Origin of the sequence: Planktothrix tepida PCC 9214 (assembly GCF_900009145.1) — a bacterium.
Lineage (GTDB): Bacteria > Cyanobacteriota > Cyanobacteriia > Cyanobacteriales > Microcoleaceae > Planktothrix > Planktothrix tepida.
This window is the reverse complement of record NZ_LN889813.1, coordinates 173,015-634,387: the sequence shown is the minus strand read 5'-3', so window position 1 is coordinate 634,387 and position 461,373 is coordinate 173,015. Positions and strand designations below refer to the sequence as shown.

Sequence of the window (461,373 nt, the reverse complement as noted above, 5' to 3'; positions counted from 1 at the left end):
CATAGATTGATTGACCTTGAATCGCTAATGCTAACTCAGCTAGTTGATTGGCGTGTGCCCACTTGGATTCATGCAAAGCAGCTTCGGCTAAAAAGCCATAATCTTGTGCTAATTGGGCTTCTGAACCATAAGATATATGTAAATTAATCGCTTTTTGGGCAACTTGTTGTAACGTTTCCCAGTCTTCTAAGTATCGTAAAACTTCACCTAATTCTCCAATGAATTTAGAGACTAAATCAGGGCGATTAGCTTTTTCAAAAACGGTTATACTTTGCTCAAAATAAATTTTTGCTTCTTGCCAATTTATATTTTTTTCTGCTCTATCATTAGACTGAGCTAAAGAGATAAAACATAACCCGACATGAAATAAAACTCCACCCATTTGTTCAAGAAATTGATTGGGAAGAATCGTGTCAAGGTCAGGACGAGATAGCATTTCTAAATCGCCTTGAGCTAAAGCCAATGGCCAATATTCTAAACTACGACGATAATGATAAAGAGTGGATTCTAAATCTTTATTCTCATAAGCTTCTCGGCCTAAAATAAATTGTAATCCAGCGATTAAGGTGGGTAATATTTGCTGATAGTTATTTTGTCGGGCTTCTTGAAGAATTGCTTTGAATTCAGGATAAGATTCTCCCAAAATCACAACATTGGGTTTAAACAGGGGTGTATTCGGATCTAAAATGTCCGTAAAGATCTGCTCAACACAGCGATTGAGAAATAAAATAGATGAAGAGGATGTATGACTGGGAACTGGTTTGGGGCCGTTGATATCGCTCATACTATTGCCTCAAATCGGGCGCGATCACTTAAAGTATTAATAGTGTGACATTTTTTAGAGGAAAAAACAACTGTTTTGACCAGAATCAGGGTATCCCTACTGATACTAAAGGATACCCCTTTAAACCTTAGACCTTTAGGTTATCTCTAGCTGCAATTTTACTCAACTATAATAGGCATTTATTATGAGCCGCTTCTAAAGTTTTCACATACTCAGAATTCTTGCCATACAGTCCTGTTAAGATATTAACGGTTTCTTTGATTAATATCAAAGAATTGACTGTATTGATCCAAGATATATCTCCTTCAGGAAGAATCATGCCATAAAATTCACAAGTCAGAGGTTCCTGGGGAACTAAAGCATAATCTTGAGTGGAAATGGCTGGATTTCTTAATACTTCCCCAATTAATAATAATCCATCACTAGCAAAGGCATTCAGACGACCTTGAACCACATCTTCCACAGCATTTTTTCGACCGTCAACCCCTGGATATTCTACAACTTTTGCCAAAGAATAACGACTGCTAATAAACTGTTGGGTTAAGGAACCTGGTAAAACTCCAATTGAAATATTTTCTAAAGCTCCTGATGGTTGAATATAAGCTTGGTTATCCGGTCGAACTAATAAATGAACTCCCGTTGCTAAAAAGCGATCAGAATAGACAATTCCAGGAGGAAGATTTCGCATAATTGTATTAGGGCCACATTCTAAATGCACTTTTCCCTCTTTTACCAATTGTTCTCGATTTTCCAAGTTTGAGGGGATGAATTGTACCTCAATTGGTTGATTGAGTTGTAACTGATCTTGTAATCGTTTCCCTAATAATTCCATTAATTCAATACAATATCCTTCCCATTTTCCATCCGCAGAAACAAATCCTAATGGGGGTGCATCTTGCCGAATTCCTGCTTTTAAAACTCCTGTCCTTTTAATATCTTCTAAAACCGTTCCAGCTAAACTCGGTAACGGTAAAATTACCGATAAAATTAAACTCAATGCCATCGTGGCTAGTTTGGTTTTCATGTTATGATAGATCCCTACAAACACAGTAATCGAATCTAGCTTACCGCAAAAATGATCAGTCAGCCGGAACAGATCTAGCCGTTGTAAACGGGATTCAGTTGGCAAGGGACAAGGAAAACGGTAATATTTTTTAATCCCAACAGAGTAGTAACAGAATATGGATTACGATTTAGTGATTATTGGTGCCGGAGTTGGTGGACATGGGGCTGCTATCCATGCCGTCGGTTGTGGCTTAAAAACCGCGATTGTTGAAGTAGCTGAAATGGGAGGAACCTGTGTAAACCGGGGCTGTATTCCCTCCAAAGCGTTATTAGCCGCATCAGGACGAGTTAGAGAATTACACGACACCCATCACTTAAAAAACTTAGGGATTCAGTTAGGACAAGTCAGTTTTGATCGTCAACAAATTGCCAGCCATGCTAACAATATTGTCACTAAAATTCGCGGTGACATGACCAATAGTTTAAAACGCTTAGGCATTGATGTCATTCAAGGTTGGGGAAAAGTTGCAGGGCCGAATAAAGTTACCGTTGAAACGGCTAATGGCGAAAAAACAATTACGGCTAAAGATATTATTTTAGCACCAGGTTCTGTGCCCTTTGTTCCCCCTGGAATTACGATTGATCACAAAACGGTTTTTACCAGTGATGAAGCCATTAAATTAGAATCCCTCCCTCAATGGATTGCTATTATTGGAAGCGGTTATATTGGATTAGAATTTTCCGATGTTTATACCGCTTTAGGTTGTGAAGTTACCATGATTGAAGCGTTGGATCAATTAATGCCAACCTTTGATCCAGATATTGCTAAATTAGCCCAACGAGTTTTAATTACGCCTCGTGATATTGAAACCAAAGTCGGGAAATTAGCCTTAAAAGTTACCCCCGGTTCTCCGGTTATTATTGAGTTAGCAGATACCAAAACCAAAGAGGTTGAAGAAGTCTTAGAAGTGGATGCTTGTTTAGTTGCAACTGGACGCATTCCTGTTAGTAAAAACTTAGGGTTAGAATCGGTTAATGTCGAACCCATTCGAGGCGGTTTTATTCCGACCAATGATCACTTAGAAGTGTTATCCGGTGGCGAACCTGTTCCCCATTTATGGGCAATTGGAGATGCTACGGGTAAAATGATGTTAGCCCATGCCGCATCCGCCCAAGGAATTGCTGTTGTAGAAACGATTTGTGGGCGCTCTCGTCAAGTGGATTATCGCAGTATTCCCGCCGCAGCGTTTACCCATCCAGAAATTAGTTATGTCGGTTTAACCGAACCCGCCGCCAAAGAATTGGGAGAAAAAGAAGGGTTTGAAATTGCTACGGTCAGAACCTATTTTAAGGGGAATTCTAAAGCCATTGCGGAAGGAGAAACCGAAGGAATAGCTAAAGTGATTTACCGTAAAGATACGGGTGAATTGTTAGGGGTTCATATCTTTGGTCTTCATGCTTCTGATTTAATTCAAGAAGCCGCAAATGCCATGTATCAACGTCAATCTGTTCACGATTTAGTCTTTTCTGTTCATACCCATCCAACGCTTTCAGAAGTGTTAGATGAAGCGTATAAACGGGCTGTTGTTGGGGTTGGCGGTCATTAATTAATTGATCTGATTAAACCCCGTTTCTCGGCCCAATAAACCCCGTAAGGGCAGGGTTTTCCTGCCCAAATTTAAACCTCCTAGGTGTCCCCCCTTGTCTTCTTGTCCCCTCGTCTTCCCATCAAAGTTAAGAAACATCAAGAAATATTAACGGGAATCGTTAGAATTGATATAGCGACAGAATCCTGTCCGAGACTTAACGGCTGATTCTGTTGCGAATCAACTCGCACCCGCATCTGTCATGTTAACTGGCCCAAAAGAGGAAACTGCACAACGTAATGGTGAGGTTAAACATCCCGTTCAGTTTTCGGAAGTTCCCCAACGGCGATGGAAACCCTGGATGATTGCAGTGCTGGCGACTGGACTGTTGAGCATTCCAGCCTTGTTGCATTTGGTAAAGAGTCGTACCCAAGTGAATCCAGATATTATCACAGCCCTTACGGTTCCTGTGGAAGCGAAGGATTTAACCGTTAAAATCACTGCTAGTGGTGTAGTCCAACCTGTCCGCCGAGTCAACCTCAGCCCCAAAACCCAAGGGCGGTTAGCACAATTATATGTCGAACAAGGCGATCGCGTCCAAGCCGGAGAAGTGGTCGCTCGGATGGAAAGTGGCGAAATTGAAGCCCAACTCCAGCAAGCTGAAGCCCGTTTAGACCGCGCTCAAGCTAATTTAGACAAACTGCAAACGGGAAGCCGACCGGAAGAAATAGACCAAGCCCAGGCTCGCTTAAATCAAGTGAAAGCCAATTTAGCTCAACTACGAGCCGGAAGTCGTCCCGAAGAAATTGCTCAAGGTCAAGCTCGTTTAAGGGAAGCTCAAGCTCGATTAAAAGACGCTCAATCTGGCAGTTTAAATGATGAAATTGCACAAGCAAAAGCCCGAATTGATGCTAACCAAGCTGAATTAAAATTAGCATCAGAACGGGTACGACGCTATCAAGATTTAAAAGGAGAAGGGGCAATTTCTCAGGATCAATTAGATGAATATTTGCGGGATGAACGACGGTTACAAGCCGGACAAAATGAAGCCGAAAAACGCTTAGAACAATTACAAGAAAGTCAGCGATCGCAAATTCAACAACGACAAGCGAATGTTGAACAAGAACGTCAAGCCTTAAATCAATTAGAAAAGGGGGCTCGTTCTGAAGAAATTGAGCGCTCGGAAGCTGAAGTGGCGGAAGCTGAAAGTAAATTAAACGAGTTATTAAATGGGACTCGTTCTGAAGAAATTGCCACTGCAAAGGCTGAAGTGGATGAAGCCAAAGGTCAAGTTAAATTTTATCAAGTTCAACTAGAAGATACCAAAGTTCGCGCTCCCTTTGCCGGAATTATTACCCAACGTTATGCCGTTGAAGGGGCATTTGTGACTCCGGCGACTTCAGCTTCTGATGCCAGTTCGGCTACCTCTACTTCAATTGTCGCCTTAGCGAAAGATTTAGAAGTGTTAGCAAAAATTCCAGAGGCAGATATTGCTCAAATTAAACCGAATCAACCCGTTGAAATTATTGCCGATTCTTATCCCGATCAAGTGTTTAAAGGTCGAGTTAATATTATTGCACCCGAAGCCGTCAAAGAACGGGATGTTACCTTATTTCAAGCTCGAATTCTGATCGAAACCGGAAAAGATCAACTTCAGTCGGGAATGAATGTGGATTTACGGTTTATTGGGGAGAAACTCAAACAAGCCTTAGTCGTTCCCACCGTTGCCATTGTCACCAATAAAGGTCAGTCGGGGGTATTACTTCCTGATGAAAATAATAAACCAGAATTTCACCCCGTTACCATTGGTTCTCAAATGGGGAATCAAATTCAAGTGTTAAAAGGGTTACAACCGGGAGAACGAGTGTTTATCGAGTTACCCAAGGGACAAAAATTAGAGGATATTTTTAAAGGAAAAATTGATAAACCGTAGAGGCAGATTGAGAAAGTTTTCCGAGCGGAATTTTCGATGGATAGGAACTTGTAACTCAAAATAAATTGAGAGCGTTTTTATCCTTAATCATCGGGATTCTTCTTCGGAACTTTCGGAAATTTCAGGATTATCAAGATCGGGAGATTCTTCAACTTCTGGGAAACTCATCGTTTCTGGTATTGTATCCAAAGTTTCAGGTTCGAGAATCCGAATTTCGATTTGATCTAAACGAGGGCCATCAGTTGAAAGAACGGTAAATTCTAAATCATGATAACGGAATGTTTCACCGACGGTGGGAATTTTTTGGAGTTGATAAATTAAAAATCCTCCTAAAGTTTGATATTCTTCTGTTAAGGGTAAGTTTAAATCTAAACGTTCATTCAGTTCTTCTAAGTCTAATTGAGCTTGAACTAAAAAGGTTTGTTCATCAACAAATTGAACGCTAATATCTTCTGCTTCTGTGGGGTCAGAGCGATCGCCAATAATTTCAGCAATTAAATCTTGAATCGTGACTAATCCTGCCGTCCCGCCAAATTCATCTACCACAATTACTAATTGTAATTGCGATCGCTGCATTAAAGATAATAACTCATTTAACGGTATTTGTTCAGAAATAAATCGCGCTGGGCGTACCCAAGGCGTAATTAAACTATTTTGAGATAACACCCCATCCGCTAAGGGTTTAGCTAAATCTCGAAAATCAATGGTTCCCAAAATATCATCTAAAGATTCCCCCATAATCGGATAACGGGAATGATTAGAAATCGTCATTTCATTTAACAAGAGTTGAAATGTGGCATGACTGGGAATAGCAACAATACTGGTACGAGGAACCATAATTTCTTCTGCGACCACATCCCCAAACTCAAAGACATTATTTAATAATTGTCGCTCTTCTGCTTCTAACCCAATGGATTCACTGGATGTGGTAATAATTAATTGCAATTCTTCCGGCGTAACTCGTGTATAGGGTTGTCCGCTAAACTGAATTCCACAGAGTTGTAATAACCACCGAGTAGATTGATTTAAGCTCCAAACAAAGGGTTTAAAAAAACGAGCGATCGCTAAACTTGGAGGAGCTAAAAACCGAGATAACTGTTCAGGATAAACTAATGCTAAAGACTTGGGATATAATTCTCCTAAAACAATTTGTAAATAAGCAATTAAGAAAAAGGCAAAAATCGGCAACACTAAAGAATGAGCGATCGCATCGTGAAAAGCAGCAGGTAGAGGTAAAGGCGTGAGGATATCCTTTAACGTCATTGCGACTGTTGCTTCTCCTATCCACCCTAAAGCCAAACTCGAAAGAGTAATTCCTAACTGAGTCGTCGAAAGAAATAAATCGATTCGGCGTTGCAATTGTTGAACTGTTTTTGCTGGAGCATCTCCTTCATCTACCAGTTGATTAATTCGCGATCGCCTTACCGAAACCATCGAGAATTCGGCGGTTACAAAAAAGGCATTAATTGTAATTAAAAATAGCACTGAGAACAATCGCCCCAGTACATCTTGAGTTGTCAGAGTCATGAATCACCTTTTCAGAAAATCCAGAAGTCTATTGAGCCACTGGAATTCCTGACATTTGTAACTGCATTTTTTGGTCGGGATAATCGGTTAAACTCATGGTCAATTCTTTAGAATTTTCGACTAATGCTGTCGGAATTGTAACGGTTCCTGAATAGACTTTGCTATTGGGAGGTAATTGACCCGGTAATTCTTCAACACTCGCACTCAAAGCCCGACCTTTATCATCGGTAACATTTAAAAAACTATAGAGAAAGCGCACCGACTGTTGACTTTCATTTTTTAAATTAACACTTAAAACTAAAGAATTGCCCTGACGAGCCGCCTCCATCACTTCTAAACTAACCCCTCCATCACGGCTAACAATGGGAAACACCGATTTATTATTAGCTGATGCTGAGGAGGCGTTTTCAGTTTTCGGCTTCTGGGCTTGAGCAGAAGTTGGCTTCTTGGCATTTTTGCCAGAGGCACTCGCTACTTCTGTATCTTTCCCTTCCATGCGTTTCTTGACCGTTGCCAAGATATCCTTTTCTTGCAGTAAGATCACGCCGTCGTGGCGGGTGCCATTTTTATTTTTGGCTAAGTTGTTGGGGCGTACATCCGGTTGTGTAATTTCTTTTAACGCAGAACGACCCAAACCATAACCCCAAACCGCACTGGTGAAGCCAGCCCCAAACATCATGGTCAGTAAAACGACAGTCAGAACAACAGTTGAATTTAGTCCCATCTCAAGATTTTAGATATGATTTAACTCGCTATTTTAACGGCTAATGCCTTGAGGATATGCTATCACCTACACAGCCGACTCAAAATTTAAGCCGGATTAACAATCTTACCTGTGGGTATGGTATTCTATATATTGGAAGCGCCCTTGGCCGATTGGGGAGGCAGCGAACTCATAATTCGCCTTCAGACTGGTTCGATTCCAGTAGGGCGCACTTAAGTTATATCCTGAAATCTCTCACAGTGAACGCAAATTATGAGTTCGCTATGCTTCTTTGATTTTTGATGATACCGTATTGGACAGTGGGTTCAAATTCCATCCCATCCCTCACTCCCCCTACTCCGCCTACTCTTAATTATTTAACGCGGGTAGCTCGGTTAGCGGTATTGCGTTCAACTTCTCTGGCAGATTTGCCACGCCAAATTAATCGAATGGGTGTGCCTTTAAAGCCTAATTGTTTGCGGAATTGGCTGTCAATATAACGACGGTAATTGTCATTAAATCGTTTAGGATCATTGACAAATAAAACCAAAGTTGGGGGTTTACTACTCACTTGGGTTCCATAATAGATTTTCCCTTGTTTCCCTTGACGAGTAACGGGGGGAGAATGCCAACTTACCGCTTCTTCAAGGACTTCATTAATAACCGCCGTTGAGACTCGTCGTTCATGACCTTCAGCAGCCGTATCGACTAAATTGAGAATTTTTTCAACCCGTTGACCGGTTTTGGCACTAATAAAAATTAATTCGGCCCAATCCATAAAATACAGTTTAGCCCGTACCTCTTTTTCATAGTCTAAAATGGTATAGGTATCCTTCTCAACCGCATCCCATTTATTAACAACAATGACACAAGAACGACCTTCTTCTATAATCCGATCTGCTAATTTTTGATCTTGATCTGTAACTTGATCAATGGCATCAATCACTAATAACACCACATCGGCGCGATTAATCGCTTTAAAGGCTCGATTAATTCCAAAAAATTCTGCTCCATATTCGACATTTTTCTTACGCCGAATTCCGGCGGTATCAATTAATCGATAGGTTTTATCATTGCGTTGAATAACGGTATCAATTGCATCTCGTGTTGTACCCGAAATCGGGCTAACAATGGCGCGATTTTCCCCTAAAAACGCATTTAATAAGCTCGATTTTCCCACATTAGGACGACCAATAATGGCGACTTTGATTTCTTTTTCTTCTTCAATTTCATCAATAGCAGGTAAATATTGAATTAACTCATCCAATAATTCTCCGGTTCCTGATCCATGAATCCCTGAAATTGGATAAGGTTCTCCTAATCCTAATTCCCAAAATTGTGCAGCTTGAATAACTCCAGTTGTAGGAGATTCACATTTATTTACGGCTAATAAAGTGGGTACAGATTGTTCGCGCAACCAAGTTGCGATCGCTTCATCGCCTCCCGTTACCCCCATCTGACCATCAACGACAAAAATCGCGGCGCTGGCTTCAGTTAAAGCCGTCAGAGCTTGTTCTCGAATCAGGGGCAAAAATTCCGTATCATCATCAAAGACTAATCCCCCTGTATCGACCACTATAAATTCTCGATCTTGCCAAAAAGCACGTCGATAGGTGCGATCGCGGGTAATTCCGGGTTCATCATGGACAATCGCATCGGGACTTCCTGCTAAACGGTTGACTAGGGTAGATTTCCCGACATTAGGACGACCAATAATAGCAACAATAGGTAAAGACATAAACAGTTACAGTAGTCGTAATTAGGAGTAAGAGTTCAGTTGCTGTTCCCTTACGGGTGCTTCAGTTCACAGTAATTTACAAAGGGTTAATTTTGGATTCTGACTGAAAAATGCACAATACTCTGATTGTACATTAAAAATCTACAAAAATGAGCGAATTATGGAACGTGGGATTTCACTTTTAGGATTATTTGTTTTTATCGGAATTTCCTACCTCTTCTCTGTCAATCGAAAAGCCATTCGCTGGCGTCCGGTATTCTGGGGAATTGCTTTACAGTTAATTTTTGCCGTTCTCATCCTCAAAACCACCCCTGGTTTTGTCGTGTTTGAATTTTTGGGTAATTGTGTAACTCAATTTCTTAATTTTTCTGATCAAGGAGCTAAATTTGTGTTTGGGGAAACCTTTCAAGATCATTTTATTGCTTTCAAAGTTTTGCCAACAATTATTTTCTTTTCGTCTTTTATTTCAATTCTCTATCACTATGGAATTTTACAAAAAGTTGTAGAAACTGTTGCTGGGGTGATGATGGGAACTTTGAAAACATCAGGGTCAGAAACTTTATCTTGTTCAGCTAATATTTTCATCGGACAAACGGAGGCTCCGTTATTAATTAAACCCTATATTTTGACCTTGACAAACTCTGAACTTCATGCGGTAATGACGGGGGGATTTGCCACGATTGCAGGGGGAGTTATGGCGGCGTATATTTCCTTTGGAATTCCCGCCCAACATATTTTAGCGGCATCTGTAATGTCGGCTCCCGCAGCTTTAGCAATTTCTAAACTATTTTATCCTGAAACAGAAACTTCTCTGACCAAAGGAACCGTTAAAATTGAGGTTAAACCTACCTCTGCTAATGGAATTGATGCGGCAGCAACGGGAGCCAGCGATGGTATGAGGTTAGCCTTAAATGTGGCAGCGATGTTAATTGCATTTCTAGGATTATTAGCATTAATTAATGGGATTTTACAAGGGTTTGGAAGTTTTTTCGGTTTACCTAATTTATCCTTAGAAGGGATATTGTCTTATTTATTTGCTCCTGTTGCATGGTTAATGGGAGTTCCTTTGTCAGATTGTTTGCAAGTTGGAATTTTATTAGGAAAAAAGACAATTTTAAATGAGTTTATTGCTTATTTAGATTTAAAAGTTTTGATTGAAAATGGAGTAAAAGTTGCTCAAGGAAAAATTTCTGCTAATGCCGTTCCCACGATTTCTGAACGAGCAATTATTATCTCAACCTATGCCTTATGTGGGTTTTCTAATATTGGTTCTATTGCGATACAAATTGGAGGAATTTCTGCGATCGCTCCTGAACGACAAGCGGATGTTGCTCGATTAGGATTGAGAGCCATGATAGCAGGTTCCATTGCCTGTTTTATGACCGCTTGTATTGCGGGATTACTCGTGTAATAGGCAATAGTAACTAGGCAGTTATTAATGAGTCCTGTCAATCGTGAATCGATCTGATTAACAAGCATCAATCTCAGCCATAAAAAGGCACAATTTCTCTATTAAAAAAAAATCAAAAACTCGCAATACTATTTTACATTTACTGAGTCTATTCAGGACTACAATATAAATAAATAGTAAAGAATGCTTCAATCTGACTAAACTCATGAGTTATTTATCGAGTTTTATATCTTTTTACAAAATAATGGTTTGGGCGGGTTTATTATTCTTGCCTTCCCTCGGTATTTTAGGATTATCAGTGATTGCTAACCCGACTGTCAAATATATTTTATTTCCTTTTCATGAAGTTGCAATTACGATTGCTTGTTTAATATCAACTTTAGTTGGAATTGTGGCTTATCGGTGCTATCAAAAACAAGGAGTAGCCACCCTGAAATATTGGTCATTTGCATTTTTAGGATTTGCAATAATTTATTTGTGGCATGGTATGCTCACCCGAACTTCTACCGTCAACCCGATTATATTTCTGATTTTTGGCCCGACATCTCGAATTATTTTAGCGGGTTATTTACTCTGGGGAATGACTCAAATTCATGCTCCTCCTGACCCGGTAGCACTTCGTTTTAAAGCGTCCCAATGGCAACCTCATCTCATGGTGATCGTTGCTCTCAATATTATTTTATTAAGTATCGTTTTTTCTCCTCTGTCTATTCCGGTTATTTATATTAAACTTTTAGAACGAATTTCTTTAGCAATACTTCTGTTTGTTTTCATCCGAATGTTGCCTTTAATTCCCATTCGTTCCCCCTTACTCTTATCCCACTTTTTTGCCCTCAGTTTCTTTATTCAAGCATCTTTAGCTTTTCTCTTCAGTTTACCTTGGAATGCGATGTGGTGGTATGCTCATCTGTGTTCGGGTGTAGGGTTTTTAATTTTAGGTTATGGCATTGTTCGTGCTTATGAAACTACAGAAACCTTTGCTAACATTTATGACTTAAAAGAATTACAGGATAAATTAATTAAAAGTGAAGCAGAAAAAACAGAATTATCCCTAATTATTGAAGAAAAAGAAAAAGCAGAGCAAGGATTAAAAAATGCCTTAGAAGATTTACAAAAAACACAAATTCAACTGGTACAAAGTGAAAAAATGTCTGCTTTAGGAGCTTTAGTGGCAGGGGTTGCCCATGAGATTAATAATCCGGTCAGTTTTATTAGTAGTAATCTTGTTCATTGTGAAATGTATATTAATGATTTAATGACTCATCTTAAAATTTATGAACACTATGATTTTTCCTCCTATTCTGAAATAGAACAGCATAAAGAAGATATTGAATTAAACTATCTGATTGAAGATTGTCCCCGATTAATTGCTTCAATGAAAGAAGGAACAAATCGCCTAATTGAAATTAGTAAAAGCTTGAGAACATTTTCTCGTTCAGATCACCAATGTAAAGTTGCTTTTGATATTCATGATGGTATTGATAGCACACTTATGATTCTGCGGCATCGTTTGAAAACTAATGAAAATCATCAAGAAATTAAAGTCATTAAAGAATATGGAAATTTGCCTCAAATTCTTTGTTATCCTGGACAATTGAATCAAGTGTTTATGAATTTAATTTCTAATGCCATTGATGTATTAAATGAACTGAGTTCGGAACAGCAATCTCCCATTTCTCTTCAAAAATACCCAGAAATTTTAATCAAAACTGAAGCCAGACCCCAACAACAAAAAGTCATGATTATGGTTGAAGATAATGGCAATGGTATGAGTCCTGATGTAATGCACCAAATTTTTGATCATTTATTTACGACAAAACCCGTCGGTCAAGGAACAGGTTTAGGGTTATCGATTTCTCGTCAAATTATTGAAGAAAAACATCAAGGTAAAATTTATTGTTCGTCGGTGGTAGGGGAAGGGACTTGTTTTACCGTTGAACTTCCCATTACCAGTTCTTTAAAGGTTTAATTTTTTGGAGGATATTGAGATGCTTTTTTGTAGCCAATCACTCGATAAATATCCACCATTTCTTGTTTTCCTTTAAGGGGCATTAGCCCCCAGGATTCCACTTCAAAACTCTCGTCAATATATTGTAAGGTTTGGGACGCAATTAAAATCCGACAAAGACTGGATTGTCGATCTTTTTGGCAACTTTCTAAACGAGAAGCAATATTAACACTATCTCCTAATAAACCATATTCTAAGCGTTCTTTTCCTCCCAAACTTCCAGCCACAATCGGGCCTGTAAAAATCCCAATCCGCATGGCAATTTCCGGGAAATTTCGGCTTTTCCAATCTTGATTTAACTCTTTTAAACGGTCTTCAATTTCTAATGCACAGGCGACTGCTTCATAAGCATCCTGAGCAATCGCAGCTTCGCTTCTCCGAGCTACGGGAACCCCAAAGGCTGCCATAATTCCATCCCCAGTAAACTTATTAATAATCCCATGATGTGCTTGTACACATTGGGTTAAAACCGATAAATATTCGTTTAACCATTCCATTAAGGTTTCGGGGGGCATTTGTTCAGAAACCGTACTAAAATTTTTAATATCACTAAACAGAATAGTCGCAATTAATTTTTCACCAGGTAACTTGCCATCGGCTAATAAACGATCCCGACTATTCCATAACGCATTAGCCACTTCCGGCGAGGTATTTTGTCCTAATAATCTCATCACAATTTGTTGTTGACGTTGGGCTTGAAAGGCTCGATAACCGATAACGGTTGCACTGGTAAAAAGAAACGCTAAAGCGGGAGTGGTAGTTGGAACCCAACGCTGATGAAGGAACAAGAAAAAACTTAACCCACATAAAACAGTGATTAAACCGGGATTTCCTAATGTAATAATCCAGGCATTACGACTTGACCAAGATAAAGTTGCCCCAATTAATCCCCAACTACAAATCCACAACAATTCCCCCCAAGATGACCAAAAAATAAATAAGGGTCGCTCCCCTAAAACCGCATCTAAAATTTGGCTGACCATTTGAGCATGGACGAGAACTCCCGGCATTTTGAGGGCTTTTTCTTCCGCCGGACTAAAGGGGGTAACAAATAAATCTTTACCACTGGGAGCCACTGTCCCAATTAACACAATTTTATCTTTAATCGCATTTTTGGGCAGTGTTCCGTATAAAAATTTAGTGAGACTAATTAGTTTTGCGCCATCATTGGCAGAACGATAATTTAAGAGAATTTGATATCCTTGATCATCAATGGTTTGATAGCCACCGGAATCATGAGATAAAGGAAAAAATTCCGCTTTTCCCCATTGAATGACATTCGGATTCTGGGGGTTGTTAGCGGGTGTAATGTTTTGAGCTAATAAATAGTGCAGAGCTAATCTTAAGGAAAAAGAATAAAGCGTTGTATCGGAGGTATTGGCAAACATTAAATTCCGACGAATTACATTATCGGGATCAAGTAATAAATCATTAAAACCAACTTGTTCAGGAGGAATATTTGGGGGTGCAGGGGTTCCCTTTGCTTCACTATAACCTAAACTATTAATGGCTATAATATTATCAGAGGTTTTAAATTGTTGGCGAAGTTGCTCATGTCCGGGTTCATAGCGAATATCACGATACAAATCTAAACCAATAACTTTCGGTTGATATTGTAATAATTTTTCTAATAATCGAGCAATGACTTCATCGGAAAGGGGCCAACGGTTAAAGGCTTGAATATCTTCTTCAGTAATGCCAATGACCACTAATCGGGGGTCAGCCATTAAAGTCGGGCGTAATCGTACCATTTGGTCATAGGCAACTAATTCTAACGGTTGTAGCCAACCTAAATAATAAATTCCTAAAACTAAAGACAACGCAAGAATTGTGGCTACGACGACAGCAAAGATCGCCGATAGATCAAGCCACTTATTGTTAAATTTATTAATCCCTAGAATACTCACAGTGGCTCTCGATTATTCGCCTAATTTTAACTAGAATAACATAAAAAATTAGATTCCGAAATAGTAGAAAAGGCAAAACAAGAGAGTTCAAGAATTAGCGAACGAACCGCATTGCTCAGGGTTCGATAGTCTTATGACCTGATCACTAATGTGATCAGAACCGTTATATTGTTCGGTTTCTAATCCTGTACTGTGCCAATATTAACCTAATTCAATCATTTTAGACGTTTTTCTGTGTGGATATTAAAAACCCCCTGGTGGAATCCAGAGGGTGTTGGTTTATTATTGATTATTTAACAATCTCTTTAAGGAGGGCATCGAATAGCATTTCAGCTACTTTGGATATTAAAGAAGCCCTAGCCTTGCTCCGGTGTTTGCCCTTTGAGATTTTTAGTTCCAGGTATCCCCGCAGCTTTTGACCGAGTTCAGTTCCAAGGAACGGTGAGCGGTTTCGTTCAATGACTCGCAGTGACCATAGGAATAGTTGCTCCCGACAAAGTGCTGAACCTGCCCGCCGGAATTTTTTCTGGTCGCCGGAATCCTCTTCCTTGAAAACTTTACGGTAGCTGTCGAATTCCGGTTGCAGCAGGATGCTTTCTAATTCAATCTCAAGTTTCTTGGCAGCATCCATATAATGACAAAAATGATTTGGAAGTCTTGCTCAACCTCCCGAATATTACGGTGTTCAGTTGCCAAGAAAAAGAAGGTTTTGTTATTCTTAAGTTAGAACTATTAAAGGAATTACACCATTCGTTATGAAGAATAAAGTGAGAGGAAAAACCGAGGAAAATTAATAGCAGATGCAACTTGCAGAATCGTCAGTTTAAGCCAACCCCATATTCGTCCAATTGTCCGAGGAAAAGCCGGAACGTCAGTAGAATTTAGAGCCAAATTGTCGGCGAGTTGTCTGGATGAATATGTATTTCTTGACCGGATTAGTTGGGATAATTTTAACGAATCCTGTGATTTAAAAACACAAATAGAGAATCGGATTATGAATAAACTAGCTCATACTTCCGAAACGGCAATTGCTATTACTTTTTTAGTTATGAATCTCTCTGTGATTCTTAGACGGATTTTTAGGCCAATTTTTTTGTTCAATTACTTTTTTCGAGTTATTGATTACCAGAATTTATCTGTTAACTCCTGATCTCAAAAAAAACTTATTTACCCTTCTGACTCCATTTGCTAGTTAATCATTCTTTTGCTTTTCTGTTACTTTTTCAGCAAGCCCTACTTATCACCCTAAGTATAGGAGAGCCATAATAAACCTAATAGAGGGTCAAAATATCAAAAAAGTATCAAGCGTTACATTTTTGTTGAATTGATAAGTTTGTTTATGCTGTACTACATTACTGGTGGCAATCGCTCTCCTGGTAAAGCTGTACTCTTGAGTGCTGATAAGTATCTAAACCCTATTCATCTGCGTTTTACTGTTTGTTAAAAACATAATACAAATGTAATCTTTGTTAGGATGATCGCTGTTTTGTTATAACCACGAATCTCTTTCAGGGATTTAAACTTGTCTGGGGAATCGTAACTGATATTTTATGTGTTATACTACCTAATCATGTCTTGTTAAGACACCGGGATGTAGCGCAGCTTGGTAGCGCACCTCGTTCGGGACGAGGGGGTCGCAGGTTCAAATCCTGTCATCCCGATTTGACGACAAACCTATAAACCCTTCAGTGTAAAGCAATTGCGCTACCACTGTATTAATAGCCCTTGCTTGTATCCAGTTAGTTACTCTTCAAGGATACAAGATAGATACAAGTTTGACAGTAACCCTTCACATCACCTTTACCCTTACTGGGGCTATCAACTTTCAGATTTACTTCCCTGAGTATGTACAATAATCTGTTTCCTTGTGGGTTACTTTCTCAATACAGTTATTGAGGTAAGGATGACCCCTGTAACAACCGTTGAACGATTAAGTTAACTCGCTAAGATTAAGTTATTATTTATCATTGTAACACTCATTCATTAAGGGTTTAAACAAATACTAGGATTCTTTAAAGGTGATGATTTTAACGGGGGTAATATCGCACCCGTAGACGGTAAGCACTCAAATTTAGATGCTAACTCTGTTCACTCAAAATCTGCTCAAAACGCTATTACTCCAGATAAGCTATAACCCTTATTCAGCAAGCTTTTTAGCTCCCTTGTCGCCCCCTGAAGATTCTACCACTGTAGATCCCATATTGTCTTTAAAATCGTTCTCCCATTAACCGTTGTCGCATTCCTTCGGCGATTTTTTGGCCAAGATATTCAGGAATTAGACTTTCATTCGGCCCTAAGAGATATAAAATTAATCGGGTTCGTCCCCGCCAAACTAATAAATTTGCATTCACAACTAATAAATCTTCTTGCCAAATGGCATACATGACTTTATAAAAGAGTCCAGGTTGGTTGTCGGCTTCAATCAATAACGCTGGGAGGTGAAACACGGGGTCAACATAAAACTCCGTTGCGACATCTTCTAAACCTGCATCCAGGTTAAATTCTACCGCTAACATTTCTTCCACCTCGAAATGTCCAGCCAAAGCTTCTCGAACAGCCCGACAAACGTTTTCTGAGGTTTTATCGCTGAGAGCTTTACCCCCACGAGATAGCACCAATTTAATAAATACCAACATGGGTGGGTAAATTTGGCCATATAAACTTAGACTGTGAATCGTTAGGCCATAAGCAGCCAAGACCCCGAAAATATCACTCAGTAAAAACGACTGATTCCGATAGGCAAAATGCAGGGCACTTTTATTGCCATCGGGCTGAATTTCAATTACCGCTTGTTTCGTTTTATAAACTTGATAAGCGAGTTTCAAGTTTTGCAGTTGAATTTCACTACTGACAAATTGCTCATAAAACTGTGGAAACGCCCTGTTGAAGCGTTTTAGGAGTTCCAAAGTTGAAGGTTTTAAGCCAGGAGCCATAATTGAGGTGAAGGTACGGGAGATATACTATCTAGTACAGTCATTCATCATCTATTACCATAACCACGCCTGCATGGGTTTTTGGAAAAATTTGTTTAGCAGTTCGGATTCCTCTTCCTCATTCTCCCAGATAGCGGAGTATGAGGCATACGAGGTTGGAGGCGAGGAGTCAGTATTTCTCAACTCTCGCCCATCATCGAGTAATAATGGTCGCATTTTTTTTAGCACCGATCGGGACATTGATTTATATGAATTGGAAGAACTTTGCAGTGCAGTCGGTTGGTCTCGGCGGCCCCTGCGTAAAGTAAAAAAAGCCATTCAGTATAGTTTCCTTGTCGTTTCCATGTGGCAAATTCGGGGCAACCAGCGACGGCTGATTGGTTTTGCTAGAGCTACATCCGATCATGCGTTTAATGCAACTCTCTGGGATGTGGTCGTTCACCCAGATTTCCAAAGTAAAGGTCTGGGTAAAGCCTTGATGAAATTTATCATCAAAAAACTCCGTAGCGATGATATCAGCAACATTACTCTATTTGCTGACCCTCATGTTGTGGATTTTTACCGAAATTTGGGTTTTATATCCGATCCAGAGGGGATTAAAGGAATGTTCTGGTATCCAGATTAGGCTGAGGGTTCTAGGTGCGAGGTGTTGGCTATTGACTGTTGAGTGTTGACTGTTAATGGACAACCGATAACCGACAACGGACAACAAATATCCAACACCTCACTTCTTCTAATCAATTTTGCAATTTTTAATCCCATTCGTGCAAATTTAGGTTATACTAGGAAAAGATTTAACGGGATGTAGCGCAGCTTGGTAGCGCGCCTGCTTTGGGAGCAGGATGCCGCAGGTTCAAATCCTGTCATCCCGATTCGACCACGACACCTTTAATCAAAGCAGTTACACCACCAAGCTGCGCTACATCCCCTTGCTTGTATCTAGTGTTTCTACCTTAAGGATACAAGATAGAAACAAGATAGGCAATGTTTAGGTTTCTCTGGGGTAGAGTCTCAAGATCGGGTTTGATTTCCTATATTATTATAGGAAATTATATAAAAATTTTATTACTTTAATTTTTTTTATAATTTTAAATCCCTAAAATCTTTATCACATCAATTCACAATTGTCAAATCCCATCAATCTTATTCTGGGGTACAATCCCTTTAGACTCCCTAGATTTGAGTCCTGTCTGTTTTAATAATTTGGCGATCGCTTCAACCAATTTATCCGGTTCAACGGGTTTAGATAAGTGCATTTGAAATCCAGCCGTCAAAGCTTTTTTCTGATTGGTTTCTCCCGCATAAGCGGTTAAGGCGATCGCGGGAATTTTCCCCCCTTTTTCTAAAGGTTTGCTTCTAATTTCACTCATCAACATATAGCCATTCACGTCTGGCATTCCAATATCACAAATCATCATATCAGGTAAGGATTCATTTAATAACAATAAAGCCTCTTGAGCCGAAGTCGCTAACTGCACAGAAGCCCCCGCTTCTTCCAAGAAAAATGCGACTAATTCTCGCATATCTGCTTCATCATCAATAGCCAGAATTTTAATCCCGGTTAAATCAATAACATCTAAGATTAATTCCCCATCAAAATCCGTCTCCTCCTCATCCATCATTAAGGGAAATCTCACCGTAAACGTAGCCCCCTGTCCGTCCCCTGGACTTTCAGCCCAAACCATTCCCCCATGTAATTCTGTTAAATACCGAACAATCGCTAACCCCAATCCCAAACCCCCAAATTGCCGAGTGGTAGTGCTATCTGCTTGCCGAAAATACTCAAAAACGTGGGGTAGAAAATCCGGTGTAATTCCTTGACCCGTATCCTGAACTCTGACTTGACCCTGGTTATTCACCGTTTCTAAATAGATATCAACCCGACCCCCCGGATCAGTGAATTTAACCGCATTAGAAACCAGATTCCAAATAATTTGTTGTAAACGACCTAAATCCCCTAAAACTGGGCGTACATTCGGTTCTAGGTGTGTATAAAGCCCAATTTCCTTCGCATCGGCGGCTAATTGTACCGTCTCTAATGCCGCATGAATCGCATTGTCCAAATGTACCGGAAATGTACTTAACGCTAACTTTCCCCGTAAAATCCGAGACACATCTAACAAATCCTCAATCAGTTGCGCCTGTAACTTAGCATTGCGTTCAATAATTTCTAAAGCACGATGGGTTGTTTCCTCATTAATCTTACCCGTCCGCAATAAACTCGCCCATCCTAAAATGGGATTCAACGGCGATCGCAACTCATGGGACAAAACCGCCAAAAACTCATCCTTAATCCGATTTGCGGCCTCTGCTTCTTCCCGCACTGTCCGTTCTCGCTTCAGAAGTTCTTCCCGTTCAATTTCAGTTTGTTTGAGTTCGCTCAAATCCAAGACAAAACAAAGCCAAGTCAGGGGATTTTCTTCTAATAAAGTTGCCCCGATTAAAATGGGAACCCGACTTCCCGACGAGTGAATATATTCCTTTTCAAAGGGAGGACATTTTCCGGTATTGCGAAGTTCTTCTAACCCTTGTTCATCCACATCAAGATATTCAGGTGGTGTTAAATTGAGCCAACTAATTTCACCCGCTATTAATTGTTCACGGGTATAACCCACCATCTGTAAAAATACATCATTGGCTTCCACAATCTTATCTAAATTGCAAACAATCACCCCAATAATATTGGCATCAACTAAACGCTTAAACTTAGCTTCACTGACTCGCAAAGCATCTTCCAGGCGTTTGCGTTCGGTAATATCAAAGGACATTCCCCCCAGCAAACGACGACCCGCAGCATCGGTGATGGGAAATTTAAACGACATCCCATAGAACTCAACCCCATTACGGGTGATACATTCCAAGAATTCCGCCGCTTGAGCGGAACTCAGAACGGCTTGATCATGTTGTTGAAACTGGGATGCTATTTCTGGGAATAACTCAAAATCCGTCTTACCAATAATATTCTCTAGGGAACTATCGACTAATTGGGTCGCCACCCAATTCGCATAAATATAACGACCTTGTTCATCCTTGATATAAGCGATGGCTGGAATATGTCGCATGAACCCTTCAAACAAAATTTGGCTTTCTTTTAAGGCTTGTTCAACCCGTTTCCCTTGGGTAATATTCTGAAAAATAGCAACGGCGGCGACAATATCTCCTTGTTGATCTCGAATGGGAGCAGAATTTACGGAAATAAAGACTTGATTTCCATCAGTCCGTTCTAAGCAAATTTCCTCGGCGGTGACAATTTCTCCCGTTGAAAGCGATCGCATTAAGGGCCATTCATCCGGTGCGTACCGCTGACCATTCGCCCGAAAACCCTCGAAATCTACAATTTGATCATATTCTTCAAGTTTGGATTCTGTCTCGTAGGAATAGCCAATAATTTGACTCACCTGTTTATTCGCTAAAATCAGTTGACCGGATTTTCCATCGGCTAGTAATACCCCCGCAGGCATTTGTTGTAATACGGCTTCGAGTCGGGCACGTTCGGTTTCTAATTGTTGTAAAAGGTCTTTTCGTTGTGTATCTTCCTGAGAAGGGGTATTAACAAGTTCTAAAGTCGTTTCTGTTACTGTTGTAAAAATACCACCAATACTTCCCGTTTCCGTCCAAATTGGACTAGAATTGAAGGAGAAATAACAGGTTTTAACATTCCCATCTCGTTCAATTTGTAGCGGTTGGTTGAGGATTTTGGCAGTTTCTCCGGTTGTGAATACGGTCTGAAGACAGGGGTAAATATAGTTCCACAATTCCCCCTCAACTTCAGAAGCTGGTTGTCCTAAACTTAGTTTCGGATCGAGAATTTTCCATAATAAACAATAGGCATCGTTATACAGTTGAATAAAGTTTTCACCCCAAAACACAATCATGGGTAAAGGAGATGTCAAACTAATATTCAGGGCTGTGCGTAAACTCTGTGGCCAAGTCGAGATACTGCCCAGAGAGGTTACATTCCAATCAATAGCAGATAAGAGCTTACCGATTTCACCACCTTTGGCCAAGATATCTTCAAATTGAGATATCTTTCCCCCTTGATTCACGATTGTTACTCCTGTAGTTTTGGGTTTCCGATGTTAGGTGTTAGGTTTGGCGCTTTGATTCGGGTTGCAGTGGTAGGGGCGCGTTGATTAAGGTGTCGTTGGTTCAGCAGGGACTCATAGAACTTGCCTGTATCAGTTAAAAGTTAAATAATTAATATATCACAATTTGTCTATTATATTATTAACTTTTTTTGTAGTGCGGTTTACAATCAAACCGTAATTAAGCTTAAAACATTGCTGTTTATTTTTGTTTTCTGAGATCGATATACCGGGGATAAATCGGGTCTTGAAAATAAACATTATCCCCATCAATTATGATATAGCAATCCTATTTGATTTGTATCCAAAATTTCTGCTCAAAAGGGAACAGCTTAACTGGGAACAGCTTAACTGGGATAATACTTCTGACTGCTTCATATCAGTTGTAAATTATCACAACCTATTTGGGATTTCTATTCGGAAAATAAGATGGAAATTGATTATGGTTGTGCGTATCGGGCTAAATACTTAAGAATTTGTAACTCTACATCCATTGGTAGATGACACCGAAAGAATAATCAAGCATCTAGTCATGCTACCCCATGATCTACCCCAAAATTTTTCGCTCTCCATTTGGCCTTAATTTTTGTTTAAGTCTCATTAGTCGAGTAAATCTGGTTCTTGTCGCACAATCATGTCATACAGCGGCTGAAAGTTGAACCAACCCTCATAATGCGTACCAATCTGACTATAAGTCAGACTCGCAATATCTTTGTCAATAAATGTAGCTTTCCCCGCCGCCTCAGCCATCAGTTGCACTTGACAGCAGCGATCCATGATGATAAACCACCATGCAGCTTCATCAATGGAGTGACCAACTGTGACTAAGCCATGATTACGCAAGATTACAGCCTTTCTATCTCCAAGGACAGTGCTAATTCGTTTACCCTCCTGCATATCTGCGATTACGCCAGTATAGTCGTCGAATAGGGCATGATCTTCATAAAAAATACAAGCCTCTTGGGTGATGGGGTCAAGAAGACGCCCAAGAACTGACCAAGCTTTACCATATGTTGAATGGGCATGAACAGCAGCTTCTACATCAGGTCGGGTAAGGTGTATTTGAGAGTGGATGGCGAAAGCGGAGACATTTACCGGCTGATTACCCTGGACAATCTCACCTTTGTGGTTAGCCAAAACCAGGTCAGAAACTCGCATATGACCAAAGTAAATCCCGAAGGGATTTACCCAGAAACAGTCAGGAAATTCCGGATCGCGAACGGTGATATGACCAGAAGCACCTTCTTCAAATCCATAGCGAGCAAATAAACGAAACACAGCAGCTAAACGCTGTTTGCGATGAAGCCGCTCATCTTCTATGCGCTCAAATTTAGAGGGTTGGGGAAGGTCGAGTATAGACATAGATATAAATATAGATAGATAAATATTTTAGGCTAAATCTAGCATTTTATAGCCCTCTACCCTTGTTCATAAATCTGCTGCTATTAACTTTCACTTGCTTGTATTAGAAAGTCAGGTTGTGAGATGTTTCTATCGCTGGAATGGAAACCCCACCCTCCTCAATATCACTCACAAATGTCTGAGGCAACTTTACCCCAAGCATTACTATTCTAATCACAAGGAAAATACATGAAGCCAACCACAAGATCTGGTTACTTTCAAACTTAATAGCGACAAAAGCCAGAGGTAAAAACCCCATAATAGCAGCCAAGCTAACGTTACGGAGGGTACGCCCTTCTGCTAAACCCAAGAAGTACGCATCTAGCATAAAATTGATTGAATCACATAACAGTAACCCTAGCAACCACGGAATATAAATATTAATATTTTCAATCAGTTCCCTGTGGTTGGTCAACAACCCAAAAACAGTATCAGGGTATAGCCAACACACTCCGCCCAAAGAGAGTGCCACCAGCAAAGCACTGCTCAAAGAAACAGAGACAAGAGGTAATAACTGTTGTGAAGCTCCTTTTCCTTTAAAATTTCCGACGAGAGTTTCCGTGCCGAATCCCAGTCCTGAAACTAAATAGACGTTCAAATTTATTATCTGTAAGAGTAAAGTATTTTCAGCATAGATCATTGTCCCCATCTGTGCCCCTTCATAGTTAAATACTAAGGCAGAAAAGATAAAAAAGAAATTGCTGATCAGGATATTTCCATTGAGAGTCAAGGTAGATTTTATAGCTGAGATATTCCAAATTTTTCCGGTAATGGCTTGTACTTCTTGCCACTGGATGTCTTTGCAGACAAAAATCAATCCCACTAGCAGAGATAGGTATTGACTGGTCGCCGAGGATATTCCGGCTCCCATACTTTCCCAGCCCCAATGGACAATTAACAAATAGTCGAATGCGACTTTGGCTATATTGCCCACTACTGACAACAAGATAACTAAGCCGTTTTTTTCCTGTCCCAGAAACCAACCCATGAGGACAAAATTGAGCAAATTAGCAGGTGCTGCCCAAATATTAGCGTTGAAATAAGCTAGGGCTGACGCTTTGATTTCTGGTGTAACATTTAGTAGGGCAAACGCCAGTTGTCCCAAAGGATACTGCAAGAGTAGGAGTGTGATGCCGAGTGCTAGAGCAATCAAACCATTACGGAGTCCCACCAGCAACACAGCCTCTCTCTCATCTCGTCCTACGGCTTGGGCTGTTACCCCAGTAGTACCCATGCGTAAAAAGAGTAAGATAAAATAAATAAAACTAAACAGATTTCCAGCCAGGGCAACTCCAGCTAAATGGTCAATTTCTTCAAGATGACCTAAAAAGATAGTGCTAATTAAATTGGCTAGTGGCATCATGATACAAGATAAGACATTGGCGATCGCTAGCCGGAAAAAGCGAGAAACAAAGTCATACTCAATTGGGAGCTTTAAATTCATACTCCAGTCTATCTTTAAATGTCATTTGTAAAGTATAATTTAAACCTCATCAATTTGCCAATTGATCTTCAGGTTGAGCCAGAAATTCCAAAAGGTAACACAGGTAATCGCCACTAATTTAGCGATGTACTCATTCACCCCAAATCTATAAAACAGAAAATTTACAATTAAACTATTGAAAATTAAGCCGAAAAAACAAATTAGGTTAAACTTGAAAAAACGTTGGAAACGTTGACTAATTAATTTTTGCTGTGAAGATAGATCACCAAACGTCCAGATATCATTCCAGAGGAAATTATTAATAATCGCTACCTCGGTCGAAAGCATTGCACTAGCAGTTAATGCCAAACTCAATGATTCGTGCAAGAGATAGAATACTCCCAAATCTGCAACTACCCCACTTAAACCCACCACACTAAAGCGAATTAACCTACCCCAAGGTAACAATAAAGAACCCAACTTCTGTCGGATTATCAGATAACCAGTATAAAGAGAGCAATTCATATCGATCAATCAATATTATCAGGCTTACAAACAATTATTGCTAATTATAAACAATTATTGCTAATTATAAACAATTATTTCAATTAGGAAATATTTCTGAATTAGATCTTGACAAAGAACTTAGTGATGCTATAGCTTAAGACAGAAATTTTATGTTGGTAATCTAACCAGGTTTACATGGGGCTAATTAAGAAAGTTGAATATATTCAACTGGAAAAGTTCAAAGATGAAGGTCTCTATCGTTATAGTCCACTATCGAGTAATGAGACAGTATTATATGAGCTTCCTGGACATAGTATAGATGATGGCTTATTTTGCCATCGTTTCCAGACAGATCAATTATTAGCCTTACGGGGAAGCATGGTTTTGGTATTCATACAAAATCGGCATAATCATTATGTTTTGCTGACTGAAAATGTACCATTATTAGTGACAATTCCTCCTGGAATTCCTCATGCAGTCATGAATCCGATTTCTCAACCTTGCTTGTATCTAAATGCCATCATTCGTCATAGCACCCCTCATGTGAAAGATTACCAACCCATTCAAAAACTTTTTCCTTTTGATATGGCTCAAGTCGAACAACTATTGAATGAATTTCACTATAATAAACTTCAAAAAATTGAAGCTTAGTGAGACGGCTGATTGCGGGAATAATATTTACCAGCGAAGTCAAGTTTTTTTACAGACTAAGAGGAGAATAAATTTCATGAAGTTGGAAGATTTAACACAACACGAAGTTCAAGCACTTAAGTATAGATACAATTTTGCTGATGCTCATACTCATCAATCCCAATCAGCTTCTCAATTAGATATTGTAAAAAGATTGCCGGAATTATGGCTAGAATCCGAACAAATAAAACAAGAAGTTCTCAATAACAAATTTATCGAAAGCTTTTATAAAGTGAGAGGGATTGAAACAGCATTAATACCGAATAATGTCATGCTGCACTATGCTGCCTCAATTGTGACGATTCATATAGCAAACTTTCTTTTGAAGAAGCGATTAACTGTTAGTTTGATTGAACCTTGTTTTGATAATCTGTATGAGATATTAATGCACATGGAAATACCTCTTTCCCCTTTACCAGAGGAATTACTATATGAAGAAGATAAAATTTATGAAAATCTTAAAAATAATGTAAAAACTGATGCAATATTTATCGTAGATCCCAATAATCCTACAGGATTCACGCTGTTGGGCAAAAAAAATCAAAAAGCTTTTGAAAATGTGGTGAAGTTTTGTAAAGATTATGACAAGATCCTGATTATAGATCATTGCTTTGCCAATTTTTTAATGAACGATGAGGAAATTGAACTCTATGATACCTATAAGGTATTAAAAGAATCAGGCATTAAATATATGGCTATTGAAGATACGGGTAAAACCTGGCCCATTCAGGATGCGAAAATAGCCATGCTGAAAGTAAGCGATGATCTCTATGAAGAAATGTATAGTATCTATACCGCTTATATCCTGAATGTATCGCCTTTTGTGCTGAATTTCCTCATAGAATATCTCCAAGATTCTCAAAGGTGTCAATTTGCTTCCACGAGAAAACTTTTAAATACAAATAGAAAGATTTTAGAAGAAATATTCCGAGATAGCATTTTAAAAGTGCAAAACCCAAAAGGCAAAGTTAGTGTAGCTTGGTGTGAAATTATGAACCCCAATCTCACAGCTACGGAACTCCAAAAAATCCTCTACGAAGGAGGCGTTTATGTTTTACCAGGCACTTACTTCTTCTGGTGTAATCCCGAACAAGGAGAAAGATATATCAGAATAGCTCTAGCCAGAGATACGGATAATTTTGTTGAGGGAATGTCACTAATCCGGCAGATCCTTAGCCAGCTAGATACAACCTTATCTCCACCACCATTAGCAATCGAACCAGAGTTTTCATTAAGTAAAAGTTAAATATCAGGAAAGTGGCGAAATTCTCAGAATTAGCAAATCCATGATTTGAAATGAAATAGCAGGTAAAGCGATGCAATGGAAGGGCGTAATGCCAGCAATCACAACTGGCTTTAAACAAGACTTAACTCTGGATACAGAACAGATAACCAACCATGTAAATTGGCTAGTTGATAATAGTTGTGCAGGTATTGTTGCTAATGGGACTCTGGGAGAAGCAACCTCGTTAAGCTTTGATGAAAAAATTCAGGTGCTGCAAACCTGTATATCTGCAATTGGCGATCGCGTACCTGTTATTTCCGGTATTGGTGCAATGACAACGAAGCAAGCAGTCGCTTTGGCAGAAAAAGCAGCATCAATAGGTTGTAGTGGCTTAATGGTGTTACCGCCCTATCAATACAGCACAGACTGGTATGAGATGAAAGCCCATGTTGCTACTGTGATTGCCACAACAGAACTTCCTTGTATGTTATACAATGACCCCTCCGCCTACGGGACTGATTTTTTACCAGAGCAAATTGCCGAACTGGCAGAGGAACATTGTAATCTTTGTGTTGTGAAAGAAGCCACCACCGATGTGCGTCGCATCACAGCGATTCGTGCCTTACTGGGAGATCGGCTGTCTATCGCAGTGGGGATGGATGATGTTTTAGTCGAAGGTGTAGCAGCAGGAGCAACCTCTTGGGTGGCAGGAACCGCCAATGCTTTACCAAGAGAAAGTGTGCTTCTGTTTAATTATGCCATCCAAGGAAATAACGACAAAGCGTTTAAGCTTTACAAATGGATGATGCCCTTAATGCGACTCAACGCCGTACCTAAATTTGTGCAGATGACAAAGCTAATGCAGGAAACTGTTGGCAGGGGAAATACCGTTGTACGTCCACCACGCTTAGAACTTGAAGGAACGGAACTTCAGACAGCCCTTGACATTATTAAAACAGCTTTGTCACAGCGTCCAGAAATTTTAAAAACAGAGCAATAACCTAGCCGATTAATGATTGTATTGAGGATAATTATGGTTAATCAAATTAATAGTCACGAAACTAACCGAGAAAACCGTAATAGAGAGGAAATAAGTACAACCCATCCCCTGTCTCCAGAACAAATTGCGGAATATCACGCCGAAGGATTTGTCATCGTTCGGGGTTTTTTTGACCCAGAAGAACTTGAACCCTTACAGTTAGCTTGTGAAGAAGATCCTGAAATCAAAGGGACACAAACATCTGTCACCGACCACTTGGGCAGGACTTTTAAAGTAGCGACCTGGACTGATTTAGGCAATGCCATGTTGGGAGTTATTCCCAGAATTGCCCGAATTGTCGATGCAGCAGAGGCCCTATTGGGTATGGAATGCTACCATTGGCATTCTAAACTGCTTAGAAAGCAACCACACACGGACAGCGTAGTTAATTTTCACCAAGATTATTGGTTTTGGTACTACGATGGCTGTCTGTTTCCACAGTTGCTAACCTGTACAATTGCCATTGACAAAAATACCAAGGAAAATGGCTGTCTCCAGATCGTCAAGAAATCCCACTTACTGGGTCGTCTCGACCAAGTAAGTCTTGGTAATGATTATGGTACTGAGCCAGAGCGACTCGAAAAGATATTAGAAAGACTCGAAATTGTCCATTGTGAACTCGAACCTGGAGATGCTTTGTTTTTTCACGCCAACACGCTACACGGTTCAGGTTCAAACTATTCCGATCTACCTCGCACCCTGATTCATTGTACCTATAACGCAGTGTCAAACTCACCGTTTTTGACAGAGGGTCAGGAACACCATCGCTACCGTCCATTGCACAAGTTGCCTGACTCCATACTCACCGATGGTGGTTACGACTCAATATTTACTAAACACGAGTTTCACGCAGTGGAAACAGAAAATGGTGTTGGTGCTGGTATATTCAGACGCTACCCTACTGAAAAGAAACTTGTGTAAGTCTTGCTTATAGTTGACGAGTCAGTATTAATCAAACAAAAGTTTCAAACAGTGGAAACAGAATATGGATTCAACTAAAAAAGCATATTTTCCTTTATCTTTTGAACAAGAGCGGATGTGGGTTCTAGATCAACTAAAACCTGGTAATCCAGCCTATAACATCCGGGGAGCGATTCAAATTACAGGTTTGATTAATGCAGACATACTAAAGCAAAGTCTCAATGAAATTATTAGGCGGCATGAAATTTTACGCACTACCTTTGATGTCATTGATCAACAACCCAGACAGATAATTAATTCGCCATTTAACGTAGAGTTACGCCCAGTAGACTTACAAAAACTAGGTGCTCCTGAACAAAACCAAGAAGCTCAACGACTAGCTACCCAATTTGTACAGCAACCCTTCAACCTCAATCAGGCGCCACCCTGGCGAGTTCTGTGGTTGCGGATGGAAGCAACCAGACACCTAATGGTGTTGAGTATGCACAACATCATCTGTGATGGTGATGGGTCTATGGGTATATTTTTCCGAGAGATGGCGACGCTGTATGAAGCGTTTGCTACAGGTGAACAGTCCCCACTTTCAGAACTACCCATTCAGTATAAAGAATTTGCTCTTGGGCAGCAGCAACAACGACAAGGGGAGATTCTCGAAACTCAACTCAGCTATTGGAAGCAGCAACTTGGGAATAACTTACCCGTATTACAACTACCCATCGATCACTCAAGGTCATCTATTCAAACTTATGCAGCAGCTTGTTGTGAACTAAAGTTGAACATACAACTCAGTCAGCAACTTAAGCTTCTGAGTCAGCAGCAAGATGTTACCCTATTTACGCTCCTACTATCGGTCTTCAAAATATTACTCTACCGTTACACTAACCAGGAGGATATCATAGTCGGTTTCTCCGTAAAAAATTGTAATTTGAATGATACAAGCCGCATAATAGGTTACTTTGGAAACCCAGTGGTGCTACGGACTGATATGGCGGGTAATCCCACCTTTCTCCACCTATTGTCTCGCGTCTCTAGCGTTGTCGGCGATGCCCACAAGCACCAGGATTATCCTTTCCAAAAATTAGTGGAGGAGCTAAAACCAGAGCGAGATCTGAGTTTCTCTCCCTTATTCCAGGTGTTATTTAGTTTGCGGGATGACCTCATGCCAACCCTGGAATTTCCGTCTCTCACCCTCACGCCTGTGGATGTGGAATCAACAACAGTACCCTATGATTGGTTTGTTTCTGTTAAAGATACAGACCAAGGATTAGTGTGGAGGTGGGAATATAATAGTGATTTATTTGAATCAGCTACAATAAATCGTATAATTAAACATTTTCATAATTTACTAGAAAATATTGTTGTTAATCCCCAACAACCTATTGGCGAACTATCAGTTTTAACTGAAGTAGAACGCAATCAATTGCTGGTAGATTATAACAATACAAAAATAGAATATCCGCAAGTTTGCCTCCATCATTTAGTTGAACTTCAAGTTCAAAAAACTCCTGAATCTGTTGCGGTCGTTTACGAAAACCAGCAGTTAACTTATCAGGAACTCAATCAACGGGCTAATCAATTAGCGCATTACCTCCAGAAGTTGGGAGTACAAACAGAAAGCTTAGTTGGTATTTGTATAGAGCGTTCACTCTTGATGGTAATAGCCATCTTAGCGGTGCTAAAGTCTGGCGGTGCTTATGTGCCATTAGATCCAGCCTATCCCAAAGAACGTTTGGAATACATGGCGTCAGATGCTAATGTACAACTGCTACTGACTAGCGAAACATTATTAAGTGCATCATCAGCCATCGCAGAGTTAGCGACAAACCACCACCTAGTTTGTCTGGATCAAGATTGGCAGATCATTTCTCACCAACCTCAAGAAAATTTAGATAGCTCGGTTAGTCCCCATCATTTAGCCTACGTCATTTACACCTCCGGTTCCACAGGTAAAGCTAAAGGTGTGATGATGGAACACAAGGCGCTGGTTAATATGATTAGCTGGCATCTCCAAAATCGAACAGTGGGAGTTAAGACCCTACAATTTGCTTCCATCAGCTTTGATCTCTCCTGCCATGAAATCTTTTCCACTTGGTGTTCGGGTGGAACATTGGTGTTAATTTCTGAGGAAGTCCGCCATAGTCCTGTAGACTTGTTAAGGACAATTAATCAAACCGGAATCGAAAAACTGTATCTTCCCTTTGTTGCTCTACAGCAGTTGATAGAAGTGATTGATGAGCAGACTATTCCTATTACTATACGCGAGATAATCACTGCTGGTGAACAGTTGCAAATCACACCGAAAATTAGCAAATTTTTCCAGCAAACGGGTTGCACTCTGCACAATCATTATGGTGCAACCGAGGTTCCAGAAATTGCAACTTTCACCTTGACAGGAAATGCAGTAAGTTGGGTCACACTTCCTCCCATCGGTCGTCCAATTAATAATATTCAGATTTATATTCTCGATGAATTTTATCAACCTGTGCCTCTAGGAGTTCCAGGCTCACTATATGTAGGCGGTGAAGGAATTGCCAGAGGGTATTTCAACAAACCAGAATTAACTCAAGAAAGATTTATTCCTAACCCTTTTGGTGCTGGTATTTTATACAAAACCGGGGATTTAGCTCGTTACTTAAGTGATGGGAATATCGAACATCTTGGCCGTGCAGATCGGCAAGTAAAAATTCGGGGTTTCCGCATTGAGTTGGGCGAAATTGAGGGATTATTAGCAAAACATCCAGATGTTCGAGAAAACGCAGTTATCGCCCGGGAAGATAGTCCCGGCGACAAAAGATTAATTGCTTATGTTGTACACAAGGACGGGGTAAACATTCCTCTGGAGTTAACCTTACGCCATTATCTCAAAGAACACTTACCCGATTACATGATGCCAGCCGCAATAGTGGTGCTGGAAAAAATGCCTCTGACACCCAGTGGTAAAGTAGACCGCCGTGTCCTTCCTAAACCTAATCAATCTCGGCCAGAGGTACAGGAAACGTTAGTCATCCCCCAATCTGAAACCGAGAAACTCATTGCTCAGGTTTGGCAAGAAGTATTGCAATTAGAGGAGATGGGAATTCATGATAACTTCTTCGACTTGGGTGGTAATTCCTTACTTTTAATTCAAGTCCATAAAAAATTAATTGACAGCTTTGGTGCAGGGTTATCAACTATCACCTTGTTTCAATATCCCACTATATATACTTTAGCCCAATACTTAAGTCAAACTCCAGCAGAACAATCAACTATAAACAGCAAAAAGCCAGCCAAAAAACCTGCTGACCAACACACAGATATTGCGATTATTGGGATGTCTGGTCGGTTTCCGGGAGCCGAGAATATTGAAGCATTCTGGCAAAATTTGCGCGATGGAATAGAATCAATTGATTTCTTTTCGGATGAAGAAATTGAACTAGAAGATTCTAGCTTGCTTCAACAACCGAATTACATTAAAGCAAATTCTATTTTGCCCAATATTGATTTGTTTGATGCCGAATTTTTCAACTATTCTCCTAAAGAAGCCGAAATCACAGACCCGCAACAAAGGATTTTCTTAGAATGCGCTTGGAATGCTTTTGAAAATGCGGGTTACAACCCTAAAACTTATCAAGGAGCAGTAGGGGTTTATGGGGGTGCGAGTATCAGCACTTATTTGATTAACAATATTTGTCCCCACCTTGGGTTCTCTCCCCATCGCCCCTTCCTCAGCCATCGCTTGTTTAGAGGAGCAAATGAATTTCAAGTGGAACAGGGTAATGGGGGCGATCATTTACCCATGCGCGTCTCCTACAAATTCAACTTGACTGGGCCGAGTGTTAATGTTCAAACCACCTGTTCTACTTCATTAGTTGCCGTTCATTTGGCTTGTGAAAGTTTGCAGCGTGGAGAATGCGACATGGCTCTAGCCGGAGGGATTTCGATTAGCGTTCCTCAAAAGGTAGGCTACCTTTACCACAATGGCATGATTTTGTCCCCTGACGGGCATTGTCGAGCGTTTGATGCCCAAGCTCAAGGAACGGTGTTTGGTAATGGTTGTGGAATTGTGATTTTGAAGCGGTTAGATGATGCGATCGCCGATGGCGACAACATCTATGCGGTGATTAAAGGTTCAGCTATTAATAACGATGGTGCGTTGAAAGTCGGTTATACCGCTCCTAGTGTAGAAGGACAAGCAAGGGTTATTGCTGAAGCATTGGCTGTGGCTGAAGTTGACTCTAGCACGGTGAGTTATGTGGAAACCCACGGAACTGCAACGCCTTTGGGAGACCCAATTGAAGTTGCAGCCCTGACTCAAGCTTTCCGAGAAAATACAAAGATGAGAAAAAACGGCTTTTGTGCAATTGGCTCTGTTAAAACTAATGTTGGACATTTAGATGAGGCGGCGGGAATCACAGGTCTGATTAAAACCGTTCTGGCCCTTCAACATCAATCCATCCCCCCCAGCCTTCACTTTACAAAGCCGAATCCCAATATTGATTTTGCCAATAGTCCCTTCTACGTTAATACGACACTCTCAGACTGGCAAGCCAAGGATACGCCTCGCCGTGCTGGTGTTAGTTCTTTTGGTATAGGTGGTACCAATTGTCATGTAGTGCTAGAAGAAGCACCCGACAACACAGCCAACACAATCAAAACTGACAGGACGCTGCATCTTTTAACGTTGTCGGCAAAAACAGATCAGGCACTTGCCGATTTAGTGCGGCGTTATCTGACTTATCTGGAGTCCGAACCGAATGCAGACCTAACAGATATTTGTTTCACAGCCAATACAGGACGAGAACACTTTAATCATCGCACTTGCCTGGTTGCTGGTTCCAAACAGCAGCTTACCGAACAATTACTTCGTTGGGTAAATAGCCCGGAAAAACCGGACATACCCGTTCCCAAAGCCGATTCTAAGAAACGAATTGCCTTTCTATTCACAGGACAAGGTTCCCAGTATGTAGGGATGGGGCGTCAACTGTACGAAACCCAACCCACCTTCCGAAAAATCCTAGATCAGTGTGACGAGATTCTCCGTCCTGATCTGAAAGTCCCCTTGCAGTCGATTTTATATCCCGATAGCGAGTCTACTTATTCTCAGTTAAACGAGACAATCTACACTCAACCCGCCCTATTCGCACTAGAGTATGCCTTAGCTCAGTTGTGGAAATCCTGGGGAATTGAACCTGATGTTGTCATGGGCCACAGTGTCGGCGAATATGTGGCAGCCGCTGTGGCTGGGGTATTCAGCTTAGAAGACGGGCTAAAACTGATTGCCGCGAGGGGACGCCTGATGCAAGCCTTACCCCAAGACGGTGAGATGGTAGCACTTTTGGCCAGTGAACAACAAGCATTAGCTGCGATCGCACCTTATAAGGCAGAAGTCTCCATTGCGGCTATTAATGCTCCTTCTAGCGTCGTCATTTCTGGAAAGCGAGAAGCCATTAGAGCCATTGTCAACAACCTAGAAGCATCTGGAATCAAAACCCAGAAATTAAATGTCTCCCATGCCTTCCACTCGCCCTTGATGCAGCCGATGTTGGCAGAATTTGAGCAAGTGGCACGACAAGTCAAATTTTCTGCACCGCAGATCAAACTGAATAGTAATGTTACCGGGACACTTTTGAGTTCTGAAATAGCCACTCCTGAATATTGGTGTCGTCATATCCTCATGCCCGTTAAATTTGCGGCGAGTATGGAAAACCTTGCACAGCAAGACATAGAGGTGTTCATCGAAATCGGGTCGAAGCCGATATTATTAGGAATGGGTCGTCAGTGTCTAAGTACAGACGCGCCATGGCGCGTCTCTACAGGGTTATGGCTACCCAGTTTACGTCCTGATCAAGAAGATTGGCACTCACTTTTAACCAGCTTAGGGCAACTCTATAGGTCGGGATTGCCGATCGATTGGGTCGGTTTTGACCGAGATTATCAGCGCCGTCGCCAAGCTTTACCGACTTATCCTTTCCAGCGACAGCGCTATTGGGTAGAAAGCCAACCCAAGGACAATACTCAAGGGCAGGTTCTTTTTGCCCCAAACCCGACCGTTCATCCCCTGCTCGGGCAACAAATCTCTTTACCGGGAACGCAGCAAATTCGCTTCCAAGTTCAAATCAGCAAAAACTCCCCATCATGGCTGCAAGATCATCGGGTATTTGAGACGACAATTGTGCCGGGAACCGCCTATATCGAGATGGCTTTAGCCGCTGGGGTAGCAGTTGCCAAAACCCTCGACCTCACCGTAGAAAATGTTTTAATTCGCAAGGCACTAACTTTACCCGAAGACGGCTCTTACAAGCTTGTCCAGTTGGTGTTAACGCCTGTAGAAAATTTGAGACATACATTTGAGATTTTTAGTCTGGAAACGGTAACAGAAGGAGATCAACAGCAGTCTTCGTGGATACTCCATACATCGGGTACGCTGCTTGTTCAAGCCAATCAATTGCTTGATGAAACCCCAGATCAAACCATAGATTTGGCAACATTAAAACATCAATGCCAGCAAGAGATTTCCCCGGAACTGTTATACCAGCGCCACCGCGAGCAAAACATTGACTACGGACTCAGCTTCCGGGCGATGGCGCAAGTATGGCGAAATGAAACAGCAGCGCTAGGGAAGATCTGCTTACCAGAACAAGTCAGAACACAGAAGAGTGAATACCACATACACCCAATCTTGTTAGATACTTGTTTACAAATTTTAGATGCCACATTAATAGAAGATAACCATCAGAATACCTATGTGCCAGTCGGTGTAGAACGGTTGCGAGTTTATGCTCGTCCTGGTGATGAATTATGGTGTTATGCTCAGTTAAACGAGCAAGAAGATAAACAACTAGCGATTAGTGGAAATTTCTACCTATTTAACCTCAGTGGGCAGATAATTGCCACCGTAGCAGGAGTCCGACTCAAACGCACGATCAGTGAAGCAATGATTGGTGCTGCGGACAAGTCTTGGCAAGATTGGCTGTATGAGGTTAACTGGCAAGCTCAAGGGCGTTTTGGTCTTTTACCCAATTATCTACCAACGACCGCCGCCGTGAGTTCGCGACTTCAGTTCCAACTTGCTCAGTTGTTAGATACAACAAGCTTGAAAATTTATGGGCAAGCTTTTACTCACATCGAAGCCCTCAGTGTGACATATATCAGGGCAGCTTTACAGGAAATGGGGTGGGAGTTCCAATTGGGAGCTTCTTTCTCCACCGAGCAATTAGCAGAACACTTGCAAGTCATCCCTGAGCATCGAAGACTACTAAATCGGTTACTGGAAATTTTGGCAGAAGTTGGAATAATTCAATGTGTTGGCCAGCAATGGGAAGTCGTCTGCTTCGGTGAAATTCCAGACCCACAGCAACAGAGGAGTGCCTTATCCTGTTCAGAAGCGGAAGCGGAAATTACTCTGCTCGATCGCTGTGGTTCCAATCTAGCCCAAGTGCTACAAGGAAAGTGCGATCCATTACAGCTACTATTTCCTAATGGTGACACGACCGCTTTAACTCAACTGTACCAGTATTCTCCAATTATGCAGGTGACGAATACACTGGTGCAACAAGCGGTGTTAGCAGTGAGAGAGTGTTTGCCAAAAGGGCGAGGGTGTCGAATTCTCGAAATTGGGGCAGGTACTGGCAGTACAACGTCATACCTTTTACCGCATCTTGATCCCCACCACACAGAATACGTCTTTACTGACATTGGTGCCTTTTTCGTCACTAAAGCCCAGGAAAGGTTTAAGGATTACCCATTTGTTGGTTATCAAGTTTTGGATATTGAACAAGATCCACGCCAACAAGGATTTGAACCATCACAGTTTGATGTGATTGTGGCAGTGAACGTCTTACACGCGACAACCGATCTTCGGCAAACCCTGAAAAATACACGGCAGTTGTTAGCTCCGGGAGGAATGCTGATCCTGATGGAAGATACGGCCCCCCAGCGCTGGATGGATCTGACATTTGGGTTAACAGAGGGATGGTGGAAGTTTAGTGATGTCGATTTGCGACCCTCCTATCTATTGCTCAACCCTGCACAGTGGCAAGAATTGTTACTAGAAACTGGATTTGAACAAGTCCAAACGATTTCGACCACTTGGCCGACAAACGCTCAAGAAATCTCACTACCCCAGGAAACAGTAATTCTCGCAAAAGCTACAGGCAACACCTTCGTGCCGCAGCCTCGAAACTGGCTAATTCTAGCTGATAATCAAGGAACGGGTCAGCAGTTAAGTGAATTGTGCTGCCACCAAGGAGAGGTTTGTACTTTAGTCTTCTGTAGCCAAGAATATCAGCAAATAAACTCCAGGGAATTTAGTATAGATCCAGGCAATCCTAGCCATTTTCAGCAACTATTGCAGGCTATTTCCCCTGTCGCGATCGTTGTCAATTTATGGAGTTTAGATACACCGAAAAACCTCAGTGAAATCTCCTTAGAGAAAACCTACCTCAAAAACTGTGGTAGTACCTTGTACTTAATCCAAGCCCTGCTGAATCACTATAGGGAGACTCCCCGTTTATGGTTGGTGACGCAAGGCGCACAAGCCGTCAACGCATCTGTTACACAAGTCGCTCAGTCTACGTTGTGGGGCATGGGGAAAGTGATCGCCCTAGAGTACCCCGAACTTAACTGTGTACGGGTGGATTTAGATCCGCAGGCAACAAGGGAGTGGGGACAAACTTTATATGATGAAATTCTGTCTTCCCTGCTGGCAAAGGACACAGAAGACCAAGTTGCTTTTCGCGATCGCCTTCGTTATGTGCCTAGATTGGTGCGTTTCCCAGAGATGAAACCCCAAAAGCCTCTGAATTTGCCTCCAGATAGTACCTACCTCATCACTGGCGGTTTGGGAGGGCTGGGGTTACTGGTCGCCCAGTTTCTGGTAGAACGGGGAGCAAAACACTTAGTATTGCTAGGACGCAGTGAAGTTAAGCCAGATATCACTCATCAGTTACTGGAGATTGAGAAAGCGGGTGCTAATGTGATAGTATTTAAAACAGATGTATCTGATACACAACAAGTGATGCAGATGTTGGCTGAGGTTGAACAATCCTTGCCACCGTTGCGCGGAATTATCCATGCTGCGGGTGTTCTGGACGATGGTGTCCTCCTACAACAGAATTGGCAGCGCTTTAATCGGGTGTTAGCACCCAAAGTGCAAGGAGCCTGGAATCTACATCACTTAACCCAGAATCAACCTTTAGACTTCTTTGTGCTGTTCTCCTCCGCGACCTCGGTGCTGGGTAATACAGGACAAGCCAATCACGCAGCCGCAAATGCTTTTCTCGATGCTCTGGCATCTTATCGTCGAATGCAGGGACTACCGGGTTTAAGTATCAATTGGGGGGTTTGGGCTGAAGTCGGTGCAGTTGCTCGACTGGGGCTAGTTGAGCAGTTAAGCCGCCAAGGAGAGGAAAGCATTGATCCAAAACAGGGATTACAAATATTAGAGCAGTTGTTGCTAGATCCACCTGTCCAAGTGGGAGTTATGCCGATTAACTGGGCGAAATTCTGGCAACAGCAAAGAGCGTCGCAGCCTTTCTTCGCCAAGATGGTGCAAGAAAATCAGGATTTAGGTTCAAAGGAAAGGACACAGACACCACAAAGCAATGTAGATTCGTTGAACAGTGCCCTGTTGTCTGGGACACCAGCCGAGCGAGCTATGTTGTTAGAGTCTCGGATTACAGAACAAGTAGCCAGCGTATTAGGGGTTGACCGCACCAGGTTGGATAGGCAAAAGTCCCTGACTCATTTCGGGCTTGACTCTTTAATGGCGATTGATTTGCGAAATCGGCTGAACAACGCCACGGGGTTGAACTTGCCTTTAATAAAAATTATGCAAGGTTTGAGTATTTCCTCCCTAGTAGAACTCATACTTGAGCAACTCACATTGGCCGATGTTATCCTATCAGCCCCCCCTGCTACTGAACTCAGTGACGATATGGAGGAAATCACCCTATGAATCTTAATCATTTTCTCGCTGAACTTGCTGAACAAAATGTCAAGTTGTGGGTTGAGGCAGACCAATTACGCATTCGTGCCCCCAAAGGGGTACTGACACCTCAGTTGCGTGACTTATTAACAGTACATAAGGCAGAACTTATTTTGTTGTTGTCTCAAAGCGACATCAGAGCTAATAATACTGAAATCCCCCTAGTCAACGTTTCCCGCGAACAGAACTTGCCCGTCTCCTTTGCCCAGGAGCGATTGTGGTTTTTGAGCCAGTTAGAGCCGAATAACCCCTCCTACAACGAGCCCGTAGCTCTGCGGCTTATAGGTTTCCTTAACATCGTCGCCCTAGAGCAAAGCCTAAATCAAATCATCCAACGTCACGAAGTCTTACGGACTAATTTTGTCACGGTTGACGGTCAGCCAGTCCAGGTCATGAATAACAGCCGAACCGTTAAAGTACCGATAGTAGATATCACTACTCGACCTGAAAGTGAAAAAGCAATATCTTGCCAGCAACTCATAACGTCAGTGGTTCAGCAACCCTTTGACCTGGCAAACGACCCTTTAATCCAAGTCACCTTGGTTAAGCTAACAGATACAGAACATATCTTGCTACTCAACATCCACCATATTATCTGGGATGCTCAGTCAGCAGATGTATTAGTCGGCGAGTTAGCGACTTGCTACACAGCCTTGTGCAATCATTTATCATTACAACTACCCGAACTCCCGATTCAGTACGCAGACTTTGCTGTTTGGCAGCGCCAGTGGTGTTCAGGTAAAGTGCTTTCCTCCCAATTAGATTATTGGAAGCAACAATTACAGGGAGCACCCGCATTATTAGAACTACCAACCGACAGGCCACGAGGCGTCAGTCAAACCTTCCAGGGAGCCCATCAAAAATTTACACTTTCAAAGCAGTTAACAGAGGCGCTAATCAGTTTTAGTCAACGGCAAGGAGTCACCCTGTTTATGACGCTGTTAGCAGCGTTTCAAACCTTGCTTTACCGTTATACAGGGCAAACCGATATCTGCATAGGCACGCCGATTACTAACCGCAATCGCCCAGAAATTGAGAAGTTGATTGGATTTTTCATTAATATGCTGGTGCTACGCACTGAATTGTCAGGGGACTTGAGTTTTGCGGATTTGCTGTATCGAGTCCGAGATGTCGCTTTAGGAGCTTATGCTCATCAAGATTTACCCTTTGAGAAGTTAGTGGAGGAGTTGCAGCCAGCCCGTAACCTCAGCTATACACCCCTATTCCAAGTCGGGTTTGTGCTTTATGCACCCATGCCACAAATCCAGATGGCAGGCTTAACGGTCAGTTCATTAGCCATAGAAACCGCGACCGCCAAATTTGATTTAAGTTTAACTTTAGAAAATACCGATGCTGGACTAATTGGGCAATGGGAATACAAAACCGATCTATTTGATGCCACTACTATTACTCGGATGGTAGGGCATTTTCAAACTCTATTAACAGCAATTGTTACCAATCCTGAGCAAAAACTATCTTCTTTACCCCTGTTGACCACCGCCGAACGGCAGCAATTGCTAGTTGAATGGAATTCTACCCAAACAGAGTATCCCCGCCAAACGTTTATCCATCAGTTGTTTGAGGAGCAGGTAGAACGGACACCCAATGCGGTAGCGGTAGTGTGTCAAGACACCCAATTAACCTACCAGGAGTTGAACACTAAAGCCAATCAGTTAGCACACTACCTGCAAAAACTGGGCGTTCAACCAGAGGTATGTACAGGGATTTGTGTAGAGCGTTCACTAGGTATGGTGATCGGATTGCTGGCGATACTTAAAGCCGGTGGAGCTTATGTGCCACTCGATCCCAATTATCCCTCAGATCGTTTAGCCTATATGTTAAGTGATTCTCAGATATCTGTGCTGCTCACCCAAAACAACTTAGTAGACTCGTTGCCTGAGAATAAAGCAAAAATCGTTTGTTTAGATAGTGACAGTGAGATTTTTAACACTTACCCTCACGAAATTCCAGTTACTCGGTTAAAACCAAACAACTTGGCTTATGTTATTTATACTTCGGGGTCTACTGGCAAGCCTAAAGGTGTGATGATTGAACATCAGTCTTTAGTCAATTTTACCCAGGCGGCAATTTGTGAACATGAAATTAGTAAATCCGATACAATCTTGCAGTTCGCCTCTATCAATTTTGATGCTGCAAATGAAGAAATTTTTTCCGGTTTAACTACGGGTGCAACTTTGGTTTTACGCACTGAAGAGATGTTAAATTCTGTCTCTACGTTTGTGCAGAAGTGCCGGGAGTACAAACTGACTGTTTTATTTTTACCAACAGCATACTGGCAGCAGTTAATTTCTGAATTAGTCAGAACAAATCAAAGCCTTCCTGAAACAATACGGGTCATCAATATCGGGGGAGAACGACTTTTGCCACAAAAATTCAAACTATGGCAAAAGTATGTAGCTAATACATTACACCCTCCCGTATTAATTCATGGCTACGGCCCTACAGAAGCGACTGTCGTAGCCACATTTTGCAACTTGTCCCAGTTAGAACCAAACAATTGGCAACGAGAAGTACCAATTGGGCGACCCATTGCTAACGTCCAAGTATACATTCTAGATCGAATTCTCCAACCCGTCCCCATCGGGGTTCCGGGCGAATTGTACATTGGCGGAGAAGGTGTAGCGAGAGGATATCTGAACAACCCAACACTCACAGCCGAGAAATTTATTCACAACCCGTTTAAGGAAGAACATCAAGCATCGGAACGCCTATACAAAACTGGCGACTTAGCCCGTTATTTGCCGAATGGCAATATTGAGTTTCTCGGTAGAATAGATTATCAGGTAAAGATTCGCGGTTTTCGGATTGAACTTGGGGAAATTGAAGCGGTACTCACTACACACCCGGAAGTCAAAGAAGCAGTCGTTATCGTTCGAGAAGATCAGCCAAGTTATAAGCACTTAATCGCCTACATAGTTGCCCACGAACAATCAAAAATTCAAAATCAATTACGCAGCTTTCTCAAACAAAAACTACCCGATTACATGATCCCAGCAACCTTTGTTATGCTGGATGAATTGCCCCTGACTCCTAATGGGAAGGTAAACCGTCACGTCCTTCCTAAACCCAACTGGGAAGAAATTAATTCTATCGGCAATTTTGTTCCCCCACGAACAGAAACTGAACAGGTATTAGCTAATATTTGGAGTGATGTCTTAAGGCGAAAGCAAGTTGGGATTTACGATAATTTCTTTGAACTGGGTGGGGATTCAATCATCAGTATTCAAATTATCGCCGCTGCCAACCAAGCTGGTTTGCAGTTAACTCCAAAACAACTTTTTCAGCATCAAACTATTGCTGAGTTAGCGATAGTAGCCAATACAACAACTTCTATCTCTGCCGAACAGGGTTTAGTGACTGGAGAAGTGCCACTAACACCAATTCAGCACTGGTTTTTTGAACAGAATTGGCTCGAACCCCATCACTTTAACCAATCCATGTTGTTCCTCGTTCCTGCCAACCTGAACCCAGATTTATTAAAGCAGGCAATTGAGAAATTATTATTACATCATGATGCTCTGCGGATGCGCTTTGTACACAGTGAATTGGGATGGCAGCAAATTAATGGGGACTCTTACAAAAGCATCCCTTTTGAGATAGTTGATTTGTCAAAAGTTCCGATAGCCAAGCAACAAGAAGCTATAGAGACAAGGGCAGCTAAACTACAGACGAGCCTTGATTTGTCGGTCGGACAAGTGATCAGTCTGGTTCTGTTTAAGTTAGGTGGCACTTCATGCGATCGCTTGTTTATCATAATCCATCATTTAGTCGTGGATGGCGTTTCATGGCGCATTTTGTTATCAGATTTATCGACAGCATATCAACAATTGGTAAACAATCAAAACGTACAATTGCCTCCCAAAACCACCTCATTTAAAGAGTGGGCGATTCGCCAAGAAAACTATGGACGTTCCCCAGCCTTAACCCCTGAATTGCACTACTGGTTAGCTCCGTACCCTGCTGATCTTGCTTCACTGCCCTTAGACATTCCAGGAAGAGAAGCTAACACTGAAGGCAGCATTGATCAGGTTATAACTTATTTGAGCAAAGAAGAGACACGCACGCTATTAGAAACCATCCCAGTGGTCTACAATACGATGATTAACGACGTATTGCTGACCGCATTAACGCAGACCTTGACTCAGTGGACAGATTCTCGTTTTCTGTTAATTAGTTTAGAGGGTCATGGAAGAGAGGAACTGTTTGAGGGTGTGGATTTATCACGCACTGTTGGCTGGTTTACTAGCGTATTTCCTGTGTTGCTGGAACTTAAAAATACTAATAACCTACAAGCAACCCTCCAGTCCATCAAGGAGCAACTCCGACTGATTCCAAATCGGGGTATTGGTTATGGAATTCTTCGATATTTTAGCCAAGCTGATATCAGCAAACAACTGCAAAACCTCCCCGTCCCTGAAGTATCCTTCAACTACCTGGGACAATTTGAGCAACTGTTTTCCGAGTCAATCATTTTGGGGTTTGCTCCTGAAAATATGGGAGCCAATTTTAGTTCCTTAGCAAATCGCACCTATCTCTTAGATATCGTCGGATTAGTTGCTGACGGTCAGTTGCAAATGACTTGGATTTATAGCCAAAATTGCCATCGACGGGACACTATCGAATATCTTGCCAATCAGTACACAGAATCGCTAAAAATGCTGATTGGACACTGCCAGTCACAGGAGATAGAAAAATATTCGTCCTTAGATGTTTCTAGGACGACTGTTAGTCAAATCCCTCTACATTTATTAAAACTTCCAGAGGATATCTCTGAGTTACTCCCTAATAATACTGAAGAGGCCTATCCTCTTGCTAAGATGCAGGAGTTTATTTTGCATCATTATTCAAATGATTTGCAAAAAATGGGAGTTTACCATTGCCAGCAGTCATTCGACATCTATGATGACAATCTGGACGTAGAAGCTTTGAAGAAATCACTAGAAATTCTAGTGCAAAAACATCCGGCTTTCCGAACAGTATTTATCCTAAAAAACGGCTCACCTGCATTTCAGGTGGTCAAGAAAAATGTGAATTTTTCCATCGTTGAGGAAGACCTTAGCAACATCAAGTCAAATGAGCAAGAAAATTATATTGATGTTGTTTTGCAGCAAGATAGATACAATTTATTTAAGGTGGAAAATCCAAACGAACCCCTTTTTAGATTTTGGATTTTTAGAAAAGCGAAGCATAAAATTGAGTTTCTCATGTCATTCCATCATGCAATTATAGATGGCTGGAGTAGTATCGAATTTCGCAACGAATTGTCCGAACTATATTCTCAAATCAAAAAAGGTAAAGAAATACAGGTGTCAGCTTCTGCAAATGTCTACAAGGAGTTTGTCGCTTTAGAACAAGAAATTATTGCCTCAAAAGACGCATCAGATTTCTGGAAGTTTTACTTGAGAAATTATACTTATCAACCATTGCAGCCCTGTACAGCTTATGTTCATACAGTAGACGTTGTTGCTGAAGAGTGCACATTAAATTCAGAAATTATTCTAGGCGTAAAAAAATTATGTCGAGAATTAAAAGTTTCACAAAAAGCAATTTTCCTGAGTGCTTACCTTGACCTAATTGTTGCTGAAAACAAAGAAAATACGGTCTCTGTAGGTATTGTCACCAATGGTAGAACAGAAAGATTATCTGACCCGTTTAAAGCTGTAGGTTTGTTTTGGAATATGGTTCCGTTTTGTCAATCAACTATAGACAATAAATACTTACAAATTCAAAATGTCCAAAACGGCTTAATTGATATTGAACCTTATGTTAACTATCCCCTTCAACAAATTTTACTGGAGCAACAAAAGACAGAGTTATTTTTTGCTACTTTTAATTTCTTGCATTTTCATAATGCTAAAATTAGTGGGGATTCTTCTAGCTGGAAAATAACAGAAAGAAGGTATCATGACAAATTCCATTTTCCATTAAATTATGTTGTGTCAATAGACCCATTGGAAGAAACCTTAACTGTCCGTTTGGAATCTGATCAAATGTATTTTACTCCCGATCAAAATCGCTTGTTGATCAAGAAATACATTAATATATTAAAGGAGGTAATTGATCCAGAATAGCCCCAAAATAAAATCGTTAACAAAAAGTATTTTATTGTAAAATAAAAGTTCCATCAAAAAATATGAACATGACGGAGAAACAAACAAAGTTTAGTAGGAGTTCAAGCAATGCTCAAATTTTCTATTGAGTTTACCTATCCTATTCCTATTTCAAATACTTTAACTATCGGTACGCTAGGGCCGAGTGGAACAAGTAGCGAAAATGCTTTGAATTATCTGATCAACCAATTGCAAGCACAGGCAATCAATCTATCCAGTCAGTTATTTGATAACTTTATTCTTGTTAAGGAAGCTTTGCTGCAAGAACAGGTGGATTTAGCTCTGGTTCCTCATGCTTACGATAAAGTCAACGAATTTTACATGGAGCCAAATTTTAACCTGGGTTTCATATTCATTTATCCCACACCTATTTATGGATTAGCTAAGAAAAAAAACACAGAGTTGGATTTAAAAAATTGTAGTATCGTCACCCATCCTGCTCCTATACCGTTACTCCCAAAGCTCTTGCCAGATACCAATATAAAAGACATCCAAATGACTCTGGCAAGTTCCACGAGTGCCGCTGCTATGCAAGTCAATCAAGGTTTAGCTGATTTAGCTATCACGAATGAAAATGCGGTTAAAGAATATGATTTAGAATTCATTTCTACTTTTGGAGAAATTCCCATGAGTTGGTCTATTTTTTACAAAAAACAAAGAGGACAATATGTCTAAATTTTTTCCGGTTTGTGAAAACATAAAAATCAATTCAAAAGTAGAATTATTGGCATTTAAGTGTGGAGATATAATCCTTCAATTAGCATCTCTTGATCCTGGATCTACTTTTGAACTCCATCATCATCCAGAAAGCCAAATGGGCATGGTAATCGCTGGGCGTTTAGAAATGAATATTAACGGTACCAAAGAAATTCTCGAACCACTCCAGCACGTCTATGCTGCTGATTCCCATATTCCTCATGGTTCTGTTAATCTTTTTGCAGAAACAGCACTAGCTTTTGATGTGAAACGAATCACAAATTCTTTACCCTCATTAACGGCTAACAAAGCTTTCTTTAAAGTAACCCCTACAAAAGATGAAGCTACAAATTTTCCTTGCAAATCTGCCCTTGCTTCTTGGTTTGAAATTATCATCAGCCAAATTCCCCCACAAGGAAAAATACCAACCCAGCAATCCACCTGCGAGCAAATGGGAATAATTTACAATGGTCATCTAATGATGAGCGTGGAAAAAGAACAACGGCAGTTAAAATATGGGGAAATTTACTATGCTCCTCCTAACGTTGTTTATGAAGGGTATAATCCCTCAAACGAAGAAGTAACTTTAATCAAAATTTTAATGCCACCAGTTTCTGAATCGGCTTTATAAAGGAGGTTTTTTCATGGATTTAGGCTTAAAAGGAAAGATTGCTTTAATAACAGGAGCCAGTGCGGGGATTGGTTTTGCCATCGCCCAAGGACTAGCAGCAGAAGGTTGTAAATTAATTATTTGTGGTCGAAATATAGATAGACTGGAGCAAGCGAAAAAAAACCTGCTTGCAGAATTTCCTGATGTAGAGTTAATGAGTTTTTGCGCTGATGTACATAATGCTGCTGATTCAGAAGAATTAGTCAATGAATCTCTTAACAAGTTTGGAAATATCAATATTTTAATTAATAATTCAGAAGGGGCAACATTTTCTGGTGAAGCAGTAGAAAACTTATCAGATGCAGATTGGAAAATGGTTTTTGAAGGCAAGTTAATGGGCTATATTCGCATGACTAATCTAGTTCTACCTGGGATGAAAAAACACAGATGGGGCCGGATTATCAACATTGTTGGGACATCTGGAAAAGAACCTTCCAGTCGTTTAGTGAAATCAGGGGTAGCTAATGCAGCGTTAATGAATTTTACAAAAGCTGTGGCTACACAAACTGCTAAGTATAATGTCTTAATTACTTCTGTAAACCCAGGAATTATTGATACACCAAGGCATCAACAATATTTGGAAATTGCTGCTCAAGAACAAAATAAAACAATTGATTCCGTCAAAGAATCCATTGTCAATTCTATTCCAATAGGTCGCCTGGGTTTCTCTAGTGAATTAGCCAATTTGGTAATTTTTCTGGTTTCAGACTGTGCCAGTTATATTACAGGGGTAACTATTCCTGTAGATGGCGGATTGTCTTCTAGCGCTTTTTAATATAAATGCTGTTTATTGGCTGACCAATTCATGTAGTTTGGAGAAATCACAGTGGAAGATCATCTTTTTGACTTAACCCATAAAGTTGCTATTGTCACAGGAGGAGCACAAGGAATCGGCAAAACAATTGCACAGGGATTAGCACAGTCAGGTTCCAAAATAGTTATTGGTGATATTAAATTATCTGAAGCAGAAAAAACCGCGCAAATCATTCAAGATAGAGGAGGTCAGGCGATCGCAATTCAAACAGATGTTACCAATCGTCAGGATTGCGCTAACTTAATTAACCAAACCGTAGCTCACTACAACCAACTTGACATTATGGTTTGTAATGCCGGGATAAATATTGTTAAACCTGCCCTATCCCTGTTAGAAGCGGAGTGGGATGCAATTATTGATGTGGATTTGAAGGGTTATTTTAACTGCGCTCAGTTAGCCGCCCAACAAATGATTCAACAAGGTACAGGCGGTTCAATTATTATGAACTCTTCTATTGCTAGTGTCGTAGGTTTTCCCTATGCGGTGGCTTACAGTGCGGCAAAAGGAGGTGTCAATCAACTGGTGCGAACCTTAGCGATCGAGTGGGCGACTCATGGTATTCGAGTGAATGCGATCGCTCCTGGCTACATTGACAATACTATAGAAGGTTTGGAGAATCCAACACCACTAGAGGAAATTAAAACATTCGTTCCCATGAACCGTAAAGGCAAACTAGAGGAGTTAATCGGGCCTGTTGTGTTTCTCGCTTCTGAAGCAGCCTCCTATGTAACCGGGGCAATTTTAATGGTGGATGGTGGTTACAGTGCCATGTAGTTATACAGTGCTACCCAAAGCGGGAACAGGGAACAGGGAACAGGGAACAGTAATCAATGAAAGGGTTTCAGGATTTAGGCATATCCTAACTTTAATGCCTAGCGCTATAAAACTTGATTTGACTGATAAAAAATTTGATTTTTGGAGATCATGAGTAAATATCCAAATCTATTTAAACCTATAAAGATCGGCTCGTTAGAGTTACCTAATCGGATTGTGATGGCACCATTAACTCGGATGCGAGCAGGTAAGGGTAATGTTCCGACTCAGATGAATGCTACTTATTACGCTCAACGGGCTTCTGCGGGATTGATCATTAGTGAAGCGACCCAAGTTTCTCCGCAAGGGGTGGGACTTCCTAATACTCCGGGAATTCACTCTCCAGAACAAGTGGAAGGGTGGCAGTTAGTCACGGAAGCAGTACACAATTGTGGGGGACGAATTTTTTTACAATTATGGCACGTTGGACGGTGTTCTTATCCTTCTTTGCAACCGAATGGACAATTGCCCGTTGCTCCTAGCGCGATCGCATCTCAAGAAGATAATACCGGAGAAGAACCTTATGTTGTGCCGCGAGCACTAGAAACTGTAGAAATTCCTCAAATTATAGAACAATATCGGCAAGGCGCTAAAAATGCAATGTTAGCAGGTTTTGATGGAGTTGAAATTCACAGTGCTAACGGTTACTTACTCGATCAATTTCTCCAAGATAATTCCAATAAACGGACTGATCAGTATGGCGGATCAATTGAAAATCGCGCCCGTTTATTAATGGAAGTTACCGAAGCCGTCACTCAGGTTTGGGGTAACGAACGAGTTGGGGTACGCTTGTCCCCCAGCAGCACTTATAAAGATATGCACGACTCCAATCCTGAAGCATTATTTAACTATGTTGTCACCCAACTCAATCATTTTAATTTAGCCTATCTTCACATCGTAGGGCCTAGAGTCAAAGGCAGCCAGGATGACTTCACTGAAAAAAAGGTGCAGCTAGGAGTTCGCCATTTTCGGCCTTTGTATGCAGGGAATTTGATCACTGCTGGTGGTTATAATGGCGTAACTGGAGAAGCTGTAGTGGCAGATGGAGATGCTGATTTAGTTGCCTATGGCCGGTGGTTTATTGCTAATCCTGATTTACCAAAACGTTTTTTTCTCGATGCGCCGCTTAATCAATACCATCGCCCAACTTTCTTTGATGGAGATGAGCAGGGCTACACGGATTATCCATTCTTAGAACAGTCTCAACAAATACTATAATAGAGCGACTTTTTTATATGAAGACAACACTAGCACACAAGATTTTTGACTTAACAGGTAAAGTTGCTATTGTAACAGGCTCAACACGAGGAATTGGCAAAGTAATTGCAGAGGGATTAGCACATAGAGGAGTCAAGCTAACTATCTGTGGTACTCAATTACCTGAAGCAGAAAAAACCGCGAAAATCATTCAAGATGCAGGGGGTGAGGCGATCGCAATTCAGGCAGATGTCACCAAGCGTCAGGATTGCGCTAACTTAATTAACCAAACCGTAGCTTACTACAACCAACTTGACATTATGGTTTGTAATGCAGGTATTAACACGATTAAACCTGCCCTATCCCTGTTAGAAGCGGAGTGGGATGCCATTATTGATGTTGATTTGAAGGGTTATTTTAACTGCGCTCAGTTAGCCGCCCAACACATGATTCAACAAGGTACAGGCGGTTCAATTATTATGAACTCTTCGATTGCTAGTGTTGTGGGTATACCCGGTGTGGCGGCTTACACTGCGGCCAAAGGAGGTGTCAATCAACTGGTGCGAACCTTAGCCATAGAGTGGGCGGCGCATGGTATTCGAGTCAATGCGATCGCTCCCGGTTATATGGAAAATATTATGGAAGGTTCAAAAGCGAATTACCCAGACCTAGCGACCCAGGAACAACTAATTAAAACATTTATACCCATGAATCGTAGAGGTAAACTAGAGGAGTTAGTCGGGCCTGTGGTGTTTCTCGCTTCTGAAGCCGCATCCTATGTAACTGGGTCAATTTTGATGGTGGACGGCGCTTGCAGTGCGATGTAGCTTGTGGAGAATATTTTTCATGATTATTAAAACTGTTATGAAAATATTGACAGGGTTTAGCATCTTCTGGCGTCGTTGGTTAGCAATTTTGCTGTTTTTTATAACAGTGATTATACTCAATAGCTGCAACCCAGTTCATCTCAAAACCAAAGATTCTCAGTTAGTTGTTAGTTATTTAACCGATCCCAAAACCTTTAATCCGGCTCTAGTAGTAGAGTTAACCCATATTTTGCCTTACACTTATGAAGGTTTAGTTAAAGAAAATGACCAGGGTAAACTTGAACCTTGCATTGCAGAATCTTGGAAATTTTCTAAAGATTATAAAAAAATTGTTTTTTTGATTAGAAAAGGGCTAAAGTGGTCAGATGGAGTTCCATTGACCGCAGATGATGTGGTTTTTACTTATAACGAAATTTACAAGAATCCAGCCATTCCTAGCTATGCTAAAGACTTCTTGAAAATGGGTAAAAATCGCGCTTTTCCTACGGTGCGAAAACTCGATGACTTCCGAGTCGAATTTACCTTACCTGAACCCTGGTTTCCATTTCTTCGCATTACAAAAATGGAAATTTTACCCGCCCATGCTTTGCGGGAAGCAGTTAATACAAAAAACGAAGAAGGACAGCCTAAATTTTTATCAACTTGGGGAACGGATACTGCACCGGAAAAGATTATTGTCAACGGCCCTTATAAAATAGAAACTTATCAACCCGGAGAACGCATCATTTTCCGCAAGAATCCTTATTACTGGCGAAAAGATCTTCAAGGAAATCGGCAACCTTATATTGATCGTGTGATTTGGAATACCGTTAAGAATACTGATACAGCTTTACTCCAATTTCGTTCGGGTGGCTTGGATTTTATCGATGTTCATCCTGATTATTTTTCCTTATTAAAACAGGAAGAAAAAAGAGGTAAATTCACCATCTACAATAATGGCCCGTCTTTAGGATCTACGGTTATTGCTTTTAATCTCAATAAAGGAAGTAGGAATGGTAAACCCCTGATCGATCCGATCAAGTCTCGCTGGTTCAATACACTGGAATTTAGACAAGCCGTTGCTTATGGAATTGATCGCCAACAAATACTTAACAATGTTTATAGAGGATTGGGCGAACTGCAAAATTCACCGCTTTCTGTCAATAGTCCTTATTATCTCTCGGAGAAAGCCGGTTTAAAGGTTTATGAATACAATCCTCAAAAAGCGAAAGAATTATTGCTAAAAGCAGGTTTTCAATACACCAAGGTCGGTCAATTATTAGATGAGCAGGGAAATCCGGTGCGCTTTACTCTGATTACCGATGCTAGTAACAAAGTATTACAAGCAATGGCAGTGCAGGTCAAACAAGACCTGGCTCGAATTGGCATATCTGTTGATTTTAATCCCGTAAGTCTTAGTCTTTTCCTAGAAAAAATAAATTTTGCTTTCGATTGGGAATGTACTGTATTGACAACAATTGTTGGCATAGAACCGAATGAATGGGCTAATATTTGGTTACCCTCTGGTCGCTGGCACTTTTTTAATCAGCAATCACCATCAGCAGAAAGGTCAATCATGGGCCGAGAGGTGGCAAAATGGGAGCAGAAAATTGGTGACTTGTACATTCAAGCAGCAGGAGAATTTGATGAAGAAAAGCGCAAAGCTCTCTATGGAGAAACTCAAAGAATTAGTCAGAATTATCTACCCTTTATCTATTTAGTCAATCCTTTATCAATGTTAGCTGTGCGAAATCGTATCCAAGGGGTTAAACCTTCCCCTTATGTAGGAACTTACTGGAATATTTATGAAATGAAACTGAAAGAGTAATAAAATTTTAAAAATTGTCAAATTGCTGAATTAGGCTGCTATAATCAACCCGTATTTATCAGGGATTAAAGGATTGTTTTAATGATGACTAAACCACCCAATTTTTCAATACTAGGAATTTCAGCTTACTATCATGATAGTGCCGCCGCATTAGTTGTCAATGGCGACATTGTTGCCGCAGCACAACAGGAACGTTTTTCCCGAAAAAAGCACGATGCCAGTTTTCCTGGACAAGCAATCGCTTACTGTTTAAAAGAAGCAAGCATTAGTTTACAAGATATCGATCAAATTGTTTTTTACGACAAGCCATTAATCAAATTTGAACGGCTGTTAGAAACCTATTTAACCTATGCACCAAGGGGATTAAACTCGTTTATCACCGCCATGCCTGTCTGGCTAAAAGAAAAGCTTTACCTTAAGGCAATTCTCAAAAAAGAATTAGCCACACTCGCGGGATGCAAAACTTCTCAATTACCCCCGTTACTGTTTACCAAACATCACCAAGCCCATGCGGCTTCTGCTTTTTTTCCCAGCCCTTTCGAGCGTGCTGCTGTTTTATGCTTAGATGGTGTAGGAGAGTGGGCAACGACTTCGATCTGGTTAGGAGAAGGACATCAACTCATCCCGCAATGGGAAATTGATTTTCCCCATTCTCTGGGTTTACTTTACTCGGCTTTTACTTACTATACTGGGTTCAAAGTTAACTCCGGTGAGTACAAACTCATGGGTTTAGCTCCTTACGGTGAACCTAAATATGTAGACCAAATCCTCAACCATTTATTGGATCTTAAAGAAGATGGAACCTTTCGGTTGAACATGGACTACTTTAACTACACCGTTGGGTTAACCATGACCAATCATAAGTTTCATACTCTGTTTGGAGGACAACCCCGCAAAGCCGAAGCAGAAATCACTCAAAGAGAAATGGATCTGGCCAGTTCCATTCAGAAAGTGACTGAAGAAGTGGTACTGCGTCTAGCCAGAACAGTCAAAAAAGAATTGGGGGTAGATTATCTCTGTTTAGCGGGTGGTGTAGCCCTCAATTGTGTAGCCAACGGACGAATTTTGCGAGAAACTGAGTTCAAAGATATTTGGATTCAACCGGCCGCCGGGGACGCTGGAGGTGCCGTTGGAGCAGCCTTAGCAATTTGGCATCAGTACCATGAAAAACCCCGTACTCCTAAAGTTAGCGATCTGATGAAAGGTTCTTATCTAGGGCCTAGCTTTAGCGAAGCAGAGATTCTCCAGTTTCTCAATGCTATGAATAGCTTTTACCAGCAGCTTGATGATCGCGAATTGATGCCTCAGTTAGCAGAAATTTTAGCACAGGGAAATGTTGTTGGTTGGTTCTCTGGCAGGATGGAGTTTGGGCCCCGTGCTTTGGGGAGTCGTTCAATTATTGGCGACCCACGCAATCCCAAAATGCAATCGGTGATGAATCTGAAAATTAAATATCGTGAGTCCTTCCGTCCGTTTGCTCCGTCAGTTTTAGCGGAGCGAGTTTCGGATTATTTTGCTCTTGACCGTTCTAGTCCCTATATGCTACTGGTAGCACCAATTAAAGAGAACCTACACATTCCGATGACACAAGAGCAACAGCAGATGTTTGGGATTGACAAGCTCAATGTTCCTCGTTCCCAAATTCCTGCGGTTACTCATGTTGATTACTCGGCTCGGATACAAACCGTTCACCCGGAAACGAATCCTCGTTACTACGAATTAATTCGTCATTTTGAGGCAAAAACTGGCTGTGCCGTCTTGGTGAATACTTCGTTTAATGTGCGTGGCGAACCGATTGTTTGTACTCCCGAAGATGCCTATCGATGTTTTATGAGGACTGAGATGGACTATTTGGTGATTGAAAATTTCTTATTAGCCAAATCAGAACAACCCGAAAGAAATGATAATGAGTCTTGGCAAAAAGAATTTCAATTAGATTAACTTTTTCAGCATTCACAAAAAAGTATTCAACAACTATTCAACTATGCACGAAATAAAGGAACTTGATCAAAAAGGTTTGCGGGAATTTGGACTGATAGGCGGTTCGATAGTCGCAATTGTGTTTGGTTGTGTATTGCCAATACTACGCCATCATTCTCTGTCAGTTTGGCCTTGGACTATCGCCATCATTTTGTGGATTTGGGCAATCGTTGCACCCGCAACTTTAAATCTTGTTTACCAAATTTGGATGAGAATTGGACTTGTCCTGGGCTGGATACAAACACGAATTATTTTAGGTCTTTTGTTTTATATAATGATTACACCAATGGGTCTGATGAAGCGGTTGTTGGATGGAAATTCCACAACGCAATGCTTCGAGCCAGACTTGCACACTTATCGTCAAATCAGTAAGCAAGAAACTAGAGAAAGTATGGAGAGGCCATTCTAATGCTAAAAGACACTGTGGATTTTCTCAAAGACCTTGGGGGATTTCTGAAAGCGCAAAAAAATTATTGGTTGATTCCCCTGATTGTTACCCTGGTTTTCATGGGGGCTTTAATCGTATTCGCTCAATCTTCTGCGATCGCGCCGTTTATTTATACCCTTTTTTAAAAGACATGACTGAATTGAAAACGAAATTAAAGTCTTGGACAGAAAAGCTCTTGCTGATGATGGTTGGAGTGATTGCTGGACTGCTAATTATAGAAACCTTCGCTATTTCTACGGGGTTTGCTATTCCTCCTATGGAAAGTTGGCATAGACTTTTTTCTGAAGTTTATCAGGGTGATGCTCGGTTAGGCTTTAAACCCAAACCCAATCTAAAAAATTTTGAATTCGTTTGGCAGAATGCTGGAGTATCAGAAGTAATCAATACAGATAGTTATGGGTTTCGTAATCTCGGAAGAGATTACACAACCTCTAATTTATATTTTGTTGGGGATTCTTTTACATGGGGACAATGGGTAAATAGAGACAAAACTTTTTATGGACTTATAGAATCAGAACTTCAACAACCTGTAATTAGTCTGGGAGTACCTGTTTACGGATTTGAACAATATGAAGCTCTATTTCGGGATTGGATAGTTAAATATAAACCCAAGAATACCGTTTTATGTATATTTGCTAATGATTTACATAAAACATCTTTGATGAAAGATTTCTTGGCTAGAACTACCCAGCCTATCAGTTGGTATGAAAAAACATTTTTATATCAATTGATTTATAACAATTACTACTCAGTGAATGTGATAAAGACAGCCGGAAACGGTATCAGACTAGCAAGTATTCGTAGTTTTGATAGAAAGCCATTTAACCAAACGGGTGGAATTGGCCCAGATATAGATTATCTAACATCTAATACTCATTTAGAGGTAGAAGCAGCACTCTCGCGAATTATTGATCTAACCCAAGAACATCAGATCAAGTTGTTGGTATTTTTAATTCCCTCGAAAGAATCAACTTATATTCAGGAATATACTAAGCTTTTTCCGAATAAAATCAAATATATTGAAACTGAAGAAATCGGTTATCAAAGATTATGTAACTTGGCGAAGACGAAGGATGTTACTTGCCTCGATTTGACTGAGGCATTTCGACAAAATAGCGAAGGCGAAAAGCTTTATTTTGATTTAGATAATCATTGGAATGTTGCTGGACATCAATTAGCTTCTCGATTAATTTTAGATATCTTGCAGCCGGAGAAAGATGTAGATTCAAAAACCAATGTAGAAGCGATAAGTGTGAACCAGTTTCCTTCTCTAGCCACCCATGAGGTATTGTAAATGAACCAGTGGCCAGCACTAGAAAAGCAACATCCCCCAACTTGGTTAAAAAGCATCGTCATTTGCCTATTAGCGCTAGGCATTTTCTTTCGCTTTGCTCATCTGGGACATAAAGTGTATTGGCACGATGAATCTTTTACCTCCCTAGCAATTTCTGGTCACACTCTAGCTGAGATCAAACAGGAAATCTTTAATCATCAGGGCATTATTCCTATTACAACTTTAGACAAATTTCAGCAGATTAACCCAGAGCGCGGGATAGGGGATACAGTGCGCTACTTAATCACCTCAGATCCCCAGCATCCCCCTTTGTATTATGTGATGGCGAGATTGTGGGCGCAACTATTTGGGGATTCTCCCGCACAAGTCAGGAGTTTATCGGCAGTCATTAGTTTGTTAATATTCCCCTGTGTGTATTGGCTATGTTTAGAGTTGTTTGACGCACCCTCTGTGGGATGGGTAGCATTGGGTTTGATAGCCGTTTCTCCCTTAGAGATTTTTTTTGCTCAAGAAGCACGCCAATATGGTTTGTGGATGGTAACAATTCTACTCTCTTCTGCTGCCTTATTACGCGCTATCCGACGAGAGAGTTTATGGAGTTGGGGGCTTTATGCCCTCACCTTAGCTTTGGGATTATACACCCATTTATTCACTATTTTGGTAGCCATTGCTCAGGGTATTTATGTAGTGATCTCTCAACAGTTTCGCTGGCACAAAACGTTACGCAATTATTTGATAGCCACCGCAATGGGGTTGTTGATGTTTCTCCCTTGGCTGATTGTTTTCATTACCCATCTTCATACTGCTCTACAGCTAACTTCGTGGTCATCATTCAAAATAATCAATAATCCCTTGACTTTAATTGCGATTTGGTTGACGAGGACTACGCGCATCTTTTTTGATATAAATTTAGCTTCAGATGCCGCTTGGGTTTACAGTTTAGCTTCCGAGAGTCCTTTAATCTATAGTATCTCTACGATAGTAGGCTATTTGCTGTTAATTACATATCTCATCTATTTCTTTATCAATCACAAATATTCGTTCAAGATGAATTTATTTGTGTTTTTATTAGGGGGAATTTCAGGTTTATCATTACTTTTAGTTGACATAATTTTTGGCGGAATTCGCTCAATTCATTTTCGGTATCAATTGCCTTTATATTTAAGCCTGCAAATTGTTATTACCTATGTCTTAACTTTTCATATTTTATCTGATAAAATGTGGCAACAAAAAGTTTGGAATTTTATCCTGTTTGGATTAATCATATCTGGATTAGTTTCTGATTTCAATATGTTTAAGGCAAACACTTGGTGGACACAAATAAATGGCGACTCAACTATAAAAATATCGCAAATGCTTAATCAATCTGAGAGTCCTTTACTGCTAATTAATGACGATATTTCTAATTTGGGAGCAGTCCTAACTCTTAGTAGTCGTTTACAGCCAAAAGTCAACCTACTCCCAGTCCGCGATGACCCTATACCAGAGTTTCCTCATGAATACAAAAATATTTTCTTTTTTGATTTCAATAATAATTTGCTACCTGTAATTCAGCAGAATAAAACCTATCTTATCAACTTAATTGACCCCATTGTAGAATTTTGGCATATCGAAAAAATTCAGAAATAGTAAATATTAATGAGGTATCGTAAATGAACCAGTGGCCAGCACTAGAAAAGCAACATCCCCCAACTTGGTTAAAAAGCATCGTCATTTGCCTATTAGCGCTAGGCATTTTCTTTCGCTTTGCTCATCTGGGACATAAAGTGTATTGGCACGATGAATCTTTTACCTCCCTAGCAATTTCTGGTCACACTCTAGCTGAGATCAAACAGGAAATCTTTAATCATCAGGGCATTATTCCTATTACAACTTTAGACAAATTTCAGCAGATTAACCCAGACCGAGGGATAGGGGATACAGTGCGCTACTTGATCACCTCAGATCCANATATTGACGGTGATCTTGGATAAAATAGGCGAATAATTCAGGAATTTGTTGATGTTTGCCTAACTGTTCTAATTGTATCGCTTCGTGTTTAAAAAGTTCCTCGGCTTTTTGTTGATTATTCGTGCCTTGGGCTTGGGGTAAAAATTGTTTAATCACACAATAAGGTTGAGAAGGTTTATGCTCATCAACCGCTAGAAAGGTTCGACCAAATCCTCCTTGTCCTAATATTTTTAAAGCCCGATATCGATCTGTTAATAGCAATTTAGATCCACACTTTTGACAAAAAGTTGTGATTTTAGAGTTAAGTTGGATGCAATCAGGATTAAGGCATTGACTCATGGTTAAGCCCTAGGAATATATAACTTAATTCTTATTTTATCAGATATTATTTATAACCCTTCCCTCGTTCCAATGCTCTGCATTGGAATGGGAATCATGAGGCTCTGCCTCAAATCATAACAGGAGGCAGAGCCTCCGTTAATATCATTTCTAGGTAGAACCTAGAAACGAGGGGAAAATATAATTTTATCGGAAACTACAACCCTAAATATACGGTTAGCCACAATACCAAAAGCGATCGCAATTCCTACAGTAGGAGATGTGAACAACAAAGGCTAACCGTCCAAACCAGAAGTCCAACCGACCTAAAAAGGTTCGGTAAACACACCTTCAAGGAATGGACAAACCGCCCCCAGTATAGAGATAAGCAATCGTATCTTAAAAACTGTATTGAAATTGGACTCGCCCCCTGATGCAGTTGGGTTGAGGAGTAGTCCAGAAGTCGTATCAAGACGGCTGATCTCAAACAGAACCTAACTTTTTTGTCGTAAACGGAGAACTATAAACCTTATGGGAAAAGTAGTCGGAATTGACTTAGGAACCACTAACTCTTGCGTCGCCGTGATGGAAGGGGGCAAACCCACTGTTATCGCTAATGCTGAAGGTTTACGCACCACACCTTCCGTTGTTGCTTTTGCCAAAAACGGCGACCAACTGGTGGGTCAAATTGCCAAACGTCAGTCCGTTATGAACCCCGAAAACACGTTTTATTCTGTGAAACGGTTCATCGGACGTAAATCAGAAGAAGTCAACAACGAATCTAAAGAAGTTTCTTATAAAGTGCTGCGTGATAGCAGTGGTAATGTTAAATTAGATTGCCCTGCTCGTAGCAAACAGTTTGCGCCGGAAGAAATTTCCGCCCAAGTGCTGAGAAAACTGATTGATGATGCCAGTAAATATTTAGGCGAACCTGTTAAAGAAGCTGTTATTACCGTTCCCGCCTATTTTAACGACTCCCAACGTCAAGCCACTAAAGACGCGGGTAAAATTGCCGGAATTGAAGTTAAACGGATTATTAACGAACCGACGGCGGCTTCTTTAGCGTATGGTTTAGAACAAAAAAGTAACGAAACCATTCTGGTTTTTGACTTAGGAGGCGGTACTTTTGACGTCTCAATTTTAGAAGTCGGCGATGGCGTTTTTGAAGTATTAGCCACTTCTGGAGATACTCACCTGGGAGGAGATGACTTCGATAAAAAAATCGTTGACTATCTCGCCGAAGAATTCCAGAAAAGTGAAGGCGTTGACCTCCGCAAAGATAAACAAGCATTGCAACGGTTAACGGAAGCGTCTGAGAAAGCTAAACAAGAACTTTCCAGCGTTACCCAAACGGAAATTAACCTACCGTTTATTACCGCCACCCAAGATGGGCCTAAACATCTGGATATGACCCTAACGCGGGCAAAATTTGAACAATTATGTTCTGATTTAATTGACCGTTGTTTGACTCCCGTTGAGAAAGCCATCAGTGATTCTAAACTCAAGAAGTCGGATATTGATGAAGTGGTGTTAGTGGGAGGGTCTACCCGCATCCCGGCCATTCAAAAGTTAGTTCGCGATGCTCTGGGTAAAGAACCTAACCAAACCGTTAACCCGGATGAAGTTGTGGCGTTAGGCGCTGCTATTCAAGCGGGGGTTTTAGCGGGTGAAGTTAAAGATATCCTGCTGTTAGACGTTACGCCTCTGTCCCTGGGTGTGGAAACCCTCGGTGGGGTGATGACTAAAATTATTCCTCGCAACACCACCATTCCCACCAAAAAATCTGAGGTGTTCTCCACTGCGGTTGATGGTCAAACCAACGTTGAAATCCATGTTCTCCAAGGAGAACGGGAAATGTCCAACGATAACAAGAGTTTGGGAACCTTCCGCCTCGATGGAATTCCTCCCGCGCCGCGGGGTGTTCCTCAAATTGAAGTCACCTTTGATATCGATGCGAACGGGATTTTGAACGTCACGGCTAAAGACCGAGGAACGGGTAAAGAACAGTCTATCAGTATTACTGGCGCCTCTACCCTCCCCGATGATGAAGTGCAACGGATGGTGCGGGAAGCCGAACAAAATGCTGCGACTGACAAAGAACGTCGGGAACGTATTGAACGCAAAAACCAAGCCGATACCCTCTCTTATCAAGCGGAAAAACAACTCAACGAACTGGGTGATAAAGTTCCCGAAGCAGATAAGACCAAGATTGAAGGTATGGTGAAGGAACTGCGGGAAGCCATTGCTCAGGATAATGATGACAAGATCAAAACCCTAACCACAGATTTACAACAAGCGTTATTTGCGGTGGGTTCTAATATCTATCAACAAGCAGGTGGTGGAGCACCGGAAGACGGTGGCTCTAGTGGCGGCGGTTCTACCCCTCCCAGTGGTGGCGATGACGTGATTGATGCGGATTTCACTGAATCTAAATAACCTGATTATGGTGTTTTAGCACTTTAATACTCCTCTAGTCAAATAGGGGGGTATTTTTATATAGAAAACAGGGAACAGGGAACAGAAAGAAAAATACAGACACAAGCTGAGGTTTCGGGATCAATTTATTCCTTAGAATTCATCTTTTCCTTTTCTTCTGTTTGTTCAATAATTGGGGTTCCTGGTTCAATGGGGGTATCAGGAGGCGGAATTACAACTGTATCACCCACTTTTAAACCGGATTTAATTTCTACTTGAGTTAACCCTTTTAATCCCAAGGTAACGGGTTGTTTTTGAGCGTGATTATTCGCGTCTAATTTCCAAACAAAGGGGGAATCGTCTAGGGATTGAATCAGTTCTGTATTCAGAACAATCACGTTTTTTCGTTCCTCTAAAATAATTTCTACACTCACAGGACTTCCCGGTATTAAAACTCCGGTGGGTTGATCTAATTGTACGGTTGCAGGAACCGTTGCTTGACCCGATGAACTGCTAGATTGATTATTACTATTCTCTGGGGCTGTAGCTTGTAAATTCACCTGTTTAACTCGTCCTTGAAAGGGTTTAGAATTAGGGCCAATAATCGTAATTCGTGCCATTTGATTGGGTTTAACTTGGCTGGCGTTCAAAGTTGATAACTGAAGCTGAACCAGTTCTTGACGGGGATCTCCCAAGGTAATTAAATCATCTCTAAGGTTGACACCATCTCCTGGTTTCACCTGAATATTTAGCACCATTCCATCCAGGGGAGACGTGACAATATTGTTCTGTAATTTTAACGCTTGTTCTTGATATTCAACTTTTAAAAGATTCAGTTGGCTCAAACTTTGTTGTAAGTCGGATTGAGATTGTTGGAGTTCAATTTTAGCATCTAATATCCTATTGTTAATAGTATTTTGAATAGGAATAAATTCCGTTTGCTCAGTATTTAATTTGGAAATAGAATTTTTTAAGTTTAATTCAGCATCCCTTAAAGCAGCTTGTTTAGCACGAATATCCGCTTTTTGAGCATCGACCTCTTTTTCAGCAATAAATCCCCGTTCTAACAGAATATTTGATTTATTTAAGTCCGCCTCAGCAGCAGCCAAATCTTCCTGGGCTTCAGTTACTTTTTGTTTTTGACGAGCTACCTCAGCTTGAGATTGTTGAATTTTAATTTTTTGAGTGATTTCTTTAGATTGAATTTCCTGTTGCTGTTGTTCTACATCATTTTTGTAATCCAGTTGAGCAATTTTTAATTTAGTTTTTGCTTCTTCTACTTTTTGGCGATCGCGCTCAATTAGGAGTTCGTGCTTTTGAATCTCTAACTGTTTTTTTGCTAATGCAGTTTCTCCTTCTATAAATCTTAAACGGATTAAAGGTTGACCAGAAACAATGCGATCGCCCACCTTCACAAATACCTGATCAACGGCACTTTCCTGGGGGGATTTAATCGTGCGTTGTCCCCCTAATTCAACCGTTCCTCCTTCATTGATTTTATTATCAACGGTTCCTAATTCTACTTTCTGTAATCCTGCGGTTATGGGTTCTTCAGAACGGTTTTGTAGTTTATAATACAAACTAGCGGCTCCGAAACTGGCTCCTGTAAACAGGGTCGCAACAATGAGCCATTTAATTCCCCGTTGATAGGCTGCTTTTGCTTGATAATCTAGGCTTGACACAAGTTTTCAACATCCTCCTGGAACTTAAAATCATAGGGGTTAGCTCTCAAGTTTAGGGTTCTGGCTCGATCTTCCTCCATTATGAATCCCAGATTAATTTATTTTTTGTATTATGAAGTTTTATATTCTTTAACAAATTGATTATAACACAGTAGAGAGCGCGTTTTCAGTAAGCTAAAATTAAAATATGGGGATCATCAAATCTCACCAGAAATATCTATTTTGTAAACTTTCTCGTGCTAACGATTAGAGAATCTAAGGGAGCAATCAAAATGTACACACCTACAAAACCTAAAAGTACAATTCTCGCTGTTGATGATAGTATTCCTATGCAAAAATTGATTAAACAAATTTTGGAAAATCACTATCATCTGATTCTGGCTAACAATACCATAGAAGCTCTAACTGTACTTCACCAAGAATCCATTGATTTAATGCTTTTAGATATTTCCATGCCCGGCATTGATGGTTTAGAACTCTGTCGCATTTTACGAGGATTACCCAATTTTAATCACTTACCTATCATCATGTTAACAGCGCGTGATGAGATTCAAGATCAAGTTAAGGGAAAATTATCGGGAGCGACGGAATATTTAACCAAGCCCTTCTGTAAAAACAAACTCATCGATACAATTGACCAGCTTTTGAATAGCAGGCTCAGTTTACAATCTACCGTGTAATCGGTTTAAAAAAGTCCGATTAATAAACATAACATTGAAGAGTCAGATCACCTTCAGAAACGATATAATTTCTTTAGGTTTTCAGACACACCTTAACAATGACAAGCATAATTCGGCAGGGCGAAAAGAAACGAGCTAATCTGCAACAGATCGCCAGTCATTTACCAGGAGTCATTTATCAGTTGTTACTACGCCCTGATGGTTCTCATGAGTATTTATACATTAGTTCGAGTTGCCAACAAATTTATGAGCGAAAACCCGATGAAATTCAGCGCAATTCTACTTTAATGTGGGGATGGATTGATGATCGCGAACAACAAGATTGTATTCAATCTCTTTTGGCTTCCGCCCAGAATTTAACGCCTTGGCAACGACAATGGCAATATCAAACGCCATCCGGGAAAACCAAATATTTATCGGCAATTGCCCACCCTCGCCCTCAACCCAATGGCGATATCATTTGGGATGGATTAATTTTAGAAAATATACCGCCCCCACCCCATCAAGAGTGTTGCCATTCTCTTCCTAAAACCCAGGATCTTGAACCACTTCAATTATCCACAACTGGGCAATTTTTAAACGAGCCTGAACCGATAAATCAGAAAATAGAATATCACAAAGCTGAAACAGTTTTAGAAGAAACAGAAGAATTTTTATGGAATATTTATAATGGCGTAGAACAAGTTATTTTTGTTGTAGCTGTCATTAATGAAGCCGAATTTAGGTGTTTAGGTTGGAATCCTAAAACGGAAAAAATCACCGGGATAAAATCTGCTGAGGTTTACGGAAAAAGTTTTGGTGAAATTTTAGGTTTACTGGAAGGAGAGAAAGTCTTAAACCATTATCAAGATTGTGTTCAAGCTAAAGCTTCAATTCAATATGAGGAAGAAATATATTTTCAGGGCAGGCAAACCTTTTCTTTAACCACCCTTAATCCGATTTTAGATTCTCAAGGAAAAGTCTATCGAATTATTGGCACGTCCGTTGATATTACCCCCCGCAAAAAAGCAGAACTAGCATTACAAGAGTCACAAATTCGGTTTAAACGATTAGCCGAAAATGTACCCGGTGTTACCTATCAATATCATCAATATAATCATCAAGGACAAGGCCATTTTACCTATTTAAGCCCTAAATGTTTAGAGTTAACTGAAATTCAGCCAGAAGTCATTATAAAAAATGCTGATTTTCTCTGGAAATTAATTCACCCTGATGATGTTAATAGCTTTGTGGATTCCATGGCTGAAGCCGTAGATACAGGAAAACCTTGGCAACATCAATACCGTTTAATTACTCCTTCGGGTAAACTCAAATGGATTCAAGCCGGAGGAAGTTTAGGGAAGCAAGCCGATGGCTCAATTGTTTGGGATGGTTTACTATTAGATATTAGCGATCGCAAACAAGCGGAAGAAGCATGGCAAAATTCCGAAAAGCAACTGCGAGAATTAGCCGAACGCGAAAAAATTCAAAACTGTATTGCCAATTTAATTCGTAATTCCCTAGATTGGAATAAAATTTTAGAGACAACAGTACAAGAAATTCGGCAACTTTTAAAAATTGATCGCTGTTATTTTGTCGGATATCGTGCTGAATTAAATCCTCCCGAATGGGAAATTCTAAAAGAATCCAAAGCTGACAATTTAGCTAGTATTTCCGAACTCTATCCAGGGAATGCTTTACACCCGATTAGTGATATTGTATTACAAGGAAATATCATCCAAATCGATCAAGTTATTAGCTATCATATTCCCGCAATTCGCAATTTTTTAATGGTTTTAGAATTAGAATCCGTTTTGATTTTCCCTCTTAAAATTCAATCCGGTGATATGGGAGCATTAGTCTTAGCCCATTGTCAAGAACCCCGCCCCTGGAAACCTCAAGAAGTGGAGCTTTTGCAGTCTGTAATTAATCAGTTAGAGATTGCGATTAATCAAGCAAAACTCTATACAGAATCCCAACAATCTGCCAAAATTGCTACTGCCAAAACCCAAGAATTAGAACAAACCCTTTCCCAACTCCAACAAGCTCAAATTCAATTAGTTCAATCCGAAAAAATGTCTAGCTTAGGGCAAATGGTAGGGGGAATTGCCCACGAAATTAATAACCCAGTTAGCTTTATTTTTGGAAATCTGACTTATGCTCAAGAATATCTGGATGATTTATTTTCTGTGATTGAACTCTATCAAAACTATTATCCCCATCCTCCCTCGGAAATCCAAGAAAAATTAGAGGACGTTGAACTGGATTTTATTGCTGAAGATCTCCCTCGGTTATTGAATTCCATGAAAACGGGTGCAGAACGGATTCGAGATATTGTTAAATCCTTGAGAATTTTTTCGCGTTTAGATGAAGCCGAATTAAAAGATATTGATTTACATGAAACCTTAGATAGTACCTTAATGTTATTAGAAAGTCGTTTAAAAGAACAACCCCATCGTCCCGCCATTCAAGTGATTAAACAATATGGGATTTTACCTCGGATTGAATGTTATGCAGGAGAACTCAATCAAGTCTTGATGAATTTATTAACGAATGCCATTGATGCGATTGAACAACGCAATAAAAAACATTCATTTGAAGATATTATAGCTGATCCCGGCATCATTTGGATCACAACGTTATTAACCGATTCCCATCAAGTCCAAATTCGGATTGCAGATAACGGAATTGGGATGACAACCGATATTTTAGCTAAAATTTTTGATCCGTTTTTTACGACTAAAGATGTCGGGTTAGGAACAGGTTTAGGGCTATCTACCAGTTATAAAATTATTGTTGAAAAACATGGAGGTCACTTATCTTGTATTTCAGAAGTTGGGCTAGGGACAGAAATTATTATAGAGATTCCGAAACAACAACCTATCGGTCACTAATAGGTCACAAGTAGAGACGCGCCATGGCGCGTCTCTACAGGATGCGGATGCGTAGCAAACATTAAAGGATGAAATATTATTTTTTAACAAATTGCCAACACCCTTAACTTTTTTCAACCGTTAACTCTATCAAGCGGAACATCCCTCTGGAGTATAAAGTTTTAAATATTTCCCCGAAATCCAACCATAGGCTTTTTTCTCATCATTGAGTGGTTTCGCTAACCACCATAATTCTTGATTGTAGGTACATTCAATTAATTCGACATCAACATGATTAGCAATTTGATAAATAACATTATTAGAATCAACAGAAGGCGAGGAACGAACATTCAATTTACTATCCGTTGATAGATTAACCGTTGCAAATTCTCTATCCGAGAAAACTACAGCAGCATGGGGTTTATACACATACCAAACCATACTTTTATCTTTTCCATTCCCTAAAGAAGCAGCTAATGTAATCTTGTAATGATCTGAATTATAATCTTCATAGTTTTGGATGATTAAGCGACTTCCCAAAGGGAAATTAATTTTTTGGGATTCTGTTAAGGTAGAAGAATCCACAGGACGTAATTTTAATAAAGTGGTATGGGTAATAATTAATCGCATTTTGGTTTCCGGTGTAATATAATCGTGACTTCACCAACAATATCAGGAATTCAGGAGAATTTTAACATTCCAGAGGGAACAGGAATGGAACTATGATTTTCCAGTTCCCCATAGCCTAGAGATATAAACTTAACTTAGGGGTTTCCAGGTTCCATGAAATCCATTGGGAACAATACTGGGTAATCCTAACCGACATAAGGGTTCAGCATCTAAATGTTCTGCATCAAAAACCCAAACTTCACTAGAATTTTGATCACCATCATAAACAACCGTTAACACCCATCCTTGTTGGGGATTATCCCTATCCTGAACAAAAAGAGGTTCCATCGGATAACAATTTTTACCTAAATTAGCTTCTTGTAAGGTTTGGGTTTGATGATTAAATCGTCCAATCGAATTAAAGATTTCAACTGCACGATTTACCCCCGGTTTGTGAATTGATAAATAGGTATAATGCGCTTTTTTGCCAACCTCTTGCGGGGAAACGGTAGGAAATTCACAATGGCGGTCTAAGATCTCTTCTAAGTGCAGAAGTTTACCCGTTTGGGGTTGCAAGACCATCCGCCATAAAGTTGATGTCGATAGGGTGTGCGTATTTCCGGTAGCGACTTCTTTTAAATATTGATTGGTTTGGAAATCTTGATAACGAACAAAATCAACAATAATGTTCCCATCAGCTTCAACATAACCATTGCTAAAATGCCACTGAAACCAAGGTTCTGTTTCAATACGATTCACTAATTTTAGGGTATGACGATCAATGATTAAAATTTGGGTAGGGGTTTTTTGAGGTTGCCAGATGAACGCTTCACTAAAAGGTTTAATTTGAAGTAAAACAGGTAAGAACTGTAACCGCAACGGCGGAATCACAAAAATTAAATATTCACCCGCCAGGACAAAATCATGAATCAGACAAATCCCATCTAAAGGAATTTTATTGTGTTGTCTAATTTTTCCTGTGCGATCGCTTCGATATAACATTAACTGAGGGGTTCCCGCCAAAACTTGCCCAAAATTAAAAATATCTCCCGTTTTAGGATCAATTTTAGGATGGGCAGAATAGGGCATATTATCGGTTAACTCGCTGAGGTTATCGAGTCCCCACGTTTCTAAAGTTTGTAAATCTAACCCATGGGGTTGCCCTCCTTCCCACAAGGCTAATAATTTATCGGGTAAGGCTAAAACCGAAGTATTTGCCGCATTTTTTAAAGGTTTGGTGAAGCGTTCCCAAAGGTTCCCACAAGGGGTCATTCCATAGCCCCCATACATTAAACGATTTGCTTGTTCTTCTTCTTGATAGCCTGCGGTTTTGACATAACGATAAACTCCCGTTGCACCTTCGTCGGTGAAATGAACCGCTAAAATAGCCCCATCTCCATCAAACCAATGTCCCACTTGCCGTCCGCCCCGTTCCAACCGTCCAGGGCCATTGCGATAGAGAGATCCCCTTAAACCAGAGGGGAGTTTTCCCCACAAAACGGGTAAGGGTGTGGGGGGAAATTCAGCCGCAGGGGTGGCAAACTGTTGTCCCCAGGTAGGTTGAGGAGTTGTTTGTATCATCATAATCACACCGGACAGAATCCGGTTAAAACTTTAGTTACACTCCGAATAATTGTCGCTGAATTTGCTAAAATCTACAGGATTGTCCTGATTATGTTTTGTAATTATCCTTGAACCAAGCTATCAATCTGCCGAAAGTAGATGACTTTTTAGAAGAATTGGCAGCCATTCAACAAACTGGCTCCAAGCGCATTGCTTTGTTGGGTTCCCGTCATATTCCCCTAACCCATCAGAACCTAATCGAGATGATGAGTTATGCCTTAGTTTTAGAAGGCAATCATTTGATTACATCCGGTTCAACGGGGACGAACTCGGCAGCCATAAAAGGAGCAATGCGGGCTGACCCCAATTTGTTAACGGTGATTTTGCCGCAAAGCATGAAACGTCAGCCGAGAGAATCTCGAAAACAGCTAGAACAGGTCATCCATGTTGTGGAAAATCCCAAGGGGGATGATTTATCCTTAGCTGAAGCTAGTGCACTGTGTAACCAAGAAATTATTTCGCGGTGTCAACAGTTAATTTGCTTTGCCTATCATGAAAGTGTTACCCTCCTGAACACCTGTGAAGAAGCTGAGAATCAGCGCAAAATTGTGACGCTGTTCTATTTGGATTAAAAAGGGGAACCATTAATGATGCTCAATGGGAAACTTGGGCGCATCAAAATGCCTTTGAAACCGATAGGGCGATCGTTGTTAAACTGGGGTAAAATGCTGATTTTTCAGGGCCTATAATCTTTGAAATTGATTAAATTTTACCCAAAAAACGGCGATCGCGATATCTATACAGGAATTTTATCGATTGTGAGTTGACTGAGTGTTAATCCGGTTTTCCTGGGATAAAATAACTCAAGTTTTGTTGTTAATCCTTGAATTGATTATGGCTTCTACTTATTCATTTGATGTTGTGAGTGATTTTGATCGTCAGGAATTAGTCAATGCGGTTGATCAAACAGAACGGGAAATTAAAAGCCGTTATGATTTGAAAGATACAAAAACCACTATAGAATTAGGGGAAACTGCTATTGTTATTAATACTGATAGTGAGTTTACCCTGGATGCTATTCATACGATTTTACAAACAAAATCTGCCAAACGGAATCTATCTTTAAAAATTTTTGATTTTGGCAAAGTAGAATCCGCTAGTGGGAATCGGGTGAGACAGGAAATTAAACTTAGGAAAGGGTTAACTTCAGAGGTCGCGAAACAAATTACGAAGTTAATTAAAGATGAGTTTAAGAAAATTCAAGCTTCGATTCAAGGGGATTCTGTTCGAGTAACGGCTAAATCTAAAGATGATTTACAATTGGTGATTCAACGCCTCAAACAAGAAGATTATCCGGCTGCTTTACAGTTTACTAACTATCGATAAAGTACCCAAACTTCTCTTTGATTGATACTCCACTGCCTCAAGGAATTAGTGATTGATGTTGTTCAAACCTAAAAGTTCTAGGGTGTTCTATCGCAGCGCACGCACCAAAAGTAAATCTCTTTAACGTTTACTATGACTTGAAGATTGGGTTTTTACATATTCTTTAATCGCAGGTTCAAGACTCCAATAAGATTCTTTATTATTCCTGACTTGTTGAATTAAACCCCGTTTTTTCAAAGATTGTATCGCTCTTAAAAAATCGGTATCCGATGAAAATTCTGTGGGTTGACTCAAAATATTAACTGTTTTATCTTGGTTTGCTAACCACAACATCAGAAGTTGTTCAGATTCGGATAACCGTTGATAATGTTGTTTTATTAAAGGTTCTATATCTCCTAAAAATAGAGTTTTATAGGATAAAAATTGCTCAACACGGTCATTAAATAAATCTTTGATCGTAGAAGCAATAATATTTAACCAGAAGGGGTTGCCGCTATAACGTTGAATCAGTTCTGGCCATTTCTGCTGATCTGTGAGTTTTCTATCCGCTAGAAGTTGTGTTGCGGCTTGACCTAAACCTTGGAGTTGTAGGGTTTTACAATAGCGGTTTTCGGTTTCTAGGTTAGCGATTTCAATGGGTTGTTCCCAACTGAGGAGCAGGAGACAACTATTATGGGGAGATCTGCCAATTTCCGTTAACAGTTTACCATAGTCTTGATATTCTGGGAGATAATTTCCCACGAATTCACGGGGAGTTAAGGTGTCTTGAAAGTCGTCGAGAATGATTAAGCAACGGTGCGATCGCAAATCGTCTAGGATGGAATAGCAAGAATCTAAATCGTTGAGAATGGATGGATTTTCGCTCTTGTGAGTTGAGGAGAAAAACTCGATGAGGTTGGTTTTGAGGGCGTTGAGAGTCGGAAATTTGCGATGAGTTCGCCACAGGATGCAATCAAAGTTATCTCTGATTTGTTCTACCAGTTGTCTCGCTAGGGTTGTTTTACCGATACCCGATAATCCGGTAATAGTAACGATACGGCTATTTTCTGTGAGTATCCATTGTTTGAGGGTAGTGAGTTCGTCGGTGCGATTATAGAGGCGATTATCGTATTCTGGGGCTTCGCTGAGGTCGTGGCGGGGTTGAGATTCTTTGTTAAAGGAGTGTGATCGTTCTTTTGTGGTTTTGGGATTATTATATAAATCGCTACAGACATTTATGTTACTACCAATTTGCACCCCATTATTAAAATAAGAAAATACTCTATTTTCCACAAGAGCTCGAACATTCTTTTTTTTTACATCTTCTCCAAACAGATCAGAGAGAAGTTCCCATAATTCTGATGCCATTTTCCTAACATGATCAGGACTACAGTGATAGTTATCAGCGATATCCTTGTATCCTCGAAATTCCCATGTACCCTCCAAAATAGCCCGTTGCAGTGAGTCCAGATGCTTTCCTGTCTTGGCAAAAATCAGATCATCCGTCCACTTCAAGGCTTCTTGAATCTCCATAGCTGTTAAATTGGGTTGTAATTCTGGCTAATCTTAGCTCACATTATCCCACATTTTCCCCTTTTTAAACACAAAATCTCACACTTTCCCATTTTTTTACTTTTAATCCATTGATAAATCCCCCCTAAATCCCACTTTTATGGGGTTGATGTAAAAAATAAAAAAAGCGATACTAAGAAAGTTGTAGCGCACAAATCTGTATGGTTAACAGAAACACAAGAGGAAGAAAACTCGACGAATTTGCTTTTTTTACTGACTCATCGTTTAAGCAGAAGCTATCGATTTTAGCTGAAAAAGCAGAACCAGAAGATTGGGATTATCAATATAGTGATACTGGTTATGGTGACATAGAAACTTTACCCTCAGACAACCAAGACAAACAAGACAAAGAATTCCCCATATTAAAGAATTACTTGCAATATACATTTCAACGACTTGATGAGGAAAATAAAGTAGTTTACGATACACGGGATGAAAATAAAGCCGAGTATGCTTGCTTTAACACAGGTTTAATTTCACGAACATCTGCACAGCCTTTAATTGGATTATTTCACGTCAATGAAAACTATGATAGAAATCCTCAGTCATTTAAAAAATGGCACTTATCTGGTTTTTTTGAGCGAACACATATAAGCTTTACTAAAATCTTTAGAGAAGTTCCTAAAGTAGCAAGATATGTTAACTTTGAAGATGTGAATGATTTTGCCAATTATGTTTATAATCCAGATTTTGAAATTGAAATGCCAGGAGACGAATACTATGAAAAGCATATTTTAGCAGAGAACCTAAGTAGATTTCCTAAAGACTTTCAAAACATAGGAGAAAGGTATATGATTGCCGTATTTAGAGATGCTATTAAAGAGTTAAGAGAATTGGCCGGAAAAAGTAATAGAATAGCATTACCTCAATGGCGGCCTAAACAAAGACAACTACAGATTCTTTTACCACTTAATCTTGAATCTTCTCAGGAACTCAGTAAAGCTAGTGTCGCTATTCCCATTCAAACTCAAGGAAACTTATATGTAGTAAAAACTGTTTTACCAATACACAAGGCTTACAGTAATGCAAGACTCCTATCAAAATTCACAAATAATTGGTTACAACCTACCATTTTCGACAATACGAATTATGGGGACGATTATGATGAATAGAGTTAAAAAAATAAATAATTGCAAATATTGGTAAAGTTTGGGTTGAAATTACTTACCCTGATGCTCAAATCTGGATTGTGCGAATTCCTCGTTCCCAGGATAGCACTATATATTAGGTTGGGTTGAGGCAACAAAACCCAACCTCCAGAAAGATTTGCCAATCCAAAAACTCAACGATTCCCTCCGAGATGGGAAAGCGATCGCACTTTTTAATTGAGCAACCCAGTTGATCGCAAAACCTAATAATCAATCTCGCAATAAAGCAATAAAACCGACCTGCTCAAAATGCTTATCATAAGCCAGAGCTTCTGTAATGCCATATTCTTCCATTATTTTAAAAGAAACGCAATCAGTTATACTCCATTCTTTATCTAGCCTTTTTTTGTACAACAATAACCCCTCCTGAAACTGACTACTACTTTGCTGAATTACTGTCACATTAGGATGGTTATAGAGACTTTCAATTAACTCAATCGCAGCCTGACGAAAAAACGCGCCCCTTTTAGAAAAATCATTCAAAACTTCTGCTAAAACCATTTCACTGGTCAAAATATAAAGCAAATCCATTTGCTTAGATAGATCTCGCGCTTTCTGATGTAATTCGTCTTTAGGGTTTAGCAAAGCTACCCAATAACCCGTATCTGCAAAAACTCGTCTCATTCTTCCTAATTTTGATAAAGATCAAAGTTTTTTGACAAATCACTCGGCACTTTTTCCCATTCAGATTCAGGAATATTGGCTCCGATTTCAACAGCAATTTCCCAGATGGGTTTAGCAGTGGCATCATACTGAATATCTGCTGCTTTGTCTCTACCATTAATGGTTTCAGCACCTTGTCGGAGTTGTACCATAATTTGTCCTAATAACCATAGCTTATCTTCTACAGGTAATTGATGGATAAAGTTTTCGAGTTCTAGTAATTGATTGGAAACCATGTTAACTGTTAACCCATTAAATATCTAGTATAATAACCTAATAAAATCTAAACTATAATGAGAATCTAGTGGCCCTGAAATGCTATGACCCTAGATTCAGTTTAGTTTGATTATGCCTAAAGCCTTGAAAGCAATTTATCAGAATGGCACATTTATTCTGAAAAACCCCTGTAACTTGCCTGAAGGGGTTGAAGTTGAGCTTTTTGTGCAGTCACCCCAAGTCATTTCACCCCAGATCACTGACATTGACGCTAGACAGCATTTTCTAAAGCAACTTGTAGAGAGAATGCAATAAAACCCTATTCCTTCTAATTCCCCTCAGTTTACACGGGATATTTTGCATGAACGCTGTTGACACAAATATTTTAATTTATGTCAATGATCCCCGCGATCCTGATAAACAGGCAATTGCGGTTTCTTGTATGAATTTAGAGCTAGAATGGGAGTTTGCGGAAATCTGGGTTGATCCTTGGCTTTCTCCCCCTTATATTTTAATGTTAATTAAAGAACAAGCGAGTTACAGGTCGCTTTTGTCAACCCGAATCATAGAAAAAGCGATCGCACTTTTTAATCCTTCAGGCTTTAATTATCGAAATAACCCAATCAAACGTTTTTAGAACTTCTTGTAATACCGATTGATCTTGGAGGCTAGATAACTGTAGGGTTGGTTCTCGATATTCTGTAGGTTCTAGGGGAAGAGATAAACCAATAGCACTCAATTTATTTCTGAGTTCCAACCATTTTTCCTGTTGATCAAAAGGAGGTTGAGAACCGTATTTATTAGACGAAATTTCCAAACGTCCTGAAATATCAACGGTAAATAATTTTAAAGGTTTTCGACCTTTAGATTGTAATAAAGCGGTAAACCCTCCATAGAGATCTCCTGTTCCCCACTGAATGATAACTTCAGGTTCTTGACGTTTGGCCCAGTTGTGAATTTCTTCAGCCATTTCTGCTTCATCGCCACCCCGACGTACTTGGAATTCTTCAAAAAAGGAAACTTCATCCCAACGACGGCGTTCTCCCATCGCACTCAATTTTTTTTGTTGAGCTTCTGCTGTTTGACCAATTAACCGAGGAACTAAGGTTTTTAAGCCCTCTTGACTGACATATTGTTTGATTTCTAACGCTAAAACTTCCACTAAATCTGTTTGTTTATTCAGAAATTCTACAACCCGTCTTAAGGGATTAGCAATATCATCCGCTACAAACACTAAACGCAGTTTTCCAGCTTGCAAATTCGTTCTGACTTTTTGCCAAAATCCATCTTCATTGAGATCAGAACCGAGAAATTCTTCAAAAACTTGTTCGGGATCTCGACCTTGTTCTCGACAGTTGGCTTCAAATTGAGCAATAATAGATTCTATCGGCCAATATAAAGCTAAATTCGCCGCATAATCTAACATTTGACCGATCATTTTTTGTCGCCCTTCCGCATTGCGACTGCGTTTAACGACAACAATGGTAGGGATAGAATCTTGATCCAAAAATAAGTGATCAACTGACCAGCGACTGCCATCATCTTCCTCAGCAGGAATGGTAATATCTCGTGCAATTAATAACCAGCGTCGAGACGTTACCCGATCAACTTCATCCCCAGCTAAAAGATTAGGATAGGTTTCTAATAATTCTTGTATTTGATCTTCAGAATCATAAGGCTGTTCCATCAGTTCCACCAGCCGATCATCATCCTGAATGAGATAAATCCCTCCACCCATATTATTTACCTTTTTAATTTCTAGGTTCGGTTATTTCTAAGGCTTAATATTCCCCGCTAAACACCCGTTGTGCTGGCCCTGTCATGTACAAATGTTGATCGTGATTTGACCATTCAATGTCAAGACAACCTCCGGGTAACTCCACTGTAACAACAAAATCGCAATTTCCGGTTAAAACTCCAGCCACCACAGATGCACAAGCTCCAGTTCCACAGGCTAGAGTTGCACCCGCGCCGCGTTCCCAGACTCGCATTTTAATATAATTTCGGTTCACGACTTGAATAAATTCAGTATTTGTCCGTTCAGGAAAAACAGAATGATGTTCAAATAAAGGGCCGATTTCCCCAAGTTTAATCGCCGAAACATCCTCGACAAAGGTAATACAGTGGGGATTTCCCATACTGACACAGGTAACATTCCAAGACTGTCCCGCCACTTCTAAGGAAATATTAATGACTTTTTCATCAGCAGTGGCTAAGGTGGTGGGAATTTCTTGAGCCAAGAGTCGGGGTAGCCCCATATCCACTTTAACTTGACCATCAAGTTGTAACTGAGGGGTAATCACACCCGCTAAGGTATCGATTTTGTAACTCACGGGGTCGGTGATCTGCTGGCGGTTTTCTAATTCAGCAATAAATTTGGCCAAACAGCGAATCCCATTGCCACACATCTGAGGTTCTGAGCCATCAGAGTTAAAAATTCGCATGGTATAGTCAGTGGTGGAGGTTCTGGGTAGGGCAAAGATAACTCCATCGGCCCCAATGCCAAAATTGCGATCGCACAGTTCTACGGCTTGTTCTGGGGTGATCAGGGGTTCTGATTGATGACGATTATCAATCAAGATAAAATCATTACCTAAACCGTGATATTTCGTAAATTGAATCGTCATTGATGCCTCCACTGCTATCCTTAACATTATCCGTTTTAACCTTGGAAGTCGGGTGAGCAACAGATTGGAAATCTGGGATGGCTCACTCTTTCCTATTATGATTTGTAACGCTGACTTTTAAACAACTCCTTATGTCTGAATTCAATACTGATTTACCCAGCATTCGCAAAGTTCAAAGCTATACGAAGGATAAAAACGCCGTCGCAATCAAACTCCTCACCAATGATATTCTCGAAGGAACCATTCTTTGGCAAGNTAACTGATAACTGATAACTCCCTGATAATGTCAAAATGGGGAGTGTAGCCTTGCGTTAGGGACAATTTGGAATCGTGGTTTTTAAAATTGGTTTATTAGGACTGGGAACCGTTGGGACGGGAACCGTTGAAATTTTGTTGAACCCAGAAGGTCGTCATCCGTTGTTATCGGAGTTAAGTTTGCATCGGGTGGGCGTGCGATCGCTGTCTAAACCCCGCAGTGTGAATATACCCGAATATTTATTAACAACGGATTTAGAAGAAATTGTCATTGATCCGGCGGTTGATATTATTGTGGAATTAATTGGCGGTTTGGAACCCGCGCGATCGCTAATTTTACAAGCGATTGAAAACGGCAAACACGTTGTTACTGCTAATAAAGCCGTGATTTCCCGCTATGGTAGTGAAATTTTTGATGCGGCGAATCAAAAAGGCGTTTATGTTCTTTTAGAAGCCGCTGTTGGGGGGGGAATTCCGGTGATTCAACCTTTAAAACAGTCGTTAGGCGCAAATCGAATTCATAAAGTCACGGGAATTATTAATGGGACGACTAACTATATTTTGACCCGGATGAAAAATGAAGGGGCAGATTTTGCTGATGTTTTAGCGGATGCTCAACGCTTAGGCTATGCAGAAGCTGATCCCACCGCCGATATTGATGGGTTGGATGCTGGGGATAAAATTGCAATTCTGGCTTCTTTAGCTTTTGGAGGCAGAATTAAATTAGAACAAGTGTACTGTGAAGGCATTAGAAAAGTTACGGCGACGGATATTACCTATGCGGAAAAATTGGGATTTGTGATTAAGTTACTCGCGATCGCCGCGCGAGATCCCCACGCCACTCCTGAACAGGATTTATTATCTGTTCGAGTTCATCCCACGTTAGTTCCTAAAGTTCATCCGTTAGCGAGTATTAATGATGTTTACAACGCGATTTTAGTCGAAGGTGAACCCATTGGACAGGTGATGTTTTTTGGACGAGGTGCTGGTTCTGGGCCAACGGCCAGTGCTGTCGTTTCCGATTTGTTAAATATTGTCGCTGTTCTGCAAATGCAAGAAGCAGAAATCGTGAGTCCTGTTGTTACCCATGAACTGATGAGTTGTACCCATCAACATTATTGTAAAATTGCACCGATGGAGGATTTAATTACCCGGTTTTATGTTCGTTTTCTCACGAAAGATTCTCCGGGGGTGATTGGAAACATCGGAACCTGTTTCGGCCAGCATAATGTTAGTTTAGAGTCGATTGTTCAAACGGGATTTCAGGAAAACTTAGCGGAAATAGTAGTCGTGACTCATGATGTTCTGGAGGGGAATTTCCATCAAGCATTAAATGAAATTAAAAGCCTAGATTCAATTGATAGTATTCCGAGTATTTTACGGGTGCTATAGCAGTTTTATTGCTCATTTCCAGAAATCGGGTTTCTGAAATAAAAACCTTGATATCAGCCTTTACAAAAGCTGAGAAACCCGGTTTTTGGATTAAATAGGGCTTGCTGAAAAAGTAACAGAAAAAGAAAAGAATGATTCACTAGCTGAGGAATTTAATTATTATCGGTATAATTATTATCACTATTTTTATCTGTCTGACAATCAGGTATCGAGAGTTCAGCGATTTCTGATGTGGGGATGGTTAGATGAAACTGAAAAACGATTTGATCTTGTTCAATATTAAAATTAGTAATATTAACAATGCTTTGTTTAGGTAATAAATTTTTAACAGGAACTTTCTCTAACTTTGATTTATAACCGGATTCATCAAGCCATTCATAAATCTTGCGCCAGTTTTCTACTTTTTCAGTTTTATCTAACAAATATTTCACATATTTATAAACCGTTGCACATAAATCTGATTCTACACCTCTGGGAATTTTATCTAATTTTTGAGCGATTTCCGAGGGACTACAGCCAGACAATAACCCCCTTAAGTGAGCTTTTTCAATGGGAGTGAGATGCTTTCCTTTCGCAGAAGCCAAGTCAGCATAAAGACTTTCTAAATCCCACTCCTGGGCCGCTTGGCTAAATATTTTGTCCACTTGAGCCATATTTGGGGTATAAAAAACAGCTAACACAATTCTAACATAAATTCTAACGTTAGTCAGTAGACAATCAGAAATTAGTTAATTTATTATCAGTCATAGAAGAGTTTGACAGACCTAAGAATTCTAAACATAGTATCAATCTATTGGTTTAGGCTCTTGTCCCAATACTCACAACCTATACTTTGATGGATCAGGGGGAGTTTTTTATGCTAAATAATTGTTTTGAGGGCCAGCAAAGCCTCTTTGGATTAGGCTCATTTCTGCCACCTCCTCACAATAATCAGCTTTTCAGCAATCCTGTACCTCAATGGGACATTATTAGCACCTCCACAGATCCTAATCTAATTCCGTTGGTACAAGAAGCAGGTAATTTAGTGAGGGAACAATTAATGGATTTTGCCATAAGTCCTGACTATGATCAAATTACAGGTTTAGCGTTTGGGGAAAATTATGACCCACAAAAAGCCAATTCTCTCAAACAAGATTTAGCCCAAGGAAATTTAAGTCTATTACCTGAAGTTCAAGTTATCTCCTCAAATATTTTAGGTAATGCTAATGGTGCTTATGCTTCGGAAATTGATACTATTTTCTTATCGGATGAATTTATTCGTTATCACAATACCCAAGAAGTAGCAGGGGTTTTATTAGAAGAAATTGGTCATTTTATTGATAATAAGATTAATAGTATAGACCCTGAGGGTGATGAAGGGGATATTTTCTCAAGATTGGTACAATATCATGGTTTAGATAGTGCTGATTTTGCCTTGTTAAGTCAAGAAGATGATACAGCAACAATTGTAATTGATGGACAGACAATTTTTGTTGAAAAAAATGATACTTTGGCAACTGCTACAAATTTGGGAACACTTGGCAATGCCAGTTCTTCTCAAACTGGTTGGGTAGGGGGTAGTGTACCCAATGATTATTATCGCTTTCAGATTAATCGTCTTACTAAGATGAACCTAGATTTAGTCAATCTACAATCTGATGTAGATTTAAAACTGTTAGATTATAATGGAAATACAATTTATTCTTCCAATAAGGCTGGTACTTCTAATGAAAATATTGCGACTCAGATAGCATCTGGCACTTACTATATTCATGTTAAGGCTTACAGTGGGAGTAGTAACTATAAGTTAACTATTACTTCTGTTCCTGTGAATCCTAATACTGACGTGACAGGTGATGGCAAAGCCGATGCTATTGGCTCTAACGATAATGGAGTGTATATCAGACGTTCCGATAGTACAAAATTTTTACCTAATGAAAAATGGACTGAAATAGGTTATATAGGTCAAAATGGCACTTGGTTTGCTGATGTAACAGGTGATGGCAAAGCCGATGCTATTGGCTCTAATAATGATGGAGTATATATTAGACGTTCCGATGGTACAAAATTTTTACCTAATGAAAAATGGACTGAAATAGGTTATCGAGGTACTTACGGTACATTTTTTGCTGATGTAACAGGTGATGGCAAAGCCGATGCTATTGGCTCTAATAACGATGGAGTATATATCAGACGTTCCAATGGTACAAAATTTTTACCTAATGAAAAATGGACTGAAATAGGTTATATAGGTACTCAAGGAACATTTATTGGTGATATTCGCTCCGATTCTAAACCTTTAAAAAGAGAAGAATATTTGACCCGTTTATATCTTAATTCATCCAGTGGTTTTGGTGGAGCAAGTGCATCCAGATTCTATGAGGATGATTTATCTCATGGAGCAATTGATTCTACAGATGGACAAGGAGATTTAAAAGTTTATTCTTTAGTGGGTGGTCAAATAAAAATTATTGGTAAAGATCAGTATGGTGGTAACTATATGGATGTTTGGAATCCTATTCTACAAAGAACATTCCGCTACATTCATTTTGATTCATTTAATCCCAATTTAAAAGTAAATTCTTATATTGCCCAAGGTGATTGGCTAGGAATTGAAGGAAATACTGGTAAGTCATATGGTCGTCATACTCATGTAGAATCCAGACTAACTAATGGGACAAAAGAAAATCCTTTAATTACTCTTGGAATTGCAAGGTCTAAAAGTTTACTTGTTTAATTTATTAGTCGTTGAAAATCTTTGAGGGGTATTCAATATCTGGGTGAGTCCATCTGTACATTTGGGGAATTTAATCATAAGGTAAAGCATGAGTGCTGTTAGAAACCGGGTTTCTGAACAAATCTTGATAGGATAGAACTAATCTGAATTAGAAACCCGGTTTCTTGACTTGATTGCGATCGCTGGTGCTAATCTTCTTGCTCATCATCCAATAAAATATATTCATCCTCAAAAACCTCTGACCAAGACAATGAGGTTAATCGACATTTTTTTCCCATTTCATCCTCAGCATCCTTCACCGCGTTCTCAAAACATTTTTCCCAGATAGACTCAAAAAAATTACGATTTAAACTCGGCATTTCCTCTTGACTTTCTTGAATTTCTCGACGGGCTGAACGAATACTAATCGTCCAAATAGCACTCCGTTTTTCCGGTTGACATTTCCACTTAATAACATGAAGCATTAAACGAATTAACTGACTTTTTACGGCTCTTTTTTCAGTTCTTCCCATTGCTTCAATTAGAGATTCTAAACCTTCCGTTGCTTCCATAGATTTTCCTTCTTTGAGAAGTTTATGGACGTTGACAGCCGTTTGATAATGAGAACACACTGCTAACCAGTCCCAATCTTGTTTAGTCAGCATGACTATTTCCTTGATATTACTAATATTGATCAATTTATCATATCTAAGCTGACAGGTGATAGCTGTGGGAGAGCAATTTCTGTTATATTTGAAGTGTATAAGTTTCCAATCCATTAAAAATGAACGTAACAGATTTGTTTCCCGCCTTGCGAAACTTACCCCGTATCGACAAATTAAAAGTTATGCAGTTTCTAGTTTTAGAATTAGCAAAAGAAGAGAACCTATCGTTAGAACAGGGTGCAACTTATGAGATTTGGTCACCCCTGAATTCTCATGAAGCTGCCCATCAACTCGCTCAACTTTTAGAAGAAGACAAATGAACAAAAAATGCGTAATGCTCAAAGGTTTCCTTTTGTAGAAGAATCTGATATTTTTGGTATCCCCGATTTTCTCCCTAAATTACCAATAACATTAAGCTATCATAATTCATCAGTAACAGTTTCGGGTTTATTAGATACAGGTGCAAGTGTCAATGTTCTTCCGTACAATATTGGCATTCAGCTTGGTGGAATTTGGGAGAAACAAACAACGTCTGTGATGCTGGGGGGTAATTTAGCGCCTGTTGAAGCCAGAGGTTTAATATTATCGGCGGAAATTGGATCATTTCCATCTGTTCGTTTAGTCTTTGCGTGGTGCTTATCAGATGATGTGCCTTTGTTGCTAGGACGTATGAACTTCTTTTTAGAATTTGATGTGTGTTTTTATCGTTCTCAATTAGTCTTTGATGTCTGTCCCAAGTCTGAAAAGAGTGGTTAAGTTGTAAGCAATCAAAATAACAAATATAATGCTATATATTACAGATAATCTCAATTAGAAATCCAGTTTATTGATTGTTTGCGATCGCAGTCCAGAAACCGGGTTTCTTAACAAATCTTGATAAGATACAATTAAATTTAATTAGAAACCCGGTTTCTTGAGATTACTAATCTTCTTGCTCATCATCCGATAAAATATATTCATCTTCAAACACTTCTGACCAAGTAAGGGAAGTGAAATGACATTTAACTTTCCTCATTTCAAGTTCTGCTTCTTTCACAGCAGCTTGAAAACATTTATCCCAAATTGATTCAATAAAATCTCGATTTAAGCTGGGTACTTCCTCTTGAATATCTTCGATTTCTCGACGTGACGAAAGAATACTAATTGCCCAACTAGAACTGCGTTTTTGAGGTTGACATTTCCATTTTATCACATGAACCATTAACCGAATTAACTGACTTTTTAAGGCGCGTCTGTCATTTCTTCCCATTGCTTCAATTAAAGATTCTAAGCCTTCTTTTGCTTCCATTACTTGATTCTCCTGTAAGAGTTGCTGGATCATGACAGCCATTTGATATTCAGATCCAGTTGCTAACCAGTCCCATTCTTGTTTAGTCAGCATGGTTATTTCCTTAATATTACTACTATTCAGAAATTGATGAATCTAATAAAAAACAGGATTTATAGCTATTATCTAGGAAATAAAACTATCCTATTTTTACTACAAAACCCTGTTTCTATATAACTCTAGTTTGACTGAGGCTAAATTCTATTAAGCAACAGGCGCACGTTCAGGTACAATAAAGGTTTTATCACCGGATAATTCAAAAATTTCATGAACGGCTTTTAACGCTTCTACGCCTTGGTCTTCATCCACTAAACAACTAATTTTAATTTCAGAAGTTGCAATCATTAAAATATTAATATTGCGGTTTGCTAAGGCTTCAAACATTTTAGCAGCAACCCCTGGATGATGAATCATTCCTGAACCCACTACACTGACTTTAGCAATAGATTTATTCACAATAATTTCACTATAACCCAATTCAGATGAGGCTTGTGTTAAAATCTTTTCAGCTTCATCAGCATCCCCTTGGGCGACCGTAAAAGCAATATCCCGTGCTAAAATTCCGTTGATTTGATGACAGCGTTGGGATTGAATAATCATATCCACACTAATATTATGATCCGCTAAAATAGAGAATATTTTGGCTGCCATCCCTGGACGATCTGGAATATGGCGAATGGCTAAACGAGCTTGTTTAATATCTAATGCTACACCTCGGACAGGAGGTAAACTGGGATCAACAGGCGGTTTTTCTAGCTCAAAATTGCTAGTAATTTTACAATCAGAACTAATTTCAAAAGATTGACATAAGGCAGTAACCGCTTGTTGACAATCTTCGGCTGCAATGACACAACTCACTTTAACTTCTGAAGTCGAAATCATCTGAATATTAATACCCGCTTCTGCTAAAGTATTAAACATTTGAGAGGCAACTTTTGGCCGTCCAATCATTCCCGCCCCGACAATACTGACTTTAGCAATAGGGGTGTCATCTCCGGTTACTTCAGCATTACCCAGATCAGAATGATTCGGTTTTCCTAAAGCGGGTAATAAAGCATCAGCAACGGCGATCGCTTTAGTAAAATAATCTCGTTCTACAGTAAAGGTAATATCATTACTATTCCCTTCATGAATAGATTGAATAATTAAATCCACATCTAAATTTTGTACCGCAATTCCTCCAAATAATTTTGCTGCAATTCCAGGACGATCGGGTATTCTTAATAAGGAAACTGCGGCTTGATTCGTATCAAATTCAACACCATCTACCGGACGGGCTAATTCTAATCCTTCTAAGGGTCGGGGTTGAGGTTTGGGGGCGATGACTTTCGTTCCTGGATCATCTGTCCAACTAGAACGCACGACTAAAGAAACCCCATAATTACGGGCAATTTCTACTGCACGAGGATGTAAAACTTTCGCCCCTAAACTGGCGAGTTCTAACATCTCATCACAGGTAATTTCTGCCATTAATTGAGCATTGGGAACTAAGCGAGGATCGGTGGTTAAAATCCCTGGAACGTCGGTATAAATTTCACATACATCTGCTTTTAAAGCGGCTGCTAACGCCACCGCAGAGGTATCAGACCCCCCTCGTCCTAATGTTGTAATTTCTAAATCATCTTGACTACTTACCCCTTGAAATCCGGCGACCACCACCACTTGTCCTTGATTTAAGTGGCGTTCCATGCGTTGAGTTTCAATACTTAAAATTCGGGCGCGAGTGTGTTCAGCTTCGGTAACAATTCCAACTTGAGCACCAGTTAAAGAAATCGCAGGTTGTCCTAATTCCTGCAATGCCATACTTAATAAAGCAATACTGACTTGTTCTCCCGTAGAGAGTAACATATCCATTTCTCGACGGTTAGGAGTCGCAGAAATTTGTTGAGCTAAACTTACTAATTGATCAGTGGTTTTTCCCATTGCAGAAACAACGACAACCACTTGATGATCTTGGGCTGTTTTTAATACCCGTTGAGCAACGGATTGAATGCGTTCAACGGAACCGACAGAACTACCACCGTATTTTTGAACAATCAGCATATTAACTTCAGAGTTAGCAATGGGAAAGGTCGAATTAAACTGAAAAATCAGAAGTTTTAGCCTGTGAAATTGAAGCGAATTCGCTTAATTGAACAGCAGGATAAATCAGCCTTTTGTATTTTACAGGATAAGACGAGAAAATTATCCTTAAGTTTCAAGAAAATTGTTTAAGGAATTTGGGACTGATGGAATAAAAGTTAAGGTTCCCGGTTGTGATAGCCTAGCAGAGAGAGAAGGAACCTGAAGGACTTGATCAGCTAGATTGTTAAATGTTAAATTTTTTACAGAATCTCGCTACTGTCGCCCGCGTTCTTTCTGAAATCTACGCCGATTTGGGATTTTAAGATGAATGACGCAGGTTCACTTACCCAGTTACCAGAGGGAAAATATGATCAAAATTAATGACCCGATGTTTCAGAAACTTCCTCTTCGCGTTATTCTAATTGTTCCCTTTGTTTTACAAATTTTTATAGCGGTTGGTTTGACGGGATATTTATCTTTAAGAAATGGTCAAAAAGCAGTCAATAATTTAGCCCTTCAGTTACAACATGAAGTCGGAAGTCGGATTGAACAACATTTAAACAGTTATCTTTCGATTGCACCGCAACTGAATCAACTGAATGCTCATGCGATTGAAATGGGAACGATTAGCCCGAATAATCTAGTGCAAATGGGGCAGTTTTTTTGGCAACAGCGTGTTACCTTTAATATTGGTTATGTATTATTTGGTACGCCAACGGGAAAGTTTTCCAGTGTCGGCAATTATTTTGGAGATCAAAGAATTACCTTTGATACGGTAGATTCTCAAGCTTACGGAAGTTCTTTGATGCACACTTACGAAATGAATAGTAAGGGAGAACCCACACAACTTGTATTAAAAAGTGATCAAGACTATTTATTTCAAAAAGAAGGATGGTATATTACAGCAAATTCCTTGAGAAAACCAACCTGGAGTAAAGTTTATAATTGGGAAGTTACACCCTATACCCTTTGTATTGCAGCCAGTTATCCTTTATTCAATCAAAATCAACAATTAACGGGGGTATTAGGGGTAGAAATGCGATTATCGCAAGTGAATGATTTTTTGCAAAAACTGAAAATTAGCCCTTCCGGTAAGACTTTTATTATAGAACGGAATGGATTGTTAATTGCAAGTTCGAGTTCTGAAGAACCCTTTCGCATCAAACCCGGACAAAAACCGCAACGATTAAAAGCTTCAGATAGTCAAGAACCGTTAATTAAGGCAACTGCAAACTATTTAGAATCTAAGCTTAAAGATTTTAAAACCATCCAAACGATTCAACAACTCCAATTTTCTTTACAAGGGGATAAACAGTTTGTTCAAATTGCACCTTGGCGAGATCAATTAGGATTAGATTGGCTAGTCGTTATTGTTGTCCCAGAGTCCGATTTTATGGGAGAAATTGATGCGAATACTCGAACTACAATTTTACTTTGTTTTGGGGCATTAATTTTAGCAATTATATCAGGAATTTATACCACCCATTACATTACCCAACCAATTTTACGCTTAAGTTCTGCATCTAAAATGATTGCAACATCGGCTCAACAGGGGTTTAGCGGTGAGTTAGTTAAAACCAGAGTCGAAGAACCCAAAATCAAAGAATTAGGGGTTTTAGCTCGCTCCTTTAATCAAATGAGCCAAGAATTACAGGATTCTTTTGGTGCTTTAGAACAGACCAATAAAGTATTAGAAAAACGGGTGGAAGAACGAACAGCCCAACTCACAATAGCAAAGGAAAAAGCGGATGCTGCTAACCAAGCTAAAAGTGAATTTCTAGCCAATATGAGCCATGAGTTACGCACCCCATTAAACGGAATTTTGGGCTATGCTCAAATTTTAGGACAATTGGAACCTCTGACGGAAAAAGGACGCAAAGGAGTAGATATTATTCAGCAATGTGGTTATCACCTTTTAACCCTGATTAATGATGTTTTAGATTTATCCAAAATTGAAGCTCGAAAACTAGAACTCTACCCAACTGATTTCCATTTTCCTGCTTTTTTAGAAGGGGTTGTTGAAATTTGTAATATTAAAGCTCAACAAAAAGGAATTCAATTTAATTATCGACCCCAAGAAAATCTTCCCATTGGGATTTGCGCTGATGAGAAACGTCTGAGACAAGTGTTAATTAATTTATTAGGAAATGCGATTAAATTTACGGACAAAGGAAGCGTAACCTTTTCAATTCAAGCCACACCTATTCCCACAAATTCAAGGTATCGCCTACATTTTCAAATTAAAGATACCGGAGTGGGGATGACATCAGAACAATTAGAGCGAATTTTTCTTCCCTTTGAACAAGTGGGAGAAACCAAAAAGAATACAGAAGGCACAGGTTTGGGATTAGCAATTAGCCAAAAAATTGTTGCCTTAATGGGAAGTCAGCTTCAGGTACAAAGTCAATTAGAAACAGGCAGTATTTTCTGGTTTGATGTGGAAATATCCGAAGCCAAAGAATGGGCAAATACCTCTCGTAATATTCGCAAAGGAATCGTTACTGGATATCAAGGAGAACCCAAAAAGATTTTAATTGTTGATGATAATTGGGCAAATCGTTCGGTAATTGTAAACTTATTAGAGCCGATTGGGTTTGAAGTCATAGAAGCGAATAATGGTCAAGAAGGATTGGAAAAAGCAATAGTTATTTCCCCCGATTTTATTATTACTGATCTGATCATGCCTGTTCTGGATGGGTTTGCGTTTATTGATCAGTTACGTCAATTGCCTAAACTCAAAGATATTGTAATTATTGCTTCCTCAGCTAGTGTATTTGATAGTGATCAACACCGCAGTTTAGATGCGGGAGCTAATGCGTTTTTACCCAAGCCTGTTTCTGCCGATCTATTACTCGAATTATTACAAGTTCACCTGAAGTTAGAATGGATTTATCTTTCCTCTGAATCTCCAATTTTGGATCAGAATCTACCTTCCCATTCTCAGCCAGAAACTCAAAAAATCCCATCTGAAATCTTATCAAATTTGTACGAATTAGCTCAAGAAGGAGACGTAGATGGTATACTAGAAGAAGCCCATTTGATCCAAACTCATGATCCGATTTATTTCGCTTTCACTCAACAAGTGATCCAGCTTGCGGAAAATTTTCAACTCAAAAAGCTGCGAGAGTTGTTGAGTCAAACCCTTAGCCAATCTTAAATTCTTTATTCTCGGATTAATCTCAATATTTATCCCCTACCTTCATTCATGCAAGACATTGGTTTTATCCTGATTGTTGATGACAATCCTACTAATTTATCGGTTTTATCTCAAACCTTAAAGGGTGAAGGATTTTCAGTACGAGTCGCAGAAGATGGAGAAAGTGCGTTGCAATTAGTGGAGCGCAAACAACCAGCTTTAATTTTATTAGATGTGCAAATGCCCGGTATTGATGGGTTTGAAACGTGTAAAAAATTAAAATCTGAACCTAAAAATCAAGGAATTCCGATTATTTTTTTAACCGCTTTAACGGATGTTGAAAATAAAGTCAAAGGACTTTCTCTAGGAGCAGTTGATTATATTTCTAAACCTTTTGAAAAAGAAGAGGTATTAGCCAGAGTTCGAGTGCATTTACAACTGAAACAACTTACAGAAACCCTAGAACAACAAGTTGCGGAACGCACTGCTACTTTAGAAAAAACCCAAATTCAATTAGTACAACAAGAAAAACTTTCGAGTTTGGGGCAATTAGTAACGGGAATTGCCCATGAGATTAATAATCCGATTAGTTGTATTATCAATAATCTTCCGTTAGCTCAAGACTACGTTCAGGATCTAGCTCATATTTTAACTTTATGTCAAACTTATTATGAGCAACTGCCAATCCCCCTACAAGAGGAAATCTTTCAAGCAGATTTAGATTTTATTTTAAAGGATTTACCTCAATTACTAAATTCCATAAAAATTAGTGCTGATCGAATTAAAGATATTTCAATTTCCTTAAGAAATTTTGCCCGTTCTGATTCCTCAACTCAAGTTTTATTTAATATTCATGAAGGTCTTGATAGCACTTTATTGATTTTGAGTCATCGCCTCAAACCCGTAGGGAAACAAGCCGCTATTCAATTAGTTAAAGAATATGGGAATTTACCCCAGGTTGAATGTTATCCCAGCCAACTCAATCAAGTGTTTATGAATCTTTTAGCCAATGCCATTGATGCCATTGAAGAAGCGGGACAACAGGGAGAGATGGAAAACCGAATTCCCACCCTGAAAATTTGTACAACCCAACCCGATCCCCAATCAATTTTAATTGAAATTTCTGATAATGGAATGGGCATACCAGAAGAGATTCTTCCGCGAGTTTTTGAGCCCTTATTTACCACAAAGCCTATGGGTCATGGAACTGGATTGGGATTAGTGATTGCCCACCAAATTATTGAAAAACATCAGGGTAAACTCAATCTTGATTCAACCCCAGGACAAGGAACAAATGTCAAAATCTGGCTTCCGGCTACTTCTTAAAATCAATAATTTCAGGTGCAGTTGATAAAGTTTCTGCGACGACTTTCATCCCATCTAATTCTGCCGAATTCCAAACATGAGGATGTTGACAATGATGAGCAATTAATAAACCCCAAAGTTCGTTAGAAACAATAACAGGAACGACTAAATTGGCACGAATAGAAAGACTGCGTAAAAAATTTTGATGACAAGGATGAATTGCTTCGGTTTCAATATCCGTGATCGCCGTAATTCTTCCCTTTTGATAATCCTGAGCATATTGATGATTAAAACACTCATCTGCACCTGTAGAACCATAGATTGATAAGGTGGCATTGCTCAACGATTCAAAGGTGACTTGCCCTTTCCATTGAGAATAAAAATAATATAAAACAACCCGATCACATTTCAGTTGAGTTCTCAGTTTATCCAGTTCTTTTTGGATTAAAGTATCTCGTCCCATGCTTGTTTTCAACCGCAGTGCAAATCGTTGTAAACCCGGATCGGCTGAATCAGGTTTATGTTCAAAGTCTTCGATGTTGTTGAATTCGTTTGGAGTAGAAGAAAAATTCATTTGGGGCTAATAAAATCATATTTCAGTTGATTATTCTATCATAAACTTATAATATTAAGCCGATGACTGAGCGATTTTTAATTTAATTTAAACTTTTCTTGAGATTGACAGCTTATGCTTACAAAGGAACAGCAACAGGAATTATTAACCCTATTGATCTCATTAATGAGCGAGTTTGGAACTCGAATTTTGATATCAATCCTGATTTTATTATTGGGTTTGTGGTTGGCAAAATTTATACAACGTTTGAGTCAACGTTTAATGATTCGGGCACAATTGGAGCCAACGCTGATTCGATTTCTAGTCAACTTAATTTATATTGCGGCGGTTACTTTTGTCGTGTTGGCAACTCTGGGAAAACTCGGAATTCAAACCACATCTTTTATTGCCGTTTTAGGGGCTGCCGGGTTAGCAATTGGTTTGGCATTACAAGGGTCTTTATCCAATTTTGCGTCTGGTGTGTTTATGATTATTTTCCGACCCTTTAAAGTTCACGATTATATTGAAGGAGGCGGAGTCGAAGGAACCGTTGAGGAAATTTCGATTTTTACAACTCTTTTAACCACACCCGACAACAAAATTATTATTATTCCCAATAGTAAACTTTACGGCGATAAAATTGTTAATCACTCTATTCAACCGATGCGCCGCGTAGATTTAAAGTTGAATTTCAGTTATAATACTAATCTGGAGCAACTTCGAGAATTATTTCTGACTCTCGTTCAAGCTGATCAACGAATTCTCTCAGAACCTACACCTGGTCTGGAGGTTCAGGAAATTGCGGGGAGTGGGATTAAGATTTTATTAACAGTTTGGGTGGCGACTCCTGACTACTCTCTGGTACGTTCCGATCTCAATGAACGTCTGAAACAAAGCTTAGATGCTCAGGGGATTCTATTAGTTTAATCCGTTGATTTTTACGGTCTATCGTCACAGAATAAGTTATCAATGCTAAAATCTCTCCTAGAGTTAGGCAAACTAAATCATGACATCCGACTTAGATCGTGGCATTATGAAATTTAAAGGGGCAGACAGCCCCACTGCAATTATTGTTTCTTCTGTGCTGGTTTTGGGAGGAATTGGCTTGCTGGTTTGGTGGGCTTTACAAACCGCCTATTCCCTATCCTAAAGGTAGAAATAGGAACAAAATCCGTTACTGATCTTGAGGATGCGGGCCAGCATCCTTTTTTTGTATTATACTTGTAACTTATGTGTTTTATATTGTAGTGTTTCACGACTCAAGATTATGGCGACCTTTCGGGATCTCGGTCAATCTTACCGAAAATATTTATCTCTATCTATCCTAAGCATTAGTGCATCTAGTACCTTTGAACTGATTGATTTAATGGTTCCTTATGCTATAGGACAAACGCTCAACGTTCTCTCAAATCAACCTGTTGATCAATTAACCCAATATTTCATTCAAGGAATCTCTAATTTAACGGGAATAGCCCAAACCCCTCAGCTTTCTTTAGGAGTTTTATTAAGTTTAATATTCTGTGTTACTGTTGTTAAAGCTCCCATACAGCCTTGGTTAGGGGTTTGGTATCATTGGTTAATTTCATTAAAAACTCGTCGAGATCAATATCAGAATTCTTTGCAAAAAATTCTTACCCTTCCCCTAGAATTTTATGATGAAAATAACCCTGGACGAATTGCTAGTCGAGTTGCAAAAGGGATTTCTAACCAAACTTGGACATATCCTGAAATTGCGGGTCAACTGATTCCTAAACTCATACGAGTCTTAGGAATTCTTGTAATTATTTCGTGGATTGCATGGCCGATTGCTATCTTCTTTTTATTGTCTTTTATGCTAATTTTGGCTTTTAGCTTAAAAACATTGAAACGGCTAATCGACTTAGAAGAAATTCTAGCGCAGTATGAAGAAAATACTGAAAGTCGCAATTCTGAGATTATTACAAACATCAAAACGGTTAAAGCATTTGCAACGGAATCTCAGGAGTTAAAACGGCAAACTACTCGTTTAAATCGAGAGTTTAAAATGGTGGTGGGTCGGATTCACAGAGGCTATGTTCATTTAATTACTCGTCAAGCAACCTGTGTACAATTTAGTCTATTTATAGTCTTAGGATTTACCTTAGTTGCCACGATTTCTGGTTATATTTCTCTAGGGTATTTTGTCACTATCTATACTCTAGCGAGTATGGCTTATTCTGAAATAACACCGATTAGTAATATTGCGGAAGTTTTTGCTCGTCGCTATGCGTCGATGATTCGTTTACACGAATTTATACAGTTACCAAAGGGACAAGATGCTGATGATTTAACCCCAAATCAAACCGACAGTCTGGCGGAAACTTCCTATCAATTTAACGGAAAAATAGAATTTTGTCAGGTGAGTTTTGGCTATAATCCGAATAGTTTGGTTTTACAGAATATCAATTTATTGATTGAACCTTATCAAACTGTAGCCTTAGTAGGACGTTCGGGTTCAGGAAAATCAACATTAGTTAAACTGCTGTTTCGTTATTTTGAACCTGATCAGGGTCAGATTTTAATCGATGGAATTGATATTCGCAATTTGAATGTTAGGGGTTATCGTAAACGGTTAGCCATTGTGCATCAAGAGGTGGATATTTTTAATGGAACTTTGTTAGAAAATCTGATCTATGGCAATCCTCACGCAACCTTTGCAGAAGTCAAAGAAGCTTGTAAAATTGCTAAAGCCGATGAGTTTATTCAAAAGCTTGCGAAGGGCTATTCTACCCCTGTAGGAGAACGAGGCGTGCGGTTATCAGGAGGACAAAAACAACGGCTGGGAATTGCACGGGCGTTATTAGTAAATCCTGATATTTTAATTTTTGATGAAGCCACATCCAGTTTAGATTATGAATCAGAACGGGCGATCCAATTAGCCATGCAAAATATATTAGGAACACGCACAACCATTATTATTGCCCATCGCTTGAGTACCATTCGAGAAGCCGATCAAATTGTAGTGTTAGATCAAGGTCAAATTGTAGAAGTGGGAACCCATGAAGCCCTGCTTCAACACCAGGGAATTTACCAACGCTTGCATACTTTACAAGAAACAGGAGAATTATTGGTTTAATTAACAAATCGCAATTATAGAGTTCAGAAACTGGGTTATTGCAGAAATCCAGTTTTTTTGACTTCTGACAGTTGAAGACGGGCTATATTAAGATTAAAGGGGTGTGATTCATTCAATTACAAGTTTAGGTAAGGAAGGCAGAAGAGTATGTTTGAAATTAAACAAGGGTTATTTCAGTTTGAGTTTACAGATAATCATGCGATTTTAGGGGTTTCCCTAGAAGCAGACTTTGAGGACATTCGCAAACGCTATATGCGGATCGCCCGTCGTTTGCATCCTGATACTTGTCCCTTTGACAACCCCCAGGATCACGAGTTAGCCAAGCAATTATTAGCGAAGTTAGTCAGTCCCGCCTATAATCAGTTTTCAAAAGAAGGTGAACGGAAAGAATATATTCTGCTGTTAAAAACCATGGGCGATCGCACGGTCAAAGAACAGCATAACCTAAAATTACAAACGGAAGCAGCCCAAAAACTGATACAAGCTTCTGACTATCAAACCGCTTATGAAACTGCTATTCAAGAGTTAGCTAAAAATCAATATGAATCTCCTCAAAAAGTCTTAGAAATTATTGGTAAAATTAGTGAGTTAAACTTAATTTATCTCCTCCGTAAACATCAAAAAGGGGGGAGTTCTCCGGCTCCATCTCCCAAAGTGATCGATCAAACTCCACCGCCACCTTCTGTAATGCCGAAGAAAGATTCTTTTGTTGAACAAGCTTGCCGTCGTGCAGAACAATTAATGGCGAGTCAAAACTATGCCCAGGCAATTTTAGAGTTAAAAGATGCGATTAAACGAGAACCCGATAATAGTCATTGTCATGGTTTATTGGGGTTAGTTTATTTAAAACAAAATCAACCGAAACTCGCTACACCCCATATTAATCGAGCCTTACAATTAAACCCAAAACAACCTCAAGCCTTAGAAGCTAAAAAACAACTGGAAAAAGCCACACCCCAAGCTGGAGCAAAATCCAAAACAGCCCAACCAGCATCTAAAAAATCAGAAGGCGGTTTATTTGGGGGGTTGTTTGGAGGTAAGAAGAAGTAGAGAATTGACGGTTGACGGTTGGCGATTGACGGTTAACCGACAACGGACAACCCACGCCCAGAATGCTGTATTGTAGGAAAAGTTACAAATTGCCGTTTGTATAGCAGTTGCCAAGGCAGTTAGGACATAGACTGAGGCTAAAACCGTGCACAGAGAACTCTTTTCCTGCCTGTTCCCAGTTAAGCTGTTCCCTGTTCCCCGTTCCCTGCTATAACTGGATTCTTAATGATTAATTGTTAATTTTTACGCTCAGTATGGTTTATCAACCCCCGTCGGGTGCGCGAGATTTACTTCCCCTCGATGTTACCCAAAAAGTTTGGATTGAACGGCGCTTACAACAGGTGTTTCACCGTTGGGGCTATCATCAAATTATTACCTCAACCTTGGAACGGTTGGACACGCTGATGGCTGGGGGTGCGGTACAACCCTCAACGGTGATTCAACTCCAAGATTCTGAAAATCAGGGGTTAGGACTGCGCCCTGAATTAACGGCGTCCATTGCTAGGGCGGCAGTGACTCGCATGGGGAATCTACAATCTTGGCCCCAACGTTTGTATTACAACGCCAATGTTTTCCGCAAACAAAAGACAATTGATCAGGGACAACAGTTAGAATTTTATCAAGCAGGTGTGGAACTGTTGGGTGCTGGTGGATTACGCGCTGATTCAGAAATTTTGCTGTTATTGCGAGACTGTTTGCAAACTTTGGGGTTAAATAATGCGGATTTAATTCTGGGAGAAGCGGGTTTAACTCAATCGTTATTATCGCCTTTTCCACCTAAAGAACGGGAAAAAGTAAGAACGGCGATCGCTAATTTAGATCGAATTGGTTTAGAATCGTTATCACTTGCTTCAGAACTGCGAGAACGAGCCTTATTTTTATTTGATTTACGAGGTCGTCCAGAAACCGTATTATCCCAAGTTTCTCAACTGGATTTAGATTCATCTCAACGACAAGCGGTAAATAACCTCAAATCCTTAATAGAATTACTGCAAAAATGTTGGGAAAATTCGGAAATTCAACCTGCAATAACCTTAGATTTAAGTTTAGTTCAAACCTTTGATTATTATACGGGAATTGTATTTATTGCCGTCAGTGATACCGCATCCGGGGCAAGGGTATTAGGGCAGGGAGGACGTTATGACCAACTTCTCGGTCTGTATCATCCCCAAGGCAAAACAGAACCGGGAATTGGCTTCTCATTGAATCTTGAAGACTTGCATCAAGTGTTATTGGGACGGGGTGAATTACCGCATCAAACCCCGGCTAGTGATTGGTTAGTGGTAGCCCAAACCCCAGAAGCAGATGCAGCGACTTTTGCCTATGCCAGTCAGTTAAGGCAGTTCAGTGAGTTAGTCCGGGTAGAAGTGGAGTTAGAACACCGGGAAACTGCTGAAGAGATTCGGGACTATGCTCGTCGTCGAGGCATTGATCAAATTGCTTGGGTTGATGTTAACGGCGACCCCAAAATTGAAAAAATTGTTTAAGGGTAAAGGGGGTGAATTGTTAAACAGTTCTAATCAATTTTAGGAGAACAGTTTCACCCCCTCTATAATTTTTATCCCTTGCCAATTCGTTGATTTATCGTTAAAAATTAAAAAGAATTAACTGCCCTATTTTTTAGCAGGAGAATACTAATCATGCCCCATAGCATTGTCACGGAGGTTTGTGAAGGTGTTAGCGATTGTGTTACGGCTTGTCCCGTTGCTTGTATTCATGAAGGCCCTGGAAAAAATACAAAAGGAACAGATTGGTATTGGATTGATTTTTCCACCTGTATTGACTGCGGAATTTGTCTGCAAGTTTGTCCTGTTGAAGGGGCAATTGTAGCAGAAGAACGCCCCGAATTACAGAAAACGCCTCATTAAAAAGGGAATAGGGAATGAGCATTCTTGCAATAGGAATTTTACCTTTGCTTATTCCTTATTCATTGCTAAAACTTGATTTATTGAAAAGATAATCTGAAGGAATTTTATGATGTTAACCCAAACCAACTTAAAACAACAATTAATGACTAAAATTGAAACTGTTCAATCTCAACTTGGAAGAATAGACGGATCTCCCGCCACAAACCTTAAAATTAAACCTGATCTCGCAGAAGAAATTGAGACGATGGTAGTTCAACTAGAAGCTAAAAATCCTAATTATCGACCCTTACTATATAATCCTTTATTATTAAATGGATCTTGGTTACTGCTCTATTCTACAGCCAGGGAAATTCGCAGTTTAGCTTCATTACCTTTAGGGTTAAAAGTGGGAAAAATCTATCAAATGATTGATGTCGAGTCTCGACAATTTTTTAATCAAGCGTTTGTTAGACATCCATTAGGATTAATTTCCGGTTATGTTAAAGTAACGGCTACCTTTGAACCCGTTATTGATGATAATAAGTTACCCAATAATCGCCTGAATGTTTTCTTTCAACAACGCTATATTGCTATTTCTAATATTATAGGGGTTAAGACTCCTCAACTAGAACCCGCCCGTGTTGTTCCCGCCCGAAATCCCGTAGGTCGTATTCCTAGTTTAGAAATTACTTACCTTGATGAAACCTTTCGTATTGGTCGAGGAGGAGATGGGAGTTTATTTGTTTTGAGGAAAAGTGAATTAGAGTAAGTTTTAATTGGTGCGTGCGATATCGTTATCGTTTTGATCATCAAGGAATTAATAAAATGGAGAGAGAGGAATTAAGAAAGATGATAAAATCTTGGTTAAATCGTTATCAAAAAAAGGAATAAGCTGCTACACAATACCAGGACATAGCAGCTTAAATGATTTTACTTCAGCACATAATAAGCTAATACACTTTGAACTTCATAGATATTTAACCTGCGGTTAAACTCTCGTTCAATGGGTGTAGAACTACCGGATATCCAGATTTTCAACTCTGCATCTAGGTCAAAGTGTCCCGATGTTTCAATGCTAAAATGAATAATACTGCGATAGGGGATGGAATGATATTCAATTTTTTTCCCCGTAATGCCTTGTTTATCAATAAAGATCAATCGTTTATTGGTAAATACAATTAAATCCCGAACTAACTGATAAGCCTTCTCGACAGACTCACCCTCTGCTAAAAGTTTCGTAAGTCCCTCTTGTAGCTTTTCTGAATTAATTTCAGAGGCATTACCTAATAAGCCATCGATTAATCCCATCACTGACCTCCAAACGGAAATTGATGCCTTTGGATTTTAAAGGTTATATTGATAATATCGCACTACACATTAAAGTTAGAACAGTTCTATCTCATTAGCTCAAAAATGATTTAACGCATTGCTAAAACAGAGAAATTAATTGATAAAGATTTTACATTTTCATCAATTAAAGTGGGATAACTTTCTTTGATTTTTTCAAAACTAATCATTTTTTGCAGGAAATCGCTATTGGCTATTGAAAAATCATGATCAAATTCAATCACAGGAGGATCAGAAACAACGGTTAATTCTCCCCATTCACCTATTAAATGATAGGCTTCGTTTTCCATAAAAAATTCATCAATATTACCATAATCCCAAGTTCCATCAGGATCAACAATTGGGAGCATTTTATTTAAAGTTAGATTATAGGTTTGGGGATGGGAAAATTTTAAAGTTATTCTTCGATAACAATACTGTTCTCCAGGCAAAGGAGAAGTGTAAAGGGGATGATTTTCTGTCAAAATAGCTTCTAACAAGAATTCTATAGAGGTATCAGTTTTAATGCCCAATACATAACTATCTTCAAGATAGATATTTTCTAAACCTGTCAACTGCCAATAATTAAGTCTATCCATAATTTATGATGTTGAACTGAAATGGTTGAACTGTTTTTTGTTAGGTCAGAAAAGAGTTGACTTAGCTTGTTAAACTCAAGTCAACTCTTTTTATGAGGTTATCCTAAACCAGCATCACTCAGCCCATCCTATATGTCCCATTGGATTCGTGTATGATTCCCTGGACTTTTGCGAGTAACGTGATTTCCCCAGATATCTATCCTTTGGGTATCAGGATTTCTGAGTTCAACATGAGGATAATCACTTCCAGGTGTCCTGGAACTGCCTTGCTTTAAGGTTAGCCGAACTACGCCATTTTCATCGACGTATTTTAACGGGCCTTCAGCAGTTTGAGTGGGTTGGTAGCCTTTTAACTCTGCCCACAACTTAAAATCACTGGCTTTTGGAATTTCACCTCTTTCGACAATCTGGATGATTGTTTCCAAGGTGGAGTCTGAATTTATCATTTAACATAATAAGGTAATTAGATATCAATATAGTTTTTTAACAATATCGTCAACTTTCAATTTTGTCAACCTAACTAACGGAACTACCCCTCAACCATCAACAGCTAACCGTTCAACCATCAACCCTTGCGCCAGATTGTCCACTTAACGCTATAATCTCTTGATTATTTCTTTATGATCACAGACAGGCCCGACTGCGCCTAGTGAGGAGATGTTCATGAACATACTTGGAATTTCAGCTTATTACCATGACAGCGCTGCGGCGCTCGTCTGTGATGGTAAAATCGTGGCAGCAGCCCAGGAAGAACGGTTTACACGCAAAAAACACGACCCTAGATTTCCAGCCAATGCCATTCGCTATTGTCTTCAGGAAGCGAACATCACCTTTTTTGAAATTGATCAAGTCGTTTTTTACGATAAACCCCTGGTAAAATTTGAGCGACTCCTCGAAACCTACCTCAGCTACTCACCTCGCGGGTTTCGTTCTTTTATTAAAGCCATGCCCGTTTGGTTAAAAGAAAAACTTTACCTAAAATCTGTATTAAAAAAAGAATTATGTGCGATCGCAGGCGCTAAAAAAGCCAAACTTCCCCCATTATTATTTACAGAACATCATCAATCTCATGCGGCTTCTGCCTTCTTTCCCAGTCCCTTCCAAAAAGCGGCGGTGATGTGTTTAGATGGCGTAGGAGAATGGGCGACAACTTCCGTTTGGTTAGGGGATGGTAATAGTTTAACGCCCGTTTGGGAAATTGATTTTCCCCATTCTTTAGGCTTACTTTATTCTGCCTTTACCTATTATACAGGGTTTAAAGTTAACTCTGGAGAATATAAATTAATGGGATTAGCACCCTATGGTGAACCCATTTATGTTGATAAAATCCTCACCCATTTAATTGATTTAAAAGACGATGGCACATTCCGATTAAATTTGGAATATTTCAATTATGCCGTCGGTCTAACCATGACCAATACCAAGTTTGATCAACTGTTTGGTGGCCCGCCTCGTAAACCCGAAACCCCCATTAGTCAACGGGAAATGGACATTGCGGCTTCCATTCAAGTCGTCACCGAAGAAGTGGTGTTGCGCCTGACCCGCAGTGTTCAGAAAGAATTAAATGTTGATTACCTGTGTTTAGCTGGGGGTGTGGCCCTCAACTGCGTGGCTAATGGCCGAATTCTGCGCGAAGGCCCCTTTAAAGATATTTGGATTCAACCGGCTGCTGGAGATGCGGGAGGGGCGTTAGGGGCTGCCTTAGCAATTTGGTATCAATATCATCAACAACCTCGTAATGTGGAAACGGATCTCGCCCTTGATATTTCGGCTGAAAAACTATTAGAAACCAGTGCGGGTTTAAAATCGGCTGTTGTTGCCCTAAAAACCACCCAAAAACGCTTAGATTATATGGAAGGTTCCTATCTGGGGCCGAAATTTAGCGAGGTGGAAATTCAGGAATATTTAGATAACGTCGGAGCGAAATATTTACGATTAGATGATGTGGAATTAATGCCCCGTTTAGCGGAAATTTTAGCCGATGGAAACGTGGTCGGATGGTTCCAAGGACGAATGGAATTTGGGCCGAGGGCGTTAGGGGGACGTTCAATTATTGGTGATCCGCGCAATCAAAAAATGCAGTCGGTGATGAACTTAAAAATTAAATATCGGGAATCTTTTCGACCCTTTGCCCCATCGGTGAGGGCGGAACAAGTTTCTGATTATTTTGAATTAGATCGCCCCAGTCCCTATATGTTAATTGTGGCTCCGGTTCAAGAGGATTTAAGAATTCCTATGTCCCCGGAACAGGAACAATTATTTGGGATTGAAAAACTCAATGTTCCTCGTTCAGAAATTCCAGCAATTACCCACGTTGATTATTCCGCACGGGTACAAACCATTCACAAAGAAACCAATCCTCGCTATTACGATTTAATCCATCATTTTGAAAAACGCACGGGCTGTGCTGTGATTGTTAATACCTCTTTTAACGTGCGAGGAGAACCCATTGTGGGCAGTCCAGAAGATGCCTATCGTTGCTTTATGCGAACCGAAATGGATTATCTAGTTTTAGAGAATTTCCTGTTAGCCAAAACCGAACAAACGGCTTGGGAAAAAGATGATTCTTGGCAAAAAGAATTTGAATTAGATTAATCAGTTATCAGTTATCAGTTATCAGTTATCAGTTATCAGTTCTTTTAGTCAACTTTAAATCAACATTATGACGGATCACGACGATATTCCTCAACTTGACTCGAAAGGATTACGCGAATTTGGATTAACAACCGGAGCCATTATTATTGGCTTATTTGGTGTTGTTTTGCCTTTATTACTCGGACATTGGCCGCCGCGAACTTGGCCTTGGGTATTAGGAACCATCCTCATCCTTTGGGCATTAATTTCTCCTAAAACCTTAAATCCGGTGTATCACCTGTGGATGAAATTCGGGTTGTTCATGGGGGCAATTAACAGCAAGATTATTCTCGGTGTCGTCTTTTACGTTATGATAGCTCCGATGGGATTCATTAAACGCCTATTCGGTTCTGATTCGATGCAGCGTCAATTTAACCCTAATCTCTCAACCTATCGGGTTGCGAGTAAAGTCAGACCTAAAGAAAGTATGGAGCGACCGTTCTAGTGTTTGAAGCAACATTAGATTTTTTAAAAGACATTTGGGCGTTCATGAGAGAACGCAAAAAGTATTGGTTATTGCCTCTAATTATTACATTGGTTTTATTAGGGGCGTTGATTGTTCTCAGTCACGGTTCTGCGATCGCACCCTTTATTTATACCTTGTTTTAAACGATGGGGCAGTGGAAGGCATGGGCAGTAAATCTAGGGCTGGCTTTAAGTAGTTTAGTCCTAGGGATTGCCATCGGAGAAATCGGTTTAAGATTAGCCAAAATTGAGGGACTAAAAAAACTTCCTGAACCCGGTCATGCAGTTTTTTCTCCCTCCTTTTTTACTCAATCTGATCCGGATCGAGGCTGGTCAAATCGACCCGGAGCAAAAGGATGGTGGCAGTATGAAGGGGAATCCTACGTTGAAATTAATAGCGATGGATTAAGGGATAAAGACTATGCGATCGCTAAACCTAAAAATACTTTTCGGATTGCAGTTTTAGGGGATTCTTTTACCTTAGCCTCCCAAGTTCCTCCTAACAGTAACTATACTTCAGTTTTAGAAAAAACCTTGGGTAATTGTGCGAAATTCAAGGGAAAAAATATTGAAGTTCTCAATTTTGGAGTGGATGGCTATGGAACTGCCCAAGAATTAATTACCCTGCGAGAAAAAGTTGAGAAATATAACCCGGATTTAGTGATTGTTGCCTTTTTTATTGGGAATGATGTTATTGATAATTCTCGCAAATTAGAAGACAACTATTATCGACCGTTTTTTGTGTATAAAAATGGTCAGCTAGAGCCGGATTTTTCCTTCCGCAACTTACCTATGGGCTATAGTAACCGCTATTTAATTACAACGGTTGATCATCTTCCTGATTGGTTAGTGAACCATTCTCGAATTTTACAAGTTGCCAAAAAAGCTGAACTAGAATATCGCAAAAACAATTTAGTTAAACACTCAAATCAGTTAAGTGTAACGACTTTTCGAGAACCTCAAGATTCTGACTGGAAAGAAGCTTGGCAAATTACTGAAGATCTCCTCAAATTAATGGCTCAGGAAGTCAAAGACAAAGGAGCTAAATTTTTATTAATGGTGATTGCTGATCCGATGCAAGTTCATCAAGATGAAGCCACAAGACAATTTTTTAAAGTTTCCAATAAAATCGACAATTTATATTATCCTAATGAACGATTAAAAGCAATCGGAAAACACAACAATTTTCCAGTCTTAGATCTCGCTCCCGATTTTCAAGCTTATGCTAAACAAAATCAAGTTTGCTTACATGGATTTGAAAAAAATAATACCCTTTGTGGGGGACATTGGAATTCCAAAGGACATCACTTAGCCGCAGAATTAATTACAAATCAATTGTGTAAAACTGATAACGGATTATGAAATTTTTGAAATCTTTAATTTTAAATACGAGCTTAGTTTTTGGCAGTTTAATTTTAGCGGTTATTTTGGGTGAAATAGCCTTGCGAGTAGCAGGAATTAAATATCCGCCGCCCCTTCCTCCAGACTCGGAAGCGTTAGCTTATACGGCAAAAGATCCTTATCGGGGTTGGTCGCCTCGACCCAATGCTAAAACCGTTTGGCGGGGAGAAGGAGAAGCGTCAGAATTAAAAATGAATGGGTTTGGAATGCGCGATTATGAACGAACCTTAGAAAAGCCAGCCAATAGTTATCGAGTTGCAATTTTAGGGGATTCTTTTATGGAAGCGTTACAAGTTCCCCTGGAAAAAACCGCCGCCTCGGTAATGCAATCTCAACTCAAAAGTTGTCCTGTTTTAAAAGGCAAAACCGTTGAAGTTTTAAATTTTTCTGTTCAAGGTTATGGAACTGCTCAAGAGTTAATGACATGGCGACATCATGCTCAACAATTTTCACCGGATTTAGTGATTTTAGGGTTCTATCCGGGTAACGATATTAGAAATAATTATCGTCCCTTAGAGCATGATCATTTACGTCCCTATTTTGTAGAAAAAAATGGTCAACTTGTGGAAGATTTATCGTTTAGAACCTTAAATCCTGCCAGTCTTGAACGAGATTATTATATGTTCTCAAAACTGGATCAATTGCCTTATGAATTAATCGCTAATTCTCGAATTTTACAACTGATTCGACAAGCAGAAATCGAATCTAAACGTCGTCAATTACAAAAAGATTATGAACAAACCGATATTAATTTTTATAAAGAACCTCCCGATCAAAACTGGCAACAAGCTTGGAAGATTACAGAACAATTAGTAACCTTACTGAAAAATGAAGTGACGGCAAAAGGCAAGGATTTTATGGTGGTAATGGTGAGTGATTCCTTTCAAGTTCAACCTGACCCTAAAAAACGTCAGAAATTTATGGAAGCTCATCAAATTCAGGATATTTTTTATCCTGATAAACGAATTTATGCCCTCGGACAACGAGAAGGATTTCCGGTTTTCCGACTCGCAGAACCCTTACAAAAGCAAGCCGAAAAAACAGGAGTTTGCTTACATGGATTTAAAAATGCTGAAGCTTGTGGCGGACATTGGAACCTTCAAGGAAATCGCCTCGTCGGGGAATTAATGGCAAGTGAAGTCTGTCAACGGCTGATGCGCCAATCCCCAAGCACTCAAAAATAAAATCAAAAGGAAATGGGGATGAATTTATTATATAATAAACCTTTATTCCCTCAAAAAACACTTGATTTTTCTCTTTTAACATTCTCGATCTTACCATGAAAAATTTTAAATTCTTTCCTAAAGCCAAAGAAGGTATAAAAATTGCGTTAATTAACTTAGTTGTATTATTCGTTTTTTTAGAAATGGGTTCCTTAATTTTTTATTATTTTAAACATCAAAAACTTTATTATACCCGTGACCGTTCAGAGGATGTTCAAAATCTAGGAATTAATTTAGAAGGAGTTAGAGTTAACGAATCTGTCGTTGAACGATTACATCCGTATTTTGGATATGTTCAAAAACCAGGGCCGGATTTTAGACCGGGATTTAAGTATAATAATTATGGGTTTATTTCTCCCTACGATTATCCCTACAAAAAAACTAATCCTAATCAAGTGATTGTTGGGGTGTTAGGAGGTTCTGTTGCATCTAACTATTCTATTTATGAAATCCAAAATAGAATTTTAGAAACCAAACTCCAAAAATTACCTCAATTTAAAGATAAAGAATTAATTATTATATCCTTAGCGATTGGAGGTTATAAACAGCCTCAACAGCTAATCACATTAAATTATATGCTATCTTTGGGGCAAAAATTTGATTTCGTAATTAATATTGATGGCTTTAATGAAGTTGCCTTAGCGAGTATTAATAATCAACAAAAATTGAGTTTTGCGATGCCCAGCGCATCCCATGTTCAAGCCTTAACAGGTTTAGCCAATAACAGCCTATCTACAAAAGCTCTACAAGCTTTATTAAGCATTAAAGATAATAAACCAAAACTCAGAAATGCGTTAGAAACTTTAAAAAATTGTCCCTTAGCTTCCTGTCATGTTGTGATGTCTTTGTATGTTCAAAAATTAGTTGACAATTATCGTCGGGATGTCGCCCGCTTTGAACGGTATCGTCAGCAACCGTCTGAGGATGGTAGTGCAGAAAGTGTGATTTATTTTTATATGGAAGATCACGTTTTACCCGATGCTGAAGTGTTCCAAGACATTACCAATAATTGGGCTGAAACTTCGATTTTAATTCATCAAGTTTTAGCTGCCAATAATATTCCTTATTTTCATATTTTACAACCAAATCAGTATTATCCGACAAAGCGAGTCTTTAGCGAAGCTGAAAAGAAAATTGCCTTTAGTGAGGATAGTCCTTATAAAGATTCTATTAAAAAAGGGTATCCTTTCTTATTAAAAAAAGTCGATGAACTGAAAGCTAATAAAATCCATTTTTTTAATGGGGTATCTATTCTCGATAATGTTCAAGAACCCGTTTATATTGATAATTGTTGTCATTTTAATAAACCTGGGGAGAAGATTTTATCAAATTTTGTTGCTGATTCCCTGTTTAATGTCTTCAAAAATAAGCCAAATCCCTAGGAATGGGTTTTGTAACCTCTGTACTCATTCAAGCTTAAAACCTCGACTTTAACCCTTAAACCAGATACACCATTATTCTCCTTCCAGCCCAATTTAGGGAAAACTGGGAGGATTTTCGTGATTTTAGCTATTTTTCCTGATTCTCTAAGCTTTCCTAACCTTCCGTTGATTTAGGATGATTCTATAAGTCTAATTGTAACAATATTGAATAAAAGGATTTCCCTACATCGGTTTTGGATCTAAAATTAGTTCAGGAGAGAGAAATTTATCTTAGGCTGTTTAAAAGCAACCAGAAAAAATATTTTTTGGGATTACAGGGAGAGGGATTCATGAACATATTTAATAAAATTTTAAATAAAATTGGTTGGATTCCCTTGCTGACAGGAACCGGAATTTCTGCCGCAACGCTTTTACTGTGGTCTAGTTTAATCACTCAAGAACGTCATCAAATTCAACAATTATTACATCAAGAAGCTGTAACAGTTGAACTGATTATTTATAATCAAATAACGTCTCGGATACAAGGTTTAGAACGCATGGTTGTTCGTTGGGAAGTGCGAGGCGGTATCCCCAAAAATGAATGGGAAAGTGATGCTAAAAATTATTTTGAAGATTACGGAGGTTTTCAAGCAATTCAGTGGGTTGATTCTAAATTTAACGTTCGTTGGATTTATCCTCTCAAAGGGAATGAAGCGGCTCTTAATTTTAATTTAGAGCATGATATTTTGCATCATCCCAGCTTAGAAAGAGCCTTGAATAGTAATCAAACCGCTCTTACTCCAGCGATTACTTTAGTTCAAGGAAGTGAGGGATTTGTAGCTTATTTGCCAATTTTTAACCGAAAAAACAATAAATTTCAGGGGTTTATAGTGGGTGTGCTTCAAGTTAAATCTTTAATGAATTTAATTTTAAAATCAGAAAATTTAAAATATTATATTGTTGATATCTTACAAAATAACGAAATTATTTATCGATACCAAACTAACCCATTAATTCACCCAATTCAGCAAAAATATATCAAGAAATTAGACCTCTATGGTACGGAATTTGACCTTGTTATTATAGGCAGTTCCGAACTGATTCAACTGATTAAATCGCCTCTGCAAATGGTAATTTTATGGGGAGGCTTTATGATGGCGTTGAGTTTAACTTTAACATTATATTTTGCCCGCAGTTCTCTACGGAAATCTCGACAACTAGAAGAAATTAATCAAAAATTAATTCAACAAATTTGTAAAGAAGAAGCCACTCGTCAAATTTTGGAAGAAACAACAACCTTGCAAGAAGCTATTCTGAATAGTGCTAATTATACCATTCTTTCAACAACCATTGATGGGACTATTCGCACCTTCAATAAAACCGCAGAACAGTTATTAGGTTATTCTGCTGAAGCAATTATTGGGCAGAAAACTCCTGAAATTATTCATGACCCAGAAGAAGTTAAGCACCGAGCTTTGTTACTGTCTCAAGAATTAGGAACTACTATCGAGCTAGGTTTTGAAGTATTGGTAGCAAAAGCTTTACAAGGAGATATTGATGAGCGAGAATGGTCATATCTTCGTCAAGATGGTTCTCGATTTCCGGTGTTAGTTTCGATTACTTCTTTACGAAATCAAGAGGGGGAAATTACTGGATTTTTAGCCATTGGTAACGATATTACGGAACGAAAACGCTCCGAGGAAGCGTTACAAAAAACCTTACGCGAGTTAGCGTTTCATAAATTTGCTCTTGATCAAGCGGCTATTGTTTCGATGACCGATGGTAAAGGAAATATTACTTATGTTAATGAACGGTTTTGTAAAATATCTGGCTATTCCAAAGACGAATTAATCAGTCATACCCACCGCGTGGTTAATTCTCATTATCATCCGTCAGAATTTTTTGCTCATCTATGGTCAACCATTCACCAAGGAAAGGTTTGGCAAGGGGAAATCAAAAATCAATGTAAATCCGGTCAATTTTATTGGGTAGATACTACTATTGTCCCCTTTTTAGATATTGCCAATAATCCCTTTCAATATTTAGCGATTCATTTTGATATTACTCAAATCAAAGAAGCTGAGGAGCAATTAAAACAACAAATTAAACAAGCGATTTTGTTGAAAACAATTACTGAGGAAATTCGCCAAAGTTTAAATACAAAACGGATTGTTGAAACAACCGCCCAACTTCTGGGTCAAACCTTTGAGGTAAATCGATGTTTAATTCATACCTATCTTGAACCTCCGGTTTCAGAACTGCCAGTTGTGGCTGAATATCTGGTTGGAGGTTATCCCACTTTAATGGGAGTTAAAATTTCGATTCAGGAAAATCTCTATACCGAACAATTAATTATTCAAGATCAAGCAATGGCTACATCTAATGTTTATACAGATCCTTTATTAGCAACACTTAAAGTTTTCTGTCGTCATATTAAGTTAAAATCGGTTTTAGCCGTGCGGACATCCTATAAAGGGAAACCGAATGGTGTAATTACATTACATCAATGTGATCGGTTTCGAGATTGGACAGAAGATGAAATTGAACTCTTAGAAGCCGTTGCTGCTCAAGTCGGAATTGCCTTAGCCCAAGGTAAAATTTTAGAGCAAGAAATCCGCCAAGGAGAGCAACTGTCTCAACAAAATTTAGCCCTAGAAAAAGCCAAAGCTGAAGCCGAAGCTGCTAATCGGGCTAAAAGTGAATTTTTAGCCATGATGAGTCATGAAATTCGCACTCCCTTAAATGCTGTGATTGGGATGACTGGATTATTATTAGATATGAATCTAACTGATCAACAACACGAATTTGTAGAAACAATTCGCACCAGTAGTGATACCTTACTCATGGTTATTAATGATATTCTTGATTTTTCTAAAATTGAATCAGGTCAACTGGATTTAGAAAAACATCCCTTCAATCTTCGCAATTGTGTTGAAGAAGCCTTAGATTTAGTTGCCTCTATTGCCCATCATAAAAATTTAGAATTAGCTTATTTAATTACACCGTCTACTCCGACAACTCTCATCGGAGATGTGACTCGAATTCGCCAAATTATAGTAAATTTATTGAGTAATGCGGTTAAATTTACTGAAACGGGAGAAGTGATTATTTCGATTGATGCTGAATTGATTGAAGAGGAAAACTCCACTCATTTCTATGAACTTCATTTTGCCATTAAAGATACCGGAATTGGTATTCCTGAAGAACGGAGAGAACGATTATTTAAACCCTTTAGCCAAGTTGATTCCTCGATGACTCGCCGTTATGGAGGAACCGGATTAGGATTAGTGATTAGTAAACGTTTATGTGAAATGATGCAGGGTAAAATTTGGGTAGAAAGTACCCTTAATGTTGGGTCTACTTTTCATGTGAAGGTGATTCTTCAATCAGACCCCAATGCCTCGATATCTGATGTCGAAAAAGTATCTCTCGATTTATCTCATAAACAATTATTAATTGTGGATGATAATGCCACTAATCGTCAAATTCTTACCCTACAAGCCCAATCTTGGGGAATGGAAGTACAAGCGGTTGAATCAGGTTTAGAAGCGTTAACCTTGTTAGTTCAAAACACGGCTTTTGATTTAATCATTATTGATATGCAAATGCCACAAATGGATGGTTTAAGTTTAGCAAACTGTATTCATGCGTTGCCAAATACTCAACATTTATCCCTGATATTATTAAGTTCTGTTGGTAATTTTTTACCCCAAGATGTTGCCACTCAACACTTATTTGCAGCGAGCTTAACAAAACCGATTAAACAATCTCAACTCTATAATACTTTGGCTCAGGTTTTAACCCATAAACAAACACCAGTACAGCCTTTTCCAACCTTGACTCCCCTATACCCACCTTTAGCAGAAACCCTATCTTTAAGGATTTTGTTAGTGGAAGATGTGCCTGTAAATCAAATGGTTGCTCTGAAAATGTTACAACGTTTAGGGTATCGGGCAGATGTTGCCAATAACGGTTTAGAAGCCATCGACTCCCTACAGCGTCAACCCTATGATCTTGTTTTCATGGATGTACAAATGCCCGAACTTGATGGTTTAGAAACGACTCGCTATATTTGTAAAGAATGGCCGACGGTTTCTCGTCCTTGGATTATTGCTATGACAGCCCATGCGATGCAAGGAGATCAAGAAGAATGTCTGAATGCAGGGATGAATGATTATATTAGTAAACCCATTCGGATGACTACATTAATAGAAGCCTTGGAACGTTATAAAACCAGTAGAATCACCGTCCCTAACTCTGAGGTTTCATCCCAGAAAAAAAACGATGTCCCTGGTCATCTGTCCCTGGTTACGAAAGACTATTTATTGCCACAAATTCACAACCCCATAGTTGATCATTGCCTTGATCAAGAGACAATTAATAGTTTAAGATTAATGGCAGGAGAAGATGCCGATGTCATGTTAGTTGAGGTATTTAACAGTTACTTAGAAGATGCTCCTCAACGTTTACAAGCGATACAAGAAGCCATTACAAATCAAGGGGCTTTGGCACTACAAAAATCGGCTCACGCGCTGAAGTCTTTAAGTGTTACCGTAGGAGCAGTACACCTGGCTGAACTAGCTGGAGAATTAGAGGTTAAGGGACGTACAGGTTCAGTGGGTAGTGTTCAATCGTTAATGGAGCAGTTAGTCCAAGAATACGAACAAGTTAAAGTTGCATTGCAGGATGAAATAACCCGAATACAATGAAATGACTCATTCTAAATTTGAACCCACCCATCCCGTTATTTTAATTGTTGATGACGAGAAAACCCTCCGTTTAGTGTTGCGTCGAGCTATGGAACGGGAAGGATATCGTTTAATGGAAGCTGCGACTGGAGAAGAATGTTTAGAGATTTGTCAACAGTTTAGGCCGGATATTATTCTCTTAGATGCTATGATGCCGGGAATTGATGGATTTAGCTGTTGTCAGGAGTTAAAACACCGTTTAGGAGAGAATTGCCCTCCGATTTTAATGATTACCATATTGGAAGATCAAGCCTCCGTTGATTTAGCATTTGAAGTAGGAGCAACGGATTATATTACTAAACCTATTCATTGGGCTGTATTACGTCAACGAGTGCGCCGAATTCTTCAAAGTTGTTGGGTGATGGCAGAACTGAAACATCAAATTGAACGGGAACGATTATTAACAGCCCAATTAGAAGAAACTAATCAAAAATTAGAACAGGCAAATCAAGAGTTACAACGGTTAGCATTAATAGATGGATTAACTCAAATTTCTAACCGTCGCTGTTTTGATGATTATTTACAACAAGAATGGAAACGGTTAAAACGGGAACAATTACCTTTATCTTTAATTTTATGTGACCTCGATTTTTTTAAAGCTTATAATGATACTTATGGTCATCAAGCTGGAGATGAATGTTTAAAAGCAGTGGCTTATATTTTAACAGAATGTGTTTATCGTCCGGCGGATTTAGTTGCTCGTTATGGAGGAGAAGAATTTGCCCTAATTTTACCCAATACAACGACAGAGGGAGCCCTTGAAGTTGCTCAACGAGTCAGAAAATTAGTCAAAGAAAAAATGATTATTCATCAAGGTTCAATTGTTGAACCTTATTTAACGTTAAGTTTAGGAATTACAACGGTTATTCCCCATCCTGAAGCCTCTATTGAGCAGTTAATTGCGACTGCTGATAAAGCCTTATATCAAGCTAAAGTCAGGGGTAGAAATCGGATAGAAATCAATGATTTAATAGAAATAAATAGGGAGTAGAATACAAAATTTTTCTATAATTTTTAATCTTCAATTCGCTCTAAAGCTGCTAATTCAGACCGACGTTGCTTTAATTCAAACTCTAATTGTTGAATTTCTTGCAATAATTGTTGTCTTCTTTTTTCTCCAGAATTTTGCTGTCGAATAAAATAAGCATCGATTTCAGGCCATAATTGTACTCCCCAATCTTTACTAGCGGTTCTTAACTCATTGAGGACTTCTACACTTCCATCGGGTTCTAAGATAAATAACGTATATAATCGTTCAGTCCCATTCTGTTTTTGTTTTTTCTTTTCACAAAATAAGTATAATCCCGGTTGTTGTGTGGATAATTGATCACATTGATTCACAAAACCGCCTAGAATAGAATAGCCATCGGTGCGACTTTTATCTAAACCTTCGACTAATTTACACCAATTTCCAGTTTTGATTAAAAATCGACTTTGCCAAAATCCAGGCGCATTAAAAAATGCTTCTCTTAAATTGACTAAAATAGCTTGACTCATCATTAAAAAGAATTAAGACTTTGAACAGTTTGTTGATAAAATTCTTCTAAAGCTTGTACACAACTTTTATCCTCATAGAGTTTTTCTATATTCTGTTTAATTTTTTCTTGAATGGCTAATCTCCAGTCTGGATTTAAACCCAACTCAATTGCTATTTTAATATATTCTTCTCGATTTTTGGCAATAGTTTCTGTAATTCCTAATCGGTGTAATATTCCCATAGATTGACGACTTCTCATCCATTTTCCCTCACAAGTAACCAGAGGAAGACCACAGGATAAACTATCTAAAGTTGTTAAAAATCCCGTAAATTGAATGGAATCTAAGCCAATATCCGCTAGGGTATTTAATTGCAAATAATCCTCTTTATCTAAACGAGGTAAAATAATACAATATTCATCAATGTCTAAACTCGCTTTAGCAAATATCCGTTTTAACCGTTGTCTAAACTTTTCGGTAATAGCAGGATTCCAATGGGCTAAAAACACAAATTGAGCCGATTTAACTTGTTTTGATATTTCTACTAATAACTTATCAAAATCAGGCAAATACTTAAATAAAGATTGACAGGATAAATACAAAACTGCATCTTGTTTTAATCCGAAATTTAAACGGTTTTTTAGAGTTTCTGGTGACAGATATTTAGAATAATTAATCCCTAAATTAGGTAAACGAATTAACCGTTCTGAATAATGATTTTCAGCATCTTCAGGTTCTAATAATTCAGCCGAAATAAAATAATCAATTGTTGGTAAACCTGTTGTTACTGGATGTCCCCAGGCGGCACATTGAATTGGTGCTAATCGTAACCCCGCGATTTGGGTAAGTTGGGGACACATCCCAATATCTAAAAAAACAATAATATCTAATTCATCTGCTAAAATTTGTTCAACAATTGTCTCTAAATTGCTATTAATATGATAAAATTGATCACTATAAAGATCAAATAAATCTGTAATTTGATCGGCTTCTTCTCCCGTAAAATAACAATAAATTTCAAATTGACTGCGATCGCAATCTCTCAACCATCCTAAAAATACTAATCCCACCGTATGCCAAGTTAAATGGGGAGAAATATATCCTATTTTTATTTTTTGATCAGACTTTAAAGGTGGTAAAGATAAAGGGTTTGCCCATTCAGGATAATTCGCTTTCATTACCTGATGAACCCATTTTCCATACTGTTGTTGTAACTCTAAATCATTATATCCTTGATATTGTAAATAAAAATGAGTTCCCCTGCCAATAGCCGTTAACGCTTGTTGTCTTACCTCTAATTGTTCTAAATCTGTTTCTGCAATTAAGGAAGTTAATTCTTGAGTAAACAATTGACGGTATGCTTCAACTTCTTCAAACTGATTATATAAAATCGGAAGTAAAGATTGTTTAGCCAATTTAACAGCAATCTGATTGGGAAATCGAACAACTGCTTGTTGAGCTATTTGCAAAGCGTTCTGAGTCTCTCCTAAATTTTGCCAAGCTGAAATTAAAGCCAAATACAATTCCATCTCATCAGGGAATCGTTGTAAACCTTGTTCATAAATATTAACTGCTTTTTCCCATTGTTCTAACCTTTGGTAACAATTTCCTAATTTTAAATAAATCTCAACCTTTCCCTCAGAATTCTGTAAAATAGTATGATAAAATTGAATTGCTGTTTCATACCGATGTTGAGATTCTGCCGCTAACCCAAAATATAAATTAGCACTCTCTGTATTTTGGTGAACCGTTAACACTAATCCCATCTGATATAATAAATCAGAATCATGGGGATGAAGATTTAACCCAGTTTGATAAAGTGCGATCGCATCGTCATATTGATTTTTTCCTAAGAAAAGATTCCCTAATTTTAAATAACCAGTGACTTGATAGGGTTGTCGTTCAATAGCCTTTTGATAATATAATTCAGCCGATTCTAACTCCCCCAATTCCGCCCAAACATCCCCCAATTTTAGACAGCCCTCACTGGCATCAGCATCTAACTCAATTCCCGTTTGATAAGCTAGAATTGCTTCTGTAATATTCCCCAGTTTCTCCCAAATTAAACTCAAACGATAATAGTGATAACCTTGAGTTCCCTCTAATCTTAAACAACAGTCCAAAGCATCCAACGCAGCATCATATTGAGCGAGATCAAAATAAACCCTCGATAACCCATCCCATCCCTCAACTTGATTTTCATCTAATTCTAAAAGCTGCTGATACTTTGCTTCAGCCTCCTGAAGATATCCAGCCTGTTCCAATGCCAACGCCTCAGCATATAAGCGTTGATTCTTAATCGTTAATCCCTGATCATTCATATAGCGCTATATCAAAAAATAATAGGGTGCGTAAGCCCATAGCACACGCACCAATCAATAATTAAGAACGTCTGGGACGGATTTGATTTCCTTGGGGTCGAGGACGAGTCCCCGGTCGGTTCATAAGGGGTCGATTTCCCAAAGGTCGATTTCCCAGAGGTCGGTTCATTTGGGGTCGATTTCCTTGGGGACGCACTCCCGGTCTGTTGGACACCTGAGCCAACAACTCGTTAGAAGCCAGTTCATCCAACGTCAGCGCCGCCGTTTGACGAATTTGACGATCACTATTTTGGAGGGCTGCTGTCACCCCGGTAATTGCCGACGCCTGAATATTCCCCAAAGCAAACGCAGCCCTGGCTCGAACCCCCATATCCTGATCATTCAAAGCGTCTTTCAACGCGGGAACCGCCGCAGACCCCATGCGCTTCAACGCAATTGCCGCCGCCAGTCGCACTTCCTCATCGGAGTCTTTTAAGGCCTGAATTAACGGAGGAATGGCATCCGTCGCCTCTGAACCCACAATTCCTAACCCAAAGGCTGCCCCCTGACGCACGGCAGTATCAGGAGCCTTTAATGCTAACGTTAACTCGTGAACCTCTTGCTGTAAGCTTTCTGGAGATGCTGTACCAATTTGTTTCAGGGCGACCGCAACATCCATGCGAACCGCAGATACGGGATCTTTCAAGGCTGATAGCAACGCCGGAATGGCATCGACCCCCTCACGACCCATCGCCCCTAATGCAAAGGCGGCACCCCGGCGAATACTTTCCTGGTCATCGGTTAGAGCTTCAACCAAAATCGGAATAGCCGGAGAACCCAAGGTTTTTAAGGTTTTAATTGCCTCTAAACGGTTTTGTCGGTTGGTATCGGTCAATTTTTGCAATTGATCAATTACTTCCGTTGTGGCTGTGACTTGAGTTTGGGCTTTTCCGGCAAATAATAACATTATTGATAAACATAATAATGCTAATTTTGAGGAACGAAACCCATTAAATTTGGGATTGGTTTCCATAAAAAAAATCCTGGGTTTTGGGTTATATAGCAATCGAAGTATAAGTTAGGACATCAACCAGGTTTCAAACTCTTAAACAAGTCTTTCCTCTCTGTTCCCTGTTCCCTGTTCCCTGCTACAAATTAAAGTCAAAATTGTTACTAAAAACAAAATCCAAATCGAGAGATAATTGAGCAGGTAAGAACCCATCATTAATCACAACACCCAAAATTCGCCCATCTAATAATTCTACGATGATATCATTCAATCCATCGCCATTGAGATCATTGTCTTGGGGTAACAAATCAAAGCGATCTCGAAGTAAGGAATTAGGATCAATCGCTGTTCCTATTGGTACTGCAATTTTATCTCCATTTAACACGCTAGTTCCAGCTTCAAATTGTCGAATTTCATCGACATCTCGCACCAGAAAACTCGCTTCACCAGGGTCAAAAATCAAAGTATCCAGTCCTAAACCTCCCGTTAAGGTATCAACACCTGCATCCCCGTCTACAATATCATTTCCAACATCTCCAAACAGGAGATCATTATTTTCGTCACCATAGAGGGTATCATTGCCTTGACCTCCGTAAAGGGAATCAGCATTTAATCCCCCTTCTTGGGTATCATTGCCTAAATTTCCGAAGATTAAATCATTATTAGCTCCAGCAAACATTCGATCATTATCTTGACCTCCAAATAAGGTATCAAATCCATTCGATGAAACCAGAGTATCATTTCCTTGATTCCCATTTACTAAGAGATTATCGCTGAGATTAACGCCTTGTAAATTATCATTTCCTGCCAATAATAGGATGCCATCTCGATAGGCTGAAACTTGGCCCGAAGATAAGACAATATTATCATCTTGAGGGGTTCCTAATAGTGCAAATAAGCCGGGAACAGTGCTGGGGGTCAGAAAATTAGCCATAGTTAAAACAGTCCTAAATCTTGAATTGTTGAGTGATCTCCGGTGATTTTAACACAGTCAAAAATTATTAGCCAGATTCTCTAGTCATCCTATTTGATGTGTGTTAAATTTTATCAAAAAAGGGAATAAAGACAAGATTTCTGGTTGTTTCATAGACGTTTTCAAGAATTACAACTCCTAGAACAATGGTTATATCGACTTTTTGGGGCTTAACTTCTAATAGTAATTCAGGAGATAGAGAGGGTTATTCCTGATCCCTCTCTACCCAGAGGAAGAGGCAAAATGATTACAGAGGGTGATATTAAATCGGTCAACTTTTTCTATTTTTATGGGGTTTAGGGTTGACTTGAATACCCAGACAGTGCAATTCTAGCAATTGTTCCGCCATTGAGTTGAAAGGTTTATCAATCTTTATAATTTTTACCTGAATAATTTCTATTATTTAAAATGAAATCATAGATCAAGAAGGCTTGCTTACGATAAATCGGTGGAAAAAAATCATAATCAGGATGAGAGTAAATTTTATGATAAAAGTTGAGATCCATTGCTTGATCTTGCTGCATATTCTCATAGGTTTTTTGGTGAATATGGAGACGAAAATAAGATAAGGTTTCTTCCACAAAGCCGACTTTAAACTGTCCTAATATTCTCCACCATAAATCTAAATCAACTAACTGATTTAATTGCGGGTCAAAACCTGTGATGATTTCAAAGATTGATTTCCGTAATAATACGGTACTGGGTTCCCCAATTTTATTAATAGGATGTTCCCATAAATTGGGATCGTTGAGGAGTTCTATTCCCCATTGAATCAAGTTTAAATTTGACCAACTTTGATGTAAATTAGCAAAATCTTGATACACGGCTATTAAATCTAAATCGATATTCTCTTGATTTAGAAAAAACATTTTTCTGGGTGAAAATACTAATCCAATATCCGGGTCAGTTTCTGCTAAAGTTACCATTTTTTCAATACAATTCGGAAGTAAAATATCATCTTGATAGAGAAATTTAATATATTTCCCTTGAGAGTGTTCAATACAAAAATTACTATTTTGGGCAAGTCCGAGCGGGTTATGGGTTAAAATAGAAATAGGAATGGTGGTTTGTTCTTGAAAGGATTGAGCGATCGCCACAGTTTGATCGAGGGAATTGTCATCAGAAATAATTAATTCAATTGCAGAATAGGTTTGAGATAAAACACTAGAAATCGCTTCAGCAATAAATTGTTCTCCATTATAAGTAGGGATGCAAACACTAACTAAAGATGATTCTTGAACTTTTAACCTTTGACTTTCTGATTTCAAAAAATCATTTATTTTAAGTTCATATATTTTTTGATTCAGATGACAAAATTTGTCATGGTTTTGATTGTTTTTAAATTGAAATTTCCAATTAAACGGTTTTATTGAATTTTCTTCTAAAATAATCTCTGTTTCCCAAATTGATTTTCTAAAAATTCCTTGAATTTCTGGTTTTTCACCTAGATTCAAATACTCTAAATCCCATTTTTCATTACTATAAACTCCCCAAATTTCTAACTGGCTATCTAAAATTTTAATCGCTTCCTGCAATCCTTCACAGAAAAATACTACTGGATATTGTATCCAAATAATATACTCACTTTTTGCTTTTGAAATTGCTTGGTTAAAAATAGTTTCTGCGGTTTGGGAAGGTTCAAACCCCAAAAATTGATGACCTTGCAATTCTAAATACTTGAGAATATCTTCTAACTCAAAACTCAATAAATTGACATTACCTACACCTAAAATAATAATTTCATAATCCACCTCCATCGTGTATTCTAAATCTGTAATAAAATCCAATAAAAAATCCCTCTGTTTCCAGTAGGGAATAATAACAGATAGTTTAATTTTTGCTATCTCTAAATTTTCTTGCATAATGCTTTAGAATAACGGTTGACTGTTGACAGTTGGGTGCGCCACACTTACGCACACCCAACCACCTTTTATTTTAATTTCGCCGGAGTCCTATAGGGGCCTGTTCTCAAAGCCGTCGCCAAGGCATTATTATCTTGTCTGAGGGCTTCATAAAAGAAAAATATCTCTCCCTTTACCCCTTTAAATCGATTGTAATCAATGGCTTTTAATAAGTCATCCGTCGTAATACAATAGGAACCAATTTTTGCTAAAATTCCTGGAGAAAGTTTAGGTAATTGCCAATCTCTAAACTGAACATCCACCAATTGATCCACTAACCCTTTATAACTCCAAAAATTGCGCCGATATAATTGAGGATGAATCCAATCGACTAAATCTTGATCAATCCAGGCAATATAATCTTGTAAATATTCATCTAAACCCCATTTATAAATACTCGGAGCCATTGAAATTAATAAATGCGGTTTAATCGCTTTCACTTCTCGACGTAAACGAACTAAAAAATCGGTTAAAATATTGGCTCGCCATTGTACCCATTGCGGATCTTTAGAATAGCTGGGTGGTTGACGGCTAAATTCTGCCCGATAACGAGCAACCGTTTTTGCATCATAGCCTCCTTCCGAAGGCATTGCGGGCATCCGGTCATCCCCTTGAATCCCATCAATATCGTATTTTCTAACAACCTCTAAAACCAAACTAAGAACGAAATCCTGCACGTCTGGGTCAAAAGCATTCATCCATTCAAAGCCATTTTTAACAACTAATCCTCCGGTAGAATTAATACCTGACCAACTCGGTTTTTGAGCGAGAATTCTACCGCCATTTTGTTGATAAGAACTAGCAAATCCAAATTCAAACCAAGGAATGACTTTTAACCCCACTCGATGAGCTTCCTCAATCACCTCTTGCAGGGGGTCACGTCCCTTAACATAGAAATCGATTTCTACACCAAAGGCTTGAGCCATGACTTGACTGCGATACAACGTCACGCCCTTATTCCAAACCACCGGAAATACAACATTAAAGCCCGTTTCCGCCAAAAACTCCATCGCTTCTGCAATGGTCTGTCGAGAAAACATGACTCGACTATCAGTATTCGTTAACCAGACACCACGAACTTCCATAGAATCTCCTACATAATCGCACTTTATCTTAATAGTCAGGTTTTTCGGGATACTGATTGAGTAATCAGCACTTTTAACCTGCCTCAGAGCTAACAGAATTGAAAAAACCTACCTTGCCTAGTTAAGTTTTCAGCTATTATGTTTAACTAAGAGGCAATTTTAACGGATCGAGGTGAAAAGATAAGTTTTCCCAAATCCTAGCCCAGATGAACCCCCTAGAACCGGTCAAGACGGCAATAGTGCCTAGCTTGTCAGCGATTAGGAAGAACGGGTTGTTAGGGTTTGAGGATTCAAACTGCTTTTATGAATATCCCAAATCAACAGCGATGGAGGAATCTCTTTCGGGGTAGACATCTAGCCCGTTACACTCGTCTGAAATCTACATTAGACTCAAGCTTCGTCAATTTATCGAGTTTTGGCTTATCCCTAAAAAATCCGGGTCAACCCTTCGCTACAACTGCTCTGCATTTGCGCTCTTGTGTTGTTTTTGAGAGTTTGGGGAATGTTCCACTTCAGCCACAGGATTATTTTCAGAAATTTTGTTTAGCAATCGTTTGGAGATTAATTGAACAATACACTCGGATTGCGGGTGACACGAGTTAAGCTGAACTCACTCTATGATCAGCCGTTCACCTGGATAAAGCCGAGGAGCAAAGCCCGATACAATTAAATTCCGATCAAGAATTTATACTCAAGATCATTCGGGCTAAGTGATCCATAATAACCAACCAAAAACCTTTGGTTTTTTCTAACATCTCAACGTCTATTTTGCATTGTTTTCCGTTGCCATGAACTGCACTAAAAGCGATTCAGGGTGAATTTCCACGATTAACACATTAAACTAAATCGTTCATTTTTTATGAAGGCCAGTGAAATTATCGATGCCCATAAGTTGTTAACGCGATATGCCACAGGAGAAAGGAATTTTAGTGCTGCTAATCTCATAGCGGCAAGCCTAAAAGACGTTAAGCTCAATCGCATTAACCTCAGTAATGCTACGTTACAAGGCTCCAATTTATCTCGCGCTCGATTGATTGGAGCGAACCTGAATGGTGCTGATTTGAGTCAAGTTAACCTCTCAATGGCCGTTTTAGTTGAAGCTAATCTCAGTGGTGCCAGTCTGACCGATACCATTTTACGCCATGCTGACTTAAGTGGTGTCTTATTGAGTGGGGCAATTTTATCTCATAGTGATTTGACGGGGGCTAATCTGACCTCTGCCAGTTTAATTTCAGCTTGTCTGCTCAACGGTTGTAAACTAACCGATGCGATTTTGGTGGGGGCAACCCTGAGCCGAGCTATTTTAAGCGGTGCTGATTTAAGTGGGGCTAATTTAACCCGAACAATTCTAAGTGAAGTCGATCTCAGTGGTGCGAATTTAACGGGAGCTAAATTTGTACGATCGCATCTCAACCGAGCGAACCTCAGTGGTGCTAATCTGGTGAATGCAGATTTCAGCGAAGCCAGTTTGCGAGAAGCTAATCTGGGTGTTGCTAATTTAACGGGGGTTAACTTACAAGGGGCTGATTTAAGTGGCGCGAACTTAAACGGAGCCAACCTCAATGGAAGCCATCTCCAGGATGCGAATCTCCAAAATACAAATTTAAACGGTTTGAGCTTACATAACGCCGATTTGAGACACGCCGACTTGACTCAAGCCAATTTACGCGGAGCAAATCTCAGTGGCGCAAACTTAGAAGGCGCGACCCTTTTAGAAGCCGACTTGCGGGGGGCTAACCTCAGTCATGCCAACCTGACCGGGGCTGGACTCCTGTTGACCTCTCTCAAGGGAGCTAATTTAACCGGGGCTAACCTCTGTGAAACCAACCTGATCGGCGCGAGTCTGGGTATTGGTAATCTAAACGAAGCGACCTTGGAAGGAGCGATTCTTCCCAATGGAGCCACCTATTCTTAAGGATTAAATTTTTGCACAAATTCTCAAAATGTATGATATGATAGTCAAGTTTGAGACACTATAGGGTGGAGGTAAAACCACACAGAATGAAACAATTGGGAACTCATCTGGTCGTTGACGCTTGGCAGTGTCCCGCAGAACTTCTGAACGATCCTGAACGCATCCGCCGCGCGATGCTTGATGCAATTTCTGCTGGAGGGGCTACCCTCATCGACTTATGTGTACACCAGTTTAGTCCTCACGGAGTAACTGCAACAGCAACCTTAGCTGAATCTCACATTGCTATACACACTTGGCCAGAACTGGGATATTTCGCTGCTGACTTGTTCTTTTGTGGAAAAGGAAATCCTCAGCGAGCCATTAAATTTCTAGAAACCGCGCTTCAAGCCAAACAGGTAAGATTCCGGGAATTTAAACGCGGTTATGAACCCGAAGACACTGAAATTCCAGATTCAATTAGTGAAGAATCCTTAGCAACTTTAGTTGAGACTGGAACTCGCGGTTAAAACCCGTCCATCGGTCATCGGAATGAAATCAAGATAGGTTTTGTTCTTCGTCCTTTCGTTAGTTTTGGCATCTCCTCAAAATTGAGTTGAAGAATCCTTAAACTTAACACAGAAGTAACATTTCCTGTCTTAAACCTTCGTTACAGTCACACAGTGAAGTGACTCATTCTTTGAAAGTTGCATCAACATTCACAACTTCAAACTCGATATTGGCGGAGGGTTTTCCTTCCGCCAATGTTTGTTTAATTCAACATTCATAAAAAAATAGATGGGAGTGTGGAAACAAGCGTGTCTTCAGACAACAGAGGAAACACGATGCAGGGGAAGTTATGCCCCTAGAGATATTGAATTATGTTAACATGAAGAAGCTGTGCGAGACGTTCCTGTCAAATAGACTCTTAAGCCGTGTGCGGTGAAAGTCGCTCTTCACGGTTCTGAATGGGAGTCGGAGGTTGCAAAGCCTCCCTCGACCCCTAATATATACTCTACTCTAGTTTGAGTGTTTCAACCCTGTTGAGTTAATATGAGACGTAGAACCAAAATGGCACCTGCTAAACCTTCACTCTTTAATTACACAGCTTTAGCAGTGATTGGCGGGGTACTGATTCTGGGAATTGGGATTGGGATTGCAATTAGTTCCACAACCACCTTAACCCCAGAAAACGTCGCCTCCAGTCAATTTATTGACCGCAATGCACCGAGTACCGAAACCTGTATTAAATTTGGTGCAAGTGCGATGGTAACGGATCTGCGTGTCTTTGTCACCCTCAACCCCTTCAATGTTTATGTAACGCAACCGAAACTACAACCGGGATGTGTTCTCCGCACGAGTAACTGGGCAATTTTAAAACAACGGAATCTCCTGAATAATCAGCAAGAGCGAGATTGTAAACAACGGATGAATACCTTTGGATTTACGGGAGATTTAGAAAGTAATCCCACGATTAACTGTATTTATCAAAATGATAGTGCAGCTAACCTGTTTATTAACCAACCTGGGGCTGTTCCCGCACCTAGCCGACCAGAAACAGAACGATTTTAGCACTGTTGGGTTTCCGGTTTTGGTTTTCTAACAGATTTTAAGATTAAATCCATGTTTTTTAGCGACGCGCTTGTGGAGCCTTTTGGCAGATACAGGTGCGTTTTTGCTTTATATTGTCTAGCTTCAGGAATGGTACTTTTACAATAAAACGTTAATCATGTTTATGGGTCAAATATTGGGGAGAAAAAGACGATAGGATTCGCTATCTAACAGAATCCTGAAACCCAGCCACATCAGCACAAAGGGAAAAATCTTACTAGCATAACGGCTTAGTACAACCGCAATACCCGGTTGACGAGTCAGATTATAGGACATAAATAACCAGCAACAAACAATGAAATAGCAAACAGGTATAATCACAGCAAGACTTTGGATGCTGCTACTCGCAAATAAGGGGATATAGATCCCTAAATTGTTACCCCCGTTGGAAATGGTAACTGCGGAAACACTATAGGTTTGCCGATCTCGGATTACGTCCCATAGCGATCGCTTTCGAGAATCAAATCCTCGATATCTAGCGTTTATTTTCAGATTCGTTGATTTATCTTCCGTTGAATCATCCTTATTCAGGTTGAGTAAATTATTAAGACCAATAAGGATCGGTAAAATTCCCAGTAAGCCGATCCAAGCTGAGTCAATTACCAACCCCAGGAAAAAACCAATCAAACTAGCGCTTACCAATACGGTAAATCCGATAAGCTCACCAACCACAATATGTTTAGGACGAAACGTTCGATTAACCTCACTGAAGAAACCCGTCAAATAAATATTGTCATCAAATGTTGTTGCTACAGCAACAGCTAGGCCAATTTTAATTGTGGTCATTAACCAATCCATCAGCATCCCTCATCAACACCTATGCGCTCACCGAAACCCTAGATCGCTTAAATTAAGCAATCAAGCCCCCAATATCCAGAAATTAGAAGATTTGCGTAAGTTCTAATAATATAGAAATAGCCATTAAAAGTCTAAGATTTTGGTTGTATTCTATTATGCGATGGGCTATCTATTCCAATCATAAATTATTTTTATGGAAATAAGTTAAATAATAAAGATTTAAGCTTTCTGCCCTTTCAGGGTGGCTTGATCAGGGGAGCAAAATCAATCTAGCCATTCATATTTTGTCCTATTTGCTAAAGTGATACTTTGACTTTAATCTCCTATTTTCAATTCATCCGGCTATGTCCATAAAATATATTTATCGAAGGGGTTATTATGATTAGCTATTGGCTTGATCTTTTGTCTAAACTCAGGGATCAAAATATCTTAAGATCACGGAGGATTATTTTGCCTAGATCGGTTGTCTCTCGGTTTATTCTGCGATTTGGTATTGGTGTTATCTCAAGTTTGGTTTTAAGTCTAGGGTTTAATCCTCATCTGATTGCTGCTCCTGAATCTGGCTATATACTTTCCTCCCCAATCAGTCAGGCGAGTCCAGCCAATCCGGTTAATTCCCCCAAAAACTCAACCCTTCGGTTAGGGGAAACCGTGGGACTATTTGTGGGGGGTATCATTTTCTGTATCCTTTTGGATCGCTGGTTTTCTAACCGTTCTGCTCACGCGGGTAACACACCCTTAGCTCAACAAGCGCGACGACTTAAACAACTTAAAATCGGGTATCCAGAGGGGATGACCAATTTTGAGGTTCTCCGCAGTCAAGGCTTCTTGGAAGCACGTTTACGACCCTTTGGGCTGATTGTGACCTGGACAAGCTTTTTATCAGCTTCTTCCCTGATTGAAGCCCTGAGTAACGGGACAATTGATTTCTGTGGGGGGGGTGGTACAGCCAGTATCTTCTCCCAAGCCGCAGATCATGTGTTTGTGCGGGTAGCCAAAGAAAAATATACATCCCCTAAAGGTCAAGCGATTCTAGTCCCAGAAAATTCACCCATTCAGACCCTTGCTGACCTCAAGGGTAAGAAGATAGCCTTTGATAAAGGCTCCAGTGCCCATTATGTGTTGATCCGAGCGTTAGCAAAAGTAGGACTCCATTTTAGCGACATTGAACCCGTTTATCTGACGCAGCCACAGGCGCTCCTCCTATTCCGACAAGGGGAAGTTGATGCTTGGGTGGTTTGGGTTCCCTATACACCCACTCAAACCCGAAGTTCTTACCCAGGACGTTCGATTGCAGACCTAGAGAGCATCTTTGGTGACAAAGCCTCTTTAGAAGTTCCAACTTATTACTACGCAATTCCAGAGCTAGTCCGCGACTATCCTGATCTGCTAAAAGTAATATTAGAAGAAGTCAATGAAGCTGGAGCTTGGGCGAAAAAACAGGAATTAGAAGTCGCTCAACGATTGGTGGATCAGCACGAAATCGATCCATCCATCCTAGAAACGTTGCAGAAACATAGTGCTGAACGCGCCATTATCCCCATTGACGAACAATCGCTGAATGCCCTACAGCATCAAGCTAATCTGTTTAGAGATTTAGATCTAATTCCAGAGCGGGTGAATGTGAAAGATGGAACCTACAGTTTGCAGACTAAACAAAACTGGACGTATTAATCCACCACCTCAAACTCACCCCCCCCAGGGCTGTTTCATGTTTGAAAATTATAGCCTACTTTTCCGCCATAATTCTCAAACATGATAGCTATTTTCCGAAGAATTAATATTTGCTATAATGGCGATATAATATTAATTAGTTTAACTGCGTCTTCAAAATCGTCTAAATTTAAAGCCAGTGCTGTTTTAAGAATATCTTGATTAACAGCACAAACTTCTAATAAACTATCTAAAATAATATTAGTATCTAGTAATATCCTCATTTGAGATACTTCTCCGTTAAACTTTCATCTTTTAATCTTTCTACATCCTCATCAGTTAATTCAATGTTATCCGTTTTTAAACTTCCTCGCAAACGTTCCCAAACTCCATCAGGAATATCAGGACGAGGACGCAATTCTTGAGACAATGAATGAATAATAGGCTCTACCAGTAATAACCGTTCATGAACGGAAAGTTGATAAGCAGCATTTTTTAATTCTTGTAAATTCATGGTTGATTTTTCCTGTGTATTTATTCAATTATATCTAATTCAATTTTGAACCTGTGTATAAACAGATTCAACCCTGAATTTTTAGATCATCTTCAGAACAAATACCACCACAAATTTGAAATCTAACTATTGATTCACTAAGAAGAAATTGGGAGTTGTGAGATCTTGGGTTAACTGAATTGAAATCATTTGACCCGGTTGTAAGGTAGTGGGTGAGGGGGATGTTCCCAGACCAATTCCTGCACCTGCAATTGCACCGACTAAGGCTCCAATTCCCGTAAATCCACTGACTAGAAATCCCGCTAAACTTCCCGCACCCGTCCCAATTCCCACTCGTTCAGGACTGACTTCTAAAGACCCTGGAATCCAGTTAGATTGACCTTGAATTGGGATGCTGCGACCGTCTAAATTAATGGCTTGAGCAATAAATCGACTGCCTTTTGTGGTGGTTTCAAATTCTCCTACAATTGGCGTATCCGGTGGAACAATATAATTGCCCAAACTATCAACAATTCCCCCTTGCAATAACAACACATCCTGACGTTCTGAACGACGAGTTAGACGGACTTGATCTTTCGTGGGATAGAGTAACGTTAAGGTGGTTCCCGTGGGGAGCAAAATTGCCGACGGGCTAGGATTAAAATAGGATTGCGGTGTCCCTGGCGGTATCGAGGGAGGTAACGGTTGACCAAAGGGAACCGCTTGGGGGAGAGATCCTGTTCTATTGAATTGAGCATTGGGTGCAACAACGACTACTGTTTCAGAAACGGGAACCGGAGGAGGATAACCCGGTGTTTGAGGGACAAACACCACGGTCTGAGAAGGTGGCGGAGGGGGTGTCATCGTCGGAAGCACCTGCACTTGAGTCGGCTGGTTAACGGGAACCTGCACAATCTCTAAGCGGGAGTCTCTCGTCGGTTGAGGGTTAGGTAAAGCCGTCTGTCTAGGGTCGTATTGACGGACAGAATATTGAGGCGGTTTAGGGGGTTCTGGCGGTTTAACCGTTGCAGAGGTTCGAGGAGTTGTCGAGGGTGCTACCTGTGTCGGAGTTGAAGTTGTTTGGGGTTGAGTCGTCGCAACATTTGTGGAAGTGGGGGGTTCTTCTGAAGGTAAGGTTTGCAGCGTCGGACGCAATACCCAAAGATTATCAATGCCAATTTGTCGTAAATCTAACGCTTCCGCATCAACACTGATACCGGGTACAAACTCAACGACTAATTGAGCTTGTTTCGGTTTTGTCTGCATTAAACTAACTTGACGCACAACGCCAGTTTCATAGCTTTCTGTAATCTTAACTTTAACTTCTGTATTCGGTAGGTCAAGGACTAGACGAGGGGGAAGATTATAAACGGATAATTGCGGTTTACTCCCCGATGGTAGTTCAACCTCGACAGTTCCAGTATTGGGATCAATTTTCCAATCTCCTAAAACAGCCGCCTGTACCGCTAAGGGGTAAGCCGTTGTAATAGCCACAGCAGCGACAAGACTAGAAGTTCTCAACAGCAGACTCCCATACAACGCGGGTACATCGGAGGCGACTAACGTTTGTACAGTTTGCTTAAATTGTTGCTTGAAGTTTTGCGCTTGCATGGTTGTTGCATGAAAACTCTAGTTTATGCAAGTTTTATTAGCACGTTTAAGGGCAAAATGCAAGTATAGACGTGCTATGGGTCTAAAATTGTAGATGACTGAAACCCCCATGAAACTGATTCAGAAATGGAAACGATTAAGCTCCTATTTTGTTTTTAATCATCCTTGGTGCAGAATTCGACGCGATAGCGTTGAGCTACCAAATGGAACCATTATTGATGATTTTTTTATTCATGTTCGACCGGATATTGCCTTAGTTTTACCCATTACAGAACAACAGGAAATTGTGTTTGTGCGTCAATATCGTCATGGCGTTGAACAAATTTTATTAGAATTACCCGCAGGCGCATTTAATCCCGAAAAGGAAACTCCCGAAGCAGCGGCGTTAAGAGAATTAACGGAAGAAACAGGTTATATTGCAGAGTCTATTGTTAAACTGGCAACGTTATATGATAATCCCGTTAAAGATACCAACTCAGTGCATTTATTTTTAGCCAATTCTGTTAAATTGTTATCCGTAACTTCCCTGGATATCACAGAAGAAATTGAAGTCGTTTTGATTCCGATAGAAGCGGTATTGCCAAAAATTCAAACCGGAGAAATTTGTGTTGCGGGTTCGGTGGCTGCTGTATGTTTGGGTTTAAGTTATTTACAGAAAAATAGCTAGGGTCATTAAAAACCTTTTAAATTGAATCAACGATTAACCTAGCTTTTTTCAGGAAAAATCTCAAAATTGTATCTTCATTGGCAATAATATCAGTTCTGGCTGTCATCCCCGGACGAATTAAACATTGCTGCTCACCGTTATTTAGTTTAAAATCTTCCGGTTGAATGATAACTTCATAAACACTATTATTCGTCTGAATTGAATTGATTAAAGAGGCGTTATCTGTTGTAGAATTAATTGGGGAAACATCCGGTGAAATTGATTGAATTTTGCCGGGGAGAACCCCAAAATCGGGATAAGGACACCCCTCTATCCGAATATAAGCATCCTGTCCTATTTTAAGATGATCTCGCTCTTGAGAAGGAACAGAAGCTTTTAGCACCAAAGAAGCTTTATTAGGAACAATTTGGGCAATAATATCCCCAGGACGTACCACTTGACCGGAATTGCGGAGATTGAGTTGATAAATTGTTCCGGTCACTGGAGCAGAAACAACAGTATCTTTGAGTTGAGTTTCAAGCTGTTGAAGTTGTAAAGTATCTTGATTAATTTGATTTTGAATTCCAATTTTTTGCTGAATCAGTCTTTCCTTTTCTTGATTAAATTGCTCAAGGTTTGCTTGACCCATTGCTCGTTGTTGAGCCACTTTTTCCTCAGCCATTTTTACCGTTGCATGACTAGGATTAAGTTTGGCTTTTGCACCATCCCATCTCGCCTTTGCTGCTGCAATTCCTTGGTATTGGCTCTGGATAACTTGCTTTTCGGCTTCAATAACAGCGTGTTGAGCTTCTAACGCTTGTTCTTGTCGGGCTACTTCTAATTGAGCTTCTTCTAATTTATCTTGAGAAATAGCTCCGGTTTCCGCTAAAGGTTGATAGCGTTCTTGTCTATTTTTAGCAACGTTTAAAGCTGCTTGAATTGACATTAAATTAGCTTCGGCTGATTTTAAATCGGCTTGTGCTTTTTGCCACTCCTCCTGAGATTGTTTGAAATTAGCTTCAGCTTCATTGACTTCAGACAGGGTTGTGGCTTGTAGATTTTGATAGTCCCGTTGGGTATAATTCAGTTCAGATTCTGTTAAGGAAACCGTGCGGTTAGCTTGTTGTTGTTCAAAAGCAGTTTGAGAATTTAAAGCGGTAATTTGAGCATTAATTTGAGCAATTTGTTCTTGATTCTGTTGAATATTATCTTGGAATTGCTTTTTTTGAGTTTGTAATTTAGAATCATCAATATAAGCGATCGCATCTCCTTGATGAATCACCTGATTTTGCTTCACTTTAATGCTTTGAATGGTTCCTTCTTTGGCAACTTGAACAATACTCAGTTCTCCAGAAGGTCGTACAGTCGCAGGAGCTTTAATCGTAATTTTGTATCGAGTTACAGCCGCAAGAATAAAAGCTAAAATCACCGTTCCTACAATTCCTAAACCTCCTAATGTTGTCCATAAACTAATGGGAGGTAGAAACTCATCACTGCGAACTGGACGGAGAAATTCTGAGGATGATGTACCGAACATAAAGAGCAAAAATGAATAAATAAAAAGCCAGAACGACAAATTAAATCATAAAGGAATAAAAACCCTTTTTTGAAGCACACCTCAGATTAATCCAGAGAATTTGAGGTGTGCTAGTAATCAGTTAAAACTCATTTATTTTTGGGTTATGGGGAAGTTAACAGTCTGACTGGGCTTAGTATTCAGCACAGCGGCATTCACTGCCAAGTTAACATTTTTCAGAACGTTTTGTATATCAACATCAACTAAATCGTTGTCTTGACCACCCGCGACGGCTTCTAATTCTAAATCAGAGAGTTCTACAAATAAAGCTTTAGATTGGTTCATGATGTTTTGATTTCCGTTACTTGTGTTAATAGGAACACCTTGCTTCTTGAGATTTATCAATCAGCATTATTAGCGTTTCTTGACATTCATTGGAACATTAATCTAAGGATTTATCATCTTTCAACAGGAATAAAGCTACTGTTTAAAATCAATCCATATTTTATATCTTTAGCTAGATTAACTCATCTAAAACATCTTAACGAACTCAAAAAAATAAATAATATAAAACCTTTTATAGATGATATATGAAATAAAATTATATTGCATTCAACTACCACGCAAACACAAGAAATCAATCTCCAGAAAGAGGCATAAATCCAATTTTTAATTATGATAATATCTGAAACAGATTCAACAATTTTTACAATTCAATTAGTAATTTTAAATTACTCCTTTTGACTTATCTCTTATGAAGACAACTTGTGTTTTACAACATAGTCAAGAAGATTGTGGCGCTGCTTGTCTCGCTTCAATTACTAAATATTATGGGCGAAATTTGACCCTAAATCGGATTCGAGAAGCCGTGGGGACGGGACAACTGGGAACAACATTACTCGGTCTTAAACGGGGGTCTGAAGCCTTGGGTTTTAATGCAAGAGGAGGTAGAGCTTCAGAGGAGCTTTTAGAACAACTGAATCAAATTCCTTTACCTGCAATTATTCACTGGCGAGGTTCCCATTGGGTAGTTTTGTATGGTAAAAAAGGCGGAAAATATATTCTTGCTGACCCTGCTTTAGGTATTCGTTATTTATCTCGTCAAGACCTTTTAGAGAGTTGGGGTAATGGCTTAATGCTATTATTAGAACCGGACTCTGCCCGATTTTTTGCCCAACCGGATGAGACGGTTAATCACTTTGGGCGTTTTTTGAAACCTGTTTGGACTTATCGAACGATTCTAGGGGAAGCATTTCTAATTAATTTAGTTTTAGGTGTGCTTTCTCTGGCTTATCCTTTTTTTATTCAACTGTTAACTGATGAAGTCTTAGTTCGGGGAGATTTACAGTTATTAAATACCTTAGTGATTGCGATCGCAATCATGAACCTAATTAGTAGTATTTTACGACTCATCCAATCTAATTTAATTGCTCATTTTGCTCAACGACTACAATTAGGATTAGTTTTAGATTTTTGCCGAGTTATATTACGTTTACCCTTACCTTATTATGAATCCCATCGAAGCGGTGAAGTTATTAGCCGTTTGCGTGATATTCAAGAAATTAATCAGTTAGTATCTCAAATTGCTGTTAATCTTCCCAGTCAATTTGTAATTGCGGCTGTTTCCCTAGGGTTTATGCTATTTTATAGCACAAAACTTACATTAAGTGCCGGAATATTCGCCTTAATTATGACTTTATCTGTTCTTGTTTTTCTGCCTTATTTACAGCAAAAAACTCGTAGTGTTTTAGTTTTAGAAGCGGAAAATCAAGGAGTTTTAGTAGAAACCTTTAAAGGCGCATTAACCCTGAAAGCAACAACCGCAGCCCCGCAATTTTGGGAGGAATTTCAAAGCCGCTTTGGACGGTTAGCCCATCAAATGTTTCGGTTAATGCAAATTAGCATTATTAATACTGCATTTTCAGGATTAATTTTAAGTTTAGGGAGCGTTATTTTGCTTTGGTTAGGAAGTCGTTTAGTCATCAGTAAAGAATTAACAATCGGTCAATTATTAGCCTTTAATAGTATGAATGGCAATTTTCTCACCTTTATTGCTACAGGAATTGGTTTTGTAGATGAGTTTTATCGGGCAAAAACGGCAACCCAACGGTTAACAGAAGTCATTGATAGTACCCCAGAGAACCTCTTAGATTTTAAAAAACAATTTGTTAAAATTCCCCCTGATGCTGAGATTCTCTGTAGAGATCTAAACTTTTATCATGTCGGTAGAATTAATTTATTAGAAAACTTTTCTGTTAAGATTCCAGGGGGTCAAGTTATTGCTTTAATTGGTAAATCAGGCTGTGGTAAAAGTACCTTAGCTAAACTAATTTCCGGGTTATATCAACCTCAATCAGGTAATATCCAAATTGATTTTTATAACCTGCAAGATTTATCCTTAGACAGTCTCAGACAACAAATTGTTTTAGTTCCCCAAGAAGCTCATTTTTGGAGTCGTTCAATTTTAGATAATTTCCGGTTAGCGGCTCCTCAAGCAACCTTTGAACAGATTGTTAGAGCTTGCCAAATTACAGGAGCTTCAGAATTTATTAACCAAATTCCTGATAAATATCAAACAATTTTAGGTGAATTTGGAGCAAATATTTCTGGGGGACAACGGCAGAGATTAGCCTTGGCTAGAGCCATTGTTAATGATCCTCCCATCTTAATATTAGACGAATCCACTGGCTCCCTTGATCCCGTAAGCGAAGTTGAAATTTTAGATAAACTGTTAGCAGTTCGACAAGGGAAAACAACGATTATAATTAGTCATCGTCCTCGAATTATTGAGCGTGCAGATTGGATTATTTTAATAGAAAATGGGAAACTCAAAATGCAAGGGTACTTAAAGGATTTACGCTCTAAATCTGGGGAACATTTAGGATTTTTAACTCCTTAATCGACAGATATCCTTTATTGAGGATGATCCTAGATTACAGAGTAAAGTCTATCGTAATGGGGATTACCCTTGGAAAGTTATGGTTTATGCTCAGATTGGAATGGTAATAATTAATCAGCAAAAGCAATGAACAATAGAGCAAAAATATACACTCTATATTTTGCAATTGAAAATTTGATACTTTCGATTAATGAGATTGCCAATCATCCGGGAAATTTGGCTAAATCTGACAATCAAGAAATATTTAATACAATATTTGCCGAAGCCAAACGTCAATATTATCGCCTAAAAAAGTCCGAAAAAAGTAAAATATTAATCATTAAATTTCATGCTGAAAGGGCATTAGAGAAGCTAACATCAAGAATAGAAAATTACCTCGGTGAGTTAGAAGATGATAACTTAGAGTTAATTTATTCCCTATGGATTACTTTAGATTTCGCCTTGAGTAGATATTTCCTCGTTAAAGTGGATAAATCTAACCTAATTCATGAAATAGAAGATAGATTAAGATTTGGATATCAAAAATATTTGTCAATGTCTAAATCATTCCAATCTAAATTTGAGCGGTCAAATCTTCCTAAAACAGCTAATGGTAAGCGATAAAAACTTCACGCCGTTCAAACTGACCTATGATTGTGAAGTCGTGCAAGTGTCCTCCCTATCTATCAATAAAAAATTAGATCCTATTTTTATAATATTATTCATCCCGCTTCATAATTCACTCTACCGCCACAACAATTTTAGTCTATTATATACTCATAAACCCGCCTAAGTTGTGATCAACTCAGACAGGTTTTGTTTCTGTATAATTGTGTTTTAAAATCAACCTAACGTTTACGCTCTCAGACCGCTCTGATGAAGGGTTTAGCCTTCCCTTGACCGTAATAAAGTGGAGGAAGCGATAAAAACTCCACACCGTTTAAGCTGACCTATAATTGTACCGTTCGCATCCCTGACAGTTCGCTCTCCTTGGGTTTGCAACAATGGAACACAGCGGCATAACTTCCATCCGGTACTTACCTTATACTCTTAATTTAACGTTTAATCTCAGTATGATCATCTAGCTTATGAAATAAGTCGTTCTCATCATTTAGATTTAGCTTAAAAAGAATAGTATCCTCACAAAGATAGAATCTGGTATTCAAGGTAAAATTAAAGATAAAAATTGAAATCCCCCATCCGAAGATAGGGGACTTTGAGTCAGCGATAGTCATCTGTATATAAGATGACAGAACATAAGCTTTATTTTCATCTGGCTATAGGAATAACTGGGAAAAATCCTTAATCTTTCCTAAGAAGGATGATAAAAATCTGAGCCGAGGTCAGGTTTTCCTTTATTGTAGAGTATAGAATCAAACCTCAAAATGCTCAGTTTGCTGTTTCCTAAATTATGAGAAAAATACGGTTGTTTATCTCGTCAAGTTTAGATGGATACATTGCGAGAACATCAGGCGAAATCGATTGGTTATTCACCGATGCAGATTATGGTTATACGGAATTTTATGATCAAAAATATAGCTAAATATGACTTTTTGTTGTATTCTTTTGGATGTTCTATCAGTTTGTATCCTATATGTAGGGTGCGTAAGCATAGTGCACGCACCAACTCCAAATTAACCCATGCTGTAAAAAAAATCGGGAGCGATCGCTATTTGATTTTACTCCAATATTTGCTCTACTCCCGTTACGGGTTTATAAAATATTAAAAATGGTTCTAAACACATCCAAATTTGCTAAAATTGCATAAGCAACTAACGCCCCACCGACACCCCCAACTAAAAATCCCCCTGCATATTCATGCCATCCTTCTGATGTTTTTAACGCTTCGGGAGGGTTCGGTGCAGTAACCGTTGCTAGGGGTTCCGGGGGATCACTGGCTGCATATAAAGAAATCGCAAAAGTGGAGATTAAAATGGTACTAATTGTTGCAAATAATCCCGCCATTAAACCTACTGCTGTATCTCGTAAAGGATTAAAAGTTACAAAGGGGCCTAATAACCAATAACCATGAGCTAAACCCACTTCTAACCCCCGACGTTGGGGTGATAAACCTTTACGATAAGCGGGTAAATTATTAATAAATGCTTTGGTAAAGGCAGAAGAATTAATCGGGGTTGCTAAATTACCAATTTGCGGATCATCATAAGGTGCATGAACCACTTCACGGTTGCGGGGATCACCTGGGCGATCATTAGAACGTTGAATATTTTCTACGATTTGAACCATAATCTTTGATTCCGTAATTTTATAGGATTACCTAAACCCAATTTAGAGGAATTTAGCCCTTAATTCATCTTCCAGAAGCTATATAAAATAATCTCTCTTGAGTTATAGGTTGTCCCCAAAAAAAAGCATTATACTGAGGTTTTGACAGGATTAACCGAGCGCGGGTTCGAGATCGGTTTGGGAGAGCAAAATTGTGGTTTCAAACCCAATTCTTCCCATATCCGGTACAGGGCCTAATTCCATTTCTACAAGGTAAACCCATCGTCCTGAACTCAAAAAATAATTTTTAATAATTCCCGAACCTCCAATAAAAAAAACCTGTTGATTTTTACAAAATTTAGGAATATCAAAGGAAGTTTTCATTGCACTACCTCATTGGGGAGAGAAGGGTAAAAAGATAAAAAATTGAAATTGACACGCAACATCTGTAAACTGATTCTTCAGTCAACGGTCAAGGAAATTTCAATAAATCCTTTTTAGCAAAATAATATTTAAGTTCAGTCTACCTAAAGTTAAATTTTAGGGGATGAAAACCTCTTTCAAATTAGATAGGACAGGATAATCAATTCGGAAAAAATGATCGCTAGTGGGCTACCTGATAGCTTATGAGCTAGGGATAGGGGTTTTTCGGGATTAAAGGTTCCTGGGGAATGTAAAGTTTTATGTCATTTTTTAACCTTTCTGTCTCTGGGGTTCTCAGTTCTTGTTAGAAATATTTTCAAAAAAATATCCCCCTTTGTCGAGAGATTGGGAGATAATACAAATGTTACCAGTTGATCAAAGCATAGCAAATGACCGAACAAATAGAAAAAATCAAAAAATTAATTGCCACGGCTACCAACCCCAAGCAAAAGGCAATGTATCAGCAAATGTATAAGCAATTGTTGGCTAAGTTGAAATCGGAGACTGAAATAGAAACCGAGCCGGAAGTTGAATCAAAAACTGATGAAGTACAACCAGTAAAATTAGAAGCCGTCAAACCCAAGAAAATAGATGAAGTCCAAGTAGAATCAGAACCTGTTAAACCCAAGAAAATAATTGCACCCAAGGTTAAAGTTGAACCCCAACCCTCAACTGAACTTGAAACTCCCCAGGAACCCAAAGAACCTAAACCTAAAAATGAGTCCCTCTTCCAAGCCATTGGTATTATCAAAGGTGAAGTTAATTTAGGGGATGTGTCTACGATTAAGATAGGAGATAAGGAATATCGGTTATTTTATATTCCCGGTAGACGCCGATTTGCTTACGAAGCCCTGAAAAAAGAAATTGAAGCCACAGGAAACACGACTCAAAGATTAATCGTGTACCCTAAAATTTTACACTTTCCCGGTCGGGATAAACCTTATATTATCGCCTTCCAATTATCAGGGTTTATCTCCTCTCTTCCCACAAAAAAAGAACATCCCTTCAATTCAGAATTAAAAGATTTTGAGTTTAGATTGTGCGGGTTATGGCAATTTATACCCGTTTGCAGAACACCTTGTATCTCAGTCTTTAGAAACTTTACTAAAGATAGATTAGCGTGGATTAAAGAAGCAGAAGCCTCTCGGAAGGTTAAATTCATGAAGGCTACCCATGCGCCACTTTTGTGGAGAGATTCACCCGTAAAACCCTTTCGATTCAATCCTAAACTCGAAAAAGAACAACAAGGTAAAACTTATTTTGTAGAGTTAAAAGCTCGTTTTCTACCCGACAGAGATGTATTTGGATTTGTGGAATTGTTAAGCGAACCCACAGAGGAACGCCCTAACTTTTTTAAAGCCTCTAAAAAAATGAAGGCAGAAGCTTTAAGGGAAGTGGAAGCTAAACGACGGGAAATTGAAAAGGCACCGGATACTGAACCGATTGAAACTGTCACAAATGTTGAAGTTTCTGATACTACCGAAACTTTAACTGCACCGGACAGTCAGGACATCCCAGACAGTCAACCCGTAACGGTGAAGGAGGACAGTCAGGACATCCCAGACAGTCAACCCGTAACGGTGAAGGAGGACAGTCAGGACATCTCAGACAGTCAACAAGCAACGGTGAAGGAGGACAGTCAAAACACTGAAGAGTTGTCATCAGTTGGGTTAGAAGCACTCAACCCGGATGATTTATCTCTTAACCAACTAAAATCAATTGTTCGAGAAAAAATGAACGATGATGATATTAAGAAATTCGGAAAATTGACCAGCAAAACGACCTGGGTTGAAGCCTATCGTCATCTAAATTAATCCCATCCTTAATGGCGTTTGAGTCGCAACTGTGCGAACAGCGCCGTTAAGCCGGGGAATGGTTGCCACAATTGATGAAAAATTCCTTTAGGGAAAAAGTCAAAATTTCTGTGTCAGGTGCTTGTAGAATTGAGGACAAGCTGTAGGCAGCAAGTGTTTAAAACTTAGTGAGGTAATGTATGTCAACGATTCGGAACATTGAAGGTAATCCAGGTGACACTTGGGATGACTTGAGTTGGACAGATATGAATGATGTTGAGCAAGGGTTGTGGGTCACTTTAGGTTGGAATGAAGCGAGTTGGGAAGAAGACTCTGACGCTCCCAATTCTAATGAGAAATATTGGAAGGAATTAACCCAAGCGGAACGTGATGCAGCAACAAAACTTGGTTATAACCAAACTTATTGGGATGAAGATTAAGGGCTACAAAAAGCCCCCCTCTGTATGATTAAATTACTTTCGTGGTGAAGCCCTCTGCCTATGTTGCGGTGGGTTTTCTATTTCAAGAAAATAAGAGTAAATTTGTTATAGAAAATCCGAATCAATTTAAAGTTTGTGTAGTTCAGGTCGATGGATGTGCAATAAAAGAAGGTCGGTGTTGTGATTATCTGGTTATTCCTGATGAACTAGATATCAAAAAGAGATTAGAAATCTATATTGAGCTTAAAGGGTCTAAAATTTTGCACGCCATTGAACAACTAGAAGCAACGATTAAACAACTCTCTGATGATCCAGCCAAACAAGAAAAGGTTTGTATTATTATATCAACCCAATGTCCTCTAGCCACAACTGAAATTCAAAATTTTAAGCGGGATTTCAAAAAGAAATATAATGCTAAATTAGAAGTCAAGAATATAAATTATACTTATTTTTTAAGCTAATATTATTATAGTTAAAATTAGGAATACTGAAATTGTCTGAAATTGAAGCATTAACAGAAAACACTCAAACCCCCTTTGTCCATATTCCGGTACTGAGTCGGGAATTAATTGCTGGGTTAGAAATTCGGGCGGGGGGAGAATATCTGGATGCGACCGTAGGCGGTGGCGGACATAGTTTGTTATTGTTGCAAGCAGCAGAGAATGTTAGATTGACAGCCATTGATCAAGATCAAGATGCGATCGCGGCTGCCCGTGTTAAATTTGAACAAACGGAACCCTCTATACTAGAAAGAGTAAAGTTTTGGCAAGGGAATTTTGCTCAATATAACCCCAAAGGAAAACAATTTGATGGAATTATTGCCGATTTAGGGGTAAGTTCCTATCAGTTTGATCAGCCAGAACGGGGGTTTAGTTTTCGTTATACTGCCCCTTTAGATATGCGGATGAATCAACAACAATCCTTAACCGCGGCGGAGATTATTAACCATTGGGATGAGAAGGAATTAGCGGATATTTTTTATCATTACGGGGAAGAACGGTTATCGAGACGCATTGCTAAACGAATTGTAGAAAAACGGCCGTTTCAAACCACAACAGATTTAGCAAATGCGATCACCAATTGTGTTCCGGGGAGTTATCGTCACGGACGGATTCATCCTGCAACCCGTGTGTTTCAAGCTCTAAGAATTGCGGTGAATCAAGAGTTAACATGTTTAGAAAAATTCTTAGATCAAGCCCAATATTGGTTAAAACCTGGAGGCAGAATTGGGATTATTAGTTTTCATAGTTTAGAAGATAGAATCGTTAAACATCGATTAAAAGATTCTCCGATTTTACAGGTATTAACGAAAAAACCGATTCAACCCCAACCCGATGAACTAAACAATAATCCCCGTTCTCGTTCCGCAAAATTAAGAGTAGCAGAACGAAAGCTGATCGAATTTTAGAAACTTATCTAACCCTTTCTATTCTGAATTATTCTGACATTTCTCCTCTACTGGCTTATGAACATTCTCAAAAAATATTCTTTATTCATTCTTCTCGTCATTGGGATTTTGATCACTCCCGTTTGGACAATCCTAACATCCGCCCAAACCCCCAACACGTTACAAACCCAACTCATCGAATATCGACAAGGCGATACCGTTTTAGAAGGATATTTAGCATACAATTCTTCACAAACTGGGAAACGTCCAGGAGTGTTAGTTGTTCATGAATGGAAAGGGTTAGATGAGTATGCTAAAAGTCGCACGGAACAACTCGCACGCCTCGGTTACGTCGCCTTTGCTGCGGATATTTATGGTAAAGGAATACGACCCCAAACCGCAGAGGAAGCCCGAACTCAAGCCACCCTTTACCGCAGTAACCGGGCGTTATTAAGGGAACGAGTGAATGCTGCTTTAACAGAACTCCAAAAACAACCTCAAACTGATCCTCAAAATTTAGCTGCTATTGGCTATTGTTTTGGAGGAACAACGGTTTTAGAATTAGCAAGAAGTGGCGCAGATATTGATGGGGTTGTGAGTTTTCATGGCGGTTTAGATAGTCCAAATCCCCAGGATGGAAAACAAATTAAAAGCAAAGTTTTAGTGTTACACGGTGCAGATGATCCATTAGTTTCCCCAGAAGATATTATGGCATTTGAGAAGGAAATGAGAGACGGAAATGTGGATTGGCAAATGATCAGTTATGGTAGAACAGTCCATAGTTTCACCAATCCTAAATCAGGAAATGATCCCTCTAAAGGAATAGCTTATAATCCCGATTCTGATCGACGTTCTTTTGAAGCCATGAAACTATTTTTTAACGAAATCTTTTAGATCAACCGGGTTTCTGAATTTAAAAGATTAAAACCGATCTCGTCAGAAACCCGGTTTCTCATCACATAGAAACAGTTATTTTATATCTTCAGAAAGAACAATATAGTTTAAAATTCGTTATAATGCAAGTAAGCACTTACATGATAGTCTATGAATTCTCAGGAGCAGAAAACCGCAGCTACTCGAACTCGCTTATTGAAAGCGGCTTTAGAAGTATTTGCTGAAGCTGGAATTGCGGGAGCCACCACCAAAGAAATTGCGCGTGTGGCGGGAGTCAATGAAGTAACCTTATTTCGTCATTTCCATAGCAAAGAACAGTTACTCGCCTCCGTTGTCCAACACACAATCGCCTTGCAAATGGAAGCGTTAACCCATCAAGAGGAGTGGACACAGGATTTAAAAGAGGATTTAACGCATTATGGGTTGCTTTATAACAAAATGCTCGAAGACCATGAAGCTTTGATTCGCACCTTTATCGGAGAAGCTAAACGCCATCCCCAAGTGGCATCTCGGATTATTGCCGAAGCCACCCAACCCTTGAGAGAAAAGCTACTAACTTACCTCAACAATGCCCAAAACCGGGGTACAGTGCGCTCAGATTTACCCTTAGAACCCTCCGTTGATTTATTTACCGGAATGTTACTGGCGGGAATGCTGCGACGCAATGCGATCCCTCATTTCATCCATTACAGCCGCGAAGAATATATTGAAACCTGTGTCGATCTCTTCGTGCGGGGTATCAGTTTCTTACCAACCGACAACACCTTGATTAGTAGAGAACAGCAAGATGAAATCCAACACTGTTATTGATTCTCACTTAAAAGCAGAACCCGTTGAACATCAGAAGCCTTTATCGCCGGAACAGATTCAAAGCAATGGACATCAACCCCTGGTTGAAAACTTTCCTGTTATTGAGGAAACCCAACCTCCGAAGAAAAACAATCGTCGCTGGGCTTTTTTGTTAGTCGGTGCGATCGCCTTAATCACAGGAGGCGTTTTCGGGAGTCGTTGGTGGCAATATCAAAGCACCCACGCCACAACGGATAACGCCCAAATTGAAGGGCATATTTCTCCCCTCGCCCCCAAAATTGCAGCGACTGTTCAGCAAGTATTGGTTAAAGATGGCGATTATGTAAAAGCGGGTCAACCGTTAGTGATTTTAGAAGATCAAGATTTATTATTAAAAATTCAACAGGAACAAGCCAACCTAAACGCGGCTCAAGCTAAATTACAAAGTGCTAAAGATCAAGTTTCTTTAACGGCGAATACCAATATTAGTCAAGTTGAACAAGCGCAATCCAATTTCAAAGCTCAACAAGCCGATGTTGCCGCCCAACAAACTAACGTTCAGCAAGCTCAATCGGAAGCAGTGGCAGCCCAAGCTTTAGTCCAACAAGCTCAACTCGGTGTTAACGCCGCCCAAGCTCAATTGCAACAAGACCAAGCTAATATTGCCACCCAACGATCTCAAATTCAGGAAGCCGAATTAGGGGTGAATGCTGCTCGTGCGAAAGTTACCCAAGCCGAAGCTGAAGTTACCCGAACTCAACAAGACGTTCAACGGTATCAAACCCTATACAGCCAAAATGTAATTCCGGCTCAACGACTGGAGACAGCCCAAGCTGCGTTTACAGAAGCTGAAGCGAGTTTAACCGTAGCTCAACAAGGCGTTGGACAAGCTCAAGCAACGGTGAATAATGCCCAGTCCAAACTGCAACAAGCTCAAGCTCAAGTGGCTAATAGTCAAGCTCAACTGGCTCAAGCCCAAGCAGCCGTTAAAACCGCCCAAGCGCGACTCCAACAAGCGAATGCTCAAGTCAGTCAAGCCCAAGCTCAGGTGGAAAAATCCTTAGCTCAAGCCAATGCGTCTCAAGCTCAAGTTGCAGAAACCCAAGCCTCCGGTCAGGAAGTGGTGGTACAGCAGGATCAAACCCAACTGGCGTTAGCCCAAATGAAACAGGCGGAAGCCTCCCTCGCCTTAGCTCGTCAACAACTGACCTATACCACCATTACCGCCCCAGTCAGTGGCTATGTCGGTCAACTCACCGCCGAAGTTGGCAAAAAAATTCAACCCGGACAACCGTTGTTAGCTCTGGTTCCCCTGAAGACCGATGACATTTATATTGAAGCGAATTTTAAGGAAACGGAGTTAAAGGATTTACGAGTCGGTGAACCTGCGGATGTGCGAGTGGATGCCTATCCTGGGGAAGTGTTTAGGGCAACGGTGACAGGAATTAGTCCCGCAACGGGGGCTCAGTTTGCTTTGTTACCTCCCGATAATGCCACAGGCAATTTTAACAAAGTTGTGCAATGGGTTCCCGTGCGGTTAGCTTTTGTTCCCAATGCTGACCCGGAACACAAACTTAGGGCGGGTTTGAGCGTGACGGTGAGTGTGGAAACCGCAGGCGGGAGGTAAGAGGAGCAGGGGGAGCAGGGGAGGCAGGGGAAGCAGGGGAGGCAGGGGAGGCAGGGGGAGCAGAGGAAGAATAATGCTACAGCTACCCTCCCTTGCTAACAGTCAATAGCCAACTTTTAGCACCCAAGATCTTTTAGTGCGAGCGTCCTCGCTCGCTATCGGTATCTTTTAACTATATCAATGGATAAATCATTAAATTGTTGTTGTTTTTGTTGGTAATTAATATATGAATCAACCCCAGTATATTACGGGTTATTTGAAGTGGGCGATCGCATTAACTGCGGCTTTAGGAGCTATTTTAGAAGTTATTGATACCAGTATTGTTAACGTTGCCCTTACTCATATGCAAGCCAGTTTAGGGGCAACGGTGACAGAAATTGCTTGGGTGGTAACGGGTTATGCGATCGCTAACGTGATTTTAATCCCCTTAACCGCTTGGCTCGGAGATTTTTTCGGTCGAAAAGCTTACTTTATTTTCTCCTTAGTTGGTTTTACCCTGGCATCTATTCTCTGCGGTTTATCTGTTAACTTACCGATGTTAGTTATTTCTCGGATTCTACAAGGGTTGTGTGGCGGGGGGTTACTCGCGAAAGGTCAAGCCATTTTATTCCAAACCTTTCCCCCCCATGAACAAGGCGTTGCCCAAGCGGTGTTCGGCGTTGGAGTCATTGCAGGCCCCGCCATTGGCCCTACTTTAGGAGGATACTTAACAGATACCTTGGGGTGGCGGTGGATTTTCTTTATTAATCTGCCCTTTGGTATTCTAGCAACCTTAATGGCTTGGCTATTTTTACCCAAGGATGAGAACAAATCCAATAACACCAAAGTGGACTGGTGGGGGATTATTCTCTTAACCGTCGCCGTTGGCAGTTTACAAGCGTTATTAGAAGAAGGAGAACAGGAAGATTGGTTTTCATCCAATTTTATTCGGACTTTAGCCATTGCAGCAACGGTGGGAATGGCGTTATTTATTTGGCGGGAACTCACAACCCGAACTCCAGCCGTTGACCTGCGGGTTTTGCGATATCGGTCTTTAAGTGCGGGTAGTATTTACTCAGGAATATTAGGAATGGGACTCTATGGGACGTTATTTGTCGTCCCGATTTTTGCCCAAAGTATTCTTGATTTTTCCGCAACCCAAACGGGATTTTTATTAGCACCAGGGGCGTTATCTTCGGCGGTGGTGATGATTTTATTAGGAAAAATTTCAACGAAAGTTGATGCTCGAATCTTAATTGCGATCGGGGCTATTGGTTCAGCATTAGTCATGTTTGACCTGTCTAATATTAGCCCCCAAACGGGTACAGATCAACTATTTTGGCCGTTAGTAATGCGGGGTGGGGTGACGGTGTTGATGTTTTTGCCTTTGAGTTTAGCCACCTTGGGAGCATTACCCAAACAAGCGGTATCGGCCGGGTCGGGGTTTTATAACTTAACCCGACAATTAGGGGGGAGTGTGGGAATTGCAGCCCTCACCAGTTTGTTAAGTCAGCGAGAAGCCTTCCATCGGGCGGTACTTTTAACTCATCTAACACCCTATGATTTCGCCACCAATGAACGGTTACAAACCCTAACCGCAACATTTCAAAGTAAAGGAATGGATGTCGTTACAGCCCAGCAACAAGCCTTAGCGTCCTTAAGTCAAATAGTAGATACTCAAGCGGCTGTTCTCTCTTTTGCTGATGTTTTTAGGGTGGTAGGGGTTGCGTTTTTATGTTCGTTACCATTATTAATGTTTTTAGGTAAGGGAGGTAAAGGTGCAAAAGCTCCCGCAGCCCATTAAGTTTCCCTCGCCCAGAAATAAATTTCGGGCTAAAAGCTAAAGTTATCTAAAGATAACTCAAAAGTCAACTATTGCATTAACCCGTTTTAACGGGTTTTAGCTTTTAGCCTGAAATTGATTTCAAGGCTTAAAGCTAAAATTGACGCAAATAAGGCATACATCGACCCTACAATGAATTGGCTTTTAATACATTTTTATAACGGATTTAGACTCGCTATAAATTAGTGATCGCTGTTTTTGAAAGATGGCGATCGCTAATTACAACCCGGTTTGCGAATAGGAGAACGTGAGGTAGTCTTTTGTTCTCCTGTTCCAACTCTTGCACTTGTAATACCATTTGATTTTAAAACTTTAACTAAATTATTAGCGTTTTTAGGGTTATAAAAAGATGCTACTTGGATTAAATTATCAGATTCATCTAAATAACTATCACAACAAAATGATTCTTTTATTGTTTTTAGATTTTTGTCACTATAATCAACATACACTGGATACCACATATTAGTTCCCCCAGACGTTTGATCACCACAATAATTCAGTGGGAATTTTAATAAATTCTGATGGTTTATGTTTGTTGTATTTGATTGCCGTGATAATGAATAGATCATTAAATACGTTAGGCAGAATATTGTAACTCCTATCATTAATTTTAAAAAATCAGGGTATGATAAACCCAACTCTGATAAAGAATTATGCTTTTTATTTACTTTTTTTAATTGCATAAATATAAAGTATGTCAAAATTAATTTGCATACTTTACTAAAAAATTGCTTAAAATTATTAAGCATGAATATATTTGCTAAGTCACAACAGTTTAACCATTTAAACGTTCATATTCAGACCAAGCTTCATGTTCAGCATTAATAATAAGGCTTTTACTACTTTCAGCATCCAGATAAGTTTTAACAGATTCTTCTAGCTTAACCACACTGCCAATTGCTGATGTAATAGGGTTTTTATTATACTTTTGAATTGAGCTATTATCGCTTCTAGCCAATGAATTTTCATAATCTCTAGGTTCCATGATTTTACCTCCAAGCATTTAAAAAAATAAGCAATCTGAATTGACAAAGATATCCTGAAAAATTACAACTATGACTTTTCTAATTCTACTCTCATTTTCGTAATTAAAATTTCTTTATATCTATTTTTTACCTCATCAGGATAGCTGGCATACTCTAAGTTACTTATTTCCGAACTAAAAATACGAAAAACATAGCTCATTCTATCTACTTCACCTTGAGTTTTAATTCTGAATATTTCATTATTAATTTCCTCGTTAATTTTTAAGATTTCAATGTTAAGTTCTCTTTCAATTCTGAATATTTCACTATTAATTTTCTCATCCCAATATTCCATGATTTTACCTCCAAGAATTTAAAAAATAAGCAATCTGAATTGACAAAGATATCCTGAAAAATTACAACTATAACTCCTCTAATTCTACTCTCATTTTCGTAATTAAAATTTCTCTATATATATTTTTTACCTCATCAGGATAGCTGGCATACTCTAAGTTACTTATTTCCGAACTAAAAAGGCGAACAACAGCGTTTATTCTATCTAATTTACTTTCACTCTTACTTTTATCATCCATAGGTTCCATAGTTTTACTTGCACGATGTTAACAAGATAATTTAGCCGAACTAAAAAAAATAACATGAAAATTTAGAACGAATCTTTATCTAACGCCACTTTCATATTTCTAAGTAAAGCTTCTTTATACATCTCTTTTACTTCATCAGGATAGCTGGTATACTGTAACTTATCTATTTCAGAACCAAAACGATGAAAAACATCATTCATTCTATCTAATTTACCTTGATTGTTAATTCTGGATACTTCACTTTGAATTTCATCACTAATTCCTGCAAAAGCTGATTGAATTTCACGAAATCCACTCCCAATAACAACAATTAACCCAGTTACTGGACTTGCCAAAACACTACCAATAAGACTAAGAACAATATCTCGCTCTACATTTCCTGGTACAATTGCCCTTCCGTTGCCATCTTGAAATACAACAGGAACTCTTTTGCCAGCTACAGTAATACTAGAATTGTTTGGAATATTCATAAAAAACCTCTCCGTGATAAAAAAAACTATTGCTTTTCTATGGTAGATGCCAAGACAGAAATTACAGCGACTGTAATCAAAATATGACCTATAAATTTAGGTAGAAGTATCATGCTTAGACAGCCTGCAACAATGACTGGAGCAATCACTGCCATCCTAATTTCTTCAGAATTAGCATAACCAGATTTTATCTTGATTCTACTTATGTCAAATTTGACAATCATAGAGATCCAAGGTACACTATCAAAATTATTGCGAATAAAGTGAGCCAACCCCTTTAAAAAAAATTGTGCTGGCCAAATCATAACAATGATAGCTAGAAAACTAATGCAGAATTTTACCACTTTGATTTTCCTCTTCCTCTATTTTTAAGCCTTGATTCTCTGGCGCGGACTTAAGTGGCATTTTAAACATTGATTTTAAATCATTTATTGTATTAATTAACACCGACTTTCTTCGTTCTTTTTTTGCTTTTAACTTCTTAATTTTATCGAATTTAGTCTCAAAAGATTCTTTATACTTATCAAATAAGCTATACACATAGATTTCTGTTACCTCTTCTGGATAGTTTTGATGAGAACTTAGAGCATCTCTAACAGCTTGACCTATCATTTTTGCATCTATATAAAGCTGATGTAAATGTGCTTCTGATATCAGTTCTTGCTCCCAAAGTTCTTTGAAGCGTTCACGGGCTGATTCTTGATATTCGTTTACATCACGATGTATCCGATTAGTAAGTTCTTCTCTCGGTGTCATCCTATTAACCTCTCAATAAGTTTTATTCTTAGTTCTCTTTGATTCTTTCTCTATTAGGATTTCTATATATTAAATTGTTGTGCCTGATACTTACAACTGAAAAAACTCGATTTTCTTCTACCTTGTGTAAAAAAATATTACAAGAAATCCTTAAAAACCCTTGAAAACCCTTGATCATTTAATCCAAAACTAAGTTATAATACCTGAAAGCTTCCCTATACCTAGCTTCTATGAATGTTACAGAAGTGTTAAAAATGGTTGATGAGTTGGCTTTTCAGCAAACAGGAAAGCACCTCAATAACTTACAAAAAAATGTAGTTCGAGGACTTTGGCAAGATCAAAGCTATAGCGAAATAGCAAGTGAGTTAAAGTATAATAGTGAAAATCATATCGGCAATGTTAGCCGTGAACTATATAATATTTTGTCTAAACAGTTAGGAGAAAAGGTGAATAAGTCTAATTTCTGTTGGACAATAGAAAGATGCAGTAATTCATTTAATTTATCTAATTCATCTCAGCAAGTTTTAGGATTAATTAACAGCCATATTAGTCTTTGTTCTAATAATCCTCAAGATTCAACTAAAAATTCTGAGCAAAATTCTTCTAATCAATTTAATCACGATTTAACAATAGCTCCTAAAATAACCTATTTTTACGATCGCACTACCGAACTGAACACCCTATCCCAGTGGTTAATTGATCAAAATACTCGTCTAATCTCAGTTTTAGGCTTAAGTGGTATTGGTAAAACCACCCTAGTTAAACAATTTGTTGACCTGAACTTACAATCCTTTGATATTATTATCTGGAAAAATATCAAACTCTCCCCATCTTTAGATCATATTCTGACTGAACTTTTAACAAGTATTAATCCTGATTCTGTGTTAGCTGACAATAAATTAACTCAAATTTTAAATTTTTTTCGTGATAAAAAATGTTTAATCATCCTCGATGACGTACAGGAATTATTGATTAAAGGGCAATTTGCTGGACACTATCAAAGTGAATATCGAGATTACCAAAACTTTTTTACAATGATCACTGAAACTGAACACAAAAGCAGTTTAATTTTAATCAGTCAGGAAAAATGCCAAGAAATGATATCTTTAGATCAGGAATTATATCCCGTTCAGTGTTTGGAGTTGGACGGGTTACAGGATATTGAAATTCTCAGAAACTATGGTTTACCAGATCAGGAGAATTGGTCAAATCTGATTGAATTGTATGAAGGAAATCCCGCTTATTTAAAAGATATTGCAAGTTTAATTAAAGGAATATTTGGCGGTAAACTCTCTGACTTTTTAACAGAAAATAGTTTAATCATAACAGAAAGTATTAAATCCCGTTTAAACCCAATCTTTGAGCGATTATCTTTAATTGAGCAAGAAATTCTCATAGAAATCAGTCAGGATAATCACCCGGTATCCAGAGAACAGTTAAGAGAACGTTTATCGTTATCGTCAATAGATTTGATTAATGGGTTAGACTCTTTGAACAAACGGTATTTAATCAAAATTATTCAATCAGATCAGATTTTATTTAGCGTATCTCCTGTTATCCAACAATATATTAAAGTTTGCTGTCATCAACAAAACTAATGGATCAGAAACCGGGTTTCTCAACAAAGTTTGATTTGATGCAACTAATCTTAATTAGAAACCCGGTTTCTTGAAGGTTGTGCGATCGCATTCTCTAAGGGGTCAGAAACCGGGTTTCTCAACAAAGTTCGATTTGAGGCGACTAATCTTAATTAGAAACCCGGTTTCTTGAAGGTTGTGCGATCGCATCCCCCACATCCCATTTAACAGGCAAGATGCCTGTTCTACAAATGGCTCAACCCCCTACAGCGCAAGAATTCAGTATTTTTTCACGATTTTTATTAGAACCCTGGATAATAGAGGCGGTAAGATGGATAATACCTGATCTGTTCATCTGGGAGTAGGGAATCGCATGAGTCGGGGAGATGGTCGAAAGCTGAAACTCATGGTCGTCGATGACGAACCAGACAACTTAGATTTGTTGTTTCGGACATTTCGCCGGGACTTCCAAGTGTTCAAGGCCGACAGTGCCCTCAAAGCTCTGCAAATTCTCGACGACGAGGGTGAAATGGCGGTGATTATTTCTGATCAACGGATGCCAGAAATGAACGGAACCGAATTTCTCGGCAAAACCGTTGAACGTTTCCCAGACACCATTCGGATTCTGTTAACCGGATATACGGATGTTGAAGACCTGGTGGAAGCGATTAACTCTGGTCAAGTTTTCAAATACATCACCAAACCTTGGAATCCCGAAGAACTCAAGTCTGTTATTCAACAGGCTTCGGAAACTTACAAATTCTTCAAACAACGAACCAATGCTCTGCGGCGCGCTCTGCGTCGGGAATCTCTCTATAACGATGTTGTTAGTGCCCTGCGAGAGTCCCTGGACTACTCCAGTATGCTACAGACGATTGTTCGGACATTGGGAGAAACTTTTAATGCAACAGGCTGCTGTATTCGTTCCGTAGAAGAGGGGAAACTTTCGGTTCAAACCTTTTCTTTTGGCGGAGAAGGAGAGACTGTCCAAAGTTGGTTATCTCAACTGGAAATCCCCATGCAAGGGGTATTAGAAAGTCGAGAAACTCAAATTCAACAAGGACAAAACAGTACCAATACCATCACTGAAATTATTTTACCCCTGACCTATCAGCATGATTTACTGGCAATTTTAGCTTTGTATCAAGACAACAGCCTTTCTCCTTGGTCAGAAGATGATATTCAACTGTTGGAGGTGGTTTCTGAACAAGCGTCTTTAGCGTTGTCTCAAGCCAAACTCTATCAACGCACGGTAGAGTTAGCCGAACAAATGCGGAATGAACTTAAAGTCGCCAGCCAAATTCAAAATAATCTTTTGCGTCAAAGTTGGCCAGAGTTTGACACCTTTCGGGTACAAGCTTGTTGTCATCCCGCGCGGGAAGTGGGGGGAGATTTCTTTGAAGTCTTTATTCATCCTCAAGGAGATATTTGGGTGGCCTTGGGAGATGTCTCTGGTAAAGGGGTTCCAGCCGCATTATTTATGGCGAGTGCGATTTCGGTGATGCGTCGGGAACTGTCTCAGGAAAATTCCCCTGAACCCGATCAAGTCATGCAAAATCTTAATAGTATTTTATCGGATGATTTAGTCAGTAATAATCACTTTATTACAATGGTTTTGGCTCGTTACACCCCGTCTACGGGGCATCTCGCCTATGCCAATGCTGGACATATTTATCCCTTAGTCTGGTCACATCAAGCCATTAGGGAAGGGGCAAATCGCACTCCTTCATCGGTGCAGGTTGAACCGACGTTTCTCAAGACTCGTGGCATTCCGTTGGGAATTCTGCCTGTCTGGAGAGGCAAAGGAGACAGTTTCACGATTAATCCTGGGGAGGTCTTCTTAGTGACCAGTGATGGTATTACTGAAGCCACAGTGGTGCAGGAAACAACGGATGGTAGCCCCGCCATTCGATCAATGTTGCAACAGGAGGGACTTTGGAAGTTACTCCAACAACAAGAACAGCTAAATTTAGATGGTTTATTAGCGGCTATCCGCGAACATAATCCCGTTCAGGAAGATGATCAAACTATACTCTCTCTGGAGGTTTTGTTGACTGATGAAAACTGAGCTTCAAGTGCCAAGCGATATTAGGTTTTTAACAATTGTTGAAAACTGGTTATTGAGCAGTTTGGAAGTGGAGCTAGGAGAGCACGTAGATTGGCCCCGTCAATCCAATCGGTTTCGCCTCGTCCTCGCAGAAGCTTACTCCAACGTCATCCGTCATGCTCACCGCAATAAACCCGATCTTCCTGTAATGGTTCGTTTAGAATTTAAAGATCGAGATATTTCTTTAGAAATTTGGGATCACGGTACAGGCTATGAAGTGGATAATTATAATCCTCCTAAACCTGAAGATAAACAAGAAAGTGGTTATGGTTGGTTAATTATGAATCGATTAATGGATCGGGTCGATTATTGTTTACAAGTGGATGGTCGTAATTGTTTAAAATTAGAGGCTAGTTTACCCGATAAAGCTGCAAAATCTTAAATCAGTTATCAGTTATCAGTTATCAGTTATCAGTAGAGACGTGCCATGGCACGTCTGTACCAGTTATCAGTTATAAATTAATTGTTAATCCTCTTTAATGATTACTGATTTTTAATAATTCTAGCGCTGAAGCTAATAGTTTAACAATTACTTCTTCAATTTCTTCTTGTTCAGTTAAGAGGAATTGCCATCCTACATTAATGCTAAATAGGGATGTTTTGACAATTCCAAAGACCTGCACAACTTGTTGACCATTTTCTAAGAATTGGCTATTACCGCTTTGGGGTCTTAATTTCATCCCCTTGGCTTCCGTTTCCAGATAATTTTGAATCGCCTCTTGACCTGTAATTAATTCTGTAAAGGGTGCATATAGTTTTCCATTGGGAATAAATAAAGATGCCGTTGTTGCAAAATCTTCATCATTAAAGCTTTCAAAATAACGATATACAGCGATCGCATTAACGTTATCAATAGAAAGTTTAAATTGACACTCTAAGGGTGTTGTTGTCATTTTTACAAATCCCAAACCCTAAAATTTTTCTAAATTATAAATTTTAGAGAGTCCTAAATTTTCCTATACGCTAAAAATCTATCTATAGTATGAGTATCCCTGATCAGTCATCAGTTGATTAACCCTTAACTCTTAGACTGATAACTGATAACTGGTACAGACGTGCCATGGCACGTCTCTACTGATAACTGATAACTGATAACTGATAACTGATAACTAAAAAATGGATTCAGAACAAATCAAGCAAAAAGCCTTAATCTTGGGATTTCATAAAGTTGGGATTGCTGCTATTTCGGATATGCAGGATAATAACCAACGGTTACAAAATTGGTTAAATCAAGGGTATGCTGCGGATATGGCTTGGATGAATAATCCTAAACGCCAAGATATTCGTCAATTAATGCCAGAGGTTCAGTCTGTTATTTGTGTAGCGTTGAATTATTATACGCCTCAACAATATCCTGAAGGACAGGAATTTGCTAAAATTTCTCGCTATGCCAGGGGACGAGATTATCATCGGGTACTGCATAAAAAGCTGAAAATTTTTTGCGACTGGTTACAACAACAAGAAGCAGGAATTCAAGCGCGATATTATGCCGATACTGGGCCGATTCAAGATAAAGTTTGGGCACAACAAGCGGGTATTGGATGGATTGCAAAAAATAGTAATGTAATTACCAGAGACTATGGGTCTTGGGTATTTTTAGGGGAAATTTTAACCAATTTAACGTTAACTCCCGATACTCCCCATACTCAACATTGTGGCACTTGTACCCGATGTTTAGAAGCTTGTCCAACTCAGGCTATTACTCAACCTTTTGTTGTTGATGCCAATCGTTGTATTGCCTATCATACTATTGAAAATCGGGCTGAAACCTTACCCGAAAATATTAGCAAACAGTTAAACGGCTGGGTCGCAGGGTGTGATATTTGTCAAGAGGTTTGCCCTTGGAATCAACGCTTTGCTCAGGAAACGAACGTTATCGAATTTCAACCCTATCCTGAAAATCTTGCTCCTAAATTATCAGAATTAGCAGAACTTTCAGAGGAAGAATGGGATCAACGCTTTCGTGCTTCTGCGTTACGACGAATTAAACCTCAAATGTGGCGACGCAATGCTAGGGCTAATTTGGAGTTTTAAGAAATTCAATATTTTAATTTATACCCTTTGAGATATAGCAATTTTATCCCCGATTCATTTTCATAGGAGTAATTCTGTGCAAAAATTCAAAAACGATTAGGTGAAAATAGCCTGTGTTTCCTATAGGGTTACAAGCCGGTTTTTGGGGTTTGGTGAGTGGTTCTGCTTTAATTGTTGGAGCCACCATTGGTTACTATGCCAAAATTTCACAACGTGCCATTGCTGCGGTTATGGCTTTTGGTGCGGGTGTTTTAATTTCTGCCCTATCCTTTGAATTAATGGACGAAGCTTATAAACGGGGGGGTTTTGACTCCACCGCCATCGGATTTGTCGGGGGTGCAGTGGTTTATACGGTAGCGAACTGGTATTTAAGCCATCAAGGGGCGAAACATCGCAAACGTTCAGGTCAGCAGCAAGCCAAAGAAGAGGAGAATAGTGGGAGTGGACTGGCTATTGCTTTAGGAGCACTCCTAGATGGTATTCCAGAATCGATTGTGATTGGAATCAGTTTAATCGAAGGGGGAGCCGTGAGTTGGGTTACGGTTGCGGCTGTCTTTCTGTCCAATATTCCCGAAGGACTTTCGAGTGCGGCAGGGATGAAACAAGCCGGACGGTCAATTCGCTACATTTTTGGGATTTGGGGCGGTATTGCTTTACTGTCGGGAATAGCATCCTTTTCAGGTTATACGCTGTTCAGCCACTTTTCGGTAGAGGTGATTGCGGCTACAACGGCTATAGCTGCGGGGGCTATTTTAGCCATGCTTTCGGACACAATGATTCCCGAAGCCTTTGAGCAAACCCATGATTTTGCAGGATTAATTACGGTATTGGGATTTTTGGCTGCTTTTATCCTCAGTAAGTTAGGCGGATGAATCTTGGCCAAATTTTGAGGAATAAGCTATAACTACCAGTGGCCCATCAGGTGCAGGAGAGTTAACCATGAAATTGAAATGGGAATTAATCGCTGGACTGCTCTTAGTTTGGACAGTTCCGGTTTTTGCTCAAGTTTCTAATACGCAGGTACAAGCATTAGTTGAGGCGTTACGTTTAGCTGCACCCCAGACGGGAACGCCGAATGATGGATTGTATTCAGCGTGGCAAATTAAACCAGAGAATATTCCCCGGTGGTCAAAACTTTGTATCGGTGAGGAAATGACCCCGGCTCAATTTGAAGCAGACCAGACAAAGGCTAAACAGGTGTTAGGCTGTGTGATGGGGGATGTGTTGAAAGAAGAATATCCCAAAAGTCAGAATAATGAAGCGATTGCTATTCGTCGTGCTGCGGCTTGGTGGATGACGGGCGACCCGAATCAATATAACCAAGGTCAAACGGCAACTTACACCCAGAAGGTATTGCAATTTTATGAGCAACAACGCTCTTAGAAGAGGGAACAGGGAACAGGGAACAGGGAACAGGGAACAGAGGGGACAATAAAATAGGGAATAGGGAATAGGGAATAGAAAGAACAAGTTTTAAGTAGCTTTTAATACAATAAAGTTGCGGAAAATACGGTTATGAGATCAGGGGATTTACATCTGAATCCCTGTTGATGTAGAAAGCATCTTAATAGCGATCGCTTCTTGATAGAAAAGGCGATCGCTATTCTTTTGATTTTCAATCTGTGTATTTTTTATTTTTAAAATAAAATAGTCCTTGAATCTTAGCCGATTAAAAATAATTTTGTATCAAATTTAATCAACGTATTCCCAGATATACAGCCACTTTTTAAATTTTCCGCTTATAAAGAATTTATTTTTAGCTCCAAAGCCTATCTATTGATAAGAATATTTCCCCAAAGTCAGATATTTATCTCCCGAAAAGAAGATGACCTACAATCAGCCTGCTGAATAAAATTATCAAAGCTTACCTAACGCTTAGTAGAGGATGCCGTACTGATTTTAGATCGGTTTTCACTACCTTAGCAGTATTTACAAAATCACTAATATCTTATTAAAACTTCAGATAAGTAGGGCTGGCTCAACATTAATGTTTGAGATATCATCCAGTGTCTATTTTATCTCAAGATGTCGAATAAAAACAGGAGGTTTTCATGAGAATTGCACAAATTGCCCCGTTATGGGAAAGAGTCCCTCCCCCAGCTTATGGCGGTACAGAATTAGTTGTAGGATTGTTAACGGATGAATTAGTCAAACGAGGTCACGAAGTCACCTTATTTGCATCAGGAGACTCGATCACTCTTGCTGAATTAGAATCCGTTTGTCCCCGTTCTTTACGCTCAGATCCGAATGTTAAAGAACCGGGACTTTATGATATGTTGCAGTTAGCTCAGGTGTATGAACGAGCTTCTGAATTTGATATTATTCACTCCCACGTTGGCTGTGCAGCCTTACCTTTCACCCATTTAGTTAAAACTCCAACGGTGACAACTCTGCATGGGATATTCACACCCGACAATGAAAAAATGTTTTTCCATGCCCGTCAGCAACCCTATGTTAGTATTTCCAATGATCAACGGGAACCACGACTAAAATTAAACTATGTTGCCACTGTTTATAATGGGATTGATACTAACACCTATCAATTTTATCCCCACTATCAAAACCCTCCCTATTTAGCCTTTTTAGGCAGAATGTCCCCGGAGAAAGGCCCCCATTTAGCGATTGAAATTGCTAAAAAATTTGGATTACTTTTAAAAATGGCAGGAAAAATCGATGCCGTTGACCAAGACTACTTTGATACTTTAGTGAAACCCCAAATTGATGACAACCAAATTCAATTTTTAGGGGAAGCCAATCATGCTCAAAAGAGTGTGTTAATGGGGAATGCCTTTGCCACCTTATTCCCGATTACTTGGCGAGAACCTTTTGGGTTAGTGATGGTAGAATCCATGGCAACGGGAACCCCAGTCATTGGGATGAAAATGGGTTCAACTCCTGAAGTAATTGCCCCTGGAATTTCAGGATATTTGTGTAAAACCGTCGATGAATGTGTGGCAGCTTTAGAAAAAGTTAAACTGATTAATCGGGCAAAATGCCGTCAATATGTCATTGACAACTTTAGTGCTAAACGCATGGCAGATGGTTATGAAGCGGTTTATCAAAAACTCATTGCTGAACGGTTCAGCCAAAACGGAAAACTCAAGAGTTTAACCGCAGCTTAATCTTGAATATGCAGCGTTAACGGCCTATTATTGTCATCACTTATTTTTCAGCGAGTCCAAAACGTTCAACCTGAAAACAATCTTAGGGTTGTTTACTCATCGCTGGTAGAATAAACTTTCATACAATCTGGATTTATCTATGAACCCCTTAAATCAAACGGTGAAAACATCTACTTTCCATACTTCGCCAGGAACTACTCATAAAAAATCAACTGCTATTTCTCCTCGTTTAGCAGGTCGAAATCGACAGCCCATTGCCTTAATTTCTGTTCATGGCGACCCGGATGTTGATATTGGTCGAGAAGAAGCGGGAGGTCAAAATGTATACGTTCGTCAAGTCGGTGAAGCCTTAGCCAAACTCGGTTGGCAGGTGGATATGTTCACCCGCAAAATTCACCCCGACCAACCCACCATTGTCCAGCATTCTCCCCATTGTCGAACCATTCGCCTCACCGCCGGGCCATTAGAATATATTCCCCGTGATGAATTGTTTGAATATTTACCTGAATTTGTGACTGCGTTTCAAAAGTTTCAAGCGAAAGAAGGTACAAATTATCCCCTAGTTCATACTAACTATTGGTTATCCGCTTGGGTGGGACTACAACTGAAAAAACACCATAACGTTCAGTTAATTCATACCTATCATTCTTTAGGACAGGTCAAATATCAAGCGGTTTCTAACCGTCCCAGAATTGCAGAGACGCGGTTAACCATTGAACAACAAATTTTAGAACAATCCAATACGGTTATTGCTACCAGTCCCCAAGAAGAAGAAGTTCTGCGTCATACGGTTTCCCAAAAGGGTCATATTTCTGTGATTCCTTGTGGTACAAATTTAGAAAATTTCCACGTTATTTCTAAACCAGAAGCGCGGCTAAAATTAGGATTAGACCCCCACGAACCGATTATTTTATATGTCGGACGCTTTGACCTTCGCAAAGGCATTGAAACCTTAGTTCGCGCCTGTCATCAATATCAAATGACCCAAAACGAACCCTTTAAATTAATTATTGCGGGAGGGTCTGACCCAAATAAAAGTGATGGTCAAGAACGGCAACGCATTGAAACCATTATCAATGAATTAGGGTTAACAGAACAAACCTATTTTCCGGGGCAATTAAGTCATGATATTTTACCGTTGTATTATGCGGCGGCGGATGTGTGCGTTGTTCCCAGTCACTATGAACCGTTTGGATTAGTTGCGATTGAAGCGATGGCTTGCGGAACTCCGGTGATTGCATCTAATGTGGGAGGATTGAAATTTACGGTTATTCCTGAAGAAACCGGGTTATTAGTTTCTCCTCAAGATATTAACGGGTTTGCTGATGCGATTAACCGGATTTTAACTGATGATATTTGGACGCAAAAACTGAGAAAACAAGCTTCAGTTCGTGTCAGTGAAAACTTCAGTTGGTCTGGCGTTGCGATTCGTTTGAGTGATTTATATCGCCGGATTTTAGCAGAATCCATTATGGATGAACGATTGTTACCTGTATCTCGTTCTGTTATTAGTTCTGAAGTGGCTGCCATTTCAGCAACAGCAACTACTCGCAAAGTGTCTTAAAGACTGAGAAATATTCATGACTCCCCTTTCCTTCTGAATCAAGAGAGTTGGGGAGTTATAGTTTTTAAGGAAGAATAAAACCTTGATTCAGGCTATTTGAGATTTTCAATAAAGCTCTTCTGTTTCCAGTTGTTTTAAAAAAATATAGCATTCAGAAAAAATAAAATTTTTTCTTTATCAAAATTTTACATACATTTCAAAAAAACGGTTTTATACTTAAAAAAGGCAGATTAAAAGATATTCTTCAATTCCACCTGCCTAAAATCTCCTATTTCTAGGATTTGAGGGAAATTTATTGTCATTTTTTCCAGTAACAGTCACAGTAATTTAGTCATGATCTCAGAAAAAATCGAATTTGACGGCAGAGTATTTATCCCTGCTGAGGAATTACCCATATCGGAATGGCCTTGTGTCGTTAATGAGCGACCTCAACCCACCTTAACCCTCAAAGATGACGATTTATTTTTAATTACGGACACCTTGGGAAATATTACGCGGTTTTTAGCCGATGACCGTCAAGCGAGTTTAGGATTATTTTGTCATGATACCCGTTTTTTGTCTCGATTAGAGTTACAAATTAGCGGACAAGCTCCTATTCTTCTGAGTAGCGATGCTCAAAAAGGATTTGCCTTATCGGTATTATGTGCTAATCCTAAAATTAACGAGCAACTTCCCGCCGAAACCATTGGAGTAGAACGAGAAATTGTCTTAAATGGGGGCTTATTTGAAGAAATCAAGATAACTAATTATAGCACCTCTCCGGCTGAATTTGAAATCAGTCTCAGCTTTGGTTCGGATTTTGTCGATTTATTTGAAATTCGAGGTTTCCATCGAGACCAACAAGGACGACCTTTTAAACGTCAAATTGAACAACCCAAATCCTTTGATAATGAAGACCTTGAAGTCCCCACGCTCAAAGGAGAAGACAAACATCAAGAAATTAATTTGGGGTATCAAGGACTTGATGGAAGTTTCATGGAATCTCGGATTTTATTTGTGCATCTACAACCCAATTTCATTAAAGATAATACGGCTATCTGGCACTTAAATTTAGCCTCCCATGAAACTCAAATTATTGGCTATAGGTTACAAATGTTAACCAATAATCGCCCGACTTCTGCCGTTCATGCTCCATTAACCTTAGTGCAAGCTAAAGCCGCAGAATTAATGGAAGAACAACAATGGTGGACATCCGTTACCCGAATTCGCTCGAATAATCGGGAATTTAATCGGGTTATTCAGCAAGCAGAACAAGATATTTATTTATTACGTCAAACCTTTGGAAAAGAAAAAGGCGTCTCAGCCGGAGTTCCTTGGTTTTCCTGTTTATTTGGTCGAGATTCCATTATCACCGCCTCTCAAACCTTAATTCTTGACCCAGAAATTGCCCGGTCTACCTTAACGATATTAGCTCAATATCAAGGTCAAACCTATGACGATTGGCGAGATGAAGAACCGGGAAAAATTCTCCATGAATTGCGGATGGGAGAAATGGCAAGATGTCAAGAAGTTCCTCACACTCCTTATTATGGAACTGTTGATGCAACACCCCTTTGGTTAATGTTATATGCCGAATATTTTGCCTGGACACAGGACACCGAAACCCTAGAAAAATTATGGCCGAATGCACGGGCGGCGATGGATTGGATTGATGCTAAATGTCAAGAAAATGGCTACCTTTGTTATTTCCGTAAATCCTCCAGAGGGTTAGTTAATCAAGGGTGGAAAGATTCAGGAGATTGTATTGTTAAACGGGATGGAACTCTGGCGGTTGCCCCCATTGCCTTATGTGAAGTTCAAGCCTATGTTTATGCGGCTAAAGTGCGAATGGCAGAAATCGCTAAAATGCGAAAACGGATTGATTTAGCCGACCGTTGGCAAGAAGAAGCTCGACAACTGAAAATGCGGTTTAATCGAGATTTTTGGGTCAAAGATTTGGATTTTTGTGCCTTAGCGTTAGATGGAGAGGGACAACCCGTTGATAGTATTAGTTCTAACCCCGGTCACTGTTTACAATTAGGAATTTTAACCCCAGAAAATGCCAAAAGTGTAGCAGAAAGATTACTCGCACCGGATATGTTTAGTGGGTGGGGAATTCGTACCCTCAGCAGTCTTTCTCCGGCTTATAATCCGATGGGATATCATACGGGTTCAGTTTGGCCCCATGATAATAGTTTAATTGCATTAGGATTGCGCTCGATTGGATTTATTGATCAAGCTTTTGAAGTCGCCCAAGGGTTATTTGATATGACGATGCAACAACCCTTACAACGACCCCCGGAATTATTCTGTGGTTTTCCTCGTATTGAAGGTAGTGCCCCGGTTAAATATCCCGTTGCTTGTTCACCCCAAGCTTGGGCGAGTGGCAGCATTTTTCAACTGTTACAAATGATGATGAATTTAGTTCCTGATGCGTCGAGTAATCACTTAAGAATTATTGACCCTTCGTTACCTGAATCCATTAATCATATCTCCGTTCGTAACTTAAAAATTGGTTCAACGGTGATTGATTTAGAATTTGAACGAGATAAAGATGAAAATGCCACCGCCTGTCGAGTTCTTAAAAAACGTGGAAATCTGCGAGTTGTTATAGAAGCTTAATCTTTTTCGGGTGCGTAAGCTATTAAGCAAACGCACCACTGTTTCATCGTTAAATTAAGGCTCAATAAAATGCGCCCAAATTGAACCATCTGGCCCTGCAACTTGATTCATATAACCAGAGGAATAAATAATTCTTCGACCCTCAGTATTAGAATATCCAGTGTAGGCATCTCCCCAAGGATCATTAACAATATATCCCTGATTATTATAGCCAATGACGGTGATAATATGACCCGATGGAGTCGTATCTACGCCAATTACAACCGGACGACGATTAATTAATTCATTTTTCAAATCAGACCAATATCGAGTGGTGCTAAAACTGGTTTTAAATCCATAGGCGCGAATTAAAGCTGATAATACATTATGATCGGTTTGAGAACCTGTCCCCCCATAATTAAAACACCATTGCAATAATTCATCTTCTAATTGTCCGCCCCATTTCGGTCGCACACCGTAATAATACATCACCATAGCAATAGAAGTAACGTTACAAGTAGACCAATAAAAACGGGGATTATCTCGTTGAGAAAAATAAGGAACATTTAACTCTAATTGAGGGGGTAAAGGGTTAAAGACTCGTCCTCCCCGTTTGAATTTCACATACTGGGGAAAAATATAACCCGTATTTCCAAAATTCGGCAATTCTTCCAAGAGAGAAACCTTAATATGGTTATTTTCCAAAGCATAACTTTTCACCCCATAAACCCGTCCCAAGGGTAAAGTTGTACGCTCAGAGTCTTGCAATTTGCTAGAATCAATCGCCTGTTTTTTCAAGATTGTTTTTTCTAAAACTGTCAGGGTAATTGCATCAGGATCATAACCGATTTCTTGACCATCTCGAATCAATTTAACGTGCTGCCAATACACATAACCCACTGTACCAAAACCGGGAATCGATTGGGCTAAAGTAACGCGAAAATGTCCTTTTATGCAGGCATACCCTTTAATGGTAAAGGTTTGTCCTAATAATAATTCTTCAAATTGTTGAGGATCTAAATAAGAAGAATCAACGGGTTTTGCTTTGATTTTAGTTGTTTGTAATACCAACATTTGAGCATTAACATCGGTATCAGGAACGTCCTCAATATCAAAACGAAATACTTCTGATCCTTTTTTTAATCTGACATAATCGGTATACAAATAACCAAAGTTACCAATTGGCGGAATGGTATTTTCTAAAACAACTTTAAGATGACCATCCACTAAACCATATTTCAAAACTTTAAAGGTTTGACCCGCTTTTACCGCTACTTTTTGTTGTTGATTTAAGGACGCTGAATCAAAGGGAACAATTTTAAATAACGTATCTTCAAGGATTTCTAAGGTTAGAGCTTCTCCGACGGTCATGGCATTTTCACTAACCGTAATATTAATCACTTGACTGGCGGTAACATTGTCTTGAGAGTCCAGTGCTTTTAACCGTAACCACCGATATCCCGCATCACTAAATCCTTTGTTAAATTGACAATTCCAGGTACTTTCCTGCCAATCTAAACTTACATCAAAGCCATAGCGATCTTCAGCAAATAAAGTAATTTTAGCAGTGGTTTTGGGATCAAAAGTTCCTTTTAAAACCACAGGAGTATTGACTAAAACTTCCGTTAGCCCCTGATAAGTTAAGGTTTTATTGGAGGTTAAAGAAACACTTCCACGACTCAGGAAGATAAAATCGGGATACAAATAACCCGTATTCCCAAAATTAGGAAAATTCTCGGTGAAAGCGACTTTAATATGACCGTCTTCTAAGGTATAGCTTTGTACCCCATAAACCATTCCCGCCGGGAGGGTAATTTTATCGGAGGCATTTAGGTAAGCAGAATCTACGGGACGTTTTTTTAACGGGGTTGTATTAACAATTGTGCAGGTTATCGCATTATTATCAAAAGGGATTTCTTGACCTTTTTCTAACAGTTGAGCATGATAGCGATAGACATATCCTGATTTACCAAAACCTGGAAATTCTTGATTGAGAGTCACCCGAAAATGATCGGCGATACAGGCATATCCCAACACCGTATAGGTGCTACCTTGAGGTATTTCAATATATTGATTCGATGCTAACTGAGACAAATCATCGGGTTTCAATTTGAGAGAGGTTGTTTGTGTTACCCACAATAGTTGACTTCCCGGAATATGATCTGGGAGTTGACTTTGATTAAACCATAATAACTTTGCTCCTTTAGTAACCACAACATGGCGTTGATAAACATAAACAAATTTCCCTAAGTTAGGTAAGGGGCTATTCAGTTCGAGTTTTAAATGATCATTGACCAATTCTATTGTATCTACAACTAAACTCTCCCCTAATTTTAGGGATTGTTTTTGTTGTTCATTTAATTGAGAAGAATCAATGGGTTTAACTTTTAATAAAGTATCTTGTTGAGGAATAATGGTATAATTAAATCGGGTATTAATCCCTTCTTGATTGACTGTAAAATCAATGACTTGATCTCCAATAATATTATTTTGATCAGCTTTTCCTTGCAATCTCAACCAGCGTTTTCCAGCCGTATTAAATCCATTTTCCAGACTCACTGACCAAATCCCCGCTTGAGGATTAAAATCGACGGTCAGAGGATATTTATCTTCTGCCATAACAGAAATTGTTTGGCATTGTTGAGGGTTATAGGTTCCCACTAAAACAACAGGTTGATCAATCAGAATGTCTTTTGGGCCGAGATACGTTACCATGTTTACAACTCGCTGTTAATAGAAATGAATAAAGGGTTAAAATCAGTAAAAAACCGCCCCAGAAAATTCTACGGGCGGCACGCTCAAAAATACGGATAATTTTGATGACAATTAAGCGCCCAGAACTGCTAAAATATCTTGAGCGTGGTTTGCAGTATTGACGGCTGCATCAACGTGGATAATTTTACCACTGCCATCAATGACATAAGTTACCCGTTTCGCATAACCACCACCATCTACGTCATAGGCTGTGGTAATTGCTTTGTCCGTATCGGCTAATAAAGGGAAGGGTAAACTATATTTCTCAGTAAATTGTTGGTGGGAGGTTTCATCATCAATGCTGACCCCTAAGACAGCGATATTTTTTCCTTGATAGGCTGTATAGTTATCGCGGAAACTGCACGCTTGTTTGGTGCAACCGGGGGTATCATCTTTAGGATAGAAATACATGACAACGGTTTTGCCTGCAAAGTCAGACAAAGAAACGGTATTCCCATTCGTGTCTTTGACGGTAAAGTTAGGGGCATCTGTCCCAACTGCTAAAGGCATTGTATTTCGTCCTCCTCAATGAGATTGAACTTGATGTTGACTCTATTAAGTTATTTTAAGACATTTTGGACAATCTGAAGAAAAAAGGATGAATTAGGACGATGGCAAGCATTACCATTCTAGTTGATGAAGATATAGGGCATAATTATTAAAGAACTTAATTAGCTATTAACCATGATAACTAATGTTGAAATTAACGAAGAACTGGTTAAGGAAGCCTTGCAGTTAACCCAGTTAAAAACAGAAAAAGAACTGATTGAATTGGCTTTACAAGAATTAATCCGTAACCGCAAAAAGCGGAATTTGCTAGATTTGAGCGGACAAATTCAATTTTCAACAGACTACGACTACAAAGCTTTGCGGTCAAACCGAAATGTTTCTGATTGATACTTCTGTTTGGATAAGTGTTTTCCGTGATCGCACAGGTGCAGTACGTCAATCCCTCGAAGCAATAATTAACAATAAAAGTATTTTTTTGAGTCGATTTACTCAGATGGAACTTTTGCAAGGTTGCCGAGACGATCGCGAGTGGACGCTATTAGAAACTTATCTTCAAGATCAAGACTATATCGAGGCTACTGCCGATACTTGGGTTGCTGCTGCCCGAATTTATTACGATTTACAACGACAGGGGTTAACGGTTAGAAGTAGTATCGACTGCTGCATTGCCCAATTAGCGATCAAACATCAACTCACTCTAGTTCATAACGATCGCGATTTTGAAACAATTCAGAGGGTGCGATCGCTCAATTGTTTGCGCTTTCGACCTGAAAATAATTAAAGATTGTTATAACTTCACGTCTCTAATATAAGTAGGTCGGGGTGATGCTATGCCATAATTAATTAGAGAATGAAATAAACAATTAAGCATAAAAACTTGTTATGAATTTAACGACTGGCTTGCTAAACCGTATTACTCAAACTCCAGGTCAATGTGGTGGTCGTCCTTGTATTCGAGGGATGCGAATTCGAGTCACTGATATTTTAGAAATGTTGGCGGAAAATGTTAGCATTACTGAAATTTTAGAAGACTTCCCGGATTTGGAATTAGCAGATATTCAAGCTTGTTTGCTGTTTGCCGCACGACGCACTGATTTTCCTAGACTAACAGCATGAAGATTTGGATCGATGCTCAACTGCCGCCCACACTGGCAAATTGGCTAACAGAAACCTTTGGGTTAGAAGCGAGTGCATTGCGAGATTTAGAACTTCGGGATGCTCAAGATCTGGAAATTTTTGAAGCAGCACGATCCGAAAATGTTGTGATTATGACGAAAGACAGTGACTTCTGCAATACCCTGATGAAAGACACAACACTATCGTTAAATTTGATACCGATTCGGTAATCCCCAACTCGAATGCGATAGTAGCCTGCCTCACCTTTTAGTTTTTTTAGATTGCTAACTTCACTCAATTTTTCTGCTTGCTCAACCCGTTCGATCACTTCCTGAATTCTAGGCAATAAGTTGGGATCAAGGATCTCGATTAAATCTTTTTCAAAACTCTTTCTAAATTCAATATTCATGGTTTTCTTTGCAGAATTTTGAAAATTTCCTCGCGGCTGACGACTTCAGTATTTTCGCCTTCTTTAATCGCATTTTCCATTCCGATATCTTGGAGGACTTCAGCAACAAGTTCAGAAAATACTTCTTTTTCTTCTTGCACTAACTCAAAAATAGCTGTTTTGAGCAATTCTTTGAGTTTAGTTTCGTCTAAGGTAATTTCAGTCATGGCTTTTTTTTGAGGTTACTTATATTCTAGCTTAATTATGGCTTCAAGCTTCTAAAATATTCCGGGGTGTGCCTTCTGTGGATTTGGGACAGTGGTGTTTTTTGGGACACATTGTAGGTAGATATCGGTGGCGGGATTATCGCGGTTATCCAATTTGCTACCGTCGCTGTAGAAGAGTTGGAGGGTGTGGTGAATGTTGGTTGTGGTGAGTTGGGAAAGTTGGGCAAGGTTGACCATTGGGATATCACTATGCTGTAATTATACACATAGCTTCAAATTAACTCTCTATGGCTGAAACTTACTACTTTATTAAAGATTTAATCAATGATGTACAGAGGGGAAGGATTAGAATTCCGTCTTTTCAACGGGGTTTTGTTTGGAAGTCGGAGCGGGTTTCCCTCTTTATAGACAGTATTTATAAAGGGTTTCCTTTTGGTTCTGTATTGATTTGGAGAACTAGAAATTGTTTACGAACTGAAAGGAATCTAGGGCCTTATAAACTTCCTGAGAATGATTTGGAATATCCAATAGATTATGTGCTTGATGGGCAGCAGAGAATAACGTCTATTTTTGGTATATTTCAAAATTATCTTACTGCTGGAGATAGCGAAAATACTGATTGGACTAATCTGTTCTTTGAACTAAATAGTGAAGAATCCGTTCCCTTTCAATATTTGAAAGATTCTACAAATTATGATGCAACAAAATTTTTTCCGCTCAAGTATGTTTTCGACTCTCCTAACTATAGAAAAGCTACTAGAAATTTAGATGAGAATCTAGCACAACAGATAGACGAGCTAGTAGACAGATTTACCAAAGCTAGAATTCCTGTAGAACGATTTGAAAGTGAAGAACCGAAATACGTTGCCACCGTTTTTGAGAGGATTAATAGGCAAGGGGTTGAATTAGATACTTTGCAGCTTTTATCTGTTTGGAACTGGAGTGAAGATTTTGATTTACAAGAGAAGTTTAGAGAAGTTGCTGAAGAATTGGAACCATTCGGCTTCAAAGAGGTAGGCTCTGATTTACTTCTCAAATGCTGCTCTGCGGTAGTAATGAATAGTGTTAATCCAGAAGGTTTTATGGAACTTCCTGGTAGTGCAGTACGAGACAAATTTGAAGAAATCCGCAGAGGCATATCCCTGTCTATTGACTTTTTGAAAACTGAGCTAAATGTTTTCTCTCTTAAGCTTTTACCAATGGAAAACATATTAGCTGTTTTAACTTCATTTTTTGCTTCGTCACAGAAGCAACCCCCTCCGGTCTCTCAAGAGAAAAACGAAGTTATCAAGAAATGGTTTTGGCGTGCGTGCTTTTCTCAAAGATATGCAAGGGGAGGAGCTAAGAGTACAGATATAGATTTGGCAGAAGTCCAAAACTTTAAGGCAGGCAAACCTCATACACTTGGAGACTTTGACGTATCCTTAGATACTAGCTTCTTTCTCAATAGCTCCTTCCGAATGTCTTCAGTTGCAACAGGTACATTTATTCTTCTTTTAGCACAAGGAAAACCATTAAACTTGATTCAAGGGACAAATGTATCTTTACAAAAGGTTTTATCCCTAGGTAATCGAAATGAATTTCATCATATTTTTCCAAAAGATTACTTGGAAGGACTGAACAAGTATAAAGATAACCAAATAAATTGTTTGGCAAACTTTTCATTACTTAGCCGAACGGACAATAATAAAATAAAAAATTTACCACCTAGCAAATACCGTCTTCTAATGCCTACTGACACTAAAACTTTTGATGAAATAATAGCAACGCATTTCTGTCCTGCCAATGTGTTCGAGGATGATGACTATGAGAGCTTTCTAACGTTAAGATCTGAATTGTTGCTTCAAAAAGCAAAAGAACTATCCCAAATTGTTTAGTTTATAAAGTTCTTGTAGTCTAGCTGTCTACTGATACATCCTTCTTTGAGATGGGGGAGAGTGGAGATCGATCATGGGTTATCTTCCCCAAACTAACGAAGGGTAAACCATTATAAGAATTTATTCCTAACGCCACATTCAAACGTTAAGTTCTGCAACAGTTTTTGATGTTAAACTTGAAATTATGTAACTCTGGATACAGAAATAATTTGAGTTGTCAAGTTGAGACAACTAGAACATAAAGAGCAACGTTTGATGAGGGACAAGGAACGATGAAACTTAATCTCAAACAAGCGGATACAGAGATTCAACCGCAATGGCAACCGATTGTGGGATATCCCTGTCCGCCAGAATTTGAACCCTCAACCTGGGTAAAACTTTGGCAACAACCCAATCCCTACAGCCATGATGAAGCGTTGCTTTTATGTCAACTGACTGAGGATGAATGGGTGGCTTGGATTCCCGATCAAGGGGAAACGGTATTATATCGCTATCAATTCTTTCAGCGTTAACCCCTATGATGGGATACAGTACAAAAAGAACGTTATCCCATTCAAGTGTTATGACTGTTTTGGACTCTCCGGGGAAGTCTTCAATCCAATATTCTGAACCCACTCTCAAACGGGCTGAACGAGCGATCCGGTGTTCTCCGTTTCAACTGCAACTGTTTACAACCATGCGGTTGAGCAGTGTCGGTCTGAATGGAATTGCAGGACAGTCTGGGGTCAATTCTGCCTATACTTCCACCGCCTTAACGGAAGGGACAGCCGAAAATGCGTTACTTTGGCTGATACAAGTGGGGGTTCTGCGTCGAGAAGTTGATGGTCAGGGAATTACAGATAGTTTTCGCCTAACGCCCTTGGGACGGAAATTAATTGACCAATGGGAAAGCCAAAATCAAGGGATTCCTCAGCCTTCATTGTGCGATCGCTCGATCAATACTCTCAATCGTTGGTTAAGATTTCCAGTTTAAGTGGAACAGGCATCTTGCCTGTTAAACATTATTTTCCACCCGATTGTAATAACTGTAAAATTTCCGCTTGAATCCGTTGTCTAAAAGAAGGGTTATTTTGTTGTTGACGGGTCATCTCATTGAACAGAGAAACTGTTAAGCCCTTAGACTCAATAATCTGTTTAGCTTGGTCGCAGTAACTCACCGCCAGTTTGGGTGCATTTCCGGGTAACGCTGTAAAACTGGTGGGTTGATCACAAATAATCCGGGGAACATCCCCAACAATTTTTTTGATTTCATTCGCTACTTCATGACGCCGGGATTCTAAAGCCAACGCAGCCCGGGCATAATTCCTAATATTTTCTTCACTATAATTAAAGCTCTCCTGGGCTTGAGCCGCAGAACCCCAACTGAGATAGGGAATGGGTTGGGAGGGGGTTTGACTCCATCCCAGGAAACCACCACAAGCGGATAGAACAGCAACGGTTAAAGATTTGGATAGAAATTGACCAATGGGAAATGTAGTTTTCATAAGTAGTTCAGAATATATCAACTCAAAGGGTTCTGCTGGTAACAGAACATGAAACTTATCTCGGAGTGAGGTCTACTTTCCTTAAGTTCCAGAAGAGTTTTGTAGGTTCTGGAGTTCCGATTGAATGCGTTTTTGCAAAGCCGGGTCAGCTTGCTGACGTTGGGTAATTTCGTTAAACCGACCAATGGTTAACTCGTTGGTTTCGATAATCGACTTAGCTTGAGTACAGTAATTCACCGCAATATCTCGAACTGCTTTATCCAGCCGATTAATGGTTTGAGTTTCATTACAAACGACAGGGGGGATAGATTTTCCGGCTCCAACAATCCCTTGAATTTCGTTATAAGCGGTTTGACGTCTGGGTTCAATCCCTAAAACAGCACGAGCATAGTTGCGAATTTCTGTTTCGCTAAATTCTGGGGATTGTTGCGCCTGAACAACGGTATTGAACCGAGAAGCCGTTGAGCTTGATACATCGGGGACAATCCCCAATACAATAGCACCACTGGAGAACAGCCCCAGCATTAGGCTCTGAGCGAGTAATCGGTGCGGACGCATAAATCGCAAGGAACGCAAGAAATCCATCATATCGAGATCTTCTGATACCAAAGGGAACCGTGAAAGTGCTTAGTTGTCTTGAATTATTTTATGCCTAAGAAGTTCCTCATCCAAAACTTAAAAATGCTTCAGTGAAGAATTTGAACACCAATCACAAGTTCAACTTCTATAAAACTGAGGGTTTGACTTGCACAAACAAAAACTTGATACCCAAACACTGCAATGGGATGACCTAATATTTTTTAGGTTATCAATCCATTGTATCCTGAAATGTTGAGAAATTGGCTCAACTCAGACCTTTAAAAATGAAGAAAACAAACGGGGTGATTGCGGCGGGACATTCAGAAACCGTTCAAGCAGGTTTGGCAATCTTTCGCGCTGGGGGAAATGCCTTTGATGCTGCTGTAGCTTGTATGTTAGCAGCTTGTGTGACGGAACCGGGTTTAACGTCCCTTGCGGGTGGGGGATTTTTATTAGCTCATACTAACACAAATCAAAACATTTTATTTGATTTTTTTACCCAAACTCCCCACTATAAACGCCCGACATCAAACCTAGATTTTTATCCGGTGGGCGTTAATTTTGGGACAACAATTCAAGACTTTCATATTGGTTTAGGGTCTATGGCAGTTCCTGGAGTTTGGGCGGGGGTGATGCGCGTTCAAGAAACCTTGGGACGTTTACCGCTTTCTGTTGTGGCTGAACCTGCGATTATTTTAGCTAGACAAGGGGTTGAAGTTAACTCTTTTCAAGCTTATACGTTTTCTAATTTATTGCAACCGATTTTGTTAACAACGACAGAAGGGCGAGAAATTTATGCTCCTAATGGTGATATTTTAAAGTTAGGCGATCGCTTAATCATGACTAATTTTGCTCAGACTTTAGAAGCTTTAGTTTCTGGAGAAAAGCGAGAATTTTATGAAGGTGAAATTGCTCAAACGCTAGTTCAAGATTGTCAAGAAAAAGGGGGACATTTAACCTTAGAAGATCTCAAAAACTATACCGTCATTGAACGAAATCCTTTAAAAACTAACTATCGCGGAAAAACTATATTAACAAATCCGCCTCCCAGTTCTGGAGGAACCTTAATTGCTTTTGCTTTACAACTTTTATTGTCTCTTGATTTAACTAACCTTCAGTTTGGCAGTTCACAACATTTACATCTCTTAAAAACAGTAATGCAGTTCACTAATGTCGCTCGCAAAGAAAGGTTAGATGATTACTTACATCAAGACAATATTGCTGAAAATTTTGTCTCTAGTTTTTCTAGCTATCAACAACCGTTTATTGATGCGGTGAATAAATGGGGAAGTACCACCCATATTAGTGTTTTGGATCAAGAAGGAAATGCAGCTACTGTAACAACATCTAATGGAGAAGGTTCAGGATATATTATCCCTGGAACGGGAATTATGGTCAATAATATGTTAGGGGAAGAAGACTTAAATCCCCAAGGATTTCATCAATGGCCGGAAAATGTTAGAATTTCTTCGATGATGTCTCCTACCTTAGTCTTAAATCAGGAACATAAACCGGAAATTGTTCTAGGTTCGGGCGGTTCAAATCGAATTAGAACTGCAATTTTACAAGTTTTATTAAATTTAATAGATTTTAAAATGTCCGTTGAAGATGCCGTTAATAGTCCCCGTGTCCATTGGGAAAATCATCGCTTTGATATTGAACCGGGGTTTGATCCTGAATCTGTTAATACTTTGGATTTATCTCCCCAGGATGTGATCAGATTATGGCCGGAAAAAAATATGTTTTTTGGCGGAGTGAATACTTTAGTTAAAACATCGGATGGACAGTTATTGGGTGCAGGAGATATTCGCCGAAATGGAGTCAGTTTAAAGAGTTAGTACACTTAATACAGCGAGTTTAATCTAATATTCGACGCGATCACTGGATCAGTTGTGAAAAAATATGGACGTAGCCCAATATAAACACAAAGAAATTAGGTTACAATTAGCTAAGGTTGGTTTTAATCTTTAGGGTAAATTGTTTAAATAAATTTAGGAGGTTTGATGATGACTTTTCAAGAAATAATAGACTCTATTGAGGCTTTGACGGTTGAGGATCAGGAACGTTTATTTGAGTTAATCCGTAAGCGGAGAATAGAGAATCGTCGGTCTGAAATGGCAGCTAATGTTTAAGAAGTTTTTAAGGCTGTGGAGGCGGGAACAGCGATGAAAGGAACTTTTGAGGATTTGAAGTCCTATTTGTTGGCAGAGGATTTAGTCATCAAAGAGGGAGTATGAACAAATCATTGACAATTTCCAAAAAATCGTTTAGAATATAGCCTAGGAACCAAGATTAATTTATCAAAAGATGTTTCAGCTAGTTCAATCGCTAAAGATTGGCTTCTCCGTTTAATCATAAATTTTTCGGGTCTTGGTTCTCGGTTCAAGCGTTTCAGGATCAATAGACGGCTTAAAAAACGATATAGGACACAAATAATCAGGAAAAAGTTAATGAATCTTCCTGAATAGATTTCTGTGCCTATGTGTTGGGTTATTTTTGATTGTTCCTGACTTCTGGAATGAAGTCTGATGTTCATGCTGAACAAGGAGGAACTTGTGATTACGACAGCGATCTTCCCAGCCCGATATGTTCAAGGAAATCATGCCATTCGGTTTTTGGGTGAAGAATTAAGCCATTTAGGTCAAAAAGCCTTAGTAATTATGGGGCCCGTTATTTTTCCTAAATTGCAACCCCTGGTTGAGGAATTTACCCAAGGAAAAATAGAGATTTATCTCGAACGCTTTGGCGGTGAATGTTGTGATCTCGAAATTGAACGCTTGGTTAGTTTAGGCGCGGCTCAAAACGTCGATTTAATTGTAGGAATTGGAGGCGGAAAAACCATCGACACCGCTAAAGCGACCGCCTATAACCTCAAAGTTCCGGTTGCAATTGTTCCCACTATTGCTTCTACCGACGCCCCCTGTAGTGCCCTATCAGTGATTTATACCCCGGAAGGGGTCTGGGAACGTTATCTCGTCTTACCGCGTAACCCCGATCTCGTTTTGGTCGATACTAATCTGATTGCTCAAGCTCCGGTTCGCTTCCTCGTCGCTGGAATGGGGGATGCGTTGGCGACCTGGTTTGAAGCCGAAGATTGTCAGATTAAACGAGCTAAAAATATGACCGGGCGCATGGGGCCAATGACTGCCTTTAGTTTGGCTCATTTGTGCTACGAAACCTTGCTTGAATACGGTGTTTATGGGAAAATTGCCTGTGAACAACAGGTGGTAACTCCCGCCTTAGAACGAATTATTGAAGCCAATACCCTACTCAGTGGGTTGGGTTTTGAAAGTGGTGGATTAGCGGCGGCCCATGCGATTCATAATGGGTTTACGGTTTTGGAAGAAACCCAGAAATTCTGGCATGGTGAAAAAGTGGCTTTTGGGGTTCTAGCAATGTTAATTTTAACCGATCGCCCCAGCGAAGTTATTGATCGGGTGTTTGGTTTCTGTGAATCTATCGGACTCCCGACAACGTTAGCCGATATTGGACTTGAAGGAGTCAGTCGTGAACGCTTATTACTAGCCGCAGAACGCGCTTGTGGTACGGGTGAAACGATTTATAATGAACCTTGTGAAATTAACCCTGAAAGTGTTCTGGCTGCCCTGTTAACGGCTGATGCTAAGGGACGGGAACGGAAACAATTCTAAGTTAATTGTTTGAGAGTTTAGAGTTTATTGAGGAAGTTAAAGTGCGATCGCTTTTTGATTAGGAAATTATCAAGAGGCGATCGCACAGTTAGATTAAGATTTAAAAAGTATTGATGATGATAGTTCTGATAATTTATGGGATAAATTACCGGGGAGGGAGGTAAGCTATGATGTTGGAAGTTGATCGCCAAGTTTCTTTAGCTTTTTATCAGCGCTTACAAAAGGTTGTTCCAATTTTGGAGATGAAAATTTTTGGTTCAAGGGCGCGAGGTGATGCAACGAATGAGTCAGATTTAGATGTGTTTATTAAGGTTGATACGATGGATCGTTCTCTCAGGAAAAAAATTATCGATTTGGCTTGGGAGGTTGGGTTTGAGTATGATCGCGTGATTTCAACTTTGATCGTGACGGAGCAACAGCTAAAAACTGGGGCTATGGGTGCTAGTCCTTTGATAGCTAAAATTGCTCAAGAAGGTATTAAGATATGATTTCTGAGCAATTACGGTTATTAGTTGAGTACCGTTTTTCCCAAGCAAAGCAAACTTTAGAAGAGGCTAAGATTTTAGTCAATAATTGCGCTTATCGAGGTAGTATTAATCGCTCTTACTATGCGATGTTTTATGGGACGATGGGTTTGTTAAGCCTTAAAAATATAGGCAGTTCTAAGCATAGCGGAGTTATTAGTTTTTTTGATCGGGAGTTTATCAAAACAGGTGAATTGTCTAAGGATTTATCGCGTAGTTTGCATCGTGCTTTTGAAGAACGCCAAATGAGTGATTATGGGGAAATGCTAGAACCTGATGAGTTGACGGCGAGGGAGTTGATAGATCAGGCTGATGTTTTTATTTCTTCGATTATAAAGGAGAAACATCAACATTGAGTTTAAAATCTGCTGCTTTTGAGGCAGAAACTTCGATTACATAATCACCGCTTTTCGGTAATTCTCCTTGCCACTTTTTGCTATCTTTAATCGTACCAATAATTTGACCATTCGGATCTAAAATATTAATATCGACGGTTCCTTGTTGAACTTCCAGAGACATTTTTTGTCCCTCTGCACATTCTAATTTATATTGTCGTTTTTCTGCGGGTTTAATTGCGCTTGTTAGGGTTGTTCCCGTTGTCCCAGGGTCAAATGTTACCCGTTCATTGGGGATATTCGGTTGAGGGGAAATAGAAGGGGTTGGTGTAGGGGAAGAAGTGGAAGCAGTGGAAGTATTCGCAAAAGGTGGTAAAGGTTGTAAGGGTTGGGTTCCCGTTACTCCACGAGAACTTAAGTTCATTTTAAGATCAAAGGTTGTTGCTCCTTTTAAGGCAGTTAAAACCAGTGTATATTGACCCGTTTGGGGTAAATCTTTGCTTTTAATCTGTTGTCGATCTGGCGCATAAAGCCAAATACATAAATTATCTTCTGTGCGATAATTTAACTGTTGACCTGCTTTGGCGGGAAATTGATATCCTAAATAATTCCCTTGACGAATTTGACCGGATTCTTTTGTATTAACAGCCGTTAATGTAATTAATTTAATATTTTTTGGATCAAGATTGCTTTGAGGTTGTTCAGAACATTGTTCTATTTTTTCCGATGAATTCGAGTTTACAATATTCATGGTGGTGGAAAGTTGTTTCCAATGTTCCGATAGAACTTCACAGCCTGTTAATAAAAATAATAATAGAAATAAACCTGTTTTTTTCATAAATGTTTTTTCAATAAACTCTTGATCAACTTTATAGGGAGCGATATTCTGTCGTCCTAAGATATCGAATTAAGCTAAATCTGAAATTTTGGTTTAACTTAACCGTTGTTTGATCCATAATCCAAATAAGGGTAACGCTAATTTATAGCCTAATTCTGAACCATAAATCAAGCCTTTATGTTGTAAACCTGCGATCGCACCTTGTAAACTTCCGCCTCTGGATAAATGATGTTTGGTAATATATTCTCGACTTTGGGGTTTATCCGTTGGATCTAAGGCTAAAGACTCTAATAATTGCGCTTGGGAAGAGGGAAGTAATACTAACAACGATTCAAATACCGTTGAAAAATCCGCTAATAATTCCTGTAAGGTTTCTTCAATTTCCCTATCTCCAATTAACCCATTAGTTGTTTTGACTTTACACAACCGACGAACTAACGCCGAGGCATCTCCAATATGTCCTTGAACAGCTTCTAAAAAGCGTTTTAAGGCGTGCGATCGCGGATCAAAGGTTAAATGTTCTCGATGCAAAACTCCATGCGCCCAAGCTGCGACTACATCATCCGATAAGGGGGTTAATTGTACAATATCTAAATTTTTATGAAAGTCCTCTTGATTTGTCGTTTCTGCTAAAGTTGCCACTAAAACATAACTAACAGAACTTTGCTGTTGAATTTCTTGACGCAATAATTTTTCCCAATCTCCCTGTCTATCCCAAGACCGAATATGAGGAAAACTATGCAAAATTAACACCACTTGTCGCTGCACAAATTCTGCTAACTGTTGAGGCAAATGAATTAATAATTGATACGCTTGCCAAATCTCTTCCGGTTGAGCAATTAACCGCAAACTTTTTGCCGTATTTCCCTGCCATACCAAAAATTGATCGGCTTCTGTTGCTGTCCACTGTTGCAAAAACTGAGTTGCTGTTCGACTTTTAACCGCCTGAGAAATCCCCTCGCATAACAGTTGGGTCAACCGATGGCCATCGGTAGCCCGAATACAGTCCACTTCAATAATTTTCGCCCCCACTTCCACCGCCGCCCGTCGAACCAGGGTTCGGCGTCCACTACCCGGAACCCCAGCAATTAACAAATCACGTTCACCAGCTAACGCCTGAGTAATTTGTTGAAATTGGCTTTGTCGTCCAAAGGTTTCTAACGGTGCTGCTAACTCTTCTATATCCATCGGTATTGATCGCACAAGCTNGTTGAAATCCGTAATTTCTCTCAAAATTAATATCCTGACATTCGGTTATCAACTTTAATTTCAGCAGTTGAGGGTAAATAAAATTATTTCCGACTCGATGTTGGGGTTTAAAGAATTTCTGGGCGATGTCTTTTTGACCTTCAGCCAAAAAGCTGAGGGAAAAGACACCACTGGCCTTAATCATGGCGTGGGATTTAGAATCGTTCTTAACGCAGTTGACCACTAAAGGCGGTTCAAAGGAGCCTTGTGTCACCCAACTGGCGGTAAAACCATTGACATCATCCCCGTCTTTCACCCCACAAATATAGAGGGCGTGGGGAATTTTCCGCAGAATTGTTTTTTTAGCTGATTCGTCCAACACAATGTTAATGGGGTATTGAGTGATTTGACTGGGATTAGTTTATCAAAAAAACTGGATTTATCGTGGCATCACCCCTAAAATATACTCCCCTTGATTAACAGAATGATTTCTAGCGAGATCAAAAATTAGTCCATCAGACTCGGCAAAAACTTCTTGAATTTGGGGTAATTCTCTAGTTTTATTAAAGATTAAAATTTCATAGAGTTTCTGGTTTTTACGAATAGTTTCTCCTAATTTGATATAAAATTTAATCATACCTCCAGTTCTTGAATAATAATATTGAAGTTGATTTTTGGGGCTGAGATTTATCGTGTGATTTGGAGTAGAGGTTAAAGGAAAATTTTCGATTAATAAAAGTTCTTTCATAGCGAGATAATTTTTAATTCCTCTAACTCCTTTTTCCACAGATTCAGGATTCATGGTTAATCCAGAACCAAGTTCTAATGTCCAAGCTTCAATCTCAAATTGAATATTTTTCCCTAATTTCTTTAATTCTCGTTCTAAAGCTAACCAAGGTTTCATAAAAGCTTCATCAAAGGCATCGCCATCATAATCATTCATTAAGATGCCATAATCTAAGAGGAAGGCTTTAGCACTTTCTTCTCGACTATGAAAACAATATAAATAGTCTAATCCGTAATTGGTTCCACTGTGTAAATCGATTAAGTAATCCGCATTAAGAGATAAACTTTGGAGTTGATAACGGTAATATTTATGGTAGGGAACGCCTAACGAACTTTTTAGATTTTCCGAGAGTTGCTGAAATTGATTTAAAATGTTTTGCCGATATTTAGATTGGATTTCGTGAGGTTCTAAGGTTTGGTAGTCTTGGGCAAATTGGGCAATATTTTCTCCGGTTTTTTCATAATCCCAGAAAATTCGATTCCAATCTTTACCATCATAAGGATTATATCGACCGGAGGAAAAGTGATGCGATCGCTGATTCACACTCAAAGGATTACACACGGGAACTAACCAAATTTCTCCTATTAATTGCTCAAGATCTAAACGAGTTAAAAATTCAATCAAATCATGAATAACAGCATTTCCGCTAATTTCCGCTCCGTGTAAGTTAGACTGTAAATAAGCTTTTTTTCCCGGTTTAGCACCTTTGAATTGATAGACTTGAAGAAATAAGCGATCGCCAGATGCAAGTTGGATTAAAGGAATTGTTAAAATATTAGGAATCATAGGACTAGGCAAAATAAAGCTGATTATCAAAATAGAATATAAATCAAGAAGGGAATAAGGAATAGGCAAAAGAAAGAAAAAAACACCTAATTCCTATTTATTGTGCTGAAAACTTCACAGGTAAGGGGACAGAAAAGCCAGGGCTGAAGTAGAGGAAACCGCCTATCAGGATTCACAGATGGAGGAATTTTATCTCAAAATTTCTGTTTTGATCGAGTTTTCTTCAACTCCCCTGCAATTCAAGCTAAAATTTAGGCACAATAAGATTAGCCTTTATTTAGATTCTTGTGTCCTACTCTACCCAAAACGATCCCCAACTGGATCTCAACAAGCTGTTTCCGTTTCCCCTGGATGACTTTCAGTACAACGCCATTGCTGCGTTGAATGAAGGAAAATCCGTTGTCGTCTGTGCACCAACGGGGTCGGGAAAAACGTTAGTGGGGGAATATGCTATCCATCGGGCGTTAGCGGGTAATAGGCGGGTCTTCTACACAACACCCCTAAAAGCTTTATCTAATCAGAAGTATAGGGACTTTAAAGATCTACTAGGGCCAGAAAATGTGGGGTTACTGACGGGGGATATTTCCGTTAACCGGGATGCGGCGGTGGTGGTGATGACAACAGAGATCTTCCGCAATATGCTTTATGGTACACCGATTGGCGAGGTGGGAACCTCTATGGAAGCAGTGGAGGCGGTGGTTTTAGATGAATGCCATTATATGAATGATCGCCAACGGGGGACGGTTTGGGAAGAGTCAATTATTTATTGTCCCCGTGAAATTCAATTAGTGGCTTTATCTGCAACCGTCGCTAATAGTGAACAATTAACAGACTGGATTTCTAGGGTTCATGGCCCAACGGAGTTAATTTATTCTGACTTTCGACCTGTACCGTTGCAATATCATTTTTGCAATACCAAAGGGCTATTTCCGTTATTAGATAATTCTTTAAAAAAAATTAATCCCCGCCTCAAAGAACGTAAAGGCCCTCCTCAACGGGGTAGAAATCGCAATGATGTTCCCAATTTAACGGCGGTTATTTCCCATCTGCAAGAACGGGATATGTTACCTGCTATTTATTTTATCTTTAGTCGCAAAGGATGCGATCGCTCTGTAGCAGAAGTGCGTCATTTATCCTTAGTTACAGAAGCCGAAGCTGCCCTGTTAAAAAAACACATTGATGCCTTTGTTGCTGCTAGTCCAGAAGGCATTCGTCCCGACCAATTAGAAGTATTATATCGAGGTATTGCCGCCCACCATGCGGGATTATTACCCACTTGGAAAGGGTTAGTTGAGGAGTTATTTCAACAAGGATTAATTAAAGTAGTGTTTGCCACAGAAACCCTGGCTGCTGGCATTAATATGCCCGCTAGAACAACGGTGATTTCGAGTTTATCGAAACGAACCGATGATGGTCATCGCTTATTAAAACCCTCGGAATTCTTGCAAATGTCGGGACGGGCTGGACGACGGGGTATGGATATTGAAGGGTATGTTGTCACGGTACAAACCCCTTTTGAAGGGGCAAAAGAAGCCGCTTATTTAGCAACGTCTAAACCTGACCCGTTAGTGAGTCAATTTACGCCTAGTTATGGCATGGTTTTGAATTTATTACAACGCCATACTTTAGAAGAAGCGAAAGAATTAATTGAACGGAGTTTCGGACAATATTTATCAACGATTAATTTAATTCCCGCCCAACGAGAAATCGAAATTATGCAAGCGGAATTAGCGTTAATTGAAGCGCAATTTGGCTTTCGAGGCGAACAAAATATGGCAATTTTGGAGGAAACCTTAGCCAGTTTTGAAAAAATTTATGAACGTTTGCGAGAGGAACGCCGTTTATTAAAGTTATTACAGCGCCAAGCCGAAGACAGTCGAATGCACCAGATGGCTTTAGCGATGGACTCAACGTCATTAGGAACGATTGTCGGGTTACGCGGAAAACACGTCCCCACCGCCCGGAGTTTTGAGGCTGACCCCATTCCGGCGGTATTAGTCGCAAAAACCCCCAGTTCGGGACAAGCCCCCTATTTCCTGTGTTTAGGACGGGATAATCGTTGGTATGTGGTGAGTTCGGCGGATATCGTGATTTTACAACCCCAGTCTCAACGGTTAAATGTGGATTATGTCGATATTCCTAATATTCCGTTTAAATTAGGGCAATGTCGCAAAGGGGATGAGTTAACGGTGGCGATTGTGCAACAAATTCCCAATTTAATGTTACCTGAACCTCCGCCAGAAGTGATTACCCAACAAGAACAAGTGGAACGATTAGAGTTAGAATTAGATGCCCATCCGATTCATGAATGGGGTAAACCCAATAAACTGTTAAAACGGTGGCAACGGTGGGCGGAATTGGATGAAATTATTCAAGAACGACGCACGGAATTAGAAGAAGATTTAGCCCGTCATTGGCAAGAATTTTTAGCTTTAATTTCGATTTTGCAATATTGTGAAGCCTTAGATGAATTAAAACCAACGGATTTAGGTCAAGCAACGGCTGCCTTACGCGGTGATAATGAATTGTGGTTAGGGTTAGCCTTAAAATCAGGGATTTTTGATGATCTTGACCCCCATCATTTAGCGGCGGCTTGTGCGGCGTTAGTTACGGAGGTTTATCGTCCCGATAGTTGGACTCGCTATCACTTATCTGATGATGTGGAAAATGCTCTCGGACGGTTGCGGGGTATTCGTCAGGAGTTATTTAAGCAGCAGCGACGCTATCGTGTGGCGTTACCGATTTGGCTAGAACGGGATTTAACGGGTTTAATTGAACAATGGGCTTTAGAAACTGATTGGTTAGAGTTAGTCGCTAATACCAGTTTAGATGAGGGGGATATTGTGCGAATGTTCCGACGCACGTTAGATTTTCTTTCACAAATCCCTCATGTTCCTCATTTAAGCGAGTCACTAAAACAAAATGCCATTCGTGCCCGCCATTTAATTGATCGATTCCCGATTAATGAAGCGGTGGATTAGCGCATTAGTCCCCTGTAGAGACGCGCCAATAGCCTGACGGCATAAATAGGCGCGTCTTTACGTGGGGTTTAGTAGATTATCTGTAATAGTATCAATTTCACGATTTCATATTAGCAATATACTCCGCAAGACAACGAGCTACATACTCAGCAAGCTTTACAGGTACAGCATTTCCGATTAATTGTTCAAGATCAGTTTTAGAACCTTCAAATACAAAATTCTCTGGGAAAGTTTGTAGATAACTTCTTTCAATCGTCGTTAAAGGACGAACATTTGATGATACTAATGCTGAATCCCCAGAATGAGCTTTATATGTTTTTGGAATCGGTCTATTAACTCCTCTAACTGTTGGGCTAGGTTCATCAATACTAAACACACCCCGTCTTTTGTAACTTCTTGGATGTCTATAGTAATGGTCAACATCTAAAGTCTTGCCTATAGTATTAAAATATTGCCGAATAGTCAGAGGTTCATTAGCCAGATTATTGTCTAAATAAGGCTCTATTTTTTTATCTTCTCCACCAAGCTCTCCGATCCAGAAAAATCTTTTTCTACTTTGTGGCACACCGCATAAACTGGCATCTAATATTTTTTCACTAAGGCCGTAGTGAGCCGATTTAAAAAGTTGCTTTGCTTCTTTATATTTTGTGCTTTTTACAAATCTGTCTACATTTTCCATAATAAAAAATTGAGGCTTGATAACAGCAACAATTTCAGCAAAAGAAATCGTTAAATCTCCTCTACCTAAACTTTCATCTCTTTTTCCGGCACTAGAAAAATCTTGACATGGTGGCCCTCCAGCTATAATGTCAGGTTTAAATCCTTTAACAATATCAAATGCTCCTTGGAGATTGCCTAGATCTGCTAAAAATACTGGGTGTTTAAAGTTTTTTTGATAAGTGTTCACTGCTAACTTCCAATTGTCAAAACCAGCAACTACATCAAAACCAGCATTTTGAATTCCGAGTGATAACCCACCACAACCTGAAAAAAGATCTATAACTTTAAGATTGATTGGTTTATTTTCCATTATTTTTATGAAGAATTGACTTATCTAATTAAATAATTCTGGATTGCTTAGAAGAGCAGCATCAAATCGTCTTTCAGGACTCAGAAAGTTTTGTCCGCCACCAAGAACAATATTTTTAATTTCATCTTTTTTTATTCTAGGACTTGTCAATTCTGTACAAGCCATATATCGATTCGTGTTAGCACCATTTAGAGCAAATGCCTTGTCTGTTTGAGCGTTATAGGCAAGTGTTTTTATAATGTCTGCATGAGGAATTCTACCTTCTAAGGCAAAATCAAGAAGCATTCTTGATAACCAAATAATAGATCTTCCATATCGATCTATTTCTTGCTTTTTACCCAAAGCCTCCCTTGCTGCATTAAAAAAAAGTCTTGTGAACGCAAAATCGCTCCATACAAAGATATCTAAACAGTTTTCGTGTAATTTTGCTGTTCTTCCAATTGTTTTCCAAACAGGTTGTAAAACAAATGGCTCTTGTAAATCTAATACTGATATTAAAATCCGGTCTAAATCGTTTGCCAGGTCTAAAATATAACTTATAACATTGTCCACATCCCACCAAGTGGACAATCTACGAATAGAAGTAGGATCTAAATAGTCAAGTAATAATTCTGGTGAGTCTTTTAACTTGTATGCAATTCCTAGTGCCAGATAAATAATGGTAGTAGGTCTAACAACAATTTCACAACCGTACTGAGTCTCGGGCAACTTATAAGTTGAATTATCAGGTAATGCAGTGAGCTTGACTTCCAAGCTTTGCAAACAGGCACTTTTTGTACTTTTGTTAAGTGTGACTAGATCAGTTCTTGGAAATTTACCCGTAACAATTGTTCTGTAGGGTGTAAAGTCTGTTTCAAAGGAAAAGAAAAGCTCTGATGCAAATGGATCTAACCCGAAAATAGAAGAAACATCTATTTTTTCATGTTTAATCTGAGTATTTGTATCTAATTTGAGATACACTAGCTTCAAACCTCTCCTAGCCATGTAGCAAGATAAAGATACGGGAAAAGCATTATTAAACTTATTCTTCCCCCAACTTCCCTCTTTTGAGAAATCTCGATTAGAGCGTCCTCTTTCTAATCCAAATAAGCCGGTTTCTACGTCGAATACATTATTTTTGGTCAAGATCATACAAAACTTTACTGTAAATGATTATTCACTAGAGAACTGACATTAGAAGTGAGTAAGTTTTTTATTTCTGTTGAACCTCGTACAAAATAACCACCATTAATTATTTCCTTATAAACAGCTTTACGAATAATCATTTTACCATATATTTTTTGTAGTAAATCTAGCTTTCCAATCGCTACTAAATTGCTGATAGTCAATACTTGGAACACTTTTAAGGGGTAACGGTAAAATAAGGATTTCGGACTCCAAAATTACCAACTTCGCTTACGCAGTCCGAATCCGAAGTATTGTTATAAATAATAAATAGGGTGAGCCATGCCCACCCTAATGTTACATTAACCTACAGATTAATGCCCAATACCAACATATTGGAACCCGGCGGCTTCTAATTGTTTGCGATCTAAGAAATTCCGTCCGTCGATCATAAATGCTGAGTGCATTTTTTTCGCCATTTTTGCATAGTCGAGGGTGTGGAATTGTGTCCAGTCTGTGATTAAAACCAACGCATCACAGCCATCGGCTAACAGTTCAGGATCGGTTTCAACAATTACTCCCGTTAAGCCATGACGCATTCCACTTTGGGAAATAATCGGATCATAAGCTTTAACTTTTGCTCCTAAACGGTTCAACTCTTGGATAATATTTAAAGCTGGAGCATCGCGTAAATCATCCGTATCCGGTTTAAAAGTTAACCCTAATAATCCGACGGTTTTGCCTTTGAGAATTTTCAGGACTTGTTGTAATTTGTCAATGGCAATGGTACGTTGACGGTTATTCACTTCCACCGCAGCTTTTAACAATTGAGCTTCATAATTGTAGTCATCGGCGGTATGAATTAAGGCAGAAACATCTTTCGGGAAGCAGGAACCTCCCCAACCAATTCCAGCTTGCAAAAACTTATTGCCAATCCTGGAATCTAAGCCAATTCCTTCGGCGACTTGTTTAACATCTGCCCCGACGCGATCGCAAATATTAGCAATTTCGTTAATAAAGCTAATTTTAGTTGCTAAAAATGAATTTGCCGCATATTTAATCATTTCTGCGGAACTGAGATCGGTTAACACAATCGGAACCGGAGGTAAGGAAGGATGATCAGAATATTTCCGCACCACTAAAGGTTGATATAATTCTTGCATCACTTCCAGTGCTTTTTTGCTATTACTTCCTAACACAATCCGATCTGGATTAAAGGTGTCATAAACAGCCGAACCTTCCCGCAAAAATTCCGGGTTACTCACGACATCAAATTCGGCTTCAATGGGGGTTCCCGCTAACCCTTTTTCCTTTTGTCGTTCTCCTGCACCATCTAAAACAATCATTCGCACCCAGTCACCAGAACCGATAGGTACAGTGGATTTATTCACAATCACTTTATAACCTTTCGTTAGGTTAGCACCAATGCCTCGCGCCACAGCTTCGACATAACGGGTATCACTTTCACCCGTGGGTAATGGCGGAGTTCCCACAGCAATAAATAACACTTCACCGTGTTCAACACCTGCACTTAAATCCGAAGAAAAATCCAGACGTCCTGATTCCATACAGGATTTCATCAATTCGGGTAATCCCGGTTCATAAATCGGGGATTGTCCCGACTTCATTAATTTAACTTTTTCTTCGTTATTATCAATACAAATCACATCATGCCCGATCTGCGCTAAACAAACTCCCGTTACTAAACCCACATATCCCGTTCCAATGACACAAACTCGCATAAATCTATCCTCAATTTTTTGACAATATGCTAACCAGAAGAAACCAGAAGGAAGAGGAGGCGTAGGTTGTGGGGTGCATAGTGCGGAGTGTGGAGTGTGGAGTGCGGAGTGCGAAGTCAGAAGTTAATGATGTCCCTCCTTCTCCCCTTCTCCCCTTCTTCTCCTGCTCCTTTTCTCCCCCTACTCCCCTATCTTCTATCCTTAAGATGGGTAGATGCGTTCCCGAAAATCGTCCACTGTCAATTTTAATCCTTGATCCAGGGGGATTGTCGGTTCCCAATTCAAATACGTTTTAGCACGAGTAATATCAGGTTGTCGCTGTTTTGGATCATCTTCCGGGAGAGGTTTAAATTGAATTTCAGCGTCAGGGTTAATCATATTCTGAATTTTTTGGGCTAATTCCAAAATCGTATATTCCCCAGGATTTCCGATATTGACCGGGCCAATATAATCACTATTCATCAAACGGATGAATCCCTCTACTAAGTCTGACACATAACAGAAACTTCGCGTTTGCAAGCCATCACCATAAATCGTTAAGGGAACGCCTCGCAGAGCTTGAACGATAAAATTACTCACCACCCGGCCATCATTTTCTAACATTCGCGGGCCATAGGTATTGAAAATCCGCACCACGCGAATATCGACCCCGTTTTGACGATGATAATCAAAGGCTAAGGTTTCTGCAACCCGCTTTCCTTCGTCGTAACAGGATCGAATCCCAATACAGTTAACGTTTCCCCGATAGTCTTCCGTTTGGGGATGAACATCAGGATCACCATAAACTTCTGAGGTAGAGGCTAAAAAAAATCTGGCTTTGATGCGTTTGGCTAACCCCAACATATTGAGGGTTCCCAATACATTTGTTTTGATGGTTTTAACCGGGTTGTATTGGTAGTGAACCGGAGAGGCGGGACAAGCTAAATGGTAAATTTGATCGGCTTCTAAGCGAATGGGTTCAGTAATATCATGACGGATTAGTTCAAAATAGGGATTATCCATCCACTTGAGGATATTTCGTTTTGTCCCCGTGAAGAAGTTATCCAGGCAAATCACTTCATGGCCTTGTTCCATTAAGCGATCAATCAAATGTGAACCAATAAAACCCGCGCCACCTGTGACTAAGATTCTCATGCTTGCACTTGCTCAAAAATTGTAGAGAGTTGAAATGGTGTGGACAACAATCAAGCGCAGGTAAGCTGAATCCACTATCAGTTGATCAAAGTTAAGACTTAGCTTTGGACACACCCCAGCTATACCCTACAACATTATGTGTTGCTGTCCGTTCCACATCTATCCTACTCGATTTTGAAAGCATTAAATTCAAGTTCAGGTAAACTAGCTGTTTTTTGATCAGCTTATTTACAATTAAGATTTGGGTTTCACTTCGGATTTTGAGGCGATTCGTTCTGATCCTTGTTTTCAAGAGTTGTTGAGTTGAAATTAATAACAAATTGCTATAAAGTAAAAACCCATCTTTTTCCCCTCTCCTTACAGGAGAAGGATTGGGGAAGATGTCAGACCAGGTTGCTATCGCAAATAGAAGTAAACCTAGAGTTAATGGCGGGCTAACCCTTCTTGACGAGCGGTATGAGCAACAGCCCCAGCAACAACAGTAGCTACCCGTTTATCAAAGACGGAAGGAACAATATGTTCGCGATCTAAATCACTAGGAGACACTAAAGAAGCGATCGCTGATGCCGCTTCTAAATACATAGAAATCGTTAAACTTTTTGCCCCACAATCTAAAGCTCCCCGGAAAATTCCTGGAAATGCTAAAACATTATTAATTTGATTAGGATAATCACTCCGTCCTGTTGCCATCACCGCCACATCATCAGTAATTAATTCGGGTTGAATTTCAGGAATAGGATTAGCCATGGCAAAAACAATCGGATCTTTTGCCATTGAACGTACCATTTCCGGGGTTACGACTCCAGGGGCACTTACTCCCATAAACACATCCGCATCTTTCATCGCATCCGCTAAAGTTCCTGATAAATCAACAGCAAATTCCCGTTTTTGAGCGTTAATATCCGGTCGATCCTGGGAAATAATCCCTTTAGAATCACACAAGGTAATATAACGAACGCCAGCTTTTTTAAATAAGCGCGCCATTGCTATCCCCGCAGCACCTGCTCCGTTTAAAACCAGGTGAATCTCATCCATTGATTTTTTGACTAATTTTAGGGAATTAATCAGTGCGGCTAAACTAACAATTGCCGTACCATGTTGATCATCATGGAAAATTGGAATATCTAAAGATTGCCGTAATTTGGCTTCAATTTCAAAGCATCGAGGTGCAGCAATATCTTCTAAATTAATCCCCCCAAAAACAGGCGCAATATATTTAACAGTTTCGATAATTTTGTCTGTATCTTGAGTGTCTAAACAGATGGGAAAGGCATCAATATCGGCAAACTCTTTAAATAACATCGCTTTCCCTTCCATAACGGGTAAAGCTCCGGCTGGCCCCAAATTTCCTAACCCTAAAACTGCACTACCATCGGTAACAATGGCAACAGTATTTTGTTTAATCGTGAGGCTGTAAACTTGTTGGGGATCTTCAGCAATCGCTTTACAAATTCGACCCACTCCGGGGGTATAGGCCATTGCTAAATCCGATTGAGATTTGAGGGGAATTTTACTCTGAATACTAATTTTTCCCGCCCGATGTAGATTAAAGGTTCGGTCATAAACCGCTAAAACTTTTAACTCAGGTAATGCTTTTACCGCTTGGACAATTTGTTCTGCGTGTTCGCCACTCGAAGCATCAACACTAATTTCCCGAATGGTTTTTTGTAGGGTTTGTTCAATTAAGTCAATTTGGCCTAAATTTCCCCCAACGGTTGCGATTGCTTGGGCAACACTGGCTAACATTCCAGCGCGGTTGGGCAGTTCCAGACGAATTGTGACACTAAAACTCGGATTCGGTGTTAAGCTAACCATACTCAGTGCATTGATTGATAGTAGACCCCCAATTGTAAAGGTGATCTTGCTCTTTGTCAGTTCTTCCAACCCCGTTTTTCCAGATTTCAAGACAATTCTTGACTTTAAGATCCGGTTCTCTAATATTGTTCGTTCAATTGTAAATAATAGGCCAGATTAGCCAGGGTAATATAGTGATCAACATATTTAGGAGTTGGCGTTTTTTCGAGAGCTTGTTTTACTTGCTTTTTACGCTGAGTCTTGGACGATTTCATAGTTTTATTGTTTAGGTGAGGATGATCGACTAATCTTGTTTCAGATGTACAGTAACCCATCCGTGTTTCAAACATTAGGGTTGAAATCCGTAATTTCTNGAGAAAGAGGACATCATTAACTTCTGACTTTTCTGTCCGCACTCTGCACTCTGCACTCCGCACTCCGCACTCTATTTTGCCCCCTGACCTTTTTCAATTTTGTCAATTTCTTTCTCTCGTTGTTCATTAGTATCTTTAGGCCGTAACCATTTAGGCCATAAACTAACAACAAACTCACGACTGGTTTTACTCGCTTCTCTGGCGGGTTTAGGCAAAAATTTAAACGTATCGCCAGAGGAAATAAATAGAACTACTAAGGCAACAGCGCCCCAGCCTAGAATTTTTTTAGGAGTCATAAGCAATTTTTAGATAACGATATTTATGGGAATTTATTGTATAGCAGGGAACAGGGAACAGGGAACAGGGAACAGAAAGAAAAAGATAAACACAAGTGTAGGTTCCCTGGATGAGTTTTTGTCAATGACTCTATTTATGCAACTGCTATCAGCGAATTTGAGGAGTTTGTATATTAAGAAGATTTGAGAGAAGGAACACTATCCTTAAAAAGAAACTCCCAGTTCTTTTATCAGTGTCCTCGCTGATTAGAGTTGACCCCTAAAGTATACTATTAATCTTGAGTTTTTAATAACTCTTCAATGAAAACTTGGGTTTCTGGGGGAATATCTGTAATTAAACGCACGGGAAAAGCTTGAGTTGAAATAGATCGATAATATTCAGGTGTTAGAAATACGTTATATTTTTCAGCATCGGGTGTTAGTTGGGCGGCTGTTGCTAAAGCAATTGTTTTAGCATAATTACGGACATCTTTTGAAGCATCACCAATCACTTCACCACCTGAAATTGGAGTAATGGGAATCCAACTTTGATCCGCAATGGTTCTGGGATCTCGAACACTTAAATGGGTCGCACCTAAAACCCCTAATAATAATTTTTCAGTTTTAATTTGAGGAAAAATTGCAATTTGTTCAGGTAAAGCTGGGGTAATTTTATCAGAAGATTGTGTTAAAATTAAAGTAGGAACTTGAACTTTATTTAATCCTGTTTTTCCAAAAATTACAGAAGCCGTTGGAGCAAAGGCGATCGCACGTTTAATCCGAGGATCACTAAATCGATAGCGATCTTTCGGCAGTTCTGCTGCTAAACATTGAGTGGCTTTTCCTAAACTAAAAGTAATAAAGCTTTGATTACAATTTTTTCGGAGTTCATCAATTTGGAATTCTCCTCCCGCTAAAGCTAAAGCCGTTGCTCCTCCAAAAGAATAGCCAAAAACTAAAGTATTATTGGTATTAAATTTACCTTTAAAACGGGGATCATTAGTATTCAATTTTTCTAATTCATCCAACGTAAAAATCAAATCTTGGGGACGTTCTATAATTTCTGTAGGAGATAAAAACAAATTTTTATCAACATAAGTCGCATTACTTCCGGGATGTTCAGGAACAATAACGGTGTAGCCATAGGAAGCTAAATGTTCCATTAAATAGCGTAATTCTTGATAATCAGAACCCCGACCGTGAGAATAAAGAATTAAGGGTTTATCGGGTGTGGCTGCGGAAGATGAATAAATATAAACGGGTATATTACGATTTCGTTGTTTATCCTGCAATTCTATTCGGGTAATTTCAACTTTTCCCGGCCCTGCTTGAGTTGGATCAAAAGGAATTTGCGGAGGTTTAACTTCTCCAGTTGGAAATTTAGGTAAGACTTCTAAAAGTAATCTTTGGGTTTGCCAAAATCCTTGATTTAAGCGTTTTAAAACCTCAAATGCTTTAGGAACATTAATCTCAATAGTAGAGAGGGGATAGTTTTCTAAAAAATTAATAACGGATAATCCTTGGGGAGATTTAGCAGAAGACAGAATGGCTTCTTTAATGGCTGTTCCCCCTTGGGATTGATCTGAAGAAATAATGGTATCAATATCCGTTAAAATTCGGGTTCCCACTTGACTATTAACAATTTCATCAACCGTTTCATCTTGAATTTTAATTTTAATATTTAACGCTGCTAAGGCTTGTTGCTTTTGTTCGGGGGTAAGGAAACTAAAATAACCCAACAATCCTAACGGAACTTTTCCGGTTTCTGCAAATTCTTTTAAGTCTTTGACCGAAACCGTAGTATAAATAAATCCTTGTCTGATTACAACAGATTCTGCTGCACGACTCGAAAGCGGGAATAGGAAAAAACTGCTAACAATTGTCGGCGTTAAAAGACTTAAGGAAAGGAACAATTTTTTCCACGGGTGTTTAGAAAAAACAGAAAAAGCAGATACCGGAATTTCACGCATGATCAAAAGTCTGGGTTCAACAATCCAAAAAGTTTAACATCGAATTAGCTCATTGCTATCGGGGGGCGATGGTGTTCCCAAGGTTGTACCGCCTCCAATTGGGCAGCTAAGGCGATTAAAGTGGCTTCCGTTGCGGGTTTTCCTACTAATTGCACCCCAAGGGGTAAACCTGCTGACGTGAAACCTGTGGGAATGGCGATCGCCGGTTGACCACTAACATTAAATGCTGGACAAGGGGCAATCCATTCAATAATACGCTGTAACGTTTCTTCAGGAGAAAGTTGAGCATATTCTCCCACAGAAATTGCTGGGTGCATATAGGTGGGTAAAACAATAACATCAAAGGGACTTAAGGAGGCAACAATTTCACGTCCGGCTACCTGCATTTTAGACACCGCTTGCAAATATTGTCCAGCCGTTATTTGAGTTGACCTTAACCATTGATTTACCGAACCTAAATACTCTGACGGAATTCCAGAGGCTGCGACTCCCGATTTCCAAACTAAAGTAAACGGTTCAATAATTGAACTAAAATCCGGGTTAATGAGTTCTATTTGATGACCCAATTTTTCGAGAAGTTTAACAGTATTTTGAACCGCTTGTTCACAGTCTGGAGACGCTTGACCAACGGGTAAAATAGAAGTTGCTACGGCAATTTTTAAAGACTTGGGATGTTGTTGTGTTGCTGCCAAAAACGAAGGATTGGGATCAGGCAACCAATAGGGATCTCCTAAAATATAGCCTGACATTACATCTAATAAAGCCGCTGCATCGGCAACGGTACGAGCCAGTGGGCCATCGGTGGAAATCCCACTTTGAAAGTCTCCGACGGGAGCATGGGACACTCGCCCTCGCGTGGGTTTAATTCCGACTAAACCACAACAAAAGGCAGGGCCACGAATGGAACCTCCGCCATCTGACCCATGAGCAACGGGGGATAATCCCGCCGCCACCGCAGCAGCAGCCCCCCCACTGGAACCTCCGGGGGTATACTCTAAATTCCAAGGGTTACGGGCGGGAGGAAAGCCATCGGGTTCGGTGTAGGGTAATGATCCGACTTCAGAAGTTGCGGTTTTTCCTAATATATTAAATCCGGCTTGGCGAATACGACTGACAACTCCATCATCATAAGTGGCTATTTTATCGAGTAACGCCCGTGAACCATAAGTACAGGCAACTCCCGCAACGGGGTTTAAATCTTTAATCGAAATGGGAACGCCAAAAAATGGCGGTAATTCATTAATATCGGCAATTTGGGCGAGGTGTTCTGTTTGGGTTTTGGCGAGTTCTATAGCGGTTTCTGCCATAACTGTAAAATAACAACCCAACTGCGGATTTAACCGTTGAATTCGATCTAAATAAAAATTAACTAATTCTAAAGGAGATAAAACTTTTGTGCGAATTAATCGCGCTTGTTCTAAAGCAGGGGTAAAGGCTAAATCCACTGAATTCATGTTAAGGAGGGAACAGGGAACAGGGAACAGGGAACAGGGAATAAATAGTAATTAGTCAACAGCTAATAGTCAACAGTAATCGGTCAACTGTCAACCGTCAACAGCCAACTTGTTGTAAGGATGCCCAAAGGGGTAGACTAAGAGTATTCTATTTCCAGATTTCAGCCCGTAAAAATTGCTGAATGATTAAAAGTTAAGAGCTTTGTCGTAAGACAGGTAGGGTAGGGCATACCCAAACCTCGGTTGAAATACCGAAAACGCTTGGAGAGTGAACCATTAAAAGGGCACTAGATAACACCTGATATTCTAGTAGACTCGGTTCAGACATAATCGTGTAAGACCTAAGTAGGGGCAACTCCAAAGGGCGGTGATTAGCTCAAGAATCTCCCGTTACATCCCCTCTTGATTAACGGTGAGAGTGTCAATGAAAGGTCACGGGATGTCAGCACCCCGGACTGAAGTAAAGGGGCTATGGGCGGAGCGCAGGCTTCGCGAAGTAATGCCTCACCTTCACTCCTCCCCGGAAGGGGAAATGTAAAGCCTAACTAGAAGTTAGGGGTTTCTACCCATTTTTCCGATGACACAATCAGAGCGTCCACCTGTTCCTCGTCCGCCAGTGCCAGGGATTCCGCCACGTCCACCTGCACCGAAAGCACCTCCCCCACCTGGGGCTGGAGTAGCAGGTGCTACTGTTGCGACACCGACTCAAATGACGACAACAACCCCAACGGTAATGGCAACACCGAGAAGCAAAGGCCCTAGTCCCGGACAACCCACGTTACGCGATATTGTCAAGCGGGCTAACGATGAGGGGGCTTCGGACGTTCACTTAGGCGTGAATGAACCTCCGCGCTTTCGCAAACGGGGGGATATTGTCCCGTTAGAGTGGCCAAATACCGACTTGAATACCTTTATGAGTTGGTTGATGGAGGTGTTAACCGATGAGGAAATTCATCAATTTCAAGAAAATCTTGACTTTGACGGTGCGGCAGATTTGGGCTTTGTGCGAATTCGGATTAGTATCTTTGATGCCCTCAATGGCCCTTCACTGGTATTACGGTTAATTGGTTCCTCGATTTTGACTTTAGAACAGTTAAAGTTACCAGAGGTATTTAAAAAAATCTGTAACTATCACAAAGGGTTAATTCTGGTAACGGGGCCAACGGGTTTAGGTAAGTCTACGACCCTGGCGGCGATGATTGATTACATGAACCGTAACTATGCCTACAATATTATTACCATTGAAGACCCGGTAGAATTTGTTCACGAAAGTAAAAAATCCCTGATTAAACACCGAGAAGTCGGACGTCATACGTTGAAGTTTTTTAATGCGCTTAAAGGTGCATTGCGTCAAGACCCGGATGTCTTATTGGTGGGGGAAATTCGGGATAAGGACACGATGCAAATTGCCTTAAAAGCGGCACAAACGGGTCACTTAGTATCTGGAACGTTACACACCAATAGTGCGGTAAAAACCTTGACTCGGATTTTGGATATGTTTACCGCCGAGGAACAACCTTCAATTAAAGTCTCGATTTCCGAATCTTTGGTGGCGATTATTGCTCAATTATTGTGTAAAACCACTGATGGGAAACGGGCAGCTTTTCATGATGTTTTGATTAATACTGATGTGATCAAGGAATACATCGTTAAAGACAAGTTTGAAGAAATTAACCAAATCATGCTCAAAGATACCTATGAAGGCATGACGACCATGAACAAATCTCTTTACAATCTCTATCAGGAAGGACGAATTACTGAAGAAATTTGTTTAGAGGTCTCCCCCTTCCCCAACGAGATGAGTCAAATGTTACGAGGACGAGTCTAACTCTAACAAAAATGTAAAATTTCAGCCCTACTCTTGCTTTCATCGCCTAAAGTGAAAGTATCGGTGAATCGTGATCCCATTTCTCGATCTCTCCATTCTTTTGAATGGCTGGGAATCACGATTTACCCGTTTAAGGCTTTAAATTTTAATATTAGGTATGGAATGAGGCTTTGAATTTAGTTCAACCATCTACGGTGACTCATTTATTTAAAGCGATCGCTTTATTTACTCCGGGGGGAGATTTAGTTTATTGTATTGACCCCAATAAACAGCGTCGCTGGCATTCTCATCTTTGCACGTCTTTGCAAGAACTTTTAGGTTTACCAGAACCCCCTCATTTTTTGATTCCTTGCTATACCGCAACTTATGATCGTTGGGTTGACCCCCAAACTCAACAAATCCAACTTTCGGCGGAAGCTTATCCTCCGGTTTTGCAATACCAAACTTTATTAAATACGATTTTTGATACGGAGGATGTAGTTTGGCAACCCGCAACGGGTTCAGAAGAGTTTTGTAATCCTTTAATTATTGCCACTTATTATGAGCAATTTCCTCAACTTTGGGAAAATCATGATCTGATTGTTCAGGTGAAAAAAAATGATGTGACTCATGATTCTACAACAACTGAAAATTTATCAGAATACCCCTCTCCCAGTTTTAAACTGAATTTATCTCCTGAAGCCGAATTTCCTGAAACCCAAGGATATGTTTTACGGTTATTTGTGTCCGGTCATAGTTTGGTAACGGAAAAAACCCTCCAAACTCTCCATCAATTGTTAGAACGTTCTATTGGTCATCCTTATACATTGAAAGTGATTGATGTTTTAAAACATCCTGACTTAGCAGAAGCGGATCAAATTTCTGCCACTCCGACTTTAGTTAAAGTTTGGCCAAAGCCTGTCCGCCGTATCGTGGGAGAGTTAAATAATGTCGATACGATTTTGCGATTATTAGGGAGTCCGGCTGATACTTTACCCTGGGAAAAATAGTGATTTTTTGAGTAAAATTCCCGCTTATCTTAAGCTTTTTACTTTCCGGGAATAAACTGAGTTGAGCGTTGTCTTTCAGCGACTTCATAAATGGATTGATTAGCTTTAACGGACTTTTCTAAATTAACAATAGGCTGAGGATAATCAACACCTAAAATCACTCCAAAGCGTTTTTGTTCAACGGGGATTAAAGACCAAGGTTCATGGACTTTTGAGGGTGGTAAATTGCTTAATTCGGGTAGCCAATGTTTAACATAATCTCCGTTTAGATCATAATCTTTAGATTGTTTTAAAATATTAAAATAGCGGAATCCTCGTGCATCGTTTCCAACTCCGGCGGTATAATTCCAGTTTCCCCAATTACTACAAACATCATAATCAATTAACAGCGATTCAAACCATTCCGCTCCCATTTTCCAATGGATTCCTAAATTTTTAGTCAAGAAACTAGCAACATTTTGCCGTCCTCGGTTTGACATAAATCCAGTTAAAGCTAATTCTCGCATATTAGCATCAATTAAAGGAAACCCGGTCATTCCCGTTTTCCAGGATTCAAACTGTTGTAAATCTTCTTTCCAAGGAACAGAAAGCCCTCGTAACCCTTCAGAATAAAAAATTTTATTACCATGTTTTAAGGCAATTAATCTAAAATAATCTCGCCATAATAATTCAAAAATTAACCAGTAAGTTGAGTCGTTTTTAATTCTTTGTACCTCGTATTTTTTAACACTATTATAAATAAATCGAGGCGATAAACACCCTAATGCTAACCAAGCAGAAAATTTAGAAGAATAATTTGCGCCTAACATTCCATTGCGCGTTTCTTTATAGTTTTTAAGGCAATCCTGTTGCCAAATATAATCGTTTAACCGTTTTAATCCGGTGGTTTCTCCCCCTTTAAACGTTAAAACTGCACGAAAATCAACAACAGGGGGTTCTAAACCTAAATCTTGAAGGGTGGGTAATATTCCTAATTCTAGTTTGGGTAACGGTGGTAATTTCTGAGGAGAAGGAAAAGGAGGATTAACTATACAGTGATTCTCTACTTTTTTTCTAAATTGAGTAAATACTTCAGGAATTTCAGCAATAGAAAAAGGTAAATCTGGGATTGAATAAAGAGTTGCACCCCAATAGGATTGGAGATCAACCCCTAAAGAATTTAATGCCGTTTTTAATCGCTGTTCTACTCTCAATTCTTCCGATGTAGCTTCTTGATAATAATAAACAGCATCAATCTTTAAGGTTTTGACTAATTCAGGAATAAGGGTTTCTGGCTTCCCTGTACGAATGATTAAATCGCTTCCTAACTGTTGTAAGGATTGACGTAAATCTTCTACACTTTCTAATAAAAATTGAGCGCGAAATGCTCCGGTTTTGGGGAATCCATAGGAAGTTTGACCAAATTGTCGGGGGTCAAAACAATAGGCGGGAATAATCTCTGCGTTTAAGTTTAATGCGGCGGATAAAGGTTCATGATCATGAACCCGTAAATCATTGCGATACCAAATTAAAACTTGTTTGTGAGCCACGATGATTTAATGTCTAAACGGTTCAGGTTGTTTACAGAACCCGTAGAGGTATCGACACCAACGGATTCACCTTAACCCATTTTAACCGAAGCTTCCATCGGTTTAACAATCAACCATCGTCCCGTTTTGGGGTCACGGTAGCTGCTATAGGGGTTAGAACGAAGAGGTTTAGGACGTTGCATAATCGTTCTCCAAGTCCGTAAGGGTTAAAAGAATCAGGATCATTAAGTTGATGATTCAATTATTCCGTATTTTTCCAGTGATATCAGGGACGCACATCTCTAAAATTGTGTGATAATAACGTTCATTCTGAGTGACAATAAACATAGAAGTGTGTGAGAGATATCGAGGGTATCCCGTGATCTTGATCATCGGGTTCTCGTTCTTCAACAAGTTTATTGTATTCACGTCTTATGAAAACTACAAAAGATTTTATTGTTATTGATACGGAAGGACAACCGATTTTAAGAGAATTAGCCATTGTCAATCATCAAGGTGAATTAATTTATGAAGCTTTTGCAGAAAATCATCCTCACAGTCCGAGAATTTCCCATCGGACTAAACCGTTAAAGCAGATTTTAAAAGAATTTGTTGAAATCGCTCAATCTCAATTAATTATCTGTCATTATGCTCAACATGATATTGAAGTATTGAGAAATACATTTAAAGCCGTAGGAATTTCAGCACCTCAATTAGATTTTCAGTGTAGTTTTGAACTAGCGCAACGCTATTTACCGCAACTGAATAGTCATTCGTTAGAAGCTTTAAGTAAGCATTTAAGGTTAAAATTAGATGGTCAATTTTTTATTCGAGATGCGGCTCATCGGGCGAAATATGATGCGTTATTTACCTATCAACTTTATAAACATATTGTCAATGAATATTTGAAAACTGAATTAAAAACTCAACCGAATCCCTTTGGAAGCAGTCGGGTGGATACACCGTTTCAGGATCATCCCGATTTTAGGGGTATTTTTGCGGAAGAATGCGATCGCTTAAAAGCAATTTTGGGCGATATTAAATTAGACCCTAATCATCAAACAAAGGGGGCGGTTGTCATTGGGGAACCTGGTTCGGGAAAAACTCATCTGATGATGCGATTAGCCAAGGATTTATTAACCAAAAACCGTTTATTATTTATTCGTCAACCCAATAACCCCGATACGGTTTTATTTCATACCTATAGCCGAATTTTAGAATCTTTGATCCAAATTGTTCCCAATAGTATTCACACTCAGCTTGAATATTTATTGGCGAATAGTTTTGCTGAAATCATTAAATCTACAGACACTTACTTTACCGCTAGAACTCAGAAAGATGAGAAAATTTTACAACTGATTCAAGGCGGAAATTTAAAACTCTTTACCGATTTATCCCAAGCGGAAACAAAAACAAAACGGGAGTTTTGGCAACATATTGAAAAACGAGCCTTAGAATGGTGGAATAATAACTTTTCCGCCGCAGGTTACGCCCCTAAATTTTTACAGGGAATTGTGAAATTTTGTGGGTATACTGACTTTAATCGCCGTCAAATTATTACCCAATGGTTGGCGATGAATAATTTACCTCAAGAGGAATTAGATCGGGTAGGTTTACCATCTTGGGAAGATGAATTGAGTCGGGAGGAAGCTTCTTTAGAGGCGTTAAAGGTGTTAGGGTGTTTATCGTTATTAGATCAACCGTTAATGATTGTTTTTGATCAGTTAGAGGGGTTAGGATTAAAGAACAATGAACGGTTATTACAGGCTTTTGGATCAGCCGTTAAAGAGATTTTTACCCATGTTCCCAATAGTTTAATTATTTTAAACTTATTTCCTGATCGCTGGCAACAATTTAAAGCGGTTTTTGATGGCTCAATTATTGATCGGGTGTCTCAGTCCCAAGTGTTCCTAAATCGTCCTTCTAATCAAGAGCTAAAACAGTTATTAAATTTAAAAATACAATTTTTAGATATTACCGTTGATGATTTATTTGAACCTGATGAAGTTACCGCCATTTTAAATCATCTTTCGATTCGGACAGTCTTAAATGTGGCGGCGGATTATTATCGCTATAAAGTTGATGGAATTCCTCTCCCTAAACATCAACTTATTCCCCTTTCTACCCCGGATGAAACAGAGGTTGAGCGACGATTACAACAGTTAGAAGCGGAACTGGAAACAATCAAACAAGCAATGGGTCAAATGAGTGAGTTTATTACTCGGAATTATCCCGAAAAATCAGAAATTTTTAATTCTGAGTTATTTGGATTTACCCCTTTCTTGGAATCTCCGGTTCAGCGACAATTGAGAAATTACTTCAAAGAACAACGCATTTGCTTAGAGGGGACATTATCTAAACCTAAAATTATTACTGATAGTGATGATTTAGGAAAATTGATGACGCTTTTAGAAGGGTTAATGTTAGTGATTTCTCCCTTGAGTGTAGATGTCTTAAAGTTGGGGAAACGGGTGATTCCTGAACATTTAGTGATTCAGACCCAAACTCATAGTTTTGTTGTCGGATTTTTGCATTTAGGGGGATCTCCCTTTTTCCATCGGTTGAAAAACTGGAATGAGTTACTGGGTTTTAAACCCAATTTTAAATTTATTCTATGTCGAGATGAAACCGATTATCCCATTAGCGGTCAAAAAAGCTTATTAGAATTAGAACGACTTCAACACTCTCGCACCGGAAAATTGATGATTTGGCATCAAGAGGAGCGAATTCTATTTGAACTATTTTATCAAATGATTGTGGATATCCAAAACCATGATTTAGACGTTAAACTAGAGGATGCAATTGAATTTATTTTATCAGAATATAAAGATTATTGGTTATTTCAAAATATTAAACAGGAATCAAATTAAAAACTATCCTGAATTATCGGGGATATCAATGGAAAATTTGACTAACTCTATTCTCAATAAAACCTGTAGATTTATGTACCAATTTACTCAATTCATCGGTAGAATTACTGTAATTTCAGCCTTGATAATGGCGATGGATTCCCTTGTATTTGCTCAAACCCAATCTTCCTCTAGTACAGATTTAACGCCTTTACAACAACAGTTAAAATCAGGGAATTGGAAAGCTTCTGATATAGAAACTCGTCGCTTAATTCAACAGTGGATTTTTCCGAAAGGGGATGTTTATGCTAAACCTGAAGTGAATCAAAGTTGTTCGTAGAAAGAATTTGTTATATAAAAAAAGTGGGTTGTATGTTAGTACACATCACCCACTTAAAAATTAGTTTTGAATCCTGGGGTAATTCCCTTGATTTAATATTCAGGAACAGAAGAATCAATTTCTCGACTCCAAGCCAGAATTCCGCCTTTAACGTTAGTGCCTTCAATGCCTGCTTCTTTGAGAATTCCTAACGCTTTTCCAGACCGCATTCCTGATTTACAATGGGCAATTAAACGATGACCATTTAACTTTTCTTTGACTTGTTCAATGCCTTTTCCTTGTTCAATATCGGGTAAAGGAATTAACACCGAACCGGGAATTTGAGCAATTTCATACTCATGGGGATTACGGACATCAATTAATACGAAATCCTTCGCACCACTATCGATTAATTGCTTAAGTTCCTGAACCGTCATTTCAGGAATATCCATTTTTTGTTTTGCCTCCTGTTCTTTTGCTTGGGGAATTCCGCAGAATTGTTCGTAATCAATTAATTTTTCAATAATGGGACGTTCAGGATTGGGACGTAATTTTAACTCCCGAAACGTCATATCTAAGGAGTTATATAATAACAAGCGTCCGCTTAAGGTTCGACCTTTTCCTAAAATGATTTTGACGGTTTCTGTGGCTTGAATCACGCCAATCATTCCGGGTAAAATTCCTAAAACGCCACCTTCTGCACAGGAGGGAACCATCCCCGGTGGTGGGGGTTCGGGGTATAAATCGCGGTAGTTGGGGCCACCTTCATAGTTAAATACCGTCGCCTGACCTTCAAACCGGAAAATTGACCCGTAGACGTTGGGTTTGTCCAGTAACACACAGGCGTCATTGACTAGATAGCGGGTTGGGAAATTGTCGGTTCCATCTACAATCACATCATAGGGTCGCAGCAGGTCAAGGGCATTTTCTGAACTCAGGCGGGTGTTGTAGAGGTCAACTTGACAACTGGGGTTAATCTCCAAAATCCGGTTTTTCGCTGATTCAATTTTGGGTTTTCCCACCCAGGACGTCCCATGAATAATTTGGCGTTGCAGGTTGGAATGGTCAACCACATCAAAATCCACAATTCCGATGCGTCCAATTCCCGCCGCCGCCAAATACAGGAGTAATGGCGAACCGAGTCCCCCGGTTCCAATGCACAGCACACTCGCCGCCTTCAAGCGTTTCTGACCTTCCAGACCAACTTCTGGCAAAATCAGATGGCGGGAGTAACGTTCGTAGTCGTCTTTCGTTAACTGGATTTCATCCAGATTTGGATTTAGCATAGCAATTTCGACAAAAAATATAACCGTCCCTGTTACGGGTTTGGGTCGTCAAAACTATATATTGTATGTCCTAGGAGGGAAAATGGGTTAATGTCTTATCAATTCTTCAACTTGAAACTGTTGATATTCATCTAAACTCCAGTTTTGCAGGTCGGTTGCTTTTCCTTTTTCGACGGAAATAATAATATAAGAATAGTCTGACCACGCACAAACTCGATCAAATTCTGAGGGAATGGCTGGATGATCGGGATGGGAATGATAGATTCCTATAATAACAAGATTGCGATCGCGTCCTTGTTTTTGGGCTTGAATCATTTGTTGAGGAGAAATTGTAAACCGACGTTCAGAGGTGACAGGTTGATCAGTCGTTTCTACCTCCTCAAAAGCTTGGGCGGTTTCCGAATTCCAAGCATTTTCGGCGGGAATAATCTCCACTACAATTTTATCATGATTTTCATTAATTTTTCCCATTAATAATCCGCAGCATTCCACGGGATAGGTTTGTTCTGCATAAGTTAAAATTTGTTGAATTTGTTCTGAGGATAGGGTTAAGGTTGACATAAATTAAGATTTAGCTTGTGCTGGTAGAAGTCGTTAATTTAGGGATAAAGTTGATTAAAATAGCGATCATTAAAAAGGCGATGATTCCCAAACCCGAACTGACGAATAAATTAACTGTTCCGGGTTGTTTTACGATAAAATCATATCCACTCATGGCTAAAGAAAAGGATCCAAAATAAACTCCGATTCCTAACCCTGCTTTATGAGGGGGGACTAAGGAAAAGGCAATGGGAATAATACCATTAGCAACTAAACTATAACTCGCAATGAGGAATAATAGGAATAGGAATAGGATAGAATGGGAGAAGAATGAAAGGGGAATTAATAAAATAGATGTGGCGATTAATCCGATTAATGTTGCTTTTGTATTTCCAATTTTAACGGCTATCAATCCAGCCGGAATAGATGCAAAGGCTAGAAGAATTAATCCAATAAACATCATCCATTTGACATTTTCTCCTGAAATTTGAATAATATTAGGGATAAATTCTCCCAATATTAGCCGTGTCCCCAAAGCCACAAAAAATCCTAAGATTACAATAAAAACTAAGTTTTTAAAATATACCTTTTGTTGAGATTTTTCAGTAATAGTAAGAACACTTAAATCAGGATTAAAATATCTTAAAATACCGACTGAACCTAATAAAACTAAAGAGCCAATTGTAAATGTAATTCCTGAACCAAAACTCAGAATAAATTCACTAGAAATGGGACGAATAGCCCCCACAATACCCCCAATAAAAATTAAAATACTCATAGCTTGAGGGAGTTTTGTTTCTATGGCGTATTGACCTAATAAAGCTGTAACCGGACTTCTAAATAGAGCCATCGCAACAGCCCATAAAATTAATAAAATTGGCAATATCCCATGTAAAGAATTAAGAGATTGACCGAAAATAAAAAATGTAGGAATAGCAATAAATAAACCTGAAGCTAAAATCACCCCTAAACTAATGAAAGGAAACCGGGTTCCCATCCATTGTCGTTGACGATCTGAGAAATTTCCGGCTAACGGTTCAATGATAACTCCTAACGCATTTTCAATGACTAAAATGGTTGTGAATAAACCCGGAAATCCAAAGGTAGTTAAAAGTTGGGGGACATATAATCGATAGAGTAACCAAGTTAAGGTAATTGCGCCTTGAACTAAGGATAATCCGATTAACTGAAACCAAAGAATAGAGGGTTGAGAATTTGATTTTGACATCTCAATTAATTTTTTATACGATTATTAACTAATTCTATGCCGAAATCAATTGCAGCTTTCATACTAGACGCATCTGCAATTCCTTTTCCCGCAATATCAAAGGCTGTACCGTGATCAGGAGAAGTTCGGATAAAAGGTAAACCAATTGTTGTATTAACCGCCCGATCAAATGCCATTAATTTAACAGGAATTAGCCCTTGATCATGATATAATGCTAAATAACCATCATGGGCATTTTTTCCTAAATTAAACCAAGCTTGACCCGGTTTAACCCACATGGTATCCGGGGGAATTGGGCCGTCTAATTGAATATAAGGATAGCGATCGCGTTGTTGATTTAACCAAGGAATTAACCACTGTTTTTCTTCTGTTCCTAACTGTCCCTCTTCTCCACTATGGGGGTTTAATCCAGCCACAGCAATGCGGGGATTTTCTAATCCAAATTCATGACGTAAACAATCCACAAGTAACTCTAATTTTAAACTCATTAATTCTGGGGTTAAAGTTGAGGAAACTTGAGAGAGAGGAATATGAGTTGTGGCTAACAATGTTCTTAATGTCCAGCCTGTATAGGGAGAGCGGGCGACAAATAACATTCCAAAGCGTTTAACTTTGGCTTTTTCGGCTAAAAATTCCGTTTGTCCGGGGTAATTATAACCCGCTAAATTCCATAAATTTTTAGCAATTGGCCCTGTTATAATTCCATCAAATTCGCCTTGTAATGTTCGAGTAATGGCTGTATCTAAATATTGAAAACTAATCGCCCCACTGGTGAGGTTTCCTACTCCCATTTGTAAGGGAGGTAAAGTCGGATCAGGCTCTAAATTTATCACGGTAAACTGATGGGGGTTTGAGGAATAAAATCCTTGATTTTGTAACTGTTTGTAGGTTTGTTGCAAAATGCGATCGCTTCCAATAACCGTTAGATCACAGTGTTGATGTAACGTCGGATCAGCTAAAGCTTTTAATACCACTTCTGGCCCAATTCCTGATGGATCACCTAATGTTATGGCTAAACGAGGTAATTGTTTAGATTGAGACATAATTTCAGTAGTAAGCCCTTCAGGGCTTTTTCTTGATCGTTTTAAATATTGTAGCCCTAAAGGGCTTACTACGGGGAAAGAATCAGTTAAAATCAAACTGGATAAAACCGTTAGTTTATATTAAACCGCAACCTATGACTATTCCCTCAACGCTGAATGTGGCGATTGGCTTATTTTTTATTTATCTACTTTTGAGTTTATTTACCTCAGAAATCCAAGAATTTTTAGCCAGTTATATCTTTGATTGGAGAGCGGAAAATTTATATCGTTCTATTCAAGTTGTTTTAGGAAATACCGCTACAGAATTACTCTATCAACACCCTTTAATTAAATCCTGGAAAGATTATAAACAACGAGTGAATCAACGCTCATTAGGCCCGTCTTATATTCCGAGTTCAACCTTTGCTTTAACCTTAATAAGTGTTATTTTAGAACAGTCTGGGGTGCAACCAAAGCTCGATAGTTTTACGATTGAAGATTTTATTAAAGCCATTGATTCTGAAGCGATTCAACATCTTTTTGATCCTGATCAAATTAAATTGTTCAAAATCTTAGCGGTTAAAGCGAGTCATGAAGCCAGAGATCCCGCAGAAATTGAACCCTTAGAAAAAGCCATTAGTGATTGGTTTGAACAATCAATGGTTCGAGCATCAGGGGTCTATAAACGGAAAGTTAAATTGATTACTCTTTTGATTGGGTTAATTGCAGCAATTGGATTAAATGCAGATACCTTAAATATTGCTAATCGTTTATTTCAAGAACCTATATTACAAGAAAATCTCAGCCAAACGATTAATATTGTTTTGAATCAAGATGCTAATTTTCCCCTTAAAGATTGTTTAAAATCTCAACCCGATGCTCCAAAATCTTGCCAAGATTTAACCGAAAATTTTCTCTATTCCTATTTATTTGACTTTTCCTCTTTACCTTTAGGATGGGATACCTCGAACGTAAATCAACAGTTTAATTCAGGAGAAAACTTATTCACTTTTAATGTCATTAAAGCGATGATAGGATGGGGATTAACCGCGATCGCAATTTCAATGGGATCGTCCTTTTGGTTCGATCTCCTCAACAAATTAATTAATGTTCGCAATACCGGATCAAAACCCTCACAGACAGAGTAACTATTCTCAATTCCCTACGATAACCGATGTCGATATTGGAGTTCGGAAAAAGTTACAGTAAATTGGGTTCCATTTTCCTGGTCAAGGGTAATCGTTCCTTCGAGTTGGTCAGTGAGTGTACAAACCAATTCCATTCCCAAGGATTCGACATTTCTAAAGTCTACTCCTTCAGGAAAACCAATCCCATTATCTCGAACGGTAACAATAATTTTATCCTCTTCATTTTGATGGAGTCCCAGATAAACAACTCCTGATCGACCATTGGGAAAAGCGTGTTTTAAGGTATTAGAAACCAGTTCATTCACAATTAAACCACAGGGTTGTGCGGTTTCAATATTTAAACCAACAGGTTCAATATCCAGTTCAAACTGAACTCGACCATCTTGAATATTATAGGATTCAAATAAATTATCTATTAAATCTTCTAAATAATCTCCAAAGCTAATTTTTTCTAAATTCGTTGAACGATAGAGTTTTTCATGAATTAAAGCCATTGAATAAATGCGATTTCGACTATCTTCTAAAACCTTAATCAATTCAGGCTGCTGAACATAATCCGATTGAAATTCTAAAAGATTAGAAACTACCAACAAGTTATTTTTCACCCGGTGGTGAATTTCTTTAAGTAAAACTTCTTTTTCGCGTAACGATGTCACAAGAGTATCTTCAGCTTTTTTCCGTTCTGTAATATCTCGATACATCCATAAATGACCTTGAGACGCTCCTTGAATCATAATCGGAACATAATCTCGTTCAAGGGTGCGTCCATCAACTAAAGAAAGTTCTTCATTAACAACGACTCTTTTTCTTCGCATTACCTCTTGATTTCGGATAATAAATTGTGCAGGATCACTAAAAATATTTTGATATTCAAAGGCGAAGGTAGAGCCATCCATTCCGATGAGTTGATCGGGAGATGTGTGGATATTAAATAAATTACAAAAGGCTTTATTTGTTAAGACAATTTTGTAAAATTCATCCTTGACTAAAACCCCTAACTGTAAATTTTCAATTAAGGTACTTAATCGGGAGGTTGTCGCCCATAATTGTTCTTCAATTCTTTTGCGTTCTGTAATATCAATCCCGATAAAAATTGCAGCTTGATCTTGATTATATTTTTGGGCTACTAATAAATAATAGCGAGTCGCATCTTGAATTCGAGTTTCTAAAGTAACCTCACTGGTTTTAAGATAAGGTTCACACATGAATTGTTCCATAAACTGGGCAAATTCATGACTTCCCTTAAGAAATCCAATTTCTTGACCTACAAAGTCTTCCGGTTGTAACTGATAGGTATTGGCTAAATGTCGGTTAACGCCTAAATAATGTAAATCAGAACTAATCCAAGACACAAACCCTGGAACTGCATCTAATACTGCTTGTAATTGTTCATTGGTGGTTTTGAGGCCTTCTTCGGCTTTTTTACGATCGCTAATATCAATCCAATAGCCAACAATTTCTAAAGCATTTCCTTCCCCATCTCGAATTAATTTAGCTTGATCATACATCCAATGGTAAGTGCCATCCTGATGTTTAAAGCGATATTCATAAGTTGCATATTCTTGCTGAAATAAGGTAGATATTTCTTGATTTTTCAGTTTCTCAATATCTTCTGGATGAATATGGTTTAACCAAAAGCTGGGTTGAGTAAATTCCGAGACATTGTATCCTAAAAGGGTTTTAATATTATCACTAATAAAGGTAGCTTCATAGTCTCCATTCGCTTTGGCACTATAAATAATTCCGGGGCTAGAAGATAATAAATATTGTAATCGTTCTTGACTGACTAATAAAGCTTGTTGCGCCAGAGAACGTTCTTTTAATTCTGTTTGTAATTGTTCATATAATTCCGATTGTTGAATCGCAATGGCAAGTTGACTGGTAATTTGTTGCAGAAGGGAAATTTCCCATTCTTCCCATTGTCGAGGTTGACTGCATTGATGGGCAATTAATAAACCCCATAGAGTTTCATTTTCAATAATGGGAACGGCAACTTTAGCTTGAACTTGAAATTGCTCTAAAAATTCAACTAAACACGGTAAAATCTGATTTTCTTTAATATTAGCAATGGAGGCAATTTTCCCGTTAATATAACTTGGATGACATTCTGAGGGAAAGATTTCTTCAGAAAAAGTTTGTTCTAAAAGGGAACTCCACTCTGGATTAACATCTTCCGCAATTACACTTCCTGTACTGTCGGGATAAATTCGATATACTAAAACTCGATCCGCTTTCAGAAACTGTTTAACTTCCGTTACCATTGTTGATAAAATAGATTTAAGATCTAAAGATTCTCGAATCCGTTGAGTAATGGTGGCAATTAATCGTTCTCGGATGACTTGTTGACCTAAACGTTCCTCGGCTAATTTACTTTCAGTAATATCATTCTGAATTTCTAAATAATGGGTAAGATTTCCCGCCTCATCATAAATGGGAGAAATATTCAATTCATTCCAAAATAAAGAGCCATCTTTACGGTAATTTTTCAAAACAACATTACAATTTTTTTTCTGTTCTAACGCTTTTTTAATTTGCTTTAACTCCGATTGGCGACGATCCTTACCTTGGAGAAAACGGCTATTTTTACCAATCGCTTCTTGAGCCGAATATCCCGTCACTTTTTCAAAAGCTGGGTTAACAAAAACAATCGGATAATCCTGTTGTCGAGCATCCGCAATCACAATGCCATTACTACTATAGGCGATCGCTCGTTCACTGAGTCGTAATTTTTCTTCCACCCGTTTTCGTTCTGTAATATCCGTTGCGGCGCCTAGGATGTGTTTCGGTTTTCCATCGGAGGTTCGAGCAAAAATGGTATCTCGGCTGACTAACCAATGCCAATTTCCCTGAATATCTTTCATCCGGTATTCAAACTCAAAAATCTCATCTTTAGTCGCCGTTGCCAATTTTTGATGATAGATTTCTAGTTGAGCATAATCCTCGGAATGAACTAGATCCGAGAGTACAGTTGAACCCATTTCTAAAATTTCTTCTCGCGTATATCCTAAGACTTTAGTAATTTCATGATTGACATAAATAGTGTGCTTTTCAAGCAAATCATAAATATATAAAATATTAGGACTAGCATCCGTAATCCGTTGAATAAACCGTTGACTTTCTTGCAATTCTAATTCGGCTTTTTTGCGATCAGTAATATCTAAAGCTGCTCCGGTAATTCCAATAATATTTCCTTCTAAATCTAAGAGCGGATCAATGGTTAAATCATAGCATTGAATATCTTGATTATGAAGATTCGTAATTACCTCTTCTCTCAACCCCACTTTTGTATTTAAAACTTGTTGTTTAAGTTGGATCAGCTTAACGGCATTTTCTGGAGGAAAAATATCACTATCTAATCGACCAATCACGGCTTCGGGTACATATCCACCCGCCGGATTATAAATCCAAGTGTAGCGTAACTCTAAATCTTGATTAAATACAACAATGGGGGAATTTTTGAGCGTTATTTTAAATCGTTCTTCACTAAACCGTAACGCTTCTTCCGTTTGTTTACGATCCGTGATATCACGGGATATGGCAACAATTTCTTGAATGTTTCCTGTTTGATCTCGTACCTTTTTTTGAGTGGTTTCAAACCACACATACTCTTGATCTTTCCGCAAAATTCGATAAACGATAGTATTAATATCGGCTGTTTCAATAGAACTTTGATGAGGGCGATTGATTTTGGCTAAATCTTCAGGATGGAATAATTCATAAGCTGAACGTCCGACTAACTCTTCTGGTTCATAACCCAACAAAGAACGAGAGGCGGGGGACGCATAAAGATAAACACCTTGGGGGGTATGGCGACTAATTAAATCCGTTGAATGATCAGCCATTAAACGATAGAGTTGTTCACTCTGGCGAATCACTTCTTCAGCTTGTTTTCGTTCAATTGCCGTTGCTAGAATATTGGCTACACTTTGCAAGAAATTAACATCATCTTCACTAAACAGTTGTAGTTTTTTCCCATAAATTTCTACCTGTCCCAAATGATGATAATTTTGCCCCATAATCGGAATACAGATGCCTTTATTTAAAAGTGTAAAGTTGTCATGATTTAGATCCTTTTCCTCTAAATCAAGCTGGGATTGGGAGAAATTAAATTTTAGATCGTCCTGAACATTGGGGATGTGATGAATCATCGGGGGTTTGAAAACCAGGGGTTCATGACTGAGAAGGGTATAATGTTGAGTGGGCTCGTCCCAAACCGCTAAGGTGAGAAATACTCCTTCTAAATTGTATTCTAAAATTTTGCAATATTCAACGTTTAAATCTTGGGCAATTTGAACTACAATTTCATTAATCAGGGACACTAAATTCATTTCTGAAAGAGCTTTTTGACCTAATTCAGCAATGATCGCTTGTTGATAAGCTTTATCTTCTAATTGTGATTCTATTTCCTGTAATTCTACAACTTGGCGATGTAATTTTTCATTCATGAAACTGAGTTCTGTGGTGCGGTCAGCGACTCGATCTTCTAACTCTTCATTGAGGGTTTTTAACTCGGCTTCGGCTTGTTTTCGAGCGCTAATATCTGTAATCGTTCCTACATAACCAATGATTTCACCTTGATCATTTAATTCTTCCACGACTTGACCAAAAACCCACGTTATTTGACCATCTTGACGCTGAAGCCGATATTCACAACAAAACTGAATTTTTTGTAAAGATGTCTCTCGGATTTGACCCGAATCTGTCCGTAGTCGCTGCCATTCTTCCTTCACATGGGCTTGATCTTCTGGGTGAATGGCCTGCGTCCAACCCTGTCCTAATGCTTCTTTCGGGGTCAGTCCAGCAATTTCACACCAACGTTGATTAACATACAAACAATTCCCATCAATATCGCAGTGAAAAATTCCCACCGGAGATACTTCTGCTAAGGTGGCATAGCGTTTTTCACTCTTGCGTAACGCGGCTTCAGTGCGTTTGTTTTCGCTAACATCTCGTGCCACCGCATAATATTGGGTTTCATCAAAGGGCATCGCTGTCCAGGATAACCACCGATAAGAACCATTTTTACATTGATATCGATTCTCAAAATTATGGCTGGGAATTCCTAATGATAAATTCTCTAATTGTAATAGGGTATTTGCCCAATCATCAGGATGAATTAAACCTAAAAACGATTGTCCTAAAAGTTCAGTTTCTGTATATCCTAATAAACTCAACATTCGAGGATTAACTCGTTGAAAAAATCCTTGGGTTGTGCCAATACAAAAAATGTCTAAGGAAAGATTAAAAAAGCGATTTAATTCTTCTTCAGCTTGTTGTCGTTCGACGCAAGACGCAATAATATTAGCAATCGCTTGTAAAAAATTAATTTCATCTGAAGTAAACCGACGTTCTTCCTCAGTATGAATTCCTAAGACCCCAAAGGGCTTTTCTTTCCCCGAAATGAGAACGGTAACGCCACTGACAATATTATGATTATAAAAAAAGGCACAACCACTAAAGCGACTTTCGACTCGTAAATCCTCAACAATAATCGGTTCTTTTAATAATAAGGTATAACCGGGTTGGGACTTGCGACCCTGACCAACGGTGATTCGCCCCACAGAACCCGAACGCCATCCTAATCCTGCGGTTAACAAAAAGGTACTGTCGTTAGCGAGTAATTCCCAAATTTGAACATATTTAATCCCTAAAGTCTGTCCAACGAGGATCACAACCTTTTGTAATAAAGTATCTAAGTTGGTTTGACAAAGAGCATATTGACCTAATTCTGCAATTACCTGTTGTTGTCGGGCGCGACGTTTAAGTTCTCCTTGGGATGTTTGCCGGACAGTGACATTCTGTACCAGTGATAAAAGAGAGACAACTTGTCCAGATTCGTTTTTGAAAGCAGAGTTATACCATTCACAGTACACCAAAGTACCGTCTTTGGTATAGTTTCGATTACAACAGATATTCCGACTTTCCTCACCGTTGAGTAAGTGGGACGCGATCGCAGTGACCTGTTCTAAATCTTCTGGATGTACAAATTCCCACTGATTCCAATGGCGATGTAGGATTTCTTCAGCCTTCCAACCAAAGATTTTTTCAGCTTGGGGCGACCAGCGTTTGAGGCGAAATTGTTCATCCCATTCAATCACGGCTAAAGGAGAATTTTCGACATGAAAAGTTAACTGTTGGTGGGCTTTTTGTAATTCGGCTTCTGTTTGTTTTTGAGTTTCTGGGAGGTGTTGAAGTTCTCGCAGCCGTTGTTGTACCCGTTGTTCAACGATCTGCTCTTGTTCGTCGAGGAGTTGTTGTTTTTCGACTTCTAAATCTTGAACTTTTTGTTCTAAAAATGTGACAATTTCATTCAATTCTGCCGGGTCAAATAAACGCAATAAATTGCTCTGGGTAATGATTCCTAATAATTCTCCTTGATTTCCTATCACCACTAAGCGACGCACCCGATGTTTTTGCATTTGCTGATTTGCCCGCCATAAATTATCATGTTGATGAATCGTCAACACGGGTTGATTCATCATTTCAAGGGCGGTTAAACCGGAAATATCTTGGTTTTGGCTTTGAAACCGCAGCAAATCCCGTTCTGTAATTAAACCGACTGGAATTGTGCTCGGACTGCTGTTGAGGGGAAACTGAGGAGGACGCTCTTCAACAACAACCAGACAACTAATCTGATGTTGAGCTAAAAGTTTGGCTATGTCTAACACCGGGGTGGAGGGAAAAACCTGAATCACTGGAGTTGTCATCACTTCAGCAACGGAACGCAACCGCAACACATTAATCGGTTGCAACATTTGGCGTAGGGTTTCTCCGGTAATCACCCCTTGCAATTGTCCTTGGTCATCAACAACCGGTAGATGGCGAATTTGATGTTCCCGCAATAGGGAAATAGTATGATAAATATCTCGATAGTCTGCTTGTTTTAAAATTATAACTTCCGTTGTCATCACCTCTTGCATCTTGATCCCGGCCAAGGATTGGCTAGAACTGATCAAGTGGATGACATCCCGTTCAGTAAATATCCCGACTAACTGATTCTCTTGTTGCACCACAACATAACTGGCCGGATAGTAGGGGTTCTCATTCATCTGTCTGAGTACCTCTAACACAGGCATTTCAGGACTGACACTCAGAGGATCTCTATCCAAAAGTTGATTCAGCGTTGGGATGTAAGACGGTAAACTATTAAGTTCCATTTCAGAGCCATGAGGGGGAGAGGGACGGGGTAAGGGGGATGGGGGGACTAGGGGACTAGGGGACGGGGAGATGGGGAGGGGGGAAGTTAGGGGTCAGGCGTCAGTCATTAGGGGTAAATAAAGAGTCACGAGGGTTTGGTTGGGGGTGGGAGTTTCTATGAGCAGTTGACCTTCGTGGAGTTCGATGAGTTTTTGGACGATGGCTAATCCTAAGCCAGAGCCTTGTTGTTCATAGAGTTTGCGTTCAAACTGCATATGGGCGCCAATTTGAGCAATTTGTTGAGGATTCATTTCTCGTCCAGTATTTTTAACCGATAAAACAAATTGACGGTCTTTAACACATCCATTAATTTCAATTGGTTCTCCTGGATTGGAAAACTTTAGAGCATTATCAACTAATTCTTCCACCAGTTTTTTCAACCTCATCTCTGCCATGGCGATGGGAACATCTTGCAAATTCAGAGATAAATCTGCCATCCGTTGTGCTTCTTGAACCTGAGTCATGACTTGTTCAGTAATCGCGTCTTTGGAAGATGCTGTTTTATACTGACGTAAGGCAGCAATGCGTTTGGGTTCGGTAGCAATCAGTTCTAATTCAGCATAGAGGAGAAAATTCATGATCAACCGATATAAGCGTTGACCGGATAAAGAAATCTGCTCGACCATTTCCCGAATTTCCTGGGCATCCATAAAGTCTAATTCATGGAGTAGCAATTCCGTTGAAGCGAGAATTCCATTCAGAGGGGTTCTTAATTCATGGGGAAGAGAATGGGTAATATTGCTGCGAAGTTCCTGTAATTGTTGTTGAGATGCTTTTTGAACAACCGCTTGTTTTTCGAGTCGAGTCGAAATTGCTTTTAACAATTCAGAGGGGGTAAAAGGTTTAGTTAAATAATCATCAGCCCCTAATTCCATCCCTTTCCTTAAATCCAATTTATCAGCTTTTGCGGTTAGGAAAATAAACGGAATCATCATGGTTTCGGGTTCTTTCCGCAATGCTTCTATTACCCCATAGCCATCGAGTTCGGGCATCATCACATCACATAAGATTAAATCGGGATGAGTGCTTTGGGCAATTGATAAACCGATTTTTCCATTCTCGGCGGATAAAGTTTCAAACTCTTCAATTTCTAAAAGTTCTACGATATTTTCTCGAATGGATTCTTCATTTTCAATTACTAATATTTTGGTCATTTGAATGTCCTCAATGATTCTAATTCATGTTAGGGATTCGGTTGAGAAACTTTTAATTTTCGTCCGCTTTTAACTAAGGCTTGAAACTCTTCTAAATTGAGAGGACGACTGAATAAATATCCCTGAATTTCATTACAATTAAACTCATTCAAGAGGTCTAACTCTTCTTGGGTTTCAACTCCTTCAGCAATTACTTTTAGATTTAAAAGATGCGCCATCGAAATTAAAGATTGGGTAATAGCCGCATTGATTTTATTATTATGGAGATTCCGAACGAAGCATTGATCGATTTTCAGCACATCAAACGGAAATTTTTGCAGATAGTTGAGAGAAGAATATCCTGTCCCAAAATCATCAATGGCTATTTTTAAACCCAGGGCTTTTAAGGCTTGCAATTGTTGGATGGATAATTCCGCATCTCGAATCAACAAACTTTCGGTTAATTCTAATTCTAAATAATCCGGTTCGCAGCCGGTGGTGAGTAAAACTTGCACTAATTTTTGGCGCAAGTTAGCAGTTCGGAATTGACGACCCGATAAGTTAACGGCTACCCGTAAACAACCTAACCCTTGAGAGCGCCATGCTTTACTATCTTTACAAGCTTGATATAAAACCCATTCTCCAATCGGTTCAATTAAACCCGTTTCTTCCGCAATCGGAATAAATTTCATCGGGGAAATCATTCCTTGTTGGGGATGTTTCCAGCGCAGTAACGCTTCTGCCCCGACAATGTTTCCTGTTTTTAAACTGACTTGCGGTTGATAGTAAAGTTGAAACTCTTCCCTTTCTAAAGCATAGCGCAGGGCGACTTCTAAATCAATCCGTTCTGAGAGTTCATGATCACAGGTGGGGGTATAAAAAGTATAGTGATTTCCTCCTTGTTGCTTGACTTCATTCATGGCTTGTTTTGCCGCCCGCAGAAGTTGTTGAATCTCCCGACCGTCTTGGGGATAGAGTGCAATTCCAATGCTAATGGTGATCAAGACTTCCCGGTTCATTAAAACAAAGGGTTTAGAAATGATTTGTTGTAATCCTTCTAAGGTGGTTTTCAGCTGTTTTTTATCTAAAATTGGGGATAGTAAAATTGCAAATTGATCGGCATTGATATGGGTAATAATATTTTCAGCAGATAAATTTTTTCTGAGCCGTTCTCCTACCTCTTTTAAGAGTAAATCTCCGCTTTCATAGTCAAAAAGATCATTAATTCGGCTAAATCGATCTACCCCTAAACAGAGAACGGGAATCATGCCTTGGTAATTCCAATTTTCATCTATCCCCGATAAGGATGCTAATTGATGCAGCATTTGTTGAAAATATTCCAACAAAGATAAACGGTTGGGTAAGCTTGTGGTGCTATTTTGATAAATTAATTGATTGAGTTTAGCTTCAGCTACTTTTAATTCGCTACTATAACGATCTTTTAAGATCGTGTGTTTTTCTAAACGAATCACAATCGCTTTGAGTAATTCTGTGGCGGTACAGGGTTTAGTCAAATAATCATCAGCCCCAAGCTGCATTCCTTTCCGCAGGTCTCCTAAATCAGCTTTTGCTGTTAAGAAAATGAAGGGAATGGTCGCTGTCAGGGAGTTTTCTTGTAACTTGAGGAGAACCCCATAACCGTCGAGTTCTGGCATCATCACATCACACAAAATTAAATCCGGTTGATGTTGACTAGCCAGTTGCACCCCAATTTTACCGTCCTCGGCATTGAAAACTTCAAAGTCTTCAGATTCGAGAAGTTCTACAATATTATCTCGAATTAAATCTTCATCTTCAATCACAAGAATTTTAGTCATAGTTGTTTCTCTGTAATACATTGAGTTTGCGAATGAATTTAATATTTTCTGGGGTTAATAGCGTTTGTAAGTCTGAAATCTGATTGAGAATACTCACTTCCCGCGCACACTCTTCTTGGAGGATTTTTAAGTAACGTTGTTGTTTTAAAGCTAAATGAGGTACTTCATTGGCGTTGGTTGATAATAAGTTTAACATTTGAACCGCTAAACTAATATTAGACATCGGGTTACTCAGTTCTTCTGATAGCCGCAGTAACAGTTCTTCCTGGGTTTTGCTGAGTTGCTCAAGTTCAGCAACTTTCTGTTTAAGTTGATTTGCACGTTCTCGTTCCTCCGCATATTGAAATAAATACTGTTGTTGTTTTTTTAATCGGGCGCGAATGGTACTCAAGAGTTCTATCGGTGTAAAGGGTTTTGTGATGTAGTCATCCGCCCCTAATTCCATTCCTAACCGCAAATCCCTGCGTTCAGCTTTAGCGGTCATAAAAATAAACGGAATATTGGCAAGAAGGGGTTGTTTTTGCATCTCGGTGAGAACAGTATACCCATCAATATCTGGCATTATAATATCACAGAGAATTAAGTTGGGTTGATACTCTGAAGCTAACTTAATCCCTAATTGACCTTGAGCCGCATCTAAAACTTGGAATTCTTCGGATAAAAGTAACTCCATTATATTTTCTCGAATGGTATCTTCATCTTCAATAATCAAAACTTTATTCATAAAATTTATTCATTTCCCTCCAGCGATAATTTGATGGTAAATTGTGTTTTTGCTCCGAGGATGGTTTCGATCAAAATACTGCCCCGATGAGCTTTGAAAAAGGTTTAACCCTTGATCAACTGAGTCCAGTACCGGAAATATTTCCTGCATTTGAACTGCAATAAAATTTGTTAAATATTTTTTTTGGTTTCAGGAATTCCAATTTCTTAAGCTTGGGCTTTCAAAATGAATTGTTGGGTATCCTGAAAAATCTCCAGTCTGATTATAGCACGTTGCGCTGCATCACTAACCTGTTTATCAACCCTTGATTGAGAATTAGATTTAACATATCTTAATCAGTACCGATATCTAAAATAGACCTTTAATGAAGAGTTCGGTTTTAATTAACTGTATAATTACTGATAATACTACAACTTGAGGAGGCCTATTCCTTGAATTCCCATAACTTTAACTTACCATCGACGACACAATTTGAACTTTTCCCTGAACCTTTAAGTTTAAATAACTGTGATCGAGAACTTATCCATCTTCCGGGCACAATTCAATCTCATGGAATTTTGTTTGTGTTGTCCAATCCTGACCTGAATATTCTTCAAGTTAGTAATAATACAGAGGTTTATTTAGGGATCCCACCCGAACAATGTTTAGGACACCCCCTATCTTTTCTATTTGCCTCAGAGCAACTTTTGGCCCTGCAAGAGTGTTTAGAAGGAACGTTTGATCAGGTTAATCCAGTACAACTTCAGGTACAAATTAATCAAGATATCAAAGTATTCCAAGGGATTATTCACCGTTCTCCTCAAAATTATTTTATTTTAGAATTAGAACCAACAGCAGAAAAAGAATCGCCTAATTTTTTAAATTTTTATGAATTAACTAAAAAGGTATTTTTAAAACTGCAAAAAACAACAACCCTTGCTCAAATGTGTGAAGTTTTAATCCAAGAAATCCAAAAAATTACGAAGTTTGATCGAGTCATGATTTATCGGTTTTTTTCCGATGGTTCAGGAACGGTCATTGCCGAGGAAAAGCGAGAGGATTTAGAACCTTATCTGGGATTACATTATCCTGATTCTGATATTCCTAAACAAGCAAAACAACTCTATATTCTCAATGGATTGCGATTAATTCCTGATATTAATTATCAACCTGTTCCTATTATTTCTATGCCATCGGATACAGCAACAGAACCCCTTGATTTAAGCTTTAGTGTGTTGAGGAGTGTCTCTCCCATTCATCGAGAATATTTAAAAAATATGGGGGTCGCAGCATCCCTCTCAATTTCAATTGTTAACAATAATCAACTTTGGGGATTAATTGCCTGTCATCATTACAGCCCTAAATTTCTTTCCTATAGTCTCAGAACGGTGTGTGAATTTCTGGGACAAGCGATGTCTTTAGAGTTACCGACTAAGGTAGAACATGAAAATTTAGATTACAAACTATCCCTAAAATCTCTGCAAGCAAAATTTACAGATATTATGGTTCAGGCAGAAACGATCATGGATGCTTTACTGCAAAATCAAGAAGATCTCCTGAAATTAATGGCGGCAGAAGGGGCGGTTTTTGTTCAAGATGAGCATTTAATTCTTATAGGAAAAACCCCTTCAAGTTCAGAATTAGAACCCTTAATTCTGTGGTTATCTGATCAATTTAAAAATCATACATTTGTTACCGATTCCCTCTCAACGGTGTACCCTCCAGCGGCAAATTTTCAGGCGGTTGCTAGTGGTTTACTGGCAATTTCCATTACCAAAATTAAACGAAATTTTATTTTATGGTTTCGTCCTGAACAATTACAATATGTGAATTGGGCGGGAAATCCTGATAAACCAAAACGAATTGAAGAAGATGGCAGTTTAACAATTTTTCCGCGTAAATCCTTTGCTCTGTGGCAAGAAACGGTTCAGGGAAAGTCCTTACCTTGGCAACCTTTTGAAATTGAAGCCGCCCTAGAAGTCAGAAGTGCCTTAGTTAGTATTATTTTACAGAAAGCTGACGAACTGGCCGCAATAAATTTAGATTTACAACGCACCAATAGCGAGTTAGATGCCTTTGTTTATATTGCTTCCCATGATTTAAAAGAACCCTTGCGCGGAATTCATAATTATTCTACCTTTTTATTGGAAGATTATGGTCAAGTTCTCGATGAGGATGGAGTTTATAAACTGCAAACCTTAGTTGATTTGACGAAACGGATGGAGGATTTAATCAATTCTCTATTACATTTTTCTCGCCTGGGGCGACAGGAATTGAAGCTGAATCCGTTAGATTTGAATCAGTTAATCTCTCGGATTATTGAATTGTTTCAAATGAGTTATGCAGCCGATACAATCAATATTGTGATTCCTCGAACTTTACCCTTGATTCGAGGGGATAAAATTTTAATTCAAGAAGTCTTGACAAATTTAATTAGTAATGGATTAAAATATAATGAGCAGTTAATCAAATCTGTCGAAATTGGATATTTAGATCCAGAACTCCTGATCACAGAAGAAACTCAACCGTTTTTAACGTTGTATATTCGGGATAATGGTATTGGAATTCCGCTCAAGCATCATGACACTATTTTCAGAATTTTTAAACGCCTTCATGCACGAACTCAATATGGAGGTGGAACGGGAGCGGGATTAACAATTGTTAAAAAAATTATTGAACGACATGGGGGAACAATTTGGCTCAATTCTATTCCCCATGAAGGGACAACCTTTTATTTTACACTTCCTTATTTTTTAGGATAAATTATTAGAAAGAGGCTGAGGAAAGTGAATGCAATATCAAAGAACGATATTAGTGGTTGAGGATAGTGATGAAGACTTCACCGCATTCAAACGGGTGATGCGACAGTTATCCTATTCTAATCGGATTTATAGGGTTATGGATGGAGACGATGCGTTAGCTTATTTGTATCATCAAGATCATTATTCTAATCCCGATATCGCACCTGTTCCAGATTTAATTCTTCTGGATCTGAACTTACCGGGAACGGATGGTCGGGAGGTTATTTACCAGGTAAAACAAGATATAATGCTAAAAAGTATCCCGATTATTGTCTTAACCTCATCTTCCAACCCTAAAGATATAGAAACCTGCTATCTATACGGAGCTAACAGTTATCTTTTAAAACCTATAGGAATAGATGAATTCAAACAGAAAATCAAGCATTTTCTTCATTATTGGCTAGAAGTTTCTCTGCTGCGCTGAAACTTGAATTCAACAAGACGATTCTCCAGAACATCGAACCGTCTATCGTCGTTACTTAAAGAAAGATATAGCACTACTTGAAGTTGGAGTATGGGGATGGCAAAGGTTATCAAGTTGTGCTTGCTAAAAATAGTTGAGACGTGCTTAAAATAACACAAGAGCAATGACCGCCCTTGATTTTAATGGATATTTCCAGGCCTCCAATAGATGGATTAACAGCCATGCGCCAAATTAGAGCAAATTCATCAATTTATCAAATTCCAATTATTGCATTAACGGCTTTGGCTATGCCGGAAGATCAAGAACGGTATTTAGCAATGAATGTAAATGTCTATTTAACGAAACCCATTCGTCTTGTACAATTATTAGAAACGATACAAACTTTCTTCTCAAAATCTTGTTAAAGGAGTTAAGAATGGCTTTACCTCCTTCCGTGCTGATAGTGGATGATGAGCCAGACAATTTTCATGTCATCGAATTTCTTTTATATCAAGAAGGGTATGATCTGAGTTTTGCCAGGAGCAGCACTGAAGCCTTGGACTATTTATCGGTCAAATCACCAGATGTGATTTTATTAGATATGATGATGCCACAGTTCGATGGAATTGCACTTTGTCATCAGATCAAAAAAAATCCCCTTTGGTGTCATCTTCCGATTATTATGGTCACCGTTTTAACGGCTAAAGAAGATTTAGCACTTTGTTTAGATGCAGGTGCGGATGATTTTATTAGTAAGCCGGTGAATGGGATTGAATTGCGTGCCCGAATTCGCTCTATGTTAAGAATGAAGCAGCAATATGATGAATTACAAGCGTTACTTCAAGCGAGAGAGGATTTATCGAATATGATTATTCATGATTTGAATAATCCTTTAGCTGGGGTTTTATTTAGTTGTGAACTTCTCAAACTTTCCCCATTACAACCCAAACAACTTCAAAAGGTTGAGGATATTTTACGACTCAGCAAACGCATGGTTTCCTTAGTCAATAGTTTATTAATTATAGCTAAAGTTCAAACGGATGAATTCGTTTTGGAGTATGAGCAGGTTGATCTATCTGAAATGGGTCATACAGTGGTGACGGATTTTGAAGCAATTGTGGCTTATCGTCAGATCAAATTATTGTATGAGTTTCCCGAAGCCGGGAGACAAATATTTGTTGATCCGGTGATTTTGCATCGAGTGATTGATAATTTATTATCGAATGCTATTAAATTTTCTCCCGTAGGAAGTCAAGTTACTTTTCGAATCAGTTATCCCCCGGACGCAATGGTGAAAATTCAGGTAATCGATTGCGGTTCTGGGATTAGTGAAGAAAGCCGACAACGGATTTTTGAGAAATACGATATCGGAACTTTTCGCAAAGGAATTCCTCAAATTGGATTAGGTTTAGCGTTTTGTAAATTAGCCGTTGAAGCTCACGGAGGGACAATTTCTATTGAAAATAACGCTCCTCAAGGGTCTATTTTTACTGTCGTAATCTAAAATAGGGAAAAGAAACGTCAATGCACAAAATAAGAATTTTGTCAAGATACCTAGCCTCGACTTAATATTCTCTTCCAAAAATCCGTGCATCGCTAAACGAAATCTGGGTAATTTTTTATACAGTATTGACGACAGCAAGGGGGTTATAGACTGAATTTTTACCCATAGACACAATAAGCCCTTGAATACCCTTTTTCTTACTATACCAGAACCCCTATGAATCCGTCAACTTTTTGCTAATTATTCTCAATAAAAAATTGACTTTTAAGAGAATTGTTTTAAATATTAAAATAAAATCTAAATATCTATTAATAATCTTTATATTTTTTCCGAGTCTCCGGTTTTCCCCGTTGATAGTTTACGGTGGAGGCGGGTGAAGATGTAAAACCCGCCTTATTTTAATCTTTCTTAACGTAAAATCAAAGCGACTTCCTTAGCGAAATAGGTGAGAATTAAATCAGCCCCGGCCCGTTTAATACTGGTTAAGGTTTCTAACATGACTTTTTTCTCATCAATCCAACCCATTTGTCCCGCGGCTTTAATCATGGCATATTCCCCACTGACGTTATAAGCGGCTACGGGAAGATCTGTTGCTGACCGCAGCAGATGAATAATATCCAAATACGCTAAAGCGGGTTTGACCATGACAATATCTGCCCCTTCGCATTCATCCAAAGCCAATTCCGTTAACGCTTCTCTGGAGTTGGCGGGGTTCATTTGATAGGTTTTCTTATCGCCAAATTTAGGAGCGGAATCCAAGGCATCCCGGAAGGGGCCATAATAGGCGGAGGCATATTTGGCAGTATAAGCTAAAATCCCGACTTCAATATATCCCGCTTCATCTAACCCCTCACGAATTGCCCCAATGCGACCATCCATCATATCCGACGGCGCGACAATATCAGCCCCCGCTTCCGCATGGGACAGGGCTTGTTTGACTAAGACTTCAACGGTTTCATCATTGAGAATTTCCCCGTCATCACTGACGATGCCATCATGACCTTTACTCGAAAACGGATCAAGAGCAATATCGGTGATAATCATAATTTCAGGAATAGCCTGTTTAATCGCCCGCACCGTGCGTTGAATTAAGCCATCGGGGTTATAACTTTCTGTTCCTGCGTTATCTTTTTTTTCTTCAGCGACCAAGGGAAATAAGGCAATGGCGGGGATACCTAATTCCCAAGCTTCATTGACTTCTTTTAAAAGTAAATCTAAGGTATAGCGGTAACTTCCGGGCATGGAAGAAACCTCAACTTTTTGGTTTTCCCCCTCCATAACAAATAGAGGATAAATTAAGTCATTAACCGTAAGATGGGTTTCCTGAACCATGCGCCGCAAAGCATCGGTACGGCGGAGACGGCGAGGACGTTGAACCAGATTTAAGGAATTTCGGTGAGATTGGGATGGCATAAGAAGCGATCAATAAAAAATTTTACTAAAGACCAATCACTTATTATCCCATTGTGGTGAGTTGTGAATCTTCCCCAATTGTTAATAAATGTAACAATCTTAAAAAAAAGCCGAACTTTGCCAAGAGTCACAACCGATCTGAAAAATCAGCCTAGAATTAAAGAGAGGGAATAAATCTGACGTTAACCGATTTTTAACTTATGATTAACAATTTATATATTAGTGCCATTGAACCCAATAGTGGTAAATCCTTGATTCTGTTAGGCATCATGGAATTACTCTCCAAACGCATTCGACGGTTAGGATTTTTCCGTCCTATGATTCATGCGGGAACCCAACCAGATAATGATATTGAACTGATTTCCAGTCGCTATCATTTAGAGTTTTCCTATGAAACTTATTATGGAGTCACCCATGAAGAAACCCGGACGTTAGTTGCAGAAGGACAACTTGAAGAAATTCTCAAACGCATTATTGAAAAATATAAAATTTTAGAAGCTAAATGTGATTTTATTATCTGTGAAGGAACGGATTTTACTGATGTTATTTCCGCCTTTGAGTTTAACCTAAATGCAGAAATTGCCAATCAATTATCCGCCCCTATTTTATTAGTTGCTAATGGTCAAGGGAAAACGATAAAAGAACTGATTAGCAGTGTCAAAAGTGAACGAGAAGCCTTTATAGAACAAGGGTGTAGCTTAGTAGCAACGATGGTTAATCGCATTCCCTTAGAACAATTTCAATCCGTTGCTGATCAACTGGAACATATTTGGTCTTATGATGATCCGGTGTTTTTCTTACCCGAAATCGAAGACTTAGGGAAACCAACCGTTGGAGAAATTGCCACCGCCGTTCAAGCTCGATTGGTTCATGGTGATCCAGAACAATTAAAACAAGAAGTGATATCGTTTAAAGTGGCGGCAATGCACGTTCCGAATTTCTTATATCATATTCGAGAAGGCAGTTTAATCATTACCCCAGGGGATCGCGCTGATATTATTTTAGCGTGTTTAGCTTCCACTTTTTCAGAAAATTATCCCAATATTGCCGGAATTATTTTAACCGGAGGCTTAGAACTTGCGCCCTCCCTCCATAAACTGATTAAAGGCTTTAAAAAATGGACAGTTCCCCTATTGGCGGTGGAAACCGATACCTACAATACCGCCACTAAAATTAACCATGTGCATTCAAAAATTACGCCAGATAACGAGCGAAAAATCGCATCTGCGTTAGGAGGATTTGAAACCTATATTGATACGTCTAAAATCGAAAAACGGATTTCCTTATCTCGTCCTTCGCGCATTACGCCAATTATGTTCGAGTATGAATTAATTGCACGAGCTAAAAAACAACGTCAACATATTGTCTTACCCGAAGGTACAGAAGAACGGATTTTAAAAGCCAGTGAAATTTTATTAAGGCGGGGTGTCGCCGAAATTACTTTATTAGGAAATCCCGATGAAATTCGAGAAAAAGCAACTTCCTTTGGCTTAAAACTCGATGGCGTTAATCTTGTTAATCCCATGACTTCCGAATGGTATCAAGACTATGCTCAAACCTATTATCAACTCCGAAAACATAAAGGTATTACCGAAGATTGTGCGCGAGATGTGATGCACGATGTTAGCTATTTTGGTACAATGATGGTTTATAAAGGCATGGCAGATGGCATGGTATCCGGGGCCGTTCATACCACCGGACATACAATTCGTCCCGCCTTAGAATTTATTAGAACTCAACCCGGATGTTCCATTGTTTCCAGTGTGTTTTTAATGTGTTTAGAAGACCGGGTTTTAGTCTATGGAGATTGTGCGGTTAATCCTAATCCTAATCCTCAACAATTAGCAGATATTGCCATTAGTTCTGCCTTAACCGCTCAACAATTTGGGGTGGAACCCTTAGTGGCTATGTTATCCTATTCTACGGGAGAATCCGGTCAAGGAGAAGATGTCGATAAAGTTCGAGAAGCCACCATTCTTGCCCGTCAATTACGCCCCGATTTAAAAATAGAAGGCCCGATTCAATATGATGCGGCGGTTGATGAAGATGTGGCTAAAACAAAACTCCCTGGAAGTGAAGTAGCCGGACACGCAACGGTGTTTATTTTCCCTGATTTAAACACGGGAAATAATACTTACAAAGCTGTACAACGGTCGGCGGATGCGATTGCCATTGGCCCGGTTTTACAAGGGTTAAATAAACCCGTGAATGATTTAAGTCGAGGCTGTACGATTCCTGATATTGTCAATACCGTTGCGATTACGGCAATTCAAGCTCAGGGAATAAATTAAAACGCATTGATTTCCCTGAAGCCAAATTCAGTGATTAGTCAATTAACTCTGGATTCGGAATTTGGGTATCAATATCTGCTTGAGATAATGTGGGAATTAACCCGTTACTTTCACCTGCTTTTAAAATATGGGCAGGTTCAATATTCAATTCAATCACACCCGTTGTTGGGTTGGTTTTTGCTATAGATTGGGTACCGTCAACAAACTTAACTGTAATGGGTTCAGTTAACTCTTGGACTGGAGTATTTGGACTGAGAACTACTTGAGAACCTGCGGGTAAGTAGAAACCATCACAATCCCAATCATCATCCGTAATTTGACCCGTTGCTAGAAAATAAAGTTCGCTAGGGGTTTTTCCACCATCACTGGCATAAACCCCGATGGTTTTTCCAGTTTCATTGCGACACTGCGCCCGTTTTTTTGCAGTTTCCAGAATCGTTTTTTGAGACTGTAATTGGGCGAGTCGGTGCTGAAATTGTTCAGGGGTATAGCCCGCTTCCTCCGGTGTATTCTTGACTTGTAGAAGTTGATTGAGGGCTTGAGTGACTTCAGTATAATCAGCACCTTTCGTAAAATCTTTGTTAGCCCAAGAGGGTTGAGCTATAACAAGGTTCACGCATAATAAAAGACCGACAAAGACAATTTTGAGAAACCGCATATTATTTTCCTGCTTTGACATTTGTTTCCTCGAACTTTACTTTAAACAAAGTGCTTCAATAAAAGCAAATAGTTTTGTTTGTTGTTTTAATCAATTTAATTGATGAAAGGGGAGGATTTTTCCTAATCCGTATTTTTGTCAGGGTCTGGATTTTGAACAGAAGGGAAACTCTCAATCCGATTTCGATTCACCCAGCGATTGATAAATTTGTTGCTATTTTTACGAAACTTAATTTGGACTTGCTTGGAGCCTAACTTGACAACTTCAGCCGGAATTTTATGAATGTCAGTAGAATCTGCACGAACTTTGTATAGCCAAATTACTTTTTGACCGACTTCCAAAGCCTCAGAACTACCGATGACAGAGGGGGAATCTTCTGCTAAAGCAGGGAAAGAAATAATCAAGTTGATTCCGATTAATAAGACAACAAGAGGCATCGGGAAAACTTTCATCTTTTTTACTTACGCTTATAAACTTTGAGTTTTTAATTGTGAGACTTAACTCATTTGTTTAATTTCGGAAGAGTGATGCTGTGAATGAAGTAGAATTCATGTTGTACCTCGCAAGAGTTCTTTGTAAGTTGGGTTTAAACTGATGACTTTTAATGTACGTTGATGGAATAATAAAAGCAAATATTCTTAATTGTTAAAACGATAAATAAAAGTAATCATAACCTGAATAACTTCTACAAACTCCGCCCTGTATTTCGTTAATCCTTAACTTATCTTTGAGGTCGTAGCATCAAGATGTCTCAGGAAGAAAGTGCTGTAAAGCCAGTATTCTCCTGACTTGCTTGAATCTGAGCGCAGAGGCAGAGTTAATATTTTTTTAATGCTAAGATCACAAAAAATTGACTATTATTAATTATAAAAACAGAGGAAAAGTCCCATGGATATGACTCATTATATGGAGCTTCTCGCCACTAACCAGCCTTGGAATTTGTTGATTTTTATGGCTGTGCCTGTGATTTTAGCAGAAACAATTGCAGTATCTGAACTGTATATTTTATTTACTCGGAATTTAAAAGGAACAGTCAGAATAATTAATAAATTCGCCGGTATTTTAGCAGGATTTTACTTTTTAATCATCTTTTTACATCTATTTTTTAAAGCGGTTATTCCCATCACAATGGCGGGACAATGGAGAACCATTATTGATGTGATTGCCGTAGGATTTTATTTATTAGGAGTTGTGCCTTTATTAGGAATTAGTCTTTTAGAATTAGACTTAATTGGTAAACATAAAAGTGAAGAATCCAAACTCAAACTTCACGCCACCTTTGTTGCTGTTTTTCTGGTTGTTGCCCATATTGCCATGATTTTTGGAATGCTCAGTCCTTCCCTATTAGGCGGACATTCAGGGATGCCGGGGATGTAATGGGCAATGAAACGGATTTTATAGGGGTTTGTTCTAAAAAGAACAGGACTTACGCGGTGAAGAGTTGAGTGATGATCAGGGTAACTGAAAGGTTATGTGGAGTGAAAAACCTGCCCGAAAGCACTCTAAAATAACGGAGAGGGTGGGATTTGAACCCACGGAACCTTTCAGTTCACCTGATTTCAAGTCAGGCGCGATCGACCACTCTGCCACCTCTCCAATTGCTCATTCATGAGCTAAATAGGAATTATAGCATAAACGCAGATTGTGCCAAGAGTGCAGTAGAAGAATAAAGTAATTCCGTCTCAACCACCTGAAAATCCTCACCGACCCAAACTAAGGATACTTCCGAGACTTGTTCGGAGTCTAAGGTCACAAGGGAAAAATTCCGTTGTTGTCCTTGGGGTGTTTCTCGAATCCGACTCACGCAAGCTGCATTGAGATAAACTGTTCCTTCAGAGCTAGTCACTAACCGTTGACGGAGACGGGTCTTGGTATGACGGAGGGTATGGTGCATATGACCAAAAGCAACCAGGGGAATGGTTTTACCGAATGTTCGGGCTTGAGCGATCGCCTCGGCAAAATCAGGATCACCATAATCTCCTCCTAGGGGGTTCCAATCTTTGCCACAGGGGGCTTCTGCTGCCTCTCCTAGACCTGTAGGGCCGTTGTGACCTAAAAACAGAATCCGCTCAAAACGAGCCGATTGTACCGCTTTAATCATGCGCTGGGCAGAGGTTGCAAAATTATTCACCCCAAATCGTTCTTCGTAAAAATCACTATATTTCCATTCCGGGCCACCCCAACTAAAGGGACGACCACCCACAACGGTTAACTGCAACTGGGGAAAGTCCCGTTTTCCGTAACCGACATGATCTTCCCCCATAATATCCAGTTGTTCTTGCACCCAATCTTCCGTTTGACGATTATAGGGGCATTTTTTCCGACCCCATTCCGTTGCGGTATACCAGGCGTCATGGTTGCCAAAGACCGCCGCTTTGGGAATATCTAACTCAGCGATGGTTCTGACAAGCTCCACCGCTTCATTGCCAAAATCCCCAACCAATAGCACTAAATCAACCTCTAAAGACTTCAAAGCCAGGGCATCATCGTTTTCCCACTGATCATGAACATCCCCGACAACAGCAATTTTAATGGGTTTGGTATTCACAACGCTTATGGTTTCAAAGGTTCTCTGATCTAGGATAAGCAATTATTTGCTCACCGTGAATCCCCATTTTTGGTGAATTCAACTATAATTAGGAGCTACAATTCAAAATGGTTCACGGTTCCTAGAAGGTTTGCACTGTGTTTACATCCACACTTCCCCGACAAAATGGTTCGACGGTTGCAGATTTACCGACTGATTTATTTGCAGCGATTCAATCCCTCAAAAAAGAGTTGAATGCCGTTATTTTAGCGCATTATTATCAAGATCCTGATATTCAAGATATTGCTGATTATATTGGAGATTCTTTGGGCTTATCTCGTCAAGCGGCTCAAACTAATGCAGATGTGATTGTGTTTGCAGGGGTTCATTTTATGGCAGAAACCGCCAAAATTTTGAATCCTGATAAATTAGTGTTGTTACCCGACTTAAATGCGGGCTGTTCTTTAGCTGAAAGTTGTCTACCGGATGCCTTTGCTAAATTTAAAGCTCAATATCCTGATCATATTGTGGTGTCTTATATTAACTGCACGGCTGAAATTAAAGCCATGAGTGATATTATTTGCACCAGTTCTAATGCGGTGAATATTGTGCGGCAAATTCCCGAAGATCAACCGATTATTTTTGCTCCAGATCGTAATTTAGGGCGATATGTAATGGCAGAAACGGGACGGGATTTGGTATTATGGCAAGGGGCTTGTTTGGTGCATGAAAACTTCTCTGAGAAGAAGTTAGTTCAATTGAAAATAGAACATCCTGAAGCGGAAATTATTGCTCATCCTGAATGTGAACCGCCGATTTTGCGTCATGCGGATTATATTGGCTCAACAACGGCATTATTAAACTATGCTCAGAAAAGTCCTAAGTTGAGTTTTATTGTTGTTACTGAACCGGGAATTATTCATCAAATGGAGAAGGAAACCCCAGGTAAATCCTTTATTCCAGCCCCTCCAATGAATAGTTGTGCCTGTAATGAATGCCCCCACATGAGGTTAAATACGTTGGAAAAATTGTATTTATCCATGAAAAATCGTTCCCCAGAAATTACCCTTCCTGAAGAGATTCGCATTGCAGCTTTACGTCCGATTCAACGAATGTTAGAAATGAGTAAATAGTTGTTTCCCAAAAACCCGGTTTCTTCAAGAAACCGGGTTTTTGATTCCTTAACAAATTTCATCAGGATTAATTCCCTGCGATCGCAAAAATTCAGCTAATTTTTCTGCCCGTTGACGCTCCTGTTCCGCTCGTTGACGTTCTTGTTCAACCTTTTCTACCCCCCAAGGAAGTATATTTCCTGCTTCATCCCACCAGCGCAACCAATACCCATTCCGTTGCTCTTTTTCCCCTTGCCAAACCCCTAAAAATAGCTTTAAATCTTCAATCCAATAACAGTTATTCTCATTGATTTTATCCAATTCATAACGGCTATTTTGTAAAGAATGAACTTCTAATTGTCCCGTTATCGGTTCAAAAATAGCATAAATCGGAACTTGCAAAATTTGTTCATAAAAATACCATTTCCCCGGCGGATAACTACGTTTAACCGAATATTCTCCCCCTTCAGTTTCCGATAAAAATTCAATAACAATACTGGGAATATCCCCTTGCAAATTCGGCGTATAACTTTTTCGTGTTGTTTCCGGTTCAATGGATTTTACTTGTTTTATATACACCCAATCTGGGGCTTTAATTACTAATTCCCCATTCATTGTTGCACATAACCCAAAATTAGAAGCAATTAGCATTTCCGGTTGAATTAACCCTGCTAATTCTAAACTTTCGCGCAACGCACCCGCAATTAAAGGTTGAGCCGTATTTTCCACAGGTTCTTCTTCTAATATAAAATCATCGGGTAACTTTTCCCAAGTAATAATAGGAGTAATAATTTGTTCCTGAGTTGTCACCATAATTTTAACGAGAGTGTTAACATGATTTAAGTTTAATGCACGCTTTAAAAAGCCGGAGAATCGTTTGTAAAATAAATATGACCTAAAGTTTTTCCTTGATAAACTCGTTTGGTTAAGCGCCAACCCGGTTCTAAAATAATTTTGGCAAAACCATTCGTAAATCCATAGGTTCTACCAATAATAATCGGTGGGGCGTATACATCTGCACGGGACTGAGCAACTAACAAAATATCATTGGGTGTACTTTGAACACTCAGGGCGTGGGATAAAGCTAAATCTTTTCCCGCCATTCTGACTGAATAACCATTGCTATCCGTTGCGCGTCCACAAATGCCTGTAAAATCAAAATTGAGCAGTAACGGATCAACAATAATAGGCTGAGAGCCACTTTCACTCCAACAAGGGCGACTATCTGAGACTTGTTCGACAACCACTAAGGTATGTCCAAAGGCACGAGGGACAGCAATTGCCACAAATCGTTCCTGATCAACTTCCTTCTGGTCAAATTCTACAGCGATCGCATTTAAGGGAAGACTCAGAGTGGATATCCCAATCATCAATGCTATAAGCGCTCGCTTCAGTGCTAATTTCATCTATAATCTGCACCGTCCAATGGGTTCTAAATTTACCTACTGATAATACTCTGGTTATTGTCCCTAGACCTGTTAGGGTTCTCTAAAACCCAACGGGAACAACTAACCCTTCCCGTGCCATAATGGCTTTGGGAAATACAGCTTGGACTTCCTGTTCGATTTGATCGAGAAAGTCATCGGTGTGGGAGGGATCATGATGGAAAATCACGACTCGCTTCACCCCAGCCGCTTGTGCCATTTTTACAGCTTCTTGCCAAGTGGAATGACCCCAACCGATTTTCGGAGATTTAGGATTATGATACTCCTCATCGCTATACATGGCATCGTAGATCAAAACATCAGCATCCTGAGACAGATTTAACACATTTTCATCCAAACCATCGGGGAGGTGTTCAGTATCGGAACAATAAACCGCCGTGCGTCCATTCCAGGTGATGCGATAACCCATTGCGGTATTAGGATGATTCAATTGTCCCGTTTCAATTAAAATATCATCCAACATCATCGAATCCCCCGGCTTCAGGGTATAAAATCTTAAGTCAGCTTGAATGCCTTTGAGGGGAACCGGAGAATTAGGATGTAAAATCCGTTCAATGAAATGTTGTTTCATCGAGTCCCCATCCGGTGGAATAGCCCCATAAATATGAAAACAGTTTCCCTGCATAAATGCCGGAGTAAATAGAGGAAATCCTTGGATATGATCCCAATGATAATGGGTAAAAAACATATACGCTTCTACAGGGATTTCTCGCATTAACTCATCCCCTAAAACTCGTAAGCCAGTTCCGCCATCAAAAATTAAGCGTTTACCTGCGACTCGCATTTCTAAACAGGATGTATTGCCTCCATACCGAATGGTTTCTTTTCCAGGGGTGGGAATACTACCGCGAACCCCCCAAAACTGGATCACAAAATCTTCAGGGTTCTTGGAGGAATCAAAGACGTTAGGATAATTTTGAGGGCTGAGCCCAACAGACGATAGGCTGGTTTCCATTTGTTATTCTTCAGGTTTCAAAGTTCCACACTGACCATGATGACGCAGCAAATGATCACACAGGACTAAGGCAACCATCGCTTCTACCATTGGCACTGCCCTGGGTAAAACACAAGGATCATGCCGTCCTTTCGCTGCTAACAGCGTTTCTTCTCCCTCGTGGGTGACGGTACGCTGCTCTTTCCGAATTGTAGCAGTTGGCTTAAAAGCTACTCGGATAATAATGTTTTCTCCATTGGAAATGCCACCCTGAATACCACCAGAACGATTAGTTACTGTTCGGATAGTCCCTGTCGGATCACGATAAAATTCATCATTATGCTCACTCCCAGTCAGGAGCGTTCCTGCAAAGCCGGAGCCAATTTCAAATCCTTTACTGGCGGGTAAAGACAGGACTCCTTTAGCGAGATCTGCTTCTAGTTTATCAAATACCGGAGATCCAAGCCCTGTCGGTACGTTTCTGGCAACACATTCCACTACGCCACCAATGGAATCTCCTTGATCCCGAACTTGTTCAATCCGTTCTATCATTTTCTCGGCACAATCGCCATCGGGACAACGGACAATATTGCTTTCAACTTGTTCTAACGTAACGGTATTGGGATCAATAATTGCTTCTAAATTTTGAATCCGTTTAACATAGCCAACAATTTCTACCCCAGCGAATTGTTTGAGAATTTTTTTAGCGATCGCCCCTGCCGCTACCCGACCAATGGTTTCTCGTGCTGAAGAGCGTCCACCGCCTTGCCAATTGCGAATCCCGTATTTAGCATCATAAGTAGCATCCGCATGGGAAGGGCGATATTTGATAGCCATATCACTATAATCTTGGGGGCGAGTATCTTGGTTTCGCACCATAATCATAATCGGTGTTCCCAAGGTTTGCCCCTCAAACACGCCGCTGAGAATGTCACAGGTATCGGTTTCTTTGCGAGGAGTGGTAATTTTACTTTGTCCGGGGCGACGGCGATCGAGTTCCGCCTGAATATCGCTAATATCAATTTTTAATCGGGGAGGGCAACCATCAATAACAACTCCCACCGCCCCACCGTGAGATTCCCCAAAGGTCGTAATCCGAAACAAATGCCCAAATGTGTTGCCCATAATGGTCGTATTTATTTTGCCAAACTCTATATTTTACCTTAGAAACACAATGACGATTGAATGAACAGGCAAGATGCCTGTTCCACAGACCAGATTTTAATCTTCGTGTTCTTCAAAAGGGTCGCGCAGATCATTAGAAGCAGGGCCAAAAGCTGTATAGATCGCATATCCCGTCAGGGCGATAACAACCGCAGCGATGCCTATGTTAAGAGCTATTGCAGGTTCCATGAGATTCATCCCTTGTGATTCGTGTCCTTCTATAATAAAATACTCATAAAAATTAAGACAATTTAACAATTATTTCGGTGCTGGAGCCGGGATATCGTGTTGAACCGGAAATGGGGATACCCTAAATCGGGTAACATTAGCCTAAGCCTCCCATTCCTTCTCTAACCGGAGGGGGTGAGAGTGTCCAAAATCCAGATAAAATTTTGTTGACGTAAAAAATTTAGGTGAACTATGGCACAACGGACTTGGTTAGGAGATTTACTAAGACCTTTAAATTCTGAGTATGGTAAAGTTGCTCCAGGTTGGGGTACAACTCCTGTAATGGCAGTGTTTATGGGACTGTTTTTCGTGTTTCTGTTAATTATTTTACAGATTTATAACTCCTCCCTCCTCCTTGAAAATGTGGATGTGAACTGGGCTAATTTAACCCGCTAATCAAGTTTCAAATCCGGTCAATCGTGAACTGTGAGGGGTAATTTAGGAGAGCGGTTTAAAGTATAAGAATTGAGAATCCTCTCCGTACATTATTCCTCTGGACTTCGTGAAAGTTAAACACAGTTCACGGTTTTCTATTTATAATGATTATTGGTAAGAAGATAGGAGACTATTGTTGTGAATATATTTGGAATTGGGTTGCCAGAAATGGCGGTGATTCTGGTACTGGCTCTATTAATTTTCGGCCCCAAAAAATTACCTGAAATTGGCAGCAGTTTAGGGAAAGCTCTCAAAGGGTTTCAACAAGCTTCCAAAGAATTTGAAAATGAATTTAAACGGGAAGCTCAACAAATAGAAGAAACGGCTAAAATCAAGCCAGAAACTAACTCAACAATCGCGACTCGCCCAAAGGAGGAGCAAGTTAACTCTATTGATTAAAGTTTAACCTAAACCAACAGGTTATACTTCAAGATGAATATTATTGTGTGATATTAACGATTATGACAATGGAGGTAACACCTGCTAAAACATTAATTGTTCCTCAATTAATTGTAGGTTTAGGAAATCCTGAATCCCGATATGATAAAACCCGACACAATATTGGTTTTGAGGCGATTGATGCTTTAGCAACCGCTTGGCGAATTTCTATTTCAGAACAGCGCAAGTTTAAAGGGAAATTCGGCGAAGGGGTAACGTCCTCTGGAGAAAAAATCCGATTATTAAAGCCACTGACCTATATGAATTTGTCAGGACAGGCAATTCGGGCTGTTGTTGATTGGTATAAACTTCCCCCAGAATCCGTATTAGTGATTTATGATGATATGGATTTACCCTTGGGACGGTTACGGCTGCGATTGTCCGGTTCAGCAGGAGGTCATAATGGGATGAAATCTACAATTTCCCATTTAGGAACACAACATTTTCCTCGGTTAAGAATTGGAATTGGTAAACCCAATTCAATCTCTGGAACTCCTGAACGGGAAACCGTTTCCTACGTTCTGGGAAAATTTTCGTCAACAGAAATGCAGGTCATGGAACAAGTCTTGCAATGGGTTGGAGAAGCTATTGATTTAAGTGTGCGTCAAGGTGTCGAAAAAGCGATGAGTCTATACAATAGTCGTAGCGTTAATAGTACAGAGTGAGTTCTCAACGTTTACCCGAAACCACCGCGTATGTTCGGATTACGCGACAATCTTGGCAACTCGGTCTTCTTGAAGGAGAAGTCAGTGCTGGGGATTATGAGTGGCGATTTCAATGGCGATTTCGACACACAAAAAGACTCATGATTCAACCGTCCCAAGGTCGAGCTTTAATTCAAGAACCCTTGGGACGATTTTTAGAAAAGTGCGATTATCAATTAGAACCCGGTGGCGATTATTCTTTTACCATTCGTGCTCAATTTTAACCCACATTCCGCAGATATTTAAGCCAATTGGATTTTCAATTAAATTGTTCTAAATAAAAGCCCAAATGATTGCCATGTAATGATTTGGGCTATTTTTAATATAGAATAATAATTGGAGTAACTGAACAAATAAAAAGATGAAAAACCCCCTAGAAGCGATGGAAATCGTAAATTTAGACCATTTAGGAATAGTGGCAGGGATAATAGATGAGATGGAATTAGTAGAAGAAGTGAATAAAAAAGTGGGATTAAGAGCAAAAGAAGCAGTAAGCCCAGGACAGGTAATGAAAGCAATGATTTTGAATGGATTAGGGTTTTTGAGCGCGCCGTTGTACCTATTCGAGAACTTTTTCATCGGGAAGGCAACAGAGCATTTAATAGGGGAAGGAGTAACAGCAGAGCAACTAAATGATGACCGAATTGGAAGAGCATTAGATAAATATTATGAAGTAGGAACAACAAAGTTATTCACAGCAATAGCCCTAAAAGCTGCTCAAAAATTTCAAGTAGAAAGGGAGAACGTACACCTAGATAGTAGTTCGATATCAGTAGAGGGAGAATACAAAAGTAAGGAAGAAGAAAATCAGGAAGAAGAAGAAGAAATGAAAGCGATAAAAATAGTGCATGGATACTCAAGAGATAAAAGACCAGATCTGAAACAATTTATAATAGATATGGTGGTAAGTGGAGATGGAGATGTGCCATTATATCTAAAAATAGATGATGGAAATGCCGATGATAAAAGTGTATTTGTAGAAAGACTAAAAGAATTTACTCATCAATGGACATTTGAAGGAATATGTGTAGCAGACAGTGCGTTATACACAGCAGAGAATATAGGAGCAATGACAGGAATGAAATGGATAACGAGAGTGCCATTTATTTTTTACAGCGAGTGTATTCGTGAAAAAACCAGAGAGAGTGGAAGTAATAGCGATGATAATGGGATTGTGCTTGTTAGTGTATAACCTAGCGCAAAGAAAATTGAGAAAACAATTAGAAGCAGCCCAAGAAGGGGTGAGAAATCAGGTCAAAAAATTAACGAATAAACCGACAATGCGGTGGATATTTCAAATGTTCCAAGCGGTACATTTAGTCAGGATAAATGGGGAGAAACAAGTGAGTAACTTAACCCAAGAACGTCAAGAAATATTGCAGCATCTAGGGAAATCTTGCTGTGAATACTATTTAATGATTTCTGGGGGATAAAGATTGAGAGAAAGGGGAAAATAGTTAAAAACAAATCTAAGTTATGAGTCAAGATGAGAACTCTTGGCTGGAACGAACTTGGTTATAAAATACAAATGTGTTAAAAAAAGAGGATTCTATTTCTATGAAAAAATAGCAATTATTTATGTTTAGTTAAAAACCGGTAAATACGCTATAAAATCTGATAGTAAAGCCTCGGAAGTTCAACGAAGAACTGTAAGGGTTTTCAATTTTTTAGAATTAGTGGAAAATTCGATGCCCATCTGCGGAATGTGGGTTTTAAGTCAGGATATAACGGAAGCAAGGCAGTTTAGAGACCTATAGGGAGAATATTTAACTCAAATGAATGATCTGATTGTTCATACAATTAACATTGCTCATGATCGATTAATAGAGCTTACCAAACTTGCAGACCAAGCCAAACCGTTTTATGATTGGGTTGAAAAACAAGCTAAACGTATCACAGGTTCTAATCGGTGTTTAAATGAAATACTGTTATCTTGTTCTAAGTTGGAAATAGAAAAAATAATCAAGCCTTGTTATCAAGCTGGAAATGACGAAAAGCCTTTGTTATTTGATGGGATTGGTCGTGTTTATCCACATAGCAAAGCGTGTTTTTACTTTTTTGCATGGATGATCAGAGATGCCCCTCAACAAAGGCTATCTCCTTTAATTTCTCGGATGCAAAAAGCCGATAATGAATTAACAAAAATTATAGCTGAAACTGATTCTTTGGTCGAACTAATATTTGAGTATCGGACGATTGTAAAGAGTTTTGAGTGGTCAGCAGTACGGGAGGTTGTAATTGATCGTTTAGAAGGGTCTCGTCGCAGTATCAGTGGTCATCGTCTTGAGGCTAATATAAGAACAAGTCTCATCACTGCGATTCAGTATTATTATTCTATTTATGGAAACTATGGGAAATTTAAGAATATTGAAATTGCTGACAAGCAAATAAAACTAGGAAAACATACGATTGATGTTTCTGCTGAGTTAACGCCGAAAGATGGCACTCATAATGTAAGTTTATTGATTCCAGTAAAAACAAGAGAAACAGAAGGGGGCGGTCATTCTCATCTGTTTACTCGTGACCTCATTACTGCAATTAGCGAGCTTAAAAACGCAAACACGAACTCCCGTATTGTTGTTATCATTATTGCAGAAAATTGGTCTGCATCAGAAATAGTAACTATTACGAATCAGATTGACATAATTTTTCATTTCAACATGAATCCCAACAAATTTGTAGGATTTGATGAAAAATCACAAGTCAAATTTAATAAATATCTGGAAAAAATCTTAGAAGGAGAGCAAAAGTAAAATGGAAAATCAGGTAATTCTTGGTGATGCTAGAGAAATTGCGCCGACACTTCCAGATGATTTTTTTCAAGCCATTGTAACCAGCCCACCTTATTTTGGTCACAGGAGGTATTCTGAGGGGAAAAGTCAACAGGAAATAGGTCAAGAAAGTGATATGGAAATTTACATCTCAAACTTAGTTGCTTTATTTAGAGAACTCAGAAAGAAACTAAAACCTGATGGTTTGTTGTGGTTAAATTTGGGAGATACTTATCGAAACAAATCATTGCTCGGCATTCCTTGGCGAGTCGCATTATCTTTACAAGATGATGGTTGGATTCTGAGAAGTGATATTATTTGGCATAAACCAAATGCCATGCCTTCATCTATAAAAGATCGTCCGACAACCGATCACGAATATATTTTTCTGTTTGCTAAAACTCCAGAATATTATTATAACGCGGATGCGATTAGAGAACCTCATATAACTTTTACAGAAAAATCAAAAATGAAAGGTGGCCGAAATCATTTTGGAAAGAGCAATGGAACACCAGAAATTGGTAAAAACTCAGGAAATCAAAACCTACATGATGGAAGATGGGATCAAGCGTTCCATCCAAAAGGCAGAAATAAAAGAACTGTATGGGAAATACCCTTGAGTAAATTCCGAGATGTTCATTTTGCAGTTTACCCTGAAAAGCTAGTGGAAATATGCCTACTTGCATCTACAAGGGAACAAGATTTTGTTCTTGATCCCTTTACGGGTTCTGGAACAACCGGAGTGGTGGCTTGTAAATTATTCCGAAAATTTATTGGTATTGAATTAGTAGAAAAGTATCAAATGATGGCTCAAGATAGAATTGATGAGTTAAATTTGCAGCTTAATATATTTAATCTACTTTCTTAACCTCTGATAATGGTTACGAAAGAAAAATAGCCGAAATCAAAAGCCTTTTACAATAGCTAGAACCATTGATCGGTTCATTCTTAATTTAATGGCTATCAAAGCTGATTTAAAACAATAAAATGACGACGGGGACGTTGAATAAATCCGTCCTGTTCAAGCTTAATCATCATGCGAGTGACACTAACCCGTGTTGTCGCAATAACATCAGCAATATCAGCATGGGTCAGACGCAAATCAATTAATAATCCTTCCGGTGTCAACCGACCAAATTTTTTCCCCAGCCATTTTAAGCAATTCAATAAACGTTGTTCTGTACCTTGGGTGTGGAGAATGCTTTGTAGTTCTTCCGTTTGGCGGAGATGGGTTAAAATCGCATCCGTATAATTTGACCAATGGGATGAAGCAATCAGACTGACTTCAACGGAGGTGACACATTCAATTTGATAAGGTTGCAATTGGGATAAAGGTTTTCCCACCACATCGTTTTGTCCCCAATATCCTAATATAATTAAGGTTCCCTCTTCTGTCCAGGTGAGGGTACGCACCACCCCTCGTTCAATTTTCCACAGCGCATCAGACCAAAGTGGAATTTGTTCACGGGGATTAAAAGTACGGGATTTTGACGTTAACGGAAGACTAACAAGGGTTGGAATAGTCACACAGGAAGTCCTTTGAATACTTACCCCTACCTTAAGGGTTTGAGGTTAAATTCAGGTTCAGTCTCGGTTAAACTTCTCTGACATTTCCCGCCGGGTAAACTTTTAAGATTGATGATAAACGTCTTCGTCGCTGCTGTCTTGTACAGGTTCATAGGAGGGTAAAACTAAAACGGGTTTTCCAGCAATGAGGCGGTTAATTTCAGTTAAGGTTTCTGGGCGAGATAATCCATCTCTCGTGATTAAAAGTTTTAAAATATCAAAACTGGTGGTGTTCGTGAAGTAATAACCCCCATGAACATCTACTTTACCCGCAATAAAAAAGATAGTATTCATCACATCAATAATTAGGCTTGTCCAAATATTTAAAGGGAGAGAGATAGCATTAACTCCCGGCATTTCTGAACAATCAATATAGTTGAATTTTTCAAATAAATCATAAGCTGAAGTGGGTTTAACCGCCGATTGAGAACTCATCATCACCCGAATATAAGGTTGATAGTTAATGGAATTTTTGACGGGTTTTAAATAAACATTTCCTAATCGCAATCCAGACATTTCTACGCTGGGTTCACTAAACCAGTTTCCGAGAATAGACATATAGCGAAGAATTAAATCTCGATCACTGCAAAATAAATAAATTTCATTGCATCGCAAAATAGCAGAGCGGACATAATTATTTCGACCTTCACGGAGAAATTCTAACGGAATATCAGGAGCCGTTAAAATTAATCGATTTAATTGTAAATAATCCCCCATATTATTTTTTTCATATTCCAGACGATCTTCTTTACCAAATCGATCTGACAGAATTCGGAGCACATTAACAACCACTAACGCCCCCATACTATGGCCAATTAAATTAACACTCATCGGGGGGAAGTTTTGGTTATAATAATTAGCAATAGCTATTTCTTTTTGAGGTTCATAAAAAGGCATAGAGGTATAAGGATTTTCACCCAAAACCTTATCTAATCTCCAAAAAAATTCTGCTAAATCGGGTGCGCCGTAGTGAATGGCTCGATAGCGATCGCGTTGATAAACCGAAATTCGTAAGATTTGCATTAATAGCAGCCACAGGGCAAAAACTGTTAGGGCGACCCAATTCCATTGAGCAAATAAATTAGAAATTTGAGTTAAATCAAACCAATACCACAGGGGAGATAAAGGCGTTTCCATCCCGAATAAATTTAAGAAGGGAACTCCAATTAAGGTTAATAGAATATAAAATCCGGTTCCCACAATCCAAGCTATAAGGGCTAAAATAAATAAAAATTTCAACGAAATGCCCTTTTGTTCACCCATATCACTCCATAATCCCGGATGAATTAAGGGCATTTCACTGGGCCAAGTATAACCAATATAAACACTCCGATTTTCTAATGTCCCAATCTGATTAATCGGCCCCTTTTGGGATAAAGACTCGATTTCTGCCATAAATTCTTGATAAAATTTATGAGCCGGATTTGCATAACCATGAGTTCTTAATGTCAGATAGCGAAAGTTTTCCCGCCGCATTAATTGCCCCATTTCAGCAATATTAAATAAGGGACGAAATCGTTCTAAAGGAGGTAATTCTCGATCTACATTTAATGAAGTGCGGGCTGTACTAACAACTAAAAAACAATTAGAATATTGACGATCTACATAAACTTCAAAGTTGCGACTGACCGCTTTAGCAAATTGTTTATTATGCCAACTATTTAAGGCGCGAATGACATAATCTTCATTCACTTGAGTCTCAAAATCTGGGTATTCTTCTAAATTACAGGTGGAACGTAATGCTTCTGCGATCGCTAATTCAGAGCTATAAGAGCCATAGATAGGCAAATTATAAAGGGATTGACTCTTGACCCCCTTGGGGATAGAATAAGCGAGTTGGACAATGCGAGCTTTTGTCCAAGCATCAGAAAACGGCGCCGTGTTACGAACAATCGACTCTAACCAACGATAGTCATTTTCAACGGTGTCTTGATGCCAATACAAGGGTAAACCTTGGTATGTTCGCTTAGTACCCATAGTGTTATTTATTCAAGGTTAAACATCCAGGTGATTTCAGCCATAGCATTCTGAAACCCTGTGCGAGCAGTTTTGTTTCGGGTAATAGCATGACACAAAATTGACCTGTTGTGGTAATTGGTATAACCCCTATTAGGGGATGTTAGTTCAAGATTAGACGGTTTATGTGCGATGTTGATGCACCCGACAATGAGATTAATTGTTATTTTTGAATGGATTCCACCAAGAATCTCGATTAAATTGTAACCAGTTAATTCGACGACGAATATCCTCAATTTTCCAGTTTGTTAATGTGGCTAAGTTTTGCGCTTCTTGTTCCTGTCGTTGGCGAACAGACTGCCGATATTGCAGGGCTTGTGAACACTGCATCTGGCCTCGATAGGGACGATTAATAATATATCGACCTTGAAAACTTTCTTGATTGGCTGTGGGTTGAAAGTTTAAATCTTCGGGGAAATTATTCCGGGTGTAGCGAATATGTAAGCGAGTAATAAACGCTGAATTCGAGGCTCCTGAATCTAACCAAAATACCCCCGCTTGTTTTAATTCTTCAGAGTTTAAAGGATCGGCAGAACAAGGATCACATCCGCCCATATTCCAAGCATATTCTAAAAAGGCAACTTTTTTCTGTTCTCGTTCATAGGCTTTGGTGAATAAGGATTTATAAAAACCAGGAAACACTTCTTTCACAAATTCAGGAATGTCTTGATCGGAAGGAATCTTAACGGTGCGATAATTGGTTAATTCCATTTGACCTTTAGGAGAAAGTAAATAAACAATTAAATCCTGTTCTCCTGTGCCATTAATCATTCCTAAACGAATCGGTAACATAAACCGAGGAGATTCATAAGCCATCATTAAAGGACGCAAATTTTGAAACCCACTTTGATCAAATTTTGTTAAATTGACTTTAGCAACGAAAAATTTTAATCCTTGTTGAATATAAGGTTTTAATAAAGCACTCGCTCCTTCAGGAATTCGATAATTATTTTGCGTTAACCAGGTTTCTAATCCATCGGATTCTTTTGCACTTAAAATCAAAATATCATATTCACCAACAGTAAACCGAGCTTCAATTGTTACTCCTAAACTGGAGTCAGATTCTCGAGGTTTTTCCTGTAATGCTTGAACTCCTCTGGTTGCTGGTGCTGGTAATTGATCATATTCAGGCTGAGGATTACAAGGATCAGGATCAAAATATTCCACCAGTCGAGGCGCACTAAACGCATCTAATCGTTGAATAATTTTGGGTTCTCCAACCTTGACTTGTTCGGCTTTTAAAATAACAGGAACCGGAACAACTAATGCAAAATCTTTCACCGATCCTTGATAATCATTTGCCATTGTTAAAATCGTGCGGTTTCCATCTCTGGCAATGATGACTTGAGAAGCTTGATTATATAAACTCGCATCGGCTTGAGAAACATAAAATCCACAAAATGCCCAGGCTGGAGAAGCAAAACCAACACTGAATAAAACAATAACTACAACAAGAATAACCCAGTTTAAAACTTTCATCAATGACTCCTATTTAAACACTATTATGAATGGGAAATATTAACTAAAAAACAGGAGATGAAGGCAAAGATTTGAGATGTTGTTCTGACCAAGAAAAGCGAGATGCTTTAAAAAATTGATCAAAAATAATAGTTAGGGGAGATAGGGCAAACAATGACCAGAATAGAGCCGTTGAGATAAAAAATTGATGTTGTAAAATAAAGGTTAATCCAGCGATTAATACAGCCCATAAAATTCGGCTTAAGGTGGCATTGGGAATAGAACGTGGATCGGTAATCATAAAAAAGGCAAACAATAATAAACTGCCACTCATCAGTTGATGACTATAAACATCCCAACTCCATCCTAAACTGAAATTTCTCCAAGCTTCTAATCCCGTATAGGTGATTAAAAAGGCAAGGGAAGTATCCCAGCGACCCACTTTTTTAAGAATAATTCCTCCCGTTACTAAAAATAGAAGGAAATACCAAGAATCCGTTCCCCATTGTCCAGGGGAAACCCAAGCATCGGCTGTTAAACTTAAGGCGATAATAATCCCAAAATTACCGGGATTAAAAAAATGTTTTCCTTGAGATTGAAAGATAAATTTACTGGCGATCGCACAACATCCGGCTAAGGCTACGGTTGTCCAATGGTTAGCTCTTAGGAGTAAACACAACCCTAATGCGGTAATTAAGGCACTGCGCCAAGACGCTAAAAATTCTGGGGGTAAAAGTGTAATTTTTTTGTTAATATAGAAGGAGGAAAGGCAAGAGAAAAACCATTGAGTCAATAAACAACTACACCCAATTACCAGCATGAAATTAGGTCTTAATGTCCAATCTCTCGTTCCAATTCCTAGAAGTAAAAACAACAACAAAAATAGAATTTGAGCGTTCCGAGCATCTTTAAACATGAGTTCATCCTTAAATGAGCTTAGACTAAAAGCAGTTGAATCCACTGATCTAACGGTTGACGATATTGTTCTGTTAATTGTTGCCCTAATTGACTAATTGCCTTGAGATTGGCTTCGGAAGGATCATCCATCGGTAAAGTTTTGCGATCCGTCAAAACCGTATTAATTCGTAAATAACGTTCAGGTTTACCCGTCGTATCAAAGATTTGTTTCATTTGATAGTCAACGGTTTCTGCCACCCCAGTCATAATAATATCAAATAGAGGATCAAGCCATTTTAATTTCCCCCAATCTTTCGCTTCCGCATAAGGATATTTCTTTTTAACCTCCCCTGTTCCTAATGATAAAATCACCATTTCTTTAGCCGTTGGGCCTGTTTCATAGCGATTATCAAGATTAGAGTCTTGATTAAATTTATGACGGGCTTCTGCGTAGGCACAGAGAGCCGGATTATTGGCAAAGACTCCCCCATCAATACAAGTATAAACCTCCTGGTTGAGAGCGTGAATTTGAGCGACTTCAAAAAACGTTGGGGCGGCAGAGGTAGCCCGGAGAACATCTCGAATTAAATAATCATCTTTTGGGTTTAATTTAGCATCATGTTGGGTAAAAAAGTGGGCTTCTCGTCTTTCTATTTCATAGGAAGTAATCAAGCAAGGTTTAAGCAGTTCGCTCAATTTAAGATCTTTAAAAAAATCCCCCATCACCTGATTAAACTTTTGATAGGAGTATTTTTCATTAAATAATCCTCCTACTGTTTGCAAAGAATCATTAAAAAAAGGATAAAATATTTGGCTGGATTGATATCGAAAAAAATCATAAACTTCTTGGGCCGAACACCGAGGTCTGAGGGGATTTTCAGCATCAGGACAAAGATAAAGAGCAGTTAAAATTCCTCCGGCACTGGTTCCCGCAATTAAATCAAAATAATCCGCAATTCTAGCATCGGAATTTCCAGTAAAATCCTGTAATTTCTGTTCAACATACTTTAATACTTCGGCGGACATGATTGCTCGTAGCCCCCCACCATCAAGAGAAAGAATGCGAGTAAATTGTGACATTTTTTACGATAACCTCCATGTAGAAAGACACTGATCAGTTTAGGAAAGATTCCAATGTTCTGATAAATACGCTTGAATATCACAAAAGTCATTCCAATGGATATAAGGTTTTTGATATTCATCTAAATATTGTGCCAAACGATCACGCGCAAAAACAATAGGGGCAGCTAATGCCATATTTAAGTCTGTAACGGAGTCTCCAATTGCAATAGGTTCAGTATTAGGATAAGATTCCATCACTTTGACTTTAGCTACTAATTCGGTATCGGCTTCAAATTCAGAATGAACTTTAAAATACGCCCCTGAAGTCTCTAAATCAACAGCATAAATCTGATCAATTTTTGAACTTAAATCTCCTAAAACTGTTTCTACCATCACCCGAACACCTCCTGAAACTAAAACAAAGGGAACGCCTTGAGTTTTGAGAAAATCTAAAAATTCCACAAACCCTGAGCGTATTTTCTTTGTTCTTGAAAATTCAATAATTTCAGGATAGCAACGCGAAGGAATTGACTCTAACATTTTTCTAACTCCTTCTCGTAAGGTCATTTCCCGACCATACAATAATGGCATAATTTCAGCCGCCATTTCTGGAGCAAATTCTTTTAACATTCCTACAAAAGTTTCTTCTGCCGTAATTGTTCCGTCAAAGTCACAAAAAATAATAGAATTCATCATTAGTTATCAGTTATCAGTTATCAAGTATCCGCATCATCAGTTATCAGTTATCAGTCAACTAATAAGGATTTTGTCGCCACCATTCTCGAACTAATTTAATTTCTTCATAATTATACTGTTCTCCTAGATGTTCGTAAAGAATTTTTAAGCTGGTATCTCCGACTTTTTCTACTGCTTGGATAATTTTCTTTTGACGCTCTGGTTCAACGAATTGATCAAGATTTATATCCTGATTAGCTGCAATTAATTGGGTTAAATGGTCAGCAATGGTGCTGGTTTTTAACCCTCGTTCATTGGCGATCGCATTTAAACTTAATCCCTGTTGACATAACTTGAGAGTCATGATTAAACTATCAGATAAATCCTCCAGAGTTAGACGCTTAACTTCTGATGATTTAGGTTTATAATTTGAACCCGTTTGATCTTGAAAATAGGTAGAAATGGCTTCAGTAAATTGTTTACCATACCGTTCTAGTTTATAACTTCCGACCCCAGAAATTTCACTTAATTCTTCTAAAGTTTGGGGTCGTTGTTGGGCCATTAATCTTAAGGTAGAATCGGAAAAAACCATATAGGGAGGGATAGATTGTTCATCGGCTAATTTTTTTCGGAGTTGGCGTAACTGTTCAAATAGCATTTCTACTTCCACCGCCAAAGATCGGGTTGATTTTTCCAGATTTTGTTCTTTAATGACTGTAATTTCAACTTTTCTTTCCCGTTTCATCACTTCCCAACTACGGGAATTTAACTTTAAAATTGCATAACCATCGGTGGTTTGATCGAGTAGTCCTTGACGTAAAAGCGATCGCCCTAAATTCTTCCATTCTTCTGCTGTTTTATCTTTTCCAATGCCATAGGTAGACAGTTGATCATGATGTCGCTCTATAATTTTTTGACTTTTCGATCCTCTCAATACATCAATAATATAAGTCATCCCAAATCTTTCGTGACATCGGGCAACACAAGATAAAAATTTCATCGCTTCAATTGTCCAATCTTCAACGGGATTTTGTGTTCGGCAATTATCACATTTTGCACAATTTTCTGAGAAAAATTCACCAAAATAACTCAATTGAACTGTGCGCCGACATTCCGATGCTTCAGCATAATCTAACATTTGCCGTAACTGTTGACGGGCAATGCGTTGCTCATCGGGGTCGGGTTTTTGATCAATTAAATATTCAATGGTTTTAATATCACCATAACTAAAAAATAACGTACATCTCGCTGATTCTCCATCTCGTCCTGCCCGTCCAGATTCTTGATAGTAACTTTCTAAGGTTCGCGGTAAATTATAATGAATCACAAAGCGAACATCGGGTTTATTAATGCCCATACCAAAGGCAATCGTTGCTACCATAATCTGCACATCATCCCGAATAAATCGGGTTTGATTTTCAGCGCGTAAAGTATCTTCCATTCCGGCATGGTAGGGTAAAGCTGAAATTCCATGACTTTGTAGCCTAAACGCTAGATCTTCTACATTTTTTCGGCTTAAACAATAAATAATTCCTGAACCTCCGACATCCTGAATTATTTTTAATAACTGGGTAAAATTTTGTTTTTTCTTAGGGATAACTTCATAATATAAATTAGGACGATTAAAACTAGCAACATGAATATAGGGATTTCTTAACTCTAACTGTTGAATAATATCCTGTCTAACCCGTTGAGTTGCTGTTGCCGTTAAGGCTAAAACGGGAATTTTAGGATAACGCTTTCGCAGTTGTTTTAATTGGCGATATTCGGGGCGAAAATCATGCCCCCATTCCGAAACACAGTGCGCTTCATCAATGGCAAAAGCTGAAATTCCTAATTGAGCTTCTATCAGATCTAAAAATAATAAAAACTTTTCGGATAATAATCGTTCGGGTGCAACATAAAGCAGTTTAATTTCACCATTTAAAATCGCAGCTTCACGGTTTTTTCCCTCCGCAACCGTTAAGGTACTATTGAGAAATGTCGCCCCAACTCCATTATCTTGTAATGCCTCCACTTGATCTTGCATTAAGGCAATTAAAGGAGACACGACTATCATTAATCCAGGTTTTAATAAAGCCGGAAGTTGAAAACACAAAGATTTTCCCCCTCCGGTGGGCATAATAATTAATGAATCTCGCCTTTGTAGTGCCTGTTCAATAATTTCGCGCTGCCCGGGTCGAAAAGAATCATAGCCAAAGAAATGTTTAAGGGACTGTTCTAGGGATTGGGGTTGGGCAAAGGGAGTAGAAATTAGCCCTGACATTGCTCGTGATTTAGATAAAACGTCTTTTTTATTTTATGATTAAAACTGGGTAAATGGCTGCGAAATCTCGATAAAATTTTGTCCGGGATAACAAAGACTAGACACTGAATGCCTCAAAGATGTTAAATTTTAATACAAAGTTGTCAATTTTAGAGGAGCTTTATGCCGAAAGCCGTTTGGAATGGTGCAGTTTTGGCAGAAACTGACCAATGCGTTGTTGTTGAGGGGAATCAATATTTTCCCCCGGACTCCATCAATCGTGACTATTTCCAAGAAAGTAATACCCATACTATCTGTGGTTGGAAAGGGGTGGCGAGTTATTATGATATCGTTGTTGATGGTCAAGTGAATAAGGATGCCGCTTGGTATTATCCTGAAACAAAATCTGCTGCCAAAAATATTGAAGGTTATATTGGATTTTGGAAAGGGGTTAAGGTTGAGGTTTAAGGGGTTTCATGTTGATTGATGAACCGAAATTAACATAACCAAAGATAACTTGTAGGGGCGAGGTCATCTCGCCCTGACGCTCAAAATTAATTTACGGCTGTAGGATTTATTAATAATAATTTTGATAAAAATCTTCCACTTTTGAGTACAATTAAACTATTATCGATTAATCCTAATTTACTGTGCAACCTTCTCCTCCAGAGTCTTTTAATTCTCCCCAACTTCCGAATCAACGGTGGTATATTTTTCCACAACAACCCGACCTCGCTCAAAAATTATCGGATGTAATGGGAATTATCCCTTTAGTCACTCAAGTCTTAATTAATCGAGGAATTGAAACCCCGGAACAGGTGGAAGCATTTATCACCCCAGAATCTCAAGTTTTACCCTCTCCTTTAGAAGAATTTAAGGATTTATTAAAAAGTGTAGAATTGTTAGAAACTGCTATTAATCAAGGAGATAAAATAGCGATTTGTGGCGATTATGATGCCGATGGAATGACGAGTACCGCTTTATTAATGCGATCGCTTTCTTTATTAGGAGCTAATGTTAATTATGCCATCCCTAGCCGCATGACAGAAGGCTATGGGATTAATACCCGAATTGTTGAAGAATTTCATCAGGAAGATGTTAAAATTATTCTTACTGTTGATAATGGAATTGCTGCCTATCAACCTATTGTTAGAGCTAAGGAATTAGACTTAACGGTGATTATTACGGATCACCATGATTTGCCAGAAAAATTACCCCCAGCCGATGCTATTCTTAATCCTAAATTATTACCTGTATTCTCTCCCTATCGAGGATTAGCAGGGGTGGGAGTGGCTTATATTTTAGCGATTTGTTTAGCTCAAAAATTAGGAAAAATTAACGGTTTAGTTAATCCTTTGTTGGAATTATTTACATTAGGAACGATTGCGGATTTAGCCCCCTTAAATGGCGTTAACCGACGGTGGGTAAAACGGGGTTTAAAGTTATTACCTTATTCTCAAATCACCGGAGTTCAAGCGTTAATTCAAGTGGCGGGAGTTTCTAGTGGATATCAAGTTAAATCAGAACAACAGCCCGAAAATCCTATCATTCCTCCGGCTTCTAAAACTCTAAAACCCGATGATATTGGCTTTCGGTTAGGGCCGAGAATTAATGCCATTGGACGGTTAGCTGATCCGCAAATTGTGATAGAATTATTAACAACTGAAAATATGGGAATTGCCTTAGAACGGGCAATGCAGTGTGAACAAATTAATCAAAAACGTCAACAGTTATGTGAAGAAATAGAACAAGAAGCGATCGCTTGGGTAGAAGAACAACAAATAGATTTTAAACAAGAACGGGTGTTAGTAGTAGTACAACCTCAATGGCATCATGGCGTGATTGGAATTGTTGCATCTCGCTTAGTTGAACGATATGGGGTTCCGGTGTTTATTGGAACCTATGAACAGGAAGAAAATACAACAGAATCTCCCCAAATGATTCGAGGTTCAGCTAGGGGAATTTTTGAATTTGATGTGTTTAAAGCCTTAGAATATTCTCACGATTTACTGCATAAATTTGGAGGACATAAAGCCGCTGGAGGATTTTCTTTATTAGCAGAAAATTTAGAACTATTTCGACTGCGGTTAAAGGAATTTGCCCATCAATGTTTAGAATTAGAACATCTCAAACCCTTAATTAAAATTGATGCTCAAGCGAATTTAAGTGAAATTAATTTTAATCTCTATGATCAACTTGATCAATTACATCCCTGTGGTATTGAAAATAACGCCCCGACCTTTTGGACTCAAAATGTTAGAATTATTCAACAACGAGTGGTCGGAAAAGGACATATTAAACTCACCTTAACCCAAGATAAATTTTCCCATACTCAACTCACAGCCTTACCTACAATTAATGCAATGGCGTGGCGTTGGGCGGACTATTTCCCCCTTCCCCAATGTTTGGATATTGCCTATCATTTAAAAGAAAATAGTTGGAATGGTCAAACCAATATTGAATTAGAATTAGTCGGAGCTAGATTACCAGAATCTCCCGAAAATGATCAACCTCAATTAACAAAAAGCGCAGAATTTTATTATAATAATAAACAATATTATTGCAGTTTATCTTCTATTGGTGAAACCCAAGAATTAAGAATTAAGAATCAGAAAGGGGAAGTATTAGCCATCCAAAAAGGTCAACGCTTTGGACTGTTAGGAACAAGTCGTCAAGATGCTGAAACCGTTGATGTTTCTCAACCTGTTTTTTACGATTTAATTCAATCGGCTATTAAAGCGTTAGGGTAAGCTTATAATCTTAGTAATAGTTAGGGCTCTTCTAGGGTAACTATGATAAATTAGGAGAAAAATGCCAATTTAAGAGAACTCTTCTTCTAAAGTTAGCAAAATTATTTAAGCCATACGCTCTTCTCTTAATTAACTTAATTTTCTGATTGATTCCTTCGACGGCTCCTTGGGTAGTTCGATTGTCGAAATAGGCGAGAATTTCGGCAATCCACCTTTTGATTGTTTGGCAGCTTTTTGGGAAGTCTTTATAAGATGATTCAGTCCATTCTACCAGTTGCCAAAATGCCTCATCTCCCGTTATTTGACTTTCAAATATATCTCTAAATTTCTCTTTTCTATCATACATATCCATTAATTCTGGCATGACTTCTTTGAGAACTGACAATTTTGATTTTTCCGTCTCGTTCAAATCTTCTTTCTTTTTCAGCAAAGGATATTTACTCTCTTTTATTCCTGAGATTTGACGTTCTCTTTCCGTTTTATTTTTGATTTTTTCTGCCTGTTTTTTCTCGGTTTTTCTCCGATAGTCTAACTCTTCATTGACTTGTTTCATGACGTGAAATCTATCCGCAACTACTTGTGCATTCGGCATCAGTTCTTCCACTACACTTTTATAGGGAACCCACAAGTCTATACTGACCGCTTCCATTTCTTTTAATATCGTTTCAATTTCTGCCGGACTCATTCGATTTCTTTTTCCGGTATTCACCACATCTGTTGCTAACACTTCTTCAACCACTTTTTGGGCTAGTCTTTTTGTATATGTTCTTCTTTTCTTCACAAAACTTAATTCTTCGGAAAATACTTTCTGGCAGTTAGGGCATCTAAATTGACGGCGATTTACATTCAGAAAGACATCAAAACTACTCACAGGAATATCTCGCACTCTATGTCGATGTGATTGATGTACTTTACTTCTGCTCTTCCCACAATTAGGGCAAGTCACGTTAGTCTGTTTATTTTCTAATTCAATCAGAAGTTCATTCTCCGTAATAAAATGATAATTTGTTGCTTTAAAACCGGGAAAGTTAATGATTTGAGTAATAAAATAAAGTAGGGAGTTAGATGGCATTTTTATAAAAAAGTCATTTTTCTTAGTGATTTAGTCAATATTTAATACCATAAAATACTGTCTATGTCAATCTCCCATCATCCGTTTTACCCAATTCAACTTTAAAACTTCTTCCCCTTTTTATTTTTTGTTTATTATTAATTTATCATAACTAGCCTAGAAGAACCAAGATTTTCCATCGATCGCAATCCAATCAACGCCTTCTTTTTGCCAATAATATTTCTCAACTGTTGACTGAAAAATTAACTGAATCTCTATTAGATTTATCCCGATCATTACTCGTCTAATGGTACTATAAGATGGCAATTTTTTAGCGGTAACTTTTAATAATTTAATGAGTTTATGTTCTTCGTTTTTTCTAAAATTATCTATTTGCTTATAAGTCACATTGCCAGTTAGCAGGGCCAAAATAATGATAGTCAACACTACCCATAATTCATGTCTTTTACCCCGATTTTTCCGAAAATCCTTGACTAACTTCAGTTGTTCAATTATACTGTTTAACATGATTTTTTTAAAACCAAATAAAAGTGATCTCTTTTTAATTTTATCAAAAAAAGATCACTTTTATTTTCCTTTTTACCCCTGACTTTGAAAACCCCCTGGGCGGCGACGAGGGGGTCGCAGGTTCAAATCCTGTCATCCCGATTTGATCATAGACCTGCTAACTCCTATCCCAAAGCAAGCGTGCTACCACTGCACTAATTGCCAGGTGTTATGTACAGAGTGTACACCCTTGATTGTACGCGGGTTGTAGTGTTGTATCCTAATATAATAGCCCAGAGCAAGCTGATATTCTATCCTTAAATGTTAGCTACAAATAATTGATCGGGTGGCTAATCACTTTTTCCTATCCCCTGTTCCCTGTATTCAGTGATAATGAAACCTCGTCGCACCCGCAGTCAAGACCGAATTCTCACCGAACTCAAAACCCTAAAGCGCGCCGTTTCTGCTCAAGAGCTTTATTTAGAGTTGCGTAAAACAAACCAAACGATGGGGTTAGCAACGGTTTATCGATCTTTGGATGCGTTAAAACGGGAAGGGTTAATTAATGTCCGCACCTTAACTACAGGAGAGGCGGTTTACAGTTGTATGCAGCAAGATGAACATCATCTCACCTGTGTTGAGTGTGGACGTTCTATCCCCCTCGATGAATGTCCGGTTCACCACTTAGAAACTCAACTTCAACAATCCCACAAGTTTAAAATTTATTACCATACCCTAGAGTTTTTCGGACTTTGCGATCGCTGCGCTCTGACTCAGCAAGAAGTATAGCAGGAGTTAACAGAGGAGGAGATGGGGGGAGCTAACACTCAACCGTTAACACCCCTCTTCCATCTACCTGGGTCTTCCTAATGTTGTAATATAAAGCACAGCTTCATCCGTAGGAATACCGAGAACTTCATTAACTTGATCATCGAAAAATCCACCAATTCCACTGACACCCAAACGTAAATAAATGGCAGCCAAGTTTAAACGTTGTCCCAGATGACCTGCATCTAAATGTAAATAACGATACACTCGATCTCCGTAGTTCGCGATCGCTTTTTTCAAATCCGCCGTATGAAATAAAACGGCTGCTGCATCTCGTCCCAAATCTTGTTGTAAACACAAATAGTACAACTCCCGACGAAAATTTTTAAACCGAATTTGCCTTAACTCTTGGGCTTTAGGAGCATAATAATAACATCCATCCTCCAAACCATTAACTCCAGAAACGGCAATAAATGTTTCAATTAAACTGAGATCAAAATAATCGGGAGAACCATCTAACCCTTGATGAATATAATGGTGAGGTTGATAGGTAAAATCTAAAAGGGCTAAGAGTTCATTTAACATCAATTCCGATCCATTATAAGCCCGTGTAGATCGTCGTTTTACCATTATTTTTTCTAAGCCGGATAAATTTTTCCCCCAATCAATAGAACTCGTTACCGTTGCTACCTTGGTACAAAATGGAAAATTATATTTATCTTCTAAAATTCCATCTATCTCAAGCAGTTTCCAACCTTGACTTCCAGAAGAATCCGTTTTTAATTTAGTCGCTTGATGCAAATAAGCTAATAGTTCTCCATCGGTAAGATTAGGGTAATCTGTTTGAGTTTCCGACGGTAAAGCTGTTCTTAAACGGGGTAAATTTTCGTCAATTTCCAGGAGATTTGCCAATGCTAAAACTGCGGTTGCTCCTTCTACTTCAGTATCTAAATATAACAATTGGTTCAAAGTATCATCCGCAAATCCTCCAATTAAATGGGGTCGATAATCATTCATCGCTGCCATTAATTCAAGATTGCCTAATAAATGACCCGTATCTAAACAAATCCGCCGATAAGCCCGATCTTGATAACGCCAGAAAGAACGATAAAAAACCGCCGTTGTTACCAGGGCTAAATGGGTATTTTCTAATACAGGATGCCAAAAACAAGCGTCGCGTAAATCGTGCCAAACTTGATCTTCCCAAAATTGAACTAAAGCATGGGTTTGAGGTTGATAATGATATAAACCCGGAGCTAAAATTGCAGTTCCCCTAGAAATTAAATAAATTTCGGCTGGATATAACCCACCCGCCGAGGGAGCAGCCCTAAGATAATGGACACCCCCCATGGTCGGGAGTTTTGCTGTTAAACCATAACTATGCAGCAGTAAATGGGATAAACGTTGCCAAAGTCGGGTTTTAGGGTCACTAGAGGTGGCTTCCTCCACACTCTTCAAGTAAGGTTTGAGGTCAAAGACTTTACCGATTTTATACTCTTTAAAGGGAATGGGCTGTTTTTCCCAGTCCAAGGTTTGGCTTTTTAAGGCGAGGGTTTCTGGGTCATATTTCGTGCGTTCATGGTAGTGTTGGGCAATGGATTTTTGAGATTCTGACATAAGATTAACCCGATGCAGAACAATAACGCTTTTTCTTAGTGTAGACTTTTCTTTTCCGTTTCTTCCTATTTCCTAAAGTGGGTTTTTACATGAGGGGAATATTCAGGTGTCTCATCCCCAATACCTGACACCCAACGCCAATTCTGATTATCGCGTTTAATTTGTAACTTTTTCATTACATTTTGGATAATAGAGTTGCAGTGATCAAAAAAATCGCTGTGCTAGTCTATTTTCCAGCAAAAACAAGATGATATAATTGAAGTGAGCTTAAGCTAAGGGGAGTAAAAGATTTCAAATGATAGATCCTATTGGTTTAATTCCAACCGCAATTCAAGGTTATAACTGGATTCGGATGTGGCATGAAAAACAAACTAATCCACCCCATCTTCCAGATAATGCGCTCATGCTATTTAAGCGATTTAAAGAGGCTTATGATACAAAAAATCTTATCAAACTCAGTTTTACTATCTCAGATCATTACCAAGGAGATTTAAATGGAGTTTCTACTAAGCAAGAATACCTTAGTAGCCTAAAACGAGTTTTTGATAGTTTACCTTTATTATCTCCTTGCTTATCGATTAATGTTTATAGTATTATCGAAAATCGTAACGATGTAGTTTCTGCAATTATTGATACTCAATCAAAGACATCGTTTTTAGGAATTCCCCTGACAAATTATGATTCTACGCCTATTCGCTGTGAAATTCGTCCTGAACAGGGGTTATGGGTAATTACTAAGATGTTTATTGAATGGCGATTAATTCCATAGTGTAATTTTGTAGGGGCGAGGCGCGCCCCATTGGTGTCAACTTAAATGATTAATGCCCTGAACTCAAGTTCGGGCTAAAAGCGATCGGCATCTAAAGATGACTCAAGACTGGTCTTTCTTAACCCGTTTTAACGGGTTTGAGCTTTTAGCCTGAAATTTATTTCAAGGCTTTTGGCGCGATTGTTGACACTGATGGGCGCGCCTCGCCCCTACAATTTTTGTTATATTATAGATGACTCAATACAGGTATTTGAAAAAGTAGAAACCCTTGCCACCTTTTGTTATGAATCAATTTGATTCTCAAGCTTAACAAACTTCTGAAAGGCTAATTTTGCTGCCCCTATCATTCCCGCCTGATTTCCTAATTCCGCAATTAATATTTCTAACCCCTCTCTACAAATCAATAAAACCCGTTGTTCTAATTCCGCTTTTAAAGAAGGTAAAAATAAATCTGCCCCCGCACTAATTCCCCCGCCTAAAATAACGGCTTGTGGGGTTAAGACATAAATTAAACTCGCTAATCCTATTCCTAATAATTTGCCGTATTGTTGCCAATAAGCGATCGCATTTTCATCCCCAGCTAAAGCTTTTTCTGCTAATTCTGCGGGTTCTAATCCCGTATCTCGACGAATGGCTTGTACAGAAGTATATTGTTCTAAAGAACCTCGATTTCCACTATTACAAACCGGGCCATCAAAATTAATACTAATTAATCCTAACTCCCCCGCCGCTCCTTGATGTCCGACGAATAATTCCCCATTTAAAATAATCGCCCCACCCACACCTGTTCCTAATGTTAATAAAATTAAATTTTGAAACCGTCGCCCCGCCCCTAACCACGCTTCTCCTAACCCCGCACAGTTGGCATCATTGGCTAAAATTACAGGTAAACCCGTTTTTTCTTCTAACCTCAAACCTAACGGAACATCCCGCCATCCCGCTAAATTAATCGCCACTTTGGCAATTTTTCCCGTCCCATCCACAGGGCCCGGTGTTCCTAAACCAATCGCCCGAATACTATTGACATTTTCTCTAATTTGTGCTATAGCCTCAACCAATGTTGCTAAAACGGCTTCTGGTGTCGCGAGTTGGGGTGTGGGAACGGTTAAGGATTCATAACAAGTCCCATCGGCGGCGAAACGTCCCAATTTAATCGCTGTCCCCCCTAAATCAATTCCAATAACTTGTACTGACTGTTCGCTATTCACTATTTTTAGTAAGCCCTTTAGGGCTTGATCCAAAAGAACGAAAGAGTTAAGAAGTAGTTTTTAGTAAGCCCTTTAGGGCTTGATCCAAAAGAACGAAAGAGTTAAGAAGCCCTGAAGGGCTTACTACTTAAATATCGGGTTCATCAACCATGCGGCGGTCAATACTAGAATTGAAAACAGGTTCGACCCGAATGGCTTTAATGGCACTGGGACGAACAACCATATATTCTTTAGACGTGGTATCTTCTGCCCGGTGTTTAATCGGAACATTGACAAATTCACTACTATCAAACTTGGGCAGTAAAACTTTGTTGTACCACACTTGAAACTCTTGCATTGTGGAAAACTTGATTTCTTCTCGATGACCCCCCTCAATCATGAGGTGTACGACATATTCATCAGGCGTTCTGGGCATAATGACTCGCGGCTAAAAACGGGTTGGTTAACCTAATAAGACGTCAACCGTTGATGATTAGTGTCTCATTAATTGGCGATAAAGTCTACTCCAATGATGGACACAATCTTTACAAAAATTGACAAAAAAAGAGGGGTTATGCCGTTGACAAAACCGGGGATTCATGGGAAACTATTTATAATATAATGGGATGCTTGCATTTTTAAAATTTTTGCTAATATCCCATTATATTAACTATCAATATCTTAACACAGCCCCAACTTTTAAGCAACCTCAAAAATTGAAAATTTTTCTAAAAAAACAACAGAATTAAATGATTTTTAGAATAGATTCTTATAGATTACAGCGATGAGGGAGTTGATATTCACCGAATCTAATCTGTGTGAATCCCTTTAATCTGTCTAACTCCGTACTTTTTTGACACTCCCATGCCGTCATGCGGTGGGCTTGCGCTTTTTAAGAAATCTGTCAAGGTTTAATCAAACAGTTCACACGAATCTAAACCGATACCCTTAAAATGTTCAACAGATTTACGAGTAAGCTATATACTCAATCACGCACAGGCAAGATGCCTGTTCCACAACTCATATACTGGAATTCATAATGCCGAAACGTACCGACATACAGAAAATTTTGCTTTTAGGGTCTGGGCCGATTGTAATTGGACAAGCCTGTGAGTTTGACTATTCAGGAACTCAAGCGTGTAAAGCCCTGCGGGAAGAAGGTTATGAGGTGGTGTTAGTCAACTCTAACCCCGCAACAATTATGACTGACCCAGAAACAGCCGAACGCACCTATATTGAACCTCTGGTGCCTGAAGTCGTCGCCAAGGTGATTGAAAAAGAACGTCCTGATGCTTTATTGCCTACAATGGGAGGTCAAACCGCCCTTAATTTAGCCGTTGCCTTATCAAAAAATGGCATCTTAGAAAAATATGGAGTCGAACTAATTGGTGCTAAATTAGAAGCCATTGAAAAAGCCGAAGATCGGCAACTATTCAAAGAAGCAATGGAACGAATTGGCGTCGCTTGTTGCCCTTCGGGAATTGCCAATACCATGAATGAAGCGCGAGATGTAGGGCGTCAAATTGGAACTTATCCATTAATTATTCGTCCCGCCTTTACCATGGGAGGAACCGGAGGCGGGATTGCCTATAACCAAGAGGAATTTGAAGAAATTTCTCAATCCGGTTTAGATGCGTCTCCGGTGTCTCAAATTTTAATCGAACAATCCCTCATCGGTTGGAAAGAATACGAATTAGAAGTGATGCGGGATCTCGCTGATAATGTGGTGATTATTTGTTCGATTGAAAACCTCGATCCCATGGGTATCCATACGGGGGATTCAATTACCGTTGCTCCCGCCCAAACCTTAACCGATAAAGAATATCAACGACTGCGGGATGCGTCGATTAAAATTATCCGAGAAATTGGGGTAGAAACCGGAGGTTCTAATATTCAATTTGCGGTTAATCCCATGACGGGAGATGTAATTGTGATTGAGATGAATCCCCGTGTCAGTCGGTCTTCCGCCTTAGCTTCAAAAGCCACTGGGTTCCCCATCGCTAAATTTGCAGCGAAATTATCGGTGGGATATACCTTAGATGAAATTAAGAACGATATTACCAAGAAAACCCCGGCTTCCTTTGAACCGACTATTGATTATGTGGTGACAAAAATTCCCCGATTTGCCTTTGAAAAATTCCCCGGTTCTGAGCCTGTTTTAACCACACAAATGAAGTCCGTTGGGGAAGCAATGGCAATTGGTGGAACTTTCTGTGAATCCTTCCAAAAAGCTTTACGATCTTTAGAAACGGGGTTAGCAGGTTGGGGTTGCGATCGCTCAGAAAAACTCTCTAGTCTGGATCATATTCGTTCCGGTTTACGCACCCCTAACCCAGAACGGATTTTAACCGTTCGTAACGCGATGATCTTGGGAATGACGGTTGAAGAAATCTATGAACTCACGGGAATTGATCCTTGGTTCTTAGATAAAATGCAGGAATTATTAGAAACGGAAAAATTTCTCAAACGCACAACCTTAAAACAGTTAAACGCAGATCAACTGTTAGCGGTAAAACGTAAAGGATTTAGCGATCGCCAAATTGCCTTTGCTACAAAAACCACTGAAGATGAAGTCCGCACCTATCGCCAAGAATTAGGGATTAAACCTGTTTATAAAATGGTCGATACCTGTGCGGCAGAATTTGAATCCATGACCCCTTATTATTATTCAACCTATTGGGAAGAAGACGAAATTTTACCCTCAACTAAACCCAAGGTGATGATTTTAGGCGGTGGCCCCAACCGCATTGGACAGGGGATTGAGTTTGATTATTGTTGTTGTCATGCCTCCTATTCGTTACGCGCAGAAGGCTATGAAACCATCATGGTTAACTCTAACCCAGAAACGGTTTCAACGGATTATGATACCAGCGATCGCTTATATTTTGAACCCCTAACCAAAGAAGATGTTCTGAATATTATTGAAGCGGAAGAACCGGAAGGAATTATTATTCAATTCGGCGGTCAAACGCCTTTGAAATTAGCGTTACCCCTGCAACGAGCGTTAGAAAAACTGCCCCTAAAAACGAAGATTTGGGGAACCTCTCCTGACTCCATTGATATTGCTGAAGACCGAGAACGGTTTGAAAAAATTCTGCGGGAATTGAATATTTTACAAGCCGAAAATGGCATGGCTCGCAGTTTCAAAGAAGCGTTAAAAGTGGCACAACGCATCGGATATCCCGTGGTCGTGCGTCCGTCTTATGTCTTAGGAGGACGGGCGATGGAAATCGTTTATTCTGATGAAGAATTAGAACGATATATGCTGTTTGCGGTGCAAGTAGAACCGGATCACCCAATTTTAGTCGATCAGTTCTTACAAAATGCTATTGAAGTGGATGTCGATGCGATCGCGGATCAAAGCGGAAATGTCGTCATCGGTGGCATTATGGAACATATTGAACAAGCCGGAATTCACTCTGGGGACTCGGCTTGTTCAATTCCGTTCCAAACCTTATCAGAAACCGCCCTCGCCACCATTCGTCGCCAAACCATTGAACTCGCCAAAGCGTTAAATGTGGTGGGGTTGATGAATATTCAATTTGCCGTCCAAGGGGAAAAAGTCTATATTTTAGAAGCGAATCCCCGTGCGTCTCGAACGGTTCCCTTTGTTTCTAAAGCCATTGGCGTTCCCTTAGCCAAAATTGCATCACGGGTGATGTCGGGTAAATCCTTAACGGAATTAGGCTTAACTGAAGAAAAACTCCCCACCTACGTTTCTGTAAAAGAAGCGGTGTTACCCTTTGCTAAATTCCCGGGAACCGATGTGCTACTAGGGCCGGAAATGCGGTCTACCGGGGAAGTGATGGGTATTGATACCGACTTCGGCAAAGCTTTTGCGAAGGCAGAACTCGCCGCCGGACAAGTGTTACCTTTATCAGGAACAGTGTTTATCTCAATGAATGATCGGGATAAACAGGCAATTGTACCCGTGGTTGAGGATTTCTTGGCGTTAGGGTTTAAAGTCAGTGCTACCATTAACACTCGCAAAGTGCTCTGGGAAAATGGCGTAAAAGTCGATATGGAATTGAAACTGCACGAAGGACGACCGAATATTTTGGATGCGATTAAAAATCAGGCGGTGCAGTTGGCAATTATTACCCCGTCTGGGGAAGAGTCCCGCAGCGATGGAATTTTGATCCGTCGTTCGGCTTTAGCGTACAAAATCCCCATTATCACAACAATTGCCGGGGCTAAAGCAACGGTGGCTGCCATTCGTTCCTTGAAGTCTACTCCGATTGAGGTGAAAGCTCTTCAAGATTATTATCTCTAATAATATAGTGTTGGGTGTTGACGGTTGACCCTAGACGGCTTTGCACTGAGTTTCGACAGGTATTACAGTGAGTTTGTCGAACTGCTCAACTACTGCGTTCGACGCTCGCTCACGTCGAAGTCTCACGCCGAAGTCTTGCCGAAGTGTTGACCGTTGACCAACAGCCAAAACGCCTTGTCTGCCGCAGGTTTCCCTAAAAATGGATTCTTTTCGATAATAATTGTTCTTCTAACGCTGCAATTCGGTTATAAGCGGCCGTTAGCTGTGCAGTGAGGCGCTGAATTTGAATATCTGCGGTCAGGGTGGGTTCCCGACTGTAGTAATTGCTTTCTATATAGTCGTCATCCATAAGGACATCTTTGTGTTCCTGTACGGATGAACTTTGCCTTGTCTCTGAGGAATTTGAGGAGGAAGCTGAAAAACCATACTCCAGAAGGTTAGGAACTGCTGAGGTGGTTTCGGTAGATTCTTCCTGGGATAAATGCTCAGAGACTTGATCAGTAAGCTGCTTAATCATTTCGTATAACGCATCTACTTTATTCGTCAACGCGACAACTTGTTTGGTTAGCCCATCCATAAAAATACTCCTGTTTAACTCAAAAATCTCTTAAGTTAATCCTAGACAGCAAAAAGACAATATCCCATTATTTACTAAATTATTTAACCTTTTGCTGAAGTCTTCTGTTACGCATCTTTGCATACTGAAAGAAAGTCACATTTTCCTGCTGATGATCGATCCTAAAACTCCACATCTTCGGCGGGTGGGTCTATTCTTTTTTATCGTAGGAAGTACCGGAGTTATTTTTGTTAACCTTTGTTCTGTATTGTTCCCTTACTCCTCTGAGAAATTGAATCGGATGGATATTTATACTTGTTGCTTGTCAGGGTTATGAGCTTGTTTCGTTGTGTTCAAGCTTTCTGGGTTAGGAGTAGGGATAAGATTTAGGGAAACTTAACTCAATTGCTAATTTTCTTTTAAAATTTAGAGCTACTAATTAAATAGGATAAAGCTTAAAAATTAACAATTATAAATAATAGATAAAAACAGTTTAATTATTGTTTTCATAATTAACTCCAAAATTTTAATCCGCCAAAATCCAAAAAAGATCCTCGAAAAATAGTTTGTTCAATCTTGTATAGATTTCCGTCGGATCAAACGTTCTTCAAATCAATTCATATAAATTTTATTAATATTGTTGATCAGTATTTCCAGAGAACTCCCATTCAACACTTAACTTAAAATTCCCTACCTCTGGGACAAAAAGCTTCATTTCTCAAAAATAGTGCTGTTGTCCTGCTTTTCTAAAACTGCCCAAACTCATTAAATTTCCAAATTTTGTCATGAAACGTTGATTTTTTATCACAGAGGTCTTGAAAAATAGAGACAGTTAGTGTATTCCTAACCTAATTCTACCTTCAGGTAGATGTTACAAACTGACTGATTCTACTTTGTGTAGATTTTTCCAGCCTATCAGCAGAAAATAATTGCGAGTTTAAGGTTGTTGTGATTATATTAAGAATTGTAACAAACTTTTGACTTTTGCCTCTCCTGTGAGGGAATTCATCCGTTAATCTCGTGTTTAGGAGCAGCCAGAATGAAAGCCCTGATCCAACAAAACCCTTCTGATATCGCCTCCCAAGTGGCGGACTATTTCCAACGCAGTATTGGGAAGTGGTATTCAGAACGGCGTTACTACACCCTTCCAGAGGGGGAGACTCAAGAAGTCGCCAGCGAGATTACCGTAGAGTTTTTAGAACAAGGTAGCCCTGAACTGATTAATATTGCTCAATTACACCAATTAGATGATCCGACTATTATTACCTGCGGGTCAAAGATCAACTGGAAAAGTTCTAATTCCGTTTCAGGGAAAAAAATGGCTGAGGGGTCAACGGTGTTTGGAGTCTCCCAAACCCTACTTTATCGAGATCAAGCCTTTATGACCTCAAAACCCGTTGTTGCCCAATATTATATGCTCGATGCCAATACATTATGCCTCCGAACCGAGTACAATGGTTCTGTATTTGAAGAAGAACTTAAACTGGTTGGTCAGCGATACCGTACCCGACAAACGATTATTTCACGCGCTGGGGAACAAACTATGATTGGCCAATATTTAGAAAAACGGATTGAGTAATCTGTGAAGCGAAGGTTTTTTCTACAAGGAATGAGCACCTTAACCTTGAGTAGTGTCGTAGCCGGATGTAAAGAAGCTACGGCACTCAGGGTTGAAGTTCTCAAACGCTCTGTTCCTGTGCAAATGGTGAGCAAGTTTCGGCAACAATCTGGGCAAAAAGGGGTTGATTTTGTTCCCCAACCCCAACTCAACGATTTATTTAGAGTCTTACAAAAATCGAAATCTTCATCTTCCACTCAGTCATCGCCTCAAGCTGATTTGGTCATGATTGGAGATTTCTGGTTAAATTCTGCCATTCAACAACAACTCATTCAACCCCTTGATCCTAAATTATGGTCGCAATGGTCACAACTTCCCCCCCGTTGGCAAAATATTGTGCGACGGAATTCCGCAGGTAAATTTGATTCTAAAGGAGAAATTTGGGCGGCGCCTTATCGTTCAGGGAGTACCGTTATTATTTATCGGGTTGATAAGTTTAAGTCTTTAGGATGGACACCTCAAGACTGGAGTGATTTATGGCGTCAGGAACTCCGTCATCGGATTTCCTTACCGAATCAAGCACGGGAAGTCATTGGTTTAACGTTAAAAAAATTAGGTTATTCCTATAATACTGCTGATTTAAGCAAAGTCAAAAACTTAGAATCCGAACTCCGTCAACTACATCAAAATGTTAGACTTTATGACTCTAATAGTTATCTAAAACCGTTAATTTTAGGAGATACTTGGTTAGCCGTTGGTTGGTCTACGGATATTTCTCCAGAAGTACAATATCAAAATGGATTAGCCGCCGTTGTTCCCAAATCGGGTACTGCTTTATGGTTAGATTTATGGGTGAAACCTGCAAAGGTTCAAGCCTCTCCTCCGGCGACTTTAGGAGATCAATGGATTGATTTTTGTTGGTCGCCTCAAGTGGCGGCTCAACTGTCATTATTAACCGGAACAACATCTCCTATTATTTTAGGGATGAACCCGGAAGAGTTACCCCAATCATTAAGAGAAAATCCGCTCTTATTTCCTCAATCTTCTATTTTGGAAAAAAGTGATTTCCTCCAGCCCCTTTCCCAAAATTCTATTAAACAGTATCAACAATTATGGGAAAAAATCAGACTGGGAACCTAGATCTCTACCCATTATATCTGTAGAGACGCGCCATGGCACGTCTCTACTAAATCTTGAATCATTCCCTATTCCCTATTCCCTGTTCCCTGTTCCCTGTTCCCTATTCCCTATTCCCTATTCCCTAGTTATTCAAAAACTAATTCTGAAGGTTGTTCTTTTTGAGAAATAGGAATAGAAATTTCAAACACGGTAAAATTGTCTTGATCTCGATAACAGTGAATATCTCCTCGATGCTGATCGACAACAATTTTATAACTAATAGATAACCCTAAACCCGTTCCTTTTCCGACAGGTTTTGTGGTAAAAAACGGATCAAACAGTCGATTTTTAACTTTATCTTCAATACCAGGGCCATTATCTCGAATAATAATTCTCACTTGATCTAAAGGCGGGAATTTACATTTTTTCTCGCTTAAATTTGGATGAATCATATCCGTACTAATTTTAATAATTCGAGGTTCAGGTTGATTGTCTAAGGCATCAATAGCATTACTCAAAATATTCATAAAAACCTGATTTAACTGTCCGGCATAACACTCTACCCTCGGTAATTTGCCATAATCTTTAATTAACTCAATCCCCTGAAAAGCTCCTTTAGGTTTTAAGCGATTTTGTAAAATTAAAAGGGTGCTATCAATCCCATCATGAATATTAACAGGCTTCATTTCGGCTTCATCTAATCGAGAGAAATTTCTCAAAGACACGACAATTTGACGAATCCGATCCGCCCCCATTTCCATTGAAGATAGAATTTTCGGTAAATCTTCAACTAAAAACTCTAATTCAATTTCTTGGGATTTTTCTTGAATTTCTGGAGTGGGATTGGGATAAATATCTTGATACAATTCCAATAATTCTAAAATATCTTGAGTATATTCTTTAGCATAAGTGAGATTCCCATAAATAAAATTAACCGGATTATTAATTTCATGGGCAACTCCCGCCACCATTTGCCCTAAACTCGACATTTTTTCACTTTGAATTAACTGGGCTTCCTTTTGTTTCAAATCCTGTAACGCTTCACTCAGATGAAACGCTTGAGTTTGGGCGGCTAAGGCAGCAGCACGGGTTTGGGCGTATAATTCAGCTTGGTCAATGGCGATCGCTAACTGATCCACCACCGCCCGTAAAAGCTCCACCTCACTTTCCCGCCAAGGTCGAAACACTTGATAATGATTGCAAACCACCGCCCCCCGTTGACCGGAGCGTGTTTCTAACGGTAATAGCAACAAGGAAAAAATTCCCGCCTGCTGGAAAAACTGACGGGTTGATTCATCCAACACTGTTGTTGTTTCGATATTATCAATTTGAATTGTCGTTGCGATGCGAATTCTTTCCGCTAATAGGGGAATTTGAGCCGGGGGATAATCCTGCAACCCATTGGATAAATTAGGATTTTGGGCTTCGTGGGTGACGGTAAAACTCGGTTGTTGATTCGGCTGCATGGGCAAATACCAGAGAAAATGGCATTGATCCACTTGCAACAACGCTCGAATTTCATTCACCGCCGTTCCTAAAATCGTATCAATATCTAAAGAATCCCGAATTTGACTGGCTAATCGAAACAGTAACCCTTCCCGGCGACTTTGCAGTTCTTCCCGCGCCTTCACCCGATCAATGCCTACGGCTAAGGCATTCGCCACCCATCCCAATACCCCTTGTGCTTCCTCATTGAGAATTTCATCACTACAAATCCCCATCAACCCCACTAAACGACCTTCCACCACCAAAGGAAAATTAAGGGTTTGGTGTCTTGTTTCGGGGAGAGGATAGGGAAAGTTATGGCTTAAAACATCGGTTTCGGTTAGATGGCCTTCATAAACCGTTAACCCCGCACTCGCTTGCAAATCTAACAAATTACTTTGAAGATTCAATGTCCAAATTCCTACCCCTGAGATTTTGGGGTATTGGGTGATCGCATCTGTACAACGGCCCAAAATCCCGGCAATTGACCCCCCATGTCCGAGGGCGGTTCCCACTTCTGCTTCTAATTGAGAAAGTCGTGAGCGCTCTAATAAGATGGTTTCCGCTTGTTTTCGTTCGGTAATATTGCGGGAAACGGCAATCATTTCATCAATAGTTTCTGAATCCTGATTTTGTAACCCATGACAGGTACTTTCAAACCAAATATAGTTTCCATTTCGACATCGAATTCGATAACTAATCGTGTAAATATCTGAGCTATTTTGCAGGAGCAGACATTTTTGATTCACAACGTCTAAATCGGCCGGGTGAATCAACTCATATAACGATTGTCCGATCAATTCTTCAGGTTCATATCCTAAGAGTTGCCGACTGGCTGGAGAAGCATATAAATAAATCCCATCAGGGCTATGTCGGGAAATTAAATCCGTAGCATGATCCGCTAAAAGCCGATAACGAGCTTCACTTTCTCGTAAGGCATCTTCCGATTGTTTGCGGTGAGTAATATCCGTTTGTATACCAATAAAATGGGTTAAACGTCCTTCTCGGTCACGCACGGGAGAAATCGAGAGTTCATTCCAAAAGTACCGACCATCTTTGCGGTAATTTTTCAGGGTAACAATACAATCCTGTTGATGGGTAATGGCATGACGAATGCGGGCTAGTTCGGTGGGATCAGTATCCTCACCTTGGAGGAATCGACAATTGCGTCCTAACACTTCTTCCTGAGCATAGCCCGTTAACCGTTCAAAGGCGGGATTACAGTAAATAATCGGACAATCCGGTTGAGTAAAATCACTAATCACAATTCCACTGGGACTGGCTGTAATCGCCCGCTCTAAAAGTCCCAGACGTTCTTGGGACTGTTTGCGTTCGGTGATATCAATCCCGGTGATAATCAGATGGCTGATTGAACCATTGGGTTGTAGCAAAGCTGTATGTGACCAGGCAATCCAATGGCGTTGGCCATCGGGTCGAATCCATTCGGTTTCCCCCAGGGTGGAGTCGGAATAGGACTCAACTTGTGGAAAAGAGGGTTGAGTTTTCCGAGGTTTGGGATGTTCGTCAAACTCAATCATGATTGATTCTGACGCTAAGTTGCTAGGGTTGGTAACGGGAAATACGGTTAATCCTAATTCATCTAAGGTTTTTCCCTCGACTTCCACCGCTAAATATCCGGTTAATTCTTCACAGGTGCGATTAAAGCGAATAATTTTACCATCGGGATCAAGGACAATCACTAAGGCACTGACGGTATCGAGAACGGCACAAACAAAGTCCCGTTCTTGACGAACAACTTCCCAAACTTGCTTACGTTCATTAATAATATGTTCGAGTTGATTAAATTTGGTTTTTGTTTGAATCAGTTGACGATGTAAATTGATTTGGCTAATAATTTGATGACTCAGGGATTGTAAAGCGTCGAGGGTATCACAGGACAATTCACGGGGATGATAATCCATAATAGAAATCATTCCTAACATGACGTGATCCGTCGTCATTAAAGGAATACCGAGATAAAATCGAATGGGTTGCTCCCCTGTGGCTAAGGGTTGGGTTGCCAAACGTTTATCCTTCCAAGTATCAGGAATAATAATCAGTTTCGGAGGTTGCCTGAAGCTCTGACAGGTCTCTACAAACCGAACTGAATTCTCCGGTTCGACCCTATCCTCCATCCTCGATTCCGGTGGAGTGTGCAATTCCATGATAAACTCACAGAAGTTTAAATACGGGTGTATTGTTCCGGTTAAACCCACTTGAGATTTCAACCACTGATGGGTGGTATCGCGAAATGTAATTAAAGCAATGGGCGCCTGAGCCAGATAAGACGCTAAGTGAGTCAAATCATCAAAGGGAATTTCAGAAACCGTGTGGATGACCTGAGAAAGAGTATTGCCCTCTGGGCTAAACATGGTTTGACCTAAAAATCTTGCATTCATTGATAATCACCATACAGGGGAATGGCTATCTATCAGGAAGCGGGTATGCGACGCTCTGATGAGACTTTACAGTAAGAGCTTGATTCTCAAACCCCTACTCACGGTTGATGATTGACGATTTAACAGTCAATGGTCAACCGTTAACAGTCAACAGTCAACTGACATTTTTTTGACTCGCCTTAGCTGTATGACATTGTTTGTCCAAACGTCCTGATCTCACAGTACAGACGCGCCTGGGCGAAGCCATGCCGTAAGGCTATTGGCGCGTCTCTACATTTATTTACCTTAATCTTAACAAAGGTTTAAGCCCTTCGCGGAACTGAGTCTCAAGTCTTTAGAATTCAACTCTGATTTAATTTTTCCGAAAAATTAAGGATTTTGCACCATTTTTTCGGTCTAACTTGATGTCTATTTTGTCCAAAAAAGTTAAAAAAATTTATTTTTTTTACAAAAATTTAATTAAGATTCTTACAGGATTTAACAAACTGAAGCCCTCTACCATGATAATAGAAAAGTAACACAGATCAAAGTCCCTTGATCATCATCCCGTTTAAAAATACGAGATCGCGGATAGGGAAAAGAAGGAATGCTTTTACTCTATAATTAAACTAATGGCACTTTGGCATTCCGAATCCACATCTAAAGCCTGTTTTGAATCCGCTTGACTGTGAATGAGCAGGGCATCTCGACTAAGGAACATGAATCGCTATGTCTGTACCCCAAGATTATATACCCACTATTTTGGCTGTTGACGATAGTACAGTCATGCAAGGGCTGGTGCAACAAGCATTAGGGAAAGAATACCGTGTTCTAGTGGCCGATAATGCGGTCGATGCTTTATCGATGATTTACCATGAACGAGTTTCGGTTTTGCTTCTGGATGTGGCAATGCCGGGAATTGATGGTTTAGAACTCTGTCGCACCGTTCGCAGTATTCCCCAGTTTCAAAATTTGCCTATTATTATGTTAACGGCACGGGATGGAGCTTTTGATAAGGTTCAAGGTCGTTTGGCAGGTGCAACGGAATATCTGACCAAACCCTTTGATGCTCAACGGTTATCTCAAGTTGTGGGTCAAGTTCTGCAATTAAATTAGGAAGGGTTAGCCACTTATTGGCAAGAAATGTCAGAAAAATTAGCTCAATATGGTATTATTGATAGTGTTCCTCAACTGCTAGATTCTTTAGATTCTACCTTTTGGTCAGTCGTTTAAGAAGTTAGATCAAGGAATACTATAATCTTGAATAATATCACGCTGCTTGAGCCTTTCTAGCATTTCTAAGGAAATCAGATCGCCAAAAAAGACTACATAAAAGTGATCATAAGCTGCAAATTGAACTGATCCCTGGGATTCAATTTGCAGGTGCAAAATCTGATAGCCTAGATAATCATTTTCCCTAAAAAGTGGTAAAAGTTTTTGAACATTCTCCATTGTTAATTTTATCAATAAACCAGAACCCGCTAATATACTATTGCTTTCGGAAAATGGCGAGGAAGCCCCAATACGCTGCGCTTTCATCTGTGAAAAATTAAGCTGATCATCCAGTACCCAAACGGCTAATTGACTTGACTCCCCTGCTAAAGTCATCACAACGGCTTCAAATAAGTCTTCAAGCGCATCATGATTAGCTTGGATCTCACCCTTCAAACTCATAATTGTGTTTCCTGATATAAAGATTTAGGACTTTCTTAAGGTTGTTGCTCTTTTGGCTATTCTAATTAAACTCCGAGGGGAAGTATAGCGATTAACTGTAATTCGAGAGAGGCGATATTTATCAGTATAGCGATTAATTCGTAGCATATTCCCATCATAAAGATACCCCGTTAAATAATAGGGAGATAAGGATTTTTCAACTCTGCGATTTACTCGTCCAAAGGGATAAGCAAAATGAGCAGCAACCCATTTATTTTTATCTAAATCTTGTGTACAGGTTCGGAGATCGAGTTTGGCTTGTTCGAGTTCAAATTTTAAATTTTTACCCTTAATTAAAGTTAATTTTTCATGATTTTGACCATGAGATTGAATATCATAATAGCCGCGTTTATAGCCATCTCGCAATTCTTCACAACTGACATGAGGTATATAGTCTTTTAATCTAACTCCCATTAATCCTGGATTGACAAACCAAACAATTTTAACTTTCTTGTTATAGTTTTCTTCTAAATCTTTTAAAATCGGTAAAACATTCTGATGAACTCCTTCATAACCATCATCAAAGCTAATCATGACAGGTTTTTGTCCTATCCGTTCTTGAGGAATAGGTTGTGATTTTTGAATAAAATAGATAAATAAATCTTGGGTTGTTAAAAACCAATAGTTATTTTGAGCTAAATAATTGAGGAAAGTATATAAATCCTGTTTGAAATAATCATTGTCAAATTGTAACCTATTTTTAGGGCTTTGAGCAATATTAGCTTCGTCAATAATATCGTGTAATCCAAAAATTGGAATTCTGATACTGGTTGTTGTAGCAGTCCTAGCAACCGCCGGAAAACTGAACACAATGACACAGAGTAAGCTCATCAAAAAACTAAGCAAAACCCGATTTTTTCTAAACCATTGTGGTTGAATCAAAGAAATCTTCATGAGTTAATGTATCGTCCTTTTCAGCTAACAAGCGGTTAACTAAGTTAATGACAAATCCATTTTAAACAAACCCGTCCCAATATTCCTTTAAATCCTGTGACAGTTTCAGAAGAGGATCAGGGGAAACAGAGAAGCAGAAAAGGACAGTAGAAAACAAGAAGCGTTGGCTTAGGTGTGCGCGACTCCCTGCGTCCCACTGGCTAACCTTAAGCGGGGTGCATCGTTGTTAACGGGTCGGGAACAGGAAAGGGTTCTTGTTCAAGAGGAACAAACTGATTTTGACTGACATCGTAGGCTAAAATTTCTCCAGTTTCGATTTCATAAACCCAAGCATGAAGATGTAGCTTTCCGGCGTGTAACCGAGATCGAATCACGGGATAGGTTTCTAGGTTCGCAATTTGATTTAAAACATTGGTTTGGGTGGCAATTTTTAACAATTCTTCTCCCGAACATTCAGGATAGTTATCTCGAATAATCCGGCGAATGGATTCTCCATAATCTTTCAACCAGTCGTAAACTAAAGGCATTTCATCCGATAAACTTTGGAGTTTTAGCAATCCCTTAATACTTCCACACAGGGTATGTCCACAGATGACAATTTCTTTAATATTTAAAGCTTGAACTGCATATTCAATTCCGGCTCCTTCACTATTATTTGAGGTTCTGTAAGGCGGAATAATATTACCCAAATTACGCATAATAAACAGTTCCCCAGGTTGCGTTTGAGTCAGCAGGTTGGGAGCAATCCTAGAGTCACAACAGGTGATAAATAAAATTTCCGGGGTTTGACCATGAGAGAGGCGTTCAAACAAGTCTTGATGGGTCTTGAAGTAATTTTCTTGAAAATCATTCAAACCGCTAATAATGCGTTTAATGGGCATACAATACATCCTCAATCACGAACAACTCTGGCTATTAAAGGCTGCTAACTGATAGCTAACAAACAACTGCTTCCTGTATTCTGTTTTAGTGTATCACCCATTTAGCATAACTGAAAAAACAAATACCGCCTAGTTTTTTGGTAAAGGTTGAATCAACTCAATCAGGATATGGCGTTGTTTTCCGTGACAGTGAAGAATCAACCGTCAACCCTCAACAGACAATAGAGTTTGATTTACTCGTTCATATTTCTTAATGTTGCCACCGCAGAAGGTGAAATTCGACTGAGGTAACGGAAGATCCAATATTTCATGATCGTATCTAAAATCACTGGGAAAGTGGCGATAAACAAAAAGATAAAGCTACGATTTGGCGCAATCCCAAAGTGACTAGAAAAGCCTTCTAATAGAACTTCCCAACCATGGGGAGAGTGAAACCCGACAAAGATGTCGGTAATTAAAATAATAATAAATGCTTTGGCACTATCACTCAAATCATACATGACCGTATTCAGCAAGGATTTTAACGCTGCTAACCCTTGAGGATTTAGAATAATCACTAAAGCAAAGGCAATTAATCCGACAAAATCAGCAAAAAGATTACTAATCGCTTCACTGCTTTTATGGTCAAATTCTTTAGATATCTCTTCAGCTTTCTCCTCCATTTTCTTTTCTATTTCTTCCCGTTCAATGGTTGGAGTTTTGTAGAGTAAGCTGGCTAATTGCAGTTCTTCTTCATAGGATTTTAACTCATGAAGTGCTTCTTCTTTCATTTCTGAGTTAAGAAATAATGGAACTTCATGGGTTTGCCGATAATGTTCTACCAGGGGAAAAAAGATAAAGTTTTTAGATAATTGTTGTGCTAAAAGCGGAATTAGAATTAGCATCAAAAGAAAGTTAACCGCCGATTTTGTTTTTTTCCGTGATGCTCGATAGCTATTCATAAGCTGTTCTTCGGAGCTATCGTCTAATTCCGTTTGAATCTTCTTAAACGTGCGTCCAATCGAACGGGGTAAAGCCCCACTTTTTTTACCGTTAAATACTTCTCCAGACGCTTCAACTTCCACAAAGTCAAGAGGGGATAAACCCGATGGGTTGGATTTACCGTTATTAGATCTTTTCACAGATTCAAACTGATAGGTATTTGAGGACAAGGTTTGATGAGAAGAAACAGAATTATATTGATATTTATCAACAATATCATCGATAAATTTTAATTTTTCAATAAATTCTATATCTCCAGAATTATCTAAATTACGAGTGAATTTAAATTTACTTAGTTCAAATTTAATGGTGTTTAAATGCTTTTCAACATCATTAATAAAACATTCTAAAACGCTAGGTGTATATTGGGGTGCATCTTCTGAAACTTTTTGACCTCCAAAATGCTGATCCTCGATGGCTTTTATGGCTAAAGCTGCTTGATAGGCTTGTTCTAAGGCTCGTTCAGGGGTTTTATGAACCCATTGGTTACTGGATTTAAACACATTCAAGAATCGAGCACCTAAACTCCCCTTCTGGAATTTGATAATAGAATTACTCATTTGGATTGTGTTGGTTAAAGCGGGACAGAAACATCAGCAATTCACTGATTTGTAGAAATGTGAAAATTCACATCTCTACATTCAATGAATTGTTTCAGCAAATTACCCCTAACCAGTTAGGAAAGATTTTTTGCCCAATCTGGATAGTATGCTTTTCATCGTAGGATAACCTGAGATTAATTTCAACTGTTTAACTGGGGTGCATCATGGCTAAAGGATCAGGAACAGGAAAGGGTTCTTGTTCAAGAGGAACAAACTGGTTTTGATTGACATCATAGGCTAAGATTGTTCCAGTTTCAATTTCATAAACCCAAGCATGAAGGCGGAGTTTTCCGGCGTGCAATCGAGATCGAATTACGGGATAGGTTTTTAGGTTTTCAATTTGCGTTAAAACATTGTTTTGGATGGCAACATTTAACAAATCTTCCCCAGAATAGTGATGATAATTTTCTCGAACTAAACGTCTTGTGGATTCTCCGTGATGTTTCAACCAATCATAGACTAACGGCATTTCATCAGACAAACTTTGGAGTTGAAGCAATCCCTTCATACTGCCACAGTGGGAATGTCCACAAACAATAATTTCCTTGATATTCAAGGCTTGAACTGCATACTCAATTCCAGCACCTTCACTACTATTTAATGTTCCGTGAGGGGGAATAATATTCCCTACATTACGAATAATAAATAGTTCTCCGGGTTCGGTTTGAGTCAGTAGGTTAGGATCAATTCGAGAGTCAGAACAAGTGATAAATAAAATATCAGGAGTTTGACCGTGAGATAGCCGTTCAAACAAGTCTTGATGTGTCTTGAAATAATTTTCTTGAAAATCATTCAGACCGTTAATAATACGTTTGATTGGCATACATTAATCCTCTGAGAATTAAATAACTGATAACTTGATTTGAGAAACCTTTCCTGTTTCAAAAATAAGTCAATGAATCACCCACTTTGCATCGGTGAGCAAACAAACCCCTCCTACTTTTTGCAGTAAAGGTTTAATTAACTCAATCAAGGTATTGAGTTGTTTTTCATTGGTGCAAACGGTCATGATATAGCTGCTGGTGAAATCGCACTCTAAATCAGAACAGGAAATACCTCTATCTCCTTTTCCAGAAGTATCTTTAATGACGGTATAGCCAGAAACTTTTACCTGATCCAAAATATTCAGTGCATCCTGAATATGAAACGTATCAATGATAATTTCAACTTTTTTGATATCCTGCATAGTACATTCAAAATTCTAGTGGTGAATCCAAGTTGCATCGTTAATTAAACACACGCCTCCCACTCGTTTCAGTAGAGGAGTAACATTGGAAACAATTTGCTCAAGTTGTTTTTCGTTCGTACAAACTGTCATAATGTAAGCGTTACTGAACACTGAGCCTAAATCATCATTAGACAAACCGCGATCGCCTTTTCCAGAGGCATTTTTAATCACGGTATATCCGGTCACTTTTGCTTCGTCTAAGACTTCCAAAACTTCCTGGATTTCTAATGTACTAATGATGATTTCTACTTTTTTCACGGCTTGCATTCTCTAAACTCCCATGTGTTTGATGATTTCTAAATACAAAGGAATTCCCACAATAATATTGAAGGGAAATGTAAGAGCTAGAGCCATGGAAACGTAAATACTAGGATTTGCTTCAGGAACAGTCATTCGCATCGCCGCTGGAACAGCAATATAAGAAGCACTGGCAGATAGCACGGCAAAAAGTAATGTATTTCCTTCACCAAATCCTAAGAGTTTGCCGATAATAATACCGAAAATTGCATTCGCAACGGGAATAAAGACGGAAAAGGCAATCAAAAATGATCCGGTTTTCTTGAGTTCTCGAATTCGCTTTGCAGCTACTAATCCCATATCTAATAGGAAGAAGGTTAAAGCACCATAGAAAATGCCTTGAGTAAAAGGTTGTAATTTTTCCCAGCCTTTTTCTCCCGTTAATAGTCCGACAACTAAACTCCCGACTAATAGAAAAACGGAACCATTTAAAAAGGATTCATGTAGAACTTTTCCCCAAGAGAAGGGTTCACTTTCACCGTTTTTTGACGGAGCAAAAACTCGCACTAACACAATCCCAATAATAATGGCTGGAGATTCCATTAAAGCCAGTGCTGCAACCATGTGTCCGCCATATTGAATGTGCAGTTTTTCTAAGAAAGAACTGGCAGTAATAAAGGTAACAGCACTAATGGAACCATAGGTTGCTGCGATGGCGGCTGCATTATAAGCATCAAGTTTGAGACGCAAAATAAAAAAGCTATAGAAAGGAACTAAAAGTGCCATGACAATTGCAGCAATTAGTGTCAAGGCAATTTGAGCATTAATCCCACTTTCTGCTAACTCGTAACCGCCTTTAAATCCAATTGCCAATAACAAATACAAGGAAAATAGTTTTGGCAAAGGTTGAGGGATTTCTAAATCCGATTTGCAGAAAACAGCTAACATCCCCAAAAAGAAAAACAAGACTGGAGGGTTGAGGATATTAAATAAAATCAGGCTTCCATCCATAAATTAAGGTTTGGGTGTACGTGATGCAAAAAATCTTAACCAAGCTTAAAGAAAATATACTAAGAGAACGGTGAGAAAATTCTAAGAATATTCTTAATCCTAGACTTAGCACTAAAATATAGTATTTTAATAAATAAAACAATATTTTATGTTCTCAATATTCAGATTCCATATCCCAAGTTTCACTCCTGACCTGATTTTAAAAGTTGCGGGTGCGAGGTAAAAATAAGCTAAATGTTGTTCCTTGATTGATTTGGCTATCAACGGTTAATTTTCCGCCATGTAAGCGACAGATTTCTTGAGCAATTGCTAATCCTAAACCTACACCTCCAGTCTGACGAGATCTCGCTTCTTCAACGCGATAAAACCGCTCAAATAAATAAGGTAAATGTTTCGCTTCAATTCCTAAACCTGTATCTTGTATGGTAATTTTAACCTGTTCCTCATCTTGTTGCGCTTCTAAGATAACTTGGCCGCCTTCTTGAGTATATTTGAGGGCATTATCTAATAAATTTAAAAATAGACTTGTTAAATAATCAGGATTTCCAAGAATCCATAAATTTTTTGCAATTGTCTCTTTTAAAATAATTGGTTTAGATGCCGATAAAGGTTCCAGTTGTTCAACCAAAGCTCCCAATAAATTTGTTAAATCTACAGGTTGTAAAAACGAAGGCTGAATCTGTCGCAATTCCAGTCGAGCTAAAAATAGCAACCCATTGGTTAATCGAATTAATCGATCCGCTTCTTTTTCTAAATCTTGTAGTGTTATTTCATATTCTTCTGGGGTACGAATGCGACTTAACGTAACACCTATTCTGCCTTTAATAACCGTTAAGGGAGTGCGTAATTCATGAGCAGCATCGGCGGTAAATCGTCGTTCGTGTTCAAAGGCAAATTCTAAGCGATCTAACATTTTATCAATAGTTTTCGCCAACCGCCCCACTTCATCAGGAGGGCCTTTATAATCAATCCGTTGAGTAAAATTACTAGCACTAATCCTTTGGGCTTTACTAATAATTTGCTGGATGGGATTTAAAGCCCGATTTGCTAAAAACCAACCGCCTAATCCGGCAATTAATAATACTAACGGAAATCCTAATATGATCAAATCAAACAGATGTTTAGATGCTTTATAAACAGGCTCTAAAGATTCTGCTACTTGTAACCATACGATATACCCTTTTGAAGTCTGAATCGGTTGATTATAAACCCGCCAATTCTTCTCAGGAGAACTTAAATCTAAATATCCCTTTTTCTGGGGAATCAATATAGGAATTGCAGAATAACTACCAAAACCATCCCAAATATGACCTTGTTGATCGATTAATCTGACTGCAATTCCAGCTTGTACAAATTGTTCGGTCATGGCTTGAGATTCTTCCGTTATGTGAAAAGCCGGATGACCATCTTTATTAATTAAGTTGCTTAAAGTTTGTGTTGCTGTAACTTGTAAGGTCGTGTTCAGTTGTCTTAATAAACTATGTTCTAAAACAACATAGAGGTAGCTACTAAAGAGCATTAAGGTACAAGCTAATAGTAAAATATACCAAGTTGTTAGTTGTACCCGAATAGTTCGTTTTCCAAAATGTAATTTTTTAATCATTCATTTCTCCCAGCTTTAAACAATATCCAACACCCCGTATTGTTTGTAAAATTTGTTGTTCAAATCCCCGATCAATTTTGCGTCGTACATACCCCACATAAACATCTACAATATTAGAATCGCTGTAAAAATCTAAATCCCAAACGTGTTGCAAAATTTGAGTCCGACTTAATACCTGGTCTCGATGACGCATTAAATATTCTAAAAGTTTAAATTCTAAAGGACTTAATTCGATTAATTTTCCACCCCGTCGCACTTCTCGTTTAACAGTATCCATCGTTAAATCAGCAACTTGTAATACTGTATCTAATTGTAAGGGAGGACGACGTTGTAAGGCTCTTAACCGTGCTAAAAGTTCAGAAAAAGCAAAGGGTTTTACTAAATAATCATCTGCCCCTCGATCTAAACCTTGAACTCGATCTTCTACGTTATCTCGTGCGGTTAAAAGTAACACGGGAGTGATAATTTTATGATTCCGAATTTTACCCAAAAGTTGAAATCCATCCATGATCGGAAGTAACAGATCTAAAATCATTAAATCATACTCAACCGTTGAGGCATAGTCCCAGCCTTTTTTGCCATCGGTAGCCACATCCACTACATATCCAGCCTCGCGTAACCCTTGACTAATAAACTGTGCAATTCCCGGTTCATCTTCCACCAGTAAAACGTGCATTGCTTTTCTTTCCTCATTCACGCTAGTTAATTTTATTCCATTTAATTCTATAAGAGTTTAAGGCTCTTTCGTAGATAGAAGGAAACAGGGAACAGGGAACAGGGAACAGGGATAATACTTTTGGCTGTTTCATATCAGTTTTAAATTATTACAACCTCGGTGCGGATTGCTATAGCTTCTGCCTTTAATAGACGAATGCAGAGGATTTACATTTCAAATTATAAAATTTATAAATTTATAATTTCTAAAATTTTAATTTTAGGCTAAATTCTTTTCTTTTCTGTTCCCTTGCTCAACTTTAAAAATCCTATTAGCATCTTCTCCATCTTGAGGTGGAGAATAATCTCTATCTAATGACACAACAAAAATTCGTTTTTTTCTGACAAGATTAAGGAATAGTATTTGAGGAATCACAAGATGACTTTGTTTAAGATTAAAGATGCTTATCCCCATTACAAAGAAGAAATTTTTGATGGCAAAGACCTTAAAAAATTCGATGTCTATACCGATACGACCAATGAGAAAATTGGCACAGTCTACGATGCCTTAATTGATGAGAATGGATATTTTCGGTATTTTGTGATTGATACAGGTTTTTGGGTTTTTGGTAAAAAAGTTTTACTCCCCGTTGGTCGTGCCCAAATGGACTATGCCAATCAACGTGTTTATGCCCTGGGATTAACTAAAAACCAAGCCGAAGCCTTACCTGAATATAATGATAATATGACGGTAGACTACGATTATGAAGAGCGGGTTCGGGCTGGATATCGGACTTCTAAATCTGCAAAATCCACTTACACTCGGGATAATTATCAATACGAGAACGAGCCCGAATTATACCAAACCCAGGCTCAAAATCATGGCACAATCAAACTTTATGAAGAACGCTTAATTGCTGAGAAACAGCGTCAAAAAACAGGTACAGTTTCCGTCGGTAAAACCGTAGAAACTCGCACAGAACAAGCTAGTGTTCCGGTTGAGAAAGAGCGGGTTGTGGTTGAACGCATGACTCCGACAGGGGAACGACCTGTTAACCCCGGCGAAGCTAATTTCCGCGAAGGAGAAGTGGCTCGCGTCGATGTTTATGAAGAAACGGCTGATATTCGTAAGCAAGCTTATGTGACTGAAGAAGTCAATGTTCGTAAAGAAGTTGAGCGCGATACAGTCACAGCCCAAGAAAAACTGCGTCGGGAAAAATTGAATGTTAAAACCGATGGAGAACCTACGATTAAAGACAAACGTTAAATTCTCGGTTGCTTCTGTTGAGAAAGCCTAATTTTTTCTGTAGAGGTGTTTACCCAAACATCTCTACAGAACTATCATCTGGTAATCATTTATAGTTTTTTAGATTTTTACTAATTTATTGAATCCTAAACTTTCAAAGAGGTGAAAAATGGCTTATTCTTATCCTGAAGGGTATCATAAAAATAGGAAAGTTGAACAATTAGCGAAAAAACTCAACGGCTGTTGGATTCAAACCTTAGATGGGGAAGTTGTTGGTCAAGTCATTGATGTTATTTACAATGCTAAAGGAAAAGTGGAATTAGTCGTTCCTCTGAAGATAACTTCTGAAAATCGTCAGCAATTATTGTTACTCAAAGCGAACTTAATTAAACAAACTAATATTGATGATCGTTTACTTTTTATTGAACGAACACCAGAGTTAGAACCGTTTCTCAAGACCAACCCAAATTCCTCAACTCCTCAACAATATTTTCCCACACCCATCCCATCCTTTTCTCTCAACGATGAAGAAGATGAAACCGATTCAACCTTACCATTACCTGCTTCTGAAAATCAACCCAATATTGTCGATAATATAACCATTCCTTTAAAAGAAGAAAAATTAATCGTCGAACGGGAACGCCGTAAAGTAGGAGAAGTTGTTATTCGTAAACAAGTTGAAACTCATTTTGTTCAAGTTCCGGTTAAACGAGAAAAACTTGTCATTGAGCAAGTCGGAACCGATGATCAAATCTTAGCAGAAATTCCGTTATCTGAAGAAACAATTCGAGTCGTCAAAACCGAAAATCCAGACCCCCAATAGTTGCTTAGTGGGTTTCCATTTGTTGTAAAATAACTTGACGCACTAAAGCCGCTTGTTGTTCTGCTTCCTGTGCCCGTTGTAAAAATTGGCTTTCTGAGAGGGCACGATGATGGGTTCGAGCTTGGGCTGCCATCCGTCGTGCTAACGCCGCTTTTTCTTCTAACGCCCGAATAGCCCCCCACAACGCCCGTTCTACATCATTCCCTTGTTGTTCGAGTAAACTATCCACAGAATAGGCGTGTCCGACATGGCACCGATATCGTAGTAAATTTCCCTCTTGTAATTCCCACAACACCCCCCCACAGTCTGGACAGGTTAACATTGAGGCAGACCCGGAATGTTTTCCTTGTTCCAAATCCGCTTTATGCTGGGCGACAATTTCACTTTCTTTGGCGATTTCATCCACCATAATTTCTTCCTGCTGAATCGGTTGATGGGTAAGCTGAATCAACATCGATGGGATGTCTGCAACCTTTAAAATATGGTCAATTTTCACCCGTTCAATGGCACTGCGGGGCATTCCTGAAAACAAAGCTTCATCAGGATCTTGTACAATCGTCACGCCGCCATAGTGTTTGATTAAAGCTAACCCTACGGTTCCATCATCCATGCTTCCTGATAAAATCACTCCGATGACTCGTCGCCGATAGGAATGGGCAGCCGAACGAAACATCGTATCAATCGACGGACGAAAGGCATTTTCACGGGGGCCATGACTTAACTGAATCTGCTCTGGTTTAATGATTAAATGATAATCTGGCCGAGCAACATAGATGATTCCGGGGCGAATGACTTCGTTATCCTGGGGATGTACCGCTTGCAGATGTCCCCGTCGGTTGAGAATTTGAGGCAAAACACTAATACTATTACTAGGAAAATGTAAGGTGATGAACAAAGTGGCGGGGAAGTCGCCGGGTAGAGGATTGACCAGTCGGGTTAATGCTTCTACTCCCCCAGCCGACGCACCAATCACAATAATGTCAGGTTTGACCATTAGTTTTCCCGGTAACGAGGATTTTTCAAATTGATGAAAGAGACGAAAGCATTGAACAGTTCCTAAAACTAGACTATCATTTTATTTTCGATCCTGATGAAAAACCATCATCTATTTTTGATTAAAAGGGTTGACTGAGTGAATTAAAAGTGTCTCATTTATTCTCCAAAATTTAAGCAATATTCATCTCAAGGAGGTCAATCAACGTGACGAATTCCAGTAAAAATATAGAATTTGAAGCTCTGCTGGACTATGTAAAACGGAGTCGAGGGTTTGACTTTGCTGGATATAAACGTTCGAGCTTAATGCGTCGCGTCAACAAACGGATGCAAACGATTAATATTGAAGGCTATAGTAATTATCTGGATTATTTAGAAGTTCACCCCGAAGAATTTAATTTTTTATTTACCACCATCTTAATTAATGTTACCTCTTTTTGGCGAGATCGCACCGCTTGGGATTATGTCAGAGATGAAATTATCCCCCGAATTCTAGCCACTAAAGAACCTCATGAAACCATCAGAATTTGGAGTGCTGGCTGTGCTTCGGGTGAAGAAGCGTATACAATTTCGATGATGGTTGCAGAAGCAATTGGTATTGAGCAGTTTCGAGAACGGGTTAAAATTTATGCCACAGATATTGATGAAGAAGCTCTGAATCAAGCTCGACAAGCAATTTATCTTCAGAAGGATCTCAATGGTTTATCTCCAGAACAAATCGAACAGTTTTTTGAAAAAATTGATACCCGTTATACCTTTCGTAAAGATTTACGTCGCTGCGTGATTTTTGGTCGTCATGATCTACTTCAAGATGCTCCGATTTCTAAAGTTGATTTATTAGTTTGTCGCAATACTTTAATGTATTTTAATGCGGAAGCTCAAAGCCGAATTTTAGCTCGATTTCACTTTGCTCTGCGGGATGGAGGATTCCTGTTTTTAGGAAAAGCGGAGATGTTATTAACTCATGCTAATACCTTTACACCTACAGATTTAAAGTGTCGGGTTTTTGCCAAAGTTCCTAAACTCAATCTTCGAGATCGATTATTAATTATGGCACAAACAGGGAATGAAGAAGCCGTAAACCATCTTTCTAGTCATGTTCGTTTACGCGAATTAGCCTTTGATAGTGGCCCCTGCGCCCGGATTATTATTGATACCAATGGTTTACTCGCCCTGGCGAATGAACGTGCCCGATTTTTATTTAGTTTAACCACCCGTGATGTCGGACGTCCATTGCAAGATTTAGAGATTTCCTATCGTCCCATTGAATTACGTTCTTGTATGGAACAAGCTTACAGTGAAAAACGGCCTGTGAATATTCGAGATATTGAATGGCAAATGGCTTCGGGTGATATTATTTTTATTGATGTCCAAGTTTGTCCGTTGTTAGATGCCAATAATCAAACGTTGGGAATTAGTATTAATTTTATTGATATGACTCGCTATAAAAATTTACAAGAAGATTTAGAACATTCTAATCAAGAATTAGAAATGGCCTATGAAGAATTACAGTCTACCAATGAAGAGTTAGAAACTACCAATGAAGAATTACAGTCTAGTAATGAAGAGTTAGAAACCACCAATGAAGAGTTACAGTCTACTAATGAAGAATTAGAGACGATGAACGAAGAGTTACAATCGACTAATGAAGAATTACAAACGGTTAATGATGAATTACAACGTCGTGGAGAAGAATTAAACCAAGCTAATGCCTTTTTACAATCAATTTTAACCAGTTTAAAAGGCGGCGTTGTGGTTCTCAATCGAGATTTACAAGTCCAAATTTGGAATTATAAATCCGAAGACCTTTGGGGTCTGAGACATGAAGAAGCGATTAAACAAAACTTTTTAAACTTGGATATTGGTTTACCCGTTGACAAGCTCAGACAACCGATTCGGATTTGTCTTTCCGGTGAACCCAATCAATCCTCAAAAATTATTGTTAATGCGATTAATCGTCGGGGAAAAAGCATTCAATGTCAAGTTAACTGTAGCCCCTTAATGGGTAGCCAAGGGCAAATTCAAGGCGTTATTTTATTAATGGAAGAATTAGAAGAGGCAAATAGTTAATCTTATAATAAAAACCCCCTGGCCCTAGGGGGGGGAATAAACATAGTCTAATAAATTTTGGTTTATGCAATTTGACAGTTTTTGATTTTTGTGATAGTGGGTTTTGAAATTATTAGGTTATAAGTTTTAATTAATTATTTAAGGTTTTATATAAATTATTTGTAATTTAATGCTAAAGGTAATCTATCCATTATCCTGTGAGTTATTATCGAATTGGATAGATTATGGATAACGTAGAGTGATTTTGTCGGACGCATAGCTCAGTTGGTTAGAGCTATGATGTTGACATCATGGGGGTTACAGATGAGAGTGATGATATCCCTTTTCTGTCACTCTCCGAGAGGTCGATCTCTAAAACCTTTATCAGTCAGCCAATACAAGCTATCCTAATACAAAAACTTCGTTTTTGTATTTGTTAGTAGAAATAAATCTTGCGATCGCAAAGCCTGCAAAAGCTCTAAAATCCAGAAATATCAAAAGTTTTTGGAGAGTGACAGAAGAGGGATAAATGGACACAACTGGACTCGAACCAGTGACCCCCACGATGTCAACGTGGTGCTCTAACCAACTGAGCTATGCGTCCGACAATTTCTTAATATAGCACAAGGTTTTAGAGGATGCAAGCTTTTTTCCAAAATTTTTGGCATTGAGACAGCGATAGCCGAAAACCGTTGAATAGTTAGGGGTTTAGTCGTTGAGTCTTTTTAACGAATCATTTAAAATAGCTATAGTCTTGATTATCCTAATTTATCAATGGGAGGCAACATGAGGGTTGCTAAATTATCCGGTCTAGGGATTGCGTGTTTCTGTTTAGCATTCAGCCAACCTGTGAAGGCGGAAATGTTAACGTTAGGGACGGCTTCAGGGGGTCAACAGATTAAACTGGATACCAATTCCATTCAACGCAACGGAAATACAGGAAGTTGGTGGTCAGGGTTTACTTATTATTTAGGGAATGAACGCCTTGAAGCAGGAGCCCATTGTGGTCGAGGAATTTGGACGGTAGACGGTGAACAATATTCGCCACAGTCTAAAGCCACTGAAAATATGTTGAGTATTGTTTGTTCAGCTAGACATATTCGAGAAGTTGAAGATATAGGTTATTCTCTAGTCTTTGACCCGCCTTCTAATGTTCGTTCTTCTCCGGGGGGTGCGGTTAAATGCACCTTAGAAAAAATGACGGTGATTCCAGTTTATGTTGAACCGAAAAATGGTTGGTATTCGACTCAAGCGTGTGGTGGAGGATGGATTCACGAAAGCCAAATTCGAGCGTTTCGTTAAGAGGGTGTAAGCGGGTTTTGCATTGATTCAGTTTCTTGGGAGAGTAACTGAGAAACTATAATATTGATGGCATAATTGAGGAATTAACGATTAAACCAACCCATAAACAAGCTCAAACTTGCTTAATCGTATGTCAATATTTGTCTAACTGCTACCAAGATATTCATTTATTCCGTTTTGATGACCAAACTGGAGAAGTTTATATTCTCGCAGGTGAGGAGATAGAAATTATTGTGCTGAGTAATGGAATTTGGGAGTTTTTATGACATCAAATTTTGAGAAAATGACCAATGCTGAACTTAGAGCTTATGCTTTGAAACATCGGGGTAAAGAAGATATTGAAGCTTTGCGGGTGTTATTCCGTCGTCGGACACCCTATAGAAAAGAGCTTACATTCTATCCGGCTAAAAATCCGGCAGAGAAACGGGAACAATTTGAAAGATTTAAACAAATTATTGAAGAAAAACAAAGTCAAACAATTAAAGATACAACGCCCCCTTTAGACGAGTAAAATTGCATCTCTAGTTTTTCCCTATAACGATGAGACAGAGCATCGTTGTCTGATGAATAGGTTCTACTTATTCATCAGGAATACATTAGTTACTCTGGGACAATCACGTCAATATCCATGTCTCTACACCAAGCAAAATCATCAACATTAAAAGTATATATTCGCCTGATTCCGTGTGACATCATTTGGAGTTACGGTTACGTCATCATTACCTCCTTGATTAATTTGTTGATTGTCAGGAACAGACCGAAGTGCTGTTATAATTTCTTCGACAAGAGCAATTTGCTTGTCGCTGAGTCCAGTTACATCAACTACTGTAGTTTTCATAAGGAATCTTTTTTACCTCCAAAAGAGGTGAAAGATAGTGTAAATTGATGGTGAAATGAATACTCTGAAAAGGCAGAACTTAAAAATAAGTCTACCTTCTCAGGGACACTCTACATTCATCTTAACACATCTAACCAATTATGGGTTAGTAACAATGAAATATGGGGTTAAAGATTGAAGTATTTAGAAACAGGATGATAGGTAATAAACGCCGTTGTAGACTGTTCTGGATAGAGTTGTTCACTTTCATCCATAAACATATTAATCCGGTCAGTTTGTAACAGTTCCACCTGTTTATATTGGTCTTGAATATTCGGACAAGCCGGATATCCAAAACTATAGCGAGAACCCCGATGACGTTGGGCTAAAACATCTCGAACATTATCGGGTTCTTCATTGCCAAACCCTAATTCTCGACGAATTTTTGCGTGAGTCCATTCCGCTACCGCTTCTGCGGTTTGCACAGCCATTCCATGAAAATACAAATAATTGGTATAGTCGTTGGCTGCAAATAGTTTTTGGGCGTATTCGGTGGCAATTTCTCCCACTGTTACCGCTTGCATCGGGAAGACATCAATCTGTCCGGTTTCTTTGGGGGCAAAAAAGTCCGCAATACACAACCGTCGCCCTGCTTTTTGTCGAGGAAAGTCAAAACGGGCAACTTGTTTTTGGTGATTTTCGGGATCAAAAATCAGTAACGAGTTATCCTCCGCTTGACAGGGAAAATACCCGTAAATCACCGTTGGATGTAATAAGTTTTCCGCTAAAATTTTTGCTTTCCATTCCGTTAAAATAGGATAGACTTTTTCCGCTAAGAAAGCATCGTATTCTTCCCGTGATTGTTCTCTGGGTTTACGGAATTGCCATTGACCTGCAACTAAGGCTTGTAAATCTAAATACCAAAAAACCTCCTCTAAAGAAATATCTTCTGGTTGTAAGATTTTTGTTCCCCAGAAGGGCGGGGTAGGTCGGTGAATATTAACATCAACGGCTTCAGAACGTCGGGTATCGATGACAATTTCTTCAGGACTTTCTGAAACCTGTTTCACCGTTTCTAACTTGACTTTAATTTTCTTCTCTTCTGCATATTCTCCTAAAAATCCTTGAGCATCATCCCATTTTTCTGCTTTTTTTGCAGGCATCAATTTATCCATAAAGTTCAAGTCTGAAAAGGCATCTTTTCCATAAATGACTTGACCTTTATAGGTATTTTGGCAATCTTCATAAACAAATTTCGGCGTTAATGCAGCCCCTCCTAAAATAACTGGAACTGTGATTCCTGCTTCGTTAAACGCCTCTAAATTATCTTTCATAAAGGCGGTGGATTTCACTAATAATCCACTCATGGCAATACAGTCGGCTTTATGTTCTTGGTAAGCATTGATAATATTTTCAACGGGTTGTTTAATCCCTAAATTAATCACCCGATAGCCGTTATTCGATAAAATAATATCGACTAAATTTTTACCAATATCATGCACATCCCCTTTAACAGTAGCAATGATAAAGGTTCCTTTGGAATTATCCCCCGTTTCCGATTTTTCCATGTAGGGTTCTAAATAGGCAACGGCGGCTTTCATGGTTTGGGCAGATTGTAATACAAAAGGTAACTGCATTTGTCCAGAACCAAACAATTCTCCGACCACTTTCATGCCATCTAACAGCAAATTATTGATAATATCCAAAGGCGGATATTGTTTCAAAGCTTCCGCTAACGCATCATCTAAACCAATGCGTTCTCCGTCAATAATATGACGTTTTAACCGTTCTTCTATAGGAAGGTTAGCATCTCCAGAACGATCTCGTTTTGTCGTTTTCCCTTGAAAAAGGTTGGTGAGTTCTCCTAACGGGTCATAAATACAAACATCCCCATCAAATCCTCGTTGATCATAAATTAATTTGCGGCAAACGTCTTGATGTTCAGCGTCTATTTTAGCTAAGGGTAAAATCTTATTCGCACTCACAATAGCTGAATCTAACCCCACTTGCATTGCTTCATGAAGGAAGACAGAATTTAACACTTGTCGCGCGGCTGCATTTAACCCAAAGGAAATATTAGAAACCCCTAAAACAACATGACATCCGGGTAACTCTTGACGAATTTGGCGAATAGAATCGATTGTTGCTTTGCCGTTATTCCGGTCTTCTTCAATACCTGTAGAAATCGGTAAAGCTAAAGGATCAAAAAAGATTTCATGGGCGGGAATTCCATAGTTAATGGCATCATTATAGGCACGTTTAGCAATTTCAAATTTTTTCTCAGCCGTTCTTGCCATTCCGTCTTCATCAATGGTTCCTACCACAATAGCAGCCCCATATTTTTTCGCTAATTCTAATACTTTAAAAAAGCGTTCTTCCCCGTCTTCATAGTTGGTAGAATTCAGTAAACATTTACCCCCAGCAACTTTTAACCCGGCTTCCATTTTCTGCCATTCGGTGGAGTCTAACATCAAGGGTAAATTTACATTGGTGACGACGCGAGACACCAATTCACGCATATCTCGCACCCCATCACGTCCGACATAATCGACGTTAACATCTAAAATTTGCGCCCCTTCTTTTATCTGGGATTTCGCTAAGGAAACTAACCCATCCCAATCTTCTGCATTCAGTAAATCTCGACATTTTTTTGACCCACTGGCGTTGAGACGTTCCCCAATAATTAAAAAGGAGTTTTCCTGTTCATAACTTTGGGTACTATAAATAGAAGATGCCGCCGGAATTAACTGGGGTTCTCGTTGTTTGGGTTTGAGGGTTTTGGAAATTTCAGCTAAGGCTTGAATATGCTCATAACGAGTTCCACAGCAGCCACCAATGACTTGAACTCCCAAGTCTTCAACAAAGTGCATTAACGCCATTCTCAGTTCCATAGGCGTTAATTTATAATGGGCTTTACCCCCAATATTTTCGGGTAAACCTGCGTTAGGAATACAAGACACAATAAAGGGAGAATGTTCACATAAATAGCGAATATGTTCTTTCATTAAATCGGGGCCAGTGGCACAATTTAATCCTAAAATATCAATATTATAAGGTTCTAAAATCGTTAACGCCGCGCTCATTTCTGACCCGACTAACATGGTTCCAAAGGATTCCATTGTGACAGAAACCATAATCGGGCGACGTTCTCCTTTTTTAGCAAAAACATCTTCAATTCCGTTTAAGGCTGCTTTAATTTGCAGTACATCTTGGCAAGTTTCAACAATGAATAAATCCACACCCCCATCAAATAATCCTTCGGCTTGTTCTGCAAACGCATGATGTAAGGTATCAAAATCAATATGTCCGAGGGTAGGAAGTTTGGTTCCTGGCCCCATTGAACCTGCAACGAATCGAGGTTTTTCCGGTGTCGAATATTCTTCTGTTAAATGTTTTGCTAATTCGGCTGCGGTTTTGTTTAAATGATATGCTTTATCCGCTAAATTATATTCGCCTAAAACAATAGAAGTTGCACCAAAAGTATCAGTTTCAATTACATCTGCACCTGCTTCTAAAAACCCTCGATGAACATTGGCAACGGCTTCCGGTTTGGTATAAATTAAATATTCATTACAGCCTTCATAATCTTTTCCGCCAAAATCATCCGCCGTCAGGTTTTGGGTTTGTAGGTTGGTTCCCATTCCTCCATCAAATACGATAACGGGACGTTCAGGACTGTGGAGGCGGTCTAAAAATGCGCTTTTCATAGAGTGTTAATGATAGGAAGCAAGGGTAATTTTACAATTTTACACGAAGAAACCAGGTTCGGGGGTAAAAAGTCTGGGTTTAACCCTGAGATCTTTAAGAAAAAAGTAGGTTTCTAAGTTTTATGATAAAATTAGATTGTCATTATCTATCTAGGCTAAAATTAAAAATGTAAGTCTTGATATTCTCAACATCCTAAAAACAGGATTTACTGTTTTTAAGGGGCGATTGATTATCAAAAATCAGGAGGGTTTCAACTCCATCAATTCCGACCCATTTTTAACCGTTCAGTGTTTCCTTGTTCTGTATTTCCCTATTTCTGTAGTCAACTCCCAACCGAAATCAAGTCGTTTTCTCGATTGGGGTTTTATACTCATCAGAGTAGGGAAATTCCACCGGAATTAATCTCCTTCTCTGACTTTTAATTCTTCGGGTCAAATTCTCCTTATGGTTCTACCGTTGTGGGTGTAGAAAGAGACTCTAAATAATGCAGAAAATCCAATAATTCTGCATCCGTTAATAAACGGCGAGAACGCTTTCCATAGGTTTTTTGTAAATAGGAAGAACCCTGTTCAGGAGTCCAACCTAAGCGCTTTAATTCAATATCCGTTTTAGCAATATCTGAGGAAAAATCCGTTGTTTCCAGGGGACGACTTGCAGGTGCTGGACTACTCAATTCCGGTTCATCATTATAAGTCGAAACTGCTTCTGTTGTTGAGGTGGGAATCGGGGGTAAAGACGCACTCCGTCCTTTAGACCCCTTAGCAGGAGATGATTTTGTTTCTTTCTCAGAACTGGAGGCTTGTTTTTCCGTTTTAGGCTGGATATAGGTTGCTGATAACCAGTCATCCGAAGTTAAGGAAGAAGACTCCGCCATTCTCACATTAAGGGTTTCCTCAGAAACAACCGCAGACGACACCGGGGAAGGACTCTCAATTTTCACAGGTTCTGAGGGGAAAGGGAGAGGACTAACAACTTGATTCTTAACCTCCATCACCACAGGTTTCAACGGTTCAGTTGGACTCGAAATTTTAGGGAGGGTTGTGTCCAGTTCCAGCGCTTGAATGGCTCGTTTCTTCGCTTGATCTTCTGCCAATTCAACAGTATCCGCCGCCGCTAATCCCGTTGTCAAGATTACACCCTCCACTTGGACAACGGCGCGAACCACATATTTTCCTTGATAAATCGTCAGTAACTCAGAAATTAAACTTCCTGTAGGATAACGAGTTCTTAATTGAGACAGCATCATTAAAATTTCCTAAACAAACTACGATATACTTAAAAATTAGTCATTTACGCAGCCCTACGTCACAAATTCTGTACCCTATCCCGACAGCACCAAGGGAATCAACATTGGGTGCTATTCCATACGCTCAGAGTGAGTTGGCTTGAAGGCAATAGATGTTACGGTCTAATCCAAAGCCTTTCGCATCTATCATCCGACAGACCGCTTTCCGCATTCCTCATTGTAACACTGTCCTTGATGGGGTTCTGCGATGAGCCACTGAGGAATTCCTACACCTCCTCAATGGGAGAGCAAGCAGGGCAGAGTTCAGGCTAGTACAGCAGGCAAATGACTCTAAACTCACAGTAAAAAACCCTTAAAACAGGTTGACTTTGTGAGTCTGGGTCTGTATTGAACTGGCGAATTGGACACCTAACTGTACTAGAATAGTTCCCTGGGTTTCATCTGCTAAACGATGAGGTGATCTGACTCGCGCAAGGATGATTACGGTTGCGACACTGACCACTGGCCTAAATTCAGACAACGAGGATTAATCGCTACATGGAATTTTCAATCGCTACACTGTTAGCTTATTTTTCCGATGATAAATTAGTCGCCCCCAAAGCGCTAGAAAAAAAACTCGCTCCCGACGAGGAAAGTCTCCGTAGATTTCAGATTGCTTTGGATGCGTTAGAACGGATTGGTGTTTTAGAAAAAGATAAGGGTCGCTATCGACGAATTCCCGAAGAAGGAATTGTAGAAGCGAAACTGCGATGTTCGAGTAAAGGCTTCTGTTTTGCCATTCAAGATGCCGAGGGAGCAGAAGATGTTTATATTCGAGAAAGCCATCTCAGTACCGCTTGGAATGGCGATCGCGTTCTCGTTAGGATTATAAAAGAAGGAAGCCGCCGCCGTTCACCCGAAGGGGAAGTTTATCTGATTTTAGAAAGAGCTAATCCTTCGGTTTTAGCCCGAATTAAACAAACCAAAACAGGCTATCGCGCCGTTCCCTTAGATGATCGTTTGTTATTTGAATTAGATTTAATTAATGATCCTCAAGAATTAAGTGGAGCGGTCGATCATTTAGTTCATGTTGAGGTCTTACGTTATCCCATTGGTGTCCATCGTCCGATGGGTCATGTGGTTCAAATTCTGGGTTCTGATGCGGAAGATGCGGATGATTTAGATATTGTTTGTTGTAAACATGATTTACCGCGAAAATGGCCCGCCGGAGTCTTACGAGAAGCCGAAGCCATTTCTAACACTTTGAAAAAAACTGATCTCAAAAATCGGGTTGATATTCGCAATGTCTTAACGATTAGTTTTCAACCAGATTTAGGAAATCCTGAATTTTCGGTTTTCAAAGATTCAGAACCTCCCCACCGTCTCCCCTGCATTGATCATGCCTTTAGCATCGAACCAACAAAATCTGATCAGTGGCAATTGGGAATTCATTTAGCGGATGCTGCCCATTATATTCTCCCCGATAGCGATCTTGATCGAGAAGCGCGTAAACGGGGAACGGCTATTTATTTAGCCGATAAACTGATTCCCATTTATCCTGAAACCCTGTGTTGCGAACGGTTGGCCTTAGTTCCCAATGAGGAACGATTAACCCTGTCCATTATGATTACGTTGGATATGGCCGGACGAGTCGTTGAATACGACATCCAACCGAGTGTGGTACGGGTAGATCATCAACTCACCTTTGAACAAGCTCAGGCTATTCTCGATGGTGAGCCATCTCCCTTTGCCAACGTTTTAGAAAATTTGTTAGAACTGAGTCGGGCTGTGCGACAAATTCGCCTAGAACGAGGTAGTTTTGAACTCAATTTACCCGATACCCATTGCCACTTTGATGATGAAGGGGAATTAGGGCCGATTGTTCTGTCTTCATTATCTCCCGCCCGGGCGATGATTTCGGAATTAACGGTATTAGCGAATCAAATTGTCGCTAGTCATTTACACACCTTGGGAGTTCCGGCGATTTATCGGGTTCAACCGCCACCAGAATCATCCGATGTGTCAGAGTTAGCAAAATTATCGACCCATTTGGGGACGGAATTGTTTTTGGAAGAAGACGAAGAAGTTCAACCGAGTACCTTCCAAGAATTTACCGAAGAATTAGCCAATAGTCGAGCCGAACGGGTTTTAAGTTATTTATTAGAAGAAACCCTCAAACCTGCGGTTTACAGTACCACAGCAAAACTCCATTTTGGGTTAGCGCTTCCTTGTTATACCCATTGCACTTCTCCCCTGTCTCGCTATTGCGATTTACAGATTTTGCGAGTCCTGAAAACGGTATTTGAAGAAGGACGCGATCGCCGTTCAACTCGTGCAAAAGATCGAGTCGAGTTGGGACATTCTTCCTGTCATGGCAAAATTAGCTGGAATGTGCTTCCCCCGGAAATTCAGCATGAGTTAGAAAGTCAGTTTACCCAGTTAGTGGTGCATCTGAGTGAACGGGAAAGCGTTGCGGTGGATGCCGAGGAAGACTTAGAAGGACTCAAGAAAACCGGGTTCATGAAGGAACGCACAGGTCAAAACTTTGTGGGGTTAATTACTGGGGTTCAGTCCTACGGGTTCTTTGTGGAAATTGAGGTACAGTCCCCTGGTGGCACAATGTTACGGGTGGAAGGACTGGTTCATGTCTCCTCCCTCAAAGATGACTGGTATGAATACCGTTCTCGTCAACAAACCTTAGTCGGTCGCAAAAATCGCAATCAATACCGTCTAGGGGATAATGTCGAAGTTCAGGTGAAAAGTGTAGACTACTATCGTCAACAAATTGATTTAGTTGCTGTTGGTGGAGGCAGTGAAGCGTCAGATGACAACGATGAACCTTATTTTCCCTAAACCTTAATTTTGTCGATACAATCCCCTGTAGAGACGTGCCAAAAGCCTTACGGCATGGCTTCGCCCAGGCACGTTTCTACAACCTCTCTCCTTCTTTTAAAAAATGTCTATTACACAACTGATTACTTTACTAATTCTTGTGGGAGGCTTGGCGATCTTTACGATTCAAAATCTAACGCCATCCCTACCTTTAATTTTTTTAGGAAATCAACTCCCTGCCTTACCGCTTTCTCTGTGGATTTTAATCGGGATCACCGCCGGAATATTAACTTATTGGATGATTGCCCAATTATTTCAATTCTCTAATACTAATCTTAAGGCTTCAACTGCCTTTCAAGGCTCTTCTAAACCGCCTGTAGAACCCGACCGTAATGCTTCTTGGGGTTATACTTCTCCGCCTCCTGAACCGCCTCAAACGTCGGGTTATACTGCCTATAATTCTGTTAGCCACTCTGAACCCGAACCTACTTTTAGCCGAAGTTCTGAGGATGATTGGGAAACAGAAGTTAAACCCTTTAATCCTTCTTGGGAAGCAGAAGATAGGACAGAACCCAGAAAATCTTCTAATAATCCTCAAAATTTTAATAGTAATTCTTCTGATGAAGAAGACTGGAATCAGGGAGAAGGTGAATCCTTAACCGATGAACCCAAAGTTTATGAAACCGAACAACAACCCAAATCAGAATCCTGGTCGGGTTCTGTTTATTCCTATGGTTATCGAGGAGATTCAAATCGTACCGGAGTTGGGAAAGTAGAAACAATTTATGATGCTGATTATCGGATTATCACCCCTCCTCCTCAAACTAAAATCCAAGATGATATTGAACCGCCCCATTATCCTGCTCAGGATGACGATGAAGATTGGGGATTAGAAGAAGAAGAGAGCGATGAACCCTATCGAAAATAAAGTTTAAATGATAGGGAGTTAAAGCGGGTTTTTATTAATAAAATCTCGTTTAATGATAGAATTAGATATTGAGTTGAAAGGGAGCTATAAATTTTGCAAGAACAGTTACAAGGAATTAATCTCTATTTAATTGGAATGATGGGATCGGGTAAAACTACCATTGGAGAAATTCTAGCCAAACAATTAGATTATCGATTTATCGATACCGATGAGTTGATTAGTAAAGTAGCCCATCAATCTATTTCTGAGATTTTTGCTACCGAAGGTGAAGAAGCCTTTAGAGATATAGAGTCTCAGGTTTTATCCCAACTTTGTGCGTATCAAAAATTTGTGATTTCTACAGGGGGAGGAATTATTCTGAAAAAGATGAATTGGAGTTATCTTCGACATGGAATTATCATTTGGCTTAATGTTCCCGTTGAAGAACTCTATAACCGTTTAAAAGAAGATACAACCCGACCTTTATTACAACATCCCGAACCGTTAAAACAATTACAAACCTTATTAGAACAACGCACTCGCCTTTATGCTCAAGCCGATCTCGAAATTATGATTAATTCCGGTGATACCCCGGAAGAAATTAGTAGCCAAATCTTAGAAAAAATTTCCTCCATTTTAAAACCTAAATCTAATGCTTTAAATTAAAAAATACGATTAAAACAAAGACCAATGCTGAAATCCAGACTGTGAAGCATTTTCTTACCTGTTCCCTGTTCCCTGTTCCCTACTATATGACTTATCGCAATCCGACTCCAACCGTTGATATAATTATTGAATTAATAGATCGTCCGGCTCGACCGATAGTATTAATTGAACGGAAAAATCCGCCCTTTGGATGGGCAATTCCGGGAGGATTTGTAGATTATGGAGAATCTGTAGAAACGGCCGCTATTCGAGAAGCCAAAGAAGAAACGGGATTAGAAATAGAATTAATTGAACAATTTTATGTTTATTCTGATCCGAATCGAGATCCCCGTCAACATACCTTAAGTGTTGTATTTTTAGCGATGGCTATTGGAGAACCCCAAGCAGCAGATGATGCCAAAAATTTAGAACTCTTTGAACCTTGGCAAATACCCCAAAACCTATGTTTTGATCATGATCGCATTCTCAAAGATTATTGGCGTTATCGACACTATAAAATTAGACCTCAAATTGATAATTGATAATTGATAATTGACAACTGACAACTGACAACTGATAACTGACAACTGACAACTGACAACTGACAACTGATAACTGATAACTGATAACTGATAACTGATTAATATCCATCCGGCCCTATGGTGGTATGATCACATTGAGCATCGGATAAATTAGCCATTTTAGAGCGAAATAAATTGCAGCCTGCTAATTGAGCATTGGTTAACTTAGCATTTTCCAAATTAGCATTACTTAAATCCGAAAATCTTAAGTCAGCTTCTGTCAAATTAGCATTGTATAAATCGGCTCCTTGTAAATTACAATGTTGCAAATTCGCACCGCGTAAATCTGCATGGCGGAGGTTACATCGAGATAAACTGCAACCTTGAAGGTTGGCTTCGGATAAATCCACTTGGTAGAGTTGGGTATCTCCGAGTTGGGCATCTTGAAGTTGAGTTTGGTGTAAGTTAGCGTAACTCAGATTAGAATAGGGCATATAAATGCGGTTTAAGTTGCTGCCTGCCAAACTAATCTCTTCTAAGTTGGCTTCAAATAAATCTGACCCACTTAAATCTAGGGCTCCAAAGTCCCGTTTCCCATCGTTATAGAAATCCAGTAATTCCTTTGAACTAATTTTCTGCATTTTGTATCTATGAGCCACGACACTAAAACAACCTCCAAGGCTGAGGCCGTTGGAAAAAGCAGGAAGAGTATTTTTGCTTAACCTGTGTTTACTTTAAAACGCTGTAACAAATAGCAATGTTGTGTTAATAATTTTTTTGGCTTCTGTTGGAGTCATCCGTTAAACAGACTCAATCATCTGGGAATTGGCCCCGGTTCCCTAGGACGATCTCAGTCGAGGTAAAGCTATCCCAGGCAAGAGGAGTAAAATTGAAGAAGGAAAACAGATGCTTTAAAAATCGTACACTAGAAGCTTGTGATCTGAAATAGTGGGTGCGACTTGTTCCAGCCAAAATGGAACTTGTGACTCCCTCTTGTGTTTTGGAATTAATGTTGTGCTGCTATCGCAGCAACAGTGAGTGTAATGCAGTTAGAACAGTCCCAAAGTCAGTCAATCCCGATTATATTAGACAGTTTACCGGATTTAGCGATTTCTGAGAAAGGATGTCCACGTCGAGCCCGGTTAGAAATTGATTTGATGTTACTGGCAATTGAAGCCTTGTATCTGGGTGGTGCAGAACATATGCTAGTGGTCATCTCAGAACTCGATTTACAAACGGTGATTCAAAATCGGGTGAAATTATGGCGACTTCGTAGTACCAACCCGTTACGCAGGTTTAGTCAGCGTCGAACCCTAACTCTGCTAGAGGCCAAAGCGTTAGTCGTGATTATCTGTAACCTCGGAAGACGGTTAACCGCCAAAATTCGGCAGTTACTCATGGATTATGAAGCCCTAAAACAAAAACAAATTCCGATTGAACGACATTTACAACTGTCCAACTACTTAACGCAATTTCGGGTACATTTCCGCAGTCGCATGAATCCCCGAAGAGCGTTGGTAATGACTTATAGTTCTGATGAGAAGTTAAACGATTTAGCCATCCGTTTATTAGAGAAACTTCTGTTTTGCACAGGTACGGCTGGAATGCAGCGATTTTGGATTAGTTTGTTTGATGGAGAAGTCGAATGACGATTGAACGTCAATATAGTTTACCGAACTGCAAACTGATTTTGCAGGGCTTACCCCAAGGAACCGATGGGAAATCCGACGGAAGAGTCAGTTTAAATAGGCTCATGAATGCAGAATGTCATTTTGTGGGCTACCCTCAACCCATTAGCGGGGGACGGGAGTTTTTTGAAAGTTTGGTACGACAGGTGAGTCGCTACGCTCAAGGGTTCCTGAGTGGACTCATTCCCCCTGAAGGATCTCACGCCAAGCCGGAGTTAGTGGAATTACGCCCCATCGGAGGAGAGTTCCATCAGTTAAGGGTTTATGAGTCTTCAGAGGACAATCCCTCTGAGGAGTCTTCTTTACCTAATTCTCCAACCGTTACGGTAGATTTAACAACGGTACAATTATTTGACCTTGTTGAAGCAATAGATCAGTTTTTAGCGGATAGCCAAACCTTACCTGAATTATCTCTCCAGTTAAAACCTCTTTCTAAACGTTATCTGAAACCAGAACAACCTGTTGCTCAACGGGTGAAGCCCGCAGCTATTGGGGTATCGAGTTTGGCATTAACGGCTTTAGCTTTGTTTGCCTTGCCCATTCCCGATGTCAAACGACCCCAAGACCCGAAACTGCAACCCCAAGCACAGACGGAAACAATTCCCACACCCAGCGCGTCCCCCCCAACGGGATCACCGAGTTCAGCAACATCGGAAGCGCCTTTAGCGTCTAATCTGTCTAGTCCACAGCCCATTACTAATCCTCAAGAACTCAACGATTTAAAAGCTCAACTTGATGAAAAACTGGATAAAGCTTGGACACCGGCGGCGGATGTGAAAGTCCCCTTAGTTTATCGGGTGAGTGTGGCAAAAGATGGGGCAATTGTGGGTTATAAACCCCTAAATCCAGCAACAGAAACGGCAACGGCAACCGAACAAACTCCACTACCGGATTTATTATATAAACCTGTTGGGAATCGTCCAATCAATGAACCGTTGGCAGATTTCCAAGTCACATTTAATCCTGATGGTAGTTTGGACGTTCGGAGTTTATCAGTGATTAGTAATCAGTAGTCAGTTATGGGTCAGGAGTCAGGAGTTAATAATTATTAGTTAATTTTTAATAATTATTAATTGATTATGTTATTGAGATACTTAACAGCTTGTTAGTCGCCCACTGTTAACTAAAAACTGATAACTGATAACTGATAACTGATAACTGATTATGGAGATTAATTGATGACAAAATCTGCAAAGCCACAAATTCAACCACCCCCGCCTCCGGTTCCTCGCCGATTTAACGGTCTATTGTTTGTGGGAACAATGGTGTTTAACCTCCTGCTGTTGACGGTGGGTTCGGTGCTGGCTTGGTTTGTGGGGATGGCAATTGCTCAAGTCTATCCGAATTCCCGGTCTGAAGTTCCCTTAACAGAACAGTTGCTTGAGAAAACCCAAAATTGGGGTACGGGGGGAATGATCCCGACTCCGGTGGTGAGTCCGAGTCCTGCTTCTCCTCAACCGATCCCCACACCCAGTCAAACTTTAACTGATCCCCAACGTCAACAACTGCGCCTTCAGTTGCAGCAACTCCAGGGACAGTTAAATACGCTCATGGGAAAAACGGCGGCTTTAGAAACTCAATTAGGATCGAGTCGTCCGACGGAACCTTTGGAGGAACGTTTACAAATTCTGGAACAGCAATTAGGGGCTGCAACTCCAACTTCTGGGTCGGGAAACAAAAAACCGACTCAACCTTCCCGCCCTGCGATTTCCACAACGCCGGAACGTCGTCAAAACTCGAATACCCTAATTGTTACGTTTCCCAGTGATGTGTTGTTTGATGTGGGGAGTACGATTTTGCGTCCAGGGGCTAACGTGATTTTAGATACGATTATTACGGATATTAAAACTTATAAAGGGGCTGCGGTGAGGGTGATTGGTCATACGGATAATCAAGGAAATCCTCAACAAAATTTAGATGTATCTTTTAGTCGTGCAGAAGCGGTGATGAAATATTTATCTGAAGCTGCTGGAACAGACTATCACTGGTCAGCCATTGGATATGGGTCTAATCGTCCTACCGTTAATAATAATTCTGAAAATAATCGCCAACTCAATCGCCGTATTGAAGTCGCTATTACACCCTAGCAATAATAAAGGATTCACTCTGATACCGCTAACTGATAACTGCTAACTGCTAACTGCTAACTGCTAACTGATAACTGATAACTGATAACTGATTATGAAAATCGTTTTTTTTGGTACACCTCAATTTGCAGTTCCGAGTTTAGAACGGTTGTTAGACCATCCTGAATTTGACGTTTTAGCCGTTGTGACTCAACCCGATAAACGCCGAGGTCGGGGGAGTCAATTGACCCCTTCTCCGGTCAAAATATTAGCAGAAACCCATCAATTATCCATTTGGCAGCCCAAACGGGTGAAAAAAGATCAAAACACCTTAAATCTATTGCGAGAAGCTCAGGCGGATGTTTTTGTGGTGGTCGCTTATGGACAAATTTTATCCCCAGAAATTCTGGATATGCCTCGGTTGGGATGTGTGAATGGTCATGGCTCAATTTTACCCAAATATCGCGGAGCCGCCCCGATTCAATGGTGTTTATATCATGGGGAAGAGGAAACGGGAATGACATCTATGTTAATGGATGCAGGGATGGACACTGGGCCGATGTTATTAAAAGCGGTGACACCCATTGGACTATTAGAAAATGCAACGGATTTAGGAAAGCGGTTAGCGAAATTGGGGGCTGATTTATTAGTAGAAACTTTATTAAAATTGGACAGAGGAGAAATTCAACCGATTCCTCAAGATCAGGCTTTGGCAACTTATGCCCCTTTAATTAAAGATGAAGATTATCATTTAGATTGGCATCGATCTGCGATCGCATTACATCATCAAATTCGAGCCTTTTACCCCAACTGTATTACATCATTTCGGGATAAACCCTTGAAAGTGTGTGCTACTGTACCTTTAATGCCAGAATATCAGTCCCAATTTCCCCCGGAATACCAAAATTTGCAACAACAATGGCCCTATTTATCCCAACTTTCAGGACAACCAGGAGAAGTGGTCGCTTTAGTTAAACGTTTTGGGCCAGTGGTGCAAACGGGAGCAGGATTACTACTCCTGACAGAAGTACAATTGGCAGGTAAACGTGTACAATCTGGTTTGGATTTTGCAAATGGAACCCGTTTGGCGGTTGGAGAAATTTTAGGATAGAATCGTTCTGGATCTTAAAATAATAGAGATTTTTACCAGGGGTGCGATTGTCACAGTAGAGAGGGGTAAATCTACCACCATTTTCGACTATAATTCAGGCTCTTTCTCAATTCTTTGTCGGTATCGTCAAAATACAGCAGTCAAATTAACAACAACTACCCAGCAAATCATGGAGATGGTTGGTCAAATTCCAGAGGAAAAATTTCACATTACCCTAGCAGGAGAGATCGTCTCTGTTCGCTTACCAGAACGTTTAAGTGTGTTAGAGGCGGTTTCCTTTAAAACGACCTGTCAGGATGTTATTTCTCTCAATCCTCCGCCGAAAAAAATTATTTTGGATTTTAGCCAGACTATATTTATTGATAGTAGTGGAATTGGTGCACTGATTAGCAATCTAAAAACAACAAAAGCCAAAGGGATTGACTTAGTTTTAAAATCCGTTGGCTCTCAAGTGATGGCTGTTTTTTCCCTCACTTCCCTCGACCAAGTGTTAACTATAGAACCTCCGAGTGCGGATGACTTACTCAAGGAGAAAGTTCGCGGGGAAAATCGCCTTCCTGTGACTCATCCGTCTATTAGGTCTTGGTTGAAGCGATTCATTGATGTTGTGGGTGCGCTGGTGGGTTTAGGAATTACATCAATCTTAGCAATTCCGATTATTCTGGCGATTCGTTTAGATAGTCCAGGGCCAATTTTCTTTGGTCAAGTGCGTTGTGGGTGGATGGGAAAACGGTTCCGCATTTGGAAGTTTCGTTCCATGTGTAGCAATGCTGAAGCCTTGAAAGATAAAATTCCTAATCAAGCACAAGGGGCTATTTTCAAGAATGATAATGATCCTCGAATTACCAAAGTGGGTCAGTTTTTACGGCGAACCAGTTTAGATGAATTACCGCAATTTTGGAATGTTTTAAAGGGTGAAATGAGTTTAGTGGGTACTCGTCCGCCTACACCGGATGAGGTGGAACGTTATGAAGTTCCTCAATGGCAAAGATTAGATGTTAAGCCGGGAATGACGGGAGAATGGCAAGTGAATGGTCGCTCTCAAGTCAAAAATTTTGAGGATATTATTCGTTTAGATTTGAAGTATCAAGAAAATTGGAGTTTAATGTACGACATGAAGTTAATTGCCAAAACTATAATGGTTGTATTTCACAAAAATAGCGGTGCTATGTAGAGAATTGATGAGTAATGAAGCGCTACTAGCACAATCTAATCTTCAGGTGAAAACCACACTAACCGCCTTAGAAGAGGTGCTAAAGTGGTTTGACAGAATCACCTCTACTTTTCTGCCTTCAGATATTTTTCATAAGTGTCAAATTGCTTTAACCGAAGGTTTTACAAACGCTGTGCGTCATGCTCATCGTACTTTACCCGAAACCACACCCATTGAGTTAGAAGTTAAGGTTTTTTCCCCTTGGATTGAAATGCGAATTTGGGATTGGGGAGAACCTTTTAACTTAGAAAAAGCCCTAGAGATGATGAGTGAAATGCACGCTGACCCGTTAGAACATGAAGGCGGACGAGGACTGATTTTTATGTCTAAATTAACGGATGAATTGTATTATACACGGTTAGATGATCAACGCAATTGTTTAGTGATGAAAAAACAAATTTATTAGAGGGAACAGGGAATTACGAATTACGAATTACGAATTACGAATTACGAATAGGGAATCATTTAATATCTGGTCAAAGTTAATGATTTTTCCCATATCCTCCACCCCCAGGAGTTTCAATTACAAAAGTATCATGAATATTCATTTCAACGGTGGCGGTACTGTTTAATTCTTCTCTAGTTTTATCGTTGCGAATTACATAATTTTTACCGACTAACCCAGGTTGTCCGCCATTTAAACTAAAAGGGGGAATGAGGCGATGTTCTGATAATATTGCTGCGGTCATGGGTTCTAAAAATTGTACTTTTCTAATAATTCCATTCCCGCCTTTAAATTGCCCTAAACCGCCACTATTTTTCCGAATACTAAACTCTTCTAATAACACCGGATAACGCCATTCTAATAATTCAGGATCAGTTAAACGGGAGTTGGTCATGTGGGTATGAACGGCATCAGTTCCATTATAGTTTATTCCCGCACCAGAACCGCCACAAATCGTTTCATAATATTGATAATTTTGATTACCAAAGGTGAAGTTATTCATGGTTCCTTGAGAAGCTGCCATCACGTTTAATGCGCCATATAACGCATCAACTATTGCTTGAGACGTTTCCACATTCCCCGCCACCACAGCCGCCGGATAACGAGGGTTTAAAAAGCAGCCTTCAGGGATAATAATTTCTAAGGGTTTTAGACACCCTGCATTCAGAGGAATATTATCGTCTACTAAGGTTCTAAAAACATATAAAACGGCTGCTTTACAAACCGCTTTTGGCGCGTTAAAATTAGTCGTTAATTGTTCAGATGTTCCGGTAAAATCGATTGTAGCGTTACGGTTATTTTTATCAATTTTAATCGTAACTTTGATTATCCCTCCATTATCCATTGGATAGGTGAACTCACCATCCGTTAACACATCAATTGCCCGACGCACGGATTCTTCAGCATTATCCTGAACGTACTGCATATAAGTTTGAACGGTATTTAAGCCATATTGAATTACCATTTTTTTCAATTCTTGAACGCCTTTTTCATTGGCGGCTATTTGCGCTTGTAAATCCGCAAGATTTGTGGCAGGATTTCGGGCTGGATATTTTCCTGATGTTAATAAATTTAAGAGTTTTGTTTCTAAAAATGTGCCTTCTTTAACGAGTTGAAAATTATCGATTAAAATGCCTTCTTCTTCTATATTTTTACTATTGGGAGGCATTGAACCTGGGGTTATTCCTCCAATATCTGCTTGATGTCCCCGTGAAGCAACGTAAAATAAAATCTGTTCGCCGGAATCATTAAAAACAGGAGTAATGACGGTAACATCGGGTAAATGAGTGCCTCCATTATAGGGATTATTAAGCATATAAACATCCCCAGGTTTTAGGGTTTCTCCTTTGGCAGCAATTAACCTTTCGACACTTTCACTCATTGACCCTAAATGGACGGGAATATGGGGTGCATTGGCGACTAATTGACCATATTGATCAAAAATAGCACAGGAGAAATCGAGGCGCTCTTTAATATTAACAGAACTGGCGGTATTTTGCAAGCTAATTCCCATTTGTTCGGCGATAAATTGAAATAGATTTTTAAAGATTTCTAATTTTACAGGGTCAGCTTTTATTGTTTTATCTTCTTTAATTACAGGAGGGTTAATAGAATGAGTTTGTTTTAAAACTAAATAATTTTGCTCTGTTAATTCCGCTTGCCATCCGGGTTCAATAATATTTGTGCCAATGGATTCTATAATAATAGAAGGGCCGTTAATAATATCTCCGGGTTGTAAATCATCTCTTTCAAAAATAGGGGTATTTTGCCATTGATTATTAGTATATATAGGAACTGTTGCGATCGCTGTAGGAGGTTGAGTTCGAGTTCGGGTTAATATCGGTTCTTCGGAAGTATCCATTTTTTGAATAATTTCTGCGGTGATTGATTCAACAATTAAGGCTTTTTCCGATTTAATAAAGCCGTAGCGGGTTTGATGTTCTTGTTCAAATTGTTGGATTAAAGCAGATATATCAGAAACAAAATTAACCGCTAACGTTGAATCTGTTCCTTCATATTTTAGATACAGTTTAAAAATAACCTCGGTTTTGAATTCAGGATTTTCTAATTCTGCTTTGGCTTCCGTTTCTAATTGGGAAAAAATATGTTCTAGTTCGGGAATTAATTCAACGGTTAATCGATTTTCAATGGCTTTTTCTCGTAATATTCTGACATCCGCTAAACCCATTCCATAAGCCGATAATACCCCAGCATAGGGATGAATAAAAATTTGTTTAATTCCTAATGTATCGGCAATTAAACAAGCGTGTTGACCGCCTGCACCGCCAAAACAACACAGGGTATAGTTAGAAACATCATAACCCCGTTGGAGGGAGATTTTTTTAATCGCATTCGCCATATTTTCAACCGCAATGGTAATAAATCCGGTGGCGACTTCTTCCGGTGCTCTGTTATCTCTCGTTTGTGTTTGAATTTCTGTGGCTAATTCCCTAAATTTTTGACGAACAATTTCAGAATCTAAGGGCAAATCGCCATTTTTTCCAAATACTTTCGGGAAGAATTGCGGCTGAATTTTCCCTAACATTACATTAGCATCCGTAACGGTTAACGGCCCTCCTAAACGATAACAAGCTGGCCCAGGATTTGCCCCGGCGGACTCTGGCCCAACGCGATATCGTGACCCATCAAAGGTTAAAATTGAACCGCCTCCCGCCGCGACGGTATGAATAGCCATCATCGGAGTTCGCATTCTCACCCCTGCGATTTCTGTTTCAAATTGGCGTTCATATTCGCTATTAAAATGGGCGACGTCGGTGGATGTTCCGCCCATATCGAAAGTAATAATATTCTGAAATCCCGCTTTTAAACTCGTTTGAACTGCCCCAACAATTCCTCCGGCTGGCCCTGATAATATACTATCTTTTCCTTGGAATTTTTGGGCATTGGTTAAGCCACCATTAGATTGCATAAACATTAATTTAATGGGGTTTGGTTTGACCTCTCCCCCAGCCCCTCTCCTGCGAGGCGAGGGGGGAAGAATTCTTAATATTAAATTTCTAATATTAAAAAGATCTCTTACTCCCCATTCCCTTGCAGGGAAGGGGGCTGGGGGGTTAGGTCGCAATAACTTCTCAGCGTCACAATTTAATTGAGACGTAACTTGATTAATATAACGTTTTAAAATCGGCGATAAATAAGCATCAACAACGGTAGTATCCCCTCGGCTGACTAATTTCATTAACGGGCTAATTTGATGGGAAACGGAAATTTGAGTAAAGCCGATTTCTTGGGCTAAGGCGGCAATTTTTTGTTCGTGGTGGGGATAGCGATAACCGTGCATTAAAACAATGGCACAACTTCTAATTCCGGTTTGATAAACTTGTTGTAATTGGGTTTTTAATAAATCTAAATTAACGGGGGTTAATTCTTTTCCTTGGGCGGTATAACGTTCTGCGACTTCTATCACTTGTTCATAGAGCATTTGGGGTAAAATAATCTGACGGGCAAAAATATCGGGGCGATTTTGATAGCCGATTCTTAACGCATCTTTGAAACCTTTGGTGATAATTAATAAAGTGCGATCGCCTTTTCGTTCTAATAAGGCATTGGTCGCAACGGTGGTTCCCATTTTCACTTCTGAAATTAATTCACTGGGAATGGGTTGATCTGGGGATAAGTTTAATATTTCTCGGATGCCTTGAATGACTGCATCGGGATAGCGATCGGGATTTTCTGATAATAATTTATGGGTGATTAAACTTCCATCGGGTTTGCGGGCAACAATATCGGTAAAAGTGCCCCCTCGGTCAATCCAAAATTGATAGGTTGTAGCGTTGGGTTGGGGTGTGGAAGTCATGAGCTATTTTTAATTATTATTTTTAGGCTTTATTTATTTTAGGGGACTAATTTTTAAGGGTTTGGGGTATGGTTGTCAACTTAAATGATGAATGCCCTGAACTAAAGTTCGGGCTAAAAGCTAACGTTATCTTTAGATAACTCAAGACTTGATTTTATTAACCCATTTTAACGGGTTTTTGCTTTCAGCCTGAAATTTATTTCAAGGCTTAGAATTTTGTTTCCCCAACACCTTATCACACAAATGCCTATCCTCCTCACTCACACTCGAACTATTCTCCAGATAATCCTTCATCCATTCACAACCCCAGACCATTAATTGATCTAAATCAAAGTTAATCGTCCATAGCTTGATTGTTTTGTCTGAACTCCCAGAAGCGAGAATTTTACCATCGGGACTCCAACTGACACTATTAACCTGATTCTCGTGGCTTTTGAGAATTTGCAACACCTTACCTTCTCGACTCCAGAGATTGATGGTATTATCGTCACTACCAGAAGCGAGAATTTTACCATTAGGACTCCAACTTATACTATTGACCGGATTTTCATGGCCCTTGAAGGTCTGCAAAAGTTGACCCTGTTTGTTCCATAGTTTGATAGTGTTGTCCTGACTGCCAGAAGCTATGGATTCATTGTCGGGATTCCAACTTATAGTATTAACCCAACTCTGATGACCGTTGAGGATGTGCAAAAGCTGGCCCTCTCGACTCCAAAGCTTGATGGTTTTGTCATTGCTGCCAGAAGCAAGAATTTGACCATCAGAACTCCAACTTAGACTACAAACCCCTTCCTTATGAGCCGTGAGGGTGTGTAAAAGTTCACCCTCTCGACTCCAAAGCTTGATGACCCCATGACTACCGCCAGAAGCTAGGGTTTCACCATCGGGACTCCAACTCAGACTCCAAACCTCATCTTGATCACCTGTGAGGGTGTGCAAAAGTTGACCCTCCTGATTCCACAGCTTAATGGTCTTGTCCTGACTGCCAGAAGCGAGAATTTTACTATCGGGACTCCAACTCAGACCCCAAATCACTTCCTTATGAGCCGTTAGGGTGGACAAAAGTTGACCCTCTCGACTCCAAAGCTTGATGACTTCATCACTACTAGAAGCTAGGGTTTCACCATCGGGACTCCAACGGACGCTATTGACCGGATTCTCATCGCTCTTGAGGGTCTGCAAAAGTTGACCCTCTAAGCTCCAGAGTTTGATGGTCTTGTCCTGACTGCCGGAAGCCAGAGTTTCACCATTAGGACTCCAACTTAGACTATTGACCCGATTCTTATGACCCTTGAGCGTCTGCAACAGTTGACCTTCTCGGCTCCACAACTTGATAGTTTTATCATTACTGACAGAAGCCAAGGTTTGGTTGTTAGGACTCCAACTCAGACCCCCGACCCGATTCTCATGACCCTTGAGCGTCTGCAACAATTTACCCTCGCGACTCCATAGCTTGATGGTGAAGTCATTACTGCTAGAAGCCAGAATTTTACCATCGGGACTCCAATTAAGACTTCTGACACCCTTCTCATGACCCTTGAGCGTCTGCAACAATTTACCCTCACGACTCCACAGCTTAATGGTTTTGTCGTTACTGCCAGAAGCGAGAACTTTACCATCAGGACTCCAACTCAAACTCCAAACGGAACCCTTATGATTCTTAAGGGTCTGCAAGAGTTGACCCTGTTTACTCCATAGCTTGATGGTTTTGTCGTTACTGCCAGAAGCGAGAACTTTACCATCGGGATTCCAACTCACACTCTGTACCTCATCCTCATGACCCTTGAAGGTCTGCAAGAGTTGACCCTGTTTACTCCACAGCTTGATAGTGTTGTCCTGACTCCCAGAAGCAAGGGTTTCATCATCAGGACTCCAACTCAGACTCCAAACTATACCCTGATGAGCATTGAGAGTTTGTAACAGCTTGCCATGTTTGTTCCATAGCTTGATAGTGTTGTCCTGACTACCAGAAGCCAGAATGTTACCGTCGGGACTCCAACTCACACTCTCGACTGAATCCTGATGACTTTTCAGGGTATTACGCTCTCTAATGTCATACAAAATTTTCTGAAGCGTAGTAATTGTTGGCAGACGAGTATTCTGTGTTTCTGAACGGGAAGGATCTAAGGTTTTGAGTTGTTTTGCTGCGGTTAAAACTTCTTTTAGGGCTAAGAATTCTTCACCTTCACTGAAAAATTCTTTTGCAGAATACCCTTTTAAGCTGACTTCTGCCAGTGCTAACTTTAACTTTGCTTCTTTGACTGCTATGATAACTGCAACTAAAGAAAGTACAGCAACGCCAAACGCCACACCAGAAATCATACTAATTAAGGTTGCCTTTTGTTTGGCTTTAGCTAAAATTTGATAGGCTTTGTGTTCTGCCTCCAATTCTGCTTGAATCGCCCGTTTATCTAAGACTTCACTAGCATCTAAATATTGATAATCTTCACTACTCAAACTTTTTCCCTTTGCCCATTGTTTCGCTTCTTTTAAGGCTTCCCCCTGCAACAACCGTGACTCATCCTGACGTTGTGACTTTTCCCAAGCGCTAAACGATTCTGCATAGGGTCGTAAATCTGCTAAGGTTTTTTCTACCCAATTCAAATTAAAAACCGTTGCATAAATTTGATTATAAACCTTCAGTTTTCCCTGATTTTTGACCACTAATCCCGATAGCCGCAACATCACTTGATCTGGGTTATCTTCCGCAAGAATTCCTTGTTGTTGTAAGATTTGTTGATAACTTCCGAGAAGTCGTCCGGTGCGTTGATGTTCAGCATAGAGAATGCGATCACGAATGGTTCTTAAATGTTCCGGGGTGTCCTGTCCTTCCCAGTTATTAATAATCCGGTCTTGAACTAAATTTTCTACCCATTCCGCCTCTTGATTTGAGGGAATATTTTGCCCACTTTCTCGAATTAATTTACAGAGTTTTTGTGTTAAAAACGGTTGTCCTCCCGTCCAATATAAAACGGATTTTAATAAGCCTTGAGGGTTATCGGTTTGGTTGATAAATCCATCGGCTAGGGGATATGATTCTGTTAACTGAAATCCGGTTAATTCAATAGCTCTACCAATATTAAAGGGCGTTCTTCGTTTATCTTGAATTAAATCCGGTGGCGTTGTCACCCCTAATAATGCAAAGGTTAATCGTTGATAACTGGGTTGTTCAGCACGATGATTATAACACTCTCGAATTAAAGCAAAAAAGTCATCGATTGGAAAGGGTAAACTTAATACACTATCAATTTCATCAACGAAAATCACAATCGGTGTCAAGATTAATTCTAAAAGAATATCTTTTAAAAATTTCCCAAATCGTTGAGTAACTGATAACTGTTGATGTTGTTGCCACCATTCCTCCCCATCAAATTGAGTATACAGTTCTAGGCTGTTACTCATTTCTTCAATCATTCCTAAATACCACTGTTCGGGAGTAATTTCTAAAGTCCCAATCGCTGTAATATCAATCGCAACACAAGTATATCCTTCCTGTTCTAACCGTCGCATGGTTTGAACTCTTAAACTGGATTTTCCCATCTGACGACAGTTGAGAACATAACAAAATTCTCCCTGTTTTAATGCGTCGTAAAATTCATCATCGGCGGCTCTTTTAATATAGGTGGGAGAATCAACGGGAAGACTCCCACCAACTTGATAATCATAGCGAGGTTGAGGATGATTATTCATGACTATACCCCTAAGCAATCACAAAAATAAAGCCGATAAAGATCAACGGAATCACATCATAAAAATAAAATCGTTTTTTTTCCTGCGACTGGTACTACTCATCAATAAAACTTCAGGTAAACGCACTCTATGAGGTGAAATGTTCTCAATTCCAGGCTCTTGAGTTTGATTTTAAACGCTATTGTCCAAAATTCGTCTCTGTTTTAACATAAAATTATGAAACCGCCCAGACTAAAAACCCAGTTTCTCAAAGAAATCAATCGGGTTTTTGGCTTGTACCGATAACTCATCCCTTAAGTGTTATACGGTGATGTCTTTAATAAAGTTAAGAAGATTTTGCCTAATATTAATTCCTGTAAATTAGTAATGGGGTACGCTTGGAAAAGAGGTTTGTAGAGTTATTAATAGAGACTAAAAATTGCGTTGACAACACCTAGACAAAAAAAGCTGTCCTAGAAGAGCTTGCCCTGAGTCCTGCCCTGAGCCTTGTCCTGAACCTTGTGGAAGGGCTGTCGAAGGGACAGGGCTTTAAACCCTTTTCGGTAAATGAAGAGGGGGTAGGGTGTAGCCTGTGGGGGGTAGGGGAAGAACAGACGATAGACTTTGTAAATTTCTTCTTGCTTTAGTTGGAGGATTAGCTTAAGATCTGCCATGATTTTATCAGGTTTTCTGTTTTCAACAGACCTGCTCGTTTACAATGGCTTAATCTCCTCTGACAGCAGGACAAACCTTAAAAATTACTCCCTTTGAGTCAGGGAATTGTCAATGTAAACTCGACTTCGGTTTGTTCAGCACGGTCACAGGTTCTCAGACTAGCTTGGGAAGTGAGCCTGATATTCAGGAACTGACTTCCAAGTCCGAGCTAGGCTGAAGTCGCGATTATGAGGAAACGGTGAAGGAATGACGACACCCCAATTTGATCAAACCCGCTTATCTCCATCAGAATTCTCTGAGGAGGTTTCGAGTTCTTCACCCTCGGAGAACATCTCAGAAACTACTGTAGAGGAAAAGCAAACTGTCCAGAAACGAATTCCCTTGAAACTTCCGCCTTGGTTTTGGGGCTGGCCGTTTCTGTGGTTGATTATTTTCTTGGGGTTTGGAACACTGGGGACGGGGGCTCTGCTGTGGTTATTAACCATGCCTCCAGCACCGAATTGTGAAGAAATCTCGCCCTTATCTCCCGATAGTGAACGGTTATATTGTGCTGATCTCGCTACAAAGTCGGGCAAAATAGAACCGTTACGTCAAGCCTTTGCCTTAATTGCCAGTTGGCCCGCAGATCACCCGCTTCAGGGACTCGCGCAACAAAAAATGCAGCAGTGGTCACAGGCCTTAATTGAAATTGCCAAGCAAAAAATTGATAGTAATGGAGATTTAAACGCAGCCTTAGCCATTGTTAATATTGTTCCGAAAAATACCCCGGCTTATGAACAGGTGGAAATTGCCATAGAGGGCTGGAAAAATAATTGGGATCAAGGGCAAAAAATTTATGATAAAGCCCTGAAAGCCATGCAAGATTTAGATTGGACACAAGCTTTTGGATATGCCCAAGCGTTATCAAAATTAAATAATACCCATTGGAGTGAAAAGCGATTTAATGAAATTATGGATCGCTTGAGTTTGGAACGTCAAGGGAATCAACGCTTGAATGAAGCGCGTGAGTTAGCGAAGGAAAATACTCCCGAAAAATTAGCCGAAGCGATCGCTTTAGCCAACAAAATTGATAAAAAACTTTATATTCAAGCTGGGGCGATCAAAGAAATTAAAAATTGGAGTCGCTCTTTACTGGATTTAGCCGTTAAAGAATTAAAAGAAAAAAAGATAGAGGGTTTCACAGATATTGCCAGTTTGGTTCCCCACTATTCGCCTTTGTATGCAGAATCCCAAAATTTGATTTTAATGGGTCAAATTAAAGCCCTCAGTTGGAATCAAACCAATAGTCAACCCATTTGGCAACAAATGGCGGTTCTTTGGGAAGGACAAGCGGCTCTGGATCAAATGGGAAATAATCGTCCTCCCTATCCAGAAGCGCAAGTTAAACCAGAGGAGGTTTCACAACAGATTCAAGATCTGCTCAATTTGCAGTTGGCTACAGTCGTGGCGAATATTGATCATCCTTTTACATTACAACTGGCAATTGATCAAGCCCAGATGATTACGCCTCAACAACCTCGACGAGTTCACGCTCAAACCTTAGTCGCCCATTGGCGTAAGGAAATTCAACGATTAGAAGATCAGCCCTACCTGGCTTTAGCTCGACGGTTAGCCCAAACAGAAACCCTAGATGGGTTTGAAACGGCTGTGCAGCAAGCTCGTCAAGTTGGGTTGGGAAGTCCGTTACGGGTTGAAGCTCAAACATTAATTGCTGAATGGACAAAACGGATTGAAATTATTGAGGATCAACCGCTTCTGAATGAAGCCTTAGCCTTAGCAAAACAGGGAAATCTGAGTGCTGCGATTGATAAAGCCTCTAAAATTAACTCAGGTCGAGCGTTGTATCAGCCAGCACGGGATAAAATTTCCGCTTGGGTGGCGCAAGTACAAACGACAGAAGATCGACCGATTTTGAATCGAGCTTATGATTTAGCTGGAAAGGGAAATCTCAGTGGGGCCATTGCTGAAGCTTCGCAAATTCGATACGGTCGGGCATTATATTCTGAAGCTCAAGGGGCGATTGCTGGCTGGGCTTCGGAACGCGATGCAGCCATTGCTGCACAACAAGAACCTGTAGAAGAAGCTCGTCCTGTCTCTCAAACAGATTCCTACTCTAATGATTCCGGTTATTCCAGCGATAGCGGGAATTCCAATTATTCAGAACCTTCCTATTCCAACGATAGCGGGAATTCTAATTATTCAGAACCTTCCTATTCCAACGATAGCGGAGGTTATGACTCAACGGTAGCCCCAGATTCCGGTTATTCAGATTATCCTCCCGCACCCGCAGAACCTCCCCCAGCACCGGAACCTGAACCCGAACCTGCGGCTGCTGCGCCGGAACCTGCACCCGAACCTGCACCCGAACCTGCGCCGGAACCTGCACCCGAACCTGCACCTCCCGCGGCATCAGAACCTAGCCCCAGTGATGGAAATAATGCACCTAATCCTAATTTATTTTTAGAATAGGTAGGTTAGAGGCTGTCTTTAGAATTTAAACGCCGATTTTTAACGGCTTAAAGACGCTTCTAGGGGCACTTCTTCAACAACGGGATGTTTTTCTAAGGTTAAATTAGACTGTTGAGAACCCGATAAACGCTTGAGTAACTTGGGTTTCGGGTCATGAAGCAGATAAATAATTTGATCTCCGACTTGCCAAGATTCCGAGGCAGGTAACACTTGCAAATTCCCATCTCGTTCGATTAATAAAGGGATTAATTCTCCAGAGCGAATTAATGCTTGCAGGTGCGCTCGTTGAAATTCTAAACCCGGTTGGCGTAAGACCGTTTCTCCTAATTTCACTTCTCGGTCTTCGAGATAGGTATTCCATTGTTTTAAGGGTAAATCAGGGATAAAAGCTTGTTGAATTTTTTCTCGATTTACTGTTGCTTTGGTTTGCGGTTCACGGGGAAATAATGCCAACACACGGGGCGGTTTAAATTCCGTATCAGCCCGTTCTGCTAAAACAACATTAACTTCTCCATTACTGGTCATTGCTAAGAAGGTTCCGATTGATTCTAATCCCGCTTCTTCTAATACATTTGGATCTAAAGCACTACTTTGATAAACAGTTAATCCTTGCTGTCTTGCTTGTTCACAGGCTTCAGGATCAGTATCAATCATCACAACTAATTCATCCCGTTCTTGGAATAATTTGCCGATTAATCGACTCAAAGGATTTGAACCCACAATCACCGCCCCCGTTACCGAACTCGACGTAATTCCTAGGGTTTTTGCCATCCATCGAGCCGTTAATCCTTGAATCACCACCGTCATAATAATGGTTAAAAACACTAACGCTTTAATCGAATCTCCCCCGTTAATTCCGCGTTGGGTTAGTAGAATTGCAAATAAAGACGCAACGGAAGCAGAAACAATTCCCCTCGGGGAAACCCAAGACGCAAATAATTTTTGTCGCCAATTTAGATTACTATTTAAAGTACAAAGCCAAATATTAATCGGACGCACCACCCACATTAAAGCTAAAACTGTAAAAATACTTCCCCATCCCAACGCCACAATACTATCTAAAGATAAATCCGCCGCTAATAAAATAAATAAAACCGACACCGCTAACATTGTTAATTGACCTTTAAATCGGAGTAACTGACGCATATCGGGAATCCCAACATAACGTACCATCATTCCCGTAACAACCGTTGTCATTAACCCCGATTCACTCATCAGCAATTCTGCAATATCAAACAATCCCCAAAGGGCAGCTAATACGACTAAATTTTTTAATTCTTCTGACATAAATTGGGCTGCTTTCAAGAACCATCCCAAGATTCCGCCCCCAATTACTCCAATTCCTGCCCCAATACTCAAACGTAATAGCAATTGCCCCATAATTGCTAACGGGTCAGTATTGCCATTTAACACAACGTTCAGCACTAAAACCGCTAAAATTGCCCCAACAGGGTCAATCAGAACCCCTTCCCCCTCTAATAAAGCGGACACCTGACGGTCTACGGAAACTTGTTTTAACAAGGGCCCGATTACCGTTGGGCCTGTAACAACGACTAAGGAAGCGTAGAGAAAGGCAATTTGCCAGGGAAACTCCCCTAACCAATGAGCCGCCATCCCTGCCCCCATTAGGGTGATTAAGGTTCCAAACGTCACTAAATTGCGAATACTGCCCGAAACTTGACCTAAAGCCCGCAGGTCTAAACTTAATCCCCCTTCAAATAATATTAAAGCGACGGAGAGGGAGACAATTACTTCTAACCCACTTCCCAAAAGATTTGGCTGCACGACACCCAAGCCATCATTTCCGACGAGAATCCCAAAGAATAATAGAAAAACGATGGCAGGAACTTTCAGGTAGTCTGCCAAGACTTGAGCCGTAATCCCTGCAATGACGGTAATTACCATCAACAGGGTAATGTGAAAAGATGATGTTTCCATAGGGGCTATTGTCGCAGGCTACCCACTCAAATGGGAAGGGGTGTTCTTTACTATCTTACAAGGTGTCAGAAATTCAACTCGCAGATACGGGATAGACAAAAACTATAACAATCCTATTTGAGTGGTGTTCAAAATTTCGGTTCAAAAGGGAACAGCTTAACTGGGAACAGAGATAATACTTCTGGCTGTTTCATTTTTTAAAATCTCTCGCACTCCTGTGCTAGGTTCTCCACAAGTAACTGATTTATAGGTTTTTTTAGTTGTATTAATAATAATTAATGAGTTCTATAAGCTGTTTTTATTCCATCCCGGTTTCTATTGGGGAGATGTCTAGTAGAGACGGAACGTTTCACATCTCTACCGAGGAATCTCTATTAACCGTTAACCGTAAAAGTATAAGTTTCACCGGGGTTCAAATACCTTACTTTTTCCTCTAAACCTGCAACTTTTACAGCTTCTATAAAATCTTCCAAGGGGATTTAAACACGGTATAATCATTATAGTGAATTGGAATTGTTACATCGGGTGAAATAATTTTAATCGCTTCTATTCCCTGTTTAGCATCCATTGTCAGTAATACACCTAAAATTTTTGTTCCTCCCAAATGTAATAACCCTAAATTGATATTCGGATATCGCCGAGGAATTTCTTTTAAATCATCATAAACTAACGTATCCCCACTAATATAAAGACGGAATCCTGTTGTTGAGGATTCTGTTTGAAATTCTAATAAACTTCCCATCATTTTTGGTAACAAAGCCGTTAACAGTCCGGGGCCATGTCTTCCTGGCATCGCCGTAAATTTAAGTTGAGTTTGACCTTTTTTTATCGTTAAGCTCTCCCAGGTTTCTAACGGACATAAAGCTTTAAATCCTTTCTTTTCTAAATCCCTTGTTGCTTCATAGGTTTAGATCAGGTCGTTTTATAACTATCAAAAACAACAACAAATCATCCCGTGATAAATCGGTGTCTTAGCTTATTCAACTGATTTAAACCCTCAGCCTCATCCCCCTAAAGTTAGAAGCTAAGGGTTTAACAGATTTTATCCCTTCTAGCTGATTTAAAGTAATTTAACCACCGACTGGGGATTTCGCTTCTTGAGCAACAATTTCCACTTCATCCTCCGCTAATTGTCTTAACAAAGTTTCAGCTTCACTGCCTCCTAAACGAACTAAAGCTTGGGCAACACGATAACGGACTTGCCAGTCGGAATTGGTTACAAAAGGAACTAATAAAGGAATTGCTCTGTGATCTCCTAATTCTCCTAATGCACTAATGGCAACGGTTTGAATCAGAGTATTTTCATCTTGAAGCGCTTGTTCTAATAGTTCAAAAGCACGAGGTTCTTCTATTCCTCCCACTGCCGCAACAATACTCAGTTTCAGTAACCATTCAGAGGTTGTATTGTAAACAGTTTGCAGATCATCAAACGCATTTTTAAGTTTTAACGCACCTAATCCATCGGCGGCAGCAGCTTGTACATCGACTTCAGGATCATTTAATAAGTGATGGCTCAATATTTCATAAGCGATTTCTAAATTCTGTTCCCCCAAAGTTGCCATTTGGCTAACAGCCGCATATCGAACTCGACTATTACTATCTTTAATGGGGATTTGAATTAACTCAAATGCAATTGCAGGTTCCAATTCTCTGAGTTGATTTACACCGCGTAAGCGATCGCCTAAATCACTAGAAATTAACAAATTTTGAACAGATTCTGGGGTAATTGTCATAAAAATTAAAGTTGTGAAATGAAGGCTCTAAACCGTTTTGAAATGATTGGATAATACCACGTTCTTCGACATCAATACATCAATATTTTCTTATTTTTAAAAATTTTCAATCATAATTTTAGGGCTGGAGTAAAAACGAAATACCCCAACCTTTTCTCATGCTGTATTCAATTCACCCGACATTTGCAGCTTGAGAGATTAAGTTTCCGATTGCCTAATCTGCCTTTGAACTTTGTGTTGTTGCCATCACCCGCAAAATATCCCCACAGGTCAGAATTCCAATCACTTTACCCGATTGCTCTACCACAGGTAAACGGTGAACCCGTTTTTCATTGAATAACCGAGCCGCATCGGACAACGATTTATTCGGTGTAATGGTCACAAGGGGTTCAGGAGTCATCACTTCTCCCACGGTTTGGCCTAAAGCTTTATGTAATTCCTGTTCATACCGGGAAAAGTTTTCCAAGTAAATCACACTATCAAGAAACGTAATATAGGCGGGTGGAGTCACACCGCTTTCCTGCCACATCAAGTCTGTTCCAGAGATAATCCCCACTAAATGACCCGATGAATTGACCACAGGTAAACAACCGATATGTCTGTCCACCATAAGTTGAAGTGCCTCTCTGAGTGGCATCTCTGGCTGGGCCAGAATCGGATTGGGGGTCATCACCTCAGCAACAGTCTTGGGCATGATTTCCAGTCTTTGATTGATAAACTTCTCTACTGTTGATCATATCAGTTCTAAGATTCCTTGCTCATACTCCCCAGAAAGATTTCAGGGTCTTCAGGGACTTTTCTTGTAGAATCAGGGGAAAGATCAAATCTTAATTTCCTATGAAAAAATCAATCAGGTCTGTTTGGAAAATTCAATATTTCTCTGTCTTAGTGACAGTAATGGTCGTCATTATCACTCAGTTGACCTTAGTTTATCCGGCTTCAGCCTTAAGAGTTTCTGCTTCTCCAGTGATAGCCAGTTTATTTTCTTTTTCAGGAACTCGACCCTCAAATCTCGGTATTAAAGAGGGTAAATTCGCACCCTGTCCTAATACTCCGAATTGTGTTTCTAGCCAAGGTATAGATGATCTTCATCAAATTGAACCTTTCAGCTACTCAGATGCTCCTGAAACAGCATTTAAACAGATTCAAACGATTCTTGAAAATACAGAAAATGCTGCTATTATTACGGCTGAACCGAATTATATTTACGCCGAATTTACCTCGCCTCTGATGGGATTTGTCGATGATGTAGAATTTTATTTAGATGAACAAGAGAATTTAATTCAAGTCCGTTCGGCTTCCCGTTTAGGAGAATCGGATTTAGGGGTAAATCGGAAACGTATTGAAGCGATTCGAGCAGAATTTTATCTTTAAAAAACTGCACGTTAGCAAAGCCCTGCGTCATCCTGCGCTTCACGCAATCGCTAATCTTAGCATCTTGTTATAGAATTTGGTCTATACTCTCAACCACTTGGTCAATGAAGTTAATAGCATCATTGACTTGGTTTTGATCAATAGACCAACGTTCACCAATATTGTAGGTTGGATTGATATCAGCTTCATGAGCAATTTTATTTCTTCGATTAATAATCGCCTTCAACTCTTGTTTAATATCTGGCGTTTCTCTTCCCATTTTAGTAGCTACTTCATCCCATAATTTTTTATCAGAAATTAACCGAATTGCCTCAGCAATTTTATCAGGTTCCTGAAAACTTTTATAACTTAATTTTTCTCTAATCTCATTTTCTAAAAATGAAATATTATTCAGTTTATTTAAAAGACTATTGGAAATTAAAGGAATTAAATTAGCCAGGGTTTGAGGTTGTTGCAAAAATTCCTCACCCTGCATTTGTTGTACTTCATCTTCTAACCAGGATTCAATATCAAGAGCTAGAATTCTATCTTGCCGTGCTGTACCTAATGAGATTTGAAAACGGGCGAAGGCGGATTGATTTGTATTCGCAGTAGCTCTGGGTTCAGGACGTTGACTTCGATAAATTTCTAACATTCCTAACGTGACAACTTCATGAACATAATAATCTAATGCACTCACCGCTAAAACTAAAGCAGATCTTAAAATATCTGAAACATCTAAAACATTAGTCGCTTGAACTTTGATAGAATTATGCAAAGCAATTAAATCTCTTACACGACTTATACTAATCCGAAATTGATCAATGGCTGACTGCATAAGTGGAGGTTAAGGCAATAACTTTATCAGCTAAGTTTGAAAAAATTTCTTCAAATTCCTGTTGCTTCTGTTGATTTTGTCGTAATGCTTGACCCCGTAGTTTCACCTCTACTTGACTTAAGCGAAAAACTGGAGTTTGATGTTTTTGAGATAATGCAATTAAACTATTGAAATTAGGAATCTTTTTTAAAGTAAAAGTATCTTGAATTTGTTGCTGTTTATAAGCCTTCTCTGGTAATAGCATATTATTTCTTCGCAAACTAGGAACTAGCTTGTAGCTAACAGTTTCCTCAATTCGTTTAATCCAATTTTCAAAAGCTTTTGTTTCCTGACCATTTTTAATCCGATAATTTTGTACAATTGTTCCTAGAAAGCGTAACGTCAAATCAGGAAAAGGATAATCAGCCTCTTTTAAAATTGGTAAATCGCTGGCAGATTTAGCCCAACGATACCACTTCGGTAAAACTTTAGACAAAGAATCAATAGCCATCACGGAGAAAAAGTCAGCCGTTGTAGGGACTATAAAAAAATCACTGATCATTAATAAATTCTGATTAATAGATCCCAAGCTGGGACTCATATCAATTAAAATATAGTCAGCATCAAACTTTTTAGCTGTTCTTTCAAATAAATAATTAATTGAACCCGGTAAATTTTTAAGCGTTTGAATTGACCCGCTTAACTCTTGTGCAATACCCAGTGTGACTTCATATTCAGCTAATCCCACATTACCTGGAAGTAAAAATAATCCGTCTCGACCTTCTATTGGAAGACAATCTATAGCTTCAATTGCTTTGGGTTGAGACTCAAATGCAGGAGCTAAACCTGTTTTAATGTTAGATTTTGTATTATAAATTTGTTCTATTCTTTCTTCATCTTCTTCTGTACCTTCTCCTAATGCCATTCCTGTTAGATTACACTGAGGATCGGTATCAGCTAAGATCACTTTTTTTCCTTTCTCTGCCAACATCCAACCTAGATTAAAGGTCGTGGTTGTTTTGCTAACACCACCTTTATGATTAAATAGAGCAATTTTTTGAACCATTGTTGTAATTAACTTTAGAATTAAAATAATAATAGCTCTATTATAGATTAAAGTTATGTTTCATGTCAATTTCTGTTATCCTAAAGCCTCCTTTACCTATTGTTAAGAAGTGCAGAGTGTGGGTTCAAATCAATTCCACTAATAAAACCTCCTACAAATTTTGTAGGAGGTTTTAAAATTAATCGGATGTTTTTAAATCATTCCCTAGTAATTAGAGACTCTAATTACAGAGCGTTACCACGAGGTAGAACTTCTTCAGGGAAGATGAAGTTTTCGTGGGGTTGATCCGCAGGAGCCATCCAAGCCCGCAGACCTTCATTTAACAGAATGTTCTTGGTATAGAACGTTTCAAACTCAGGATCTTCGGCTGCCCGTAATTCTTGGGAGACGAAATCATAAGCCCGCAGGTTGAGTGCTAAACCGACAATACCGATGGAACTCATCCACAGTCCCGTGACAGGCACGAACAACATGAAGAAGTGTAACCAACGTTTGTTGGAAAACGCAATCCCGAAGATTTGTGACCAGAAGCGGTTGGCGGTCACCATAGAATAGGTTTCTTCTGCTTGAGTCGGTTCAAAAGCCCGGAAGGTGTTGGCTTTGTCGCCATCTTCAAACAAGGTATTTTCCACCGTCGCTCCGTGAATGGCGCACAGCAGCGCACCACCGAGGATTCCCGCGACTCCCATCATGTGGAAGGGATTCAGTGTCCAGTTATGGAACCCTTGCAGGAATAGGATGAAGCGGAAGATTCCCGCCACCCCAAAGCTAGGGCCAAAGAACCAGCTAGACTGACCCAAGGGGTACATCAGGAACACACTGACGAATACCGCAATCGGCCCAGTGAAGGCGATGGCGTTGTAGGGACGAATGCCGACTAAACGGGCAATTTCTAACTGACGCAGACAAAAGCCGATCAGGGCGAAAGCACCGTGCAGAGCCACAAATGCCCACAGTCCACCCAGTTGACACCAACGAGTGAAGTCCCACTGAGCTTCTGGCCCCCACAGGAACAGCAAGGAATGTCCTAAGCTGTTGGCGGGGCTACTAACAGCGGCTGTTAAGAAGTTACAGCCTTCTAAATAAGAGCTTGCTAAACCGTGGGTGTACCAGGAAGTAACAAAGGTTGTTCCGGTTAACCAGCCACCAAGGGCTAGATAAGCACAAGGAAACAGTAGAACTCCTGACCAACCCACGAAGACAAAACGATCGCGTTTGAGCCAGTCGTCGAGGACATCAAACCATCCCCGTTGCACTTGCGGTCTTTCGACTGCAATAGTCATGGACGCAAATCTCCGAATATATATAATGACAAGTCGTAAAGAGTTATGTGCTCCCATTAAGCTCCTCTCATCTGCAATAGCAGAATCTGAGAAATTTGATGAGTACAGTTAATGTTTCTTTACGTCACTTCATAGTATAGAGGTAAATCTTGAGTTCAGCAACAGTTTTGAGTCCCGAATTCAAAAAAGGGAATTGGGAACAGGGAAAAAGGCTTTCAGATCTACTAGAGACGCGCCAATAGCCTTACGGCATCAATAGGCGCGTCTCTACAGTAATGCGTAGTGCTATAGCTGTTTATTCTTCAGCCATAATTTTAGGGACTTTGAAATAGTCTCCCTCTTGTGCAGGGGCGTTGGCTAGAATATTGTCCCGTTTGGCATAGGGTTCCCCTTGATCAGGTCGAGTAATATTACTCATTTCAATGGCTCGTGTCATGGGAGGAACTTTAGTCGTATCGAGTTCATTTAATTGCTCGAAATAATCTAAAATTTCACCCAGTTGAGCCGTAAATTTTTCTTCTTCTTCTGGGGTTAATTTTAGTCTAGCGAGATGAGCGACTTTACCAACTTGTTCACGATCAATTGACATAGTTTTCTTAAATTAATAACAGGTGAATGGGAAAATTGATCAACGGTAAAACCCTTAGAAATAAACATCAATCTTGCTTCTACCTGTCACTTTCAGCCAGTTCTGAGCTTCAATATAGTTATTGGGTGCTAACTGAATGGCTCTGATCCAATATTCCGCAGCTTTGCGAAATTCTTGTTCCGCTTTCTCCTCATCTCCAGCTTCTTTGGCTTTTTCTCCTTGATAATGGTAAATGACCGCAATATTATTCAAAGCTTGAGGCATTCGGGGGTTTAATTCAATGGATTGGTGATAATACTCTAAGGCTTCTTCATGTTCGCCATTACTGGCATGAATTAACCCAATATTATAGAGAATAAAACTCCGATCATAGGGATCTTCTTCTAAGGTTAATGCTTCATAATAATTTTCTAAAGCTTCTGCATATTCCCCATCCGCCTGGGCTGACATTCCATCTCGATAGTAGGCAAAAGCTTCTTTAGCTTTTTGGTTGGTGGGCAGCATCTTGAGAATCATATCTGCCATAACCGTAAAGGTTTTATCAATAAAGTTATCGTTCCGTTGTGATCTCGGCATAAAATTTTAATCTCCAAAGGTTGAGGCGGGGAATTTCAGGATTTGAGAAAGTTCCTTAACAGCCTATTGCAATCATGTTACCTTAATCAGTCATCAGTCATCAGTTATCAGTTATCAGTTATCAGTCATCAGTTATCAGTCAACAGGGAGCAATGGGAATAGAATAAATCGCTATTGCCCATTGCAAGAGTGCCTATTGCCTATTGCCCATTGCCCATTGCAAGAGTGCCTATTCCCTTAACAGTCCGCTTCTGTGAGGATGGGATAGGATTTTTGGATTTTTTGGGTGACGGGGGATGTCAACAGAAGAATTTTTTCCATCAACCAAGGTGCAAAGCGGTTGCACCAGACAGCTAAATGGCTTTGCCACCCGACTAAAATTTCTGAGGTGTCTTTATCCAACCCCGCGACTAACACCTTGGCAACTTGTTCGGGGGTCATGGGAACCACCCAACGAAACAGTTGTAAATCTCGTGTCATATCCGTATCCGTTAAGGTGGGTAATAAGGCCATAACGCGAATATTGTAGGTCGCTAATTCCCGACGTAAGGCTTCCGTAAATCCCAAAATCGCGAATTTGGTCGCCGAATAGGTGGACATCGTGGGAGCCGCAATTTTTCCCATTAAACTCGATACATTCACAATCGTTCCCGATTGGCGGTGGGCCATGCGTCGGGCAATGGCATGAGTAATGGTATACAACCCGATTAAATTCAAGGAGATTTCTTCTTGAACATCTAGGAGTTTGGATTGTAAAAAGGGCTTTTGGTGGGCGACTCCAGCACAATTGACTAAAATTTCAATTGGCCCGTGAGACCGCCAAGCTTGGGCAATGGCAATATTAACTTTCACGGGTTGGGTTAAGTCTAAGGCTAAGGTAACGACTTCCACCCCCATCGCTTCTAATTCTGTCGCTAATTCAGCTAATCGCTGACGATCTCGTGCCACTAAAATCAGACGTTTGACGTGATGTTGAGCAAATTCTAAGGCAATTGCTCGGCCAATTCCACGAGAAGCCCCTGTAATTAGGGCTGTTTTTCCTTGAATAGTCATCGCAAAAACCTCCTGTTGAGGAGGAATTCGGTGCAATTTCGCCAGGGATTTAGGATAAAATTTCTTTCCATCCCCGCCTAACAACCGTTAGAAACACCGATATTCCTCTATGCAGAGTTGAAACAATCTTGAAAGGTTAAAAATTTTGGATCATGAGTGTAGAGATCAGTAATGGGTCATGATTAGACAACAGACCAGGCTATCTTTTTTCCTTAATTCCTGGTGAATAGAGCAACATTGATTTCACCCATGGCTCAAATGTCTCCTCAATACGAGCATTGATTGGAAAGACCCTCTATGCACAATCTAACAAGCCAATCAAGAACTTGCAACAATTTTTAATAAAATTTGCTTAATATTACTTCATAATTGATAAATAGACCGGAGTTGTCAGGCTATCTGATGCCTTACCCTGATGGAGTTAGGGAATATGAGTGGCGCACAAAACATTCAGGATTTGCACCTCTGCCCACCCAACACCGGAAACTTTACGCCTGATAAACTATCTGTATTAACAAAATCCCAAAATTCATCCCTACCCCGATCAACTGAGGGTGAGTATGAATTTTGGAAAAACAAAAAGTGCGATCAGCACTTGACAATCTCAAACTTCGTTTGTTAGCATTTTATCGTAAACGTGGTTCCTGGTAAGATGCTCAAAACAGTCAAAGTCAGAATCTATCCCACCGTTCAACAACAGGAGTTATTAGCTCAAGCTTTTGGCTCGGTTCGTTGGCTGTGGAATCGTTTTTTGAACTTGACAAATGAAACCTATCAACAAACCGGGAAAGGATTATCACGTTACGACTTACAAAAACAATTACCTGCTCTCAAGAAAGAATATGAATGGTTGAAAAATACCTATAGCCAATGCTTGCAAGTTGTTTGCTTAAACCTTAGTCGAGGGTTCATTAACTTCTTTGAAAGACGTGCAGACTATCCTAGATTCAAATCTAAACACGGGAAACAATCTTTATCTTATCCTCAAAATGTAAGAATCAGTGGTAATAGTTTATGCTTTCCCAAAATTGGTGAAATATTTGCTAAAATTCACCGTCCTATAGAGGGAGCGATTAAAACTGTAACTATCACCAAAAACAAGTGTAATCAATATTATGCTTCTGTTTTATTTGAGGATGGAAAGAAGATTCCCAATCCTTCATCTGAAGGTAAGGCGATTGGTTTAGATATGGGATTAAACGATTTCTGTATCACTTCAGATGGTAGTAAATTCGCTAATCCTAGATGGTTGAAAAAGCATGAGCGCAATCTCAAGATTAAACAGAAATCATTATCTCGCAAAAAGAAAGATTCAAATAATCGATCTAAAGCCAGACTTAAAGTAGCTAAAGTTCACAACAAAATTACTCGATGCCGTGAGGATTTTCACCATAAGCTATCACGCAGGATAGTCAACGAAAACCAAGTTATTGTGTGTGAAAATCTAAATATCAAAGGCATGGTCAAAAACCACTGTTTAGCGCAAGCAATTTCTCAAGTTGGATGGGGTCAATTCCAGACCATGCTTTTCTATAAAGCAGAACAAGAAGGAAAAATCTATTTAGAAATTGATAGATTTTTCCCTTCCTCAAAAACTTGTAATCATTGCTTAAATGTGGTTGATAGCTTGCCTTTAGATGTTCGACAATGGACTTGTAATCATTGTGGTACAAAACACGACCGAGATATCAACGCTGCCAAAAATATTAGAGATGAAGGACTGCGTTTTTTGTCGTTAGGAACTAGCGAGTCAGCCTGTTGTCCAGATGTCAGACGTAATAGTGGAGGACGCAAGAAATCTACTGTTGTGCTTTCTGTTGGACAGGAAGCTCCGACCTCAGCGTAGCGGGTCGGAGTAGTTCACTACAACGTCTATATTGATACTCTATCTTTCACGGTTGATCATGCCATTGTCTGATACTCCAGAGAAAACAGTTTTTGATTTGCACGCCGAGGCACATCGCTATATCGCCCAACAGCAGTTTGATGAGGCGGTTGAAGTCTGTCAGCAAGCACTGAAGTTGCAACCTCGCTTCCTCCCGACTTACAGTACGATGGGGTTGGCTAAACAATTGCAAGGAAAACTAGATGAAGCCAAATTTTGGTATACCAAAGCCCTCGACCTCAAACCCGATTGGGTGGAAGTTCATGCTAATTTAGGGACGGTATATGTTCAACAACAGCAATGGCAAGAAGCCCTGCAATCTTATCAAACTGCGCTGCATTTTAAACCGAATCAAGCCATAATTTATCAGAATTTATATAGGGTTTGGATTAATCTCAATCAACCGGAAGAAGCGAATCATGCTTGGTTTCAAGCCTTAATTTTAGAGCCACAATGCGTTTCTCCTCAAGATTATATGGATTTTGGAAAAACGTTAATTGAAAAAGGCAAATTAGATCAAGCTCTGGAACTCTATACTAAGGGCGTAGAAATTTATCCCAATTTGCCCCACTCCTATTTTAGTTTGGGAGAAGCTTTAAGCCGGAAACAACAATGGGAAGATGCGATCGCCGCCTATAATCAAGCAATTAGTCTTGATCCCGATAGTTACCTGTTTTATCAAAGTTTAGGAGATGCGTTAGTTCAGCAACAAAAATGGGATGAAGCGATCGCAAATTACCAAAAAGCCATTGAACTCAGCCCGAATTTTTCCTGGACATATCATCAACTGGGAAATGCTTTATCTGAACAACAAAGATGGGAAGAAGCCACCCTTGCTTATTACCAAGGAATTGCCCTTAATCCTAAATTTTTCGGTTCTTATTTTAAATTAGGAGAAATTTGTTCTAAAACCGGAAAACATCAAGAAGCTGTTGATTGGTATCGCCAAGCTATTGAGATTAATCCTGATGGCTTTTGGTTGCATTTTACCCTAGGAAATAGCTTGTTGGAAATGCAACAGTTTGAGGAAGCGTTAACTTGCTATCAGCAAGCAATTGAACTGGAACCGAATGTGGATTGGTTATATCCCCAAATCGGAAAATTATTTACAGGTCAAAAACAATGGAATCAGGCAATTGATGCTTATTGTAAAGCCGTTGAACTCAATCCGAATAATCTTTGGCTGTTAGATCAATTAGCAGATACCTTAATTGAACAGGAGGAAATAGAAACTGCTATTTCCGTTTATCAAAAATGTCTTGAAGTGACTCCCAAAGCTCATATTTTACATTATCAATTAGGGAATTTATATAACTCTCAAGGTCAAATTGATGAAGCGATCGCATCCTATCAAACAGCTATCAATCTTAATTCAAAAGTCGCTGAATATTATGCTGGATTAGGAGAAGCTTGGTTAAAAAAACAAGAATTAGATCTAGCCATGTCCTACTTAATGGACGCTTTACAAATGAAGCCGGATTTAATTGAAGCTTATCAAAATATTGCTAAAATTTTACAGCAGCAAGGAAAAACAGAAGAAGCTTTAAAATGTTATAACTATAAAGAATTACCTTGGTCACTTTTAGAACAATACTGTTCTATTAATCCTGATCAATTGATTACATCAGACTTTAGTTCTCATGTGACTTATATTCCCGTTTATCCAGCTAGTCAAATTCCTCTAAACCCCTCTCGAACAATTGCTCAATTTCATCCCGGCTTTATTTTTGGTCAAGCTGAAACTCGAAATGCTTTTGTCGTGATATTAGAGAATGGGAAAGTCTGGGGAGATTCAGCGACCAGTGCAATTATGACTGCACAAAATGAATTACTCACTGATATTTCAACCGGATGCGCTGAATTGGTTTTATCCTCTAATAAATTACCCCCAGCATATAAAATTGATGGAACGGTTGCCTTTTTATCCGTGCAATGGGGAGAAGCATTTTATCATTGGTTGTATGATGTTTTACCGGGTATTCATTTGATTCAAGAAAGCGGTATTTCCTTAGATAGTATTGATTATTTCGTTTTCAATAGTTATCGTTCTCCCTATCAAAAGCAAACCTTACAAAAATTAGGTATCCCAGAATCCAAAATTATCGAAAGTCGTTATCAACCTTATATTCAAGCGCAAAAAATTATTGTTCCCGCGCCTAATTTTTTCCATAATTCCACAACAACTTCTCCTTGGATTTGCAAATTCCTCAAACAACAATTTGTTTCTCAAGATTTTCAGAAAATTTCTACAAACCGTCGCATCTATATTAGTCGAGAACAAGCCAGTTACCGTCATCTGGTGAATCAAGATGAGTTACTTAAACGTTTAGAACCCTTGAACTTTGAGAGCGTTGTACTAGAATCTTTAACGATTTCTGAACAAGCCGAATTAATGGCTAGTGCGTCAGTGGTTTTAACTCCCCATGGTGCGGGCTTATCTAATATTGTGTTTTGTCAGCCTGGAACTAAGGTGATTGAATTATTTGCACCCACTCATATTCCACCTTGTTATCGAATTATTAGTAATATCTGTGAGCTAGAACATTATTATTTAATTGGAGAGCTTGTCGAAAATGAAGCTTTAGATGATATTACGTTTTTAGGATTATTAGATATGCGGATTAATATCGATGATTTAATGAGTTTATTAGAATTAGCTGGAGTTACAGAACTTTCTTAATCTTGTCAATATTTTATCAGGGTCGAGATCATGCAACCATCTGAAACACCAGACAATTCTGTCATTGTTTTATATCAACAAGCGTCTCGCCATATCGCTCAACAGCAATATGAAGAAGCGATTACAACTTGTCAAAACATCTTACAATTGCAACCTAATTTTGCGTTAGCTTACAGTACCATTGGGTTAGCGAAACAATTGCAAGGACAACTAGAGGAAGCTAAATCATACTATGAAAACGCCTTAAAACTACAACCGAACTGGGTCGAAGTTCTAGGGAATTTAGGGACAGTTTATCTACAACAACAGCAATGGGAAAAAGCTTTAAAATTCTATGAAATTGCTTTACAGTTAAAACCGAATCAAGTCGGGATTTACCGAAATTTATATAGTGTTTTTAGCTACCTAAACCAACCCGAAAAAGCACTAGAATGTTGGTTTCAAGTATTAATTTTAGAACCTGAATCTATCCCCCTTCAATCTCATATTGATTTCGGCAAAAGTTTAATTTCTCAAAGCAAATGGGATCAAGCAATTTCTTTGTATTTAAAAACTTTAGAAATTTATCCTAATTCCCATCAAGCTTATTATTGGTTAGGAGAAGCTTTTTCTGGAAAACAACAATGGTTAGAAGCAATAAAAGCTTATCGTCAAGCTATTAAAATTGAGAATAATATTGATTGGTTTTATCCCAAATTAGGAAAAGCGTTATTAGAAACTCACCAATGGTATGAGGCTGTTATTGCCTATTATGAAGCGGCTAAATCTAATGCCTATTATCAAGAGCTATTAGATGAGATTATTCCTAAAATTATACAATCTCAAGAATTAATTCAAGCAAGTTTAATTTTTGAAGAACAGTTAAAGAAACGTCCTGAAGCGGATGAACTTTACCATATTTTAGGAAATATTTATAAAGTCAACAATAAGATTGTAGATGCAATTTTTTATTATACAAAAGCGATTCAGATTAATCCTAATCTTTCTCAATATTATGCAGATTTAGGAGATGTTTGGTTAAAACAAAAGCAATGGGAACAGGCTATTTATTGTTGTCTTGAAGCCTTAAAAATTAATCCTGATTTTATGAAACCTTACGATATAATTGCTGAGGTTTTGATGCAACAAGGATATGATGAAGAAGGTTTAGGCTGTTATAACGCTAGAGAAATACCCTCTGCAATTCTTCAAAAATATTGTCCCATTCCGACACACCAACTGACTTTATCCCAGATTGATTCTCAAATCAATTTTATACCTATTTATTCTGAATCTAATATTACTTTAACTCCGTCAAAAACAATTTCTCAATCTCAATTTTGTTTAATGTTTGATCACGCTACAACTCAAAAAGCATTTGTAGCCATTTTAGAGAATGCTAGAGCCTGGGGAGATTTAGCCACCAGTGCCATTATAACAGAAAATAATCAATTAGTTACGGATCTTTCAACGGGATGTGCTGAATTAGTTTTATCGTCGAATCAATTAGCACCAGTCTATCAAATTGAGGGAACAATTGCCTTTTTATCGGTGCGTTGGGGAGCAACCTATTTTCATTGGCTGTATGATGTTTTACCCGGTTTTCATTTAATTCAAGAAAGTGGGATTTCCTGGGATGATATTGATTATTTTGTGATTAATGCAGACTATCCAACTTATCAAAAAGAAACCTTAGTTAAGCTTGGTGTTCCCTTGTCTAAAATTATAGTGAGTATGACTCATCATCATATTCAAGCTCATAAAATTATTGTTCCTTCCCCGAATTTAATGTACAAAAATGTGATCACACCTGCATGGGTGTGTAACTTTTTGAGATCAGCTTTTCTTCCCGCTAATATTGGGAATATTACCCCTTATCGCCGGATTTATTTGAGTCGAGAAAAAGCAAGTTATCGTAATGTTATTAACCAAGATGAATTATTTCAATGTCTGAAACCATTAAACTTTGAAAGCGTGGTTTTAGAAACTTTAAGCTTTTCCGAACAAGTAGAATTAATGGCGACCGCATCCGTTGTAATAGCGCCGCATGGTGCTGGATTATCTAATATTGTATTTTGTCAACCTAGAACTAAAATTATTGAGCTATTTCACCCAGATTATGTTCCGATTTATTATCGATTGATTAGCAATCTTTGTCAGTTAGAACATTACTATTTAATTAGTGAAGTCATTGATAAAACAACAGAAAATTTAACTCATCTCGGACAACTCGATATGAAAATTAATCTGGATGAGTTCATGAAATTGTTAGAATTAGCTGAAATTAAAATAACTTAATTCCTGCTTCTAAAGGTTGAGAACGTTGTTGTATTGTTTGTTGTAAAACCCAAGTTGTTAAATTTTGCCATTCCGGTAAACTACACAGTTGATTCACAGATAAAGGCTGTTCTAAACTATTAGAATAATGAACAAAACTTTCTGTCCAATTGGTTAAAGTTTCTACCGCCAAAAATGGGGTATATTGCCAAGCTTTTTGTAAATATTCTGCCATTTCTAGCGGGAAACCTGTATAATATAAATACCAAGAACTCCAAACTAAGGTACTATACCGCACCCAATTTTCAATTAACCGAATTTCTAAGGGAATATTGGGAAGATTAAAAAATTTATCCAAAACATAATTAATCGATTTTGCTTGAGAAATTCCATCCCGCATTGTGTTGCGGTCATGTTGACGATAACAAACCGTTGACTGACGTAACCAAGCGGATTCACAGCCTAATAATGCTAATCTTAAAATTAAATCCACATCCTCCGCATGGGCTAACCCCGGTTCAAACCCTGCAACTTTTAATAACCAGTCTCGACGAAACATTAAAGTTCCCATTGTTCCCAAAGGTTTCCAACGCAACCACATTTCTAAATTCAATTCAGGAACATAGTCCCAAGGTGTCGCATCCATTAGGGTTTCTCCCTGTTGGTTCACGCGACGCCATCCACTTTGAACCAGTCCCAGTTGGGGTTGTGCTTCAAAAACTGCTAGTTGAGTTGCTAATTTATCGTCAAGAAAAGTATCATCCGCATCGAGGAAGACAATAAACTCTCCCTTCGCTAAATTTAACCCATGATTTCGCGCGACAGAAACCCCTTGGTTTTGTTGATAAACATAGTGAATCTGTTGAGAATAGGGTTGTAACGCTTCCCGGGTGTTGTCCTGGGAACCATCATCCACGACGATAATTTCATAAGCAGAATAAGTTTGATTAAGAATACTTTCGATCGCTTGCCCAATATAGCGATCGCAGTTGTATGCTGGAATCACAATACTAATTTGGGGAGTTTCTAAGGAATTGGACATAGATTTAATCCAGAACTTGATTCAATGTTAAATGTTAGGGTTGATTTTTATCTTCTATAATACCTAAAACTGCTATTAATAATTCCTCTAACTTGAGTTAGTCTCTGGACAGAATTCTGGTTAACTTAAAAAAGTTCAGTGTTGGGCTTTAGCCTAAGAATCTAGGTACTTTAGCTTAACTAGAGAAGATTTATTAATATTCGTTGATTTGGGACTTGCTACTTATTGTTCTGTGATTATTTAATTTATAATGAAAAAAAATTCTATCTCTGTTCCCCAAAATCAAAAACTTCCTTGGTTTGAGCGGTTAATGGCTATTGTCGTTACCGTTAACTATGGATTAGTTTTATTTAACCTGACTTATACTGATTTGCGAGATTATTATTTTCGGTATATTCCGGTTCTAACCCAAATTTATGATCCCGTTAAAGGGATAGAACCTCATCAAGATACAGAAAAATATTTAGAGACTGTTGAGCAGTTAAAAGTTAGTGTAACTGAAACCAGTTTAAATTCTACTGAAACCGATGAAATTTTAGCACAATTACGCGCTCAAAGTGAGGGAATGATCAATGAAAATCCCTTTGCAATTGCTGAAAAAAGCGGAACTTTAGAACGCATTAAAAATCGAATGCGAGATCATGTCGAAAATCCTCAAAATTCCGCTAAACAATCTTTTAATACCTTTTGGAGTACATCTTATCTCAAACAACAAGGATATGATCAAGAAATTGACTGGTTTGAAAAAAATATTAGTCCTTTAATTGCCACAAACTATTATCGAACTCTCGGAGAAAATGGGGAATTCACTCGAACTTTTTGGAAAATTGATTTACCCTTTGTGATCATTTTCTTCCTCGAATTTTTAGCCAGAACCTATTTTATTAGCCGTCGTTATCCGAGAGTAACTTGGTTTGATGCGATGTTATGGCGGTGGTATGATGTCTTTTTGTTTTTACCCTTTTGGCGATTATTAAGAATAATTCCTGTAGCACTACGCTTAAATCAAGTCCATTTTATTAGTTTAGAATATATTCGGCTTCAAGTGACTCGCGGATTTGTGGCTGGAATAGCCAGGGAATTAACCGAAGCCGTTGTGGTTGAAGGTCTTGAACAAGTTCAACGGGAAATTGAGAAAGGAGATGTGGTTAAGCGATTTTTCACGAATCGCAATAAAAAATATTTAGATATTAATAATATTAATGAAATAGAGGCGATTGCTAATCATTTAATTAAAACAATTATTTATAATGTTATTCCTAAAATAGAACCCGATATTGAAGCATTATTGCGCTATAATATTGAACAAGTCATCCAACAATCCCCCGTTATTCAACAGTTTAAAAGTATACCGGGGTTACAACAAATTCCTGAACAAATTCAAGAAAGAATTATTGCTGAACTGTCTAAATTAGCAACAGAAGGGCCACAGGATGCCTATGAAACGGTGAAAAAAGCAATGGAAGATCCCGTTGGTACAAAATTAACCAATCAATTAGTTAAAAACTTTAGTCAGGTGTTAGGAGAAGAATTACAAAAAGAACAAGGCTTTGCCGAAATCCAAACCTTATTAATTGACTTTTTAGAAGAATTCAAAATTAACTATATTCAACAGGTGGATGAATCTAACTTTGAACAAGTTCTCGCCCAATTACACGAACAAAGACGATTAACACAAACCGATTAAATGTTGTCCTTGTCAACCGTTACCCATCAACCGACAAGACCCCTGACAATTGCCTTCACCGTAAGCTAAACTAGAAGAAGAGGCGAACCCTTTGGGTTCGTCTTTGGCTTCTGGGAGGACACTGTTTCACGCGCAGAGTGGGTGAAGCCCACTTTTTTCATGTCAGTGTAACGCCAGAACTTCTGTAGACTCTAATATTCCCGTCAACTATGGCTCATCCCCTGATCCCCGAAATTCTTGATATCGCCACCCCCATCGCCCAAACCTTGGGACTGGAAGTGGTGGGGGCTACCTTTTACACCAATCAGAAACCGCCTGTACTGCGTGTCGATATCCGCAACCCCAGTCAGGATACTGGATTGGATGATTGTGAACGGATGAGTCGGGCTTTGGAAGAACAGTTAGAGACGACGAATATTATTCCCGATGCGTATGTTTTGGAGATTTCCAGCCCAGGAATTTCACAATTTTTAACCAGCGATCGCGAATTTATTTCCTTCAAAGGATTTCCGATCATTGTCAAAACATCAGAACCCTACAAAGGTCAGACTCAACAACGGGGAAAACTCGTGCGTCGGGATGAAACAACTGTTTATCTCAGTCAAAAAGGGCGGCAAATCGCAATTCCGCGCGAGTTAGTAACGGAAGTTTTACTAGACGAAAGTGGAGAGGAATAAAGGTTTTATAACGCTGGAAGTCAATAAATAGAAACTTTCCACTCTGTTCCCTGTTTCCTGTTATCAAACAATCAAAATTTGGAGGATAAAAACCCTATGTCAATGGTGAGTTTGCCCGGTTTGCAAGATATGATTAATAGTATTTCTCAGGAACGTAATTTACCTAAACAAGCGGTAGAAGAAGCGTTGCGAGAAGCCTTATTAAAAGGATATGAACGCTATCGTCGGACGATTGAAATTCAGACTCAATTTAGTGACGATTATTTTGATAATTTTGATGTAGAACTCGATGTCGATGAAGAAGGATTTCGCGTTTTAGCGAAGAATTTAATGATTGTTGAACAAGTCAGTAATCAAGATCACCAAATTGCCTTAAAAGATGTACGCGAAGTTGCTCCAGAAGCCCAGTTAGGGGATACGGTTACGTTAGATGTTACCCCGGATCAAGGGGAGTTTGGTCGCATGGCTGCCATTCAAACGAAACAGGTTTTAGCCCAAAAACTCCGAGATAAGCAGCGCAAATTGATTCAAGAAGAGTTTAAAGAACTTGAAGGCACCGTGCTCCAAGCTAAAGTGCTGCGGTTTGAACGACAATCGGTGATTATGGAAGTGGCCAGTGGTTTTGGTCGCATGGCTGTTGAAGCGGAACTCCCCAAACGCGAACAACTCCCCAATGATAATTATCGAGCCAATGCGACTTTCCGAGTTTATCTGAAAAAAGTCTGTCAAGGTTCCCAACGGGGGCCACAATTGTTAGTATCTAGGGCCGATGCCGGGTTAGTCGTTTATCTGTTTGCCAATGAAGTCCCTGAAATTGAGGATGAAGTGGTGCGAATTGTCGCCGTCGCGCGAGAAGCCAACCCCCCTTCCCGTCACGTTGGCCCTCGGACTAAAATAGCAGTAGATACTTTGGATCGAGATGTTGATCCGGTTGGTGCTTGTATCGGAGCGAGGGGTTCGCGGATTCAAGTTGTGGTGAATGAACTGCGGGGTGAGAAAATAGATGTGATTCGTTGGTCACCTGACCCGGCTACCTATATTGCCAATGCCTTGAGTCCGGCCAGAGTCGATGAAGTCCGTTTAGTTAATCCTGAAGAACGTCGAGCCCACATTCTGGTTCCCGAAGATCAATTGAGTTTGGCCATTGGGAAAGAAGGGCAAAATGTTCGTCTCGCAGCCCGATTAACAGGCTGGAAAATTGATATTAAGGATACTGCTAAATATGATGCAGCAGCCGAAGATCAAAAAATCGCCGAAGAACTCGAACGTCAAGNTAGGCTTCAGGTACATCTAACTCCTGATAACTGATAACTGATAACTGATAACTGTCAACTGTCAACGGTCAACCCATGAAAAATCAACGTCGTTGCGTTGCTTGTCGCCAGTTAGCAGGCAAAGAAACCTTCTGGCGATTTGTCCGGCTCTATCCATCCCATCAGGTACAATTAGATCAAGGAATGGGTCGTTCAGCCTACCTTTGCCCCAACCCTGATTGTTTAAGAGTGGCTCAGAAAAAAAATCGACTGGGACACGCACTCCGGGCTTCTGTGCCAGAGGAACTGTATCAAACCCTATGGCAACGTTTAGCAACGCCTGATTAAGAAGCACTCACCAGTCAAGGCGATTTTTCTGAATCAAATGCCGATTGAAGTTCATAACCGATGTTAGGAGGTGTCAAGTTCACATTGAGTCCCTAAACCTAACAGGCATCTTGCCTGTTCCACTTCCCCAGATAGAAGACTGGGATATCCAAGTTAAACCAGAATAGGATAAATTGGCTGATGTGTCCAATGCTCCTCCTTCACCCGAAGGTTTATATCTGCTAACTTGAGAAAGACAATTGTAAAGATTTGAGGGGTTCAAGTTCAACAAAAATTGAAATAACATTAAGAACTGTCACAGCAGACGAATCCTCTGCATCCTTGACACTTAAATAACAAGAGCAGATGATATCGTTATTTAAAATGTAGAGGTTACTGTTGTAAGAGTAAATCGAACTATGTAAACATCAAACAATGGGTTGGTACGAAGAGGGGTCAGTGGATGAACAACGCCAAAGTCAGAATTTACGAACTATCACGGGAACTTAATTTGGATAACAAGGACATCTTAGCGGTGTGCGAACGGCTGAATATTTCGGTTAAAAGCCACAGTAGCACGATTTCAGAATCTGATAAAGAACGCATTGAAAAGTATGTAGCAACTCACCCGAACCCAGGTCAGCTTGATGGGAAATCCGAGCGATCGCACCCCAATGGGAAATCATCAGCAACGGCACCGGGCGAGAAGAAAAAGCAAGAAATTTTAGAGATCCAGAAGCCGAGAATCCGGCCTAACTCCGATGTCTCAGCCGTTTATGGCTCGGCGGATTCCCCTGCATCAACGTCAGTTGCCACTCCACCTAAGTCACTTGTTTCTCCAAAAGCGCCTGTGAAACCCACGTTAAATCGACCAGTGTTATCGAAACCCAATGCTCCTGCTCAAGCGGGAACGGAATCTTCCGAAACAACGGCCAGTGAATATTCCCAAGCTGAACAGATTGGCATTCCCGCTCCGGCCGAAGAGAACACCAGCTTTGAAGAGGTTGACCTCGATTTGTCAGAACCCCCTCAATTGTCTCCTCCACCTGTCAGACCTGCATCTCCCGTTCCGGTTTCTTCTGTTCCTATCTCAGTTGTTACGACAGAGACAGCACCTATCGTTAAAAACAAGCCCGTTTTAAAAACGAATAAACCCGCACCTAAATCCGTTGAACCCAAATCTAAAACGGACGGGCCGGAAAGACCCACTCCAAAACCGCAACAAGCTCCATCCCTAGCTTCAGCAGAAACAAAAGAAAAAGACTCAGAAGCCAGAAAACCACCGCGCAAAGAGATCGGGACTCCCAGACCCAGCCGATCTGTCCCGGAATTACAACCTCCTCCTGCCCGTAAATCGGCGGTTCAAGCGATTGATGACGATGCAGAACCTTCCGAAAGCGCAGAAGAGGAACCCTTAATTGCCACAGATGATTTAATTAAACGGCCAAAACGGGCTGCTGTGACCTTAACTCGACCGAACCCCCCGCGAACAGGGAAACGAGGGCCAGAATGGGAGGAAGAGGAAGAAGAAGTTGTAGATACAGGTAAAGCCAAATCGGCTAAAGTCAAGTCTAAACGACGGGCTAAACCGTCTTTGGATGAAGATGATGATGATGAACTCAACGCATTATCTTTATCCAATGCTAATAACGCCATGATGAGTATATCTCTGGCCCGTCCACCGAAACCCAAAGCCGGCCCTGGACAAGGTAACGTGGCAGCAACAACGGCTAAACCGAAAAAACAAGCTCCTAGTCGGGGGGGAGGTTCTTCGGCTGCAAATATGCGGCGTACAGAAGCAAAACCGAAGGCAGAACGCCCTGAAAAAGTGATTGTACCAGGGCCAATGACGGTTCAAGAATTAGCAACCGCCTTAGCCTTACCTGAAACGGAAATTATTAAACGTCTCTTCTCCCAAGGGATTGCAGTTAATATTACAGAGACGCTGGACTATAACACAATTTTAGTAATTTGTCAAGAGCTAAACGTTCAAGTTGAAACGGAAGAACAAGTATCCGGTGCGATTAAACCCGACAATATTTTCAACGAAGAAGACCTAGAACATCTGCAACGCCGTCCTCCGGTGGTCACAATCATGGGTCACGTCGATCATGGGAAAACCACCCTCCTCGATGCGATTCGCGAAACCAAAGTGGCTCAAGGGGAAGCTGGAGGCATTACCCAACACATCGGTGCTTATCATGTCGATGTGGAACATGAAGGTAAAACTCAGCAAGTGGTCTTCCTGGATACTCCGGGTCACGAAGCCTTTACCGCGATGCGGGCCAGGGGTGCGCGTGTGACCGACGTGGCGATTTTGGTGGTGGCTGCCGATGATGGGGTTCAACCTCAAACCATTGAAGCCATTAGCCATGCTAAGGCGGCGGGAGTCCCGATGATCATTGCCATTAACAAAATTGATAAAGAAGGTGCCCAGCCGGATCGGGTGAAACAGGAGTTAACCGAATTTTCTCTGGTTCCTGAAGAATGGGGCGGTGACACCATTATGGTTCCCGTCAGTGCGATCAAAGGGGAAAATCTCGATACCTTGTTAGAGATGATTTTGTTAGTGGCTGAGGTTGAAGATCTGTATGCCAACCCCAACCGAGCCGCGAAAGGAACAATCATTGAAGCTCACCTGGACAAATCCCGTGGCCCTGTGGCAACCTTATTAGTCCAAAACGGAACTCTGCGCGTCGGAGATATCGTTGTTGCGGGTTCGGTGCTGGGTAAAGTCCGGGCGATGGTGGATGATCGAGGGGATCGCGTCGATGAAGCCAGTCCTTCCTTTGCGGTTGAAGTCTTAGGACTGCGGGATGTTCCAGCGGCGGGTGATGAATTCGATGTGTTTGAGAACGAGAAAGAAGCTTCGGCTTTGGCAACATCACGGGCTGAGACAAAACGACAAACCCGCTTAACCAAAGGTCGGATCAGTCTGAGTGAATTCTCGGCTCGTGCTCAAGAAGGTGAGTTGAAGGAACTAAACTTAATCCTGAAGGCAGACGTTCAAGGTTCGGTGGAAGCCATTGTCAATGCCTTGAAAAAACTGCCTCAGAAAGAAGTCGAACTGCAACTGCTCTTAGCCGCACCGGGTGAAATTACGGAAACGGATATTGACTTAGCCGCCGCCAGTGATGCCGTTTTACTCGGATTTAATACCACCTTGGCTCATGGTGCACGGCAAGCCGCTGATCGCGCTGGGGTGGATATCCGCGATTACAACATCATTTACAACCTCTTAGATGATGTTCAAGCAGCGATGGAAGGGTTATTAGAACCGGAACTGGTGGAAGAAGCTCTGGGTCAAGTGGAAGTTCGGGCAATTTTCCCGGTTGGACGCAGTACGGTAGCAGGTTGTTATGTGCTCTCCGGTAAAGTGATCCGTAACTGTAAAGTCCGAGTCCGTCGTAAAGGCGAAATCGTTCATGAAGGCGCTCTTGACTCCCTGAAACGGATGAAAGAAGATGCCAAGGAAGTCAATGCCGGTTATGAATGTGGCATTGCCTTGGATAACTTCAACGACTGGAACATGGGCGATATCATTGAAGCTTATCGGATGACCACGAAACGTCGTACCCTAACCTTATAATCTTTATCTCTCAGGGTTGAACAACCACCTTTTATTCCAGTAATAATCGGTGGTTGTTGCTTTTTTAAGCGTCTGCGGGATTGAGTGGGATCATCGCCCAGGTGGTGTAGGTTCCAATCGGACTCCACAAAACAAAAGGAAGCAGTAAAAAGGCTGCGGTCTGAGAAATGGGCCAAACACTAATCATCAACATTAACCCTAAAATAAAACCGGTTCCCCCTAAAATGGTTCCAACTCGTAAACTTTTCGTCTTACACATCACAGGGGTATAGGACAAAATGACTAATTCTACTAATAGATAAAACCCCATTAACACCCAAGTTTGAGGCGTTTGGGGTTCGGCTTCCCAAACTAAAATTGCTGACCAAGCCCCCCCAATAAAAACAATTGTCCAAATTAAAGGAATCGCTTTTTCAAAGGTTAACCAACCCGGACGAGTTAAACGATTAAACCATCGGATGTCATTAGGGGTCAAAAGGATATTACTGGCTAAGGCGACGAGAAAAGCTACTCCTCCAATTACCATCCAAGATTTAATCATAATTTTTGACCCTTTTAACCTTATTCTGATTATTTTATATTAGTTGGTTATGAGTGAAATCTCCCAAAAGCCTGAAAATTAAGCCCTATCCCTAAACAATTCTAGCCCATTGCATTAATTTTAAAAGAGAATCCAAATTGACCTTAATATTTTGAGATCCATCCGTAGGAGAACAATTGGCATTAGCTGCTTCAGAAAATAAACAGTAATAATCACAACCCACAATATTACTTAATTCCCAATAACAAGATAGCGTCCAATTTGGCATTAAAAACTCAATGACCTGAGTTCCTGGGGAACAAAAAACTAAATTGGTTAAAGCGGCTCCATGAGGAGAAATAATGACTTTAGTATTTGCCATATAATAGGCTTGTTGTCTAACTGATAAAGTTTCTAAACTCAAGGCGGTAAACCCAAATTGCTGTAAAAATAAGATTACTTCTGCTTCATTATCGACTTGACGATAGGATGCCTGACTTCGACTTAAATAAACTCTTTCTAAGGGCAATAATTCTAAGTTTTCTTGAGAATTGAGACATAAATTTTTCAAGAAATTACAAGCCCATTGAGGAGTTCTGGACGTTGCATGAGAATAGGAAGGAATTATAATTTTATCTGCTTTTAAAGCCGGATTTTGGGAACTTTCAATAATTTTTTCTGGGGGAACATTTAATAGTTGCAATGTCTCATATTCATAGTTGAATTGGCATCGATTCACAACAAAATAATCGACTTCTTCAATTAAAAAATGTCGTAATAATAAATCCAATCTAGCAATAATATCAAACATCCAGTGATAATAATTTTCACCCCATTTAACCGATAAAAATGCCACTGTTCCACCGATATTTCGTGACGCAATAAAATGAGGAGAATTAACTAATAAAGCTGCACTTCCGGTGGATAAATCTGTGATTAATTGATTCTCTGAATTGAGAACAGCACTGGTTAATGTATCCGCCCAAACTTTGCCTTCAGGGATACTATAAACAAAGGTTTCCGGGAAATGAATTGAGGTTAATTGAAAATGAGGGTTGAGACTTCCTTCGATTAATTTAGGGGGAGTAAGTTTGATATTACTAGGTAGATAAACTGGAATTTTAGTTAAATTTTTTTCTGTATGAGTCGTAATAAAATAATTATCTGATAAATTAAATACTTTTTGGATTAAAGGGATTGGTAATTGATGATGAACCTCACAAAGAATAGCATCTAATGGTTGATTATTTTGTTTAAGAATGGTAGAAATACAATAATAGGCTTCATGATAATCTGGCTGTAATTGTAATCCTTTAATTAAATAATCTAAAGCTAGATCCCATAGTTTCTGTTGAATTAAAATTTTACCAATGGCAATATAATACCAGCTTTGCGGATTTATATTTATGGCATTTTGGTAGGCCTGAATTGCATTTTCTAACTGATTCTGAGATAAAAAAACTTCTGCTAACTTCCCATAAAACCAATCTATATTTGGATTAAGCTGGATTGCTTGAGAATAAGATTTAATCGCATTTTTTTGTTGTTTTAATTGAAAAAAAGCATCTCCTAATTTAATATAAATCCAACAATCTATAGGTTCAAGTTCAATTGCTTTTTTATAATAATCAATGGATTTTTCTATCTGGTTTAAGTTAAAAAAAGATTCCCCTAGACCAAAATAAGCCCAACAAAAATTATTATTAAATTTAATAAATTGACTATAGGCTGTGATCGCTTCTTCCCAGCGTTCTAATTTAATTAATACTTCTCCTAAACTATTGTAAGACCAAGGAAAATCAGGATTAATTTGAATAGATTTAGAATAAGCATTTATGGCATCTTCATAACGTTCTAACTGCATTAAAGCTTGACCTAATTTATAATAAATCTGGTCATTTTCAGGATTTAATTCAATTGCTTGATTATAGAAAAATAAAGCTAGTTCAGGGTTTCCCTGTTCTAAATAATGATTTGCAGAAATTAAATAAGATTCTGCTGTTTGTAAATCATTTCTATTATTTTTATCGTTAAAATAGCTCATTATTATTCAATAACTTTTGCCATTTTTAAAAGTTTAATAATATTATAAGACTTAACTTTTATATTGTCAAAAATTGGAATAGAATTTAATTCGACCTCATCCACAGGTTCACCGACACAACAGTAATATTCACAGCTAACTATATTGCAAAGTTGCCAATAATAAGAAGTCTCCCATTGAGGGAATAAAAATTCAATCACCTTTGTCTTAGGACGACAAAAGATTAAATTAGTTAATCCTGACCCGTGGGGTGCAATAATAATTTCTGCATTAGCAAAATAACCAACTTGTTCTTGAAAAGGTAAATGTTCTAAACAAACCGTTTGAAAACCTAATGTTTCTAAAAAGGGTAAAAATTCCGACTCATTGATGACTTTTCGGCAGTTAGCATTTTCGCGGCTTATATAAATTCGCTGAGGATAATTATTTGCATTTATACCAGGAAAAAGAAATTTATTCCTAATAAAATTTACTCCCCATGCTGAGGACTTTAAATAACTCCACTGAACAAAAGATGGAACTAATAATACTGACCCTTTTACATGGGGATAGATACAGTTATCAATCACTTTATGCTCAGGAATATTCAACAGCTTTAGCATTTCTTTTTCATAAGGAGATTGGTGACGGTTAACGACAAACCAATCAATTTTATTGAAATCAAAATCAGCCTTCTCTAATAAATGCAAACGGGCTATAATATCAAACATCCAATGGTAATAAATTAATCCGAATTGCGCTGATAAAAAAGCTACATTTCCTTCTAATTCTAAAGGCTCTGGTAATTGCTCACGACTAATTACTAACTCACTACAACCTGTTGATAAATCCTTAATTAACTGGTGTTCTGAAGTCATGACAGCAGATGTTAAAGCATCTCCCCATACTCGTCCATTAGGGATCACTGCAACAAACGCTTCTGGGGATACCATAGAGTTAGGAAACAACCTAAAATTAGGTTCGCCTAATATTCCGTTTGGAGGATTAAAAATTACCAAACTTTGAGGATAAATTGATATTTTTTGAGCCAGAGGATGATCCTGAATATTTATTAGTAAATTAGGGGATAAATTCAAGTGTTTTTTAAGTACATCAAAAGGGATGATTTGCAAATATTTACATCCATCTCCATCTAACTTTCGCCCCATTTTTTCTAAAATTAAACCCAATTTAACATAACTATCAAAATCGTCCGTGTGTCGTTTTAACCATTGCAATAAATAAGAAATTGCTTCTTCCCAATTTCCTAAATTAGAATGCACTTCTACTAGGTTTGAATTTAAGTCAGGATAATCAGGATTAATATTTAGACAATTACTAAAAGCAATGTACACTTCTTCCCATTGTTTCAATTCTTTTAAAACTATTCCTAAATTAAAATAAGCTGCTGCAATATTAGGATTAATAGTAATAAAATGACGATAAGTAGAAACTGCTTTTTTTTCCTGTTTAACCGATTGGTAAGCCTCCCCTAAACCATAATACGACCAGCTAAAATCAGGATTTAATTCTATTGCCTTTTGATAGGCTAAAATTGCTTCTTCAAAGCGTTGTAGCTTACTTAAATTTTCTCCTAAACCTTGATACGACCAGCTAAAATCAGGATTCAGTTCTATCGCCTTTTGATAGGCTAAAATTGCTTCTTCAAAGCGTTGTAGCTTACTTAAATTCTCTCCTAAACCTTGATACGACCAGCTAAAATCAGGATTCAATTCTATCGCTTTTTGATAGGCTAAAATTGCTTCTTTAAAATGTGCTTTTTGACTTAAAGCCAACCCTAATTGACAGTAAGGATGATAAAAGGTAGGATTAAATTCAATAGCGTAACGATAGCAAACAATTGCTTGATCAATTTTGCCATTATCTAAAAATTTATTTCCTAAATTAAACTGGTCTTCCGGTTTAATTTTATCAGGTTCTCTAATTAAAATTTGATATTGACATTCGTTGGCGAGTTCCGTTTGATTAGTTGTCGTAAAAATATTGGCTAAATCTCTATAAAATCTTGTATTATTAGGATTAATTTTTATTGCCATTTGATAATAATCTGTAGCGGATTTCCACTTGCGCTTCTCAGCATAAATTATACCTAGATTGGCATATATTTCTGCTTGATTAGGTTGTAATAGTAAAACTTGTTGATAATAATTTTCAGCTTGCTGATAGTTCCCTTTTAACTGCATTACAATTCCCATTAATCGATAAGCGTCGCCCAAATCTTCATTGTTTTTCAAAGCAATTTTACAAATATTAATTGCTTCATCTAATTGGCCTTGTTTAATATGAATTTCAGCTTTTTTGATAATTTCTGATTGGGTCATAATTATACAATAAAAAATTAAGTTGAAATAGGTTCTTCTCTAAATTTAGCTACACAGATTACAACATAAATTTAATCTAATTCCAGTTCAACTGCATTCCCAGAAACTCCTCTAACTGCTGATTATAAGGTTGAAAATAATTCTGGAGTAAGGCGCGTGTTGATTGGGAAATGGGGGAATAAGGTCTGGTATTATATTGAGGATATTTTTGTAAATGATATTCCGGTAAACCCAAAAATCGAAGAACTTGTGTTGTTCCCTGATCAGGATTTGCATAAAAGTCTTCACTTTTTAAAATCAAAAATTGTTCTTTGGGAAAAATTTCCATCCATTTTTTTAAGAAATGAATATATAATCCTTTGGCAAGATATCCTTGAAATTGATATAGGGTGAGTTGTGTCCAAAAATCAAGCGTTTGATCCTGCAATTGTTCTATCTCCTGTTGAACTACCTCTTCAAAAGAACGGTGTTCCCATTTTAAACTAACCCAATGATAATAGTGTGAAATAGCTCGATTAATCGGATTTCTTAACAGAAGAATTAATTTTACTTTTGGGAAAAATTGTACTAAATATTTAGCGACTTCTGGAGAATTAAAGTTAATGGGGGTTGCTTCTCCGACTAAACAGTGATAGTTTGGGGGAATGGGAGGAAAATGAGAAAAATACCATTCTAAACCTCGATGAACTTGATTTGACCAAAACGGCATTTCTTTAATCATGGATGAAATCACGTTTGGATGTTCCGATAGATAATAGTTTAAAGAAGTTGTTCCCCCTTTTTGGCTTCCAATGATTAAAAAATCAAGATGATTAACGGGTTGTAAAGTATCTGTAATAGGTTGCCATTCGGGACGAAATTGCGGAATGATTTTTTGACCTGCAATAGAATTATATTCTATAGCTGTTGATAAATCCCCTTTTTGGGTTAATAATACGGCTAAATTTAAGTAAAGAATGCAGGATTCTGGATTTTTTGCAATCGCTTGATGGTAAATATCAATGGCTGTATCGAGAGAATTATTTTGATCAATTAACTCTACAATAGTTTGATAATTCCAGAGAAAAAGATCGGGTTTAAGTTCTAAAAATTTAAGATAGGCATTAACGGATTCACTTCTTTGCTGCTGACGAGATAAAGCCATCCCTAAATTGTAATAAGATTCGGGATCATTGGGGTTTTCTTGAATAGCCAAACGACATTCATTCGCTACTATTTCTAAAGCTGTTTTTCGCTCTAAAATGGCTTCTAACTGTTGAGCAAGCTCTAAATGATCAGGTTGGAGATATAAAGCAATTCGATAAAAAATAATAGCACCATCCTCATAATTATTTTCAGCTAAATATTTTGCTACTTTTACATAAAGCTCAAAATCAGTCGGTAAAAAATGCTGCCATTGAGATAAATCAGAAGGTTCATTTACTTTTGAATAATAGTCATCAATAACCGAATCTGATTCCACTTGAATTTTGTCTTTAATAACTTCTCCAATTCGATTTAAACTTGCTAATAAATCGGGATTTTGTTTCCAAGCTTTGAAATAAGCAAAAACCGCTTTTTGTTGGTTTTGTTGTTGATATAGAGCTTCCCCTAAATAATAATAAGACCAACAAAACTCTGGATTGAGTTCAATCGCTTTAGAATAAGCTAAAATCGCTTGATCCCATTGTGTTTGTTGAAGTAAAGCCATTCCTAAGTTATGATAAGACCAAGAAAAATTTGGGTTGAGTTCAATAGCTTGATGGTAAACAACAATAGCTTCTACCCATTTATTATGTTTAGAAAAAATTTCTCCCAGTTGATAATAAGCCCAAGAAAAGTTAGGATCGAGTTCGATAGTTTTTTGGTAAAGTGCGATCGCATCTTCCCAGTTTTCTTGCTGGCGATAGATTTCAGCTTGTTGATATAAATCTGATACAGAAATTTCTGAGTTGACAGTGGAATAACGATCCAACATGATTCAATATAAGAGGGATTAGATTTAATCTTTTGTTAATCGATACACGATATAAAACATCAAACCAGCAATTGTGGGAATCCCAAGCAAATAGATCAATAAAACTTGAGAAATCCCACTAGCTACATATAATAAAGCGCCGTAGGGTACCAATACAAAGATTAACAATAAAATCAGTTTAACGGGAGTCCATTTAACGGGTTTTAGGGTCTGCATATTTTTACCGCCTAAATTGCGTAACATCACAGATTTAGGAGGTTTTCCAAAATTATCATGTTGTCCTGATAGCTTCTGTTTTATCATTGTTCCTCAATTTACTTTCTTTAAACTACTGATCATCGATCTCAATAAGACTTATAATAACAGGTTGATTAGCTAAAACTTTAAATTTATGTTGAGTTCATCTCCTCGAATTAGCATTATTATTCCCACCTACAATGGCGATCACTATATCAGCCAAGCCATTGATAGTGTATTGAGTCAAACCTACTCCAACTATGAGATTATTATCGTTGATGATGGTTCAACAGATAATACCCTTGAGATTATACAACATTACATAGAAAAGTACCAGAGCGCTTCTCTAATTCGTTACATTTTTCAACCTAATCAAGGAGTTGCAGCCGCTAGAAATCTCGGTATTCAGGAAGCTAGAGGGGAATTTATTGCTTTACTTGATCAAGATGATATGTTTTGGCCCGAAAAATTAGCCCATCAAGTTGCTTGTTTTCAGGCTAACCCTGATGTAGCAATTGTCAATAGTGGCTGGCGTTTAATTGATCAAAATAATAATAGAATCTCTGATATTGAACCTTGGCATAATTTGCCTAATTTAACATTAGAAACTTGGGTGACTAGAACCCCAATTTTACCCAGCGCATTGATGTTTAGGCGAGAAGCTTGGCAGCAAATAGGGGGATTTGATTCTCGGTTTAACGGTGTGGATGACGTTGATTTTATTTGGCGTTTAGCATTGCGTGAATATTCAGCGATTTGGTTGCCAGAAATTACCGTGAATTATCGACAACATCAAGAAACTGTTTCTAATACAAAAGCTAAAGAACGAGCCAATTTAATGATAGCTGTTCAAGATCAATTTTTTGGTCAGCCTAATTTACCGGATGAAATTCGTCAACTTGAAAAACTAACTCGATATGAATCTTTGACTTGGATGGCATGGCATTTATATCATACCCATCATCCTCAGCAAATGGCTGAATTTCTCCAAAAATCTTTACCCTATACTCCTTATACCGTAGCTATTACAATTTCTGATTGGGTACATCGGTTCATGGGTTATTGTCTTGCTTATGGTTATGAACTGGAACTCGAAAATTTCTATAATTTACAAGATTGGAAACAATTAATTTCTAAAATAATTCCTCAAACTAAACCTAGGGTTAGTGTCATTATTCCGACGTATAACTGTGATCAATATATTGAACAATGTGTTAAGAGTGTTCTTGAACAAACTTATACAAATTATGAAGTCATTGTTATTGATGATGGATCTCAGGATAAAACTCAACAAATTTTAAAACCTTTTTTACCTGTAATTAAATATATCTATCAAAACAATCAAGGAGCAGCAAAAGCTAGAAATCATGGCTGTAAAATTGCTCAAGGAGAATTTTTAGCTTTTTTAGATGGAGATGACTTTTTCTTACCTCAAAAATTAGCGGAACAGGTTGCTACTTTTGATAATGATCCTACTATTGATTTAGTCCAAAGTGGTTGGTGTATTGTTAATCAGAAAGGCATCGGAGTGAGTGTCATTACGCCTTGGGGAAACGCACCAGAATTAAATTTAGAAACTTGGGTTTTACATAAATGTGTGCGTCCTAGTGCTATGATTCTACGCCGAGAATGGTGGGAAAAAGTTGGAGGATTTGATCATCATTATCCCCCTACAGAAGACTTGGATTTTGTTTTACGCCTTTCTTTAATGGGATGTAAAACCGTTTGGTTTAAAGAAATTCATGCCTGTTATCGTCAACATGATCATAACTTAATGTCAGGAGGATTAAAAGTTATTGAAAATACTGAAATTGTTATGAATCAATTTTTTAATCATCCAAATCTTCCTGATCAAATTCGTCGCTTACGCCGAAAAGAAAGTTATGAACGCTGGGTTTGGTTAGCTTGGCGAATGTATCGAGATGGTTATCCTGATTTAATGATATTTTGTTTAGAAAACTCTATAAAATATACTTTTTCTCCTCTAACGGAAACCATCTCTCAATGGCTTGATGCGTTTCAAAATATTGCAGCAGACTATGGAGAAAAAATCGATACTTATGCTTTAATTAAATCTCAGGAATGGCAATCCGTTTTAAATAAAATTATGAATCCAAAACTCAGCACCGAATCTAAACCTCAATTAACACCCGCCACTAATAAACCTCATATTATGTTAATGAATACTGATGATCCCGGTATTGGAGGTTTAGCACAATATGATCATTTGATTTTATGTGAATTAGCTAAATTAGGCTATCGGGTAACAGCCGTTAGACCCCAACATTATAACCCCTTAGTTGAGGAAGAAAAAGAGTTAGGAATTCAGCAATATTGGTTAGACTATAGTACCAGCCAAGATTTACCTCGAATTTTGAGAAATACCCAAGATGCAGAAACTCTTTATCAGGAAATAAAGCCCGATTTTATTATTTTTAGTGATGGCTGGCCTTACTCCCATTTTGCAGCTAAACAAGTGGCAATTCAACAGAATATTCCCTATATGATGGCTATAGGATTAGCTATGCCAGAACACATTGATTTTACTATGGGAGATAATGTTCCCTATGCCAAAGGAGTCTTATATCAATATGGATTAGCTCGGACTTTTAATACCGCAGCTTATGAACATCTTAACATTTTACAAGAGAAATTTGGCTTACCCAAAGATAAAGGAAATGTGGTTTATTATGGACGATCAGAAAAATATTTTGCTCCTCCTAACTTAGCCACTCGTCAACGGTTGCGCCAAGAAATAGGGATTCCTGAAGATGGGATTATGTGTTTAACAACTGCACGGTTAGCCCCTATTAAGGGACATCGATTTCAATTAGAAGCGATCGCCAAATTAAAACATACCAAAATCTGGGATAAATTATACTTTGTCTGGGCAGGAACGGGACAGGGAAGTGATCATAATTTAGAACCCGAATTAAAAGAAAAAGTTGAGCATTTAGGTGTTAGTGATCGCGTGATATTCTTAGGACAACGGTGGGATATTCCCGACTGGTTAGATGCCTGTGATATCTTTGTATTAACCTCCTTAGCCGAAGCCGCCCCATCCTTTGCCATTATGGAAGCAATGGCAAAAGGATTACCCATTATTGCCTCGGCTGCGGGGGGTATTCCCGAAGGATTAGGAGAGACCGGAAAACTGTTAACTAATCCTAATATTGATCCTCAAAAAACGGTAACTGATCTTGTTCAAGCCCTGCAAGAATTAGCTGTTAATCCTCTATTATTATCTAAAATGGGTGTAGCATCTAAACAACGGGCGGAAGAACTCTTTAAAGAAGACCGGATGTTAAAACAAACCCTAACTATTATTAAACAAGCCCTAGAAGCAGAATTTGATTCTGACTTTGCCAATCAACCCCAAATTAAAACAGGAATCAAACAATTAAATCAACAGTTAAATTATGCTTCCTGTCTGTGGAATGCTTGGTTTGCCTATACCCAAAATAATCAAACCGATATGTTAAAATACCTGCAAGCATCCTTAAAGGTTTCAACCTCGGAATTTATTACCGAAACCCTATTAGATTGGGTCGAGGATTTTGTCAGACTCTCAACCTATAAAAATCAACCCTTAAACACCTTAACCATAACCCAATCTTCTCAATGGAAATACCTGATGGAAACCCTCCTCGGTATTCGTTCTTAGTTAGCCATCCTATCCCTTCCTGAAAAAATGTTATATTAAGATGAAAACCCCATACATAAATCCACTTTAAGCTATGTCAAATCCTACTCAAATCCTATTAGATATTCCAGAAATTGAACTGCCTCCTACCCAAGATCAACTCCCCTGTGATGATGGAATTCCGATGGAAACAGCACGCCATAAACTGCAAATGGACTTATTAATAGAACCCCTTAGTCATGCTTTACAAGATCAAGATATTTATATTGGGGGGAATATGTTTGTTTACTATAGTCTCGCCCAAGTTCGCAATCAAGACTTTCGAGGGCCAGATGTTTTTATTGTTTTAGATGTTCCTCGTAAAGAACGAAAAAGCTGGGTGATTTGGGAAGAAGGAAAAGGGCCAGATATAGTCATTGAACTACTTTCTGAAAGTACCGCACAACGGGATAAAAACGAGAAAAAATTAATTTATCAAAATCAAATGCGAGTCACCGAATATTTTTGGTATGATCCATTTAATCCCGAAGATTGGCAAGGATTTCGTTTAGACGGAGGTGATTATCAACCCCTAGAACTAGATACTAAAGGACAGTTAGAAAGCCAGAAATTAGGCTTAAAATTAGTTCGCTGGTCAGGAATATTTTATAATATTAATACTGTTTGGTTACGCTGGGCAACCTTAGAAGGGGAACTATTGCCTAATAGTCAAGAACGAGAAAAAACAGCCCAAGAAAATGCAGAAATTGAACGTCAACGGGCAGAAACTGAACGCCAACGAGCAGAAACTGAACGCCAACGGGCAGACAAAGCAGAACAAAAAGCTAATCGTTTAGTCGAATTACTACGGGCTGCGGGGATTGATCCTGATCAAATTGAATGATTAAATTTTATAGTTTTAACAGGTAAGATACCTGTTCCACTCATCTTATTGATCACAGAGGAATAGTCAAGTTCAAAATCCCTATTTATTAAGATTTATGGGGATCAAACTATACACCTAAAATAGTAGATTAGTTATGAAAACAGCATTAATTTGTGGCGTATCGGGACAAGATGGTGCTTATTTAGCGGATCTTTTATTAAAAAAAGGTTATTCTGTTTGTGGCACATCACGGGATGCTCAAATGTCTTCCTTTAGAAATTTATCTTCTCTAGGGATTCGAGAAAAAATTAAATTAGAGTCTATGAGTCTGACGGATTTCAGAAGTGTATTACAAATCCTCACCAAAATTCAACCGGATGAAGTCTATAATTTAGCAGGTCAAAGTTCAGTCGGGTTATCCTTTGAACAACCTGTAGAAACGTTAGAAAGTATGGCAATTGGAACTTTAAATTTATTAGAAGCGATTCGATTTACCAAAGCCAAAATTAAACTTTATAACGCCAGTTCTAGTGAATGTTTTGGGGATACTAAAGGACTTCCTGCGGATGAAAATACTCCTTTTCATCCCCGGAGTCCTTATGCTGTTGCCAAAGCTACCGCCTTTTGGGAAGTCGCCAACTATCGAGAAGCTTATGGTTTATTTGCCTGTTCGGGAATTTTATTTAACCATGAATCGCCCCTACGTCCTGAACGATTTGTTACTCAAAAAATTATTAAAGCGGCGATTAATATTGCAGCCGGAAAACAACAGAAACTGTATTTAGGGGATATTTCTATTCAACGAGATTGGGGTTGGGCAGCGGAATATGTAGAAGCCATGTATTTAATGTTGCAACAGCAAGAACCCGATGATTATGTGATTGCAACCGGGGAAACTTATTCATTAGAAAAATTTGTCGAAGTGGCGTTTAGTTGTGTGGGGTTAAATTGGCAAAATTATGTAGAATCTGATAGTAATTTATTACGACCTACGGATATTGCGGTAGGTCGAGGAAATCCCACTAAGGCAGAACAGAAGTTGGGATGGAAGGCACAATATAAAATGCCAGATGTTGTTAGAATGATGGTAGTAAGGAATGAAAAAGTAATAACTTGATGGGCTTCAGGTATAATGAAGTATAGGCACTGATGGCAGATTTTACAAAAATTGAGAGAACCGGGCAACGGATTTTTCGATTAAACTACACAACTTAACTTAAAACCTATGTTTTATTCTAGTTCAATTGAGGAAGAAATGAAAAAGTTTTATAACTCTTTATCAGAAAAGGATAAAAGAAGATATGCAGCGATAGAGGCTCAAAAACTGGGATGGGGAGGAATTAGTTATATCATCAAACTGTTGGGTTGTACTCGAAACACAATCGTCCGAGGAATAAAAGAGTTAAAAGAACTGGATGAACAGACTATTAATGATGTAAGAATTAGAAAAAAAGGAGGAGGAAGAAAAAGTATTTTTTCCACCCAAATTGGAATAGATGAAGCCTTTTTAGAAGTGTTAAAGTCCCGCACAGCCGGAGATCCTATGAACGAGTCAATTAAATGGACTAATTTAACCCACAAAGAAATTGCTTTGGGACTTAAGGAAGCCGGATTTAATATCAGTCCTCCCACCGTAAAGAAACTCTTAAAAAAGCATGGGTATGTCAAGCGAAAAGCACAAAAAAAGCAAACTACAGGAATTAATAAAGACCGAAATGCTCAATTTGAAAATATTGCTAGACTCGATACCCTGTATAGAGAAGCCGGTAATCCTATTATTAGTTTTGACACTAAAAAGAAAGAAGTTTTAGGGAATTTATATCGTCCAGGTACTCTGTATACAACTGAGCCTGTTACTACTTGGGATCATGATTTTTGGAGCTTAGGTCATGGAAAAGTCATTCCCCATGGCATTTACGATACTCAAAAAAACCGAGGATATGTAACATTAGGTAACAGTAAAGATACCAGTGAATTTGCTTGTAATGCTCTTAAACATTGGTGGAATCATTATGGAAAAGCTCTCTATCCTCATGCCAATTCGATTTTAGCTAAGTGTGATGGGGGTGGCAGTAATAATGCTAATCATTATATTTTTAAACAAGATTTACAAAAGTTAGTGGATGAAATTGGAATTGAGATCAGAATTGCTCATTACCCTCCCTATACATCTAAATATAATCCCATTGAACATCGACTTTTTCCTCATCTAACTCGAGCTTGTCAAGGAGTGATTTTTACCAGTCTTGGTTTGGTCAAAACTCTCATGGAAAAAACTCGTACTAATACAGGGCTATCTGTCGTTGTTAATGTCGTTGATCAGGTCTATCAAACGGGTCGGAAGGTAACTGATCATTTCAAAAAAACTCTGAAAATTGTTTTTGATGAATATTTACCCAAATGGAACTATCGAGCCGTACCTCAACTCACTCATTAATCCATTTATTGATTTTTCATTCCCAAGCTAAAATCTGCCCCTGAGTCTACTAGCATTTTCACTTTTTCAATATGCTCTTGATATTTAAGTAATAATTCATATTTGGGTTGCCAATCGTGAACTTTTAGCGATCGCATTCTCACTGGATAAAACTTAGCGGGTTCAATAAACTCGCTTTCATATATCCGCTCAATCGTATAACTCAATTTAGGTGTATCTGGGGGAATCCCATCTTTCATTTTTCGATAATCTCGGTCATGACTAATCACACCTTTATTCGTATAAGCGATCCACTGACCCCGATATTTTTTTAATTTAGGGCGATTGGCTTTATACCAATCATTAGTTGTTGCATATTCTGGTTCCATTATTAATATTCTCCCTTGAATAATATCCAGAAAAAATTGAATACCTGAAGATGATAAGCTAAGATTAGCATATAATTAGGTTAATGGCATAGTCGCGTTGTCCCAAAGCCAGAATCCGATTCAGTCTATAGCAGTCAACGCAATTTGGCTTTGATATTGCTCTACAATTAGGTAAAATAACAAGAGCAGTTTTGACGACCAACTAAGAATTTAGCACCCTGAAATGAAAAAACTAATTGATATTTTAGAAGTGATTAATGTTCCTCTCATTGATTGTCAAGGGTTATTGGCGTTTAACCTGGACGCACCAGAAACCGGAAGCCAAATTGATGCAGATGCGGTTGAGTTTCGAGGTTGGGTTTTAGGGAAAAGATCTCCGGTCATCGCCGTTGAAGTTGTAGCTCAGGGGAGAGTGCTAAAAACCATTGCGGTGAATGTTCATCGTCCTGATGTTCTAATCAATTATCCCCAAGTAGCAGAAGCAGGAATTAGTGGGTTTCGAGCAACCTTAGACTTGAGTAAAATAATTGATCAGCAAGACCAGTTAACAATATATGGGATTTTACGGGATCAGAGTTTGGTTAAGATGGCAGAAGTAACAGTCAAACTGACATCAGACTCCTCTACTGTAAAGATTCCCTTACCTCAACAGGATGCCGATTCAGGGGTAGAGGGTATACAGTTGAAGTTACAACGAATTCAAGCGGATTTAGAGCGTTCTAAGGTGTTTGTACACACGGTGAAGACCCATTTACAGAACCGTACATAGCTAAATGGTTAAAAGTTGGGAACTTTTCAGGCTGTGAATTGTCCTGTAGCGAGTTCCTCCTCTCCATTTTAATGTTGAGATTGTGATAGGATACTTTAAGTTTACCAACCCCCTGGCAAGCAACCCTTAGTTTTTAGAGTGAAATCTATGACGGTGACAGCCTTTCAGCAAGCGAATCAACTTTTGAGAGAAGGAAAATTAGAAGCCGCAATAGTTGCTTATCGTCAAGCGATTGACGAAAATCCGCAATTTTATGGAGCTTATCAGAATTTAGGTGAAACGTTGGGGAAGTTGGAGCAGTTTGAGGAAGCAAAACAAGCATTTCATAAAGCTATTGAGTTAAAGCCTTCCGCTGCTTGGTCTTATTTTAGCTTAGGTAAGGTATTAGAGCAATTGGGGAAACACGAAGAAGCCCAGATTTATTTCCTACAAGCTGTTAATTTAGATCCAAAACTTGATAGTTCAAAGTCTATCCCCTTACAAAGTATATACTTTCCTGAAAAATTACAAACCCCAAATTTAAGTTCAACTGGACAATCCGATGAAAATTTCTATCACTTAGCACAGACTCTAGTAAAAGAAGGAAAATTAAATGAAGCGGTTACTTATTATCAAAAAGCGATTCAAATTCATCCTGAAAATCTAAATTTTCACCAAGATTTAGGAGATTTATTCAAAAGACTAGGAAGGTTAGATGAAGCAATTAATGCTTACAATCAAATCATAAATTTAAAGCCTGATAGTAATTTGTCGGTTTACAAAAAATTGGGTAATCTATTATTAACAAGGAATGAATTAACTGACTTATCAACATCTCCGGAGAATAATAATCACTCCATTAACCATCCAGAAAATAAACAAAAGAATGACATTAAAAATAATCCAGAAGTAAAAATCTCCTTTGGAATTAAGACAAATAGAAAAAATGAGTTCAAAACAATTGCTGTTATTTTTAGTATTTTATCTCAAAATATCAATTCGGAAAATTTTGAAATTTTAATTACTGGAGACACTGACTTTAAGTATATTCCTGAGACCATATTTAAATCTTATAAAATCAGACTAATTAAAGATATAGAGTCCGCCAATAACGGAAAATTGGCTACAATGTTAAACACGATAGTTAGAGAGGCTAGATACGATTATGTATGCTCCTGCGATGATGACATTATATTTACAGACGGGTGGTACCAAAAATTATGTATTTTTTTAAAAAACAATCCTTCTTCAAAGATTATCAGCTTTCCAATTAAAAATACAGATGGTAGTCGCTTCTGGGACTGGGCGTATAATGATAGCCAATCAGGGTCACAGCTAGCCAACTTGGGGGAGAAATCAAATCAAGTTTATGTTACGGGGGGAATGGTTGTACTGCACAAGCAGGTTTGGCAAACAGTTAAGTGGGATGATAGTAAAGGATTCTATCAGAAAGAGGATGTTGATTGGTCAGAACGAGTCAGAAAAGCCGGATACACCATAGAGTTTTGTACCCACGCTAGTGTCCTTCATAATGACTGGCGTTACTTTCAAAGTGGAACAAAAGTTATTAAATCTAAAAAGCTGGAAGAAATTTTAGATCACACTCCCCTTGCTTTTCAATTTGGGAGTTTAGCAGCCAATTCACTTAGTTATACTTCAATAGAGGAAAAGGGAAGATGGCCGATCGCTCCTGAAAGGATTTTAGGACTGAAAAACAAGTACAAAAATCAGAGATGTTTTATTGTTGGTAATGGGCCCTCTTTAAATTTGCATGACTTACGGCTTTTAGAGTCGGAAATAACATTTGGTGTCAATGGAATTTTCTACAAGACAGATGAAATGGGTTTTAAGCCAACCTTCTATGTTGTAGAAGACAAAGCTGTCATGAGAGATAATGTAGATAGAATTAATCAGTATAAAGGGGTCATCAAAATTTTTCCGACTGATTATTATGATTTGATTGACGACGATAATAAAGACTCTGTGATTTGGTTTAAAATGAACCAAGGATATTATGAAGGAAAAAGTCCAAATTTCCGTGTTCCCCGATTTTCTACTGACAGTTCAGAACGGGTATTTTGTGGCCAAACAGTCACCTTTATCAATTTGCAGCTTGCTTACTTTATGGGGTTTTCAGAAGTGTATTTAATTGGGATGGACTTTTCTTACCAAGTTCCCCAAACAACAATTATTAATGGAGGTGTTTATCTGTCTACAGGTGATGATCCCAACCATTTTCATCCTCAGTATTTCGGCAGTGGTAAAACTTGGCATGATCCCAAGCTAGATAGAGTTGAACGTGCTTATAAGCTGGCTCGATTAGTTTACGAAAGTAGTAATATAAAATTATATAATGCCACATTTGGAGGTAAATTAGAAGTCTTTGAACGAGTAGACTATAATGCACTGTTCGGCATACAAACATTATCTCATGAAAATTATGATAACTTTCACGAAGATATGTACTTAACGTTATATCCTGACGTGCGAAATCTGATCGAGAGAGATAATGCTTACACAGCGATTAAACACTATGAGAAACATGGAAAATATGAAGGCAGAATTTTCCCTAAAAAAGTAAATTTTTAAATTTACGAAGAGCTTTTATTAAAATCACTCACAGCGTAATATCGTACAGGACAATAGATGAATTATGAAAGATAAAGTATTTCTTTGGTTTGGTCGTTTTCAAAGTTCAGTCGGTTATGCTGATGCAACCCGGAATCATTTTGAATCGTTAAAGCAGCAAGGTTGTTACATTTATGGGATTGATATTGAGAAGAATCTTATTTTTTCTCCCAAACCTCACCCTCAAGTTAGTTGGGAAAAAGATGAGAATTGTGTCTATTTTAAATCAAATACGATAGGGCTTAAATTTATAGCTATTATTCAAGAAGTTCCCCTTCGTTTTTATCAATTATCGGCTCAGGGTCTAGTTAGAACAATTGGTTATTCATTTTGTGAAGTTACAGGGGTTCCAGAGAAATGGATATCATCCATTAATTCTAACGTTCAGGAATTTTGGGCTTCATCACATCACTGTAAAGATGTATTTGTTAATTCTGGAGTTCCAGCAAGATCTATAAAATTAGTACCTTTGTGCCTAGACTTAGAAATTTATACGAATGTCCCCCTAATTAAGGTCTTAGAATTTACAGATCTTTTAAGCAAAGAAGTTTTTTCTTTAGATATAGTTGAAACAACTATGTTTTTAATGGTGGTTTCTAACTTTAATAGAAAAGATATAGCAACAGCTATTAGAAGTTTTTTAAAGGAGTTTGAAATTGATGATCGTGTTTGTTTTTTGCTGAAACTTCCCGCTAATACTTCAGAACATAATTTAAAAAAATTCATTGATAACCCTTTGCAGGAAATTTGCCATACCGATAAATTTAAAAAATTAGTTAAAATTATAGGAGGTGATTTCTCTTTTGATCAAATGCTTAATCTCTACAATTCTTGTAGTGTTTATGTATCTACTGAGCGAGCAAAAGGATGGGATTTACCTTGTATGCAAGCAATGGCTTTGAGTAAAGCCTGTATTGGCATAGACTGGTCAGCCAATGTTGAATTTATGAACTCTTCAAACTCAATATTAATTAGTCATAATGGTCGCCTAGTCTATACAGATCCACATTTATATGGTTCTGATGAACTTTATCTAGGTCACAAATGGGCCAGTGTAAATGAGGATGAGCTTTCGACTGCGATGAGGAAATTATATGAAAATTTAGAGTTAAGAAATTGGCTAGGAAAGAATGCTAGACAATACATTTATGAAAACTTTACCACTCAAGCTGTGGGAAATTTAATTTTATCTTTGGTTGAAGATTATCGAACAGAAGACTATTTATCCGATACTGAAGCATCTGTGAAGTGGATGTGGAAACCCCATCAGATTACTCAAACAAATTCTAGTGTTTCGCCAAGTTTAGATCAATTTAAACTTTTGTTTAATACAAGCCTAATTGATGAAGATGGTCACCCATCTGAACAAGCTATAAAAGATAGACTTTCCCTTTTAAGTCAAAATAACTTTTATATTCCTTTATTTGGCAGTGTTCATAACAGAATTGAAAAAATATCGTTGATTTATTCCGGATCAATTTCAATATTAGAAAAATTAAGCTCTATCACCAATATTGTTAATAACAGTGATTCTCATTCATTTGTTTCTCAATTTGATAGTATTTTTCTCCTAGATGAGTGTGGTTTTGAATTTTATGATAATTCACATGATACTATGTTTTGGATTATTGGTAATCCAAAATACTTGTTAAAATTATTTGATATGATGAATGACAAGAAAGAATATATCAATCAATTTGATTACATTTTTATCCCGATACAATTCTATGGTTTAATACCTGATCACTCAAAGTTTATCTGGATTAATGTTCCTCCTAAAGTTGACAATAGTTGGAATCCCACTTATCTAGACTGCGCTTCTTGTGTTAAAGGAGGTTTTGTCTCTTTATCTATAGCGTTACAACTTTCCGCTTATTTAGGGTTTGACCTGATATATCTTCAGGACGATTGGAAAACATGGGAGTATGATACTACCATCAGTATTTCTTCCGTTGATGTGCACCGAGTTGTTGAGAAAAGCATTAAATGTGCTGAAATAGCTGGATCACAAGTTTGTACACTGCAAAATTCATTAGAATTATCGACATCTATTCTTGGTAAGAATTACCTTCGTAATCAGCCTACAAGCAAGAATAGAAAATTAGTAGAGTCAACAAAAACTTATTCAAAATCTATTTGGTTTGATGGGAAGAGAAATTACTGTTTTAAAATCAATAAAGACAATCTGAAAAACTTAACTATAGATATTAAATTAATGAGCTTTTTATTGGGTTCAAATGAGTTTAATAAAAAGTTTCCCAAGATTATCTGCTCGTGGGAACCGATTACAGTTTTTGAGTTTTTTGATAAATACTCAATCTATGTAAAATCTATAAATCAACACTTCTACATCACCAGAGATCCTATTTTTCAAGCCTGGCAACATCTTATAGTTGTTATTGATAATCTCAACCAAATCTTAGTTTATTGGAACGACCAGCTTGTCGTTAATCAAAAATTACAATCCGTGTTAACGCTTGAAAATAATCTCTATATTGGTAAAGGTTCACCTGACTTTCCTAGTGGAAGAATATGGAAGGGGTGGATTCAAAGTTTTAATTGTTACTCGATTTCACTAACTCCGGAAGCTCTCAGTAATTTTTCAAGACAAAATCGAACCCAAGATAGTTCAATTTTTCGCTTATAAAAATTTACCCCAACTTTTTCACTTTTCAGAGCCTATAAAACAGAAGATTAATTGTTGGAAAATCAAATCTGGAACAAAAGTTTGGGAAATTAATTAACGTGAGTTCGACGAAGCGATCGCACCTCAGCACAAGAGCACGAAGTGATCGCATAGCCAGGGCTAGGGACGGAATTAGACATCAACAGGAGAAAGGGGGGGCGATAATAGAATCTAAAAATTGGATAAAATCAAGACAGAGAAAAAAGACTCGAACCCAAGGAAACAAAAGTTAATAGAGGTGTGTATGGAATCAAGAGCATCCCACTTAGACATTACAGAAATTTTTTGTGATGTAGATGATTTTTGTCAAGTATTTGAACCGTTATTAGAACAAATGTTACTACCGGATGTCAGGGGTCAAAGTCGGCAAAAAACGCGAATGACATTAAGCGAAATCATGACAATTCTGATGGGATTTCATGGCTCTCGCTACAGGACATTTAAAGACTTTTACCAATTACAAGTGACCCCATATTGGTCAAAGGCAATGCCTAACTTGGTGAGCTATAATCGGTTTGTAGAATTAATGTCTTATGCACTATTGCCAATGTAGACGACAGAAAAGTGGTTCCCGAACTAACAGAAGGGATAGTGGGAAAACTATTTGGGGATAAAGGATATATTTCGGAAAAGCNAAAAACTGATTTACCCTTCTAACTTCATTCGCTAGTTCATCATTCGTTTCCTTTTCTGTTACTTTTTCAGCAAGCCCTAATTAGTCTTACTCTTGAAACTTTTAAATAACTGAGATAAACCTTCCTGAAGTGTGATGTTCGCTGTTATATTGAAGTTATCCTTTGCTGCTTTAGGATTACCGATGGAATAACGAATATCTCCTTCACGGGGATCTTGATGTAGGATCGGTACAACTTGTTCTGCAACATTCATGGCTGTTTGAGCAAGTTCATGAATTGAAATTCTCTCTCCTGTGCATACATTAAATACAGGTGCTTCAGTTGTTGCCTGATTTAAGGCTGCAATCAAGTACCGCACAACATCGCTAACAAATATAAAATCACGGGTTTGATTTCCATCTCCAAAAATGGTAATTGATTGATTTGAAAGGATGCGATTAGCAAAAATGGAAATCACTCCAGAATAGGGAGAAGAAGGGTCTTGACGAGGGCCATAAACGTTGAAGAATCTCAGACCACAAGTGGGTACGCCATCAATATTGCCAGCTACTTTAGCGTGAAGCTCACAACCTAGTTTATCGGCTCCATAAGCAGTCAGAGGTTGTTTAGGGTAAGATTCATCAATAAGATTCTCCTCTGTGTTACCATATACAGCAGCAGAGGAAGCGTAAATAACCGGTATAGGTCTTTTACCTGTTCTACGGGCGACATTGAAAATGTTAATCGTTCCTGTTAGATTAACTTGGTGGGTTCCTACCCAGTCTTGATTGGAGCTTTGAGTTGAGGCGATCGCTGCTAGATGAAAACAAGCATCGGTTTCTTTTATAATTGAGTTGACCAGAGTGGAATTAGTTATATTGCCAACAATGAGTTCAGCTTGATCATTTAAGTTATATTCTCTACCAGTGGACAAATCATCTAAGACTATGACCTGATATCCTTGATCTATGAGGACATCGACAAGATGAGAACCAATAAAGCCACATCCACCCGTCACTAACATTGTTTTCATATTGATTACTTAAGACACCTTTAACGACTATTATGAATCAATCTAACAGGAAAGGAAACATACAACTCGCTAATCAACTTCAAAGAGAAGGAAAGTGGGATGAAGCCATTTCTCTCTACCGTCAAGCCCTAGAAAACAACCCTGCTTTCAGTTGGTATTATAGTCAATTAGCTGAAATTTTTAAAAAAAAAGGGTGTTGGGAAGAAGTCATTCAAGCTTGTAACAAAGCTATTGAGTTAAACCCTAATTCAGCTTGGTTTTATTATCAATTATGTGAAGTTTTTATCAAAATAGAAAATTCAATAGATGCTGTTAAAGCCTACAAAGCCATTATTCAATTGAAGCACTCTTCTATATCTCCATTGAATGACTATTATATTAAATACTATCCCAATTTAGCACTATCATTAGTACAGCAAGGTTTATTGAATCCGGTTCTGGATTGCTATGATGAAGTATTGAAAAGTGAACCTAATAGTGCTTGGATATACTATGATTTTGGCTTAATCTTAGCAGAACGAGGATTGATGCCAGAAGCAGTAGTCTGTTTTCAGCGTGCACCTCAATTAAGCGAAGCTTTGATGTCCCCAGAAAATTTAGATAAAGTTTTATCAGCTTATCAGATAGCTATTCAATTTCAACAATCCGATACTACTTTTGATCAAAAATATGACGCTAAAAAATACTCAAGTTTAGCCTTATCATTAGTGCAGCAAGGTCTACTGGATCATATCATAAATTGCTATGACCAAGTATTTAATCTTGAACCTGATAGTGCCAGTATATACTATAACTTGGGTGTAATTTTAGGGGAACGTAAATTTTTTAAAGAAGCAGTAATTTGTTTTCACCGAGCTCCTCAGATCAAACTTATGATGAATATCCAAGAACATAGTTCTCCTATTTTAGGAGAACACAAAATTAAAAATGGTGAAGTTTATTCAAGAATATGGCATTACTTGAACAAAAAAGATTTTAACTCATTTTATGATGAAAATTGTTTTGACCATTTGCCCCTAGATTTTTGTACGGTATCAAAATACTTTGAACATCAAAATCAATTAAAATATATGGAAATAAAAAATTTATCTAATCAAAATAATAAAGAAAATGATATCAACAGAAAATACCTAACAGAAGTTGGTATATCTTTAGCAAATTTGATGATTATTTCTCAAAACAATGCTACTTTGGAAGAAATTTATATCAATAGTTTTACTGATGACTTTAGTTTTAATTTTTTAAGGAAACCAGAGAAAGTTTCACCGTTGGTAGAAAAATCAATTCATTATTGTCATCATCAAGTCATTGATCAGCAAAGTATTATTGAAACTGGTTATAGATACTGTATTTGTCCTATGACCGGTGCAATTCTTAAATCTAATCAATCATTTTATATGGATTTTTTTAGGTGTAACTTTTATCGTTTTGTGGGTTCGGAAGTTTTCTACATAATCGAAACTGATCTAACAGGAGAGAAAAAGTTTATTTATTTTCCAAAGCCAGATTTGCTGATTAATTTAGTAGATCCTTTTTACTATGGTTTTTGGAATAGTAAATATTGGAATTTGATTCGATTTAAAAGTTGTATGGTTTGTAATTGGAAAAAAGTCAAATCTTATATTATAAGTGATCAGAAGAAAAAAGTGGTATCAGTTTTGGGAAGCTATAATCATCTTGGACACCATTTTTATCAAGAACTTACAGCTATTCAGTATTTATATGATCAGTCAATTTTAGATAAGGTGGATCATTTTTTAATTGGCCCTACTGAATTTTTAAAAATAGATGAGGTTTTTCCAGAAATATCAGGTAATAAAATACACAAAATAGAAGAAGGACAAAGTATTTTTGAAACTATTTTAGAAAATCACTATTTTGCCTCAAGGTTTACCCAATTTTTTGTTACAGAGAAGTTAGTAAGTCGCATAGTTAAATCCTCTTACAATTATGTGTTTCAACAAAATCCACAAGATATTTCTAGAAGTTTATCGCACATTGAATTATTAAATTATTTAAGGAAAAAAAGAAAATATTCAGAAATTCAAAAACCTGAATTTGGGGAGATTGAAAAATCCTTCCCTTTGCTTTGGATTAATGTACGCTCTCACAATAGAATATGGGTTTCTCAGGTCGAAGGAATAGCAAACATTATTAACAATTTGTATGTTGAGTATCCTCAAATGGGAGTGATATTTAGTGGATGGTCTTCCCTAGAACGAGGAGACTCAAAGAACGAGACTGTAATTCAACGTGAAAGGGCTTTAGTTCAAAACATAATCGATCTTATTCCTGTGAATCTCAAGGTCTATAATACTATCGGTTGCTCTATCTATGAATCAGTTTTATGGTCTATAGCTACAGATATATACATAGCTCCTGTGGGTGGAGGACCATTATTTTACATGACATATATAGCTAATAATCCTAATGGTGTATTACATTACAACACGACGTTATCACACTTAGATGATAGGTATTGGTTCCGAGAAAATGCTAAACCACCAAGAGTGTTAATATCTCAAAAACCGTATGTTACTAATTTAAACTCTAATGGTGTTAGCACCCTTACTGATTATGAATGTAACTGGAAAGCCATTTACAATGAAATTTGTAAAATAATTGGTGATTTAGTTTCTTTCAACAATATAAAATAAGATTCTTATTTATTCTAAAACTCTAGCAGGATTTCCAATAACGACAGTGTGGGGGAGTACATCACGAGTCACTACTGCACCCCCCCCAACTGTAGCACCTTCACCAATATTTATCCTTGGTAAAATAACTGCACCAACACCAATCATTGAGTAGCGACCAACAGTCACACAACCTGCAAGTCTAGCACCAGGGGAAATACATACCCCGTCTGACAAAACACATTCATGGTCTACGATTGCACCGGTATTAATTAGACAAGCACGACCTATTCTAGTCTCAACACAAATTGTTGCATGAGCCATGATTTGAGAACCCGCACCAATGTCTACATGAGCATCTATAAATGCTGTAGGGTGTTTAGCAATAATTGGGATCAAACCAAAGGATTCTAAATATTCTTGAATTTCTACTCTATCTTTTCCTTTAGATTTCTCGCCTCCAATCGCAACCAGGAAGCCTATCTTATCACGCTGTAGATCTGTACTGTGTAACCACCTCCTAAACCCTTCCTTCCCATAATATAAAGAAACATCATCAAATGGCGAAGATAATTCATTGTTATTGTCAAATAAAGCTATCAAGTTTATGTTATACCTTTGCAAGCAAGCTCTCAAAACCTTCGCATGACCTGCTGCTCCCCAAAAAACGACGTTTTTTATTGTTTCATTAATGTTCATATGACTAAGAGTGTGCATTAAGTTGACTAATTACTAAATTCTAGTCGGTTTCCATTAAGAACAGCGATATCTCCTTGAAATTGTATATCAGTACAAAGTTGTTGAATGATTTCATCATAGAATCGAGGTGTCATAATAATCACTGCATCTACAGGATCAGTTATAAGTTGACTGGGAGGAACTATTGGCAAATGAGAAGCGGGAGTAAAACGCCCCTGTTTATGAGGAGAAGAATCAACAACATAAGCTAACCCTTTGGGCTGAGCAAGGGATAAAAGAGTCATGCCATGATGGCTGGCTCCCCACACAGCAATCCGTTTTCCTTGAGAAAGATAATTCTCAATAAATTCCGTTAATTGTTGGCTGAGTTGTTCTACCGACTTACTCAGCTGATCAAGGCTATTTTGTTCTTGCTTCTGAACAATTGCAACAATATGTTCACCATCCCAATCTCGCTCAATATTCAAGATTTCAAATCCATTTTTTTCTAAGGCAAATCTTAAAGTTTTTATAGTAAAATAAGATAAATGATCAATGAGAAAATCATAAATTCTTTGACCTTCTAGTGCTTTTTCAAAACTAGGAACTTCAATTAAACCCATAGCATCATGAGTTAAGTTGTTATAGATAGCTTGAAGAAATTCATTAGGGTTAGAGATATGTTCAAAAACGTGCATCGTAACAAAAGCATCAAATGGAGCAGATTCCACTACAGAACTTTTGCTCATATACCCATACTGAATTGGTAAACCCTTCTGACGACCCAATTCAACTGATTTTTTAGAAGGCTCAATACCAAAAGGCTTTGCTCCTGCTTTTGCGAGTAATTCCATAAAATGACCATCACCACAACCCACTTCCATCACTTTTTTTCCGTTTAAATGGAACTGGGTAATAAAGTGATCAGCCTGCTTTCTTCGATGTTCTAGCATTTTTGGGGAATAACCATGAGCAGATGTTACTTGGTCAGCATAAGTAACTTGCTCTCCCCCAAGCTGGACAAGACTACAACTAGAACACTGGTATATGTTGAGATTGACTGCTACATCTGTGTTGAGTTGCTCTTTTGTGGGAAAAACATGAGCGCCACAAGGCACATTTTCTAGTTTAATAATCGGTTCTTGAGATAAGCTAGCACCACAAAGGCGACAAGTGTTGGGACTCGAATGAGACATGTCATGTAATTGATTTAACATAGGATAGTCACCGAATCATTTTAATAATGCTGATCAAACTCGCAGAGCGCATTGACTACATAATCTACTTCTGCTTCTGTTAATTGAGGAAACAAAGGCAGCGTGAGCATAGTTGGCCAGACTTCTAAAGCAACAGGAATTTCACTGTTATAATCTTTGAATAAAGGATGTAAGGGCAAAGGCATATAATGCACACCTGTTGCAATTCCCTTTTGTTTAAGATGAAGAATCAAGTCGTCTCGTTTTGCACAACGCACCCCAAATATCCAATAGGAAGAATCCTTAAGATCGTAAGGATATAAAGGCTGAATATTTCGACAATCATTAATGCCATCTAGGTATTGCTGAATAATGTCACAACGTCTTTGATTCATCCAGTCTATTTTCTGGAGTTGGGCTAAACCTATAGCAGCACTGAGGTCATTCATATTGTACTTGTAACCTAGAACTGCAACCTCATAATACCAATGACGGGTACTCATTACCTGAGCATCCGTATAATCAGCAACACGCTTCCAAGTATCTTTATCAATTCCTACCCAACGATTAGCTCTTAGCGGTTCAATCAATTCTGGATTATTGGAACAAATCATGCCCCCATCACCAGTGGTCATACATTTTTTCTCCTCAAAACTGAAGCAGCCTATATCGCCCCAAGTGCCTAGCTTTTTACCTTGATAAATTCCTCCAACCGTATGAGCACAGTCTTCAATGACTGCCAAATGATGTTCTTTTGCAAAGGCTATCAGTCTATCCATGGGTACAGGATGCCCTCCCAGATGGACTGGCATGACTGCAACACAATCCTTGGTTACTTTCTGATTCAAATCATCCAGGCTCAGAGAAAGAGTTTCTCGATCTACATCAACAAACACAGGTTCCAGTCGATTGTATAAAACTGCTGTAGCTGTTGCAACAAAGGTCAGAGCCGGTACTAAAACCTTGGAACCTTCAGGAAAATTAAAGGCAGTTAATGCTAAGTGTAATGCAGCGGTTCCTGAATTCACCCCAACAGAAGATGGAGTGCCAATATAGGTATTCCATTCTTGTTCAAACTTGGACACCAGAGGGCCTAAACCCATCCAAGCTCGGTCAAAAACATCACGAATCTTAGCTAGTTCTTCCTCACCAACACAAGGTTTAAATAATCTAATTTCCATTTTTTCTCCTAAAGAATAAAGGGGGAAACAAATTCTTTGAAAGTTCTTAGCTGGGAGTCTTTATCCGAAAGAAACGGATTGGCAAAAGGCCATTGTATACTAATAGATTCATCATTCCATATTAGTCCTCCTTCTGCTTCAGGATGATAGGGGGAATCTACCTTATAATACACTATAACGTTGGGGGTGAGTGTACAAAATCCATGAGCAAAGCCTTTGGGTATATAGACCATTGTTTGATTATGTTCCGATAGTTCAATACTGTCCCATTGACCATAAGTTTCAGAATTTTTTCTGAGATCGACAAAAACATCAAGGATTTTACCTTGAATAACCCGTACTAACTTAGTCTCATCATGGGGAGGCTTTTGGAAGTGCAGTCCACGAATGATCCCTTGTTTTTTGGAAAGAGATTGATTCTCTTGAACCCAAGCAGTTGTTAGACCCTGTTCGCGAAAAATATCTTCATCATAAATCCTCATGAAATATCCTCTTTCATCTTGATGAGACTTCAAATTAATTTCATAAGTTCCTTTGAGTTTTAAAGGTTTAATATTCATAGTTTTGCAAGAGAGATTAAATGAACGAGTTGCATTTTTTCATAGGCTTTTAAAGAAATTATAATACCAATTAATTGTTTCCTGTAAGCCGACTTCCAAAGAATACTGTGGATACCAGCTTAAAAGCTTTCGAGCTTTTTTCGCAGATAAATATTGATGTTTAATCTCATGTTTTGCTTCATTTAAAATCTTGGTTTCTAAGGATGTTTTATTCGTTAACATCAATACTTTATGTACTAGATCTAACACTTTAATTTGGATCTCATTACTAAAATTAAATGCCTCACCCCAGATTTCTTTTCGCTCCATCTGTTCAGCTAAATGCAGATAAGCTAACACCCCATCCCTGACATAAAAATAATCACGGATATAACTACCATCACTACGGATAGTAACAGGTTTATCGTGGAAAGCAGAACGAATTGTATCCGGTACAATGCGGTTAAAATTTAAGTCTCCCCCGCCATAAAAATTACCACAGCGAGTGATACAAACAGGCAACCCATAGCTCACATAATAAGTGCGACAAATCAAATCCGCACAACTTTTGGACACATCATAAGGATGTTCCCCTTGCAAGGGTGTCGTTTCATCGTAGGGCAAAATTTCCTGATCACCATAAGCTTTATCGCTAGATGCCACCACAATGCGACTGACACCTCCGACACGGCGACAAGCTTCTAATAGGTTCCAAGTGCCTTTAATATTGGCTTCAAAGGTGGCTAACGGTTCACGGTTGGCTACTCCGACAATAGTTTGAGCCGCTAAGTGAAAAACCGTATCAACTTCATACTCATTAATTGCTCGTGCTAGGGTTGGTAAATCTTCAATACAACCCCGAACAATATTAATTTGATGATGCCAGTTTTCTGTATAAAGTCGGGACTGAGGAACGCCATCTCGGATTAATGCTGTTACCCTAGCTCCTCGATTCACTAACTCGGCTACTAACCAACTCCCTAATAACCCTGTACCACCCGTAACAAACACAGAGCGATCGCGCCAAAATTCACTCATTTCCATACCTTCCAAGGAGCTTGTTGACTTTCCCACATTTTATTAAGTTCAGTGTATTCTTTAAAGGTATCCATCGCATAAAAAAAGCCATGATGCTGATAACTCATTAACTGACCCTCCGCCGTTAAACGCTCTAAAGGTTCCCGTTCTAATATACAATGCCCTCCCTCTAAATAATCAAATACTTTGCGGTTAAAGACAAAATAACCCGCACTCACCCATTTGTTATCCTTAATTTTCTCCCCAAACTTCAACACCCTAGCTTCTCGTTCATCAATATCCACAATTCCATAACGAGAAGGCGGTTGTACCGTTGTGACGGTTGCCAGTTTTCCATGTTCCTGATGGAAACTGAGTAATTCTGCAATATTGACATCAGCCAGACCATCGCCATAAGTGACCATAAATAGATCATCTTCGATGTACTTCTCGATCTGCTTAATTCGTCCTCCGGTCTGGGTATCAACTCCCGTATTAGCTAGGGTAACCCGGAAATTCTGCTCATCGTGATTATTCAGATAACTAATTTGGTTCGGAACTCCTAAACCGATGGTAAAGTCATTGTTCATCGCTTCATAGTTGAGGAAATATTCCTTGATCATATTTCCCCGATATCCCAAACAAGCAATAAAATCCAGGAACCCATAATGGGCATAGAGTTTCATAATATGCCAAATGATCGGACGTCCGCCAACTTCAACTAAGGGTTTAGGGCGGTATTCTGTTTCTTCTCGGAGACGAGTACCCAAGCCTCCAGCTAAAATGACAACTTGCATTTTTCTAAAAAAATTGAGATAGATACATTAAAACGTAAGGCTGACAATCATTAAAATTTAATTGTTAAACTTTGCCTTCCTGTCTATTTCTTGGTTAGAGTCGATAGGAGCGTTACCACTCCTACCTCTCTTTCAAAACCGTGCATGAGACTTTCACCTCACACGGCTCCTTGATAATTCCATCCTTGTTATGGATACGATTCAAAACGGATTATTGTCATAATTCTCAACTATTGGTAATTGTTTACTTTTCGTTAAAGAACCATCATTTGCCGTTTTTATGTCGTGACAATGTTTGTGTAAAAGTTGCCAGTTTTCGTAGGTGTCTTTTCCACCTAATGTTGTTGGTATTATATGGTCAACTTCTACAATGTCTGTACTTGTAAAATACAGACCACAGTGAGGACAGATACTCTTTTGTTTCTTGATAAGTGTTGCCACTCTTTTAGGAGTTTCTGGGTATTCGCCTCGTCGTTTACTCCAATAAATCCAGTTACCATCAAACGGACTAGCTTCACCCTTAACCTTTGTATGCCTTACGATTGGCGTACTGTCATGGGTGAGTAATTTTAGCCCATCTTCTGTACTGAAACACCAATTTCTGTCTCCTACTGTTCGCCAGTATTTGTCTTTATTGATGTCCCCTTTTCCCCTCTTTCTTGCCCAGGCTCTCAACTTGTCGTAAGTTAGATGGTCAACCTTTGAGAAGGTTTCTTTACTAACAACTGTTGAGTAATAGTTTGACCAGCCTCTAATAATAGGATTCAGCTTGCTAATTAAAGCAGCTTGTGGGGCGGTCTTATGGGTATCTATTATTTCAGTTATTTTGACAAGATGGTTTTTGATTTTGGTTTTTGAGGGTGTGATTAATGTACTAAAACCTAGCGGTGTTCCATTCGTGTTGTTGGCACATCGGTAGTTACCTACTTTGTGTTGTTGAATGTGGAACCCTAAGAACTCAAACCCAGCATTTCCATCAATTTCATTGAGGGTGTGGGTTAATTTTGTTTTGCTTGGTTTTAATTCCAGTCCTATATCACTTAACCAGTCAACGATTATCTCTTTTTTGCTGACCAGGAATTAATCAGGATCTTCTGAAGTTTGCGAACTGCTTTCACATCACCTCGTTCACTCGCTTGAAATATGCGCTTTTGCAACTTAAAAGTCACCCGTTCTAGCTTTCGCCAATTGATGTCTTTCCACTCCACCGTCTGATTGTTCAGCGTTTTAGATTTATTCATTGCTACTTGTTCTATTTCTTTGGAATTACCGAGTATCTGTCAGCATATCCCTTGCATTACCAAGGGCATTCGCTTTTGATACCATCCCTTCCCTAACTATCATTCGTTAGCTACTTACTGGTTATCGACCAATACCAGAGATAATTAGGGGTTACTTCGTTCCGATTACACATTTGTTTGAAGTCTTTAGCGTGATGCTCTCCACCGGGTTTATTGGGCGGTGCTTATAAGTCGATACTCGAATCGCTTATGCCCTATCCTTGCCTTTTGGCTTGGTGATTTAGCCATTACACCATTAATGGTCACGATGGTTCTGACACATCTTTGCTTGCGCTACACATGGACTTCTTGCTCGATAGTTACCAGATTTGGCTTCCAGTAGTTCTACCTTTTAACCCCGCTTTAGTCTGTTGGTTGCTACCCGAGCAAACTAGGGGTTATGCTTTCACCTCCGCACTTGAGGGATGGGACTTAATTCACTGAATTTCACCCATAAATGTAATCAGTTGTCACTAACTGCCTGAGCAGCTATGCTAACCATCCCATAAGCTTTTTAGCTTATTTTAGGTTAAACGAATCGCACCGAATACGCCATAGCATTATCTCTAGCCATAGATTCTAAAGGACGCATCCAATCTTTTAACTCTGTATCAGCGAAAAATTTATTCACCACCCTTTCAAGATCTTGAGATAACTGCTGAGGTTTTTCCATGATCTTCATATTGAGTTCTTTATTGTAACAGACCTGCCGATGGAACCAAATTGCAGAACAGTTTCTTAACCCCAAACGCAAAACCACATCAATTGTAGCTGCTTCCTGATGGTAAAATTGACGATCAAAACCACCTAAGAGGTTCAGCATTGAACAACGAAGCACAATTATACTGTCGCTAAACGGCTTCCATAAGTTCGGCAGCTTCCAAATATGGATATCATCTAAATCAGGTAAATCCTCCCAAGGGGTAGTGTTAACCCAAGTGTCACCTTGTGATATTTGCTTTCCAGCAAATATCATATCAGTCTTGGTAGATTCTCTTTTTACAAAAGTCATCAGTTGCGTTAATCCTCCTGGGCTTAAACAGCTATCCCCCCCCAGAAATAGTATAAACTCTCCTTGCGCAACTTGAAGTCCTTGATTTCGGGCTGCTAGAACGCCCAATTTCTCCTGTTGAATATATCGAATCTGATCCCATTCAGACTGTAAAACAGTAGAGATGTGATCCTCTGAACCCTGATCAACTACAACGATTTCAGTGTTAGGGTATTTTTGATTTAGAATGCTTGTAACTGTTTTTCTAATTGTATTTAAAGGGTGATTAGCCGTGACAACAACAGTAACTTTTGGTAATTCTTGAATCTTTCCAGTTATAATTATTGGGTTGGATTTACAAAATAACTCCCGATAATCTTGCTTAGGAAAAACTTGGCACTGTCCATCTAAAGTAGCATCAATAATCTGACGATTATTAATCTTAAAATAATCATAGGCAATTTTATAATGATGTTCAGAAGTTGGTAAATCAGGTAAATGCCATTTAGTGCCTTTACCAAAGTAATCAGGATGAAAATGATTCGGATCATCACCGGGAGAAATTACTTCTTTATGGGGTTGTCCTTGAGTTACAAAATGATGATCAACCCCAATTAAAATTACAGTTTCAAATCCCATGTAGTAGGCTAACTGCATGGCTATATAGGTGACTGTACTGCCTTCATTTAATCCTTGAGTGGGATCAGGACTGAAAGCAATATCAGGCGGAGGGTTAGTTTTAATAAAGAAAATATCATCTTGGGGTAATAGATAGGGAATTCCTCGGTTACTTAAAAACTTAGGACAAGGAATATTTAAAATTTCCTCAGCATTTTGTTCAATCACTAAGCGGTTAACTGAAACATAATAAGTAGGAATAAATCCCCATTTTTCAAATCCTAAATAAATTTTGTTTAATCCAAAACAAATTTCATTTTTAAGAAAGGATAAATCCATCTGGTTTAAACTAGGGCCATTACCAATAATAACGCAACGCTGTCCCTTATGCTTATCTTTCAAGGCTAATAAACGCTGATTGGAATCTTTAATAACTGCTAATTCTTTTTCCGGTAAATAGACGTTATTAATCCAATCCTCAAACTCATTAACCTTACTAATTTCTGGATGCTCTGCTGGTATTTTAGATACATAGTTGGTTCGATAAATCTCTAAACCCTTTTGAAACTGTTGAATATTTTCTCGACAAAAATCTAAAACCACTTGACCGATCTTAGGGACTTTTCTATTTAGCTCTAGTTTGAGTTGAGCTTGGGCTATCGATAACAAACTAACTTGATCTAATTCAGGATGTGCTTTTTCTACAGCTTGCATATAATTTGGAAAAGGAAACCTAACAAAATAGGGGCAATAATCAAATGTATAGGAATCACCTCGACTTCCACTATAGGCAAGTCCTCTCAAAATACTTCCCCAATCAATGGTTGTTACTTGTAATTGTTGGGCAATTTCATAACATAATATTTTTGCACATCCACCTAAAGAAATAAAGACTGTATCAATATTATATTTCAGAACTAAAACGAGGATATCTAGTTTAATTAAATCTAAATTTTCCTTTAAATTATTACCCTGATCACGAGGTTGAAGAAAAAAAACAGAGTTTTCCTTATGCCAAAACTTTTGTGTCAGTTTTCTATAGTCTTGATCTTGGTAAAGTTTCTCTAGGATAGCTGCCTCAGCACCCACAATTAAACAACGCCTTCCCAGTAAATAATCATGGAGTTTATAATAAGTCCAATCTCTAATTAAATTTCCAGTTTTTGGGTGATTATTGATATAAGTTTGAGAAGCGATAGATAAATTAATTCTAGGGAAGTTTTGCCTATTGTAGTCTTGATTCATGCAAAGATCAAGATAACTACAGTTTTGATAGGCAATTACAAGCCTTTGATAATGGCATGGATCAAGACCTGTTAACTTCACATCCCTTGAATTCATTAAATAGCCCAACTCCCCATCCCCCATTCTGAGGTATGAGGTTTCACCACCTCGTCCTAAAAATTGGTGTAGGTGTTCTATAGCTTGAGAACGTATGTCCTTGGGGGTTAATTCAGAAGAAAATTGACTCATTTTCCGATCATTCAATATTCAACCAAGTGAACATTTCTGTCACCGACAATTTCATATCTTTAACACTTTCTAAAACCGGTAAAATTTCTTGCTCTGATTTGATGTCAGGAAATTGATTAGGCTGAAATATAATGACTGATTCATCTTTAGGATCAATTAACCATCCCAATTCTGTTCCTTGCTTCAGACAAAAAATAATCTTTTTAATAACTTTGTTGGGAGATTGTTCGGGAGATAGAATTTCAATGACCCAATCAGGATAAATTTCAAAGCGATTTTCAATTCTCCCTTGTTCTGTTTTCGGGATGCGCTTCCAAGTAAAAATGGCAAGATCAGGCACTAGAGAACGTTNCAATTTCTGCTTCTGCCACATAAGCAAGTTGATAGCCAAGTCCCAGTACCCGTTTAGCCCAATCCAAATCTTCTAAACCTGTTAAGGTTTCATTATAGGGCAGTTGTTGCCACAGGGAACGGCGAATCGCAGCGTTAGCATTATTGCAGAAGGGATGGTCTTGATACCAGTGAGACTCATCAGGAAACCACTTAGCAAAGACTTGATGTTCAGAATATTTACTCTGTTGATTTCCCCGTTGTTTCCCATAAGTTAGGGCAATTTTGGGGTCACGGAAGGGAACTAACAGTTGTTCGAGCCAGTCCCGATAAACGGGGTAAACATGGGCACTAGCAATCACAATGATATCCCCTGTGGCAGCTTGACACCCCAGATTCAGTGCTCGACCAAAGGAAAATTCCTGGGGCTTGATTGACACAAGTTTGATAGGATAACGGGAGGCAATAGCAAGGGTGGCATCCGTGGAGCCAGAGTCTACTAAGATAATTTCAACATCCTGCACACTTTGCTCAATGATGCCACTGAGCAGGCGTCCTATATGTTGTTCTTCGTTGTAGCATCGAATCACAATAGAGCATTTGGCCATATTGATAGACTTTATTTTGGTGTTATGTTATTATTATTTAGCTTTTGAGACAATAAAAGCTAAATCAATGTTCCCATTAATATAACAAATCTTTTTATTTTTATTAATTAGCTTATGTCTAATGAAAACCCAACTCAAAATGTTTTTTTAAAGAAAGCTAGACAACTTCAACGGGAAGGGAAGTTACACGAGTCTATCATAATTTATCTTAAAGCCATTGAAAATAATCCTACTTTTTCCTGGTATTATTATGAATTGGGTGAGGCTTTAGGAGCAGTTGGTAATTTGGAAGAATCGATTCAGCATTACCGAAAAGCTATTGAATTAAACCCAAAATCAGCCTGTTTTAATTATAGATTAGCAAAGGTTTTAAGTCAAGATGAAAATTTATTAGATGAAGCTATCGTTTGTTTTTTAAATGCGATAAATAATGGTTCGGGCGACCCTGAATTTAACTATCAACTTGGAAGAACTTTAGAGAAGAAAGGAAATTGGAATCAAGCAATTGTTGAGTATAAAAAAGCGATTGAGTTAGATTCAAAAAAACATTATTATTATATCAGTCTTGCCCATGCTTTTGCAAAACTTCAAGATTGGGATAATGCGATGTCTGCTTACCGTGCTGCAAATAATATTAATCCTTATGCCTTAGACTCCGAATCTAATCATGTATTAATAGAGAAGCCTGGTGTAGCCTTTCAAGTTAATAACCATACAATCTGTCAATCGGACTTGGATTCTGATAAATATGCTACAGTGGTTTTTAAAGGAAAACAAATTTATATAAGTGATCGACATTTTCGTCCTATATCAGAAATTGATATTGCAAAGAAATTATTTAAAAATTCTATTAGGCGTGTTCATGTAGAAGTCTTTTCATTTTGCAATCGAAAATGTATTTTTTGTCCCAACCAATATGGAACTCGTTTGAAAGAGAACCAATATTTAGATGAAAAAATATATCTGAATATTCTGAAAGAATTAGCTTTAATACATTATGACGGTATATTTGGTTTTCATCAGTATAATGAACCTTTAGCAGATAAAATAATTCTTCAAAGAATTACTCAAGCAAAATACTATCTACCCAAAGCAAACATCATCATCAATACAAACGGCGATTATTTAGATTTTAATTATTTAGAAGAACTTCAAAAATCAGGATTGATGAGTTTAAATATTTCAATCTACGGTCCTAAAAATGGTGTCTTTGATGAGCAGTACATTGTAGAAAAAATGAGTAGAATGGCGGAAAAACTTGAATTAAAACGAAAACAGCCCTCTTACACGAAAGGTTTTGGTTATTCAATTAAGGAAAACTATAAAGATACTTTAATTAATATTTGGGGAAGAAATATAGCATCTATTGGTTTTAACAGAGGAGAGCTTGTAGACGTAGGGCCTACCGTCATCAATCGTTCTTGTCCTTGTTTTTATCCATTTGAGGATTTGAGTGTAGACTACCGTGGTAATGTTTTACCATGCTGCAATGTTTACGCTGATTTGCCTGAGCATGATCAATATATTATTGGAAATTTAAACGATGGAAGAAGTATTTTTGAACATTATGTAGATCAGCAACTTGTAAATTGGCGCAAAAATTTAATTCGATTTTTCCCTAAAGGTAGTCCTTGTCAAACTTGTTCTCGGCTGGAGTTCCCTGAATTAGTAACATTGAAAAATGTAAATAGTTTGGAGAACTTAGCCCAAAGCTTGATGGAAGAAAAACCTTAACCAATGATGAAATCTTAATGAGTGATTTTTGAATTCCAGATAGTTTAGTTTTAGGAATAAATAAGGTGAGTATAAATCTAAACAATCTAATTAATGCAGTTAATGAATCTGAAGCTAATGGCTTTCAGAAAAAACCTAATAAAGATATTTTGACTGGTTTTTCTGGAGAAAAAGTGATTGGTATTCTGCAACGATTTTCTACGTTATTTGCTGAAGAAGAAAAGGCGTGTTATTTAGAAGTAGGAGTTTTTCAGGGACTCACACTTTTATCGGTAGCAAGTGCTTGTCCGAATATTTGTTGCTATGGAATAGATAACTTTGCTCAATTTGATCAAGACAAAAAGAACTATTCAATTATTTTGAAGCGAAAAAAAGAACTGGGAGTTAAAAATGCTCATCTAATTAATCAAGATTATGAAGATGCTTTATTAAATTTAGATAAATATATTGGAGATAAAAAGGTAGGTGTTTATTTTGTGGATGGGCCTCATGACTATCGCAGTCAGTTAATGTGCTTAGAGTTGATCCTCCCCTATCTTCACGAAAAAGCTTTAATTATTATTGATGATTGCAATTATTTGCATATTCGACAAGCAAATTATGATTTTTTAGTGACTCATCCTGAATATAAACTTTTGTTTGAAACCTATACTCGCTGTCATCCTAATCACATGACCCCAGAAGAAAATCAAGAGGTGCGAAAAGGTTGGTGGAATGGGATTAATGTTTTAGTTAGAGATATAAATAATGAGTTAGATCCTTTATTACCCATGACAGAAAGAGATCGGACAGTTTTTGTAAATGAACATTCAGTTCATGCTCATTTCTTAGCAGATTTAGTACCAGCAACTCTGAACACAATTTATGATCTGTATAACTCACATAAACAAGGTAAATCTGTTGATTTTAATGCCTTAAATCCACTATTTGTAAAGATGGATAACAAAGCAAAAGAGTTTAACAAAGAAGGTTATATTCCTCGAAAACAAATGAATACCTATAGTGAAGTATTACCAACTCGTTATAATAGTAACCTACGAGCAAATGCAAATCATCAACTGGCTTGTGAAAGTTTAAAACTAGCTAATCAACAAAAAAGAATAGGAAAAATGGTGGAAGCGATCGCTGGATATCGAAAAGCGATTATTTCCTATCCTGATTCGGCAATATGTTACTATAACTTAGGTGATGTTTTAAACCAAATGGGCTATTTTGAAGAAGCCATTGAATCTTACAAAAAAGCAATCCAACTAAAACCCTCATCAGCTTCTTACTGCTATAAATTAGCAGAGGTATTGCTGAAAATGAAAAACCTAGAATCTGCCTTTTCTTATTTTAAAAAAGCGATTGAACTTAATCCTAAATTTTATGGATCATATTTGCAGCTAGGGAAGATTTTTAAGCAACAAGAAAATGAAAGAGAATCTTATTTATATTATAAAAAAGCGATTGAACTTAATCCTCATTGTGCAGAGGCCTACACTGGCTTAGGAGATATTCTTTATTCCCAAGGAAATTGGCAGCAATCTTTATCCCATTACCAAACTGCTATTCAAATCTATCCTAACTCGTTTACAGCCCAATTACAATTGGGTAAAACCCTTGCACAACTTGGCAGACTAGAAGAAGCGATCGCTGCTTATCATCATACCTTGGAATTATGTCCTGATGCAGTAGAAGTTTACCTACCCTTCTTAGAAGTATTGATTCAAAAAAGTAAACTGGATACCAACGAATATACTAACTTACAACACCTTGAAAAAGCTGAAATCTATTCTGCTCAGGGAACAGAATCTCTAAATCAGAAAAACTACACGCAAGCTTTAACCCATTTTTATCAAGCTTTAACTCTTAATCCAAGTTTGGTTTCAGCTTATTTGGGTTTAGGTCAAACACTCAAATGGCAAAAATTAACAACTACAGCGATGGTCAGTTTTCAGCAAGCAATTGAGTTAAATCCTAATCGTAGTGATTCCTATCATTGGTTGGGAGAATGTTGCGTTGAATTGGATGAAATAGAGGAAGGGATTCATGCGTATCAACAGGCGATTAATATTAACCCAAAAGCAGCCCATGTCTATAGGGGTTTAGCTTCTGCTTACCAAAAACAAGGGAGTTGGGACGAGGCCATGAACTTCTACCAAAAATCACTAGAACTTAATCCCAAATATGTGTTAGCCTATAATCAATTCGCAGATGCTTTAGTGGAACGGGAAGAATGGGAATCCGCCGCTCAAGCCTATCGGCAATCTCTGAAACTGAATTCACAACAACCTGCCATTCAAGGTAAATTAGATCAAGTTCTATCTAAGTTGAGGGATTTTTCTTGAGTTGTTGGTGCGATCGCGATCACTTCCTCTACTTGCGATTTAACCGCTTTTATTTGAATCTTTGTTTCTGGTAAGTCCTAATATTCACTTTGTTCAAGTGGGGGAGCGATCGCTATATTTAAACAATTATTCCCAATCTTGGCGAGTATCGCAAATAAAACTATCTGCGAGAACTTCCTCAAACTTGTATGGACATTGGGTTGGAAAAGTTCTCAAGGGCAAATTTGTGTCTCGGAGTGCTAGATCAACTCCTGCCTCAAAGCCATCTTCTAAAGCATCAACAATGGGAGACTTTAAGCTAGGATTACGATGAAAATGGCGATTAACTGCGCGCATCAAGCAAGGATTCTGTTTTGCTTGTTAGAGGGACAATCAAAATATCTTGAGATGGATGTGGGGCATTGACCACAACTGCTGGTCTGACCTTTGAATTAGACAAATCTGAAAACGGATAGCGAACCAGAATGACATCATTTTTTGAGCAACTCGGCATAAACATCATCCTCAGCGTTATCCCAAACTGCATTTAACGAAATCTTACTTGCTTGAAGCCAAAATTCAGATTCATCATCAGGAATCAGAGTTATTAGCACTTGCGTTCCTTCCACTAACTCTGATGGCTCTAGCAATTCGATTTTCCCTTGTTTAACTGTACCCCAAAACGTTTTTAACATACTTACCTCTTATAAATCATACCCCACGATAACATCTACGCGAACGCAAAATATCTTGACCTCTAAATAACAGGATAAAAGCAGTTATTAGCGGGTTCTGTTGGTTCTATTCGACTCCCTGATACAATAAAACCCGTTCATCTTTCAACTCCAACCACCCCTCCATGAAACTCGACTTCTCCAACCTCTGCCAACAACACAGCATAGCCCCACGCGGGATTATTTTTATTGGTGCTTCCGATGGTAAAACCCTTAAACGGCTTAACCTTCCCGACACGGTTAAAACCCTGATCATTGATGCCAACCCCAGCACTGTTGAACGCCTACAAACCAACTTTGCTGAGAGTCCTAATGTTCAAGTCGTCCAAGCTGCTATTGCCAACCATAATGACACCGTTACCCTCCATCTAACTTCCCTTGAGTCTAGCAGTTCCATTCTGTCCTGGAAACGGTACAGCGAAATTTACCCAAATATCAAAGAAACTCAACAACTCACCCTCCCCTCCCGTACTTTGGATAGTCTTCTCGAAGAACTCCATCTGTCTCCCATTGACTTTAATATCCTGATTCTTGATATCCAAGGCGCTGAACTTTTGGCCTTAGAAGGTGCTAACCAACTTCTCAATACCCTGGATGCTGTTTATACCACTGTTCATTATCAGGAACTATTTGAAGGAGGTGCATTAGTAGAACAAGTTGATCAGTTCCTTGCTGATTACCAATTTCAACGGGTAGCAGAAGTCAGTCCCTACCATCCCGCTTGGGGAGAAGCCTTCTATGTCCGTCAAACCCTTGAAACTGAGGACGTAGTTAATCCGGTTAAACCTTTATCCCAAACCTCCCAACTTCTTCAGGAAACCCAAGAACAGCTAGAAACTTTACAGTCCCAGTACCAAGAGGTTTTGGTCACGTTGGAGCAGACTCAAGTTCAACTACAACAGAGTACAGAAAATTTAACTGAGTTACAATCCCAACGGGATCAAATGTTAGTCGAGTTAGAACAGTCTCAAACCGACCTGAAACAATCTCAAACTGACCTCAAACAATCTCAAACTGACCTCAAACAATCTCAAACTGACCTCAAACAATCTCAAACTGACCTCAAACAAACCCAAACTGAACTCCAACAATCTCAAACTGACCTCAAACAATCTCAGTCTCAAATCGAACAATTACAAACTGAACTCCAACAATCTCAAACTGACCTCAAACAATCTCAGTCTCAAATCGAACAATTACAAACTCAACACCAACAATCTCAGTCTCAACACCAACAATTACAAACTCAACTCGAACAAACCCAAACGGAACTGCAACAATCTCAATCTCAACACCAACAATTACAAACTCAACTCGAACAATCTCAAACTGACCTCAAACAATCTCAATCTCAACTCGAACAAACCCGAACGGAACTGCAACAATCTCAATCTCAACTCGAACAAACCCGAAAAGAATCTGATCAGTCCCGTTCTGAACTGCATGAAGTTCGAGAAGAATTAGAGTTAACTCAATTTCAACTCGATGAAGTTCAGGTTGAGTTAGAACAATATGTTGCTCAGTACCATCAACAGAAAGAAGAACTCACTAAACTGCAAACCGAACTCGAACAAACTAAAATGCTCTTAACTCAAGCTCAACAAAAACCAGAACCAACTGTTACTAAAAAATCAAAATCTGATAATGCAGTAATGGTTAAACTATTGGCAAGAGTTCTCGCAGAAACCCTTGAAGATTAATGAGGATATATTGTGACAGCTACCCCTTTATCAATTTCTCCCCATATTCAACCCACGTTAACAATCACGATTTTTGCAGTCCCTAAACCGTTTCGAGGTCAGATAGGGATAATTCAACGGAATGCTATTCAAAGTTGGACAAAGTTACAACCGCAACCGGAGATTATCTTATTGGGAACTGATCAGGGAACTCAAGAAACGGCGATAGAGTTCGGTTTACGTTATATTCCTGACATCAACGTTAATGCTCAAGGAACGCCTCTATTAAATAGTATTTTTTTCCAAGCTTCCCAACAAGCCACTCACCGAATTTTGACTTATGTTAATTCGGATATTATTTTAACGAGGGATTTCATACCAACGGTTCAACAAGTTGTCAGCCAATACCCGCAATTTTTAATATTAGGAAGACGTTGGAATTTGGATATTACTGATTCCATCGATTATAATAATCCTAATTGGGAACAAAATTTACGCGATCGCCTTCATCAAGCTGGAACTTTCAGTGGTGTAGGCGCATTAGATTATTTCGTTTTCCCTAAACCTTTATTTTCCCAACTTCCAGAATTTGCCATTGGACGAGCAGGTTGGGATAACTGGATGGTGGGGGAAGGACTCAAACAGAATATTCCGGTGATTAATGCCAGCCAGATAATTACTGCAATTCATCAAAATCATGACTATCATCATCTACCTGGACATCGTTTAGAAGCGTTTCAAGGAACCGAAGCACAACACAATCAAATTTTTCTTCAAAATCATTTTGCGGGAAATAGTGCTGATGCAACAATTTATCTCACCCCTCTATCTGCTAATCCCACCCCGAAGGTGAGTGTCATTATTCCCACCACCTGTGTAGAGACGCGCCATGGCACGTCTCTACCTACCACCATTGATAGTGTTTACCAACAAACTTTTACAGACTTTGAAATTATTGTTGTTGATGATAATAATTCTATAGGGGAAATGCGCTCGCTATTAACCAGAGAATATCCCTTAATTCGCTATATCCATCAACCGTCTTCAGGAATTGTAGCCGCTTATAATCAGGGTTTAGAAGTTGCGGAAGGGGAATTTATCACATTTTTGCATCCTCCAGAAGTGTTTTTACCCAACAAACTCGCTCAACAAGTGGCTTGCTTTGAACAGAAAGCAGGGTCTTTAGAAATGGTTTTCAGTTCTTGGAAAACCCCGTCTAGTTTTTGGAATCACAACATCAACCTCCTTGCCTTTGGGTCAGTATTACAAGGACGAGAAGGCTTGCACGGCGTTCATGGCTGGATGTTACCGACGCTGTGGCAATTTATCCGCACTAGCACGATTTTATTTCGGCGCAGTTGGGTACAGCGTTATGGTGGCTTTAATCCCCAACTGTCTGAACAAGCTGCTATCCTTGATCTATTATTAAATTTATCTTCAAGAGGAGCAGCGGCGGTTTGTTTGGAACAACCGACAATTTGCAGTTTGGAGCCTAAACCGTTAACGGTTGAAAAGATTAATTTAATAGCAGCCGAGTCTGAGCAACTCCTCCAGAACTATTTTTCCCGTCCAACCGTTAAACCTTGGATGCGTCCTCTGGACTGTCTCGCTTATACTCAAACCTTCCAATGGTTAGCCAGTTTAATTTCTGATGAACCCCAAAAGGCAAAATTCATTCATTGTTATCACCGCTATTTTCACCAGACCCAACCTTTCAGGGTTAACGCATAAAAATATGTTTTTGTCAAGTCTCGAATTTTGTCTTAATCTTCCGTTACAAAAACTCGTGCATCGGGAATTGAGAATCGAACCGGAATATTGTAAATTTTGCTTAATCTTGAACGAAGTTATAGCCTTCTAGCCGTCATTTTTACAAATAGACAGACTAACCCCTTGGGTAGTGTTTTTTCAAGCTTACCACAACCCCCATGATTTCGTCAACTATTTGAAAATTATTTTCAATAAAAAATCCGGTTGGAGTCTCTTTGTTTTAAATTTCAAAACAATCATAAATTAATAATAATATATTCTTATGAATAATTCGTGGGAATAGGAAGAAGGAAAGAATTGTCTCAGAGTCCCCCTTCAATGATGACTGATAACTGATGACTGATAACTGATTAATGCTTCTCCCAAATTCCGATAAAACCATAAATGAATCGGTTCTCCTTGTTGTTCTATCCCTTTTTGATAACAATCAATCGCTTCTTTTAAATAGCCTTGACGATGTAATTGTTGTCCCAATTCCTGATAAATCTCAGGATTATTGGGACTATTTTGTAACATCTCTCGATATCGGGAGAGGGGATCTAAATTAACGTTGTTTTTTTTTTGAAATTACACGACTAATCCCTTCATAAGCGAGATCAAAATCCGGTCTGAGGTTAATGGCTTTTTGGAAATAAACAAGGGCATCTTGATAATTTCCTTTTTGTTCTAAGGCTTCTGCCCAGTGTAAATGAATATCAGGTGATTGGTCATAAATCTCACAAGCGCGACGATAACAACTAATCGCTTCATCCCACTTTTGCAACATAGCAAAGGTATGACCTAAAAGATGATAAGCAACGGGAGATGCAGGGTTAAGAACACAAGCGCGACGTAAAGCAACTAACGCATTTTCAATGTTGCCTTGTTGTCGGAGAGATTGTCCTAAATTTTGATAAGATTCAAAGGAATCAGGAATAAACTCTTGATTCCGACGATATTGAGCGATCGCTTCTTCAAATTGGCGTTGTTTGCCTAAAAGTTGTTGTAACCCAAACTCAATGCTGCTCTGATTTTCTGGATTCAGTTCTAAGGCTTGACGATAGGCGGAAATCGCTTCTTCCCATTGATAAAATTGGGCTAAAGCTTGTGCTAATTGCTCATATAATTCTGCTGAGGCGGTTTCAAAATCACAAGCTTGACGATAAACGGTAATTGCTTCTTCTAAATGATGAACTTGAACCAGTGCTTGAGCTAAACTTTGTTGATTTTGAATAGAATCAGGATTCAGTTCAACACAACGACGATAACTTGTTACGGCTTCTTGCCATTGATTTTGTGCAGCTAACGCTTTTCCTAACTGTTGATAAGCGTCTGCAAAATTAGGATTCAATTCACAAGCGCGATGCAAAACAACTGTTGCTTCTTTCCATTCTTGCTGTTGAACTAATGCCGAGCCTAAATCATAATGAGCGTCCGCCGAATTAGAATTAACCTGACAACGGCGACGACAAAGATTAATGAGTTCTTGCCATTGTTCTTGACTTTTTAAAATATCTTGCAAGCGCTGATAAGCTTCGGTTAAATTCGGATTCAGTTGACAAGCACGACGATAGTTGCTCACAGCTTCATCAGCTTGATGTAGTTGTTCTTGAATCAGACCTAAACCCAAATAACACTCCGGCCAATAAGGATTAATTTGTAACGCTTGATGATAGGCAGAAAGAGCATCTTGCCATTGATGTTTTTGAGCAAAAGCTTGTGCTAAATAATAGTAGGTTTCCCCGTTGTTGGGTTTAAGCTCTAACGCCTTCTGAAATTGAGTAATCGCTTCTGTAAAATTGCCTTGTTGGGTTAAGGCAAAGCCTAAATTCGTGTAAAATTCATGAAAGCTCGGATCTTGATCGACGGCTTTACGGAAACAACTGATTGCTTCGCCATAATTACCCTGCTGAGTCAACACACTGCCTAAGCGGTCATAAAACCAAGGGGAATTCGGGTTGAAATCAATGGCTTTTTGGTAAGCTGCGATCGCCTTTTGGGCATCTCCCTGTTGGTTGAGGGCTTCCCCTAAGTTATAGTAACTCCAAGGGGATGTCGGATTTTCCTGTATCGCTTGTTCATAGGTTTGAATGGCTTGTTCAAACTGACTTGTCCGTAACTGTTGATTGGCGGTTTCAAAATAGCTAACACTCATGCCTGTATTCTCGGTTAATTTTAAGATTCAATAAGAGTTGAGGGCGACTTCAGGGAAGCTAAGAATTACAATAAAATACCTGTTTTGGATTGTACAGGAATTTATGCAATTTCATTCCTCCAAATTACAACAAATTAGATATCAGTTAGAGCGATCGCAATCTTGGCTACAAGAAATTGAAGTCAAAATGAACGCTTGGCAGTCTCCCTCAACTCTGCCTCTACCTGCACGTCAGTCATTTTTATTTTACCGAGATTATGGAGGGTTCACAGGGGGACATTTAAAAGTTTGGGATTATTTTAATCATGTCCAATTTTCCCAACGCTATTCTCCCTTGATTTATTTTACGCCTCAAAGCAGTTGGGATGCTAGTAATCCTTGGTTAAATTTAGAGCGAAAATTGATATTATCGCAACCGTTAGAATATTCTGATATAATTTTTATGGAAGGGTTAGATTGGCAGTTCCTCGATGAACGCTATAAAAACAATTCTCCCATTCCGATTATTAATTTAATTCAGCACGTTCGACACGCTTATCCTGATAATCCCCGTTATCCCTTTCTCAAGTATAAAGCGATTCGGATTTGTGTCAGCACTGAGATCAAAACGTATTTAGAAGCCACTGATCAAGTGAATGGAGAAATATTTGTTATTCCTTGTGGCTTGGATCTGAACTTAATTCCTCAAGGAATAGATTGGCATCAAAAAGAGGATAAAGTTTTAATTGCCGCTTTAAAAGAACCGGAATTGGGACAAACCTTAAAGATAGAATTAGAAAAAATAGGGAAGAACGTGGAACTCCTGACTGCACAACTTCCGAGATCTGAATATCTACAAAAGCTAAACCGTGCCAAAGTGACTCTCTTTCTTCCGAACCAAACAGAAGGTGAAGGTTTTTACCTACCCGCCTTAGAAGGGATGGCAGTGGGGACACTGGTGATTTGTCCAGATTGTCTTGGAAATCGTTCCTTTTGTCATTCAGGTAGAAATTGTTTACGTCCTGAGTATACGATCAAAAGTTTATTGAAGGCGCTCCAACAAGCCTTACAATATTCTCAAACTCAAATTGGGGAAATGTTAACCCATGCGAAACAAACTGTTCATGAACATAATCTCCTTAAAGAGCGTCAAGCTTTTTTAGAGATTCTCGATAATATTCATGAAATTTGGTAAACGTTAATCCTCAACTCTCACCCTTTAATTTATTGGAAATCTATGCAAAAGCAAAACCCAGAACAAACTGCTTTCATTATCACCGGAATGCACCGTTCAGGAACTTCCTTAACTGCATCAATTCTTCAGAGTGCAGGGGTTCATATAGGCCGAAATTTATTAGGTGCAGATCACGTTAATATAAAGGGTCATTTTGAGAATATTGACTTTTATCACCTTCACATGAATATTCTTGACTCACAAGGAGCCAGTAGTGCAGGTTGGACATTACAGGACAATTTGGAGATTAAGGAAGAATTTGTTGACCGAGCTAAAGAACTCATCGAACAAAATGCTTTAAGTGCTGTCTGGGGATGGAAAGAACCTAGAACTACTCTATTTTTAGAATTTTGGGCAAAACTGTTACCCGAAGCCAAATTTTTATTAATTTATCGTTCTCCTTGGGAAGTTGCAGATTCCCTGTATCGGCGACAGGATGAAATCTTTCAAACTCAGCCTGAATTAGCCATCAAATATTGGCAGCATTATAATCAAAAAATCCTGAATTTTTATAATCAAGAGCAACATCGTTGTCTGCTAACTAATCTAAACACAATTATTCAAAACCAAACTGCCTATATTGATACTATTAATCAAAAGTTTAACGTTGAGTTAAGTTATCCAGCACCCACTGCTTACGATCCTTCTTTATTGAAAACTGAGATTTCTTCAAACAGTCAGAAACCGACTTTAATTGACTATTATTTTCCTGAAGCCATTGAACTGTATCAGGAACTTGAAGGGAGAGCATGGCATCCTGAACAAACACCAGACTTTTCGTGGCAAGACTTATTAAAGCCATCTCTGTATCGGTCTTGGGCATTTCAAGATTGGGCAAATGGGCGTCGATTAGAACAGGAAAATAAATCCTTAAAAGCTCAATTGCAAGACCAACAAGCTGAAGTCCAAGAAGCTCAATTAATTAAAACTGAGTTAGAGCAAACAAAATCTCAATTGAAAACAGCAGAAGCTTTATTAGATCAGTCTCAATCTCAATTACAGGAAACAGAAACCGTTTTAGAAAAATCTCAAACTCAGTTACAACGAACCGAGTCTGTTTTACAAGAATCTCATACTCAACTCAACCAAACTCGTATCGAATTAGAAGCCACTAAAGCTCAACTAAGCCAAGCTCAATTTGATGTAATGCGGTATCAATCCCAATTACATCAAACTCAGGAAGAATTAGAATATTATGAACTAAACTGGCCTCAAGTTCAGGACGATTTAACACGGTATAAAACTCAACTTGGGGAATCGGAAGCTAAAATTTATGAAGCTGAAGCTTTATTGAGTCAATTAATGATGCAGTTACAACAAACTAAAAAGCGAGAAGAACGCTTTCAAATTCAACTGCATCAAACCGTAAAAGAACTAGAACAAAAAACAACTCAACTGCACCAAGAACAAGCAGCTTTGCAACAAGCAACGGATCAAGTTAAACAACTGAAACGGGATTTAAAACGCTCAAATTCTCAACTGTATCAAGTGGAAGGAGAGTTGGATTTATACCATTCTCAATTAGAACAATCGGTATCTCAATTAGAAATAGTGCAAATGGAATTGACTCAAACTCAGTCACAATTCCAAGACGCACAACAACAGTTAGAACAACAGAAGGCTTATATTCAGGAACTTGAAACATCTGTTGAGCAGCTTGAACAAGTACAAGCCCAACTCACCCAAACTCAATCACAATACCAGCAAACCAAACGAGACTTAAAACAAAAACAAGCTCAAATTCATCAACTACAAACGGAATTGAAGCGATCGCAAGCTCAACTGCACGAACTCCAAGTTGAATTAGCTCAATCCCAAGCTCAATTAGAACAAATGCAGGAACGGCAACGCTTAGAGCAAACAATGGCTGAAGATCCCAAACCGGAAAGCGAAATCAACTACAACCTATTAATTTGGGATGCTTGGAATGCTTACCGAAATGGTAAATTACCTTTAATGAAACAGCACCTTCAGCAAGCGTTGAAATTAACTAAAACTTCACCAAGTGAAACAATTTTGACTTGGCTAGAAACCTTTTCTAAATTATCCTTAGCCCAAGGCTTTGAACTAGATTCCCATGGTTTAACCCATTCTGAGGAATGGCAACAGTTAATGCGCCAAATGATGGTCAAAAAAACAATGCCATTACCTTTCATTAAAAGTTATCCATCCACTCCAGAACAGCCTGAATCTGAACCAATCGCTCTGAGTGGGGCAGAAAATCATAACTTAAATTAAGCTAAAATTACTCGCGTAGAGACGTTTCATGAAACGTCTCTACCCAGGCGGAACGTTAAGGCTGAAGTCCAGGTTTTAGGGCTTCTGGGCACGATGGTAACAAAGTTCAGCTTCTTCCGTTTCCCCCAGTTGAGTTAAAACATCCCCCAATAGCTGGTAGGTAGATACCCAGTTCGGGTTTAATTCAAGGACTCGACGGTAACATTGGGCTGCTGCTTCTAAGTCCGCTTTAGCAGCTTGGGGAAGAGGTTGTAAGGGGGAACGATTTTGCAACGCTTCCCCCAAATGTTGGTAAACAACATCAGATTCGCTGATATTTAAGGCGCGACGGTAAGCAGCAACCGCTTCATCCCAACGTTGCAGTTGAGCCAAGGCAAACCCTAAATGATCTTGAGCTTCCAAGGAGTTCGGATCAAGTTCAACGGAATGGTGATAGGCAGTAACCGCCTGTGGCCACCGTTGTAAGGTCGCTAAAGCATCCCCCAAATGTTGGTAAATAATCGCCGCATCAGGAGCCAGTTCCAACGCTTTATGATAGGAGGTAATTGCGTCTTCCCATTGGTGAGTTAGGGATAAGGTATGTCCGAGAAAATGATAATAAATGGCGGATTGAGGATCAATTTCTGCGGCTTTACGGAAATCGGTAATCGCCTCTTGCATTTTGCCTTGATTTCTGCTAATCAAGCCTAACTTATAATGAGTCCAGGCTGATTTGGGGTTCAGTTTAATCACCTGTTGATAAGACTCAAGGGCTTCCTCAATTTGGTTTAGAGCTTCTAACGCTTCTCCCAACTGTTGATAAAGTTCCCATTTGTTGGCACTGACTTCAAGGGCTTTCCGCAAATAAGCAATGCCTTCGCTTCCCCGTCCTTGACGAGCAAAGGCATCCCACAAATATTGATAACAGGAGGTTGCATCGGGTTCCAATTCAATTGCAGTTTGTAGGGAACTGATGGCTTCTGAAAAATGTCCTTGTTGGCAGAGCAATTTTCCAAGGCTTTGCTGAAACTCATAAAAATCAGGATTGAGTTCCACAGCACGGCGATAAGCATCCGTTGCTTCGGGGATTCTCCCCTGTTGCTCTAGGAGTTCTGCCAAGTTATAGTAAGACCAAGCCGAGTTGGAATTAAGTTCGCAGGCTTTTTGGTAACTTGCGATCGCTTCTTCCCACTGACCCAATTGAGTTAGGGTTTCTCCTAAGTTGTGGTGATACCAGGAAAAGTTGGGTTTTTCGGTGATAGCATGACGGTAAGCAACCACGGCTTGATCCAATTGACGGTGCTGCTGGTACTGATTTGCTTGCTTAAAACAAGAGTTTGCGTCTTGTAGAGAAGTGAGTTGGAAATTTGTGTTCATGCCTTGTCAATTTTGCCACTCAATATTATTATATTATAAGCAATAAATTGCCTCTTTAAATAACTGTTTTATGACTTCTCAATTATGTAATATTAATTTGAGAAACTCAAAACAGACCAGCATCTGATCCGATCTGGAAAAAGTCAAGTCTAGCCGAGTAAGAACAAAAAAATAATGATGAAAGCTTTTGTTTTAACAACGATTAACAGCCCCACAGATGCACTCTTCAAATATCGAGATATTCTTGTAGATTTAGGGTGGAATATTATCATTGTTGGAGATAAAAAAACGCCGTCTACCTTTGATGTGCCTGGAGCAGAGTATTTAAGTATTGATCAGCAATATGACGAATTTGGAGAAATTGCATCTCTGATTCCTGCCAATCATTACGCTCGAAAAACATTAGGATACCTCTATGCTTTAAAAAAAGGCGCGGAGATCATTGCGGAATCCGATGACGATAATATTCCATATGCTGATCGATATCCCAATTTTGTACCAAGTCAAGTCAAAACACCAATCATTGAAGCACGGGGAGTTTATAACGTTTATTCATACTTTACCTCTCAAAAAATATGGCCTCGGGGCTTACCCCTGGATGCAATTAAAAATAAAATCGATCAAACTCTAACAGACGAAAAAGAAGTAACTTGTTATGTTCAGCAAGGGTTAGCTGATTTAGATCCTGATGTGGATGCCATCTATCGATTAACAGCATCCGAAGCAGAAATTATCTTTGATTCTGGCAAAAAGTTAGCTTTGGGAGCAGGTTGCTATACTCCCTTTAATACTCAAAATACTTTATTCTACAAACCTGCATTTCCTCTGATGTTACTCCCCATTGGAGTCCATAGTCGTGTAACCGATATCTGGCGGGGTTATATTGCTCAACGTTTGTTATGGTGCATGGATTCTGCTGTACTGTTCCTATCTCCTTCGGTTTACCAACTGAGAAATGAACATAATCTTTTAAAAGATTTTGAAGCAGAAGTTCCCCTTTATACAGACGTTAAAAAATTTATTGATCTTTTAGAAAGCTTTTCATCTGAGTCTCGCCAAGCGAGTGAGTTAATGGTAGAGCTTTATAGCCATCTTTACCAGCATCAATTTTTGTCTGAAATTGACCTTAAACTTTGCCAATTGTGGAGTCAAGAAATTAGCAAGTATATGGGGTAAGGAATAGCTAATATTCCCAATAACATCAAGCCTAATTAATTATAGAGCAACATACAATCAAGTTGAGTTATGAGTGAAAGTCTGGAAATGAATGAACTAAAGACCTGGGAAGATTACTATAAATTAAGTCAGTCTTCCTTTGAACAGGGAAAATTAGCAGAATCAATTGGGAGTTACCGTCGAGCATTAATGCTTAACCCGAATTTAACTCAACCGAGTTTTCTAGGACAGTTACCTGAATTAAGCACGATTCATATTCCTGCTAAACAGTTAAATATCCTTCCCGATCCCAAAACAATAGAAACCTCAGAAGGTTTTGTTATTAGTTTAGCAGGAAATCAAAATTTTGTATTTTACGGCCCTTACATTGATATTCCTGATGGATTTTATCGGATTCAAGTTCAGTTTGATTTCCCAGAATTTAATTCTGAGCAAACTGATGTTTCTAATCAGCAAAAAGGCTTCAAATTTGATATCGCTGCCCCCTTTCCCTCGATTATTTATGAAACAGAAGTTGATCCTGGACAAGAACAGCTAAACTTTTATTTAGATATTGTTAGCGGTCAACGTGCAGAGTTTCGCTTTTTCTCCTTCGGTACAGCTTTTTCTGTTAAGTCAATCACTCTGGCTTTAGTTTATTCTCCTGAAAATAGCTTAGATACGGCTTTAGAATACTATTTTGATTTAGCAAATTTTTTAAGTTTACAAAATAAAACTGATAAAGCTTATATAGCCTATAACAACTGTGTAGAATTCGATTCATCAGCGCTAAATATACCAAGTTTTTTAGCCAATTATCAAGGTTTTTTAGCAGACGTTGAATGGACTAATGCCTACTCAACTTTAGGACAAATTTTTCAGCACAAAGGGAAACTAGAAGAAGCAATTATCTGCTACCGTCAACTGATTAAACGAGTACCTGCTCAAGCTAGTGCTTATGAAAGTTTGGCTCTGCTTCTAGCGGAGCAAGGTAAAATTCAAGAAGCTGTAACTATGTTTCAAAAAGCTAACCCAACATTCCAAAAGACTGAATTTTATGATAAAATTTGGAGAAACCTTAATAATTATGGCAATTTAAAGGATGATGTTGAGGACAGTATAGAAATTAGCCAAGAAAAAGCTTATCAATATTTTTGTCAAAAAAATAACTCGTATACCATCATTAATCTTAACGCCTTGGATGAGGAAAGCGAAACTTTCCTTAACCGTTCTCATATTTCTTTAGCTAATCTAAAACTGATTAAACAAGAAAATCTTGCTTTAGAAGAAATTTATGTTAATAGTATTAATAGTGGGGACGAAACCAAACAATTAAGTAAATTAATCAAAAAAAAGTCAGACTTTACCTGGGAACTTCTCAATCCCCACTATTTTCAACAAAGTATTGTAGAAACTGGATATATTTACACCATTTGTCCTTTGACAGGTACAGTTCTCAAAAGTAATCAATCCTTCTATATCCAGCAGCATACAGTTACTCCTTTATGTTTCTACCGATTCCAAGGAACAGAAGTTTTTTACCTGGTGGTCGGGGGTTGGAGTGGCGGAAAAGTTGCTGTTTATTTTCCCCAAAGAGAGCTTTTAGTGTTGCTTTCACCGGAATGGGGAATGTGGTTAAAGCATGAGGAATATCTCAACAGTTTCAAAGCCCACCTAGTGGGTAACTGGCAAGATGTAAAATCTTATCTTTCTCCAGAAAACAAAACCAAAAAACTAACTTCTATCTCCGGGGTCATTGCTAATTTAGGTCATTATTTTTGGAATGACCTAACCGCGATTGACTACCTTGATCAAACCCAGCTACTAGATCGAATTGATCAATTTATACTAGGTTCAGAGAGTCGATTAGAATTACATCACCTCTTTCCTGAAATTCCTGAAAATAAAATTTCTAAAGTCCAGAATAACACAGATATTTTTCAATTCGTTTTGAAGAATAATCTTTTTGCTGTTCGATTGACAGAGTTTTGTATCCAAGAGAGTTTAGTTCAACGGATATACAAGGCAGCGATTCAAAATTGTAGCGAAGGTTTTTTACAACAAATTGAAGAAGCAAAAACCCATTTTCCTTTATTATGGATCAATCTTCGCGGACATAATAAATCGTGGATTAATCAAGTTGATGGCTATGCCAATATTATCAATGAACTGTCTAAAGAATACCCCAATTTAGCCATTTTATTTGATGGGTTTTCTACCGAAAAAGAGACGATGGAAAAAATTATTCAACAAATTCCATCCACAGTCACAATATACAATGGTTTAAACTGCTCCATACCTGAAACTTTAGTATGGGCATTTGCCATAGATGCTTACATTGCTGTACTCGGATCGGGGTTAACCCTGGTGACCTGGATTGCCAATAAACCGGGTGTTGCTCACTCTGATCGTGCCCACTATTCTCAAATTCAGATGTGGGCAGAAGCTCGTGACAATGCGATCACACCCAGTTATGTACCCCTTGAGTCTATTGTAGATATACAAGATGGAAGGGAAGGTTGGCTTAACTATGAGTGTGATTGGAAAGTCATCTATAATCAAGTTGTTAATGTAATTCGTAGTGTAAAAAAATCTTCAAAGCAGGATCAACAAGAAATGAACACTGAAATTGGACAAGAAATGTCAGAAGTAGTATTAGAAAAAAAACCTGATTTGACTCAATCTGAATTACCAGATAGTCCAGAGGAGCTAAAAGCACTTCGATATGAATTAGAGCGGACAAGAGAACAATTAGAGCGTTCACAATCACAGTTAGATGAAGTTTTAGCAGAACTGGAACAAGCACACTGGGAACTCCATAAAAATGAGGAAAATAACAATCAGGAAAATCAAGTTGAACAAGCGGTTCCCACTCCACTACAACAACCGGAATCAAGTTCATCTGAATATCTCAAACTAGACTTGGGTTGTGGCGGAAATAAGAAACCCGGAACAATTGGTTTAGATTACTGTGCAATTCCAGGAGTTGTTGATCATGTTCTGAACCTACAAACGGACAAATTACCTTTTCCAGACCGGAGTGTTGATTATGTTTACTCCGCTCACTGCTTAGAACATTTAACAGAATCACCGGTTCATTTATTTAAAGAAATTAGTCGAGTTTGTGTAGAAGGTTCCCGATTAGAGTTTTGGACTCCTTATCTTTGGCATAACTCAGCATTTATCTATGGACATACGACTTACTATCAAGAAGATAATTATATGCACCTTTGTGTTTGGTTTCCCGATTTTTGGTCACCCGGTTTAGGGGCAAGATGGTATTTAAAAGAACTTGTATATGTTATAGAACCCCAAATTTTAGTAGAACTCTATAAACAAAAAGTTCAACTGGACTTTGCAATTCGATATTATAAAGGAGTTGTCCATGAACTTGGTGCGATCATCGAAGTTAGTCATGAAAATAAAGGACAGATTATCTATCCTCAACGTAGTTTTACAACCAATCGCTTTGCACAGCGTTTTTTACTTCAACAGCAATCTCAACCTTTTGATGAAATTGAGTTAACCCAAGCGCTCAACTGGTTCAATGGTACATCAAGTTAAGCTAGAGTTTTTAACTGAAACTTGTATCCAATTTTGATATCGAATATTCCCTGACTAAGACTTATGATTTTGAGTTTTCTTGAGAATACAGATAAACTCAAAATCATTTTCTTTAAATTGTTCGATTGTAAATTGAAAGCCCAATGTTTCTTGACAATAGGACAGCAATTCTAAAAAAGAATCGGGTTTCCAAACATGAAAATGAATACTATAATCCATATCTAACAAGAGTTTCATCCGAGCCGATATTTGGTCTTCTGGGACTTTATCAACTAAAGAAACATATTCTTGATAATGCCCTTGCTTAGACCATTCAGGCCCTTCTTTATAGTCTCGAATTAGGTGATCTAAATCTGTAATCGGGCGATCTAAATCAAAGGTATAACGTTTATCAGGAACTCCCATATATAAGATGCCTCCTTCCTTCAAAACTCGAAGAAAATTTTGAATCGCACCAATGGGATTTTGACAATGCTCAATCATGTGATTAGCAATTACAAAATCCCAAGTATTATCGTGAATTTGGGCTAATCTTTCACCATCATCAATAATATCAGGATCAACCAGATTAACCGCCGATAATTCTGGATATTGTTTCCTCAGATTAGCAGCAGACATTCGATCAACATAATGAACTTTTGCACCATTAGGAACTTCTAGGGGAGCATGAAGCGCACCAACTTCCATACCTTCCCCACTAATATATTGAACAGCAAGCTCCTTACGAACTTGATAGACATCTACCATTAACTAACTCCTGAGTTGAAAGCTGCAAAAATCCTAACTTAATCTAGCATAACTCGTAAAGCTTGACATTGATTCTTTAGACTTTGATTCGATAGTCTTGAAACTCACGGCTTAAATGAGGGCTATAGTAGGGATCGTTATCAATAAACTTTTGCCAACGACTTTCCATAATTTTTGATTCTCGACCCAGCCGTTCTTTTTTTTCTGGCGTATCTTCATAACCCCGACTTTTAGATTCATGGTGATACAAAACCACATGAGGTAAGTAGAGATTTCGATAACCTTGAGTGAGTAATTTTAAACATAAATCGACATCATTGTAAGCAACCGTTAGTTCCTCATCAAATCCTCCCACTTGCTCAAAGGCATCTCGCCGACACATTAAGCAAGCTCCTGTAACGGCTGAAGTATTATTTAAGCCAATCACATTACTAAAGTACCCTGGAGTTTGAGGCATATTATAATAGGGATGACCTGCTACACCGCCCAATCCCATGATCACGCCAGCGTGTTGAATTGTGTTATCTGGGAATAATAATAAAGCTCCAACGGCTCCAATAGCAGGTCTTTGAACTTGCTCAACCATAGCATTAAGCCAGTCAGATGTAATGGCTTCTGTATCATTATTTAAAAACAGTAAATAATCTCCTGTTGCTTGGCTCACCCCATAATTATTGATTTTAGAAAAGTTAAACGGAATATCTAATCGATAGCATTTAAACCGTTCGGGTTCCTTCTGATACCATTGCTCAATCAGTTGGGCTGTATAGCTTTCCACACTGCCATTATCAATCAAAATCACTTCATAGTTAGGATAACCCGTTTTAGTAAAAATAGATTCCAAACAGCGATCCAGAACTTTACCTAAATCTCTCGTTGGAATAATAATACTAACCCGCTTGTATTCGCTAATTTCATAACGAACTAAATGATGCCCTAAAAAACCAGGAATTCCTTGAATTTCTCCTTTCTCACCCCGTCGATCTATGGCATCTTGTAACGCTTTTTGCGAGGCTAGATACGCATAAGGTTTCGCTTCTGTTCCTCCTGCTGCCGATCCCGGGTGCATCCGCCAATGATAGAGAATTTTAGGAATATGGTAAATTTTTTCAGTTTTTTCTGTAAATCTTAAAACCAAATCATAATCCTGCGCTCCTTCATAACCAATTCGCCAACCCCCAATTTCTTTAATAATTGAGTGTCTGTAAGTTCCTAAATGACAAGTATACATTCGGGAGAAAAATGATTCGGGAGACCATTCTGGCTTAAAGAAAGGACTGATGAGTTGATCATCAGGACTTAATTTATCTTCATCGGAATAGATCATATCGGCATCAGGATAACGATTTAGAAGTAATACCACTTCATACAACGCATCTGGCGTGAGGGTATCATCATGATCTAATAAAGAAATAAATTCTCCCGTTGCTAATTCCAAGGCAGAGTTAGATGCTTTAGAAATATGACCGTTTTCGGTGCGATAAACGACTTTAATGCGAGAATCTTTTGCAACGTATTCTTCTAGTATTTCTTTAACATGAGGATCTGTTGATGAATCATCCGCAATACAAAATTCCCAGTCAGGATAAACTTGATTTAAAACCGAATCAATGGCTTCCCGTAAAAAATAAGTAGGTGTATTATAGACAGGCATAATGATGCTAATCAATGGCTTATAACGGAAGATTTCTAGAGTTTCAGCCATCTTTTTGAGATCAGCTTCTCTGGGGAAATTATCAGCGACCCACAAGCTATACAAATGATCAGCAACTAAAGCTTTTTTGAGTAAAATATCTTGAATACTTTTCACATCAAATTTAAAAACAGGATCTAGTTCACCTGCTCTTCGGTAAGCTGTAATCGCTTCCTCGATTTTTCCTTGTTTGAGCAGAGCCGTTCCTAAGTTTTGATATGACCAAGCAAAATGGGGATTAATTGCGATCGCTTTTTGATAAGCCGCCGCCGCCTCATCGAGGCGATCCGGTTGTTCAAGCAACATATCCCCAATATTATGATATGACCAGTGAAAATGGGGATTGAGTTCGGTTGCTTTTTGATATGCAGCAACAGCTTCCTCAACCTTGTTTTGTTTGCGTCGAATATCCCCTAAATTATGGTAGGAACCAAAAAAGTGAGGGTTTAATTCAATAGCTTTTTGATAAGTTTTAGCAGCTTCTTCCAGTTGACCATTTTTTTCTAATGGTTCCCCTAAGCGGTGGTAAACATCGGCTGAGTTAGGGTTAATTTCTAAAGCTTTATTGTAAATAGCGATCGCGTCATCAAATTGACTCATCCTTACAAAAGCTTCCCCTAATTTTACTAACATTTCAAAATCTTGGGGGTTAGCTTCTTTGACTTTTTTATAATAAATCAAAGCTTGTTCACGCTGATTTTTACTCCATAACAAATTGGCATATTTCCAACACAATTCTAAATTATTGGGTTGAGTTTTTAGCAGCATTTCATAAGCGTCCAGATCATCAGCATTAAATTCAATAGCTTTTTGATAATATTGATTTGCTTTTTCTAAATCGGCGGGGGTTCCTCGCTGTTTTAATGCTTCTGCTAAATGAGGATAAATATTGGTTAAATCAGGATTTAATTCTAAGGCTTTGGAATAGGAAGAAATCGCAGCATCCCAACGTTCTAATTTAGCTAAAACCTCTGCAAAACTTTGATGACAATCGGCTGACTCAGGATTGATGGCGATGGCTTGAGAATAAGCAGCGATCGCATCTTCCCATTGATAGAGTTGAGCGTAAACGTTCCCTAAATTGTGATGAAAGATAGGTACATTGGGTTTAAGCTGAATCGCTTGAGAATAATAGTCAATGGCTTTATTCCATTGTTGAAAATGAACTGCTATATCTCCTAGAGCATGATAAATTTTAGGCGATTTTTGATTAAAGTCTAATGCTTCTAATAAAATATTTAATGCTTCTTGAAATAACCCTTTTTTGACTAATGCTGTTCCTAAAATTTGATACACATCTCCTAAATTAGGATTAAGCTCAATGGCTTTTTGACAGGAAGTGAGCGATTCATCAAGTTCACCCTGTTGAGCTAATGCTTCTCCTAAATATTGATAAGCGATCGCATTTTCTGGATCTAGTTCAATTGTTTTCCGATAATTAGTAATCGCCTGTTCTAAGTCACCCTGTTTAAATAAGGCGTTACCTAAACTATTATAAAATTCAGGAGAATAGGGGTTAATGGCGATCGCTTGTGTTAACCTTTCTATTGCATTGGGTAAATTTCCTAATTTTAAGAAAACTTCTGCTAACTGATATTGTGACCAAGCAGAATCAGGATTTAATTTAACCGCTTGCTGAAACGCTTGCATTGCTTCTAATAATTGACCATTTTCTGCCAACACCTCACCTAAATTATGATAAATCCAAGGAAAATTCGGGTTTAATTGTGCAGCACGACGATAGGAAATAATTGCGTTTTGAAGTTGACCCGCTTGTTTGAGTTGATTGGCTTCTTCAAATAAATTTGTAGCGGTTTGGAGGTTGGTAGATTTAGATAGCATTGTTAATGAGTTTAGGGATAGGGTTCAAAGTTGAGGTGCGTCAGTTTCCCACACCGGATATTAAGCATTAATTTTTAGTTTAACTGTTCCAAATTTAGCATAAGTTCTTTCGTTTAGAACAGCTTGAAGTAACAATTCTGTTTGATTAGACAGATTTGTTATTTCAACGGTTTCGTCAAAACCACACAATTCTGAATGGGGGTTTTCAGGATGCAGAATAGCAACGTCAGGACGGGAAAAATTAGCGGGAATTTCCTTAATCACTTGAGCGTGATTCCCAATAATTTGAACAGCCGTTACTTTCTCTTGTTGTCCAAGTACCCATCCTTTAAACCGAATTTCGCTGATTCCCGTATAAATTTTAATTTCGGGTTCATCAATTGAACAATTCTCTAACACTTGGTCATCAAGTTTTAGAGACACATCGCTAATTTTTACCTCAGCAAATTGCCTTAATCCATAATTAGAACTCGATAACGTTAAATTAGGATTATAACAGGGATCATAATCAACATAATGTTGCCATCTTTGTCGCATTATAGTAACTTCCTGCATAAATCGTTCTAACTTATCTGGCGTTGTATCATAACCTCGACTTTTAGATTCATAATGATATAAAACAACGTGAGGAAGATAAATATTCCGATAGCCTTGTTCAACCAGTTTTAAGCAAAAGTCTACATCATTATAAGCAACGGCTAACTGTTCATCAAACCCCCCCACTTGTTCAAATACCTCTCGCCGACACATCAAACAAGCTGCGGTAACTGCTGAATAATTACTGATAGAAATAACTTGACCATAATATCCGGGGTCTGTTTCCGATGCCATGCGGTGACTATGGGCTGCAAAATGACCAATTCCCACCACAACACCAGCGTGTTGAACAATTTTATCAGGATACCGTAATAACGCACCCACCGCACCAATCGAACGTCGTTGGGCTTGTTCAACCATGGCATCAATCCAATCAGGATGAATCACTTCAGTATCATTATTTAACAATAGCAAATAATCCCCAGTTGCTTGACGTACAGCGTAGTTATTGATTTTAGAGAAATTGAACGGAATATCTAAAGCATAATATCTAAACCGAGTTGGTTCTTTTTCTTGCCATTTCTCTAAAATTTCCTGAGTTTCCTCTTCTGTACTGCCATTATCAATGACAATCACTTCATAATCAGGATAAATGCTAAGAGTAAAGATAGATTCCAAACAGCGATTTAAGATTTCTCCTAAATCTCTTGTGGGAATAATAATACTCACTCGTTTGTAATCTAAAATTTTATAGCGGACAAGATAATGTCCTAGATAAATCGAAACATCTTTAACAATTCCGGGTTCTCCTCGACGGTCAATTGCATCTTGTAACGCTCGTTTTGCTGCTTCATAAGCATAGGGTTTTGCTTCAGTTCCTCCGGCGGCAGAACTGTTATGAATTCGCCAATGATAGAGAATTTTAGGAATATGAAAAATTTTATCGGTTTTTTCGGTAAATCTCAAGACTAAATCATAGTCTTGGCTGCCTTCATATCCAATTCTAAAGCCTCCTATTTCCTGAATAATAGAACGTCGATAAACTCCGAAATGACAGGTGTACATCCGAGACAAAAAGGAATCAGGACACCAATCCGGTTTAAAGAAATGACCTGTTAATTCGCCCTTTTCATTCAGTTTATCCTCATCGGAATAAATCATATCAGCGGCTGGATTCTGATTTAATAAACTCACCACTTCATATAAAGCATCGGGAGTTAAAACATCATCATGATCTAATAACCCTATAAATTCCCCCGTTGCTAACTCTAAGGCTGAATTAGAAGTTGCCGAAATATGACCGTTTTGAGTTCTAAAAATAACTTTAATTCGGCTATCTTGTTGTTGATATTCTTCTAAGATGTGTTTAATATGGAGAGAGGGAGAGGCATCATCAGCAATACAAAATTCCCAATGAGGATAGCTTTGATTTAAAACGGATTCAATCGCTTCTCGCAGAAAAATTTCAGGTGGATTATAAACAGGCATAATAATACTAATTAGGGGTTGATACCTGAAGGTTTTAGTATTCTCAGCCTGTTGCTTAAGAATTTCAGGCGTAGGAGTATTGTACTTTAACCACGCCTGATAGAGTTGTTCATATTCCGATTGAGATTGAGCAGAGGAAAAGTAGGGATTTAACCTAGCTTTTTTTTTTCGACAATTCCCTCTAATTTTTGCGATATTTCGGGATGCTCTGGATCTAATTGCAATGCCATCTGATAGAAGACAATTGCTCCATCTAAATGATTATGATTAACTAAGGTATTCGCTAATTGGATATACAATTTGGGATCATCGGGTTTAATCTCAATAGCTTTATGATAAGCAGCAACATGATCGGGGTTTTCTTGAATCACTTGATAATAATATCCCAAGGATTCCTGTAAATCTAATTTAGCTCGATTTCTCAACGCATCGGCGAGTTTTTCCTGAATATTTGGTAAGTCAGACTGAACTTTGATTGCGCCTCGATAAGCTACAACTGCTTCTTCCCAATGTTCTAATTGAGTTAAAACTTCCCCTAAATTATAGTAAGACCAAGGAAACTGAGGATTGAGTTTAATGGCTTGTTCATAAGCAGGAATTGCCTCTTCGCAGCGTTCTAATTTAACTAAGGCATCAGCTAAACTATTGTATGACCACGAATAGCTAGAATCTAAAGCGATCGCATTTTGATAAGCTGAAATTGCATCTTCCCACCGTTCTTGTTTAAAGAAAATATCGGCTAAATTGTTTTGTGTCCAAAACACAGTTGGATCAATTTCAATAGAACGATTATAAGCAATAATGGCTTCTTCAAATCGTTCCTGATCTCGCAGTAAATCCCCTAATTTTTGATAAACTTCGGCATTATTACTATCAAGTTCGGCAGATTTTTGATAAGCTTTAATTGCCTCTTCTCGTTCCCCAATTTTGGCAAGTGCATCTCCGAAACCTTTATAAGCTTCTGCATCTCCACTGGGATTCATTTGTATTCCTTGGCGCAACACTTGAACAGCATCTTGCCAATTTTCCTGCTTAACTAAAACTTTTCCTAATCCATAATAGGAAGATACTAATTTAGGATTTAAAGCAATGGATTTCTGATACAGGTTAACGGCTTCCTCTAACCGCCACTGACGATTAAAAATCTCCCCGACTTTATAATAAGCAACGGCTTGATTAGCATCTAATCCTAAAATTTGGTTATAAACTCTGATGGCGTCATCCCAACATTCTTGACGGCTGAAGAAATCCGCAAACCCATAATAAAATTCTAAGCGGGATGGTTCTAATTCTAAGGCTTTTTGGTAAGCCTGAATCGCTGCATCTAGTTCTGCTTTTGTAGAATATAATTGACCTAACTGATAATAGGCTCCCGCTAACTGAGGATTTAATTTCAAGGCTTGTTGATAAGCTGCGATCGCTTCGTCTAATCGACCTTGTTTAAAGCGGGTATTTCCTAAATTAAAATGTTCTTCGGGTGTGGCTTTTTCTGGTTCTAAACTGTAGGCTTTTTCCAAGCATTGCGAAGCTTGGTCTAATTGCCCCATCTGGGTTAAAACCTTGGCAAAATTGCGATAAACCCCAGCAAAATCAGGTTTTAAATTAACCGCTTGTTGATAATAAGAAGCTGCTTTTTCTAATCGTTCTTCTTGAGCATATAAACTTCCCAAATTGGCATAAACTTCGGGATATTGCGGTTGAATTTCTAAGGCCTTGGAATAACAGCGAACCGCCGCCGACATTTCCCCTAAAATTTGCAGGGCATTGCCTTGAATTTTATACGCTTCCGCTAAATCCGGTTGTAATCGTAACGCTTTTTGACAAGCTGCGATCGCTTGATCCCATTCTTTTAAGGTACAATAAGCTTGAGCTTGCTTTAAATAGGTTTGAGGATTACTAGGATGATTGCTTACAGGTGTTGTCCCATTTTTCACCATGGGTTGTTGCATCGCTCCCGCTAAGGTATCTTGAGGTGAAGCGACTGTCACGGTTGTTCTGGCTGTGGCTGCGGCTAAGGTGTCTGAGGGGGCTTGAGGAGTATTTAACTCAATGGCTTGGCGATAGATTTGTGTGGCTTCCTGAGCTTTACCTTGCCCTTGAAGAAGGGTTCCCAAACTTTGATGGGCTGCGGTTAAATTAGGATTGAGTTGAATTGCTGTCCGATAACAAGCTTCTGCGGCTTTGACATCACCGTGCTGCCCTAACTGATGGCCGAGGTTAAAATATTCTTCTGCCGTTGCTTGATTGGGTTCTAAGGTCAAGGCTTGATATAGGGCTTGTGCTGATTTTTTCGGTTCGTTGAGTTGTGTCCAAACTCTGGCTAAATTCCGATAAGCACCTGCAAAATTCGGTTTTAGGGTGACAGCTTTCTCATAACACGCAATTGCCTGTTGCCATTGTTGCGCTTTAGCGTACAGACTGCCCAAATTAGCATGAACTTCGGCCCAATTAGGTTGAACTTGTAACGTCCGGGTATACCATTGCTGCGCCTCTTGCAGTTTCCCTTGTCGGAGTAAGATATCCGCCATCAGTTTACAACCGGGTGCATAATCAGACTGAATCTGCAACAACTGGTTGCAAGCCTTCATCGCATCCTCGAATTGTCCTTGATTAAAATAGATTTCTGCTTGTTGATGGAGAAACTGTACACTGCGGGCGCGAATTTCGTTAGGTAACATAGTTGGTTTCAGTTCAGACACTCAATCGGGATCTTCCCAAAGCTAATTCTACTGGGTTTTGGGTTTTTGATATCAAGTTTTTGATATTGACTGTTAACTTCTGAGTGTTAGATGCACTCTACTCCTTGTCCCACAGCCCTAAACCTGTTTTCTTTCTACAAATAACATTTCTAATAACCGTTTTAAAGAAACGAGATTTACCCAAATATCCTCCGTCAAGGAATTTTGATACATTAACTCCCGCAGGGGATAGCAAGAAAAGCCCTCTCCCGTTAGAGAATAATGTTCTAATCCCAAATATTGACTAATCACCCAATAATAATGGCGATTATAGTGGGGAGACACCCATTCAATGACTTGGGTTCCCGGTTGGCAAAACATAATATTGGTTAAACCGCTTCCATGGGCTCCCATAATCACTTTAGCTTGAGAAAACAGAGCCACTTGTTGGGAAAAGGACATCGACTCCAGTTGCACCACAACAAACCCCCAGGGATGCAACAATTCAATCACTTCGTTTTCATTCAAAATCCGACGATAGCGGGCATCTCCTCGACTAATATAAATGCGTTCAGGATAATTCCGATTATCACCCCTGGGCAAAAACCAACGCCGCAACGTATCAATAGCCCAAGGTTGTAACCATCCCATATATCCAGGATATGAGGGAACAATTAGCTGTTGGGCTTGGATATGGGGAAAGTGATCACTTTCTAAGATTTTAAATTCCGGAATCCCCAAACGAGTTAAGGTTTCTCGTTGAAAAGAGGCTTGTTGACTATTCACTAAAAACCAATCAATTGTGTTGAAATCAATTCCACTTTGACGCAACAATTCCACCCGTGGCAAAATATCTACCATCCAATGAAAATAGACATTTCCCGACAACCCCGACAACACGGCTACTCGTCCCTCAATTTGCTGTAGGGGCGGTAACTGTTCGGTTTGAAACACTTGATGCTGCATCGGATCATAACTGGGACAACCGGGAAGCGGGGCTGGATATTCGCGTGAAACATCCGCTAATAGTTGGTTATCGGGTGTGATAATGGCGATCGCTTTGCAAACCATCCAATAATTTTCTTGGGGAACAATCCAAGCTCGTCCATTAGGAATGATCGCCACAAACAAAGAGGTTGAAGCAATGTTACTCTCTGATATCCCACACTTTTGAATTCCATGTCCCAAATTTTTCCAGGGGAAAGATTGAAATACACGCTTGAGACAGGGTTGACAGTCTAATCCCCCGCATTGTGTCGGAATTTTACAGGGAGTTTTCTCCCCATTCTCTAAACCTGGGCTATTTTTTCCCTCAGAAGCTAATAATCCTAATCGGGAATAATAATGACTATCCTGTAAATTATGGTTTTTTAGCCAGATTAAGGTTGAATCACACACTTTTTGGGGGTGCTTTATTACTTCAGTTCTTGCCCAGTCTTGCAGTAACCTTAATGTTAAAGGATAGTTAGAAAGTAAAGATTGAAAACCGGGCTGTTGCTGTATCTGTAAAACGGTGTTGTAGTAGTTTGCCGCCGCGTCCCAATCTTCCTGTTTTTCCAGAATTCTTCCTAATTGCAAATAAACTTCAAGCTCCTGAACAAGGGAAACCTCTGACCCCGATTTCAGTAACGTTCGAGCGATTTGATAAACTGTTAATGCAGCATTAAGTTGCTGAATTTTGAATAAACAATTGCCTAATTTTAGGTAAATTTCAATAGATTGGGGGTAAATTTGGGCAGCTTTTTGGTAGTAACTGACCGCTTGCTCAAACTTGCCATAGGTTACTAAGGCATTTCCGAGGTTAAGATGGGTTTGAATTAGAAAATTATAAATCGTTGTAGAATCTTTTCCGATTTCTCTATCCCACTGTTTTAAAGCGATGAGAAAATTAGCACAAGCTTGTTGGGCTAAGGACAATTCATCATCACTGAAATGTTCTTTTACCCTCTGACAATAGCCTGTTATAAATTGATGCTCTCGTAAAATAATGTTTTGAAAATACTGCAAAGCTGCATCAATCCGACCTAACTTCAGTAAGGAAGCTCCACAATCGGTGTAGGCAAATCGATTATCAGGATCTAATTCAATAACTTTTGTAAAACAATAAAATGCTGTTTTGTGTTGATTTTGTTGTTGATAAAGTTTACCTAAATTACTATAAACAAGAGGAAAATCATCCTTGAGTTTTACAGATTTATAATAGGATTGAATTGATTCTGTAATCTTATTTTGAGCAGTAAAAACTTGGCCTAGATTATTATAAATCGAATAATTATCTTCTTCTTTTTTATTATATCTTAAGGCATTATTCCAGGCTTCTATCGCTCCTGCGAAGTCATCTTTCGCAAACAATAAACATCCTAAATTATTATGGGCATTCGCTAAATCGGGTTGTAACTTAATAATGTGTTGATAAAGGGCAATGGCTCGTTCCGTTTCTCCTAATCCCCCATAAGCTATTGCTAAGGCAAAATAGGCATAAACGTGATGGGGGTTTTGTTCTAAGGTTTTTTGATAGCAGCGAATCGCTTTTAGAACATCCCCACTCCAGGAATAAGCTTGGCCTAATTGAAAATATAACTCTGTCCAATCTGGACGCAGACTTAAAGCTTTTTTATAGCAGAATAAGGCGTGATCAAATTCCCCTGTATTGCGATAAACCTGAGCTAAATAAGCATAAGCTTCAACAAAATTTGGCTCTAGTTTAATTGCCTTTTGATAGGCAGAAATCGCTTCTGTAAATAAGCTTTGAACTTCATACAAATCCCCTAAAATTTTATAAGCTTTAGCACAATAAGGATCGAGTGCGAAAATTTCCGAAAGTGTCGCGTGAGCTTCCCGAACATTTCCTGCATCTACATCTGTTTCTGCTGACTGGATTAAGGTTTCAAGGCTTGAATTCACAGTTTTTTACTGTTAAGTGTTGACTGTTGTTTATTCTCCATTGCCAGACTGCCCATTTTCTATNAAAATAGAAAATAGAAAATAGAAAATAGAAAATAGAAAATAGAAAATAGAAAATAGAAAATAGAAAATAGAAAATAGAAAATAGGAAATAGGAAATAGGAAATAGGGGATAGGGGATAGGGGATAGGGGATAGAAAATAGGTATCCGACAAGTATTTGTAGCCAAAACCGTTAAAGATTGCATATTAATTTATCATTTAGAGTTTCCAGGAATCTTATGGGGGTAAGACCCTGGAACCGATCTAAGTCGGGGAAATTTCCTAGGTTGAATCCTTAAGAATTTATGGTTAAGATCAATAATGAAATACCCTAGAGTTATAGCCCCGGTAAGAGTGATGAAACTCAGCAACGGAGGGAATATTAATGAAAATTTTGTTGGTCGAAGATGACCCCCTCACCAGTGCCGCCTTATGTGAAATTCTTCTGGGTCATCAATATACTATTAATACGGCAACAGATGGCTTAACCACCTTAGAACTGGCTGAGAGTTTTACCTATGATTTAATTTTATTAGATATTTGTATTCCTAAACTAGATGGGATTAGTGTTTGTAAACAACTCCGCATTAAGGGATATCAAAGCCCCATCCTGTTATTAACTGCTAGAGATAGCAGTACAGATCGGGTGATGGGCTTAGATGCGGGAGCCGATGATTATGTGGTGAAGCCCTTTGACCCCGATGAATTAATGGCAAGAGTTCGGGCTTTGTTGCGTCGGGGAAAATCAGTTTCTTCGGCGGTAATGACTTGGGAAAATCTTTATTTTGACCCGATTAACAATGAAGTTAAATGTGAAGATCAGTTGATTCACTTAACCTCAAAAGAATATTGTTTACTAGAACTATTCCTACTCAATCCTAAGCGAATTTTTAGCCGCAAGGCAATTTTAGATCGACTGTGGGATTTTGCTGAATCTCCGGGGGAAGAAACCGTGAGTACCCATATTAAATGTTTGCGTCGAAAACTCAAAGCTGCGGGAAGTGCAGACTTAATTGAAACGGTTCATGGGTTGGGATATCGGTTACGAGAACCCTCCAATCCTGCTGAGTCTAAAGTAATGGTTTCTCCGACGGACTCTCGACAGCAAATTCGGGAAAAAACCGCTCAGGTTTGGCAAAGTTTTAAAGTTAAAGTTAAAGAACAAATTGCCATTTTAGAACAAGTTGCTTCTACTTTAGTTGAAAGAAAATTAACCCCAGAACTTCAAGAACAAGCTTTACAGGAAGCTCATAAATTATCGGGATCATTGGGACTTTTTGGGTTGCAGGAAGGATCAAAAGTGGCGCGAGAACTTGAACATCTTTTAGAACATCCTCAACTAGATATTAAAGACAGTCAATTAATTTCTGATTTAGTCGCAACCCTGAGTTTGGAAGCTAGTCGAGAAACGTTATTAATTCCTTTATCTTCAGAACCCGTTGCTTATTCTCCCTTGATTTTAATTGTTGATGATGACTTAATGTTAGCAGAACAAATTCGAGTTGAAGCCAATGCTTGGGGGTTGCGAGTTGAAATTGCGACGGATCTTTCCGTTGCTCGTAAAATGATTAGTCAAAATCCTCCTAATATTATTTTACTCGATTTAACCTTTCCTAATCCTCAAGAAAGTGGTTTAACGTTATTAGCAGAACTCAGCCGTCGGATTCCTCAAATCCCAGTGATTACTTTAACTGGACGGCAAAGTTTAAAGGCTCGTGTTACGGTTGCTCGTTTAGGTGTAAAGACATTTTTATCTAAACCTTTACCGGCTTATGAAATTTTAAAAGCTGTGACAGAGGTACTCTCCTGGTCTCGACGGGGAAGGGGAAATCGGGTTTTAGTTGTGGATGATGATCCGGCTCTTTTGAGCTATATGAGTAACTTGTTAAATGCAATGGGTATAAACGTTACAACCCTAGAAAACCCGGAAGCTTTTTGGGAGGTGCTATTAGATTGTCATCCCGATTTATTAATATTAGATTGGGAAATGTCGGGTTTTAATGGTTTAGATCTCTGCCAAGCGGTACGCACTGATCAACGATGGCGACATCTTCCCATCATCTTTTTTTCAGCTTATACTGAAGAAAGTAGAATTGTCCAAGCATTTGCGGTGGGGGCTTCCCAATATCTAAGTAAGGACATGGGAGCCGAAGCCCTAAGCACCGAAATTTGGCGTCGTTTGCAACCTACTTTGTAATCGATGAACGTTGAAATCAAATAATTTTGGCGATTTTAGTCGGCTATAGCACTACACATTACAGTTATACAAACGGGCCAAAAGCAAGAGTGGCCATAGCCTGACGGGATAACTGACTGTGTTCAGAAGGGTCTGTACTAAATCCACCAAACCCTTTCCCAATTTGTAATTCGTAATGAGAAAAATCTTAAGAAATCAAAACTCAACTTCAAATTTTCTTCAAATTTCCTTGCTAAGTTATTCATAAAAGCAATCAAATGAACACCTGTTCACTTTGAGCGCGGGAATTTATCAGGAAACTTTAGCAGAAGCAATCCATGATTTTCGAGAATTTAAAAATTTGGCAGTTTCTGGGAAATTTGTATCAACGGATACAGTTTCTCACCGATAACCCGATTTCAACCAATCCCCCCCTCACCATTTGGGTCGCTCAGGAGGGAACAACACCGATTCGGGATGTCCAAATGCTGGAAACGTCAACCCATCTTCTTTTAAACATCTCAATTCCCTGTTTTCAACCCGAAGATTTGCAAATTCGGGTAACATCCGAAACGGTTTTTTTAGCGGGAGAAAAGATTGAACAGGTACAAATTTTGGGTTATTGTGATTTTACCTATCCAGCCCAAGAATTTCAAAGTTTGATTCCTTTACCTTATGCGGTGCATCCCGAAACCGTAACAGCAGAATTTCAGGGAAATGTATTACAACTCACTTTACCCAAGCAAAAAACCTTTTCACCCCGGACTCAAGGAATTATCGTTCGTTGTGATTCAACGGTCAAAAGGTTATCTGTGGCTACAGAGTGAATGGCAACAATAATGTTTTAATTGAGTCTACATTATATTTCAGCTACTACTGGTTAATCAAACTTGAGTTTACGTCTAAATTACTATCATTGATCAACCCTCTGGTTGCTTTCTACCCGTTCAGTAAACCCAGTTGATTTTACCGTCATTAACCTGTATAAATCATCCAGTTGAGTATTTTGTGATTAGAATGTATTTAGCGACACTTGCAATGACAGTTTATGTCATTAAACTGAGAGAAGCCACCACATCATGGATAATCAAGAAAACTTGGAACCCGATGAACCCAAATTATGGGAACTTCGTTTATATGTTGCTGGACAAACACCTAAAGCGATTACAGCGTTCACCAATTTGAAAAAAATTTGTGAGCAGTATCTCCAGGGTCAATATCAAATTGAAATTATCGATTTGTTAGAAAATCCGCAACTCGCCCAGCAAGATAAAATTTTTGCCCTTCCTACATTAGTTCGCACCATTCCTCGACCCTTAAAGCAAGTTATTGGAGATTTATCCAATCCTGAAAAAGTCTTAGTGGGGTTAGAGCTATGGAAAGGGGAAGAATGGAAAAATCTTTAATTCAATACACAAGGAAAAGATCATGAAATCTCATTGTCTGCAATCTAAACCGGAATTTCAGCAACTAAGAGGGGAAAATTTTTACAGCTTTCGTTTATATATTGCGGGAACTAATTTCAAGTCAATTCTTGCTTTAAAAACCATCAAGTACATTTGTGAAACTTACTTAAAAGATCATTATGATTTAGAAGTAATTGATGTGTACCAGCAACCCGAATTGACCCAAGGCGAACCCATCGTCGCTGTCCCAACTTTGATTCGACTGCTACCCTTACCATTACAACGAATTATTGGGGATTTATCTCAAACTGAAAGAATCCTCATGGCTTTAAATTTATCCTTTTAAATCATGTTTTTCCCGGATTTGAGAGTTAACTATGGTTAACTTTAAACCATCAGAACTAGAATTAAAACAAGAAGTTGATAATCTGCGTTACCAATTATCAATTGCCGAGGAAACATTACGCGCAATTGGCAATGGAGAGGTGGATGCTTTAGTGATTGCGGGATCACAGGGAGAGCAAGTTTATACCCTGCAAGGGGCGGATTCTTCCTATCGACTTTTAGTCGAAGAAATGAAAGAAGGCGCGGCAACGATTACTACCGATAGTACGTTATTGCTTTATTGTAATAAACGACTCGCTGCTTTAGTCAAAACCCCGTTAAAAAAATTAATTGGTAGCGATTTTAAACAATTTATTTCCCCTTCTGACATTATGCTATTTGAGGCTTTATGTCAGAAGGCTAGTTTGGGTTCCGGGAAAGGAGAATTAATCTTAATTGCTGCGGATGGAACTGAGGTTCCGGTTTATCTTTCCATTAGCATCTTAAATCAAAAAGGGGTTGACGTTGGATGTTTAATTGTTACGGATTTATCAGAACAAAAACGAGATGAAGAGTTAATTGCTCAAGAACGGTTAACTAGGCTACTGTTAGAACAAGCGGCAGAGTCTATTATTGTTTGTGATCATCAAGGAAAAATTATTCGAGCCAGCGAGGAATCCCACAAAATTTTAGGTAAAAATTTACTGCTTTCTAATTTCGATGACATGATTAAACTTGAACTCTTCCCCAACTCTAATGGCGGTCAGTCTGGCTTGGGAAAAGAGAACAATTCGATGTTTTCAATCGCCTCCGTTATTAATGGGAATCCCTATAAAGGTCAAGAAGTATTATTTCTGCGAGATGATGGCAAAACCTTCAACTTTCTTATGAGTGCTAGTCCCCTTTCAATTCCCCATAATTCTTTCAAAGGCTGTGTGGTGATTCTAACCAATATTACGGAGCGAAAATGGGCAGAAGAAGCATTAAAAAAAATTAATGAAGACCTGGAAATCAAAGTTTCTGAACGTACCGCCGAGTTAGAATCTTTAAATCATCGGTTAAAACAAGAACTATTAGAACAAGCCCGAACTCAACAAATTTTACAAGATCAGACTCAACTTTTAGATTTAGCCAATGATGGAATTGTTGCCGTTGATTTGAATAATAATATTACCTATTGGAGCCAAGGGGCTGAAAAACTTTATGGATATTCTAAATTAGAAGCATTAGGAAAAAATTTAGTTAAAATCTTAAACACTCAATTTCCTAAACCCCTTGATAAAATTCACCAAGAAGTGTTTGAGAAAGGAAATTGGGAAGGAGAATTAATTCAAACCAACCGTCAAGGAAATATTGTGGTTATTCATAGTAGTTGGTCGCTCAAAAAAGATGGGGACGGAAATCCGATTGCTATTCTAAAAATTAATCGAGATATTACCAAGGCAAAGCAAGCTGAACAAGCGATTATCGATTCGGGTTTGCGCTTGGCTGGCATTTTAGATATGGCTCAAGATGCCATTATTTCTATTAATGAAGAGCAACAAATTACGTTATTTAATCAAGGGGCTGAAAAAATATTTGGTTATACGGCAAATGAAGTGTTAAAACAGCCCTTTTGTCTTTTAATTTCTAAAACTTTTATTGAAAGACATGATCAATCTAACTTAGAATTAGTATCTTCAAATTGTTGTTTATTTAAAAATATTAAAGATTATAGTGAAGTCATCGGTCGTCGCAAAGATGGTACGGAATTTCCGGCTGAGGTTTCTATTTCTGAGTTGTTTTTAGATCAAGGTAAAATTTTAACGGTTTTTATGCGGGATATTAGCGATCGCAAACAAGTAGAATTAGCGATCCAAAAATCTCAAGAAGACCTGGAAATTAAAGTACAGGAAAGAACCCTGCAATTGGCAACTTCCAATGATGAATTAATTCGAGAAATTGCGGAACGGAAACTCTTAGAAAATCAATTACATCAAATTAATGAAGAACTAGAAGAACGAGTAGAACAGCGCACTCAAGAATTAGCAAAAGCCATTAACGACCTGCAACAAGAAGCTATTGAACGGCAAAAAGCAACCGTCGCTCTTCAGGATTCAGAATCCCGGTTTAGAGCCGCTATTGATGGCAGTTTAGATGCGTTTTTTCTATTACAAAATTGTCGAGATGAAGCGGGAAAATCAATTGATTTTATCTTGGTTGATATGAATTCTAAAGCGGAAGAAATGATTTCACAAAATAAAGAAAGTTTACTCGGAAAAGGACTTTATGAGATTTTTCCTTGGGGACAATGGGGATATTTTGATAAATATCTGCGGGGGTTCAAAACCCATAAAGGATTTGAGGAAGAATTAGCAGTTTCTGACCCGAATGTTAAAGCCAAATGGGTACAGTTGCAAGTTGTTCCCCTTTTCGATGGTTTAGCGGTGACTTGTCGTGATATTACAGAGCGTAAGCAAACCCAAGAAGCGGCTCAACAAGCGAATGAAAAACTCACCCGTTGGGTGAATGATTTGAAACAACGAAACCGTGAAACTGTGCTACTCGGTCAAATGAGTGAGTTCTTACAAGCGTGTAATTCAACAGAAGAAGCTTATCAAGTCATTAATGAATTACTCAAGCCTTTTTTCCCCCATCTTTCGGGGAGTTTATTTGTGACTAAAAATTCTAAAAATTTAGTGGAAATGGTTGCTAGTTGGGGAAATTTAGAAGCCTTGAGTGAAAGTGTTTTTAGCCCTCCAGATTGCTGGGCATTGCGTCGAGGAAGATCTCATTTTGTAGCTTCTCCTAAAAGTCATTTATTATGTAAACATATCTATAAAAAATTACATAGGAGTCAACTCAAATTAATCAATTCTAGTGAAATTGGCCGAGCACTGACAACGGCAATAGAGTCATCTGGGGTTCCTTTACCTGCGGTTGAACATCTTTGTATTCCCATGACCGCCCAAGGAGATGCCTTGGGATTATTATGTTTGGCTTCTCAGGAACCCGGACAACTTTCTGAAGACCAACAACGGTTGGCAATCGCTGTTGCGGAACATATTGCTTTAGCGTTAGCTAATTTAAAACTACGAGAAGCCTTAGAATATCAAAGTATTCGAGATAGTTTAACGGGGTTATATAATCGTCGTTATTTAGAAGAATCTTTAGAACGAGAAATTAGCCGCGCCCAACGTCAGAAATTTTGTTTAGGGGTGATGATGATTGATATTGATCACTTTAAACATTATAATGATAACTATGGTCATGATGCCGGAGATATTGTTTTACAAAAACTGGGTGCTTTTTTACAACAACATATCCGGGGTTCAGATATTGCTTGCCGTTATGGGGGAGAGGAATTTACCCTGATTTTACCTGAAGTTTCTCTGGAAATTCTTGAGGAAAGGGCAGAAACAATCCGAATTGAAGTTCAAAATCTGAAGCTACAACATCACTATCAAGATTTAGGTCAGATTACCTTATCTTTAGGGCTTGCCATCTTCCCAGCCCAAGGTGTAACGGGAGAGTCCATTTTACGGGCGGCGGATGCTGCGTTATACCAAGCTAAACAACAGGGACGAAATCAGGTGTGTATTTTTAGCCAAAGCTGTGATCATTTCGCGTGAATTTGATTGATAGCAGTCGCGCCGGGGGTGTTAGGACATAGACTGATGCTAAAACGTAAACAGAGAAATCTTTTCCTCCCTGTTCCCTGTTCCCTGTTCCCTGTTCCCTATTCCCTATTCCCTATTCCCTATTCCCTATTCCCTGCTATATTTTTTATTCAAAATGTATAGATTTATTACAGTTTTCCGAATTTGCCAAATCTTCAAAAGTTCTTCAAATTTGTTTTTTATTGTCAAATCATTATTTTAATCCTGTTTTAAAACTTACTTCCCAGGCGGGTAATTGATCCCTTATCCCTTTTCATGAGGTTTAATAAACGTTTATGCCAAACTGTCCCTGTTGTACTCATCCGATGCTGCGACACTTTCATCGAGGTCATCTGTTTTGGCGGTGTCGCCACTGTTGGCAAGAAATGCCCGATTTAACTGCGACTCAGGCTTCGATTCTGAAGTATACCGCATCTCTTGAAAAAACCGTTAAAAAATTAGCAGTAGTCTAAGTGGAATGTTGACACTCCCACCCCTGCGCTACGCTAAAGGGGTGGGATTCTCGTATCTAGTCCAGTCAAGCAGAGACAGTTGAATATACTCTTGTTTGACTGTATTCACCGAGTTCAGGGGTGTGCCAAGCACCCCATCAGTTAAACCGGATGAATCCATTACAGAAGCATCTCTCTGTAGGTCTAACTGACAAGAAAAACCGTCCCATTGAGCTAGGTTTTTCGCAGCATTCAAATCAGAGTTATGGTAGTGACCATTAGGGCAATTGAAATCATGTCGATTTCTTTTACCAATAAAACCACAGGTTGAACAGGATTTGGAAGTGTATGGCGCAGGTCTTTTAATTAATTTCAATCCTTTAAGAGCCAACTTATAATTAAGTTTCTGTTCCAAAGAATAATAAGACCAATTATGTCGAGATTCACCGGAATCAGAACGAGATTTTTGGCTCTGTTTCATTGTGCTTCGACATCCTTCTAAATCCTCAATAACAACATCAGCATTATGGTATTCGGCAAAACGAACAATTCGACGGCTGATTGTATGATTGATTGCATCCATCCATCGTCGTTCTTTTTTGTCCCATTTCTTTAATGCTCGAAACTTTTTAGCTTCTTGAAGTTGTTTTCTTCGTTGTTGAAAATAACGTCTCCGATGCTTAACGCTTTGACCATTAAAGAACTTACCAAAACCCTGTTTAGGTGCAACTACCGCTAAATTATTCTGTCCTCGGTCACATCCTAATCTTTTCTCCGTCTTAACTTCTGGAACATCCTCAGTAATTGACAGATAGGCATACCACTTATTTCGATGTTTAATTAATTTAAAAGAACCCCCTTGAATTGTTCCCTCTAACAATCCGTCTAAAACAGGTTGCCAATGGGGAGATGCAACTTCAATGGGAATTCTTTTTTCACCTTTAAGGGTTGGAAAACTAATTGAATAAGTATTCCCTTTTAGGGTTAACTTCCAGTTTTGGTTGTTAACTTCCACAGGAAGAACTTTATATTGTTTGGTTTTACGACCTGTGGGTGATGTGGTATGTCGGATTACTTGGTTAACAAGGGCAGATTTTAACTCGGACATAATTTTAGCTGTTGTCATTTTACGCCGTTCTTTAATCGGCAATGACAACAGCTTGTTGGCAACCCGTGTGTTTTCTGCCGTCATTTGCTCAAACACCTGAGCTTTACAACGGTTGAGATCCACGAATTTCAATTTAATCGTCCGAGTTATTTTTGTCATGTCATCCATGATAACATAAGGTTGATGAATCGTGTGTATCGACAATGACAGAAAATCAATATAGAAGAAAAAACACATCAGTTAGTCTGATCAACTATCATTTTGTCTTTTGCCCAAAAAGGAGGAAAAGGGTGTTGGTTAACGGAGTGAGCAGAAGATTAGAGGAAATTATCTACCAAAAAGCAAAAGAGCTAGAATGTGATGTCCTAGCTCTGGAGATAATGCCTGATCATGTGCATTTATTTATTAGTTGTCACCCTTTGATTGCTCCACATCAAATTATGTTCAGAATCAAAGGGGCATCATCAAGAATATTAAGAAAAGAATTTCCTCATTTACTTAAACTACCTTCTTTGTGGAGTCGAAGCTATTATTGTGGGACGGCTGGTTCTGTTTCTAGTGAAACTATCAAAAAGTATATTGCTAACCAAAACTCTCACTAGCCTTCACTCCGCCTAAAGGCGGGTATTCTACATCCCACGCTTGAAAGACGTGGGCTTTGAATACGGTTATTGTAAAATAGCATCCTAAGTCTGAACTAAATGATGTAGGATTAATAGTCTTGTTTTTGAGTTATTTGTTATTTTAATATAGCAAATGTTGAGACTAAAATCATCACGGTGAAGGATGCAGCCATTTAATTTTATTCTGGTTCCTCAAGGTCAAGAATATCAAGCCGTTATCCGAGGATTACAGAAAATTCAATCCTCGTTTATGCAAGTGATTCCGATTCCCATTGGCTCTCAATCTTTAACGGTTTATTTACAAGAATTGCTGACATCAGACGCAGTTAAAAGTCAGTCCTCAATACAAGTTTTAGTTCTAGGATTGTGTGGAAGTTTATCACCCGATCTACACATCGGAGATATTGTTATTTATAAAAACTGTTTACCTTTAATTTCTCCAGGTGCAAGTCAACATTGTTGTGATATTGACTTAACTTTGGCGTTACACCAGCACTTCATTCCTGCTCATTTAGTTTGTGGATTAACCAGCGAACAGGTGATTACGACGGCCGTTGAAAAACAAAAATTAGGTCAACGGTATTCTGCTGAAGTCGTGGATATGGAAGGCACAATTATATTAGAACTGTTAACAAAAGTAGGAATTAAAGTGGCAATGGTGCGGGTGGTTAGTGATGATTGCTATCAAAATTTACCCGACTTAACGACTGTAATTGATACCAACGGACAATTAAAAAAATTACCCTTACTGAAGGTCATGGTACAACATCCGATTCAGGCATTACAACTGATTCGTAGTGGGTTAAAAAGTCTTCATATTTTACAACAAGTGACTCAAAAATTGGGGACATTAACCAGGGTTTAAAAAAGTTTAACCTTCACCCTCAGCCTTCATTTCTTGAACTAACACAAACGGTTGCACAATTAACGCTTGAAATCTTTTTTTCGGCTGATCATTCCATTCAGAAATCCGCTCTGGAGAGGGTTTAGAAATCAGTTGTTCACTAATCCAATGTTGTACCGAAGCCGTATTATCTAAAGCGATTGCTTCTCCCACTGCTAATAAATCGAGTTGGGGTTCTACAACAATCACAACTTCTCGTTCCACATGAGGAGTTAACCAATCCCATTCTGCTTCATCCAGATTTTCGGTCAGTTGGTCTTTTAAAGATTCAGTTTCCATAAAAAATTGACAAATTACGAATTACGAATTACGAATTACTGATAATGCGGATACTTGATAACTGATTAACGTCCTAAATCATGCAGTGCATTAATTTCATCAGCACAGTTCTGAGTTAGGGTTAATAATTCGTCCCGATCCGTAGAATCAGGAGGTGGGATTAAATGGCCGACCCGAACGGTTACGGGGGTAGGTCGAGGTAGATAGGAACCTTTATTCACAATCGCGTGAGTTCCCCATAAACACACGGGCAATAAAGGCACTTTCGCTTTAGCAGCAATTAAAGCCGCCCCTAATTTAGGCTCTGTAATCCGACCATCCAGGGTGCGAGTTCCCTGTAAAAAGACTCCTGTAGCCCAACCCTTCTCTAACTGTTGTAAGGCTGCACGAATGGCGCTGCGATCGGGTGAACCCCGTTTAACGGGATAAGCCCCATATAGGGAAATTGCCTGTTTCAAAACGGGAACTTCAAATAATTCCTCTTTTGCCATATAGGAAACGGGACGCCCCATACAGCTAGAAAGTAGAGGAGGGTCAAAATCACTCGCATGGTTACTGACCACCACTAATGGCCCCGCGAGGGGAACCCGATCTGCATGATAAATCCGACCTTGAAAATAGAGATGCAGCATCGGGCTGACCACTGACCACTTAAACAAGTGATACAAAATCAAACTGGACAGGGGTTCACGGCTTCTCACAACAGATGCAAATTCTTGATTCACGCGCTTGTTTCAATAGTTCGGGGTGAAAGGTTAGTTTTTCTGACCTTTGGATGCTTGGACGGTCGCTAAGACTTTTTCCATTTCGGATAATTCCACTGCGCCAGAGAAGGTTTCACCATTCATGATAAAGAAAGGGGTTCCCGAAATTCCCAAACTTTCTGCTAATTGGATATCTTTTTGAAGAGCGGCTTGGGCTTGTGGGCTTTGGCGATCGCGGTTGAATTGATCCAGATTCAGGTTTAACTGTTTGGCGATCGCAACATACAATTGTTCTCCTAATTGATCTTGCTGAGTAAACAAGGCATTTTGGTATTCCCAGAATTTTCCTTGTTGTTGAGCCGCCCAGGATGCTTTCGCCGCGTTTAAGGCTTGAGGATGAATCTGAGTTAAGGGAAAATGCTTATAAACCAGCGTCACCTGATCTTGGTGAGCCTTCATGAACTGTTGGATGGTTTGGTGAGCGCGGGCACAGAAGGGACATTGAAAGTCGGAAAACTCCACCAGAACAATATTTTGAGCCGCTGCACCTGTGGCGGGAGAGCTTCCAATAATGGCTTTAGGATTCGTTTTCATCTGGTCGAGGAACGCTTGTCGCGCCTGTTGCAGTTGGCCGTCCTGTTGTTGTTGATACGCTTGAACGGATTCTAAAATGACTTCTGGATGCGCTCGAATCACTTGCAGGATTTGTTTTTCCAGTTCAGGACTCACTTTCACCGTTTGATCCGACTGGGCGGGTTGTGAACAACTCGTCAAGGCGATCGCCACCATCAAGACCGTACTGATCCATAACCGTGACCACCGATAAACTTCTTGTTTCATCCCAGAGATGTTCATAAGCCATTACCCAATCGATTCTTTTTTATCCTAACAGTCAACCGTCAATTGTTAACGGTCAATCCTCATTGGAGATATAGCCTAACTCGGCTAGTTTTTGCAGAACTTTAGCAATACTTTCGGATAAATCTTCTTGATCGGTATGACATTCAATTTCTGGGTTTGTTGGGGCTTCGTAAGGATCATCAATTCCTGTAAAGCCTTTAATTTCCCCGGCTCTTGCTTTTTTATACAACCCTTTGACATCTCGATCTTCACAAACCGTTAAGGGTGCATTAACATAGACTTCTACAAAATCACCGATTTTTTCGCGGACTTCTTCCCGAATTTCTCGGTAGGGAGAGATAGCTGAAACCAGGACAATCACCCCATTTCGGGTTAATAGATGGGCAACAAAGCCGATACGACGGATATTTTCATCCCGATCTGCTTTACTAAATCCTAAACCTTTGGTGAGGTTTTCCCGAACAATATCTCCATCTAATATTTCGAGTTTACATTGCTTCTGTTGAAGGATCTCAGCGACCGCTCGGCTAATGGTTGTTTTTCCGGCACCACTCAAACCTGTAAACCATACCGTCACACCTCGATGCTGCATTAACGATTTTTCTCCTGTTGTACTGATTAAGCTAGATCTCTCATTTATTATGGTAAGTGAAGATTGGATCATCAGTCAACTCAAACTTCATCTCCGTCCCGAATTTATCTTTGAAGATTGCTTTGATTTCTTTTTAATTCTCCTTGACTTTTTAACAATAATTTGTATTGTGTTGAGCCCAGATTTGCTATTAAAGGTAATAAAATGAAAAAAAGGATCAAATTTTACAGAATTTTCTCAGTTAATAGGCTGAAATTAAATCTAATCACAATAACGGTTTTTAATCGATTTAACCAAAGCATGATTGCAACAAAACCCTTTAAATTTTTGTTATTTTTGTTTCTGATGGTAGGAATAATCTGGGGCATTGTTATGGGACAGTCTCCCCAGATTTTTGCCCAGGAAAATCCCTCTGGGACAACGAAAACCTTAGTCATGGCAACCTCCCCAGATTATCCGCCCTACGAGTTTAAAGATACGGCTACCAGTGGAGAAAAAATTGTTGGCTTTGATGTGGATATCGCGGAATATATTACGAAGCAATTGGGCTATAATCTGACCGTTGTGGGGATGGATTTTAATGGATTAATCCCAGCGTTAACCGCTAAACGAGCGGATTTCGTCATGGCGGGAATGACACCGACTCCTGATCGCAAAAAAAATGTAGAATTTTCCGATATCTATTTTGAAGCTAAAAATACTATTGTTAGTTTGCAAGATAAAAATTATAAAAATCCCGATCAATTAAAAGGCAAAAAAGTCGGGGTACAACTCGGTTCAATTCAACAGGAAGCGGTTAAAAATTGGCAAGGGGTGATTGCAGTTCCCTTAAATAAAACCAGTGATATTATCCAGGAATTAAACTCAAAACGCCTGGATGCTGGGGTTTTAGAAAATACAATTGTTAAAGGGTATATTGCCGCAAATCCAGGGTTAGTTTATAACGAAGTTCCGAATACAGAAGAAGCTGGATCAGCGATCGCTTTTCCCAAAGGATCGCCCTTAGTTCAACCTTTTAACGAAGTGATTCAACAGATGAAAGCCAGTGGTAAAATTGAGCAACTGGCAAAGAAATGGTTTGATCGCCCGGTCGTGACCCAAGCCCCTGAAGTTCCTCATGGGAAGGGATTAAAACTAGATTTTAATAAAATTGCTCCCAATATCCCTTATATTTTAGCGGGGATTTTTATTACGTTACAATTTAGTTTAGTCTCTGCTTTTTTTGGATTTATTTGGGGAACAATTCTGGCTTTATTTAAGATTTCAACAATTAAACCCTTGAATATTTTTTCCCAAGGTTATACCTCTATTTTTCGAGGGACACCCCTGCTTGTACAATTAACATTAATTTATTTTGCCACTCCCCAACTTACCGGATATGATATTACGGCTTTTCAAGCGGGGATATTAACCTTTTCTCTGAACTCAGGGGCCTATATTTCCGAAACCATTCGGGCGGGAATTCAAGCCGTTGATAAAGGACAAAAAGAAGCTTGTGAAGCCTTGGGGGTAAACTATCAACTCATGATGTTAGATATTATTTTACCTCAAGCCTTAAAAAACATTCTTCCGGCTTTGGTCAATGAAAGTATCAACCTGTTAAAAGATTCAACGTTAGTTTCAGTCATTGGCGTTGAAGATCTGTTACGTCGCGCTCAAATTGTTGGGGCTGAAAAGTATATTTACTTTGAACCTTTAATTTTCGTGGCGGTGATTTATTATCTGATGATTATTACCTTAACCTGGGGAGCGAATAAACTTGAATACCAACTCAAACGCAGCAGTTAATACGGCGGTTAAAATTGATCGTTTGTATAAATCTTTTGGAGATTTAAAAGTATTAAGAGGGATTTCAACGGAAATTCAAAAAGGGCAAGTAGTTTCTATTATTGGGCCGTCGGGTTGCGGAAAATCTACCTTTTTACGCTGTTTAAATCTTCTGGAAACACCGACATCAGGGCATATTTTTATTGATGGGATAGAAATTACCGACCCTAAAGCTGAAATTTTAAAAGTTCGTCAGCGTGTGGGGATGGTCTTTCAACACTTTAATTTATTTCCCCATTTAACAGTCTTGCAAAATGTCACTTATGCACCTATGAAAGTTAAGAAACTGTCTGAACCTGTGGCGAAACAATTGGGGATCGAGTTATTACAAAAAGTCGGAATGTCTGATAAAACCGATGTTTATCCCTCTCGACTTTCAGGGGGACAAAAACAACGAGTTGCGATCGCCCGGACTATGGCGATGGAACCGGATATTTTATTAATGGATGAACCCACCTCCGCCCTTGATCCTGAAATGGTGAAAGAGGTTTTAGATGTTATGAAAGGATTAGCTGAAACGGGAATTACAATGGCAATTGTTACTCATGAAATGGCATTTGCAAAAGAAGTTTCTAACCGGATTTTATTCCTCGATGGTGGGTTACTCGCAGAAGATTCTCCCCCAGAACAATTCTTTAAAAATCCTGGCTGTGAACGGGCGAAGCAATTCTTAGAAAAAATGCTTTAAACGGAACCAGGAAGAGAAAAATGCTTACTATTCCCTGTTCCCTGTTCCCTGTTCCCTAGCGTTTAGCACTATATCAACATTTGTTGACCCAAATTGGCAAAATGTGTGTAATATTAACTAATGTTACATGGGTTTCTGTTGTCGGTGAATTCTGATTCCTCATGAAACTGAATCATCTCAGTTTGAATGATAATCTGTATCACGGATAACAGAATTTTTCTCTAAACTAGATACTGCTGTTAATGAGGTACAGAACGATGGCAAATTCAACCCTTCAAGATAATACCGCTTTCGCTTCAAATCAGTGGGGTGAAGATTCTCAAATCTGGCAAAATCTGAAAACAGCGATCGCATCTAGTTCGGGTTTTCAACGCTGGGAATTGGAACGTAATTTAAACCTAATTGAACCAACAACAAATTTAGATCAATTAGTGAGTTTGTACTTACGCGAAACTTTAGAAACTTTAGCGTATTAGACCGTTTGATCTTAACCCAATGTAGAGACGCGCCATGGCGCATCTCTACAGAATAGGGATGGGTAACAAATATTGAAAGATGAAATATTAACTTTTAGATAACCGTAAAACCGTTTCTGCTTTTAATAATTGATGAGTTTCGGCTAACAGATCAGGGATTTGATCCGCGTGGGGACTGTTAACTAAACAGTGACTTAAATCTAACTGTTCAACCCCTTCAGCCGTTTTTCCGGGGAACCAATGACCGCCATTTCCTAATAAATTATAGCGCATTTTAGCATAGTCAATCATATCATAGGCGATCGCTAAATTTCTTAACCACAAAATCACTGGAATATTAATATTATTCGGGGTTTGTTCCTGACGAGGTAAACCAATATGCCAAGTTTTCGCCCAGGCTTCCCCAAAACAATTAATTAATTCCTGTTCTAAACGTTGCACAATAGAAGGTAAAATTTCATCCCAGCGATCTAAAAGGGGAAGGGTTTTTAAATGTTCATCAAAATCCGTTGGTTTAGAAGCACCAATACTTAAGGTATGAACTTGAGGATGACTTAAACAAAATAAATTATTAAATACCATTGGACTGAGGGGACTACATAACTGTACTAACTTTTCCGGGGGGTTATAAAGTTGACCGCCTTTATCGGACGGACTAATAATAAAAACCCCCATATCGTGGCGAGTTGCGGCTTCAATAGCCGGCCAATTATTTTGATTAATATAATACCAATGTAAATTTACATAATCAAATTCATTCGTTTCAATGGCTTGAATAATAGCGTCTGTCGGGCCATGAGTTGAAAAGCCAATAAACCTAACTTTTCCCTGGGTTTGTAATTCTTTAGCAACGGCTAAACACCCACCCGGTTTAATCGTATCTTCTAAAATTTCACAGGTATTAATTCCATGAATTCCGAGTAAATCAACATGATCTAATTGTAAATAAGCTAAAGATTGCTCAAAATCTTGTTTAAATTTTAAAGGATCAGGGTTAGGACAAACTTTCGTTTGTATAATTAATCGTTCTCTGGGAAGTTTAGGTAAAATTTTCCCTAACTGCATTTCTGACGTGCCATAACCCCTCGCCGTTTCAATATGATTAATCCCCAATTCTAAGGAACGATAAATACAAGCTTCCAGTTGTTTTTGATTGGCTTCAGGAATTTGATCAAAGGGAGCATCTTGCCATTGATGTTGATATCTCATTCCCCCACAGGAAAACACAGGCATTGGTAATTCTGTTCGTCCAAATCGTCGGTAATACATCATAAAAACGTCAAGATTAAAAGTTCAAAAACCGGTTTTTTCAGGCTCCACTTGCTTTGTAGCACATCCCCTGGTAGAACCAGAAAACCAGGGTTTATGCTATAATTTAAGATTAGGAGATTTCTCGAACTTTAGCTTCTCCGTTGATGACTTCACCCACCAGAATTACATCCGCAACTCCCACAAATAAACCATTTTCTAACACCCCAGGAATATTGTTAATTTCTTTTTCTAATTCGGCGGGATTTTCAATGGCATCAAATTTGACATCGATAACTAAATTTCCTTGATCGGTGACCACTGGCCCTGCTTTTTTGACCCCCATTCTCAAGGTGGGTTTTCCTCCTAATTTTTCCAGGGTTTTCATCACCGGAGTCATCGCTAATGGCATCACTTCAACAGGTAATAAAAACGTTGAGCCGAGTTGATCAACTAATTTAGAACTATCGACCACCACAATAAAAACTTCCGCCAAACTATCGACAATTTTCTCACGGGTATGGGCGGCACCTCCGCCTTTAATTAAATTTTTGTGGGGATCAACTTCATCGGCCCCATCAATGGCAACATCGATCCGATCAACTTCATCTAATGTTGTTAACGGAATGCCATATTCTTTGGCTAATACTGTTGCTTGAAAGGAGGTAGGAATGCCTTTAATATCTTTGAGTTCTCCACTTTTGAGGCGTTCTCCAATATACTGAATGGCATAGGCTGTTGTCGAACCTGTTCCGAGTCCGACGATGGTTCCCGATTTTACTCGATCGGCTGCTGCTTTCCCAACGTACTGTTTCATCAATGTTACGGGATCTTGTTCACTCATTCTAATTTATCCTCAATAAAGGGCTGTTTTGGACAAGGAGCAATTGCAGATTTTACTCCCCGTGATCAGTCTACCGAGTTTGGGTCAATTAGGGAATATAATCAAGAACGTGGGATGAGTCACCATTTGGATCTTGAGCTAAGTCGAGGGTATACCCGACTTAAATCCTATCAAGAGGTGTTGAATATTGATTGGAGAGTTACTTGTGAGTTTAGATGCCGTTTCTGTCTTATTAAAACAAGGAATTCAGCTTAAAGAATTGGGAAATTTAGACGCTGCTATTCATAAATTTAAGCAAGCTTTAGAACTGAATTCTCAAGAGGCAGAAATTTATAAAAGACTGGCGGAAACTTATATTTTAATCGGAAAGGAAGAAGATGGAATTGAAGCTCTCCATCAAGCTCTCAATTTACAACCTCAGTTCTCTTCGGCTTATTTAGGGGTTGGAAATGCCCTTTACACTCAATCTCGTTTTGATTTAGCAATTTGGGCCTATACCCAAGCTTTAGAAATTCAACCGGATTTTATGGAAGCTTATGCTAATTTAGGAAGTATTTATTTTCAGCAAGAACGGTTTGAAGAGGCGTTTTTAAGTTATCAAAAAGCTCTACACATTAATCCGAATCATGGGTTGATTTATTGGATGTTGGGGAACTTACTCAGTAAACAGCAGAAGATTAATCAGGCTATTGATTATTACCAAAAAGCAATCCTTTTTCAACCGCAGCAAGAATTATACTATTTAAGATTAGCTGAAATTTTGCTAAAAATTGATCAAGTTAATCTTGCTATTGATTGTTATAAAAAAGCCATTGAAATTAATCCCCAACAAGCCTTTGCTCATCAGGAACTTGATCGACTGCTTCAGTTTAAGTTTCAGGAAGAAAAAGACGTTCAGGAGAATAGTCCGGGGTTTTATGAAGGGGGAGTAGAATTAGCAAGTTCTGGACTAGCAACACAACTAAAATATCAATCCGAGTCGAATATTAAAGCGAGTTTAATTACGTCGGGAAGTGAACAGTTTTTGGTAGAAAATTCCCTGGAAAAAGTCAGGGGAAATCCCGAAGCAGAACAGTATAAAAATCAAGCTGAAATCTTGATAAATCAAGGCTTGTTTGATCAAGCACTCGCCCTTTGTCATCGAGCTTTAAAACTTCAACCTGACTATTTACCAGCCTATTTAACATTAGGAAATACCTTACACTTTCAAGGAAAAATTGAAGCTGCCTTGCGCGCTTATTCTTTAGCTTTAGAACTGCAACCTAATTTTCCCGAAATTCACGCTAATATTGGAACCATGTTGTTTAAAATGCAACGTTGGGATCAAGCAATTGCGAGTTATGAAAAAGCCTTAGACCTTAATCCGAATTTAGCGGCGGTTTACTGGAATTTAGGGAAAGTTTTTCAAACAGTTGGTCGAGTAGATGAATCAATTAGTGCTTGGCAAAAGGCTTTAGAATTACAACCGAATTTAGTCGAAGCGGAATTTAACTTTGAATTTGGGAATAGTTTAGCCCGTCGAGGATTATGGGAGGAGGCAATTCAAAGCTATCAACGGGCGATTGCTTTAAAACCTAATTGGGCTGAAATTTATTCTAATATGGCAAGCGTGCGATCGCAACAAGGGCAAGAAAAAGAAGCCATCCAATTATATTACAAATCCATTGAATTGAACCCCGATTTGCCCCAACCCCATCTTTATTTGGGTCATATTTTCTCTAATACACAGGAAGCAGAAAAGGCAATCTATCACTATCAACAAGCGATTAAACTCAAACCTGATTCAATGGATAGTTATGCAAATCTGGCGAATCTTTATGCTCGGATCGGTCGTGTAGAAGCTGCAATTCAAAACTTTGAACAAGCCTTAGCGATTCAACCCAATTGGGCTGAAATTCATTGTAGATTAGCTCATATTCGCAAACATGATCAACCCGCAGAAGCCATTATTAATTTAGAAAAAGCAATTGAACTTAAACCCGATTTTACAGAAGCTTATCAACAGTTATGTGATTTACTCAGTCATTCCACGAATTTAGCGAAAGCGCGTGAAATGTCAGATTTATATTGTCAAAGATGTGGAGATCAAGTTCCGATTTTATCGGCAATTGCCTATATTTTTGCTTATAGCCAGTCGGGAGCTTGTCAACAAGCTTTAGATAAACTCTTAGAATTAGAAAAAATTTGTTATCAAGCTCCTGATAAAATCAACATTTCAGAAGCAATTATTCTGTATGAGATTTTGCTGTTTACCCTATCTCACTTGCGAGATTCTGTCGAAAAAAATGCCCAATTTTATCGATTAATTGCCCAACAATATTATAAATATCGCTTCCGTGATGTTTCATCCCCTCAATATGCTTCTGTCCCTTCCAAAACCATCTCTAAATCTCTAAAAATCGGATTCATCTCTAAACACTTCCGCCGCCACTCTGTAGGATGGTGTAGTGAAGCTTTGATTCGAGAATTGTCCTTGATTTCCCCTAATATTTATCTTTATGTGACCGGACAGTTACCGATAGATGAAGTTACCCAACGATTTGAACAAATCGCCACCCAATGTTATTGGCCAAAAGCTTATCCAAATGGATTTGCCTCAGCCGAAGAAATATCCGCAGAAATCCTCAAAGATCAGTTAGATATTTTAGTCGATTTGGATTCAATGACAGTTCCAACTAACGTGCAAATTTTATATCGCCGACCCGCCCCGGTTTGTGTGTCCTGGTTAGGATTTGATGCACCCTATATTTCCCCAGATAACTATTTCTTCTGTGATCAATATACCCATCCCCAAGGTATTGAAAAACATTACCTAGAACAGTTAATCCGTTTACCTCATACTTCTGTAGCTTTAGAACCCTTTAAAAGTCGTCCTGTAGATCGAGAAGCTGTTAGAAATAGTTTAAATATTCAATCTGATCAAATGGTGTATTTATGTGTAGCACCGGGACGAAAAATTAATCAAGAAATGATTGAAGCTCAAGTAAAAATTCTCAAGAATGTTCCTCAGAGTGTACTCCTTCGTAAAGGTCAAGGGGATAATAACTTAATTCGAGAACTGTATCATCAAGTTTGTGAGGAATACAATGTTGATAAAAGTCGTTTAATTTTTATTGGGTTAACGAAAACTGAAGAAGAACATCGAGCAATTTATTATGTGGCGGATGCCTTATTAGATTCCTATCCTTATAATGGTGGAACCCATAATTTAGAGGCGTTATCTGCAAATTTACCCGTCGTGACTCGTGCTGGGGAACAGTATCTTTCTCGCATGGGTTATTCCTTTTTAAAAGCGGTTAATTTGGATTTTGGAATTGCTTGGAGTTGGGAAGAATATACAGAATTAGGCATCCGATTAGGATTAGATAAAAATTTACGCCATCACATTCAATCTCACTTAATTCAATCTCAAAGCCCTGAATCTTTAGCCCCCTTATGGAACCCTAAAAAATTAGCTCAAGAAATGTATCTCATTTTTGAGACATTGTATCGCCATTCTTGATTATAGTAGAAACTTATTACTCATGACTAATTGAGGGCTATACAATAGCAATCACGCCCTTGTTGTTTAGCATTGTACAACGCTTGATCTGCGAGTTGAATTAAGTAATCCGGTTGAACTGTTGCGCTGGGAATTAGGGACGCAATTCCTAAACTGACGGTGACAAATTCCTTGACTCCCGACCGTTGATGAGGAATCGCTAAATGGGAAATCATACGCTGAATCCGTTTTGCTACATTGATGCCAACCTGTAGATTTGCATTGGAGAGGAGGATGACAAATTCCTCGCCTCCGTAACGGGCTACAAGGTCAACGGAACGCCGCAAATCGAGGTGACGAGTACATTGATAAACCGCCTGTGCAATTTTGAATAGACAATCATCCCCAGCTAGATGACCGTAATGGTCGTTATAAGCTTTAAAGCTATCGAGATCAAACATAATTAAGGTTAATGGCCGTTGTTGTTTTTCCAAAGCCTCCCATTCTTTTTGCAAACAAGCATCAAAACAGCGACGGTTAGCCACTTGAGTTAAACTATCCAGATTGGCCAGTTGATATAATTTTTGATTGGCTTCTTGAAGGGCGAGTTCCGCTTTTTTTCGGCTAGTAATATCACGGATGGTAATCGAAAAACCATCCCCTAATTTGACGGCAACAAAGTGATACCAGTAAGATTCTCCAAAGGGATAATAAATATCCTGTTCTAAAGATTCACCTGTCTCGACGATTTTCACAAACCGATAAAATAGTTCCGGTTGAATGCGGTTGAGGAGTTTTTTGAGAATAATTTTACCCATCATTTCATCACGAGTGCGTTCAAAGACTTTAGCCAAGACCGGGTTAACGACTAAGCAACGAAAATCTTTAATCATTCCTGTTTCTGGTTCCCGTACCGCTTGCAATGCGGCAATTCCATCTAGGGAACTATTTAATATACTCGATAAAAGTGCTCTGGATTGATAGAGAATCTCCTCAGCTTCCTGACGCTTAATAATTTCGGCTTCCAAAAGTTGTTTTTGTCGTTGAATGGTTAACTGACTTTCTAAACGGGCTACGACTTCTTCCACTTGAAAGGGTTTGGTAATATAGTCTACTCCACCCGCTTGAAAGGCTTTTACTTTATCAAAAACATCATTTAAGGCACTAATAAAAATGACGGGAATATTGCGAAAATTTTCATCTGCTTTTAAGGCTTCACAAACTTGATAACCATCCATTTCTGGCATTTTAACATCTAAAAAAATCACATCGGGTTGTTTGAATCTCACCGTTTTAAGAGCCATTCGCCCACTGGTGACACTGCGGACAGTATAGCCAAGTTGAATTAGTAAATCGCTTAATAGCTGTAAATTTTCTGGAAGATCATCGACGAGGAGGATATTTCCTTTCATTGGGGGTGAAAGCTCAGGATTCATGATTAATCAGGGGTTCAATTAATTCAACTATTTGCTCGAATTGAAATTTCCGCACAAGTTGTGTTAAGAATTGTATCAGAAAAATCTGGGTGTTGGGAATTTCTATAATTAATTCCATCACAACTTGGCCATCGGCTTCAAGTGCTGATTTATACAATTTATCAATCCAATCTTGAGACATGATGTTTAAATCATCAGTAGTCAATTTAACGTTTAACTTATTATTTAAAATGGCTTGTGTTTCCTCATAAATATACTGAACTCCTAAATGTTTAGTCAAGGATTCAAAAATCCTTTGTTCTGTAAAGGGTTTACGAATAAAATTATCACATCCGGCTGAGAGGACAATGGCTTTTTCTTCTTCTAATACACTCGCAGTTACAGCAATAATCGCTGTAGCATTACCTTTTGTTGTGGATTTAATATATTTAGTCGCTTCATAACCATCCATCACAGGCATTCGCATATCCATGAAGATTAAATGGGGTTCCCACTCATTCCAAATTGCGATCGCTTCTAGCCCATTTCTAGCTTCTTTTAACTCAAATCCCAAGGGTTCTAAAAGTTTAATTAATAATTTACAATTAATTTCTTTATCATCAACGGTCAGAATTTTATAGGTCGGCTGACCCGGTATTAATCCTAATACTTTTTGTCGGGTTTCTGTCGGTTCATTCTTAATATATTGACCCAGTTTTGCCTGGATTGTAAATCTAAAGGTTGTGCCTTTTCCTAATTCACTTTCTACAGAAATATCTCCCCCCATTAATTGCACAAATTTACGACTAATAGTTAATCCTAAACCCGTCCCTTCTTGCTTTTCTTTTCCGGCTTGGGCTTGGGTGAAGGCTTCAAAGAGTTTCGGTAATTCCGCCTGGGAAATTCCCACTCCCGTATCGCGGATTTTAAAAGTTAAGGTAATCACGTCCGTTGAGTCTTCTTTATCCTCAAAAACGGTTAAACTAATACCCCCTTGAGACGTAAATTTAATTGCATTGCTGAGTAAATTAATTAACACCTGACGCAATTTAACGGCATCAGTACAGATATAGCGAGGAAGGGTTTCACTGCGTTGAAAGATTAACTTTAATCCGGCATTAATCGCTCGTAAATCTAGCATATCTTCTAAATCATCTAATAACTGATACAAATCAAAATGATTCAGATTTAGGCTGGTTTTTCCCGCTTCGATTTTAGACAAATCTAAAACATTATTAATCAGAGTTAATAGATATTCACCACTCCGATAGATAATTCCGGCGTTTTCATATTGTTCAGAGGGAAGATTAGGACTTCTAATCATTAATTGAGAAAAGCCTAAAATCGCATTCAAGGGCGATCGCAATTCGTGACTCATATTAGCAATAAACGTACTTTTAGCTTGATTAGCAACTTCGGCTTTTTCTTTAGCAATCACTAATTCTGCGGTGCGTTCTTCTACGCGATGTTCTAAGGTTTCAAAAGAGGTTTGTAACTGAAAAGCCATGTCATTAAAGGAATCGGCTAGAGTCTCGATCTCGGAAACTCCCTCGATCTCAACAACCTGACTCAATTCACCATTAGCGATCGCTCTACTTGCTTGACTCAATCGCTTAATCGGTTTAGCAATCAAATTTGATGTAATAATTCCTAATACTGTAGCGAGAATTAAAGTTAAGAAACAAAGTAAAATAGTGGTCTGGGTATTAGCTTGAATTTCTCCTAGAAATTCAGATTCTGGGATGACTATCACGACCACCCAATCCAAACCATATTGATCTCGGTAGGGGATGACACGAACAAAAGGATTGTGAGCTAAATTAGGGCGGAGTGATTGCGGTTTATTGATGGCATTTAAACTACCAAATCCTTTGATTAACTCCCCAGTCAAATCACGAATGACTGTTTCACGACTATTGATAGCTGCCAAACGTTGCCCTTTGTTATTCACGACCAAGATAGGAGATTCATCTTCTGAACTCGCCACAATCAATCCTGAACGCTCCATGATAAAAATATGACCAGAACTTGTTTTATTAAGTTTTTTGAGAAACTGACTAATCTGAAGGAGATCGAGATCAATACCAAATACCCCAAGCAAATTATTTTGGGAGCTATAAACGGGAGTGCTTGCTGAGATACTGAGAACATTCGACGCAACTGTCCAAGAATAAATCGAAGTCCAGATTGGTTTGCCCGCTTTCACCGCATCCAAGTACCAGAGACTATCAATTTGAGAAATCGCAACTGTATTAATTAATTTTAGTCGATTCGCTTGCTTGTCAACCAAGTAATATCGATACTTATTGGGTTCAGATGGGAGAGTTTCTGAAATTTCTAACACATTACCTGCCGGATCTCCATAACCTGCACCAATATATCCTCCTTCCTTACTACCAAAGTTAATATAGGTAAAACCAAATAATTGCTGCTGACGACAGAAATATTTACCCATAGCCTTAAAATCATTCAAGTTTAAGATTCCTGACTCAAAAGCCTCCACATTCATTTGGTTGATTTCTTGAGCTTTTCCCATGTAACTATTAAGATATTGCTCAATACGATTACTCGTCTCTGTCATTAATTTATCAGCCAGGTTCTCAACAGCGTGCTGTCCACTGCGGTAAGAAAGATAGCCGACTAAACCCACTGCGCCCACAATTTGCAACACAAAGGGGAAAATTAACACAAATCTCAGGGGAATTTGTCTGTTTTTTTTGACGGTCTTCGAGCGAAGGTTAATCATGGTTTATTAAAGGCTCGGTTAATTCAATTATCTGCTCAAATTGAAATTTACGCACAACCTTTGTTAGAAATTGGGTGAGATCAATCTCGGTAGCCGGAATTTCTTCAATTAATTCCAAAACTTGGGTAGAGTTTGCTTCTAATGCAGCTTCATAGAGTTGATTAATCCATTCAGGGGACATAATTTTTAAATCCTCTGAAGTTAACTTTAGTTTGGGACTACTCCTTAAAAGAGTTTGTGTTTCTGCATAAATATACTCCACTCCTAAATGTTTCCCTAAAGCCTCAAAAATGGTATATTCTGTAAAGGGTTTACGGAGAAAATCATCACATCCGGCTGAGAGAGTAATCGCTTTTTCTTCTTCTAAAACACTGGCTGTTAACGCAATAATGGCAGTCCCATTGCCTTTAGTTGTGGATTTAATATATTGAGTGGCTTCATAACCATCCATCACAGGCATTCGCATATCCATCCAAATTAAATGGGGTTCCCATTCTTCCCATATTGCGATCGCTTCAATTCCATTACTCGCTTCTTTTACCTCAAATCCTAAAGGTGAAAGTAATTTAATTAGTAATTGACGATTAATTTCTTTATCATCAACCGTCAGAATTTTATAGGTGGGTTGACCGGGAGCTAAAGCCAGAACTTGAGGGTGTTTTTCTGGAGTTTTACTCACAATTTCTTGACCTAATTTAGCTTGAATATAAAATTGAAAGGTTGTGCCTTTTCCTAATTCACTTTCTACAGAAATATCTCCTCCCATTAATGAGATAAATTTGCGACTAATGGCTAACCCTAAACCCGTTCCTTCATTGCATTTCTTTCCCGCTTGAGCTTGAGAAAAAGCATCAAACAGCTTGGGTAATTCTTCGGGTGCTATTCCGACTCCCGTATCACAAATAGAAAAATGAAGATTAAAAATATCGATTGTTTCTTGATCTCCCTGAAAGACAGAGAGTGTAATTTGACCATCTAAGGTAAATTTAATGGCATTACTAAGTAAATTGATGATCACCTGACGCAGTTTAACTTCATCGGTATAGATATAATGAGGAACATTTTCATCTCGAATAAATATCAGTGTTAAACCCGCAGATACAGCGCGTAGATGCAACATATTTTCTAAATCATCTAGGAGGTAATACAGATCAAAATATCGAGGATTCAAGGTGGTTTTTCCGGCTTCTATTTTTGATAAATCCAGAATATTATTAATCAGGGTTAGTAAATATTCTCCACTGCGATAGATAATGTCTGCATTCTCATATTCTTCTGGACTAACTGCCGACTTTCTTAAGATCAATTGGGAAAAACCTAGAATAGCATTCAAAGGCGATCGCAATTCATGGCTCATATTGGCAATAAAGGTACTTTTGGCTTGATTGGCAACTTCGGCTTTTTCCTTAGCAATTTCTAATTCTGCGGTGCGTTCATATACCCGATTTTCTAAGGTTTCAAAAGCAGTTTTTAACTGAATCGCCATACTATTAAATGAATCGGTAAGACTTGTTACTTCAGTAATACCTTGAAGTTTGATATCCTGAATCCCGTGATTTTTTTCTGGGGTTAAATATTGCCATTCACCCTTTGCGATTGCCTGACTTGCTCGATTTAAACGGAGAATTGGATGAGTAATCCATCGAGCGGTGAGAATACCAATAGCTGTAGTCAGGATTGACACTCCCACCCCTGCGCTACGCTAAAGGGGTGGGATTCTCGTATCTAGTCCAGTCAAGCAGAGACAGTTGAATATACTCTTGTTTGACTGTATTCACCGAGTTCAGGGGTGTGCCAAGCACCCCATCAGTTAAACCGGATGAATCCATTACAGAAGCATCTCTCTGTAGGTCTAACTGACAAGAAAAACCGTCCCATTGAGCTAGGTTTTTCGCAGCATTCAAATCAGAGTTATGGTAGTGACCATTAGGGCAATTGAAATCATGTCGATTTCTTTTACCAATAAAACCACAGGTTGAACAGGATTTGGAAGTGTATGGCGCAGGTCTTTTAATTAATTTCAATCCTTTAAGAGCCAACTTATAATTAAGTTTCTGTTCCAAAGAATAATAAGACCAATTATGTCGAGATTCACCGGAATCAGAACGAGATTTTTGGCTCTGTTTCATTGTGCTTCGACATCCTTCTAAATCCTCAATAACAACATCAGCATTATGGTATTCGGCAAAACGAACAATTCGACGGCTGATTGTATGATTGATTGCATCCATCCATCGTCGTTCTTTTTTGTCCCATTTCTTTAATGCTCGAAACTTTTTAGCTTCTTGAAGTTGTTTTCTTCGTTGTTGAAAATAACGTCTCCGATGCTTAACGCTTTGACCATTAAAGAACTTACCAAAACCCTGTTTAGGTGCAACTACCGCTAAATTATTCTGTCCTCGGTCACATCCTAATCTTTTCTCCGTCTTAACTTCTGGAACATCCTCAGTAATTGACAGATAGGCATACCACTTATTTCGATGTTTAATTAATTTAAAAGAACCCCCTTGAATTGTTCCCTCTAACAATCCGTCTAAAACAGGTTGCCAATGGGGAGATGCAACTTCAATGGGAATTCTTTTTTCACCTTTAAGGGTTGGAAAACTAATTGAATAAGTATTCCCTTTTAGGGTTAACTTCCAGTTTTGGTTGTTAACTTCCACAGGAAGAACTTTATATTGTTTGGTTTTACGACCTGTGGGTGATGTGGTATGTCGGATTACTTGGTTAACAAGGGCAGATTTTAACTCGGACATAATTTTAGCTGTTGTCATTTTACGCCGTTCTTTAATCGGCAATGACAACAGCTTGTTGGCAACCCGTGTGTTTTCTGCCGTCATTTGCTCAAACACCTGAGCTTTACAACGGTTGAGATCCACGAATTTCAATTTAATCGTCCGAGTTATTTTTGTCATGTCATCCATGATAACATAAGGTTGATGAATCGTGTGTATCGACAATGACAGAAAATCAATATAGAAGAAAAAACACATCAGTTAGTCTGATCAACTATCATTTTGTCTTTTGCCCAAAAAGGAGGAAAAGGGTGTTGGTTAACGGAGTGAGCAGAAGATTAGAGGAAATTATCTACCAAAAAGCAAAAGAGCTAGAATGTGATGTCCTAGCTCTGGAGATAATGCCTGATCATGTGCATTTATTTATTAGTTGTCACCCTTTGATTGCTCCACATCAAATTATGTTCAGAATCAAAGGGGCATCATCAAGAATATTAAGAAAAGAATTTCCTCATTTACTTAAACTACCTTCTTTGTGGAGTCGAAGCTATTATTGTGGGACGGCTGGTTCTGTTTCTAGTGAAACTATCAAAAAGTATATTGCTAACCAAAACTCTCACTAGCCTTCACTCCGCCTAAAGGCGGGTATTCTACATCCCACGCTTGAAAGACGTGGGCTTTGAATACGGTTATTGTAAGGTAATAAGAGAGAGTAAAACTGTTAATTTGGCATTAGCCTGAATTTCTGCCATAAAGTCAGAGTCTGGGAGAGCTACGACTAACAACCAATCTAAACCATATTGATCTTGATAAGGCTTAATGTGAACAAACAGCGTTTTCCCCTTCAAGGGAACTTGGAAGTTAAAATCAGTTTTAATTTGGTTAAGATCGCCATATTGTTGTTGCAGTTGATGGGTGATTATCCTTGTCCAAGGGTTCTGACTCTGGGTAGCACTTAAGCGGATTAACTTTCCCGTGGCATCTTTCAAATAGGGAGTTTCTAACGTTGATGTAGCGACAAGATCGCCCTGACGATCAATAATAAATGTTTGTCCTGAAGTCGAGAATTTGAGATTATTTAAAAAGGTTCCGATTCCATCTAATATAATGCCACTATTAAAAACACCTTGAAGTTTTTTCCCATTATCATAAACAGGAAATATCGCATTAATCCCTAATGTTTTTGGCACTTTGTAAACAATAATCGGCGACCAAGTTTGTTTTTTAGCTGCAATTGCCGCCAGATACCAATCGGTTTGCAGTACATTAACGGGTTTCACATAGCTCAATTTCCTACCTCTACCTTGATGATCAACGAGATAATATTTCCGTTTTGTGACATCTGGAAGGTTGACTTGGTTTAAGATGAATGCACCTTGTTTGAGATTTTCTCCAGAAAGCTGATTGGCTTGTGCAAGTAATTCCCGACTGAGAAGGCGATAGTAGTTTATCTGTTCTCCCTGTTCATTAGCGAAGCCATTAGATGAAAGGGAAGGAGAGAGTTTGATCTGTTGCCAAAGATGCTGACGTAGTTGCTCAAAATCTTTGATATTAAGGCTACCCTGTTGAAAAATATCATAATTTAGAGCGACTATTTGCTGTTGAATTTGCAGGGAGGTATTCAGGTGATCATGTATTCGTTTTGTTACCTGATTCATCACCTGATTGGCTAAGTTTTCTACCGCTTGTTGTCCACTCTGATAAGACAAATAACCCACTAATCCCACAGCACCGACAATTTGCAACACAAAGGGGACAATTAACACTAATCTCAGGGAAATTTGTCGGTTTTTTTTAGCTGTTTTGGGGTCAGGGTTAATCATGGTTTATTAAAGGCTTAGTTAAGTCAACGATCTTTGTAGTGAGGGCTTTAGCCCTCTTTTGGCCCTTTAGGGCTTACTACAAGGGTTTTTGACCGGGAACTCCAACATTTCGCGGGTATTGTTTAGGCGTATATTTTACTTTTTTAATCGATACACAGTGGCGAACACTGTTAGTTAAAGGGGTGGTAAATTCATCAACAGATTCGATGATTCCCCCTAATTGTTTCACCGTGAATGTTAACTGTTTTTCTTCTTCCGTTGTCCAGTGACCTCGATAGAGTATTCCTAATCCTCCAATCTTTAATAAAGGCAGAGCATATTCAGCAGAAACGGATGGCGGAGCAACGGCTCTTAACAAAGCCAACTGATAGGATTCTCGATGTTTAGGATGTTGACCCAGAGCTTCTGCTCGACCCACCCAAGGAATTGTATTTTTGATATTTAATTGCTCTAAAATTGTTGTTAAGGCGGTAATTTTCTTGCGAGTTGAATCTAATAACGTCACAGAACAATCCGGTAATACTAAAGCCACAGGTATTCCGGGGAAGCCTCCCCCTGTGCCAATATCAATAATTTTATCACCGGGATGGGCAGGAATTTTACCCGATAATACGGGGGCAATTCCGCGTAGAGAATCCCATAAATGTTTTTCCCAAAATTCTTCAGGTTCAGTTAAGCGAGTTAAGTTCAGTTGTTGATTAAACTCCAGAATTAACTCAAATAATTGTTGAAATAAATCCTGTTGTGCAGGAGTAGGTTGCCAATTTAATGTATCCTGCCAAATTGCAGTCAGTTCGGGTAACTTAGGGAAGGAAGTTTGATTCATAATTTATCAAAAATTAAGCTTTTGGAGAAGCTACTATTTTTTGTTGGTCTTGCATTACCATTGTCTTCAAATCTAGGGGAGCTAAATGACCGTGTTGTAATGACCAACAACAATCTGCAAGATTCAACAATTCTCTAGCATCATGGGTGACAATTAATAACGTCCAATGTTTTTTTAATTTTCCTAATAAATTAATTAATTGTTGTCGCATTGACCAGTCTAAACCCGCCGTTGGTTCATCTAACATTAAAATATGAGGTTGGCGAATTAATTGTACCGCTAAGGCTAGACGTCTTTGCTGTCCACCACTGAGGGAATGGGGAGCAACTTGTAACGATAAATGGCTGAGTCCTACTTCATCTAACGCTTGATGAACCTGCTCTGAACCTAACTCTGGATGACCTAAGCGTAACTCATCTAAAATTGTGCCGCCACAAAAATGTCGTTCTGGAAATTGAAACACTAAACCCGCAAGCTGTTGTAAGTGTTCCGAGGTTAATTCTTGCTCCCGCCAGCAAATATTTCCCTTCGTTTTTTCAGCTAAACCCGCTAAAATTTCCAGTAATGTACTTTTTCCCGAACCACTAGGCCCAATAATGAGTCCCATTTGCTGCGGTGCCAGTTCTAAGTTGACCTGCGCTAAAATCGGGTTGTCACTAGCGGCGGGATGATAAACTAAATTTTTGATATAAAGCATCACAAACAGAAGACCAATAAAATGAGAATTTGAGCCGAAAAAACAAAGCAAGAGGAAATGCTTAATGCCCAATACCCTTAATTTAGATTATAACACAATCAGTAGATTATTTTTATCAGTTCTTGCAAATAAATCTGGGTTTCCCCTTGCCGAAAGCAGAGAAAAAAATTAAGATTTATACAAAACAGATGGCAATATCATCCCAGCTTGGCTCTGATTGAACATTCCGTTTTAACTTGGATAATAGGATGAACATTATGATCAATTCTTCTCGGTGTAAAGCTCAGAAATTTCCCTTAATGATTAGACAGGTTTTCTGGGGAATGAGTGCCAGTTTGATTACATTCAGTTCAGGGATAAATCCCAGTTTGGCGGCTGATCCGTTTCGCACAACCGATCCGCGTCCCATCGGAAGCCAAACAGAAACTGCATTTAAAGCAATGTTTGAGCGAGGGAATTATAAGGAAGCTCAACAAGTTTTAGAAAAAGCGAAATTACAAGAACCCAATGAACCCTTAGTCTATGCACTCTTGGCTTCTTTAGCTTACCAAGATCAAGATTTTAATGCTTTAAAAACCTATAGTGATCAAACCTTAGCATCGGCTAAACTCTTAAGTACAAAAGACCCTTTACGCGGTAATCTTTATATTGCAGTCGGTTTATTTTTACAAGGGGGTCATACCATCGTCACGGAAGGCACATTAAAAGGTGCTCCTAAAGCCTTAAATCAATTACAAGAGGTATTAAAATCCTTAAATGTTGCTGAAAAAATTAATCCTCAAGATCCCGAATTAAACTTAATTCAAGGCTATATGGATTTATTATTATCCTTGAATCTTCCCTTTTCTGACTCCCAAAAAGCTATTAAAAAACTTGAACAACAAGCTAAACCTAGTTACTTAGCTTATCGGGGAATTGCCATTGGCTATCAAAATTTAGGTCAATATGATCAAGCCTTAAGTTATACCGAAAAAGCTTTATCTGAAGCTCCAAACCATCCAGAAGTATTATATCTGAAAGCCCAAATCTTAGCAGAACAGGGAAAGAAACTCAAAGCAAGCAATCAAACTCTAATTCCCTCCCAGTTACAGGAAGCCAAGCAATATTTTACCCAAGCTTTAAACCAATCTGATCAACTTCCTAAACGATTAGTCGCTCAAATCTTTTATGAACAATGCAAAAATCTAAACCGCATTGATAATCAAGGACGACCTTGTGATCCGTTGCGCGATAAAATTAAAGATGCTAATGGTCTTTGGGGGCCAACTGCCAATCAATTACCACCTTTATAACCATTTATTCTTATGGAAGTTTTGTTTAGAGAATGTAATCCTTTTGATATTTGGATTTGGCTACAATTTCAAACCGTTCCCTCCCGCAGTGAACGGGATTATATTGAGGAAGTGTTTGATTCATGGTTTCTATTAGGAAAAATGGGAGGATTTAATGCAGAAAATCTACAGGTTCAAGATACTGGAATTGACTTAAGTTATCTGACCTACGATGATGCCATTGTTGATAATAGTATGATGGCACTGATGCACAATATGGGAGAAATTGAATATCAGGGAGTTTGGGCACGTTGTTGGTTTGATTTAGGAACCAGTGATGCTTTTGCTCTCGATGTTTTAATCAATGCTTTTCGCCAATTAAGCCAAGAATATGTAATCATTGAAAAACTTATTATTGGCGGTGAAAATGAAGATTGGCCGATAGAAAAAGACGTTTATCAATCCAGTGTAGCTGATTATAATTAATCAGTTATCAGTTATCAGTTNTAACTATAGCAATCCCAAATAGATTGTAATAATTTAAAACTGATATGAAACAGCCAGAAGTATTATCCCTGTTCCCTGTTCCCTTTTGAACCGAAATTTTGGATACAACTCAAATAGGATTGCTATATCAACTATCAACTGATAACTGATAACTGATAACTGATAACTGATAACTGATAACTGATAACTGATTTATGCGTCTTCCTTTTCCTATATTTTCAACCTCTCGACGTCCTCAGCAACATATCGCTGAAGTGATAGAAACGGCGACAACGGAGTATTTAGCCCAATGTTTAGAACCGGAGGACTTGAGTTTTCCGGTCATGCCTGCCTTTGGGAGTTGGGTCAAATCAAGGGATGAGGAGTCAGGAAATCAGGTTTATGGAGTGGTTTATTATGCTACTACTAGCCCAATTGATTCCGTGCATCGAGCCAGGGCGCTAGGATTAACCTTAGAAGAATTGCGTGAACAGCAACCCCAAATTTTTGCCATGTTAAAAACGGAATTTCGGGTGGCTATTGTCGGTTTTGAGATGACGAACCCAGAGCGATCGCAACGAGGTAAAATCTATCAATATATTCCGCCTCGTCCCCCGCAAATTCATCAGGCAGTCTATGAATGTCACCCGGATGAAATTGTTAATTTCAGTCAGGAATTAGATTTTTTAAGAACCTTATTAGACGTGAGGAACGCCCCGGTTGATTCTTTGGTAGCTGCGGCGATTCGAGAAATTTATCAACTGAGAAAATTAGATCGAGGTTGGTTAATTGAAGCGGGACGAACCCTGAGTATTTTATTAAAAGATGATTATGATCGCTTGCGGATTATTCTTAAACAAATTCATCCTTGATCAAGGTAGAATTAAATTGATCCAGCTTCTGCCACTTTCCGAATTAAACAAGTAGTAAATAAACGAATTTATCCCAATGTCATCATCCCTAGGTTTTATTTTACTAACTCATAGAAACCCACAGCAAATTTACAGGCTAATAGATCATTTAAACAAAATGTTTAATTATCCGTCAATTGTCTGTCATCATGACTTTTCCAAATGTGATTTATCTACAGATACTCTACCGAAAAACGTCTCCTTTGTCCGTCCTCATATAGAAACCGCATGGGGTGAATTTTCCGCAGTAGAAGCTATCATCAAAGCGATTAAACTAATGTATGAGTCTGTAAATCCGCCAGATTGGTTTATATTACTCAAAATTTCACAATTCGTCTGGAACATCCATTATTAACTAAACCCTTCCTGCCATTTTGCGCGAAAATTTGACATAGATGTAGATAGCACTATTCTTGATCAACTTGACAGAATTACTTTAGCATGATAACCTCTGTTTTGGTTGCAAATCCGTCACAGTTGACTTTCAAAAATCAGAAAAATTTGTATGATTAAGACTTTGTTTTGCCAAATTAGCTAAAAGCTAATAACACAAATCAAAAAAATCAACCATTTTCGCGGTTTTTTATATGAAAAATAGGGGAGTTATCTATTGTGCGACAGGAAATGTTTTATATCTGGAAGCAACTTTAATCAGTGCGATTGCCCTCCGTCAGATAGAACCCAAAATACCTATCACTATAATCTCTGATCATCCCTTACTGAAACTTTTCCCTCTTGAAAAGTACGAAATTAGTTGTATATTGATTAATCTTAGTGAAATCAATGATAGCGGTTCATTTTCATCTAGGGGGATCAAGACAAGTCTATCAACCTTTAGTCCATATCAGGAAACACTTTTCCTAGACGCGGATATTCTTCCCTTCAATCCTATTTCTGACCTGTGGGAGTATCTTGATTATGGAGATATGTGTATGGTGGTTGACCTAGTTCCAACATTGGGATTGTGCGATCATATTTCAGAAGAAGAGAAGAATTACACCTTACAATATGTTCCAGAAAGTACAACTCAGTTTAATAGTGGAGTAATTCTTTGGAGAAACACTAAGCAAACTCAGTCTTTATTTGAGTTATGGAATCAGGAGTGGCTAAAATTCAAAAAGCAAGATCAGTTAGCTCTAATTAGAGCTATTAATAAGGCAGAATTCTCTGTTTATAGCCTTACTTGTATATACAATATTTCCCCAATAGACGCTATATCTAGAATAGAGAATAAATCCGTTAATACACTTGCTGAAATACATGAAATGTGTCAATTTAAAGCTTTATCTATGATCCAACAATCTATTCTGAAGCAGAAAAATGATATTTGCTTGCTTCACTGCTGGGGTGGATATGTTGCTTTAGGTAAATTTCCTGAAATGGCTCAGAAATTTTATCCAAATATAGTTGAACAAGTAGTTGCAACTGGAATTTTTAGTAAGGAATCACCTGTGAGGTAATCTACAGTTATATACACTTATACGATAACGGAAAAGTTGACCCCCTACGGATACTCTTTTGATTCTTTGATTCGGAATCCTCAAAACGTGCTATAGTAGGAAGGTTGTCTAAAAATCACACATCTAGGGATTCGGGTGTTTCTAGGGTATCTACCCCTAGCGAATACGCCTAGATGGAGGATTAACCCGAATTAGGAGTTATGACGAATGGCCGTTATTAGTTTGGCAGAAATGCTGGAGTCTGGAGTTCATTTTGGACATCAGACTCGCCGTTGGAACCCGAAAATGTCTCCTTATATCTACACGGAGCGTAACGGGGTTCATATTATTGATTTGGTTCAAACCGCAGAACTGATGGAGGAAGCTTATGATTATGTCAGAAGTTCCTCTGAACAAGGGAAAAAGTTTTTATTTGTGGGAACCAAACGCCAAGCGGCTGGAATTATTGCTCAGGAAGCAGCACGCTGTGGTGGATATTATGTTAACCAACGCTGGTTAGGAGGAATGCTCACCAACTGGGCTACCATTAAAACTCGGGTTGAACGTCTGAAAACTTTAGAAGACCGAGATAAAAGTGGTTATTTCGATTATCTTCCTAAAAAAGAAGCCTCGGTTTTACGTCGAGAATTGACAAAATTGCGGAAATATTTAGGCGGAATTAAAGCGATGCGTCGCGTTCCCGATGTGGTGATTTTAGTTGACCAACGCCGGGAATATAACGCTGTGATGGAATGCCGCAAATTAGATATTCCCATTGTGTCTTTATTAGATACCAATTGTGATCCTGATTTAGCCGATATTCATATTCCCGCTAATGATGATGCCATTCGTTCAATTAAATTGATTGTCGGTAAATTAGCCGATGCAATTTATGAAGGACGTCATGGTCAGTTAGATGCTGGCATCGCTGAATATGATGACGAGGTTTATGAAGACGAGTATGAAGAGGATGAAGAAATCGAGGATCTCGATGATTTAGATTCTGATAGCGATTCGGAAGAATAAAACCGTTCTCAGGAGTTGGCTTTGGAGTTAAATCCCAGGGAAATGATCCCGCCGGGACTCCTGGTCAACCTCACGGTTTATGCAGAAGAAAGCTAGATCCATTTGTTATAATTTTTTTGACAGATGGGTCATGGCGGTAGGCAAACATCCACGAAATTACTGAGGAAAAGATGGCGGAAATCTCAGCAAAAATTGTTAAGGAACTGCGCGATAAAACGGGCGCAGGGATGATGGACTGTAAAAGAGCCCTGACAGAAAATGATGGCGATATGAATAAAGCCATCGACTGGTTACGCCAAAAAGGGATGAGTTCTGCGGATAAAAAAACAGCCCGCAGTGCAACTGAAGGCTTAGTGGGAAGTTATATTCACACCGGGGGCCGAGTTGGTGTCATGGTAGAAATCAACTGTGAAACCGATTTTGTAGCCCGTCGGGAAGAATTTAAAGCTTTAGTACAGAATATTGCGATGCAAATCGCAGCCTGTCCTAATGTGGAATATATTTCAGTTGATGATATTCCCGCCCCGATTGCAGCCCGAGAAAAAGACATTGAAATGAAGCGGGATGATTTAGGCAATAAACCCGACAATATTAAGGAAAAAATCGTTCAAGGACGAATTGAAAAACGCCTAAAAGAGATGTCTTTGCTGGATCAACCTTACATCCGAGATCAAAATATTACGGTGGAAGAGTTGGTGAAACAAAGTATTTCTCTGTTAGGAGAAAATATTAAAATTCGTCGCTTTGCTCGGTTTGTTCTGGGTGAAGGGTTGGAGAAAGAAGAAAAGAATTTTGCGGATGAAGTAGCTGAACAAATGGGCAAAGCCTAAGGTTACTGGTCACGCAAATGTTGAGTTAAAACTCCGATCAGATAAAATTTTAATAAAAGATCGGAGTTCATTCATTTTTAATTCTTAATTCGTAATTCTTAATTCGTTTATGGCTGGATCAATAAATCGAATTGAGCAGGATATCGCGACGTTGGAAGAAGCGATCGCTAAACTCGCCGAGGAGTTTCATCAAGGGTATGAGGTGTATTTGATGGCTCTGGGGCAGGGAGTTCGTCAACAGTTGATTTTGGCGAGTTATTACCTCTGTACTCAAACCTATCCTGAAGCCTTTTTAAAGTTATCCGTTTCAGAACGACAAAAATTACAACAGGGACTCAGAAATTTAGCCAAACAAATGCAAAAGGCTCTGTGTCAGTCTCTACAAATGCCAGTGCCTGTTGAGGTTCCAGGCTTAGAATTAGAAGAATTAGAAGAATTAGAGGCAGAAGAGGCAGAAGAGGCAGAAGAGGCAGAAGAGGCAGAAGAGGGGGAAGGAAAGCTGGAATTAGAAACTGATTTTGAAATTTCTCCAATTCGTAAGCCCTTAACACCTGAGCGTTTATCTGCTTGGCAAGAAAGGATTGAGACTGGAATTATTCAACTCTTGAAGTTGTTATCGAAGGATGCCAATCTGTTATTACAACGCTCTGGTCTATTGCCCCAAAAATTACCGGAAGCCGTTTTGGAAGTGGCATCTAAGGCTGAAGCGTCTAGCGAAGGAATCGCAGGGCCTCCAAATTTGCTCCAGATTATGATTGAAACGGAGGATGACGATGACTCCCAAACGTCAATGGTGACGAAATTAACTACGATTCATCTACGGTTGGGGGAAATTGAGTTTGCTGATGCTAATGTGATGACGCGACGGCATCAACTCCGCCATTTGTCAGGACAGTTGAGTGGTATTCGTCGGGAGTATCATAAAAAGTTGCGCGAGAGGGCGATTGTTCAAGCAGAATCAGCTTGGAGAGCGAGTTGGTATGAGGATTAAAAAAGGCTGTAATACCGATGAATTAAGGTTGATGTAAATTAGTTGTTTAAAAAATCAAGAGTATATGCGAAAACAATGCTCCAACATTTGCTAAAATTTTAACACAGGTGATTGCTTCGTGTCAACCTTCTCAAAATTTTGTCTCTATTTTCCTGAAATTTGAGGAGAGTCGAAAACAGAGTAACGTCTGTAATGCTGATAGATAGGAGATTCCTTTGGTAAATTGCTTAAATAATCAACTTTTAAGTTAAATCTATTTAAGGTGCATTTGCTAAAATTCTAGCAAAATCGATTTATTATTGTCAACCCCCTCTATAATTGCCTGGAGTTACTGTTAGCAAAAACAGCCAATTAAGCCGTTTAATCAACACAACATTAAAGAAAAGAAAGGTTTGTTAACCGCAAAATACTATAGCAATCCTAAATAGGTTGTGGCAAAATCCCATACATGAAAATTTTGGGGAAATCAAAAATTTGACCCTGAGCGAAAAACTCGAATAGCCACTTAATTACTTTAAAAGATGGGCATAAATGATAAAATTTTCTCACGAAATTTTTGGTTTGTAACCAAATATCTTCTACAGGATTTTGTTCAGGTGCATTGGGGGCAAAATTTAGACAAGTAATCCGCCATTCTTCTTCCGATAAATTTTGATTAACTTCAGTTAAATAATCTCTAAACTTTTGAGAACAATGATAAGTGGCATTATCCCAGACTATAGCTAACCTTTTCCCCGGATTTTGCTGCTGTAAATACTGGATAAAGTCTACGGTATTTTCTGTATTTCCCGCCGCATAACCTTTGATAATAAATTCTTTCGTTTGGTAATCTAAAGCTCCATAATAAGTTTGCCTTTCTTTTTGATTTTTGATCGGAATTTCTATTCTTCTATCTGTTCTTCCCCACACATACCCTAAAATATCTCCCCAGAGAAGATGACATTCATCAATCATAAACACCGTCAGCTTTCCCGCCTCTATTTCTTCTTTCCAACTCGCTAACTTTTTTTCAATTTCTTCCTTTTTCTCTTGGACTAACTGCTCATTCTTAGCCGGATTCTTCTTTTGGCTTTTTTTCCAACTGATGCCAGCCTCTTCCAGCAAGCTATAATAACTTTGATGGGATTGAAACACGACTCCATACTCCCTTTCTAACAAAACTTGTAAATCAGACAATCTTAACCAATCTCTTTCCCTTAATTCTTCAATAACTTTCTGTTTATCTTCGGGACTTAGATAGCCTTTTCTTCCTTTATATTGGAGTTTTAAACTCTCTACTCCTTCCACAAGAACCCGATTTTTCCACTGGCTAATAAATCCTTTATAACTTGTAATAAGTCTTGAATTTCCCGGTAGGCTTTCCCTTGTAATTTGAGTTTGACAGCGATCGCTCTTTTAATTTCTCTAGGATCTTTTGTCTGATTGATAAAATTGTCTATTTCGTTGATTAGATTCATTTTCCGTTGCCAGCTTTGGAGGATTATTGCTAACCTTACATTTATTATAACTCATTTGGAAGTGCTATATATTATAATAAGCTGGGGTCAATCTCAAAAATAGGGTAGCTAGGAATTGAAATTAAGATGAAATCTTATCAACCGGACTGGTGGAGATTTAGTAAAGCGTTATCCGTTGAAGCAGAACGGGGTTTTACGAATTTGCAGGGGAATCAATATCAGTTCCATGAATTTTTTTATGTGAGTTTAAAGGAACTGTTTGAAAATGCACCGCCAGAAACGCAAAAACGGTGTCAAGATTTGGCGGAGGAATTTTTACGATATCCCGAATTAGACCTAGAAAACCGACAACATTTAATTGCAGATACCAGACGGTTTTTACTGCAATTACAACGACTGTTTGAGTGTCGGAATCAGGTATCGGAAATTCGGAAAACGGAACGAGAGCAAAAACAAAATCAACCCTCGGTTCCGAAGACAACGGCGATTACCGAAAAAGCCAAAGGTGTGAGTATTTCCTTAGAACAATCCTTAGAAAAAATTATCGGGCCAAGAAATAGCGATCGCATTGCTAAATTAGGAATTTTAACAATCTTTGATTTACTCTATTATTATCCTAGGGATCATATTGACTATGGGAAACAGGTAAAAATTCAGGAACTGGAACCTGGGGAAACGGTCACGTTAATTGCTCAGGTGAAACGGTGTAATTGTTTTAGTAGTCCCCGCAATAAAAAATTAACGATATTAGAATTAGTCTTAAGCGATCATACCGGACAACTTAAAATTAGTCGATTTTATGCGGGATATCGATATAGTAGTAAAGGTTGGCAACATCAACAGAAAGGGAATTATCCACCGGGGGCGGTGATTGCGGCATCGGGTTTAGTTAAACGAAATCAATATGGGATTACCTTAGATAACCCAGAATTAGAAATATTAGATCATGCTGGGGGTCAGATTGAATCGATGAAAATCGGGCGAGTTTTGCCTGTGTATCCGTTATCAGAAGGAATTGGGGCCGATGTGGTCAGAAAAGCGGTGATTGAAGCCTTACCCGCAGCGAAACAATTACAAGATGCTTTACCCCAAGAAGTATTAAATCAATATCAATTAATTGGGTTAACTGCGGCGATTGAGAATATTCATTTTCCCCCAGACCGAGATTGGTTATCGGCGGCGAGACGACGGTTAGTGTTTGATGAGTTTTTCTATTTGCAGTTGGGATTATTAACCCGGAGACAACAGCAGAAACAAACTGAAACCAGTGCGGTCTTAGCACCAACGGGAAAATTGATTGAGGAATTTTATCAAATTTTACCCTTTCAATTAACCAACGCTCAACAACGTGTTATTCAAGAAATCTTGAAGGATTTACAGTCTCCTGAACCGATGAATCGATTAGTACAAGGAGATGTGGGGGCGGGGAAAACTGTTGTGGCGGTGGTCGCGATGTTAGCGGCAATTCAAGCCGGATATCAAGCTGCCTTAATGGCACCGACGGAAGTTTTAGCTGAACAACATTATCGGAAATTAGTCGAGTGGTTTAATTTAATGCACCTTCCGGTTGAATTATTAACCGGTTCCACAAAAGCAGCCAAACGCCGTCAAATTCATTCCCATTTAGAAACGGGAGAATTACCCGTTTTAGTGGGAACCCATGCCTTAATTCAAGATAAAGTTAATTTTCATCGCTTGGGATTAGTGGTCATTGATGAACAACATCGATTTGGAGTCCAACAGCGAGCCAGATTACAACAAAAAGGAGAATCACCCCATGTTTTAACGATGACTGCAACGCCCATTCCCCGAACCTTAGCGTTAACCTTACATGGGGATTTAGATGTTAGCCAAATTGATGAACTTCCCCCCGGTCGTCAACCGATTCAAACGACTATTTTAACGGGAAAACAACGCCAAGATGCCTATGATTTAATTCGAAGGGAAGTGGCAAAGGGAAGACAGGTATATGTGGTGTTACCGTTAATTGAAGAATCAGAAAAGTTAGATGTCAAATCTGCGGTGGAAGAGCATCATAAATTACAGTCTAAAATTTTTCCTGAGTTTACAATTGGGTTGTTGCATGGTCGCATGAATAGTGCCCAAAAGGATGAAGCGATTACTCGATTTCGAGAGAGGGAAACGCAAATTTTAGTTTCAACAACGGTTGTAGAAGTGGGGGTTGATGTTCCCAATGCGACGGTGATGTTAATTGAAAATGCCGAACGGTTTGGATTATCTCAAATCCATCAATTACGGGGACGGGTAGGTCGAGGGAAAGATAAATCCTATTGTTTATTATTATTAGGAGGGTCTACCCCAGAAGCCCGACAACGGTTACAAGTTTTAGAACAATCTCAAGATGGGTTTTTGATTGCAGAAATGGATTTACAATTGCGGGGGCCAGGACAAGTTTTAGGCACTCGTCAATCAGGTTTACCGGATTTTGCTTTAGCAAGTTTAGTGGAGGATCAAGAGGTGTTACAATTAGCCAGGGAAGCCGCACAAAAAGTCTTAGAAAAAGATGGAACATTGCACAGTTTGCCATTAATGCGGGCGGAATTAAATCGACGTTATATTAAGATGATGGGAGGTAGTATTTTAACTTAATTGAATAGAGTATTGGATTAAAAAAGTACACTCTTTCTATTGCTTGCCTATTGCCTATAGCAAGATTGCCTATTGCCTGTTCCCTGTTCCCTGTTCCCTGTTCCCTTAAAAAAAAATGAAAATAGTATTAACGAATGATGATGGCATTGATGCACCCGGAATTCGAGCCTTGGGGAAAGCAATTTCTGGTGATAAAATTTTGATTGCTCCTAATAAAGAATATTCCCAATGTGGGCATCAAGTCACAACTCATCAAGGAATTCATGTTGAAAAACGGTCGGAAATTGAATATGCAATCGGGGGAACTCCAGCTGATTGTATTCGATTAGCAGTATCTCATCTTTGTCCTGATTTAAGTTGGGTGATTTCAGGAATTAATCCAGGGGGAAATATGGGCGTTGATGTTTATATTTCTGGAACAGTAGCGGCGGTGCGGGAAGCGACGATTCAGGGAATTCCAGCGATCGCTTTATCCCAATATCGCAAAGGCGGAAAACCGGTGAACTGGAAAACCACAACTCGTTGGGCTAGTTTAGTCTTAGAAGAATTAATGAAACATCCGCCACAACGGGGGTGCTTTTGGAATGTTAATTTTCCCTATTTGGAACCGGAAGAACCTGACCCAGAGATTGTATTTTGTAAATTAGGAACCCAATCTTTACCCATTAACTATAGACAAGAAGGAGATTATTTTTATTATCACGGAAATTATAGCGATCGCACCTATGAACAGGGAACCGATGTCGAGGTGTGTTTTCGAGGAAAAATAGCGGTGACATTAATTAAATTGTAGAACAGGGAACAGGAAACAGGGAACAGGGAACAGTTGGAAATTGACCGACTTTCAAGTTCTTGAGATAGCTGGGTTAATTTTTATTTGACTCCTGATCACTGTTTCTAGGGTTCCCGAAAGTCAGCTGAAATCCCTGTATTCTTTAATACAACAAAAACCCGGATTTGATGAGAAAATTTTCATGCAACCGATGGCAAATTCCTTTAAGATTAGGTAAAAACCACCCGTTAAGTGAAAATACTCATCCTCTATCCTAGGTATCATAACTCTTCAGGAGTTTAAACCCAGGAACCTAAGCAATCCGGGTGACGTCATCACTAACGGAATTTTTCATCAACCGAGTTCCACCCATGAGCCAATCCCTACCTATTTCTTGGTCTACGGCTGAAGTCTCTATCCCCCTAGAGCAAATCCCCCTTGAACAACTCTCAAATTCCGATCTGGTTCTACGTTGTCAACAAGGTGTTTGTCCCGACCGAGCCGCATTTACAGAACTGCTGCGTCGTTATCAATCCCATGTTGATAAAATTCTCTATCACTTAGCCCCAGATTGGCAAGATCGAGCAGACTTGGCTCAAGAAATCTGGATTCGGGTGTATCGTAATATTAAACGTTTGCAAGAACCCGTAAAATTTCGGGGATGGTTAAGTCGAATTGCGACTAATTTATTTTACGATGAACTCCGCAAGCGCAAACGAGTCAAACCCCCTCTTTCTTTAGATGCACCGCGCAATATTGAAGATGGGGAAATGGACTGGGAAATCGCCGCCGATAGTCCTGGCCCCGATGAAGATATGGCTACCCGTGAATTTTATAGCCATCTTCGAGATGCAATTGCTGATTTACCCGAAGTTTTTCGGACAACGATTGTTTTGCGAGAAATTGAAGGATTAGCTTATGAAGAAATAGCTGAAATTACAGGAGTTTCCCTGGGAACGGTAAAATCAAGAATTGCCAGAGCTCGTCAACGGTTACAAGCTGATTTACAAGTTTATCTCAATCCCTAAAAAATTGGAGGGTGAGGGGGTGTAATTGGTGGCTTATACCGATACAATAGTTATATAGGTTTCAATCCCAATTTTTCATGACTTTTCCCCCAAGGATAATTTCAATTAAATCTGTCTAATTTCATGTTGAATTTCATACTTGGTGAATGGGGGTGTTCCGATGAAGCACAATTTTGAGCCAGAACCACAAATTAACTCAACCATCCAGGGGCATCTACTTGACCCTCAACAGTTTCAATTACTCAGTGCCTACCTTGATGGAGAAACGACGGTTTCAGAACGCCGTCAAGTTCAAGCTTGGCTAGATCATGACCCTCAAATTAAAGAAGTTTATTTACAACTGTTGCAACTTCGTTCTCGCTTGCAAACGGCACCTGTTCCCGCCTCCCATTCTTCGGTGCAACAACTGGCTACCCGTGTTTTCCAACGCCTAAATCAAAGAACTCGTGTTATAATATCTTGGGGAGGAACAGCGATCGCTGCATTATTAGTGATGACGGTTTCTGGTAATTTGGGGCGAGTTGCAATGGTGGCTCAATCTCAAAATTTGAATGATTCAGAACCCTTACAAATAGCCTTGAATGAACCTCTAATTCCCATTGTTAATCCGAATGCAGTTAGTATTAGTGTAGATCAACCGATTATTCCGATTCCTAAAGCTGCTGTTTCTACACCAACTGATTAAGCCGTTTGTTTTTTGTTAATTAAAATAATAGAACTCTAGGGATACCAAATTGCTGTGTCCCTAGAGTTTTTTGAACGGTTAATCTCGATTTTTCCAACATCCATCAGGAATCAAAACCCCTGAATAAACCTGAACTTTTGTCATGTCCATCAGATAAGCCCAAACTAAGCCCAAGGGTTGATGATTGAGATCGAATACCGGAATTTGTTGGCGCTGATATTCATTTTTTTCAGGAGGACGGTGGGGTTGATAATCTTCCAATTGATCTAAATCTATAAAAATGTTGGGGTCTGAAAAAGATAAAATCACTCCCTGCACAATACCATCCCCAGCAACCATCCCTGGATACCCTAAAGATAAATCATAGAGTTTTCCCTGAACCACAGCAGGACGCTGGGCGATGACCCGTCCCTGACAATAGCGTTGATAATTGCTTTCCCCCGGTTTGAGCGTACCATATACAAATACATGAATTAGATTGGTCATCGTTTGGCTATCCTGTCTGGATTTGAGAGCGTTGTTAAAACTTTTTGTTAACATGATTAATAGCTGATCATCTTAACCATTAAGATAAAGGTGATGATGGGTTCGGGTTGAGTTTGTTTTTTACTTCTGAATTTATTCATGCTAATAGCCGTTAATTTAATCGATTTTTCATTTCATACCTTACCGTTAAGTGCGTTTTTCCCTGAATTTCCCCTGTTTGACGGTATTTTTTCGACCCAGGGAGTCATGGTGATGCTGCTGGCAGCTTATGCGGTTGCGATGTGGATGTTTTTAACCAGTGCTCCTAAAGTTCATACCATCATGGTTTCGGATTTGAATGTGGCCAAGGATTTTTATGAAGGTTTATTAGGATTGTCTGTGGCAGATGTTCCTTTGCATTATTACTATAACTATGAACAAACTTTAGGAGCAACGGGAATTGATCCGCTTTATCTCTCGACCCCCGTGGGAAGTGCTGCGACTAAAATGCAGGGAACTGAGGGATTATGGTATCAACTGATGAAAAACACCCAGTTACATATTATTGGGGGGGCGAGTTATGGGTCTAAAGATCAAGAGCGTCATGTTTGTTTTGATCGAGATTGTTTAGAANTAGCTTTCCCGTTGTGGTGGAAAATGCGATCGCTTTAAATTCGACTGTATCAGAAACTAATATATTTGAACCGAGTTTAAATAAGAATTCAGGAAAAATAGCACAATTCCCCAGCGAAGTTTCTCAACAAATAGCGAGTGCTGAAATTAATCCTCCCTCAAATTTAGAGATTTTACTGAATAAATCANTGTCCCCCTGTCCCCCCGTCCCCTCATCCAGGGGTAGTTCACAAGCTTTTCGTTGTAGGAGTGTCAAAGCTTGTTAAGATGTCAGATGTCGCAGCGTCAGCGTTGAGTGTGATTGTCACCGTAACGTTTAAGCTGAGGATTGACAAATTTTAGGTGTGGGACTGTCTAAAAGAGTGAGTATCATGCGTTTATCTCCTGTCTTAGTTGCGGTTTTTGCTGCTTCAGCTACGTTTGGATTATCAAACTCTGCAAATGGTCAAACCGCTTACCCAGACTCAGAAAGTTCGTCTAATTCCCTAGGAACTCTTGAGCCCGAATCTCCGGGTTTAATTCCATCGGAAACTCATGATCAATCTTTAGCGGTTAATCAAATTCCCCCCTCAACTCCGATTTATCCTTTTGAAGACATTGTTTTACATAAAACGAAATTGCTAAATCCAGATTTGGCTTTTTCTTTGGGTCAATCGATTGGAAAAAATATTTCTCCGTCTTGGGTTCATTCTTCATTCTCCACAAATTCAGCTACTTTTAATCCATCTCAACCTCTGAGTGATACTTCTTTAGCATTACCATCAAATTCCTCAGAATTAGATTCTTTATCAGAACGTCCGATTGCTGATTCTAAAGAGACAACAATTATTCTTAATAAACAGAAAGGAACAGAGGATTTAGTAAAGATCCCTCCTTTTTCTTCAGAAGTTTCCCCTGAAATAAAAAATCCTGAAATTAATCCTCCCTCAAATTTAGAGATTTTACTGAATAAATCGNCTCTGATGAGTTGAGGTGCAAGTTCAATTGTTTTTTGATAACTTTTAATGGCTGATTCAATTAAACTTTTATTTTGATAAACCACTCCTAAATTATAGTAAGCTTCAGCATAATTAGGCTTTTGTAAAATTGCTTGTTGATAGCAGTGAATAGCTTGTGATAAATTTTGCTGTTGTTCAAAAATAATCCCTAAATTATAATAAACTTCAGGCCACTGAGGACAAATTTGAAGTGCTTGCTGATAATAGGAAATAGCTTCGTTCAGTTCTCCTTGACTTTGTGATAACAAAGCTTTTTCAACGAGATCTCTTTCTCCAGAATTTTTCATTGCGATGAAATAGCCAAACTATTGAGAGAAGATACAAACCCTTTTATCCTCAACAACGAGAACAGCATCTTGACACTCCCACCCCTACGCTACGCGCTTAGGGAGCGGGCAAGGTTCGAGTGTCACCACTCTCCCCTCCCCTAAGAACCGTACATGATGGTTATCCCAATCATACGGCTCAAGCCTTGCTTCAAGCCTTGGACTTGGATTTTAGGATTGATATTTAGCTAAATTCAAGGCAGTGAGACTAGCATTAAAATGGTTTGCAAGCCGTTGGGGATGAGGAGATTGACAATCAGATAAACCCGTAAATTGTTTAGCATCACGGAAAATAAACTCGATTTGGAAGCGCGCCTGATAATACTCAAATATCTGTTCAGCATTCAGATGAATATCAGTGCTAAATAATAAAGCAATTTTTGTTTTTTTAGAGCGGGTATCTCTGAGATAAACTAAACGAATTGGGCATTTTAAACAACAACTCCAGACCACTTGTGTATAGAGAAAAATTTGCGGTTCAATCTGATTAACAAAAGTGAGACGACTTAAATCATTTAAATCAACTTTGCCATCATATTTTCGAGGAGCACCGCGTTTCTTTTGTTCACCTGTATAGAGATAACGTAAATTAGCATCTGTTCTAAGTTTCCCAATCAATTGCAAATTCAAATCCTGAACAGATTCCCAAAATTTAGAACGATAGTAATAGCCATCAGCAACGAGATAACGAACGGAATCTGGCAAGAAGTCGCGAGTATTCTTTAAATGTTGAATATAATCATCAATCCTTGTCAATTATGGCTTTTGGCTAGTGGATGATGAAGTTTTATGCCGATATTTTAGAGTCTTTTTTGTTTTAAATTTATGAGATTCAGTGGTTGGAGGTGATTCAGGATGTTTTGGGGTTTGTTGAACAGTTAACGTATTGAAGCTCGAAGTTTCGATCCAACAATTGAAACGATGAACCGAATTCAAGAAGCAATTGTTTGGGGTGTGGAGTAATGTCTTATATTGCTATTTTGAAAGAGATGATTAAAGAAACTGCTACAGTATCATTAGAAAATCACTATAATAAAAAGAAAGTTATACTCAAAGAACCTCCACCTGCAAATTATTCGGTCACAATTCATGGAATGCCAAATGATGATGAGGTTATTATTATCAAGGCGGATTATTTTAACCAAAACCATGAATTTTTTCAAGGAAATAAGGGTGAATGTAAGCGTGCAGATTTTGTCATTATTGCTAATACTGAAACCCAAAAGGTTATTGTCTGTATTGAGATGAAAGCAGGAAAAGGGGGACTGGAAGAAGAAATTATCCAACAGCTTAAAGGAGCGCAGTGTTTTGTTGCTTATTGTCGGGAAATAGGTCAGTTATTTTGGAATAATCCAAATTTCCTTAAAGGTTATGAGTATCGTTTTATTAGTATTAAGAATATTAGTGTTTCTAAGAAACTATCACGGACTAAAACAGCTATTCATGATCGTCCAGAGCGAATGTTAAAAATTAGCTCCCCTGATTACCTTGAATTTAATCGCTTGATTTCAAAATAGGATACTGAAATGCTCCTCAAAGTTTTAAAAAGATGATAACTTGGGTGGTTTAGGGTTTGCTTCGGTGATAGGATGCTGTGTAGATGGGTTTTTGCTAAAATTGTTAATTCGAGGTTTCTTTTCAAGTTTTTTTCATTTATATTATAAGATTGATCTTTATCTAGCATCCTAATTTTTTCCATGTTATTTCCAACTTATTCATTTTTAATCTTTTTTATTATTGTTTTTAGTTTAGGGATTTCCTTAAAAAAACAAGTTGGTTTATATAAAGCTTTTTTATTAGTAGCAAACTTAATTTTTTACTCTTTTTGGGGATTGAATTTCTTGGTTTTGCTGTTAATCAGTATTGGAATTAACTATGGAATACTTTTAGGGTTAAGATCTCGCTCTACGGCTGCTAAATCCTGGTTAATAGCAGGAATAGTTTTTAATATATTGTATTTAGGAACCTTTAAATATTATAATTTTTTTGTTGATAGTTTCTTAGAGATATTCTCTTTTTTACCCTTTGCTTCAACCTTTCAACCCTTAGAAATTTTAGTTCCTGTTGGGGTTTCTTTCTATACGTTTAGAATAATTTCTCACCTTGTTGATTGCTATCATCAAACCCTGGCTTTTCCCCGGTGGATTGATTATGCAATTTATATTAGTTATTTTCCGCAAATTGCTTCTGGCCCCATTGCACGAGCTAAGGAATTTTATAAACAACTTAATTCTTCTCAAAAATATGATTATAAAATAGAAGAAGTAATTGTATTAATTCTATCAGGACTCTTTAAAAAGTATACCTTATCGAGTTTTTTGTTTAACTTTACGCAACTTCCTTTTTCTGACCCAGGTTCCTATTCTTGCGGTGATTTAATTTTAGCAGCCGTCTCCTATTCCTGTTTAATTTATGTCGATTTTAGTGGTTATTCCGATTTATCGAATGCAATTTCTAGTGTATTTGGGTTCCGTCCTATCGAAAATTTTAACTGTCCCTATCGTTCCTTTAGTTTACAAGAATTTTGGCATCGATGGCATATTAGTTTATCAGAATGGTTGAGAGATTATCTCTATATTCCTTTGGGGGGAAACCGACATGGAAAACAACGAAAATATCTCAATTTATTCTTAACGATGCTGCTGGGAGGATTTTGGCATGGTGCGGGGTTAAACTTTATAGTTTGGGGAGGATTACATGGTTTAGGATTAGGCCTTAATCATTACTTTAAAGAAGAAATAACTCCCCGTTTGACTCTTCAACCTTCTGCAAAGGTATCCTCAATAATTCCCCTGTTAAATTGGGGGTTAACCTTTGGGTTTGTCACCTTGAGTTGGATTTTCTTCCAATCTCCTAATCTGGAAACAGCCTTAAATTTTATCCAAGGGATTTGGATCTCAGATGTTCAGATAGTTCAATTTAATGTTTGGCAGCTTTATCTGGTTATTTTTATTATTTTAGTTTTAATTAATTTCTATGGAAAAGCCATTACCTCAGTTTTGATTCGCTTATTTTCTTTAAAAAATATCTTTTTTAGGATTGTTTTAACCTCTGGATTTGTGTATTCTATTCTTATGCTCGGCCCTAATAGTGTTCCTCCCTTTATCTATTTTAATTTTTAACCCCCAATGAAAGATCGAGAATTCTTACTGCTGGTTTGTTTAGTCAGTTTGACTTTGATTTTTTCTAATTTTTCCTTATTTCTTAAAAGTATTGCATCCAGTTCCTTTCTACAACCTCCCCTTAAACAAGCTGCACAACAGTTAAAATTAGAGGGATTTCGTCAAACCGAACAAGCATTTTGGAACCAAATTAAAGACGTTAATTTAGATCAACTTTCTCCCCCAACTGAAATCGCAACCTTGAACAGTGGAGAGCTTTCTCCCCAACCAAAACCCTTGACGACTCCAAATCCTCAACCGACCCAAAAACCGATTTCCTCTGCCGCTAAAAAATCCGTTTCTCTTCCTCCCAAACCTAAACCTCCAGTGGAAAAACCCTATACCCGCTTTTTATTTGTGGGTGATTCGATTATGTTTGATTTAGGAGTCAAGCTTCAATATAATCTTCGCAAAACCTATAAAATTAATAATACAAAATTAGATTATAAAGTTTCCAGTGGGCTGAATCGAATCGATTATTATAATTGGTATAATCGCACAACAACCTTGCTCAAAAGTTATAAACCCGATGTGATTGTTGTTTTATTTGGGGGAAATGATGGTCAAGATATTATCGACAAAAATGGACGTTATTACCCCTTATTTACACCCGGATGGGAGAAAACTTATCAAGAACGAGTTGAACGCTATGCTAAATTACTCTCCACCTCTTCGGTGAGAAAAGTGTATTGGGTGGGTCAACCCATGTCAAGACGACCTCGTTATAATCGGATCTTTAGTGTGTTGAATAAAATCTATGGAACTGTCAGCCAAGCTTACCCCAAAATTGAATATATTTCAACCTGGGGAACCTTTGCATCGGGAGGAAAATATGCTGCCCTTGTTGCCGATAAATCGGGTAAACGCCGATCTGTTAAAATCAATGATGGGGTTCATTTTACCTCTCATGGTGCTAATATTATTAGTGAGGTTGTCTTAGAGCAAATGAAAAAAGATAAAATTGTTACCATTAAATCAAAACCTGCTAAATCTGCTTCACCCCAGCCTAAATTAACGCCTTCCTCCGTTTCTAAATCTCCTACCCAAAAATCTGCTCAGATGCCCTAAAATGGGCTTCAAAAACCCTTACAATAACCTCCCCTATCTAATTCATCAAATATGGTAAACGCCCCTACACGACCCATGACTTGCGATTTAGCCACCCTGGCGATTGATTGGATTCACCAAGCGGGATGTGAATATGGAGATATTCGTTTTTGTACTTATCGAAATCAAAGCCTTCATGCTAATGATCGTTCCTTAAGTCACCTGACAGATCATCAGAAATCCGGTTTTGGAGTTCGAGTTCTTCTGAATGGATCTTGGGGATTTGCGGCGAGTTATCGTCAAACTCCAGAAGAACTGATTCGAGTGATTAATTTAGCCATTGAAATTGCGAAAGGGAGCCGTTTATGTCAACAAAATCCTGTGCGTTTAGTTCCCGTACAAGCTTATCAAGATAGTTATATTACACCGATTACCATTGATCCCTTTTCTATTCCCATCACAGAAAAAGCCGACTTATTATTAACAATTAATGACCGCTTACTTCAGTATGAAGAACAGGGGATTAGAAAAGCTAGTTCCCATCTGCAATTTAACCAAGAAAACAAACTATTTGCTTCTACAGAAGGGTCATTGATTGAACAAACAATTTATCGTAGTTATAGTGGATATCGTTGTACGGCGGTGGCGAATGGAGATGCTCAAAGTCGTAGTTATGAACGTCCTCCTTTAAATTTAGGTTATGAACATATTGATCAAACGGATTTATTGAGTCAAATTGAACGAGTCGCCGAGGAAGCCATTGAAAAAGTTTATGCTCCTAAAGGGCCGTCAGGCATTCAAACGACATTAATTTTAAAGCCAACTAATCTTTATTTAACCATTCATGAATCCGTTGGTCATCCCACAGAATTAGACCGAGTTTATGGCTATGAATCTAATTTTGCTGGAACCAGTTTTGCCACAACAGATCAATTAGGAACCTTACAATATGGAGCACCTTGGATTAACTTTAAATGCGATCGCACCCAACCTGCTGGACGCAGCACCATTGGCTATGATGATGAAGGGGTTCCTTCTCAAGAATGGTATGTAGTAAAAGATGGAATTTTAGTGGATTATTTAACCGACCGAGAAACCGCTTATCGTTTAGGACGTTCGAGTAGTAATGGGTGTGCTTTTGCCGATAGTTGGTCAAGTTTACCTATGGTGAGAATTCCTAATTTAGGATTAGAACCAGGGCCAGAAGGAGGAAGCCATACCGCTACATTATCAGCGATGATTGCTGATACAAAAGAGGGGATTTTAATTGATGGAATTGGGAGTTTTTCAATTGATCAACAACGGCGCAATTTTCAATTTGGTGGAGATGGGTTTTGGCAGATTAAAAATGGCAAAATTATCGGAATGTTAAAAGATGTTACTTACCATGCCATGACAACAGATTTTTGGAATCAAGTAGATGCTATCGGCCCTGCTTCTGAATGGCAACAATGTGGTACTAATATGTGTGGAAAAGGCGAACCCTTACAAATTGCTCAAATGACTCATGCTTGTGTTCCCGTGCGGGTACAAAATATTAATATTGGAGGGAGATAATCTCAGGATAAAAAGTAAAATCAATATTTTTCTTTTGACTTTTACCTAATTCAGAAAATACAGCAATTCACTGATAGAATAGATAAAAGTAACCCAGTTCAACAATTTACACCCAAGACAATGAACCCATCTAATCCACAAGATACTATACTAATTTCCCCCTCCACCAATCTCTATGCCCCGCTCATGAGTGAATTATATCAACAGGCAATTCAATATCAAGAAAGTGGACAATTTCCAGAAGCGATCGCGTGTTATCAACAACTGATTAATATTGAACCTCAATCCCTCTTAGCTTATCAAAGAATTGGCTACTATTCCCTCAAGCTTGAACAATTTGAACAAGCTGCTACCGCCTATCAAAAAGTTATTGAATTAAATCCTAATGAATTTTGGGCTTATAATAATTTAGGAGAAGCATTCATTAAATTACAACGCTGGGAAGAAGCCATTCCTGTCTATGAAAAAGCCTGTCAATTAGATCCAAATTGCTTTTGGGTTTATAATAGTTTAGGAGAATGTTTAGCCCAGACTCAACAATGGGAAAAAGCCGTTCCTATCTATCAAAAAGCGAGGGAATTAGATCCGAACTATTGGGGAGTTTATCAAAAATTAGGAGAACTATTAACGACATTAGAAAGATGGGAAGAAGTTATTCCTATTTATCGCCGTTCCCTGGAATTGAAACCGGACTTTTTTTGGTCATATATTGGCTTAAGTAAAGCATTAATTCAATTAGAGCGATGGGAAGAAGCCATTCCAGTGTGTCAACAAGCGATTTCCATTGATCCGAATTTCTTTTGGTCTTATATTAATTTAGGAGATGCTTTATCTCAGTTAAAACGATGGCAAGAAGCGGTTAATGTTTATACCACAGCCAATCAAATTAAATCCGATTTCTTTTGGTCTTATAAAAATTTAGGAGATGGGTTAATTCAATTACAACGATGGCAAGAGGCAATTCAGACTTATCAACAAGCTTTAGAATTGAATTCAACGGAAGCTTCTTGTTATTATAACTTAGGTTTAGCTTATCTTAATTTAGAACAGAAAAAAGATGCAATTACTTGTTTTGAAACGGTGTTAAAACTGCAACCCAATAATATATCAGCGCAAGAAAAATTAAATGAACTGCTCGGAATTCCAGCAATTAATTCTTCCAACGCCTCATCAAACCTACTAGAACCTATTGACTGGTTAAAGTATTACCCCAAATCGGGACAAAATCCCTCTTATGCGTTGCCTAAATCCCTTTCTTTGGGTAAAAATCCTCAAACCGGAAAATGGCAATTTCCTGTTCCTCCTCAAGAAATTATGTTAGTTTTTGCAGAAAATGAGGAGTATTATCTTAACTCTGGAAAAACTCAGGTTCAGGTGATGTTAAGTGTATTGCGAGAGTGTGGATATTTTCTCAAAACAGGAAGCCGAATTTTAGATTTTGGGTGTGCATCGGGACGTATTCTTCGGCAGTTAGCAGATTTATCCGAGATTTGTGAAATCTGGGGAACAGATATTAACGCTGATTGTATTACTTGGTGTCAACAAAATATGAGTCCCCCCTTTCATTTTTTTGTCGGGACAACAATGCCCCATTTACCCTTTGAAGATCGCTATTTTGATTTAATTTATGCAGGTTCTGTCTTTACCCATATTGATGATTTAGCTGATGCTTGGTTGTTGGAACTCCGACGCATTTTAAAACCCGGAGGACTGGCTTTTATTACACTGCAAGAACGCTTTATTTTTGAAAAAATTAAGGACTTTCCAGAACAATGGCTTTCTAATAATAATGTCTGGCCCGAAGAACAGAAACAGGCTTGCATTCAAAATTATTTTGAATATATTAATCAAGATTTTGGGATGTTTACCTTGGGACGAGATACCCGCTCACTGGTTTTCTATGATTTAGATTATTTTCAAGCTAAATGGAAACCCTTTTTCCAAGTTTTAGCGGTTAAACAAGAAGCTTATTATTGGCAAACTGGAGTCTTATTAAAGCGGTTGTAATATTTATTTTATTTCTAAATCTTAAAAAATTTTGAGAGGAGGTGAGAAAAACGATTAACTTGCCTTTTTAAATCAGCCTTGCTTATGACCTATCGACAGGAGAGCCAAACCCACTTCAGCCTACGGTCTGGCTTCGCCTTGGTACGTCTGTGTTCTTTCATTTTTAACCAAAGTTTAGTACAATAATCAGTAAAGCTACTTAAGTGTGGCTGAATCTAAATTGAGCGAAACCACAATGCAGTATTATTTCACCGCATTTATCGTTATTTTCTTTATCGCCTGTTATGGTTACAGCTATTTTATTGTTAAACTTGCTAAAGAAAAAGGCGAAGAATTTCTATTTTTTGGGATGCTCTTAGGGTTATTTGGATTTATGGCCTTTTGTGCGGCTTCTGTTCCCGTCTTACATTGGATGCTTGATTAATCCCCTGATAGAATTTTTTTAAATCCTATGCCGTTTATAATGTTAAAAAATTATCAATTTTATTATACCCTAAACGGTGATATTAATCAACCTGTTATTTTATTTTTACATGGATTTTTGGGAAATAGTCAGGATTTTAACGCTCGAATTTTTCCTCTTTTCTCTCAGTTTTGCTGTTTAACGATTGACCTCCCAGGACATGGCAAAACCCAAGTTTTAGGAGAGGATAGTTATTATACAATGCCACAAACAGCAACGGCGTTAATAGAAGTGTTAAACCATCTGAAGATTTTCCAATGTTATTTAATGGGATATTCTATGGGGGGAAGATTAGGATTATATTTAACGCTACATTTTCCTCAATATTTCCAAAAAGTTATATTAGAATCCACATCTCCCGGACTGAAAACTGAATCAGAACGATTACAACGGTTTATTTGTGATCTTCAAAAAGTCGAACAACTGCAAACCTTAGATTTCACAACCTTTTTAGAGCAGTGGTATGATCAACCTTTGTTTAAAAGCTTAAAAAATCATCCTAAATTTAAACAAGTTTTTACCCAGCGCTTAAACAATAATCCTCTGGAATTATCAAAATCTCTGCGTTATTTAGGAACAGGAAATCAACCTTCACTCTGGGAAAAATTGCCACCAAATAAAATTCCTTTATTGCTGTTAGTTGGAGAATTTGATCATAAATTTAAACAAATTAATCAAGAAATGAACATATTATCTCCCGTTTCCCAGTTGCAAATTGTCTCTCATTGTGGTCATAATATTTTAATCGAAAATTCTCAAGCGTGGATCAATGCCATTATTAAATTTTTATCCGAATGAACTATCAATTTCAATTTCAACCCTATCAACGTCCGTTTAAAATCCCTCTAAAAACGGCTCACGGAATGTGGAAAATGCGAGAAGGCATTATTTTAAATTTAACGGATAAGCAGGGTAATATCGGATGGGGAGAAATTGCTCCGTTAAGTTGGTTTGGGTCGGAAACAATGGAAGATGCACTTATATTTTGTCAACAACTTCCAAGTCGCATTTCAATCGAAACAATTTTCACCATTCCCGACCATCTACCCGCTTGTCAGTTTGGGTTTGAATCGGCATTCACAGAGTTAAATCCTAACAGCTTTCTTGATATTAATAAACTTCACTATAGCGAATTATTACCCGCCGGAGAAACCGTATTAACAACTTGGAAAACTCTATTTCAGCAAGGAGCTAAAACTTTTAAATGGAAAATAGGCGTTGATGATATAACTGAAGAAATCAATATTTTCCAAAAGTTAATTCATAGTATAACAACAACTTTAAGCCCCACTCAAGCTCAAAAAATCCATCTCAGGTTAGATGCCAATGAGGGTTTAACCTTTGAGCAAGCAAAAAAATGGTTAGAACATTGTGATTTAATCAATGCAAATCAAGGGTTAATTGAAATCGAATTTTTAGAACAACCCTTATCGATTGATCAATTAGATTTAATGTTAGAATTATGCGATCGCTATAGTACCCTCCTCGCCTTAGATGAATCCGTTGCTAATTTACAACAATTAAACTCTTGCTATCAACAAGGATGGCTAGATATTTTTGTCATTAAGCCTGCTATTTTCGGTTCTCCCAAAAAACTCAAGAACTTTTGCCAAAATCATGAAATTGATGCTGTTTTTTCGTCAGTTTTTGAAACCAATATTGGTCAAAAATCCGCTTTAAAAATAGCCTCTGAACTTTTATTCTATAATCGTGCGGTTGGATTTGGAATTAATCACTGGTTCACTGGTTAAATTATATATAAAGAAAGACCCGATCAATAGAGATTATAAGTTTTCTATTAAGAGTCAATCCTCAACATTCCTCACAGATAAACACAATGTTCTCCTGTCGTTTTGGCTTTTTGTAAAGCTTGGTTTGCGCGTTCAATACAGGCGCGATAATGTTCATTGGGTTGTGCTGCTGTAAATCCAATATACATCGAACATTGAGGAGGAGTGCTGGGAAGTGTTTCTGGGTCGGTTAAGAAATGATTTAAAATGCGACTGAGTGCTAGTTTGGTTCCGGGTAATTCTGAAAAGATCGCTAATAAAAATTCTTGATCTCCCCAATGAACAGCCCAATCACTTTCTCGTAAAAGCTGTTGAAATTTCTGAATTAGAGCCGTTACTTCCGGGGGTTGAGGGGTTAAAGGATCTGAATTTTCAAGTAAATCAATCCCTTCAATCTTTACTAAGGCAATACATAAAGGTAAATGATGACGGGATGCGATACCCAAACATTGACGAAGATGGCTTTCTGCGGTTTCTTGTTCCAGAATAATTTGAAAAAATTCTTCTTGTCGAGAGCTAATTATAGTCTCAAGCTCTACAATTCTCTGCTCACTTTTTTGAAGGTTATATTCAATGGCTTTAAACAAGTTTTTAAGTTCATAATAAGGACTAGAATTACAGTTTAAAATCTCTCCTGTTTCACAATAGGAATTTAAAGCTGTTGTTGCCTTAATAATAGACTGTTCAACTTGGCTTATTTTATGATTTAATAAAATAAATCCAGCAATTGTACTAAAAAAAACAACGGCAAAAATTTCTTTTCCCAAGGGAAATTGAGGATGTAAAATTAAATAAAGTGTCGAACCGAGTAGGGGAAGATTAACCGCTAAGATGCCGATGGAAAAAAGTCTACTTTTAGAGGAGTTTTTTTCTCCCCAAATATTGACCTTCTGGAATAGTCTCAAACTCTTATTCATTGGAGTGTAGATGGAAAGATTTGAAATTAGACAGGCAGAATTAACCCTGAAAAATTAGGAGGAGTGAGAAAACAATTCTCCTAATTTTGACCATCAACCTCTCGCCCCCCAGTACCAACTCCTGAACTCTCTAGGCTTCTAATTGCGCTTGAGAGCAGTAGTGGTTATATCAGCAGATTTACGACTGAACACTTTGAAATAAGTAGACACCCAGAATTCTTTAATGGGAAAGGCAAGAAATGTCAGGGGATTGATAGTTACAATTATATCGCGGACATCGGCTTGGGCAAGTTTAAGAATTTGTTGAGCCACCCAGTCAGGAGACAGGACACCAATGGGGTTTAAATTGCTCTTAAATGGCCCTAAAATCAATTTACGAATGACGCAGGGTGCATCTAAACGACGGAGAGTGATTAAATCCCCTAACGTCCGCTTGCTGAGTTCGTAAAGGGGACTTAAGGCTGGCCCCACTTCGGCTTCGGAGGTATTGACCCAAACTTCTTTTTTGGCGATATCGGCGTTGGTGCGAACGGTACTCAGAAATAATTCTAACAGTCGCCAACAGGAAAATGTATTGACTTCATAGGATTGAGAGATTGCCTCTTCTGTTCTAAGACCCTGAACATTAATCCCGTGATTTAAAATTAAAATATCAACCTTTTGCAATAACTCAGCTAATTGTTGTTCTTGTCCGACTTTCCAAGTGACGGTTTTGATGGGAATTGTTTCTCCTTCAACCGTTAAGCTTAGGGTTTGTTCACTGGAAGTCAACGCCAAAATTTTGGCACCTTTTAAGTGTAAATGAAAGAGGAGTGCTTGTCCGAGAGTTCCTGATGCTCCGGTGACTGCAACGGTTTTTCCTTTTAATGAAAGTGCCGTTCCCATGATTTTATCTAATACCGTAAAGGTTCCACAAAAATAAGCGTTTTGATTATCAAAATGATGCCGCCAATGGTAAGTTCGATTCACCATCCAAGGTGCAGGTGGACTGGAAAATTCACCCGGAAGATGGGTTAAATCGGTGAGTTTATCCGCATTTGGAATTCCCATTCCTCTAGCAATAGCAGATAATAAAAAACCGAAGGTATAAATACAACCCAGAAGGGCAAATCCTTGTTGTTCAGGGCTGTAAATATGGGCGATCGCTAATAAAATTAACGTAAAGCTTAACATAACACCAGCTTCAGGAACGTCATTATACCAATGAGCTTGGCGATAAATATCTTCACTAACTGGGGTTAAATCGGGACGGAATACCCGATGATGCCAATTATGCAAACGATATAACGGTGTAAAAACATGAGCCAGGGTATGGTAAATATCTCGTACCAGTTCCGCACCTAAGATAGAACCTAGTCCCCAAGCAATATTTTCCATCCAAACCATTACTATATCCAATCGCACACACCTCTACTTACTAATTTTTATTTTTATCTCTGGTATTATAAATCTTTCCTGACTCAATCGCTAAACTGGGTTTCTCAATGTTAACTGCGGAGTTGAGAAACCGAGTTTTTATCCAAATTTTGATGATTAATATTAAGTTAACTCAAAAACCCGATTTCTGAAAGTTAACTGCGGGGTCAAAAAACCGGGTTTTTAACAAAGATTATAACTCCTAGTTCCCTGGTTCTACCAGGGAATCTCTAGGGGAGGCTCTGCCTCTGATTCTAGCAGGCGGAGCCTGCAATGGAGTATTGCTAGGTAGAACCTAGCAACAAGACATATCGTTTTTGAAAAAAAAATTTTAAAGCTCGCTTCGCTCGCTAAGGGTAAAAAAAAGAGGGTAAAGGGCAAAAGAGCTAAAGAGCAAAGGGCTAAAGAGTCCACGCAGGCGGGAGGGAAACAATACGAAATCCGAAGTACCTGAGCCGACTGACCGGCTCGACCCAGTTACGATAGGCACCGCGGCAATACCCGGGAACGTAGTACCACGAACCTCCGCGTAACACCCGGATATCATTCCTGTTTAATAAGTTGACTAAATTTTCAAGATCATAGATTTGATAAAGATTATCATTATCATTTTTTTCACCCCAAACTTCTCCTCCTGTTGGAGCTTTTTTATAGTTTTCATGCCAAGGATCGGCGCACCATTCCCAGACATTACCATGTAGATCATACAATCCAAAGGCATTAGGAGGAAATTCACCGACGGGGGTAGTTTCTTCTCTATATTTCCCTTTCGGTTCATCTGCATAGGTTGTTCTTGCATCATAATTGGCTAAATCACTGGTTATCGTTTCCCCAAAGTAAAAGGGGGTTTGAGTACCAGCGCGACACGCATATTCCCATTGGGCTTCTGAGGGTAAACAATAGTTCCGTCCGGTGCGTTGTAGCAGTCTGGCACAAAATTCGACTGCATCGTACCATTGAACGTTTTCTACAGGTCGGTTATCCCCTTTGAAGTCCGAAGGGTCAGGGTTGAGATCCCGTTGAATTTTAGGCCAGTTCGCAACGGCTTTCCATTGGGCTTGGGTAATGGGATATTTTGCCATAAAGAACGGGGGAATAGTGACTTGATGTTGAGGACGTTCACTCTCGTAGCTGTCTTTTTCCATTTCCAGTGAACCCATGAGGAATGTCCCCCCAGGAATATAAACCATCTCTAACGTCACACCATCCCCCAAGTCTTCGGTGAAGTACCGCGCTTGTTTGGTTTCCCGTTTGATAATTTTCCCTCGGTTGTTAACAGTAACGGTTTCAAAGGAAAACACCGATAGGGGCAGTTCTTCAGAGGGTTCTGCTTCTAACTGTTGTGCTAGGGTGAGGATAGGGGCAAATCCGGCTTCTTGGAGTAAATCGCCATAACTTTCAACTAAAGACGCTAAACGCACCCGTTCTTGAGCATCCGCTTGTTTTAAAGCTTGTTCTATCGCTGTTCTAATTTGTTCCAGGGCTTCCCCTGGTCGAGTATAAGCTAGGGCTGTCCAGTGGGGTTCGGGGCCTAATTGCCAAGCAATGCGACTATTATGGGGGAGGGAAATTTGTTGTTGGATGTAACCTGTCATATAGTCCGCC

The 461,373-nt window shown here is 39.0% G+C and carries 368 protein-coding genes, 5 tRNA genes and 8 pseudogenes (2 of these 381 only partly in view); 199 read left to right on the top strand and 182 right to left on the bottom strand.

Translation table 11 applies throughout. The features are described 5' to 3' along the window. On the bottom strand, nucleotides 1-784 hold the beginning of the coding sequence (locus tag PL9214_RS25370) for an nSTAND1 domain-containing NTPase (RefSeq protein ID WP_072722033.1). 1,487 nt of this gene lie to the left of the window's left edge; only the first 784 of its 2,271 coding nucleotides appear in the window; the start codon lies at nucleotides 782-784; the stop codon falls past the left edge of the window. 166 nt (nucleotides 785-950) lie between these two features. Further along, entirely contained in the window at nucleotides 951-1,808 is an 858-nt protein-coding gene (locus tag PL9214_RS25365; protein ID WP_072722032.1) for an amino acid ABC transporter substrate-binding protein, read from the bottom strand. A gap of 157 nt (nucleotides 1,809-1,965) precedes the next feature. Here PL9214_RS25365 and lpdA point away from each other — a divergent pair, with 157 nt between their 5' ends. Beyond that, on the top strand, nucleotides 1,966-3,396 hold the full coding sequence (gene lpdA, locus PL9214_RS25360) for a dihydrolipoyl dehydrogenase (RefSeq protein WP_072722030.1): 1,431 nt from the start codon (nucleotides 1,966-1,968) through the stop codon (nucleotides 3,394-3,396). Nucleotides 3,397-3,637: 241 nt separating this feature from the next. Continuing rightward, nucleotides 3,638-5,308, top strand: coding sequence for an efflux RND transporter periplasmic adaptor subunit (locus PL9214_RS25355; RefSeq protein WP_072722028.1), 1,671 nt, complete (start codon nucleotides 3,638-3,640; stop codon nucleotides 5,306-5,308). An 87-nt stretch (nucleotides 5,309-5,395) separates the two neighbouring features. Here PL9214_RS25355 and PL9214_RS25350 read toward each other — a convergent pair whose 3' ends face one another. Beyond that, nucleotides 5,396-6,835, bottom strand: coding sequence for a hemolysin family protein (locus PL9214_RS25350; RefSeq protein WP_083580183.1), 1,440 nt, complete (start codon nucleotides 6,833-6,835; stop codon nucleotides 5,396-5,398). Between the two features lie 28 nt (nucleotides 6,836-6,863). Next, entirely contained in the window at nucleotides 6,864-7,559 is a 696-nt protein-coding gene (locus tag PL9214_RS25345; protein ID WP_072722026.1) for a hypothetical protein, read from the bottom strand. 138 nt (nucleotides 7,560-7,697) lie between these two features. On the opposite strand from PL9214_RS25345, the gene PL9214_RS25340 reads away from it, so the two are divergent. Then, a tRNA-Met gene (locus PL9214_RS25340) sits at nucleotides 7,698-7,770 on the top strand. A gap of 141 nt (nucleotides 7,771-7,911) precedes the next feature. Here PL9214_RS25340 and der read toward each other — a convergent pair. Then, complete coding sequence (gene der / locus PL9214_RS25335) at nucleotides 7,912-9,276, bottom strand: ribosome biogenesis GTPase Der (RefSeq protein ID WP_072722025.1); 1,365 nt, start codon at nucleotides 9,274-9,276, stop codon at nucleotides 7,912-7,914. A 160-nt stretch (nucleotides 9,277-9,436) separates the two neighbouring features. Here der and PL9214_RS25330 point away from each other — a divergent pair, with 160 nt between their 5' ends. Both PL9214_RS25330 and PL9214_RS25325 read left to right on the top strand, forming a co-directional pair. Continuing rightward, a complete protein-coding gene (locus PL9214_RS25330) occupies nucleotides 9,437-10,687 on the top strand; it encodes a NupC/NupG family nucleoside CNT transporter (RefSeq protein WP_072722024.1) in 1,251 nt (416 codons plus the stop codon). 205 nt (nucleotides 10,688-10,892) lie between these two features. Further along, complete coding sequence (locus PL9214_RS25325; protein ID WP_083580182.1) at nucleotides 10,893-12,656, top strand: sensor histidine kinase; 1,764 nt, start codon at nucleotides 10,893-10,895, stop codon at nucleotides 12,654-12,656. On the opposite strand, the gene PL9214_RS25320 is transcribed toward PL9214_RS25325, so the two are convergent. Together PL9214_RS25320 and PL9214_RS25315 are read right to left on the bottom strand one after the other, a co-directional pair. Beyond that, nucleotides 12,653-14,602, bottom strand: coding sequence for a CHASE2 domain-containing protein (locus tag PL9214_RS25320; protein ID WP_083580181.1), 1,950 nt, complete (start codon nucleotides 14,600-14,602; stop codon nucleotides 12,653-12,655). The genes PL9214_RS25325 and PL9214_RS25320 overlap by 4 nt on opposite strands. A 289-nt stretch (nucleotides 14,603-14,891) precedes the next feature. Then, complete coding sequence (locus PL9214_RS25315; RefSeq protein ID WP_072720155.1) at nucleotides 14,892-15,233, bottom strand: hypothetical protein; 342 nt, start codon at nucleotides 15,231-15,233, stop codon at nucleotides 14,892-14,894. Nucleotides 15,234-15,413: 180 nt separating this feature from the next. On the opposite strand from PL9214_RS25315, the pseudogene PL9214_RS30225 reads away from it, so the two are divergent. Beyond that, nucleotides 15,414-15,752, top strand: a pseudogene (locus PL9214_RS30225) (hypothetical protein); the annotation flags it as partial. Nucleotides 15,753-16,189: 437 nt separating this feature from the next. Then, nucleotides 16,190-16,263 (top strand) — tRNA-Pro (locus PL9214_RS25305). 546 nt (nucleotides 16,264-16,809) lie between these two features. On the opposite strand, the gene PL9214_RS25300 is transcribed toward PL9214_RS25305, so the two are convergent. Beyond that, a complete protein-coding gene (locus PL9214_RS25300) occupies nucleotides 16,810-17,535 on the bottom strand; it encodes an ACT domain-containing protein (protein WP_072722022.1) in 726 nt (241 codons plus the stop codon). 73 nt (nucleotides 17,536-17,608) lie between these two features. Here PL9214_RS25300 and PL9214_RS25295 point away from each other — a divergent pair, with 73 nt between their 5' ends. Together PL9214_RS25295 and PL9214_RS25290 are read left to right on the top strand one after the other, a co-directional pair. Continuing rightward, nucleotides 17,609-18,160 carry a GNAT family N-acetyltransferase gene (locus PL9214_RS25295; protein WP_072722020.1) on the top strand — a complete coding sequence of 184 codons (552 nt, stop codon included), beginning with the start codon at nucleotides 17,609-17,611 and terminating at the stop codon, nucleotides 18,158-18,160. A 173-nt stretch (nucleotides 18,161-18,333) separates the two neighbouring features. Beyond that, nucleotides 18,334-18,407: transfer RNA gene (locus tag PL9214_RS25290), tRNA-Pro, on the top strand. A 255-nt stretch (nucleotides 18,408-18,662) separates the two neighbouring features. Here the strand turns inward: PL9214_RS25290 and PL9214_RS25285 are convergent. The 4 genes from PL9214_RS25285 to PL9214_RS25270 form a co-directional block, all read right to left on the bottom strand. Next, nucleotides 18,663-21,581, bottom strand: a complete 2,919-nt coding sequence (locus tag PL9214_RS25285; protein WP_072722019.1) for a PAS domain-containing hybrid sensor histidine kinase/response regulator — start codon at nucleotides 21,579-21,581, stop codon at nucleotides 18,663-18,665. Between the two features lie 639 nt (nucleotides 21,582-22,220). Beyond that, nucleotides 22,221-22,982 carry a class II aldolase/adducin family protein gene (locus PL9214_RS25280; RefSeq protein WP_072722017.1) on the bottom strand — a complete coding sequence of 254 codons (762 nt, stop codon included), beginning with the start codon at nucleotides 22,980-22,982 and terminating at the stop codon, nucleotides 22,221-22,223. A gap of 103 nt (nucleotides 22,983-23,085) precedes the next feature. Then, on the bottom strand, nucleotides 23,086-24,465 hold the full coding sequence (gene gntT, locus PL9214_RS25275) for a guanitoxin biosynthesis MATE family efflux transporter GntT (protein WP_072722016.1): 1,380 nt from the start codon (nucleotides 24,463-24,465) through the stop codon (nucleotides 23,086-23,088). 39 nt (nucleotides 24,466-24,504) lie between these two features. After that, complete coding sequence (locus tag PL9214_RS25270) at nucleotides 24,505-24,969, bottom strand: GtrA family protein (protein ID WP_083580180.1); 465 nt, start codon at nucleotides 24,967-24,969, stop codon at nucleotides 24,505-24,507. Nucleotides 24,970-25,146: 177 nt separating this feature from the next. On the opposite strand from PL9214_RS25270, the gene PL9214_RS25265 reads away from it, so the two are divergent. The 18 genes from PL9214_RS25265 (at nucleotide 25,147) to PL9214_RS25185 (ending at nucleotide 57,096) form a co-directional block, all read left to right on the top strand. Then, nucleotides 25,147-25,602 carry a dTDP-4-dehydrorhamnose 3,5-epimerase gene (locus tag PL9214_RS25265; protein ID WP_072722014.1) on the top strand — a complete coding sequence of 152 codons (456 nt, stop codon included), beginning with the start codon at nucleotides 25,147-25,149 and terminating at the stop codon, nucleotides 25,600-25,602. Between the two features lie 76 nt (nucleotides 25,603-25,678). Next, nucleotides 25,679-26,887, top strand: coding sequence for a pyridoxal phosphate-dependent aminotransferase (locus tag PL9214_RS25260; RefSeq protein WP_072722337.1), 1,209 nt, complete (start codon nucleotides 25,679-25,681; stop codon nucleotides 26,885-26,887). An 88-nt stretch (nucleotides 26,888-26,975) separates the two neighbouring features. Further along, the gene (locus PL9214_RS25255; RefSeq protein ID WP_222425281.1) at nucleotides 26,976-27,866 is read left to right on the top strand and encodes a dihydrodipicolinate synthase family protein; all 891 of its coding nucleotides are present in this window, start codon (nucleotides 26,976-26,978) and stop codon (nucleotides 27,864-27,866) included. Between the two features lie 33 nt (nucleotides 27,867-27,899). Further along, nucleotides 27,900-28,826 (top strand): phytanoyl-CoA dioxygenase family protein, encoded by a 927-nt coding sequence (locus PL9214_RS25250; protein WP_072722010.1) that lies wholly within the window; start codon nucleotides 27,900-27,902, stop codon nucleotides 28,824-28,826. 64 nt (nucleotides 28,827-28,890) lie between these two features. Further along, complete coding sequence (locus PL9214_RS25245; RefSeq protein WP_072722009.1) at nucleotides 28,891-38,760, top strand: hybrid non-ribosomal peptide synthetase/type I polyketide synthase; 9,870 nt, start codon at nucleotides 28,891-28,893, stop codon at nucleotides 38,758-38,760. Next, nucleotides 38,757-44,882: a non-ribosomal peptide synthetase gene (locus PL9214_RS25240; protein WP_072722007.1), complete on the top strand. Its 6,126-nt coding sequence runs from the start codon at nucleotides 38,757-38,759 to the stop codon at nucleotides 44,880-44,882. Before PL9214_RS25245 ends, PL9214_RS25240 begins: the two co-directional genes overlap by 4 nt. A gap of 108 nt (nucleotides 44,883-44,990) precedes the next feature. Continuing rightward, complete coding sequence (locus PL9214_RS25235; protein WP_072722005.1) at nucleotides 44,991-45,596, top strand: type 2 periplasmic-binding domain-containing protein; 606 nt, start codon at nucleotides 44,991-44,993, stop codon at nucleotides 45,594-45,596. Continuing rightward, complete coding sequence (locus tag PL9214_RS25230) at nucleotides 45,589-46,248, top strand: cupin domain-containing protein (protein WP_072722004.1); 660 nt, start codon at nucleotides 45,589-45,591, stop codon at nucleotides 46,246-46,248. The genes PL9214_RS25235 and PL9214_RS25230 overlap by 8 nt, the downstream gene beginning before the upstream one ends. A 13-nt stretch (nucleotides 46,249-46,261) precedes the next feature. Next, nucleotides 46,262-47,062 carry an SDR family NAD(P)-dependent oxidoreductase gene (locus tag PL9214_RS25225; protein ID WP_072722002.1) on the top strand — a complete coding sequence of 267 codons (801 nt, stop codon included), beginning with the start codon at nucleotides 46,262-46,264 and terminating at the stop codon, nucleotides 47,060-47,062. A gap of 51 nt (nucleotides 47,063-47,113) precedes the next feature. Then, nucleotides 47,114-47,875 (top strand): SDR family NAD(P)-dependent oxidoreductase, encoded by a 762-nt coding sequence (locus tag PL9214_RS25220; RefSeq protein WP_072722000.1) that lies wholly within the window; start codon nucleotides 47,114-47,116, stop codon nucleotides 47,873-47,875. Between the two features lie 150 nt (nucleotides 47,876-48,025). Continuing rightward, on the top strand, nucleotides 48,026-49,132 hold the full coding sequence (locus tag PL9214_RS25215; RefSeq protein ID WP_072721998.1) for an alkene reductase: 1,107 nt from the start codon (nucleotides 48,026-48,028) through the stop codon (nucleotides 49,130-49,132). 17 nt (nucleotides 49,133-49,149) lie between these two features. Beyond that, nucleotides 49,150-49,938 carry an SDR family NAD(P)-dependent oxidoreductase gene (locus PL9214_RS25210; RefSeq protein ID WP_072721996.1) on the top strand — a complete coding sequence of 263 codons (789 nt, stop codon included), beginning with the start codon at nucleotides 49,150-49,152 and terminating at the stop codon, nucleotides 49,936-49,938. Between the two features lie 19 nt (nucleotides 49,939-49,957). Beyond that, entirely contained in the window at nucleotides 49,958-51,745 is a 1,788-nt protein-coding gene (locus PL9214_RS25205) for an ABC transporter substrate-binding protein (RefSeq protein ID WP_245824367.1), read from the top strand. A gap of 81 nt (nucleotides 51,746-51,826) precedes the next feature. Further along, nucleotides 51,827-53,686, top strand: a complete 1,860-nt coding sequence (locus PL9214_RS25200; protein WP_245824366.1) for a carbamoyltransferase family protein — start codon at nucleotides 51,827-51,829, stop codon at nucleotides 53,684-53,686. A 43-nt stretch (nucleotides 53,687-53,729) separates the two neighbouring features. Then, nucleotides 53,730-54,134 (top strand): SxtJ family membrane protein, encoded by a 405-nt coding sequence (locus PL9214_RS25195; protein WP_072721992.1) that lies wholly within the window; start codon nucleotides 53,730-53,732, stop codon nucleotides 54,132-54,134. After that, entirely contained in the window at nucleotides 54,134-54,298 is a 165-nt protein-coding gene (locus PL9214_RS31585; RefSeq protein ID WP_186440455.1) for a DUF5989 family protein, read from the top strand. Before PL9214_RS25195 ends, PL9214_RS31585 begins: the two co-directional genes overlap by 1 nt. Before the next feature lie 5 nt (nucleotides 54,299-54,303). Then, nucleotides 54,304-55,467 carry an SGNH/GDSL hydrolase family protein gene (locus tag PL9214_RS25190; protein WP_072721991.1) on the top strand — a complete coding sequence of 388 codons (1,164 nt, stop codon included), beginning with the start codon at nucleotides 54,304-54,306 and terminating at the stop codon, nucleotides 55,465-55,467. Further along, nucleotides 55,468-57,096: a glycosyltransferase family 39 protein gene (locus PL9214_RS25185; RefSeq protein WP_072721989.1), complete on the top strand. Its 1,629-nt coding sequence runs from the start codon at nucleotides 55,468-55,470 to the stop codon at nucleotides 57,094-57,096. Nucleotides 57,097-57,417: 321 nt separating this feature from the next. Here PL9214_RS25185 and PL9214_RS25175 read toward each other — a convergent pair. After that, nucleotides 57,418-57,756: pseudogene (locus PL9214_RS25175) on the bottom strand (4-Cys prefix domain-containing protein); the annotation flags it as partial. A 510-nt stretch (nucleotides 57,757-58,266) separates the two neighbouring features. Here PL9214_RS25175 and dnaK point away from each other — a divergent pair. Continuing rightward, complete coding sequence (dnaK, locus tag PL9214_RS25170) at nucleotides 58,267-60,171, top strand: molecular chaperone DnaK (protein ID WP_072721983.1); 1,905 nt, start codon at nucleotides 58,267-58,269, stop codon at nucleotides 60,169-60,171. A 125-nt stretch (nucleotides 60,172-60,296) separates the two neighbouring features. Here dnaK and PL9214_RS25165 read toward each other — a convergent pair whose 3' ends face one another. Then, nucleotides 60,297-61,832 carry an efflux RND transporter periplasmic adaptor subunit gene (locus PL9214_RS25165; protein WP_072721981.1) on the bottom strand — a complete coding sequence of 512 codons (1,536 nt, stop codon included), beginning with the start codon at nucleotides 61,830-61,832 and terminating at the stop codon, nucleotides 60,297-60,299. A 272-nt stretch (nucleotides 61,833-62,104) separates the two neighbouring features. Here PL9214_RS25165 and PL9214_RS25160 point away from each other — a divergent pair, with 272 nt between their 5' ends. Both PL9214_RS25160 and PL9214_RS25155 read left to right on the top strand, forming a co-directional pair. Continuing rightward, the gene (locus PL9214_RS25160; protein WP_072721980.1) at nucleotides 62,105-62,512 is read left to right on the top strand and encodes a response regulator; all 408 of its coding nucleotides are present in this window, start codon (nucleotides 62,105-62,107) and stop codon (nucleotides 62,510-62,512) included. A 98-nt stretch (nucleotides 62,513-62,610) separates the two neighbouring features. Continuing rightward, on the top strand, nucleotides 62,611-65,385 hold the full coding sequence (locus PL9214_RS25155; RefSeq protein ID WP_072721978.1) for a PAS domain-containing sensor histidine kinase: 2,775 nt from the start codon (nucleotides 62,611-62,613) through the stop codon (nucleotides 65,383-65,385). Between the two features lie 129 nt (nucleotides 65,386-65,514). On the opposite strand, the gene PL9214_RS25150 is transcribed toward PL9214_RS25155, so the two are convergent. Continuing rightward, nucleotides 65,515-65,994 carry an SH3 domain-containing protein gene (locus PL9214_RS25150; RefSeq protein WP_072721976.1) on the bottom strand — a complete coding sequence of 160 codons (480 nt, stop codon included), beginning with the start codon at nucleotides 65,992-65,994 and terminating at the stop codon, nucleotides 65,515-65,517. A gap of 129 nt (nucleotides 65,995-66,123) precedes the next feature. Then, the gene (locus tag PL9214_RS25145) at nucleotides 66,124-67,557 is read right to left on the bottom strand and encodes a carotenoid oxygenase family protein (protein WP_139295156.1); all 1,434 of its coding nucleotides are present in this window, start codon (nucleotides 67,555-67,557) and stop codon (nucleotides 66,124-66,126) included. Nucleotides 67,558-67,664: 107 nt separating this feature from the next. Between PL9214_RS25145 and PL9214_RS25140 the strand changes: the two genes are divergently transcribed. Both PL9214_RS25140 and PL9214_RS25135 read left to right on the top strand, forming a co-directional pair. Next, entirely contained in the window at nucleotides 67,665-68,168 is a 504-nt protein-coding gene (locus PL9214_RS25140; protein WP_072721975.1) for a DNA recombination-mediator protein A, read from the top strand. A gap of 262 nt (nucleotides 68,169-68,430) precedes the next feature. Beyond that, the gene (locus tag PL9214_RS25135; protein ID WP_072722334.1) at nucleotides 68,431-68,922 is read left to right on the top strand and encodes a YajQ family cyclic di-GMP-binding protein; all 492 of its coding nucleotides are present in this window, start codon (nucleotides 68,431-68,433) and stop codon (nucleotides 68,920-68,922) included. 120 nt (nucleotides 68,923-69,042) lie between these two features. On the opposite strand, the gene PL9214_RS25130 is transcribed toward PL9214_RS25135, so the two are convergent. Further along, entirely contained in the window at nucleotides 69,043-70,434 is a 1,392-nt protein-coding gene (locus PL9214_RS25130; protein WP_072721972.1) for a helix-turn-helix domain-containing protein, read from the bottom strand. Between the two features lie 200 nt (nucleotides 70,435-70,634). On the opposite strand from PL9214_RS25130, the gene PL9214_RS25125 reads away from it, so the two are divergent. Beyond that, nucleotides 70,635-71,585, top strand: coding sequence for a DUF3825 domain-containing protein (locus PL9214_RS25125; RefSeq protein ID WP_072721971.1), 951 nt, complete (start codon nucleotides 70,635-70,637; stop codon nucleotides 71,583-71,585). A gap of 246 nt (nucleotides 71,586-71,831) precedes the next feature. On the opposite strand, the gene PL9214_RS25120 is transcribed toward PL9214_RS25125, so the two are convergent. Both PL9214_RS25120 and PL9214_RS25115 read right to left on the bottom strand, forming a co-directional pair. Next, nucleotides 71,832-72,245 (bottom strand): type II toxin-antitoxin system VapC family toxin, encoded by a 414-nt coding sequence (locus PL9214_RS25120; protein ID WP_072721969.1) that lies wholly within the window; start codon nucleotides 72,243-72,245, stop codon nucleotides 71,832-71,834. A gap of 5 nt (nucleotides 72,246-72,250) precedes the next feature. Continuing rightward, entirely contained in the window at nucleotides 72,251-72,520 is a 270-nt protein-coding gene (locus PL9214_RS25115) for a hypothetical protein (RefSeq protein WP_072721968.1), read from the bottom strand. Nucleotides 72,521-72,632: 112 nt separating this feature from the next. On the opposite strand from PL9214_RS25115, the gene PL9214_RS25110 reads away from it, so the two are divergent. Together PL9214_RS25110 and PL9214_RS32015 are read left to right on the top strand one after the other, a co-directional pair. Continuing rightward, nucleotides 72,633-72,815 (top strand): antitoxin family protein, encoded by a 183-nt coding sequence (locus PL9214_RS25110; protein ID WP_072721966.1) that lies wholly within the window; start codon nucleotides 72,633-72,635, stop codon nucleotides 72,813-72,815. Nucleotides 72,816-72,861: 46 nt separating this feature from the next. After that, entirely contained in the window at nucleotides 72,862-73,137 is a 276-nt protein-coding gene (locus tag PL9214_RS32015; RefSeq protein WP_072721964.1) for a hypothetical protein, read from the top strand. Here PL9214_RS32015 and PL9214_RS25100 read toward each other — a convergent pair. Further along, on the bottom strand, nucleotides 73,096-74,238 hold the full coding sequence (locus tag PL9214_RS25100; RefSeq protein WP_072721963.1) for a hypothetical protein: 1,143 nt from the start codon (nucleotides 74,236-74,238) through the stop codon (nucleotides 73,096-73,098). The genes PL9214_RS32015 and PL9214_RS25100 overlap by 42 nt on opposite strands. A 43-nt stretch (nucleotides 74,239-74,281) precedes the next feature. Beyond that, a complete protein-coding gene (gene dapF, locus PL9214_RS25095) occupies nucleotides 74,282-75,127 on the bottom strand; it encodes a diaminopimelate epimerase (RefSeq protein WP_072721961.1) in 846 nt (281 codons plus the stop codon). 131 nt (nucleotides 75,128-75,258) lie between these two features. Between dapF and PL9214_RS33305 the strand changes: the two genes are divergently transcribed. Further along, a complete protein-coding gene (locus PL9214_RS33305; protein ID WP_439331543.1) occupies nucleotides 75,259-75,390 on the top strand; it encodes an Hfq-related RNA-binding protein in 132 nt (43 codons plus the stop codon). 67 nt (nucleotides 75,391-75,457) lie between these two features. Beyond that, nucleotides 75,458-76,774 (top strand): homoserine dehydrogenase, encoded by a 1,317-nt coding sequence (locus PL9214_RS25090; RefSeq protein WP_072721960.1) that lies wholly within the window; start codon nucleotides 75,458-75,460, stop codon nucleotides 76,772-76,774. Between the two features lie 152 nt (nucleotides 76,775-76,926). Here PL9214_RS25090 and PL9214_RS25085 read toward each other — a convergent pair whose 3' ends face one another. Beyond that, nucleotides 76,927-77,427, bottom strand: coding sequence for a helix-turn-helix domain-containing protein (locus PL9214_RS25085; protein WP_072722333.1), 501 nt, complete (start codon nucleotides 77,425-77,427; stop codon nucleotides 76,927-76,929). A gap of 203 nt (nucleotides 77,428-77,630) precedes the next feature. Between PL9214_RS25085 and PL9214_RS25080 the strand changes: the two genes are divergently transcribed. Further along, the gene (locus PL9214_RS25080; protein ID WP_072721958.1) at nucleotides 77,631-79,490 is read left to right on the top strand and encodes a pre-peptidase C-terminal domain-containing protein; all 1,860 of its coding nucleotides are present in this window, start codon (nucleotides 77,631-77,633) and stop codon (nucleotides 79,488-79,490) included. A 188-nt stretch (nucleotides 79,491-79,678) separates the two neighbouring features. Here the strand turns inward: PL9214_RS25080 and PL9214_RS25075 are convergent, their stop codons facing one another. Further along, nucleotides 79,679-80,134 (bottom strand): DUF29 domain-containing protein, encoded by a 456-nt coding sequence (locus tag PL9214_RS25075; RefSeq protein WP_072721957.1) that lies wholly within the window; start codon nucleotides 80,132-80,134, stop codon nucleotides 79,679-79,681. 119 nt (nucleotides 80,135-80,253) lie between these two features. On the opposite strand from PL9214_RS25075, the gene PL9214_RS25070 reads away from it, so the two are divergent. Together PL9214_RS25070 and PL9214_RS25065 are read left to right on the top strand one after the other, a co-directional pair. Further along, entirely contained in the window at nucleotides 80,254-80,454 is a 201-nt protein-coding gene (locus PL9214_RS25070; RefSeq protein ID WP_072721955.1) for a hypothetical protein, read from the top strand. Between the two features lie 7 nt (nucleotides 80,455-80,461). Beyond that, complete coding sequence (locus PL9214_RS25065) at nucleotides 80,462-80,890, top strand: pepsin/retropepsin-like aspartic protease family protein (RefSeq protein WP_072721953.1); 429 nt, start codon at nucleotides 80,462-80,464, stop codon at nucleotides 80,888-80,890. A gap of 166 nt (nucleotides 80,891-81,056) precedes the next feature. On the opposite strand, the gene PL9214_RS25060 is transcribed toward PL9214_RS25065, so the two are convergent. Both PL9214_RS25060 and PL9214_RS25055 read right to left on the bottom strand, forming a co-directional pair. Beyond that, nucleotides 81,057-81,515 carry a DUF29 domain-containing protein gene (locus PL9214_RS25060; RefSeq protein ID WP_072721951.1) on the bottom strand — a complete coding sequence of 153 codons (459 nt, stop codon included), beginning with the start codon at nucleotides 81,513-81,515 and terminating at the stop codon, nucleotides 81,057-81,059. 150 nt (nucleotides 81,516-81,665) lie between these two features. Then, a complete protein-coding gene (locus PL9214_RS25055) occupies nucleotides 81,666-83,504 on the bottom strand; it encodes an aspartate kinase (RefSeq protein WP_072721949.1) in 1,839 nt (612 codons plus the stop codon). A gap of 388 nt (nucleotides 83,505-83,892) precedes the next feature. On the opposite strand from PL9214_RS25055, the gene PL9214_RS25050 reads away from it, so the two are divergent. Together PL9214_RS25050 and PL9214_RS25045 are read left to right on the top strand one after the other, a co-directional pair. Next, nucleotides 83,893-86,682: a hybrid sensor histidine kinase/response regulator gene (locus PL9214_RS25050; protein WP_072721948.1), complete on the top strand. Its 2,790-nt coding sequence runs from the start codon at nucleotides 83,893-83,895 to the stop codon at nucleotides 86,680-86,682. Between the two features lie 48 nt (nucleotides 86,683-86,730). Further along, the gene (locus PL9214_RS25045) at nucleotides 86,731-87,987 is read left to right on the top strand and encodes a hybrid sensor histidine kinase/response regulator (RefSeq protein ID WP_072721946.1); all 1,257 of its coding nucleotides are present in this window, start codon (nucleotides 86,731-86,733) and stop codon (nucleotides 87,985-87,987) included. Here the strand turns inward: PL9214_RS25045 and PL9214_RS25040 are convergent. Beyond that, nucleotides 87,977-88,540: a GAF domain-containing protein gene (locus tag PL9214_RS25040; RefSeq protein ID WP_072721944.1), complete on the bottom strand. Its 564-nt coding sequence runs from the start codon at nucleotides 88,538-88,540 to the stop codon at nucleotides 87,977-87,979. The genes PL9214_RS25045 and PL9214_RS25040 overlap by 11 nt on opposite strands. Nucleotides 88,541-88,654: 114 nt before the next feature. Between PL9214_RS25040 and PL9214_RS25035 the strand changes: the two genes are divergently transcribed. The 7 genes from PL9214_RS25035 (at nucleotide 88,655) to PL9214_RS25010 (ending at nucleotide 95,279) form a co-directional block, all read left to right on the top strand. Then, complete coding sequence (locus tag PL9214_RS25035) at nucleotides 88,655-89,446, top strand: mechanosensitive ion channel family protein (RefSeq protein WP_072721942.1); 792 nt, start codon at nucleotides 88,655-88,657, stop codon at nucleotides 89,444-89,446. Between the two features lie 79 nt (nucleotides 89,447-89,525). Further along, a complete protein-coding gene (locus tag PL9214_RS31580; RefSeq protein ID WP_186440454.1) occupies nucleotides 89,526-89,669 on the top strand; it encodes a hypothetical protein in 144 nt (47 codons plus the stop codon). 117 nt (nucleotides 89,670-89,786) lie between these two features. Further along, the gene (locus PL9214_RS25030; RefSeq protein WP_072721940.1) at nucleotides 89,787-91,613 is read left to right on the top strand and encodes an ABC transporter ATP-binding protein; all 1,827 of its coding nucleotides are present in this window, start codon (nucleotides 89,787-89,789) and stop codon (nucleotides 91,611-91,613) included. A gap of 147 nt (nucleotides 91,614-91,760) precedes the next feature. Continuing rightward, complete coding sequence (locus tag PL9214_RS25025) at nucleotides 91,761-92,663, top strand: J domain-containing protein (RefSeq protein ID WP_072721938.1); 903 nt, start codon at nucleotides 91,761-91,763, stop codon at nucleotides 92,661-92,663. A gap of 254 nt (nucleotides 92,664-92,917) precedes the next feature. Then, nucleotides 92,918-94,150: an ATP phosphoribosyltransferase regulatory subunit gene (locus PL9214_RS25020; protein ID WP_072721936.1), complete on the top strand. Its 1,233-nt coding sequence runs from the start codon at nucleotides 92,918-92,920 to the stop codon at nucleotides 94,148-94,150. A gap of 153 nt (nucleotides 94,151-94,303) precedes the next feature. Next, nucleotides 94,304-94,531 carry a ferredoxin family protein gene (locus PL9214_RS25015; protein WP_072721934.1) on the top strand — a complete coding sequence of 76 codons (228 nt, stop codon included), beginning with the start codon at nucleotides 94,304-94,306 and terminating at the stop codon, nucleotides 94,529-94,531. 106 nt (nucleotides 94,532-94,637) lie between these two features. Next, nucleotides 94,638-95,279: a PAP/fibrillin family protein gene (locus tag PL9214_RS25010; RefSeq protein WP_245824365.1), complete on the top strand. Its 642-nt coding sequence runs from the start codon at nucleotides 94,638-94,640 to the stop codon at nucleotides 95,277-95,279. A 161-nt stretch (nucleotides 95,280-95,440) separates the two neighbouring features. Here PL9214_RS25010 and PL9214_RS25005 read toward each other — a convergent pair whose 3' ends face one another. The 3 genes from PL9214_RS25005 to PL9214_RS24995 all read right to left on the bottom strand — a co-directional run bounded on the left by PL9214_RS25005 (nucleotide 95,441) and on the right by PL9214_RS24995 (nucleotide 96,860). After that, nucleotides 95,441-95,818, bottom strand: a complete 378-nt coding sequence (locus tag PL9214_RS25005) for a PH domain-containing protein (RefSeq protein ID WP_072721930.1) — start codon at nucleotides 95,816-95,818, stop codon at nucleotides 95,441-95,443. A gap of 110 nt (nucleotides 95,819-95,928) precedes the next feature. Then, on the bottom strand, nucleotides 95,929-96,435 hold the full coding sequence (locus PL9214_RS25000; protein WP_072721928.1) for a hypothetical protein: 507 nt from the start codon (nucleotides 96,433-96,435) through the stop codon (nucleotides 95,929-95,931). 128 nt (nucleotides 96,436-96,563) lie between these two features. Beyond that, a complete protein-coding gene (locus tag PL9214_RS24995) occupies nucleotides 96,564-96,860 on the bottom strand; it encodes a hypothetical protein (RefSeq protein ID WP_139295154.1) in 297 nt (98 codons plus the stop codon). Between the two features lie 238 nt (nucleotides 96,861-97,098). Here PL9214_RS24995 and PL9214_RS24990 point away from each other — a divergent pair, with 238 nt between their 5' ends. The 8 genes from PL9214_RS24990 to PL9214_RS24960 all read left to right on the top strand — a co-directional run bounded on the left by PL9214_RS24990 (nucleotide 97,099) and on the right by PL9214_RS24960 (nucleotide 109,258). After that, complete coding sequence (locus PL9214_RS24990; RefSeq protein WP_072721924.1) at nucleotides 97,099-99,030, top strand: carbamoyltransferase family protein; 1,932 nt, start codon at nucleotides 97,099-97,101, stop codon at nucleotides 99,028-99,030. 67 nt (nucleotides 99,031-99,097) lie between these two features. Continuing rightward, nucleotides 99,098-99,514, top strand: coding sequence for an SxtJ family membrane protein (locus tag PL9214_RS24985; RefSeq protein WP_072721922.1), 417 nt, complete (start codon nucleotides 99,098-99,100; stop codon nucleotides 99,512-99,514). After that, entirely contained in the window at nucleotides 99,514-99,678 is a 165-nt protein-coding gene (locus PL9214_RS31575; RefSeq protein ID WP_087882252.1) for a DUF5989 family protein, read from the top strand. The genes PL9214_RS24985 and PL9214_RS31575 overlap by 1 nt, the downstream gene beginning before the upstream one ends. A 3-nt stretch (nucleotides 99,679-99,681) precedes the next feature. Further along, the gene (locus tag PL9214_RS24980; RefSeq protein WP_072721920.1) at nucleotides 99,682-100,896 is read left to right on the top strand and encodes an SGNH/GDSL hydrolase family protein; all 1,215 of its coding nucleotides are present in this window, start codon (nucleotides 99,682-99,684) and stop codon (nucleotides 100,894-100,896) included. Then, nucleotides 100,893-102,119, top strand: a complete 1,227-nt coding sequence (locus PL9214_RS24975) for an SGNH/GDSL hydrolase family protein (protein WP_072721919.1) — start codon at nucleotides 100,893-100,895, stop codon at nucleotides 102,117-102,119. Before PL9214_RS24980 ends, PL9214_RS24975 begins: the two co-directional genes overlap by 4 nt. 95 nt (nucleotides 102,120-102,214) lie before the next feature. After that, on the top strand, nucleotides 102,215-103,540 hold the full coding sequence (locus PL9214_RS24970) for a hypothetical protein (RefSeq protein WP_072721917.1): 1,326 nt from the start codon (nucleotides 102,215-102,217) through the stop codon (nucleotides 103,538-103,540). 329 nt (nucleotides 103,541-103,869) lie between these two features. Further along, nucleotides 103,870-108,228 carry a response regulator gene (locus PL9214_RS24965; protein ID WP_072721915.1) on the top strand — a complete coding sequence of 1,453 codons (4,359 nt, stop codon included), beginning with the start codon at nucleotides 103,870-103,872 and terminating at the stop codon, nucleotides 108,226-108,228. A 1-nt stretch (nucleotide 108,229) separates the two neighbouring features. Further along, nucleotides 108,230-109,258 carry a response regulator gene (locus tag PL9214_RS24960; protein WP_072721914.1) on the top strand — a complete coding sequence of 343 codons (1,029 nt, stop codon included), beginning with the start codon at nucleotides 108,230-108,232 and terminating at the stop codon, nucleotides 109,256-109,258. A 23-nt stretch (nucleotides 109,259-109,281) separates the two neighbouring features. On the opposite strand, the gene PL9214_RS24955 is transcribed toward PL9214_RS24960, so the two are convergent. The 6 genes from PL9214_RS24955 to PL9214_RS24930 form a co-directional block, all read right to left on the bottom strand. After that, nucleotides 109,282-109,767, bottom strand: a complete 486-nt coding sequence (locus tag PL9214_RS24955) for a hypothetical protein (RefSeq protein ID WP_245824364.1) — start codon at nucleotides 109,765-109,767, stop codon at nucleotides 109,282-109,284. After that, a complete protein-coding gene (locus tag PL9214_RS24950) occupies nucleotides 109,767-112,064 on the bottom strand; it encodes a tetratricopeptide repeat protein (protein ID WP_083580177.1) in 2,298 nt (765 codons plus the stop codon). Before PL9214_RS24950 ends, PL9214_RS24955 begins: the two co-directional genes overlap by 1 nt. Before the next feature lie 61 nt (nucleotides 112,065-112,125). Continuing rightward, nucleotides 112,126-113,076 carry a HEAT repeat domain-containing protein gene (locus PL9214_RS24945; protein WP_072721911.1) on the bottom strand — a complete coding sequence of 317 codons (951 nt, stop codon included), beginning with the start codon at nucleotides 113,074-113,076 and terminating at the stop codon, nucleotides 112,126-112,128. Nucleotides 113,077-113,191: 115 nt separating this feature from the next. Continuing rightward, the gene (locus tag PL9214_RS24940; protein WP_072721909.1) at nucleotides 113,192-113,986 is read right to left on the bottom strand and encodes a calcium-binding protein; all 795 of its coding nucleotides are present in this window, start codon (nucleotides 113,984-113,986) and stop codon (nucleotides 113,192-113,194) included. 404 nt (nucleotides 113,987-114,390) lie between these two features. Beyond that, nucleotides 114,391-115,887, bottom strand: coding sequence for a glycosyltransferase (locus PL9214_RS24935; RefSeq protein WP_072721907.1), 1,497 nt, complete (start codon nucleotides 115,885-115,887; stop codon nucleotides 114,391-114,393). Between the two features lie 68 nt (nucleotides 115,888-115,955). Further along, the gene (locus PL9214_RS24930; RefSeq protein ID WP_072721905.1) at nucleotides 115,956-117,011 is read right to left on the bottom strand and encodes a glycoside hydrolase family 10-like protein; all 1,056 of its coding nucleotides are present in this window, start codon (nucleotides 117,009-117,011) and stop codon (nucleotides 115,956-115,958) included. A gap of 303 nt (nucleotides 117,012-117,314) precedes the next feature. Here PL9214_RS24930 and PL9214_RS30840 point away from each other — a divergent pair, with 303 nt between their 5' ends. From PL9214_RS30840 to PL9214_RS24915, 4 genes are all read left to right on the top strand, one after another. Then, nucleotides 117,315-117,614: a hypothetical protein gene (locus PL9214_RS30840; protein ID WP_139295153.1), complete on the top strand. Its 300-nt coding sequence runs from the start codon at nucleotides 117,315-117,317 to the stop codon at nucleotides 117,612-117,614. A gap of 256 nt (nucleotides 117,615-117,870) precedes the next feature. After that, a complete protein-coding gene (locus PL9214_RS24925) occupies nucleotides 117,871-118,926 on the top strand; it encodes a pentapeptide repeat-containing protein (RefSeq protein WP_072721904.1) in 1,056 nt (351 codons plus the stop codon). A gap of 86 nt (nucleotides 118,927-119,012) precedes the next feature. Further along, on the top strand, nucleotides 119,013-119,432 hold the full coding sequence (gene speD, locus PL9214_RS24920; RefSeq protein WP_072721902.1) for an adenosylmethionine decarboxylase: 420 nt from the start codon (nucleotides 119,013-119,015) through the stop codon (nucleotides 119,430-119,432). A 523-nt stretch (nucleotides 119,433-119,955) separates the two neighbouring features. After that, on the top strand, nucleotides 119,956-120,474 hold the full coding sequence (locus PL9214_RS24915; RefSeq protein WP_072721900.1) for a DUF3172 domain-containing protein: 519 nt from the start codon (nucleotides 119,956-119,958) through the stop codon (nucleotides 120,472-120,474). Between the two features lie 168 nt (nucleotides 120,475-120,642). Here the strand turns inward: PL9214_RS24915 and PL9214_RS24910 are convergent, their stop codons facing one another. Beyond that, nucleotides 120,643-121,311 carry a cadmium resistance transporter gene (locus PL9214_RS24910; RefSeq protein ID WP_072721899.1) on the bottom strand — a complete coding sequence of 223 codons (669 nt, stop codon included), beginning with the start codon at nucleotides 121,309-121,311 and terminating at the stop codon, nucleotides 120,643-120,645. Nucleotides 121,312-121,761: 450 nt separating this feature from the next. Between PL9214_RS24910 and PL9214_RS24905 the strand changes: the two genes are divergently transcribed. Then, entirely contained in the window at nucleotides 121,762-122,985 is a 1,224-nt protein-coding gene (locus PL9214_RS24905) for an aliphatic sulfonate ABC transporter substrate-binding protein (RefSeq protein ID WP_222425280.1), read from the top strand. 113 nt (nucleotides 122,986-123,098) lie between these two features. Here PL9214_RS24905 and PL9214_RS31570 read toward each other — a convergent pair whose 3' ends face one another. The 3 genes from PL9214_RS31570 to PL9214_RS24895 all read right to left on the bottom strand — a co-directional run bounded on the left by PL9214_RS31570 (nucleotide 123,099) and on the right by PL9214_RS24895 (nucleotide 125,068). Beyond that, nucleotides 123,099-123,248, bottom strand: coding sequence for a hypothetical protein (locus PL9214_RS31570; protein ID WP_186440453.1), 150 nt, complete (start codon nucleotides 123,246-123,248; stop codon nucleotides 123,099-123,101). Continuing rightward, entirely contained in the window at nucleotides 123,245-123,478 is a 234-nt protein-coding gene (locus PL9214_RS24900) for a hypothetical protein (protein WP_072721895.1), read from the bottom strand. The genes PL9214_RS31570 and PL9214_RS24900 overlap by 4 nt, the downstream gene beginning before the upstream one ends. 126 nt (nucleotides 123,479-123,604) lie before the next feature. After that, a complete protein-coding gene (locus PL9214_RS24895; RefSeq protein ID WP_083580176.1) occupies nucleotides 123,605-125,068 on the bottom strand; it encodes an AMIN domain-containing protein in 1,464 nt (487 codons plus the stop codon). Nucleotides 125,069-125,177: 109 nt separating this feature from the next. Here PL9214_RS24895 and PL9214_RS24890 point away from each other — a divergent pair, with 109 nt between their 5' ends. Continuing rightward, on the top strand, nucleotides 125,178-125,735 hold the full coding sequence (locus tag PL9214_RS24890; protein ID WP_072722330.1) for an NUDIX hydrolase: 558 nt from the start codon (nucleotides 125,178-125,180) through the stop codon (nucleotides 125,733-125,735). 16 nt (nucleotides 125,736-125,751) lie between these two features. Here PL9214_RS24890 and PL9214_RS24885 read toward each other — a convergent pair whose 3' ends face one another. Beyond that, the gene (locus PL9214_RS24885; RefSeq protein ID WP_072721893.1) at nucleotides 125,752-127,251 is read right to left on the bottom strand and encodes a beta-barrel domain-containing protein; all 1,500 of its coding nucleotides are present in this window, start codon (nucleotides 127,249-127,251) and stop codon (nucleotides 125,752-125,754) included. A 132-nt stretch (nucleotides 127,252-127,383) separates the two neighbouring features. Further along, nucleotides 127,384-127,575, bottom strand: coding sequence for a hypothetical protein (locus PL9214_RS24880; RefSeq protein ID WP_072721891.1), 192 nt, complete (start codon nucleotides 127,573-127,575; stop codon nucleotides 127,384-127,386). 409 nt (nucleotides 127,576-127,984) lie between these two features. On the opposite strand from PL9214_RS24880, the gene PL9214_RS24875 reads away from it, so the two are divergent. The 3 genes from PL9214_RS24875 to PL9214_RS32010 all read left to right on the top strand — a co-directional run bounded on the left by PL9214_RS24875 (nucleotide 127,985) and on the right by PL9214_RS32010 (nucleotide 131,651). Then, nucleotides 127,985-130,129 carry a peptidase domain-containing ABC transporter gene (locus tag PL9214_RS24875; protein ID WP_072721889.1) on the top strand — a complete coding sequence of 715 codons (2,145 nt, stop codon included), beginning with the start codon at nucleotides 127,985-127,987 and terminating at the stop codon, nucleotides 130,127-130,129. Between the two features lie 126 nt (nucleotides 130,130-130,255). After that, on the top strand, nucleotides 130,256-130,732 hold the full coding sequence (locus PL9214_RS24870; protein WP_072721887.1) for a hypothetical protein: 477 nt from the start codon (nucleotides 130,256-130,258) through the stop codon (nucleotides 130,730-130,732). Between the two features lie 787 nt (nucleotides 130,733-131,519). Continuing rightward, entirely contained in the window at nucleotides 131,520-131,651 is a 132-nt protein-coding gene (locus PL9214_RS32010) for a dihydrofolate reductase family protein (protein WP_245824363.1), read from the top strand. Between the two features lie 170 nt (nucleotides 131,652-131,821). Here the strand turns inward: PL9214_RS32010 and PL9214_RS24860 are convergent, their stop codons facing one another. Further along, complete coding sequence (locus PL9214_RS24860; protein WP_139295152.1) at nucleotides 131,822-132,355, bottom strand: photosystem I reaction center subunit XI; 534 nt, start codon at nucleotides 132,353-132,355, stop codon at nucleotides 131,822-131,824. Nucleotides 132,356-132,505: 150 nt separating this feature from the next. Next, a complete protein-coding gene (locus tag PL9214_RS24855; protein WP_072721886.1) occupies nucleotides 132,506-132,718 on the bottom strand; it encodes a hypothetical protein in 213 nt (70 codons plus the stop codon). A gap of 428 nt (nucleotides 132,719-133,146) precedes the next feature. Between PL9214_RS24855 and PL9214_RS24850 the strand changes: the two genes are divergently transcribed. The 8 genes from PL9214_RS24850 to PL9214_RS24815 all read left to right on the top strand — a co-directional run bounded on the left by PL9214_RS24850 (nucleotide 133,147) and on the right by PL9214_RS24815 (nucleotide 141,470). Beyond that, complete coding sequence (locus PL9214_RS24850; RefSeq protein ID WP_072721884.1) at nucleotides 133,147-134,571, top strand: hypothetical protein; 1,425 nt, start codon at nucleotides 133,147-133,149, stop codon at nucleotides 134,569-134,571. 179 nt (nucleotides 134,572-134,750) lie between these two features. Further along, complete coding sequence (locus PL9214_RS24845; RefSeq protein WP_072721882.1) at nucleotides 134,751-134,990, top strand: hypothetical protein; 240 nt, start codon at nucleotides 134,751-134,753, stop codon at nucleotides 134,988-134,990. Between the two features lie 41 nt (nucleotides 134,991-135,031). Beyond that, nucleotides 135,032-135,451, top strand: coding sequence for a hypothetical protein (locus PL9214_RS24840; RefSeq protein WP_083580175.1), 420 nt, complete (start codon nucleotides 135,032-135,034; stop codon nucleotides 135,449-135,451). 32 nt (nucleotides 135,452-135,483) lie between these two features. After that, nucleotides 135,484-136,398 carry a 16S rRNA (cytosine(1402)-N(4))-methyltransferase RsmH gene (gene rsmH / locus PL9214_RS24835; protein WP_245824362.1) on the top strand — a complete coding sequence of 305 codons (915 nt, stop codon included), beginning with the start codon at nucleotides 135,484-135,486 and terminating at the stop codon, nucleotides 136,396-136,398. A 57-nt stretch (nucleotides 136,399-136,455) separates the two neighbouring features. After that, nucleotides 136,456-137,271: a dienelactone hydrolase family protein gene (locus tag PL9214_RS24830; protein ID WP_072721876.1), complete on the top strand. Its 816-nt coding sequence runs from the start codon at nucleotides 136,456-136,458 to the stop codon at nucleotides 137,269-137,271. Between the two features lie 150 nt (nucleotides 137,272-137,421). After that, nucleotides 137,422-138,081, top strand: coding sequence for a TetR/AcrR family transcriptional regulator (locus tag PL9214_RS24825; protein WP_072721874.1), 660 nt, complete (start codon nucleotides 137,422-137,424; stop codon nucleotides 138,079-138,081). Further along, on the top strand, nucleotides 138,059-139,687 hold the full coding sequence (locus PL9214_RS24820) for an HlyD family secretion protein (protein WP_072721872.1): 1,629 nt from the start codon (nucleotides 138,059-138,061) through the stop codon (nucleotides 139,685-139,687). The genes PL9214_RS24825 and PL9214_RS24820 overlap by 23 nt, the downstream gene beginning before the upstream one ends. Before the next feature lie 226 nt (nucleotides 139,688-139,913). Beyond that, nucleotides 139,914-141,470: a DHA2 family efflux MFS transporter permease subunit gene (locus PL9214_RS24815; protein WP_072721870.1), complete on the top strand. Its 1,557-nt coding sequence runs from the start codon at nucleotides 139,914-139,916 to the stop codon at nucleotides 141,468-141,470. A 254-nt stretch (nucleotides 141,471-141,724) separates the two neighbouring features. Here PL9214_RS24815 and PL9214_RS30835 read toward each other — a convergent pair whose 3' ends face one another. The 7 genes from PL9214_RS30835 to PL9214_RS24780 form a co-directional block, all read right to left on the bottom strand. Further along, nucleotides 141,725-142,192, bottom strand: a complete 468-nt coding sequence (locus PL9214_RS30835; RefSeq protein ID WP_139295151.1) for an SPOR domain-containing protein — start codon at nucleotides 142,190-142,192, stop codon at nucleotides 141,725-141,727. Between the two features lie 92 nt (nucleotides 142,193-142,284). Next, complete coding sequence (locus tag PL9214_RS24805; protein WP_072721867.1) at nucleotides 142,285-142,494, bottom strand: hypothetical protein; 210 nt, start codon at nucleotides 142,492-142,494, stop codon at nucleotides 142,285-142,287. 68 nt (nucleotides 142,495-142,562) lie between these two features. Next, nucleotides 142,563-142,829 carry a hypothetical protein gene (locus PL9214_RS24800; protein WP_072721865.1) on the bottom strand — a complete coding sequence of 89 codons (267 nt, stop codon included), beginning with the start codon at nucleotides 142,827-142,829 and terminating at the stop codon, nucleotides 142,563-142,565. A gap of 67 nt (nucleotides 142,830-142,896) precedes the next feature. Then, a complete protein-coding gene (locus PL9214_RS24795; protein ID WP_072721863.1) occupies nucleotides 142,897-143,076 on the bottom strand; it encodes a hypothetical protein in 180 nt (59 codons plus the stop codon). A 62-nt stretch (nucleotides 143,077-143,138) separates the two neighbouring features. Further along, nucleotides 143,139-143,546, bottom strand: coding sequence for a hypothetical protein (locus PL9214_RS24790; protein WP_072721862.1), 408 nt, complete (start codon nucleotides 143,544-143,546; stop codon nucleotides 143,139-143,141). A 26-nt stretch (nucleotides 143,547-143,572) separates the two neighbouring features. Continuing rightward, the gene (locus PL9214_RS24785) at nucleotides 143,573-143,851 is read right to left on the bottom strand and encodes a hypothetical protein (protein WP_139295150.1); all 279 of its coding nucleotides are present in this window, start codon (nucleotides 143,849-143,851) and stop codon (nucleotides 143,573-143,575) included. Nucleotides 143,852-143,870: 19 nt separating this feature from the next. After that, complete coding sequence (locus tag PL9214_RS24780) at nucleotides 143,871-144,302, bottom strand: hypothetical protein (RefSeq protein WP_072721859.1); 432 nt, start codon at nucleotides 144,300-144,302, stop codon at nucleotides 143,871-143,873. A 230-nt stretch (nucleotides 144,303-144,532) separates the two neighbouring features. Here PL9214_RS24780 and PL9214_RS24775 point away from each other — a divergent pair, with 230 nt between their 5' ends. The 3 genes from PL9214_RS24775 to PL9214_RS24765 all read left to right on the top strand — a co-directional run bounded on the left by PL9214_RS24775 (nucleotide 144,533) and on the right by PL9214_RS24765 (nucleotide 148,368). After that, nucleotides 144,533-145,900 carry a helix-turn-helix domain-containing protein gene (locus PL9214_RS24775; RefSeq protein ID WP_072721857.1) on the top strand — a complete coding sequence of 456 codons (1,368 nt, stop codon included), beginning with the start codon at nucleotides 144,533-144,535 and terminating at the stop codon, nucleotides 145,898-145,900. Nucleotides 145,901-146,252: 352 nt separating this feature from the next. Further along, entirely contained in the window at nucleotides 146,253-147,947 is a 1,695-nt protein-coding gene (locus PL9214_RS24770; protein ID WP_072721856.1) for a SpoIIE family protein phosphatase, read from the top strand. Continuing rightward, a complete protein-coding gene (locus tag PL9214_RS24765) occupies nucleotides 147,937-148,368 on the top strand; it encodes an ATP-binding protein (RefSeq protein ID WP_072721854.1) in 432 nt (143 codons plus the stop codon). Before PL9214_RS24770 ends, PL9214_RS24765 begins: the two co-directional genes overlap by 11 nt. A gap of 94 nt (nucleotides 148,369-148,462) precedes the next feature. Here the strand turns inward: PL9214_RS24765 and PL9214_RS24760 are convergent, their stop codons facing one another. Continuing rightward, nucleotides 148,463-148,879, bottom strand: a complete 417-nt coding sequence (locus tag PL9214_RS24760; protein WP_072721853.1) for a nuclear transport factor 2 family protein — start codon at nucleotides 148,877-148,879, stop codon at nucleotides 148,463-148,465. A 223-nt stretch (nucleotides 148,880-149,102) separates the two neighbouring features. On the opposite strand from PL9214_RS24760, the gene queG reads away from it, so the two are divergent. The 6 genes from queG to PL9214_RS24730 all read left to right on the top strand — a co-directional run bounded on the left by queG (nucleotide 149,103) and on the right by PL9214_RS24730 (nucleotide 157,307). After that, nucleotides 149,103-150,020 (top strand): tRNA epoxyqueuosine(34) reductase QueG, encoded by a 918-nt coding sequence (gene queG, locus PL9214_RS24755; protein WP_072721851.1) that lies wholly within the window; start codon nucleotides 149,103-149,105, stop codon nucleotides 150,018-150,020. Nucleotides 150,021-150,133: 113 nt separating this feature from the next. After that, nucleotides 150,134-150,892 (top strand): ZIP family metal transporter, encoded by a 759-nt coding sequence (locus PL9214_RS24750; RefSeq protein WP_072721849.1) that lies wholly within the window; start codon nucleotides 150,134-150,136, stop codon nucleotides 150,890-150,892. A 67-nt stretch (nucleotides 150,893-150,959) separates the two neighbouring features. Then, on the top strand, nucleotides 150,960-151,403 hold the full coding sequence (locus PL9214_RS24745) for a hypothetical protein (protein ID WP_072721847.1): 444 nt from the start codon (nucleotides 150,960-150,962) through the stop codon (nucleotides 151,401-151,403). Nucleotides 151,404-152,071: 668 nt separating this feature from the next. Beyond that, nucleotides 152,072-153,142 (top strand): glycosyltransferase family 4 protein, encoded by a 1,071-nt coding sequence (locus tag PL9214_RS24740; protein WP_072721845.1) that lies wholly within the window; start codon nucleotides 152,072-152,074, stop codon nucleotides 153,140-153,142. 139 nt (nucleotides 153,143-153,281) lie between these two features. Further along, nucleotides 153,282-154,706 (top strand): glycosyltransferase family 4 protein, encoded by a 1,425-nt coding sequence (locus PL9214_RS24735; protein ID WP_083580174.1) that lies wholly within the window; start codon nucleotides 153,282-153,284, stop codon nucleotides 154,704-154,706. A gap of 333 nt (nucleotides 154,707-155,039) precedes the next feature. Then, nucleotides 155,040-157,307, top strand: a complete 2,268-nt coding sequence (locus PL9214_RS24730) for an amylo-alpha-1,6-glucosidase (RefSeq protein ID WP_072721843.1) — start codon at nucleotides 155,040-155,042, stop codon at nucleotides 157,305-157,307. Nucleotides 157,308-157,361: 54 nt separating this feature from the next. On the opposite strand, the gene PL9214_RS24725 is transcribed toward PL9214_RS24730, so the two are convergent. Both PL9214_RS24725 and PL9214_RS24720 read right to left on the bottom strand, forming a co-directional pair. After that, nucleotides 157,362-160,001: a C39 family peptidase gene (locus PL9214_RS24725; RefSeq protein ID WP_072721841.1), complete on the bottom strand. Its 2,640-nt coding sequence runs from the start codon at nucleotides 159,999-160,001 to the stop codon at nucleotides 157,362-157,364. 111 nt (nucleotides 160,002-160,112) lie between these two features. Next, nucleotides 160,113-160,550, bottom strand: coding sequence for a peroxiredoxin (locus PL9214_RS24720; protein ID WP_072721839.1), 438 nt, complete (start codon nucleotides 160,548-160,550; stop codon nucleotides 160,113-160,115). 174 nt (nucleotides 160,551-160,724) lie between these two features. Between PL9214_RS24720 and PL9214_RS24715 the strand changes: the two genes are divergently transcribed. The 4 genes from PL9214_RS24715 to PL9214_RS31565 all read left to right on the top strand — a co-directional run bounded on the left by PL9214_RS24715 (nucleotide 160,725) and on the right by PL9214_RS31565 (nucleotide 161,896). Further along, on the top strand, nucleotides 160,725-160,937 hold the full coding sequence (locus PL9214_RS24715) for a type II toxin-antitoxin system VapB family antitoxin (RefSeq protein ID WP_072721837.1): 213 nt from the start codon (nucleotides 160,725-160,727) through the stop codon (nucleotides 160,935-160,937). Continuing rightward, nucleotides 160,924-161,331: a type II toxin-antitoxin system VapC family toxin gene (gene vapC / locus PL9214_RS24710; RefSeq protein ID WP_072721835.1), complete on the top strand. Its 408-nt coding sequence runs from the start codon at nucleotides 160,924-160,926 to the stop codon at nucleotides 161,329-161,331. The genes PL9214_RS24715 and vapC overlap by 14 nt, the downstream gene beginning before the upstream one ends. 101 nt (nucleotides 161,332-161,432) lie before the next feature. Continuing rightward, nucleotides 161,433-161,666, top strand: a complete 234-nt coding sequence (locus tag PL9214_RS24705) for a DUF433 domain-containing protein (RefSeq protein ID WP_072721833.1) — start codon at nucleotides 161,433-161,435, stop codon at nucleotides 161,664-161,666. Further along, nucleotides 161,663-161,896 (top strand): DUF5615 family PIN-like protein, encoded by a 234-nt coding sequence (locus PL9214_RS31565; RefSeq protein WP_072721831.1) that lies wholly within the window; start codon nucleotides 161,663-161,665, stop codon nucleotides 161,894-161,896. Before PL9214_RS24705 ends, PL9214_RS31565 begins: the two co-directional genes overlap by 4 nt. A 2-nt stretch (nucleotides 161,897-161,898) precedes the next feature. On the opposite strand, the pseudogene PL9214_RS24695 reads toward PL9214_RS31565, so the two are convergent. Next, nucleotides 161,899-162,075: pseudogene (locus tag PL9214_RS24695) on the bottom strand (type II toxin-antitoxin system RelE family toxin); the annotation flags it as partial. Continuing rightward, nucleotides 162,072-162,281 (bottom strand): hypothetical protein, encoded by a 210-nt coding sequence (locus PL9214_RS24690; RefSeq protein WP_072721829.1) that lies wholly within the window; start codon nucleotides 162,279-162,281, stop codon nucleotides 162,072-162,074. The gene PL9214_RS24690 and the pseudogene PL9214_RS24695, both read right to left, overlap by 4 nt. A 287-nt stretch (nucleotides 162,282-162,568) precedes the next feature. Between PL9214_RS24690 and PL9214_RS24685 the strand changes: the two genes are divergently transcribed. The 3 genes from PL9214_RS24685 (at nucleotide 162,569) to PL9214_RS24675 (ending at nucleotide 165,131) form a co-directional block, all read left to right on the top strand. Next, entirely contained in the window at nucleotides 162,569-164,158 is a 1,590-nt protein-coding gene (locus tag PL9214_RS24685; protein ID WP_072721827.1) for a DUF262 domain-containing protein, read from the top strand. Between the two features lie 272 nt (nucleotides 164,159-164,430). Next, complete coding sequence (locus tag PL9214_RS24680) at nucleotides 164,431-164,670, top strand: hypothetical protein (RefSeq protein ID WP_072721825.1); 240 nt, start codon at nucleotides 164,431-164,433, stop codon at nucleotides 164,668-164,670. Nucleotides 164,671-164,720: 50 nt separating this feature from the next. Further along, nucleotides 164,721-165,131 (top strand): Npun_F0494 family protein, encoded by a 411-nt coding sequence (locus PL9214_RS24675; protein ID WP_072721824.1) that lies wholly within the window; start codon nucleotides 164,721-164,723, stop codon nucleotides 165,129-165,131. Between the two features lie 28 nt (nucleotides 165,132-165,159). On the opposite strand, the gene PL9214_RS24670 is transcribed toward PL9214_RS24675, so the two are convergent. Continuing rightward, the gene (locus PL9214_RS24670; RefSeq protein WP_072721822.1) at nucleotides 165,160-165,642 is read right to left on the bottom strand and encodes a DUF4168 domain-containing protein; all 483 of its coding nucleotides are present in this window, start codon (nucleotides 165,640-165,642) and stop codon (nucleotides 165,160-165,162) included. An 81-nt stretch (nucleotides 165,643-165,723) separates the two neighbouring features. Then, entirely contained in the window at nucleotides 165,724-166,200 is a 477-nt protein-coding gene (locus tag PL9214_RS24665; protein WP_245824361.1) for a DUF4168 domain-containing protein, read from the bottom strand. A gap of 305 nt (nucleotides 166,201-166,505) precedes the next feature. Here PL9214_RS24665 and ggt point away from each other — a divergent pair, with 305 nt between their 5' ends. The 5 genes from ggt (at nucleotide 166,506) to PL9214_RS24640 (ending at nucleotide 170,751) form a co-directional block, all read left to right on the top strand. Then, nucleotides 166,506-168,059: a gamma-glutamyltransferase gene (ggt, locus tag PL9214_RS24660; protein ID WP_072721818.1), complete on the top strand. Its 1,554-nt coding sequence runs from the start codon at nucleotides 166,506-166,508 to the stop codon at nucleotides 168,057-168,059. A 165-nt stretch (nucleotides 168,060-168,224) separates the two neighbouring features. Then, on the top strand, nucleotides 168,225-168,353 hold the full coding sequence (locus tag PL9214_RS32815; RefSeq protein ID WP_281250367.1) for a hypothetical protein: 129 nt from the start codon (nucleotides 168,225-168,227) through the stop codon (nucleotides 168,351-168,353). 423 nt (nucleotides 168,354-168,776) lie between these two features. After that, on the top strand, nucleotides 168,777-169,871 hold the full coding sequence (locus PL9214_RS24650) for a glycerol dehydrogenase (RefSeq protein ID WP_072721816.1): 1,095 nt from the start codon (nucleotides 168,777-168,779) through the stop codon (nucleotides 169,869-169,871). Between the two features lie 167 nt (nucleotides 169,872-170,038). Next, complete coding sequence (locus tag PL9214_RS24645) at nucleotides 170,039-170,359, top strand: nucleotidyltransferase domain-containing protein (protein ID WP_072721813.1); 321 nt, start codon at nucleotides 170,039-170,041, stop codon at nucleotides 170,357-170,359. Further along, nucleotides 170,356-170,751: a HEPN domain-containing protein gene (locus PL9214_RS24640; protein WP_072721811.1), complete on the top strand. Its 396-nt coding sequence runs from the start codon at nucleotides 170,356-170,358 to the stop codon at nucleotides 170,749-170,751. Before PL9214_RS24645 ends, PL9214_RS24640 begins: the two co-directional genes overlap by 4 nt. Here the strand turns inward: PL9214_RS24640 and PL9214_RS24635 are convergent. The 4 genes and pseudogenes from PL9214_RS24635 to PL9214_RS24620 form a co-directional block, all read right to left on the bottom strand. Continuing rightward, entirely contained in the window at nucleotides 170,726-171,568 is an 843-nt protein-coding gene (locus PL9214_RS24635) for a hypothetical protein (RefSeq protein ID WP_072721809.1), read from the bottom strand. The two genes, PL9214_RS24640 and PL9214_RS24635, sit on opposite strands and share 26 nt — an antisense overlap. Nucleotides 171,569-171,661: 93 nt before the next feature. Next, nucleotides 171,662-172,756, bottom strand: a complete 1,095-nt coding sequence (locus PL9214_RS24630; protein WP_072721807.1) for an ATP-binding protein — start codon at nucleotides 172,754-172,756, stop codon at nucleotides 171,662-171,664. Between the two features lie 100 nt (nucleotides 172,757-172,856). Continuing rightward, nucleotides 172,857-173,138: pseudogene (locus PL9214_RS33300) on the bottom strand (flavin reductase family protein); the annotation flags it as partial. A gap of 57 nt (nucleotides 173,139-173,195) precedes the next feature. Then, nucleotides 173,196-174,329, bottom strand: a complete 1,134-nt coding sequence (locus tag PL9214_RS24620; RefSeq protein WP_072721805.1) for a succinylglutamate desuccinylase/aspartoacylase family protein — start codon at nucleotides 174,327-174,329, stop codon at nucleotides 173,196-173,198. Between the two features lie 287 nt (nucleotides 174,330-174,616). Between PL9214_RS24620 and PL9214_RS24615 the strand changes: the two genes are divergently transcribed. After that, on the top strand, nucleotides 174,617-177,310 hold the full coding sequence (locus PL9214_RS24615) for a DEAD/DEAH box helicase (protein WP_072721804.1): 2,694 nt from the start codon (nucleotides 174,617-174,619) through the stop codon (nucleotides 177,308-177,310). Between the two features lie 97 nt (nucleotides 177,311-177,407). On the opposite strand, the gene PL9214_RS24610 is transcribed toward PL9214_RS24615, so the two are convergent. From PL9214_RS24610 to PL9214_RS24565, 10 genes are all read right to left on the bottom strand, one after another. Further along, a complete protein-coding gene (locus PL9214_RS24610; protein WP_072721802.1) occupies nucleotides 177,408-178,340 on the bottom strand; it encodes a DNA cytosine methyltransferase in 933 nt (310 codons plus the stop codon). A gap of 24 nt (nucleotides 178,341-178,364) precedes the next feature. After that, complete coding sequence (locus PL9214_RS24605) at nucleotides 178,365-179,471, bottom strand: HindVP family restriction endonuclease (RefSeq protein WP_072721800.1); 1,107 nt, start codon at nucleotides 179,469-179,471, stop codon at nucleotides 178,365-178,367. An 8-nt stretch (nucleotides 179,472-179,479) separates the two neighbouring features. Continuing rightward, on the bottom strand, nucleotides 179,480-179,680 hold the full coding sequence (locus PL9214_RS33415) for a PIN domain-containing protein (RefSeq protein WP_072721798.1): 201 nt from the start codon (nucleotides 179,678-179,680) through the stop codon (nucleotides 179,480-179,482). Nucleotides 179,681-179,818: 138 nt separating this feature from the next. Further along, a complete protein-coding gene (locus PL9214_RS24595; protein WP_072721796.1) occupies nucleotides 179,819-181,186 on the bottom strand; it encodes a UDP-glucose dehydrogenase family protein in 1,368 nt (455 codons plus the stop codon). Nucleotides 181,187-181,387: 201 nt separating this feature from the next. Next, the gene (locus tag PL9214_RS24590) at nucleotides 181,388-182,320 is read right to left on the bottom strand and encodes a UDP-glucuronic acid decarboxylase family protein (RefSeq protein WP_072721794.1); all 933 of its coding nucleotides are present in this window, start codon (nucleotides 182,318-182,320) and stop codon (nucleotides 181,388-181,390) included. 423 nt (nucleotides 182,321-182,743) lie between these two features. Continuing rightward, complete coding sequence (locus PL9214_RS24585; RefSeq protein WP_072721792.1) at nucleotides 182,744-184,135, bottom strand: malic enzyme-like NAD(P)-binding protein; 1,392 nt, start codon at nucleotides 184,133-184,135, stop codon at nucleotides 182,744-182,746. A 119-nt stretch (nucleotides 184,136-184,254) separates the two neighbouring features. Next, nucleotides 184,255-184,389, bottom strand: a complete 135-nt coding sequence (locus tag PL9214_RS32810; protein ID WP_255528397.1) for a hypothetical protein — start codon at nucleotides 184,387-184,389, stop codon at nucleotides 184,255-184,257. A 170-nt stretch (nucleotides 184,390-184,559) separates the two neighbouring features. After that, nucleotides 184,560-184,784, bottom strand: coding sequence for a hypothetical protein (locus PL9214_RS24575; protein WP_072721788.1), 225 nt, complete (start codon nucleotides 184,782-184,784; stop codon nucleotides 184,560-184,562). A gap of 272 nt (nucleotides 184,785-185,056) precedes the next feature. Next, on the bottom strand, nucleotides 185,057-186,733 hold the full coding sequence (locus tag PL9214_RS24570; protein ID WP_072721786.1) for an alpha/beta hydrolase: 1,677 nt from the start codon (nucleotides 186,731-186,733) through the stop codon (nucleotides 185,057-185,059). Between the two features lie 44 nt (nucleotides 186,734-186,777). Beyond that, nucleotides 186,778-188,187 carry an amidase gene (locus PL9214_RS24565; RefSeq protein WP_072721784.1) on the bottom strand — a complete coding sequence of 470 codons (1,410 nt, stop codon included), beginning with the start codon at nucleotides 188,185-188,187 and terminating at the stop codon, nucleotides 186,778-186,780. 577 nt (nucleotides 188,188-188,764) lie between these two features. Between PL9214_RS24565 and PL9214_RS24560 the strand changes: the two genes are divergently transcribed. Next, the gene (locus tag PL9214_RS24560; RefSeq protein ID WP_072721782.1) at nucleotides 188,765-190,015 is read left to right on the top strand and encodes a type IV pilus twitching motility protein PilT; all 1,251 of its coding nucleotides are present in this window, start codon (nucleotides 188,765-188,767) and stop codon (nucleotides 190,013-190,015) included. A 170-nt stretch (nucleotides 190,016-190,185) separates the two neighbouring features. Continuing rightward, entirely contained in the window at nucleotides 190,186-191,004 is an 819-nt protein-coding gene (locus PL9214_RS24555; protein WP_083580171.1) for a circadian clock KaiB family protein, read from the top strand. Between the two features lie 38 nt (nucleotides 191,005-191,042). On the opposite strand, the gene PL9214_RS24550 is transcribed toward PL9214_RS24555, so the two are convergent. Continuing rightward, complete coding sequence (locus PL9214_RS24550; RefSeq protein WP_139295149.1) at nucleotides 191,043-192,533, bottom strand: DASH family cryptochrome; 1,491 nt, start codon at nucleotides 192,531-192,533, stop codon at nucleotides 191,043-191,045. Nucleotides 192,534-192,946: 413 nt separating this feature from the next. Here PL9214_RS24550 and PL9214_RS24545 point away from each other — a divergent pair, with 413 nt between their 5' ends. Both PL9214_RS24545 and PL9214_RS30830 read left to right on the top strand, forming a co-directional pair. Further along, nucleotides 192,947-195,382 (top strand): exonuclease domain-containing protein, encoded by a 2,436-nt coding sequence (locus PL9214_RS24545; protein ID WP_072721779.1) that lies wholly within the window; start codon nucleotides 192,947-192,949, stop codon nucleotides 195,380-195,382. 73 nt (nucleotides 195,383-195,455) lie between these two features. Further along, nucleotides 195,456-195,701, top strand: coding sequence for a hypothetical protein (locus PL9214_RS30830; RefSeq protein WP_186440451.1), 246 nt, complete (start codon nucleotides 195,456-195,458; stop codon nucleotides 195,699-195,701). A gap of 92 nt (nucleotides 195,702-195,793) precedes the next feature. Here the strand turns inward: PL9214_RS30830 and moeB are convergent, their stop codons facing one another. From moeB to pdxA, 4 genes are all read right to left on the bottom strand, one after another. Then, a complete protein-coding gene (gene moeB, locus PL9214_RS24535; RefSeq protein ID WP_072721776.1) occupies nucleotides 195,794-196,966 on the bottom strand; it encodes a molybdopterin-synthase adenylyltransferase MoeB in 1,173 nt (390 codons plus the stop codon). 87 nt (nucleotides 196,967-197,053) lie between these two features. Continuing rightward, a complete protein-coding gene (locus tag PL9214_RS24530) occupies nucleotides 197,054-197,527 on the bottom strand; it encodes a M67 family metallopeptidase (protein ID WP_072721774.1) in 474 nt (157 codons plus the stop codon). 10 nt (nucleotides 197,528-197,537) lie between these two features. Continuing rightward, on the bottom strand, nucleotides 197,538-198,734 hold the full coding sequence (locus PL9214_RS24525) for an MFS transporter (RefSeq protein WP_072721773.1): 1,197 nt from the start codon (nucleotides 198,732-198,734) through the stop codon (nucleotides 197,538-197,540). 5 nt (nucleotides 198,735-198,739) lie between these two features. Continuing rightward, nucleotides 198,740-199,777, bottom strand: a complete 1,038-nt coding sequence (pdxA, locus tag PL9214_RS24520; protein ID WP_072721771.1) for a 4-hydroxythreonine-4-phosphate dehydrogenase PdxA — start codon at nucleotides 199,775-199,777, stop codon at nucleotides 198,740-198,742. A 134-nt stretch (nucleotides 199,778-199,911) separates the two neighbouring features. On the opposite strand from pdxA, the gene PL9214_RS24515 reads away from it, so the two are divergent. Continuing rightward, entirely contained in the window at nucleotides 199,912-200,904 is a 993-nt protein-coding gene (locus tag PL9214_RS24515) for a hypothetical protein (protein WP_072722326.1), read from the top strand. 14 nt (nucleotides 200,905-200,918) lie between these two features. Here the strand turns inward: PL9214_RS24515 and PL9214_RS24510 are convergent, their stop codons facing one another. From PL9214_RS24510 to PL9214_RS24495, 4 genes are all read right to left on the bottom strand, one after another. Further along, nucleotides 200,919-208,061, bottom strand: a complete 7,143-nt coding sequence (locus PL9214_RS24510) for a PAS domain S-box protein (protein ID WP_072721769.1) — start codon at nucleotides 208,059-208,061, stop codon at nucleotides 200,919-200,921. A 93-nt stretch (nucleotides 208,062-208,154) separates the two neighbouring features. Further along, complete coding sequence (locus PL9214_RS24505) at nucleotides 208,155-209,255, bottom strand: hybrid sensor histidine kinase/response regulator (protein ID WP_072721767.1); 1,101 nt, start codon at nucleotides 209,253-209,255, stop codon at nucleotides 208,155-208,157. A 29-nt stretch (nucleotides 209,256-209,284) separates the two neighbouring features. Continuing rightward, complete coding sequence (locus PL9214_RS24500) at nucleotides 209,285-211,051, bottom strand: EAL domain-containing response regulator (RefSeq protein WP_072721765.1); 1,767 nt, start codon at nucleotides 211,049-211,051, stop codon at nucleotides 209,285-209,287. Then, nucleotides 211,044-211,775, bottom strand: coding sequence for a response regulator transcription factor (locus PL9214_RS24495; protein ID WP_072721761.1), 732 nt, complete (start codon nucleotides 211,773-211,775; stop codon nucleotides 211,044-211,046). The genes PL9214_RS24500 and PL9214_RS24495 overlap by 8 nt, the downstream gene beginning before the upstream one ends. A gap of 431 nt (nucleotides 211,776-212,206) precedes the next feature. Here PL9214_RS24495 and PL9214_RS24490 point away from each other — a divergent pair, with 431 nt between their 5' ends. The 4 genes from PL9214_RS24490 to PL9214_RS24475 all read left to right on the top strand — a co-directional run bounded on the left by PL9214_RS24490 (nucleotide 212,207) and on the right by PL9214_RS24475 (nucleotide 216,462). Continuing rightward, nucleotides 212,207-214,516 carry an ATP-binding protein gene (locus tag PL9214_RS24490; protein WP_072721759.1) on the top strand — a complete coding sequence of 770 codons (2,310 nt, stop codon included), beginning with the start codon at nucleotides 212,207-212,209 and terminating at the stop codon, nucleotides 214,514-214,516. A gap of 28 nt (nucleotides 214,517-214,544) precedes the next feature. Beyond that, a complete protein-coding gene (locus PL9214_RS24485) occupies nucleotides 214,545-214,979 on the top strand; it encodes a response regulator (RefSeq protein WP_072721757.1) in 435 nt (144 codons plus the stop codon). Nucleotides 214,980-215,161: 182 nt separating this feature from the next. Continuing rightward, on the top strand, nucleotides 215,162-215,383 hold the full coding sequence (locus PL9214_RS24480) for a response regulator (protein WP_072721755.1): 222 nt from the start codon (nucleotides 215,162-215,164) through the stop codon (nucleotides 215,381-215,383). 11 nt (nucleotides 215,384-215,394) lie between these two features. Next, on the top strand, nucleotides 215,395-216,462 hold the full coding sequence (locus PL9214_RS24475) for a hybrid sensor histidine kinase/response regulator (RefSeq protein WP_072721754.1): 1,068 nt from the start codon (nucleotides 215,395-215,397) through the stop codon (nucleotides 216,460-216,462). A gap of 408 nt (nucleotides 216,463-216,870) precedes the next feature. On the opposite strand, the gene hemB is transcribed toward PL9214_RS24475, so the two are convergent. Beyond that, nucleotides 216,871-217,875 (bottom strand): porphobilinogen synthase, encoded by a 1,005-nt coding sequence (gene hemB / locus PL9214_RS24470; protein WP_072721752.1) that lies wholly within the window; start codon nucleotides 217,873-217,875, stop codon nucleotides 216,871-216,873. 200 nt (nucleotides 217,876-218,075) lie between these two features. Between hemB and pta the strand changes: the two genes are divergently transcribed. Then, a complete protein-coding gene (pta, locus tag PL9214_RS24465) occupies nucleotides 218,076-220,166 on the top strand; it encodes a phosphate acetyltransferase (RefSeq protein WP_072721751.1) in 2,091 nt (696 codons plus the stop codon). Between the two features lie 34 nt (nucleotides 220,167-220,200). Here pta and PL9214_RS24460 read toward each other — a convergent pair whose 3' ends face one another. Both PL9214_RS24460 and PL9214_RS24455 read right to left on the bottom strand, forming a co-directional pair. After that, nucleotides 220,201-220,845 (bottom strand): hypothetical protein, encoded by a 645-nt coding sequence (locus PL9214_RS24460; RefSeq protein WP_245824359.1) that lies wholly within the window; start codon nucleotides 220,843-220,845, stop codon nucleotides 220,201-220,203. Between the two features lie 101 nt (nucleotides 220,846-220,946). Continuing rightward, on the bottom strand, nucleotides 220,947-221,276 hold the full coding sequence (locus tag PL9214_RS24455; RefSeq protein WP_072721748.1) for a hypothetical protein: 330 nt from the start codon (nucleotides 221,274-221,276) through the stop codon (nucleotides 220,947-220,949). Between the two features lie 436 nt (nucleotides 221,277-221,712). Here PL9214_RS24455 and PL9214_RS24450 point away from each other — a divergent pair, with 436 nt between their 5' ends. Further along, nucleotides 221,713-222,201 carry a DUF6803 family protein gene (locus PL9214_RS24450; protein ID WP_072721746.1) on the top strand — a complete coding sequence of 163 codons (489 nt, stop codon included), beginning with the start codon at nucleotides 221,713-221,715 and terminating at the stop codon, nucleotides 222,199-222,201. A 134-nt stretch (nucleotides 222,202-222,335) separates the two neighbouring features. Here PL9214_RS24450 and PL9214_RS24445 read toward each other — a convergent pair. Further along, nucleotides 222,336-222,420, bottom strand: a tRNA-Ser gene (locus PL9214_RS24445). A 28-nt stretch (nucleotides 222,421-222,448) separates the two neighbouring features. Further along, nucleotides 222,449-223,381 (bottom strand): TIGR04168 family protein, encoded by a 933-nt coding sequence (locus PL9214_RS24440; protein ID WP_072722325.1) that lies wholly within the window; start codon nucleotides 223,379-223,381, stop codon nucleotides 222,449-222,451. 128 nt (nucleotides 223,382-223,509) lie between these two features. Here PL9214_RS24440 and nadA point away from each other — a divergent pair, with 128 nt between their 5' ends. Then, a complete protein-coding gene (gene nadA, locus PL9214_RS24435; protein ID WP_072721745.1) occupies nucleotides 223,510-224,484 on the top strand; it encodes a quinolinate synthase NadA in 975 nt (324 codons plus the stop codon). 48 nt (nucleotides 224,485-224,532) lie between these two features. Here nadA and PL9214_RS24430 read toward each other — a convergent pair whose 3' ends face one another. The 5 genes from PL9214_RS24430 to psbN form a co-directional block, all read right to left on the bottom strand. Beyond that, entirely contained in the window at nucleotides 224,533-225,276 is a 744-nt protein-coding gene (locus PL9214_RS24430) for a Uma2 family endonuclease (protein ID WP_072721743.1), read from the bottom strand. 44 nt (nucleotides 225,277-225,320) lie between these two features. After that, nucleotides 225,321-225,869: a DUF3747 domain-containing protein gene (locus PL9214_RS24425; RefSeq protein WP_072721741.1), complete on the bottom strand. Its 549-nt coding sequence runs from the start codon at nucleotides 225,867-225,869 to the stop codon at nucleotides 225,321-225,323. Nucleotides 225,870-225,951: 82 nt separating this feature from the next. Next, the gene (locus PL9214_RS24420; RefSeq protein ID WP_072721739.1) at nucleotides 225,952-226,863 is read right to left on the bottom strand and encodes an MBL fold metallo-hydrolase; all 912 of its coding nucleotides are present in this window, start codon (nucleotides 226,861-226,863) and stop codon (nucleotides 225,952-225,954) included. Nucleotides 226,864-226,866: 3 nt separating this feature from the next. Then, complete coding sequence (aroC, locus tag PL9214_RS24415; protein WP_072721737.1) at nucleotides 226,867-227,967, bottom strand: chorismate synthase; 1,101 nt, start codon at nucleotides 227,965-227,967, stop codon at nucleotides 226,867-226,869. Nucleotides 227,968-228,063: 96 nt separating this feature from the next. Beyond that, nucleotides 228,064-228,195 carry a photosystem II reaction center protein PsbN gene (gene psbN, locus PL9214_RS24410; RefSeq protein WP_072722324.1) on the bottom strand — a complete coding sequence of 44 codons (132 nt, stop codon included), beginning with the start codon at nucleotides 228,193-228,195 and terminating at the stop codon, nucleotides 228,064-228,066. Nucleotides 228,196-228,426: 231 nt separating this feature from the next. Here psbN and psbH point away from each other — a divergent pair, with 231 nt between their 5' ends. From psbH to PL9214_RS24375, 7 genes and pseudogenes are all read left to right on the top strand, one after another. Then, the gene (gene psbH, locus PL9214_RS24405) at nucleotides 228,427-228,630 is read left to right on the top strand and encodes a photosystem II reaction center phosphoprotein PsbH (RefSeq protein ID WP_072721735.1); all 204 of its coding nucleotides are present in this window, start codon (nucleotides 228,427-228,429) and stop codon (nucleotides 228,628-228,630) included. 177 nt (nucleotides 228,631-228,807) lie between these two features. Continuing rightward, nucleotides 228,808-229,068 carry a TatA/E family twin arginine-targeting protein translocase gene (locus PL9214_RS24400; RefSeq protein WP_072721734.1) on the top strand — a complete coding sequence of 87 codons (261 nt, stop codon included), beginning with the start codon at nucleotides 228,808-228,810 and terminating at the stop codon, nucleotides 229,066-229,068. A gap of 62 nt (nucleotides 229,069-229,130) precedes the next feature. Beyond that, nucleotides 229,131-229,772, top strand: coding sequence for an aminoacyl-tRNA hydrolase (gene pth / locus PL9214_RS24395; protein WP_072721732.1), 642 nt, complete (start codon nucleotides 229,131-229,133; stop codon nucleotides 229,770-229,772). After that, nucleotides 229,769-230,035 (top strand): DUF3146 family protein, encoded by a 267-nt coding sequence (locus tag PL9214_RS24390; protein ID WP_072721730.1) that lies wholly within the window; start codon nucleotides 229,769-229,771, stop codon nucleotides 230,033-230,035. Before pth ends, PL9214_RS24390 begins: the two co-directional genes overlap by 4 nt. 137 nt (nucleotides 230,036-230,172) lie before the next feature. Then, nucleotides 230,173-231,244 (top strand): annotated as a pseudogene (locus tag PL9214_RS24385) (IS1634 family transposase). A 342-nt stretch (nucleotides 231,245-231,586) separates the two neighbouring features. Beyond that, nucleotides 231,587-232,564, top strand: coding sequence for a hypothetical protein (locus PL9214_RS32485; RefSeq protein ID WP_072721728.1), 978 nt, complete (start codon nucleotides 231,587-231,589; stop codon nucleotides 232,562-232,564). Nucleotide 232,565: 1 nt separating this feature from the next. Then, nucleotides 232,566-233,450 (top strand): DNA-methyltransferase, encoded by an 885-nt coding sequence (locus tag PL9214_RS24375; RefSeq protein WP_072721726.1) that lies wholly within the window; start codon nucleotides 232,566-232,568, stop codon nucleotides 233,448-233,450. Nucleotides 233,451-233,545: 95 nt separating this feature from the next. Here the strand turns inward: PL9214_RS24375 and PL9214_RS24370 are convergent, their stop codons facing one another. From PL9214_RS24370 to recQ, 7 genes are all read right to left on the bottom strand, one after another. Continuing rightward, nucleotides 233,546-234,109, bottom strand: a complete 564-nt coding sequence (locus PL9214_RS24370; protein WP_072721724.1) for a Crp/Fnr family transcriptional regulator — start codon at nucleotides 234,107-234,109, stop codon at nucleotides 233,546-233,548. A 102-nt stretch (nucleotides 234,110-234,211) separates the two neighbouring features. After that, entirely contained in the window at nucleotides 234,212-236,125 is a 1,914-nt protein-coding gene (locus PL9214_RS24365) for an alpha/beta hydrolase (RefSeq protein ID WP_072721722.1), read from the bottom strand. Between the two features lie 195 nt (nucleotides 236,126-236,320). After that, nucleotides 236,321-237,643, bottom strand: coding sequence for a DUF2330 domain-containing protein (locus tag PL9214_RS24360; RefSeq protein WP_072721720.1), 1,323 nt, complete (start codon nucleotides 237,641-237,643; stop codon nucleotides 236,321-236,323). A 43-nt stretch (nucleotides 237,644-237,686) separates the two neighbouring features. Then, nucleotides 237,687-238,538 (bottom strand): RnfABCDGE type electron transport complex subunit D, encoded by an 852-nt coding sequence (locus PL9214_RS24355; RefSeq protein ID WP_072721718.1) that lies wholly within the window; start codon nucleotides 238,536-238,538, stop codon nucleotides 237,687-237,689. 20 nt (nucleotides 238,539-238,558) lie between these two features. After that, nucleotides 238,559-239,599, bottom strand: a complete 1,041-nt coding sequence (locus PL9214_RS24350; protein ID WP_072721716.1) for a patatin-like phospholipase family protein — start codon at nucleotides 239,597-239,599, stop codon at nucleotides 238,559-238,561. 39 nt (nucleotides 239,600-239,638) lie between these two features. Continuing rightward, a complete protein-coding gene (locus PL9214_RS24345; RefSeq protein ID WP_072721714.1) occupies nucleotides 239,639-240,274 on the bottom strand; it encodes an HAD-IB family phosphatase in 636 nt (211 codons plus the stop codon). 61 nt (nucleotides 240,275-240,335) lie between these two features. Then, nucleotides 240,336-242,522 carry a DNA helicase RecQ gene (gene recQ, locus PL9214_RS24340; protein ID WP_072721712.1) on the bottom strand — a complete coding sequence of 729 codons (2,187 nt, stop codon included), beginning with the start codon at nucleotides 242,520-242,522 and terminating at the stop codon, nucleotides 240,336-240,338. Nucleotides 242,523-242,684: 162 nt separating this feature from the next. Between recQ and PL9214_RS24335 the strand changes: the two genes are divergently transcribed. Continuing rightward, entirely contained in the window at nucleotides 242,685-242,969 is a 285-nt protein-coding gene (locus PL9214_RS24335) for a DUF427 domain-containing protein (protein WP_072721710.1), read from the top strand. 182 nt (nucleotides 242,970-243,151) lie between these two features. Continuing rightward, nucleotides 243,152-245,251 carry a single-stranded-DNA-specific exonuclease RecJ gene (locus tag PL9214_RS24330; RefSeq protein WP_072721708.1) on the top strand — a complete coding sequence of 700 codons (2,100 nt, stop codon included), beginning with the start codon at nucleotides 243,152-243,154 and terminating at the stop codon, nucleotides 245,249-245,251. Nucleotides 245,252-245,291: 40 nt separating this feature from the next. Here PL9214_RS24330 and PL9214_RS24325 read toward each other — a convergent pair whose 3' ends face one another. Next, a complete protein-coding gene (locus PL9214_RS24325) occupies nucleotides 245,292-246,323 on the bottom strand; it encodes a transposase (RefSeq protein WP_072721706.1) in 1,032 nt (343 codons plus the stop codon). Between the two features lie 156 nt (nucleotides 246,324-246,479). Then, a complete protein-coding gene (locus PL9214_RS24320) occupies nucleotides 246,480-246,830 on the bottom strand; it encodes a transposase family protein (protein ID WP_072721704.1) in 351 nt (116 codons plus the stop codon). Nucleotides 246,831-247,202: 372 nt separating this feature from the next. On the opposite strand from PL9214_RS24320, the gene PL9214_RS24315 reads away from it, so the two are divergent. After that, nucleotides 247,203-247,598 carry a Fur family transcriptional regulator gene (locus PL9214_RS24315; RefSeq protein WP_072721702.1) on the top strand — a complete coding sequence of 132 codons (396 nt, stop codon included), beginning with the start codon at nucleotides 247,203-247,205 and terminating at the stop codon, nucleotides 247,596-247,598. 63 nt (nucleotides 247,599-247,661) lie between these two features. Here PL9214_RS24315 and PL9214_RS24310 read toward each other — a convergent pair whose 3' ends face one another. Next, nucleotides 247,662-249,194 carry a SagB/ThcOx family dehydrogenase gene (locus PL9214_RS24310; protein WP_072721700.1) on the bottom strand — a complete coding sequence of 511 codons (1,533 nt, stop codon included), beginning with the start codon at nucleotides 249,192-249,194 and terminating at the stop codon, nucleotides 247,662-247,664. Nucleotides 249,195-249,489: 295 nt separating this feature from the next. On the opposite strand from PL9214_RS24310, the gene PL9214_RS24305 reads away from it, so the two are divergent. After that, nucleotides 249,490-249,963, top strand: coding sequence for a hypothetical protein (locus tag PL9214_RS24305; protein ID WP_072721698.1), 474 nt, complete (start codon nucleotides 249,490-249,492; stop codon nucleotides 249,961-249,963). A 281-nt stretch (nucleotides 249,964-250,244) separates the two neighbouring features. Here the strand turns inward: PL9214_RS24305 and PL9214_RS24300 are convergent, their stop codons facing one another. Both PL9214_RS24300 and PL9214_RS24295 read right to left on the bottom strand, forming a co-directional pair. Further along, nucleotides 250,245-251,171: an ROK family protein gene (locus tag PL9214_RS24300; protein ID WP_072721696.1), complete on the bottom strand. Its 927-nt coding sequence runs from the start codon at nucleotides 251,169-251,171 to the stop codon at nucleotides 250,245-250,247. A 127-nt stretch (nucleotides 251,172-251,298) separates the two neighbouring features. Then, nucleotides 251,299-251,586, bottom strand: a complete 288-nt coding sequence (locus PL9214_RS24295; RefSeq protein ID WP_072721694.1) for a hypothetical protein — start codon at nucleotides 251,584-251,586, stop codon at nucleotides 251,299-251,301. Between the two features lie 603 nt (nucleotides 251,587-252,189). Between PL9214_RS24295 and carB the strand changes: the two genes are divergently transcribed. Further along, nucleotides 252,190-255,423, top strand: coding sequence for a carbamoyl-phosphate synthase large subunit (gene carB / locus PL9214_RS24290; protein WP_072721692.1), 3,234 nt, complete (start codon nucleotides 252,190-252,192; stop codon nucleotides 255,421-255,423). A gap of 193 nt (nucleotides 255,424-255,616) precedes the next feature. Here carB and PL9214_RS24285 read toward each other — a convergent pair whose 3' ends face one another. Continuing rightward, a complete protein-coding gene (locus PL9214_RS24285) occupies nucleotides 255,617-256,000 on the bottom strand; it encodes a hypothetical protein (protein ID WP_072721689.1) in 384 nt (127 codons plus the stop codon). Between the two features lie 1,018 nt (nucleotides 256,001-257,018). Between PL9214_RS24285 and PL9214_RS24280 the strand changes: the two genes are divergently transcribed. After that, nucleotides 257,019-257,558 (top strand): phycobiliprotein lyase, encoded by a 540-nt coding sequence (locus PL9214_RS24280; RefSeq protein ID WP_072721687.1) that lies wholly within the window; start codon nucleotides 257,019-257,021, stop codon nucleotides 257,556-257,558. 30 nt (nucleotides 257,559-257,588) lie between these two features. Further along, nucleotides 257,589-258,677, top strand: a complete 1,089-nt coding sequence (locus PL9214_RS24275) for an extracellular solute-binding protein (protein WP_072721686.1) — start codon at nucleotides 257,589-257,591, stop codon at nucleotides 258,675-258,677. 125 nt (nucleotides 258,678-258,802) lie between these two features. On the opposite strand, the gene PL9214_RS24270 is transcribed toward PL9214_RS24275, so the two are convergent. Then, a complete protein-coding gene (locus PL9214_RS24270; RefSeq protein ID WP_072722323.1) occupies nucleotides 258,803-262,513 on the bottom strand; it encodes a PAS domain S-box protein in 3,711 nt (1,236 codons plus the stop codon). 735 nt (nucleotides 262,514-263,248) lie between these two features. On the opposite strand from PL9214_RS24270, the gene PL9214_RS24265 reads away from it, so the two are divergent. Beyond that, a complete protein-coding gene (locus tag PL9214_RS24265; RefSeq protein ID WP_072721684.1) occupies nucleotides 263,249-263,635 on the top strand; it encodes a response regulator transcription factor in 387 nt (128 codons plus the stop codon). Nucleotides 263,636-263,761: 126 nt separating this feature from the next. Here the strand turns inward: PL9214_RS24265 and PL9214_RS24260 are convergent, their stop codons facing one another. From PL9214_RS24260 to PL9214_RS24215, 10 genes are all read right to left on the bottom strand, one after another. Beyond that, nucleotides 263,762-264,193, bottom strand: a complete 432-nt coding sequence (locus PL9214_RS24260; protein WP_072721683.1) for a hypothetical protein — start codon at nucleotides 264,191-264,193, stop codon at nucleotides 263,762-263,764. Between the two features lie 24 nt (nucleotides 264,194-264,217). Continuing rightward, nucleotides 264,218-265,126, bottom strand: a complete 909-nt coding sequence (locus PL9214_RS24255; protein ID WP_072721681.1) for a polysaccharide deacetylase family protein — start codon at nucleotides 265,124-265,126, stop codon at nucleotides 264,218-264,220. A gap of 206 nt (nucleotides 265,127-265,332) precedes the next feature. Continuing rightward, entirely contained in the window at nucleotides 265,333-266,007 is a 675-nt protein-coding gene (locus PL9214_RS24250; protein ID WP_072721680.1) for a carbonic anhydrase, read from the bottom strand. A 233-nt stretch (nucleotides 266,008-266,240) separates the two neighbouring features. Then, a complete protein-coding gene (locus tag PL9214_RS24245) occupies nucleotides 266,241-267,548 on the bottom strand; it encodes a hypothetical protein (protein ID WP_072721678.1) in 1,308 nt (435 codons plus the stop codon). A gap of 190 nt (nucleotides 267,549-267,738) precedes the next feature. Further along, a complete protein-coding gene (locus tag PL9214_RS24240) occupies nucleotides 267,739-268,413 on the bottom strand; it encodes a carbonic anhydrase (RefSeq protein ID WP_072721677.1) in 675 nt (224 codons plus the stop codon). Nucleotides 268,414-268,482: 69 nt separating this feature from the next. Then, the gene (locus PL9214_RS24235) at nucleotides 268,483-268,776 is read right to left on the bottom strand and encodes a P-II family nitrogen regulator (RefSeq protein ID WP_072721675.1); all 294 of its coding nucleotides are present in this window, start codon (nucleotides 268,774-268,776) and stop codon (nucleotides 268,483-268,485) included. A 15-nt stretch (nucleotides 268,777-268,791) separates the two neighbouring features. After that, nucleotides 268,792-269,085, bottom strand: coding sequence for a P-II family nitrogen regulator (locus PL9214_RS24230; RefSeq protein WP_072721673.1), 294 nt, complete (start codon nucleotides 269,083-269,085; stop codon nucleotides 268,792-268,794). A gap of 3 nt (nucleotides 269,086-269,088) precedes the next feature. Beyond that, nucleotides 269,089-270,066 (bottom strand): sodium-dependent bicarbonate transport family permease, encoded by a 978-nt coding sequence (locus tag PL9214_RS24225; RefSeq protein ID WP_072721671.1) that lies wholly within the window; start codon nucleotides 270,064-270,066, stop codon nucleotides 269,089-269,091. Nucleotides 270,067-270,265: 199 nt separating this feature from the next. After that, nucleotides 270,266-271,669: a sensor histidine kinase gene (locus PL9214_RS24220; RefSeq protein WP_072721669.1), complete on the bottom strand. Its 1,404-nt coding sequence runs from the start codon at nucleotides 271,667-271,669 to the stop codon at nucleotides 270,266-270,268. Next, nucleotides 271,662-272,345 carry a response regulator gene (locus tag PL9214_RS24215; RefSeq protein WP_072721667.1) on the bottom strand — a complete coding sequence of 228 codons (684 nt, stop codon included), beginning with the start codon at nucleotides 272,343-272,345 and terminating at the stop codon, nucleotides 271,662-271,664. The genes PL9214_RS24220 and PL9214_RS24215 overlap by 8 nt, the downstream gene beginning before the upstream one ends. A 417-nt stretch (nucleotides 272,346-272,762) precedes the next feature. On the opposite strand from PL9214_RS24215, the gene PL9214_RS24210 reads away from it, so the two are divergent. Then, the gene (locus PL9214_RS24210; RefSeq protein WP_072721665.1) at nucleotides 272,763-273,590 is read left to right on the top strand and encodes a DUF2382 domain-containing protein; all 828 of its coding nucleotides are present in this window, start codon (nucleotides 272,763-272,765) and stop codon (nucleotides 273,588-273,590) included. Nucleotides 273,591-273,738: 148 nt separating this feature from the next. Next, entirely contained in the window at nucleotides 273,739-274,392 is a 654-nt protein-coding gene (locus PL9214_RS24205; protein WP_072721664.1) for a YsnF/AvaK domain-containing protein, read from the top strand. Between the two features lie 4 nt (nucleotides 274,393-274,396). Here the strand turns inward: PL9214_RS24205 and PL9214_RS24200 are convergent, their stop codons facing one another. After that, entirely contained in the window at nucleotides 274,397-275,386 is a 990-nt protein-coding gene (locus tag PL9214_RS24200; RefSeq protein ID WP_072721662.1) for a chemotaxis protein CheB, read from the bottom strand. Between the two features lie 206 nt (nucleotides 275,387-275,592). Between PL9214_RS24200 and PL9214_RS24195 the strand changes: the two genes are divergently transcribed. Then, nucleotides 275,593-277,455, top strand: a complete 1,863-nt coding sequence (locus tag PL9214_RS24195; protein ID WP_072721660.1) for a CheR family methyltransferase — start codon at nucleotides 275,593-275,595, stop codon at nucleotides 277,453-277,455. A gap of 509 nt (nucleotides 277,456-277,964) precedes the next feature. Here PL9214_RS24195 and PL9214_RS24190 read toward each other — a convergent pair. After that, nucleotides 277,965-278,038 (bottom strand) — tRNA-Val (locus PL9214_RS24190). A 182-nt stretch (nucleotides 278,039-278,220) separates the two neighbouring features. On the opposite strand from PL9214_RS24190, the gene PL9214_RS24185 reads away from it, so the two are divergent. Genes PL9214_RS24185 through PL9214_RS24175 form a run of 3 tightly spaced genes read left to right on the top strand, consistent with a single transcriptional unit; the run spans nucleotide 278,221 to nucleotide 279,247 of the window. Further along, nucleotides 278,221-278,736 carry a hypothetical protein gene (locus PL9214_RS24185; protein WP_083580168.1) on the top strand — a complete coding sequence of 172 codons (516 nt, stop codon included), beginning with the start codon at nucleotides 278,221-278,223 and terminating at the stop codon, nucleotides 278,734-278,736. Between the two features lie 47 nt (nucleotides 278,737-278,783). Then, nucleotides 278,784-279,002, top strand: a complete 219-nt coding sequence (locus PL9214_RS33295) for a DUF6888 family protein (RefSeq protein WP_437126752.1) — start codon at nucleotides 278,784-278,786, stop codon at nucleotides 279,000-279,002. Then, complete coding sequence (locus PL9214_RS24175; protein WP_072721656.1) at nucleotides 278,999-279,247, top strand: DUF6887 family protein; 249 nt, start codon at nucleotides 278,999-279,001, stop codon at nucleotides 279,245-279,247. The genes PL9214_RS33295 and PL9214_RS24175 overlap by 4 nt, the downstream gene beginning before the upstream one ends. A gap of 147 nt (nucleotides 279,248-279,394) precedes the next feature. Here the strand turns inward: PL9214_RS24175 and PL9214_RS24170 are convergent, their stop codons facing one another. The 3 genes from PL9214_RS24170 to PL9214_RS24160 all read right to left on the bottom strand — a co-directional run bounded on the left by PL9214_RS24170 (nucleotide 279,395) and on the right by PL9214_RS24160 (nucleotide 284,507). Beyond that, nucleotides 279,395-279,574: a hypothetical protein gene (locus PL9214_RS24170; RefSeq protein ID WP_072721655.1), complete on the bottom strand. Its 180-nt coding sequence runs from the start codon at nucleotides 279,572-279,574 to the stop codon at nucleotides 279,395-279,397. Nucleotides 279,575-279,741: 167 nt separating this feature from the next. After that, on the bottom strand, nucleotides 279,742-283,260 hold the full coding sequence (gene metH / locus PL9214_RS24165) for a methionine synthase (protein WP_072721653.1): 3,519 nt from the start codon (nucleotides 283,258-283,260) through the stop codon (nucleotides 279,742-279,744). Between the two features lie 443 nt (nucleotides 283,261-283,703). Further along, entirely contained in the window at nucleotides 283,704-284,507 is an 804-nt protein-coding gene (locus tag PL9214_RS24160; RefSeq protein WP_245824357.1) for a slr1353 family protein, read from the bottom strand. A gap of 537 nt (nucleotides 284,508-285,044) precedes the next feature. On the opposite strand from PL9214_RS24160, the gene PL9214_RS24155 reads away from it, so the two are divergent. From PL9214_RS24155 to PL9214_RS24140, 4 genes are all read left to right on the top strand, one after another. After that, nucleotides 285,045-287,339, top strand: coding sequence for a ribonuclease R family protein (locus tag PL9214_RS24155; protein ID WP_072721650.1), 2,295 nt, complete (start codon nucleotides 285,045-285,047; stop codon nucleotides 287,337-287,339). Nucleotides 287,340-287,442: 103 nt separating this feature from the next. Continuing rightward, nucleotides 287,443-288,246, top strand: coding sequence for a LapA family protein (locus tag PL9214_RS24150; protein WP_072721648.1), 804 nt, complete (start codon nucleotides 287,443-287,445; stop codon nucleotides 288,244-288,246). 93 nt (nucleotides 288,247-288,339) lie between these two features. After that, nucleotides 288,340-288,891, top strand: a complete 552-nt coding sequence (locus PL9214_RS24145; RefSeq protein ID WP_139295146.1) for a shikimate kinase — start codon at nucleotides 288,340-288,342, stop codon at nucleotides 288,889-288,891. 86 nt (nucleotides 288,892-288,977) lie between these two features. Beyond that, nucleotides 288,978-289,412 (top strand): NUDIX domain-containing protein, encoded by a 435-nt coding sequence (locus PL9214_RS24140; RefSeq protein WP_072721646.1) that lies wholly within the window; start codon nucleotides 288,978-288,980, stop codon nucleotides 289,410-289,412. A gap of 98 nt (nucleotides 289,413-289,510) precedes the next feature. Here the strand turns inward: PL9214_RS24140 and PL9214_RS24130 are convergent, their stop codons facing one another. After that, nucleotides 289,511-290,050, bottom strand: a complete 540-nt coding sequence (locus PL9214_RS24130) for a pentapeptide repeat-containing protein (RefSeq protein ID WP_437126725.1) — start codon at nucleotides 290,048-290,050, stop codon at nucleotides 289,511-289,513. A gap of 384 nt (nucleotides 290,051-290,434) precedes the next feature. On the opposite strand from PL9214_RS24130, the gene PL9214_RS24125 reads away from it, so the two are divergent. From PL9214_RS24125 to PL9214_RS24100, 6 genes are all read left to right on the top strand, one after another. After that, nucleotides 290,435-291,040, top strand: a complete 606-nt coding sequence (locus tag PL9214_RS24125) for a DUF3038 domain-containing protein (RefSeq protein ID WP_072721639.1) — start codon at nucleotides 290,435-290,437, stop codon at nucleotides 291,038-291,040. Continuing rightward, nucleotides 291,037-292,092, top strand: a complete 1,056-nt coding sequence (locus PL9214_RS24120) for a DUF4335 domain-containing protein (protein ID WP_072721638.1) — start codon at nucleotides 291,037-291,039, stop codon at nucleotides 292,090-292,092. Before PL9214_RS24125 ends, PL9214_RS24120 begins: the two co-directional genes overlap by 4 nt. A 165-nt stretch (nucleotides 292,093-292,257) precedes the next feature. Next, on the top strand, nucleotides 292,258-293,166 hold the full coding sequence (locus PL9214_RS24115; RefSeq protein WP_072721636.1) for an OmpA family protein: 909 nt from the start codon (nucleotides 292,258-292,260) through the stop codon (nucleotides 293,164-293,166). 94 nt (nucleotides 293,167-293,260) lie between these two features. After that, nucleotides 293,261-294,256, top strand: a complete 996-nt coding sequence (fmt, locus tag PL9214_RS24110) for a methionyl-tRNA formyltransferase (protein WP_072721634.1) — start codon at nucleotides 293,261-293,263, stop codon at nucleotides 294,254-294,256. Nucleotides 294,257-294,431: 175 nt separating this feature from the next. Continuing rightward, nucleotides 294,432-295,430, top strand: coding sequence for a sugar transferase (locus tag PL9214_RS24105; RefSeq protein ID WP_072721632.1), 999 nt, complete (start codon nucleotides 294,432-294,434; stop codon nucleotides 295,428-295,430). 7 nt (nucleotides 295,431-295,437) lie between these two features. After that, nucleotides 295,438-295,875, top strand: coding sequence for an ATP-binding protein (locus tag PL9214_RS24100; RefSeq protein ID WP_072721631.1), 438 nt, complete (start codon nucleotides 295,438-295,440; stop codon nucleotides 295,873-295,875). Between the two features lie 76 nt (nucleotides 295,876-295,951). On the opposite strand, the gene PL9214_RS24095 is transcribed toward PL9214_RS24100, so the two are convergent. Then, complete coding sequence (locus PL9214_RS24095; protein ID WP_072721629.1) at nucleotides 295,952-299,731, bottom strand: hydantoinase B/oxoprolinase family protein; 3,780 nt, start codon at nucleotides 299,729-299,731, stop codon at nucleotides 295,952-295,954. A gap of 201 nt (nucleotides 299,732-299,932) precedes the next feature. Further along, entirely contained in the window at nucleotides 299,933-303,421 is a 3,489-nt protein-coding gene (locus tag PL9214_RS24090) for a WD40 domain-containing protein (protein WP_072721628.1), read from the bottom strand. 900 nt (nucleotides 303,422-304,321) lie between these two features. Between PL9214_RS24090 and PL9214_RS24080 the strand changes: the two genes are divergently transcribed. Next, nucleotides 304,322-306,544, top strand: a complete 2,223-nt coding sequence (locus tag PL9214_RS24080; protein ID WP_072721624.1) for a hypothetical protein — start codon at nucleotides 304,322-304,324, stop codon at nucleotides 306,542-306,544. 39 nt (nucleotides 306,545-306,583) lie between these two features. Here PL9214_RS24080 and PL9214_RS24075 read toward each other — a convergent pair whose 3' ends face one another. From PL9214_RS24075 to PL9214_RS24060, 4 genes and pseudogenes are all read right to left on the bottom strand, one after another. Beyond that, nucleotides 306,584-308,482, bottom strand: a complete 1,899-nt coding sequence (locus tag PL9214_RS24075) for a cation:proton antiporter (RefSeq protein WP_072721622.1) — start codon at nucleotides 308,480-308,482, stop codon at nucleotides 306,584-306,586. 457 nt (nucleotides 308,483-308,939) lie between these two features. Beyond that, nucleotides 308,940-309,341, bottom strand: a pseudogene (locus PL9214_RS24070) (MBL fold metallo-hydrolase); the annotation flags it as partial. Nucleotides 309,342-309,552: 211 nt separating this feature from the next. Next, nucleotides 309,553-310,215, bottom strand: a complete 663-nt coding sequence (gene nblB, locus PL9214_RS24065; RefSeq protein WP_072721619.1) for a phycobilisome degradation protein NblB — start codon at nucleotides 310,213-310,215, stop codon at nucleotides 309,553-309,555. A gap of 214 nt (nucleotides 310,216-310,429) precedes the next feature. Then, a complete protein-coding gene (locus tag PL9214_RS24060) occupies nucleotides 310,430-310,909 on the bottom strand; it encodes a CBS domain-containing protein (RefSeq protein ID WP_072721617.1) in 480 nt (159 codons plus the stop codon). Between the two features lie 143 nt (nucleotides 310,910-311,052). Between PL9214_RS24060 and PL9214_RS24055 the strand changes: the two genes are divergently transcribed. Further along, on the top strand, nucleotides 311,053-311,589 hold the full coding sequence (locus PL9214_RS24055) for a DUF1499 domain-containing protein (protein WP_083580167.1): 537 nt from the start codon (nucleotides 311,053-311,055) through the stop codon (nucleotides 311,587-311,589). Between the two features lie 67 nt (nucleotides 311,590-311,656). On the opposite strand, the gene PL9214_RS24050 is transcribed toward PL9214_RS24055, so the two are convergent. From PL9214_RS24050 to PL9214_RS24025, 6 genes are all read right to left on the bottom strand, one after another. Beyond that, nucleotides 311,657-312,406, bottom strand: coding sequence for a HEPN domain-containing protein (locus PL9214_RS24050; RefSeq protein ID WP_072721615.1), 750 nt, complete (start codon nucleotides 312,404-312,406; stop codon nucleotides 311,657-311,659). After that, a complete protein-coding gene (locus PL9214_RS24045; RefSeq protein ID WP_072721613.1) occupies nucleotides 312,390-313,451 on the bottom strand; it encodes a ParA family protein in 1,062 nt (353 codons plus the stop codon). The genes PL9214_RS24050 and PL9214_RS24045 overlap by 17 nt, the downstream gene beginning before the upstream one ends. A gap of 224 nt (nucleotides 313,452-313,675) precedes the next feature. After that, nucleotides 313,676-314,734, bottom strand: a complete 1,059-nt coding sequence (psbD, locus tag PL9214_RS24040) for a photosystem II D2 protein (photosystem q(a) protein) (RefSeq protein ID WP_072721612.1) — start codon at nucleotides 314,732-314,734, stop codon at nucleotides 313,676-313,678. Between the two features lie 295 nt (nucleotides 314,735-315,029). After that, the gene (gene gatC / locus PL9214_RS24035; RefSeq protein ID WP_072721610.1) at nucleotides 315,030-315,323 is read right to left on the bottom strand and encodes an Asp-tRNA(Asn)/Glu-tRNA(Gln) amidotransferase subunit GatC; all 294 of its coding nucleotides are present in this window, start codon (nucleotides 315,321-315,323) and stop codon (nucleotides 315,030-315,032) included. Between the two features lie 54 nt (nucleotides 315,324-315,377). Continuing rightward, on the bottom strand, nucleotides 315,378-315,899 hold the full coding sequence (locus PL9214_RS24030) for a photosystem I assembly protein Ycf3 (protein WP_072721608.1): 522 nt from the start codon (nucleotides 315,897-315,899) through the stop codon (nucleotides 315,378-315,380). Between the two features lie 237 nt (nucleotides 315,900-316,136). After that, nucleotides 316,137-316,952: an SDR family NAD(P)-dependent oxidoreductase gene (locus PL9214_RS24025; protein WP_072722319.1), complete on the bottom strand. Its 816-nt coding sequence runs from the start codon at nucleotides 316,950-316,952 to the stop codon at nucleotides 316,137-316,139. Between the two features lie 652 nt (nucleotides 316,953-317,604). Here PL9214_RS24025 and PL9214_RS24020 point away from each other — a divergent pair. From PL9214_RS24020 to PL9214_RS24010, 3 genes are read left to right on the top strand one after another with little or no spacing between them, the layout of a single operon-like run. Then, nucleotides 317,605-318,798 (top strand): RNA-guided endonuclease InsQ/TnpB family protein, encoded by a 1,194-nt coding sequence (locus PL9214_RS24020; protein ID WP_072721606.1) that lies wholly within the window; start codon nucleotides 317,605-317,607, stop codon nucleotides 318,796-318,798. Nucleotides 318,799-318,856: 58 nt separating this feature from the next. Continuing rightward, nucleotides 318,857-321,517, top strand: a complete 2,661-nt coding sequence (locus PL9214_RS24015) for a tetratricopeptide repeat protein (RefSeq protein WP_072721605.1) — start codon at nucleotides 318,857-318,859, stop codon at nucleotides 321,515-321,517. A gap of 30 nt (nucleotides 321,518-321,547) precedes the next feature. Beyond that, on the top strand, nucleotides 321,548-323,794 hold the full coding sequence (locus PL9214_RS24010; protein WP_072721603.1) for a tetratricopeptide repeat protein: 2,247 nt from the start codon (nucleotides 321,548-321,550) through the stop codon (nucleotides 323,792-323,794). Here the strand turns inward: PL9214_RS24010 and PL9214_RS24005 are convergent. After that, nucleotides 323,781-324,815 carry a glycosyltransferase family 2 protein gene (locus PL9214_RS24005; RefSeq protein WP_072721601.1) on the bottom strand — a complete coding sequence of 345 codons (1,035 nt, stop codon included), beginning with the start codon at nucleotides 324,813-324,815 and terminating at the stop codon, nucleotides 323,781-323,783. The genes PL9214_RS24010 and PL9214_RS24005 overlap by 14 nt on opposite strands. A gap of 250 nt (nucleotides 324,816-325,065) precedes the next feature. Here PL9214_RS24005 and PL9214_RS24000 point away from each other — a divergent pair, with 250 nt between their 5' ends. The 5 genes from PL9214_RS24000 to infB all read left to right on the top strand — a co-directional run bounded on the left by PL9214_RS24000 (nucleotide 325,066) and on the right by infB (nucleotide 332,348). Beyond that, the gene (locus PL9214_RS24000; protein WP_245824356.1) at nucleotides 325,066-326,502 is read left to right on the top strand and encodes a hypothetical protein; all 1,437 of its coding nucleotides are present in this window, start codon (nucleotides 325,066-325,068) and stop codon (nucleotides 326,500-326,502) included. A 209-nt stretch (nucleotides 326,503-326,711) separates the two neighbouring features. Continuing rightward, the gene (gene rimP, locus PL9214_RS23995) at nucleotides 326,712-327,179 is read left to right on the top strand and encodes a ribosome maturation factor RimP (protein ID WP_072721599.1); all 468 of its coding nucleotides are present in this window, start codon (nucleotides 326,712-326,714) and stop codon (nucleotides 327,177-327,179) included. Nucleotides 327,180-327,275: 96 nt separating this feature from the next. Further along, nucleotides 327,276-328,487 carry a transcription termination factor NusA gene (gene nusA, locus PL9214_RS23990; RefSeq protein ID WP_072721597.1) on the top strand — a complete coding sequence of 404 codons (1,212 nt, stop codon included), beginning with the start codon at nucleotides 327,276-327,278 and terminating at the stop codon, nucleotides 328,485-328,487. Nucleotides 328,488-328,528: 41 nt separating this feature from the next. Then, complete coding sequence (locus tag PL9214_RS23985) at nucleotides 328,529-328,780, top strand: YlxR family protein (RefSeq protein ID WP_072721595.1); 252 nt, start codon at nucleotides 328,529-328,531, stop codon at nucleotides 328,778-328,780. Nucleotides 328,781-329,222: 442 nt separating this feature from the next. Next, nucleotides 329,223-332,348, top strand: coding sequence for a translation initiation factor IF-2 (gene infB / locus PL9214_RS23980; protein ID WP_072721593.1), 3,126 nt, complete (start codon nucleotides 329,223-329,225; stop codon nucleotides 332,346-332,348). Between the two features lie 64 nt (nucleotides 332,349-332,412). Here the strand turns inward: infB and PL9214_RS23975 are convergent, their stop codons facing one another. The 5 genes from PL9214_RS23975 to PL9214_RS23955 form a co-directional block, all read right to left on the bottom strand. Next, nucleotides 332,413-332,889, bottom strand: coding sequence for a TspO/MBR family protein (locus PL9214_RS23975; protein WP_072721591.1), 477 nt, complete (start codon nucleotides 332,887-332,889; stop codon nucleotides 332,413-332,415). 91 nt (nucleotides 332,890-332,980) lie between these two features. Further along, complete coding sequence (locus tag PL9214_RS23970) at nucleotides 332,981-334,912, bottom strand: tetratricopeptide repeat protein (protein WP_072721589.1); 1,932 nt, start codon at nucleotides 334,910-334,912, stop codon at nucleotides 332,981-332,983. 2 nt (nucleotides 334,913-334,914) lie between these two features. Next, nucleotides 334,915-337,233: a tetratricopeptide repeat protein gene (locus PL9214_RS23965; protein ID WP_072721587.1), complete on the bottom strand. Its 2,319-nt coding sequence runs from the start codon at nucleotides 337,231-337,233 to the stop codon at nucleotides 334,915-334,917. Between the two features lie 76 nt (nucleotides 337,234-337,309). Continuing rightward, nucleotides 337,310-339,190 carry a tetratricopeptide repeat protein gene (locus PL9214_RS23960; RefSeq protein ID WP_072721585.1) on the bottom strand — a complete coding sequence of 627 codons (1,881 nt, stop codon included), beginning with the start codon at nucleotides 339,188-339,190 and terminating at the stop codon, nucleotides 337,310-337,312. A 24-nt stretch (nucleotides 339,191-339,214) separates the two neighbouring features. Further along, nucleotides 339,215-339,493 carry a hypothetical protein gene (locus PL9214_RS23955; RefSeq protein WP_072721584.1) on the bottom strand — a complete coding sequence of 93 codons (279 nt, stop codon included), beginning with the start codon at nucleotides 339,491-339,493 and terminating at the stop codon, nucleotides 339,215-339,217. 88 nt (nucleotides 339,494-339,581) lie between these two features. Between PL9214_RS23955 and PL9214_RS23950 the strand changes: the two genes are divergently transcribed. The 4 genes from PL9214_RS23950 to PL9214_RS23935 all read left to right on the top strand — a co-directional run bounded on the left by PL9214_RS23950 (nucleotide 339,582) and on the right by PL9214_RS23935 (nucleotide 346,372). Beyond that, nucleotides 339,582-343,091, top strand: a complete 3,510-nt coding sequence (locus PL9214_RS23950) for a glycosyltransferase (RefSeq protein ID WP_072721582.1) — start codon at nucleotides 339,582-339,584, stop codon at nucleotides 343,089-343,091. A 73-nt stretch (nucleotides 343,092-343,164) separates the two neighbouring features. Then, nucleotides 343,165-343,953, top strand: a complete 789-nt coding sequence (locus PL9214_RS23945) for a Uma2 family endonuclease (protein WP_072721580.1) — start codon at nucleotides 343,165-343,167, stop codon at nucleotides 343,951-343,953. A gap of 136 nt (nucleotides 343,954-344,089) precedes the next feature. Beyond that, nucleotides 344,090-345,052, top strand: a complete 963-nt coding sequence (locus PL9214_RS23940; RefSeq protein WP_072721579.1) for a GDP-mannose 4,6-dehydratase — start codon at nucleotides 344,090-344,092, stop codon at nucleotides 345,050-345,052. Nucleotides 345,053-345,160: 108 nt separating this feature from the next. Then, nucleotides 345,161-346,372, top strand: coding sequence for an ISAzo13 family transposase (locus PL9214_RS23935; protein WP_072721577.1), 1,212 nt, complete (start codon nucleotides 345,161-345,163; stop codon nucleotides 346,370-346,372). A gap of 5 nt (nucleotides 346,373-346,377) precedes the next feature. On the opposite strand, the gene PL9214_RS23930 is transcribed toward PL9214_RS23935, so the two are convergent. Next, nucleotides 346,378-346,740 (bottom strand): DUF5678 domain-containing protein, encoded by a 363-nt coding sequence (locus PL9214_RS23930; protein ID WP_186440450.1) that lies wholly within the window; start codon nucleotides 346,738-346,740, stop codon nucleotides 346,378-346,380. A gap of 223 nt (nucleotides 346,741-346,963) precedes the next feature. Between PL9214_RS23930 and PL9214_RS23925 the strand changes: the two genes are divergently transcribed. The 4 genes and pseudogenes from PL9214_RS23925 to PL9214_RS32005 all read left to right on the top strand — a co-directional run. Further along, entirely contained in the window at nucleotides 346,964-347,509 is a 546-nt protein-coding gene (locus PL9214_RS23925) for a hypothetical protein (RefSeq protein WP_072721576.1), read from the top strand. 147 nt (nucleotides 347,510-347,656) lie between these two features. Continuing rightward, on the top strand, nucleotides 347,657-350,077 hold the full coding sequence (locus PL9214_RS23920) for a tetratricopeptide repeat protein (RefSeq protein ID WP_072721574.1): 2,421 nt from the start codon (nucleotides 347,657-347,659) through the stop codon (nucleotides 350,075-350,077). Nucleotides 350,078-350,141: 64 nt separating this feature from the next. Continuing rightward, the gene (locus PL9214_RS23915; protein ID WP_072721572.1) at nucleotides 350,142-352,763 is read left to right on the top strand and encodes a glycosyltransferase; all 2,622 of its coding nucleotides are present in this window, start codon (nucleotides 350,142-350,144) and stop codon (nucleotides 352,761-352,763) included. A 283-nt stretch (nucleotides 352,764-353,046) separates the two neighbouring features. Then, nucleotides 353,047-353,435, top strand: a pseudogene (locus PL9214_RS32005) (transposase); the annotation flags it as partial. Between the two features lie 78 nt (nucleotides 353,436-353,513). Here PL9214_RS32005 and PL9214_RS23900 read toward each other — a convergent pair. Then, on the bottom strand, nucleotides 353,514-354,449 hold the full coding sequence (locus PL9214_RS23900; RefSeq protein ID WP_072721568.1) for an NAD-dependent epimerase/dehydratase family protein: 936 nt from the start codon (nucleotides 354,447-354,449) through the stop codon (nucleotides 353,514-353,516). A gap of 32 nt (nucleotides 354,450-354,481) precedes the next feature. Here PL9214_RS23900 and PL9214_RS23895 point away from each other — a divergent pair, with 32 nt between their 5' ends. Next, entirely contained in the window at nucleotides 354,482-357,106 is a 2,625-nt protein-coding gene (locus PL9214_RS23895) for a tetratricopeptide repeat protein (protein ID WP_072721567.1), read from the top strand. 9 nt (nucleotides 357,107-357,115) lie between these two features. On the opposite strand, the gene PL9214_RS23890 is transcribed toward PL9214_RS23895, so the two are convergent. From PL9214_RS23890 to PL9214_RS23845, 11 genes are all read right to left on the bottom strand, one after another. After that, the gene (locus PL9214_RS23890; protein WP_245824355.1) at nucleotides 357,116-357,802 is read right to left on the bottom strand and encodes an acetyltransferase; all 687 of its coding nucleotides are present in this window, start codon (nucleotides 357,800-357,802) and stop codon (nucleotides 357,116-357,118) included. A gap of 8 nt (nucleotides 357,803-357,810) precedes the next feature. Continuing rightward, complete coding sequence (locus PL9214_RS23885; protein WP_072722316.1) at nucleotides 357,811-358,959, bottom strand: class I SAM-dependent methyltransferase; 1,149 nt, start codon at nucleotides 358,957-358,959, stop codon at nucleotides 357,811-357,813. A 41-nt stretch (nucleotides 358,960-359,000) separates the two neighbouring features. Further along, nucleotides 359,001-360,140 (bottom strand): DegT/DnrJ/EryC1/StrS family aminotransferase, encoded by a 1,140-nt coding sequence (locus tag PL9214_RS23880; protein ID WP_072721565.1) that lies wholly within the window; start codon nucleotides 360,138-360,140, stop codon nucleotides 359,001-359,003. Between the two features lie 8 nt (nucleotides 360,141-360,148). After that, nucleotides 360,149-360,700 carry a dTDP-4-dehydrorhamnose 3,5-epimerase gene (gene rfbC, locus PL9214_RS23875; protein WP_072721563.1) on the bottom strand — a complete coding sequence of 184 codons (552 nt, stop codon included), beginning with the start codon at nucleotides 360,698-360,700 and terminating at the stop codon, nucleotides 360,149-360,151. A gap of 39 nt (nucleotides 360,701-360,739) precedes the next feature. Continuing rightward, the gene (locus PL9214_RS23870; protein WP_072722315.1) at nucleotides 360,740-361,717 is read right to left on the bottom strand and encodes a GDP-mannose 4,6-dehydratase; all 978 of its coding nucleotides are present in this window, start codon (nucleotides 361,715-361,717) and stop codon (nucleotides 360,740-360,742) included. Further along, a complete protein-coding gene (rfbF, locus tag PL9214_RS23865) occupies nucleotides 361,714-362,493 on the bottom strand; it encodes a glucose-1-phosphate cytidylyltransferase (protein ID WP_072721562.1) in 780 nt (259 codons plus the stop codon). The genes PL9214_RS23870 and rfbF overlap by 4 nt, the downstream gene beginning before the upstream one ends. A 201-nt stretch (nucleotides 362,494-362,694) precedes the next feature. Beyond that, nucleotides 362,695-363,339: a group II intron maturase-specific domain-containing protein gene (locus PL9214_RS32480; RefSeq protein ID WP_437126751.1), complete on the bottom strand. Its 645-nt coding sequence runs from the start codon at nucleotides 363,337-363,339 to the stop codon at nucleotides 362,695-362,697. Between the two features lie 209 nt (nucleotides 363,340-363,548). After that, nucleotides 363,549-363,734, bottom strand: coding sequence for a reverse transcriptase N-terminal domain-containing protein (locus tag PL9214_RS32470; protein WP_245824353.1), 186 nt, complete (start codon nucleotides 363,732-363,734; stop codon nucleotides 363,549-363,551). A gap of 568 nt (nucleotides 363,735-364,302) precedes the next feature. Further along, the gene (locus PL9214_RS23855; RefSeq protein WP_139295145.1) at nucleotides 364,303-366,855 is read right to left on the bottom strand and encodes a glycosyltransferase; all 2,553 of its coding nucleotides are present in this window, start codon (nucleotides 366,853-366,855) and stop codon (nucleotides 364,303-364,305) included. Between the two features lie 7 nt (nucleotides 366,856-366,862). Next, complete coding sequence (locus tag PL9214_RS23850) at nucleotides 366,863-367,228, bottom strand: Uma2 family endonuclease (protein WP_083580166.1); 366 nt, start codon at nucleotides 367,226-367,228, stop codon at nucleotides 366,863-366,865. Continuing rightward, nucleotides 367,188-367,793 (bottom strand): glycosyltransferase family 2 protein, encoded by a 606-nt coding sequence (locus tag PL9214_RS23845; RefSeq protein ID WP_083580165.1) that lies wholly within the window; start codon nucleotides 367,791-367,793, stop codon nucleotides 367,188-367,190. The genes PL9214_RS23850 and PL9214_RS23845 overlap by 41 nt, the downstream gene beginning before the upstream one ends. 114 nt (nucleotides 367,794-367,907) lie before the next feature. On the opposite strand from PL9214_RS23845, the gene PL9214_RS23840 reads away from it, so the two are divergent. After that, the gene (locus tag PL9214_RS23840) at nucleotides 367,908-369,527 is read left to right on the top strand and encodes a tetratricopeptide repeat protein (protein WP_072721559.1); all 1,620 of its coding nucleotides are present in this window, start codon (nucleotides 367,908-367,910) and stop codon (nucleotides 369,525-369,527) included. A gap of 65 nt (nucleotides 369,528-369,592) precedes the next feature. Continuing rightward, nucleotides 369,593-371,857: a tetratricopeptide repeat protein gene (locus PL9214_RS23835; protein WP_072721557.1), complete on the top strand. Its 2,265-nt coding sequence runs from the start codon at nucleotides 369,593-369,595 to the stop codon at nucleotides 371,855-371,857. Nucleotides 371,858-371,983: 126 nt separating this feature from the next. Here PL9214_RS23835 and PL9214_RS23830 read toward each other — a convergent pair whose 3' ends face one another. After that, nucleotides 371,984-372,193 (bottom strand): DUF29 family protein, encoded by a 210-nt coding sequence (locus PL9214_RS23830; protein ID WP_072721554.1) that lies wholly within the window; start codon nucleotides 372,191-372,193, stop codon nucleotides 371,984-371,986. Between the two features lie 134 nt (nucleotides 372,194-372,327). Next, nucleotides 372,328-372,531: a hypothetical protein gene (locus PL9214_RS23820; RefSeq protein WP_072721552.1), complete on the bottom strand. Its 204-nt coding sequence runs from the start codon at nucleotides 372,529-372,531 to the stop codon at nucleotides 372,328-372,330. Nucleotides 372,532-372,695: 164 nt separating this feature from the next. Between PL9214_RS23820 and PL9214_RS23815 the strand changes: the two genes are divergently transcribed. Together PL9214_RS23815 and PL9214_RS23810 are read left to right on the top strand one after the other, a co-directional pair. Then, nucleotides 372,696-374,270 carry an FkbM family methyltransferase gene (locus tag PL9214_RS23815; protein ID WP_072721551.1) on the top strand — a complete coding sequence of 525 codons (1,575 nt, stop codon included), beginning with the start codon at nucleotides 372,696-372,698 and terminating at the stop codon, nucleotides 374,268-374,270. Nucleotides 374,271-374,282: 12 nt separating this feature from the next. Beyond that, on the top strand, nucleotides 374,283-375,980 hold the full coding sequence (locus tag PL9214_RS23810; protein ID WP_072721549.1) for a glycosyltransferase family 2 protein: 1,698 nt from the start codon (nucleotides 374,283-374,285) through the stop codon (nucleotides 375,978-375,980). A gap of 354 nt (nucleotides 375,981-376,334) precedes the next feature. Here PL9214_RS23810 and PL9214_RS23805 read toward each other — a convergent pair whose 3' ends face one another. Then, on the bottom strand, nucleotides 376,335-376,535 hold the full coding sequence (locus tag PL9214_RS23805) for a tetratricopeptide repeat protein (protein WP_072721548.1): 201 nt from the start codon (nucleotides 376,533-376,535) through the stop codon (nucleotides 376,335-376,337). Between the two features lie 28 nt (nucleotides 376,536-376,563). Continuing rightward, nucleotides 376,564-378,153 (bottom strand): tetratricopeptide repeat protein, encoded by a 1,590-nt coding sequence (locus tag PL9214_RS23800; protein WP_072721546.1) that lies wholly within the window; start codon nucleotides 378,151-378,153, stop codon nucleotides 376,564-376,566. 103 nt (nucleotides 378,154-378,256) lie between these two features. On the opposite strand from PL9214_RS23800, the gene PL9214_RS23795 reads away from it, so the two are divergent. Further along, a complete protein-coding gene (locus PL9214_RS23795) occupies nucleotides 378,257-379,327 on the top strand; it encodes a glycosyltransferase family protein (protein ID WP_072721544.1) in 1,071 nt (356 codons plus the stop codon). A 42-nt stretch (nucleotides 379,328-379,369) separates the two neighbouring features. Further along, nucleotides 379,370-381,604 (top strand): sulfotransferase, encoded by a 2,235-nt coding sequence (locus tag PL9214_RS23790; RefSeq protein ID WP_072721542.1) that lies wholly within the window; start codon nucleotides 379,370-379,372, stop codon nucleotides 381,602-381,604. 75 nt (nucleotides 381,605-381,679) lie between these two features. On the opposite strand, the gene PL9214_RS23785 is transcribed toward PL9214_RS23790, so the two are convergent. Continuing rightward, nucleotides 381,680-382,960, bottom strand: coding sequence for a tetratricopeptide repeat protein (locus PL9214_RS23785; protein WP_072721541.1), 1,281 nt, complete (start codon nucleotides 382,958-382,960; stop codon nucleotides 381,680-381,682). A 174-nt stretch (nucleotides 382,961-383,134) separates the two neighbouring features. On the opposite strand from PL9214_RS23785, the gene PL9214_RS23780 reads away from it, so the two are divergent. Continuing rightward, nucleotides 383,135-384,136, top strand: a complete 1,002-nt coding sequence (locus PL9214_RS23780) for an STELLO glycosyltransferase family protein (RefSeq protein WP_072721539.1) — start codon at nucleotides 383,135-383,137, stop codon at nucleotides 384,134-384,136. Between the two features lie 87 nt (nucleotides 384,137-384,223). Further along, nucleotides 384,224-387,679 (top strand): tetratricopeptide repeat protein, encoded by a 3,456-nt coding sequence (locus PL9214_RS23775; protein WP_186440449.1) that lies wholly within the window; start codon nucleotides 384,224-384,226, stop codon nucleotides 387,677-387,679. Between the two features lie 54 nt (nucleotides 387,680-387,733). Here the strand turns inward: PL9214_RS23775 and PL9214_RS23770 are convergent, their stop codons facing one another. The 5 genes from PL9214_RS23770 to PL9214_RS23755 all read right to left on the bottom strand — a co-directional run bounded on the left by PL9214_RS23770 (nucleotide 387,734) and on the right by PL9214_RS23755 (nucleotide 399,568). Then, nucleotides 387,734-388,426, bottom strand: a complete 693-nt coding sequence (locus PL9214_RS23770; RefSeq protein WP_072721536.1) for a methyltransferase domain-containing protein — start codon at nucleotides 388,424-388,426, stop codon at nucleotides 387,734-387,736. 76 nt (nucleotides 388,427-388,502) lie between these two features. Next, nucleotides 388,503-391,961, bottom strand: coding sequence for a tetratricopeptide repeat protein (locus PL9214_RS23765; protein ID WP_072721535.1), 3,459 nt, complete (start codon nucleotides 391,959-391,961; stop codon nucleotides 388,503-388,505). A 60-nt stretch (nucleotides 391,962-392,021) separates the two neighbouring features. Continuing rightward, nucleotides 392,022-393,986 (bottom strand): glycosyltransferase family 2 protein, encoded by a 1,965-nt coding sequence (locus PL9214_RS32465; protein WP_245824351.1) that lies wholly within the window; start codon nucleotides 393,984-393,986, stop codon nucleotides 392,022-392,024. A gap of 149 nt (nucleotides 393,987-394,135) precedes the next feature. Then, a complete protein-coding gene (locus tag PL9214_RS32460; RefSeq protein WP_083580163.1) occupies nucleotides 394,136-396,664 on the bottom strand; it encodes a tetratricopeptide repeat protein in 2,529 nt (842 codons plus the stop codon). 138 nt (nucleotides 396,665-396,802) lie between these two features. Next, a complete protein-coding gene (locus tag PL9214_RS23755; RefSeq protein WP_072721533.1) occupies nucleotides 396,803-399,568 on the bottom strand; it encodes a tetratricopeptide repeat protein in 2,766 nt (921 codons plus the stop codon). 426 nt (nucleotides 399,569-399,994) lie between these two features. On the opposite strand from PL9214_RS23755, the gene PL9214_RS23745 reads away from it, so the two are divergent. The 6 genes from PL9214_RS23745 to PL9214_RS31560 all read left to right on the top strand — a co-directional run bounded on the left by PL9214_RS23745 (nucleotide 399,995) and on the right by PL9214_RS31560 (nucleotide 407,626). Next, on the top strand, nucleotides 399,995-401,806 hold the full coding sequence (locus PL9214_RS23745) for a response regulator (RefSeq protein WP_072721530.1): 1,812 nt from the start codon (nucleotides 399,995-399,997) through the stop codon (nucleotides 401,804-401,806). A gap of 317 nt (nucleotides 401,807-402,123) precedes the next feature. After that, complete coding sequence (locus tag PL9214_RS23740; RefSeq protein WP_072721528.1) at nucleotides 402,124-402,612, top strand: Hsp20/alpha crystallin family protein; 489 nt, start codon at nucleotides 402,124-402,126, stop codon at nucleotides 402,610-402,612. Nucleotides 402,613-402,864: 252 nt separating this feature from the next. Beyond that, entirely contained in the window at nucleotides 402,865-403,191 is a 327-nt protein-coding gene (locus PL9214_RS23735) for a circadian clock KaiB family protein (RefSeq protein ID WP_072721526.1), read from the top strand. A 22-nt stretch (nucleotides 403,192-403,213) separates the two neighbouring features. Further along, nucleotides 403,214-403,537: a circadian clock KaiB family protein gene (locus PL9214_RS23730; RefSeq protein WP_072721524.1), complete on the top strand. Its 324-nt coding sequence runs from the start codon at nucleotides 403,214-403,216 to the stop codon at nucleotides 403,535-403,537. 31 nt (nucleotides 403,538-403,568) lie between these two features. Then, nucleotides 403,569-407,126 carry a PAS domain S-box protein gene (locus PL9214_RS23725; protein WP_072721522.1) on the top strand — a complete coding sequence of 1,186 codons (3,558 nt, stop codon included), beginning with the start codon at nucleotides 403,569-403,571 and terminating at the stop codon, nucleotides 407,124-407,126. A 323-nt stretch (nucleotides 407,127-407,449) separates the two neighbouring features. After that, nucleotides 407,450-407,626: a hypothetical protein gene (locus PL9214_RS31560; RefSeq protein ID WP_186440448.1), complete on the top strand. Its 177-nt coding sequence runs from the start codon at nucleotides 407,450-407,452 to the stop codon at nucleotides 407,624-407,626. A 28-nt stretch (nucleotides 407,627-407,654) separates the two neighbouring features. Here PL9214_RS31560 and PL9214_RS23720 read toward each other — a convergent pair whose 3' ends face one another. Further along, entirely contained in the window at nucleotides 407,655-408,881 is a 1,227-nt protein-coding gene (locus tag PL9214_RS23720) for an RNA-guided endonuclease InsQ/TnpB family protein (RefSeq protein WP_222425192.1), read from the bottom strand. A gap of 35 nt (nucleotides 408,882-408,916) precedes the next feature. On the opposite strand from PL9214_RS23720, the gene tnpA (PL9214_RS23715) reads away from it, so the two are divergent. Next, nucleotides 408,917-409,315: an IS200/IS605 family transposase gene (gene tnpA / locus PL9214_RS23715; protein WP_072717176.1), complete on the top strand. Its 399-nt coding sequence runs from the start codon at nucleotides 408,917-408,919 to the stop codon at nucleotides 409,313-409,315. A gap of 184 nt (nucleotides 409,316-409,499) precedes the next feature. Next, nucleotides 409,500-410,201, top strand: a complete 702-nt coding sequence (locus PL9214_RS23710) for a phosphorylase family protein (RefSeq protein WP_072721520.1) — start codon at nucleotides 409,500-409,502, stop codon at nucleotides 410,199-410,201. 6 nt (nucleotides 410,202-410,207) lie between these two features. Here the strand turns inward: PL9214_RS23710 and PL9214_RS23705 are convergent, their stop codons facing one another. The 4 genes from PL9214_RS23705 to cysC form a co-directional block, all read right to left on the bottom strand. Beyond that, the gene (locus PL9214_RS23705; RefSeq protein WP_072721518.1) at nucleotides 410,208-410,519 is read right to left on the bottom strand and encodes a DUF2288 domain-containing protein; all 312 of its coding nucleotides are present in this window, start codon (nucleotides 410,517-410,519) and stop codon (nucleotides 410,208-410,210) included. 65 nt (nucleotides 410,520-410,584) lie between these two features. Beyond that, nucleotides 410,585-411,244, bottom strand: a complete 660-nt coding sequence (locus PL9214_RS23700) for a lysophospholipid acyltransferase family protein (protein ID WP_072721516.1) — start codon at nucleotides 411,242-411,244, stop codon at nucleotides 410,585-410,587. 30 nt (nucleotides 411,245-411,274) lie between these two features. Further along, nucleotides 411,275-412,078: a DsbA family protein gene (locus PL9214_RS23695; RefSeq protein WP_245824350.1), complete on the bottom strand. Its 804-nt coding sequence runs from the start codon at nucleotides 412,076-412,078 to the stop codon at nucleotides 411,275-411,277. Between the two features lie 58 nt (nucleotides 412,079-412,136). Further along, the gene (gene cysC, locus PL9214_RS23690) at nucleotides 412,137-412,748 is read right to left on the bottom strand and encodes an adenylyl-sulfate kinase (protein ID WP_072721515.1); all 612 of its coding nucleotides are present in this window, start codon (nucleotides 412,746-412,748) and stop codon (nucleotides 412,137-412,139) included. Between the two features lie 300 nt (nucleotides 412,749-413,048). On the opposite strand from cysC, the gene PL9214_RS23685 reads away from it, so the two are divergent. The 3 genes from PL9214_RS23685 (at nucleotide 413,049) to PL9214_RS23675 (ending at nucleotide 415,667) form a co-directional block, all read left to right on the top strand. Next, complete coding sequence (locus tag PL9214_RS23685; protein ID WP_186440447.1) at nucleotides 413,049-414,464, top strand: ABC transporter substrate-binding protein/permease; 1,416 nt, start codon at nucleotides 413,049-413,051, stop codon at nucleotides 414,462-414,464. After that, on the top strand, nucleotides 414,436-415,191 hold the full coding sequence (locus PL9214_RS23680; RefSeq protein WP_072721513.1) for an amino acid ABC transporter ATP-binding protein: 756 nt from the start codon (nucleotides 414,436-414,438) through the stop codon (nucleotides 415,189-415,191). The genes PL9214_RS23685 and PL9214_RS23680 overlap by 29 nt, the downstream gene beginning before the upstream one ends. A gap of 257 nt (nucleotides 415,192-415,448) precedes the next feature. Continuing rightward, complete coding sequence (locus PL9214_RS23675; protein ID WP_072721511.1) at nucleotides 415,449-415,667, top strand: hypothetical protein; 219 nt, start codon at nucleotides 415,449-415,451, stop codon at nucleotides 415,665-415,667. Nucleotides 415,668-415,754: 87 nt separating this feature from the next. On the opposite strand, the gene PL9214_RS23670 is transcribed toward PL9214_RS23675, so the two are convergent. Next, nucleotides 415,755-416,936, bottom strand: coding sequence for an aldo/keto reductase (locus PL9214_RS23670; RefSeq protein ID WP_072721509.1), 1,182 nt, complete (start codon nucleotides 416,934-416,936; stop codon nucleotides 415,755-415,757). Nucleotides 416,937-417,048: 112 nt separating this feature from the next. Further along, nucleotides 417,049-417,759 carry a ribose-5-phosphate isomerase RpiA gene (gene rpiA / locus PL9214_RS23665; protein ID WP_072721508.1) on the bottom strand — a complete coding sequence of 237 codons (711 nt, stop codon included), beginning with the start codon at nucleotides 417,757-417,759 and terminating at the stop codon, nucleotides 417,049-417,051. A gap of 205 nt (nucleotides 417,760-417,964) precedes the next feature. On the opposite strand from rpiA, the gene PL9214_RS23660 reads away from it, so the two are divergent. Further along, nucleotides 417,965-421,261 (top strand): tetratricopeptide repeat protein, encoded by a 3,297-nt coding sequence (locus PL9214_RS23660; RefSeq protein WP_139295144.1) that lies wholly within the window; start codon nucleotides 417,965-417,967, stop codon nucleotides 421,259-421,261. A 26-nt stretch (nucleotides 421,262-421,287) separates the two neighbouring features. Here PL9214_RS23660 and PL9214_RS23655 read toward each other — a convergent pair whose 3' ends face one another. Genes PL9214_RS23655 through PL9214_RS23640 form a run of 4 tightly spaced genes read right to left on the bottom strand, consistent with a single transcriptional unit; the run spans nucleotide 421,288 to nucleotide 428,325 of the window. Beyond that, nucleotides 421,288-422,676: a diguanylate cyclase domain-containing protein gene (locus PL9214_RS23655; RefSeq protein WP_072721505.1), complete on the bottom strand. Its 1,389-nt coding sequence runs from the start codon at nucleotides 422,674-422,676 to the stop codon at nucleotides 421,288-421,290. Next, entirely contained in the window at nucleotides 422,666-425,401 is a 2,736-nt protein-coding gene (locus PL9214_RS23650) for an ATP-binding protein (protein ID WP_072721503.1), read from the bottom strand. Before PL9214_RS23650 ends, PL9214_RS23655 begins: the two co-directional genes overlap by 11 nt. Then, on the bottom strand, nucleotides 425,394-427,085 hold the full coding sequence (locus PL9214_RS23645; protein ID WP_245824348.1) for an ATP-binding protein: 1,692 nt from the start codon (nucleotides 427,083-427,085) through the stop codon (nucleotides 425,394-425,396). The genes PL9214_RS23650 and PL9214_RS23645 overlap by 8 nt, the downstream gene beginning before the upstream one ends. 13 nt (nucleotides 427,086-427,098) lie before the next feature. Next, the gene (locus PL9214_RS23640) at nucleotides 427,099-428,325 is read right to left on the bottom strand and encodes an RNA-guided endonuclease InsQ/TnpB family protein (RefSeq protein WP_222425192.1); all 1,227 of its coding nucleotides are present in this window, start codon (nucleotides 428,323-428,325) and stop codon (nucleotides 427,099-427,101) included. Nucleotides 428,326-428,360: 35 nt separating this feature from the next. On the opposite strand from PL9214_RS23640, the gene tnpA (PL9214_RS23635) reads away from it, so the two are divergent. After that, nucleotides 428,361-428,759, top strand: coding sequence for an IS200/IS605 family transposase (tnpA, locus tag PL9214_RS23635; protein WP_072717176.1), 399 nt, complete (start codon nucleotides 428,361-428,363; stop codon nucleotides 428,757-428,759). Between the two features lie 66 nt (nucleotides 428,760-428,825). Here the strand turns inward: tnpA (PL9214_RS23635) and PL9214_RS23630 are convergent, their stop codons facing one another. The 3 genes from PL9214_RS23630 to PL9214_RS23620 all read right to left on the bottom strand — a co-directional run bounded on the left by PL9214_RS23630 (nucleotide 428,826) and on the right by PL9214_RS23620 (nucleotide 431,482). After that, nucleotides 428,826-429,959 carry a cache domain-containing protein gene (locus PL9214_RS23630; RefSeq protein WP_072721500.1) on the bottom strand — a complete coding sequence of 378 codons (1,134 nt, stop codon included), beginning with the start codon at nucleotides 429,957-429,959 and terminating at the stop codon, nucleotides 428,826-428,828. A 76-nt stretch (nucleotides 429,960-430,035) separates the two neighbouring features. Further along, nucleotides 430,036-430,785, bottom strand: a complete 750-nt coding sequence (gene rsmG / locus PL9214_RS23625) for a 16S rRNA (guanine(527)-N(7))-methyltransferase RsmG (RefSeq protein WP_072721499.1) — start codon at nucleotides 430,783-430,785, stop codon at nucleotides 430,036-430,038. A 13-nt stretch (nucleotides 430,786-430,798) separates the two neighbouring features. Then, the gene (locus PL9214_RS23620; protein WP_072721497.1) at nucleotides 430,799-431,482 is read right to left on the bottom strand and encodes an ABC transporter ATP-binding protein; all 684 of its coding nucleotides are present in this window, start codon (nucleotides 431,480-431,482) and stop codon (nucleotides 430,799-430,801) included. A gap of 257 nt (nucleotides 431,483-431,739) precedes the next feature. Between PL9214_RS23620 and PL9214_RS23615 the strand changes: the two genes are divergently transcribed. From PL9214_RS23615 to PL9214_RS23585, 7 genes are all read left to right on the top strand, one after another. Further along, nucleotides 431,740-432,774, top strand: coding sequence for a Sll0314/Alr1548 family TPR repeat-containing protein (locus PL9214_RS23615; RefSeq protein ID WP_072721495.1), 1,035 nt, complete (start codon nucleotides 431,740-431,742; stop codon nucleotides 432,772-432,774). 12 nt (nucleotides 432,775-432,786) lie between these two features. Next, the gene (locus PL9214_RS23610; RefSeq protein ID WP_072721494.1) at nucleotides 432,787-433,239 is read left to right on the top strand and encodes a DUF3531 family protein; all 453 of its coding nucleotides are present in this window, start codon (nucleotides 432,787-432,789) and stop codon (nucleotides 433,237-433,239) included. A 215-nt stretch (nucleotides 433,240-433,454) separates the two neighbouring features. Then, complete coding sequence (locus tag PL9214_RS23605) at nucleotides 433,455-434,111, top strand: HAS-barrel domain-containing protein (RefSeq protein ID WP_072721492.1); 657 nt, start codon at nucleotides 433,455-433,457, stop codon at nucleotides 434,109-434,111. Between the two features lie 626 nt (nucleotides 434,112-434,737). Next, nucleotides 434,738-435,610, top strand: coding sequence for a glycosyltransferase (locus PL9214_RS23600; protein WP_072721491.1), 873 nt, complete (start codon nucleotides 434,738-434,740; stop codon nucleotides 435,608-435,610). Nucleotides 435,611-435,817: 207 nt separating this feature from the next. Continuing rightward, nucleotides 435,818-436,615 carry a 30S ribosomal protein S2 gene (gene rpsB, locus PL9214_RS23595; protein WP_072721489.1) on the top strand — a complete coding sequence of 266 codons (798 nt, stop codon included), beginning with the start codon at nucleotides 435,818-435,820 and terminating at the stop codon, nucleotides 436,613-436,615. A gap of 170 nt (nucleotides 436,616-436,785) precedes the next feature. Further along, nucleotides 436,786-437,445 carry a translation elongation factor Ts gene (gene tsf, locus PL9214_RS23590; RefSeq protein ID WP_072721486.1) on the top strand — a complete coding sequence of 220 codons (660 nt, stop codon included), beginning with the start codon at nucleotides 436,786-436,788 and terminating at the stop codon, nucleotides 437,443-437,445. A 109-nt stretch (nucleotides 437,446-437,554) separates the two neighbouring features. Beyond that, nucleotides 437,555-438,436: a hypothetical protein gene (locus tag PL9214_RS23585; RefSeq protein WP_072721484.1), complete on the top strand. Its 882-nt coding sequence runs from the start codon at nucleotides 437,555-437,557 to the stop codon at nucleotides 438,434-438,436. Nucleotides 438,437-438,856: 420 nt separating this feature from the next. On the opposite strand, the gene PL9214_RS23580 is transcribed toward PL9214_RS23585, so the two are convergent. Next, a protein-coding gene (locus PL9214_RS23580) for an IS630 family transposase (RefSeq protein WP_139294985.1) occupies nucleotides 438,857-439,893 on the bottom strand; the annotation gives its coding sequence in 2 pieces (ribosomal slippage) (nucleotides 438,857-439,761 and nucleotides 439,761-439,893; 1,038 coding nt in all). Nucleotides 439,894-440,019: 126 nt separating this feature from the next. Between PL9214_RS23580 and recG the strand changes: the two genes are divergently transcribed. The 4 genes from recG (at nucleotide 440,020) to PL9214_RS23560 (ending at nucleotide 444,988) form a co-directional block, all read left to right on the top strand. Then, a complete protein-coding gene (recG, locus tag PL9214_RS23575; protein WP_072721483.1) occupies nucleotides 440,020-442,503 on the top strand; it encodes an ATP-dependent DNA helicase RecG in 2,484 nt (827 codons plus the stop codon). A gap of 115 nt (nucleotides 442,504-442,618) precedes the next feature. Next, nucleotides 442,619-443,296 carry a 5'/3'-nucleotidase SurE gene (surE, locus tag PL9214_RS23570; RefSeq protein ID WP_072721481.1) on the top strand — a complete coding sequence of 226 codons (678 nt, stop codon included), beginning with the start codon at nucleotides 442,619-442,621 and terminating at the stop codon, nucleotides 443,294-443,296. Between the two features lie 350 nt (nucleotides 443,297-443,646). After that, nucleotides 443,647-444,303: a sigma-70 family RNA polymerase sigma factor gene (locus PL9214_RS23565; RefSeq protein WP_072721480.1), complete on the top strand. Its 657-nt coding sequence runs from the start codon at nucleotides 443,647-443,649 to the stop codon at nucleotides 444,301-444,303. Between the two features lie 160 nt (nucleotides 444,304-444,463). Then, nucleotides 444,464-444,988 (top strand): anti-sigma factor family protein, encoded by a 525-nt coding sequence (locus tag PL9214_RS23560; RefSeq protein WP_072721478.1) that lies wholly within the window; start codon nucleotides 444,464-444,466, stop codon nucleotides 444,986-444,988. A gap of 78 nt (nucleotides 444,989-445,066) precedes the next feature. Here the strand turns inward: PL9214_RS23560 and PL9214_RS23555 are convergent, their stop codons facing one another. Then, entirely contained in the window at nucleotides 445,067-445,474 is a 408-nt protein-coding gene (locus tag PL9214_RS23555) for a gamma-glutamylcyclotransferase family protein (protein ID WP_186440446.1), read from the bottom strand. 138 nt (nucleotides 445,475-445,612) lie between these two features. Between PL9214_RS23555 and PL9214_RS23550 the strand changes: the two are divergent. Continuing rightward, a pseudogene (locus PL9214_RS23550) lies at nucleotides 445,613-446,086 on the top strand (glyoxalase-like domain protein); the annotation flags it as partial. A gap of 727 nt (nucleotides 446,087-446,813) precedes the next feature. Here the strand turns inward: PL9214_RS23550 and PL9214_RS23540 are convergent. Together PL9214_RS23540 and PL9214_RS23535 are read right to left on the bottom strand one after the other, a co-directional pair. Then, nucleotides 446,814-447,371 (bottom strand): tetratricopeptide repeat protein, encoded by a 558-nt coding sequence (locus PL9214_RS23540; protein WP_072721474.1) that lies wholly within the window; start codon nucleotides 447,369-447,371, stop codon nucleotides 446,814-446,816. 210 nt (nucleotides 447,372-447,581) lie between these two features. Further along, nucleotides 447,582-448,115: a transposase gene (locus tag PL9214_RS23535; RefSeq protein ID WP_083580161.1), complete on the bottom strand. Its 534-nt coding sequence runs from the start codon at nucleotides 448,113-448,115 to the stop codon at nucleotides 447,582-447,584. Between the two features lie 257 nt (nucleotides 448,116-448,372). Between PL9214_RS23535 and PL9214_RS23530 the strand changes: the two genes are divergently transcribed. The 8 genes from PL9214_RS23530 to PL9214_RS23495 all read left to right on the top strand — a co-directional run bounded on the left by PL9214_RS23530 (nucleotide 448,373) and on the right by PL9214_RS23495 (nucleotide 457,396). Further along, on the top strand, nucleotides 448,373-448,927 hold the full coding sequence (locus tag PL9214_RS23530; protein WP_072721471.1) for a hypothetical protein: 555 nt from the start codon (nucleotides 448,373-448,375) through the stop codon (nucleotides 448,925-448,927). Nucleotides 448,928-449,107: 180 nt separating this feature from the next. Next, entirely contained in the window at nucleotides 449,108-450,532 is a 1,425-nt protein-coding gene (locus tag PL9214_RS23525) for an MBOAT family O-acyltransferase (RefSeq protein ID WP_072721470.1), read from the top strand. 6 nt (nucleotides 450,533-450,538) lie between these two features. After that, entirely contained in the window at nucleotides 450,539-451,639 is a 1,101-nt protein-coding gene (locus PL9214_RS23520; protein ID WP_072721468.1) for an SGNH/GDSL hydrolase family protein, read from the top strand. A gap of 51 nt (nucleotides 451,640-451,690) precedes the next feature. Further along, nucleotides 451,691-453,175: a TldD/PmbA family protein gene (locus tag PL9214_RS23515; RefSeq protein WP_072721466.1), complete on the top strand. Its 1,485-nt coding sequence runs from the start codon at nucleotides 451,691-451,693 to the stop codon at nucleotides 453,173-453,175. Between the two features lie 120 nt (nucleotides 453,176-453,295). After that, nucleotides 453,296-455,182 (top strand): class I SAM-dependent methyltransferase, encoded by a 1,887-nt coding sequence (locus PL9214_RS23510; RefSeq protein ID WP_072721464.1) that lies wholly within the window; start codon nucleotides 453,296-453,298, stop codon nucleotides 455,180-455,182. Between the two features lie 205 nt (nucleotides 455,183-455,387). Then, complete coding sequence (locus PL9214_RS23505; protein WP_245824346.1) at nucleotides 455,388-455,606, top strand: hypothetical protein; 219 nt, start codon at nucleotides 455,388-455,390, stop codon at nucleotides 455,604-455,606. Between the two features lie 27 nt (nucleotides 455,607-455,633). After that, entirely contained in the window at nucleotides 455,634-456,443 is an 810-nt protein-coding gene (gene menH / locus PL9214_RS23500; RefSeq protein ID WP_072721460.1) for a 2-succinyl-6-hydroxy-2,4-cyclohexadiene-1-carboxylate synthase, read from the top strand. After that, nucleotides 456,440-457,396, top strand: coding sequence for an o-succinylbenzoate synthase (locus PL9214_RS23495; protein WP_072721458.1), 957 nt, complete (start codon nucleotides 456,440-456,442; stop codon nucleotides 457,394-457,396). The genes menH and PL9214_RS23495 overlap by 4 nt, the downstream gene beginning before the upstream one ends. Before the next feature lie 71 nt (nucleotides 457,397-457,467). Here the strand turns inward: PL9214_RS23495 and PL9214_RS23490 are convergent, their stop codons facing one another. The 3 genes from PL9214_RS23490 to PL9214_RS23480 all read right to left on the bottom strand — a co-directional run. After that, entirely contained in the window at nucleotides 457,468-458,352 is an 885-nt protein-coding gene (locus PL9214_RS23490; protein WP_083580159.1) for a diguanylate cyclase domain-containing protein, read from the bottom strand. Nucleotides 458,353-458,490: 138 nt separating this feature from the next. Then, a complete protein-coding gene (locus PL9214_RS23485; RefSeq protein ID WP_072721455.1) occupies nucleotides 458,491-459,738 on the bottom strand; it encodes a bifunctional sterol desaturase/short chain dehydrogenase in 1,248 nt (415 codons plus the stop codon). A 431-nt stretch (nucleotides 459,739-460,169) separates the two neighbouring features. After that, nucleotides 460,170-461,373: the 3' portion of a formylglycine-generating enzyme family protein gene (locus tag PL9214_RS23480; protein ID WP_437126750.1), read on the bottom strand. The gene runs 89 nt beyond the window's last position; only the last 1,204 of its 1,293 coding nucleotides appear in the window; its start codon lies off the right edge, out of view; the stop codon is at nucleotides 460,170-460,172.

Coding starts and splice junctions, on each gene's coding strand:
- PL9214_RS32810 (WP_255528397.1), bottom strand. CDS start 184,389: ATGAAATCGTCCAAGACTCAGCGTAAAAAGCAAGTAAAACAAGCTCTC.
- PL9214_RS24375 (WP_072721726.1), top strand. CDS start 232,566: ATGGAAAATCAGGTAATTCTTGGTGATGCTAGAGAAATTGCGCCGACA.
- menH (WP_072721460.1), top strand. CDS start 455,634: ATGCCGTTTATAATGTTAAAAAATTATCAATTTTATTATACCCTAAAC.
- PL9214_RS24680 (WP_072721825.1), top strand. CDS start 164,431: ATGAAACTTAATCTCAAACAAGCGGATACAGAGATTCAACCGCAATGG.
- rpsB (WP_072721489.1), top strand. CDS start 435,818: ATGGCCGTTATTAGTTTGGCAGAAATGCTGGAGTCTGGAGTTCATTTT.
- PL9214_RS23515 (WP_072721466.1), top strand. CDS start 451,691: ATGGTAAACGCCCCTACACGACCCATGACTTGCGATTTAGCCACCCTG.
- PL9214_RS24315 (WP_072721702.1), top strand. CDS start 247,203: ATGAAACCTCGTCGCACCCGCAGTCAAGACCGAATTCTCACCGAACTC.
- psbN (WP_072722324.1), bottom strand. CDS start 228,195: ATGGAACCTGCAATAGCTCTTAACATAGGCATCGCTGCGGTTGTTATC.
- tsf (WP_072721486.1), top strand. CDS start 436,786: ATGGCGGAAATCTCAGCAAAAATTGTTAAGGAACTGCGCGATAAAACG.
- PL9214_RS25300 (WP_072722022.1), bottom strand. CDS start 17,535: ATGGCTCCTGGCTTAAAACCTTCAACTTTGGAACTCCTAAAACGCTTC.
- PL9214_RS23780 (WP_072721539.1), top strand. CDS start 383,135: ATGATGAAAGCTTTTGTTTTAACAACGATTAACAGCCCCACAGATGCA.
- PL9214_RS24245 (WP_072721678.1), bottom strand. CDS start 267,548: ATGAGTAATTCTATTATCAAATTCCAGAAGGGGAGTTTAGGTGCTCGA.
- PL9214_RS24765 (WP_072721854.1), top strand. CDS start 147,937: ATGAAAACTGAGCTTCAAGTGCCAAGCGATATTAGGTTTTTAACAATT.
- PL9214_RS25030 (WP_072721940.1), top strand. CDS start 89,787: ATGGCGACCTTTCGGGATCTCGGTCAATCTTACCGAAAATATTTATCT.
- PL9214_RS23840 (WP_072721559.1), top strand. CDS start 367,908: ATGTCTAATGAAAACCCAACTCAAAATGTTTTTTTAAAGAAAGCTAGA.
- PL9214_RS24980 (WP_072721920.1), top strand. CDS start 99,682: ATGGGGCAGTGGAAGGCATGGGCAGTAAATCTAGGGCTGGCTTTAAGT.
- PL9214_RS24930 (WP_072721905.1), bottom strand. CDS start 117,011: ATGGAAGTTCGTGGTGTCTGGTTAACGAATACTGATAGTCGAGTCATG.
- PL9214_RS24780 (WP_072721859.1), bottom strand. CDS start 144,302: ATGACACCGAGAGAAGAACTTACTAATCGGATACATCGTGATGTAAAC.
- PL9214_RS24420 (WP_072721739.1), bottom strand. CDS start 226,863: ATGGAAACCAGCCTATCGTCTGTTGGGCTCAGCCCTCAAAATTATCCT.
- PL9214_RS24630 (WP_072721807.1), bottom strand. CDS start 172,756: ATGGATATAGAAGAGTTAGCAGCACCGTTAGAAACCTTTGGACGACAA.
- vapC (WP_072721835.1), top strand. CDS start 160,924: ATGTTTCTGATTGATACTTCTGTTTGGATAAGTGTTTTCCGTGATCGC.
- gatC (WP_072721610.1), bottom strand. CDS start 315,323: ATGTCAATTGATCGTGAACAAGTTGGTAAAGTCGCTCATCTCGCTAGA.
- PL9214_RS24005 (WP_072721601.1), bottom strand. CDS start 324,815: ATGTCCAATTCCTTAGAAACTCCCCAAATTAGTATTGTGATTCCAGCA.
- PL9214_RS25185 (WP_072721989.1), top strand. CDS start 55,468: ATGAACCAGTGGCCAGCACTAGAAAAGCAACATCCCCCAACTTGGTTA.
- PL9214_RS23790 (WP_072721542.1), top strand. CDS start 379,370: ATGCAAAAGCAAAACCCAGAACAAACTGCTTTCATTATCACCGGAATG.
- tnpA (WP_072717176.1), top strand. CDS start 428,361: ATGACAGAAAATCAATATAGAAGAAAAAACACATCAGTTAGTCTGATC.
- PL9214_RS24270 (WP_072722323.1), bottom strand. CDS start 262,513: ATGTTTAGCCCAGAGGGCAATACTCTTTCTCAGGTCATCCACACGGTT.
- PL9214_RS24825 (WP_072721874.1), top strand. CDS start 137,422: ATGAATTCTCAGGAGCAGAAAACCGCAGCTACTCGAACTCGCTTATTG.
- PL9214_RS25085 (WP_072722333.1), bottom strand. CDS start 77,427: ATGGCTCAAGTGGACAAAATATTTAGCCAAGCGGCCCAGGAGTGGGAT.
- PL9214_RS24565 (WP_072721784.1), bottom strand. CDS start 188,187: ATGAATTCAGTGGATTTAGCCTTTACCCCTGCTTTAGAACAAGCGCGA.
- PL9214_RS23695 (WP_245824350.1), bottom strand. CDS start 412,078: ATGAACATCTCTGGGATGAAACAAGAAGTTTATCGGTGGTCACGGTTA.
- PL9214_RS31580 (WP_186440454.1), top strand. CDS start 89,526: ATGACATCCGACTTAGATCGTGGCATTATGAAATTTAAAGGGGCAGAC.
- PL9214_RS23685 (WP_186440447.1), top strand. CDS start 413,049: ATGGGACAGTCTCCCCAGATTTTTGCCCAGGAAAATCCCTCTGGGACA.
- PL9214_RS24325 (WP_072721706.1), bottom strand. CDS start 246,323: ATGCCATCTAACTCCCTACTTTATTTTATTACTCAAATCATTAACTTT.
- PL9214_RS23630 (WP_072721500.1), bottom strand. CDS start 429,959: ATGATTAACCCTGACCCCAAAACAGCTAAAAAAAACCGACAAATTTCC.
- PL9214_RS24955 (WP_245824364.1), bottom strand. CDS start 109,767: ATGATGAGTCAAGCTATTTTAGTCAATTTAAGAGAAGCATTTTTTAAT.
- PL9214_RS25245 (WP_072722009.1), top strand. CDS start 28,891: ATGGATTCAACTAAAAAAGCATATTTTCCTTTATCTTTTGAACAAGAG.
- ggt (WP_072721818.1), top strand. CDS start 166,506: ATGAAGAAAACAAACGGGGTGATTGCGGCGGGACATTCAGAAACCGTT.
- PL9214_RS25345 (WP_072722026.1), bottom strand. CDS start 7,559: ATGGGACTAAATTCAACTGTTGTTCTGACTGTCGTTTTACTGACCATG.
- PL9214_RS23730 (WP_072721524.1), top strand. CDS start 403,214: ATGAAATCTCATTGTCTGCAATCTAAACCGGAATTTCAGCAACTAAGA.
- PL9214_RS23765 (WP_072721535.1), bottom strand. CDS start 391,961: ATGCTATCTAAATCTACCAACCTCCAAACCGCTACAAATTTATTTGAA.
- PL9214_RS23915 (WP_072721572.1), top strand. CDS start 350,142: ATGAAAGATAAAGTATTTCTTTGGTTTGGTCGTTTTCAAAGTTCAGTC.
- PL9214_RS23880 (WP_072721565.1), bottom strand. CDS start 360,140: ATGGAAATTAGATTATTTAAACCTTGTGTTGGTGAGGAAGAACTAGCT.
- PL9214_RS24120 (WP_072721638.1), top strand. CDS start 291,037: ATGACGATTGAACGTCAATATAGTTTACCGAACTGCAAACTGATTTTG.
- PL9214_RS25130 (WP_072721972.1), bottom strand. CDS start 70,434: ATGGAGATTCAAGAAGCCTTGAAGTGGACGGATGATCTGATTTTTGCC.
- PL9214_RS23885 (WP_072722316.1), bottom strand. CDS start 358,959: ATGTCTCATTCGAGTCCCAACACTTGTCGCCTTTGTGGTGCTAGCTTA.
- PL9214_RS24880 (WP_072721891.1), bottom strand. CDS start 127,575: ATGAACCAATCTAAAGCTTTATTTGTAGAACTCTCTGATTTAGAATTA.
- PL9214_RS24900 (WP_072721895.1), bottom strand. CDS start 123,478: ATGAATTTACAAGAATTAAAAAATGCTGCTTATCAACTTTCCGTTCAT.
- PL9214_RS31570 (WP_186440453.1), bottom strand. CDS start 123,248: ATGAGGATATTACTAGATACTAATATTATTTTAGATAGTTTATTAGAA.
- PL9214_RS25280 (WP_072722017.1), bottom strand. CDS start 22,982: ATGTCTATACTCGACCTTCCCCAACCCTCTAAATTTGAGCGCATAGAA.
- PL9214_RS23620 (WP_072721497.1), bottom strand. CDS start 431,482: ATGCTTTATATCAAAAATTTAGTTTATCATCCCGCCGCTAGTGACAAC.
- PL9214_RS24870 (WP_072721887.1), top strand. CDS start 130,256: ATGAACAATAGAGCAAAAATATACACTCTATATTTTGCAATTGAAAAT.
- PL9214_RS30840 (WP_139295153.1), top strand. CDS start 117,315: ATGAATATCCCAAATCAACAGCGATGGAGGAATCTCTTTCGGGGTAGA.
- PL9214_RS24475 (WP_072721754.1), top strand. CDS start 215,395: ATGGCTTTACCTCCTTCCGTGCTGATAGTGGATGATGAGCCAGACAAT.
- PL9214_RS24215 (WP_072721667.1), bottom strand. CDS start 272,345: ATGCACGTTTTACTGGTGGAAGATGAACCGGGAATTGCACAGTTTATT.
- PL9214_RS25235 (WP_072722005.1), top strand. CDS start 44,991: ATGCTCAAATTTTCTATTGAGTTTACCTATCCTATTCCTATTTCAAAT.
- PL9214_RS24830 (WP_072721876.1), top strand. CDS start 136,456: ATGAACATTCTCAAAAAATATTCTTTATTCATTCTTCTCGTCATTGGG.
- PL9214_RS24425 (WP_072721741.1), bottom strand. CDS start 225,869: ATGAAATTAGCACTGAAGCGAGCGCTTATAGCATTGATGATTGGGATA.
- PL9214_RS25200 (WP_245824366.1), top strand. CDS start 51,827: ATGATGACTAAACCACCCAATTTTTCAATACTAGGAATTTCAGCTTAC.
- PL9214_RS23965 (WP_072721587.1), bottom strand. CDS start 337,233: ATGACCCAATCAGAAATTATCAAAAAAGCTGAAATTCATATTAAACAA.
- PL9214_RS25100 (WP_072721963.1), bottom strand. CDS start 74,238: ATGGGTGGAGGGATTTATCTCATTCAGGATGATGATCGGCTGGTGGAA.
- cysC (WP_072721515.1), bottom strand. CDS start 412,748: ATGATCCAATCTTCACTTACCATAATAAATGAGAGATCTAGCTTAATC.
- PL9214_RS24460 (WP_245824359.1), bottom strand. CDS start 220,845: ATGTCAAAGCAGGAAAATAATATGCGGTTTCTCAAAATTGTCTTTGTC.
- PL9214_RS32485 (WP_072721728.1), top strand. CDS start 231,587: ATGAATGATCTGATTGTTCATACAATTAACATTGCTCATGATCGATTA.
- PL9214_RS32010 (WP_245824363.1), top strand. CDS start 131,520: ATGAGAAAAATACGGTTGTTTATCTCGTCAAGTTTAGATGGATACATT.
- PL9214_RS23815 (WP_072721551.1), top strand. CDS start 372,696: ATGAAACTCGACTTCTCCAACCTCTGCCAACAACACAGCATAGCCCCA.
- PL9214_RS24935 (WP_072721907.1), bottom strand. CDS start 115,887: ATGCAAGAAAATTTAGAGATAGCAAAAATTAAACTATCTGTTATTATT.
- PL9214_RS25330 (WP_072722024.1), top strand. CDS start 9,437: ATGGAACGTGGGATTTCACTTTTAGGATTATTTGTTTTTATCGGAATT.
- PL9214_RS23490 (WP_083580159.1), bottom strand. CDS start 458,352: ATGAATAAGAGTTTGAGACTATTCCAGAAGGTCAATATTTGGGGAGAA.
- PL9214_RS24495 (WP_072721761.1), bottom strand. CDS start 211,775: ATGAATAAAGTTTTGATTATTGAAGATGAAGATACCATTCGAGAAAAT.
- rpiA (WP_072721508.1), bottom strand. CDS start 417,759: ATGAGTGAACAAGATCCCGTAACATTGATGAAACAGTACGTTGGGAAA.
- PL9214_RS25150 (WP_072721976.1), bottom strand. CDS start 65,994: ATGCGATTAATTATTACCCATACCACTTTATTAAAATTACGTCCTGTG.
- PL9214_RS32815 (WP_281250367.1), top strand. CDS start 168,225: ATGATGACTTTTCAAGAAATAATAGACTCTATTGAGGCTTTGACGGTT.
- PL9214_RS24805 (WP_072721867.1), bottom strand. CDS start 142,494: ATGGAACCTAGAGATTATGAAAATTCATTGGCTAGAAGCGATAATAGC.
- PL9214_RS23800 (WP_072721546.1), bottom strand. CDS start 378,153: ATGAGTGTTAGCTATTTTGAAACCGCCAATCAACAGTTACGGACAAGT.
- PL9214_RS25315 (WP_072720155.1), bottom strand. CDS start 15,233: ATGGATGCTGCCAAGAAACTTGAGATTGAATTAGAAAGCATCCTGCTG.
- PL9214_RS24960 (WP_072721914.1), top strand. CDS start 108,230: ATGACTCATTCTAAATTTGAACCCACCCATCCCGTTATTTTAATTGTT.
- PL9214_RS24030 (WP_072721608.1), bottom strand. CDS start 315,899: ATGCCGAGATCACAACGGAACGATAACTTTATTGATAAAACCTTTACG.
- PL9214_RS32460 (WP_083580163.1), bottom strand. CDS start 396,664: ATGTTACCTAACGAAATTCGCGCCCGCAGTGTACAGTTTCTCCATCAA.
- PL9214_RS25325 (WP_083580182.1), top strand. CDS start 10,893: ATGAGTTATTTATCGAGTTTTATATCTTTTTACAAAATAATGGTTTGG.
- dapF (WP_072721961.1), bottom strand. CDS start 75,127: ATGACGATTCAATTTACGAAATATCACGGTTTAGGTAATGATTTTATC.
- PL9214_RS24320 (WP_072721704.1), bottom strand. CDS start 246,830: ATGTTAAACAGTATAATTGAACAACTGAAGTTAGTCAAGGATTTTCGG.
- PL9214_RS23675 (WP_072721511.1), top strand. CDS start 415,449: ATGGCAAATTCAACCCTTCAAGATAATACCGCTTTCGCTTCAAATCAG.
- PL9214_RS24985 (WP_072721922.1), top strand. CDS start 99,098: ATGACGGATCACGACGATATTCCTCAACTTGACTCGAAAGGATTACGC.
- PL9214_RS25115 (WP_072721968.1), bottom strand. CDS start 72,520: ATGGTTTCCAATCAATTACTAGAACTCGAAAACTTTATCCATCAATTA.
- PL9214_RS25070 (WP_072721955.1), top strand. CDS start 80,254: ATGAACGTAACAGATTTGTTTCCCGCCTTGCGAAACTTACCCCGTATC.
- psbH (WP_072721735.1), top strand. CDS start 228,427: ATGGCACAACGGACTTGGTTAGGAGATTTACTAAGACCTTTAAATTCT.
- PL9214_RS24965 (WP_072721915.1), top strand. CDS start 103,870: ATGAACATATTTAATAAAATTTTAAATAAAATTGGTTGGATTCCCTTG.
- PL9214_RS32465 (WP_245824351.1), bottom strand. CDS start 393,986: ATGCCTGTTTATAATCCACCTGAAATTTTTCTGCGAGAAGCGATTGAA.
- PL9214_RS24090 (WP_072721628.1), bottom strand. CDS start 303,421: ATGAATAATCATCCTCAACCTCGCTATGATTATCAAGTTGGTGGGAGT.
- PL9214_RS23520 (WP_072721468.1), top strand. CDS start 450,539: ATGAAAGATCGAGAATTCTTACTGCTGGTTTGTTTAGTCAGTTTGACT.
- PL9214_RS25210 (WP_072721996.1), top strand. CDS start 49,150: ATGAAGACAACACTAGCACACAAGATTTTTGACTTAACAGGTAAAGTT.
- PL9214_RS23935 (WP_072721577.1), top strand. CDS start 345,161: ATGTTTTATTCTAGTTCAATTGAGGAAGAAATGAAAAAGTTTTATAAC.
- PL9214_RS24745 (WP_072721847.1), top strand. CDS start 150,960: ATGAAATTGAAATGGGAATTAATCGCTGGACTGCTCTTAGTTTGGACA.
- PL9214_RS25035 (WP_072721942.1), top strand. CDS start 88,655: ATGCTTACAAAGGAACAGCAACAGGAATTATTAACCCTATTGATCTCA.
- PL9214_RS24250 (WP_072721680.1), bottom strand. CDS start 266,007: ATGCCCATTAAACGCATTATTAGCGGTTTGAATGATTTTCAAGAAAAT.
- PL9214_RS24875 (WP_072721889.1), top strand. CDS start 127,985: ATGAAGACAACTTGTGTTTTACAACATAGTCAAGAAGATTGTGGCGCT.
- PL9214_RS24800 (WP_072721865.1), bottom strand. CDS start 142,829: ATGGAATATTGGGATGAGAAAATTAATAGTGAAATATTCAGAATTGAA.
- PL9214_RS24620 (WP_072721805.1), bottom strand. CDS start 174,329: ATGATTCCTAATATTTTAACAATTCCTTTAATCCAACTTGCATCTGGC.
- PL9214_RS24025 (WP_072722319.1), bottom strand. CDS start 316,952: ATGACTATTCAAGGAAAAACAGCCCTAATTACAGGGGCTTCTCGTGGA.
- rsmG (WP_072721499.1), bottom strand. CDS start 430,785: ATGAATCAAACTTCCTTCCCTAAGTTACCCGAACTGACTGCAATTTGG.
- PL9214_RS24160 (WP_245824357.1), bottom strand. CDS start 284,507: ATGATGCTGTCTCAATTAAGAACTCGTTATCCTACAGGAAGTTTAATT.
- PL9214_RS24275 (WP_072721686.1), top strand. CDS start 257,589: ATGAGCACCTTAACCTTGAGTAGTGTCGTAGCCGGATGTAAAGAAGCT.
- PL9214_RS24015 (WP_072721605.1), top strand. CDS start 318,857: ATGCCATTGTCTGATACTCCAGAGAAAACAGTTTTTGATTTGCACGCC.
- PL9214_RS24770 (WP_072721856.1), top strand. CDS start 146,253: ATGAGTCGGGGAGATGGTCGAAAGCTGAAACTCATGGTCGTCGATGAC.
- pth (WP_072721732.1), top strand. CDS start 229,131: ATGACAATGGAGGTAACACCTGCTAAAACATTAATTGTTCCTCAATTA.
- metH (WP_072721653.1), bottom strand. CDS start 283,260: ATGAAAAGCGCATTTTTAGACCGCCTCCACAGTCCTGAACGTCCCGTT.
- PL9214_RS25110 (WP_072721966.1), top strand. CDS start 72,633: ATGCCTAAAGCCTTGAAAGCAATTTATCAGAATGGCACATTTATTCTG.
- recQ (WP_072721712.1), bottom strand. CDS start 242,522: ATGTCAGGGCTAATTTCTACTCCCTTTGCCCAACCCCAATCCCTAGAA.
- PL9214_RS24785 (WP_139295150.1), bottom strand. CDS start 143,851: ATGATTTGGCCAGCACAATTTTTTTTAAAGGGGTTGGCTCACTTTATT.
- PL9214_RS24915 (WP_072721900.1), top strand. CDS start 119,956: ATGAGACGTAGAACCAAAATGGCACCTGCTAAACCTTCACTCTTTAAT.
- PL9214_RS24515 (WP_072722326.1), top strand. CDS start 199,912: ATGACTATTCCCTCAACGCTGAATGTGGCGATTGGCTTATTTTTTATT.
- PL9214_RS23740 (WP_072721528.1), top strand. CDS start 402,124: ATGATTTTCGAGAATTTAAAAATTTGGCAGTTTCTGGGAAATTTGTAT.
- PL9214_RS24350 (WP_072721716.1), bottom strand. CDS start 239,599: ATGTCACAATTTACTCGCATTCTTTCTCTTGATGGTGGGGGGCTACGA.
- PL9214_RS24970 (WP_072721917.1), top strand. CDS start 102,215: ATGAAAAATTTTAAATTCTTTCCTAAAGCCAAAGAAGGTATAAAAATT.
- nblB (WP_072721619.1), bottom strand. CDS start 310,215: ATGACAATTACCCCAGAATCTGTTCAAAATTTGTTAATTTCTAGTGAT.
- PL9214_RS24155 (WP_072721650.1), top strand. CDS start 285,045: ATGGAATTTTCAATCGCTACACTGTTAGCTTATTTTTCCGATGATAAA.
- PL9214_RS23610 (WP_072721494.1), top strand. CDS start 432,787: ATGGAAGTTTTGTTTAGAGAATGTAATCCTTTTGATATTTGGATTTGG.
- PL9214_RS25160 (WP_072721980.1), top strand. CDS start 62,105: ATGTACACACCTACAAAACCTAAAAGTACAATTCTCGCTGTTGATGAT.
- PL9214_RS24235 (WP_072721675.1), bottom strand. CDS start 268,776: ATGCAGGATATCAAAAAAGTTGAAATTATCATTGATACGTTTCATATT.
- hemB (WP_072721752.1), bottom strand. CDS start 217,875: ATGCCATCCCAATCTCACCGAAATTCCTTAAATCTGGTTCAACGTCCT.
- PL9214_RS24860 (WP_139295152.1), bottom strand. CDS start 132,355: ATGGTTCAAATCGTAGAAAATATTCAACGTTCTAATGATCGCCCAGGT.
- PL9214_RS23560 (WP_072721478.1), top strand. CDS start 444,464: ATGAAGCACAATTTTGAGCCAGAACCACAAATTAACTCAACCATCCAG.
- PL9214_RS23585 (WP_072721484.1), top strand. CDS start 437,555: ATGGCTGGATCAATAAATCGAATTGAGCAGGATATCGCGACGTTGGAA.
- PL9214_RS25125 (WP_072721971.1), top strand. CDS start 70,635: ATGGTTAACAGAAACACAAGAGGAAGAAAACTCGACGAATTTGCTTTT.
- PL9214_RS32015 (WP_072721964.1), top strand. CDS start 72,862: ATGAACGCTGTTGACACAAATATTTTAATTTATGTCAATGATCCCCGC.
- PL9214_RS24945 (WP_072721911.1), bottom strand. CDS start 113,076: ATGGAAACCAATCCCAAATTTAATGGGTTTCGTTCCTCAAAATTAGCA.
- PL9214_RS24055 (WP_083580167.1), top strand. CDS start 311,053: ATGAAAAAATCAATCAGGTCTGTTTGGAAAATTCAATATTTCTCTGTC.
- PL9214_RS23985 (WP_072721595.1), top strand. CDS start 328,529: ATGAAAAATCAACGTCGTTGCGTTGCTTGTCGCCAGTTAGCAGGCAAA.
- PL9214_RS24925 (WP_072721904.1), top strand. CDS start 117,871: ATGAAGGCCAGTGAAATTATCGATGCCCATAAGTTGTTAACGCGATAT.
- PL9214_RS24205 (WP_072721664.1), top strand. CDS start 273,739: ATGGCTTATTCTTATCCTGAAGGGTATCATAAAAATAGGAAAGTTGAA.
- PL9214_RS32470 (WP_245824353.1), bottom strand. CDS start 363,734: ATGAATAAATCTAAAACGCTGAACAATCAGACGGTGGAGTGGAAAGAC.
- PL9214_RS25020 (WP_072721936.1), top strand. CDS start 92,918: ATGGTTTATCAACCCCCGTCGGGTGCGCGAGATTTACTTCCCCTCGAT.
- PL9214_RS24530 (WP_072721774.1), bottom strand. CDS start 197,527: ATGTCAACCTTAACCCTATCCTCAGAACAAATTCAACAAATTTTAACT.
- PL9214_RS23975 (WP_072721591.1), bottom strand. CDS start 332,889: ATGATTAAATCTTGGATGGTAATTGGAGGAGTAGCTTTTCTCGTCGCC.
- PL9214_RS23615 (WP_072721495.1), top strand. CDS start 431,740: ATGATCAATTCTTCTCGGTGTAAAGCTCAGAAATTTCCCTTAATGATT.
- psbD (WP_072721612.1), bottom strand. CDS start 314,734: ATGACTATTGCAGTCGAAAGACCGCAAGTGCAACGGGGATGGTTTGAT.
- gntT (WP_072722016.1), bottom strand. CDS start 24,465: ATGAATTTAAAGCTCCCAATTGAGTATGACTTTGTTTCTCGCTTTTTC.
- queG (WP_072721851.1), top strand. CDS start 149,103: ATGGATTCAGAACAAATCAAGCAAAAAGCCTTAATCTTGGGATTTCAT.
- der (WP_072722025.1), bottom strand. CDS start 9,276: ATGTCTTTACCTATTGTTGCTATTATTGGTCGTCCTAATGTCGGGAAA.
- PL9214_RS24225 (WP_072721671.1), bottom strand. CDS start 270,066: ATGGATGGAAGCCTGATTTTATTTAATATCCTCAACCCTCCAGTCTTG.
- PL9214_RS23600 (WP_072721491.1), top strand. CDS start 434,738: ATGAAAAATAGGGGAGTTATCTATTGTGCGACAGGAAATGTTTTATAT.
- PL9214_RS24335 (WP_072721710.1), top strand. CDS start 242,685: ATGCCGAAAGCCGTTTGGAATGGTGCAGTTTTGGCAGAAACTGACCAA.
- PL9214_RS23785 (WP_072721541.1), bottom strand. CDS start 382,960: ATGAACACAAATTTCCAACTCACTTCTCTACAAGACGCAAACTCTTGT.
- PL9214_RS24820 (WP_072721872.1), top strand. CDS start 138,059: ATGAAATCCAACACTGTTATTGATTCTCACTTAAAAGCAGAACCCGTT.
- PL9214_RS25255 (WP_222425281.1), top strand. CDS start 26,976: ATGCCAGCAATCACAACTGGCTTTAAACAAGACTTAACTCTGGATACA.
- PL9214_RS24045 (WP_072721613.1), bottom strand. CDS start 313,451: ATGGTTCAAAAAATTGCTCTATTTAATCATAAAGGTGGTGTTAGCAAA.
- PL9214_RS24480 (WP_072721755.1), top strand. CDS start 215,162: ATGGATATTTCCAGGCCTCCAATAGATGGATTAACAGCCATGCGCCAA.
- PL9214_RS23855 (WP_139295145.1), bottom strand. CDS start 366,855: ATGAGTCAATTTTCTTCTGAATTAACCCCCAAGGACATACGTTCTCAA.
- PL9214_RS25080 (WP_072721958.1), top strand. CDS start 77,631: ATGCTAAATAATTGTTTTGAGGGCCAGCAAAGCCTCTTTGGATTAGGC.
- PL9214_RS24735 (WP_083580174.1), top strand. CDS start 153,282: ATGAACCCCTTAAATCAAACGGTGAAAACATCTACTTTCCATACTTCG.
- PL9214_RS24095 (WP_072721629.1), bottom strand. CDS start 299,731: ATGACTTCCACACCCCAACCCAACGCTACAACCTATCAATTTTGGATT.
- PL9214_RS25190 (WP_072721991.1), top strand. CDS start 54,304: ATGACTGAATTGAAAACGAAATTAAAGTCTTGGACAGAAAAGCTCTTG.
- PL9214_RS25155 (WP_072721978.1), top strand. CDS start 62,611: ATGACAAGCATAATTCGGCAGGGCGAAAAGAAACGAGCTAATCTGCAA.
- PL9214_RS23900 (WP_072721568.1), bottom strand. CDS start 354,449: ATGAAAACAATGTTAGTGACGGGTGGATGTGGCTTTATTGGTTCTCAT.
- PL9214_RS24295 (WP_072721694.1), bottom strand. CDS start 251,586: ATGCCCAGAACGCCTGATGAATATGTCGTACACCTCATGATTGAGGGG.
- PL9214_RS25260 (WP_072722337.1), top strand. CDS start 25,679: ATGAAGTTGGAAGATTTAACACAACACGAAGTTCAAGCACTTAAGTAT.
- PL9214_RS24940 (WP_072721909.1), bottom strand. CDS start 113,986: ATGGCTAATTTTCTGACCCCCAGCACTGTTCCCGGCTTATTTGCACTA.
- PL9214_RS25005 (WP_072721930.1), bottom strand. CDS start 95,818: ATGGGATTAATCGATGGCTTATTAGGTAATGCCTCTGAAATTAATTCA.
- PL9214_RS24080 (WP_072721624.1), top strand. CDS start 304,322: ATGACGACACCCCAATTTGATCAAACCCGCTTATCTCCATCAGAATTC.
- PL9214_RS24255 (WP_072721681.1), bottom strand. CDS start 265,126: ATGAAGATTTCTTTGATTCAACCACAATGGTTTAGAAAAAATCGGGTT.
- PL9214_RS23820 (WP_072721552.1), bottom strand. CDS start 372,531: ATGTTAAAAACGTTTTGGGGTACAGTTAAACAAGGGAAAATCGAATTG.
- surE (WP_072721481.1), top strand. CDS start 442,619: ATGAAAATAGTATTAACGAATGATGATGGCATTGATGCACCCGGAATT.
- tnpA (WP_072717176.1), top strand. CDS start 408,917: ATGACAGAAAATCAATATAGAAGAAAAAACACATCAGTTAGTCTGATC.
- PL9214_RS24310 (WP_072721700.1), bottom strand. CDS start 249,194: ATGTCAGAATCTCAAAAATCCATTGCCCAACACTACCATGAACGCACG.
- PL9214_RS24430 (WP_072721743.1), bottom strand. CDS start 225,276: ATGGTGACAACTCAGGAACAAATTATTACTCCTATTATTACTTGGGAA.
- moeB (WP_072721776.1), bottom strand. CDS start 196,966: ATGCTAAATCCAAATCTGGATGAAATCCAGTTAACGAAAGACGACTAC.
- rfbF (WP_072721562.1), bottom strand. CDS start 362,493: ATGCAAGTTGTCATTTTAGCTGGAGGCTTGGGTACTCGTCTCCGAGAA.
- PL9214_RS23970 (WP_072721589.1), bottom strand. CDS start 334,912: ATGAGCTATTTTAACGATAAAAATAATAGAAATGATTTACAAACAGCA.
- PL9214_RS24795 (WP_072721863.1), bottom strand. CDS start 143,076: ATGGAACCTATGGATGATAAAAGTAAGAGTGAAAGTAAATTAGATAGA.
- PL9214_RS30835 (WP_139295151.1), bottom strand. CDS start 142,192: ATGCAATTAAAAAAAGTAAATAAAAAGCATAATTCTTTATCAGAGTTG.
- PL9214_RS24730 (WP_072721843.1), top strand. CDS start 155,040: ATGATCTCAGAAAAAATCGAATTTGACGGCAGAGTATTTATCCCTGCT.
- PL9214_RS24775 (WP_072721857.1), top strand. CDS start 144,533: ATGAATGTTACAGAAGTGTTAAAAATGGTTGATGAGTTGGCTTTTCAG.
- PL9214_RS25015 (WP_072721934.1), top strand. CDS start 94,304: ATGCCCCATAGCATTGTCACGGAGGTTTGTGAAGGTGTTAGCGATTGT.
- PL9214_RS25040 (WP_072721944.1), bottom strand. CDS start 88,540: ATGAATTTTTCTTCTACTCCAAACGAATTCAACAACATCGAAGACTTT.
- PL9214_RS23670 (WP_072721509.1), bottom strand. CDS start 416,936: ATGTATTACCGACGATTTGGACGAACAGAATTACCAATGCCTGTGTTT.
- PL9214_RS23925 (WP_072721576.1), top strand. CDS start 346,964: ATGAAAAAACTAATTGATATTTTAGAAGTGATTAATGTTCCTCTCATT.
- PL9214_RS25050 (WP_072721948.1), top strand. CDS start 83,893: ATGATCAAAATTAATGACCCGATGTTTCAGAAACTTCCTCTTCGCGTT.
- PL9214_RS24575 (WP_072721788.1), bottom strand. CDS start 184,784: ATGACTCCTAAAAAAATTCTAGGCTGGGGCGCTGTTGCCTTAGTAGTT.
- PL9214_RS25265 (WP_072722014.1), top strand. CDS start 25,147: ATGGGGCTAATTAAGAAAGTTGAATATATTCAACTGGAAAAGTTCAAA.
- PL9214_RS23510 (WP_072721464.1), top strand. CDS start 453,296: ATGAACCCATCTAATCCACAAGATACTATACTAATTTCCCCCTCCACC.
- PL9214_RS24175 (WP_072721656.1), top strand. CDS start 278,999: ATGACATCAAATTTTGAGAAAATGACCAATGCTGAACTTAGAGCTTAT.
- PL9214_RS24850 (WP_072721884.1), top strand. CDS start 133,147: ATGACCGAACAAATAGAAAAAATCAAAAAATTAATTGCCACGGCTACC.
- PL9214_RS23920 (WP_072721574.1), top strand. CDS start 347,657: ATGACGGTGACAGCCTTTCAGCAAGCGAATCAACTTTTGAGAGAAGGA.
- PL9214_RS24505 (WP_072721767.1), bottom strand. CDS start 209,255: ATGACCAAAATATTAGTAATTGAAAATGAAGAATCCATTCGAGAAAAT.
- pdxA (WP_072721771.1), bottom strand. CDS start 199,777: ATGTCTCAATCTAAACAATTACCTCGTTTAGCCATAACATTAGGTGAT.
- PL9214_RS24855 (WP_072721886.1), bottom strand. CDS start 132,718: ATGAAAACTTCCTTTGATATTCCTAAATTTTGTAAAAATCAACAGGTT.
- PL9214_RS24280 (WP_072721687.1), top strand. CDS start 257,019: ATGAAAGCCCTGATCCAACAAAACCCTTCTGATATCGCCTCCCAAGTG.
- PL9214_RS25205 (WP_245824367.1), top strand. CDS start 49,958: ATGATTATTAAAACTGTTATGAAAATATTGACAGGGTTTAGCATCTTC.
- PL9214_RS24645 (WP_072721813.1), top strand. CDS start 170,039: ATGATGTTGGAAGTTGATCGCCAAGTTTCTTTAGCTTTTTATCAGCGC.
- rimP (WP_072721599.1), top strand. CDS start 326,712: ATGGCTCATCCCCTGATCCCCGAAATTCTTGATATCGCCACCCCCATC.
- PL9214_RS24010 (WP_072721603.1), top strand. CDS start 321,548: ATGCAACCATCTGAAACACCAGACAATTCTGTCATTGTTTTATATCAA.
- PL9214_RS24450 (WP_072721746.1), top strand. CDS start 221,713: ATGGATATGACTCATTATATGGAGCTTCTCGCCACTAACCAGCCTTGG.
- PL9214_RS23940 (WP_072721579.1), top strand. CDS start 344,090: ATGAAAACAGCATTAATTTGTGGCGTATCGGGACAAGATGGTGCTTAT.
- PL9214_RS24560 (WP_072721782.1), top strand. CDS start 188,765: ATGACACAATCAGAGCGTCCACCTGTTCCTCGTCCGCCAGTGCCAGGG.
- PL9214_RS24265 (WP_072721684.1), top strand. CDS start 263,249: ATGTCTGTACCCCAAGATTATATACCCACTATTTTGGCTGTTGACGAT.
- PL9214_RS24570 (WP_072721786.1), bottom strand. CDS start 186,733: ATGCGTGAAATTCCGGTATCTGCTTTTTCTGTTTTTTCTAAACACCCG.
- PL9214_RS24100 (WP_072721631.1), top strand. CDS start 295,438: ATGAGTAATGAAGCGCTACTAGCACAATCTAATCTTCAGGTGAAAACC.
- PL9214_RS24000 (WP_245824356.1), top strand. CDS start 325,066: ATGAAAAAAAATTCTATCTCTGTTCCCCAAAATCAAAAACTTCCTTGG.
- PL9214_RS23530 (WP_072721471.1), top strand. CDS start 448,373: ATGTCTTATATTGCTATTTTGAAAGAGATGATTAAAGAAACTGCTACA.
- PL9214_RS25225 (WP_072722002.1), top strand. CDS start 46,262: ATGGATTTAGGCTTAAAAGGAAAGATTGCTTTAATAACAGGAGCCAGT.
- PL9214_RS24635 (WP_072721809.1), bottom strand. CDS start 171,568: ATGAAAAAAACAGGTTTATTTCTATTATTATTTTTATTAACAGGCTGT.
- speD (WP_072721902.1), top strand. CDS start 119,013: ATGAAACAATTGGGAACTCATCTGGTCGTTGACGCTTGGCAGTGTCCC.
- PL9214_RS25350 (WP_083580183.1), bottom strand. CDS start 6,835: ATGACTCTGACAACTCAAGATGTACTGGGGCGATTGTTCTCAGTGCTA.
- PL9214_RS24895 (WP_083580176.1), bottom strand. CDS start 125,068: ATGCAAGCGCAAAACTTCAAGCAACAATTTAAGCAAACTGTACAAACG.
- PL9214_RS24605 (WP_072721800.1), bottom strand. CDS start 179,471: ATGATCTTGACCAAAAATAATGTATTCGACGTAGAAACCGGCTTATTT.
- PL9214_RS25120 (WP_072721969.1), bottom strand. CDS start 72,245: ATGAGACGAGTTTTTGCAGATACGGGTTATTGGGTAGCTTTGCTAAAC.
- PL9214_RS23830 (WP_072721554.1), bottom strand. CDS start 372,193: ATGCGCGCAGTTAATCGCCATTTTCATCGTAATCCTAGCTTAAAGTCT.
- PL9214_RS24240 (WP_072721677.1), bottom strand. CDS start 268,413: ATGCCAATCAAACGTATTATTAACGGTCTGAATGATTTTCAAGAAAAT.
- PL9214_RS25025 (WP_072721938.1), top strand. CDS start 91,761: ATGTTTGAAATTAAACAAGGGTTATTTCAGTTTGAGTTTACAGATAAT.
- PL9214_RS24610 (WP_072721802.1), bottom strand. CDS start 178,340: ATGGAAAATAAACCAATCAATCTTAAAGTTATAGATCTTTTTTCAGGT.
- PL9214_RS24595 (WP_072721796.1), bottom strand. CDS start 181,186: ATGCGAGTTTGTGTCATTGGAACGGGATATGTGGGTTTAGTAACGGGA.
- PL9214_RS24355 (WP_072721718.1), bottom strand. CDS start 238,538: ATGTTTAAAGATGCTCGGAACGCTCAAATTCTATTTTTGTTGTTGTTT.
- PL9214_RS23725 (WP_072721522.1), top strand. CDS start 403,569: ATGGTTAACTTTAAACCATCAGAACTAGAATTAAAACAAGAAGTTGAT.
- PL9214_RS24500 (WP_072721765.1), bottom strand. CDS start 211,051: ATGACTAAAATTCTTGTGATTGAAGATGAAGATTTAATTCGAGATAAT.
- PL9214_RS23650 (WP_072721503.1), bottom strand. CDS start 425,401: ATGATTAACCTTCGCTCGAAGACCGTCAAAAAAAACAGACAAATTCCC.
- PL9214_RS24815 (WP_072721870.1), top strand. CDS start 139,914: ATGAATCAACCCCAGTATATTACGGGTTATTTGAAGTGGGCGATCGCA.
- PL9214_RS24125 (WP_072721639.1), top strand. CDS start 290,435: ATGCAGTTAGAACAGTCCCAAAGTCAGTCAATCCCGATTATATTAGAC.
- PL9214_RS24075 (WP_072721622.1), bottom strand. CDS start 308,482: ATGGAAACATCATCTTTTCACATTACCCTGTTGATGGTAATTACCGTC.
- PL9214_RS25250 (WP_072722010.1), top strand. CDS start 27,900: ATGGTTAATCAAATTAATAGTCACGAAACTAACCGAGAAAACCGTAAT.
- PL9214_RS24365 (WP_072721722.1), bottom strand. CDS start 236,125: ATGGGTACTAAGCGAACATACCAAGGTTTACCCTTGTATTGGCATCAA.
- PL9214_RS24345 (WP_072721714.1), bottom strand. CDS start 240,274: ATGAATTCTATTATTTTTTGTGACTTTGACGGAACAATTACGGCAGAA.
- pta (WP_072721751.1), top strand. CDS start 218,076: ATGATTAACAATTTATATATTAGTGCCATTGAACCCAATAGTGGTAAA.
- PL9214_RS30830 (WP_186440451.1), top strand. CDS start 195,456: ATGTACCAATTTACTCAATTCATCGGTAGAATTACTGTAATTTCAGCC.
- PL9214_RS24020 (WP_072721606.1), top strand. CDS start 317,605: ATGCTCAAAACAGTCAAAGTCAGAATCTATCCCACCGTTCAACAACAG.
- PL9214_RS24545 (WP_072721779.1), top strand. CDS start 192,947: ATGAAAACTACAAAAGATTTTATTGTTATTGATACGGAAGGACAACCG.
- PL9214_RS23950 (WP_072721582.1), top strand. CDS start 339,582: ATGTTGAGTTCATCTCCTCGAATTAGCATTATTATTCCCACCTACAAT.
- infB (WP_072721593.1), top strand. CDS start 329,223: ATGAACAACGCCAAAGTCAGAATTTACGAACTATCACGGGAACTTAAT.
- PL9214_RS23795 (WP_072721544.1), top strand. CDS start 378,257: ATGCAATTTCATTCCTCCAAATTACAACAAATTAGATATCAGTTAGAG.
- PL9214_RS24640 (WP_072721811.1), top strand. CDS start 170,356: ATGATTTCTGAGCAATTACGGTTATTAGTTGAGTACCGTTTTTCCCAA.
- PL9214_RS24585 (WP_072721792.1), bottom strand. CDS start 184,135: ATGGTTAGCTTAACACCGAATCCGAGTTTTAGTGTCACAATTCGTCTG.
- rfbC (WP_072721563.1), bottom strand. CDS start 360,700: ATGAATATTAAACCTTTAAAACTCAAAGGAACTTATGAAATTAATTTG.
- PL9214_RS25365 (WP_072722032.1), bottom strand. CDS start 1,808: ATGAAAACCAAACTAGCCACGATGGCATTGAGTTTAATTTTATCGGTA.
- PL9214_RS25355 (WP_072722028.1), top strand. CDS start 3,638: ATGTTAACTGGCCCAAAAGAGGAAACTGCACAACGTAATGGTGAGGTT.
- PL9214_RS31560 (WP_186440448.1), top strand. CDS start 407,450: ATGCCAAACTGTCCCTGTTGTACTCATCCGATGCTGCGACACTTTCAT.
- PL9214_RS25055 (WP_072721949.1), bottom strand. CDS start 83,504: ATGCTGATTGTTCAAAAATACGGTGGTAGTTCTGTCGGTTCCGTTGAA.
- PL9214_RS24705 (WP_072721833.1), top strand. CDS start 161,433: ATGAATTTAACGACTGGCTTGCTAAACCGTATTACTCAAACTCCAGGT.
- PL9214_RS24050 (WP_072721615.1), bottom strand. CDS start 312,406: ATGCAGTCAGCCATTGATCAATTTCGGATTAGTATAAGTCGTGTAAGA.
- recG (WP_072721483.1), top strand. CDS start 440,020: ATGAAATCTTATCAACCGGACTGGTGGAGATTTAGTAAAGCGTTATCC.
- PL9214_RS24140 (WP_072721646.1), top strand. CDS start 288,978: ATGACTTATCGCAATCCGACTCCAACCGTTGATATAATTATTGAATTA.
- PL9214_RS25075 (WP_072721957.1), bottom strand. CDS start 80,134: ATGCTGACTAAACAAGATTGGGACTGGTTAGCAGTGTGTTCTCATTAT.
- PL9214_RS23555 (WP_186440446.1), bottom strand. CDS start 445,474: ATGACCAATCTAATTCATGTATTTGTATATGGTACGCTCAAACCGGGG.
- PL9214_RS24950 (WP_083580177.1), bottom strand. CDS start 112,064: ATGAATGATCAGGGATTAACGATTAAGAATCAACGCTTATATGCTGAG.
- PL9214_RS23775 (WP_186440449.1), top strand. CDS start 384,224: ATGAATGAACTAAAGACCTGGGAAGATTACTATAAATTAAGTCAGTCT.
- PL9214_RS23870 (WP_072722315.1), bottom strand. CDS start 361,717: ATGAGTGAATTTTGGCGCGATCGCTCTGTGTTTGTTACGGGTGGTACA.
- fmt (WP_072721634.1), top strand. CDS start 293,261: ATGAAAATCGTTTTTTTTGGTACACCTCAATTTGCAGTTCCGAGTTTA.
- PL9214_RS25270 (WP_083580180.1), bottom strand. CDS start 24,969: ATGAATTGCTCTCTTTATACTGGTTATCTGATAATCCGACAGAAGTTG.
- PL9214_RS24485 (WP_072721757.1), top strand. CDS start 214,545: ATGCAATATCAAAGAACGATATTAGTGGTTGAGGATAGTGATGAAGAC.
- PL9214_RS25010 (WP_245824365.1), top strand. CDS start 94,638: ATGATGTTAACCCAAACCAACTTAAAACAACAATTAATGACTAAAATT.
- PL9214_RS25045 (WP_072721946.1), top strand. CDS start 86,731: ATGCAAGACATTGGTTTTATCCTGATTGTTGATGACAATCCTACTAAT.
- PL9214_RS25230 (WP_072722004.1), top strand. CDS start 45,589: ATGTCTAAATTTTTTCCGGTTTGTGAAAACATAAAAATCAATTCAAAA.
- PL9214_RS23895 (WP_072721567.1), top strand. CDS start 354,482: ATGAATCAATCTAACAGGAAAGGAAACATACAACTCGCTAATCAACTT.
- PL9214_RS24845 (WP_072721882.1), top strand. CDS start 134,751: ATGTCAACGATTCGGAACATTGAAGGTAATCCAGGTGACACTTGGGAT.
- PL9214_RS24725 (WP_072721841.1), bottom strand. CDS start 160,001: ATGGTAACGTATCTCGGCCCAAAAGACATTCTGATTGATCAACCTGTT.
- aroC (WP_072721737.1), bottom strand. CDS start 227,967: ATGGGCAACACATTTGGGCATTTGTTTCGGATTACGACCTTTGGGGAA.
- PL9214_RS24285 (WP_072721689.1), bottom strand. CDS start 256,000: ATGGATGGGCTAACCAAACAAGTTGTCGCGTTGACGAATAAAGTAGAT.
- PL9214_RS23655 (WP_072721505.1), bottom strand. CDS start 422,676: ATGAATCCTGAGCTTTCACCCCCAATGAAAGGAAATATCCTCCTCGTC.
- PL9214_RS24685 (WP_072721827.1), top strand. CDS start 162,569: ATGGCTGAAACTTACTACTTTATTAAAGATTTAATCAATGATGTACAG.
- PL9214_RS24885 (WP_072721893.1), bottom strand. CDS start 127,251: ATGTTCGGTACATCATCCTCAGAATTTCTCCGTCCAGTTCGCAGTGAT.
- PL9214_RS25295 (WP_072722020.1), top strand. CDS start 17,609: ATGGGTTTTTGGAAAAATTTGTTTAGCAGTTCGGATTCCTCTTCCTCA.
- PL9214_RS25000 (WP_072721928.1), bottom strand. CDS start 96,435: ATGGATAGACTTAATTATTGGCAGTTGACAGGTTTAGAAAATATCTAT.
- PL9214_RS25135 (WP_072722334.1), top strand. CDS start 68,431: ATGGCTTCTACTTATTCATTTGATGTTGTGAGTGATTTTGATCGTCAG.
- PL9214_RS24200 (WP_072721662.1), bottom strand. CDS start 275,386: ATGGTCAAACCTGACATTATTGTGATTGGTGCGTCGGCTGGGGGAGTA.
- PL9214_RS31565 (WP_072721831.1), top strand. CDS start 161,663: ATGAAGATTTGGATCGATGCTCAACTGCCGCCCACACTGGCAAATTGG.
- PL9214_RS23805 (WP_072721548.1), bottom strand. CDS start 376,535: ATGTTACAAAATAGTCCCAATAATCCTGAGATTTATCAGGAATTGGGA.
- PL9214_RS24150 (WP_072721648.1), top strand. CDS start 287,443: ATGTCTATTACACAACTGATTACTTTACTAATTCTTGTGGGAGGCTTG.
- PL9214_RS23485 (WP_072721455.1), bottom strand. CDS start 459,738: ATGGTTTGGATGGAAAATATTGCTTGGGGACTAGGTTCTATCTTAGGT.
- PL9214_RS24170 (WP_072721655.1), bottom strand. CDS start 279,574: ATGAAAACTACAGTAGTTGATGTAACTGGACTCAGCGACAAGCAAATT.
- PL9214_RS24740 (WP_072721845.1), top strand. CDS start 152,072: ATGAGAATTGCACAAATTGCCCCGTTATGGGAAAGAGTCCCTCCCCCA.
- PL9214_RS23745 (WP_072721530.1), top strand. CDS start 399,995: ATGAAAATTTTGTTGGTCGAAGATGACCCCCTCACCAGTGCCGCCTTA.
- PL9214_RS24455 (WP_072721748.1), bottom strand. CDS start 221,276: ATGAAAGTTTTCCCGATGCCTCTTGTTGTCTTATTAATCGGAATCAAC.
- PL9214_RS25065 (WP_072721953.1), top strand. CDS start 80,462: ATGCGTAATGCTCAAAGGTTTCCTTTTGTAGAAGAATCTGATATTTTT.
- PL9214_RS23720 (WP_222425192.1), bottom strand. CDS start 408,881: ATGGATGACATGACAAAAATAACTCGGACGATTAAATTGAAATTCGTG.
- lpdA (WP_072722030.1), top strand. CDS start 1,966: ATGGATTACGATTTAGTGATTATTGGTGCCGGAGTTGGTGGACATGGG.
- PL9214_RS24760 (WP_072721853.1), bottom strand. CDS start 148,879: ATGACAACAACACCCTTAGAGTGTCAATTTAAACTTTCTATTGATAAC.
- PL9214_RS24670 (WP_072721822.1), bottom strand. CDS start 165,642: ATGAAAACTACATTTCCCATTGGTCAATTTCTATCCAAATCTTTAACC.
- PL9214_RS23640 (WP_222425192.1), bottom strand. CDS start 428,325: ATGGATGACATGACAAAAATAACTCGGACGATTAAATTGAAATTCGTG.
- PL9214_RS24360 (WP_072721720.1), bottom strand. CDS start 237,643: ATGAAAGTTTTAAACTGGGTTATTCTTGTTGTAGTTATTGTTTTATTC.
- PL9214_RS23565 (WP_072721480.1), top strand. CDS start 443,647: ATGAGCCAATCCCTACCTATTTCTTGGTCTACGGCTGAAGTCTCTATC.
- PL9214_RS25215 (WP_072721998.1), top strand. CDS start 48,026: ATGAGTAAATATCCAAATCTATTTAAACCTATAAAGATCGGCTCGTTA.
- PL9214_RS23890 (WP_245824355.1), bottom strand. CDS start 357,802: ATGCACACTCTTAGTCATATGAACATTAATGAAACAATAAAAAACGTC.
- PL9214_RS23525 (WP_072721470.1), top strand. CDS start 449,108: ATGTTATTTCCAACTTATTCATTTTTAATCTTTTTTATTATTGTTTTT.
- PL9214_RS31585 (WP_186440455.1), top strand. CDS start 54,134: ATGCTAAAAGACACTGTGGATTTTCTCAAAGACCTTGGGGGATTTCTG.
- PL9214_RS23955 (WP_072721584.1), bottom strand. CDS start 339,493: ATGATAAAACAGAAGCTATCAGGACAACATGATAATTTTGGAAAACCT.
- PL9214_RS24220 (WP_072721669.1), bottom strand. CDS start 271,669: ATGATTAAAAAATTACATTTTGGAAAACGAACTATTCGGGTACAACTA.
- PL9214_RS24115 (WP_072721636.1), top strand. CDS start 292,258: ATGACAAAATCTGCAAAGCCACAAATTCAACCACCCCCGCCTCCGGTT.
- PL9214_RS23705 (WP_072721518.1), bottom strand. CDS start 410,519: ATGGAAACTGAATCTTTAAAAGACCAACTGACCGAAAATCTGGATGAA.
- PL9214_RS23960 (WP_072721585.1), bottom strand. CDS start 339,190: ATGTTGGATCGTTATTCCACTGTCAACTCAGAAATTTCTGTATCAGAT.
- PL9214_RS24105 (WP_072721632.1), top strand. CDS start 294,432: ATGGTTGGTCAAATTCCAGAGGAAAAATTTCACATTACCCTAGCAGGA.
- PL9214_RS24060 (WP_072721617.1), bottom strand. CDS start 310,909: ATGCCCAAGACTGTTGCTGAGGTGATGACCCCCAATCCGATTCTGGCC.
- PL9214_RS25145 (WP_139295156.1), bottom strand. CDS start 67,557: ATGATGATACAAACAACTCCTCAACCTACCTGGGGACAACAGTTTGCC.
- dnaK (WP_072721983.1), top strand. CDS start 58,267: ATGGGAAAAGTAGTCGGAATTGACTTAGGAACCACTAACTCTTGCGTC.
- PL9214_RS23605 (WP_072721492.1), top strand. CDS start 433,455: ATGCGTCTTCCTTTTCCTATATTTTCAACCTCTCGACGTCCTCAGCAA.
- PL9214_RS25195 (WP_072721992.1), top strand. CDS start 53,730: ATGCACGAAATAAAGGAACTTGATCAAAAAGGTTTGCGGGAATTTGGA.
- PL9214_RS24990 (WP_072721924.1), top strand. CDS start 97,099: ATGAACATACTTGGAATTTCAGCTTATTACCATGACAGCGCTGCGGCG.
- PL9214_RS25240 (WP_072722007.1), top strand. CDS start 38,757: ATGAATCTTAATCATTTTCTCGCTGAACTTGCTGAACAAAATGTCAAG.
- PL9214_RS23710 (WP_072721520.1), top strand. CDS start 409,500: ATGCAGCCATTTAATTTTATTCTGGTTCCTCAAGGTCAAGAATATCAA.
- PL9214_RS24305 (WP_072721698.1), top strand. CDS start 249,490: ATGATAGATCCTATTGGTTTAATTCCAACCGCAATTCAAGGTTATAAC.
- PL9214_RS25060 (WP_072721951.1), bottom strand. CDS start 81,515: ATGCTGACTAAACAAGAATGGGACTGGTTAGCAACTGGATCTGAATAT.
- PL9214_RS24975 (WP_072721919.1), top strand. CDS start 100,893: ATGAAATTTTTGAAATCTTTAATTTTAAATACGAGCTTAGTTTTTGGC.
- PL9214_RS24665 (WP_245824361.1), bottom strand. CDS start 166,200: ATGCGTCCGCACCGATTACTCGCTCAGAGCCTAATGCTGGGGCTGTTC.
- PL9214_RS23930 (WP_186440450.1), bottom strand. CDS start 346,740: ATGGAACCAGAATATGCAACAACTAATGATTGGTATAAAGCCAATCGC.
- PL9214_RS24525 (WP_072721773.1), bottom strand. CDS start 198,734: ATGTCAAAATCAAATTCTCAACCCTCTATTCTTTGGTTTCAGTTAATC.
- PL9214_RS24720 (WP_072721839.1), bottom strand. CDS start 160,550: ATGCCTTTAGCAGTTGGGACAGATGCCCCTAACTTTACCGTCAAAGAC.
- PL9214_RS23495 (WP_072721458.1), top strand. CDS start 456,440: ATGAACTATCAATTTCAATTTCAACCCTATCAACGTCCGTTTAAAATC.
- PL9214_RS24185 (WP_083580168.1), top strand. CDS start 278,221: ATGAGGGTTGCTAAATTATCCGGTCTAGGGATTGCGTGTTTCTGTTTA.
- PL9214_RS24675 (WP_072721824.1), top strand. CDS start 164,721: ATGACTGTTTTGGACTCTCCGGGGAAGTCTTCAATCCAATATTCTGAA.
- PL9214_RS24510 (WP_072721769.1), bottom strand. CDS start 208,061: ATGGAACTTAATAGTTTACCGTCTTACATCCCAACGCTGAATCAACTT.
- carB (WP_072721692.1), top strand. CDS start 252,190: ATGCCGAAACGTACCGACATACAGAAAATTTTGCTTTTAGGGTCTGGG.
- PL9214_RS24230 (WP_072721673.1), bottom strand. CDS start 269,085: ATGCAAGCCGTGAAAAAAGTAGAAATCATCATTAGTACATTAGAAATC.
- PL9214_RS24910 (WP_072721899.1), bottom strand. CDS start 121,311: ATGGATTGGTTAATGACCACAATTAAAATTGGCCTAGCTGTTGCTGTA.
- PL9214_RS23945 (WP_072721580.1), top strand. CDS start 343,165: ATGTCAAATCCTACTCAAATCCTATTAGATATTCCAGAAATTGAACTG.
- PL9214_RS24210 (WP_072721665.1), top strand. CDS start 272,763: ATGACTTTGTTTAAGATTAAAGATGCTTATCCCCATTACAAAGAAGAA.
- PL9214_RS24590 (WP_072721794.1), bottom strand. CDS start 182,320: ATGAGAATCTTAGTCACAGGTGGCGCGGGTTTTATTGGTTCACATTTG.
- PL9214_RS23735 (WP_072721526.1), top strand. CDS start 402,865: ATGGATAATCAAGAAAACTTGGAACCCGATGAACCCAAATTATGGGAA.
- PL9214_RS24890 (WP_072722330.1), top strand. CDS start 125,178: ATGAAACTGATTCAGAAATGGAAACGATTAAGCTCCTATTTTGTTTTT.
- PL9214_RS24260 (WP_072721683.1), bottom strand. CDS start 264,193: ATGAGTTTGAAGGGTGAGATCCAAGCTAATCATGATGCGCTTGAAGAC.
- PL9214_RS24690 (WP_072721829.1), bottom strand. CDS start 162,281: ATGACTGAAATTACCTTAGACGAAACTAAACTCAAAGAATTGCTCAAA.
- PL9214_RS24715 (WP_072721837.1), top strand. CDS start 160,725: ATGATAACTAATGTTGAAATTAACGAAGAACTGGTTAAGGAAGCCTTG.
- PL9214_RS23770 (WP_072721536.1), bottom strand. CDS start 388,426: ATGGTAGATGTCTATCAAGTTCGTAAGGAGCTTGCTGTTCAATATATT.
- PL9214_RS24790 (WP_072721862.1), bottom strand. CDS start 143,546: ATGAATATTCCAAACAATTCTAGTATTACTGTAGCTGGCAAAAGAGTT.